Below are 453573 nucleotides of genomic sequence, written 5' to 3'. Positions count from 1 at the left end.
CCCCGTCATTCCTCACCCCTCGATATATCCATAAATTCAACCTGCCCCCGGCCACCGAACGCCGCTGAAAGAATAATGGGATCTGCCGAAAGCGGTTTCTTAACCTCGCACCCAATAAAGAAGCTCACATTTGGAAGCCGATCCGTTTCTGACTCTTCGATTCTGGAGCAATTTGCAAAACGGATTCGATCGACTTCTTCAGATTCAACAAGGTATTTTTTTAATATATCCCTCGTCTGTTCTTCCGGGCTCTTATGTGACTGGAGGGTTTCTCCATAAATATAGATAGCCAGAATAAAAAATACAAATGACACTACTATCCAGCGGCATAGGGTATTACCAGATGGAAACTTCATTCTATACTTGTAGATGCGACTGATTACGATAGCGTGCATTTTCACAGAGCTCTGATTTAATCCTCAAGTCAACTTGCTTAGAGCTCCCAACATTATGAATTTCAGCCATCCCCTGTTACTACCTCAAGCTGCTATTTTGGGTTGAAAAAGTCAATCTGGCGATTAGCAATTTCCTAGCCCGCTGTTGCTTAGCGGGTGATGGCGTAGCGTTGGCGCTCCGGAGCCGGCAACTCCGCAGGATTTGTCAAATCGGGATATGGTTCTCTTTAGCCGATCGATTTGCACGAGGTTTGACATGAACGGCGAAACGGCATGGGCACTTTATGAAAATCGTCTGAGACGGGTTTCTGCCTATATTCACGACCACCTCGACGAGGAGCTGGATATGGAGCGCCTTGCCGAGATCGCCTGCATGTCGAGCTATCACTGGCACAGGATCTACCGGGCGATTTACGGTGAGACGCTGGCGGCAACCGTCAAGCGGCTCAGGCTTTATCGCGCGGCGGGCGAGATCGTCCGCACGGAGCTTGCGGTCAGCGAAATTGCGAAGCGATCAGGCTATCCCAATCTCCAATCTTTCAACCGCATCTTCAAGTCGGTCTACGGCATGCCGCCGGCCCGTTACCGGAAAGAGGGAAGCCACACCGCCTTCCAACCCTCACCTAAGGGAAAGACCAAAGCCATGTTCGACATTACCATACGCGAGATCGCACCAACCGAACTGATCGGCGTCGCCCATACCGGCTCTTATATGGAGATCGGCAAGGCCTTCGAGACATTGTTCGGCACGCTTTACGCCCGCGGGCTTGCCAAGCCCGACATGCGGATGATCGGCGTCTATCTCGACGATCCCGACGTTGTGCCGCTTGAAAAGCTGCGCTCGATCGCCTGCGTCGCCGGCGCTGCCGAAGTGCCGGTCAATGCGCCTTTCGAGCGGCGTACGATCGACGGCGGCGATTATGCCGTGCTGCGCCACAAGGGTCCCTATGCCGACATGCCCAAGTCCTATCAGTGGCTCTTTGCCGAATGGCTGCCAAAATCCGGTCGACAGTTGAAGGACAGGGTGATGTTCGAGGAATATCTCAACAATCCGCGCGACGTGCCGCCGACCGAGCTTCTGACGGATATTCACATGCCGCTTGCCTGAAGGCTGGCATCCCGGCGCGGCCATCGGAGAGCCGCGCCGGTAACGATCAGGCGGCCTGCATCGTCTTGCCGGCCTCATCATCAAGGGCATTGGCACGCTTATAGGCCTCACGCTCACTGATGCGGCCGAAATAATCGACGAAGGCCTGTCGCTTCTCGATGGAGCCGAAGCCAAGGCCCCAGCCGATATGCGAGCCGACATAGACGTCGGCAGCGGTGAAGCGCTCGCCGGCAACATAGGTCGAACCGGAGACGGCCATTTCGAGCGTGTTCATCACGTCGCCGAAACCGCCGCAGCCGGCCATGCGCAGGCGCTCCGTCGGAATTTCGAAGCCGAGAGCCCTCATCGTCACCGCCGATTCGAGCGGACCGGCGGCAAAGAACATCCAGCGGTAATAGCGGGCGCGCTCCTCCGGCCTCGGCGCCAGCGCCTTTTCCGGGAAGGTCTCAGCGAGATAGGCGCAGATCGCCGCACATTCGGTAACGACGGTCTCGCCGTGGCGGATCGCCGGCACCTTGCCCATCGGATTGACCGAGAGATATTCGGGGGCTTTCATGGTCCCACCGAAGGTCAGCAGTTCGGTGCGATAAGGCTGGCCGATCTCCTCCAGCATCCAGCGCGCGATACGGCCGCGCGACATCGGGTTCGTATAGAATACCAATTCCTCAGTCATGAGATCCTCCTCCTGTTGCGTCGCTCGGAATCAATAGCGCTGCGAGGTCTTTGTGCAACCCCCGATCTTCAGAGAGCCTTGCGGTACTGGATGAAACCCGAGCGTTCGGCGATCTTGTCGTAGAGCCGCCGCGCCGTTGCGTTCGTTTCATGCGTCATCCAATAGAGCCTGCCTGCGCCGTTTTTGCGGGCAAGATCGGCGACCGCATCGATCAGCGCGGCGCCGGTGCCGAGCCCGCGTTGGCTATTTTCGACATAGAGATCTTGCAGGTAGCAGGTCCATTGCGGCAGCCAGCAGGAGCGGTGAAAGATGGCATGGGCGATGCCGACGAGGTGACCGTCTTCATCGAAGGCGCCGAGCGCGTGCATCGGTTCGTCAGGGTCGTGGAAGCGGGCCCAGGTGAGATCCGTGGTTTCGGGCGGGATGGCTACGTCATAGAAGCGCTGATAGGCCTCCCATAAGGGTTGCCAAGCGGCATGGTCAGATGGTTCGAGCGGGCGCAGGGTCGCCGTCATCAGCTGTTCTCCCAAATGAAAAACGGCGGAGAAAATCCCCGCCGTTTCAATATTATCGCGAAAGGGCTGACTTACGCCATGGCCTTCTGCAGGTTCTGGTCGATCTTGTCGAGGAAGGCGGTGGTCGACAGCCACGGCTGGTCGGGGCCGATCAGCAGCGCCAGATCCTTGGTCATGAAACCGGATTCGACGGTGTCGACGCAGACCTTTTCGAGCGTTGCGGCAAAGCGGGCAAGCTCGGCATTGTCGTCGAGCTTGGCGCGATGGGCGAGGCCGCGGGTCCAGGCGAAGATCGAGGCGATCGAGTTCGTCGAGGTTTCCTGGCCCTTCTGGTGCTGGCGATAGTGGCGGGTGACCGTGCCGTGAGCGGCTTCGGCTTCGACCGTCTTGCCGTCGGGCGTCAGCAGGACCGAGGTCATCAGGCCGAGCGAACCGAAGCCCTGGGCAACGGTGTCGGACTGGACGTCGCCGTCATAGTTCTTGCAGGCCCAGACGTAGCCGCCCGACCACTTGAGCGCCGAGGCGACCATGTCGTCGATCAGGCGGTGTTCGTAGGTGATGCCGGCGTCCTTGAACTGATCCTTGAATTCGGTTTCGTAGACTTCTTCGAAGATGTCCTTGAAGCGGCCGTCATAGGCCTTGAGGATGGTGTTCTTGGTCGACAGGTAGACCGGCCATTTGCGCATCAGGCCGTACATCATCGAGGCACGGGCGAATTCGCGGATCGATTCGTCGAGGTTGTACATGGCCATGGCGACGCCGGAGCCCGGCGCATTGAAGACTTCCTTCTCGATGACGGTGCCGTCCTCGCCGACGAATTTGATCGTCAGCTTGCCCTTGCCGGGAAACTTGAAATCGGTGGCGCGGTACTGGTCGCCGAAGGCGTGGCGGCCGACGACGATCGGCTTGGTCCAGCCGGGAACTAGACGCGGCACGTTTTTGCAGATGATCGGCTCGCGGAAGATAACCCCGCCGAGGATGTTGCGGATCGTGCCATTCGGGCTCTTCCACATTTCCTTGAGGTTGAATTCCTTGACGCGTGCTTCGTCCGGCGTGATCGTGGCGCACTTGATGCCGACGCCGTATTTCTTGATGGCGTTGGCGGCATCGACCGTCACCTGGTCGTTGGTGGCGTCGCGGTTTTCAACGGAGAGGTCGAAATAATCGATGTCGAGGTCGAGATACGGATGGATCAGCTTGTCCTTGATAAGCTGCCAGATGATGCGCGTCATTTCATCTCCGTCGAGATCGGCGACGGGATTGGCGACCTTGATCTTGTTCATGTATCTGCCTCGTTCGAGCTTGAAGGGGGACGGGGTCCCAGGTGGGTGACGTGATGAGGAGCGCTATAGCATTGTGAACCTGGAACGCAAAGCTGCAACGGGTTTCACAATGCGTTTTTGCCGGCATTGCCAAGCGCTCGAATCCGGCTAGAACAGGATGATTTTGGCCCGTCGGCCTAAACTCTGAATCCTGTTCTACATTAGAAGTCAGAGCATGATGTCGTCCGAAAACCGCTCACACTTTTCGGCATCATGCACTAGTGTCCGCCTTGATTTGCCCGTCCGGAACATTCGACCATGAAGACGCTCGCCATTGTTATCGCAAACCTTATCGCCCTTTCAGGTGCCGCCCATGCGGCCGATGCCACCGCTCCGGTGAAGGAGATCATGGATGCGACCGGGAGCAACTGGGCCGACAACAACAATGATTGGACCGACATCTTCGATGCGAGCCGGCTCGATCATCTCTACAGCAAGGACTTCGTCGCGCGATACAATGCGGCCGCGCAGTTTCCGGCCGTCGATGACGACGGCATATCGCCGTTCAACTACGACGTCATCGTCAACGGCCAAGATGCATGCCCGCTGGAGGATATGACCACAGCGGCGGCACCGCCGGTTGACGGCACGACCGAGGTGACGGTGCGCTTCAAGAAGTCTGCCTGCTCGGGCGCGCCCGATGCCAAGGACTATACGACCGTTCGTTTCGAGGTGGTCGAGGAGGCTGGCCAAGCGGTAATCGACGATATCGTCACCGAGAATATCGAAACGCAGGCCCGTGATTCCCTGAAGGCGACGATGGCGCTGATTGCCAAAGGCCAGTAGGCGCGCGACATTCGATTGATGTCGGGCGATTGATGTCGGGCGATCTATAATGGGAATTCGATCCCGGGCGATTGTTCCGATCGGTTCTCCGATGGTTTGATTTGCGCTCTATCGGCGGTATCTGTCGATCCTTCCGTGGCATGGGGGCTCTTGCATTTGTTTTCCGGGTTTCAGTTCCGCGACTGGGTGCTTGCCAACGATCCGGCGCTTTCGCGCCTGCGCATGGCATCGCGGGTGACGCTGACGATCGTCCTTTCGTTTTTGATCCTGCTTGCCATCAGGGCTCTCATCCTGCCGCTGCCGACCGCGGCTTTCGGCCTCGGGATCGTACTGTCGATCGAAGGCGGGATCGCCGTTCGCGACAAGGGCAATGCGCGCCAGCTGGTGACGAGGCTCTTCGGTTGTGTGGTAAGCCTAGCCGTTGTCGGTATTGCGGCCGGGCTCGAGGATCGCCGTTTTCTCTCCGATCTCGTCTTCCTGGTGGTGATCGCGCTTGCATCTGCGGGTCGCGTGTTCGGGCCGCGCGGTTTTGCGATCGGCATGTTCGCCTTCACCTCCTATTTCATGGGCGCCTATTTCCGGCCTTCGCTAGTCGATCTGCCGGCGGTGGCGATCGGTCCCGTCGTTGCGGTGCTGGTCGGCCATCTGGTGAGGGCGGTGCTGCTGCCCGACGACTGGCGGCGCGACCTGCTGCGCTCGCTCGAAAGCGTGCGCGGCCGGATCAACCAGATTCTCTTCAAACTCGCCGCCCTTGCCGGGAGTGCAGAGATTGGCGAAGCCGATCGGCAGGAACTGCGCCAGCTGGAAGACCGGCTGAAGGAGGTGGTGCTGATGGCGGAGACCTTCATCCCGCGCCCGCCGGCAGGCGTCTTCGACGGTGCCGCCGACCCCGCCGCCGAACTGGCGATCCGGCTCTTCGATGCGCATCTTGCCGCCGAGAGCGCGATCGTGCTGAGCTTCCAGAGCCCACCGCCATTCGCGCTCATTCACGCCGTGATCGAGGCCGACAAATCGGAACTTCTAAGATTTGAGGGAATGGCCGAAACGATCAGGGACCAGCCGCAAGGCGAAACGGTGAGGGCGCTTCTCTGGCTCGGCGAGGCGCGGCAGCAACTGACGCAGGCGATCGACGAGGGACAGGCCCGCGGTTTTTCCGGCATCGATACGGTCAGCGACACGGCGCAATCCCAGCCGATCGATTTTTCATTCGCCAACCCGCTGCTGCGCTTGGCGCTGCAGATTACGGTCGCCTCGGCAATCGCCATGAGCTTCGGCCTGCTCTTGTCGCGCGAACGCTGGTTCTGGGCGGTGCTTGCTTCCTTCCTCGTTTTCACCAACACCAATTCGCGCGGCGATACGGCGATGAGGGCATTGTCGCGCTCCCTCGGTACCGTGTTCGGGATCGCGATCGGCCTTGTGCTGGCAACGCTGCTTTCAGGCGAGTCTGATATCGCCATTCCGGTTGCTGTCGTCTGTATCTTCCTCGCCTTCTATTTCCTGCAGGTTTCCTACGCGACGATGACCTTCTTCATCTCGATCGTGCTCTGCCTGGTCTACGGCATGACCGGTGTGCTGACGCTCGATCTATTGAAGCTGCGCATCGGCGAGACCATGATCGGCGCGGCGGCCGGAACGGCGGTCGCCTTCCTCGTCTTCCCCACGCGCACACGCGGCGCACTCGATGCCGCACTCGCCCGCTGGTTCCAAGCGCTGCGTGAGCTGCTTGGCGCGATCGGCGAGGGTAAGAGCGGCTTCGAGCTGATCGCTCTGTCGCAGAAGATCGATGCCTGCTACCGGGATGTGACGGTGACAGCACGGCCGCTCGGCTCGTCCTGGTCGGTGGTGACCCGGCCGGGCCAGATCCGCCAGACACTGGCGATCTTCCTGTCCTGCACCTACTGGACGCGCATCCTGGCGAAGAGCTGCGACGCGCCGGCAGCTGACGACACTCTGAAGAGCGTAATCGCGGCGGAGCTGGCGATGATCGATACGGTAGCCCCGCGTGGTTCGAACTGTTTTCTGATCAAGCGCAAGATATCGCGAACGACAGGCCGGCATCTGCCGCTGTCGCGCGCGGGTGCCAGGCTGGGGCTTGAAATGATCGGTTCGGCGTTGGAAAGGCTCTATCCGCAGGCCGACGTCTTGCCGTTTGCGCCGGGCGAGGCTATTGCGCGCTCGAAACAGGGATAGGACCATGGCAGGCACGAACAGCGAGCGTCAACTTCTGGCCGAAGGGCCGGCCATCATTCTGGTCGAGCCGCAGATGGGTGAGAATATCGGCATGGTGGCGCGCGCCATGGCGAATTTCGGTCTTGCCGAACTGCGTCTCGTCAATCCGCGCGACGGCTGGCCGAACGAGAAGGCGCAAGCGACCGCTTCCAAGGCCGATCATGTGATCGCGGCGACCAAGGTCTACGACACGCTGGAGCAGGCGGTCGCCGACCTTAACTTCGTCTATGCGACGACGGCGCGTGAGCGCGACGGCTTCAAGCCGGTCCGCTCGCCGGTCACCGCGGCCGAAACACTGCGGGCGAGGTTCCGGGCGGGCGAGGGCACCGGCATCCTCTTTGGGCGCGAGCGCTGGGGGCTGACCAACGAGGAAGTGGCGCTTGCCGACGAGATCGTCACCTTTCCTGTCAACCCGGCCTTTGCCTCGTTGAATATCGCCCAGGCCGTGCTGCTGATGTCCTATGAATGGATGAAATCCGGTATGGGCGATATCGGTGCCGTGCCCTTCCAGGCGATGGGACAGACGCCCTCGACCAAGGAGCAGCTCTTTGGCCTGTTCGACCAGCTGGAAGAGGCGCTCGATGCCAGGGGATATTTCCATCCTGCCGGGAAAAAGCCGAAAATGATCGACAATCTGCGTGCAGTCCTATCTCGCCGGGCTTTCACGGAGCAGGAAATCAGCGTGTTGCGCGGCGTCATCTCCTCCCTCGACCGTTTTTCGCGCAAGAGCCCGCGCGGCGGCCGGTTCCCGATAGCGGCCAAGGAAACACCGCCTGATGACAGCACCGACGCATGAGCTGAAACCGATCCTCGTCTTCGATTCCGGCATCGGGGGGCTGACCGTCCTGCGGGAGGCACGCGTGCTGATGCCGGAACGCGGCTTCATCTATGTCGCCGACGATGCCGGCTTTCCCTATGGCGGCTGGGAGGAACAGGCGCTGAAGGAACGGGTTGTCGGGCTTTTCGGCAAGCTGTTGACGGATCACGATCCCGAGGTCTGCATCATTGCGTGTAATACGGCCTTCACGCTGGTCGGCGCCGATCTGCGCGCCGCCTATCCTCAGATGACCTTCATCGGCACCGTGCCGGCGATCAAGCCGGCGGCGGAGCGTACGCGCTCGGGCCTGGTCTCGGTGCTTGCGACGCCGGGCACGGTGAAGCGGGCCTATACGCGCGATCTCATCCAGTCCTTCGCGCAGCAATGCCACGTCCGCCTCGTCGGCTCAGAGAACCTGGCGCGGATGGCAGAAGCCTATATTCGCGGCGACGCCGTCTCCGACGAGGCCGTGCTTGCCGAAATCGACCAATGCTTCGTCGAGAAGGACGGTCACAAGACCGATATCGTCGTGCTTGCCTGCACGCATTATCCATTCATGGCCAATCTGTTCCGGCGGCTTGCGCCGTGGCCGGTCGACTGGCTCGATCCGGCCGAGGCGATCGCGCGCCGCGCCCGCACGCTGGTGCCGCTGATCGCCGATGCCGTACATCCCGACAATTTCGACTTCGCCGTCTTCACCTCCGGCCAGCAGGATTTTGCGACGCGGCGGCTAATGCAGGGTTTTGGGTTGAGGGCGTGAGGGGAATTGTCTTGTGGGTTGGCGAAATCTGGCCCTGAAAATAAGCGCATTCTTTGATAGACGGGGCGCAGCCGTTTCGGAAGAATGGTGTTTCGTTCATGTGAGTCTCTTCGTCGCGAGGATCAGCATTGCAGGTTGGCATCGATATGGGATTGGCGTCCGGCAGCCCGGCGACGCTCGATATCGAGGAGCTGCTGGCGACCCGTCTGTTGGTGCAGGGCAATTCCGGATCGGGCAAGTCGCATCTGTTGCGCCGCCTGCTCGAACAATCGGCGCAATGGGTGCAGCAGGTCATCATCGATCCTGAGGGTGATTTCGTCACGCTCAGCGACAGGTTCGGCCATGTCGTCGTCGATGGCGAGCGCACCGAGGCGGAATTGGCCGGCATTGCTAACCGCATCCGCCAGCATCGCGTTTCCTGCGTGTTGACGCTCGAAGGTCTCGACATCGAACAGCAGATGCGGGCGGCCGCAGCCTTTCTCAACGGCATGTTCGATGCCGATCGCGAATACTGGTATCCGGTTCTCGTCGTCGTCGACGAGGCGCAGATGTTTGCACCGTCGGTCGGCGGCGACGTCTCGGAAGATGCGCGCAAAATGTCGCTCGGGGCAATGACCAACCTGATGTGCCGCGGCCGCAAGCGCGGGCTTGCCGGCGTCATCGCGACACAGCGGCTCGCCAAGCTCGCCAAGAACGTCGCAGCCGAAGCCTCCAACTTCCTGATGGGCCGCACCTTTCTCGATATCGATATGGCGCGCGCCGCCGACCTGCTCGGCATGGACCGGCGCCAGGCCGAGATGTTCCGGGACCTGAAGCGCGGCAATTTCGTTGCGCTTGGACCGGCGCTTTCGCGCCGGCCGCTGCCGATCCAGATCGGCGCGGTGGAAACCTCGGCGCGCTCTTCCAGCCCGAAGCTGATGCCGCTGCCGGATGCGCCCCAGGATGTCGAGGATCTGATCTTCACGCCCGATCCGGAGGAGTTTCTCCGTCCGCCGGTGCGCCGCGCCCCGCCGGCGCCGCGGCCAACGACCGACATTCTCGCTGAACTCTCGCGCTCGACGCCGGCGGCATCCGCAGCGCCGGCCGAGGCGAGGGCGAGCCAAATAGAGGTCTCCGCCGAGGAGCGGGAGGAGCGCCTTGCCGGCGTGCTTGCCGAAATACTCGACGATCCCACCTCTGCTTTCCGCACCGATTCGGTGCTCTACCAGGATTTTCTCGTCCGGCTGCGGATGCGCCGCGTGCCGGGACCGCCGATCGCGCTGCCGGATTTCCGTCGGCGTGTGGCAATCTCGCGCTCCGGCGTCGATGCGGAAACGGCTGCGAGCGATGCCTGGGCAACGGCGCTGTCGCTGTCAACTAATGTCACCGACGACCTGCAGGGCGTTTTCCTGATGCTCGCCAGGGCGGCCGTCCGCGGCGAGCCGTGCCCGTCGGACGCGCGCATCGCCCGCGCCTACGGTACCCATTCCGCCCGCCGCGCCCGCCGCCTGCTCGGCTATTTCGAGGAGCAGGGCAGCATTGTCGTGCACACGGATTTTTCCGGCAGGCGTATTGTCGCGTTCCCGGATATGAACTGCCAGACGGCGCCGGGCGACGCCAACGCGCCCGATACAGGCGATCAGCCGCTGGCGGCGGAATAGTGGCGCTTTCGGGCTTTGCCGCTGTTGACAATTTCATGACGGCCCTCTAAAGACCGCCCCAAGCACCGGGCAGCAATGTCCGGTGTTTCATTTGACATGTCCCGTGGATCGTTCCTGTTCGCTAACCGGAACATCCTGTCAGATCTCGCAAGAGTTCAGAGGAGGGCGTGTTTCCTTCGCGCGGTTTGGCAACAAACCGACAGAAACCTTTGAAAGGAAATGCGATGAGCAAGCGCGAATCGTCCAAGTACAAAATCGACCGCCGTATGGGCGAAAACATCTGGGGCCGTCCTAAGTCCCCGGTGAACCGCCGCGAATACGGCCCGGGCCAGCACGGCCAGCGCCGCAAGGGCAAGCTTTCGGACTTCGGTGTGCAGCTGCGCGCCAAGCAGAAGCTCAAGGGCTACTACGGTGACCTGCGCGAGAAGCAGTTCCGCGCGATCTTCGCCGAAGCCGACCGCCGCAAGGGCGATACCTCGGAAAACCTGATCGGCCTGTTGGAATCGCGTCTCGACGCGATCGTCTATCGCGCCAAGTTCGTTCCGACGGTGTTTGCTGCCCGTCAGTTCGTCAACCATGGCCACGTCACCGTCAACGGTGTGCGCGTCAACATCGGTTCCTACCGCTGCAAGGCCGGCGACGTCATCGAAGTTCGCGAAAAGTCGAAGCAGATGGTGACGGTTCTGGAAGCCGTCAGCCTCGCCGAGCGCGACGTTCCTGATTATATCGAGGCCGATCACCACAAGATGGTCGCCACCTTCGGCCGTGTCCCGACGCTCAGCGACGTTCCGTTCCCGGTCATCATGGAACCGCAACTGGTCGTCGAATTTTATTCGCGTTAATCAAAACCAGGCGTTTTCGCATATGGAAAAGCCGCTCCTTCGGGCGGCTTTTTTGTTATCTGGAGAGAAGCGATGGCGGATTTGCAGGCGACCCTCGATAGTATCTATAGCGATATCCTGCCGCGCATCGGCGAGGGCAAGGTCGCCGACTATATTCCGGAGCTTGCCAAGGTCGATCCGAGGCAGTTCGGCATGGCGATCGTCACCGTCGACGGCAAGGTCTATCGCGTCGGCGACGCCGATACCGCCTTCTCGATCCAGAGCATATCGAAGGTCTTCATGCTGACGCTGGCGCTCGGCAAGGTCGGTGAGGGGCTCTGGAAGCGCGTCGGGCGCGAACCTTCCGGATCGGCTTTCAACTCGATCGTCCAGCTCGAGCACGAGGGCGGCATCCCGCGCAATCCCTTCATCAATGCCGGCGCGATCGCCGTCAGCGACGTCGTCATGGCCGGCCATGCGCCGCGCGAGGCAATCGGCGAGTTGCTGCGCTTCGTGCGTTATCTCGCCGATGACGAGTCGATCAGCATCGACGACAGGGTGGCCCGCTCGGAAACGCAGACGGGGTATCGCAATGTCGCGCTTGCCAACTTCATGCGCGCCTACCGCAATCTCGACCATCCCGTCGACCATGTGCTCGGCGTCTATTTCCATCAATGCGCCCTGTCGATGAGCTGCGAGCAGCTGGCCCGCGCCGGCCTGTTCCTGGCGGCGCGCGGCAGCAATCCGGTGACCGGCCACTCGGTGGTCTCGCCGAAGCGGGCACGGCGTATCAATGCGCTGATGCTGACCTGCGGCCATTACGATGGCTCTGGCGACTTTGCCTATCATGTCGGCCTGCCCGGAAAGAGCGGCGTCGGCGGCGGCATCTTCGCGGTGGCGCCGGGCATTGCCTCGATCGCGGTCTGGTCGCCGGGGCTGAACAAGGTCGGCAATTCGCAGCTCGGCGCCGTGGCGCTGGAAATGCTCGCGGCGCGCACCGGCTGGTCGGTTTTTGGCGATTGACGCTGTGTTACCGAACTCGTTTCTGCTAAGGCAGACAGATCTCGATAGGACGACGCAATGAATATCGCAGCCAATATTGCGGATGATCTGGAAAGCGGCGAAGCCGACGGCGGCGTCGGCCATGCGCTTTTTGCCGATGCGCCGCGCTCGGTCTCCTTCAACAAGCTGCGCAAGCGGCTGCTCAGGCAGGTGCGCCAGGCCTTCGACGATTTCGATATGCTGAATGGGCAGAGACGCTGGCTGGTCGGCCTTTCCGGCGGCAAGGACTCCTACGGTCTGCTGGCGCTACTGCTTGATCTCAAGTGGCGCGGCCTGCTGCCGGTCGAGCTCATTGCCTGCAATCTCGACCAGGGGCAGCCGAACTTTCCAAAACATGTATTGCCGGATTATCTGACCAAAATCGGCGTGCGGCATCGGATCGAGTATCGGGATACCTATTCGATCGTGAAGGAGAAGGTGCCGGAAGGGGCGACCTATTGCTCGCTCTGTTCGCGGCTGCGCCGCGGCAATCTTTATCGCGTCGCGCGCGAAGAGGGCTGCGACGCATTGGTGCTCGGCCACCATCGCGAGGACATTCTCGAAACCTTCTTCATGAACTTCTTCCACGGTGGACGGCTTGCCTCTATGCCGGCGAAGCTTCTGAACGATGAAGGCGATCTGATGGTGCTTCGGCCGCTCGCCTATGCCGCCGAGGACGACCTCGCGAAATTTGCCGCCGCCATGCAGTTTCCGATCATTCCCTGCGATCTCTGCGGTTCGCAGGACGGGCTGCAGCGCAATGCGATGAAGGATATGCTCGCCGATATCGAGCGGCGCATGCCGGGGCGTAAGGATACGATGCTGCGGGCGCTTTCACATGTGAACCCGTCGCACCTGCTCGATCCAAAACTCTTCGACTTTTCCGCCCTTACAGCGTCGCGCGTCTTTTCAGACGCGCAAGGGGACGCTGTAACACTTTGAATTGCTGCATAATTCCTTAAATCGGTTCCGATTTGAGGAATTATGAAGTGGTGTCACCGATCCTTCATGAACGGCCGGCTATGCAGACTGGCTATTGGATGAAGTACAGGATTTCGCATGACCATTTCAGATCAGGATATTCTCTTTCTCGGCGATTGTGTCAGGGAGGCTGCGCGTGCAGAAATCATGCCGCGTTTCCGCAATCTCGGTGCTGACGATGTTTCGGAAAAGACCTCGGCAACCGATCTGGTGACGCAGGCGGACCTGCTTGCCGAACACAGGATTACCGCGGCGCTGAAAGAGCGCTTTCCCGCAGCGCTCATCGTCGGTGAGGAAGCCTATGACGCTGACCGGTCCGTCGTGCCGGCACTTGCCGATGCCGAACTTGCCTTCGTTATCGACCCTGTCGACGGCACGTTCAATTTCGCCGCCGGGCTTCCGGTCTTCGGGACGATCCTTGCGGTGACTGTCAGGGGTGAAACCGTCGCCGGCATCATTCACGATCCCGTTCTCGGCGACACCGTGACGGCGATCAAGGGCGCGGGCGCCTTCCTGACGCGGCAGGATGGGCAGTCGACAAAGTTGAAAGTGGCTGAACCCGCTTCCTTGAACCAGATGGTCGGCGGCATTTCGTGGGGGCATATGGAGGATCCGGATCGCTCGCGCATCTCAGCCAACATGGCGAAGATCAAAATGACCTTCGCCTTCAATTGCTCGGCCCATGAATATTGGATGGTCGCCTCCGGCAAGCTGCATTTCATCGGCCATGCGAAGCTTATGCCTTGGGATCACCTGGCCGGCGTGCTCGCGCATCAGGAGGCCGGCGGCCATACGGCGAAATTCGACGGCACGCCCTATCGCCCCGGCGAGACCACGGGCGGCATCATTTCTGCACCCGATAAGGACAGCTGGCAGCTGATCCGGCGCGAGATCATCGGCAACTGATCTAAGGCCCCTCCTAAAAAGCCGGACCGAAAGGATTTGACATGACTGTGACTGTCGACGTGACCGTTCTTGCCGACCTGCTGCGCCGCGCGGCGAAGGCGGAGATCCTGCCGCGCTTCCGCCGGCTCCGCCAGGATGAGGTGCGCGCCAAGAGCGAGGCGACCGATCTCGTCACCGAGGCCGACGAGCAGGCCGAGCGGATGATCAAGACGGAAGCCGCACAGCTCTGGCCGGAGGCGCTGTTCGTCGGCGAGGAATCGGTCGCGGCCGACCCGGCGCTGCTCGGCAGGCTTGCCGATGCTGATCTGGCGATCGTCGTCGATCCGGTCGACGGCACGTTCAATTTCGCCTCCGGCATCCCGGCCTTCGGCGTCATGGCCGCCGTCATATCAGGCGGCGAGACCATTGCCGGCATCATCTACGATCCGATGGGCGACGACTGGGTGATGGCGGAAAAGGGCAGCGGCGCCTGGCTGCGCCGGCCGGATGGCGAGGCGCAGCGGCTGCGCGTGGCCGAGCCTGTCGCGCTGGCGCAGATGGTCGGCATGGCCTCGACCGGTTACCTGCCGCAGGAGAAGCGGGCCGATGTGCTCGGCAATCTCGCCAAAGTGCGCTTCCTCACCAATTACCGCTGTGCCGCTCACGAATACCGCACCTTTGCCGGCGGCCATGTGCATTACCTGATGTACAACAAGCTGATGCCCTGGGATCACCTGGCCGGCACGCTGATCTCGCAGGAGGCAGGTGCCCATGCGGCGCGTCTCGACGGCTCGCCCTACCTGCCGCATCATCTTGATGGTGGGCTGCTGATTGCCCCTGACAAGGCCTCGTGGGAGGTGCTGCGGCGTGAGGTGTTCACCGTCTGAAGGCATGAAATGTCCGCTGCGGCATTCGTTCTACTTGCCGAAAATTATCCATAGAGCTTCTCCATGAGGAAGTTCTCCAGGCTTTGGCCGCGTTTCGCGACGATCTGCTTTGTAACCACCCAGAAGCCTTTGCGCTCGAAGAACGGTCTGGCCGTTCGGCTGGCTTCCGTGTAGATTCGGCCAAAGCCGAGCCTCAGCGCTTCATCCTCGACCCTTCTCAACAGACGGCTTGCGATGCCGAGCCCCTGAAAGTCGGGGTGCACGAACATCATGTCCAGGCAGCCGTCGCCAGTCAGATCCGAAAATCCTGCCGGCTTTCCGTCAAATTCCGCGATCCAGGCAGGCCTGCTGATCCTTCGCTCCGCCCATTGGCTGCAGTCTTCCACCTTTGCCCAGGCCTCGATCTCAGCCGGTGAATAGTCCTTCGACGAGACTTCTCGAATGGCGCGCAGGAAAATGTCAATTGTAGCGTCCACGTCGCCTGGCGTGTAGGGCCTGATCAGAATTCGGTCGTTCACTGGGATGCCTTCGCGCACTGCCGCCAATCGTTTTCGGTGTCAGAAGTGGGCAGCACCTGGATCCAGCTGCGGGCTATCTCCAGGATGCGTGAAGAGTTTGCCGTTCTCCGCCCAGAGCGTGGCCGCGATCGTGACTGCGCCAAAGAGCGCGAAGCCGCCGAAGAGCGGTTGCACCGTGCCGTTGAACATCTGGCCGACCAGGCCGCCGAGGATGGCGCCTGCTGTCGTCGAGACGAAGCCAGTGATCGCGGTGGCGGTGCCGGCGAGATTGCCCATCGGCTCGAGGCTGATGGCGGTGAAATTGGTGGCGATCACGGCAAACATCATCAGCACGATAGTAAAGATGCCGTAGGCGATGGCGAAATCCGGCTTGCCGGCCAGCGAATAGAAGAAGCCTGCGGCCGAGAGCGCCGTGAAGATCAGCAGGGCGGCGTGCGAGATGCGGCGCATGCCGAATTTGCGGACGAAGAATCCGTTGGCGAAATTGGCCACAGCGATGCCGCCGGCGGTCGCGGCAAAAGCAATTGGCAGCCAGTCGCCAAGGCCATAAACCTCGCCGAACACCTGCTGCACCGAGATCACGTAAGCGCTGATGACGCCGGTAAACATGGTGAGACCGATCATGTAGCCGCAGGTGATGCGGTTGGTGAGCACGGTCTTGAAGCCGTCGACGACAGAGCCAACCGACAGCGGCAACCGCTCTTCCGGCGGCAGCGATTCTTTCAGCCGCAGAAAAGCCCAGACGAACAGGATCATGGCGATGATGCCGAGCAGGATGAAGATCCAGTGCCAATTGGCGTAGAGGATGATGAGTTGGCCGACGGATGGGGCAACGATCGGCACGATCATGAAGACGATCATCACATAGGACATGACACGGGCCATCTCGCGGCCGCCGAAGCAGTCGCGCACCATGGCCATGGTGGTGATGCGCACGGCCGCACCGCCGATACCCTGGACGAAACGCATGATGAGCAGCATTTCGAAGCTGCCTGTCGCTGCGGCGGCCAGCATTCCGAAGACGTAGCAAACCAGGCCGCCGAGCAGGATGTTTCGGCGGCCGAACGTATCCGAAAGGCTGCCGAAGAATATCTGCGAGACGCCGAAGCCCAGGAAGAACACGCCGATGATCAGCTGCGCGTCGTTGGGATTGGTGACGCCGAGGGAATGGCCGATATTGGGCAATGCCGGCAGCATGCTGTCGATCGCCATGGCGACGCTGGCGGTCATGAGGGCGATGGTGACCACGAATTCGCCAAAGCCCATCCCGATGCGGCGGGAGCCCTGGTTTTCCTGGTGCGGCTTATGCGGCAGCGTCATGTGGTGAAATCCCGGATGCGGAGGAGGCCGGCCGTTCAGACGGCCGGGTTCTGCTGTTGGAAGAGGCGGCCCTTCTCGGCGATCAGCACGAAGACGAGGCCGATGATCGACACGAAAAAGTAACCCGCGACCATCGGCAATGCGGTGCCGTCGAAGGCCTGACCGATGCCGGCACCGATCAGGGCGCCGCCGACCGTGCTCATGAAACCGAGCACGGAGGAGGCGGTGCCGGCGACGTGGCCGAGCGGCTCCATGGCGAGCGAATTGAAGTTCGAGCCGATCCAGCCGAACTGGAACATGGCAAGGCCGAAGAAGGAGATGAACAGAGCAAAGGGCATCGGCTCGGAACTCACCATCTGGACGATCAGCCAGATGGTGTTGATGGCGATGAAGCCGATGAGCGAGCCGTGCGACAGGCGGCGCATGCCGAGTTTGCCGACGAAGCGCGAATTGAAGAAGGACGACAGCGACATGAAGATCGCCACGCCGGCGAAGGCGAAGGGGAAATAGACGCCGAGATCGTAAATGCCGACATAGACTTGCTGGGCGGAATTGATGAAGCCGAACAGCGCGCCGAAGATGAAGGTGCTGGCGATGGTGTAGCAAAGCGCCGTGCGATTGGTCAGCACCAGCTTGAAGGCGCCGAAGATCGAGCGGGCGGTGAAGGGGCGGACATTGGTGGGGTGCAGGGTTTCCGGCAGACGGAGATAGGCCCAGACGGCGATACCAGTCGCCATGGCGGCGATGAAGAGGAAGATCAGATGCCAGTTGCCGAAGAACATGACGATCTGGCCGGTGCCGGGCGCAATCACCGGCACGATCATGAAGACCATCATGATCAGCGACATGACTTCGGCCATCTGCCGGCCGCCATAGATATCGCGGACAATGGAGACTGTGATGACGCGGGTTGCCGCCGAACCGACGCCCTGGACAAAGCGCAGGGCGAGCAAGCCGGCGAAGGTGGGGACGAAGACGATACTGATGGCGGAGAGAATGTAGATGACGAGACCGATCAAGAGCGGCGTACGGCGGCCGAAACGGTCAGACAGCGGCCCGTAGAACAGCTGGGCACAGCCGAAACCGAGCAGATAGGTGGAGACGACGAATTGGCGATGATTTTCGCTCTCGACGCCGAGGCTCGCGCCGATCTGCTGCAAGGCCGGCAGCATGATATCGATCGCCAGAGAGTTGACGGCCATCAGGAAGGCGGCGAGCGCGATAAATTCTCGCTTGCCCATGGGCAGGCGGCCCGCGGACACGGCTTGTGATGAATCTGTCACAATGAAATTCCCATAAACAGGCTAAGGCGCTGCTAGCCGCAGCGCCTCGGACTCAAGATTACAGATTTGGAAACCGGGCGGACGCCCGGTGACCGATCAGGCGGCGCCGCGCACGGTGATGCCGTTTTCCTGGAGATGCTGCTGCAACTCACCGGCCTGGAACATTTCCCGGACGATGTCACAGCCGCCGACGAACTCACCCTTTATGTAAAGCTGCGGGATCGTCGGCCAGTTGGAATATTCCTTGATACCTTGGCGGATCTCCGAATCGGCGAGCACGTTGACGCCTTTGTAGTCGACGCCGATGTAATCGAGCATCTGCACGACCTGCCCGGAGAAACCGCACTGCGGAAACTGCGGCGTGCCCTTCATGAAGAGGACGACGTCGTTGCTCTTGATTTCGTTGGCGATGAATTCGTTAATGCCGCTCATAGAACCAAATCCTTTCAACAGGCGGGTTAAAGGCCCGCCGTTTCAATCGTTGTCTTTAGATAGCATGCGGCAGCAGGAATTCCAGCCGCCCAAACCAAAAAAAGACCAATTATCGCAGGCCTCTCCGGGGCTGTTGCTGGCACGTTACGGTTGGTGGGTGAGATAAGCCTGAATCTGTTCGATTTCAGTATCGGTGAAATATTTGAAATCCCACTGCGAAACCTGGGTCATCACGCCGAGGTCACGGCCTCCGACACCCTTTCCGGTGCGCAGCAGGTTCTTGAAATCGGCAGCCGAATAGGATTGTGCCAGGGGCTTCAGCGCCGGGGCAAGAAAGGCTTCGGACTGTTTCGCCGTATCGAGATTGTGGCAGTGGCTGCAATCGGTCCTAAAGGCATATTCACCGATATCGGCCGGGCGCGTGGCGGCGGGGGCGATGACGGCAAGCACCAGATCTGCCTCGAAGGGGATCTTGTCGAGCGCCAGGCCCACTCGGCCGAGCGGCCCCCATTGTGTTCCTCCCGCCACGGCGTCGGGAAGTTGCTTCAGGGTGCGAAGCCAGGCGATAAGTGCTGCCATGTCGTCGTCAGTAATATTGGCGAAATTACCAGCCGGCATGATCAAGACGCCGGTGCCGTCCTTCTTGACGCCGTGGCGAATGAGACGCACGAGCTCGGCATCGCTGTACATGGGCACTAGGCGGGTCAGGTTCGGCGCGACGATGCGACCGACGCCGGGCTCGTCGATCAGCACGTTGCCGGCATCGTGATGGCAGCCGCCGCACATCAGCGTGCGGGCGCGGCGTTCGGCCTCTTCCGGGGACAGCGTCGTCTTGACGGCAAAATCGGAGGCCGCGATATCGTAGGTTCTGGAAAGGCGCATCTCCGACAGGGCGTAGACGCCGGCGACGGCGATGAGACAGATCGCGACAACGGCCGCGAGGACAATTTTCAAAATACGTTTCACTGGCTCAGGCCCCCCCAAAAAAATCTGCAAGATCGGTGCCCGCGAAGGCACCGGGCACTAAAGCACGTCGCATCAAACTTGATTCATGCGACGCGCTTTAGTCCTTTGTTTTTATGCATGTCGTTATCCCGGAACCGCTGCACACTTCCGGGCAACATGCATTAGCTGCTGCGCTGGCGGCTGCGGCCGGCGGCAGTGCGGCGCTTGCTCACCTGTTTGCGGGCGGGCTTGCGTGTCGTCGCCGTCTTGCGGGCGGTCGAGGCTGGCTTGCGCGCTGCAGCCGTCGTCGACGCGCCGCGCGTTTTACTCTTCTTGCGCTTCGTCGTGGCGCGGCCGGTGGTTTTCTTGAGGATTTCCTTCAGCACGCTATCGACGACGCCTGATATCAATTCTTTGACGAGATCGGCCACAAAACCCCTCCGTTCGTGGTGGAAACGACATGGGTGCTATTGAATTCCGGAAGAGTTCCGTTAGCAAGACGGCTTCGAGGCCGGAGCTGCTTTTTTGCCGATATCAGCGGCAAAGCAGCGAGGATCACAAGCAACATGCCGGCCATTCGCCCGGCCGGAAGGTGGAATGAAACTGATCGAAAAGCGGGTCGTCCTACACTTCGCCGGATTTGAGCCGCTTGACGGCGCCGCCCACAGGGCGCGTTACGAACGTTCTGCCAAGCAGAGTGCTGCCGTCTGGGGCTATTCAGTTGAGGTGGGGGCGCCCGCAGCGGGAAGCGATCCCCTCAGTTTCGAGGTCACGACGGGCAGCGGGGCAGCCGCTGACGCGGCGCCCGAGGCAGCCGCTGACGCGGCGCCTGAGGCAGCCGGCACGGCGCCCGAGGCAGCCGGCACGGCGCCCGAGGCAGGCACTGGTTCTCCTGGCTGGCAGACGAAGAGCTGGATCCACATGGTCGATCACGACGCGCTGGTAAGCCGGCTGCGCGGCGGCAATACGCTGAGCCAGATCATTACGGGTTTCCGCAGTTGCGCCCAGATCATATTGGAAGGCGGCATGCGGGGATATTTCCGCCATGCCTGGCGCTTCGGCCTATTCTTCCTCTTTCCGTTCATGCTGACGGCGCTGGCGATTGCGCTGACGGTGCAAATCGCTGTGCTGCCCTATGGTCTCGGCTTTTCGCCGTGGCACATGCTGTGGAGCGGGCCGCTCGCGCTCTGCTTCTTCATCTTCGCCTTCCTGCCGTTTTCCGAACGCTTCCATACGCTGCATCTGTTTGCCGATTGGAAAATGGCGGTGGCGCTCGGCCGCATGGACCGGACGGATTTCAACGACTGGCTGGAAGACCGGGCGGCTGCCGTGCGCAAGGCGCTGGCGCAAGAGGCGGACGAATATGTGATCTCCTCGCACAGCATGGGGTCGAACGTCGCCGCCCATGTCATCGGCATATTGCTGGAAAGGGAGCCGGAGATCTTCAAGGGCAAGCGCGTGGTGTTTGCGACCCTCGGCAGCGCCATCCTGCAATGCGCGCTGCTGTCATCGGCAACGCAGCTGCGTGCCCGCGTCGGGCTGATTGCCCGGTGCGAGGACATTTCCTGGCTCGACGTGCAGTGTCTGACGGACTCGATCAATTTCTACAAGGTGCCCGTCGTTTCCGTGTGTGGCCATGGGGATGCACCTGAGGCAAAAATGATCCTGATCCGCGTCAAGCAGATGCTGACGCGCAAACACTATCGCAAGATCCGCAAGGACCAGCTGCGCGTCCACCGGCAATATGTGCTCGGGCCGGACCTGAAGGCGCCCTTCGATTTCACGCTGATGACATCAGGGCCGATGCCGGCATCGGTCTTCGCCAGCCCCGATGAAAAGCGAATGCCCGGCTGAGCGCCCCAACCCCGTCGCAAATCCCTGTCGCGAAACTCCCACTTTTGCGAGCGGTTTCTTGCGACATTGACAGGAAAGTTCAGTGCCGGCCGTTTGTCGCGGAAGTTAGAAATCTTGCGACAAACAAGTGCGAACAAGCTTCATACCCCTTGCTCAAAGCGCGTGCCCAGTCAAAAAAAGGTAGCCGTATGGATATCTATCTTGACCGATCCATCAGCTCTCCGTAAAGATAGCCATATGGATACCTATGAAGTGAGCTTCCCGAAGATTTTCGGGGCTTTGTCCGACCCGACCCGGCTCGCAGTCGTCGAAAGGCTCTTGGATGGACCTGCCTCGGTGACCGATCTGTCGCGGCCGTTCGATATGGCAGGCCCCTCGTTCCTGAAGCACCTCCGCGTACTCGAAAACGCGGGCGTCATCGCGTCAAGCAAATCCGGGCGAGTGAGAACGGTTAGCCTCGTACCAGACTCGCTGATGCGGGTGGAACATTGGGTCCGTCAACACCGCGCCCGGCTTGAGGAACGTTTCGACAGACTTGGCAACTTCCTAAATCAGGAGCAGTAAAGTGACAAAAACAGAACAAGAGCACAGATCGATTACCATCGAACGCGTTTTTTCCAATTGCGTGGATCACGTCTGGGCGGCGTGGGCGATTCCCGAAAAGAAGAAAGTATGGTTCGGTGAAGGACTGGCGGAATGCGACTTTCGCGAGGGAGGAGCCGAGCGCAGCAGCTTTGTCACGGACATGGGAACCCACACCAACCAGACGCACTATTTCGAGATCAAGGAATCCAAGAGGATTGTGTTTGCCTATTCGATGGCCCTCAATGGTCGTATCCATACGGTGTCGCTGGCGACCGTGCTGTTCTCCGACCATGGCGGCGGGACGAAGCTGACTTACGTGGAACAGTTATGCGTCATCCCGCCGAGCGACGGCGCTGAAGGGCGAGAACACGGCTGGAGAGCGCTGCTGGATGGGCTGGAGAGCTATTTAGCCGGTGATATTCAAGACAGGCGTAGCAAAATTTCCAATTAAGGCGGCAGTTTTGCGACTGGATTTTGCGACGTCGCGAAAACAAGCATTCCGCGACGGGTGAGTGCGCAGAGTGCTTCATGAAGATTTTTCCAGCAAGATAAACCACGCGAAACGTTCACGCCGCACGGGATTCGGCATTAATATCTACTTGGATGCCACATTTAAGTTAGGGGTTAGACCCAAGCGCCAGGCGTCGTTTATCCACAGGACGAGCCTATTCCGGCGCGGAGGTCTGCAGCGCCAGCGCGTGCAACACGCCGCCCATATTGCCCTTCAGCGCCTCGTAGACCATCTGGTGCTGCTGCACGCGGCTCTTGCCGCGGAAGACTTCGGCGACGACTTCGGCGGCGTAATGATCGCCGTCGCCCGCCAGATCGCGGATCGTCACCTTGGCACCGGGAATCCCAGCCTTGATCATGTCTTCGATATCGCCGGGTTTCATGGCCATGATCGTTACTCCTTGCGCATCATTCCGCGGCGAGTTCGCCGCGGCCTTCCATGAAATCAGGGAACCACGATTCATGGGCATCGCGCAATTGCTGAATCGGCAGCGCGATCAGATCGCCGACGACGAGCGCCGTCCCGCCGACCGTGCCGAGGCGGCGGAAAGGAACGCCGGCGCCTTCTGCATTGGCGCAGACGAAATTTGCCACGTCGGCAGGCACCGTCAAGATGTAGCGAGCCTGGTCTTCGCCGAAGAGCAGCGCATGCGGCGCGCCTTTGCCTTCGTCGAGATCGATCATCAGGCCCTTGTTCGATGCCATGGCCATTTCGGCGAGCGCCACAGCAAGGCCGCCCGACGAAATATCGTGGCAGGCGGTCGCCTGGCCGTTGCGGATGACGGAGCGGACAAAATCGCCGTTGCGCCGCTCGGCAAACAGATCCACTTCGGGTGCCGGACCTTCGCGGCTGGCGAGCACATCGCGGAGGTAGACCGACTGGCCGAGGTGGCTGCCGTCGACGCCGATCATGATCACCTTGTCGCCGTCATTGGCGGAGCCGATGCGGGTCATCTGGCGCCAATCCGGCAGCAGGCCGACGCCCGCAATTGTCGGGGTCGGCAGGATGGCGACGCCGTTGGTCTCGTTGTAGAGCGAGACGTTACCTGAGACGATCGGGAAGTCGAGCGCGCGGCAGGCTTCGCCAATGCCCTTCACCGCTTCGACGAACTGGCCCATGATTTCGGGCTTTTCGGGGTTGCCAAAATTGAGATTGTCGGTGGCGGCGAGCGGCTCGGCACCCGTCGCGGTGATGTTGCGCCAGCACTCGGCGACTGCCTGCTTGCCGCCTTCGAAGGGATCGGCCTCGACATAACGCGGGGTGACGTCGGAGGAGAAGGCGAGCGCCTTGCTCGGGTGGCCGTCGACGCGCACGACACCGGCATCGCCGCCCGGAAGCTGCAGCGAATTGCCCTGGATCAGCGTGTCGTACTGCTCGTAGACCCAGCGGCGGCTCGACTGATTGGCGGAGCCGACAAGCTGGAGCAGCGCCTGGCCGTAATCCTCAGGGGCTGCGACGAGATTAGCGGGCAGGGGAGCCTGCTTGCCGGATTCGCGCCAGGGGCGGTCATATTCCGGCGCCTGGTCGCCGAGATCCTTGATCGGCAGATTGGCGACTTCCTCGCCCTGATGCATGACGCGGAAGCGCAGGTCGTCTGTCGTTTTACCGACGATGGCAAAGTCGAGGCCCCATTTGACAAAGATCGCCTTGGCTTCCGCTTCCTTCTCCGGCTGTAGCACCATGAGCATGCGCTCCTGGCTTTCCGACAGCATCATCTCGTAGGCGGTCATCATCTCTTCGCGCACCGGCACCTTGTCGAGCTCGAGCAGGATGCCGAGATCGCCCTTGGCGCCCATTTCGACGGCCGAGCAGGTGAGGCCGGCCGCACCCATGTCCTGGATGGCGATGACCGCGCCGGTCTGCATCAGCTCAAGGCAGGCTTCGAGCAGGCACTTTTCGGTGAAGGGGTCGCCGACCTGAACGGTCGGGCGCTTTTCCTCGATCGATTCGTCGAATTCGGCCGATGCCATCGTCGCGCCGCCGACGCCGTCGCGGCCGGTCTTGGCGCCGAGATAGACGACCGGAAGGCCGACGCCCTTGGCCTCGGACAGGAAAATGGCGTTGGATTTGGCGATGCCGGCGGCAAAGGCGTTGACGAGGATGTTACCGTTATAGCGGGCATCGAACTCGACTTCGCCGCCGACGGTCGGCACGCCGAAGGAATTGCCGTAGCCGCCGACGCCGGAGACGACGCCGGAGACCAGATGGCGGGTCTTCGGGTGATCCGGCTCGCCGAAGCGCAACGCGTTCATGGCGGCGATCGGGCGCGCACCCATGGTGAAGACGTCGCGCAGGATGCCGCCAACGCCGGTCGCGGCCCCCTGATAGGGTTCGATATAGGAGGGGTGGTTGTGGCTCTCCATCTTGAAGACGACGCAATCGCCATCATCGATATCGACCACGCCGGCATTTTCGCCCGGGCCCTGGATGACGCGCGGCCCCGTGGTCGGCAACGTGCGCAGCCACTTCTTCGAGGATTTGTAGGAGCAGTGCTCATTCCACATGGCCGAGAAGATACCGAGTTCGGTAAAAGTCGGTTCGCGGCCGATCAGATCGAGAATGCGCTGGTACTCGTCCGGTTTCAGGCCATGGCTTGCAATGAGTTCCGGCGTGATCGGCATGGTGTTTGGAATGGTCATGAGCGGAAAGTCCCTGGCGCGTTTTGCGCTGTCTTTAGCTTATGTAGCGGCGACGCGCGACAGAAAAAAGCTTGCCGTCAACAGAGGGCGGGCAGGCTTTTCCCACAAGGGGTCAAACCAGTCAGAACTTGTAGCCGACCTGCCGGCCGGCGCGTGTCACGCCGTCGTTCGGGCCGTCGCAGAGATTGGCATGCGAGGAGTGGGCGATCTGGGCCATCAGGTTCCAGTGAGGATTGAAACGGTAGCCGGCGCCGGCATATTCGCGGAACAGAACGCGACAGCCGAGTTCCGGGCCATCGCCATTGCCCTTGAGATCGCCGTATGGATAACGCCGCCGAAGCCGGCTTCTGCAAAGAGCTTCTCGTTGAAATTGACCGTCCAGGCGAAACCTGTGAAGAATTGGGGGACCTCGCCCGACGTGCCGATCGAGGTGCCGAGATGGACACGGGGGTGTAACAACTGCTGCTGCCAGCCGACGGCCGTGTCAGATCCGAAAGGATCGAAGAGAGCGGTAATCTCAGGAAAGACGCCGTCTTCCCTGGAATGGCCCGATTGCACCGAGGTCGAAACCCCAAAACGCAGTTCATCGAATATCTGCTCGCCGGCATTTGCCGAACCTGCCATCAAGGTTCGGGTTACCGCTGCTGCTGACGCGGCACTCAAAAAACCAACGCGATTCTTCCGAAGCCGACCCTCATATCCTGTCCTTTGATTCGCGTTAGGCGCGAATAACAAAGAGGTAACATGGAGGTTGAGTCAGTGAAGCGCTGTGAACAGGCTCTGGCGTTTTTCTAAATTATGACGTGTATCTGCAACACGTCATATTTCACCGTCATAGGCGGAACCGCCATTTTCCAGCAGCCGGCGCAGGATCATCAGGCCGGAGATCAGTTCCTGCCCCGTCTTCGGCGAGGAAAAACCGATGCGAACGCGATGATAGGATTTCTCCCCGCGGGCTGCCTTGAACTCGTCCTCGTCGTCGACGAGCACGCCGTCTCGGAAGGCGGCATTCTTGAAGGTGCCCGACATCCAGGGCTCCGGCAATTTCAGCCAGAGGAAGGGCGCGTGCAGGTGCGACGTGAAATCGAAGCCCTGCAATTGCTCCCGGGCAAGCCGGACGCGCCGGGAGAGTTCCTCGACGCTCTGCTTGCGGATCTCGTGGGCGATACCGCTTTCAACGAGGCGCGCGCAGGTCTCCGCCAGGATGAAGGGCAGACCACCGGTGATCATCTTGTGCGTCACCCGGATGCGCTGGGCAAAATGTGGCGGGCATGCGACCCAGCCGCCGCGCACACCAGCGGCCACCGATTTCGACAAGCCGTTGACGAGGAACGTTCGATCGGGGGCAAGCGAGGCGAGCAGTGGCGTCTCATCGTCGGCCATGCCGCCGTAGAGATCGTCTTCGATCAGCCAAACGCCGTGTTTCCTGGCGATTGCGGCGATTGCCGCGCGCCGCTCGTAGGGCATGATCGCCACGGTGGGATTGTGGACGGTCGGCATCAGGAAGGCGATCTTCGGATGCTGCTGCTGGCAGAGCCGCTCGAAATCGTCCGGGATCACGCCGAGTTCATCGGACTCGACAGTCAGCGTGCGGCGGCCGAGAAGGCGGGCGCTGCGGCTGACCTGGGTGTAAGTGAGATCCTCAAAGACGATCTTGTCGCCCGGCGCCGAGACGGCGGCGATGACGGCGATCGCCGCCGCATGAGCGCCGAGTGTCGGCACGATGTTTTCGGCCTCCGGCGTCCAGCCGCCGCGGGCAAGCCAGAGGCGGCCGGCTTCAAACCAGTTGCGCGGAAAAGTGCGGGAATAGGATGAAATCTCGGCGAGATGCTGCTCACCGATTTCGGCGAGGATGCCGGATATGATCTTTCCCTGGCCAAGGTCCGGGGCGGCAGTGGTATCAAAGCGGATCTTGTCTGCAGGCGCGTCCTGGACGCGGGTGCCGCCAAGCGAGACAGTCAGCGGGTCGGTCTGTTCCCCAGGCTGGGTTTCTGAACGGTTCAGCACATAAGTGCCGCGCCCGACCTCGCCTGCGACCAGGCCGCGCTCGTGCACCAATGCATAGGCGCGGCCGATCGTGCCGATGGTCACCCCGATATCGTAAGCGAGGTTGCGTTGCGGCGGCAATTTGCTGCCGGCGGGCAGGGCGCCGCTGGCGATGGCAGTTTCGATGCTGTCGGCAAGCCGGAGATAGACCGGACCGGAACCGCGGGAGAGATCGGGAAGCCAATTTGTCATGGTGACAATTACCTATATTGTCACATTGTCCCTGTCAAGATTAAGAGTCAATTCCAACGGACAACCGAGAGGATTTCTGGAATGTCTGCCTTGCTTGAGATCAAAATGCCGATTGTACCGATTGTCTCTTACGACGATAGGAGACAGATCGTCCTGCCCGACGCGCCTGCCGAGGCGACGACACGTTTGGGGCGGATCTGGGCGGCGATTCTTTTTTGGAATCAGAAGCGGGAAGGCCGCCGGGCACTGAGAAATCTGACGGCGAGCGAACTCAAGGATATCGGCGTGTCGCAGTCCGATGCCGCGCGCGAAGTCGGCAAGTCGTTCTTCTGGGATTGATCGAGCCTGGGCGCTGATCGCAGCGGTCAGCTGCAGGCCTTATTGCCACCGGACCAGCGATTGACGTCGGCGGCGATACGGCCGGCGACCGGCTCCGACATCATCGGACCGAAGGCCTGGAGGCGCGACGGGCTTCCCTCGGCCTGAACGACGAGCAGCGGCCGGCTTTCCGGGCTGCCCTTGTGGACGACCAGAATGCGCGGGCGGCCGGAGAAGGAATTAAGTTCCGGCGCAAGCTTGTACGCAGCAAAAGCCGGATCGCCCGACTTGAACCAGCAGGCATTGGCGGCGAGCGCAACGCGTTCCATCGTCGGCAGCGCGGCGCGGTTCGGACCCGTCGTCGGCGCCGGCGTCTGGCAGGCTGCGACCATGGCTGCGAGAGTGGCGAGCAGGGCAGCGTTAGCGACAGAATGGCGAGGGCGCATCGATCTTGCTCCGGATCCGGATAAAAGGATTTTGAATTCAAAGTGCCACAGCGATGTTCGCGTATCTGAAAAGAGGCGCGGCGCTGTAGATCAGGCGGCGATGACGTCGAGCGCCGAGGCGAAGAGGCCGCGGCCGTCCGAACCGCCATGGGCGGCTTCGATCAGGTTCTCGGGATGCGGCATCATGCCGAGAACGTTGCCCTTTTCGTTCATGACCGCGGCGATGTCGCTGATCGAGCCATTCGGATTGGTGCCCTCGGCATAACGGAAGACCACCTGACCATTGCCTTCGATCTGAGCCAGCGTTGCTTCGTCGGCGAAGTAATTACCGTCGTGATGAGCGACCGGGCAGCGGATGACCTGGCCTTGCGCGTAAGCACGGGTGAAATCCGTCTCGGCATTGACGACTTCGAGTTTGATCTCGCGGCAGACGAATTTCAGCGAGGCATTGCGCATCAGCGCGCCAGGCAGCAGGCCGGCCTCGACGAGGATCTGGAAGCCGTTGCAGACGCCGAGCACCTTCACGCCCTTTGCCGCCTTGTCGATGATTGCCTGCATGACCGGCATGCGGGCCGCGATAGCGCCGCAGCGCAGGTAATCGCCATAGGAGAAGCCGCCGGGGATAACGATCAGGTCGACATCGGGGATCTCAGTCTCCGTCTGCCAGATCGTCACCGGGGGCTTCCCGGAAATCTTGGTCAAGGCGGCGATCATATCGCGGTCGCGGTTGAGGCCCGGAAGTTGAACGACGGCTGATTTCATGGGGTCCCCGCGTCTGGCGAAAGATATTGAACTGGAACGCTTTCGGCGAGCCATACCCCATTGTCGGAGACAAAGAAAGAATGGCCTTCTGAAAACATGCGGGCCGCGTCCACACGCAGGATGACATACTCACCCTTGCGGCGCATTGCGACGATTTTCGCGGTTTCGACATCCGCCGACAGATGAACGTGGTGCCGCTGCATCTTCTTCAAGCCTTCGCGCTCGATCGCCTGCCAGTTCGTCAGAGACGTGCCATGATAAAGTGCTGCGGGCGGTTCCACCGGGTTCAAGGCGAGATCGACCTCGACGCTATGACCCTGATTGGCGCGAATTCTGTTATCGGCGAGGGTGAAGCGCTTCTTCGGATTGTTTTCGACGATCTCGACAATATCGGCGCGGGAAACATCGTATTTCGATGCCACCGCTTTTTCGAGCGCATCGAGCGACACCCAGCCTTCGGCATCGAGCGTCAAACCCGCGGCATCAGGCGCATGACGCAAAACATAGCTCATAAATTTCGAGACTTCCGTCTCCAGCTTTGTTTTCGTCATGACGCCAAATCCTCAAAGTCCGCCGGACCACGGGTCTGTGATCGTCAGTCGATCGCGATCGCGTAGTTCTCGATTACCGTGTTGGCGAGCAGTTTTTCGCACATGGCCTTGAGGTCGGCCTCTGCCTTGGCCTTGTCGGCGCTTTCCAGCTCCAGGTCGAAGACCTTGCCCTGTCTTACATGGCCGACGCCCGAGAAGCCGAGGGCACCAAGCGCGCCTTCGATTGCCTTCCCCTGCGGATCGAGAACGCCGTTTTTCAGCGTGACGGTGACACGAGCCTTGATCACTTTGTCTTCCCTGCCTTACTTGACCAGAACCGGGCCGGTGCCGCGCACAGGCTCGTTTTCATTGATGATGCCGAGACGGCGGGCAACTTCGGAATAGGCTTCGAGCAGCCCGCCGAGATCGCGGCGGAAACGATCCTTATCCATCTTCTCGTGGGTCTCGATATCCCAGAGCCGGCAGCTGTCCGGCGAGATTTCGTCGGCAAGGATGATGCGCATCATATCGCCTTCGAAGAGGCGGCCGCATTCGATCTTGAAGTCGACGAGCTGGATGCCGACGCCGAGGAAGAGGCCGGTCATGAAGTCGTTGACGCGGATGGCCAACGCCATGATGTCGTCGAGCTCGGCCGGATTGGCCCAGCCGAAGGCGGTGATGTGCTCTTCGGAGACCATCGGATCGTCAAGCGCGTCTGATTTGTAATAGAATTCGATGATCGAGCGCGGCAGTACCACGCCTTCATCGATCCCGAGGCGCTTGGCGAGCGAACCGGCGGCGACGTTGCGCACGACGATCTCCAGCGGGATCATCTCTACTTCCTTGATCAGCTGCTCGCGCATGTTGAGCCGGCGGATGAAATGAGTAGGGATGCCGATCTTGTTCAGATGGCTGAAGATATATTCGCAGATGCGGTTATTGAGGACGCCCTTGCCATCGATGACTTCGTGTTTCTTCTTGTTGAAGGCGGTGGCATCGTCCTTGAAGAACTGGATCAAAGTGCCCGGTTCCGGGCCCTCATACAAGATCTTTGCCTTGCCCTCGTAGATACGGCGGCGACGGTTCATCGTGGTCATTCTCTATTGTTGGCGCTCTTGGGATAGCGCGAGTGGATCGATCTCGTGGCGTCCCCTTAAAGGAAAAGAGTGTGTTTCACAATCCGCCTGTCCCTCCTTCGCCGGTTTCGGGATTTCTGGCCCCGGTTTCCGGATTTCGTGGTTCCGGCTTCCGGATTTTACGAAATACCGCCAAGAGAATCGAATGAATTCGCAAGACGAGTCTACCGCCTTTTCCCATACGGTGAAATGACGGCGAAATGGCGGGAGGTTTATGCAGGTCTTTATTTGGCGGCTCTGCTTGGCAGTGCGTGACGAAGCTGCGTCTGCAGGGCGCGCGCGGCGATTTGCCCGTGACGCCAGCTTCCGGCACGGATGAAGGAAGGGATCTGCATGGCCGGCATTGGCCGGGCAAGCGCATAACCCTGCAGCGTGTCGCAGTCGAGTTCTTCGAGAATGCGGATATGATCGGCCGTCTCGACACCCTCGGCGATGACGAGGATGTTCAGCGAGCGACCGATGTCGATGATCGAGCCGACGAGTTTGCGCTGCTCGGCCGATTGCGGCAGCATGCGGATCAGCTCGCGGTCGATCTTCAATGTCTTCGGGCTCAAGCGCAGCAGGCTGACGATCGAGGCATGGCCGGTGCCGAAATCATCGATCTGGATGTCGATGCCGAGCTTGCGCAGCTTTTTCAGGTTGGCGGCCACCGCCTCGTCGCAATCGTCGAGCGAGATCGATTCCAGCAATTCGAAGGCGAACGTGCCGGGCTGGATTTTCAGGGCGCGGAGTTTCTTACCGAGATCGGGATCGGCGAGCCGTCTGGCCGAAACGTTGACCGATATTTTCGGAACCGACAGCCCGTCCTTGATCCAGACGCGGCGATCGGCCATGGCGCGCTCCAGGATCAGGGCGTCGATGGTCGAGACGACGTCGAGGTCTTCAGCGATATCGAGGAAGCGGTCGGGCGTCAGCAGCCCATGCACCGGATGCTGCCAGCGGGCAAGTGTTTCGACGCCTGCGACATCCAGCGTGCGGGCATCGAACTGCAGCTGATAGAAGGGCACGAATTCATTGCGCTCGAGGCCGATCAGGATCTCGTCGGCGAGGTGCTTGGCGGAGATGATGTCGCGGCGGGCAGCAGCCGAGAAAAATTCGAAGCGATTGCGGCCCAGGCCCTTGGCACGATAGAGCGCGATATCGGCATCGAGCAGCATCTGCTTGGCGTCGAGTGTCGGTCCGCTGTCGATGGCGATGCCGATGCTGGCGCCGAAGCGGCAGTCGTGCCCCTCATATCGGACGGGTTTGCGCAATTCGCGGATGACACGTTCGGCAAGGCCGCCGATCTTCTTGGATGCGGGATCGACGATGCAGAGGATGACGAATTCGTCGCCGCCGATGCGGGCGACGAAATCGGCGGCACGGACGGAATTTCTGAGTACGGTTGCGGCATGCCGCAGCATGGCGTCGCCGGCCCGGTGGCCGAGCGTGTCGTTGATCTGCTTGAAGCGGTCGAGATCGATATGCAGGATCGCCAGCGCCAGGCCCTTGGCCCGGCATTCGGCGGAGCGTTCGTCCAGCATCTTGTCGAGATAACGGCGGTTCGGCAGGCTGGTGAGATAATCGTGCAGCGCCAGGTGCTCGATGCTCTCCTTGGCGGCTTCGAGTTCGCGGTTGCGGGCCTCGGCCAGATCCTTGGCGCGCTGCAACTCGTTTCGGAGCGCGACCTCCCCGGTGACGTCCCAATTGGCGCCGATCAGCTTGCGGTGGCCGTTGCCGTCGACGAAGAAGGCCGAGCGGGCGCGGATAACGCGTTCGGCGCCGTCGCCGCGAATGATGCGGTATTCCTGCTGGAAGTCACTTCCGCTTTCGACGCTGCGGTCGGACAAGCCCAGCACGCGCTCGCGGTCGTCGGGATGCAGGCTTTTCGCCCAGGCGTCGCTGGCGATTTGGCGTGGGGCGCCCTGCAGCCCGTATATGGCGATGAGACGCTCATCCCATTCGACGGTCTCATTCTCGATATCCGCCTCGAAGACGCCGATGCGGGAAATCTCCAGCGCCAGATCGAGCCGGCGCGACAAACGCGACAGCGTCTCCTCGGCCTCCTTGCGGGCGGTGATATCGGTATCGGTGCCGACGATCCGCGACGGTACGCCGCTCTCGTTCCATTCGACGCAGGCGCCGCGGCAGTCGATCCACATCCAGTGACCGTCCCTGTGGCGCTCGCGATATTCGAAGATCTGGTAATCCGGGTCGCCGGCGTTTTGCCGGTCGATGGCGTGGATGACGAAATCGCGGTCATCGGGATGGACGAGCTGCAGCCAGGTGTCGTAATCGCCAGCGGCTTCCTCGTCGGGCGCCATGCCGCGCATGGTCTTCCACGTCTGCGAGTAATATTTGCGATCAAGACGGTAGTTGTGATCCCATACGCCAAGGCCGGAGCCGACGAGCGCATGGTTCCACCGGCTCTCCCGCTCCGCTAGGTCGGAATCATCGTCTGCCCCGTTGCCGACGCCTGCCTCGGCCGCTAAGGCCTCGTTATGCGGATCATCGGCCTCTGGATGGGCTTTCTTCACAGGCATTCTCGCTTAATTCACCTCGGTGCAGTCTGCTGTCATTCCATTAAGAAAGACTTAGAAAGCACTTGCGCAACTAGCGGGGCAGCCTGTTTTTCTCAATCAGGCGGAGAGCTTGCTTAGGAACTGGGCGAAGACCATCGTGCCCTCGGGCCAGGGGCCGTGACCGGAATCGGCATTGATATGGCCTGCCTCGCCGGCATCGACGATGAAGGAGCCCCAGCTGCCGGCGATATCGTCGGCATGTTCGTAGCTGCCGAACGGATCGTTGCGGCTCGCCACCGTGATCGACGGGAAGGGCAGCGGATCACGCGGGTAGGGGCCGAAGGTCATCAGGTGCTTCGGGCGGATGTCGGGATTGGCGACATCGGGTGGGGCGACGAGGAAGGCGCCCGCCACCGGCTTGCGGAAATGCGGGATGGCGTGGATCGCCGAGGCCACGCCGAGCGAATGGGCAACGAGGATGACCGGACGGGTCGAGGCGTTCACTTCCTCGGCGATACGGGCGATCCAGTCCTCGCGGACGGGCTTTGTCCATTCGGCCTGTTCGACGCGCCGCGCCGTGCTGAGCTTTGCCTCCCAGCGGCTCTGCCAGTGGCTCGGCCCTGAGTTGGTGTAGCCGGGAATGATGAGGATATCTGCGTCTGAGGCTTTCATAGTGCCGCCGATGTGAGAAAGCTCGGCCAAGATGTCAAGAGGGGACGTGAAGGGAGAGAGCGACACGGGCGTTTTGGTTTGCTATATTGCTCCAGTGCCGGTTGCGGATTTCGTGTCGGCTTGCCCGCCGATTGCGTGTCCGCCGCCGACCAGGTCTCGGCTGAGGAGGAGAAAGCCATGGCGGCATTTCATGTCATGACGGGTGCAGGCGAAAGCTTAGCGCGGCCCGTTGTCAATCGCATCAGTATCGCCGACGTCTTCGACGCGCTGAAGCGCGGGTACGACGATTTCATGGAGAAACCGTCGCATTATGTGTTCCTGTGCCTGATGTACCCGATTGCCGGCGTCTTCCTGACGCTCTGGTCATCGGGCGCCAATCTTTTGCCGATGGTCTTTCCGCTGATGGCAGGTTTCGTGCTGATCGGCCCGATCGCAGCGATCGGCCTTTACGAGATCAGCCGCCGGCGCGAGGCCGGCCTCGACACGTCATGGACACATGCGCTCGACGTACGCCATTCGCCAGCGCTGCCGTCGATCGTCGCAGTCGGGCTGATGCTTTGTGCGCTTTTCGTCGTCTGGCTGGTGACGGCGCAGACGCTCTACAGCAACCTGCTCGGTGAAGTGTTTCCGCGCAGCATGGCGGATTTCTTCCGCCAGGTCTTCGGCACGGCCGAGGGCATGCAGCTGATCATCTGGGGCAATCTGATCGGCTTCGTCTTTGCGCTCGTCGTGCTGTCGATATCCGTGATTACCTTTCCGCTGTTGCTCGACCGCGATGTCGGAGCGGTGGCCGCCGTCCTCGCCTCGATCCGGGCGACGATTGCCAATCCGGTGCCGGTGCTGCTCTGGGGCCTGATCGTTGCGGCACTGCTCGTGATCGGCACGATCCCGGTCTTTGCCGGACTGGCGCTGGTTATTCCGATCCTTGGCCATGCGACCTGGCATCTTTATCGCAAGCTGATTGCGCGCGAAGGCGTGTAATCGAAGGTTTCCGGGGATCTCGAATTATCGTGATCCCCGGAATTCAAAGCTTCGCCCGTTCCCGGAACCTCGAGACCTCTCGCCGCGTTGTGTGTGACCGGCTTGTGGGAGGATTTCGGAGGTGACGATGCAGCATCTGTTCGCCCGCTTCGCAACCAAGATATCGGAATGGGCGGGCAAACCCGTCATCTTCATCCTGGCGCTCATCGCCGTCGTGATCTGGGCGGCACTCGGCCCCTTCTTCGATTATTCGGAAACCTGGCAGCTGGTCATCAACACCGGCACGACGATCATCACCTTCCTGATGGTTTTCGTGTTGCAGAACGCCCAGACGCGCGACACAAGGGCGATCCAGGCCAAACTCAACGAAATCATCCTGACCAGCCATGCGGAAAATCGCTTCATCGGCATCGAAAATCTCGACGAGGAGGAGCTGAAGCGTCTCGACGAGCTGGTCGCCAAGGCGGCCAAGGGCAGGGGCGAGACGGAGGCTTGCCGGATATCGGAGGCCGCCAATGTGGTGGTGCCGAAAAAGGAGGTGCTGCGTAAGCGACGAGCCTCAGCCAAGCCGGCGAAGCAGAAACAACGGCCGCTTGAGAAAAATTAATCACCACAATCGCACGTGTTTCAGACGCCCTAGGACGGCGCCTGCAAGGGCGCCGCCGTATCATTGCGGTTAGTCGCTCATGCGTTCCCAAACACACGGCGAAAGATCGTGTCCACATGTTTGGTATGGTAGCCGAGATCGAACTTCTCCCGGATATCTTCTTCTGAGAGAGCAGCGCGCACCTCACCATCGGCGAGCAGCTCCTCCAAAAAATCCTTGCCCTGTTCCCAGACCTTCATGGCGTTGCGCTGCACCAGGCGGTAGGCGTCCTCGCGGGAGGCGCCGGCTTGGGTCAGAGCCAGGAGGACGCGTTGGGAGTGGACGAGGCCGCGGAATTTGTTGAGGTTCTTCTCCATGTTCTCGGGGTAGACCAGCAGCTTTTCGATGACGCCGGCGAGACGCGAGAGGGCGAAGTCGAGAGTGACGGTCGCATCCGGGCCGATCATGCGTTCGACCGAGGAGTGGGATATATCGCGCTCGTGCCAGAGGGCGACGTTTTCCATGGCCGGCATGGCGTAGGAGCGGACCATGCGGGCGAGGCCGGTGAGGTTTTCGGTCAGCACCGGATTGCGCTTGTGCGGCATGGCCGAGGAGCCCTTCTGGCCGGGCGAGAAATATTCTTCCACTTCCAGCACTTCGGTGCGCTGCAGGTGGCGGATTTCGGTCGCCAGGCGCTCGATGGAGGAGGCAACGACGCCGAGGGTGGCGAAATACATGGCGTGGCGGTCGCGCGGGATGACCTGGGTCGAGACCGGCTCCGCCTTCAGGCCAAGCGCCTCGGCGACATGTTCCTCGACGCGCGGATCGATATTGGCGAAGGTGCCGACGGCGCCCGAGATGGCGCAGGTCGCGACTTCCTCGCGGGCGGCGACGAGGCGCTGGCGGCAGCGCTCGAATTCGGCATAGGCGAGCGCCAGCTTGACGCCGAAGGTGGTGGGCTCGGCGTGAATGCCGTGCGACCGGCCGATGGTGACGGTGTCCTTGTGTTCGAAGGCGCGGGTTTTGAGCGCCTCGAGCAGCCGGTCGATGTCGGCGATGAGGATATCGGTGGCGCGAACCAACTGGACGTTGAAGCAGGTGTCGAGCACGTCGGATGAGGTCATGCCCTGGTGGACGAAGCGTGCATCCGGGCCGACGATCTCGGCAAGATGGGTCAGGAAGGCGATAACGTCATGCTTGGTGACGGCCTCGATCTCGTCGATGCGGTCGACATCGAAGGTTGCCGCACCGCCTTTTTCCCAGATCGTTTTTGCCGCCGATTGGGGGATGACGCCGAGTTCGGCCAGCGCGTCGCAGGCATGCGCTTCGATCTCGAACCAGATGCGGAACTTGGTTTCGGGAGACCAGATGGCGACCATTTCGGGGCGGGAATAACGCGGGATCATGGGCGGCTGCCTTCACTTCAAGAGGTTTGCTTCATCGAGGTTAGCGCTCGTGTAGCAAAGACGGGCGGCAATCTCAACGCATGCGTTTGGCAAGATGATAGCTGCTGGCGACAAGGCAGACGAGGCCGAGCGGCAGGAAAAGGCGAAGACCGATCACCAGGAACTGGTAGACGGCGCTGACGCTGGTGAAGACGAACTGAAAAGCCCAGACGAAACTGCCGAAGGGCGCGTGCCAGCGCGAATAGAAGAGCCGGTATTCCATGGCGAAGAGGAAGGCGGTCATTGCGATCGTCACCGCGGTCAGCGTCGCGAAGAAGGCGGCAAAACGCGTTTCCGGCGGCCTGTCATAGGCGAAGAAGCGGGCGACCGGCAGGGCGAAGGGCCAGGCGAACAGACCGCCGGCGAAATAGAGCACGGCGACCTCGGCAAGCCGGCTCGTCTGCAGGCCGTTGCGGAGGTAAAGGCCGAGCATGGCGGAGGCGAGCATCTGCGTGCCCCAAAACAATGCGCCGGCTATCAGATCGGGGTAGGGCGGCCGTGCAGCTCTTAGACGATCCATCCTCGGGCGATCTGTCCTGGGGCGATCCGGGCTCGAGCCATCCATCCTTGGGCGATCTCCGGGCTCAGGGATGAACCGGAACGGCGATCCAGCGTCCGTTCCTGTCGGCGTCGAAGGCCAGGATAAGGGCGATGTGAACCTGGTTTCCGGCCTCCGGCTGATAGACCATCGCGCCGCCGATCCGGTATTCGACCGAACAGGCGCGATCGGCCGGAACCGCGGTCGCCTGCCGCGCCGCCTGGCGGTTCGGAGCGCCTTGCTTCTCGATCATCTGCAGGCTGAAGCCGAGGACCCGCTTGTCGACAGCCGCGCAACCCTTCGGCGTCGGCACCGGCATCTCACCGAGCGAAAGCGTATAGGGCGATTTCGGCGGGCCGTCGGTCGCAAGCGTCGTGTAGCGGATGGTCTTCGAGGGAGAACCGAGTTCGGTCGGCGGATTGAAGGCGGCGATCAGGCCGGGATTGGTGAGCAGATCGTATTTGTCCATCTGGCTGCGCGCCGCCGTCAGGTTCTGCCGCCGCGCCTTGGAAAGATTGGCGTCCTTGTCGGTCATCTCGGTGTGGAAGGGCGTGCCCTCGAGATACTGGCCGCTGTTGGTATCGACGAAATAGGTGTTGGAGTAGGGGACGCCGCCACTCTCCTCGATGCCGAATTCCTGAAATCCGAAGACCTTGCCGTCGGCGGAAAAGCCGATCGGCTGGATATTGGCGATGTCGCCGGCAAGGGACAGGCCGGGCAGGCCGGCCAATGCGGCGGCAAACAGGCCACCGATGATCAGACTCTTTGTCATGTTCGTGCCCCTTCGGCTGCCTGACGCAGATCGGCGACGGTCCGGCGATAGTTCTCGACCGTACCGCCCTTGAAAATTGCCGAGCCGGCGACCAGGACGTTGCCGCCGGCGCGGGCGATCGCCGGCGCCGTTTCCATCGTGACGCCGCCATCGACCTCGAGTTCGATCGGCCGATCACCGATCAGTGACTTCGCCGCCGCGATCTTGGCAGCCATTGCCGGAATGAACTTCTGCCCGCCAAAGCCGGGATTGACCGACATGATCAGGATGAGGTCGACATCGTCGAGCACGTTTTCGATGGCGCTGAGCGGGGTTGCCGGATTGATCGTCACCCCGACCTTCTTGCCGAGATTGCGGATGGTCTGCAGCGAGCGGTGCAGATGCGGCCCGGCTTCGGCATGGACGGTAATCCGGTCGCAGCCGGCCTTGGCGAAGGCTTCGAGATAGTCGTCGACCGGCGAGATCATCAGATGGCAGTCGAAGGTGGCTGAGGTATAAGAGCGTAGCGACTTGATGACATCGGCGCCGAAGGAGATGTTCGGCACGAAATGCCCGTCCATCACGTCGAGATGGATCCAGTCGGCGCCGGCGGCCGTGACGTTGCGCACCTCCTCGCCGAGCCTGGCGAAATCCGCCGCGAGGATCGAGGGGGCAATGCGAATGGGCAGCGTCATCAGATCTCACTCCGTATGGGCCGCCATTTGACCGTGGCGCCCGAATTCAAGGCTGGTGCGCCGCTGCTCATTGCGGCGGCGCGGCCGGTGGAAAAAAGCCGTTGCCCCGCCATTCGAGCAGGCGGTACGGGTTTTGCGAAAGTTCATGCGCGGCGGTGAAGACGATGGCGCCGACCGGCGTCTGGAATGTAGTGCCCATCAGTGCCTCCTGGAAAGGCTTGCCGGCCGCAGCGGCGGCTTCCGCGGCCTGGCCGGCAATCAGTGCCGCTGCCAGCGACGGCAGGACATAGCCTTCCGGCTCGATGCCTTTGGTACGCAGCGCGTCGGCTGCAGCCGTGCCTTCCGGCAGAGCGGCGTATTCGGGCAGGGCGACGGCGCGTACGCCGGCATTGAGCGGCAGCGGCTGGTCGGCGGCGCGCGTGGCATCGCCGCCGAGAATGGACAGCGGGATGTTTTCCGCCTTGGCGTCGCGGGCGATGATGGCGACATCGTTGCGATCGCCGCCGATGAAAACCCTGCTCGCACCGGCCCGTTTCAGGCGGCGCACGAGAGCGATCTGCTGCTCCTGTCCTGGCCGGTAGGTATCGGTAAAGACCGGCTTCAGGCCGTTCTGCTCCAGCGCATTGCGCACCGCTTCCGTCAGTTCGCGGCCATGGATGGTGCCGTCCTCGATCAGTGCGATCGGATCTGCGGCCCAGTCCTTCAGGATCACTTCGTTGATCTTTGCGGCTTCGGCGCCATCGGCGGGCGCCAGGCGAAACAGCGGCCAGCCGTTTTTCAGCGCATCCTCCATCAGGATGCGGGAGCGCGCCGAGACGGTCATCGCAGGAATGTTGGCGTCCTTCAGCTTCGGCAGCGCGCCTTCCAGCGTCTCGCTACAGAGAAAGCCGACCGCGACCTGCACCTTGGCTGCAACCAGCGCATCGGCAATCGCAGCGCCACTATTGTCCTCGCAGGTCTCGTTGATGGCGACGAGGGTATTGCCGGACTGCTGGATCTCGAAACCGGCGCCGGCGGCAATCTGGGCGCCGAGCAAAGCGAGCGGGCCGTTTTGAGGGGCGACGACGCCGATCGTCACGCCGGCCGCATGGCCTTGCGCCGCCGCTCCCAGCAGCGCCAGAAAGGCTGCTATGCCACGCAGGTTGATCATGAAAGGCGGAGATCCCTAAGCCATCGTCCATGCCCTTTTATCCGCAAGGCCGCGATCGTCAAAGAAAAACAAGCGTGAAGCAGTGCTTTTCACCGGTCCTATTGTAGAAAAGGTAACTGATGCTCGCCATATTGGCGCGATAACAAGTCGATCCATGCAGAAAAGCACGGGAGAAGCAGGTGTTGAACAGGCAGCATATCGACCCCGGTCTTTATCGAGACGCCATGAGCCGTTATGCCGGCCATGTGCAACTCGTGACGACGGCGATGGGCGAGTTGCGCCGCGGCGTCACCATCACCGCCGCCTGCTCGGTCTCGGACAATCCAGCCTCGGTGCTGATCTGCCTCAACAACACCAATCCGAAGAACGAGATCTTTTTCCGTAGCGGCGTCTTCGTGCTGAACACGCTCGGCGCTCATCATCAGGGCGTTGCCGACGCCTTTTCCGGACGGACGTCGCTTGCCGATAGCGAGCGTTTCGCCAGCGCTCGTTTTGAGACGCTGGTCACCGGCGCGCCTGTGCTCGCCGATGCGCTCGCAGCCTTCGATTGCCGGGTGACCGACATCAAGGAAATGCCGACGCACAATGTCATCTTCGGCGAGGTCGCGGCCGTGCGCTTCAGCGAAAAGCACGCGGCGCTCGTCTATATGAACCGGGATTATCACGCGCTGTGATTTTCAGGATCTCGAGGGATTAGAATGGACACTGCCGGCATCGAGGAAATGTTTCAGGGGCTCGGTCCCGTCACGGTCAAGCGCATGTTCGGCGGCAAGGGCATCTATCATCTCGGGCGCATCATCGCGCTCGAAGTGCGGGACGAGATGTTGCTGAAGGCCGACGAGACGAGCGCCCCTGAATTTGCCGCCGCCGGCGCCACGCAGTGGAGCTACGAGGGCAAGAAGGGCAAGCCGGTGAAGATGCCCTACTGGTCGATCCCCGACGAGGCTTACGACGATCCCGATCTGATGGCGAAATGGGTGCGGCTTGCCTATGAGGCGTCGCTGCGCGCCGATAGCTGACCGCGTTCGGCTGAGGGCAGCGCTGCGATCGCAGCCTTGGTGAAGGCCGACAACGGCGAGGGTAAATCAGTCAGGGGAAACCAGCCGAAATCCGAAAGCTTGTCCGGTTCCGTCAGTTGCGGCTCGCCTTCGACGTCGCAGGCGAGATAGAGAAGCGAAATCCAGTGCTGGCGGTCGGTATCGATGATCTGTTCGGTCATGCCGATTTTCTCGATCCGACCGATCTTGAGGCCGGTTTCTTCCTCGGCCTCGCGGCGCGCAGCCTGCTCGGCCGGCTCCATGTGGTCGACCTTGCCGCCGACGATATTCCAATAGCCGGCTTCCGGTGGACGCAGGCGTTTATACAGGAGTACCTTGGCGTCGCGCAGAATCACCAGGCCGACGCCGAAGCCCGGAAAATCGAGACCGGGCTTACCCATTGGACGTTCAGATCTTGGCGCTGCCGGCGATCAGCATGAAGGCCGGGATATCGTCGCCGAAGCCGACCGGGGTCGGGCCGTCGTCGTGGTCGCGATGGCGGCGGCGGTCGCGGCTGTCATCGTTTGCCGGATAAGGCCGGCTGTTGCGCGCATTGTTTTGCGGCTTCTGCTCTGCTTTGCGCTCGTTCTTCACGATGTCGGCCTTTACTGGTGCTGCTTGGATCACGTCTACGCCATTATCCTGGATGTCGTTATCAGATTTATGAACCGAGGCGCTGCGATTGCCGCGTCCGCGCCCACGATCCCTCTCACCCCGTTCACTCTTTGCGCCACGCTCGCGGCTGTTGCGCCGCGGGCGCTCGCTTTCGGCGCTTTCTTCTGCCGGCGGCAAGGAATTCACATCGCCGCTCAGCCACTCGACCTTTTGGCCGATCAGCTTTTCGATCGCATCGACGAATTTGGTGTCGCGCTTGGTGACGAGCGTGAAGGAGGCACCCGAGCGGCCGGCACGGCCGGTGCGGCCGATGCGGTGGACGTAATCCTCGGAGTGGATCGGCACGTCGAAATTGAAGACGTGGCTGACATCGGGAATGTCGAGGCCGCGGGCGGCGACGTCGGAGGCAACCAGCAGCTGGAGATTGCCGTCACGGAAGCTCTGCAGCGTCATCGTGCGGGAGCGCTGATCCATATCCCCATGCAGGGCACCGACGGAGAAGCCGTGGCGCTCCAGCGACCGGAAGAGATCGGCAACATCCTTCTTGCGGTTGCAGAAGACGATGGCGTTCTTGAGTTCGGTCTGGGCGCGGACGAGTTCGCGCAGAACCGCGCGCTTCTCGTAGTCCTTACCGTGCGAGGCGACGAAGCGCTGCGTCACGGTCTCTGCGGCCGACGCCGGCTTTGCCACTTCGATGCGCTCGGGATTTTGCAGGAAGCGGTCGGCAAGCTTCTGGATCTCCGACGGCATGGTTGCCGAGAAAAACAGCGTCTGGCGGGTGAATGGGATCATCTTGGCGATGCGCTCGATATCGGGGATGAAGCCCATGTCGAGCATGCGGTCGGCCTCGTCGATGACGAGGATCTCGACGCCGCTCATCAAAAGCTTGCCGCGCTCGAAATGGTCGAGCAGGCGGCCTGGCGTGCAAATCAGCACGTCGGCGCCGCGCTCGAGCTTGCGATCCTGGTCCTCGAAGGAAACGCCGCCGATCAGCAGGGCGACGTTGAGACGGTGGTTCTTGCCGTATTTTTCAAAATTCTCGGCGACCTGGGCGGCGAGTTCGCGCGTCGGCTCGAGAATCAGCGTACGGGGCATGCGGGCGCGGGCGCGCCCCTTTTCCAGAAGCGACAGCATCGGCAGAACGAAGGATGCCGTCTTGCCAGTGCCCGTCTGCGCGATGCCGCAAATATCGCGGCGCTCGAGCGCAAAGGGAATGGCTCCCGCCTGAATAGGCGTGGGGATCGTGTAGCCCGCGTCGGTAACAGCGGATAGCACTTTTTGGCTCAAGCCAAGGTCAGCGAATGTCGTCAAAGGGAAAACTGTTTCCGTTTCGGTTCGGCCGAGCTCTGAACGAGTCGGCGGGATTGCGTGCCGCAATGCAGCGCGACATAGCCCCGAATGGCCGGCAAGTCAAGAATTAGAGAGGCCGCACCCGGTACAGAGTGAAGCGATGGTTACCTCACGGCTGTTACTTGATATAGGTGGCGAGTTTAAGGCCGGCATTCATGAAATATACTGGATCGACCGCGTGGCCGTCCTGGCGCACCTCATAGTGCAGATGCGTTCCCGTCGAGCGGCCGGTGCTGCCGGCAAGGCCGATGACGTCATTGCGGTCGACCGTGTCGCCGACCTTGACCAGCACTTGCGACATATGGCCGTATCGCGTCGATATGCCGTTGCCGTGATCGACTTCGACCATGTTGCCGTAACCGCCGGTCCAGCCGGCGGCGATGACCTTGCCAGGCGCCGACGGGCGGATCTTCTCGCCCGGCGTGAAGCGGAAATCGATGCCGGAATGCAGCGCGAGCCGGCCGAGGAAAGGGTCGCGGCGATTGCCGAACGGGCTGGTCACGTCCTTGCCGAGCGCGGGATTGCGGAAGGGCAGGGATTCGGCGGTGCTGCGCACGGACTCCAGCCGGGTCAGCGCGCCGTCGAGCGCTGCCAGCGAATTGTTGAAGTCGTCGTTGCTTTCAGGCTCGACATAGGGGCCGCCGACGGCATCGTCGTCTTGCCTCGCCGCAGTCTCCTCCGGCACCGGAATCTTGAAGCGGGTCAGCACGGTGCCGATGACATTGGCGGCATTGCCGGCGTCGCTCGTCAGCTGCTCGACGCGGTTGCGCTGGTCCTGTTCGACACCCTTCAGCGACAGCGTCACGTTGGAGAAGATGCGGTCGGCACGGTCGCCGACCGTCTCGGCGGCCGGCACATAGGCAAGCGTGGAATTGTCGGGTGTCGCATCGGCGGGGGCGCCGCTCGCCAGCTGTTTCTCGATCGCCTGGATGCCGCCACCGGTCAGCGAAGCGCGCTTGTCCTTGATATCAGGGGCATAGGACTGAACGGGCGAAGAGGGGGCAGCGAGAGCGCCGTCCTTTTCCGTCAGGCCGGAGCTTTCCGCCCGGTCGAGCAGATTGTCGAGCTTGCCATGGCGCGAGGTCAGCGCCATCTGCTGCTCCATCAGCTTGTCGACCTTGTCCTCGACCACCTGCTGGTCGAGGAGCTGCCGGGAGGTGATGCGGTCGACTTGCGCGCGAAGGGCGGCGATGCGGTCTTCATAATCGTGCTGCATGCGGGCTTGCCGCGCCATGGTGGCGCCGATCAGATCGTCGCGCAGCACGAGATAGGAGGTGGCGAGGAGATAGCCGATCGAAAAGGCGCCGACGAGGCAGACAGCAAGGGCTGCCATCCACGGCCGGACCGTCATGTGGCGGACCTTATCGCCGCTTGCGAGGATCAGGATATGCTCCTGCGCCCGCCTGCCGAATACCCGGTGCTGATGTCCGCTGTCCACGCAGGCTCTCCCGATTGATGCGCTACGCCTCTTTCGGAAAATTAGACACTCTTATGGTTAACGAATGCTTTCTTTGTCGCCGCCCGCGCCAGAAATACCAGCTATTTCAGGCGTGGCTGATCGATGCGAGCGCGCGGTAGAAGGATGGCGTCAGGCCGGCCTCGGCGCGGGCAAGATCGTTGAAGGGCGGCTTCAACGGTCCGCGGAAATTGGCGCGCACCAGCTCCTGGAAGGCTTTTGCCGGGTCGCGCTTCTCCCGGGCGCATAGGAAGCGGAACCATTTGGCGCCGACGGCGACGTGGCCTTTCTCGTCGTTGTAGATGACGTCGAGGACCGCGGCACTTTCGAGATCGCCGGTCTGGCGCATCTTTGCCTGCAGCGACGGCGTGACGTCGAGGCCGCGGGCTTCGAGAATCAGCGGCACGACGGCGAGCCTTGCCGTCAGATCGTTGCGCGTCGAATGGGCGGCCTGCCAGAGCCCGTCATGGGCGGGCAGATCGCCATAATCGGCGCCGAGATCGTTGAGGCGGGCGCGCACCATGCGGAAATGCTTCGCCTCCTCGAAGGCAACCTGCATCCAGCCGTCGAAAAAGGAGTTCGGCACCTGCTCGGTTGCGAATCGCGCGACGATATCGAGCGCCAGATCGACGGCATTGAGCTCGATGTGGGCGATGGCATGCAGCAGGGCGATCCGGCCTTTCAACGTATGCAGCGAGCGCTTTTCCACCTGGGTCGGCGGCGTCAGCAGCGGTCTGTCAGGACGGCCGGGCCTGTCCGGCAAAGCGGCATCGAGCGGCGAGCGCAACGACACCCGGCGGGCAAACCAGCGGGTGGCGCTTTCCTGCGCCAGCGCCGTCTTGCGGTCGAGATCGGCGGAGCAGATGGCATCGATTGCGCCGCCGCGCAGCGACGTTATCGCAAGATCTCCGGTCACGCGGCCAGATTCCGCACCGCCTCGAGCACGGTTTCGGCATGGCCCTGCACCTTCACCTTCTGCCAGATGGTGGCGATCGTGCCGTCCTGGCGGATGAGGAAAGTGGTGCGCTCGACGCCCATGAAATTGCGGCCGTACATGCTCTTTTCCTTCCAGACGCCATAGGCCTGCAACGTGGTCTTTTCCTCGTCCGAGGCAAGCGCCACCGAAAGACGGTGTTTCCTGACGAATTTGTCATGGCAGGCGGCCGAATCGGGCGACATGCCGATGACGGCCACACCCGCTGCCTCGAACTCGCCTGCCAGCGCGGTGAAGGCCAGTGATTCGGCGGTGCAGCCTGTCGTATCGTCCTTGGGATAGAAGAACAGGACGAGTGGCCTGCCCTGGAATTCGGCCAGCGAGACGCGGCCGCCGCCGTCGCGGGGAAGGTTGAAATCAGGAGCCGTGGCGCCGATGCCTGGAACCGCCATTGGGAAAACCTTTCTTTTGCCGGGTTTGTGGATGACACTTTCTCTCCCCGAATTATATAGTGGACGGAAACCCGTCCAGCATGGCCGGGTTCAATTCTTCATTTAAAGGGAGAGCCCGAAGGCGCATGTCAGCCATCCGCGGCGAAAAGGTCACGTTTCGCAAGAAGGATATCGTTGCGCTGGACCGCTTGCCGTCCGCTCAGGCCGAGGATCCGATCATCGTCCATTGCCCGCCGCCGCGTTCGCCGATGCGCCGGACAGCGAAGCTGACCGCGGGATTTCTGGGCCTGATCCTCCTTGTTCTCGCGGCGATCGTCTTTACCGTCGAGAGCGGCATGTTCGACAAGCCGCTGTCGCAGCAGGCGCAGGCGGCGTTGAACGGCGTGGCCGGACCGCGTTACCACGCCGAGGTCGGCTCCACCGTCATCCGTTTCACCTCGGATTTCCGGCTGGCGCTGGAAGCGCGCAACGTCAACATGATCGACGAGCAGAGCGGCCAGCACCTGTCGACGACGGGTTCGGTGCGCCTGGGGCTCGATCCGCTGCAGCTTTTCCGCGGCCGCATCGCCGTCACCGACATCGAAGCGGAGGATATCGCGCTCGATACCGCGCTTTTGCCCTCCGGCAATCCTCTGACGCTCGACGATCTGCGCATCGACGCCATGCCGGCGGCGACGGAGAAGATCTTCTCGCAATTCGACATGTTCGACAGCGTCGTGACCCGGGGCTCAACCAATTCGGTACGGATCTCCGGCATAACTATCAAGCTTGCCGATACCGCCAACGGCCCACTGTCGCTGGTCGTCGACAACCTCGTCTTTGCCCATGCCGGCCCATCCTCGCTGCAATTGAGCGGCGAGGTGGCGCTGAACGGCGAGGTGGCGAAGCTCGATGTACTGGCCGAGAAGGAAGACGGCCACGTATCGAAGGTGGTGGCGACGCTCAGGCATGCCGACCTCACGCCCTTTTCGCTCAAACGCAACGATCAAGGCGTGATCCGGCAGGGGCTCAGCGCGTTTGCCGACCTGACGGTGTCGGCCACCAGGGGGCGCGATGGCGTGGAGCCGGCGCTTGCGGCGACGATCGACATCGATCCCGGCCTGATCTATGCGGATGGCGATCCGCAGGAGCTATCGGGCGGGCAGATCAACCTCGTCTATGATTTCGCCAAGCAGACGCTCGAGATCGCCCGGTCGAATGCCCGGTTCGGCGCGACCACGCTTCCGATCAACGGCGCGCTGATCGATCTCGACAAGCTCGACCCGCAGGCCGGCAAGGGCTTCGGCATCGATCTGCTGGTCAGCGGCGGCATGGCAGCCCCCAGCGGCTCCGGCGAGCAGCCGCTCTCTTTCGATATCCAGGCGACCGGGCGCTACCTTGTCGCCGGGCGGGAATTCCAGTTTCCCAATATGGCCGTCTCCAGCTCGCTCGGCGCGCTTTACGGGGCACTGCACGTCAAGCTCGGGGGCAAATCGCCGGAGATCAGCTTTGCCGGCCAGTCGGCACAACTGCAGACGACGGCGATCAAGCAAATGTGGCCATTCTGGATGGCGCCCAAGGTGCGCACCTGGGTACAGGGCAACCTCTTCGGCGGCACCGTCACCAACGCTGCCATCTCCGTTTTCATTCCCTTCGGCAGGCTGGACGAGGCAGCCGGCGGCAAGGGGTTGAAGCTCGACGCCAACCAGATCCGCATCGGCTTCGACATCACGGGAGCGCGGATGAACGTTGCCGGCGACATTCCGCCGATCCGTGACACCTCGGCCCATTTCGACCTGGCCGGCCCGGTTGCGACGATCGCGATCAAAAGCGGCACGTCGTTTTTCCCCTCCGGCCGATCCGTCGGTCTCGGGCAGGGAACCTTCATCATGCCCGCCACCTACGACAAGCCGCTGATGGCGGATATCGATCTTACGGTCTCCGGGGCAGCGGATGCCGTCGGCGAGCTTCTGACCTACAGACCGATCCGGGTGCTGCAGCGCGCCGGCTTTACGCCCGACGATTTCAAGGGGCGGATCGAGGCGAACGTGAAGGCGCATTTCGGCCTGCTCGCCTCGCAGAACCCGCCGCCGGCCGAATGGACGGCGGCCATGAAGCTCACCGATGTCGATCTTGGCAAGCCGTTTTCCGGCCGCACGATCAGCAATCTCAACGGTACGCTGAACGGCAATCCGAAACAGATCACGCTCGACGCCAAGGCCCAGATCGATGGCGTCCCCGCCGATATCGATCTTACCGAACCGGTCGAGGCATCCGACAGTGCGAAGCGGCAGCGGGTGATCACCGCGACGCTTTCCGAGGAGCAGCGCAACAAGCTGATCCCCGGCCTTTCCGGAATCGTCGGCGGCAGCGTGAAGATGGTGCTGACGCGGATCGACGACGACCGGCAGGACGTTCAGCTCGAGCTTACCCGGTCGCAACTCGACCTGCCGTGGATCGGCTGGTCGAAGGGCAGCGGCATTGCAGCTTCGGCCGAATTCGAAACCTCCGGCCCGGCCGACAATACCCAGATCAAGAACTTCCGGCTGAAGGGCGACGGTTTCGGCGCCAACGGATCGATGAACGTCGGCAAAAATGGGCTGATCTCAGCCGATTTCGACAGCGTCAAACTCTCCTCGCTGGACGATTTCGCCCTGTCGGTGAAGCGCAGCAAGGGCAATTTCGACGTCTCGGTCTCCGGCGACAGCGCCGATGCGCGGCCAGTTATCGCGCGGCTGAAATCGGGCTCGGGCGATGGCGATGGTGACGGGGATGCCGGCGACACCGGCGTATCGGTGCGCGCCAGGCTGAAAAACGTCATCGGCTTCAACGATGAGAAGATCGGCAATTTCCAGGCGCAGGTGTCACTTCGCGGCGACAAGCTGCAAGCGCTGAACTTTTCCGCCGTTACCGACAGCGGTGAAGCCGTGGTCAGCCAGATGAAGGACGGTGGCGTCATCAACATCACCAGCGGCGATGCCGGCGCGGTCTCGCGTTTTGCCGATCTCTACAAGCACATGCAGGGCGGCCTGCTCAATCTGGCAATCAGGCTTTCGGCACAGGGCGGCTGGGACGGTTCGCTCGACGTGCGCCGGTTCTCGATCGTCAACGAACAACGGCTGCGCTCGATCGTCTCGACGCCTGTCGGCAACGAGCAGCGCAGCCTCAACGAAGCCGTCAAGCGCGAGATCGATACCTCGTCGCAACGCTTTCAGCGCGGCTTTGCCCGCGTCGTCTCGCGCGATGGCATGGTCGGCATCGAGAATGGCGTGCTGCGCGGCGACCAGATCGGCGCGACCTTCCAGGGCGTGGTGCGCGACCGCAAGGGCAATATGGACATGACCGGCACCTTCATGCCGGCCTACGGCCTAAACCGGCTGTTTGCCGAACTGCCGCTGATCGGCGTCATCCTCGGCAACGGCAGCGACCGCGGCCTGATCGGCATCACCTTCAAGCTCACCGGCAAGTTCGACCAGCCAAACCTGCAGATCAACCCGCTGTCGATCATCGCACCGGGTGTCTTCCGGCAGATCTTCGAATTCCAGTAGGGCGCGGAACCTAAAGCGCGTCGCATCAAATTTGAATCATGCGGCGCGCTTTAGTTCTTTGTTTTTATGCATGTCGTTTTCCGGGAACCGCTGCACACTTCTGGTCGACATGCATTAAATTTCCTTGCGCCTGAGGAGATAGTCGAGGCCACCGACGCGGTACCAGCGATAGCCATAGGCGTCGAGCACGACGGTGTGGCAGCCTTTCTCGTCCGCTTCGCTGCTCGCGCCGTCGGCGATATCGATCAACTGTCGCCCGTCTTTGCCTCTGTCCGGATCGAAGGTGACTTCTGCCGGCTGCGCATGCAGATTGTGCAGGATCAACACGGAATTGCCGCGCCAGTCGTAACGAAGCGCTAGCACGCCGTCGTTTCCGGTGTCGACCACAGCGAAATCGCCCCAGCCGATCTCAGGAGCTTCCTTGCGCATCCGGATCATTCGTTCGGTCCAGTTCAGCAATGAATTGGCATCGCGCCGCTGCTCGGCGACGTTGACATGCTGGAAGCCGTAGGGGCCGTCCTTGATGACAGGCGAGACAGGCTTTCGACTTTTGGTGAAACCGCCTTCCGGTTCGGTCGACCACTGCATCGGCGTGCGGGCGCAATTGCGTTCTGGCAGAGCGAGATCGTCGCCCATGCCGATCTCGTCGCCGTAACGGATGACCGGCGTTCCGGGCAGCGAAAACAGCAGGCTGTAGGCCATCTCGATCCTGTGGCGGTCGCCGCCGAGCATCGGCGCCAGGCGACGGCGAATGCCCCTGTTATAGAGCTGCATGTCCTTTTCAGGCCCGAAGGCGGCAAAGACGGCGTCGCGCTGCTTTTCCGACAGCCGGCCGAGATCCAGTTCGTCGTGGTTGCGGAGAAACAGGCCCCATTGCGCGGTTGCCGGGCGCGGTTTCGTCGTCTCCATCGCCTTCTTTAGCGGTCGCGTATCGGCGCTGGCAAGAGCATAAAACAGCGCCTGATTGACCTGGAAATTGAACATCATCTGCATGCGGTCGCCATCGTCGCCGAAATATTCGAAATTGTCCTTCGGCAGGATGTTGGCTTCGGCGAGGATGATGGAATCGCCGAGCCGCCACTGCAGGAATTCGCGAAATTTTCTCAACATGTCGAACTGCTCGACCGGCTTGCTGACATCGGCGCCTTTCCTAGCGATGATGAAGGGGGCGGCATCCATCCGAAAGCCGGAGACGCCGAGCTGGATCCAGAAGCCCATGATCTTGAGGATTTCGGCCTGCACCTCGGGATTGGACGTGTTGAGATCGGGCTGATGATCGTAGAAACGGTGGAAATAATAGGCCTTGGCCTTCTCGTCATGGGTCCATGTGGTCTTCTGGACGCCGGGGAAGACCATGCCCTGATCGGCATTCGCCGGCTTTTTCTCAGACCAGACGTACCAATCGCGATAGCGTGACTGCGGATCGCTCCTGGCCTCCTGGAACCAGGGATGATCCTTGGATGTGTGATTGATCACCAGATCGATCAACACGCGGATACCGCGCTGCTTGGCGCCGTGGGTGAATTCGACGAAGTCGCCGAGCGTGCCGTAGCGTGGGTCGACATTGTAATAATCCGAGACGTCGTAACCGTCGTCGCGACCGGGTGAAGCCTGGAAGGGCATCAGCCAGATTGCCGTCACGCCGAGGCCGGAGAGATAGTCGAGGCGCCGCATCAGCCCCTGAAAATCGCCGACGCCGTCACCGTTTGCATCCATGAAGGTCTCGACCGACAGGCAGTAGATGACGGCGTTTTTATACCAGAGGTCGTTGATCATGCCGGCGCTCCAATCCAATCTGGTCGCAAATCCCGGCGGGCGGAAAAGGTTCCGATAAAGCGCTGATTGTCGTGCGGCTTGTTCGCTAATTCCGACTTATACTGACAAGTCCGACATTGATGCTTTGCCTATTTTAGGTAACTCTGATGTAATGTGAATCCCGGCCCGCAAAACGGTCGGCGCAATGTCGGAGGATGCCATGCAGTGCGCTCGGACAGTCTCGTTCCTATCGGTCGCGGTGGCCGCTGCTGCAGCCGGCCACCATGCGTCATACTCTGCAGAGAAGAGCGAGCGGCTGAAACCGCCGGAGCTCATCCGTTCCGCCCATGTACTGGCGGTTCCTCTCGATGCGACGGTGACACCGCCGATCTTCTCGATCAGCTGGTGGTCCCGCGTGACGCACGCGCCAGACGTCAATCCACCACCCTATGTCTTCCGGGAGGCCGAACGAACGGACGCGGCATCTCGGCCCGGAGTTGAGTGAGGGGTGCGCGCCAACGCATGAGTTGGGCAAAGAAAAAGCCGGCGCGAGCGCCGGCTTTGATTTGTTCGCAATTGAAGCCGCTTACGCCGCGCGGCGGATCAGGATGTGCTTCTTTTTGCCGAGCGAGAGCTTGATGACGCCGTCGGCGGTGATTTCGTTGCTGCCGATCAGCCGGCGCTCGTCGCTGACGGCCTCGTCGTTGATGCGCACCGCGCCGCCCTGGATGTGACGGCGAGCCTCGCCATTCGAGCCGGCAAGACCAGCGCGGACCATCAGCGACAGCAGGCCGATGCCGCCGTCGAGTTCGGTGCCAGGGATGTCGACCGAAGGCAGGTTTTCGGCGACGCGGCCTTCCTCGAAGGTCTTGCGCGCCGTTTCGGCGGCCTGATCGGCGAATTCTCGGCCGTGCAGGATCGCCGTTACCTCAGTCGCGAGGATCTTCTTGACCTCGTTGATCTCCGAACCGCCGAGCGCCGAGAGACGGGCGATTTCATCCATCGGCAGCGTCGTGTAGAGCTTCAGGAAGCGCGAGACGTCGGCGTCCTCGGTGTTGCGCCAGTACTGCCAGAAATCGTAGGCCGAGAGCATGTCGGCGTTCAGCCAGATAGCGCCCGTCGCCGACTTGCCCATCTTGGCGCCCGACGACGTCGTCAGCAGCGGCGATGTCAGTGCATAAAGCTGCGGTGTCCCCATGCGGTGACCGAGATCGATACCGTTGACGATATTACCCCACTGATCCGAACCGCCCATCTGCAGACGGCAGCCATAGCGCTTGGCGATCTCGACGAAGTCGTAGGCCTGGAGGATCATGTAGTTGAATTCCAGGAAGGACAGCGACTGTTCGCGGTCAAGGCGCGTCTTCACGCTGTCGAAGGACAGCATGCGATTGACGGAGAAGTGCTTGCCGACATCGCGCAGGAATTCGAGGTAGTTCAGCGAGCGCAGCCATTCGGCATTGTTGATCATCAGCGCGTCCTTCGGACCGTCGCCGTAATTCAGATAATTGGAGAAGGCGCGCTTGATCGAGGCGATGTTGCCTTCGATCGTATCCACGGTCATGAGCTGGCGCGCCTCTTCCTTGAAGGAGGGGTCGCCGACCATACCGGTGCCGCCGCCCATTAGCGAAATGGCCCGATGACCGGTCTTCTGCATCCAATGCAGCATCATGATCTGGATCAGCGAGCCGGCGTGCAGGCTGGGCGCCGTCGGATCGAAGCCAATATAAGCCGTCACGGTTTCCTTGGCGAACAGGTCGTCGAGGCCGCGTTCATCGGAGACCTGATGAATGAAGCCGCGCTCTTTCAGCGTGCGGAGGAAATCGGACTTGAACTCGGACATGGCTTTCGTCTCTTGGTGTCTGCGTTTGACCCATATGGCTTCACGCAAGTTCGTTGTTGTTGATCTATCGCGGCGCGTTTAGCACTGTTTTTATAAAAGTGCATCCGGGAATCGCATGGGAGGCAAGCCGCATGGATGTCATCAGAACCGCGATCGGCCTGATGAGCGGCACGTCGATGGATGGAATCGATGTGGCGCTGCTCAGGACCGACGGCCGCGGCTTCATCGAGCGTGGCCCGTTCATGGGGGTACCCTATGACGCCGATTTTCGCGAGCGGCTGAAACGGGCGCTGGAACTGGCGCGGCCGCTGACCGACAGGAACGAGCGGCCCACTGAGCTTGGCGACATCGAGCGCGAGTTGACCCAACGGCATGCAATTGCCGTTACGGCATTCCTGGCGCGTTTCGGGTTCGCTGCCGGTGATATCGATGTTCTCGGCTTCCATGGGCAGACGGTGCTTCATCGACCCGACGAGGGGCTGACGATCCAGATCGGCGACGGCCAGGAACTGGCGCGCCGAACCGGCATATCGTTGGTCTATGACATGCGGGCCAACGATATGGTTCACGGCGGCCAGGGCGCACCGCTGGTGCCTGCCTATCACGCAGCGCTCGCGGGAAAATTCCAGCAGGCCGGGCAGGCTGTCTGTTTCGTCAATATCGGCGGGATCTCCAATCTGACCTTCATCGGCACGGACGGGCGGATATCGGCCTTCGATAGCGGCCCGGGCAATACGCTGATCGACCAGTGGGTGGAGATGCAGACCGGCAAAACCTTTGATCCCGGCGGCGAGATCGGCGGACGCGGCAAGGTGGTGGCCGCTCTCGCGGAGCGATATCTGGAAAGCCCGTTTTTTCGCGGCAATATCCGGCGTTCGCTCGATCGCGGCGATTTCGCACCGCTTCGGGTTGGGGAGGCGAGCCTTGAGGACGGCGCCCGGACGCTGGCGCACGTCGCCGCCGCGTCGATTGTCAAATCCGCCGGTTTCCTGCCGGAGACCCCGTCGACCTATATCGTCTGCGGCGGCGGGCGGCTGAACGGCACCTTGATGGCGGAACTTTCGGCCATGGCCGAAGCGCTGGGGTCGAAGGTATTGACCGCCGAAGAGGCCGGCTTCGACGGCGACGCGATGGAGGCCGAGGCCTGGGCCTATCTCGCCGTGCGCTCGCTGGATGGGCTGCCATTGACATTTCCAGGCACGACGGGGGTCGCCGCTCCCGTCAGCGGCGGGGTGCTGGCAAGGCCATGAGCGTGAGGATCATCCTCACGACGCCGCGGCTCAGTGTCGTCATGCACGGCTTTCTAACTCACCGCTGACACGCGGCCGGCAAAGATCTAACTCTTTACGGCAATCGGCCGGACATTGGATTTGCGCCCCGCCTGATTGCCATCCTCGACGCCCCTGACCTGGGCGATGAACGAAAACTTCTTGCGAAGGCCGAGGATCGGTTTCTCGATGAAATGCCAGGACAGCACCGCGACGGCGAGAGCCGAGGGCAAGCCGACGAGATAGAGCGCCAGCGCACCGTATTTCGGGTAGAGAAAGACCGTGGGGAACGAGCTGATCCAGATCTGCAAGAACGGGTCATGGTAGAGGTAGACGCCGTAGGAATAGTCGCCTTTCCTGAAAAAGGCCGGAATGGGCACCTCCGACAGGCCGAGGAAGACTGTGATGTAAACCAGCGAGGTGATGACGATCGGCCGGTTGATCACTGACTCCACAGCCCGGCTGTCGAGGGTGAGAATGGCGACGATGCAAACCAGGCAGGCGGCGGCGAATAGCCATCGGGAATACGGAATGACCGCTTTAAACTGAAAGACGGCGATGCCCATCATGAACGCCGTAATCAGCTGGGAGCCCCGGCTCATGAACAGGAAGCGCGCGATCGGCTTGATCGAGCCCGGGAACAGATAGGGCATCTTCTGCACGATGAGGCCGATGACGATATAGGCGGCCGTCACGGCAAGCAGCTTGTAGCGGGTCTTCACGATGGCGGTGACCATCAGGAACGACATGATGATGTAGCAGAATATCTCCCAGGGAACCGTCCAGAGCGCGCCGTTGACACGTTGGCTCGGATTATCCTGGAAAACGCCAGGCAACTCGTAATGGATCCAGCCGACGATATTCAGGAAGTATTTGAAAAATCGCGGATCGGTAAAATATTCGGAGTGATAGACGATTGTTATGATCGGCCCGATGATCAGCGAACAAACGACGATATCGACGGCAAGTGCCGGGACGATGCGCAAGCCACGATTGATCAGGAAGTTCCGGAGGCTCAGTCGCTGGGCGCTGCCGGCGATCAGAAATCCGCTCAACGCGAAAAACATCGGAACAAGAGCGTATTCAGCAAACCAGAATACCGACCCCCTGATGAAGGCATCATTCCTTGTCAGCAAAAAGGAATGGGTCAATACGATAGAAAAGGCGAGCCCAATTCGAAGAAAATCGAACCCCGGACCGATACCCCTATACTTATCCAGGACTTCCCCGAACGACTTGGTCATTGCGGACCTCGCTTTAGTTAGGATCGCGAGGAACCTACCGCACTGCAATATAGATTGCAACACGGTAGGCGATCTGTTCCGGCACAAAGGGGCCGGTGGCGTCCCGGACCGGCTCCGCTTGGGGATGACCGGCTCTGGCTATGGCGTTAGCGGATCCGCTTGGCCGCCGGCTCCGGCACCAGTTCGCCGTTGAGGCGGCGGTCGAGATAGTCCTCGCATTCGCCCATCAGCGTTTCCACCTGGCCGTTGAAGAAATGGTTGGCGTTGGAAACGGTGCGATGGGTAATGAGAATGCCCTTCTGGGTTTTCAGCTTCTCGACAAGGCCGTTGACGTCCTTTTCCGGCGCCACCTTGTCGGCCTCGCCGTTGATGATCAGGCCGGAGGAGGGGCAGGGCGCCAGGAAGGAGAAGTCGTAGGTATTCGGCTGTGGGGAAATCGACATGAAGCCTTCGATCTCCGGCCGACGCATCAGCAGCTGCATGCCGATCCAGGAGCCGAAGGAATAACCGGCGACCCAACAGGTCTTCGAATCGGGATGAAGGCTTTGCACCCAGTCGAGCGCCGAGGCGGCATCCGAAAGTTCGCCGGCGCCGTGGTCGAATTCGCCCTGGCTGCGGCCGATGCCCCGGAAATTGAAGCGCAGCGTCGTGAACCCACGCTTCTGGAACATATAGAAGAGCTGGTAAACGATCTGATTGTTCATCGTGCCGCCGAATTGCGGATGCGGATGCAGAATCAGGGCGATGGGCGCACTTTTTTCCTTGGAGGGCTGATAGCGGCCTTCAAGACGGCCGGCTGGGCCGTTGAAAATGACTTCGGGCATTGGTACTCCGGGTTTTATTTCGCGTTCGCGCTGCGTTTGGACGACAACATGACTTGACTAGTGTTGTCAGGTTTTCTAAAACGCAGTTTAGAACAATTCGAAACTTGCATGGCGATCCACGCATCGTGGAATGTGTCATAAGGCAAGCCCGGCGGAAATTTCAAGAAAAATGAACCGCGGGTGCTGAAGCAAGGTCGTCAAGCGCAGGACTGAAGATCATGGCGCCGCCACGCCTTTATCTCGACTGGAATGCCACAGCGCCGCTGCACCCCGCAGCACGCGCGGCGATCATGCGCGCCATCGACATTTTCGGCAATCCAAATTCCGTTCACGGCGAAGGCCGTGCTGCCCGCGCTGCAATCGAAGGCGCGCGGCGCAAAGTGGCGGCACTGGTCGGCACCGACGCCGGCAATGTGGTCTTTACCAGCGGCGCCACCGAGGCCGCCAATCTGGTGCTGACCCCGGATTTCCGCATGGGCCGCACGCCGCTTCAGCTCGGCCGCCTCTACTTTTCGGCAATCGAGCATCCGGCTGTGCGCGAAGGCGGCCGCTTTGCCAGGGAGAAGATGACCGAGGTCCCGGTGACGGAGGCCGGCATCGTCGATCTCGATGCGCTGGGCCTGCTGCTTGCTGCACATGACAAGGCCGCCGGCCTGCCGATGGTCGCCATCATGCTCGTCAACAACGAGACCGGCATCGTCCAGCCGGTCGAGGCGGCGGCAAAGATCGTCCACGCCCATGGCGGGCTCTTTGTCGTCGACGCCGTTCAGGCGGCTGGCCGCATCGGGCTCGATATCGGCAAGATCGGTGCCGATTTCATGATCATTTCCTCGCACAAGATCGGCGGGCCGAAGGGCGCCGGCGCGCTAATTGCCCGCGGCGAGGCGCTGATGCCGCGGCCGCTGATCCAGGGCGGCGGACAGGAGCGGGGTCACCGCTCCGGCACACAGAACTCACTGGCGCTGATCGGCTTCGGTGCGGCGGCAGAAGCCGCGGCCGACGAACTCGAGGCGCGTAATGTGGAAATCGGCGCGCTGCGCGAGCGGCTGGAAGCCGGCATGCGTGAGGCGGCTGCCGATGTGATGATCCACGGCGAGGGTGGCGAGCGTGTCGTCAATACGATCTTCTTCACCCTGCCGGGGCTGAAGGCCGAGACCGGACAGATCGCCTTCGATCTCGAAGGTGTGGCGCTTTCGGCAGGCTCGGCCTGCTCATCCGGTCGGCTCGGCGAAAGCCATGTGCTGACGGCGATGGGCCGTGACGCCAAGCTCGGAGCGCTGCGCATCTCGCTCGGTTTTGCGACGACGGAAGAGGATATCGACCGGGCGATTGCGGCTTTTGCGAAGATCGCCTGCCGGCGAAGGTCGGCCGGCGAGGCGGCTTGACCGCGTCATAAACTTGCGGAAACGCAAATTTTCGCTTGCCAATCGGGCTGAAAAGTCCCTTTTGGCCACCTACATCAGGGCAAGAGAATTGCCCATGCGCTACAAGCTGCCGGACCTTGTATCCGGCGAGATTGGAGAACGAAATGGCTGCCGTCCAGGAAACGATCGACCAGGTCCGCCTGATCGATGTCGACCAGTACAAATACGGTTTCGAAACCGTCATCGAAATGGACAAGGCGCCGAAAGGCCTGTCCGAGGATATCATCCGCTTCATTTCGGCCAAGAAGCAGGAGCCGGAGTGGATGCTGGAATGGCGTCTCGAGGCCTATCGCCGCTGGCTGACGCTGGAAGAGCCGACCTGGGCGCGCGTCGATTATCCGAAGATCGATTTCAACGACATTTATTATTACGCGGCGCCGAAAAGCACGCCGGGTCCGAAGTCGCTGGACGAGGTCGATCCGGAGCTGCTGAAGGTTTATGAGAAGCTCGGCATCCCGCTGCGTGAGCAGGAGATCCTGGCTGGCGTCGAGAAGCCGAAGATCGCCGTCGACGCGGTTTTCGACAGCGTCTCGGTCGTCACCACCTTCAAGGCAGAGCTGAAGAAGGCCGGCGTGATCTTCATGTCGATCTCGGAAGCGATCCGCGAATATCCCGATCTCGTCCGGAAATATCTCGGCTCGGTCGTGCCGACGACGGACAATTATTACGCGACGCTGAATTCGGCGGTCTTCACCGACGGTTCGTTCGTCTTCGTACCGAAGGGCGTTCGCTGCCCGATGGAGCTTTCCACCTATTTCCGCATCAACGAGAAGGGCACCGGCCAGTTCGAGCGCACGCTGATCATCGCGGAAGAGGGCGCCTACGTCTCCTATCTCGAAGGCTGCACGGCGCCGCAGCGCGACGAAAACCAGCTGCATGCCGCGGTGGTCGAGCTCGTGGCGCTCGACGATGCCGAGATCAAATATTCGACGGTGCAGAACTGGTATCCCGGCGACAAGAACGGCAAAGGCGGCATCTACAACTTCGTCACCAAGCGTGGCGATTGCCGCGGCGACCGCTCGAAGATCTCCTGGACGCAGGTCGAAACCGGATCGGCGATCACCTGGAAATATCCGTCCTGCATCCTGCGCGGCGATGACAGTCGCGGCGAGTTCTATTCGATCGCCGTCTCCAATGGCCATCAGCAGATCGACAGCGGCACCAAGATGATCCATCTCGGCAAGAACACGTCGAGCCGCATCGTCTCCAAGGGCATCGCCGCAGGCGTCTCCAACAACACCTATCGCGGCCAGGTCTCGGCCCACCGCAAGGCTTCGAATGCGCGCAATTTCACCCAGTGCGATTCGCTGCTGATCGGCGACAAGTGCGGCGCCCATACGGTGCCTTACATCGAGGCGAAGAATTCGACGGCGCAGTTCGAGCATGAAGCGACGACCTCGAAGATCTCCGAGGACCAGCTGTTCTACTGCCTGCAGCGCGGCATCCCCACAGAAGCGGCGATCGCCCTGATCGTCAACGGCTTCGTCAAAGAAGTGCTGCAGGAACTGCCGATGGAGTTTGCCATCGAGGCGCAGAAGCTGATCAGCATTTCGCTGGAAGGCTCTGTAGGCTGACATGAACGAGACGGACAAGAAGCGCATTCTTGAACGTCTGGAAAATATGCGAGGGGAAATATTGGCGAAAATTCGCCCCCGCGAAAGCAGATACGAGACAGAAAAGCCGCCGGAGCAGCCTTACGTGTTTCTCCAGCAGCGTATGGAAAAACCAGGAAAGTTTTTCAGATTCTCGAATGGCTTTGGCTCGTAACGCTCACGGTTTTCCGTGTCATTCGTTTTTTGGCGCGATAGCGCCGAGCATAACACGTCGACGCCCTTAGAAATTACGCGAGGCTCTAATGAGCTACGCAGAGAAAACGCAGGAACCAAAGATGCTTGAAATCAGAAACCTTCATGCCCGCATCGCCGAAGACGGCACTGAGATCATTCGTGGCCTGAACCTGACGGTGAAGGCCGGCGAAGTTGCCGCGATCATGGGGCCGAACGGCTCCGGCAAGTCGACGCTCTCCTATGTGCTGTCCGGCCGCAGCGATTACGAAGTCACCGAGGGCGACATTCTCTATAACGGCGAGAGCATTCTCGAGCTCGATCCGGCAGAACGCGCCACCAAGGGCATCTTTCTTGCCTTCCAGTATCCGGTCGAAATCCCGGGTGTCGCCACCATGCAATTCCTGAAGGTGGCGTTGAACGAGCAGCGCAAGGCGCGCGGCGAAGACGAGCTGACGACGCCGGATTTCATGCGTCGCGTCAAGGATGCCGCCGGCAAACTGCAGATCAATACCGAGATGCTGAAGCGGCCGCTGAATGTCGGCTTCTCCGGCGGTGAGAAGAAGCGGGCCGAGATCCTGCAGATGGCGCTGCTGGAGCCGAAGCTCTGCGTGCTTGACGAAACCGATTCCGGCCTCGACATAGACGCGCTGAAGATCGTCGCCGACGGCGTCAACGCGCTGCGTTCGCCGGACCGCGCCGTCGTGGTCATCACCCATTACCAGCGCCTGCTCGACTACATCGTGCCGGATACCGTCCACGTGCTCTACAAAGGCCAGGTGATCAAGTCGGGCGACAAGACGCTGGCGCATGAGCTGGAAGCCAACGGCTATGCCGACATCATCGGCGCGGCGGCCTGAGTTCGGGTGGAAAGGACGACGTCCATGAATATGCAGACGACGAGCCGCCTGACCGTGGCCGAAACGGCGTTGATCGAGGCATTCAACCATCAGATCGGCGATCTGCCGGGCAACGGCGCGGTGACGGCGCTACGCGACCGGCTTCTCGACGACCTGAAGAAGGCCGGCCTGCCGACGCGCCGCATCGAGGCCTGGCACTATACCGATCTGAAAAACCTGCTGCGCGCCTTGCCGCCGCAGGTCGGTGATGCCGGCTCCGATGCGCTTGAGCCTCTGGTTGCCGGCTCGACGGTGCTGGCGGTGATCCAGGGCCACGCCAACCAGAAGGCTGCGGCCGACGGTCTTGGCGTTTCAGCCTATAGCGAACATCTGCTCGACGGTTCCGCCGCAGACGGGCTCGATGCGCTTGGCAGCGACGACGCGGTCGGCCGCATCAACGGCAGCTTCGTGCGCGACGGCTATGTCGTCGACGTGCCTGCCGATACCGAGCTTGAAGATCCGCTCGAAATCCAGTTTGTCCATGCCGGCGGGCAGGCACATACACGCCTTCCCGTTGCCTTCGGCGCCGGTGTCAAGGCAACCGTCATCGAACGTCACCTTGCAGTGACCAGCGATGCGGCACTCGTGTCCCATGTCAGTGACATCACTGTCGGCGAGGGCGCCGAGCTAACCTGGATCATCCTGCAGCAGCATGGGGCAGACGATACGCATCTCGGCCAGATCCGCATCGATCTCGGCACGGACGCCAGGCTTCGCCTGTTCGTCATCAATGCCGGTGGCAGGCTGGTGCGCCAGGAACTGCATATCAAGGTGACGGGCGAGGGCGCCGACCTGACGGTGCGCGGCATCAACCTGCTCGGCGGTGAGAGCCATACCGACGTGACGATGATGCTTGGCCACGACGTGCCGCACACCGGCTCGACCGAAGTGATCCGCAACGTCGTCTTCGACCGCGCCAAGGGGGTCTTCCAGGGCATGATCCGGGTGGCGCCCGATGCGCAGAAGACCGACGCCAAGATGGCCTGCAACACGCTGCTGATGTCCGACGATGCCGAATTCTCGGTCAAGCCAGAGCTCGAGATCTTTGCCGACGATGTCCAGTGCGGCCACGGGGCGACGGTGACCGATATCGACGCCAATCATCTCTATTACATGATGGCGCGCGGCATTCCGGAGAACAAGGCGCGGGCGATGCTGGTCAACGCCTTCGTCGCCGAGATCGTCGAGGAACTGGAAGACGAGGCTCTGGTCGAGGCGCTGGAAGGCGTGATTTCGGCCTGGCTCGAAAAGCACGCCTGATCGGATATAGCAATGGACAAGATCGTACCGGCCGCGCCATACGACGTCGAAGCCATCCGCCGGGATTTTCCGATCCTGGCGGAGAAGGTGCACGGCAAGCCGCTGGTCTATCTCGACAACGGCGCCTCGGCGCAGAAGCCGCAGGTGGTGATCGATGCCATCTCGCATGCCTATAGCCACGAATATGCCAATGTGCATCGCGGCCTGCACTATCTCTCCAATGCCGCCACGGATGCCTATGAGGCATCGCGCGACAAGGTGCGCCGCTTCCTCAATGCCCCTTCGGTCAACGACATCGTCTTCACCAAGAATTCGACGGAAGCAATCAACACCGTCGCCTATGGCTGGGGCATGCCTGAGATCGGCGAAGGCGACGAGATCGTCCTGACGATCATGGAGCATCATTCCAACATCGTGCCCTGGCACTTCATCCGTGAGCGGCAGGGCGCCAAGCTGGTCTGGGTTCCCGTCGATGACGAGGGCGCCTTCCATATCGAAGATTTCGAAAAGAGCCTGACGGAGCGCACCAAGCTCGTCGCCATCACCCATATGTCGAATGCGCTCGGCACCATCGTTCCCGTCAAGGAAGTCTGCCGCATCGCGCACGAGCGCGGTATTCCGGTGCTGATCGACGGCAGCCAGGGTGCGGTGCATCTGCCCGTGGATGTGCAGGATATCGATTGCGACTGGTACGTGATGACCGGCCACAAGCTCTACGGCCCATCCGGCATCGGCGTGCTCTACGGCAAGAAGGAGCGGCTTTCGCAGATGCGCCCGTTCCAGGGCGGCGGCGAGATGATTTTCGAAGTTGCCGAGGATGCTGTCACCTATAATGATCCGCCGCATCGCTTCGAGGCCGGCACGCCACCGATCGTGCAGGCGATCGGGCTCGGTTATGCGCTCGACTACATGGAGAAGGTCGGCCGCGAGGCGATCGCCCGCCATGAGGCCGATCTTGCGGCTTACGCCGTCGAGCGGCTGAAATCGGTCAATTCGCTGCGGGTGTTCGGAACGGCGCCCGACAAGGGCAGTATCTTTTCCTTCGAGCTTGCCGGCATCCATGCCCATGACGTCTCGATGGTGATCGACCGGCAGGGCGTTGCGGTGCGGGCCGGCACCCATTGCGCCATGCCGCTCTTGAAACGCTTCGGCGTCACCTCCACATGCCGTGCATCTTTCGGCATGTACAATACCCGCGCCGAGGTCGATGCCCTGGCCGATGCGCTTGAATATGCGCGCAAGTTCTTTGCTTGAGGAGTGTCCGTGATGAGCCTGGACGAAAGCGAACAGAAGATCGATGTGCGCGAAGGCATCGTGCATTCCAGCATTCCGGCCGATGAGCTGGCGCGGCTCAGCGACGACGTCATCAGCGCGCTGAAGACCGTCTACGATCCGGAAATTCCGGCCGACATCTTCGAACTCGGTCTGATCTACAAGATCGACATCGAGGACGACCGGATGGTGAAAATCATGATGACACTGACCGCCCCCGGCTGCCCGGTTGCCGGCGAGATGCCGGGCTGGGTCGAAAATGCCGTCGGCGCCGTCGAAGGTGTATCGGGTGTCGAAGTGGCGATGACCTTCGATCCGCCGTGGACGCCGGATCGTATGTCCGAAGAGGCGCAGGTCGCCGTCGGTTGGTATTAAGCAGGCCGGTATTGATCCGTTTACTTGCGACGACTACATTTGAATCACGAAGCGCCGGATCTTGACCCCGGTTGCGGAAGGAGATGAGGCCCATGGGCTTTGCAATTATGAGCATGACGGACGGGGCTGCGGCCCGCGTCAAAGCGATCGTCGAGAACTCGGGGCCGGAGGCCAAGGGTGTACGCGTCGGCATCAAGAAGGGCGGCTGCGCCGGGATGGAATATACCATCGACATGGTGACCGAACCCAATGCCAAGGACGACCTGATCGAGCGCGACGGTGCCAAAGTCTGGGTCGAGCCATCGGCGGCTCTTTACCTGCTCGGCACCGAAATGGGTTTCGAGGCGACGACGCTGCGCTCCGGCTTCACCTTCACCAATCCGAACCAGACATCGGCCTGCGGCTGCGGCGAATCCGTCGAGCTGAAACCCGCCGATCTCGCGGCCCTAGCCGCACAGCGCCAAAACGAGCCGGCGCACACCTGACACCTGTGCCCTTCAGGCTGGTCGGAAATTCTCCGCCAGCCAAGCCCTGATGAAATCCGGCTCGTCGTCGCCGAGATCATGGCCGGTCGGGATCAGTCTCGTCGTGGCGCCGGCACCGCTTTTTTCAATCTGATCCCTGATGAGCACAACGTCCTCAGGCGCGCGCCGCTCGTCGCGTTCGCCTGCCAGAATGAGGATGCGATGGTTTCTGAGGTCGGGAAAATCGGCGGCGGGTGCGGGTGATAGCGGCCGCAGCAGGACGGCCCCGGCTATGGTTTCCGGGCGATGCAGCAGGATCGAGGCGGCGATGATCGCGCCGTTCGAAAAGCCGACCAGCACAGGCGGCCGTTTCAGGAGCCCGGTTGTCGAGGCCTTCGCCAGAAAATCGGCGAGATGATGGGTCTCGTTGAAGAGGTCGGCGTCATCAAGCGTCCGGTCGGGGTTTCGGCGAAAGAAAGCAAAGCCTTCATCCCATTTAACCGCGCCCCTCAGCGACAGATAGGGCCGATCCGCCCCAACCTTGTCGGCAAGCGCGATCAGATTGCGTTCATGCATGCCGCTTCCATGCAGCAGCACCAGGGGTGCTGGATCGAGTGCGGTTCTTCCTGAGATCGAAATGAAATCCTGATATTCCGGCATGGCATCGATCCCCATCATTGGCGCGGATCGGCATAGGTCTGATTCAAGACGGGATTATAACAGCATCGCGACTTACGGGCCGTGCTCAGTCGCGCTTGATGCCCATCAGCATTTCCCACATGTCGGCGCCGGTCTCGAAGACCACGGCGTTTGCCTTGTAGCTCTGCTCGGTTTCGATCAGGTCGGTCAGTTCGGTGGCCGGATCGACATCCGACGTCGTCGGCCTGACGGCGGCCTGGACACCGCCTGAAACAACGGATGTGAGGCTGGTGTTCAGCCTGGTATAATCCGGTGTACTGCTGTTTGCGACGTTGTTGGCGATCGCGCTGATCCGGGTCGTCTGCGCCCGCATTCCCGAAAGAGCAGTGTTCGTAATGCCCGATATGTTCATCAGCGTTTCCCCAGAACTGGATAATCGTCTTTTACCTGCAAGGGTTTAGGGAATGCTGAAGGCATTGCGTTAGCGAAGACCTACAGGTCGGGCGCGTGCGGCCGTATCTGTTCCGGATTGGAACGGGATGATAGCCAGGGGTCGGTGGCGATAGAGCCGGCAGCACGTGCCAATCGACATCGGCAAGTCCCCCACCTATCCCGACGGATGGCATTCCCCTACATTGCCGGCTGATAGGCTCTGGCCTTCGCGTGATTTGTGGAGCAGGTGATGACCAAGAAGCGGCCGAAAGGCATCGAGACATACACGGCCCCGGCCGGCGGCTGGGGTGCACTCAAAGCCGTTGCCGAAACCCTTGCACGCCAGCAGGTCATCGCCCAGGGTGCTGCGACGCTGCTGAAAGCCAATCAGCCCGAGGGTTTCGATTGCCCCGGCTGCGCATGGCCCGATCCCAAACATACGAGCTCATTCGAATTCTGCGAAAACGGTGCCAAGGCGATCACCTGGGAATCGACGGCAAAGCGCGCCGGACCCGACTTTTTCGCGACGCACGGCGTTGCCGAACTCTGGCAATGGAACGACCACCAGCTGGAAGACCAGGGCCGCCTGACGCACCCGTTGATCTATGACCATGTCAGCGACCATTACCTGCCGATCGGCTGGGACGAGGCCCTTGCGCTGATCGGCGACGAACTGCGCAAACTGCCCGACCCTGACATGGCCGAATTCTATACGTCCGGACGCGCCTCAAACGAGGCGGCATTTCTGTTCCAGCTTTTTGTTAGGGCCTACGGCACCAACAATTTTCCCGACTGCTCGAACATGTGCCATGAGGCGACCAGCGTCGGCCTGCCCGACTCGATCGGGGTCGGCAAGGGCACGGTGACGCTCGAGGATTTCGATCATGCCGATGCCATCTTCAGCTTCGGTCACAATCCGGGCACCAACCATCCTCGGATGATGACCACCCTGCACGATGCCGCGAGGCGCGGCGTTCCGATCGTGGTCTTCAATCCCTTGAAAGAAAGGGCGCTTGAAAAATTCGCAGCACCGCAGAACCCGGTAGAAATGGCGATGATGTCGTCGACGCCGATCGCATCGGCCTATCACCAGGTCCGCACCGGCGGGGATCTTGCGGCCCTCAAGGGGATGATGAAGCGGATATTCGAACGCGACGACGCCGATATCACCGCAGGCGGCAAGGGCTTTCTCGATCGCGAGTTCATCAAGGCACACACGATCGGGCTGGAGGCTCTCAAGGCCGATGTCGCACAGACGGAGTGGGCGTCGATCCTCAGGAAATCGGGCCTGACGTTCGAAGCGCTGGATAGTGCTGTCGAGGTCTATCTCAATGCCCGCAACGTTATCCTCTGCTACGGCATGGGCATCACCCAGCACAGCCACGGCACCGCCAACGTCCAGCAGCTGGCCAATTTCCTGATGCTGCGGGGGAATATCGGCCGCCAGGGCGCCGGCATCTGCCCGCTTCGGGGACATTCGAACGTTCAGGGCGACCGCACGGTCGGTATCACCGAAATCCCCAATAGGGCGCTTCTCGACGGCATGGAAAAGGCCTTCGGTTTCCGCCCTCCGGAGGAGAAGGGCCACAACGCCGTCGAAGCCATCGAGGCGATCATCGAGGGCCGGTCGAAGGCGCTGGTCTGCCTCGGCGGCAATCTGGCCGTGGCGATATCCGATCCGGACGCGACGTTCATAGGCATGCGCAAACTCCACCTTGCCGTTCACATCGCGACGAAACTCAATCGCTCGCACCTGTTGATCGCCCGGACCTCGATCATTTTTCCCGTTCTCGGCCGCACCGACCAGGACATCCAGAAGACCGGACCGCAATCGGTGACCGTCGAGGATTCCATGTCGATGGTGCATGCCTCGCGCGGTTTCCTGAAACCGCCCGGCGACCAGCTTCGCTCCGAGCCTGCGATCATCGCCGGTATCGCCAAGGCAACGCTCGGCAGCAAATACGATATCGATTGGGACGGGATGGTCGGTGATTACAGCCGTATTCGGGAAAAGATCGCGGTAGTCTTTCCCGATTTTCATGACTTCAACACCAGGGTCAGGAAACCCGGCGGCTTCCGGCTGACGGTCGCCGCCGCTGACCGGCAATGGCACACTCCTTCAGGCAAGGCGCATTTCCTCACTGCGCCGGGACTGGAAGAAGATCCCCGGCTTGTCGACGCGGACACGTTGGTTCTGACGACGCTGCGCAGTCACGACCAGTACAATACGACGATCTACAGCCTCGACGACCGCTATCGCGGCGTCTTCGGCCGCCGTGACATCATCTTCATGAACAGCAAGGATCTCTCCGCTCGCGGCCTGGCCGATGGCGACAGGGTCGATATCGAATCGGTTGGGGAAACAGCCAGCAAGTCGGTCAAAGGCTTCACCGCGGTGGCCTACGACATTCCGGCCGGCTCCGTGGCTGGATATTATCCCGAGATGAACCGGGTCATCGCGCTTGCCGATTACGACCGAAAATCGGGAACCCCTGCCTATAAGGGTGTGCCTGTGAAGGTGCAGAAGTCGGCGTAAGCGGGGGAGGCGCTTGCCTGCCTCAAGCTAAAGCGCGTCGCATTTAACTTGATTCATTCGACGCGATTTAGCTCTTTGTTTTTATGCATGTCGTTATCCGGGAACCGCTGCACACTTCCCGGCGACATGCATTATCGTGACGCCACCCAGTCGTGCCAATCGCTTTCGTTGCCGTTGAACACGTTGAGGTCGATCTTGCCTTCGACGCCTTCGGAGAGGCCGGAGCCGGAGTATTGCCAGAAGAGCCACTTGCGGCCGGGGTAGACCTTGGAGGGGTGAGCGGCAACCGAGCGCAGCCAGAAGGGATAGTCGAGCATCTGGCCCTTCAGATTGTCGCGGTAGAAATCCGGCGCCGTGTAGATGATCGGGCGCTGACCGTAATAACGCTCCAGCTTGTCCATGAACACCTGCATCTTTTCCCGGACGCGGGCGGGGGATATGCGGCGCTTGCAGCTCGATTCGCCATTCCATTCGACGTCGATGACCGGCGGAAGCGCGTTTGCTTCCCTCGGCACGTTGCGGATGAACCAGTCGGCCTGTTCGCCTGCCGTCCGGCACCAGTAGAAGAAGTGATAGGCGCCGTGTTTCAGGCCGGCTTCCTTGGCCCGGCGCCAGTTTTTCTTGAACATCGGATCGAGGTGATCGCCGCCGTCCGTCGCCTTGATGTAGACGAAGTTCGCGCCTTGCCCGCGCAACGTCTCCCAATCGATCTCGCCCTGCCAGCGCGAGACGTCGACGCCATGCACGGCAAGCTTTCTCGGCGAGGTGGAGCCGAAGTTGATCGGCTTGGCATCGCGGAAGCGGTGGCCGTAGATCTGTCCGCGTGCCGGCGATCTCCTGCCGACATCGGGATCGATTCCCGGATTGGTGGGCATGAGCATCGCGACGGGCTTTTCCGTCGGCATCGGCATGCCGACCGGCCTGTCCTGGGGCACGAGCGCCTGTGGCTCCGGAACCGGTCCGGTCCAGCTCAACGCTTCCTGCGGCGCGTTTGCCTGTGTAGTGTCGCCGACGGTGGCAGCCGGTATCGGGCCGTTCGGTTTGGTGATCGCATTCGTCGTTTCCGGCGATGGCACGTTGCCCAGCACATCTTCGGCGCCGGAACTGGCGGCGCATCCCGACAGGATCAGGGCGGCAAGGAGGATTGCTGGCAAAGCCGATGAACGCATGAGAACCTGCACGCAAAACAAAAGGTCGACGGCAACATTCCTGCTGGAGGGAAACCGCCCATTTTCAATTGCTAACAGAGACTTGCTAAGAAAGGTTAAATTTGAACCCAATGCCTCGAAACGGGCATCGCCGGGTTCGGCGCCGTATCACGTATCGAAAGCTGATCTTGAAGGCAGCCCCTCCCAACCTGTGAGAGGGGCTGGCCGAATTGCTGCTACTCCGCCGCCTCGGCATAAGTTTCGACCGGCGGGCAGGTGCAGAGCAGGTTGCGGTCGCCATAGACATTGTCGACGCGGTTGACCGGCGACCAGTATTTGTCGACGCGGAAGGCGCCGGGCGGGAAGCAGGCCTGTTCGCGCGAATAGGGGCGCTCCCATTCGCCGACGAGGTCTTCCACCGTGTGCGGAGCGTTCTTCAGCGGGTTGTTGACCTTGTCCATGCGGCCTTCCTCAATCGCGCGAGCCTCCTCGCGGATCGCCAGCATCGCCTCGCAGAAGCGGTCGAGTTCGGCCTTGGTCTCGCTTTCCGTCGGCTCGATCATCAGCGTGCCTGATACCGGCCAGCTCATCGTCGGCGCATGGAAGCCGCAGTCGATCAGCCGCTTGGCGACGTCGTCGACGGTGACACCTGCGCTGTCGACCAGAGGGCGGGTGTCGATGATGCATTCGTGCGCGACGCGGCCGGCGGCCGATTTGTAAAGCACGTCATAGGCGCCCTTCAGGCGGGCGGCGATGTAGTTAGCGTTGAGGATCGCCACCTTGGTCGCCTGCGTCAGCCCTTCGCCGCCCATCATCAGGCAGTAGCTCCAGGAGATCGGCAGGATCGAGGCCGAGCCGAAGGCGGCGGCCGAAACCGCGCCGGAACGGCCGTCGGTTTCCGGGTGCCCTGGCAGGTACGGCGCCAGGTGCGCTTTGACGCCGATCGGACCCATACCGGGGCCGCCGCCGCCATGCGGGATGCAGAAGGTCTTGTGCAGGTTGAGGTGGGAAACGTCCGAGCCGATGTCGCCGGGACGGGACAGGCCGACCATGGCGTTCATGTTGGCGCCGTCGAGATAGACCTGGCCGCCATTGGTATGCACGAGATCGCAGATTTCCTTGACGGTCTCTTCGAAGACGCCGTGCGTCGAAGGGTAGGTGATCATGCAGCAGGAGAGGTTTGCCGCATGCTCCTCAGCCTTGGCGCGGAAGTCGTCGAGATCGATGTCGCCATTCTCGCGCACTTTGATGACCACCACCTTCATACCGACCATCTGGGCCGAGGCCGGGTTGGTGCCGTGCGCCGAGGTCGGGATCAGGCAGACGTCGCGATGGCCCTCGCCGTTGGCGATATGAAAGTTGCGGATCGTCAGCAGACCGGCATATTCACCTTGCGCGCCGGAATTCGGCTGCATGGAGAAGGCGTCGTAGCCGGTGATGGCGCAGAGCTTTTCGATCAGGTCGTCGATCATCTCGCGGTAGCCGAGCGCCTGATCGGTCGGCACGAAGGGATGGATGTCGGAAAATTCCGGCCAGGTGATCGGCAGCATTTCCGCCGTCGCATTGAGCTTCATCGTGCACGAACCAAGCGGGATCATCGAGCGGTCGAGGGCCAGATCCCGGTCGGAGAGCCGGCGGATGTAACGCGTCATCTCGCTTTCGGCGCGGTTCATGTGGAAGATCGGATGGGTGAGGTAATTGCTGGTTCTGAGCAGGCCTCTCGGCAGCCGGTAGGAAGGCTCGAAATCGGCGATGGTGAAATTGCCACCGAAGGCGCGCCAGACGGCTTCGAGCGTTGCCGGCCGCGTGCGCTCGTCGACGCTCATGCCGATCCCGGTTTCGCCGACCTTGCGCAGATTGACGCCTTCGGCAACGGCGGCGCGCAGGATGAGCCCCTGCATGTGGCCGACATCGACGGTGATGGTGTCGAAGAAGGTCTCCGGCTCGACCTTATAGCCGAGCTTTTCCAGACCCTTGGCCATCAGCACGGCCTTCTGGTGAACCTGCTGGGCGATCGCCTTGATACCCTCGGGACCATGGAAGACCGCATACATCGAGGCCATGACGGCGAGCAGCACCTGGGCGGTGCAGATGTTCGACGTCGCCTTCTCGCGGCGGATATGCTGCTCGCGGGTCTGCAGCGACAGGCGATAGGCGCGGTTGCCGCGGGCATCGACGGAAACGCCGACGAGACGGCCGGGCATGGAGCGCTTGATGGCATCCTTGACCGACATATAGGCCGCATGCGGGCCGCCGTAGCCGACCGGGACGCCGAAGCGCTGCGAGGAGCCGACGGCGATATCGGCACCCATTTCGCCAGGCGATTTCAAGAGCGTCAGCGCCAGGATGTCGGCGGCGACGATCGATATGGCGCCGGCCTGGTGCAGGCGGGCGATCACGCCGGTGAAATCATGGACGTGACCATGCGTGCCCGGATATTGGAAGATTGCGCCGAAGACATCGACCGGATCGAGATCGGTGAAGGGATTGCCGACAATCACCTGCCAGCCGAGCGGCTCGGCGCGGGTGCAGATCAGGGCGATGGTTTGCGGATGGCAATCGGCATCGACGAAGAAGGCCTTCGCCTTCGACTTGGCGACGCGTTCGGCAATCGCCATGCCTTCGGCGGCGGCGGTCGCCTCGTCGAGCAGCGAGGCATTGGCGACGTCGAGGCCGGTGAGGTCGCAGACCATCGTCTGGTAGTTGAGAAGCGCTTCCAGGCGGCCCTGGCTGATCTCCGGCTGGTAGGGCGTATAGGCCGTATACCAGGCGGGATTTTCCAGGATGTTGCGCTGGATGACCGGCGGCGTGATCGTGCCGTAGTATCCCTGGCCGATCAGCGACACCAGCACCTTGTTCTTGTTGGCGGTCTCGCGCAGCTTGTCGAGCGCCTCGCGCTCGGTCATCGGCGCGCCCCAGACGAGTGGCGCCTTCTGGCGGATCGAGGGCGGCAACGTCGCGTCGATCAAGCCGTCGAGGCTGTTATAGCCGATCACCTTCAGCATGTCGGTCATCTCGGCCGGCGAGGGGCCGATGTGACGGCGATTGGCAAAATCGTAGGGCTGATAGTCGGTGAACTGGAATTCGGTCGGCGTCGTCATTACGCGGTGAGCTCCTTATAGGCGGCCTCGTCGAGCAAGCCGTTGGCATCCGCGGCATTTGCAAGCTTCAGCTTGAAGAACCAGCCGGCGCCCTGAGGATCGGAATTGACCAGCGACGGATCGGCAACGATGGCCGGATTGACCTCGGTGATCTCGCCGTCGAGCGGACAATAGACGTCGGAGGCAGCCTTGACGGATTCAACTGTCGCGGCATTGCCGTTCTTGGAGAAGGTCGCGCCGACTTCCGGCAGTTCGACGAAAACCAGGTCGCCGAGCTGATCGACGGCATAATTGGTGATACCAACCGTCGCAACGCCGCCTTCGATCTGCAGCCATTCGTGTTCTTCGGTAAATTTCAGCATTGTTCGTCCTCTCTGGAAAAGCTTTAGCGTTTGTAGGTCGGTGTGACGAAGGGCAGGGCGCTGACGGTGATCGGCAGATATTTGCCGCGCACCTCGGCGTAGACGAGCGTGCCGGCCGCTGCATGGGAGACCGGAACATAGCCCATGGCGACGGGACCTTCGACGCTGGGGCCGAAGCCGCCCGAGGTGACTTCGCCGATCTCGACCTTGCCCTCGGCATCGGCATAGAGCTTGGCATGGCCGCGCACCGGCGCCTTGCCTTCCGGCTTCAGGCCGACGCGGCGGCGGGCAGCGCCGTTTTCGAGTTCGGAAAGGATTCGGCCGGAGCCCGGGAAGCCGCCGGCGCGTGCGCCGCCCGTGCGCCGCGCCTTCTGCATCGCCCATTCCAGCGCTGCTTCGACCGGCGAGGTGGTGGTGTCGATATCGTTGCCATAGAGGCAGAGACCGGCTTCAAGGCGCAGAGAGTCACGGGCGCCGAGGCCGATCGCCTGGACATCGGGATGCTCGAGCAGCCGCATGGTGACATCCTCGGCCTTATCAGCCGGGATCGAGATTTCGAAACCGTCCTCGCCGCTATAGCCGGAGCGCGAGACAAGACAGGAAACATCGTGCAGGCGGCAGTGGCGCACATCCATGAATTTCATCGCTGCGACGTCGGCCCAGAGTTCGGCGAGAACCTCGACCGCACGCGGTCCCTGCAGCGCGATCAAAGCGCGGTTCAGCAGCGTGATATCGCATCGGTCGCCGATATGGGCCTGCAGATGGGCCAGATCGGCCTCCTTGCAGGACGCGTTGACGACGACGAAAAGATGGTCGTCGAGATGGGCGATCATCAGGTCGTCGAGAATGCAGCCGCTGTTGTCGGTGAAAAAGCCATAACGCTGGCGGCCTTCGGCAAGACCGAGGATATCGACCGGAACCAGGCTTTCGAGCGCCAGCGCGGCATCCTCGTAGCTGCCGGATTTCGCCTTCACGATGACTTGGCCCATGTGGGAGACATCGAAGAGGCCGACCTCGGTGCGGGTATGAAGGTGCTCCTTCATGACGCCGGCGGGATATTGCACCGGCATGTCGTAACCCGCGAACGGCACCATGCGGGCGCCGCGCGAGAGATGCAGGGCATGCAGCGGGGTTTTCTTCAGGGCAGCAGTATCGTCCAAAAGACGCCTCCGGGGTTTGCGCCTTCTCGCGAAGGCACGGGCTCAAATCTGAAGGCGCGGCTGCGCACTTCTCTCCTGAGCCCCCTCTGTCCCTTTGCCTGAGATTGTTATCCCTTCGGCGAGCGTTTCGAGAACGCTTCTCTCCAGAGTTCCGTCTGCCCCTTGCTGGTCCTTTTGCCTGAGAGTTTCCGGGGCGGTTGCTCCTTCGGCACCGGTGGCGAAAGCACCGGATTCTCCCAACAAGGTTGGCGCAATTATCCGGCGGTTGTGGCTCTTGGCAAGCGGCAAATGTCGTCACCGAGCAAATTTTTGTCGTCTTATACCGATCCGGCCTTAAACTGCAGCAAATCTGCTTTTGCATTTCGGCTGTAAACCGGCTATCGCGACTTGCTGTTGAAGGGGATCTCATGCGGCCGACCGGACTGAAAGCGACGCTGTTTTTGCGCATGCTTTGCGCATTGAGCTTCGCGTTGCTCGGTCTTGCCCATCAGCCGCCGCAGGCTGTCGCCTCCGAAGGCTATCATGCGGCGGCCTATATGCTGCCCGACGGCAGCTTCGCTTCGCTCTGCGTCACGGTGAAGGACGCAGACGGCAAGACCGCCTCCTTCAAGCCGAATTGCGAAGCCTGCCGGCTGTCGGCCACCGTGATCCTACCGGCACCGGATGCCGGCTCCTGGCTCGAACGCAAGCTCGCCTCGCTCGTCAATTCGCCGATCGAAACCGCCGCCGTTACCGGTGCACGCGCCGTCAGCCGGGCAAATTCCCGCGCGCCTCCCATCCTCGGCTGATCTGCCTTCGCACTTAATGATGCAGCATGCCGGTCCGCCTGAGAGAAATTCGCGGCCGGCGAGGAGATATCCGATGAAGATTAGCAAGACATTTGGCAAGACATTCGCGCTTGCCGCCCTTCTTTCCGCGACCGCCATCGCCGGCGCAGAAGCGCATGTGACCTTCCTCGACAGGGAAGCGACTGAGGAGACCACCATTCTCGCGACGCTGCAGCTGCCGCACGGCTGCGACGGCAAGGCCACCACGGAAGTGCGGGTCAAGCTGCCGGAAGGCTTCGTCTTCGCCAAGCCGCAGCCGAAGGCCGGCTGGGAGCTCGAGGTGATCAAGGGCGACTACCAGAAGATCTACGACAATCACGGCGACAAGGTGAAGACAGGCGCGGTCGAGATCCGCTGGAAGAACGGCAATCTCTCCGACGATTTCTACGACACCTTCGTCATCCAGGGTAAGGTTTCGGGCGTCGATGCCGGCACCTCGCTCGCCTTTCCGGTGACGCAGATGTGCGGTGACACGGTCGAGGCCTGGGATCAGGTGGCAAAGGATGGCGGCGACGCGCATGGGATGAAAAGCCCGGCACCGCTTCTGAAGGTCGTCGCCGGCGAAGACCATGGCCATGACCATGACGACATGGCCGGCATGGACATGTCCGGTATGACCGGTATGGGTGCTGCGGCACCGGCTGGAGAAACGGTCAAGGCCGGCGATCTCGAAGTCTCTGGCGGGTTCGCCAAGGCGATGCTGCCCGGCCAGCCGGTCGGCGGCGGCTTTTTCACCGTGAAGAACAACGGCCAGACGGACGACCGGCTGCTATCCGTGACATCGCCTGCGGCAGGCGAGGTTCAGATCCACGAGATGGTGACCAAGGACAACGTCATGCGGATGCGCCAGCTGAAGGACGGCATCGCCATCGCCGCTGGCCAGACGGTCAAGCTCGAGCCCGGCAACCTGCATCTGATGTTCCAGAAGGTGAAGACGCCGTTCAAGCAGGGCGATAGCGTGCCGGTGACGCTGACCTTCGAAAAGGCCGGAAAGATCGACCTGGTGCTGCAGGTGCTGTCGGTGCAGGGCAAGTAAGCGCGATCCGATGAAACAGCAAAGCCTGCGACTGTGATCCAGTCGCAGGCTTTCCTTCAAAAGGCGGTTGCCTCAGACCTCTTCGTAGGATTGCAGAGCCTGCTTGAGGCCGGCCTGCGGCTGGCGGTTGCCCTTGGCCATCAGGTCGAGCGCCACTTCCGTCGACTGGATGATGCTGGAGGGCTCCTCGGCCTGATCGGGGCTGTCGGCCTTCAATTGCCGGTCGGCGATGCGGCGTGCATCGCGCGCGGCGGTGCTGGTCGCGACACGCTGGGGAATCCTCAGCGATTCGAAGGCAATGGCAGCGGTGTTGGCCGATACGGACAGGAGCTGGGTCATGCCGTCACGGTATCGGCATGATATTGGCGCCATCATAACAAAATCATCGGCATTTTACCGGATGGTAAGAATTCATTCCGTCACGATTGGAATCTCTGCGGAGTTGCGATAAATCCGGCGGATGATCCAGGCTCTTCTCGTCGCCGTCGGCGGCGCTATCGGTTCCCTCCTCAGATATTATATCGGCCAGTGGACGCTGAGGCTCATGGGCCCGGCCTTTCCCTGGGGCACGCTTGCGGTCAATGTCGTCGGCTGCTTCGTCATCGGCGTCTTCGCCGAGTTGATCGCGCGGAGGTTCAACGCCTCGGTGGAACTGCGGCTTTTGCTGATCACCGGCTTCCTCGGCGGCTTCACCACCTTCTCGGCCTTTTCGCTGGATGCGATCTCGCTGTTCGAGCGTGGCGAGGCGGCGGCGGGCGGTATCTACATCATGGCGAGCGTCGGGCTTTCGATGGCCGCCGTCATGGCAGGCCTTGCCGTCATGCGCGCTTTGGCCTGATTTCTTTTCCGGTTTCCGTTTTGCTTGAAAATGCTCTAAAGGCTGCGGCAAGAACGCCGGCTTGGCCCGCGCTGCAATTTCCGAAAGATTTTTTATGGCTGGCATAGAACATATCAAGGTTGAACCCGACGAAGCAGGCATGCGGCTCGATCGCTGGTTCAAGGTGCATTTTCCCGGGCTCGGTTTCGGTCCGCTGCAGAAGCTTTTGCGCTCCGGCCAGGTGCGTGTCGACGGCGGCCGTGTCAAATCGGATGCGCGCGTGCAGCCCGGGCAGACGGTGCGGGTGCCGCCGCTCGATGTCGATGCGAAGAAGTCCGGACCGATCGCCGGCAAGGATCTCAAGCATTCGTCCGATTTCGAACTCCTGTCGCGCATGGTGCTGCATGAGGACGATAAGGTGATCGTGCTCAACAAGCCGCCCGGTATTGCGGTGCAGGGCGGCTCCGGTGTAGCCCGGCATATCGACCAGATGCTCGAAGCCTGGACCAGCCCGAAGGGCGAGAAGCCGCGGCTCGTCCACCGCCTCGACCGCGATACGTCAGGGGTTCTCGTCATCGCCCGCACCCGCGGCGCCGCACAGAAGCTGACGGCCGCCTTCCGCGAGCGTGATACCAAGAAGACCTATTGGGCGCTGGTCAAGGGCGTTCCGCGCAAGCACGAAGACAAGATCTCGACCTGGCTCGTCAAGGAGCCGACCGCCGATGGCGACCGGATGCGCATCGCCAGACACGGCGAGGACGGGGCCGACCATGCGATTTCCTTCTACCGCGTGCTGGAGACGGCGGCGCAGAACCTCGCATGGCTGGAGATGGAGCCCTATACCGGCCGAACCCACCAATTGCGCGTTCATGCCCTGCATATCGGCCATCCGATCATCGGCGATCCGAAATATTTCGACGATGATCCGAATTGGGATTTTCCGGGCGGCGTGCAGAAGAAGCTGCATCTGCATGCGCGCCGCATCGACATCCCGCACCCCTCCGGCGGCCGCCTGCGCGTCAGCGCGCCACTGCCGTCGCATATGGTGCAGACATGGAACCTGCTCGGTCTCGACCTTGCCGGTGCTGAAAGGGACAGCGAATGAAACTCGCCCTTTTCGATTGCGACGGCACGCTGGTCGACAGCGCCGGCCTGATCCATGAAACCATGCGTCGGACCTTCGAGAAATTCGGCAAGCCGGAACCGCGATTTGAGGACACCAAGGCGATTATCGGCCTGTCGCTGGATATCGCGATTGCCCGCATGCAGGGCAGGCCGCATGTCGAGCAGGACGATATCGAGATGACGGCGCATTACAAATCGCTGTTTTCGGTGGTGCGCCAGGATCTCGACTACAGGGAGCCGCTGTTTCCCGGCATCCGCGAGATGATCGACGCGATCACCGGGCGCGAGGATCTGCTGATCGGCGCAGTGACAGGGAAATCCAGGCGCGGGCTGAACCTGGTGATGGAGACGCACGGCTTCGACCGATATTTCACCGTTGCGCGCACCGCCGACGATTGCCCTTCCAAGCCGCATCCGGCCATGGTGACGGAATGCTGTGACGAAACCGGCATGAATGCCGCTGATGCCATTGTCATCGGCGATGCCATTTTCGATATGCAGATGGCAAAGGCTGCCGGCGCCAAGGCGATCGGCGTTGCCTGGGGCTATGCCAGCGTGGATGAGCTGATCGCCAACGGCGCCGATGCGATCGCCTATCATCCAAACGAGATACTAAGCCATTTTTCCTGAGGTAAGCCTATGCGCGATCTGCTGAACGATCTTTCCGAAGGCCTGAGCCATCCCGATCCGATCCGCCGGGCGCAGATCCAGATGAAGAAGCCGCTGCCGAAGCGTTTCTATACCGACGTCTCGGTTGCCGAATACGAGGGCGGTTTTGCGATCACGCTCGACGGCAAGATGGTGCGCACGCCGGCACGGCTGGTTCTTGCGGTTCCGACCGAGGCGCTGGCGCAGCTTGTCGCCGCCGAATGGCAGGCGCAGGGCGAAGAGATCGATCCCATGACGATGCCCATGACGCGGCTCGTCAACACCGCGCTCGACGGCATTACCGGCAACACGCAGGCGATCCTTGAAGATATCCTGCGCTTTTCCTCGAGCGACCTTATCTGCTATCGCGCCGATGGGCCGGAACTGCTGGTCGAACGCCAGGCCGAGCGCTGGGACCCGATGGTCGACTGGGCGGCAAACGATCTCGGCGCCCGTTTCATCCTCGTCGAAGGCGTGATGCCGCGTGAGCAGCCGCGCGAGGCGACCGCCGCCTTCGCCGTCACGCTCGCCAGATATGACAACCCGATCGCGCTCGCAGCACTGCACACAGTCACCACGCTCACCGGTTCGGCGATCCTGGCTCTCGCCTTCGCCTGTGGCCGGGTGACGATGGAGGAAGCCTGGTCGCTTGCCCATCTCGACGAGGACTGGACGATCGAGCATTGGGGCAGCGACGAAGAAGCCGAGGAGCGGCGGGCCAAGCGCTTTGCCGACTTCAAGGCGGCGACGGATGTTTTTTTCGCCCTAAGCGCCTGAAACATATTGCCTTCCCCGCCATTATGACGAAATCTGCGACTCCAACGGGGTCGTGCGGGATTTTGCGATGAATTGGCTGAGGTCGTGTTTTTGCCGGGCCGCACTCGTCTGTGTCGCGCTTGCAGCCTGCGGCAGCCTCTCGGCGAAAAAGCCGGAGGCACCGGTCTATGATGTGCGCAGCGCCGTCGTTGTCTCCGGGCCGAACATGCCGGCCGAGCTGCTTGGCGGCATCAACGACCGCGTCAATGCCGCGATCAACGCCACGGTGCGTGACACCGTGCTGCCGCGGGTGGTGCTGACGATCCGCGTCGTGTCGATCGAGAAGGGCCTCGGCTTCCAGAAGGACCGCAACGTCGCCAAGATCAGCATCGACGCAGCTTCCGTCGAGGACGGCTCGGTCATCGCGGTCAGCGCCTTCGACGTGACCAGCATCGCCGCCGACCCCAAGCTTGCCGACGAGATCTTGGCCGAGGACGTCGCAGCCAGGATACGCTCGGTTTTCTCACTCAGCGGGCGAAGCCACTAGCACAAGCGGCGAGGGAGATCGCATGAAGGAAATTCTCGAAGAACTGGAACGGCGCCGCGGCGTCGCCCGCCTCGGCGGCGGTGAGACGCGCATCCTCGCCCAGCACAAGCGTGGCAAGTTGACGGCGCGCGAGCGTATCGACCTCTTCCTCGATGAAGGCTCCTTCGAGGAATTCGACATGTTCGTCGAACATCGCTCCACCGATTTCGGCATGGACAAGAGCCGTGTTGCCGGCGACGGGGTCGTCACCGGCTGGGGCACGGTCAATGGCCGCACGGTGTTCGTCTTCGCCAAGGACTTCACCGTCTTCGGCGGCTCGCTTTCGGAAGCGCATGCCGAGAAGATCATGAAGGTGCAGGACATGGCGCTGAAGAACCGCGCGCCGATCGTCGGCATCTATGATGCCGGCGGCGCCCGCATCCAGGAGGGCGTGGCCGCACTTGGCGGTTACGCCGAAGTGTTCCAGCGCAATGTGCTCGCTTCCGGCGTCATCCCGCAGATCTCCGTCATCATGGGTCCCTGTGCCGGTGGCGACGTCTATTCGCCGGCGATGACCGATTTCATCTTCATGGTGCGTGATACCTCCTACATGTTCGTCACCGGCCCCGATGTGGTGAAAACCGTCACCAACGAGACGGTGACGGCGGAACAACTCGGCGGCGCCGTGGTCCACACTGTGCGCTCTTCGATTGCCGATGGCGCCTATGAGAATGATGTCGAAACGCTGCTGCAGGTGCGCCGGCTGATCGATTTCCTGCCGCTTTCGAACACCGCGCCACTGCCTGAAATCGAATGTTACCAGTCGGTGACAGAGGTCGATATGTCGCTCGATACGCTGGTGCCGGCCAGCGCCAACAAGCCCTATGACATCAAGGAACTGATCCGGAAGGTGGCGGACGAGGGGGATTTCTTCGAGATCCAGGCGAAATTCGCCGGTAATATCGTCTGTGGCTTCGGCCGCGTCGAAGGCTCCACCGTCGGTTTTGTCGCCAACCAGCCGATGGTGCTGGCCGGCGTGCTCGACAGCGACGCGTCGCGCAAGGCGGCGCGCTTCGTTCGCTTCTGCGACTGCTTCAACATTCCGATCGTCACCTTCGTCGACGTGCCGGGTTTCCTGCCGGGGACGGCGCAGGAGTATGGCGGCCTCATCAAGCACGGCGCCAAGCTGCTATTCGCCTATGCGGAGGCGACGGTGCCGAAGCTGACGGTCATCACCCGCAAAGCCTTCGGCGGCGCCTATGACGTGATGGCGTCGAAGCATCTGCGCGGAGATCTCAACTACGCCTGGCCAACAGCGCAGATCGCGGTGATGGGTGCCAAGGGCGCGGTCGAGATCATCTTCCGGAAGGATATCGCCGATCCCGAGAAGATCGCCGCCCACACGAAAATGTACGAGGACCGGTTCCTTTCACCCTTCGTCGCCGCCGAGCGCGGCTATGTCGACGAGGTAATCATGCCGCATTCGACCCGGCGGCGGCTGGCGCGCGGCCTGAAGATGCTGCGCAACAAGGATCTCACCAATCCCTGGAAGAAACACGACAACATCCCGCTTTGAGATTTGGCCGATGAATATATTCGTCCGGTCAGGTGTTTAGCTGCTGTCGAAAATGTGAACGGTTGTCAGCGATCCGTGTGTTCAATCCTTGCCGACGACAGGCTAACGCTCGGCGGTATTCTTTTAATGGAGAGATTTTATGTCAACTTTCGAGCGTCTTTCTGCCTACCGCCCCTATGGGCTGGCCGCTCTCAGGATCATCACCGCACTGCTGTTCATCGAACATGGCACGATGAAGCTTTTCGGCTTCCCGGCCTCGCAGATGTCGGGCTCGCTGCCGCCGCTGATGCTTTTCGCCGCCTTTCTTGAGCTTGTCGGCGGCATCCTCATTCTCGTCGGCCTGCTGACGCGTCCCGTCGCCTTACTGCTCGCCGGCGAAATGGCGGTCGCCTATTTCATGGCGCATGCTCCGAACAGCTTCTTCCCAGCCGTCAATCAGGGCGACGCCGCGATCCTGTTCTGCTTCGTCTTCCTCTACATGTTCTTCTCCGGTCCCGGCGCATTTTCCGTCGATAACCGCAAGGCAGCCTGAGCCGACATAGATTGCGGGGCGTTACGATGCCCCGCAGCGTTTTGGTGATCAAGCGGTGAGCTTGAGACCGGCGATGCCGCCGACGATCAGCACGATGCAGGCAAGACGGGAGACACTTGCCTCATCGCCAAGCAGCCAGATGCCGAGGAGCACGGTGCCGACCGTGCCGATGCCGGTCCAGACCGCATAAGCGGTGCCGATCGGCAGGTGCTTCACCGCCAGGCCGAGCAGCACGATGCTGACCACCATGGATATGACGGTCAGCGCCGTCGGCAGCGGCCGTGTGAAACCATCGGTATATTTAAGGCCGATCGCCCAGCCACATTCGAAAAGACCGGCGAGAAAAAGCAGAAACCAGGCCATACGACTCTCCTTGTTCAAGAGCGAGGCCGTCCCCGCGACGGTTGCATCCTCAGGATGCCGCAGTCGTCTGCGATAACCCCTATATGCGTAAGGGAACGGCTCCGTTCAAGGTAGGAATCCGCATGGCCGCTATGCCACCCGTTTCATGCCGGTCGGGATCAGGGCTGCCCACCAGCCTCCGCGGAAAAACTCTTGGCGCGGCGGCAGAGGCGGTCGAAGGTTTCGAGGAAGCGCGAGCGGTCCTTCGGGCTGAAGGCGGCGTTGTAGCCCTTGCTTTCACCGGTTTCACGCAGATGCGCGCCGAGATCGCGCATGGCGCTCGCCATGCCGATATTGGTCTCGTCGAAGACGCGCCCGGTCGGGCCGCTGACGAAGGCGCCGGTGGCGACACAGCGCACGGCGAGCGGTACATCGGCGGTGACGACGACATCACCGGGGCCGGCGCGCTCGGCAATCCAGTTGTCGGCAGCGTCGAAGGCGTTGGAGACGATGACGTTGTGGATCATCGGATCGCGCGATGGGCGTAGGCCGGAATTGGCGACGAAGGTGACTTCGAGGCCGTGGCGTTCGGCGACCTTCAGCACTTCCGGCTTCACCGGGCAGGCATCGGCATCGACATAAATCATGACAATATCCTTGCCGGCTGGATGGCCAGCTGGCGGACCATATCGATATGGGGAATGCCGTCTTCCAGATATTCCTCCGATGCCACGATGAAGCCGAAGGATTCGTAGAAGCGGCGCAAATGGGCCTGCGCCGACAAGGCAATGTGGTGTGCCGGATAAAGCCGCTCGCAAGCGGAGATCGCTTCGCGCATCAATGCATCGCCGAGGCGCTTGCCGCGATGGGTGGGCGAGACGACGACGCGGCCGATTTTTGACGGATCATGCGGCTCGTGCGGTGTCAGAATCCGCGCCGAAGCCAGGAGTTCGCCGCTCTCCATCAGCCTTAGATGCAAGGCATCGATATCCTTGCCGTCGAGTTCCGGGTAGGCACAGTTCTGCTCGACGACGAAGACATCGACGCGCATTTTCAAGAGGTCGTAGAGCTCCCGCGCGAGGAGCTCATCGAAGGTCTTGATGTCGGCCATGCAGGTCGTCGAAGCCATCAGTAAACCACCACGCCGCGGATGCTCTTGCCGGAATGCATCAGCTCGAAGCCTTTGTTGATGTCGTCGAGCGGCATCGTGTGGGTGATCATCGGGTCGATCTGGATCTTGCCCTGCATGTACCAGTCGACAATCTTCGGCACGTCGGTGCGCCCGCGCGCGCCGCCGAAGGCGGTGCCCATCCAGTTGCGGCCGGTGACCAGCTGGAACGGGCGGGTAGAGATCTCCTGGCCGGCGCCGGCAACGCCGATGATGATCGATTTGCCCCAGCCGCGATGGCTGGCTTCGAGCGCCTGGCGCATCACCTTGGTGTTGCCGGTGCAGTCGAACGTATAGTCGGCGCCGCCGATCAGGTCGCCATTGCGCTTGGTCAGGTTGACCAGATAGGGCACGATGTCATCGCCGACCTCTTTCGGATTGACGAAATGCGTCATGCCGAACTTGTCGCCCCATTCCTTGCGGTCGCTGTTGATGTCGACGCCGATGATCATGTCGGCACCGGCAAGCCGCAGGCCCTGCAGCACGTTGAGGCCGATGCCGCCGAGACCGAAGACGATGGCGGTGGCGCCGATCTCGACCTTGGCGGTGTTGATCACCGCGCCGATGCCTGTCGTCACCCCGCAGCCGATGTAGCAGATCTTGTCGAAGGGGGCGTCGGGATTGACCTTGGCAAGGGCGATCTCCGGCAGCACGGTGAAATTGGCGAAGGTCGAGCAGCCCATATAGTGATGGATCTTGTCCTTGCCGATCGAAAAGCGCGAGGTGCCGTCAGGCATCACGCCCTGGCCCTGGGTCGAGCGGATCGCGGTGCAGAGATTGGTCTTGCGCGACAGGCAGGAATAACATTCGCGACATTCCGGCGTGTAGAGCGGGATGACGTGGTCGCCCTTCTTGACCGAGGTGACGCCGGGGCCGACGTCGACGACGATGCCGGCACCTTCATGGCCGAGGATGGCCGGGAACAGGCCTTCCGGATCGGCGCCCGACAGGGTGAAATCGTCGGTGTGGCAGATGCCGGTCGCCTTGACCTCGACCAGCACTTCGCCGGCCTTCGGGCCGTCCAGCTGCACGGTCATCACTTCCAGCGGTTTTCCGGCCTGAACGGCAACGGCGGCGCGAACGTCCATCTTCACAATCTCCCTGGTAATTTATTGGGGCGACCTTGGCACGGTCGGCGAGCCGCGCTCAAGCGAAAACCGGCCGCCGGCCTTTTCCTCTCAGGCGAATTCCATGATCACGGCATCGACGGCCAGGCTTTCGCCGGCGGCGGCATTGATCTTCGAAATGACGAGATCGCGGTCGGCGCGCAGCACGTTTTCCATCTTCATCGCCTCGACGATCGCAAGCGTCTCCCCGGCCTTGACCTCCTGGCCCTCGGCAACCGCGATGGCGACGACGAGGCCGGGCATCGGGCAGAGCAGGAGTTTGGAGGTATCGGGCGGCAGCTTCACCGGCATCAGCTTGTCGAGTTCGGCATGACGCGGCGAAAAGACTTTGGCCGTCACCGAAAGCCCCTGCCAGTCGATGCGCAACCCGTTGAGGAGCGGGCGGATCTGCGCGGTGATATCGCGGCCGCCGACCTTGCCGCTCCAGACGGGATCGCCCGGTCTCCAGTCGGTGACAACGCTGATGCTCTCGCCGTCAATCGCCCCCTCGACCGCCATGTCCATATCGAAAGGGATGGTGACGAGGCCATCGAGCAATCTTGCAGCGACGTAGTTGTCACCGATCTTGACCACCCAGTGCTCGCGCAGCGCGCCCGATGCGGCGCGCAGGCGATCGGCGAAATGCTCGCGCCGGTTCGTCTCGATCAGGCCGGCGGAAAGGGCTATGGCGGCAAGCGTGGCCTCTTCCTTGCGGTCCGGTTTCATCGGCGCGAAACCGTCGGGATATTCCTCGGCGATAAAGCCGGTAGACAGCCGGCCCTCGCGCCAGCGCGGATGTTTCATCAGCGCCGCCAGGAAGGGGACATTGTGCTCGATGCCATCGACGACGAAACCGTCGAGCGCCCGGCCCATGGCCTCGATCGCTTCGACCCGCGTCGGTGCCCAGGTGCAGAGCTTGGCGATCATCGGATCGTAATACATCGAGATCTCGGCTCCTTCGAAGACACCGGTATCGTTGCGGACGACGACATTGCCGGTCCGGCCTTCGGCCGGTGGGCGGTAGCGCGTCAGGCGGCCGATCGACGGCAGGAAGTTGCGGTAGGGGTCTTCGGCATAGAGCCGGCTTTCGATCGCCCAGCCGTCGAGCCTGATGTCTTCCTGGGTGAGGGGAAGTGGCTCCCCCGCTGCGACACGGATCATCTGTTCGACGAGATCGATGCCGGTGACGAGTTCGGTCACGGGATGTTCGACTTGCAGACGGGTGTTCATTTCGAGGAAATAGAAATTGCGGTCGCGGTCGACGATGAATTCGACGGTGCCGGCGCTCTGGTAATCGACCGCTCTCGCCAGCGCCACCGATTGTTCGCCCATCGCCTTGCGGGTTTTTTCGTCGAGGAAGGGCGAGGGCGCCTCTTCTGCCACTTTCTGGTTCCGCCGCTGGATCGAGCATTCGCGCTCGCCGAGATAGACGACGTTGCCATGCGCATCGGCCAGCACCTGGATCTCGATATGGCGCGGCTCGACGATGTATTTCTCGATGAAGACGCGGTTGTCGCCGAAGGAGCTCTTCGCCTCCGAGCGGGCGCGCTCGAAGCCGTCGCGCACCTCGCCATCATTCCAGGCAATGCGCATGCCCTTGCCGCCGCCGCCGGCCGATGCCTTGATCATGACGGGATAACCGATCCCGCCTGATATCACTTCCGCTTGGGCGGCATCCTCGATAACGCTGAGATGGCCGGGCACGGTGGACACGCCGGCGGCATTGGCGAATTTCTTCGATTCGATCTTGTCGCCCATCGCCATGATGGCCTTCGGCTTCGGGCCGATGAAGACGATGCCCTGCTTTTCCAGCTCAGCGCAGAAGGAGGCGCGCTCAGACAGGAAGCCGTAGCCCGGATGCACCGCCTCGGCGCCGGTTGCCTTGCAGGCGGCGACGATCTTTTCAGCAACCAGGTAGCTCTCAGAGGCTGCGGCCGGGCCGATATGAACGGCCTCGTCGGCCATCTCGACATGCAGAGCGTCCCGATCCGCATCCGAATAGACCGCAACGGTCAAAATACCCATGCGGCGCGCGGTCTTGATCACGCGGCAGGCGATTTCGCCGCGATTCGCGATCAGGATTTTCTTGAACATCGAGACTCCACCCAGAAATGCGTTCCGGAGTTTTACGCATAAAACACCGGAACGCACAATCAGGCTTGAGCAGCGTCAGGCGACAGCTGCCTGCGAGACGGGTTCCTCATCGACGATACGCAGCCAGCGGCTGCGCCGCGGTTCGGCATAGTCGCGCAACTGGACGGCGGCCATGATGCCGGCCCAGTGCGGATGATTGGCGCCGGGCAGCGTCGCTTGCTCGATCTGCTGGAGCACGCCGTATTCGACCGACGAGACGGGAATGACACCACCTTCGGCGACGCTTCTGAAGATGCGCATGGCAAAATCGACGTCCTGGCGGGTAATGCCCCGGCGATCGACGGCACGCGACAGCTTGTAGCCACCGATATTGTCGGTGATCGCCACACGGAGCTGGTCGAGGGCGAGCGCTCTCAATTCACCCGGGACAACGGTCGAAATCTCCATGACGTGGAGAATGAGCTCGAGTTCCAGCGCCGAGTTGACGACACCGGCGGTCGTGAACATGCGCATGATCCAGGCGACGTTGATTTCATCAAGCGAGCCTTGCGGATAGGTGTAATGGACGATGAAACCGGCGAACTGCTCGACGAAGAAAGCGTTCCAGGCAGCGCATTTCTCAGGGCAGGAATTGTTGAGCGCCAACATCGCCACGACATCGTCGGATGTCCGGATACCCTCCGGAAAAGCATGTTTGCGCAATAGCATTATATCTTCGGCCGTCAGCCGATGCTTGCCGGCCACCACACAGGCCGGAAAAGCGAGACGAAATTCGCTCATGTTTTAGCTCCAGGCTTCATCATGAAGCCGGAGACAGTTTTAGCGCCTGCGAATTGACGATCCCTCAAGAAGAGGAGTTAACCCGACATTCCCGGGGTGAGGAAGATTTTAACGATTGCGCCTGCAGCCGCTCGCGCCAGATGATGAAGAGACCTGATGCGACGATGATGAAGATGCCGATCCATTTGGAAAAGCTGGGGAAATCATTAAACAGCGCGTAGCCGAGAACGGTCGCCGAGATGATCTCGAAGTATTGGAACGGTGCAAGCAGCGACAGTGGTGCGAGGCGGAAAGCCCGGACGATGAGCATATGCGCATATCCCGAAATCGAGCCGAGGACGAGAAGCAGGACAAGACCGAGACCTGAGGCGGGCAGAGAGACGGCAAAATCGGCATTGCCGGAACTGCTTCCGACGAGAAGGGCCGCCGCCATGAAGACCGTTCCGCCGATGCCGGCCATCGTCTGCATGGTCAGCGGCGAATCGGCGTCACCGATGGCGCGGTTGAGGAACAGATAGAGCGAGAACAGAAAAGCGCAGGCGACCGGCAGCAGCGCCTTCAGGCCGAAAATCTCGTAACTCGGCTGAATGACGATCATCGCGCCGCCGAAACCGACGACGATTGCCATCCAGCGCCGCCAGCCGACCTTCTCCCCGAGGAACAGCGCCGACATGGCCGTCAGCATGAAGGGTTCGACGAAATAAATGGCGAAAACGTCGGCAAGCGGCATGTATTTGACGGCGACGAAGAAAAGCAGGCTCGCGCCACCGTGCAGCACGCCGCGCAGCAGGTTCATCCATGGCCGTTTTGCCGAAAGCGCCTTCAGCCCGAAAAGGGCAAAGAGAATCGGCAGGGTGCAGGCGATCTGGAAAAAGAATCGGTAGAAGGTCACCTGGCCCGGCGACATCGCCTCGAAGGTCGCCATGTATTTGGCGATCGCATCCATGATCGGCAGGATCAGCATGGCGCCGGACATGATCGCCATGCCCGGCAGGGAATTTTGATGGGCTGGATGCTCTGTCATGGTGGCCGGTTCTTGGCAGGGATGACGCCATCAACCATGAGAAGGCCGATCGATCAAGCAGAGCAACCGCAAATAGCTTCGAGGTGAAATCCAAATCGTCGCTTAGAAAGCGATTCCCAGAAGGGAAATGGTGCGGTCGAGAAGACTCGAACTTCCACGGGTTGCCCCACAGCGACCTCAACGCTGCGCGTCTACCAATTCCGCCACGACCGCATCGTGGTAGGTGCCGATTTGCGTCGGCGGGGCAGCATGTAGCAAAAGCATTTGGGGTGCACAAGGGCGATATGACAGTTTTTTTCAAAAGCGGTCACAGCATTTGAATTGCCCCCGAAACGGGTCCATATAGCTGTCCTGCCGCCCCCTTTTTTCAGGCATTTCGGGGACAGCGGCAAGGAATGGCCATGCTTCGCACCGATCTCGAATTCTCCATGCTCCCGAATCTCGGCACCCGCCCGGTGCGTTGGCGCATCGCCGATGGCCTCGTTCCCTATGCGGAGGCTGTGGAGACAATGGAGCGCGAGGTGGCGGCGATATCAGATGGCGGCGACGAACTCGTCTGGCTCGTCGAACATCCGCCGCTCTATACCGCCGGCACCAGCGCCAATGCCAGGGATCTCGTCCAGCCAGACCGTTTTCCGGTTTTTGCGACGGGGCGAGGCGGTGAATATACCTATCATGGGCCTGGCCAGCGCGTCGCCTATGTGATGCTCGACCTGAAGCGCAGACGCCAGGACGTGCGCGCCTTCGTCACCGCGCTTGAAGATGTCGTCATCCGCACGCTCGACATGATGAATGTGCGCGGCGAGCGACGTGAAGATCGCGTCGGCGTCTGGGTGCGCCGGCCGCAAAAGCCATTGCTTCCCGATGGGACAATGGCAGAGGACAAGATCGCCGCCCTCGGCATAAGGCTGCGGAAATGGGTGACTTTCCACGGACTGTCGCTCAACGTCGATCCCGATCTCGATCATTTCGGCGGCATCGTGCCCTGCGGGATTTCAGCCTATGGCGTCACCAGCCTCGTCGATCTTGGCTTGCTGGTGATGATGGCTGATGTCGATATCCGGCTGCGCACCGCCTTCGAGGCGGTTTTCGGCGAAACGACGAGCGAAAACTGACCTTTCTCGACGGCAATTTGGTGCCTTTCACCGCCGCTAGATTCTGCAGTGAGGATCGGCAAGGTAAGAACGTCCGCAACGAAAGCTTTAACTTATTATTAGCGCTGCCGCATGTATATGACACCATAATCTCGTGATGCGGAAGTCTTTGCAAATAATGAAAAAACAGGCAGTGGCAAGCTGGTCATTCTTCGACGTGTATTTCGTTCTCGACATTCTCGAGAAAGTCCTCATCGGCTATTTCTTCGCTGCGATCGTCATGCGAATGCTGCCGCAGATGCAGGACAACAGGGCGATTATTGACGGCCTGCTGCTGGTCTCCGAGGCGGCCGCCACCTTCCTTATCCTGACGCGCCGGCCGACGAGAAATGCGTCGCTGCGCCTGTTTGACTGGATGGTCACCGCCATCGGCACGCTCTTCCCGCTGCTCGCCTCACCCTCCGCGACAGAGCCGCTTGCGCCGCTCGCACTCTGCGGCACGGTGTTGGCACTCGGTTTCGTGCTGCAGATATCGGCAAAGCTGTCATTGCGGCGAAGCTTCGGCCTGCTGCCGGCCAATCGCGGTATTAAGATTGGCGGACCCTACAAGTTTGTCCGTCATCCGATGTATGCGGGTTATCTGATGGCACATATCGGATTCTTCATGGCTCATCCGAGCCTTTGGAATTTTGCCATCTATGCAACGGCGCTTGCCGCACAATGTTTCCGCCTCTTGGCGGAGGAGCGTCTGCTCCAGCAGGATCCTGCTTATACGGCCTTCATGGCCACGACCCGCTATCGGCTGGTTCCATTCGTGTTCTAAGACGACAGAGAGCGAAATGAAAAAGAGAAGGGCCGGATTCCGGCCCTTTCTTTTGTTTGGATCAATGCGTCGCGCGGCATGCGTCGGTGCGAGAGGCGCCGCTGTCGGCACCCTTGGTGTGGGAGCCGCTCGGGCCAATCATGCTGTGGCATGGGGGCAGGGCGTTGATGCTCGCCGTTGCGGTCTTGTCGACGGCAGGGGCCGCCATCGCGCTCGGGGCGAAGCCGTCGCTATCATTGGTATAATCGCTGGAATAGGCCGCGGCCTTGCGGTTGGTGTAGTGAACGGGGGCCGGCTTCGACATCGGGCTCTGTGAAAAACCGTCGCTATCGTTGGTATAGTCGTCGGAATATGTCGGCTGGGCGAAGGCAGCGCCTGCAAGGCTGACGGCGAACAGTGACGCGGCAAGGGCAAATTTGATGCGCATGGGTCTATCTCCTCAATCTGCTGTTGAATTTCACAACATAAACTAACCCTCGGCAGCTGCGAGTTCGCGCCCCAATTCAGGCAATTTTGTGATAAATTGACGGCGTGGCCGCGACCTTTTGTCCAAATGAAATCACAGTGTTGTCAATGAAATTGACGTTCTTGTTACACAAGCCGCCTAAGCAAAAGGTCTAAATTGCGATGCAATCTGAAATTGTTAACTTTTGGTAATGTTGGCCGACTGAAATTTTGACAGGGGCGGCCGGGAGGCATCGATGCCTCCCGCATGACTTCCGTATCTTGGTGCGCGATTAGTCCTCGTTCGGGATATGCGCGTCGACACCGGTCAGCTGCAATTTGTTGCGGACATGGTGGACACCGTCGACCGAAAGCGCACCGAGCTCGACCTTACGGGCGATGCCGATCGTTTCCACCGAACCTTCCAGGGTGACGACGTGTCCGTCGGCATGAACCTCAATGCTATTGATGTCGACCTCGGGAATATTTTCGAGATTGTCGTTCACCCGTGCTTCGAGGTCGTCGCTTTCATCGCGGTCGATGGTATCGGCGCGGAGCGAATCCTTCAAGCGGTTCTCGTTGCCGTCTGCATCCGTGCCGTCGATCCGGAAGCCTTTGTTGGGATCGCTGTCGAAATTTGCCGCGGTCTCGCCATAGGGGCGGTTGGCCGGGTCGGCGCCGGTGGCGTCGGCATAGGGCCAACCGTCGTCGAGATTGCGTTCCTCGAGGTCGCGATAATCTTCCTCCCGGGAAAGCTCAGGCTTCTCCCGGGAAAACTGGGTCTTGTCACCGATCCTTGCCATTGCAGTCGCTCCTTTTTCGCTGAGGGGGTTTCTCTGCGGGAAACGCCGGCAGTGGCGAATGGTTCGGTGCAGGTGGCGATTTGTCAGGCTTGATTGTCAGGCTTGATTGTCAGATTGGTGCCTTCTCCCATTTTTTCACGAGACGGTCGCGTTTCAGCCGCGAGAGGCGCTGCAGCCAGAAAATGCCGTCGAGCTGGTCGACCTCGTGCTGGATGCAGATGGCGTGGAAATCTTCGGCTGCTTCCTCGTGCACGATGCCCTCGGCATTCTGGTAACGGAAGCGGATCGCGCGCGGGCGTGTGACCTCTTCAGTGGCGCCGGGCATGGAGACGCTGCCTTCTGCATGGCGCATCGTCTCCTTCGAGAACCAGGTGATCTCCGGGTTGATGTAGAGCCGCACGCCGTCCGTCTTGTCGAGCTCCAGCACAGTAACACGGCTGAAGACGCCGATATGGGCGGCGGTGATGCCGACGCCGGGCGCCGCCCGCATCGTCGCCACCAAGTCGTCGACAAGCGCGGCGAGCGACGAATCGAAGGCTGTCACCGGCGCGCAGACGGTCTTCAGACCAGGATGCTGATAGCGCAGAATCGGACGGAGGGGCATGGGGCAGGCTTTCTTTACTTGGATGGGGCTTGGCCGGGGTTTGGACAGGTGGCGAAACTATCGCCGGCCGTGGGCATTGTCATCAAGAGGCAGGTTTGCGGCTTTACGGCAGGGATGCTTTGGGCTAGCAGAAGCCATGAATCCCACCGCGGAAGCCGCGCGCGGGACTGGCTTATCTGATTGTTGACAATGTGTTTTCGGCCGACATTTGCGAATGTGGCGCTGTAGTCGTTGAAATTCGAACCAGATGCGAGGGCGGCAGATGACGACGACCGATGGGGAAGACCGCATCCGCAGGCGTCCCGAGGACGAGGAAGCCGATATCTACGACGAGGACGGCAATGTCCGCAGCGATTTCCTGGCGCTGGTCGGCGCCGCGATCGCCGACCGCGACACGTTGTTCCTGCGCCAGAATGTTGCCCGCCTGCATGAATCTGAGATAGGCGACCTGCTGGAAGCGATCCAGCCGGATCAGCGCCTGGCGCTGGTGCGCCTGCTTGGCGACGATTTCGACATGACTGCGTTGACCGAGGTCGACGAGGCGATCCGCCGCGAGATCGTCGACCAGATGCCGAACGAGCAGATCGCCGCCGCGATCGGCGATCTCGATTCGGACGATGCCGTCTACATTCTCGAAGATCTCGACAAGGAAGACCGGGAAGAGATCCTCGCTCAGCTGCCGTTTACCGAGCGGGTCAGGCTGCGTCGGGCGCTCGACTATCCCGAAAGCTCGGCCGGGCGCCGCATGCAGACGGAATTCGTCGCTGTGCCGCCGTTCTGGACGGTCGGCCAGACGATCGACTACATGCGCGACGAAGAGGATCTTCCCTATTCCTTCTCGCAGATCTTCGTCATCGATCCGACCTTCAAGCTGCTCGGCGCCGTCGCTCTCGACCAGATCCTGCGTACCAAGCGGCAGACGAAGATCGAGCAGATCATGCGCGAGACCAACCATCCGGTTCCGGCCGAGACGGACCAGGAGGAGGCCGCCCAGCTGTTCGAACAGTATGACCTTCTGTCGGCCGCCGTCGTCGACGAGAACGGCCGGCTGGTCGGCGTGCTGACCATCGACGACGTCGTCGACGTCATCCACGAGGAGGCGGACGAGGACATCAAGCGCCTTGGCGGCGTCGGCGACGAAGAGCTGTCGGACAATGTGCTTTCGACGGCGCGTTCGCGTTTTCTGTGGCTCTTGATCAACCTCGGCACGGCAATGCTGTCGGCCAGCGTCATCGGCCTGTTCGACGCCTCGATCGAGAAGATGATCGCACTTGCGGTGCTGATGCCGATCGTCGCCTCGATGGGCGGCAATGCCGGCACGCAGACGATGACGGTGACGGTGCGCGCGCTCGCCACCCGCGATCTCGACATCTACAATGCCGGCCGCATCATCCGCAGGGAGGCCGGCGTCGGCATCCTCAACGGCATCGTCTTCGCGACGATCATGGGCATGATCGCCGGCACCTGGTTCCACGACTATCAGCTCGGCGGGGTGATCGCGGCGGCGATGATCATCAATCTGATGGCGGCGGCGCTTGCCGGTATTCTGCTGCCGTTGCTGCTCGATAAGGTGGGGGCCGACCCGGCGATCGCGTCGTCGGTCTTCGTGACGACGGTGACCGACTGTACCGGCTTCTTCGCCTTTCTCGGCATCGCCACTTGGTGGTTCGGCATCTGAACGGTCTGATGAAATTGACTATTACGTAAAAGTCAATATTATTGCCGGTTCATGACGGGGAACCCATGCTGGTGAACAAATATTATAGCATAACGGAGCTGACGCGCGAATTCGGGGTCTCGACGCGCACGCTTCGCTTCTACGAAGACGAGGGACTGATTCATCCGGAGCGGCGAGGGCGCACCCGTCTCTTTCGCCAGGCCGACCGACGGCTCATCGGCGAAATTCTGCGCGGCCGGCGCATCGGGTTCACCATCGCAGAGATCCGCGAGATCATCCAGGTCTACAAGGAGCCGCCGGGCGAGCTCGGTCAATTGAAGCTGCTGATGAAACGCGTCGACGAGAAGCGTGACGATCTGCGCCAGAAGCGCAAGGATATCGACGACACGCTGGTGGAACTCGACAATATCGAAGAGGCCTGCCTCGGTCGCCTCGCCGAGATCGGCGTCACCACCTGAGCGGAACGAGACTTATTCCGCTTCGGCGCTGCATTCGGCGGCGATGGTCTGCACCCGCTCGTCATTCTGTATATCGATCGCGCCCGCCTGCAGCGGCGTGAACAGGGCTTGAGCCTGCAATTTCTCCAGCGTGCATTGGCAAAAGCTGTGGCAGAGCGCTTCACCCTGCTGCATGACGCAAGAGGCGTTGCATTGCTTTAGGTAAGTCGCGACCGGATCCGGCGCCTGCGGCGGGACGACGAGGGAAAGCCCGTAGGCGATGGCGATCAACACCGGCTGGTGAATGAGGTAGAAAGCAAGGCTGTGGCGGCCAAGCCTTGCCGGCCACCATGAACCGGTGCCGATGGCGGCAAGCCGATGCAGCAGTCTGGTTCTGATGCCGATCGAGGCGAAACTCAATCCAGCAAGAAAGGGCGTTGCCCAGGGAAACAGCGGCACATAGTCGTTGGACCGTTCCGGCATCACCGCAAGGCCGATCCAGGCGAGATATCTGGGATCGAAGAAGGATGAGCGAAGCAGGCCGGGTGTGCCGAAATTATCGGTAAGCCAGGCAGCAATGAGCGCCACCGTCGCGACGAGCGTGACGGCGAGCGGCAATCTGATAAAGACGATGCCGATCAGCGTCAGCACCGCGATGCAGTGCAAGATGCCGAAATAGATCCACTCGTTCGGCATCGCGATGCGCGTGGCGGTCGAGATGACGGCGGCTCCCGCGGCAATCATGCCGAAACGCTTCCAGAAGGCGGGCCAGCGGACCTCGGGTTTGCTCGAGAGCACCAGGCTGATGCCGACGATGAAGATAAACGTCGTGGCGATCGCCCGGGCATAGATCTTCAGCCAGCCTGTCTCGGCCGTGCCCGGCGCGAGATAGCCCATGAACTCCATATCCCAGCTGAAATGATAGCTCGCCATGGCGATCAGCGCGAGACCGCGCGCCGTGTCCAATAGGCCGATGCGCGGCGGCTTTACCGCCGCATCGGCTTGCGTTGCCGGCAATGTCATTAAAGTCCCTCGGGCAAATCACGTCCGTCGCTCGACGGCATGTCGCGGCCAAACGCGGAAAGGTGGAAATTCGACGGCGGGCCGGCATCCATGATCGCCAACCGCGCCTGCGAAAAGAATTGCCGCCGTGTCAGAACGAAGATGACGATCGCCGTCGTCAGCATGAAGACATAAGGGTTGATGAACCAGCCGAGATAACCGATCGACAGGAAGATCGCCCTGAGGCCTTCGTTGAAATTGCTGCCGGCAATGACATTCATGCGGATGACGCGTTCGGCGGCCCGCTCGGCGGCGATGACGTCGCGTTCGGTATCGCGCAGCATCGGGATCGAGCCGAACAGAATGGTGCAGTAGTTGAACAACCGATAGGACCAGCCGAACTTGAAGAAGGCGTAGCCGAACAGCACTGCCAGCCCGCCGACCTTCATCTCGAAAACGGCATGGCCGCCATGCAAGACGAAGGGCAGGTCGGCGAAGACGGCGTCGACCTTCTCCGTCGCCCCGAGCAGCGCAAAGCAACTGCCCAATGCGAAGATCGAGGTCGAAGCGAAGAAGGCGGTGCCGTTCTGCAGGCCTGCCATGATCTGCGTGTCGATCATCTTCAGGTCGCGGCGCAGCGAGTTATAGATCCATTCCCGCCGCCGTTCGATCATCGCATGGGTGAGGCTGGTGCGTCCGAAGAAGGTGCGGCCATGCAGCAGCCAGGAATAGCCCATCCAGACACAGGCAAAGAAGGCCAGAGCGATATAGTCCGCCGTCGTCATCAGTGATTCAGTCTCCGCATGAAGTGCGGCCACCTTACATATGCATCGAAATGCTGCAATGACTGGTAAGGCGGGCCTCATCGTTTTAGTGTTCAGCCGCAATGTCGCACCGGCTCCATGCGATGTCGGTGTGCCGCACGGATTGAAAACCGGCATCGCTTAAGCTTGCATCCTCGTAATCAGAAGGCGCATCCATGTTTCTCTCGGTATTCGATGTCTTCAAGATCGGTGTCGGGCCGTCGAGCTCGCACACGATGGGTCCGATGTCGGCGGCCAACCGGTTTCTCGACCTGATCCTGTCTGACGAATGGCCGCGCCCATCCTCAGGCGCCCAGGTCGTCGCGATCAAGGTCAGCCTGCACGGCTCGCTTGCCCATACCGGCATCGGCCACGGCACCGGCAGGGCGGTCATTCTCGGCCTGATGGGCGAGGCGCCCGACAGTGTCGATCCCGACAAAATGGACGGCATCGTCGACACGGTGGAGCGCACCGGCCGCATCACGCCGGAGGGGCATCCCGCCTATCAGTTCCAGCCGAAGACAGACCTGATCTTCGACAAGAAACAGCCGCTGCCCGGTCATGCCAACGGCATGGTCTTTTCCGCCTATGACAGGGACGGCCGGCTACTCGTCAAGCGTATCTATTATTCGGTCGGCGGCGGCTTCGTCGTCACCGACACCGAGTTGGAGCAGATGCGGGCGAAAAAGAACGCGGCCGGCGGCACGCGCGTGCCCTATCCCTTCGCCACCGCAAAACAGATGCTCGAGATGGCGGAGCGCTCAGGGCTGTCGATCGCCCAGATGAAGCGGGCAAACGAGGAGAGCCAGCGCAGCCAGGAAGAGCTCGATCAGGGGCTCGACCGCATCTGGGAGGCGATGCGCTCCTGTATCGAGCGCGGCCTCAAGGTCGATGGCATCATGCCGGGCGGCCTCAACGTCAAGCGCCGTGCCCGCAGGATTCACGACAAGCTGGAGGAGGAGTGGCGCAGCAACCGCGTCAACCCGCTGCTCGCCAACGACTGGCTGAGCGTCTATGCGATGGCCGTCAACGAGGAGAATGCCGCCGGCGGGCGCGTCGTCACGGCGCCGACCAATGGTGCGGCCGGCGTCATCCCGGCGACGATCCGCTACTACGAGCACTTCCACGAGGACTGGGATCAGAACGGCATCCGCGATTACCTGCTGACGGCTGCGGCCATCGGCGGCATCATCAAGCACAATGCCTCGATCTCGGGCGCCGAGGTCGGCTGTCAGGGCGAAGTCGGCTCGGCAGCGGCAATGGCGGCCGCAGGCCTTGCCGCCGTCATGGGCGGCACGCCCGAGCAGATCGAGAACGCCGCCGAGATCGCCCTCGAACATCATCTTGGCATGACCTGCGATCCGGTTGCGGGCCTGGTGCAGGTTCCCTGCATCGAGCGCAACGCACTCGGGGCCGTCAAGGCGGTGACCGCAGCGTCACTCGCTGTCAAGGGCGACGGCCAGCACTTCGTGCCGCTCGATGCCTGTATCGAGACAATGCGCCAGACCGGCCACGACATGAGCGAGAAGTACAAGGAAACCTCGACCGGCGGCCTTGCCGTCAACGTGGTCGAGTGCTGAGTTTGTGGACGCGTGATGCTTCTTGCTTGACGCCCGCTGCCAAAAGGATTTCAACGGCGGCATGGCATTGCATCTCATCAAACTCTGCGTCGGCGCCGACTCGATAGACGATCTGCGCGAATGGGTGGCGGAACGCTCGCTGCGCGCCATCGCCGCCGGGCTCGAGCCGCATTCGGTGCACACGACGCGCATGGCGCCGAAACGCATGGACGAGCTGCTTGACGGCGGCTCGCTCTATTGGGTGATCAAAGGCCAGGTGCAGGCGCGGCAGAGGCTGCTCGACATCGAGACCTTCACTGACGGCGAGGGTATTTCGCGTTGCCGCCTGATGCTGGGCCCGGAGGTCATCGAGACGGCCGTGCAGCCGAAGCGTCCCTTCCAGGGCTGGCGTTATTACACTGAGGATGACGTGCCGCGCGACCTGATGAGCCTTGGGGCAGGCATTGTCGAAATGCCCGCGGACCTGCGCCGCGAGCTGACGGAACTTGGTCTGCTCTAACGTCTGTCGCCCAAAAACGCGTCCTGGTTCTGGGCTACACTACCAAGCTTCAACGCAGGCGCAGTTGCACCGGCACACTGCCGTCCTGCGAGGTCACATGCAGATGGATGCGGGCCTCGGGCTGGGAATAGCGCCAGGCGCGGGCACCATGGCTAAGCAGCAGATTGATGAGATCGCGGGTCTTTGGAGACTTCGCCTTCGGACGCTGCAGGCCCATTTCGGCCAGCCGCAACGCAGCCTCGTGCAACGGATGCAGCGATGAGCGCCCCTTGGCCGGCATGCGGCGGTCTGAAGGCATTCCCGGAACATTCTCATTGATTGCCATTGTTTTCCCCGTACGCAACACTGATCGAGTTCAAGAACGGTGGCCGGAAACGCAAACACCGATTCCGGCCATTACCGATGCCGCCGGCCATCTTGCCGGCAGCATCGAATAGCTCATTGGGCAGCCGCCCAGCACTTGATTCCGGCCTTCTTCAAGGCCTTGCAGGCATTGACCGCATCGCGCTGGTCATCGAAACCGCCGAAGCGGGCGCGGTAAAGCTGGTCACCGCCGGCGGCATAGGCGACGGCGAAAGGCTTTGCCGAGGCCAGCGCCTTGCCGCCCTTGCTCTTGGCGCTTTCCAGGAGATCCATGGCCATCTGCCGGCTCGGCGAGACGCCGACCTGCACGACCCAGCCGGCCGGGCCATTGTCGGTTGAAGCGGCACTGGTCGAGGTCGGCGTGGTCGAAGCGGTGGTGACGTTATCGACCGCCGTATCGTCCCGTTCCTGCGGCAAGGCAGCGGGTGCCGGTTTCGGCACGGCGAGCGATGCTTGCTGCTTGATGGTCGTGGTCTTGACCTTGGTCGGCGCCGGCATTGGCTGGGCTACCAGCGGGTTGTCGGATTTCGCCTGAGCCGTCTCGACATAAGCGACCTCGGTCTCGGCGACCTGATAACGGGCATCCGGCAGCGGGCCCTTGTGCGGCAGGCTGAGATCGGCGGCAGCGGCCGAAACCGGCGGCTGCGCTGCGGTGATCACCTTGGCCATTTGCGGCTGGGCCTTCTGCTGGACCTTCTGTGGCATGACCGGAGCAGGTGTCTCAATCATCGCCGGGGCAGGGGCCGCCTCTGCGATCAGGGCCGACGACCCGCCGCGGCTCGATGCCTTCGGCAGGTAGGTGGCGATCAGATTGCGCATCTGGGTATCGCGGGCAGGCGTCGAAGCGCCGCCGAGCACGACACCGACGATCGACTTGCCGTCGACCTGCACCGAACTGACCAGATTGAAGCCGGCAGCGCGGGTATAACCGGTTTTGATGCCGTCGACGCCACGCACGGAGCCGACAAGGCGGTTGTGGCTGCGGATCGTGCGGCTGCCGAACTTGAAGGCGCGGGTGGAGAAATAGCCGTAATATTGCGGGAAATGCTGCCGAAGGGCGATGCCGAGGCGGGCCTGGTCGCGCGCCGTCGTCATCTGCGCGGTATTCGGCAGGCCGTTGGCATTGCGATAGGTGGTGCGTGTCATGCCGAGCGCATGCGCCTTGGCGGTCATCAACTGGGCGAAACGATCCTCGCTGCCGCCGCCGAGCATTTCGCCGAGCGCCGTTGCGGCATCATTGGCCGACAGGGTGACGAGGCCGAGAATGCCTTGCTCGACGGTGATCGTGCCGCCGGCGCGAACACCGAGCTTGGTCGGCGCCTGGGCTGCCGCATGAGCGGAGAAGGGAACCGGCGTATCGAGACGGATACGACCCTGCTCCAGCGCCTCGAAGGTCATGTAGATGGTCATCATCTTGGTCAGGGAGGCGGGGTATTGCAGCCGATCGGCATTCTCGCTGTAGAGAACGTTACCGGTCTTGGCGTCGACGACGATGCCTGCATACTTCGAATTCGCCGCCTCAGCTTCGGCGCTTACCGAATCGACCAGGACGATCGTGACGGCCACCGAAAGGATCGCCAGCAGCTTGGCGAAAAAGCTGCCGGATCGGGACGATGGTACGGGGGAGACTGACCTTGACACTATTCCACTCTTCGCTTGCATTTCAGATATTTGGCACTTCAACTATCGGCAGGAACCGCACACCTCCCACCGTACAGCCCGTCTTCAAAATCTACCGATTGGGCGTTACCAATCCGTTTATGATGAATCGTTTATTTCGCTGTCCGGGGAGCATTTTAGGGACTTGTCGCAGAACGGTTCACAAGACGCGCGTCCACAAAGGTGCGGATAGCGGCATCAATATGGTCCCAGTCGTCGAGATGGCTGCTTGAGAAGCGGTAGAGAACGCTGAGATCCCTGCCAACCTTGATATCGCGCTGACAATCCCCGCTCGAAGCCTTGTCGGGGACGGAAGGCAACAGGCAGCGCACGACGTAATCCGGCCCGCCCTTGACGGGCGCCGTCAGCAGCACCTCGTCGCCGTAACCGGCGTCGGCGCGAAGACGGTGCAGCGTCAGGCCGTCGCGGAAGGGTGCGGCCGGTCCTTCGAGCAGATGCGAATAGATCGGCTCCAGCCGCCCGGACATGTCGCGCGACATTGTGCTCTGGGTAATCTGCAGGAAGATCAGGCCGGAGGATTGGGCGACATCGTCGAATCGAAGGTGGTTTTCCTTGCCGTAGCCCTGCATATCAGGCCAGGCGAGATAGAGATCGACACGCTCGGCCGCACCGTCATGCCTTTGACTCGGGAAGCGGATGGCATTCTCGGGGAATTTCACGGTATCGCGGCCGATGGCCAGCGTGATCTCGACCGTACTGTCGGTGTTGCCGGCAAGCGAGATATGCCGGCCGAACCAACGGCCGCCGATGCTGATGGCAACCGTCAGGACCGCCAGGACGGCAATCACCGCCATCGTGCGGAGCAGAAAGCCCATGGAAAAAAGCGGCTGCTCGTCGGGTGCGCTGCGCGCGGCATGGCTCATGGCGGTTCTTCGTGTTTCGGTCCGCCGCAGGAGGAACATGAGCCGCCGGTGCCGATGATGAGTCTGATCGGCATGATCGGACTGGCACGGTTAATAATTCGCTAAGATTTCAGGGGTGTGGGTCGCCTGGGGACGAATGCCTGTCCCAAAAAAGAGCGAGCCGTTCCCGGGACAGCGGGAACGGCTCTTGGGCGCCGGTCGGGACGGGATGCGGGGACTGACCGGGCGCAGACTATTCTTACTTGACGCTACCAACCGCGACAGTGCGGCCGTCCTGGAGCTTCGACCAGCGGGCCGGATCGTCGGCGGACTGGCGCTTCAGGTAGGTGTATTCGGTATCCGACCACAGCAGCACCTTGTTGCGCATGTTGTCGAGGATGAAGTCGCCGTGATCGGTGCGGACCGTCAGCACGGCATGGCCTTCGCCGTTCGGCTGCAGCACGACGGTGATCAGCGTGTCGGATGGCGAGAAGCCGTCTTCGATCAGCATCTTGCGCTTCAGCAGGGCATAATCCTCACAGTCGCCGACAGTTGTCGGATAGGCCCAGCGTTCTTCGACGCCGTAAATCTGTTCATCCGTCTCCGGCTGGATCGTCGAATTGACGGTGTAATTGACCTTGAGAATTTCTTTCCAGCGATCCTCGGTGAGGATGGTCGGCCCGGCATCGCCGCCGGCAAAGGCACATTCCGTCGGATTCGCCTTGCAGAATTCATAGTGCCCGATCGGCGGGCTGGCATTGCCCGCCAGGGCCATGCTGGCGGGCATCGCCTGTCCCGAACCCGCCATTGCCATCATGAGGGCACCGGCCAGAAGACCGCCTTTCAGGATGTTTGCAGTTGTCATTGCCGTCTCCCCGTAAGTTGAGGCGACAATGACACGGACGTTTTTATCTCACGGAAAATTGCGTAATAGAATTAAATGCTTAGTTGATTCAAATGCCAAGAAAACTTGACTAAAAACAATCTCGAATGCGCCTAAAATTCGACGCGCATTTGTCTCGAAATCGATTAAAATTATAATTCCTGCAACAAGGCTTTTCACCCGCGAAAAGCTTGCATTGCCGTCCTGGCGTTAAGGATTTTCGTTGAGCCGGGTAAAGGCAGATTGCGGTCCTGCGGCGCGCAGCCGGTCGGCAATGCCGGCGGAATCGGCCGATTCGACCCGCTCGAAAGCAGACTGTCGCTCGGATTTCAGATTCCGGCGGAAAAATTATTTTTGATGGAGATGGCGAAATCGATCGGTGGCGGCGACGATCGCGGCGCTCATCGCGGGATTTGCGGTGGAATGGGCAGCATGCGGAAGAATCTGCAGCTCGCTTTGCGGCCAGGCGCGGGCCAGTTCCCAGGCGGTCACCAGCGGGGCCTCGATATCGAACCGTCCCTGCAGCAGGATCGCTGGAATGCCTGTCAGCCGTTCAACGTTGTTCAAAAGCTGGCCGTCCTCCAGCCAGGCGCCATTGGTAAAATAGTGGGTGATGATGCGGGCACGCGTCAGCATATAGGCCGGATCGGCCCAGCGGCGCGGCAGGCCTTCAGGATCGGCGAGCAGGATGGAAGCCGCTTCCCAGTCATGCCAGTCGCGCGCCGCTTTCACGCGCGTCTCGGAGTTGGGATGGTTGAGCAGATGATGATAGGCGGCAACCATGTCCTGATCTTGCCCCTGGCTGCCTGAGCAAGCCGCCTGGCGAAAACGGTGCCATTCTTCCGGGAAAAGCGGCGCCATGCCGCGATAGAGCCAGTCGATTTCCGAGCGCCTTGTGGTGGTCACACCTGCGAGGACGACCGCCGAGACGCGCTGCGGATGGGTTTCGGCATAGGCGAGAGCCAGCGTCGCTCCCCAGGAATTGCCGAAAACGAGCTAGGTGTCGATGCCGAAGAAGACCCGCAGCCGTTCGATATCGGCAACACTATGCCAGGTGGTGTTGAGGGAGAGATCGGTTTCGGGATCGGCAGCGCTCGGCAGGCTGCGGCCGCAATTGCGCTGATCGAACAGAATGATTCGATAGGTGTCCGGATCGAAATGGCGCCGCGCCGTGGTCGAACAGCCGGAGCCAAGCCCGCCATGCAGCACCAGCGCCGGCCGGCCCGCGGGACTGCCGCAGGTCTCCCAATAGATCAGATTGCCGTCGCCCGTGTCGAGCAGGCCATAATCATTGGGTTCGATTTTCGGATAGAGAGCTGCCATCGTTCTGCCTGTCGCAGGTTGTTCCACTCATAACCTTTACTAGAAGATAGGTTGGAACCACTTGCGACAGGATGTTCTGCTTGCTTTCCAAAGCCAGATTGGTCTCCGCTTGCAGATCTGTTGCGGTGAAGCCCAGGCGTTTCAACACGACCTGACCGGGTGCGGCCCGGACCTGCCATCATCTTCAGCGGAGTCCGTCAGGACATTGCACCCACCACGAAGAGCGGCGGCAACGTCGCGGTCTGTTAGAGGAATTCGCGCAGCGTGTCGCGGGACTGGATCGACAGGAATTCGATCGCCACACCTTCGACGAAATGGCGGACGACGCGACCGCGCATGTTGCCGAGCCGCACAGCCGTTCCAATCGACGGGCGCATCTCGACGTCGACGGCAGCGCCCGACAGCGAAAGGTCCATGATGCGGCAGGTATAACGTGTGCCGTCTTCGAGCGTCAGCTCGGTATTCGTGTCGCGTGGCGTCAGGCGGTCATGGCGACGGTCTTCCGGCAGGCCGAGTTCGTGCTTGTTGGCAAGCCAGGTGAGCTGGGCGGCGAGCTTCTCGCGCTTCCGCTCGGTGGCATTGATCGACATGGTGAAGCCGCGGCCATCGAGCGTCTGGACATAACCTTCGACGCGGCCGAGATGGTCAATATAGGCGACGACACGTTCGTTGGTGCGTGGCCGACCGAGGCAGGTGACGTACATATCGCCAGGCGACATGTCGATCACTATGCATTCGAACTCCTCGTAATTCGCAAGCATCAGCCGGCCCTGCATATTGATGGGCACGCGCTGAAAAACGCCCTGTTCAGGGCGCGGCGCAGGTCTTTGCGTCTGAGCTGGCTGGAACGAGTGCATCAAATGGCTTCTTCATCAAAATCGCAGAGAGTGATCTTTACCCGCAATCCCTTAACAGAAGGTTGTTTGGCCTCATTCGGACATAGCGGAAAACGAGTATCCGCTATGTCCTGAAACGAAACGGTCAGTGCGCCTCCGCACTCAGCAGCTGCGACACCATGCGGCGCATGACCTGCCCGAAGCCGAGGCTTTTGCCGGCAACGATTTCGTTGATGGGGCGTTGTTCAGCTGGTGTGGCCGTGCCGAATTTTCCGGGCAGCAGTCGGCTGCGGTCGAGCGCCAGGAATTCCAGCGGCACGATCTCCAGCCAGCTCGCAGCCGCCGTGGGTGCGATCCCGCCGAGTAGCCGATCGCAGGCGCCGCCCGGCGAGCGCAGTGGCATCATGATGATCTCGAAGGAGGCCTGATGACCGACGGTGCTGTAGCCCGTCGCATTGAACAGGGCTGGCATGGTATGGTCCATCACACCCATTGCCGTGCGTTCGATGTCGGCGTGCTGGCCGTTTGCCCAGAGCGAGGCGAAACGTTCACCACGCAGATCCCGCCCAAACAGATCGCAGATGCGGGTGCCGGCGAGCCGGAAGCCGATGTCACCTCTCTCGCGCGTCTCGAGAATAAACAGGCTTTGGAGCAGATGGGGTACGGCGGAGGGTTCGACCTGCTGTTTCAGCGGCGCATCGGCAGCGCCGCGGATACGGTTCCAGTAGTCAAAAATCTCGATGGTCGTTTGCACACGCATTTTACACCAACCTGTCCCATTCCGGATCATTTTCGGGCAATCATTGCCCCGACAGGCTCTACCTTGCGGATTTCATGCCAAACCGCGGCGGTTAAGGTTAAGAAACGGTTTCGGTTGAGATGCTGTGCCCGTCGTGACACTGTCCGGTCATCGCTTCGACTTTCGAAGTTCAGCACAACCTGCCCGGGCCGAGGTCTTTCCTTGAACTCCCGGTATGCCGTCCGGCACTTCGGACGGCTTTTTTTTTGACAGGTGGTCCTGTATGGGTGTGGCCTCAACGAGGCGATATTGAAATGAATGAGCAGACGGCCGAGCCGCATAAGGCGCCCGAACCTCCCGAGGTCCAGCCGCTGGCAAAGCCGCCGCGCGTGCCGGTCTTCAACCTTCCGCCGGCGCTGTTCTTCAGCCTTTGTCTGCTTGTTGTCATCTATGCGGTGCAGGAGCTCGTGCTTTCAGACGATGCGCTGAGTTGGCTATTCTTCACCTTCGGCTTCGTTCCCGCCCGCTATGTGATTCCACTGTCGCAGCAAGGGCTGGAGCTGTTCTGGACGCCGGTCACCTATTCACTGCTGCACGGCAGCGTCCAGCATATCGTCTTCAACGCCTTCTGGCTGATGGCCTTCGGCGCGCCGGTCGTGCGCCGCATCGGAACGCTGCGTTTTGTGCTTTTCTGGCTTTTTTCGGCCGTCGCATCGGCGGCCTTGCATGCGGTCCTGAACTGGGGAGATGTGACGCTGCTGATCGGCGCGTCGGGCGTCATTTCCGGGTTGATGGGCGCCGCCTGCCGATTCGCCTTTCCGGCCGAACGTCGGCCGATGCTGCCTGCGCATCTCAATGCCCGGCTTTCCATCGTCGAGGCGCTGCAGAGCCGCACGGTCGTCATTTTCATGCTGCTCTGGCTGGTCGGCAACGCCCTGATCGCCGTCGGCATCCCGCTCGTCGGCGATAGTGATCAGGCGATTGCCTGGGACGCGCATATCGGCGGCTTCGTCTTCGGCTTCCTGTTGTTTTCGCTGTTCGACCGGGCGCCGCGCCCACCGGGGATGGAAGCTGCGGGAACAGAGAAGGATCTGTTGCAATCCTGAGCCGGGCGGTGCACCATCGACCTATTATCCGCGATGGGGGGAGAAACCGCCGCGGATGCCTGTGACAAGTGTTTCACGGACATAGGAGGTTCGAATGACCAGTTCAGTCAAAGCAATCCTCGACCTGAAAGGCAGGGACGTCGTCACCGCCGGGCCGAACACCACCGTCGCCGAGGCGGCCGCCATCCTCAGCAAGAAGAAGATCGGCGCTATCGTCGTCGTCGGCATGGAAAACCGGATTTCCGGCATGTTCACCGAGCGTGACCTCGTGCATGCGATCGCCAAACACGGCAAGGACGGGCTCGACCAGTCGCTTGCCCAGGTCATGACTGCGAAGGTCTACCGCTGCCATGAGGAGACGACCGTCAACGAGCTGATGGAGCTGATGACCAGCCGCCGCTTCCGGCATGTGCCGGTGGAAAGCAACGGCAAGCTTGCCGGCATCATCTCGATTGGTGACGTGGTAAAATCTCGCATCGCCGAAGTTGAGCGCGAGGCCGAGGAGATCAAGGCCTATATCGCCGGCTGAGGTCTTGCCGGCCTCAAGCGCTACGGGCTTTCGGACGATATCCATCAGGGGGAGGTGGCGTAAACTTCCTGCATGCGTTTGATTTCGGGGAGTCTTGCCCTGGCTTCCTCGTAGCCGCGTTCGATCGCCTCGCCGGCCCGGTGGAATTCCGAAAGGCCGATGTAGCTCAGACGCGGCTGCAGCGAAATATCCGGCGGGTCGCCGGCAAGGCGGGCGCGGGCGATCCTATCCTGGATGATGTTGAATGCCTGCACCATGACGCCGGTCATGCCGAGACGGGCATAGGGCGCCTCTTCCTGCTTCTGCACTTCCTGCGGCGAAAGGCTGGCGTTGTGCCGGACGACGGCCGAGCGGCCATAGAGATCGTAATTGAGATTGACTGCGACGACCAGCGGCTGCTCGTAGGCGCGGCAGACGGAGACGGGGACGGGGTTGACCAGCGCGCCGTCGACCAGCGTGCGGTGATTGCTGCGCACGGGCTCGAAAATGCCGGGCAGGGCATAGGAGGCGCGCAGCGCGGTAATCAGCAAACCATTGGCGATCCAGACCTCGTGACCAGTATTGACCTCGGCGGCGACGGCGACGAACGGCCGGTCGAGATCCTCGACGTTCAAGCCTTCCAGATGTTCCTGCATACGCTTGGTCAGCCGCATGCCACCGAACAGGCCGCTGCCGCCGATGGTGAGATCGAGGAGGCTTGCGATCCGGCGCATCGTCAGCGAGCGGGCGAAACTTTCGAGTTCATCGAGTTTGCCGGCGAGATAGCAGCCGCCGACCAGCGCGCCGATCGAGGTGCCGGCAATCATGCCGATCTCGATTTTTGCCTCGTCGAGGGCGCGCAGCACGCCGATATGGGCCCAGCCGCGGGCAGCACCACCGCCGAGCGCCAGCGCGATCTTGATTTTCTTGATGGGTGCTGGAGGCGGGATCACCTCGATCGTGGTGGATATGGCGGTACCGGAACCTTCGCCTTCAGAGCTTTGACGATGCAAATTCCAGCTCAGCATGGCGCTCTCCCTCCCAGCAGAACACTTTGGGTCCCGATAGTGTGCCCGATCAGTTTCCAAATGGTATATAGAAGCGGTTTCTGGCGCAATAAGGAGCAAATGCCGGCGCGTTCGGCTTATTTCCCGTAAACGTCCTGCGGATCGAAATGACGCTCGTCGTCGACGATATCCAGCATTGGCTTTCCGTCTTGAAGCGTAATCGTCCGATAGAAGCAGGAGCGGCGGCCGGTGTGACAGGTGGCGTCGTGGCCGGCGACCTCGACTTTCAGCCAGATGGCGTCCTGATCGCAATCGGTGCGAATTTCCTTCACCGTCTGGAGATTGCCCGAGGTTTCACCCTTCTTCCAGATCTTGCCCCGCGAACGGCTGAAATAATGAGCCGTGCCGGTCTGGATGGTCAGCGCCAGCGCCTGGGCGTTCATGTGCGCCACCATCAGCAACTCGCCGTCGCCAGCGTCGGTGACGATCGCGGTGATCAGGCCGCGGTCATCGAAACGCGGCGTGAAATCGCCGGCGTCTTCCAACGCCGACTTGTCCTCGGATGGTTGATTGAAGATCATTTGACTCATCGCGGCCCTCCTGAGGGAGCCGGTATCAGCGGCTCCGCACCATGGTCATGAAACGGGCCTGATCGGCCGGCTCGGTCTTGAACGTACCCGTAAACGTCGTCGTCAACGTGGTCGAGCCCTGCTTCTGAACGCCGCGCATCGCCATGCACATATGTTCGGCCTCGATCAATACCGCGACACCGCGCGGATTAAGCGTATCGTCGATGGCCCGGGCGATCTGCGCGGTCATCGTTTCCTGCGTCTGCAGGCGGCGGCCATAAATCTCGACCACGCGGGCGATCTTCGACAGGCCGAGCACACGCCCGTCCGGCATGTAGGCGACGTGGGCCTTGCCGATGATCGGCACCATGTGGTGTTCGCAATGCGAGAAGAACGGAATGTCCTTGACGAGGACCATGTCGTCGTACCCGGCGACCTCTTCGAAGGTGCGGCCGAGCACGTCTTCCGGCGCCATGTCGTAGCCGGAAAAAAGCTCGCGGTACGATTTGACGACACGGGCCGGCGTTTCGAGCAGGCCTTCGCGGGTCGGGTTGTCACCGGCCCAGCGCAGCAGCACACGAACGGCTTCCTCCGCCTCCTGCTGAGAGGGGCGATCGGAGTCGCGGTTGGTCTGCGGAAAGTTTTTTACGATGGCGTCCATGAACAATGGTCTCCTGGTCCGCACCGCGGACCCATCTGTCGGAATCGCCACTGGTCAATCCCATGCGGGAATTCATGCACCTTTGGCAGGCTCCGGGGCTTTCAAGGCGCATTCAACGCCCGTCCGGCACGGTTTCCCAATCAAACTTACACGAGGCCATTGCATTTTCATGGCCTTCGAACGACATACATATAGGAAGACGGCCATCGTATGTAAGTATCCTCAGATGACACGGTGTGTTTTTTGTTTCAATAACAATAACAGCCCTTATTGAGGCCGATCCGCAGTGATTTTGGAGCGGAAATCCGACATGGACGACATCTACAACAGCAAGATCCTCGAATTCGCCGGCAATATTCCGTTGACCGGCACGTTGGCGGAGGCCGATGCGAGCGCCCAGGCCTATTCGAAACTTTGCGGCTCGAAGGTGCGAATCTGGCTGAAGATGGACGGCGATACCGTGACCGGTTTTGCCCATGACGTGAAGGCCTGCGCGCTCGGCCAGGCCTCGTCCTCGATCATGGCCCGCCATGTCGTCGGCGCCACATCGGGCGAATTGCGCCAGGCACGCCAGGACATGCTTGCCATGTTGAAGGCGGATGGAGCGGGGCCCGAGGGACGGTTCGAAGACATGCGCTATCTGCTGCCGGTGCGGGACTACAAGGCCCGCCATGCCTCGACGATGCTGACCTTCGATGCGGTCGTCGATGCGATCGGGCAGATCGAGGCGAAACGGGCTGAGTTTGTCGAGGCGTAACGGAGATGTGCGAGTTCTGCGCCCTGCAGGCAAGCGATGAGGATGACGGCGGTGCCGCCGGACCTGAAAAACCGCGTGAAAAGGCCGCACACACATCCCGCAATTATACCGGTCCGTTCCGCAAGACTCCCGACCGCCTGCTCGGGATGGGTTTTATCCGCCTCTACCAGCTGACGCTTTCCAGCTTTGTCGGCAATTCCTGCCGCCATATCCCCACCTGCTCCGAATACGGCTATGAGTCGATCGCCCGCCACGGCCTGTGGGCTGGCGGCTGGATGACGTTGTTTCGGGTCGGCCGCTGCGGCCCGGGTGGCACCAGCGGCCTCGACCAGGTGTCTGAAGTGCTCGGCGATCAGTTCCGCTGGTGGACGCCGTGGCGGTATCTCTCCCTCGGACGCAAGAAAGGGTGGGCGCCATGAGTACCTTCATCGCCCTTCTGCACAGCATTGTCCTGACGCCCGATCGCCGCGTTATCATGCAGGATTTGCGCGCACTGGCCGAAGAGCTCGGTTATCGCGAACCGCGCACGCTGGTTTCCACTGGCAATCTGGTTTTCGAAGCCGACGATATGCGGCCGCACGAACTCGAGGTGACCTTGGAAGAGGGCTTTGAAGAAAAGTTCGGCAAACACGTCGATATCGTCGTGCGCAACGACTGCAGCTGGATGGCGCTTTGCAGCACCAATCCCTTCAAGGATGGCAACGCCGACCAGGTCATCGTCCGGGTGATGCGACTGCCGGTCGATCCGAAGAAGGTGGAGGCGCTGAAACCGCTGATGACGGAGGGACAGCGCATCGCCGTCGTCGGCGGCGATCTTTGGATCGATTTTGCCGGCAAACCCAGCCAATCCAAGCTGCTTTCGGCCCTGACGAACAAGCGGATAGGCGTCGGGACGATGCGTAACTGGAACACCGTGTGCGGCCTTGCCGAGATGATCATGTAGGCCGGCTTCTTCTTTACTCACGAGAGAAATCTGATTATCAGGCGGGAGCGCATCCAAAGACGGAGGCGCTGCCGTTGCAACCACCCGCATTCGTTGGCGGGACTGGACAAGGAGAATTTCGATGTCCCAAGCTATTTCCCTGACATTTCCCGATGGTTCCGTGCGCAGCTACGATGCTGGCGCAACCGGCCGGGATGTCGCCGAATCCATTTCCAAGTCGCTTGCCAAGAAGGCGGTCGCCATTGCGATCGACGGCACCGTGCGCGACCTTTCCGATCCCGTGACGACGGGCCGGATCGAGATCATCACCCGCAACGACGACCGCGCCCTGGAACTTATCCGCCACGACGCGGCGCACGTCATGGCCGAAGCGGTGCAGGAGCTCTGGCCCGGCACTCAGGTGACGATCGGCCCGGTCATCGAAAACGGATTCTACTACGACTTTGCCAAGAACGAGCCCTTCACGCTCGACGATCTGCCGAAGATCGAAAAGAAGATGAAGGAGATCATCGCCCGCAACGCCCCCTTCACCAAGCAGGTCTGGTCGCGCGAGAAGGCCAAACAGGTCTTCGCCGACAAGGGTGAGCAGTACAAGGTCGAACTCGTCGACGCCATCCCGGCAGGGCAGGATCTGAAGATCTATTACCAGGGCGACTGGTTCGATCTCTGCCGCGGCCCGCATATGGCCTCGACCGGCCAGATCGGCAGCGCCTTCAAGCTCTTGAAGGTCGCCGGCGCCTACTGGCGCGGCGACAGCAACAACCCGATGCTGAGCCGCATCTACGGCACGGCCTTCGCCGAGCAGTCGGAACTCGACAATTATCTGCATATGCTTGCCGAAGCCGAGAAGCGCGATCACCGCCGCCTCGGCCGCGAGATGGATCTCTTCCATTTCCAGGAAGAGGGCCCGGGCGTCGTCTTCTGGCACGGCAAGGGTTGGCGCGTCTTCCAGACGCTGGTCGCCTATATGCGCCGCCGGCTAGCCGGTGACTATCAGGAAGTCAACGCGCCGCAGGTGCTCGACAAGTCGCTGTGGGAGACCTCCGGTCACTGGGGCTGGTACCGCGACAACATGTTCAAGGTGACGGTTGCCGGTGACGACACCGACGACGACCGGGTTTTCGCGCTGAAGCCGATGAACTGCCCCGGCCATATCCAGATCTTCAAACATGGGCTGAAATCCTACCGCGAGCTGCCGATCCGGCTTGCCGAATTCGGCAATGTCCATCGCTACGAGCCGTCGGGGGCGCTGCACGGGCTGATGCGCGTGCGTGGCTTCACGCAGGACGATGCGCACATCTTCTGCACCGATGAGCAGATGGCTGCCGAATGCCTGAAGATCAACGATCTGATCCTCTCGGTCTACAAGGATTTCGGCTTCGACGAGGTCACCATCAAGCTCTCGACCCGGCCGGACAAGCGCGTCGGTTCCGACGATCTCTGGGACCGCGCCGAAAGCGTGATGATGAATGTGTTGGAGACGATCCAGCAGCAGTCGAACAACATCAAGACCGGCATATTGCCGGGCGAGGGCGCCTTCTACGGGCCGAAGTTCGAATATACGCTGAAGGATGCGATCGGCCGCGAATGGCAATGCGGCACGACGCAGGTCGACTTCAACCTGCCGGAACGCTTCGGTGCCTTCTACATCGACAGCAACTCCGAAAAGACGCAGCCTGTGATGATCCATCGCGCCATCTGCGGCTCGATGGAGCGCTTCCTCGGCATCCTGATCGAGAACTTCGCCGGCCACATGCCGCTTTGGGTATCGCCGCTCCAGGTGGTGGTCGCGACGATCACTTCGGAAGCCGACACCTACGGGCTTGAAGTGGCCGAGGCGCTGCGCGAGGCCGGTCTCAACGTCGAGACCGATTTCCGCAATGAGAAGATCAACTACAAGGTCCGCGAACACTCGGTCACCAAGGTGCCTGTCATCATCGTCTGCGGCCGGAAGGAAGCCGAGGAGCGCACGGTCAACATCCGCCGCCTCGGCAGCCAGGACCAGGTTTCGATGGAGCTCGATGTCGCCGTCGAGAGCCTTGCCTTGGAAGCGACGCCGCCCGACATCCGTCGCAAGGCCGAAGCAAAGAAAGCCAAGGCGGCCTAAAAAACGCGTCTATCCGACAGCGCCGGACTTCGGCGCTGTCGGAAGCTGATCAAGGGCTGCGATGTTGCCGCCACGATCATGCAGCCAATAACCACGCTGCAATGCGCTTCAAAGAATTCTCCATGCCAATGATGGAACGCGCGTCTGGAACGCCTTTGATCGGCACGGTCGGGCGCGGTCACGAGCCAGTCTTGCCAGTGGCGCCGCCTAAACGGGCCGGACCCAAACATCTCGGCTGAGCCGAAAACCGCTCGCGACACAATCAATCGAGGCTTGTGTCGTCGCCGCCTTGCGGTGCGAGCTGTTCGTAGGAAGGGAGTGGTGCCACGGGCGCCGGCTGGACACCTGGTGGCGGCGGCGTTCCCACAGGCACTTGCTGCACCGTGCGGGCCGCATCGTTCACCGGCGGCTGTGGCTGCTGGTCCTTCATCAGAACCTCGACATCGGTGTTCCTGCCGGCGACGATGGTGAAATCGCGCTGGTAGATCTTGTCCTTGTTGCGGGCGACGGCGGAATATCCGCCTTCGGCGAGCACCATGGTCGGGAAGGCGCTGACGCTTTCGCCGACGCTGTCGCCGGCCGCCGTCAGGATCGACCATGCCGTATCGGCGATCGCCTCACCGCCGGCATCCGAGACCAGCTTGAAGGTGACCTGCGCGGCGCGATGCTGGATCGTCGCCTCGGTCAGCTTGCCGGCTTCGACCTGGATGTCGGCGCGGATGACGGCGTTGACGCTGCCATATTCGGAGACGATGTGATAGGTGCCGGCATTCAGGCGGACGACGGTGTTCGGCGAGACATCGGCCATGACGAGGCCGCGCTCGCCGTCGTCGCGCACTTCCGAGGAATAGATCGAGAAGCTCAACTGATCGGGGCGGATGCGGGCATCGGTGCCGGAGACGGCATTGAGCAGCAGGCCGCCGGCATCGAGCACCATCACCTGCTTGTCGACCTCGCCGTCAGCGGGCACGGTCAGTTTCTTGGTAACGCCGGCGCGGCCGAAGGAAACGTTGACGAAATAATCGCCGGGAGCGAGCTGGAAGGCGGCGGGTCCGCCCTTGGCGCTGGCGATCAGCGGCAGCTTGCCGTCAGTACCGGCGATCGGGCTGAAGACGTACCAGGAGAGGCCTTCCTCGACCGGCGTGCCGTCCGCCGTCAGCTTGGCTTCCATCGCAACGTTGCGCAGCTTGACCCCTTCGGGCGCCGTGCCGGGCGCGATGAAGGCATCGAGCTTCGGCATCTTCGGCGTCGATTCAAGCTGCTTGAATTCCTTGAAGGCATCCTGAGCGCCGGCGCCGAGCGGCGTCAGTATCATCAGGGCAATGGCAAGGCCGATGCGTGCAAGAGGCGAAATGCCAAACATCTGTTTCGTGAACCGATTGACTTCTGAAATCGCAAAGGCCACTTCAAGACCAACGCGATGGCAAATTCAAGACCCACCCTTTGCAGCAGCATAAAAATGGAAGTTTCTCCCGCATGAAATCCGATATCAAGCTGATCGACTACCTCGCCGTGCGCCGCTCCATCCCCGCTTTCCAGATGTGCGAACCAGGTCCGGAGAAGGCCGAGATCGAAGAAATCCTGCGTCTTGCCTCGCGTGTTCCCGATCACGGCAAGATCGCGCCATGGCGTTTCATCGTCTATCGCGGGGACCAGCGTGTGCGTCTCGGCGAGGAGCTTCTAAAGCTGGCACTCGCAATGAAGCCCGAGCTTTCCGAAGAGATGATCCAGGTCGAGCGCGCCCGTTTCACCCGCGCGCCCGTAGTCGTCGCCGTCGTCAGCAAGGCTGGGCCGCATATCAAGATCCCGGAATGGGAACAACTGATGTCGGCCGGCGCGCTCTGCTTCAACCTCATCCTCGCCGCCAATGCCAGCGGTTACGTTGCCAACTGGCTGACCGAGTGGTTTGCCTATGACGAGCGCGCCTATCCGCTGCTCGGCGTCGGCCCGGATGAAAAGGTGGCGGGTTTCATCCATATCGGCTCGACGACATTTCCGGCGATCGAGCGGCCGCGGCCGGAACTTGCCGATACGGTGACCTGGGTCGGCGGAGAGGACTGATGTTTTACACCACCGACAGCAACCGGCATGGGCTGGCGCATGATCCCTTCAAGGCGATCGTGTCGCCGCGGCCGATCGGCTGGATCGGCAGCAAGGGCAGGGACGGCTCGATCAATCTCGCGCCCTATTCCTTCTTCAATGCGGTTTCCGACCGGCCGAAGCTGGTGATGTTTTCCTCCAGCGGGCGCAAGGACAGCCAGCGCAATGCGGCCGAGACCGGTGTCTTCACCTGCAATTTCGTCAGCCGAAATCTCACCGAGAAGATGAACCTTTCCTCGGCGGCGCTGCCCTACGGCGACAGCGAATTCGATTTCGCCTGCCTGACGCCGAAGCCGGCCGAACTCATCGACGCGCCGTATGTCGGCGAGGCTTTCGCAGTGCTCGAATGCAAGGTGACCGAGATCATCGAACCGAAGACGCTGTCGGGCGAACCGTCCGAAAACGTCTTCATCTTCGGTGAAGTGGTCGGCATCCGCATCGACGAGGCGATCGTCAGGGATGGCCGCCTCGACATGTCGCTCGCCCGCCCCGTCGCGCGTTTGGGTTATATGGACTACAGCGAAGCCAGCGAGGTCTTCGAAATGTTCCGGCCGCATCTGCCGAAGGTTTAGATCCAGACGCAAGGCCTACAAAGACTTAAGAAATATGGTGAACCAATCTTAAACCTTTTGTCGCTACGGTCGCAGCATTGAATGAAACGCGAGGGAATCGCGTTCAAGTGCTGGGGCGTCGTGTGATCATAGAGGCTTTCCTTCGTTGGATCGAAACGGCCAAGACCGGTGACCGGGCCCGGGCAGCAAACGCGCTCGGGCGAGCCTATCTTCAGTCCAAGATGACGGTGGAGGAGCGGGCGGCAGCCGAAATGGCGATGACCTTTCTGCTCGACGATCCGTCGCCGCGCGTGCGGTTGGCACTTGCCGAGGCGATCGCCTGGTCGCCCGATGCGCCACGCAGCCTGATTCTTTCGCTTGCCGAAGACCAGCCTGAGGTTGCCTGCCATGCGGTGACCTGTTCGCCGCTGTTGAGCGATGCCGATCTCGTCGATCTCGCCGCGCGCGGCAATGGCGCCACCCGCATGCTGATCGCGGTGAGGGCGCATGTGACGCGCCCGGTTTGCGCAGCGCTTGCGGAGGTCGGCGACGAGGAGGAGCTGCTCTGCCTGCTCGAGAACGACGGTGCGGCGATCTCCAGCCAATCGCTGAAACGCATCGCCGAACGGCTTGGCGACTGCTGCGACATTCGCAATCTGCTTCTCGACCGCAGCGATCTTCCCGCCGATGCCCGGCAGTTGCTTACCCAGCATGTCAGCAATGCGCTGGTCGGGCTACCGCTCGCACAGGCGGCGATCGGCCTGCAGCGGCTCCAACGCATCAGCCGCGAGGCGACGGAGGCTGCCATCGTGTCGATCGCCGGCGACATCGCGCCGCGCGAGATACCCGATCTCGTCGAGCATCTGCGCCTCAACGGCCGGCTGACGCCGTCCTTCCTGATGCACGCGCTCTGCGCCGGCAAGGTGGATTTCTTTGCGGGAGCGGTCGTCGAGCTGACGGGTTGCGGCGAGCGCCGGGTGCGCTCGATCCTGGCAACCGGGCGCATGCATGCCGTGCGCGCGCTCTACGAGTCCGCCGGCCTGTCCAGGGACATCAGCGTGATCTTCGTCGAAGCCACAATGCTGTGGCGTGACGCAGCAAGAAAAGCGCCGGGCAGCGTGCTCGGCAATGTCTGCGGCCGTCTTCTCGAAAAATTCCGCCATCACGACGCGCACGGCGCGGTCGGCGAGCTGCTCGACATGGTGGAAAAGCTGCATGTCATCGAACAGCGGCAATCTGCCCGCGTCTATGCGGCGCTTGCGGCCGCCTAAGCGCGTCGCATCAAATTTGATTCATGCGACGCGCTTTAGCCCTTTGTTTTTATGCATGTCGCTGTCCCAGAACCGCTGCACACTTCCGGGCGACATGCATTAATCGGCCAGCCGCGTGACGACCCAAGAATAGCTGGCGGAGACGAAATGCACCGGTTTGGCGAGCGTGTCCTTGACGCTTCTGCCGGAGGGCAGATGGTCGCGGACCTGTCCGGCAATGTCGTCGGCAAAACCACGCAGTCCCTGCGGGTGCTGTTCGGCCGCTTCGGGTGCGGCCGGCGTTACGGGCGCCGGTTTCGGCGGTTCGGCGGCAGCGACTGCTTTGGGCGCTTCGCAGACTGCGATCACCGAGGGATAGCTGACATTGGCATAGGTTTTCAACCGGCGTTCGGCTTCGGCATCGCAGGCGGCAACCGTCTCCCAGCGTTTGTCGACCGTCGCGACATAGCTGCACTGGCTGATGGAATCGTCGCAACCGAGAATGGTCATCGCGATCAGCACCGCTTGCATATTTTGCCTCCGTGGCTATTGAGCATGCCATCGTCTTAGAGGGCGCAATTCCAACCGAATGAAGGCAGGAGCATTAACTCTTGGTCATCTCCGGAAAAATCTTGCCCTGCGCCAACAGAAAGAGGCAGCATGTCCGTCACCATCGCCCTGGAGCCACCGCGTCAGGACGGCGTCATCCGCCTTCTCGATCTGTCCGATGCCTATGCGCAATCGCTCTATCCCCCAGAGAGCAACCATCTGGTCGACCTCTCCTTGCTGGAGAAGCCGTCGGTGAGATTCCTGGTCGCGCGCAACGGCGATGCGATCGTCGGCTGCTGCGCGCTGGTCGAGGCCGGCGACGGCACGGCCGAGATCAAGCGCATGTTCGTCGATCCAGAGGCGAGGGGGCTGCGGGTCGCCAGCGGCCTGATGAACGCGCTCGAAGCGATCGCTAGGGAAAAGCGGCTATCGGCGATCCGGCTCGAAACCGGCATCTACCAGCCCGAGGCGATCGCTCTCTACCGCAAATACGGATACCGGGACATCGAGCCTTTCGGCAGCTATCTGCCGGACCCGCTCAGCCTGTTCATGGAAAAGCGGCTGGGATGACGGTCTGCTAAGGCGGTTCAGCCTTCGGCAATACGGGGGATCGTCTTCGGCGATTCGGGGATTGCCGGCGGGGCCTGTTCGTCGATGAGAACCTGCGGTCCCGTCTCGCTCTTGTCGGCGTTGCGGGCCTCGTGGATCCATTCGCGCCAGATGGCGACGATCAACGCCATCAGCACCGGGCCGATGAAGAGGCCGAGGAAACCCATCGTCTTGACGCCGCCGACGAGGCCGAAAAAGGTCGGCAGGAAGGGCAGCTTGATCGGGCCGCCGACGAGCTTCGGCCGCAGCGTCTTGTCCACAATGAAGAGCTCGACGGTTCCCCAGACAAAGAGACCGATGCCGGCCACATGCGAGCCGCTTGCCAGCAGATAGATTGAGACCAGCGTGAAGGATAGCGGCGCACCGCCCGGGATCAGCGCCATCACGCCAGTCAGCACGCCGAGTGTCACCGGCGACGGTACGCCGGCTATCCAGTAGGCCAGGCCGAGCACGATGCCTTCGCCGATCGCAATCAGCGTCATACCCATGACGGTCGAGCTGATTGTCGCCGGCACGACACGGGAAATGCGCTCCCAGCGGTTAGGCAGGATGCGTTCGCCGAGCATGTCGATCTGCTTGGAAAATGAAAAACCGTCGCGATAGACAAAGAACAGCGCGATCAGCATGAAGAGCAGCGTCAGCAGGAGATGGAAGGCGCCACCGCCGGCCGCAAGCACGGCACGGTAGATATTGCCGATATTGGCTCCGCTGACCGCCTGGATAACCTCGCCCAGGGCGCCGGGGCTGCCGATATATTTGGTCCAGACTTCATCGAGAGAGGTGCCTGCCCACGGCAGCGCGACGATCCAGGCCGGTGTCGGGGCGCCGGCGCGGTTGGCGTGGATTGCCCAGGCAACCCAGGTGCGCACTTCACCCGTCGTATAGGTGACGGCAAGGCCGATCGGGATGACCAGGAAAGTGATGATCATGATGATGGCTATGGTCGCGGCGATCGTCGTATTGCCGCCGACGCGGGCAAGAAGCTTGCGGTAGAGCGGCCAGCTGGCGAAGCCGATGACCAGCGACGCCAGCACCGGTACGAGGAAGCCGTAGAAGAAGTAGACACCGGCCGCGACGATCAGAACAAGCAGCCAGCGCGCAGCCGAAATGGAGGGAATCAGCGGCGTGCGTGTCGGTGCCGACGACCCGAGCCATCGCGGTTCATGATTGCTTTTCTGACGGTCGAACACACCCACGCGCGCCTCTTCTTTTTCTTGTACTCTGGTTATGGGCCATCAACCCGGCGGTTTCAAGGTCCGCACCGTGAAAGCGTATACAAAGCGTCGCCAATCGGCCGCCAGACCGAGCGTCTTACTGCTGCGGACGCCTGACAACCTTGAAGGCGTAGAATTGCGTCTTCTGGCCGGTCGAGAAATTGTTGTCGGAACCGAGAATGAGAACGTCGGTGCCGTCTTTGGCCTTTCCCAGCGACATGGCCTCGATATTGTCGGGGACGAGCCCGATCGCTCTCAAATCTAGGACCTGGCTCTTGCGGGCCGGGACGACGCGCTGGTCGTTTTTGGCGAGCGAAGCGATGGCGGAAACATCCGTGGCGTCGGCCAGATCCATCATCATGATCTTGATGGTGTTGCCGTAGCCCTGGGCATAACTGCGCTCGACGGCGAGCAGGCGATGGTCGTCGAGCGCAAGCATTTCAGACATACCATTGTCATTGCCGCCATCGGCCTTGGTGGCGGCCTGCGGGATCGGTGAGACCGGGTAGACATACTCGGCCTTCGGCTCGCCGCTCGCGCCGTCGTAGCGGATGATACGCGACAGGCTGCCCGACGTCAGCGAGGGGTTGGGGCCATCCTGATAGAGCGCGGCTTCGACACCGACGAAGACATCGCCGGAGGGCGCGACGGCGAGATCCTCGAAGGCGAGATTGTCGCGGATGCCGGTCGACTTGTCGGCTGTGGGAGCAAAGCCCTGCGGCAGCTTGAATTCGCGCACGAATGAGCCGTCCAGTGCTGTCACGCGGACGAAGGGTGGCAGCAGCGCCTTGCCGTCGCCTTCGCTGCCCCAATAGATGCCGTCCTTGCCGAGACGGATCGACTCTGGGTCGACGGTCCTGGCGGCGAAGGGCTCGCCGTTCTTGTCCTTCAACGTCACTTGGCTGACGACCGATACACCCTTGAGACCGGACGCGCCGACATCGACGTCGAGTTCATAAAAGCGGGCCGGCGCCCGTTCGGAGCGGTCGTCGCTGATGGCGAGATAGTGGCCGGTGACGGCATCGAAATCGAGGCCGGAAATGCCGCCGAATTCGACGCCGTTTTCCATGTGACCTGTGGGGATCACGAATTCACCGAGATAGGAGAGCGAAATGCCGGCGGCGCAATCGCCGAAGGGACAGGCGGTCTCGAAGGTGGCGCCGATCTCAGTGGCGCGGATATCTGTGGCGCTGGCGATGACGGTGCTGGAAAGAAGAATGAAAGCGGCAGCCGCGAGAAAACGCTTGGTCATGGCAAAGATCCGGCAGGGGGTTGAAACGGTTCGAACCGGCGCAGCTGCTCCCCAGAGGGGAAGGCGCGCCGACCGCTTCATGCGCCGGTTGTTTGAAGGCCTTGTTACGGTTCTTCGTCAGTTCCGTGAAATCGCAGATGCTAAAATGCAGGCCGCGCCGAACCCACGTCTATCCCGCTCGCATATGTTTTAAATATCGAGGTTTTCGGCGAAGGCGGCGCGATCCTGGATGAATCGGAAGCGGGCTTCCGGCTTGGTGCCCATCAGATCGTCGACGGCGCTGCGGGTGCCCTCGAAATCCACCTCGTCGATCATGACCTTCAGCAAGGTGCGCTTGGACGGATCCATCGTGGTTTCCTTGAGCTGGGAGGCCATCATCTCGCCGAGACCTTTGAAGCGGCTGATCTCGACCTTGGCCTTACCCTTGAATTCCGTCTGCATCAGCTCGGCGCGATGGTTGTCGTCGCGGGCATAGGCGGATTTCGACCCCTGGGTGATCTTGTAGAGCGGCGGCACGGCGAGGAAGAGGTGGCCACCGCGCACCAGCTCCGGCATCTCCTGATAAAAGAAGGTGATGAGCAGCGAGGCGATATGGGCGCCGTCGACGTCGGCATCGGTCATGACGATGATGCGCTCGTAACGCAGGTCTTCGTCGCGGTATTTCGAGCGCGTGCCGCAGCCGAGCGCCTGGATGAGATCGGCGAGCTGCTGGTTGGCGCCGAGTTTTTCGCGGCCGGCGCTGGCAACGTTGAGGATCTTGCCGCGCAACGGCAGAATTGCCTGGTTGGCGCGGTTGCGCGCCTGCTTGGCCGAACCGCCTGCCGAGTCACCTTCGACGATGAAGAGTTCGGCACCCTCGGCAGTATTCTGCGAGCAGTCGGCGAGCTTGCCGGGCAGGCGCAGCTTGCGCACCGCGGTCTTGCGGTTGACTTCTTTTTCCTTGCGGCGGCGCAGGCGCTCCTCGGCGCGCTCGATCACCCAGTCGAGCAGCTTGGCCGACTCGTTCGGATTATCGGCAAGGTAATGGTCGAAGGGATCGCGAAGCGCGTTCTCGACGATGCGCTGAGCCTCGACGGTCGCGAGCTTGTCCTTGGTCTGGCCGACGAATTCCGGCTCGCGGATGAAGACCGACAGCATGCCGACGGCCGAGATCATCACGTCATCGGTGGTGATCTGGGCGGCGCGCTTGTTCTGCGTCAGCTCGGCATAGGCCTTGAGGCCCTTGGTCAGCGCGATGCGCAGGCCCGCCTCGTGCGTGCCACCATCGGGCGTCGGAATGGTATTGCAATAGGAATGAACCTGCGGATCTCCGCCGTACCAGGTGATCGCCCATTCCATCGAGCCGTGGCCGCTCACCTTCTCCGTCTTGCCGGCAAAGATCTCGCGGGTGACGGTGAATTCCTTGCCCATCGTCGCCTGGAGATAGTCCTTCAGGCCGCCGGGGAAGTGGAAGACGGCCTTGTCAGGGACCTCGGACCCTTCAGGCAAAACGCCCGCCTCGCAGCTCCAGCGGATCTCGACGCCGCCGAATAGGTAGGCCTTCGAGCGCGCCATGCGGAAGACGCGGGCGGCATCGAACTTCATATGATCGCCAAAGATCTGGGGGTCGGGATGGAAGCGCACGCGGGTACCGCGGCGATTGTGGACGTCGCCCAACTCTTCGAGGCCACCCTGCGGCAGGCCGCGGGAAAAGCGCTGGCGGTAGAGCTTGCGGTTGCGGGCCACCTCGACTTCGAGGTCGTCGGAAAGGGCGTTGACGACCGAGACGCCAACACCGTGTAGACCGCCCGAGGTCTCGTAGGCCTTGCCGTCGAATTTGCCGCCGGCATGCAGTTTGGTCATGATGACTTCGAGCGTCGACTTGCCCGGTACCTGCGGATGGTTCTCGACCGGGATGCCGCGGCCGTTGTCGGAGACGGTGAGATAACCTTCGAGGTCAAGATAGACCTCGATGAAATTGGCGTGTCCGGCGACCGCCTCGTCCATCGCGTTGTCGATGACTTCGGCAAAAAGGTGATGCAGCGCCTTTTCATCGGTGCCGCCGATATACATGCCCGGGCGCATGCGCACCGGCTCGAGGCCTTCGAGGACGCGGATCGACGAGGCGCCGTATTCGTCCGAATTCGACGCAGCGGGCGCCGGCCGGGCTGATGCTCCGGCAGTAGGGGGTGCGGCGGCGGGTGGGGCAGGGGCGGGCGCAGCCGTGACCGGCGGCCGCTCGGCCGGCGCGGCAGGCTTCTGCGCCTCCTCGCGTTTTTCAGAGAGGGGCATTCCGGAAAAGAGATCGTTGCTATCGTCCATGGATCCGTTCAGATCTTCATCCTGTCTTGGGCGGGCATCCGCCGCCGACCCAAAATCACCGCATTTCATGTCACGTTTGCGAATCAGGCAGATTTTGCCAGAAAGCACCTCTATACGCGACACCGCCGGTTTTGGCGGCTTTTCCCAAATGATTTGCGTTGCCGGGCGCGGAATGGCAAGCGGCGGCAGGCTTCAGGAGCCATCCGAATGCGAATGTCCACAAGTGATTGCACCATCATCACCGCAATTGCGGCGTTTTTCTTGTCCGCGGCCATCCTGTCTGCTGTCGGGCCGGCGCGGGCGGCCGATGCGCTGCCGCCTTTCAAGGACGATCTGTTTTCGAAGCAGGCCATGCTGCAGACAGGCGATGACGGTGCATTCGAGGTCATCGACTATAACGAGATGCGCGATATCAACGGCCGCGACCAGATCCCGCAAAAGCGAGTGCAGCAGAAATATGTGGCGCTCGGCATCCGCAAGGCTCAAGCCGACGAGACGCTGCCTCTCGACGGCATCAAGCTCGATGTCACCAGGGTGGGACCGGCCGAAAATGCCGCCTTCACGGTAATTTTCATCCATGGCCGCGACGGCGATCGCCGGCTGGGGGCCAACGATTACAGCTTCGGCGGCAATTTCAACCGGCTGAAGAACCTCGTCGCCGGCAATGGAGGCGTTTATTATTCGCCGACGGTCAGGAGTTTCGACAGCAATGGCGTTGCGGCAATCGCCGGCCTCATCCGTTATGCCAGCGCCCAATCGCCGGGCCGGCCGGTCATCCTTTCCTGCGCCTCAATGGGCAGCCAGGTCTGCTGGGGCATTGCGCGCGACGGCGACAGCGTCAAGCGGCTGAAGGGCATGCTTGTTATGAGCGGCGTCGCCGATCCCGATTTCACCAGGAGCGCCTTCTACAAGGCGAAGCTGCCGCTCTGGTTCGCGCACGGCAGCCGCGACCCGGTCTATGCCGCCAGCGACCAGCAGGCGCTGTTCGAAAGCCTGCACAAGGCAAAATATCCGACACGGTTCACGCTGTTTGATACCGGAAATCACGGCACGCCGATCCGGATGATCGACTGGCGCCGAGTCTTGAACTGGATTCTCGCCGGCTGAAGCGGGCTCCCTAGCATTTTTCGGCAGAAATATAGGCTGGATCGCCGAGATTCCCCTTACGTCAAGGGCATGATGCTTTTCTTTGCCGCGCGCTTTTGATATTGCCCAATGCATATGCAGAATTTGGGCATATGCAGAATTTGGAAGGCTGGCATGACACCTGACGTGCGCCCGCTCGTGGCGGGAAACTGGAAAATGAATGGCATGCGTGCCTCCCTGGATCAGATCAAGACGATCGCCGAGGGTGTTTCCTCGCCGCTGGCCGACAAGGTCGAAGCGCTGATCTGCCCGCCGACGACGCTGCTTTACGTGGCGACGGCGCTCTGCACCGACAGCCCGCTGGCGATCGGCGCCCAGGACTGCCATCAGAACCCGTCAGGCGCGCATACCGGCGACATCTCGGCCGAGATGATTGCCGATTGTTTCGGCACGTATGTCATCGTCGGCCACTCCGAGCGGCGCACCGACCACGCTGAAACGGATCATCTGGTCCGCGCCAAGGCGGAGGCTGCCTTCGCCGCCGGGCTGACGGCGATCATCTGCATTGGCGAGACGGCGGATGAACGCCGGACCGGCCAGGCGCTCGACGTCATCAAGCGTCAGCTTTCCGCCTCGGTTCCGGACGGCGCCATCGCCGAGAGCACGGTCATCGCCTACGAGCCGATCTGGGCGATTGGCACCGGTGTGACGCCGACATCAGGCGATGTCGAAAAGGCGCATGCCTTCATGCGCGCCGAGCTAGTGGCCCGCTTCGGCGATGAAGGCCGTAAGATGCGCCTTCTCTACGGCGGCTCGGTCAAGCCGGCCAATGCCGGCGAGCTGATGGGCATCGCCAATGTCGACGGTGCGCTGATCGGCGGGGCGAGCTTGAAAGCAGCCGACTTCCTCGCCATCTACCGGGCCTATGAGGCGCTGCTCGCCTGAGGCATTGTGAATTCCCAAGTTTATTCCGGGCCGAAGGGCTTGGAATAGATCAAAGCCTCATGTAAAGAGCCGCCAGAATTCTTACTTATGTCCGTCTCCAGGCGGGCAGGACTGGACCCATGCAGACCGTATTGATTGTCATTCATCTCATGATCGTGCTCGCGCTTGTCGGCGTCGTGCTCATCCAGCGCTCGGAAGGCGGCGGCCTCGGCATCGGCGGCGGTTCGGGTTTCATGTCGGCCCGCGGCACGGCCAATGCGCTGACGCGCACCACCGCGATCCTGGCGACGCTGTTCTTCCTGACCTCGCTCGGCCTCGGGATACTGACGCGTTACCAAGGCCGTCCGAGCGATATTCTGGACCGCATTCCGGCAACGGGCGGGCAGGGCAACGGCATTCTCGATTCGCTCGGCGGCGGTGCGAAGGCGCCGGCAGGTCTGCCGGCCGGCAACGGCGTTCCGAGCAGCGGGGCGGCAACGCCTGCCGCACCAGCGCCGGCAACTCAGGCTCCGGCAGCGCAGGCCCCGGCGGCTACCGCACCTTCCACGACGGCTCCGGCCGCAAACGCTCCGGCAACGACTGCTCCGGCCGCGCCGGCACCGGCTCAGCCCGCCGGCGTCCCGACGGGACAGTAAGCCGGTCTTCGACATAAACCGCCGGCAGGCCCTCGGGTCTGCCGGTTTTCTTTTGTTCAGATTCCTTCGCCACGCTCCGAAAATTCCGGAAAAGAGTTTTTGGGGCTGGTGGAATCGTTTTTGAAAAGGTATCCGGTGAATCCCATGGCGCGATACGTATTCATCACTGGCGGCGTGGTTTCCTCTCTCGGAAAAGGAATTGCGGCCGCGGCTCTCGGAGCGTTGCTGCAGGCCCGTGGATATCGGGTCCGGCTTCGCAAGCTCGATCCCTATCTGAACGTGGACCCGGGCACGATGAGCCCGACCCAGCACGGCGAGGTCTTCGTCACCGACGACGGCGCGGAAACCGATCTCGATCTCGGCCACTACGAACGCTTCACGGGGCGTTCGGCGACCAAGACCGACAACATCACCACCGGCCGCATCTACAAGAACATCATCGACAAGGAACGGCGCGGCGACTATCTCGGCGCGACGGTGCAGGTCATCCCGCACGTCACCAACGAGATCAAGGATTTCGTCATCGAGGGCAATGACGACTACGACTTCGTCATCTGCGAGATCGGCGGTACGGTCGGCGACATCGAGGCGATGCCCTTCATGGAGGCGATCCGCCAGCTCGGCAACGACCTGCCGCGCGGCACCGCCGTCTACGTCCACCTGACGCTGATGCCCTACATTCCGGCCGCCGGCGAACTCAAGACCAAGCCGACCCAGCATTCGGTCAAGGAACTGCAGGCGCTCGGCATTCATCCCGATATCCTGCTGGTGCGCGCCGACCGCGAAATTCCGGAAGCAGAGCGCCGTAAGCTCTCGCTGTTCTGCAACGTGCGCCCGTCCGCCGTCATCCAGGCGCTCGACGTAGCCAACATCTACGATGTGCCGATTGCCTACCACAAGGAAGGCCTGGACGACGAAGTGCTGGCTGCCTTCGGCATCGAGCCGGCGCCGAAGCCGCGTCTCGACCCGTGGGAAGAGGTCTGCAACCGCATCCGCACGCCGGAGGGCGAGGTGACGATCGCGATCGTCGGCAAATATACCGGCCTCAAGGATGCCTATAAATCGCTGATCGAGGCGCTGCATCACGGCGGCATCGCCAATCGCGTCAAGGTCAAGCTCGAATGGATCGAGTCCGAGGTCTTCGAAAAGGAAGATCCGGCGCCCTATCTCGAAAAAGTGCATGGCATCCTCGTGCCGGGCGGATTCGGCGAGCGCGGTTCGGAAGGCAAGATTCACGCAGCCCGCTTCGCCCGCGAACGCAAGGTGCCGTATTTCGGCATCTGCTTCGGCATGCAGATGGCCGTCATCGAGGCGGCGCGCAATCTCGCCGACGTGTCCGGCGCGTCCTCGACCGAATTCGGCCCGTCCAAGGAGCCGGTGGTCGGCCTGATGACCGAATGGGTCAAGGGCAACGAGTTGCAGAAGCGCACGGCAGCCGGCGATCTCGGCGGCACGATGCGTCTCGGCGCCTACAAGGCGGCGCTGAAAAAGGGCACGAAGATCGCGGATATCTACGGTTCTACCGATATTTCCGAGCGTCATCGCCACCGCTACGAGGTCAATGTCGACTACAAGGACCGGCTCGAGAGCTGCGGCCTCGTCTTCTCCGGCATGTCGCCTGATGGTGTGCTGCCGGAGACGATCGAATATGCCGATCACCCCTGGTTCATCGGCGTGCAGTATCACCCGGAACTGAAGAGCCGGCCGCTCGACCCGCATCCGCTGTTTGCCAGCTTCATCGAAGCGGCGACGGAACAGAGCCGCCTCGTCTAATCACAATGATGATCCAGATCGCGCGATTTCAAGCGCGATCTGGGCAAGTGCTTGTGGTGCTCTATTTTGCCGGCATGGCCACCCAACGCAGCACGACCGTTTCACGCTTCATCGCCGCGCCGCCTGAGCGCATCTACAGTGCCTTCCTGGATGCGGAGCGGTCGCCACCTGGCTTCCGCCCGGTTCGATGCGCGGGATCGTCCATGCTTTCGAAGGCAGGGAAGGCGGCGCATTCAGCATGTCGCTCGTCTATCCTGATGACGAGGCGTCGCAGCCGGGCAAGACCTCCGACAAGACCGAAAGGTTCGAAGGCCGTTTCGCAAGACTCGTGCCTGATGAGCGGATCGTCTGGGCCACGGTCTTCGATTCCGAAGATGAAGGCTTTTCCGGCGAGATGATGGTCAGCACGACATTGTCACCGGTGGATGGTGGCACCGATGTGACGATGGCCTGCGACAACATTCCCTCCGGCATCCGCCTTGAAGACAATGAGGAAGGGTGCCGTTTGACGCTAGACAACCTGGCTGCTTTCGTCGGCGGTTGACGGTTGGTGGCGGGGACACGCCCCGCCGCCAAAGTTTGCCGTCAAGCAGCTGCCGGCAGCGGGCCGATATAGATCGAGCGCGGGCGAATCAGCCGACCGTCGAGCGCCTGTTCGCGGGCATGCGCCAGCCATCCGACTGTGCGGCCGATCGCGAAGACGCCGGTGAAGGCTTGCCGCGGGAAGCCGAGCGTTTCCAGCAGCAGCGCCGTGTAGAACTCGACATTGACGTCGAGCGGCCGGTTGGGCTTGCGCAGCTTCAGGATCGCCAAGGCGGTAGCTTCCACGGCTTCCGCCAGCGCGCCGCGGGCGCTGTCGACCTGCCCGGTTGATATCAGCGGCTTCAGGGCGCCTTTCAGCGCATCGGCGCGCGGATCGCGGACGCGGTAGATGCGGTGGCCGAAGCCCATCAGCCGTTCGCCGCGATCAAGCGCTTCGCCTAGCCATGGCTCGGCATTCTCGGCCGTTCCGATCGCGTCCAGCATGTCCAGCACCGGACCGGGCGCGCCGCCATGCAGCGGCCCCTTCAGCGCGCTCAGCGCCGCCAGAACCGAAGAGGTGAGCCCGGCTTGGGTCGAGGCGATGACGCGCGATGCGAAGGTCGAGGCATTGAGGCCATGGTCCGATATCGTCACGAGGTAGGCGTCGAGCGCTGCAGTCTGCTCCCTGGTCGGCAATTTGCCGGTCAGCATGCGCAGGATATCGGCCGCCTGTGGCAGCGAGGCGTTGGGCGCGATCGGTTTTTCGCCGCGCTGCAGGCGCAGAACAGCCGGCAGGAAGACGGCCGGCGCTGCCAGAAGGCTGAGCGCGGTATCGAAATCCTCACCGTCTGGCAGCCGGGCGATCAGCGCCCGCATCGCATCGACTGGAGGCAGGGCGAGCAGGGCGGCATCGGCAGCCTTGATATGATCGAACACCCCAGTTCGGGCTTTCGCCAGCCAGCCGCGCAATTCTGTTTCACCGAAGCTTCGATCCATCAGCCCGTCGAGCAATAGCGCGGCGACACCTTCATAGGTGCTGTCGGCGACCAGTTGATCCAGCGATATGCCGCGGATGATCAGCCGCCCCGCTTCGCCATCGACATCCGAGAGCTGCGTTTCGGCGGCAATGACATCTTCCAAGCCGTTTTTCATATTGTTTTCTCCTTTACGGACTGGATGATCCGACCTAGTCTCATTGACGTCAATCTTGACGCAATTGATCAATATGAGGCTCCGATGTCGTGGCTGACCGCCGAGGAGGCGCTACGGGCGCTGAAGACCAAGCCGCAGACGCTCTACGCCAATGTCAGCCGCGGTCGCATCCGTGCCAAGGCCGATCCCACCGACCCACGCCGCAGCCTCTACCAGGCGACCGACGTGCAGCGGCTTGCCGAGCGTCATGCCGGCCGCCGCAAGACCGAAACCGTTGCCGCCGAGGCGATAAAGTGGGGCGATCCGGTTCTCTCGTCGGCAATCTCCACCATTATCAATGGGCGGCTTTCCTATCGCGGACTCGATGCGGCCGTTTTTGCCGAGGCAGCGACGCTGGAGCAGACGGCGGCACTGCTTTGGAACGGTGCGGAAGCGGTGTTCTCCGGCGCCGGCGCCGGGTACGCCGCTCCGTCGCTTCAGGCTGCTTTCCTGGCGCTGGCAGGGCGGGTGACATCGGATCTGCCGTCGCTCGGCCGATCGCAGGCGGTACTTCGCCGCGAGGCGCAGGGAGTCCTCTCCACCGTCGCCGATGCTCTGGCGCCGGGGCCATCGGATCGGCCGCTGCATCTGCGGCTTGCGGAAAGCTGGCAGCGGCCGGATGCTGCCGATTGCCTGCGTCGGGCGCTGGTGCTGCTTGCCGATCACGAACTCAACGCCTCGACTTTTGCGGCGCGGGTCACGGCATCGACGGGTGCCGCGCTTTCGGCCGCCGTGCTTTCCGGACTGGCGACGCTGACCGGGCCACTGCATGGCGCCGCCTGGCAGGGTGTCGACGCCTTGATCGAAGCCGCTGTCACCCTCGGGGCCGAGCAGGCGATCCGCCGCACGCTTGCTCAGGGCCATCGCCTGTCGGCCTTTGGCCATCCGCTCTATCCCGACGGCGATATCAGGGCTATTGCGCTGCTCTCGCATTTTCCCCTGCCGCTGGAATTTGCAGACCTTCGTGATGCGGGCGAAGCAATGGTCGGCGAGAAGGTCAATCTCGATTTCGCGCTTGCCGCGATGGCCGCCGCCTTCGATCTTCCAAAGGAGGCGCCGATCATCATGTTCTCGCTCGCTCGTTCCGCCGGTTGGCTTGCGCATGCGATGGAGCAGATCGACAGCGGCGAATTGATCCGGCCGCGGGCGCGTTATGCCGGACCAGCGCCGGATACCAACACCAGCCGCTAATGCTGGCGATTGTGGCGGTTTGCTTTTTTACCTAGGGAATTATCCGAATTCGGCTATCATGCCTGCCATGGAAGAAGACGGTTGGCGGACGCTTTGGAAAAAGCTGCCCGCACGGTCATGGGGGCCTTTCCATGAATACGAAACTTCGCAGCCTGCTTGCCGCCGCACTCGCTGTCGGCCTCATTCCACATGAGGCGGCCTTTGCGCAGTCTGCCGGCTGCACGATCTCGCGCGACGCCGGCGCCCGCCAGGTGTTCACTTGTCCCGGCGGAGTAAAGATCACGGCGGAGGCTGGCGCCTCCTTCCGCCTTGCCGACCGCAACCGTGACGGCAGCCCCGATTCAGCGTCGCTGCGGCGCAAGGCCATCCTCGTCGATGTCGACAGCAGCCAGCACGCGAGTGGTTTTGAGGTGGTGACGCCGCAGGCGATCGCCGCCGTGCGCGGCACGCAATGGGCCGTCGACGTCGCAGGCGGCAAGACCTCGGTGCTGGTCGTGCGAGGCAGCGTCGCGGTCCGCCGACCGGCTGGCGAGCAGGTGGTGCTGTCGCCGGGCGAGGGCGTCGATGTCAGTGCCGGAACGGAACCCCTCATCGTGCGTCGCTGGCCGGCGCCGCGCGCCGCCGCTCTCCTTGCCCGCCTCGGCCAGTAATCGATGAACCATCGCCTGCAGACGGTGATCGCGCTGTTTTTCGCCGGCCTTTGGGGAGCTGCGCTCGGCTATGCCAATCTCACTGCCGGAAGCGGCCTTCTCGACCGGATGGAGGCCTCGCTCACCGATATCCGCAGCGTTATCGTCGGGGCGAAGACACCGCCTCCCGGCGTCTCGATCGTCGCCATCGACGACCGCACCGCGGCGGCCCACGGTTATCCCCTTGATCGGGCCACACTTGCGCGCCTTGTCGGCGCAATCAACGCCTTGAAGCCGAAGGCCCTGGCGCTCGACATTCTGCTGGTCGATCCCGGGCCGGAGGAGGGCGATGCGGCGCTGGCTACCGCCCTTGCCCAGGGGCCGAGCGTGATTGCGGCCGCAGCCACCTTCACCAGAAGCAGCCAGCAGGTCACCGATGCCGCCAACGATCCGCTCGCCGCCATCCCCGAGGCAGGTCAGCTTCTGTTGCCGCTTCCCCGCTTTGCCGAGGCCGCCGCCGTCGGCATCGTCAATGTCGCAACCGACCAGACCGGCACGCCGCGGTACATTCCGCTGATCTCACGCGCCGCGGATCGATTGGATCCGGCCTTTCCGCTGCGCGCCGCTTCGGTGGCGCTCGGCGTCGACCCCAGCATCGAACCCGATGCCATCATGCTCGGAAAGCTGCGTATCCCCACCGATATCGGCCAGCGGCTGCCGGTGACCTTCTATGGCGGGCACGGCAGCATCGCCACCTTCAGCGCGGCCGATGGGCTGGATGGCACGCTTTCGGCCGATGCGGTTGCCGGCCGCATCGTCGTCATCGGCTCGACGGTCACCGGCGGCGGCGACGTCTTCCCGACGCCGTTCGATCCGGTTATGCCCGGCGTCGAGGTGATGTCGACGGCGATCACCCATCTCGTCAGCGGCGACGGCATGGTGCGCGACCACCGGCTAAGGCTGATCGATGCCGGCATCGCCGTCGGCCTGCCGCTCGTGCTCGTTTCGCTGATTGCCTGGCGACGGAGTGCTATGGGCTATCTCATCATCGTGTTGACGCTGATCGTCTGGGCGCTGCTCAATCTTTCGGCCTTTGCGCATGGTTATTGGCTGAGCGCGGCGCTGCCGATCGCCGCAGCGCTGCCGCCGGCGCTGATCTTCGGTGCAGCCGAACTCTGGCTCGACCGCGGCCGCGCCCGCCATTTTGCCGAGCAGAGCGCGTTGCTGCAGCGCATCGAGGCGCCCGGCCTCGGCGAGTGGTTGGCACGCGATCCAAATTTCCTCGCCGCACCGGTGCGCCAGAACGCTGCCGTCATCTTCATCGATCTCTCGGGTTTCACCGGCCTCAGCGAAAACCTCGGCCCGGTCAAGGTGAGCGAGGTTCTGAGCGGATTCTTCGAACTGGTCGATGAGGAGGCGCGCGCCCACGGCGGCGCCATCACCAGCTTCATGGGCGACGGGGCGATGATCCTGTTCGGCCTGCCGGAGCCTGCCGATGACGATGCCGCCCGGGCCGCTGCCTGCGCCGTCAGCCTGTGTGAGCGCACGCGGGCCTGGCTTGGATCGCACGGAGGCTTCGCGGAGAAGAGGATCGGCTTCAAGGTCGGCGCCCATTGCGGCCCGATCGTCGCCTCGCGCCTTGGCACCGGCGACCGGCAACAGATCACCGCGGCAGGCGACACCATCAACGTCGGCAGCCGCCTGATGGAGGTCGCCGCCCGCCATGGCGTCGAGCTGGCGCTGAGCGCCGAAATCGTCCGCGCGGCCGGCCCCGACAGCGCGTTGCTGCAGGCGGGCCGCATGGAGGGTCCGTTGGAAACGACGCTGCGCGGCCGGGCAAGGCATATCGACGCGTGGCTGTGGCGCAGCCGCACGCTTTGACAATCGCGGCGGGAGCGGCTAGGAACGGCGCAAATACCCGCCGGCTGGCTCCGGCCATGGCGCATTTCGCGCCTGACAGCTCCGAAAGATCGAACTCATGACAGAATTCAACGGCGTCGTTCCGGCGATCGCCAAGGCGTTGCAGAAGCGCGGTTACGCCGAACTCACCCCGGTGCAGAAGGCAATGCTCGATCCGGCGCTCGCCGCTTCCGACGCGCTGGTCTCGGCCCAGACCGGCTCCGGCAAGACCGTCGCCTTCGGCCTGGCGCTGGCACCGACCCTGCTTGAGGATAGTGAGCGTTTCGGCAATGCCGGCGCCCCGCTGGCGCTCGTCATCGCCCCGACACGTGAGCTTGCTCTGCAGGTAAAGCGTGAGCTCGACTGGCTGTTTGAGATGACCGGCGCGGTGATCGCCAGCTGTGTCGGCGGCATGGACATTCGCAGCGAGCGCCGGTCGCTCGAACGCGGCGCCCATATCGTCGTCGGCACGCCCGGCCGGCTCTGCGACCATATTCGTCGCAGGGCGCTCGACATGTCGGACCTAAAGGCCGCCGTGCTCGACGAGGCCGACGAGATGCTCGATCTCGGCTTCCGCGAAGACCTGGAATTCATTCTCGATGCGGCGCCGGACGAGCGCCGGACACTGATGTTTTCGGCAACGGTGCCGGCGGCGATCGCCAAGCTTGCCAAAAGCTATCAGCGCAACGCCGTGCGCATCAGCACCGCGGCCGAGGCAAAGCAGCATGTCGACATCGAATATCGCGCGCTCATGGTAGCCCCCAGCGACCGCGAGAATGCGATCATCAACGTGCTGCGTTATTACGAGGCGACCAACGCCATCGTCTTCTGCTCGACGCGCGCCGCCGTCAATCATCTGACCGCGCGCTTCAACAACCGCAATTTCGCCGTCGTGGCACTCTCCGGCGAGCTGACGCAGAACGAACGCACCCACGCGCTGCAGGCGATGCGCGACGGGCGCGCCCGCGTCTGCATCGCGACCGACGTCGCCGCTCGCGGCATCGACCTGCCGGGCCTCGATCTCGTCATCCATGCCGATCTGCCGACCAATCCGGATACGCTGCTGCACCGCAGCGGCCGCACCGGCCGTGCGGGACGCAAGGGCATCAGCGCTATGATCGTGCCGCTGAATGCACGGCGCAAGGCGGAGCGCTTGCTCGAGAATGCCGGAATTTCGGCTGCCTGGGCGCGGCCGCCGTCGGCCGAGGAGGTCAATGAGCGCGACGACGAGCGGCTGCTCGCCGATCCGATCTTCAGCGAAGCGCCGCAGGAAGAAGAACAGGGGCTGGTACAGCAGCTACTCGCCAGCCACGGAGCCGAGAAGCTAGCCGCCGCCTTCCTGCGCCTCTACCGCACCAATCATTCGGCGCCGGAAGACCTCCTCGAGGTTACCGTGCAGGACGATCGCAGCCGCAAGCGCCGCGACAATGCCGAGCCGTTCGAGCCGGCACAGAGGGGACCGCGCGAGGATTTCGGCGCCAGCGTCTGGTTCTCCGTTTCGGTCGGACGCAAGCAGAATGCCGAGCCGCGCTGGCTGATTCCGATGCTCTGCCGCAACGGCAATGTCACGAAGCGCGAGATCGGTGCGATCAAGATGCAGCCTGAGGAAACCTTTGTGGAGATCGCAGCAGCGAGTGCCGAAAGCTTCCTGGCAGCGATCGGACCGAACAAGGCGCTCGAACGCGGCATCCGTGTGACAAAGCTTTCCGGCACGCCGGATTTCAGCCGGGCGCCGTCGCCAAAGCCCTATGCCGGCAAGTCGTCGCGTGACGAGCGACCGGGCGACACATTCCGCGAGGAACGCCCGAACAACAAGTTCGGCAAGGCTCCGGGCGGCGGATATGCTGCAGCTGACAATAGCGGCCAGCAAAGACAGGACACCAAGCCCTGGAGCAAGAAACCGGGCAAGCCCGGCTTCGATGGCCCGAGATCCGATAAGCCTAAATTTGATGGGCCGAAATTCGACAAGCCAAAATACGACAAGCCGAAATTCGAAGGCGGGAAATCCGAAGGCGCCAAATCCGAACGCCCGAAATATGAAGGCAAGGGCGGCGCCGGGCCGAAGGGCAAGTTTTCGAAGAAGAAGCCCGGCTGATTGCGCCGCAGGCCCTTCGCCGGTTCAGGCGGAGGGCTTTATCTGACGGCTAGCCGCAAGCGGAATTTCTCGACGGCGGCATGCCGCATCTCGCCATGAAGAACTATTGAATCGTTAGTTTTATAGCGGGCCAGGAGCAGGACGACGATGAAACGCTCCGGCATTCCGCGTCCCGATCCGGCCGCCTTCATCCAGGCCAATCTGCCAATCTCCCCCGTTCCGGCCATTTCCGAAATCCTGCTCTATATGGCAGGCCCTGCGAGCGGGCTCTGGCGACTTGCCGGCCGGGGAGAAACCGATCCGCCGCCCTACTGGGCTTATCCCTGGGCCGGCGGCGCCGTGCTTGCCCGCCATCTGCTCGATCGCCCCGAGGTGGTCGCGGGGCGCCGCGTCCTCGACCTTGGCGCCGGCTCCGGGCTCGTCGCCATCGCGGCGGCGAAGGCCGGAGCTGCTACGGTCACGGCGGTCGATGTCGATGCCAATGCCATCGCCGCAATCGGTCTCAACGCGGCGATCAACGGCGTGAAGATCGTAGCCGTCGCCGCCGATATCATCGAGGCGCCGCCGCCGGAGGAGACTGATCTCGTCGTTGTCGGCGACCTGTTCTACGATCCCGCACTTGCCTTGCGGGTGATGGATTTCTTGCAGCGTTGCCAAGCGAGCGGCATCGAGGTGCTGATCGGCGATCCCGAGCGCGCTTATCTACCGCAGGGACACCTTAGGCGAATCGCGACCCATGCGGTCGCAGATTTCGGCGCGGGTACGGGGGGCAAGGTGGTGCCGGCAGGCGTCTTTTCACTTGCCGGAGATGGCTGAAAGGCTGCGACTATGCCAGAAGATCCGGCCGCAACAGCATGACCGGGCAGGGCGCTCCAGCCGGTAGCTCCGGTGCATGCGGCGGGCGGATGATCAGGCAATCGGCTTGCGCAAACACCTTCATCATCGACGAATCCTGTTTGTCGAAGGGTTCGGCGAGCCAGTTCCCGGCGGCGGATTTCGAGAGTTTCGCCCTGATATAGTCCTGGCGGTGGTCATTGACGCGCAGCGTGACGGCTGCCTCCACCATTGTCTCGCGCCGCACCGGCGGCAGGGAGGCGAGTTTGCGGATCAGCGGCTCCAGGAAGAGCAGCGAGCAGACGAGGCTCGATACCGGATTGCCGGGCAGGCCGAGCACATGGGTCTCGCCGAAGCTGCCGACCATCAGCGGTTTGCCGGGACGCATGGCGATGCGCCAGAAATCCAGCTGCATGCCGGCCTCGATCAGCGTCGCCTGCACCAGATCGTGGTCGCCGACCGAAGCGCCGCCGAGCGTGACGATGACATCGGCCTCGGCGTCTCGCGCCGCGTCGATCGCCGCGGTGATCCTGGCTTTGTCGTCCGGGACAATGCCGAGATCGAGCACCTCGGCGCCGGCTTTGCGGGCAAGGGCTGCAATACCGAATGTATTGGATGCGATGATCTGCGACGGGCCGGGCGCGCTTCCGGGCGGCAGCAATTCGTCGCCGGTCGCAAGGATGGCGATCAGCGGGCGTTTGAGAATCTCGACATCGGGCCGGTTCATGCCGGCAGCGACCGTCAGCCGCGAGAAATCAAGCACTGTGCCGGCCGACAGCACGGCTTCGCCTTCGGCAAAATCCTGGCCGCGGGGACGCACATGCTGGCCCTGCCGCACAGGAAAATTGGTTCGGATGCCGCCTTCAGTCTTCTCGGCATCCTCCTGCAGAAGGACGCTGTCGGCGCCTGCGGGAACTGGGGCGCCGGTGAAGATGCGGACGGTCTCGCCTTTGCCGACCTCGCCTTGGAAGGCATGGCCGGCGGCGGAGGTGCCGATCAGCTTCAGCAAGGCGCCCGGCTCCGGCGCGTCTTCGCGACGTAGGGCGTAACCATCCATAGCGGAGGAGTTGAAGGGCGGCTGGGTCAGGCCTGCCTTGAGATCGACGGCCAGGACGCGGCCTTCGGCATCGATAAGTGGCAGCGTTTCAGAGGCTTCGACGGGCTTGGCGCGGGACAGGAGACGGTTCTGCGCCTCGGCGACCGGGAGAAGGTTCATCTCGCCTCCGGATGACGGAAATTGCCCGACTTGCCGCCGGATTTTTCGAGCAGCCTGACGCCGCCGATCTCCATTGTCTTGTCGGCGGCCTTGGCCATATCGTAGATCGTAAGGCAGGCGACCGAGACGGCGGTCAACGCCTCCATCTCCACACCGGTCTTGCCGGTCAACTTGGCGGTTGCCGTGACGCGCAGACCAGGCAGGGCGGCGTCTTCCTCGATCGCGACGGTCACCTTCGTCAGCATCAGCGGATGGCAGAGCGGGATGAGATCGGCGGTACGTTTTGCCGCCATGATGCCGGCAAGGCGCGCCGTGCCGATCACATCGCCCTTCTTGGCATTGCCTTGTCGAATGAGCGCGAGTGTTTCCGGCGCCATCTTCACATAGCCCTCGGCCGTGGCGATACGCAGCGTCTCGGCCTTGTCGGAAACGTCGACCATATGCGCCTCGCCGGAGGCATCGATATGCGTTAGGTTAGCCTTTCCGCCGCTCATATCATTCGGCCGCGATGGCGGCTTCGCCAAAGAGCAGCGCGCGAGTGGCGGCCGTCACGTCATCCTTTCGCATCAGGCTTTCGCCGACAAGGAAGGTGCTGATATCGACGGCCTGCAGGCGCTTGCAATCGGCATTGGTGAAGATGCCGCTTTCGCCGATGAGGAGCCGGTCTGCCGGAACCATGGCGGCCAGCGTCTCGCTGACAGTCAGGCTGACCTCGAAAGTACGCAGATTGCGGTTGTTGATGCCGATGAGCGGCGAGGACAGTTTTAGCGCCCGCTCCATCTCCTCGGCGTCGTGGACCTCGACCAGCACGTCCATGCCGAGCGAGAAAGCTTCGTCCTGCAGACGCTCGGCCTCGTCATTAGAAAGCGAGGCCATGATCAGCAGGATGCAGTCAGCACCCCAGGCGCGCGCCTCATGCACCTGATAGGTCTCGAACATGAAATCCTTGCGCAAAGCGGGTAGACCGCAGGCGGCCCGTGCCGTCGTCAGGAATTCCGGCGCACCCTGAAAGCTCGGCGTATCGGTCAGCACGGAAAGGCAGGCCGCGCCACCGGCTTCGTAGGCCTTTGCCAGCGCCGGCGGATCGAAATCCGAGCGGATCAGCCCCTTCGACGGGCTCGCCTTCTTGATCTCGGCGATCAGACCGAAATTGCCGGCGTCACGCTTGGCAGCAAGGGCGCGATGGAAGCCACGCGGGGCGGACTGGCCGGCCTGCATCGCCTTCAGGTCGGCAAGCGACACCGCAGCCTTGGCGGCGGCGATCTCCTCACGCTTGTAAAGTTCGATCTTCTTCAGGATATCGGTCATCGGGGTAATCCTAGTCGATATCGTTGGAAACGGCGATGAGTTTGTCGAGAGCGAGCGCGGTGGCGCCGCTATCGAGCGACTGCGCCGCGAGCGTCATGCCGTCGCGAATCGTTTCGACCTTGCCGGCGATCACCAGCGAGGCGGCGGCATTGGCAAGCGATATATCGCGATAGGCGTTCTTCGCGCCGCTGAGCACCTCGCGAAGCGCTGCGGCGTTGGCGACACCATCGCCGCCCTTGATGTCGGCAAGCACGCTGGGGCTGACGCCGAAATCGGCGGGCGACAGCTCGAAGGTGCGGATCTTGCCGTTTTCGAGTGCGGCTACCTTGGTGATGCCGGTCGTGGTGATCTCATCGAGGCCGTCGCCATGAACCACCCAGACGCATTCGGAGCCGAGATCGCGCATGACTTCCGCAAGCGGCACCAGCCATTGCGGCGAGAAGACCCCCAGCAGCTGGCGGCGGACGCCGGCCGGACTGGAGAGCGGCCCGAGCAAGTTGAAGATGGTGCGGGTGCCGAGTTCGACCCGGGATGGGCCGACATGGCGCATGGCGGAATGATGAAGCTGCGCGAACATGAAGCCGACGCCGGCCTCAGTGATGCAGCGGGAAATGATCTCGGGGCCGACATCGAGCTTGACGCCGAGTGCCGCCAGATTGTCCGCCGCACCCGACTTCGAACTCAGCGCCCGGTTGCCGTGTTTTGCGACGGGGACACCGGCGCCGGCGACGATCAGCGCCGCCAGCGTCGAGATATTGTAGGTGCCGCTGGCATCGCCGCCGGTGCCGACGATGTCGATCGCATCGGCCGGAGCCTCGACGGTCAGCATCTTCGAGCGCATCGCGGTGACGGCGCCGACGATCTCGTCGACGGTTTCGCCACGCACGCGCAGCGCCATCAGGAAGCCGCCGATCTGCGAGGGCGTCGCCTGGCCCGACATCAGGATGTCGAAGGCGGCGCGAGCCTCGTCACGCGTCAGCGGCTCGCGGCTTGCGGCCTTGGCCAGGAACGGCTTCAGATCGGTCATAAAGGCCTCCTAACGAAGCGTCGCCTGTTCGGCGAGCGTCTGGTTGATCTGCGCGCCGTACTGCGTCTGCAGCAGGTTGACCATCTGATCGAGAATATCGTCGCCGGCGGCATTGGCCATGGCGGTGATCTGGGCATCGCGGTTGTTCAGCGCATCGCTGGTCGGCTCGCTGTTGACCTCTGTGACCTTCATCAGGATCTGCGTCGACGGATCGGCGCCGACAGCGCTCGCGACCGTATCGATGGGGCCGGAGAAAGCGGCGGTGACGCCGGCGCGGCCAAGCACCGGATCATCGGTTGAGCGGGTGACGCCGCTCTTGCTTTCGACGGCGATGCCGAGCGGCGTTGCGATATCGGCAAGCGCGGTGCCCTTGGCGGCTGCGGCCTTCAATTCGTCGGCCTTCTTGGCAAGTTCGGCTTTCTGCTGTTCCGCCGTCCAGTCCTCGACCGCCTTTTCGCGCACCTCGGCGACCGGGCGCTCGCGGGTCGGCGTGATTTCGCGGACGTTGAACCAGACATAGCCATCATTGCCGATCGGCAGCGGCGGCGCATCGACGGCGACCTCGGTCTTGAAGGCTTCGCCGAGCAGCTGCTGCTTGACGGGAATATCCTTGACCTCTTTGCCGTCCTTGTCTGCGCCGGTCATATCGACGGCGTCGACGGCCACGGCCTTCAGCTTCAACTGGCCGGCGATATCCTCGAGCGTGGCGCCGCCGGCGCGCAGATCCTCGATGCGGTCATGAACGTTGATCACTTCCTGAGAGGCATTGGAAAGCGCCAGCTGCTTGCGGATGTCCTCCTTCACCTCGTCGAAATTCTTGGTCGTTTCCGGCTTGATGTTGGTGATGCGCAGGATGACGGAACCGAAGGAGCCCTCGACCACAGGTGTCGTGCCGCCATCGCGCGAAACCGCGAAGGCCGCATCGGCAACAGCCTGGTCGGGAACCTTGTCCTTGGTGAACTCGCCGAGCAGTACGTCGCTTGCCGTCTTGCCCTGGTCGGAGACCAGTTGATCGAAGCTGGTGCCGCCCTTCAGGGCCGTTTCGGCGGCGGTGGCAAGATCCTTGCTGGTGAAGGTCAGCTGTTCGATGGTGCGGCTTTCCGGCGTGCGGTAGGTATCCTTGCTCTTGTCGAAGGCTTCGTGGATCTGGTCGTCGGCGACCGTCGCTGCGTCAGCGATATCGGCGGGCTGCAGCTTGAGATAGACGAGCTTGCGGTACTCAGGCGCCTGGTAGCGTTGCTTCACACCCTCGAACCACGCCGCCAGCACGTCGTCGGCAGGCGCCTTGATCGGCTCGATATTGGCGTTGGTGAGCAGCAAATAGTCGACGCTGCGGCTTTCACCGCCATAGAGCTTCAGGGCGTCGACCAGCGTCTTCGGAGCGGTAAAGCCGTTCGAGATGGCATCGACGACCTGGCTGCGGACGGCGACCTTGCTGCGCTCCTTGATGTAATCATCCTGGCGGATATTGGCATTGCGCAGGCGCGAGATGAAGAGTTCACGGTCGAACTTGCCGTTGACAGCCTTGAATGCAGGATCATCGGCGATCAACTGGGCGAGGCGATCTTCGGACAGCCCGAGGTTCATTTCTTCGGCAAGCTGATCGAGCGAGGCGCCGGCGACGAGCTGGGCCAGCACCTGCTGCTCGACGCCGAAGGCGCGGGCCTGTTCCGGCGTGAGGCGCGTGCCGAACTGCTGGCTGAGGCTTGCCACCTGGCGCTGGTAGGCGAGGTGGAATTCGTTGACGTCCACATGCTGATCGCCGACGGTCACGACCGTGGTGCTGTTGCTGCCGGTAATCAGCGACCGGGAGACGCCCCAGATGCCGAAGGACGCGACCAGCAGAAGCATCAGCAGCTTGGCGACCCAGGTCTGAGCGGCTCTTCTCAGGATATGGAACATAGAAACGCAAACCTCGCAGTATCATTAACCCGCGCGCGGGCGGACATTTGACGTTCCTTAGAACAAACGCGACAGGAAATGAAGGGTTTGTCGCGCGAAAAGCTGCGCCGGGCGGCGGCGGCGGCGTGGCGGCTCTGCGGCGAACAAAAGATCGGTTGCGGCGGAACCTTTCGGGCCGCCATTTCGTTGAACCCGCATCCCATGAAACAGGAGCAGACCATGGCTGAATTGAAAACCGCTTCCGCCGAATCCACCGCTGCGCGGGTCAAGGCCGATATCGCAGCAGACGATCTGTCGGCGCAGGTCGCGGCCCTTCGCAACGATCTCTCCCGGCTGACGGAAAGCGTGGTCGCGCTCGGCCAGGGGGCAAAGTCGGCGGTGACCGACGAGGCATCGCTGATGACGGAACAGCTGCGCGACAAGGTTCGTGAAGAACCGCTGATGGCGCTCGCGGTGACGGCAGGCATTGCCTATGTTTTCGGCCTGCTGAGCCGCCGCTAGAAAGAATTCAGGACAATGAAAAGCCGGGCGCAATGATAGCCCGGCTTTCGATGTTTGAAGGCTAGCGCGACCTTCAGCGGCGGATGACGCGCCCGATGAAAATCAGGATGCAGGCACCGATAAAGCCGGTGATCAGATAACCCAGCCAACCTGCAAGCGGCTGGATGTGCAACAGACCCAGGATCCAGTTGGCGACGATGGCGCCGACGATGCCGAGCAATATGTTCATGAGCAAGCCCATGCTGCTGCTCATGACCTTTTCCGCCAGCCATCCGGCGATGCCACCGATGATGATGGCTGCAATCCAACCCACGCCTGCGTTTTCCATGATTATCTCCCTCCTGGCAAAACGAGTCACAGAATGCACGAATCGAAGGGAAGTTCCACTCCCAGTTACGAGATTGCTCGCGCGTTCAGCAGCTTATGTGACTTACGGCTGCAGCATGGTAACAGGGGACTCCAACGCGTGGATAGCAATCTGAAACAAGAGGCCAGCAATGGCAAGTATTGCAAATCCCACCGGCATGATCAGGCTTTTGCTAAACATCGTTCCTCTCCCCTTTGCATAAAGCATAAGCGGAAGTGGACGGCGCGCAAGGATATTGTTAATGGATAGTTAAACGTGACATTTAACTAAAATTAAATACATTCGATAATGGTTTAAATGCTTGTATAAATTGAAACGTTTCTTGTCTAATATTTAGGGGTGCACTGACGGATAAGCTGCGTTTATTGTGCCAACCTTAATCTCCGTCGTGTCGTCGGTGCTATGAACGTCTGAAGTCCGTCGCATCAAAATAATTCATGCAACGCGTTTTAGCGCTTTGTTTTAATGCATGGGGTTCTGCCGGCACCGCTACACACCTCCGGGCGATTATGTCCGGTGAACGACGAGCATGAAGACGAGGAAGGACGCTGTCGCGACGGTCGCGGCGAAGGCAATCTGATAATCCATGTCGTTGATCCCGGTTGGATGGCTTCTGTAAACGCCGCTCGCGCCATAGAGTTCCATATGCGATCCGCACCGAAGGCCGGCGGATTGATTTTGGCAGGAAATGCATCATCTTTCCCTGATCGCCACTCCATCTGGGGAAACTCGATGTCAAAAGCTGTAATCGCCATCGCCTGCATCTGCCTGCTCACGCTTTCCGGCTGCGGCAATACCGCATACGGGCTGAAGAAGGATGGGCAGGAGGCGAGCCACGCCATGGACAATGCGACACATCGGGTGCTTTCGGCAGGTGCCAAGAAGTGAGACGCGCGCCAATATTCTCGCGGCAGGCGAAGAAGGGTCAACGGCGAAAAAAGCCCGCCTGGGGTGAGGCGGGCTTGCAATAACAGGGAGAATGGACGGATAGACGCCGTCTCGGCTAATGAAGCATTTCCTTAAGCGTATGGCTTTACGTCATTCGACGTAACCGCCACCGTGGCGACAGCGATGCGTTCAAGTCTAATCCAATCAGAAGTTGCCCCAGTTCTGGGCGCGGGCACGGGCGCGAATAATCCGGTATTCGCGACCGCCATAGAGCGAGCCGATTGTCAGCAGAAGCGTCAGAACGTCCCAGATGATATGCATTTTATCCTCTTAGGTTGGACGGCTCTGCCGTCGATCGCTTGATGTAGAATAGCAATTTTTCGAATGTGCTTATATGACAAGAAATCGGGATGAGCGGCGAAGCGGCGAGGGCGCCTCCGTAGAGGAAGAGCGGCGTCGCCGTCTTGGAGCAAGGAAGTGAAAAGATTACCGGACGGCGGCCGATGACGATTTTTTCCGTCCGCCACATCACGTCCTATCGGTACGTCAGGGCGGTCGATTTCGGCGAGCATCGCCTGATGTTCCGGCCGCGCGACAGTTTTGACCAGCGGCTGATCGAAGCGTCGTTGACGATATATCCTAAGGAAAGTCATGTGCGCTGGATCCACGATGTTTTCGGCAATTGCGTGGCGCTCATCGATTTTTCGAGGCCGGCGTCCGAGCTTCGTTTCGAAACCTGGATCACGCTCGATCACACACCCCAGGTCGCCCTTGATCTCAAGGTAGACGACCAGGCCCTGACCTATCCATTCTCCTACGACAAGGACGAAATTGCCGATCTGACGCCGGCGATGCAGCGCCATTATCCCGACCCCAACGACGATGTCGGACGCTGGGCGCGCCAGTTCGTGCGGCAGGGACGTCCGACAGAGACCGGGCATCTGCTGATGACGCTCTGTTATGCCATTCGGGAAAGCTTCGTCTATGCGCGCCGGATGGAGCACGGAACGCAGACGCCGCAGCAGACTTTGCAGCTTCGCTCCGGCACCTGCCGGGATTTCGCGCTGCTGATGATGGAGGCGGCACGCGTCCTCGGCCTCGCGGCGCGGTTTGTCACGGGTTATGTCTATGTTCCCGATCGCGACGGCTCCACCGTGCTCGGCGGCGGTTCCACCCATGCGTGGTGCCAGATTTATCTTCCGGGCGCCGGCTGGACGGAGTTCGATCCGACCAATGGGATCGTCGGCAACCGCGATCTCATTCGTGTCGCCGTTGCCCGCGATCCGCGCCAGGCAGTCCCGTTGAGCGGCAGCTATGATGGGGATGGGACGGATTTCGACAGCATGACGGTGCAGGTCAACGTCACCACGAAGTAATATCGGACATCCCGAGTTTTGCGGCGACAGCCGCGGCTGCGGGAACCGGGCAGCGCGATCCACGTTGCATAGTCACGCCACCTATGTGGGACACAAGGAAGCCACAATGAAGATACGCGCCGGGTTTCATTTGGGCTATGAATGTACGCAGCCGACACCGATGCTGCTCGTCCTCAATATTCATCCCTCCCGTCGCGCCGATCTTCTCAGCGAGCAGGTGCTGACATTCGACCAGCCGATCGAGGCCTGGGGCTATACCGATGTGTTCGGCAATGCCTGCAGCCGGATCGTCGCCCCGCCAGGCCTTACAACGATTTCCACGGAATTCGAGATCTATGACAGCGGGCAACCGGACATAGTTCCCGACGATGCCATCCAACATGCGATCAATGACCTGCCGGACGATGTGCTCGTCTTCCTGCTCGGCAGCCGCTATTGCGACACCGACAGGCTTGGCGATTTTGCCTGGGCAACATTCTCGTCGACGCCGCTCGGCTGGGCGCGCGTCCAGGCGATCTGCGATTTCGTTCATGACCACATCACCTTCGACTACCAGAAGGCCGATTTGCTGCGAACCGCGCATGGCGGCTTCACCGACAAGGCCGGCGTCTGCCGCGACTTTGCCCACCTCGCCATCGCGCTTTGCCGATGCATGAATATCCCAGCCCGATACTGCACCGGTTATCTCGGCGATATCGGTGTCCCGATCGATCCCAATCCAATGGATTTCAGCGCCTGGTTCGAGGTTTTTCTCGGCGGCCACTGGCATACGGTCGATGCCCGCCACAATAGGCCGCGCATCGGCAGGATACTGATGGGGACCGGCCGCGACGCCACCGACGTCGCGATGTCGACGGCCTTCGGCCCGGCAACGCTCTCCCGCTTCGAGGTGATCACCGAGGAAGTGCCGCAGGACGGGGCGGGCGAGGCCGATCCTATGCCTTCTTGAGGAATTCCGTTTTCAACACCAGACCCTTGACCTGCTTGGTGTTGCACTCGATCTCGCCGAGATTGGAGGTCAGGCGAATGCCCTTGACCAGCGTTCCGCGCTTCAGCGTCTCGGAGGTTCCCTTGACCTTGAGGTCCTTGATCAGCGTCACGGAATCGCCATCGTGAAGCTGGCTTCCGTTGCTGTCCTTTACGATGATGTCGTCGGCCATGATGTTTCCGCCTGATAATTCGCCTGATGATCTTGGGCGCGGGAAATCACGTCTACAAGGGATAGTCAACCATTGCGAACGGATCGATCACTCGCCGGTCAGTTCGACGTGGCCGCCGATCACCCCGCCGCGCAAGCGTCCCGAACGCAGCCGCGCAGCCAGCGATGGGCCGGATCGGCATCCATCCGGGGATGCCACAGCAGTGAAACGGTGATCTCAGGGGTCGGAACCGGCAGGGGAAAACTGCGCATCCCCTGGCGCAAAGCTCCGGTGTGCCGTTCCGGCACGCTGGCGATCAAATCCGACGCGCGGGCGAGAGCCAGCGCGGTGGAAAAACCGCCGACGATGGTGGCAATCTGCCGTTCCAGCCCGAGCGCATCAAGGGCTTCATCGATCGCGCCCTTGTCGAGCCCGCGCCGCGAGACATGGATGTGCCGGCCGGCCGCATATCGGGAGGGTGTGACATCGTCCCGGCAAAGCGCATGCCCCGTTCGAACGACCCCGATGAAGCGGTCGCGGAACAGGGCATGCGCCCGCACCTCCGGGCCCATCGTGTCGCCGACGACACCGGTTTCCAGGTCGACGCTTCCGTCGCGCAATGGGGCGCTGTCCTTGTCTGGCTTCTGCACGAAACGCAGCCGCACGCCGGGCGCATCACCACCGAGGCGGGCGATAAGATCGGGTCCGAAGCTCTCAGCGAAGCCCTCGCTGGCGCGCAGCGTGAACGTTCGGACCAGGCGTTGAAGGTCGAGCGCCTCGGCAGGGCGCAGGACCGTTTGCGCCTCCTCGACGATCCGGCCGACCCGTTCGCGCAGTTCGAGCGCCCGGGGCGTGGGGACGAGGCCGCGGCCGGCGCGCACCAGCAGCGGATCGCCCGTCGTTTCGCGCAATCGCGCCAGCGCCCGGCTCATCGCCGACGGGCTGAGCCGCAGCCTTTGGGCCGCACGCGCAACGCTGCCTTCGGCAAGCAGCACATCCAGGGTGACAAGCAGGTTGAGATCGGGTGTCGACATACATCCGATATAACACTGTTTGATGTGGCGCCAAACGCATCAATACAATGCAAATGCTGCGCGTTTCGCCATATCGGCCGGAGCGTTATGTTTCCTTCGCTCCGTTTCGGGAGCAGTAACGAGGAGTTCACGGTGAAGCCGATCATTGCAGAGCCAGGCGAGGCCGGTGTCGAACGCACATATTCCGTCCGTTGGGCACTCACCAGTCTTTCCCTCTCCATGTTGTTGCCATCGCTCGGCACCAGCATCGCCAATGTCGGCCTGCCGAGCCTGGCGCGGGCGTTCAACGCCTCCTTCCAGGACGTCCAGTGGATCGTGCTCGCCTATCTCCTTGCCATCACCACGCTGATCGTCAGCGTCGGGCGGCTCGGCGATATTACCGGCCGCCGCCGGCTGCTGCTCATCGGCATCCTGCTCTTCACGCTGGCCTCGGTCGTCTGCGGCCTTGCACCGACGCTGTGGCTGATGATTGCGGCGCGCGCGCTGCAGGGTCTGGGTGCGGCGATCATGATGGCGCTCACCATGGCCTTTGTTGGCGATACTGTGCCGAAGGCGAGGTCCGGTAGCGCCATGGGGCTGCTCGGAACCATGTCGGCGGTCGGCACGGCTCTTGGGCCGTCGCTCGGCGGGCTCATGATCGCCTCTTTCGGCTGGCCGGCAATCTTCCTCGTCAACGTACCGCTCGGCATTGCGACATTCGTTCTCGCTTTTCGCTATGTGCCGGACGAGATCGGCGGACAGAAGAAGAAGGATCGGGCCGGCTTCGATACATTGGGCACGCTACTGCTTGCCCTGACGCTTTCGGCCTATGCGCTGGCAATGACGGTCGGGCATGGCAGCTTTGGCCCGTTGAACCTGGCCCTGCTGCTTGCCGCCGGCTTCGGCGCCGCTCTCTTCGTCTTCGCCGAGGTCAGAACGGCATCGCCGCTGATCCAGTTGGCGCTATTCCGCAATCGCGTGCTCACCGCCAGTCTGGCGATGAACGCGCTCGTTTCGACGGTCATGATGGCGACGCTGGTGGTGGCGCCCTTCTATCTCTCCCGTGCGCTCGGGCTCAACGAAGCGCTGGTCGGAGCCGTCATGTCGATCGGTCCCGTCATCTCCATCCTCAGCGGTGTCCCGGCCGGTCGCCTGGTCGATCGTCTGGACGCGCCCTTCGTCATTGTCGCAGGGCTCGTCGCCATGGCTTTCGGTTGCATCGCTCTCGCCGTGCTGCCCGGAATCGCTGGCTACATCACCGCCATCGCTATGCTGACGCCTGGCTATCAGCTGTTCCAGGCAGCCAACAACACGGCTGTTATGGCGGATGTCCGCGCCGACCAGCGCGGCGTCATCTCCGGCGTGCTCCACCTGTCGCGCAATCTCGGGCTGATCACCGGCGCATCCGTCATGGGAGCCGTGTTCGCGTACGGATCGGCAGCATCCGAGATCGCCGCGGCGCGTCCCGAGGCCGTGCATTCAGGCATGCAGATCACCTTCGCTGTCGCAGCGGCATTGATCGCTACGGCGCTTGCCATCGCGGCGGCGACCTACCGGCGCCGAACCAATTCCGATTTAACTAAGCAATAAACGATCGAAACTTAGACCAAGGTCCGATCGATCCCGGACTTCGTACCCATGGCAACTCACGGTCACCGTAATAGATTTTGCGGCATTGGTGGAGTTGCGGGGTTTTGCGGTGACGAAGATTTTCGTTTTGGGAATGATACTGATGCCGGTTATCTTCTGGGGTTCTGTTGGCCTCTGGGTCTACTCGCTGTTTTCGTGAGTGGGGCGGCGTCTTCAGCTGCCGGTCACGCTATATCCAGGCCGTAAATCCCTTTAATCGGGTTGCACCGCGACCCTACAAAACATCTCGGACACGCCCTCCGGCATTGTAAGAGCTATTGCCGGCCGTCAGCTTGCAAGCTTTTCCAGCAATCTATGATTTCAGGCCGGATGGACCGTCATTCTGAGATCATGCGAGGGAGTAAAATCCTGCCGACTGGCGGTATGGCGGAAGAGGTGGGATTCGAACCCACGGTACGGTCTCCCGCACGCCGGTTTTCAAGACCGGTTCCTTAAACCACTCGGACACTCTTCCATCTGATTGAAAGGTTAAGAAATCACATTTCGTTGATTTCTTCCAACCGGCTGTTAGTGCCGGTTTGCGACCCAATCACTCGATGGCTGGGTTTTAGCAGCTTTGATCGCAGCGTCAACTTGCTCTGTAGCATATGCCGGCATTCCGCTATGGCGTGCCAGTCAGTCTGAGCGTGACCGAGCTCCAGTGTTTGTCAGCCTGCGCGGGCCGATCGCAGTTCCAGTGCAGGGGTGCTATTGGTCAACCCGATGCCGGTGAACAACTCCACCCGGTTGCGACCGTTATTTTTGGCACTGTAAAGCGCCTGATCCACACGCTTCTGGACGTCCTGTTCCGTGAGGCCCGCTTCCCACAGCGCCACACCTGCGCTGACGGTCAGTGAGACCTGTTTTCCGTCGAAGACGAGACTCAAGGCGTTGACCGCCTCACGTATCTGCTCCGCGAGTGCGAAAGCAGAGGCCTCGGTTTCGCCGCGAAGGAAGAGGCTGAACTCCTCGCCGCCCAGCCGACCAAAGACGCTGGACTGGGGTATGCTGTCAGCAATCGTCCGAGCAACATTTACGAGAACAACATCACCTTTGTCGTGTCCGAACCGATCGTTCACACTCTTGAAAAAGTCGATATCGATAAGGACGAATGCGTCTCCGGGTCCGAGGCCTTTAGGAAGCGAATTGAAGAAATGCTGCCGGTTGGGAACGCCGGTCAGCATATCGGTATTGGCAAGTCTGGTTAGCTTCTCTTCGGCTCGTTCCTGCACGAGCACGAGCACGAATAGAGCCACTGCGAAATGACAGATGATCAGCAAAAAGAATGCGTAGCGCGGGGGAAGAGGCGCATCGTTGGGAAAGATGAAACCGACCACGACCAACGCGGAGAGAGACGTCGCTACAAAAATAGCCGCGGAAAGACCGAGCCGCGCGGTCAGACGCTCGTCGAAGAAGTCGCGGGCGATCACGAACCCTGACAAGGCAAGCAGAATGGCGGCGTTGCCGTTGAACACGGATGCTCTGAGCCCGTTGTCCAAATACCACGGCGTGATCGCGGCACTCAGCGTCAGAACGACGGGAAGGAGCAACGGCCACCAGTCTCGAAGAGAGCTATGACGCCGGCTGAGGCCGAAAAGACCCACCGCCATCAGCCCGTAACCATTGGCGCCAAGCGAAAAACTCCAGAATGTTCTGGCATCATTGGACATGTGAAGGCGCTCATCCAGACCGGCGAGCGTTGAGGCGATCGCGAGCAAGGAGAAACCGACGGCAAGTACGCCGAGCCCTGGCGTCGCTCCAGAACGCCATCTCACGTAAAAGAAGCAGATTGCCCCCACGATGAAGGAAGACTTGTGTAGAAGAAGGACTGTCGCAAGATCCATTGCCGGAACCCGATATGAGATGAGAAGCGGGGTTGGAATAGCGGCTAAAATCTACTTTTCGATGAACGCTGCGCGACAATCCAACGGAAGAAAGCGCTGTTCTTTCAGATACTGCCGGCAAGCTTTGGACGCCGGTGGGAGTTTGCGTTTGGCGCATATCTCGTTGCCGCTGCAAGCTCTGTGTGAATTGCGCCGGAGACATCAGATCTAACGTCCGTCAGATCCGAGGCCCTTTGGACCGTTGAGTTGGTTCATATCCTCGCAAAGAGATCGAACTGCCGCCATCGTCACCGCGAGTGCCGACATCAGGATTGCGATGTCGTTGTCTTGATCTGGCTGAGAAAGCGCGCGAGACCGGGCATGCAACTGCTGGCTGACCGTCTCGAGCTGCATAATGATTTCATCGTTCATGGTGATCCTCCAAAGGCATAAACCTTCAAAGCCGGTGGCGGACATTTCGTTCCCGCGCAGTTGCGGAGGGTCAATACGAGACACTGCGTGTGCATAGCGTCATATCGCCGACAGCGTCTCAATATAAAGCTTTTCGAGCGCTTTGAAGCGGCCGAACGTTTACCATATTCACCGCATCGGCACGGGAATTTCAGGCCTCTTTGCGGCAGCGGAAGGGCGGGGCGGCAAGGCTCGCGTTAGTGATTTATAAACCATAATCATTAGAATTGTCGCTATCGCTGCGAAATCGTTCGTAAATTTGCCACGAACTTAGCAAGATTAAATCCTCGTTAGGCGGGTGGGGATAAGGCGTTATTGGCCCAGTATGGGGCGAAGTTCCTTAACCATAACGATCGTTGAGCGGCGTGGGGCATATGACATTGGGATACGGGGCGGCGTCTTTCGCAACGACAGCACGGTGGCTGGCGGTATCGGCGATGTGTGCGACGGTTGCGGCGTGCGGCACGACGCAGGCGGTGCCGAAGAAGAAATCCCATGGCAAAGAATATTTCTCCGAATCCGAATATGGCGTGAAGGCGAGCCCGAGGGTCGCCACCGGCAACAATATCCCCAAGGGCGGCGGCCGCTATATCGTCGGCAACCCTTACGAGGTGAAGGGCAAGTGGTATTATCCGAAGGAAGACTTCGCCTATAACAAGGTCGGCGTCGCTTCCTGGTATGGCTCGGCTTTTCATGGGCGCCTGACGGCGAACGGCGAAGTCTACGACCAGATGCATCTTTCCGCGGCGCATCCGACCTTCCCGTTGCCGAGCTATGCGCGCGTCACCAATCTCGAAAGTGGTTCCTCCGTCATCGTGCGCGTCAACGATCGCGGCCCCTATCATGAAGGCCGCATCATCGACCTTTCGAACAAGACGGCCGACATGCTGGATCTGCAGCACAGCGGCACCGGCAAGGTGCGCGTGCAATATGTCGGTCGCGCCCGCATGGACGGACACGACATGCCCTATCTAATGGCCTCCTACGCGCCGAAGGGCAGCCGTCTTCCCGGCGTCAATCCGGAAGGCCAGATCGCAACCGGCGTAATGGTCGCCTCCAACAGCCGCAAGATCACCCGCGACCAGTTGCAGAGTTCGGAAGATTACGAGACGCCGGCCAACGTGCCGGTACCGATGTCGGCGACCTCCTATGCCGGCTCGACGCCGAGCGCGCGCTATAATGCGGCACCCGCTCTTGCTCCGGGTGCGCATGTTCTGGTGGCGCCGCCAGCACCGTCCGTCAACAATGCCCCGCAGGCCTTCGACCAGATGGTCGTGCTGCCGGAGATTGGTCCCATGCCCTACGAACGGCCGCTTGGCTCTCTCGCGCTCGGTTACCAGAACGAGGACGTGAAGACGGTAACCGTCGATCTCGCCTTCGACGCGGTGATGGTGCGCAACGACGGGCTGACGCAGGAGTCGATCCTTGCTTCGGCCAAGCGCCAGCAGGCCAAATTCGCCGCGCGCTGAGCGCGGCAATTGCATCGGATTTCCTCTCGCTCTAACTTCCTCACGACACGCCGCTCGATCGATGGAAACTGTTGATGCTGAAGCCTGTGCTTTGCCTTTTAGAGCGGTTCAGCTTCCCATCGAAGCGCCGAACCGCTCTAACCTTTTCGCTACGCACTTTTGCTGGAATTGCTCTGGCATGCCTTATGCCGTTCATCACCGGGGCGCTTGCGGCCGATAGCGGTGCTGCCGGTTTCGTCACCAAGGCGACGCAGGCCTATATGATCGAGGCCGCCACCGGCACGGTGCTTCTCGCCAAAAACGAAGACCAGGGCTTTTCGCCGGCTTCGCTCGCCAAGCTGATGACGATGGATCTCGTCTTCGAGGCGGTGACAAAGGGCCAGATCACGTTCGATACCGAATATCCGGTTTCCGAGTATGCCTGGAGAACCGGTGGCGCTCCGTCGAGGACGGCAACGATGTTTGCCAGCCTTAAATCGCGCGTGCGCGTCGAGGATCTGATCAAGGGCATCGCCATCCAGGGCGCCAATGACAGCTGCATCATCCTCGCCGAAGGCATGGCTGGAAGCGAGCAGCAATTTGCCGTGTCGATGACGCGGCGTGCCCGTGAGCTCGGCATGGAGAAGGCCGAGTTCGGCAATTCCACCGGCCTTCCCGATGGAAAGAGCAAGGTGACGGCGCGCGAGATGGTGACGCTGGCCACGGCCCTGCAGCAATCCTATCCGAAGCTCTATCCCTATTTCGCGCAGCCGGATTTCGAGTGGAACAAGATTTTCCAGCGCAACCGCAATCCGCTGCTCGGGCTCGATCTCGGCGCCGACGGGCTGGCCACCGGCTTTACCGAGGGCGAGGGTTATTCGATCGTCGCGTCGGTTGAGCGCGACGGCAGGCGGCTGTTTCTGGCGCTTGCCGGCATCGCTTCCGACAAGGAGCGGACGGAGGAGGCCAAGCGGGTGCTCGAATGGGGCCTGACCGCCTTCGAGAGCCGGCAAATCTTCGCCGAGAAGGAAGTGATTGGTTCTGCCAGCGTCTATGGCGGCACGGCGCGCACCGTCGATCTCATCGCCAAGGCGCCAGTCAGCGTCTACATTCCGATCAGCAATCCCGACAGGCTGTCGGCACGCATCGTCTATCGTTGGCCGCTGACGGCGCCGGTGACGGCGAATACCCAGGCAGGCACGCTCAGGATTCTCACGGGCAGCCGGCTGCTCAGGGAAGTGCCGCTCTACACCGTGCAGGCGGTCGGTGAGGGTTCGCTCAGCAGCCGGGCGGTTGATGCCATGCTGGAACTCGGCGAATCGCTGTTTTTCTCCTGGCTCTGGGACAAGTCCGCGCCCGGCTGAACGCCTGGGCTTGAACACCCGGCATTCTGATACAATTTGCCGGGAAAGGTGAATATGTCGCCGCGGCGAAAGGTTTTCCTCCCTGATATCTTCGGATAGATAGAAGAGATGGAGCGCGCGCGGCGCCCGGAATGCGGGAAGTTGTCATTGTCATCCGGTACGGGATTATTCGTTACGTTTGAAGGCGGGGAAGGCGCTGGGAAATCCACGCAGATCCGCCGCCTCGCCGAGGCACTGAAGGGCGAAGGTCGCGACGTGCTGATGACGCGCGAACCCGGCGGATCGCCGGGTGCCGAGGCCGTACGCCACGTGCTGCTGTCAGGGGCTGCCGAAGCCTTCGGCACGCGGATGGAGGCGATCCTGTTTGCAGCGGCGCGAAACGACCATGTCGAAGAGGTGATCCGGCCCGCACTTGCCACCGGCAAGATCGTGCTCTGCGACCGCTTTATTGACTCCTCCCGCGTCTACCAGGGCATCACCGGCAATCTCGAGCCCGATTTCATCGAAACCCTGCAGCGCATCGCCATCAACGGCGTGATACCGGATTGCACAGTGATCCTCGATATCCCCGCCAAAATCGGGCTGGAGCGGGCGCAGAAGCGCGCCGCCGCCGACGCTCCCGACCGCTTCGAGAAAGAGCGCCTCGAAACGCACGAGAAACGGCGCGAAGCCTTTCTCGATATCGCCGCCCGCGAGCCGGAGCGCTGTCACGTGATCAACGCCATGCAGGGCGAAGAGGCGATCGCCGCCGAGATTCTGGCGATCGTCCGGCAGCTCATGTCGCCTGCGGACCGTGCCCGGACGCCGGAAGCCGCCCATCATGAGTGAAGCCCGTTATGAGTGAAGACCGGCCCGGACTGCTCGACGGCGCCATTTGGCCGGGGGAAAATACCAGGCTGTTCGGCCATGAGGAGGCGGAAGCCTTCCTTGCGCAATCCTATCGGTCCGGCAAGGGCCACCACGCCATCCTGATCGAGGGGCCGGAAGGCATCGGCAAGGCGACGCTCGCCTTCCGCTTCGCCAATCACGTGCTCTCGCATCCCGATCCCGAGAGGGCGCCGGAGACGATCGGCGATCCGGATCCAGCCTCTCCCGTCAGCCGGCAGATCGCCTCCGGCGCCTCGCATAATCTCTTGCATCTTGCCCGGCCGGTGGACGAAAAGACCGGCAAGGTGAAGTCGTCGATCACCGTCGACGAAGTGCGCCGCGCCGGCAAATTCTTCTCGCAGACATCAGGCACCGGCAACTGGCGGATCGTCATCATCGATCCGGCGGACGACATGAACCGCAATGCGGCCAACGCCATCCTGAAGATCCTGGAGGAACCGCCGAAGCGGGCGCTGTTTCTGGTGCTCTCGCATGCGCCTGGACGATTGCTGCCGACGATCCGCTCGCGCTGCCTGCCGCTGAAACTGGCGCCACTGGCCGACGATGCGCTCATGGCGGCGCTTGCCCATCTCGGCATGTCAGGCGAGGGTGGGGCGGTGCTTTCGGCCGCCAAGGGCAGCGTCGGCGAGGCGCTGAAACTGTTGAATTACGGCGGCGGCGAGATTATCGCCGCCTACGACGAGATGCTGGCGGCCGAAGGAGCGACGGCCCGCAAGGCCATGCATCGGCTGGCCGACGCGCTTTCGGGCAGGGAAAGTGACACGATCTTCGATTTCTTCGTCAGCCATGTCGGCGACGACATTATGAACCGGGCGCGCGTAGCGGCAGGCGAGGGACAGATCGCAGCTGCGGAACGGCTGGCGCGGCTCTATTCCGAGATCACCGAGCGGCTCACCATTTCGGATGCCTACAACCTCGACCGCAAACAGACGATCATCAGCATTCTCGCCGACATCAAGCAGCCGGGCCGCTAACCTTGGGATGCCGATGCTCCGGTCAGCCGGTCAACAGCTTCCAGGCGACGACGGCGAGTGTCAAGGCAAGGACGATGCGGATGGTGCGTTCGTGCAACTTCGGCGCCAGCAAGCTGCCGATGATGATGCCGGGGATAGAGCCGATGAGCAGGGCAAACAGCATCGGCCAGTCGATTTCGCCGATCAACCAATAGCCCGTGCCGCCGATCAGGGTCAGCGGAACCGCATGGACGATATCGGACCCGACGATCTCGCGCACGTCAAGCCTGGGATAAAGGACCAGCAGGATCGTCACACCCAGCGCGCCGGCACCGACGGAAGTCAGGGTGACGAGGACGCCGAGAAAGAACCCGAGAACGACGGTGAGGGCAAGGATTGTTCGCGGCTGCGGCGGCGTGCGATCGCCGAAGGCGCGCCGCGCCAGTTCAAGTATCTGGGCTCGGAAGATCAGCATGATCGCGGTCATGACAAGAAGCCAGCCAAGTGCCGAGGTGATCGTGTTGGTGACGCCGATACTTTTGCGGTCGACGCCTGCCAGCAGCCAGAGCATCAGCAAGGCGGCCGGCACGCTGCCGATCGCGAGGCTGCCGACGATCTTCCAGTTGACGCGCCCGTGCATGCCGTGAACGGCGGTGCCGGCGGTCTTGGTGATCGCCGCATAGAGAAGATCGGTGCCGACGGCGGTTGCGGGATGGACGCCGAAGAGCAGCACCAGCAACGGTGTCATCAGCGAACCGCCACCAACGCCGGTGATGCCGACGAGTGCGCCGACAAACAGGCCCGAAAGTGAATAGAGAGGTTCGAATGTCAATCAAGCGCCTCCGACGGCGCGCAGCCACGACAAACCGGATAGATGAAAACTGGCACTTCGTTCTGTCCCGCCCTCTTTTCCATGACGGGTAGATTGCGGCAGAAGCTGAGTCAAGTTCACCACGCCAACGTCCCGGAAATCATTGGCGGCGGTAAAACTTGATGTTTCGCTTGACGGTGACATGCGCTAAGAGCGGCTGACCATTTTTATAGACTTAGCCGGACATTGGCCGCCATGACAGACAAGACACCCTTCTACATCACCACCGCGATTTCCTACCCCAATGGCAAGCCGCATATCGGCCATGCCTATGAGCTGATCGCGACGGATGCGATGGCGCGCTACCAGCGCCTTGACGGTAAGGACGTGTTCTTCCTGACCGGCACCGACGAACACGGGCAGAAGATGCAGCAGACGGCGCGCGCAGAAGGGATCACCGCGCAGGCGCTCGCCGATCGCAATTCGGGCGAATTCCAGGCAATGGCCACGCTGCTCAATGCCTCAAACGATGACTTCATCCGCACCACGCAGGAGCGTCATCACGAGACATCGCGCAACATCTGGAACCTGATGGCCGACAATGGCGACATCTACAAGGACAGCTATGCCGGCTGGTATTCGGTGCGCGACGAGGCCTATTACCAGGAAAACGAGACGGAGCTGCGCGCCGACGGCGTGCGTTACGGGCCGCAGGGCACGCCGGTCGAGTGGGTGGAAGAGGCAAGTTATTTCTTCAAGCTCTCCGAATATCAGCAGAAGCTGCTTGCCCACTACGAGGCAAATCCCGACTTCATCGGCCCGGCCGAGCGCCGCAACGAGGTGATCTCCTTCGTCAAGTCTGGCCTCAAGGACCTCTCAGTTTCGCGCACGACCTTCGACTGGGGCATCAAGGTGCCGAACGATCCCGCCCATGTCATGTATGTCTGGGTCGACGCGCTGACCAACTACATCACCGCGACCGGCTATATCGAGGACAAGAACGGTCCGTTGGCAAAATACTGGCCGGCCGACGTGCACATTATCGGCAAGGACATCATCCGCTTCCACGCGGTCTACTGGCCGGCCTTCCTGATGTCGGCGAAATTGCCGCTGCCGAAGCGGGTCTTTGCCCATGGCTTCCTGCTCAACAAGGGTGAGAAGATGTCGAAGTCGCTCGGCAACGTCGTCGATCCCGTCAATCTGGTGAACCATTTCGGCCTCGACCCGGTGCGCTACTTCTTCCTGCGCGAAGTGTCCTTCGGCCAGGACGGCAGTTATAGCGAAGAGGCGATCGGCATCCGCATCAATTCGGACCTCGCCAACGGCATCGGCAATCTCGCCAGCCGCTCGCTGTCGATGATCGTCAAGAACTGCGACGGCAAGATCCCCGAATGCGGGCCGCTGACCGACGAGGACAAGGCAATGCTGGCGCAGGCCGACGCGCTGCATGCCTCGACACGCGACGACATGGGCAAGCAGCAGATCCACCGGGCGCTCGCCTCGATCATTTCGGTCGTTTCCGAAACCGACCGTTATTTCGCCGGGCAGGCGCCGTGGGCGCTGAAGAAGACCGATCCCGAGCGTATGGGCACGGTGCTCTATGTCACAGCCGAAGTCGTACGCCAGATCGCCATCCTGCTACAGCCATTCATGCCTGATTCATCAGGCAAGTTGCTCGATCTCGTCGCGGCATCGGAAGACAAGCGCGACTTCGCTGCTCTCGGGCAAGCCGGCCGTCTCGTTGCCGGAACGCCGCTCGAAGCGCCGACGCCGGTCTTCCCGCGCTACGTGGCTCCGGAGGCTTGAGGCCGTGCTGATCGATACGCATTGCCACCTTGATTTCGCCGACTTCGAGGCGGAGCGTGACGAAATCGTTGCGCGCGCCCACCAGGCCGGTGTTAAGCAGATGGTGACGATCTCGACGCGGGTGCGCAAGCTCGACGGGCTGCTGGCAATCACCGAAAAATATCCATCGGTGTTCTGCTCGGTCGGTACGCATCCGAACAATGCCGACGAAGAGCTGGATATCCAGACGGAAGAGCTGGTGCGGCTTGCCAATGCCCATGAGAAGGTGGTGGCGATCGGCGAGGCCGGTCTCGACTATTTCTACGACACGCAGAACCCCGAGGACCAGCAGACCGGCTTCCTGCGCCATATCGCGGCGGCGCGCGAGACGCAGCTGCCGCTCGTCATCCACAGCCGCAGCGCCGATAAGGACATGGCAGCGATCCTGACCGAGGAAACGGGGAAGGGGGCCTTCCCCTTCATCCTGCACTGCTTCTCGGCAGGCCCGGAACTGGCACGGACCGGCGTCGAACTCGGCGGCTATGTTTCCTTTTCCGGCATCCTGACCTTCCCGAAGTCGGAAGAGCTGCGCGAGATCGCCAAGACAATCCCGCAGGATCGGCTGCTGGTGGAAACCGACGCGCCGTATCTGGCGCCGAAGCGCTGGCGGGGCAAGCGCAACGAACCGTCCTATGTCGTCAACACCGCCGAGGTGCTCGCCGAGACGATCGGCCTTTCCTACGCAGAGGTCGCACGGATCACAACGGAGAACGCTTTGCGCCTGTTTACGAAGATGCCGAGGGTCTAGCGCGTGCTCTACCGGCGGCGCTTCACCATTCTCGGCTGTTCGTCGTCACCCGGCGTGCCACGTATTACCGGCGACTGGGGCGCCTGCAATCCCGACAATCCGAAGAACCGGCGCACGCGCGCCGCCTTCATGGTGCAGCAATTTGCGCCGGATGGCGGTGTCACCACCGTCGTCGTCGACACCGGACCGGATTTTCGCGAGCAGATGATCAGGGCGGGGGCCGACCATGTCGATGCCGTGCTCTACAGCCATCCACATGCAGACCATATTCATGGCATCGACGATCTGCGGGGCTATTTTCACAACACCCGCCGCCGGGTGCCGATCTTTGCAGACCAATATACGATGGACAGGCTGCGGGAGGCCTTCGGCTATTGCCTGGAAACGCCGCCGGGCAGCAATTATCCGCCGATCGTGCTGCCCATTGTCATCGAAAACCTCGACGAACCCGTCGAAATCCGCGGCCCCGGCGGCAAGATACCGTTTCATCCGCATATCCAGCAGCACGGCGATATTCATTCGCTCGGTTTCCGTATCGGCGATGTGGCTTATTGCAGCGATATCAGCGATTTTCCGCCGCAGACCGTCGACAAGCTTCACAATCTCGATGTGCTGATCATCGACGCACTGCAGTATACCTACCATCCGAGCCACCTGTCGCTGGAACAGTCGCTCGACTGGATCGGCCGGCTGAAGCCGAAACGGGCGATCCTCACGCATATGCACACGCCGCTCGACTACGACACGGTGATGGCTGAGACGCCAGACCACGTGGTGCCGGCCTATGACCAGATGAGTTTCGAAATCGAAGTGAGGATCGGGGCTTGAGCCCCGCCTCCAGAGCACGCTGCCGGGACTGAACACCTCGAACAGAATTCAGATTTCAGGCCGGTCCGGCCTAAAATCATTCTGCTCCAGGGCCCCTATACGTAGGGCATAACCTCGACGGCGCCGCGATAAATCATGTCGAGCGAAACGTAGAGAATGATAAGCAAGCCGACATAGGCGATCCAGCGGTGATTGTTGAGCAACCGGGCGATCAGGTTGGCAGCGATGCCCATCAACGCGATCGACAGGGCAAGACCGATGACCAGCACGCTCGGGTGTTCGCGCGCGGCACCGGCAACGGCGAGCACGTTGTCGAGCGACATCGAGACGTCGGCGATGACGATCTGGGTCGCCGCCTGAAAGAAGGTCTTTCTCGGCGCGCCTTCGGCACTCGCCGCATCGTGATTGTCGCCATGGCCGGCACGAATCTCGCGCCACATCTTCCAGCAGACCCACAGGAGCAGCAGGCCGCCGGCAAGCAGCAGGCCCACAACCGCCAGCAAATAGACCGCGACGCTGGCAAAGAGAATACGCAGGACGGTCGCTGCCAGAATGCCGACGATGATCGCCTTGCGGCGTTGCGTGGCCTCGAGGCCGGCAGCGGCAAGACCGATAACCACGGCGTTGTCGCCGGCGAGAACGAGGTCGATAGCAATGACCTGCAGCAAAGCCGTGAGACCGGCTGCCGTAAAGATGTCCATATGAATTATCCCCGATGCGTCAAGAGCCGTGCTAGCGTCTCGAAGGTTTGACGTCAACCGCTACAGCGCTTGGAATTGCGGCGGCGCCGGACAACGATCCTCGACGTCAAAACGTTCCTCATTTCGATATCGGGGAGCCGCCATTACATCCTCCGCATTCGCTTGGAACATTCCTGTCGTCCACCTGTTTTTCTGAACAGGAAACCAGCCGGCGGATCGACGGCGTGGGTCTATGCATCGAGAGGACAATCCCATGAGCAGCATCTACAACGATACCAATCCGGCCTTCTCAGGCCCGACAGGGGGCGGCAGCCTCACCGCATTTTTCGACAGCCGCTCGGAAGCCGAATCCGCCGTGTCTCGTCTTGAGGACGCGGGTGTGCCGGTTGCCAGAATCAGGTTGATGCCGGGATATGAGGCGGATGGAAAAACCGCCGGCACGATGGGCGACGACCGCAGCGGTTTCTTCGACGCGCTGGCGGACTTCTTCTTTCCCGATGAGGATCGTGCGGTATACGCAGAAGGGCTGCGGCGAGGCGGCTTCCTCGTCCAGGTCAATGATATCGATGACGCGCTCTATGAGACCGTCCACGACATTCTCGACGACGAGGGCAGCATCGATATGGATGACCGGGCGGACCTCTGGTCGTTGGAGGACCGGCAGCAAGGCGCATCCAATACCGGTTTTGCCGGCCAGTCCTCTGGCGGCAAAGCGTCGGAAGACCTTGCTGTGTCCGAAAGTGCCTTCGAAGCGTCGGCTTCTGACGATGCACACCCGGTCGCAATGAGCGACACCGCGCACGGAAGCGCCAAGGTGCGTGCCTACACATTGAGCGGCAGGGATGCCGCGCCGTCGGAAGATGCCAATAGCCAATCGCAAACCCAGTCGCAAGGCGGATCCAACCAGAGCCAGGGTTTCCGACGCGACCACTGATCAGTACCTGCCGTAACCCACGGCCCGGTGGCGATACCGGGCCCTATTTTCTCTCGCCTGTCATTGGAGGACATGTCCATGCAATCATCCATCAACCGGGACGGCCACCTTCCGCTCGACCCCGATGAACTGATCGCCGAAGGTGAGCCGCCGTTTGCGGATGCCGCCGCCGAGACCGCGCGTGAAAAAGCCGATCAGGACCTGAACGCCCTGCGGCAGGAGCTAAGGCTGCTCCGGGTCCGAATATCCGCGCTGCGCGAGGATGCCGAAGCGGCACTCAAAGCCAAGGCCACGTCGGTCGATGCAAACGCCCATGTTCAGCTCGGCGACTACCCTTGGGCAAAGCTAGCCGCGGCGATCGGCGCGACCTTCGTTGCCGCCAGGCTGGTTCGGCGCCTGCCGTTCGACGTGCTGCTTGCGGGCTCTGCCGGCCATGCCTGGGAGGCGAGGCGGCGGTGACCGGCTGAGGGACGAGCGGTCAGCGCGGCAAGAGCAGACCCATCGACACCATGGCTTGGAAGGAAGTCAATGAAGCGGTACAACGTCCGAAGGCATCGGCTTGGCAAGCTCTTTCAGAATCGCTTCAAGCGCATCGGCCGTCGTCTGCAGGCCGGATGACTGCGCGATTTTCAGCGCTTCCCTGCAGTGAGCATACAATTCGTCTTGCTGGACGTGATCAGTCGTCCGAAATACGATGCCCGCATACTGCGATGGGTTTCCGGCTTGATCCCGGAAGCAGCGGCCGAAAGCGGCCACGGCCACCATTTGCCCGCTTCCATCAAATACCCGATAGTCATGGCGGTAGGGATCTCCTGTCATCACAGAGTCTGAAATCGCCTTGGCCACGGATGGCTTGTCGTCCGGGTGAATCCTGTCGAGGTATTTTATGATCGGCAGCCCCGAGATGGTCTGCTCCGGATCAAGCCCAAAGAGGTTTGCCAGCGCCGAATCCGCATAAACCGTGTCGGTCGCCAAGTCCCACGTGAAGATGCCAGGCTCTTCGGCAAGGTCCATTCCGTATCCCCAGTCTGACCGCCAGCGCTGCCGGTTGACCACGTCACGCGGCTGGTGCCACTCAATCTTAGTCGCCTTTCGACCGGACGCAATATCGACTTTTTTGATCTTCCTCGTGCACGAGGCCCGAGACTGCCATAGAAGCTCGCGACGCGCCGCTGGTAGCGCCTTGGCGCTTGTGCGCACCGAAGGTACCCGGGGACGACGATAGACGCTTGGAGCCGCCGTTCCCTCGAAGTAGTGTCTGGAAAAACGCCATTCAGTTCGGGGGACACCATGGATTTTTTGAACGTCGCGGCGATCGTATTCTTCCTTCTCGTCTGGATGGCACTCGAGCCTTTGATGGCAATGGGATGGCCGCGGCGGAACGACAGTCTTTCCGTCGACATGGTGCGCATTCGCGCGGCCTGGATGCGCGAGGTGCTGACTCGAGACAACAACTTCATCGGCGACGCGGCGATCCTCGGGCACACGATCAATTCGGCATCCTTCTTCGGATCGGCCAACCTCATCGTCATCGTCGGGCTCAGCGGTGCGTTGTTCATGGAGCCGAATTACGGATCGGGCGGCGGGCTGATCGCGATGTTTGCGGCGCAGGATCCCGCCTGGTTCTTCCAGTGCAAGGTGCTCTTGATCATGGCGACGCTGTTGCGCGGCCTGTCCGATTTCATATGGGCGGTCCGGCAGATCAACTATTGCCTTGCGGCGATCGGGGCGAGCCCGTCGCGCGATGAAGACAGGGACATCGTCAGCTGGACGAACGCCCTGACCCTGGTCTTGAACCCGGCTCTTCGATCGTTCAGCGTCGGGGTCCGATCCTACTACTTCACCGTCGCTGCCGCATTCTGGTTCATTGGGCCAATACCCTTCCTTGTCGCGACCGTCCTCAGCGTCGGCGTTTTGATCTGGCGGCAATCCTGGTCGGATGCTGCAAAGGGGATCATGGCCATACGCAAACTGCTGGATTAGGATTGCCTGCGGTTCAGGGCAACGTCATAGTCTGCTGGCCGATGATGAGCAGAAGTGCTATCTTACGGGCGGTGGCCAATGGATCGTTTCGAAGCGATGCGCATATTGCTGGCCGTTGTCGACGCCGGAAGCATCTCGGCCGGCAGCAGGAGGCTGAACGCGCCTTTGCCCAGCGTCAGCCGCAAGGTAACCGACCTTGAACGCCATCTTGGCGCAAACCTCATTGTCCGCACCAGCCGCAATCTTCAGCTCACCGATGCCGGCCGCGACTATGTCGACGCCGCCCGAAAGATCATAGCGGATCTCGAGGAGGCGGAGCGAAGGGCGTCCGGCGAATACCAGACGCCCAGAGGCGTGCTCACGATCACGATGCCGATCGAATATGGGAACCGGTACGTGCTGCCCGTTGCGCTCGGTTTCATGGACAGATACCCGGAGGTGTCGCTGAACCTTCTATCGCTCGATCGCACGGTCGATCTCGTGTCCGAGCAGGTGGATATCGCCATTCGCCTCGGCGACCTCGCCGACAGCTTCCTCCATGCGGTCAAAATCGGCGAATTCCGTTTGCTGACCTGCGCGAGCCCTGCCTATCTCGCGCGACATGGCGAACCTCAGGGTCCGGGCGATCTCATCGATCGCGAGGGGATATTCTTCAACAAGCGGACATTCTTCTGGACATTCGACGTCGACGGCAGGCCGATGGAGGCGGCGCCCCGCAACCGGCTGGAAGTGAATACAGCGGCGAACTGCGTCGCAGCAGCCGTCGGCGGAGCGGGGATCGCGCGGCTCTTCGACTACCAGGTTCCGGACCAGCTGGCGTCTGGCGCGCTCGTGCCCATCCTGCGGGATTTCGATGGAGCACCACAGCCGATTCATATCGTTTACGCGCGCCAGAGGATTCTGGCGCTGAAGGTACGCGCTTTTGTCGACTGGGCTTCGCCAAGATTAGGCGCACGATCGAAGAAAGAAGGTAATCCAGCTTTATCTGAATGATGCGCGAATTTCTTCAACTGTATGTTCAGGATATTGAAGATGTGGAAAGTGGCCGATACCCGGCAGGATATCGATTTTCGCACCGATCTTGGCGGCCAACTCGATGCCCATTTCCTTTCTTATGTAGACGTCCTTTTCGCCCCAGATCTGCTTGACCGGCGTCTTCAGTCGCTCGAGGTTGGCCTCGAGGACGTTCTGGTCGCGCGTGAAACTCGCGTAGTAGTGGGCAAAGGCGTCCGCTGACGTCATCCCATCGAGGCTCCACGAACGGACCATGTCCCGCTGGACGTCGGTCGGCAAATCGAATTGCTCAGCGGGCGACAGGCCGCGCCTGTGCACGTTCTGAAGGATCTCGTCGCTTGTCTTGTTCATATACGCTCGGGTCGGCGAGGCCGTCGGCTCGGCCTTGAGGTTCTGCAGGCTCTCCCACATGTATTGCGGCCGGTCGAACGGCGCGAAGTCTCCGACGATGATCCGCCTGGCGATCGCCGGCTCATCGAGAGCAAGCAGCAGAACGGGGAGGGCGGCGATATCGGTCGCATAGATCACGAGGTTCGACCGGTCGATGCCGGCCCTCTCGATATAGGCCTTCAACACCGCCACGTAGGCCTGCGGCGCGTAGGAAAACCGTTGCAGGATCGGGCGCGACGACTGGCCGTAGCCCGGCCAATCAAAGGCATGAACGTCATAGTCGCGAGCAAGCGTGCTCGCGATATGCTTCCAGACCGTCAGCGTTTCCGGAAACCCATGCAGGAAAAGCGCGGTGCCTTTTGGCGCCGGGGCGCGAACAATCATTCTCCTCAGCGTGAGCATCTCGTCGATCTCGATGAAGTCGACGGCGCCGTGCCGGGTTTCCGCGGACGCTAAGACTTCTCCGAGGGGGATGGATGAAGCTGCGGCGACCGATGCGGCGCTATTTGCGGTTTTGTTCTCAGACATAGGAGGTCCTTTCCTGAACGACGGGTCAATGGTTCTGTCTGCGCAAATAAGTGGCCACGCCGTCGCCGCGCGGTAGCCGGGGAAAATGAGAGGAACCCTCTCGATGTCGCTGCGACGCCGCTGCGCAATGCTTTTTCGATCGAGAGGCTGCCTCTTAATTTCTCAAGGTGCTGGGTCTGCTTCGACCGACCCAAATCGCTACCAGCCGCCGATTTGAGAAAGCTCGTTAGCGTATCGAGGCGGGAGGCAGAGCGTCGGGCGACAGCATGAGGAAGAACTGATATGACTGACCGAATTGAACCCATCAAGGGAACAGCCCTTGTCGAACCTGTCCGTTGACCCTCGATGTCAGGAAAGGACACACGTCATGGCGCTGCTGACCTCTTTGAACCACAGGCCTATGTCGCGACGCTCGCTGCTGTGGGGAAGTGCCGCCGCCGGCATATCCGCGGTTCTCCTTCCGCTCGCATCAGAGGCTGCCGATGTCACCGCCGCAGCGGCGGAGATCCGACCGTTCAAGGCCGAGGTTTCCGAGGCAGCGCTCGCCGATCTCAGGCGGCGACTTGCCGAGACCCGATGGCCCGACGGCGAAACCGTCACGGATCGTTCGCAGGGCGTCCAGCCCGCGAGGCTGAAGGAGCTGGTGGCCTACTGGCAGTCGTCCTACGACTGGCGCAAGGCAGAGAGCAGGCTGAATGCCTTTCCGCAATTTCTCACCAATATCGAAGGACTGGACGTCCATTTCATCCATGCCCGTTCCCGCCATGAAAACGCGCTGCCGCTGATCATGACCCATGGCTGGCCGGGTTCGGTGTTCGAACTGCTTGATGTCATCGGACCACTCACGGATCCGACGGCGCACGGCGGCTCGGCGGAGGACGCCTTCCACCTGGTGATCCCTTCGATTCCGGGATTCGGCTTCTCCGGGAAACCTCCGGCGACGGGTTGGAACCCGCAGCGAATAGCGGCTGCCTGGGACGTGCTGATGAAGCGGCTCGACTATGACCGCTACGTCGCGCAAGGCGGCGACTGGGGTGCGATCATCAGCGACGCCCTGGGTCGCCAGGCGCCCGACGGGCTGCTCGCGATCCACGTCAACAGGGTCGAGCGCGCCACGACGTTCCCATCGGACGCAGCCCAAGCTCTCAAAAATGGAGGACCGGCTCCCGGTACCCTGTCTGCGGACGAGAAAGTGGTCTTCGACGAGGCGCGGGACTTCCTCAACAATGGCTTCGGCTACGCCGCAATCATGAGCACACGTCCGGAGACGGTCGGTTACGGCATTGCGGATTCTCCCGTTGGCCTCGCCGCCTGGCTTTACGACAAGATCGCCGATTGGGTGTTCACCCCAGGCGACCCCGAACAGGCGCTCGGCAAAGATGCCATCCTCGACAACATCACGCTGTACTGGCTGACGAACACGGGCCCCTCGAGTGGCCGCATCTATTGGGAAAATGCGATGGCGGGCGCGAAGCTCACGGAGGTCAAAATACCGGTCGCCGTCACCGTATTCCCCGGAGAGGTCTACAAGCCGCCCAAGCACTGGTTGTCGAAAGCCTATCCGAAGCTGGTCTACTACAACCGCGTCGCCAAGGGCGGCCACTTCGCTGCCTGGGAAGAACCGGAACTCTTCAGTCAGGAGATCAGGGCAGGGTTCAAGACGGTGCGGTCATGAGCCGCCGATGGGGCGAGGGAACGTTGATCGCCGGTGATCATGCGACGAGTTCACGGACGGCCAGTGGCTGATCCTCGCATCACCCCTCTGCAAGCCTGAAAACATGGGCTTAGGCCACCGTCGAAGGGATCTCCGGGTAACGGCGGCCATTTGCGCGCGGGGGCAAACGTTAGGCTTTCGTCCGTCAGACGGGTTCGTCGATTGACGTTGATTGTGCAACGCTTCACAACGTCCGAAGTTTCTACCAACCAAGCAGAAGCGACGCCAACGTCGCGGGGACCACGGCTACATGCGCATCAACGACAACCGTCATTTTTTCGGCAGAGTGTCCATAGTCCTGACGGTGGTATTTTCGACGCTTCTGCTCGCGAGCGTAACGGCCGCCACAGCGGCCGAACCGACCGGTTCCTCGGGACCGATCCGTGTTATCATCGAATTGCCGAATGATGATGCCGGACGCGCGCTGGTCAATCGGATCGTCCCCGGCACTCAGGAACCGGCGCAACCGGCAGCGGCACCGCAGGAGGCGGCACCGCCGTCGATTGCCACTGCATTACAGGATTTGCGCCAAAGGTTGCTCATACTCGTCGATGCAGTCCCGACCCTTCCGGGACAGATCCAAACGGCGATCCGGGTCTTCCAAACGGATGATCGTATCGATGCCGTCGGACTGATCCTGGCGGTTACCCTCTTCATAGCAGGCGGATTCGCTGCGCAGCGCGTTGCCTGGTGGTCCGGGCGAGGGCTGCTTCATTTTGTGCTGACCGCGCCTGCCGACACCGTGCGGCAGCGGATCAAGCTCCATGCGAGCCGGCTTTCAATGGGCCTTCTCGCGTTGGTCGGTTATCTGATCGGAAGCCTCGGCGCGTTTATCCTCTTTCCTTGGCCTGCCGTCTTTCGCGATATTGCGCTCATTCTGCTATCAGCGGCGCTGATGGTGCGCCTCGGCGTGCTTGTGGGCCGCATTGTCATCGCGCCCGGCGCACGGCTGCCGCACATGCGGCTTCTGACGCTTGCCACCTCGCTTGCGTGGTTCTGGTACTACTGGCTCCTCGCAATCGTCGCCGTGCTGGCGGCTGGCTGGGCGATCATCGAAGTATTCCAGACCATCGGGGCTTCACCCATCCTGGTCGACCTTTTTACCGCGGCGTGGCTCGGTGTCGTTTCAATCACGCTGGTCGCCATGATTTGGCTGCGGCATTTTCGTTCTGATGGGCCGCCGGTGAACCGCCTGGTCTGTGTCGGCTTCAGCGCGAGCATCATGCTGTCGTGGCTGTTATGGGTGTCCGGGCTCCGCGGAGCATTCTGGACAGTGATCGTCATGACGCTTCTGCCGCTTACTGTTTCCGTGGCTCGTGATATCATTGGTCGCATTATACGATCCGGCGGCGAGCACGCCGTCGAAGATCCGGCCATCGTCGGATGGTCGGTGGTCATCATGCAAACGCTGCGTAACGGCCTCATCGTGGTCGCCGCGCTGCTCATTGCCCGTTCGTGGGATGTCAATCTCAGTGACCTTGCCGCAGCCGAGACGGTGACCACACGTTTGATCCGCGCAGGGATCCGCATCGTTATCGTGCTGCTGGTGACCGATGTCATCTGGAAGCTCGCAAGCACGCTGATCGACAGTCAGATGGCGGTGGCGTCGCGAAGTGCGGAGGCTGGGCATCAGGACGGACCCGACGTGCGCCGGCGTCAGCGGTTGAATACCCTGCTTCCGATCCTTCGCAACGTGCTGTTTCTGGCGATCGGGGCTGTCGGTTTCCTGATGATCCTGGATGCGGTCGGCATTCAGATCGGACCGCTGCTGGCGGGCGCTGGCGTCGTCGGCATAGCCGTCGGTTTCGGTGCACAAACACTCGTCAAGGACATCATCTCCGGCGTCTTTTATCTGTTCGACGATGCCTTTCGCATCGGTGAGTACATTCAGGCAGCAAAATACAAAGGGACGGTCGAAGGTTTCTCGCTACGATCCATCCGCCTGCGACATCATCGCGGTCCAGTCACCATCGTTCCCTTCGGCGAACTCGGCGCGGTGCAAAATCTGAGCCGCGACTGGGTGATCGATATCATTACTCTTACCCTGAACTATGACAGCGACCTTGAGGAGGTCCGCAAGACCATCAAGCGCATCGGCGTCGAGCTTCTGGAGGATGCCGAACTCGGGCCCAACATCATCGAGCCCTTGAAAATGCAGGGGATCGAGCAGATGGCCGATTACGGTGTACAAATTCGGCTGAAGTTCATGGCGAAACCCGGCGAACAATTCGGCGTTCGCCGGAAGGCCCTCGCCATGCTCAGGAAGACATTCGCGGAAAAAGGCATCCAGTTTGCAACTCCGACGGTTCATGTTTCCAGCGGGACGGGAGATGCAATAGCCTCCGCCGCCGCCGCGGAACTACAACGGCCATCAAAAGTCATCCCAACACCTGAGGAGTAACCGCGTCGAGCCACGGGCGGCTTTCCATCGAATGCTTCGAAGCAATCGCTGACCCCGTTGTCGCCAAGCGCGCATCGTCAGAGACATGGGTCTCGAAGCAGTCTGTGGGCAATGCTTAGCCGCTTTACGAGGGAAGGTCCGGAGATGAAACCGAAGATGTGCTTCAAAAGGCAAATTCGCGAGGATTGGTTTGAAAGAGTTGGACGCTGAGATGGATGACGACGGTATGTGATTGTAATCAGATGACATCTTATTGTTCCATAATCCATCTTATGCGATATTCATATGTAGCCACAAAGTTAAAGTGTCCTGTTTTTGCAAAGTTGGAATGTCACACTCCCCGCGTCTGAATGACGCCAGGGAGATTGCAGATGGGTCTGATTGCGATGAGCGAGCGTGATCTGCAGCGGATCGAGATTTTGACGAAAGTAATCGCCGGCCGCATGACGATGGTGACGGCCGCGCATGTACTCGACTTGAGCGAGCGGCAGGTGCGCCGGCTGCTGAACCGTATCGGCACTGGCGGCGCGGCGTCGGTGCGGCACAAGGCGATCGGTCGACTGAGCGGTGTTTGAAATCGTCAGAGACAGGCTCATCCGAAAGGCAATTCTGCAAAGTTGAACCGAGTTATGGGGCGGAAGGTTTGCCGAGCGGCGTGCCCTTCCCGCGCCCAACGTTACCGCGTGGATCGGTGGTCCGCTAACCAACCGCCTCGGTTACGAGCTTTGTATTGAAATAGCTCTCCATCGCTTCGGTACCGCCTTCCGAACCGTAGCCGGAATCCTTTATGCCGCCGAAGGGTAGCTCTGGCAGCGCCAGTCCATGATGATTGATCGACAGCATGCCGCTTTCGATATCGCGCGCAAGGCCGGCACTGGTCTTTGCAGAGGTCGTGTAGGCATATGCCGCAAGCCCGTATGGCAAGCGATTGGCTTCGGCAACGGCAGAAGCGTAGTCTGAAAAGGCACTGACAATCGCAAGCGGACCAAACGGTTCTTCGCTCAGGACGCGCGCATCTTGTGGAGCGTCGGTCAGAACTGTCGGCTGGAAGAAATTGCCGAGATTGCCAATCCTTTTGCCGCCGGTTGCGATCTTCGCGCCGCGCATAACCGCGTCGGCTGTCAGCGCTTCCATGGCCTCGACCCTTCGCGCATTGGCAAGCGGCCCCATGGTGACACCATCGCTCAATCCATCGCCGACGTTGATTGCCTCGGCCGCCTTTACCAGGCCATCGAGAAATCTTTCATAGACGCTTTCCTGGATGAGGAACCGTGTCGGTGCCACGCAGACCTGACCGGCGTTTCGAAACTTCGCACCGGCCAACAGTCTGACCGCCAGATCGATATCGGCGTCATCGAAAACGAGAGCCGGCGCGTGGCCCCCGAGTTCCATCGTCACGCGCTTCATGTGGGCGCCGGCCAGCGAGGCCAGCTGCTTTCCGACCACGCTCGATCCCGTGAAGGAGATTTTCCGGATAACCGGGTGCGGAATAAGATAGTTCGAAATATCGGCGGGAACTCCAAAAACGAGATTGAGCACGCCCGCCGGCAGGCCCGCATCAGCAAAGGCGCGAACGAGTTCAGCGCAGCTTGCCGGCGTCTCCTCCGGCCCCTTCAAGATAATCGAGCAGCCGGCTGCAAGGGCCGCCGAAACTTTCCGTACGGCCTGATTCAATGGAAAATTCCACGGACTGAAGGCCGCCACCGGGCCGACAGGCTCCTTGACGACCATCTGCCTGATATGGGTCGCCCGCGGCGGGATCAAACGGCCGTAGGCACGACGCGCCTCTTCGGCAAACCAGTCGATGGTGTCTGCAGCTCCCGCGGTTTCCGCCTTGGATTCAGCTAGCGGTTTGCCCTGCTCCAACGTCATTACGCGCGCGATCGCCTGGGAGCGGTCCCGCAGGATCTTGGCGGCGTCGTGCATGAGTTTTGCCCGCTCGAACGCGCTGACTTGCCGCCAGTGTTCAAACCCGGCGGTGGCGGCCGAAAGCGCTTCGTCGAGATCACCCTTGCTGGCATTTGAAACGCGGCCGATGACCTCGCCCGAGGCGGGATTGACGATGGTCAGACTCTCGTCAGAGCCGTCCCTCCAGTGGCCATTGATATAAAGTTGGGTATCCGGATATGCCGCCATACTCGTTCTCCATTGCTGTCAGTAGCCGAGCGCGCAGCCATCTTTTCGATGATCGGAGGCGCCCAACAGCGTATTGTGTTGATCGTCAATCCAGATTGCCTGGGCGCCGCCGATCGCCCAATTCGGAGCGGTAACCTTGAAACCGCGCGCTTCAAGATCAGGACCGATCGAGGTACGGAGAAGTGCTTCGGCCTCGATCGTCGCCGTGCCAGGAAGCGGAAAGAGACGAGGTAAATCGATTGCCGTTTGAATGTCCAAATTGAAATCAAAAAGCTTGGTGAGGAAGTGGGCGTGGCCCATCGCCTGATAGTGTCCCCCCATGACGCCGAATGACAAAACAGTTTTGCCATGGCGTGTGACCAGGCCTGGGATGATCGTGTGCATGGGCCTCTTGCGCGGCCCTATCGCGTTCGGATGGCCCTGCTTCAAACTGAAACTCTGTCCACGATTGTGGAACAAGACGCCACAGTTCGGAGCCATCAAGCCGCTTCCGTAGGGATGGAAGATCGAGTTGATGAAGCTGGCTACATTTCGGTCCTTGTCGACGACCGAAATGTAAACGGTGTCTGAATGCTCGACGCCGTCGATGGCCGCCCCGGCGTCGGCGACCCTATTCATGTCGATCTCGGCGGCAAGACTGTCGGCAAGTTCCTCGGACAAGAGGAAATCGACCGGAACAACTGAGACCGCAGCGTCGGCGACCCAACGATCACGGGCGGCATAAGCCAGCCGAGTGGCCTCGACTTCGATGTGCAGATTGTCGACATCAAGCGGATCGCCTTTGCGTTCAAAGCGCTCCAGGATCTTCAGGATCATCAGTGCGACGATGCCCTGCCCGTTCGGCGGACATTCATGCACCGTCCATCCTCGATATGTTGCGCTGACAGGCTTGACATATTCGCCAGCCGCAGACGCAAAATCCTCGCGTGTATGAAGGCCGCCAAGCGAATTCAGCCGTGTCACCATGTCGTCCGCCACCGCGCCGCGATAGAAGCCGTCCCGGCCCGAAGCTGCAATCGTTTCCAGTGTCTGTGCCAGTTCCGACTGACGTTGAACCGATCCGACCTGCGGAGCCTGATCGTCGACCAGGAAAATGCGGCGTGTCGAAGGATCGCGCAGTAGCAAATCAGTTTGCTTCGAGAGGTCGGCGGCGACCCGCGGTGTGATTGCATAACCGTCGCGAGCCAGTGCAATTGCGGGTGCAAGGATTTCTGACAGCGACATTCTTCCATGATCGGCAACGAGACGCGTCCACGCGTCCACCGCACCAGGAACCGTCACTGCATGCGGCGACGATCGCTCGATCGAAGCGATCCCGTTTTCCCGAAACCAGTCGAAATGCGCCACCGCCGGTGTGCGTCCCGAGCCATTATAGGCAACGACATCATCATTTCCGTTTGATGACAGCAACGCAAAGCAATCGCCGCCTATGCCGGTGGAACCAGCCTCGACGACGCATTGCACGGCGCAGGCACCCACGGCAGCGTCTATCGCCTTGCCGCCGGCTTTGAGTATGTCGATGGCGGTCAAGGTCGCCATCGGGTGGGATGTTGCCGCCATTCCGCTGCGGCCGACAGCCATCGATCGTCCAGGCAATTCGAAGTTTCGCATATCGTCGGTTCCTTCACTCAATAGAGGCCGGTCGCCCTCGCCCAGGTGTACGTGTCATCTAACGCCCGAGTGGAGCGGTCGAACAAGTCGTTGATCTGTGCTTCAGTGATGATAAGCGGCGGGCAAAGTGAATAATTGTCGCCAAGGGCACGCGTGATGACGCCATGGACCTGGGCCTGTTTGCCTGCGTGAATGGCGATGCCGTCCGTTGGCTTGAACTGTTCTTTCGTTTCCTTGTTGCGAACCAGTTCGAGGGTCCCGATGAGGCCGCGACCGCGGGCGTTGCCGACGAGCGGATGGTCGCGAAGTTCGTTCAACCGCCGCTGGAACAGCGGGGCGATGTTCCGGACATGGCCAACGATGTCGCGTTCCTCGTAGATTTTCAAGGTTTCCAGGGCCACCGCAGTCGCAACGGGATGGCCGCTATAGGTGAAACCATGGCCGAATGTTCCGATTTTCTCGCTCTCGGCAACGACTGCGGAATGGATCTTTTCGTTGATCATCAGTGCGGATATCGGCTGATAGGCCGCCGAAAGCTGCTTTGCCATGACGATCATATCCGGCTGAAGCCCGAAGCTTTCGGACCCGAACATCGTGCCCAGCCTGCCAAAGCCACAGATGACTTCATCGGCGATCAGCAGTACGTCGTATTTTTTGAGGATCGCCTGGATCTTCTCGTAATAGGTTGGCGGCGGAACGATGCAGCCGCCGGAAGCCATCAATGGCTCGGCGAAGAATGCGCCGATGGTTTCCGGTCCCTCGGCAAGGATCATCTGTTCAAGCGCGGTGGCACAGCGCGTCGCGAATTCTTCCTCCGTTTCGCCCGGGCGGCCATAGCGATAAAACTCCGGGCAATCCGTATGCAGTACCCGATCGATCGGCAGATCGAAATCGCGGTGGTTGTTCGGGAGTCCGGTCAGGCTCGCCGAAGCGATGGTGACACCGTGGTAAGCCCGCATGCGTGAGATGATCTTCTTCTTTTCCGGCATGCCTATCGCATTGTGATAATACCAAACAAGCTTCATGGCCGTGTCGTTGGCCTCGGAACCCGAATTGGCAAAGAACACTTTCGACATCGGCACCGGTGAAAGCTGAATGAGCCGTTCGGCAAGCTCGACGGCGGTCTCATGCGTTTTGCCGCCGAAGCTGTGATAGAACGGCAATTCTTTCATTTGGCGGGTTGCCGCGTCGACCAGACGTTGTTCGCTAAAGCCCAGCGACGCACAAAACAGCCCCCCAAGACCTTCGATGTACTTATTGCCTTCGTTGTCGAAGATGTGGATCCCCTCACCCCTGGCGATCACCAGCGGGCCGTCCTTCAGATGTTGCGAGGCGTTGGTATAGGGATGAAGAACAAACGCGGCGTCGCGGGATTCAACGGAGTTGAGAAGGATGGTCACAATGGTTCTCCAGATGTAGGTGTGTTTCGACGGCGACGTTTGGCAAAGCTTCGCCCGGCTGCCGGTGCGACCTCTCGGTGCACCGGCCGCCAATCGCTGCCGGAATGGGAGCTTGACTGCTTAATCAATCAAGAGATGTCTTGATCCACTTCTGCGCAAGCTTGTTGATCGTGCCGTCCGCTTCCGCCGCGTCGATCGCAGCGTCGAACATCGACTTCAAGACTGTATCGTCCTTGCGGATACCCGCCGCGATCCCCTGTCCGAAGACTCCGCCTTTGAAGGTCGGGCCGGCGATCTTGTAGTCTTTGAAGTCGTCCTTTCCGAGGGTTGCAGTCAATGACGTTTTCTGGGCAACCACGGCGTCGATGCGACCGGCCTGGAGGTCCAGGTCATGTTGCTCGACGGTCTTGTATTCTCTTGGATCGACAACGCCCTTGAAATAGGCGTCGAGAAAAGCTGCGTTCGCCGTTGAAACCTGGGCGCCCACGGCCTTGCCTTTGAGGGCGTCTCGAAGCGGCTGCAATTCCTGCTCGACCTTCGCCTTGTCTGCGGCAAGGTCGACCGTCGTCCCCGTCCCCGGCAAATCTGCCAGAGGACCGGTTTTGTCGACCATGAATGCGGCGGCGGTCGGGGCGTAGGGCTTGCTGAACGAGATGACCGCCAGACGCTTTTCGGTTACGATCATCGAGGCCATGATGGCGTCGAACTTCTTGGCATTGAGCGACGGAATCAGCCCGTCCCAGTCCTGGGCCACGATGGTGCATTTGATCTTCATGCGGGCGCAAAGGTCATTGGCGAGATCGATCTCGAACCCCGCGAGCTTGCCGTCAGGACCGGTAAAATTCCAGGGCTCGTACGCGCCCTCGGTCGCAATTGTGATCTCGGTTGGTTTTGTCTGCGCGGTGGCAGCGCCGGCCGACATGACGCCGAGCAGAGCGGACGTCAACAAAAGCTTTGATAGTTGCATGTCTCTATTCCCCTTTTTGCGCCCTGCCCTATTCCCAAGCAAGGCGGTTGCAGACTTCGCGACATCCAGCCGATTGCTAGGACGCGCGAACCTTGATTGCCTCGGCCGCAAGGCAGAGGAGTTCGAATAGAACCTGAGCGGCAATTTGCGCCGTGTTCGACGTTGGGTCGTATTGCGGAGCGATCTCGACGACGTCGCCGCCGACGATGTCCAACCCTATAAGACCGCGCAAAATGCCAAGGGCCTGGGCGGAGGTCAGTCCACCGACCTCGGGCGTTCCCGTGCCAGGCGCAAATGCCGGATCCAGAGAGTCGACGTCGAAGCTGACGTAGGTTGGACCCGATCCGACGATCTCTCTCGCTTTTGCGATTACGGCCTTTATGCCGAGATCGCCAACGTCTTCGGCATGTATGACGGTCATGCCGGAAGCATAGGAAAATTCCCAGAGATACTCGGAATTCCCTCGAATTCCGATCTGGACAGTCCGCCTGGGATCAAGCACACCATCCAGTACCGCTTGGCGGAACGGTCCGCCATGATGGAACTTGCACCCCTCAAATGAACCACCAGTGTCACAATGGGCGTCAATGTGGATCATCCCCACAGGTCGATCCCTGCCAACGGCCTTGAGAATGGGAAGGCCGACCGAGTGGTCGCCGCCGACTGCAAGCGGCACAACGTCCGCCTCTACCAACCTGCGGACAAATCCTTCGATATCGTCATGAGAGGCAGCAAGATCAAAGCGGCTTTTGAATGGGACATCGCCGATATCGGCAATGCGTGCATGCGCCGTCGGGACGGCCCGCAAAACATGATCATAAGGCCCAACCCGATCGACATTGCGGACGGCTCTCGGCCCGAACCGCGCACCCGATCGGTTCGTCACCCCGAGATCCATCGGTATTCCGAAAAGCGCAATGTCCATACCCGCAAAATCGGGTGCGGCGTCTGGACGATACGGGGCCTTCAGCAATGTCGGAACGCCGCTATAGGGCGCCTGGCGACTATCCCCCTCGCCAAAGACCAATTCGGCGACCTTTCGAAACTCCGGATCGAACATCTCAGCGCCTGAAGCGTTGGAATAGCGCTTCCGCAGGTCGTCCAGATTGAGAATCTCCGGCATTGAGCCTCCATGTCCTGAACCAAATCTCAAGCCGCGTTCAAAAAGCCGATTAGAACCATTGCGTGTTGTAGTCAACATTGTATACATAATCGTATTCTTCTTGATCGAGCAAGAGGGAAAAAGTTATGATGGCGTTCGCCGGACCGGTGAATGGACCAGAGATGGAAGGGGAATTGCTTGGCATCGACCAAAACGGAACAGCGAGGATCATTGCGTGAAAGCACATATTCGCAATTGAAGGACCTGATCCTGAGCGGCCAGCTCCGCCCCTCGGAGCGCCTTTCAGAAATTTCACTGGCCAAGCGCTTCGGCGTCAGCCGAACGCCGTTGCGTGAAGCGCTGATGAAGCTTGAAGAGGAAGGGCTCATCGTCGGGCAGCGTAATTTTGGCTATACGGTGACCGATCTTGATGTCACCAAGTTCTGCAATTTGCTGGTCGTTCGTGAAGCGCTCGATGTTTGCGCCGCCCAGCTCGCCTGCGAGGTGGCGACCGAGGAAGACCTCGATCGGCTTCGGGGTGTCATTTCCCAGATGGTGGAACTCAAGGAGACGACCAACAAGACGCCGTCCGACGCGGCCCGCAACCTCGATCTTGGACTATACATCCATCGCGTCATCGTGGAATCGACTCGCAACGAGGCGCTCGTAAGGGCGACGGATCAAGTTTACCAGCAGCTTCGCCTGGCCCTTTGGCTCGAAGTCCTTTGGGTCGATCTGGAGCACACGGATCTCGACGAGCACCGGGCAATCGCAGACGCCATCTGTGCACGCGACAGGGAAGCCGCCGCAGACGCAGCCCGCGCCCATGTTCAAAGCTCGCTGAAAAACATGTCGAAGCTCCAGCGCATCTGGGCGCATCGGCGAGCGGCCGACTGACTGAAACCCGATCCTTCACCAAGAGGTCCACGCATGGCACCTATCGACAGTTACCTGGCTCTGGTTGGCTTCGGGCAAACGGGTTGGGGTTGGCTCCTTCTGACCGCAGCCGCCATGACAATCGGTGTATCCGTCTGCGGTTTTCTCGCTGGAACGGTAATCGGCACGATTATCACCTTCATGCAGCTATCCCGTCACATGGCCATCCGATGGCTCGCCGACGGTTACACGACCATTCTGCGCGGTGTGCCGGACCTTCTGGTCATCTATCTCTTCTATTTTGGCGGCAGTGCATTCCTCGGATCCGTGGGGGGTCTGTTCGGCTATCAAGGATTCATCGGAATGCCGGCATTTCTAACCGGAACCCTGGCGCTTGGCGTGGTTTCGGCCGCCTATCAGGCTGAGGTTTTTCGCGGAGCCTACAGATCGGTTGCACGCGGTGAAATCGAAGCCGCCAGCGCCGTCGGTATGCGGCCATGGCCTAAATTCAGGCGCATCGTTGCTCCACTCGTCCTTCGTTACGCCATTCCGGGTCTCGGAAATACGTGGCAACTCGTGCTGAAGGAATCCGCATTGGTCTCTGTCACAGGTCTGGTCGAACTCCTGCGCCAATCGCAAATCGCGGCCGGCTCTACCCGCCGGCCCTTCGAGTTCTACCTGATGGCGGTTGTCCTCTATCTCGTCATCACTTGGTTCTCTTCAATCCTGTTCCGACGCATGGAAGCTCGAACGACCCAGGGCATAAGGGGGGCGTTGTGATGGATACGGGCTTTCTGTGGGAAACGTTTCTCACGCTTCTGGGCGGTTTGCCGCTAACCCTTGAGCTTGCAATTACATCCATCCTCGCAGGAAGCGCCTTGGCGCTTGCGATTTCGCTGCTGGCCGTGACCGGCGGTGCGATGGGTCGAACCTTAACCGGCGCTTATGTCTTCATATTCAGGGGTTCGCCCCTGCTCGTCCAAATGTTCCTGATCTACTATGGACTTGGCCAATTCCGGCATGAGCTACAGGATCTTGGCGTCTGGGGGTTCTTTCGCGAACCCTACTGGTGTGCGGTGCTAGCGCTCACTCTGAACACCGCGGCCTACTGCAGCGAAATTTTCCGTGGCGGCCTGCAGGCCGTCTCCATCCAGGAGATCGAGGCGGCACGCGCTTGCGGCATGTCGGGCGTTCTTTTGTTCAGACGCATCATCCTGCCGATTGCCATCAGGCATGCGCTGCCAGCTTATGGCAACGAGATCATCCTGATGCTCAAAGCAACGGCACTCGCGTCTGTCATCACGATCATGGAAGTCACCGGCCTGGCTGGAAAATTGATCGCCGACAGCTTCCGCGCTTTCGAGATCTTCATCGTCGCAGGCGCGATCTACCTTGCGATCATTTTCGTCGTTACGCGCATGCTCATGGTGGTCGAATTTTGGCTTTCGCCTCACATGCGCATGCGGCTGCAATCTTAAACGGGAGTGTGCATGTCTGACAGGGGAACAGTTTTGGCAAGCGACAACAATGATAAAAGCGCTGCCGTTTCGGTCAAGGATCTTCGGAAATGCTTTGGCCCACTGGAAGTCTTGAAGGGGGTCTCCCTGGAAGCACATGAGGGAGATGTGATTTCCATTCTCGGTTCATCCGGCTCCGGAAAATCGACGATGCTCAGGTGCCTCAATATGCTCGAAGTCCCCGACAGCGGAGAAATTCGCATCGGCGGTGAGATGTATGCTCTGAAGAAAGCGGGGCATAGAACGGAGCCCGCTGACCGCAGGCAAGTCGATCGGATGCGCGAACACATCGGCATGGTGTTTCAGAGCTTCAACCTTTGGTCTCATATGACCATCCTGGAGAATGTGATCGAAGCGCCGGTGCACGTGCAGAAACGCAACCGCGCCGAATGCATCGCCGAGGCTGAAGCTCTGCTCGAACGGGTCGGCATCGTCGACAAGCGAAATTTCTATCCCGCGCACTTGTCTGGCGGGCAGCAGCAACGGGCTGCGATCGCTCGCGCACTCGCGCAGCGGCCCAGGGTCATGCTGTTTGACGAGCCGACCTCTGCGCTTGATCCCGAACTCGTCGGAGAAGTGCTCAAGGTGATGCGCTCTCTTGCTGAGGAAGGTCGGACCATGCTGGTTGTAACGCATGAGATGGGGTTCGCGCGAGACGTTTCCAGTAAAGTGGTATTTCTTCACAAGGGTGTCGTCGAAGAAGCGGGCGAACCTGACGAACTTTTTACCAATCCGAAATCCGAAAGATTTCGGCAGTTTCTTGCAGGGACGAGATGACGTCATCCGACATTCGGCGCGGATCTCAAGAGCGCCATGTATTCAACGGCAATCGGCGTTCCCCCGGCTGTTTAGTGCTTGCCGGCACGGGGCAGCAGGTTCATGCTGATCCTCTGTTTTAAGGGCCCGTGGTTGCGGCTGACCTAGCCGTCACATATCGGTTTTCGTGAGATGCCTGCGATGGAGTGCGCCGGCTGCGGTTTCGATGTTCAAAGCGGTTTTGCCTTCTGTCCGCGATGCGGCGCAAGGCAGCCTCTTTCCTGCGCCGCTTGCGGCAATCCCTGTCAGCCCGATTTTGCCTTTTGCCCCAAATGTGGCGCGTCGATCTCAGGCAAAGCCCAGCCTGCGCCGAAGCCAAGCATCGAGGTGGTGCCGTCCAAATCCGATGGCGACGCCGACCGGCGGCCGGTGACCGTGCTCTTTGCCGATCTCTGCGGTTTCACGACGCTGAGCGAGCAGATCGATCCTGAAATCATGCGGCTGCTGCAGAACGAATTGTTCGAAGAGATGACCCAGGCGGTCGAGGCCTATGGCGGCTTCGTCGACAAGTTCGTCGGCGATGCGCTGCTGGCGCTGTTCGGCGCGCCGGTCGCACATGAGGACGATCCGGTTCGGGCGCTCGGGGCCGCACTCGATATGATCGGTCGGGCGACTGCAGTCGGCGCGCGCTGGCGCTCACGCGCCGGCGTGCCGCTGCGTCTGCATATCGGCATCAATAGCGGACCTGTTGTCACCGGCGGCTTCGGCGCAGTCAGCACAAAATCCTATTCCGTAACCGGCGACACGGTGAACACCGCCCAGCGCCTGCAATCGATGGCCGGCGAAAACGATATCCTGGTCGGGCCATTGACCTATCGGCTCACCCGCCATGCCTTTGCCTTCGACAGTCTGGGCGCACAGACCCTGCGCGGCAAAAGCGGAAACGTCCTCGTCCATCGGCTGACCGGGCTGCTGGAAGCGCCGCATACGGCGCGCGGGCTCGAAAGTTTCGGCCTTCAGGCGCCGATGATCGGACGGGATACGGAGTTGTCGCGGTTGCTGACATGCCTCGATCTTGCCTGCGGCGGTGCGGCGCAGCTCGTCCGCTTGATCGGCGAGGCCGGTATCGGCAAGTCGCGGCTGGTCGACGAGTTCGTCGGGACCGCCGCCAATGCGGCCCGATTCCAGGGCCTTGCCATACGCAGAGCCACCTGCTCTCCCCTCGGCGAGCAATCCTATGGCACCCTCGCCGCGGTTGTGCGCAGCGCTTATGGCATCGGCGAGCGGGATGATCTCGACAGGACACGGCAACTGCTGACGACAGGTTTCCGCGCGCTCGATCTCACGCAGGAGGACGTCGAGGGACTTTTGCCGCTCTTTCTGCATGTCCTCGGTCTCGGCGATCCCGACGGGGCGTTACGGCACATCGAGCCGGAACAGTTGCGACGACAGATCTTCTATGCGGTGCGCACCGTCTTTGAGCGGCGGTTGGCGCAAGGTCCCTTGCTGCTTGTCATCGAGGATCTGCACTGGGCGGACGTTGCCTCGCTGGAAGTGCTCCGCTTCATGATGGATCGGCTGGAGCGCAGCCGGCTGATGCTGCTTGCGATCTACCGGCCGACATCGCAGACCGATCCGCTGAACTCCAATCGCGTCAACGTCACCGTGCAGCGTCTTGAACCGCTCTTTGCAGCCGAGGGGCAGAAGCTGCTTGCTGCCTTTTTCGGCGAGGGTCATGGCAAGTTGCCGGTGACGATGCGAAAGCGGATCCTTGACCGCGCCGGCGGCAATCCGCTTTTCATCGAAGAAATCCTTAGGGTGCTGATCGACATGGGCACGTTGCACAATGACGGTCAGCGCTGGCATTTCGCGGCCGACGATACGGATGTCGATATACCCGTCAATCTGCAAGCGCTGTTGCTTGCTCGCGTCGATCGTCTGCCGCAAGAGATAAGACGGTTGGCGCAGGAGGCGGCGGTGGTCGGCCCGAAGTTCGATACCGCCCTCCTCCGCACCGTGGCGACCGACCCCGGCGCGATCGATGCCGCGTTGGATTTTCTCTGCGATGCCAATATCATCGAAGAATTGCGCGGTCCCGATGCCGGCGGGTTGCCGGGCTATCGTTTCAGCCAGACGCTGATGCACGACGTCATCTACCATAATCTCCTGTTGCAACGGCGCATGGAGCTTCATCTTCGGATCGGCCGGGTTCTGGAACACCAATATGGCGCGGCGCCCGATCGGCCGGAGCATCTGGCGCAGCTCGGCCATCACTTCAGCCTGACGACCGAAAAGGCCAAGGGAGCCGGGTATCTGATGGCGGCGGGCGATCTGGCGCGCAAAACCTATGCCAATGACGATGCGATGCGCCTTTACCGTCAGGCGCTTGCGGCCTTTGCCAACGAGCCGGAGGTGACGCCGGAGCAATTGGCGCTGCTGGAGCGTCTTGCCGATCTTTGTGGTCCTGCGGGCCGGCGCGACGATGCCTTGAACCATTATCATAGCGCGCTGGCGATCCACCGCGCCAAAGACGACCGGATAGCTGCAGCGAGGATATTGCGAAAGATTGGCCGTCTACATCTTGATGCGGGGCGCCGCGACCAGGCGGAGACCCATTGCGCCGCGGCCGAAGCGATGATCGCGACGATCGATGCGCCGGTCGAGCACGCGCATCTGCTGCAGGAGCGCGGCCATCTGGCCTTCCGCATGGGCGATCAAGCTGCCGCCGCCGAGTGGGCGACGCAGGCGCTGCAATGCCTGCAGACGCTGCCGGTCGACGGAACGACCGAGGCCGGGCGGGAGGCGGCGCGCGCGATGGCGGAGGCGCTGAACACCAAGGGTGTGGCTCTGGCGCGCCTTGGACGCCGCCGCGATGCCGTGCAGGAAGTGGAGCGCAGCCTTGCGGTCGCCGAAAAGGCCGATTTGCAAAGTGCAGCGTGCCGCGCCTATTCCAATCTCGGCGTTCTCTACACTATCGTCGACCCGGCCAACGCCATCAGGATCTGCCGGCGCGGACTGGAGGTCGCCACCCGTATCGGCGATCTCGGCTTCCAGGCGCGGCTTCTCGCCAATCTCGCCGTTTCCTGCTGTACCTTTACTGATCGCTGCGCCGCCGAGGGTGTTCCGTCGGCGGAGAAGGCCGTCGAAATCGACCGGGCTCTCGATCAGCGCGATCATCTCTCCGTGCCGCTGATCGTCCTCGGGCAGATTCATCAGTGCCACGGGGAGCCGAAGCTAGCTCGTAAGTATTACGAGGAAGCCCTTGAGGTTGCGAAGGAAATTGACGAGCCGCAACTGCTCTTTCCGTGCTATGATGGCTTGGCGACACTGAGCCTCGAGCATGACGACATGGACGAGGCGGAGCGGTATTTCACGCTGGCACAGGATGTGTGCATTCGCCACAACCTCGATCCAGGCACACTTGTCGTCTTGCCGTTCCTCGACTGATCCTCCTCTTCGTACCACGACTGGAGATCGGTTAGTCGAACTGATTCAGACAGATAAAGGGAGGAATTAAACATGCAGGAGAACCACTCGGAAAGACCATTGCAGCCTGGAGATCGCGCGCCGAACGTGGTGCTGGATGCGATCACCCGCCAGGGCAAGATCGCCATCGACGATTTTCGCGGTCAAAAGCCGGTGCTTGTCGGGCTGTTCCGCGGACTGCATTGCCCCTTCTGCCGCCGGCAGATCGCCGCCATGGCCGAACTCACCGGTGCATTGCAGGAAAAAGGTATCGACAGCCTGACTGTGGTGAATACGCCGATCGACCGTGCCCGCCTCTATTTCCGCTACCACCCGCTTCCCAACCTGCTGGCGGCCTCCGACCCTGAGCGGATGTCGCACAGGGCGTTCGGCCTGCCAAATGTCCAGTTCACCGAAGCCGAGAATGACTGGCCGCACAAGCTCAGCATGAGCACGGTGACCTCGATGCGTATCGACATGCCGGGCGAGCTCCCCGAGCCCATGGACGTGATGGCGGCGGTGGACTATCTCGACAAGGCGGATGGTTACGAATTCACCGAGGATGACACGCAGATGATCGCTACCGGCTATGGCCAGCTTGTCGGCGAATTCCTGCTCGATCGGGATGGCGTCGTGCGCTGGTGTTTCACGGAAGTCGAGGAGGGTGGCCGCCATATGTTCGGCGGTCCCGCCCCTCGGGAAGTGATGTCGGCAGCCTCGAATATGGCTGTTTGAAGTGATCGGTCTTGCGTTCGGGGATTACTCCTCGGCGTTACATCGGGCGTGAGGCTAGCCAGTCGTGAAACGCTGCAACCTGGTATCGACGCAACGCCTTTGGCGAGGCGACGATGTAATACGCCCACTTCACCGACCAGCGGATATCCGGCAACAGATGGACCAGCCTGCCGCTGTCGAGTTCCTGCGCCACGAGCGCCTTGCGCACGAGGGCGACGCTCCTCGCCGCGACTGCGGCCTGGATCACCGCCGCTGCGCGCCGGCGGCGGGCATCCGCTTCCCGGAAGCCGCAATGGGTGTCTGGCCTGTGGAAGGACCACCTCATCCTGGCAGAGAGCGAGACAAGCCCCTCCGAACCTGGTTACCTTGCCGGCGCAGTTACCGCTGCGGGTCGAGCAGTCGCCGACATTCTGTCGAAGATGGATTCCAGATGAACATCATACATCAAGCCTCGGCCGACCCGGCAGCCGCGAAGCGCAACTCCTGGGTCCTTACCATTGCGCAGGCCTTCGGTGGCGCCAATGCCCCGATCATCGTCTCGCTCGGCGGTCTGGTCGGACAGCATTTGTCAGCGGATCCCGATCTCGTCACCCTTCCCGTCAGCCTTCTCAGCCTTGGGCTGGCACTCGGGACGCTCCCTGCCGCCTGGGTAATGCGTCGCTTCGGACGCAAGCCCGGCTATCTGCTGGGCTCGGCGATCGGCATGATCTCCGGTCTGATCGCTGCACTGGGGATCGTGCTCTCCAGCTTCCTGGTCTTCTGTCTTGGCACCTGTCTTGCAGGTTTCTACTCCTCCTATGTTCAGAGCTACCGGTTCGCCGCGACCGACAACGCCACCGGGTCGCAGAGCCATAAAGCGATCGCCCGGGTCATGGTCGGCGGCCTGGTCTCCGCGATCATCGGGCCGCAGCTCGTCATCTGGACGCGCGACGCCCTTCCGGGAACACCCTTTGCCGGGAGCTTCCTCAGCCAGGCCGCCCTTGCCGCCTTGGCGTTTCCGGTGCTGCTCTTTCTTCGCACATCGACGCCGCGGGCGGCTCATGCACCGGAAAGCGCCCCGGAACGGCCGCTTGTCCAGATTTTGACCTCGCCGCGCTATCTCCTCGCCATCGCAACCGGTGTCGTTTCGTATGGCTTGATGACCTTCGTGATGACCGCGTCACCGATCGCGATGGTCGGGCATGGTCACTCGATCGACCAGGCGGCACTGGGGATCCAATGGCACATTCTCGCCATGTATGCCCCGAGTTTCGTTACCGGCCGCCTGATGGTGCGCTTCGGCAAGGAACGGATCGCAGCCGTCGGTCTCCTCCTCATCGGCTGCTCGGCGGCCGTCGCGCTCTCCGGCTTCGACATCGCCCACTTCTGGCTCTCGCTGGTTCTGCTCGGGATCGGCTGGAACTTCGGCTTCATCGGCGCAACCGCCATGGTGGCCGACTGCCATACGCCGGCGGAACGCAGCAAGGTGCAGGGTGCAAACGACTTCCTTGTCTTTGGTACAGTCGCCTGCGCGTCCTTCTCGGCCGGATCGCTTCTCCACAGTTCCGGCTGGGAGACGATCAACTGGATCGTGCTTCCGGCCGCCGCCCTGGTGCTGGTTCCCCTGGTCTGGCGGGCGGCACGGCCCATCGCGATATAGGCCGGCGATCCTCAAGCCGTACGGCGACCGTGGCGCCTGAAGTCGATGTGCGGCGAGTCACGCCAGGGCGTTTTCCTTCTGCTGCTCTCGCAGTTAGCCTCACCTGCCCCCAAATTTCCGATTTATTATATAACCTGTTATATAACCTGTACTGCAAATGGAGAGGCGGCATGGTCGAGGATGTGGTCCGAACGCTCGGCTTTATGTGCATGGGCAGCCGGTTGCGGCGTATTGGAGAGAGGCTGCAGGCCGATACGCAGCAGGTCATCGACGAGGCCGGTCTCGGCATCCAGGCGGGTCAGTATCCCTTTCTTGCGGCAATCGACAGGGCCGGACCGCTGACGATCGGCGAGCTTGCCCAGGCAGTAGGAATTACCCAGCCCGGTGCAACGCGCACCATCGGCCAGCTTCTCGAACTCGGCTTTGTCGATATGCAGCCGGCCGCGGACGATCAGCGCCGCAAACTGGTCTCGCTGACCAGCAAGGGACAGGACCTCGTCGATCATTCGAAAAAGGTGATCTGGCCGCGCATCGCGGCCGCCGTTGCGGATCTTTGCGGCGATCTCGAAGGGCCTATTCTCCAACAGCTCGCAGCCATCGAGGACGGGCTTGCGGCGGTGCCGCTTGCGCGCCGCAAGCCGGGCAAGGAGGAAGAAGCATGACCCATATCCTCGACCGGCCGATCTGGACCGCGCTTAAGACGGCGCATGCCGGCCTTGCGGAGGGGAACGAAAACGCGCGGCGATACCCACCATCGATCGTCTCCTTCGCCGCCTCCGCTGACGATAGGCCCGAAAGCCTCGACGCCCTCGAGAATCTGCCTTCGCAGGAGGAGAGCATGATCCTCGTCGAAGCCGGGCCGATCGCCATTCCAGCGGGCCTTGCCATCGCCACGGAGGCACCGTCGGTCCAGATGATTGCCGAGCAGCCGCATGCGAAAATTTCGGATTCCCGCATCGAGATGCTGACGGAGGCCGACGCCGCCGACATGCTGGCTTTGGCGACACTGACCAAACCCGGGCCATTCACTCTGCGCGCCCAGTGCCTGGGGAGCTTCTGGGGCATCAGAAGCGACGGACGGCTGGTGGCGATGGCTGGGCAGCGGATGCGGCAGACCGGTTTCATCGAGCTCAGCGGGCTCTGCACCCATCCCGATTTCCAGGGGCGCGGTCTCGGCACCCTGCTCTTCCGCTTCGTTGCCGGCGAAATCGCATCCAACGGCGATACCGCCTATCTGCATGCCTATGCGGCAAACACATCCGCCATTTCCCTCTATCTCGCGCTCGGCTTTACGCTTCGCGCGGAGATGAATATGCGCGTGGTCAAACGCCGCTCATGAGCGAGTGCACGACGCACCTCTTTTCCGCACGGCTGCGCGGGACGATGTCTCGCGCCGGGCTCCGGTCCCATCCGAGACGAGATGCGCCGGCGGGGCTTCGAAGCGCCTATCGGACCGCAGCCGGCAGCACTTCGAATTTCCAGAATTTTTCCGGGCTGAAATAGGTCTTGGCAAATTCGCGGATATCGCCGGCGGTGACCTTGTCGTAGCCGCTGAGATTGTCGCGTATCCGATCTAAACGACGCGCATCCGTCTGAGCGCCGCGCAGATATTCGATCCAATATTCGTTGCTCTGCCGCTGATGCTTCAGTGTCTCGATAATGGGTTCCCGTGCACGCGCGAACTCGTCCGGAGAGACATCATGCGCCCGCAGGTCGTTGGCGATCTCGTCGACAAGAGCATAGAAGCGCGCAATCTTTGCCGGGGCCGTCTCGACATAGAAAAATGCGTAGCCATAGCCGGGGACTTCCCTTGACAGATTAGCGTCGCCCTCCACGGCGTAGCTTGCGCCTTCTGTAATACGAAACCGGTCGATCAGCCTGTTTTGGAAAATCTGGGTGGCAATATTGGCGGTGAAGGACCGCGGCAGATCGGAGAGCAAATCGCCGATCGGAGCCCCTACGGCGGCGGCGGCGTTGTCTGCCCTGCCGCTATGGGTCAGCAAAACGGGTTTCTCGTTTGCCGCCGGAAACCGCACGTCGCCCCGAGCATTGCTCGGCCCCGCCTCCGGGCGCGGCGGCAAAGCACCGAAGGTTTCAGCTGTCAGCCGGATTGCGTCGTCCACCGTAACGTCGCCGACGATGGTGATATCGATCGGGCCGCTGGAAACCATAGGCCGGAACACCGCCTCGAAATCGCCTGGCTTGGCGGCGGACAACTCAGCGCGATCGGGGAAGGTCCAGCGCGGATCGCCGGAATGCACGAGACCTGCGAAATCACGGCTGACGACGCCGCCGGGGGTCGCCTGATACTGATCGAGGCCGCTCAAATAGGCCTGCTGCACACGCTTGAACGCCTCGGGGCGGTACGCGGGATCAGAGGTATATGCCGTCATCAGTTGCAATTGCGTCACAAGATCTTCAGTCCGTGTACGACCGTCGAACTGGAAGGAGCTGTCGCCGACCGAGAAGTCGATGCCGACGATGTTGGCCGTCAGCGCTTTCTGTACATCCTGGTAATCCATGGCCCTCACGCCGGACAGCGCGACGGCCGGGGATGCCCAGATCGGGGCGGGACGGTCGTGCGGTAGATCCAGTCGGCCGCGGCCGATATCTTCGCGCACCAGCACTTCGTTGGCGCGCAGCTTGGTCGGCTTGACGGTAAGCCGTACGCCATTGGAAAAGCGCACCATGGTCAAGCCGAGATCATCGACGGCGCGGCGTTCGACCACAGCCCCGGGTTCGCCGAAATGGGTGTAGGGCCAGGCGACGTCAGCGACACTGGCTGGCGCCGAGACGGCAATAGCCTTTGAAGCGTCATAGGCTTGGCGTACCGCATCGGCGCCGGCCTGCGGTGATTGGGCTGTCTGCAGCACGACCTGCGGACCGTTGCCTGTGAAAGCAAGTTGCAGGGCCTGATTGACCTCGGCCGCCGTGACGCCGTTCGTCATCGTTTCAAACAGTGAGAGATCCTGGGCAGGCGACGTGAAGACCTGATTATCATCGACGCTGCTGGCCAGTGTGGAAGCAATGTCGGTGGTCGTGCGCGTCTCGGCTCCGGCCACGGCAGCCTGGAGGGCCGAGCGATATTCGAGGATTTCGCGATCGATCTCAGCCTGCGCAACGCCGAACTCTTCGATGCGACGCTGTTCCTGGTCAATGGCCGTGAGGGCTGCCTGCCATTTGTCCGGCTCGGAATTTGCCGAGATCAGCACGACATGCGCGGAATCGAGGAGATCCTGGGAGCCGACGCCCGCGCTGATGAAAGGGGCATCCGCCTTGCTGGCGATGGTGCTCACCCGACGTTTGAGCACCATCAGGCCGAGATCTTCGACAAGCTCGGTGCGGCGCTTGGCGAAGGTGTCCGCCGTGGCGTCGTAAGGACGCGTCCAGGCGATCTGTACGCTAGTCATGCCGCCGGGAACGACGAGGACGCCGGTGCTTTCGCCTTTCGTCTCCAGTGTGCCGAGATCCGGTTTAGCAGGCGTCGGACCCACGCCCTTCCAGTCGCCGAAGCGCTGCCGGATTTCGATTTCCATGGCGGCGGGGTCGATATCGCCCACCACCATCAGCGTTGCCCGATCCGGCCGGTAGTTGGCCCGGTAATAATCGCGAACGAGGTCCACCGGCGCATTGCTGATAATGTCGGCTTTGCCGATCGGCGCGCGCATGGTCGCGCGCTGGCCAGCGAGCAACGAATTCATGATTCCGAGCCCGGCGCGATACTGCGGCGTATCGCGCAGCCGTTCCTCCGACAGGATGACGCCGCGCTCGCGATCAAAGGCGCCGGCATCGAGGGTCAGCTCGCTTGCCGTCTCTCGCATCAGCATCAGGCCCGTCGAAACCGTGTCGGCATCGACCTCGGGAAGATCGAGCGCATAGACAGTCTCATCATAAGAGGTATGGGCGTTGGTGTCCGGTCCAAAGGCCAAGCCCTTGCGCTGCAGGATACGGATGATCTCCCCTTCGGCGACATGCGTCGAACCCTTGAAAGCCATGTGCTCCAGAACATGCGCAAGGCCCTGCTGGTTGTCGTTTTCCTCAAGCGAGCCGGCGCCAATGCGAAAGCGGATTGCGGCCTGTCCGGGCGGTGTGGCATTGCGCATGATCGCAAACCGCATACCGTTGGCGAGCGTGCCGAAATGGACGTCGGAATCGGCCTGGAGATCGCTTTGCGTCTGTGGCCAGGACGCGGACAGGGTGTCCGCATAGGCCGGCGAGGCGAAGTTTGCGACAAGGGAGACGGTCGCGAGAAACCGCCAGGCGGCGGCGCATTCCATTTTGTGAGACATTCTTGTCCAGGAGATAAGCATTAAGAGATGGGAAGCGTTGATCTGACTATTCCACAGGTTGCATTTCGCTTCAACTTCCATGTGTGTGATTGGATAAGAAGTGAAAACTCGAATTAGCCGCCTGTGTCAGACCAATGTCATCGAAGTCTCCTAAGGGATTGCGCCTTATCTGTCACCAGGAGGCGTTTTCGATGGCGACATTGGAGCAGGTCGCGTTCAGGGCGGGATGCTCGCCGACGAAACGGAACTTGCCGTAGCCGAGTTCGAAATCGGTAAAGCCGAGCATGATGACTGAAGCAACCGGCAAAAGCACGAAGAGAAAAAGCAGGATCATTGCCGGCAGCACCAGCATCCAGGCGATGCGGGCCTCGCTACGCCGATGCGCAACAGCAGAATCGTGCGGAGCGGCCATGGAAACAACGCTAGCCATGCGCCCTCTCCCGCGGGGCATCGCCCATCGCGAGCCCGGCATCGGCGTTGCCGAGCCCGGCATCACCTGTTGCAACGCTGCCGGCCAGCCGGCTGCCGTCCTCGGCAAAGATCAGCGTGCGGCCCGGCGACAATCGAAGCCCCACCGCATCGCCTGCCGTAAGGCCCGAGGCTTCGGATGGTTGAACCTTGGCAACGACAGTCTCGCCGACCGCATCAAGCCGGCAATGGAGTATGACCTCGGAGCCCAGGAACTCGACGCGTTCGACATGGGCGGCAAGGCCGTCATGCCGGTTCTTGGACAGAAAGACGAATTCGGGACGAATGGCGAGCGTGACCGGCACCTTCCTGTCTGGTGCATTTTCAAGTGTCAGGCGCAAGCCGCCGAAAGCAATGGTGCCGCCTTCGGCCGCAGCCGGAAGCAGATTGATGCGCGGCTGGCCGATGAAGCGGGCGACCTCGATATGGGCGGGATCGTCGTAGATGACCTCAGGGCTGGCGATCTGCAGCAATTTGCCGCCCATCATCACGGCGACGCGGTCTGCCATCGACAGCGCTTCTGCCTGGTCATGGGTGACATAGAGGGTCGGCACGCCGGCGCGCCGATGCAGGTCGACGATCTCGCCGCGGGCATGGACGCGCAGGTTGGCGTCGAGGTTGGACAGCGGCTCGTCCATCAGGAAGATGCTTGGCTGGCGCACCATGGCGCGAGCGAACGCCACGCGCTGACGCTGGCCGCCCGACATCTGGCCGGGCTTGCGATCGAGCAGATGGTCGATCTTCAGCGATGTCGCCATCTCCCTGACGTCGCGGGCGATCGCCGCGCGGGTAGCGCGCTGACCTGGAATCAGCGATCCCACGAAAGGCAGCCGCTCTACTCTCGACAACCGGCGCATTGCCAGCGGCACCGCAATGTTTTGCGAGGCCGTCAGGTGCGGATAGAGCGCGTAGGACTGAAAGACCATGGCGATGTTGCGGTCGGCGGCCGCCACACCGGACATGTCCCGTCCGCGGATCAGGATCTCACCGCGGTCGGCATGGTCCAGGCCGGCAAGAATGCGCAAGAGCGTGCTCTTGCCGCAGCCGGAGGGGCCGACCAGCGCGATGAATTCGCCGGCCTCGACGTCGAGGCTGACGCCATCGAGGATCTGGTTGTCGCCGAAAGCCTTGGTGATGCCGCGAATCGAGAGCGCGCTCATTCGACGGGTTCCCGCTCTCTGACCGCCTGCGGATAGACCTCGTGCACGACCTCGTCGAGTACATAAGCGGTCATGCCGGGAACGGCGACGATAGTGCTTTCGACATCGGCATCGAATTCGTGGACGACGGCGCCGATCAGACGCTCGCCCGGCATCTCCCGCTCCATCTTGTCGATGATGAAGGCGGCCGACGGACCCCAGGTCAGTTGGGTATTGTCGAAGCGGCCCTGCCAGGCCCAGTGAAGGTGGCCGCTGGCAAACAGGGCCACGTCATGGGCTGAGATCATATCGTAGAGCCGCCGGCGCTGAGCGGGGTGAACGCTCCAATATCCGGTATCGCCTTCGTCAGGCGCATCGACGAACAGCGGCTTGTGGGCGAAAAGCGCCACACGCCGCCCCGCGCTGTCGGAAAGCGCCTGGTCGAGCCATTCGAACTGGGCTTCCTCCTCGTCATCCTCATGACCGAGAAGCAGCGAATTCAATCCGATGAAACGCCAGCCGGCCGCATCCTCCAGCCAGCGGTCGGGACCGGCAAGGCTGCGCCAGCGCGACAGCCGCTCGGCATCGACCGCCTGGTCGGATCCCTTGAGGTGGCCGACATCGTGATTGCCGGGGACGATCAGCATTGGGATCGACACCTGGCGCATCAGATCCATCGAGAAGGTGATGTCCTCGTCCTTGTCGGCACCGTCGACCGTGAGATCGCCGGTATGAACGATCAAGTCGGCGCCGGTCGCTTCGATCCAGGTCAGAAGCGGCGCCCAGTTGCCGTTGAAATGCGGCTTATTGGGACTGAAATGGGTGTCGGTGATCTGAATGATTTTCATCGGCGCGTCTCCGAGACCTGGGAAGCGCGTGGTGCGTGCTTCCTTCTCGTGCCCTCTCTAGAAGGCTCGCATGTCAATCAGACACCGCCGGTTTTCAGCTGTTTCTCAGTTTTGACATCCATCTGTCATGCAAGAAGAAGGCTGCCCGCTGGAGCGGGCAGCCTTCGCCTGCATTTGGAACTGGAAACGCATGAGTTCAGTGCCGTCGCGCGTTGGCAGGAGTGGACGACACCGTGGCCGAGACAGGGTCGCTTGCCGGAAAGCTATCCTCAAGACCTTCATTGAGTTCTTCCTCCAGCACCTTACTGTCATGGGTCGAACGTGCGCTCGGCTGGCCGATCAGGCCCCTGCTGCCTTCGTCGAAATTTCCGTTGCTCAAGGCATCGTAACGGTTGATGCTGCCATCCGCTTCCCCGGCAGCAAAGCTGGTCAGCTGGACCATCATCACCTTGGCGTGGTCGACGGCTGTGGAGTCGTCGAGCTCGCCATGAGAGTTGTCGATCTTGACGGAGATCGATTCTCCTCCTTCGCCCAAGAATTCGACGGTGAAGACGTCACCGGCCTGTGTCACTCGTGTATCGATCAACTGCATGGAAACCTCCCGTGTTCATCGATATCAACGGCAATCACGGTCGGTGAGTTCCACGCCACTTCGAGACAAGGCAGCGACCGATCCTCGCACAGCATCCGCGCTGGAACAAAGAATGGCGGATGCGCGTTCATTGACGTCCAAAAGGTCCGCGTCCATGTCGAAGTCAACACTGTCGCCGCAAGAAAAACATTCGTTCTCCAACATTCCCGCAGACCAGAAGCTCGCCTTGATATCGCGATATTCGCAGGCGTTGCGCAAGCTCGCCAGATCGGCCGAAGCGGTCGGACGGGGTGATATGTTGCCGATGCTGTTTCAGGTGGCCGATGGGCTAGACAAAATGGCACCCGAGATTGCCGAGACCGAGGCGGGGCTCGAGGTGATGGCGCGCACGGCGCGGCTGATCCGGACGGGCGAGGACATGCTGCTGCCGAGGTCCTCGTCATCAGTCGCCCATTGAACGTCATCCAGCGAGAACGACCCGACTAAAGGCAGCACCGACCCCGGCCCTTATGGTTAATTTATTAATAATTCAGAGTTTATAAAGGGAACGAAGCGGCCTTTCCGAGTGTTGGTGGTGCGCCGTAGAGGAACCTCGATGATCCTGAAAATCCTTGCCCCCCAAATCGACACCGATTGCCATGACACCGGCACCTATGCCGATGGCATCTTTGCTGAAAACCGGATCGATCTGCCCGCTCGTCGCGACGGCCGCCGCCGGTCGCAGCATGAGCGCGACTACGGTGCCGGCAGAAACCTGGAAAACCTGCCGGTCGGGTTTGCCTGAGGGCAGCCCCCCATTACCTGCTGCCTTGGAAAAGCGTGACGCGCGACGCGTCACAGCCTGCGAAAGACCAGGACGCCCGACGCAGGCAGCACGGCGTCGAGCGCTCCGGCCGCGGCTCTGATCTTTCCACCGCCGTTGCCGACATTCCAGCCGCCATATGTCTGAGCATCGGTATTGAAGATTTCCTCCCAAAGGTCATCTCCCAGACGCTCGCTACGCAGCCGGTAGCCGTGCTCGAAGGTAGCATCGTTCAGCGACCCCACCACCAGGAAATCCTCGCCGTCGTTCCATCGATGAAACGCGATCACCCGATGCGCGTCATGCACGTAGGGAACGGCGATGTTGCGAGAACGAATGGCTGCCTCTCGGATGCTGAGGGTGATGAGATCGCGATAACAGCTGATCATCCCTGCCCCGTTGCCCGCAGCCTCGCCGAGGATATTCTCCCGGTTCTTCAGGAAATCATTGTAGCGGTAGGGCTTCTGGGCGCCGATTTCCTCGCCCATGAAAAACATCGGCGTGCCTGCCGATAGCAGCGTCATCGCTGCCGCGAACCTGGATCTCGCCTCCGCCCAAGCCCTGGTCTCGCCGACGATCGGTGCGAAATTGACCGCGATGACTGCGGTTCTTGCCGACCCCTCGCGATTGCCGCAATCGTCGTGCGACTGGTTGTAGACCACCTTGGATCGCGCGCTCGCCTGCAATGCGCCGGCAAGAGACGACATGGTCAGCGCCCGCTTATCGCCAAAACCGGCATTCTTCAAAAGCTGCGCCTGAGCGCCGCCGTGATATTCGACGAGGTTGTGATGAAAATCGCCGTACCAGGTCGCGTCGAAGCCGAGCCCGTCGCCGGTCAGGCTCGGCTCCGTCATCGCCGACCAGTCCGAATAATCCTCGGCCGTCAGGAAAACCTCGGGCTTGATCAGCCGCATCGTGCGGCTCCACTGCTTCAGGAATTTGGCGCCGAAGGCTGCCGCCCGATCGGCGCGCCGGCCATCGGCATGCAGCACCGGATATTGATGGATCGAACTGGTCTGATCGAGCCGGAAACCATCGATATGGCAGACGGAGACGAGAAATGCCGCGCTGGAGATGAAAAGCTGGCGCACGGCCTCCTCATCGAAGGCAGGCGCCCATCCCGTCGAGATGTTGTCGATATAGCCGCCCGTCGGATCGGCGTAATCGCCGGGGCGTCCCTCGTACCAATAGTAGATATTGCGGGTGGGGTCGTTGGAATCATAGGCCCATTGCGCCCGCTCGCCATCCGGATCGAAGTGGTTGTAACAAACGTCCAGAATGACGGCGATGCCCTGCTGGTGGCAGGCCTTAACGAATAACTTCAGCCGGTCGGTGCCGCCGGCCCCCTGATCGGCGGCAAAGAAATGCGACGTGCCGTAACCCCAGTTGGCCCGCGTCTCGAATTCGGCGATCGGCAGCAGTTCCACGGCGTTGACGCCCAGCGCGGAAAGATGCGCGACGAAGGCGATCGCATCATCCAGCGTTCCCGGCGCTGGCTTGCCGAAACCGAGCGCGCCGACATGCAATTCATAGATCACCAGATCCTCGAGCCGCTCAGGAAGTTTGCGGCCGGCCACGAATTCGTCAGCCCAGAACGTCTCGGCGGCAAGCTCCTGCCCGGACGGCAGCGTCACCCGCTTCGGGTCGCAGACGACCGAGCAGCTCTGCGGTCCGTCCAAACCAGCCGGCGATCCGTGATAGGCCGCGCCATCCGGATCGAAATCTCCCGCACCGATCTGCATCAGCGACCAGATGTCGGTCCGGTAGGCGAGCGATCCATCATCCTTGGTGACGCGATACATATACGGCGTGCCGACCATGCCGTCGAAATCGGTAAGGCGGCCATCGTCGCCGGTTTCAACCGACCAGATCCCCTCACCGGTCCTTCGCATGCCGATGGTCCCGAGCGCTCCGGTGCCGTCGTCGGCGACGTAGCCGATGGCGGGATCAGCGAGGACGAGCGAGACCTCCCGAGCGTTCGGCGCCCAGACCGAGAAGCGAATGCCGGCGACACCGTCACGCCTCTCAACCCGGTTCGCCCCCAGACGGCCGATCCATGTCAGGTGATAGGTCTGCGGCGCCATCTCCTGGTGGAGATCGAAGGAACGTTCGCGACCCGACGAGGCCTCGTCGTCCAATTCGGCGGTGATTGCCCATAGATCCGGTATGCCCGGCCGATCGAGCTCGATGCCCCATCGAAAATTCGTGCCGATCTCGGCATCGGGAAAGGAAATCCCGGCGACAAAGACATCATATCCATCCTCGTCACGCGAGCCCTGCACAGGAACCGATGTCCAATCATTCGCGGGGCGGCCATGCTCGTCCCAACTGCCGCGGAGACGGACATTGTCAAACGCCATCGACGGCAGGCCGCTGCGAAACCGGAATTGCACATTGACGGTCATCGGATCCTCCAGAGGTATCGGATTTCGCCGGACTCCGCTTATGCGGCTGTCTCACTTGAGCAGTGATCGGCAGGCTGAATGCAAAATGCAAGCACCGATTCGGCATTCAAGGCGATCCAGCACGAGCCACATTCAAGACAATATATCATGGTTAACGGGCAATACTGCACGGCCCCTCCTCGTGTATTAAATCGAATCGGCAGCAGAAATGGGGATATATTCCCATCGCCGATTCCCTCTAAAACTGGGAGAAAAACTTATGGCTCAAGCCGTTAGAATAAACGATATTATTCAATCCTTTGGAATTGATACGCATATCGACTACACCGACGGAAAATATTCCAATGTCGGAGAAGTTGTCAAAGCTTTAGACTATCTTGGCCTTGATGCGGTCCGCGATCACGCCCCCAACTCCGCTTCCGATCCTAACGGTCAAACCCATCTCGGCGATGCTGCCGAAGCCGGCGTGCAGTTCGTCTTCAGCGCCCAGCGGGAAGTGGACCCCACCACGCTCGCCCAGCGGCTGCATACTTTCGTGCAGGCCCATCCGGGGTTGGTCGTCGGCATCGAGGGGCCGAACGAAGTCAATAACTGGCCGGTCAGCTATCACGGTCTTAGCGGCCAGGCAGCCGCGGTCGCCTATCAAAAGGACCTGTCTGCCGCCGTCAACGCCGATCCCTTGCTGAAAAACATCCCGGTTCTCGGCTTTACCGGATATACGGTCGCATCCGCCTCCGACTACACGACGATCCATACCTATGCGAAGGATGGCGACCAGCCATTCTCGTGGCTTTCCCGCGAAGCCGGCGTTCAGCGCGCTGCCGATCCGGGCAAGCCGCTGGCAATCACCGAGACCGGTTACCACACCTCCCTCACCGCCGACACCAATGGCGGCTGGGAACGCGTCAGTGAAGCGACGCAGGCAAAGCTGGTGCTCAACACGCTGATGGACGGCGCAGCACTCGGATCGAAGCAGACATTCATCTACGAGCTGCTGGACGCCTATTCCGATCCGCAGGGCGCCAACCAGGAGAAGCATTTCGGGCTTTTTCATCTCGACTATTCAGCCAAGCCGGCGGCAACGGCGATCCACAATCTCACTGAAATACTGGCGGACGACGGCGCGGCAAAGGCGAGCTTCAGCGCAGGGGCCCTCAATTATTCGATCGACGGCATGCCGTCTTCGGCCCACAGCTTGCTCACCGAAAAATCGGACGGCAGCTACCAGATCATTATCTGGAACGAGCCCGACATCTGGAACCAGTCCACCGACACGGCCATTCAGGCCGCGACGACGGGCGTCAAGGTCAATCTCGGGGCCTCGTTCGGCTCCGTGAAGGTTTTCGACCCGGTGAGCGGGACGACGGCGATCAAAAGCCTCAGCAATGTGTCGTCGCTGACAGTGGATGTCGTCGACCATCCGGTTATCATCGACATCGGCGGCGGCAGCGCCAGCACGCCGCCAACGGCCGCCAGCCATATCTATGGCGGCAGGGGCAACGACATATTCACCGTGAGCAGCCCCACTCAAATCGTCGACGAAAGCCGAGGCGGCGGAACCGATACGGTCATGTCGTCGATCAGCTTCAGCCTCAAGGATACGACGCATACGATCGGCAACGTCGAGAACCTGACGCTGACCGGCACCGCCAATCTGAACGGCACCGGCAATGGCCTGGCAAACGCTCTCGTCGGCAATTCCGGCAACAATATCCTTGATGGCAGCACTGGCGCCGACCATATGTCGGGCCATGCCGGCAACGATACTTATGTGGTCGACAATGCGGGCGATTTTGTCGATGAGACAGGGGCATCCGGCAAGGACACCGTCAAGGCTTCGACCTCCTTTAGCCTGGCCGATGTGAAGCACGCGGCCGGTACGATCGAGAATCTCGCCTTGACCGGAACGGCCAATCTCAGCGCGACAGGCAACAACACCGCCAACGTTCTCACCGGCAACGACGGCAGCAACACGATCAATGGCGGCAAAGGCGCCGACCAGATTACCGGCGGGCTCGGTAACGACAAGCTGATCGGCAAAGCCGGCGCAGACACGCTGACCGGCGGCGGTGGAGGCGATAGCTTCGTCTTCGATGTGAAGCCCGATAATGTCAGCGTTGACAAGATTACGGATTTCTCCTCCGCGGCGGGCGACAAGCTGCTGCTCGACCATTCGATTTTCGCCGCGCTCAGCCTATCTCGATTTTCGGATGAGAATTTCGTGCAGGGAACGAGAGCGCTCGAGGCGGATGACAAGCTGATCTACGATCAGGCCAGCGGCAGACTCTTCTATGACGCGGATGGAAGTGCGGCGGGTGCGGCAGTCCATGTTGCGGATCTCGACAATTCTGCGGCGCTTCACTTCAAAGATTTCGGGCTTGTCTGATGCGGCCGGCCAGTCGTCTTCTGACGGCGTGCGAGCGCACATGCGCGTTTCCGGGCACCCCTTGCCGGCGTGATATTCCCGGCCACATTCCTCCGTTGACGCAACTCGCAGCACCGGAGAAGCCTTTGCCCTGGATCGCCTATATCGCCCATTTCATCGCCGCGGCATTTCTGACAAACGGCATCCCGCATTTCGTCAACGGCGTCAGCGGCCGGCGTTTCCGCATTCCGTTCGGACCGCGGGCGCAGTTCAGCTCGCCGACGACGAATGTCGTCTGGGGCTGGGCGAATTTTCTCATTGCCTTCCTGCTGTTTGCCAATATCGGGCCACTCTATATCGGCACGCCGGGCGATACGATCTTCCTCGCGGCCGGCATGCTTGTCACCGGCCTCCTGCTCGCCCGGATTTTCGACGGCGACAGCTGATGTAGTAACTTGCATGATGATAGTTACTACTGTAGTGACGTGATCCATGCAGCGGACGAGCTTCAGCCAATTCAAATGCCCGGCGGCGCGCGCGCTCGACAGCGTCGGCGACTGGTGGAGCATCCTCATCCTGCGCGACGCCTTTCAGGGGCTGTCGCGCTTCGACGATTTCCAGAAGAGCCTCGGTGTGGCGCCGAACATCCTGACGCGGCGGCTGAAACACCTAACGGATCAGGGACTGTTCGAACGGCGGCTCTACCATCAGCGCCCTGCCCGCTACGAATACCGGCTGACGGACAAGGGCCGCGATTTCTTTCCGGTGCTGATGTCCCTATTTTCCTGGGGAAGCCGGCACATCCCAGAGGAAGACCTTGCCTATCTGCTTGGCGATGCCGCCTCCGGCAAAGCGCGCGAGACGCTGCTGGTCGACACACGGACCGGCGAACAAGTGACACCCGAAAACACCAGCCTGCTTGCAGGCCCCGCAGCCGATGACGAGGTGCACAAGCGGATCGCCCGCATGCGCGCCTGGTATCTCGGCATCGACGCATAAAGAGGAAAATATCATGGATCGCATCGTTGTCACCGGCATGGGACTTGTGTCACCACTCGGCACCGGCGTCGAGCTCGCCTGGAAGCGGCTTCTTGACGGCGGTTCGGGGCTGAGGGTGCTTTCGGACGGTGTCGTCGGCGAACTCCCGGCCAAGGTCGGCGGCATCGTTCCCGGCAGCGCCGAGGATGCAGAGAGCGGTTTCGATCCCGACCGTTACATCACCCCCAAGGACCAGAAGAAGATGGACCGCTTCATCCAGTTCGCCATGGCGGCGACGGAGGAAGCGGTGAAGCAGGCCGGCTGGATGCCGACCGACGAAGCGAAACGCGAACGCACCGCAACGATCATCGCCTCGGGCGTCGGCGGCTTCCCGGCGATCGCCGAAGCGGTGCGGATCGGCGAGACGCGCGGCGTGCGGCGGCTGTCCCCCTTCACCGTGCCCTCCTTCCTCGTAAACCTCGCTGCCGGCCAAGTCAGCATCCGCTACCGCTTCAAGGGGCCGCTCGGCGCTCCGGTGACGGCATGTGCGGCCAGCGTCCAGGCGATCGGCGATGCTGCGCGGCTGATCCGCTCCGGCGAAGCGGATGTGGCAATCTGCGGCGGTGCCGAGGCCTGTATCGACAAGGTAAGCCTCGGCGGCTTTGCCGCCGCTCGCGCGCTTTCCACCGGTTTCAACGACACCCCGGAGCTGGCGTCGCGGCCCTTCGACACGGCGCGTGACGGTTTCGTCATGGGCGAAGGCGCCGGCATCCTGGTCATCGAAACACTCGAACACGCGCTTGCCCGCGGCGCCACACCGCTCGCCGAACTCGTCGGTTACGGCACGGCGGCGGACGCCTACCACATGACCTCAGGCCCCGAAGACGGCGACGGCGCGCGCCGGGCGATGGAGGCAGCGCTCAAGCAGGCGAAGATCCCGGCTTCGGAGGTCAAGCACCTCAACGCGCATGCGACCTCGACACCGGTCGGTGACCGGGGCGAGATCGCGGCGATCGCCACGGTCTTCGGCCGCAATGGCGACATTGCCGTCAGTGCGACAAAATCGGCCACCGGCCATCTGCTCGGGGCCGCCGGCGGGCTGGAAGCGATCTTCACCATCCTGGCGCTGCGCGACCAAATCGCGCCGCCGACCCGCAACCTTGATGAGGCCGACCCTGATGCCGACGGCATCGATATCGTCGGCAAGACGGCGCGGCCGCTGGCAATGGACTATGCCATCACCAACGGTTTCGGCTTCGGCGGCGTGAATGCCAGCGCCCTCTTCCGGTGCTGGTCATAAAGTCCACTTTTCTTGCGCCAGAAATGGCCTACACTTCTGCTCTATCGGGTCTTTCCCCCGATAGAGCCGGAGATCTCCCATGCGCGCCTTCTTCGCAGTTCTTATTCTGTGTGCCGCGTTCATCCTCCCCGCTGTCTCGGCCCTTGCCGAAGATCCGATCGACACGACGCGAACGATGATCGAGGAACAGATCACAGCTTTCCTAAAGGACGATGCCGAAGCCGCCTATTCCTTCGCCGCTCCCGGCATCAGGGCGATGTATCCCGACAAGAACCTGTTCTTCGCCATGGTGAAAAAGAGCTACGAGCCGGTCTATCATCCCGGCAACTACGCCTTCGGCCGCAGCCGCTCGATCGACAACGGCGCGCTGATCTACCACGAGGTGCTGATTTCAGGCCGCGACGGCAAGGACTGGACGGCGATCTACCAGATGACTCGACAGCCCGACGGCAGCTACAGGATCAACGGCGTGCAGATCATGCCGGATGCCGACAGCAAGGGCATCTAAAGCATGTCGCGCAAAAGCGGGCAGCGGTTTTGCGATAACGACATGCGAGAAAATAAAGAGCTGGAGCGCGACAGCCGCACCTGAAAGATCGCGACGCGGTTTAGCGGATTAAGCATCCCTGCAGATTAAAGTTGTGTCCGGCGCTGCTGGAACGTACGGGCTCATGTGGTTCTGTCCCAGGGGTTGAAAACTCAATGCTCATTTCATTCAAGTGGTTGGTCACCGCCGCGGCGATCGGCTTTGCCGTCATGCCGGGTGTTGCGCAGGCGGAATCCTTTTCAAAGCTTGCACGGCGGGATTACGCCATCGGAAAACTCACCAAGGGGAAGTCCGGCGGCTACGGCTGGGTCGTCTCGAACGGCAGCAAGCGGTTCTTCTGCCGGCTGGATGTCAGCCTGGCTTATGTCAACAAGAAAGAGATGGTGAGCATCCTTGCAAGCGGACGGCTCATCAAGCTGAACCGCGCCGCGTTTGAGGCATCGATCGGTGGCCCTGATCCGTCCATACCGCAATGGAGCGATCTTCAGGCCGGCCGCGTCAAGCCGGCAGATGTCGGGAGCTGCACACCAGCTCCCTGATTAAAGGGCGTCGCATAGAGCGAGAGATAGATCAAACGGGTTGAAGATCGCCTCTTGCCCATTCTTCCTGCGTCTCCGCCATGAAATCGGCGAAGCGGCCTTCGGCGATCGCCTTGCGGATACCCTGCATCAATTCCTGGTAATAGGCGAGATTGTGCCAGGAGAGGAGCATGCCGCCGAGCGCCTCGTTGGCGCGGACGAGATGGTGCAGGTAGGCGCGCGAATAGTCGCGCGAGGCCGGGCAATTCGACTGTTCGTCGAGCGGGCGCATATCCTCGGCATGACGGGCATTGCGGATATTGACCTTGCCGCGGCGGGTAAAGGCCAGGCCATGGCGGCCGGAACGGGTCGGCATGACACAATCGAACATGTCGATGCCGCGAGCGACAGATTTCAGCATATCGTCCGGCGTGCCGACGCCCATGAGGTAACGCGGCTTCTCCAGAGGAAGCACGGGCAGCGTCGTTTCCAGCATCTGCAGCATGACGTCCTGCGGCTCGCCGACGGCAAGGCCGCCGATGGCATAGCCCTTGAGATCGAGCTGGCTCAGCGCCTCAGCCGAACGGATGCGCAGCGCCGGAATATCGCCGCCCTGGACGATGCCGAACATTGCCTTTCCAGGCTGTTCGCCGAAGGCGACCTGGCAGCGCTCGGCCCAGCGCAGCGACATTTCCATGGCGCGCTCGATCTCCTTCGGCTCGGCCGGCAGCGCCACACATTCGTCGAGTTGCATCTGGATATCGGAGCCGAGCAACCCCTGGATTTCAATCGAGCGTTCCGGCGACATATGATGCAGGCTGCCGTCGACATGCGATTTGAAGGTGACGCCCTGCTCATCAAGCTTACGCAGGCCGGACAGCGACATGACCTGGAAGCCGCCGGAATCCGTCAGGATCGGGTGCTCCCAGCGGATCAGCTTGTGCAGGCCGCCGAGGCGGGCGACGCGCTCGGCGCTGGGGCGCAGCATCAGGTGATAGGTATTGCCGAGGATGATGTCGGCGCCGGTTTCGCTCACCTGGTCGAGATACATCGCCTTGACGGTGCCGACGGTTCCCACAGGCATGAAGGCGGGCGTCCGGATCGTGCCGCGCGGCATGGAAATCTCGCCGAGGCGCGCGCCGGCATCGGTCTTGTCAAGTGTGAATTGGAAGTTTTCTGTCATTTGTCTTTCCGGAAAAGAAGGCTCGCGTCGCCGTAAGAGTAGAAGCGGTAGCCCGTCGCAATGGCGTGGTTGTAGGCCGCATGCATGGTCTTAAAGCCGGCAAAGGCCGAGACCAGCATGAACAGCGTCGAGCGCGGCAGGTGAAAATTGGTCATCAGCATGTCGACCGATTTGAAACGGTAGCCGGGCGTGATGAAAATGCCAGTGGCGCCGCTCCAGGCGCGGATCTCGCCGCTCTCTTCCGCAGCACTCTCGATCAGCCGCAGCGAGGTGGTGCCGACGCAGACGATACGCCCGCCTTTTGCCTTGACGGCGTTCAGCCGGGCGGCGGTCTCAGCGCTGACGGTGCCGCTTTCCAGATGCATCCGGTGATCGTCGGTATCGTCGGCCTTGACAGGCAGAAAGGTGCCGGCGCCGACATGCAGCGTAACGAAATGGCGTTCAATGCCAGCTTTGTCGAGCGTCTCGAACAGGCCGGGCGTGAAATGCAGGCCGGCGGTGGGCGCAGCGACGGCGCCCTCCTCGCGGGCATAGATCGTCTGGTAATCCGCGCGGTCGCGCTCGTCCTCGGGCCGCTTGGCGGCGATATAGGGCGGCAACGGAATGTGACCGACGGCGGCAATCGCCTCGTCGAGCGCCGGGCCGGAAAGATCAAATGCGAGCGTCACCTCGCCGGCCTCGCCCTTTTCCTCGACGGTGGCGTCGAGCGAGCCGAGCAAGCAGCTTTCGCCGCTATGGCCGAAGGCGATGCGGTCGCCCTCCTTGATGCGCTTGCCGGGCTTGGCAAAGGCCTTCCAACGGCTCGGGCCGACGCGCATGTGCAGTGTTGCCGACACCTGCTGGCCGCCGGCGCCGTCCCGATGGCGGATGCCCTCGAGCTGGGCCGGAATGACCTTGGTGTCGTTGAAGACCAGCGCATCGCCCGCCCGCAGGAAGGACGGCAGATCGCCGACGCGATGATCAGAAAGCACGCGTTCAGCATCAGGCACGCTTTCCGCGTGGGGATTGACGACGAGCAGGCGCGCGCTGTCGCGCGGTTCGGCGGGCCGCAATGCGATGCGTTCATCGGGCAGATCGAAATCGAAAAGGTCTACGCGCATAACGGTACTTTCAAAGCGAAACCCGCCCCCACGCGGTTAGGCGCAAGAGCGGGTTTCAGCAGAAATCACAATCAGACGTCGGCGGCAACCCGCATCGAGACGATCGAATCCGGATCGGAAACCGGCTCGCCGCGCTTGATCTTGTCGACGTTGTCCATGCCTTCGATGACCTGGCCCCAGACGGAATACTGCTTGTTCAGCCAGGGTGCATCGGTGAAGCAGATGAAGAACTGCGAATTGGCCGAGTTCGGGTTCTGCGAACGGGCCATCGAGCAGGTGCCGCGCGTATGGGTCGTCGCGGAGAATTCAGCCTTCAGATCCGGCTTGGAGGAGCCGCCCATGCCGGCGCGGCCGGGATTGAAGGTTTCCGAACCCTTCTTGCCAAATTCGACGTCGCCCGTCTGGGCCATGAAATCCTGGATGACGCGGTGGAAGACGACGCCGTCATAGGCCTTCTCGCGGGCGAGTTCCTTGATGCGGGCGACATGCTCCGGGGCGACCTGCGGCAAAAGCTGGATGACGATCTTGCCCTTGGTGGTTTCCAGAATGACGGTGTTTTCGGGATCCTTGATCTCGGCCATTGTCTTCTCCTCTTGTTTCTCTGGTAACTTACTTCTTGCCCAGGGTAACCTTGACCATCCGGTCGGGGCTTTTGACTTCGCCGTTCTGGCCTTCGCCGCGCTTGATCTTGTCGACATTCTCCATGCCGGAAACGACCTTGCCGACGACGGTGTACTGGCCGTTGAGGAAGGAGCCTTCGGCGAACATGATGAAGAACTGCGAATTGGCGGAATTCGGATCCTGCGAACGAGCCATGCCGACGGTGCCGCGCACGAACGGGGTCTTGGAGAACTCGGCCGGAATATCAGGCATATCGGAGGAGCCGGTGCCGGCGAGGCTCGCATCGAAACCCTTTTCCATGTTGCCGTATTTGACGTCGCCGGTCTGGGCCATGAAGCCGTCGATGACGCGATGGAAGGCGACGTTGTCGTATTCGCCCTTCTTGGCCAGCGCCTCGATCTGAGCGACATGCTTCGGCGCAACCTCAGGCATCAGCTGGATGACGACAGGGCCGTTCTTCAGCTGGATGGTGAGATAATGATCAGCCGACTGGGCGAACGCATCCCCCGCGAAGGAGGCGAGATACAGCACGCCGGCAAATGCGAGATAAAACAGTTTCATATGGGCTCCGTTGCGGCGGGTTCCGCCTGGTCTTTGCGCTTGCTAGTCTTTGCGTTTGTTGGTTTTGGCGCTTGCTATTCTGGGCGCTTGGATGTGAGGGCTTGCAAGACGGCGGCCGGCACGAAAGCGCTGACATCGCCGCCCATGGCGGCGATCTGGCGGACCAATGTGGCGGTAATGGGCCGCGAGGCCGTGCCCGCCGGCAAAAAGATGGTCTGGATATCGGGCGCCATCGTCCTGTTCATGCCGGCCATCTGCATTTCGTAATCAAGATCGGTGCCGTCGCGAAGACCGCGGATCAGAAGCGTGGCGCCATGGCTGCGGGCGGCATCGACAACCAGATTGTCGAAGGCGACGACGTCGATGTCGCCGGTCTTGCCGGGCAGCGCTTGCGCCAGGGAACGGCGGATCAGTTCGGCTCTCTCCTCGAAGGAAAAGAGCGGCGCCTTGCCGGGATGGATGCCGATCGCGACGATCACCTTTTCGGCGACGTTCAGCGCCTGGACCAGAACATCCACATGCCCATTGGTGATCGGGTCGAAGGACCCCGGATAAAAAGCTGTCGTCATCTGGCCCGACCGTTGGTTTGACGCCTTTTGTCACGGATGCCGCCTTGCCGCAAGTGATTTGGCCAATCGTCCCGGACGGTTGAACGGCGGATGAATGGCCCGTTCAAGGCGGTTTCAGACGGGATCTGCTTAACTCAAATCATCAAGACAGCCGATGCCATTCCGGCATCCGGCGCCCCCTCGAAAGACCAAGTCCATGCTGATCGTGCTCGTTGCACTTGCCGTCGTTTCCTCCCTCGCCGCCGAGCTGGCCTATGGCTATTTCGCCGATCGCTACGAGGTGAGCTGGGTGCGGCCGGCGCTTGCCGAGCATGCGGCGATCGTGCGCGCTCAAGGCCGGCTGCGCGAAAAACGACGTTCGAATCTGAACGCCAGATGAACGAGACATTCAAGGAGGCTTCAGATCGGCGTTGGTAAACACCCGTCAACATCCGGCGGAACCATTTTAAAACGGATGCGTTCATTCAACCGACACATAGATGCGATTATCGCGGCAGGAAGGACTAAAGATGCCCGGCAAGATTACGATGATTAACGTGCTCTGGATGGTAATGGTCACGGGCATGCTGACTGCAACTGTCGCTCTCTATGATCAGAAGATTGATACGTCCAAGGTTTATGGTCCCTATGCTTCGGCCCGGACGGCCGTACTGGGCCAGTACTGAGGGGCGGGAACGCAACTCCCCAGGAAAGGAATGCCTATGTTCACGATCTTGACAGTGCTCACGGCCCTTATCAGCGTCATGTTCATCGTGTCAGTAACCTCGACGATATCAGCGCTCCGGCGCGAAGGCGAAGAGGTAAAGGCGCTGAACGAAAAACATAGAGCGTTCTGACTTTCCTTTTTTACTTCCCTCTTCCCCACCTTGAGCGGCACCCTTCCGTCGCCTAAGGCCATTCAAAGCCGGATGCACCCAGCGTCCGGCTTTTTCTTTGGGCGTGGCTTTAAACCATTCCCCGGACTGAAAAGAAAAGGGCGGCTTGAAGCCGCCCCGTTCATCTGATCATTCCTCGGCGGGCCCCGGATCGCCATCGGCAATCGGCGCTTCGCCCGCAGCATCTTCGTCGGTAATAGCGGCGCCGTCGGCGACCTCGACGGCCTCCTCCGTCTCGTCCTCCTCCGGCTCGCTGATGCGCTCGACCGAAACGACCTTCTCGTCCTTGGCCGTCGAGAAGATGGTGACGCCCTTGGTGGCGCGGCTGGCGATGCGGATGCCGCCGACCGGCACGCGGATCAGCTGGCCGCCATCGGAAACCAGCATGATCTGGTCGCCGTCCTCGATGGGGAATGCCGCGACCAGTTCGCCGATCTCGCCGGTTTTCGACGTATCGGTGGCGCGAATGCCCTTGCCGCCGCGGCCGGAGATGCGGAAATCGTAGGACGACGAACGCTTGCCGAAGCCCTTTTCGGAGACGGTGAGAACGTACTGCTCAAGCTGTTTCAGCTCTTCGTAACGCTCGTCGCTCAGTTGTCCCTCCTCGGTGACTTCCTCGCCGACCAGCGCGATCTCCTCGGCCTCACCCGTCGTCAGACGCCGGTCGTTGGCGGCGCGCTTCAGGTAGGCGGCGCGCTCCCACGGCTCGGCATTGACATGGCGGACGATGGTCATCGAGATGATGCGGTCGCCGCCGGCAAGGCTGATGCCGCGCACGCCGATCGAGTTCCGGCCGGCGAAAACGCGGACGTCGTCGACGGAGAAGCGGATGCACTGGCCGAGCGCCGTCGTCAGCAGCACGTCGTCATTCTCGGTGCAGGTCTCGACGGAGAGGATTTCGTCGCCCTCCTCCTCGAGCTTCATGGCAATCTTGCCATTGCGGTTGACCTGGACGAAGTCCGACAGCTTGTTGCGGCGAACCGTGCCGCGCGTCGTCGAGAACATCACGTCGAGATTGTCCCAGCTCTCCTCGTCCTCGGGCAAGGGCAGGATGGTAGTGATGCGCTCGCCGGGTGCAAGCGGCAGCATATTGATCAGCGCCTTGCCGCGCGAGGTCGGCGTGCCGATCGGCAGGCGCCAGACCTTCTCCTTATAGACGATGCCGCGCGAGGAGAAGAACAGAACCGGCGTATGCGTATTGACTACAAATAGCCGGCTAACGAAATCCTGGTCGCGGGTGGTCATGCCGGAGCGGCCCTTGCCGCCGCGGCGCTGGGCACGATAGGTGGTCAGCGGCACGCGCTTGATATAGCCCAGATGCGAGACGGTGACGACCATGTCTTCACGAGCAATCAGATCCTCGTCGTCCATTTCGAGGCCGCCATCGATGATCTCGGTGCGGCGCGGCGTGCCGAATTCATTGCGGACAGCGAGGAGTTCGTCCTTGACGATGGTCTGGATGCGGACGCGCGAGGAGAGAATATCGAGGTAATCCTTGATCTCCTCACCGATTTTGTTGAGTTCGTCGCCGATTTCGTCGCGGCCAAGGGCCGTCAGGCGGGCAAGGCGCAGTTCGAGGATGGCGCGGGCCTGCTCTTCGGAGAGATTGTAGGTCAGGTCCTCGTTGATGCGATGGCGCGGATCGTCGATCAGACGGATCAGGCTTTCGACATCTTCGGCCGGCCAGCGGCGGGTCATCAATTCTTCGCGGGCCGACTGCGGATCGGGCGCCTGGCGGATGACGCGAATGACTTCGTCGATATTGGCGACGGCAATCGCGAGACCGACCAACACATGGGCGCGGTCGCGCGCTTTGCGCAGCAGGAATTTTGTTCTCCGGCTAACAACTTCTTCGCGGAAGGAGACGAAGGCGCGCAGCATGTCGAGAAGGGTCAGCTGTTCCGGCTTGCCGCCGTTCAGCGCCACCATGTTGCAGCCGAAGGACGTCTGCAGCGGCGTATAGCGATAAAGCTGATTGAGGATGACCTCGGCATTGGCGTCGCGCTTCAATTCGACGACGACGCGATAACCCTGGCGGTCGGATTCGTCGCGCAGGTCGGAGATGCCTTCGATGCGCTTGTCGCGCACCAGCTCGGCCATCTTTTCGATCATCGTCGCCTTGTTCACCTGGTAGGGAATCTCGGTGATGATGATCTGCTCGCGGTCACCGCGCATTGGCTCGATGGCGGCGACGCCGCGCATGATGACCGAGCCGCGGCCAGTCTCATAGGCGGAGCGAATGCCGGCACGGCCGAGGATCTTCGCACCCGTCGGGAAATCGGGGCCGGGAATGATCTGGATCAGATCCTGCAGCTCGATTGCCGGATCGTCGATCAGCGCGATGCAGCCGTCGATGACTTCGGAGAGATTATGCGGCGGGATGTTGGTCGCCATGCCGACGGCGATGCCGCCTGCGCCATTGACGAGCAGGTTCGGGAATTTGGCCGGCACCACAACCGGCTCGGAGAGCGTACCGTCATAGTTGTCGCGGAAATCGACGGTTTCCTTGTCGAGATCGTCGAGCAGCGAATGGGCAGCCTTTTCGAGGCGGCATTCGGTGTACCGTTCGGCCGCCGGCGGGTCACCATCAACCGAGCCGAAATTGCCTTGGCCGTCGATCAGCGGCAGACGCAGCGACCAGGGCTGCGCCATACGGGCGAGCGCATCATAGATCGCGGAATTGCCGTGCGGATGGAATTTACCCATCACGTCACCGGTGACGCGGGCGCATTTGACGTATTTCTTGTTCCAGTCGATGCCAAGCTCGGACATGCCGTAGAGGATGCGCCGGTGCACGGGCTTCAGGCCGTCGCGCACGTCGGGCAGCGCGCGGCTAACGATGACGCTCATGGCGTAATCGAGATACGACCGCTGCATTTCCTCCATGATGGAGATGGGCTCGATGCCTGGCGGGAGCTTCCCGCCGCCGGGGGGTGTTTGCTCAGTCAAAACAGATCACGATCTCTTCTAGAATCACTTGAAGATTTATAGCGGAAAGCCCGTTGCAGCGCCAATTTCACCGGGCGTTTTGAACAGGCTTTTGCGGCTTAAAGAGGGTAAAACATGCAAGTTGCGCGGCCGAACCGGACAAATCCGCCGCGGGCCGCCGCGGGATATTTGCCAAATCGGAATCGCCGCTTCACAATCATAAAACCACGCATAAAAACCACCCGACTATATGGGGTTCCGGAGAGACGATGGCAAGCGCCGACCAATTGATCAACGCCTTCACGACGCTGCTGGTCACCATCGATCCGCCGGGGCTCGCACCGATCTTCCTGGGGCTGACGATGGGCATGAGCCGCGCCCAGCGCACGCAGGTGGCGCTGCGCGGCTCGGTTATCGCCTTCATCATCCTCGCCGTCTTCGCGCTGTTTGGGGCCGGCGTACTCGGCGTGCTCGGGATTTCGATCGGCGCCTTCCGCATCGCCGGCGGTCTGCTGCTGTTCTGGATCGCCTTCGAGATGGTCTTCGAAAGACGCCAGGAACGCAAGGAGAAGGCCACCGAAGCGGCCATCACCAAGGATCACATCGAGAATATCGCCGTCTTCCCGCTAGCCTTGCCGCTGATTGCCGGCCCGGGCGCCATCTCGGCGACGATCCTGCTTGCCGGCACGCTCGCCACCTCCATCGGGAAAGCCCAACTGATCGGCGTCATTGCCGCCAATCTGCTGCTGACCTTCCTAATGCTGCTGATCGCCGAACGGCTGGACCGTTTCCTCGGCGTCACCGGCCGGGCAATTCTGACGCGGCTTCTCGGCGTTATCCTCGCGGCCCTTGCCGCACAGTTCGTCGTCGACGGGGCGAAATCGGCGTTCAATCTGATCAGCGCAACGCCGCACTGAAAACGGCATCCGCCGCGAGATCAAAGAAAAAGAGCATGACGCCGTTAAAGACGTCATGCTCTCGGATAAATCATAAACCACGAACGGCCGATCAGAACGGGATGTCGTCGTCGAGATCCCGCGAGAAGTTGCCACCGCCGCCACCGCCGCGGCTTGGCGATGATGAGGGAGCCGGGGCGCCGTAGTCGTCGCCATAATCATTGCTGCTGCTGCCGCCACGGCCGCCACCGGAGCTTGCACCGCCGCCTTCACCGCGGCCGTCGAGCATGGTCAGCGTCGAACCGAAGCCCTGCAGCACCACTTCCGTCGAGTAGCGGTCCTGTCCCTGCTGGTCCTGCCACTTACGGGTCTGCAACTGGCCTTCGATATAGAGCTTGGCGCCCTTCTTCACATATTGCTCGACGACCTTGCACAGGCCCTCGTTGAAGACGACGACAGTGTGCCATTCGGTCTTTTCACGACGCTCGCCGGAATTGCGGTCGCGCCAGGTCTCCGAGGTCGCAATACGAAGATTGGCGATCGGCCGGCCATCCTGGGTGCGGCGGATTTCCGGGTCCGCACCGACATTTCCGATCAGAATTACCTTGTTTACGCTACCAGCCATGCTCTCACCCTACCTGCCGCCCTGCCCGGCGGCGTTTCAATCGATCGGCGCACCTTAAACCATCAACGACCGCCGATGCGCATGGGCGGCACTTAATCCACATATTTCTCCGTCAGAACACCGCATGCATCCATCAGGATTTTTGTTCTTTCTTTGTTCTAGTTTATCCGTATGATCCTGTCAACAGAATCGAAAACCTTCAGTGTTGCGGACATTCAGCCTCGACTCGCCGTTCGGCATCACTAAATAAGGGCTGTTATCCCAAAGGACCAAGCTGAGACGATGAGCGAACTGAAGACGATCTCCATCCGCGGCGCGCGCGAGCATAATCTCAAAGGCATCGATCTCGATCTGCCGCGCAATAAGCTGATCGTCATGACCGGGCTTTCGGGCTCCGGCAAATCCTCGCTTGCCTTCGACACGATCTATGCCGAGGGCCAGCGGCGCTATGTCGAGAGCCTCTCCGCCTATGCCCGGCAGTTTCTCGAGATGATGCAGAAGCCCGACGTCGACCAGATCGACGGACTGTCGCCGGCGATCTCGATCGAGCAGAAAACCACCTCGCGCAACCCGCGCTCGACGGTCGGCACCGTGACCGAGATCTACGACTATATGCGGTTGCTCTTTGCCCGCGTCGGCGTGCCCTATTCACCGGCGACCGGCCTGCCGATCGAAAGCCAGACCGTCAGCCAGATGGTCGACCGCGTGCTCGATTTCGGCGAAGGCACCCGTCTTTATATTCTCGCGCCGCTCGTGCGCGGGCGCAAGGGCGAATACAAGAAGGAACTGGCGGAGCTGATGAAGAAGGGCTTCCAGCGCGTCAAGGTCGACGGCCAGTTCTACGAGATTGCCGAGGCGCCGGTGCTCGACAAGAAATACAAGCACGACATCGACGTGGTGGTCGACCGCATCGTCGTGCGCTCGGATGTCTCGGCCCGCCTAGCCGACAGCCTGGAAACCTGCCTGAAGCTCGCCGACGGGCTGGCGGTCGCCGAATTCGCCGACAAGCCGCTGCCGCTGGAAGAGACCTCGGCCGGCGGTTCGGCCAACAAGTCGCTCAACGAGACGCATGAGCGCGTGCTGTTTTCGGAAAAATTCGCCTGCCCGGTTTCCGGCTTCACCATTCCGGAGATCGAGCCGCGACTGTTCTCCTTCAACAATCCCTTCGGCGCCTGCCCGACCTGCGACGGCCTCGGCGCCCAGCAGAAGATCGATCGCGACCTGATCGTGCCCGAGCCGGAACGGACGCTGCGCGACGGGGCGATCGCGCCCTGGGCCAAGTCGACCTCGCCCTATTACAATCAGACGCTGGAAGCGCTGGGCAAACATTACGGCTTCAAGCTCGGCACCCGCTGGAACGATCTTTCCGACGAGGCCAAGGACGTCATTCTCAACGGCACCGACGACAAGATCGAATTCCATTATGCCGACGGCGCCCGCTCCTATACGACGCAGAAGAATTTCGAGGGCATCATCACCAATCTCGAGCGGCGCTGGAAGGAGACCGATTCCGCCTGGGCGCGTGAGGACATCGAGCGCTTCATGTCGGCAGCACCCTGCCCTTCCTGCAACGGCTTCCGCCTGAAGCCGGAAGCGCTGGCGGTGAAGATCGCCACGCTGCATATCGGCGAAGTGACTGCCATGTCGATCCGCGTCGCCCGCGACTGGTTCGAGACGCTGCCGGCCAGCTTCAACGCCAAGCAGAACGAGATTGCCGTGCGCATCCTCAAGGAAATCCGCGACCGGCTGCGTTTCCTCAACGATGTCGGCCTGGAATATCTCAGCCTGTCGCGCAATTCCGGCACGCTGTCGGGCGGCGAAAGCCAGCGCATCCGGCTGGCCTCGCAGATCGGCTCGGGGCTGACCGGCGTGCTCTATGTGCTCGACGAGCCTTCGATCGGCCTGCATCAGCGCGACAATGCCCGGCTGCTCGACACGCTGAAGCACCTGCGCGACATCGGCAACACCGTCATCGTCGTCGAACATGACGAGGATGCGATCATGACGGCCGACGACGTGGTCGATATCGGCCCGGCCGCCGGCATTCATGGCGGCGAGGTCATCGCCCACGGCACGCCGCAGGATATCATGGACAATCCGAAGTCGCTGACCGGAAAATATCTCTCGGGCGAACTCGGCGTTCCCGTTCCCAACGAGCGCCGCAGACAGAAGAAGGGCCGCGAGATCAAGGTGGTCGGCGCCCGCGGCAACAATCTGAAGAACGTCACGGCGGCAATCCCGCTCGGGGTGTTCACGGCGGTGACCGGCGTTTCCGGCGGCGGCAAATCCACCTTCCTGATCGAGACGCTGTATAAATCGGCAGCGCGCCGCGTCATGGGCGCGCGCGAAAACCCGGCCGATCACGACCGCATTGACGGCTTCGAGCATATCGACAAGGTGATCGACATCGACCAGTCGCCGATCGGCCGCACGCCGCGCTCGAACCCGGCGACCTATACCGGCGCGTTCACGCCGATCCGCGATTGGTTCGCCGGCCTGCCGGAGGCAAAAGCGCGCGGCTACCAGCCGGGGCGTTTCTCCTTCAACGTCAAGGGCGGGCGTTGCGAGGCCTGCCAGGGCGACGGCGTCATCAAGATCGAGATGCACTTCCTGCCCGATGTCTACGTCACCTGCGACGTCTGCCACGGCAAGCGCTACAATCGCGAGACACTCGATGTCACCTTCAAGCAGAAGTCGATCGCCGACGTGCTCGACATGACGGTGGAGGAAGGCGTCGACTTCTTCGCGGCGGTGCCGGCCGTGCGCGACAAGCTGCAGTCGCTGAAGGATGTCGGCCTCGGTTACATCAAGGTCGGCCAGCAGGCCAATACGCTGTCGGGCGGCGAGGCACAGCGCGTCAAGCTGGCCAAGGAGCTGTCGAAACGCTCGACGGGGCGCACGCTCTACATTCTCGACGAACCGACGACCGGCCTGCATTTCCACGACGTCGCCAAGCTGCTTGAAATGCTGCACGAACTGGTCAACCAGGGCAATTCCGTGGTGGTGATCGAGCACAATCTCGAAGTCATCAAGACGGCCGACTGGGTGCTCGATTTCGGTCCCGAAGGCGGTGATGGCGGCGGCGAGATTGTGGCTTTCGGCACGCCCGAGGCGATCGTCAAGGAGAAGCGCTCCTATACCGGGCACTTCCTCAAGGAATTGCTGGAACGGCGGCCGGCGAAGAGGGCGGCTGCGGCGGAATGACGATGCGGCCGGCGTCGCCCGAAGATCTGGAAAGGATCACGACGCTGACAGCAGCCGCCTATCGGCCCTATACCGAACTGTTCGGCGCTCCGCCGATCCTGATAACGGAGGATTACGCGCCTCGCATCGAACGCGGCGAGGTCTGGCTCCGCGAGGTCGGCGGCGAAACCGCGGGGCTGATGGTTGTCGAGCGGCATTCCAATCACCTCATGCTGTTCAGCATCGCGGTCTCGCCGGCCTTTCAGGGGGCCGGACATGGTCTGGCGATGCTCAAGTGGCTGGAGGGCAAGGCGCGCGAGTGGGCAAAGCCGGAAATCCGGCTCTACACCAATGCGCTGATGGAGCGGAACATCGCCCTTTATCGCGCCGTCGGATTTCACGAAACGGGTCGCCGGCCGAACCCATATCGGCCAGGATGGACGCTCGTCGACATGGCGAAACAGATCGATGCGGCCTGAACGGCTGCAAACAGGGAGGACGACATGACCAAATCCGGCACTATCCGCACCGGCATCGGCGGCTGGACCTTCGAGCCCTGGCGCGGGCATTTCTTTCCCGATGACCTGAAACAGAAGGACGAGCTGAATTATGCCAGCCGCCAGCTGAAGGTTATCGAGGTTAACGGTACCTATTACAGCACGCAGAAGCCGGCGGTTTTCGCCAAATGGGCGGCCGACGTACCCGACGGTTTCATCTTCTCGCTAAAGGCGACGCGTTTCGTCACCAACCGGCGGGTGCTTGCCGAAGCCGGTGAATCGATGGAACGCTTCCTGTCCTCGGGCATCAGCGAACTCGGCGATCATCTCGGGCCGCTGCTCTGGCAGTTCGCACCGACGAAGAAGTTCGATCCGGAAGATTTCGAGGCCTTCCTGAAGCAGCTGCCGGCAAAGCAGGACGGGCTGGCGCTCCGCCACGTGGTCGAGGTGCGCCACGATTCCTTCAAAGTGCCGGAATTCGTGGCACTGCTGGCGAAATACGGCGTGGCGCCGGTCTGCGCCGAACATTTCGAATATCCGATGATCGCCGATGTCACGGCCGACTTCGTCTATGCCAGGCTGCAAAAGGGATCGGACGATATCCCGACCTGCTATCCTGATAAGGACCTGAAGGCCTGGGCAGGCCGACTGGAGACCTGGGCGGAGGGCAAGGTCCCGGACGACCTACCGCTGATCGATGGGGATCGCAAGGTGAAGGCCGAGCCACGCGACGTCTTCGCCTTCATGATCCACGAGGGCAAGGTCAATGCGCCGCATGGGGCGATCGCCCTGCAGCAGGCGCTGGCAAAATAGGCCGGGCTGAGATTTGCGCTGAAGACATAGGCATCGGCGGCTCGAAGCTAAAGCATCGGCGGCTCGAAGCTGAAGCATCGGCGGTTCGAAGCTGAAGCATCGGCGGTTCGAAGCTGAAGCATCGAGCGGGCTAAAGCGGCGAGACATGGGTCGCGAGCTCCTCCGCCGTCAGGCCCTTGCCGGCGCGTTGGCCGGCCTCTCCGTGCAGCCAGACGCCGGCGGCCGCGGCCTCGAAGGCCGGCAGGCCCTGGGCGAGCAATCCGCCGATGATGCCGGCGAGCACGTCGCCGGAACCGGCGGTGGCAAGCCAGACCGGCGCGTTGGTATTGATGAGCGCACGTCCGTCCGGCGCGGCAATGACGGTATCGGCGCCTTTGTAGACGATCGCGGCATTGGCGAGGCGGGCAGCGGCCACTGATTTATCAACCTTCCCGAGCCCATCGTCGCCGGCAATATCGGGAAAGAGCCGGGCGAACTCGCCCCCGTGCGGCGTCAGCACCAAGCGCGGCTCACCCCGGAAAAGATCAAACAGCTGCTGTGGGTCTTCCTTGAACGAGGAGATGCCGTCGGCGTCGAGCACGAGATGGCGCTCGGCAAGGGCCGAGACAAAGCCGCGCGCTCTGACGCCGATGCCGAAGCCGGGGCCTAGAACGAAGCTTTGCAACCGCTTGTCGGCGAGCCAATCGTCGAGGTCGGCCGCGTCGTCGATTGCGTGCAGCATGACGGCGGTGAGATGCGCAGCATTGGCGGCCATCGCCGCGCGCGGGGCTGCGATCGTCACCAGGCCAGCGCCGGCCTTCAGGCCGGAGATCGCCGACATGCGCGCGGCCCCCGTCTTGTCGGCCTCGCCTGAGAAGACGACCAGATGACCGCGCTTGTATTTGTGGGTTTCCAACTGCTCGGCCGGCAGCACACCCTTCCAGGCATCCGGCCTGTTCTCGGCGATGACGCCGCCCGCCGCAGCCCTGACGATGCGGGCGGGAATGCCGATATCGAAAACCTCCAACTCGCCGCAAAGCTCCCTGCCCGGCATCAGGAGATGGCCGGGTTTGCGCGTCATGAAGGTGAAGGTGTTGCAGGCCCGGAAGGCGGCCCCCAACACCCTGCCGGTGCGGCCATCCAGTCCGGAGGGCAGATCGATGGCAAGCACGGGAAGACCTGCCTCGGCGACGCACTCTATGACCGTGCGGACATCGGCCGGCACTTCACGGCCGAGCCCTGCACCGAACAGGCCATCGATGACGACGTCGCCGGTTTCGGGATTATAGAGGTGGAGCTGTTCCCCCTGGATCGCGCATCCGGCTCTCGCGCGAGCCGCATCGCCCTTTAGCCTGGCGGGGTCGCTGAGATGGAAGAGCGCCACCGTCGCCCCGCTCTCCCGCAGATGTCTTGCCGCGACGTAGGCGTCGCCGCCATTGTTACCGGGCCCGCAAAGCACGACGAAGCGCAAAGCTCCGGGATGAAGGCGCAAGGCAGCCGCCGCGACCGCCGCCCCTGCCCTTTCCATCAAAGCGAAGGAATCGATGCCGGATGCGGCAGCGGCAGCGTCGACCGCGGCCATCTCGGCAGGCGTGAGAAGAAGATCGGACAGTTCATGGCTCATCGGCCTATTCAATCAAAAAACGCCTAAAAAACAACCGCCTGAAACACCAAAGAAAAGAGCCTATTTTGTGCAATTGCCTATATTTTCACCCCACTAAGACATAGTTGCGCGACTCCTTAAACTCATGTCTTTTTCGATTTTCGATATGATTTTGATCGAAGGACCGAGTTTTTCCGCTGGTTTGCCGCCAAACCGTCATCAAAATCCCCACAAATGCGGCGGTTTCGGCAAAATCCTCGTATTTTTTTAAGAAGATGGATTTCAAACTGGCACGATATCTGCATCATATCCGGCGAGCGGGAAAATTCCTGCCATAACGGGAGAAGCGGAGAGACATTTTCTCATGAAAAAGATCGAAGCGATCATTAAGCCTTTCAAGCTGGACGAAGTGAAGGAAGCCCTTCAGGAAGTCGGCCTGCAAGGTATCACGGTCACAGAAGCCAAGGGTTTCGGCCGTCAGAAGGGTCACACGGAACTTTACCGCGGAGCCGAATACGTCGTCGATTTTCTGCCGAAGGTAAAAGTCGAGGTCGTGCTGGCCGACGAGAACGCGGAGGCGGTCATCGACGCGATCCGCAAGGCGGCGCAGACCGGCCGCATCGGCGACGGAAAAATCTTCGTCTCCAACGTCGAAGAGGTCATCCGCATTCGTACCGGCGAGACCGGCATCGACGCCATCTGACCCACTTTGCCTGGCGCGCAAAGTTCGATACGGTCAGCGCAGCCATGTATTGTCATCGCAAATCGGAGGAAGGTATTTAATGGCGACCGCAAGCGAAATTCTGAAGCAGATCAAGGAGAACGACGTGAAGTTCGTCGATCTGCGCTTCACCGACCCGAAGGGCAAGCTACAGCATGTGACGATGGACGTTGTCTGCGTCGACGAGGACATGTTCGCTGACGGCGTGATGTTCGATGGCTCCTCGATCGGCGGCTGGAAGGCCATCAACGAGTCCGACATGGTGCTGATGCCCGATACCGAGACGGTGCATATGGACCCGTTCTTCGCACAGTCGACCATGGTCATCGTCTGCGATATTCTCGATCCGGTTTCCGGCGAGGCCTATAACCGCGATCCGCGCGGCACTGCCAAGAAGGCCGAAGCCTATCTCAAGGCATCCGGCATCGGCGACACGATCTTCGTCGGCCCGGAAGCGGAATTCTTCGTCTTCGACGACGTCAAGTACAAGGCCGATCCTTACAACACCGGCTTCAAGCTCGATTCGACCGAACTGCCGTCGAACGACGACACCGACTACGAAACCGGCAACCTCGGCCATCGCCCGCGCGTCAAGGGCGGCTATTTCCCGGTTCCGCCGGTCGACAGCGCCCAGGACATGCGTTCGGAAATGCTGACGGTTCTCTCCGAGATGGGCGTCGTCGTCGAAAAGCATCACCATGAAGTCGCCGCCGCCCAGCACGAACTCGGCATCAAGTTCGATACGCTGGTGCGCAACGCCGACAAGATGCAGATCTACAAATACGTCGTGCATCAGGTGGCGAATGCCTATGGCAAGACGGCAACCTTCATGCCGAAGCCGATCTTCGGCGACAACGGCTCGGGCATGCACGTGCACCAGTCGATCTGGAAGGGCGGCAAGCCGACCTTTGCAGGCGATGAATATGCCGGTCTTTCCGAGAGCTGCCTCTACTACATCGGCGGCATCATCAAGCATGCCAAGGCGATCAACGCCTTCACCAATCCGTCAACGAACTCCTACAAGCGTCTCGTCCCGGGCTACGAAGCACCGGTTCTGCTGGCATACTCCGCTCGCAACCGCTCGGCGTCCTGCCGCATTCCGTTCGGCACCAACCCGAAAGCAAAGCGCGTCGAAGTCCGTTTCCCGGATCCGACCGCCAACCCCTATCTCGCCTTTGCCGCCATGCTGATGGCCGGCCTCGACGGCATCAAGAACAAGATCCATCCCGGCAAGGCTATGGACAAGGATCTCTACGACCTGCCGCCGAAGGAATTGAAGAAGATCCCGACCGTCTGCGGCTCGTTGCGCGAAGCACTCGAAAGCCTCGACAAGGACCGCAAGTTCCTGACGGCCGGCGGCGTGTTCGACGACGACCAGATCGATGCCTTCATCGAGCTGAAGATGGCTGAGGTGATGCGTTTCGAAATGACGCCGCATCCTGTCGAATACGACATGTACTATTCGGCCTGATTGGCCTGAACACGGAAAGTCCCGGTTCGCCGGGGCTTTCACCTCCCAGGGTCATGGACGCCATCACAGCGCCGCGCGTCTTTTCAGACGCACAAAGACGCTGTAACACTTTGAAATGCTGCATAATTTCATCCTTAAATCGATGCCGATCTAAGGAATTATGCAGGAGGAGGATATGACGTTCATGTGACGAGCTTGCGCAAAAATCTTGATTTGCGCGGCACCAATCACCAAATTTGGTGATGAAAGGAAGTCGTACCATGAAAGAAAGAGTAGCAAAGTTCAGTATCGGCGAAGTGGTCCGGCACAAGGTTTTCCCGTTTCGCGGCGTCATCTTCGACGTTGATCCGGAGTTCGCGAATACGGAGGAATGGTGGAATTCCATTCCGGCCGAGGTGCGCCCAAGCAGGGACCAGCCCTTCTATCACCTGCTCGCGGAAAATGAAGAAAGCGAATATGTCGCTTATGTCTCCGAGCAGAATCTGATGAACGATGAAAGCGGCACGCCGCTTCGCAACCCGCAGATCTACCAGATTTTCGATCAGGCCCCGTCAGGGCAGTTCAAACCCAAGATGAGCTTCGCCCACTAAACTCGGTCTGACCGCAGCATCATTCAAGGCCTCGTTCCCGACGAGGCCTTTTCCTTGCGCACAAAAAACCCGGCTTGAAGCCGGGTTTCTATTCAGTATGGCGGCAGGATTACTGCGCCTTGGCTGCCTTCTGGGCGTCTTCCAGCTTCTTGCGGGCTTCTTCGGCCTTCTTCTGCATGCCTTCCTGCAAACTGCGCTGACTTGCGGCGAGCTTGTTTTCGGAAACCGGTTCGCCGTCATAAGCGCCGGTGAAGCCTTCGAGCGAGATCTTGATCGGGTTCGGGGCTCGACGGAAGTTGATCGAGGTGAAGATCACGTCGCTGCCCTTCTTCAGGCTGGCGATCATCGCGTCGGTCAGCGGAACTTCGGCCGTGCACTTGTCCGGCAGGCAGACGGCGTAGTCGAGCTTCTGGCCCTTGCCGCCGTCGATCTGCATGATGACGCCCGGGGGGATCAGGCGTGCCGTGGGAACCGAGACCTGCAGGAGCTTGCGGTTGATCTTGCCGGAAACCGAGATCAGGCCGACGGCCGTGACGAGTTGGCCGCCATTGGCGAGAATCAGGTTCTGGACAACACAGATGTCGTTGTCTTCCTGCTTGCTGCAGGTCTTGTACCAGCCGAGCTTCGGCGCGCCGGCGGCCTGCGCCTGGCCATCGGCAGGAGCCGCGGCTTCCTGGGCGAAGGAGGAGACCGGAGCCGAAGCGGCGCCGAACATCACTGCCAGAACGGACAGCGCTGCCCGCATTTTCTTTTCAGACTTGAACATCATAACGAATTCCGTCTCCTGATATCCGTTCAGGACAGCGACTTGCCGCCCCAACCTCGGGTCGTTCGGCACTCACCTCTTAAAAAAATAAGGCAAATGCATGACCCCGAAACTTCGGGTTCACCTGTTACATCGCGGCGTTCAAGATATCCAGCATTTCTTTGGCAATTTGAGGAGCATTTCGTCGCGATGCCAAAGAAATCGGCGCTCCGTGTTGGAATCGCTCGACCCCATGATAATCTCCGCGGTGAATCATGCCCGTTTTCGTGGTCTCAAGGATTGCCGAATGCTCCGGATCGTCGTCCCCCTCGTCCTGTCGCTGCTGTGCGGCGCTGTCGCCGCCGAGCCGCTGCATGGCATCGCGATGCACGGCGAGCCGGCTTTGCCGGCGGATTACAAACACTTCCCTTACGTTAATCCTGATGTGAAAAAGGGCGGCAAGATCACCTACGGCGTCGTCGGCACCTTCGACAGCCTCAACCCGTTTATCCTGAAGAGCATGCGCACGACGGCGCGCGGAATGTGGGATCCGGAATATGGCAATCTCGTCTACGAATCGCTGATGCAGCGCTCCAGGGACGAGCCGTTCACGCTCTACGGCCTGCTGGCCGAGACGGTCGAATGGGACGACGACAGGAGCTTCATCCAGTTCAACCTCAATCCGAAGGCGAAATGGGCCGATGGCCAGCCGGTGACGCCTGAGGACGTGATGTTCACCTTCGAACTGATGCGCGACAAGGGCCGCGTGCCCTTCGCCAACCGCCTCAACGTCGTCGCCAAGATGGAGAAGGTCGGCGAACACAGCGTGCGCTTCACCTTCAACGACAAGGCCGACCGGGAGACGCCTTTGATCTTCGGCCTTTTCCCGGTTCTGCCGAAACATGCGATCGATCCGGAAACCTTCGACCGTTCGTCGCTGACGCCGCCGATCGGCTCCGGTCCCTACAAGGTGAAAACGGTGAAGCCCGGCGAGAGCATCACCTATGAGCGTGATCCGAATTACTGGGGCAAGGACATTCCCGCCAAGGTCGGCACCGACAATTACGACACGATCACCGTCCAGTATTTCCTGCAGGATACGACGCTATTCGAGGCCTTCAAGAAGGGCGATGTCGACGTCTATCCCGACGGCAATCCCGGCCATTGGACCAATGCCTATGATTTCCCCGCGGCCACCTCGGGCTCTGTCCTCAAGGACACGTTCACGCCGAAACTGCCGAGCGGCATGCTCGGCTTCGTGTTCAACACGCGCCGGTCGATCTTTGCCGATCTCAAGGTGCGGGAAGGCCTGTCGCTGGTGTTCGATTTCGAATGGGCGAACAAGAACCTTTATTCCGGCGCCTACAAGCGCACCCAGAGCTTCTGGCAGAATTCCGAGCTGTCGAGCTTCGGCGTACCCGTCAATGCCGCCGAGCTTGCCCTGCTCGGGCCGATCAAAAGCAAAATCGCGCCCGACATTCTCGACGGCACCTACAAGCTGCCGGTCACCGATGGCTCCGGCCGCGACCGCAATGTGCTGAAACAGGCTGTTGGATTGTTGAAAGAGGGCGGCTATGCGATCCAGGGCGGCAAGATGGTGGATGCCTCCGGCCGCCAGCTCGCCTTTGAAATCATGACGCAAAATGCCGACCAGGAGAAGCTCGCCGTCGCCTATCAGCGATCGCTGCAGACGATCGGCATTGCCGCTTCGATCCGCACCGTCGACGATTCGCAGTATCAGAGCCGGACGAACAGCTTCGACTACGACATGATCATGAAGTCCTACACTTCGTCGCTATCGCCTGGAAACGAACAGCTCGGCCGTTGGTCTTCCGCCGCCAAGACCCGCGAAGGCACCGACAGTTTCGCCGGTGTCGCCGATCCCGATATCGACACGCTGATCGACCATCTGCTCAGGGCGCGCTCCGCCGAGGATTTCACCGCGGCGGTGCGCTCCTATGACCGGCTGCTGCTTTCCGGCCATTACGTGCTGCCGCTCTACCATATAGACCAGCAATGGCTGGCACGCAGCAAGCGCATCGGCCATCCCGAGAGCGTGCCGCTCAATGGCTATCAGCTGCCGGTATGGTGGGATACGAGCGTGCAGTAAGAAGAGCCGAATCGGGCCGGCTGAATGTCTCCGTTCTGAGACGCAGAGAATAAGGAAAATCATCATGGAGCGTATCGCCATCGACGTCGTCTCGGATGTCGTCTGCCCCTGGTGCTATCTCGGCAAGGCGCGGCTGGAGCTTGCCATTGCCGAGGTGCAGGACCAAATCGGCGTCGACATCAACTGGCGGCCGTACCGGCTTAATCCCGAGTACCCCAAGGAGGGAGTCGACCAGAAGAAGGCGCTGGCGGAGAAACTTGGCGGCGAGGAACGCGTGGCGCAGGCCCACAAGATGCTCACCGATTTGGGCCGCGAGGTCGGCATCGCCTTCGATTTCGAGGCGATCAGGATCGGCCCGAATACGCTCGATGCACATCGGCTGATCCACTGGGCGATGATCGAAGGCCGCGAGAAGCAGGACAAAGTGGTTGCCGCCCTGTTCACGGCGAATTTCGAGGAAGGCCGCAATGTCGGCGACCATGCGGTGCTGCTCGATATCGCCGAGAAGGCCGGCCTCGACCGCCCGGCCACCGCCTCGCTGCTCGCCTCCGATGCCGATCGCGATCTGATCGTTGCCGAGATCACGGCGGCCCAGGAGATGGGCGTCAACGGCGTGCCGTTCTTCATCTTCGACCAGCAATATGCCGTCAGCGGCGCCCAGACGCCCGACGTGCTAGTAAACGCGTTGCGCGATATCGCCAAAGCGAAGGCCGAGGCGCGATCCGGGCTCAACTAGCAGACGGCAAAGGGCCGGCAACGATTTCAGCGTCAGCCCAGAACTGGAACGCAGCGCACCTCGGTCTTCACCGAATTGGCGATGAAGCAGTCGTCATGGGCGCGATGGTGCAGGCTTTCGAGCTCACTCAGGGAAGGCTGTTTGTCGCCCCTGAAGACGACATGCGGACGGAGCGTCACGACGGTCATGGCGAGGCGGCCTTCGGCGTTCTTCTCCATGATGCCCTCGGCGGCATCGGTGTAGCTGTCGACGCAGAACCGCTGTTTGGCGGCAATCGACAGGAACCAGAGCATGTGGCAGCTGGAGAGCGAGGCGACGAAAGCCTCTTCCGGATCGACGGCGTCTTCGACCGAATAGGGCAGCGGAACGACATGCGCCGAGGAGGACGCCCTGACCTCGATGCCGCCGTCGAAGCTCCAGCGGTGGGCACGGCTGTAGCGGTTGTCGGTGAATGTCTCGCCGTTCCGGTCCCAAGCGATCCTTGCGCCGTATGTCGCCATCCTCAAGTCCTTCCGTTTATTTCGCCATCTCGGCCAGTTGCGTCATGATAACGGCAGCGCCCTGCAGGCGCTTTTCCGGCGTCGGCAGGTCGCGGGTCAGGAAAACGCTGTGGTCGGGGCGGATTTTCGCCATCGCGCCCTGCTTGCCGATGTAGCCGACGAGGTTTGCCGGGTTGGGGAATTCCTTGTTGCGGAACTGCACGACGACGCCCTTCGGGCCGGCATCGAGCTTTTCGACATTGGCGGTGCGGCAGAGCGACTTGATGTAGACGATCTTCAGGAGATGCTGGACCTCGATCGGCATCGGCCCGAAACGGTCAATCATCTCGGCGCCGAAGCCGTCGATCTCCTTGAGTTCGGTGATTTCGCCGAGACGGCGGTAGAGCGCCATGCGCAGATGCAGGTCGGGCACGTAGCCCTCCGGGATCATCACCGTCGTGCCGACCGATATTTGCGGCGACCAGCCGGTGTCGTGGATCTCGTCGATACCCTTGACCTCGGCGACCGCCTCTTCCAGCATCTGCTGATAGAGCTCGAAGCCGACCTCCTTGATGTGGCCGGACTGCTCTTCGCCGAGCAGGTTGCCGGCGCCGCGGATATCGAGATCGTGGCTGGCCAGCTGGAAGCCCGCGCCGAGCGTATCCAGCGACTGCAGCACCTTGAGCCGGCGTTCGGCGGTGGCCGTCAGCACCTTATTCACAGGCAGGGTGAAGAGCGCGAAGGCGCGCACCTTCGAGCGGCCGACGCGGCCGCGCAGCTGATAGAGCTGGGCAAGGCCGAACATGTCGGCGCGGTGGACGATTAGCGTGTTGGCTGTGGGCACATCGAGGCCGGATTCGACGATGGTGGTCGACAGCAGCACATCGTAACGGCCCTCATAAAAGGCATTCATGATGTCTTCGAGTTCGCCGGCCGGCATCTGGCCATGGGCGACGGCGACCTTCAGCTCCGGCAAATCCGACTGCAGGAAGGCATGTATGTCCTCGAGGTCGGCAAGCCTAGGGCAGACATAGAAGCTCTGGCCGCCGCGATAATGCTCGCGCATCAGCGTCTCGCGGATGATCAGACTGTCGAAGGGCGAGATGAAGGTGCGCACCGCCATGCGGTCAACCGGCGGCGTGGTGATCAGCGACAGTTCGCGCACGCCGGTCATCGCAAGCTGCAGCGTGCGCGGGATCGGCGTCGCCGACAGCGTCAGCACATGCACGTCGCTCTTCAGCTCCTTCAGCCGTTCCTTGTGCTTGACGCCGAAATGCTGCTCCTCATCGATGACGAGCAGGCCGAGATTGGCGAATTTGATGCCGGCGCCAAGCAGCGCATGGGTGCCGACGACGATATCGGTCTTGCCTTCGGCCACTTCCTTCTTGGTCAGCGCCAGCTCCTTGGCCCCGACCAGGCGCGAGGCCTGCTGGATGCGCACCGGCAGGCCGCGGAACCGCTCGGAAAAGGTCTTGAAATGCTGGCGGGAGAGCAATGTCGTCGGCACGACGATGGCGACTTGGGCGCCGTTCATCGCCGCGACGAAGGCGGCACGCAGCGCCACTTCGGTCTTGCCGAAGCCGACGTCGCCGCAGACGAGACGGTCCATCGGCCGGCCGGCGCCGAGATCGGAGCGCACGGCCTCGATGGCGGCATCCTGGTCCTCGGTCTCGTCATAGGGGAAGCGGGCGGCGAATTCGTCGTAGAGACCTTCCGGCGTCGTCAGCATCGGCGCATGGCGCGTCAGGCGCTCGGCGGCGATGCGGATCAGCGCATCGGCCATGTCGAGCAGGCGCTTCTTCAGCTTGGCCTTGCGCATCTGCCAGGCGCCGCCGCCGAGCTTGTCGAGCTGGGCCTCGGTGCCCTCGCCGCCGTAGCGCGAGAGAAGATCGATGTTTTCGACCGGCAGGAAAAGCTTGGCCTCGTCGGCATATTGCAGTTCGAGGCAGGCATGCGGGGCGCCTGCGGCCTCGATGGTCCTCAGCCCGATGAAGCGGCCGATGCCATGTTCGGCGTGAACGACGATCGAGCCTTCGTCGAGGCCCGCGACCTCCGAGATGAAATCGGCGGCGCGCTTGCGGCGCTTGGAGCGGCGCACCATGCGGTCGCCGAGGATATCCTGCTCGCCGATGACGACGAGGTCGCCGGCCTCGAAGCCGGCTTCGAGACTGAGTACGGCGGCGGCCGCCTCGCCTCTCGCCAACGAGCCGAGATCCTTCAGCGCCTCGACCGGCTTGACCTTTTCCAGGCCGTGTTCGTTCAGCACCTGCAGCAGGCGCTCCAGCGAACCTTCGGTCCAGGCGGTGACGAGCACTTTCGCGCCGCCGGCGCGGCGGTCGGCGATATGTTTGACGACGACGTCGAAGATGTTGATGCGTTCTGCATCGCCGCCGCCTTCGGCATTCGCGCGAGCCCAGCGCTGGCCCTGGCGGGCGTCGATATTGACGACGCGGCGCGCCTCGCCCTCATGCTCGTTGAAGGGGCTGATGCGGATCGCCCCGAGCGCGTCGAGGGTCTTTGCGAAAAGCTTGCTGTCGAGATAGAGCTGGCCCGGCGTCACCGGCTTGTAGGGCGTGCCCTGCGCCATCTGGCCCTTGGCCGGCTGGCCGGAATTCAGCCGGGCGTCGTAATAATCGAAGACCAGCTTGGAGCGCTCCTCGGCTGCCTCACGCACCGTATGGTCGGTGACAACACGGAAGCCGCTGAGATAATCGAAGACGGTATCGAGCTTCTCGTAGAAGAGCGGCAGCCAATGCTCCATGCCCGGATAACGCCGACCCTCGGAGACGGCGAGATAGAGCGCGTCGTCGCGCGTGGTGGCTCCGAAAGCCGAGAGGTAATTCTTGCGGAAGCGGCTGATCGTATCCGGGGTCAGTGTCACCTCGCTCATCGGGTTGAGATCGAGGGAGCGCACCTGGCCCGTCGTGCGCTGGCTTCCCGGATCGAAGCAGCGGATCGATTCCAGCGTGTCGCCGAAGAAATCGAGGCGGACCGGCTCTTCCGAACCCGGCACGAAGACGTCGAGAATGCCGCCGCGCACGGCATATTCGCCGACCTCGCGCACGGTTGCGACACGCTCGAAGCCGTTGCGCTCCAGGCGGCCGGCAAGATCGTCCATGCGCAGCTGGTTGCCGGGACGGGCTGAAAAAGTCAGGCTTTCGATGACATCCTGCGGCGCCACCTTCTGCAGCATGGCATTGGCGGTGACGAGGACGATGGCGGCATGCGGCTTCTTGCGGTGGGCGATGAGGCCGCCGAGTGCTGCAAGCCGGCGGGCCGAGGTATCGGCACTCGGCGAAACGCGGTCATAAGGCAGGCAGTCCCAGGCCGGCAGGGTGAGAACAGGAATGTCGGGGGCGACAAAGCCCAGCATCTGCTCGAGATCGGCCATGCGGTGGCCGTCGGACATGACATAAGCGACCGGCTCTCCCGCTCGGGCGAGTTCGGCCAGCAGCAGCGGTTCCAGACCTGACGGCACATTGCCGATCGTCAGCGGCTCGGCAATGGCCGCAAGCTTCTTCGCATCGAAACCAGGGATCATTCCGGCGTCCTGAGGGGCTTGTCGAAATCGGGTGTGTAGGCGGCAAGGCGGGTAAACATCGGTGTCTGGAAACGCTCGGGCACCGGCCATGTTCCCATGATCCAGCGAACAAGGTCATTGTCCTCTTCCGCCATGATCGTCTCGAACTCGTCAAGCTCGGCTTCCGAAAGCGTCGCGATCTCGGCTTCGGCGAACTGGCCGAAGACCAGGTCCATCTCGCGGATGCCGCGGTGCCAGCAGCGGAAAAGGATCCGGCGGCGGCGCGGGTCGAGACCGGCACTGGTGAGCGTGACACCTGTCATGGCATTACCTTCCTGTTGATGCGCCTCTATAGACCCTGGAAAGCGGCTTGTCAGCCTTGCCAAGGCCGCATTGTTCATCGCATTTTGGCCGCATGCGCCCCGCCATTCTCGATCCTCTGTTTTCCCCAATTTCGGGCCTTCCGGGCGTCGGCCCGAAGATCGCCGACCTGCTGGTCAAGCTGCTCGGCCGCGAGACGCCGGAGGATTGCCGGGTCATCGATCTGATCTTCCACGCGCCGTTTTCGCTGATCGATCGGCGCAACCAGCCGGGCATCGCCCGCGCGCCGCAGGGCGCGATCGTGACGATCACGGCGCGTGTCGACCGGCACCAGGTGCCGCCGCGCGGCAAAAGCAATATTCCCTATCGCGTCTTCCTGCATGACGAGACCGGCGAGCTGACGCTGGTCTTCTTCCGCGGCCAGGCCGCCTGGCTGGAAAAACAACTGCCGATCGATGCGGAAGTGACGGTCAGCGGCAAGGTCGATTGGTTCAACGGCCGCGCCTCGATGGTGCATCCCGACTATATCGTCAGGGCCGATGAGGCGGAAAACCTGCCACTGGTCGAGCCGATCTATCCGCTGACGGCGGGGCTTTCGCCGAAGACGCTGCGCAAGATCATCGACGCCGCCCTGCCGCGTTTTCCCGAGTTGCCGGAATGGGTCGACCTCGCCTTGACGCAGAGAGAGGGCCTGCCGTCGATCCGCGACAGCTTCCATATGCTGCACGAGCCGCACGATCCTGCCGATATCGACCCGCAGGCTCCTGCCCGGCGGCGGCTTGCCTATGACGAATTCCTCGCCGGCCAGCTGTCGCTGAGCCTGGTGCGACAGAGGCTGCGCAAGGTGGCGGGCCAGCCGGTGCATGCGACGGGAGACATCAGCGGTGAGATTCTGAAGTCCCTGCCCTTCTCGCTCACATCAAGCCAGAACGAGGCGATCGCCGGTGTTTTGAAGGACATGGCCAGAGCCGAGCGCATGCTGCGGCTGCTGCAAGGCGATGTCGGCTCCGGCAAGACGCTGGTGGCGCTGATGGCAATGGCGGCGGTGATCGAAAGCGGCGGCCAGGCCGTGCTGATGGCGCCGACCGAAATCCTGGCGCGGCAGCACCATGCGACGATCTCGAAATTCGCCGCCTCCGCCGGACTTGGCATCGAGATCCTGACCGGCCGCACCAAGGGGCGGGAGCGGGAGGAAATCCTCGAGCGCATCGCCTCGGGCGCAGCACAGATCATCATTGGGACGCATGCGCTGTTCCAGGACAGCGTCGCCTACGCCAAGCTGATGCTGGCCGTGGTCGATGAGCAGCACCGTTTCGGCGTGCATCAGCGCCTGAGGCTGACCGCCAAGGGCATCTCGCCGCACATGCTGGTGATGACGGCGACGCCGATCCCGCGCACGCTGGTGCTTGCCGCCTTCGGTGATATGGACGTTTCCAAACTCACCGAGAAACCGGCCGGCCGCAAACCGATCCAGACGATCACCGTGCCAATGGAGCGGACCGGCGAAATCGTCGGGCGGCTGCAGGGCGCGATCGCCGAGGGCAAGAAGGCCTACTGGATCTGCCCGCTGGTCGAGGAATCCGAAGAGCTCGACCTGATGTCGGCCGAGGAGCGGCACGCGACACTGGTCGCCGCGCTCGGTTCCAATGTCGGCCCGGGTATCGGACTCATCCATGGCCGGATGAACGGCCCGGAGAAGGACGCGGCGATGCTGGCGTTCAAGAACGGCGAAACGCGGCTGCTCGTCGCCACCACCGTCGTCGAGGTCGGTGTCGATGTGCCGGATGCGACGATCATGGTGATCGAACATGCCGAACGCTTCGGCTTGGCGCAATTGCATCAGCTGCGCGGCCGCGTCGGGCGTGGTGACCAGGCCTCGACCTGCATCCTGCTCTACAAGGGACCGCTCGGCGAGACCGGCCATGCGAGGCTGTCGATCATGCGGGAGACGGAGGACGGTTTTCGCATCGCCGAAGAGGACCTGAAGCTGCGCGGCGAAGGCGAATTGCTCGGCACCCGCCAGTCCGGCACGCCGGGCTTCCGCATCGCCAGCCTCGAGGCGCATGCCGACCTCTTGGAAATCGCCCGCAAGGATGCGACCTATCTCATTGAGCGCGATCCGGAGCTGACCAGTGACAGAGGAACGGCGATCCGCACCCTGCTCTATCTCTTCCGCCGCGACGAGGCGATCCGGTTTCTGAGAGCGGGATAAAGCGCGCCGCGACGCGCTTTAAATCTTTGTTACATGCATGTCGTTATCCCAAAACCGCTGACACTTTTGGGCGACATGCTTCAATCCGCCTTTGAAACCGCCACCGGCTTCGGCCGCGGCAAATGTTTCTGCTTCGGCTCGGGCGGCTTGTGTCCGGGGGCAACGAGACCGCCGGAAATCAGGAATTTGGCGGCGTCTTCCGGGCTCATGTCGAGCAGGACGATCTTTTCGCGCGGCACGAAGACGAGGAAACCTGCCGTCGGCACCGGGGTCGGCGGCAGGAAGACGGCCACCATATCCTGGCCCATGGCGTTGAACTTCGACGCGATCTCGCCCTTGGCGTCGGTGGCGATGAAGACCAGCGCCCAGAGGCCGGGGCCTGGATATTCGATGAGGCCGACCTTCTTGAAGGAATTCGCCTGTTCCTTCAGCACCGTTTCGAAAATCTGTTTCACGCTTCTATAGATCGTGCGGACCAGCGGCATGCGCTGGACGATCGATTCGCCGAAACGGACGATGCTCTGGCCGATCAGGTTCTTGCCGAGAAAACCGACGACGGTGATCAACACGATGGCGGTCAACAGGCCGAAACCGGGAATGGCGAAATTGAGATAGCTTTCCGGATTCCAGCGCGCCGGAATATAGGGCCTGACCCAGCTGTCAGACCAGTGGATGAAGGTCCAGGTCAGCCAGATGGTAATGGCGATCGGCGCGCAGATGATCAGGCCTGCGAGAAAATTGTTCCTCAACCGGGTCGCCACCGGCATTCTGGGGGTGTTGTCGGTCATCTCTACTGATGAACTCCATCTCAGTCCTGGACAGGCCGGAACGCCGGCCCTTCCCCCTTGTCCGCAGACCAAAATTGCCAGAATTCGAGGCGTCGCACAATATGTTTCGGCGCGAAGATCGGGTTGTCGCGGGCTTATTCCACGGTTACGGATTTCGCCAGATTACGCGGCTGGTCGACATCGGTGCCCATGAAGACGGCGGTGTGATAGGCGAGCAGCTGGATCGGCAGCGAGAAGATCATCGGCGCGATGATTTCGTCGACCACAGGCAGGGTGATTGTCGCCATGGTCGGCAGTTTCGAGGCCGCCGCACCGGCTTCGTCGGTGATGAAGATGATGCGGCCGCCGCGGGCTGCGACCTCCTGCATGTTCGAGACGGTCTTTTCGAAGAAGCGGTCGTAGGGGGCGATGACGATGACGGGCATGTTCTCGTCAATCAGCGCGATCGGTCCGTGCTTCAATTCGCCGGCGGCATACCCCTCGGCGTGGATATAGGAGATTTCCTTGAGCTTCAGCGCACCTTCCATAGCAAGCGGGAAGCTGGTGCCGCGGCCGAGATAGAGCACGTCCTTGCACTTCGACAGCTCCCGCGCCAGGCTTTCCATCTGCGGCTGGATGAGGTTCAGCACGCGACTCATGATGCGCGGCATTTCGGCGAGATGGCGCACCAGCGTCTTCTCCTCATCGGCACTCACAGTGCCGCGCGCCTTGCCGGCGCCGATCGCCAGCGATGCCAGCACGGCAAGCTGGCAGGTGAAGGCCTTGGTCGAGGCGACGCCGATTTCGGGGCCGGCCATGATCGGGAAGACGGCATCGGATTCGCGGGCGATCGTCGATTCGCGGACATTGACGACGGCGCCGATCTTCAGGCCGTTGTCGCGGCAATAGCGCAGCGATGCCAGCGTATCGGCGGTTTCGCCGGACTGCGAGATGAAGAGAGCGGCCTGCGATGGCGACAGCGGCATTTCGCGGTAGCGGAATTCGGAGGCGACGTCGATCTCGACCGGCAGACGGGCATAACGCTCGAACCAGTATTTGCCGACGAGGCCGGCGAGATAGGCGGTGCCGCAGGCCGAGATCGCCAGGCCGGTCGCCGCCTTGAAGTCGATCGCGGCGGCGTTGGCGCCGATGGTGTTCTCGGCGAAATCAACGTAATGGCTGAGCGCGTGGGAGATCACCTCCGGCTGCTCGTAGATTTCCTTTTCCATGAAATGGCGATGGTTGCCCTTGTCGACGACATAGGCGGTCGCCTGCGAGATCTGCCGGGCGCGCTTGACCGGCTTGCCGGCAAAATCGATGACGGCGACACCGTCGCGGGTGAGGACGGCACAATCGCCGTCGACGAGATAGGTGATCTCGTTGGTGAAGGGCGACAGTGCGATCGCATCCGACCCGAGGAACATCTCGCCGCGGCCATAACCGACGGCAAGCGGCGGCCCCGAACGGGCGGCCATGATCGTGCCGGGATCGGCCTTGAGCATGACTGCAAGCGCATAGGCGCCGGTCAGCCGGTTCAGCATCTGCAACATTGCGGCGCGCGGCTCCAGGCCTTCGCGCAGGTATTTCGCCATCAGCTGAGCGACGACCTCGGTATCGGTCTGGGTTTCGAAGACCGAACCCTCCGCCGTCAACTCGTCGCGCAACTCGGAGAAGTTCTCGATGATGCCGTTGTGGACGACGGCGACACCTTCGACGAAATGCGGATGGGCATTGGTCTCGTTCGGAACGCCGTGGGTCGCCCAGCGCGTATGGGCGATACCGACCACACCGGGCAGCGGTTCGGCGTCCAGGCGCTTTTCCAGATTGAACAGCTTGCCTTCGGCGCGGCGGCGATCCATCACGCCCTCATGGATGGTGGCGACGCCGGCGGAATCATAACCGCGATATTCGAGACGCTTCAGCGCATCGACCAGGCGCCCGGCAACAGGCGCAGTTCCGACGATCCCGACAATGCCGCACATAAAACATCCCCATAAGGCTTCGATAACGAGGCCAGTCCTAACGATTTCCGCTTATTTCTCAATCACCTCGGCGGTCACTTTCAATTTCCGCCGGTTACGCAAAGCAGGCTCAAGCCTTCGCCTTCTTCGCCGCCTTGATGGCGAGCGCGCGCTCGCGCAGCAGCGTTGCGCGGCCGGGCTTGATCTCCTGGCGGGCACGGCCGAGTGCCAGCGCATCGGCCGGCACATTGACGGTGATGACGCTGCCGGAGGCGATATAGGCGCCGTCGCCGATCGTCACCGGCGCGACCAGCGAGGAGTTGGAGCCGATGAAGGCGTTTTCGCCGATCACCGTCTCGCTCTTGTTGACGCCGTCATAATTGCAGGTGATCGTGCCGGCGCCGATATTGCTGCCGGCGCCGATGACGGCATCGCCGATATAAGTCAGGTGATTGACCTTGGCGCCCTCGCCGATCCGACCATTCTTGACCTCGCAGAAATTGCCGACCTTGGCGCCGATGCCGAGATCGGCGCCCGGCCGCAGCCGCGCGAAGGGGCCGACGGTCGCGCCCTGGCTGACATGAGCGCCTTCGATATGCGAGAAGGCATGGATGACGGCGCCACTGTCGATCACCGCGCCGGGACCGAAGACCACATTCGGCTCGATCAGCGCATCCTGGCCGATGACGGTGTCGTAGGAGAGGAAGACCGTTTCCGGCGCGATCATGGTGACGCCTGAAAGCATCATTTGGTGGCGCCGGCGCTCCTGCCAGAAGCGCTCGATGACAGCGAGTTCGGCCCGGGTGTTGCAGCCGGTCATCTCGATTTCAGGGGCATCGACAGCGGTGACGCGTCCGCCGAGCGAACGGGCGATCTCGACGAGATCGGTCAGATAGAATTCGCCCTTGGCGTTGGCGTTGCCGATGCGCGAGAGAAGATCGAGCGCCTTGCGGCCGTTGATCGCCATCAGCCCGCTGTTGCACCAGGTGACGGTACGCTCGGCATCGGTCGCGTCCTTCTCCTCGCGGATGGCGATGAGTTCGCCGTCCTTGACGAGCAGACGGCCGTAGCCGGTCGGGCGGTCGGTGTGGAAGCCGATGACGACGATATCGCTGCCGTCGGCAAGGCCTTGGCGGGCGGCCTTGAGGGGGCCGTCGGTCTGCAGCGGCACGTCGCCATAGGTGACGAGGATATCGTCGTAACCCTTGGCAATCGCTTCGCGCGCCGCCAATACCGCGTGGCCGGTGCCAAGCCGTTCCTTCTGCAGGCAGGATTCGATGCCGACACCGCCAATGCTTGCGGCCTTTGCCACGTCCTCGGCATCGCGGCCGACGACGAGGGCGACGGACGAGATGCCGGCGGAGGCGACTGCCTCGACCACATGCGCAATCATCGGCCGGCCGGCGACCGGATGCAGCACCTTCGATTTCGAGGATTTCATCCGCGTGCTGTCACCGGCGGCAAGGATGACGGCAAGACAAGTGCGTTCCATGATGTGCTCCGCGAATCCGTGCCATGAGGCGGCTTTGATGCCTCATACTGCATAATTTCTGAAATCGGAATCGATTTTCGGAAAGCAGGCTTCGTGGATTGAAGGTCTTGCACGTCCCTTGCGCGCCCGAAAAAGACGCGCGGCGCTCTCAGATAAGCAAAGTCTCTACAGGTGTGAAATTTCGGCAGAAATCGGCACTATGACGGTCTCCGCACCGCGGGCAGCGAAGGCCTCGTGCACATGATGGCGGCCATCCAGGATGACGAGTTCCATGGCTCGGCGCGCAGCCAGGCCGTCGCCGGAAACGATCGCGTCGACGATGCGCATATGGGTGTCGGCGATATTGGCAAAACCGTTTTCGGATGGCGGCGTGCTCATGCGGAACATGCCGACGAGGGCCGCTTCGATGAGGCTGCCCAAGGTGCGCATGAAAGGATTGTGCGAGGCCTCGGCGAGTGCCAGGTGAAAGTTAAGGTCGGCAAGTGCCAGGCTGTCGGCAGTGTGGCCGCTCGCCGCCATCTCGAGCGCCAGTCCGCGCAGCGTCTCGATATCCTCTGCATTCGCCCGTTCGGCGACAAGACCGGCGGCGAAGGGTTCAAAGGCGAGACGAATATCGTAGAGCTGTAGCAGGAACTCTTCCGTCACACCATTGTCGAAGTGCCAGGCGATGATTTCGCTGTCGAACATGTTCCAGAGGTTCTTCTCGGTCACACGCGTGCCGACCCGCGCCTTGGCGACGACCATGCCCTTGGCGGCAAGCGTCTTCATCGTCTCACGCAAGACGGTACGGGACACCTTGAAGCGTTGCGCCAGTTCGGTGTCGCCAGGCAGGATCGAGCCGACAGGATAGGTGCCGGCGACGATACCCTTGCCGAGTTCGTCGACCACCTGCGCGTGGCTCGTCCGGGCTCTGCGCCCCGTCTTGCGGGTCTCGTCCAATTTGTTGCGCAAGCGATCCCTCTCCCCTCAGGCGTACCTCTTGTTCAGACTGGAAACGAACAGGATGGCTTTCTGCATCAGGATGAATGCAAAAAGCAAAAGGCCAATCAGGATCTTGGTCCACCAGCTCGACAGCGTGCCGTCGAAGGTGATGTAGGTCTGAATGAGCCCCTGGATCAGGATACCGATCAAGGTTCCCGCCACGAATCCCGCTCCTCCGGTCAGCAGCGTCCCCCCGATGACGACGGCCGCAATGGCATCGAGTTCGACGCCGACTGCTGCAAGAGAATATCCGGCAGAGGTGTACAGCGAAAAAACGATCCCGGAAAGGCCTGCCAGAAAGCCGGACAGCGCATAAATCTGGATTGTTGTGCGGCCGACCGGCACACCCATCAACCGCGCCGTCTGCGGGCCGCCGCCGAGTGCATAGACATTGGTGCCGAAACGGGTGCGCTGGGCGATGAAAATGCCGACGGCAAAGACCAGAAGCATGATGCCGCCGATCAGCGTCAGCCGGCCGCCTCCAGGCAGACGATAATAGAGGCTGGTCAGCGTCGAATAATATTCATGATCGATCGGAATGCTGTCGATCGAGAGCACGAAGGCCATGCCGCGCGCCAGGAACATGCCGGCGAGCGTGACGATGAAGGCCGGCATTTCGAGATAGTGGATGATTGCGCCCATGACCGCGCCGAAGGCGGTCGTGATGACGAGCACAAGCGCGAAGGCGAGCAGCGGATGGATCGAGGTCTTCTGCAGGATCACCGCAAGGAAGACGCCGGTGAAGGCGATGACCGACCCGATCGACAGATCGATGCCGCCCGAGATGATGACGAAGGTCATGCCGACGGCGGCGATGCCGAGAAAGGCGTTGTCGGTCAGGAGATTGCCGATGACGCGCGTCGACAGCATGTTCGGATATTGCAGCGTGCAACCGGCATAAGCGAGCACGAAAATGACGATGGTCGCAAGCAGCGGCAGGTATTTGGAGTTCATTTCGGCTGCTCCCTGCCGCTCTGCCGGCGGCTGGCGAAGATGGCGAGCGATTGCACCGCCGGCGACTGGATGACGAGGATGACGATAATGATGACGGCCTTGATGATCAGGTTGAATTCAGGCGGGAATCCGGAGGACAGAATGCCGGTATTCACCGCCTGGATGATCATCGCGCCGATCAGCGATCCGAGAATGCTGAAGCGGCCGCCGAGCAGCGAATTGCCGCCGACGACGACGGCGAGGATGGCGTCGAGTTCGAGCCAGAGGCCGGCATTGTTGGCGTCGGCGCCCTTGATGTCGGCGGCGACGATGATGCCTGCAATCGATGCGCAGAGCCCGCTCAGCATGTAGACCGCCATCAGCAGTACCGGCGTTTGGATGCCGGAGAGCGTGCTGGCGCGGCGATTGATGCCGACGGCCTCGATCAGCATGCCGAGCGCCGTGCGGCGGACGAGCAGGATGACGAGCAGGCCGACGAGCAGCCAGATGACAACAGGCATCGGCAGCAGGGCCATGGAACCGCTGCCGAAGAAGGTCAGGCCGTCATCGTTGAAGGTCAGGATAGCGCCTTCGGTGATGAGCTGGGCGATGCCACGGCCGGCGACCATCAGCACCAGCGTGGCGATGATCGGCTGGATATTGAGGACTGCCACGAGGAAACCGTTCCAGACGCCGCAGGCAATGCCGATCGCAAGCGTCAGGATGACGGTGTAGGCAACTGAATTTCCAGCGACAATCGACGAGGCGGCGACGGCGCCGCAGATGGCGACGACGGCTCCGACCGATAGATCAATGCCCTTGGTGGCAATCACCAGCGTCATGCCGATCGCCAACAGCGCCACCGGCGCGCCGCGGTTCAGGACGTCGATCAGGCTGCCATAGAGGCGGCCATTTTGAACCACAACATTAAAAAACTGCGGTGACGTTATGAAATTCAATAGAAGAATGACAACGAGCGCGATTAATTGCGGCGCCAGGCGATATGCCAGCGTCTTCAGCGAGGACTTCATGCATGCTCCGTCTTGTGCTCGGCGGCGGCGATGGCATCGACGATACCGGCGGCGGTGATGCGCTCGCCTGTCAGTTCGGCGATATGCTGCCTGTCGCGAAGTACGATGACACGTGAACTATAGGCGACAAGTTCTTCAAGTTCCGAGGAAATCACGATCAGCGACATGCCCTCGGCGCAGAGCTGTTCGATGAGCTTGATGATCTCGGCATGAGCGCCGACATCGATGCCGCGGGTCGGCTCGTCGAGGATCAGAAACTTGGGATTGGTCGCCAGCCAGCGGGCGAGGATCGCCTTCTGCTGATTGCCGCCGGAGAGCAGCCGAATCGGTTTTTCGCGATCGGTGGTGCGAATGTCGAGCGCCTTGATATAGCGATCGGCAAGCGCATTCTGCTCGGCGCGCGACAGCGGCCGCGTCCAGCCGCGGCGGGCCTGCAGCGCTAAGGCAATGTTCTCCCGGATCGACAGGTCGCCGACGATGCCGTCGGTCTTGCGGTCCTCGGGGCAGAAGCCAAAACCTTTTTCGATTGCGGCGCGCGGGCTCGAAAGCGCCACCGGCTGACCGTCGATCGTGGCGCTGCCGCTATCGGCATGTTCGATGCCGAAGAGCAGTTCGGCGGTTTCGGTGCGGCCGGAACCTAGCAACCCGGCAATGCCGACCACCTCACCGGCGCGCACGTCGAGATCGAAGGGCTTGACCTTGCCGCGTTTGCCGTAGCCTGCAAAACGATATCGGACTTCGCCGGCCGCAACGCTGCGTTCCCTGACCGTCTCCTCGACATGAGCCAGTTCGCGGCCGAGCATCATGGCAATCAGGCCCTGGCGCGGCAGATCGGCGGCGTCGCGGGTGCCGACGAGCTTGCCGTTGCGCAGCACGGTGATGCGGTCGCTGATCGCATAGACCTGCTCGAGAAAATGGGTGATGAAGACGATGCCCAGACCGCGCTTCTTCAGGTCCTCGATGATGCGGAAGAGCAGCGCCACTTCTTGGTTGTCGAGGCTTGCCGTCGGCTCGTCCAATATCAGCACCTTACCGGAAAGATCGACGGCGCGGGCGATGGCAACCACTTGCTGGACAGCGACGGAAAAACGGCCAAGCTCGGCGGTGACGTCGATATCGACGCCGTAGCCGGTCAGCAGGTCGCGCGCCTTGCGGTTCATCGCGCGCACGTCGGTCATGCCGAAACGCCTTGGCTGGCGTCCGAGAAACAGGTTTTCGGCGACGCTCAGATTGGTAAGGAGGTTGACCTCCTGGTAGACGGTGCCGATGCCAAGCTTCTGGGCGGCGAGTGTATTGGCCGGATTGATTTCATGGCCGTCGAGCGTCAGACTGCCCTCGTCACGATGATAGGCGCCGGTGATGCACTTGATCAGCGTCGATTTGCCGGCGCCATTCTCACCAAGCAGCGCGTGCACCTCGCCCTTGCGCAGCGTGAAATCGACCTTGTCCAACGCCACTGCGCCGGGAAAAAATTTCGATATTCCGGAAGCCGCGAGAACGTTCTCGAAATCGTCAGTCATAAGGGTCTGTTTTCCTGATATTGACCGCAAAGGCCGCGCCGCGGCCGGACATGAGGTCCCAAGGCGGCAAGGCAGTTCCGCACCGGTCCATGACGGGCCTGTGCGGTTCTACAGCGTCACGCGACTTTTCAGGCGCGTGACGCTGCAGTGCTTTGAATGCTGCATAATTCTACCCTCAAATCGATCCCGATTCAGGGATTATGCAGCGGTGTCAAATCAGATCAGTAGCCCTGACCCTTCTTCTGTTCGTAGACCTTCATCGGCTCGTCGGCAGGGGTGTAGAGCTTGGACTCGGTCTGGATCCACTTCGCCGGAGCCTTCTTGTCCTTCAGGTAGGCATCGAGGGCATCGAAGGCCGGGCCTGCCATGTTCGGCGTCAGCTCGACCGTGGCATTGCTTTCACCTTCGGACATCGCCTTGAAGATATCGGGAACGGCATCGATGGAGACGACGAGGATATCCTTGCCTGGCTTCAGGCCGGCTTCCTTGATCGCCTGGATGGCGCCGACGGCCATGTCGTCATTATGGGCGTAGAGTGCGCAGATGTCCTTGCCGCCATTCTCGGCCTTCAGGAAGCTTTCCATGACTTCCTTGCCCTTGGTGCGGGTGAAGTCACCGGTCTGGCTGCGAACGATCTTGAGATTGTCGTGACCGGCGAGAGCCTCTTCGAAGCCCTTCTTGCGGGCGATGGCCGGCGACGAACCGGTCGTGCCCTGCAGCTCGACGACGTTGCACTTCTTGTCGCCGACAGTCTTGACCAGGAAGTCGCCTGCGACCTTGCCTTCATGGACCAGGTCGGAGGTCACAGCCGTCAGGTAGAGATCGTCCGGAGCCTTGATGGTGCGGTCGAGAAGGATGACCGGAATCTTGGCTTCCTTGGCTTCCTTGAGAACGTCGTCCCAGCCGGTTTCAACGACCGGCGCAATGAGAATGGCATCGACGCCCTGAGCAATGAAGGAGCGCAAAGCCTTGATCTGGTTTTCCTGCTTCTGCTGTGCATCGGCAAACTTCAGATCGATGCCGCGCTTCTTGGCCTGCTCCTTGGTAACGGTCGTTTCAGCCGCACGCCAGCCCGATTCCGAGCCGATCTGCGAGAAGCCGACGGTCAGTCCGCCGGCCGAAGCCGAACCGAACATGCAGGCAGCAAGAATCGTGGCACTCAAAAGTGCAGTCTTCAATTTCATGATTTCCTCCCAAGCCGCATCTCGCGGCGCAGGGTCAAAAAATCATATAGTATTACTTTTGTAAATCGGAATCTTGGCATGCACTGCAGCAAAAAAAAGAGCACCCACAAGGGGCGCTCTTCGCAACTGCGAATTGAAGGCGACTTATTGCGCCGGCAGCTTGTCGTCGACGCCTTCGACATAGAAGTTCATGCCGAGCAGCGTGCCATCATCGGCCTTTTCGCCGGCCTTCAGCCAGGGTGTGCCGTCCTGCTTGTTGATCGGGCCGGTGAAGGGATGCAGTTCACCTGACTTGATCTTGGCTTCGGTTTCCTCTGCCATCTTCTTCACGTCGTCGGGCATGTTGGTGTAGGGCGCCATCTTCAAGATGCCGTCCTTGAGACCGTCCCAGCTCTGCTCGGACTTCCAGGTGCCGTCCAGAAGCGCATGGATGCGCTTGGAGTAGTAGGTGCCCCAGGTGTCGACAATCGCCGTCATCTGCGCCTTGGGACCGGCTGCGATCATATCGGACGCCTGACCGAAGGCGTGGATGCCGCGTTCTTCGGCAACCTGCATCGGCGCCGTCGTATCGGTGTGCTGGGTCAAGACGTCGACGCCCTGGTCGACCATCGCCTTGGCGGCGTCGGCTTCCTTGCCCGGGTCGAACCAGGTGTTGACCCAGATGACCTTCAGCTTGAAGCTCGGATCGACCGACTTGGCGCCTTGCTCAAACGAATTGATGCCCATCACCACTTCGGGAATCGGGAAGGAGGCGATGTAGGCGGCGCCGTGGTTCTTCGAGGTCTTCGCGGCAATCTGGCCTAGGATGTAGCGGCCTTCATAGAAACGCGAATTGTAGGTGGCGAGGTTGGGGCCGGACTTGTAGCCGGTGCCGTGCTCGAACTTGACCTTCGGGAACTTGGCGGCGACCTTGACGGTCGCATCCATGAAGCCGAAGGACGTCGTGAAGATCAGCTTGCAGCCGGAACGGGCAAGGCGCTCGATGGCGCGCTCGGCATCCGGGCCTTCCGGTACGTTTTCGAGGTAAGGCGTGTCGATCTTGTCGCCGAACTCGGTCTGGACCTGCTGGCGGCCGAGATCGTGGGCTTGCGAATAGCCGCCATCGGTGTGCGAACCGACATAGACGAAGCAGACCTTGGTCTTATCAGCAGCCTCTGCGGCGGACGAGATGCCGATCACGGCGGCGGCCGAGGCGGCGAGTGTGAATGCGAACTTCTTCATGGTGACCCCTGTTGGTTTGAAGTTATTGCGGAACCCGTCTTTGTGTTCTTGCCTTATCGCTCCGGCACGAAGGCTTTTCCGAGCGAGGCGGGCGTATTGATCAACGTCGTGCGCCGATTATGGGAAATGATGATGAGAACCACAATAGTCGCGGCATAGGGCAGCATCGAGAGGAACTGCGAGGGAATGCCGAGACCGAATGCCTGCGCGTGCAGCTGCAGGATGGTGACCGCGCCGAAGAGATAGCCGCCGGCAAAAACCCGCCACGGCCGCCAGGAGGCGAACACCACCAGCGCCAGCGTGATCCAGCCGCGGCCGGCCGACATGTTCTCCGCCCATTGCGGGGTGTAGACAAGCGACAGTTGGGCGCCGGCAAGACCGGCGCAGGCGCCGCCGAACATCACCGCCAGATATCGCGTGCGGATAACCTGAATGCCGAGCGCATGGGCCGAACCGTGACTGTCGCCGATCGCTCTCAGCTTCAGCCCGGCGCGGCTGCGGAACAGGAACCAGCTGACACCGACGACAAGCGCAATCGACAGGTAGAAGACCAGATCCTGCCTGAAGAGAACGTGGCCAATGACCGGAATATCCGACAGGCCCGGGATAACGATCTCTCCCAGCCGGATGCCGGGCACGCTGACATAGGCCTCGCCAAGCATGCCGGAGGCGCCGAGGCCGAGAAGGGTGAGCGCCAATCCCGTCGCCACCTGGTTTGCCACCAGGGTCAGCGTCAGGAAGGCGAAGAGAAGAGAGAAAAGCGCGCCTGCCGCAATGCCGCAGACGATGCCGACATAGGGCGAGCCCGACATTTGCGCGCCGGCAAAAGCGGCAACCGCGCCCATGATCATCATGCCTTCGACGCCGAGATTGAGCACGCCGGAACGCTCGGTGACGAGTTCGCCGAGGGCGGCGATGACGAGCGGCGTCGAGGCGGTGATGACCGTCAGCAGAATGGCTTCGAAGATGCTCATGCCGCCTCGCCCCTTAGCCGCGACCAGACAATGCGGATTTTGTAATAGATCAGCGTATCGCAGGACAGCACGAAGAACAGCAACAGCCCCTGGAAGACGCGGGTGACCTTGTCGGAGACCCCGAGCGACAGCTGTGCCGCCTCGCCGCCGAGATAGGTCAGCGCCAGCACCAGGCCGGAGGCGATGATGCCGAGCGGATTGAGGCGGCCGAGAAAGGCGACGATGATGGCGGTGAAGCCGTAGCCCGGCGAGATCGCCGGCTGCAGGTGGCCGATCGAGCCGGAGACCTCGGCTATCCCGGCAAGGCCGGCAAGAGCGCCCGAAAACAGAAAGCTGAACCAGATCATCTTCTTCGACGAGAAGCCGGCAAAGCGCCCTGCCCGCTCCGATTGGCCGAGCACGACGATCTCGAAGCCTTTCAGCGTATAACGCAGCATGAACCAGACGCCGATGGCCGCGACTATGGCGAAGATAAAGGCCCAATGCGCCCGGCCCGATTCTTCCCAGATCGCCGGCAGCACCGCCTCAGGGGCGAAATCGCGCGAGACCGGGAAGTTGAAGCCCTTCGGATCGCGCCAGGCGCCGCGAATGAGCCAATCGAGGAAGAGCTGGGCGATATAAACCAGCATCAGCGATGTCAGGATCTCATTGGTGTTGAAATGCGCTTTCAGCAGCGCCGGAATGGCGGCGAAAAGCGCACCGCCGAGCGCACCGAGGATGAGCATCAGCGGCAGCACCAGCGGCGAATGCCAATCGTAAAAGACGATCGGCAGATAGGAGCCGGTGATGGCGCCGATGGTGAACTGGCCTTCGGCGCCGATATTCCAGTTGTTCGAGCGATAGCAGACGGCCAGGCCGACGGCGATCAGGATGAGGGGTGCTGCCTTGATCGCCAGTTCGTGCAGCGACCAGACCTCGAGCAGCGGCTCGACGAAGAAGGCGTTCAGCGCCTCCACAGGGTCCTTGCCGAGCATTGCGAACATGATGGCGCCGAAGATCAGAGTCAGCACAAGGGCCAGCAGCGGCGAGACGAAAGCGTAGAGCTTCGAGATGTCGGGGCGTTTTTCGAGTTCAATGCGCATGGGCTGCCTCTTCAATGCGCATGGGGCGCCTCTTCAATGCGCATGGCGCGCCTCCGGGGCATTGCCGCTCTGGTGCAGGCCACCCATCAGCAGGCCGATCTTTTCGCGCGTCAGCTCGCCGGCCGCAGCCGGGCTGGAAAGGCGGCCTTCGCAGATGACGGCGATATCGGTCGCCACTTCGAAGATCTCGTCGAGATCCTGGCTGATGACGACAACCGCCGAACCGCTTCTGGCCAGATCGACCAATGCCTGGCGGATGCGGCTAGCAGCACCCGCATCGACGCCCCAGGTCGGCTGGTTGACGACGAGCACCGCCGGCTGGCGGTCGAGCTCGCGGCCGACGATGAACTTTTGCAGATTTCCGCCGGACAAGGAGCCGGCGGCCGGATCATCGCCGCTCTTGCGGACATCCATGGCCTCGGAAATCCGCCGCGCGGCAGATTTCACCGCTCCATGGCGGATGATGCCGAGCAGGCCGAGAAACGCCTTGCGGTCCGACTGGCTGCGGGCGAGCACCAGATTGTCCGACAGTTTCATGGCGGAAACGGCGGCATGGCCGTGACGCTCCTCCGGCACGAAGCCGGCGCCGAGCAGGCGGCGAGCGGTGATGCCCTGGGTGCCGACCGGCCTTTTACGGATGATGATTGCGTCGGGCGACGCGACCGGATATTCGCCGGACAGCGCATCGAAGAGCTCGCTCTGGCCGTTGCCGGCGACACCGGCAATGGCGAGGATTTCGCCAGCGCGGACCGTCATCGAGACGTCACGCAGCGGCATGGCGAAAGGCGTGCGGGCGGCGACGGAAAGGTTGGCAACGGCAAGCTGCACCTCGCCCTTGTCGCTGCACTCCGGATGGGTGACAGTCGCCACCTCGCTGCCGACCATCATGCGGGCGAGCGAGGCGGGCGTTTCCTGCTTCGGATCGCAGGCACCGGTGACGCGGCCATGGCGCAGCACGGTGGCGCGGTCGCAGATGCGCTGCACCTCTTCCAGGCGGTGGCTGATATAGAGAACCGAACGGCCCTCGGCGCGCAGCTTGAACAGCGTCTCGAACAGCCTGTCGGCCTCCTGCGGCGTCAGCACCGAGGTCGGCTCATCGAGAATGATCAGCTTCGGATTTTGCAGCAGCGCACGGACGATCTCGATGCGCTGGCGCTCGCCGACCGAGAGATCGGCAACATGGGCGTGCGGATCGAGCGGCAGGCCGTAAGCCTGCGACAGTGCCCTCGCCTCCTCGGCGATCCTGTCGATCGGGATGGCGTCATCGAGCGAGAGCGCGATGTTTTCGGCAACCGTCAGCGCCTCGAACAGCGAAAAATGCTGGAAGACCATGCCGATGCCGAGCTTGCGGGCTTCACCCGGCGAGGTGATCGAGACCTGCTTGCCCTGCCAGAGGATATGCCCGTCCGTCGGCTCCAGTACGCCGAACAGCATCTTCACCAGCGTGGATTTGCCGGCGCCATTTTCGCCGAGAAGCGCATGAATTTCGCCCGGCGCGATATCGAGATCGATTTCATTGCAGGCTGCAAAGCCACCGAAGAACTTCGTCAGCTTCTGGACGGATAATAACGCACCGGACTCCGGCACATTCAATGGCGACACGTTCCCCTCATTTCTTCTGCCAACCGGTCCGATCGGATCTCATGGAATCAGCAGCGTCGTTCCTGTTGTTTTTCTTGTTTCCAGATCCGCGTGAGCCTGCCCAACCTCACGTAACGGATAGGTTTGATTGATATTGATACGCACTTTGTTGCTTTGCACAACATCAAATAGCGCCTTTGCACTGTCGATCAATTCCTGGCGCGCGGCGATGTAGGTGAATAGCGTCGGCCGCGTCGCAAACAGCGACCCCTTCTGCGCCAGCATCGCCAGGGTGAAATTCTCGATCGGCCCGGAGGATTGGCCGAAGGAGGCAAAAAGGCCGCGCGGCTTCAGGCAATCGAGCGACTGTGGAAAAGTATCCCGGCCGATCGAATCGTAGACGACATCGACGCCTTTGCCGGCGGTGATCTCGCGGACGCGGACGGCGAAGTCCTCGCTCTTGTAGTTGATCACATGGTCGTAGCCATGGGCGAGCGCCAGCTGGACCTTGTCTTCGGAGCCCGCCGTGCCGATGACGGTAGCGCCGAGCGCCTTTGCCCATTGGCCGGCGATCAGCCCGACGCCGCCTGCTGCGGCATGAAACAACAGCACTGTCTCAGGGCCGACCTTGAAGGTGCGGTTCAGCAGATATTCGGCAGTCATGCCCTTCAACATCATCGCCGCCGCCGTTTCGAGCTCGATGCCGTCAGGCACATGCACCAGATGGCGCGTCTCGATATTGCGCTCAGCGCTATAGGCGCCGTCGGCGCTGGCATAGGCGACACGGTCACCGAGCTTGAAATCCGTAACGCCGGGGCCGACCGATGTCACGGTGCCGGCGCCCTCCTTGCCGGTGACGAAGGGTAGATGCGGCACCTTGTAGGAGCCGTTGCGGAAATAGACATCGATGAAATTGAGGCCGACCGCCGCTTGGCCGATCTGCACCTCACCGACTGAGGGCGGCGAGAGGTCGAGCTCGACATAGTCGAAAACCTCCGGCCCGCCCGTCCTCGAGAATGAAACCGCCTGCGTTTTGGTCATCTGGCTTGTCCTATGCTTCGCGTCCGAGAGCGGGGAAGAATTGCAGCACCGCACCGATGACGTAAAGATAGAGCCCGGTCACGATGAAGAGAATGAGCGCCCATTCGGGTGTGTCGAAGTGCATCAGCAGCGAAAAGATGCCCAGCGCCGACCACAGGAAGAAGACGCCGAGATTGAGCGGGCGCAGCCTTTTGACGCGGACCGGGTGCAGGAAATTGATCGGCAGGAAGGTCAGCACCACCGAAACGATGACGACGGCGAGCGCCGTCGTCGCGCTGGCATCGATGACGAACAGCGTGAAAACGATCATGTTCCAGACGACAGGGAAGCCGGAGAAGAAGTACTCCTCGGTCTTCATGCCCATATCGGCATAGTAAATGGCGCTTGAGATGACGATCATGCCGGCGGCGACGAAGGACCAGGGCTCGCCGATCATGCCGCTCTGATAGAGCGCGAAAGCCGGCAGCAGCACATAGGTGACGTAGTCGATGATATTGTCGAGCGTATCGCCAGACCAGTTCGGCAGCACTTCCTTGACGCGCACCTTGCGGGCGATCGGCCCGTCTATGCCGTCGACGAGAAGGGCAAGGCCCAGCCACCAGAACATGTCGATGAAGCGGTGCTCAGCGGCGGCAACGACGCCGAGAAAGGCAAGGAAGGAGCCGGAGGCCGTCAGGATATGGACGGAAAAGGCGCGCATCTCCGCGTAAGGAACACGCTTGTACTTGAAAATCTTCATATTCCCCCGACCGCCCTATCGCGCTCGCCCCGGCAAGCATCTTTTTTCGCCAACTATCACCGGACCCCTCTTGCTGAATCGGGTCCCGACGCCGTAGGTCTTTGTTGTCGCACCGTTTTTGCCGAAAACCGGCATCGATATCAGGCGCGCCGCCCTAATATGCATCCTTTGCCGGGCTTCGCCAGCGGGAAATACGACATTGCCCGCGAGCCATTGAATCCTGACAATGGCATGCATATTTCCCTTCAGGAGTGGTGCGTGGAATGGAATACCTTTAATTCGGGCGCGATTTGTAATATCTCGCTCGCATCCGACAGTTCATCCGACGAATACGGGATCCGCTACCGCAATGAACGCGCCTGCAAAGACCGAAGACTTCGCCTTGTCCATCCCCGCCGGCGTCTATGCCGAGACGGTGCTCGATGTCACCCACTATACCGACCGGCTCTTCCGCTTCACGATGACCCGGCCGCAGGGCTTCCGTTTCCGTTCCGGCGAATTCGCGATGATCGGCCTGATGGTCGAGGGCAAGCCGGTTTTCCGCGCCTATTCGATCGCCAGCCCAGCCTGGGCCGAAGAGCTTGAATTCTTCTCGATCAAGGTGCCGGACGGCCCGCTCACCTCGCATCTGCAGGCGATCAAGCCGGGCGACCAGGTACTGATGCGCAAGAAGCCCACCGGCACGCTGGTGCTCGATGCGCTGACCCCCGGCCGCCGTCTCTACATGTTCTCGACGGGAACGGGCATTGCGCCTTTCGCCAGCCTGATCCGCGATCCAGAGACTTATGAGAAGTTCGAGGAAGTCATCCTCACCCACACGACACGCGATGTCGCCGAGCTGAAATACGGCTTCGACCTGGTGCACGAGATCCAGAACGACGAGTTGCTGAAGGAAGTCGTCGGCGACAAGCTGCGGCATTATCCGACGGTCACGCGCGAGGATTTCGAATATCGCGGCCGCATCACCGACCTGATCTCCTCCGGCAAGCTGTTTACCGATCTCGGCGTGCCGCCGCTCGACCCGGTGATCGACCGCGGCATGATCTGCGGTTCCTCGGCGATGCTGAAGGATACCAAGGAACTGCTCGAAAAGGCCGGCCTCGATGAAGGCGCCAATAGCAAGCCCGCCGAATTCGTCATCGAACGCGCTTTCGTCGGCTGACGTTTTCCGACAATCAGATCTGACAGCGGCTCCGGAAACGGGGCCGTTTCTATGTCTGGGCGAGATAGTCGATCAGCACCGCCATCGCGGCGCGCGCCTCATCCTGATTGCCCTGATGGATGGCGCGGATGACGGCGACATGCAGCGCGATGGCGCGATCCATGCGCTCCGGGCTTGCCGTCGAATACCAGAGGCGACGTGAATGCGTCTGCACCGGGCCGAGCGCTGCCATGATGAAGCCGTTCGGGCAGGCCTCCTCAAGGATTTCGTCGAAAGCCTTGTCGGCGGCGAAGAAGCCGGCGAGATCGCCGGTGACGGCGCATTCCTCCATCGCACGCGCGCAGTCGATGAGGCGTTCACGCTGCTCGTCGGTTGCATGTTCGGCAACGAGGCTAGCTGCGATCGGCTCCAGCTCGCGGCGCACCTGCATGACATTGCCGTGGTCTTCCGGCGCGATCTCGGCCACCTGCAGCCCGACGCGCGGCTTCACCAGGATCAGCCCCTGCCAGGCAAGCTTCTGGATCGCCTCGCGCACCGGCGTACGCCCATGGCCCGCCATATCGATTAGCTGTTTTTCGGTAACCAGCGCCCCGGGCTTCAGCGCCAGCGTGACGATCAGATGCTCGAGCGCGAGATAAGCTAGATGGCTCTGTGACGTCTGCATGCTGGAGTCCAATGCCACTGATATATCTTATGTGCGTGCCGCATCCGGCGCGGTCATCTGATATATCATCATGCCGACAACATGTTAACCACCCGTCTCAAGGCTAAGTGCCCATGAAGGATGGCTTCGTGGAAGCCTGTCCCTTCAGCGTTCAGTGCCATCGAACTCGCTATGAGATATCGACGTCCCGCACCCGACGATTGTCATGCGCGAGACGAAATGCTTCGATGGAAGCCATGAGGCAGTTTCATGGAGTCTGGAATGTCTTCTGACGACGTTGATCTCAATCTTCTGCGCGTATTCGATGTCCTGATGCAAGAGCGGAGCGTGACGAGCGCTGCCGATCATCTGGGCCGGACCCAATCCGCGGTCAGTCACTCGCTCGCCAAGCTTCGCATCATTTTCAAGGACGAGCTTTTTACCCGCGACGGCGGATTGATGAGGCCAACGCCGCGCGCATTAGAGCTTATCGGGGGCATATCTGATGCCCTCGGAAAAATTCGCACGTCGATCGGACGATATAAAGTCTTCGACCCGGCAACGACCGAACGAAAGTTCCGCGTGGGGCTCACCGACTATCATGCGATGATTTTCCTCCCGGGTCTCATCCGGGAATTCTCCAGACAGGCGCCACACGCCACCCTGAATGTCATCCCTGCGAACCGCGCCGAAGCCGAAAGCGCAGATTATTTCCGCCAGGTCGACTGCACTTTGACGGGCGCAAGTCTGAAAGACGACCCCAACCTGACAAAAACCGAGCTTGGACAGGACAGGATGCTGTGTGCCGTTTGGAGTGGCAGCCAAATCGCCAAGGTTCCGTTGAGTTTGGAAGATTACCTTACAGCCTCTCACCTTCAAATTTCCGCCGATGGTCTTTCTGAGGGGTTGGCGGATGGGGCACTCAAAGAGCGTGGCCTTAGGCGAAAGGTCGTTGCAACCATTTCGAACTACTTGGTGATGCCCTGGGTGCTCAGAGGGACCGACTTGATCACGCATTGTGGCGACGGCATTTTTCAAATGCTTGATGAAGCAAGCGAGGTGACACTCCTGTCGCCGCCTATTCCCATTCCCTCAGTCAGCACGAACCTCGTCACTCATCGGCAGATGTCTGCCGATCAGGGAACACTCTGGCTGCGTCGATTGATAACCGAATTGTACCACGCCGCTCAAATCAGAAAAAACGAACTCATACTGGCAAACAATATCGTCGCGCGATGAGGAGCGTCGACAAGCATCCAAGCGTCATCATCCGGCTGTGTGCCCGGCGTTAGATATGGATGCGAGGAAATTACGGCCGCGGCACCGAATGAATTTCATTCATAAAGTTGATGACGACAATCAATTTGACGATTAGCCGCCAGCGAGCCACCCTCTTTTACAGAATTAAAAAAGGGGATCATTCAATGCGAAAATTACTGGCTACAGTTTTCGGCGCAGCAATCGCCGCCCATGCATGCCCCGTCTGGGCGGGGACATTGGACGACGTTAAGGCAAAAGGTGTGCTCACATGTGGGACAAATCCGGCAACGGCGGGTTTCAGCGTCCCTGACAACGATGGGAAATGGACAGGCTTCGTCGTCGACTACTGCCGTGCTGTGGCCGCTGGCGTCCTCGGCGATGCCACGAAGGTCAAGTTCATACCGCTCAACGCCAAGGATCGATTTACTGCGCTCCAGTCCGGTGAGATCGACATCCTGGCCCATAATGCGACCTGGACATCCTCGCGCGACACCTCCCTTGGTATCATCTTTGCCGGCACTTATTTCTACGACGGCCAAGGCTTTATGGTTCGCAAGTCCGAGAAAATACAGTCTGCTAAGAATCTGGATGGTGCTTCGATTTGCGTTTCGCAGGGGACTACTGCCGAGTTGAACCTTGCCGACTATTTCCGCACCAACGGCATGAGCTACAGTGCCGTCGGTTTTGCGGATGAAGAGGCTGTTATCAAGGCCTACGAAGAAGGGCGTTGCGACGTTTTTTCCGCAGACACATCGAGCTTGAACGCTGCGCGCATTCGTATGGCGAAGCCCGAAGAGAATGTTGTGCTCCCTGAAATCATTTCGAAGGAGCCGCTGGGTCCGGCAGTCCGCCAGGGTGACGACCAGTGGCTGAACGTCGCCAAGTGGACGCTCAATGTTATGCTGGCTGCCGAAGAATTCGGCGTCACCTCGAAGAATATCGACGAAATGAAGCATTCCGACGATCCGAACATTCGCCGCCTCCTGGGCGTCGAAGGAAGCTTCGGCAAGGACGTCGGGCTCGGAGAAACCTGGTCTCAGGACATCATCAAGCAGGTCGGCAACTATTCCGAGATTTTCGAGCGTTCGATCGGCAAGGAATCTCCCTTAAAGATAGAACGTGGCGTGAATGCGCTCTGGAACGCCGGTGGCCTTCAGTACGCACCCCCCATCCGTTGATCCACGAGGCCGCCACGAGGAGCGGCGGCCTCTTCATAGTTGGAGGAACGAATGGTTGCCATCTCTCAGCCTACGCAGGTGCGCAGGAACTTCTCGTTCTATGACAAAAAGCTTCGCGGGATCGCTTATCAAACCGCATTGGCTGTGAGCCTTGCAGTGATCATCGCCGGGGTTGCAACCCAAACTGTTTCCAACATGAAACAGCGCGGCATTCCTCTTACCTTTGATTTCTGGAAGCAGACGTCAGGCTTCCAGATCAATCAGACGCTGATCCCATACGACAGCTTATCGACGTACGGCCAGGCTTTTTGGGTGGGTGTTGCCAATACGCTCCTGGTCAGCGCAATCGGTATCATGCTTGCCACGGTCATCGGCTTCCTCGTCGGTATTTCTCGCCTTTCCGCCAACTGGATAGCAGCCAAGGTCGCGGCCTCATATGTCGAAGTCATCCGCAATGTCCCGCTGCTGCTTCAACTTCTGTTCTGGTACAATGCAGTCCTCAAGCCGCTGCCTGCTCCAAAGGCATCGATCTCCCTTCCAGGGGGAATCTACCTCAACAACCGCGGAATAATAATGCCGGCGGTTGAGCTTCAGGCAGGGGCCGGCTGGATCGGTGTGGCAGTTGTTGCCGCGGTGGCTGTGGCTGTCGCATTTGGAGCCTACACTCGGACGGTCCAGAAGCGAACGGGCAAGCAGCTTCCGATCTTACTCGTCACCCTAATCGCCCTTATCGGGCTGCCCCTGCTTGCTTCTCTGGTGGTGGGCAACCCCTGGACCTTCATCTATCCGGAATTGAAGGGTTTCAATTTCCGCGGCGGCCTGCAAATCTATCCCGAGTTCGCGGCTCTCCTGATCGGTCTTTCTGTCTACACCGCGTCATTCATCGCCGAGATCGTCCGTGGCGGCATTCAGGCCGTTTCCAGGGGGCAGACAGAAGCAGCCCACGCACTCGGTTTCTCGAACGGCAAAACGTTGCGCCTCGTTGTGGTCCCGCAAGCTTTGCGGATCATCATCCCGCCTCTGACCAGTCAATATCTGAATTTGATCAAGAACTCGTCGCTCGCTGTTTTCATCGGTTATCCCGACCTCGTTCAGGTCTTCGCAGGATCGGTGCTCAACCAAACGGGAGCGGCGGTCCAGGTGATGGCCATAACGCTCGCAGTCTATCTCGTCATCTCCTTGATCACATCGGCCGCCATGAACGGCTTCAATCAGCGTTTCGCGCTCGTGGAGAGATGAGATGAACGAAACTCTTCATGCACCGGCTCCATATCAGCATGAATATCTGCCTGCTGTCCCGCCTCCGGGCGACATCCAGCCCGGCCTCGTGACTTGGACACGAAAGAACCTGTTCTCAAGTCCCTTTTCCTGCCTGTTGACCGTGTGCTTCACCGGTCTGGCGGTGTGGCTCGTTTCGCAATTCCTGAGCTTTGCGTTGTTTAAGGCGGTGTGGAGCGGTGACAGCGAAGCCTGTCGCATCAATCCCGACGGTGCATGCTGGTCCTTTATCGGCGCTAAACTGAACTATCTTCGCTATGGAGCATATCCAGCAACCGAGCGCTGGCGCGTCGACTTAACGCAGGTGGTTGGTGCTTCCTTGATCGGTTGGCTCCTATGGCGGAATGCCCCGCGTCGGAACATGGCAGCACTGCTGTTTTTCGGAATCTATCCCATTGTGGCGTTTGCGCTGCTTCGTGGCGTGGCAACGATTGGCCTACCGGTCATAGACACCACCCTCTGGGGCGGGATGATGATCACCCTCTTGATGTCCGTCATAGGGATCGTGTTTTCGCTGCCATTTGGTATCGTTCTCGCGCTCGGCAGACGTTCCGAACTCCCTATCGTCAAAGCCGTTTGCGTCTTCTATATCGAGGTTGTCCGAGGCGTACCGTTTATCACCGTGCTCTTCATGGCGAACTTCATGATGCCCCTCTTCGTGCCTGAGGCGCTTACGCCGGACAGGCTTTTGCGCCCGATGATCGGCACTGCCCTCTTCTCCGCGGCTTACATGGCCGAGGTGGTGCGTGCCGGCCTGCAGGCTATCCCCAGTGGGCAATACGAAGGCGCTCAGGCTCTGGGCCTCGGCTACTTCACGATCATGTGGCTCATCATCCTGCCTCAAGCGCTCGCGATCGTGATTCCCGGCATCGTTTCGACATTCATAGGACTTTTCAAGGATACGACGCTCGTCGCGATTGTCGGCATAGCGGACTTCCTGCGAGCGATTGAAACGGCCCGCATCGATCCGACCTGGGCGGGGCCAACGATCTCGTCAACCGGCTACCTATTCGCCGCGGTTGTCTACTGGATCTTCTGCTTTGGGATGTCTCGGTATTCCATGTCCGTGGAACGTCATCTCGCGCGCGGTCACAAATCATAGGAAATCTCGATGCTGGACAATCCGAAATACGCGCCGGCTGGTGACGTCGAGACCGCAGTTGAGCTTCAGGCCTGAGGTGATCGTCCCGCCCGTTCAATCGCGCGGCTGGCGCACACATTACTACTAGGAATCTAAGCCGATGATACAGTCACGTGTGCCGGCGACCAGGAAACTGGCCGCTACGGAGTTGAGCTTTGATGTTGTTCATGATCGCAGCCAGTTCGGGTCAGCGAAATGGGCCAACCAATGGGATGAATTCTCTCCCCGCGTCGAGGGCGATGGACTGGTGTCGCTTTGGACGGCCGACATGGACTTTCGTGCGCCAGAGCCGGTGATTGCACGCCTGCGCGAGGCCGTTGACCATGGTATTTATGGCTATACGAAGCGCGATCCGCACCACTACGAAATCGTAAAATCGTGGTTCGAGCGCCGCCACGGCTGGAACGTTGATATCGAGACGCTGCTTCCTGCTCCGGCGATCATGCCCTCAGTCGCGGTGATTTTACGCACCTTTACGCAGCCCGGTGACGGCGTCATCGTTCAAGCTCCGGTCTATTCCCCATATTTCCAAGTCATCCGCGAGAACGGCAGGAACCTCCTCATCAACCGCCTGAGGCTTGTGGACGGCGCCTACGAGCTCGATCTGGAGGATTTTGAACGGCAAGCTGCAAGCGGTGCCCGCGCATTTTTATTGTGCAATCCGCACAACCCTGCTGGAAAGGCCTGGACACGTGAGGAGCTTCAGAGCCTCGACGCGATGTGTGAGCGCCATGGCATTCTGGTCATCTCCGACGACATTCACTGCGATATTCGACTAAACGACCGCCCCCACACGGTATACTCCTCTATCAGCGACGCCGCGGCAGCGAAATCCTTCATCTGCACTGCTCCGACCAAGACATTCAACTTGGCCGGTGTACCTGCGGCTACCCTCTCGGTTGCGGACCCGAAACGCCGCGAGGAGCTGTTCCAAGCCATGCAAGCATCGTTCATGCTGAACGCGAATTATTTCGGGCGGTTAGCACTTGAAATCGCATATAGCTCGGGCGATCAGTGGCTCGACGGCCTTACATCCTATGTCCAGGAGAATGTCGATCTCGTATCGAGCATCGCGGCCAGCGATCTTCCGGGCATCAGGCCCATGCGACCGGACGCATCATATCTGATCTGGCTGGACGCACGGGGGTTAGACGCAAAAGTGGGAGGCGTTCATCGATTCTTCGTCGAACGGGCTGGGGTCAACTTGTACGATGGACGCGTCTATGGGCCAGGTGGAGAAGGCTTCATCCGCCTCAACGTCGGTTGTCCGCGCTCAGTCCTCGCGGAAGCGTTGGGACGCATGGCACGCGCCCTTGCATCTCTCTAGCCATTGGTCGCCCGCCTTTTACTCATGCCGCAGCGCCTCGATCGGATTGAGCTGTGCCGCCCGTCTTGCCGGGAAATAGCCGAAGATCATGCCGATTGCGGCGGAGAAGAGGAAGGCGACGGCGACCATCATCGGGCTGAAAACGAAGGGGACTTTTAGGAGCGTCACCGCGCCGAAGCCGAGGCTCAGGCCAAGCACGATGCCGGTGATGCCGCCGAACAGTGACAGCGCCACCGCTTCGACCAGGAACTGGGTCAGCACCTGGTTTTCGAGCGCGCCGATCGCCAGGCGAATGCCGATTTCGCGGGTGCGCTCGGTGACGGAGACCAGCATGATGTTCATGATGCCGATGCCGCCGACGAGCAGGCTGATGGCGGCGACGGCGCCGAGCAGGCCGGTCAGCAACGTCGTCGTGCCGGTCATCGCCTCGGCGATCTGGGTCATGTCGTTGACGTTGAAATCGTCCTGCCGGCCGGGCACGATCTTGCGGCGCTCGCGCAGCAGATCTTCGACATCGGACTGCACCTTGGCTGTGGAGACGCCGTCGCGCGCCGAGATGATGATCTGCGGCACGTTGCTGTTGCCGCTGATGCGCCGCTGGAACACCTTGACCGGCATGATGACGACATCGTCCTGGTCGGTGCCCATGCCGGACTGGCCGCGCTTGGCGAGCACGCCGATAACCGGGCATGAAACCTTACCGACGCGGATCTGCTGACCGATCGGATCGGCGGCGCCGAAGAGCTGCGAACGCACCGTCTCGCCGATGATGCAGCGGGACTGGCCGCGTTCCTCGGCGGGGGTAAAATTGCGGCCGAGCGCCAGGCTCCAATCCTGCGCCACGAAATAGTCGTTGGTGGTGCCGGAGACGCTGGTCGAATGGTTCTGGCCGCCAAAAATCACGGTCGCAGTGGACTGGTTGAGCGGCGCCACGGCTCTAAGGCCGCCGATCTGATCGCGGATGGCGGCGACATCCTTGACGCTGAAGCGTTTGGCCTCGGAGCTTGCCCGGCCGGGGCCGAACTGGCCGGGGCGGACGAACAGCATGTTGGTGCCGAGCCGCGACAGTTCGGTCGAGACCTGCGCGGTCGTGCCATTGCCGATCGTCACCAGCGCGATAACGGCGGCGACGCCGATGACGACGCCGAGCACGGTCAGGAACGAGCGAAGCATGTTGCGGCTGATGGCGCGCAATGCCAGCTTCAGCGTCTCAAAGAACATGATCCGCCCTCCTGCGATGCTCGACCTCCGTCTCCAGCTTGCCGTCGACAAAACGCAGCAGCCGTTGGGCATAGGCGGCGATATCGGGTTCGTGCGTGACAATGACGATGGTGATGCCCTGCTCGCGGTTCAGCCGGGTCATCAGATCCATGATCTCGACACTGGTCCTGGTGTCGAGATTGCCTGTCGGCTCGTCGGCGAGCAGAAGCGCCGGTTCGGTGACGATGGCGCGGGCGATGGCGACACGCTGCTGCTGGCCGCCCGATAGTTCCTGGGTCTTGTGATGTTCGCGGCCGGACAGCCCGACCAGCGCCAGGGCTTCGCGGGCCCGTTCGCGCCGCTCGCGCACCGCCATCCCGCGATAGATCAGCGGCAGCTCGACATTTTCGACGGCCGAGGTGCGCGACAACAGGTTGAAGCCCTGGAAGACGAAGCCGAGCATATGGCGGCGCAGAAGCGTCAGCTGGCTTCGGTCGAAGCCGCTAGTCGGAATACCTTCGAAGATGTAATCGCCAGCACTCGGCACGTCGAGGCAGCCGAGGATGTTCATCGCCGTCGACTTGCCGGAGCCCGATGGACCCATGATCGCGACGAATTCGTGAGTGTCGATCGTAAGGTCGACATGGTCGAGCGCGCGGATCGCCGCCTCGCCCTCGCCGTAGATTTTCGAGACCTGCCTGAATTCGATGAGCGGCGGGCTTGCCATCCGTCTCTCCGCCTAGTTCGCACGCGTCGTGGCGTCGGTCACCAATGCGTCGTTTTCCTTGAGGTCACCGGAGGCGACCTGGGTGAACTGGCCGTCGGACGAGCCGACCTGGATGACGACAGGTGAGGGCCGGCCGTCGCGCAGCACCCAGACGCGCCGTTGCGCTCCCGTCAACGCCTGACCTGAATTGCCGCCGCGTTGACGTGGCGGGCCGAAGATCCCAAAAATGCCGCGGCCGCGCGGTCCCGCCTGGGGGGGAGCATAACGTAGCGCGGTGTTCGGCACCATCAGCGTGTCCTTGACAGCTTCGACGGTGATGTCGGCGGTCGCCGTCATGCCGGGACGCAGCAAGAGGTCGGCATTGTCGACGGAGAGGACCGCCTTATAGGTCACGACATTATTGACCACTTCGGAGGCGAAGCGGATCTGCTCGATCTCGGCCGGAAAGCTCCGGTCGGGATAGGCGTCCACCGAAAACTTCGCCTTCTGGCCGACAGCGATCTGGCCGACATCGGCCTCGTCGACATCGACCTGCAGCTCCATCTTCTTCAAATCGCCGGCGATGGTGAAAAGGATTGGCGCCGAAAGCGAGGCTGCGACCGTCGCACCCGGATTGACGGCGCGGGTGAGGATCACGCCGTCGATCGGCGAGATGATCTTCGCCTTGGCGAGATTGACCTCGGCAAGCTGCAGATCGGCCTCCGAGGCCAGGACCTCGGCTTCGTTGATCTGTTTGGCGGCGACGGCGGAATCATATTTGTAGCTGGCGTCGTCGAGGCTCTGCTGGGTGGAGACGTTGCTCTTGACCAGGCTCTTCAGCCGCTCGAGCGAGGTGCTTGCTGATTGCAGGTCGGCATTGGCCTTGGCGACATTCGCCTTGGCCGAATTGAGCTTGGCGCGTGAGCTCTTCACATCCGCCTCGAGCTTGTTGGTGTCGAGTTGCGCCAGCACGTCGCCCGATTTGATCGTGCTGTTGTAATCGACGTTGACGTCGCGGACCGTGCCGGAAAGTTCGCTCGATATATCGACCTGCTCGGTCGGCTGCACCGAGCCGGTGGCGGTGACGAGCACCGTCAGGTCGCCGCGTTTTGCCGGCTGGGTGGCATAGCTCACTTCGCTTTGCCCGCGCCCCACATAGAAGTATGCGGCGCCGGCTGCAGCAGCGACGAGAATCAGCAGAATAAGCAGACGTCCGCGCCAGCGGCTGCGCTTGCCCTGCCGTCCCGATGCGGCAAGGACCGCTGCGAGATCGGACGCGCCGTTTGTCTCTGCCCCGGTCTTCTTGCTGGCTCCGGTATCGTTCATGTCATCCTCGATCAGTCGGGAGCCGTCTCGGCCCCGCTGCGAAATAAGCACAGCGCAGATGAACCGGGCATTAGCATTGCCGCCGAAGTGGCACGGAATTGCGGACGGGGGAAATGAAATATTGGTAAGGAAAGTCAAGTTTTGGCGGGGAAGCGCACGTCAGTCAGCATCTTCGGCATATTGCCCCGCGCCCGGCAGCGGATGCAGCCAGGGCTCGCGCCGTTTAATCCAGACTTCGTAGTCCGGCGCAAGGTCGCTCGGCGGATCGTCGAGCGAGCCGAGGCGGATTTCTGTCGTCTCCTGCTGCAGGCAGAACAGCCTGCCGCCGCAGGCGGGGCAGAAGCTGCGACCGGCGAAGGTGGCGATCTCGCCGCTGTGGGAAAAAGCCCGGCGCGGCCAGACCGCGAAGAAGACGAAGGCGGAGCCGCTCGATTTGCGGCAATCGGCACAGTGGCAGAGGCCGACACGAAGCGGTTCGCCTTCCACGCGATAGGCAACCGCCCCGCAAAGACAGCTTCCGGTGCGGATCCTCATGGGGCGGCCGTCAGGCGTCGAGACTGGTGGGCAAGCCCGGCGGGCGCCGCTTGGCCGCCATCAGCAGATCGAGTTCGGTTGCGGAGGGGCCGAACTTCTCGTAGAGGCGCTTGGCCTCCTCGTCATCAAGCCGGTATTTCCTGGCAAATTCGCTGATGCTATAGGGGCGCCCACGCAACACTCTTCGCGCCGGGGTCGCCGTATTCGGTGCGTCGGACATGGGTTTCTCCTTTCTTTGCATGCCTTTTAAGCTAGTGCGACAAGGTCAATTGGAAAGAGGCGGCGGGCTGCAGCGGCTCTTCCGGCATGGGTGGATCGGGTGGATTGCGGAACCTTCCCGCCACCACCGGGCATTGTCAAAGCGAGGTTGCGGGCCGCGCTAAGCGGACGCGACGGTGCTGGAAAACATCGGGATTTTTCCGCTTTCTCCCGATGGCCAACGAAATGGCAGGCGAGCTCCCTACCCGCCCGGTCCGCTTCCTCATCGCTGTTTTCGAAACGAGATCACGAAATATTAAAATTGGGAACACATGCGCCTCAGCGAGGTTCTTCCCTCGGGGTCGACGTGGCCTCGTTCAAACCGAAGGAGAACCGTATGGCAAACCAAGGTGGAACCCGCGAACAGCACGTCAAAGCTGGGCAGCAGAGTCACAAGAACGACTCCAACGCCCGCAGCTCCTCTTCAGGTGGCAGCGACGCGCAGTCCAGCGGGACCCGCGGCGGCAGCCATGAACAGCCTGTAAAAGCTGGTCAACAGAGCCACAAGAACAGCCAGTAAAGCTGTCTTGATTTGAAAATTCCCGGCTCGCGCTTCGGCGCGGGCCTTTGTGTGTCGAGTGGCTCCAACGGTGGCTTGTCCGCCTCCGGCATGTCCCGTTCCTCGATGAATCTTCAGACGTACGGCGAGACGCGTGGATACGACAGACAATGACAATCACGCATGGGCGCCGTTACTCCATCCTGAAGCGGGTGTGGCAGGTCGTGCAGGTCTGCAGCATCAGGTGGAACATATGTTCCGCCGGCATCGCCGACAACTCCTGCTGATTGCGGACGTGGGTGCCGAAAGGGCCGCCGCCCATCGCCTCTCCGGGCTTCATGCGCATGCTGGCGGTCATTGGCCCGGGGTTCTTTTCCGCGGCGGCACCCAGCGCGGCGGCATAGTCTCGCAGGTCGTTTGCGATGCGGTCGAACCGGTCGCGCTCCTTGAGAATGTTTGGCCCGGCCTTCGATTTCGGTCCGGCCGGATTGTTGGCCTCGGACGCGAAATGTGCGGAGAGAACGCCTCCTGACCTGTCGCGGATGGTATCGGCCGCCCACTTGAACTCGCTGGCCTTGTAGGCCGACGGATCCTTGAACATGCCGGAAATCGTCATTGCCGCTGCGGCCATGGCTTTCATGTCCGCCTGCCGGATGGTGACGACATCCTCCGCGGCCGAAGACACGGCTGCCGTCAAAATAACTGCTGCCATGAAGGCGAACGGTCCTAACTTGTTCGCGTCAGCTGTTAATCTCATCGACGACGCCGCCTGGATTGGTGACCATGATGCTGCAGCGGATATCCGATGCCGTGACCGAATTTCAATATTCGTTGACCGCGCCGCGCGTCTCCTCAGGCGCGCGGCGCTGTAACATTGGAAATGGATGTTTATCCTTAATCGAATTCGATTTCAGGAGCTATGCAGCAGGCAGAAAGAGGGTGAATGCGCCGATCAGGCCGCCATCTTCTTACAGCTCTCGGCGCAACGGAGACAGGCGTCGACACAGCTCTGCATATCGCCGACCCGGGCGCATTCATGGGCACATTGGGCGCAGATTTCGGCGCATTCCCGGCAGACGTGCCTGTGATGTTCCGAGCCGATCAGCATGAAGTGCGCAGAGATCCGGCAGATCTCCGCGCAAGCCATCATCAGCTTGAAGTGCGGAGGCTTCGTATGCTCCCCGCCAAGTTCCAAGCAGTGTCCCATGGCCATCGACAGGCATTCGCTGTAGCAGGCGAGGCAGTTGTCGATGCAGGCTTTCATTTCAGTCGACATGTGATGCATGGCGCAATCTCCTACTTGACTTGCTTGTCCACCCACTTGGACATTTCTTCGATCTCCTGTCTCTGCGCCTCGATGATCCGCTGCGCCATCTGCTTGGCTTCTTCGTTGTCGCCGTACTTGAGTTCAACCTCCGACATGCTGATCGCGCCCATGTGATGGGCGATCATGCCGCAGACGAAAGAGACGTCGGCATCCTTCTTCATCATTCCCTGCATCATGTTCAGGTGCATGTCTTTCATGCCGTCGGACGATGCCTTCTGGTAATCGGTCATTTCGCCCATTGGCATGCCCCCGGACATCGACATGTCCATCTTCATGCCTTCGGACTTACATTTCTCCGGATAGGCCATCGTATTTTGACCCTGAGCTGTGGCAGAAAAGGCCAGTAAAGCCGCGACTGCCGCCGCGCAGAGGGTAAGCTTGGTGAACGTTTTCATGTTTCGATCTCCGAAATCTGGTTGATGTCGATTTGTCTCAGCCCGGCAGAGATCGGGGCGGCGGATCGATCGCGCGGGTCAGCAGCAGCGGCCGGTGCTCGGCCGACATTCTTTCATGGATCCCCGGTTCGATCAGAGGCGCTGCGATTGATGCGAGTTGCGGCAGGATTGGGCAGCAGTGCATCGTCGAACAGCATGCGGTCAGGTTCCCGCAAGGATTACCGGCATCGCGATGTTGCTCCGAAGCCGACGGCTGGTGCTGGTTTGGAACGGCGGGCGACGCCTCGACCATGCCGAACGGATTCACCGCCATCATCAGGACGACAACGAACACCTGGACTGAGCGGACTATGCTTCCAAGTCTCATTCGGCTGTTTCCCTTCCGGGGCCCAACTGTGCGGCGGCGGAAATGTTCCAATCGAGGGTTGATCTGTAGCACTCAGATTCTTTGGCAATGAGGCGGTGAGAAAGCATTAACTGACGCAGATTAATCTGCGCGTCTCGCTCGGAGAGGATCGATGAAGAGTGGTTACTCGCTGCCCCAGATAGGGCTCCATTGGCTCGTCGCCTTCATGGTGCCGGTCCAGTATCTGACCGGCGGCAGCATCGAGAGAATTCACCACGCCGTCCACATGGGTATCGCGCCATCACATTGGGACGTCGCCCAGCACCAGCTTCATAACTACGCGGGAATGGCGATTGGCCTGCTGATGGGCCTGCGGCTGGTTCTTCGTCTCCTTCAACCGCCCGAATCCAGCAAGCCCGGTTCATGGGCCGGCCGGGCCGCGACGGCTCTTCATTACGGCTTCTACGCCGCAATCATCGGACAGGCCTGCATGGGGTTCGTCGCGAGCTACCTCTGGTTCACCATCGCGCCGTATCATGTGATCGGTTCGAGAGTTATCCTGGCGATGCTCGCGCTGCACCTCGCCGCAGCTGCCTGGCACACTCTGGTCGCCCATGACGAGACCGTCGACCGGATGGTGTTCTCGCGTCGGAGGCGGCCAGCCGAGAACCCCGTGAATCACAGGACGGACTGCCGACCACGAACGAGTCCTGCACCATGATCACGCCGACACCGCGCTTGCTTCGTGTACTCGGGAACGGCTGACTGGAAGCTGACGAGCGGTTTGCCGCCGCCTCAGCACAGACGCCGGCCGTCCTCGCCGAAGAGGTGGAGCACAGCGGGATCAAGATGCAGCGGCAGGCTGTCGCCCGATTTCATGCGCTGCTGGCCGGCAAAGACGGCGATCAACTTCTTTCCACCTGCGTCGGCGTGGACGACGGTCTCCGAGCCCAGTTCCTCGACAAGGGTGATGCGGGTGTCCAGCTTGCGCGCACCAGTTCCATCGGCAAGGGTGATGTGCTGGGGCCGGATGCCGATGCTGACCCTTTCGCCGATTGGGCGCATCTCTTTAGCAATCACCGAGAGACGGTGGCCGCCGACGGTTTCCACCTCGGCGAAACCATTCTCATGGCCGATGATCGCACCTTCCAGGAAATTCATGTGCGGCGCGCCGATGAAACCGGCGACGAAGCGGTTGGCCGGCGTGTTGTATAGTTCCAACGGCGTTCCCACCTGCTCGATCCTGCCGCTTCGAAGCACGACGATGCGGTCGGCAAGCGTCATCGCCTCGACCTGATCGTGGGTGACGTAGATCATCGTCGCCTTCAGGCGGGCGTGGAGGGCGGCGAGTTCGGCGCGCATGCTGACCCGGAGTTCGGCGTCGAGATTGGACAATGGCTCGTCGAGCAGGAAGGCATCCGGCCGGCGGACGATGGCGCGGCCGATCGCCACGCGCTGGCGCTGGCCGCCGGAAAGCTGACCGGGACGGCGCTGCAGGAAGGGCTCGATTTCCAGCATGCGGGCGGCGTCAGCGATGCGCGCTTCGATCTCGGCCTTGGCCACCTTGGTATTCTCCAAACCGAAGGCCAGGTTTTCCCGCACGCTCATATGCGGATAGAGCGCATAGGACTGGAAGACCATGGCAAGGCCGCGGTCGGCGGCGCCGATCTCGGTCACATCCTTGCCGTCGATAGCGATGCTGCCGCCTGTGGGCTTGTCGAGGCCGGCGATCAGACGTAGCAGCGTCGATTTCCCGCAACCGGAAGGGCCGACGAAAGCGACGAACTCGCCATCGTCGACGGCAAGCGAGACATCACGGATGACCTCGACGGTGCCGAAATTCTTGACAATGTTCCTGAGCTCGAGCCCGCTCATGCACTCTCCTGTTTGACTATTTGAGTCCCGAGCCGGCAATGCCCGTGGTGATGAAGCGCTGCAGGAAGACGAAGATCAGCACGACCGGGATCATCGAGACGACCGTCATGGCGAGGATGTAGTGCCATTGCACGTTGAGCTCGCCGGCATAGACGTTGAGACCGACCTGCAGCGTATAGAGTTCCTTGCGCGACAGCACGATCAGCGGCCAGAGAAAATCGTTCCAGCGCCAGACGACCGAGAAGATCGCCAGCACCGCAAGCGCCGGCGCCGACAGCGGCAGGATGATGCGCCAGTAGATCTGCCATTCACTGGCCTTGTCCATGCGCGCGGCGTCGATCAGCTCGTCGGGGATGGTCAGCATATATTGCCGGAGCAGGAAGACACCCGTCGGGGTGGCGACCGTCGGCAGGATGACGCCCCAGAGGCTGTCGAAGAGGTTCAAGGTGCCGATGACGGAATAGAGCGGCACGACGATGACCGAAAGCGGCACCATCAGCGTCGCCAGGATCATCAGCATAACGGCAGTGCGGCCGGGGAACTGGTATTTCGACAGCGCGAAGGCGGCCATTGAATTGACCAGCAGCGTGATCGCCGTCGCGATGACGGTCACGAAGACGGAGTTGCGTAGGAACAGGAAGAAATCGAAGCGCTGGAACGGCTCGGTGTAATTGCCGGCGGCGAATTCGACCTGGCGCACCGGGGTGCGGTCCTTGATGTTCGCCTTGACGATTTCACCCGGCTGTTTCGGATCGACCATCTGGCCGATGATGCCGATGCGGCGGACTTCGGCGAGCACACGGCTGCTGCCATCGGGCATCGTCACGGTATAGAGCGGCAGCGGCTTGTCGTAACCCGGCACCACGGCCTGTTCGGTGACATAGGGCAGGAAGGATGGCGGGAACTCGGCAAGGGCGGCCGGCGTCTTGAAGGAGGAGAAGACCAGCCAGACGGCCGGGCCGAACATCAGGAAGACGCCCGAGATCAGCCAGATCCAGGTGACGACATCCGTCCAGTGCCAGCCGCGGCCGCGGCGGCGCAGCAGGAACGTGCCGACAGCGCTCATTGGCGTGTTCCCTTTTTCTCGTTACGGCTGCTGGCTCCGAGTTGGACCAGCGTCAGGATGACGAGCACGATGCCCATCAGGATCGAGGCGGCCGAAGCGAGCCCCGGATTGCGCAGTGAACTCGCAAAGCCGGTCTCGTAGATATATTGGGTGATGTACATGGTGCTGGTGCCCGGCCCGCCGCCGGTGAGCACGAAGACCTCGTCGAAGATCTGCACGGCGCGGATCAACGCCAGGACCAGGACGACGATGAGGTTCGGCATCAGCAGCGGCAAAGTGATGCGCCGGAAGATGCGGGTGGGGCTTGCCTTGTCCATCGCAGCCGCCTCGTAGAGATCCCGCGGGATCGCCTGCAGGCCGGCGAGCAGGATCAGCGCGTAAAAGCCCATATGCGCCCAGACCGAGACGAAGACGGCGAAGAAGAAGGCCCAGAAACGATCGCTGAGCCAGGAGAAGGGTTCGAAGCCGAAGGGGCTCAGCGCATAGTTCAGCAGGCCCTGGCGCTGCAAGATCCACTTCCAGATCAGGCCGACGACGACGGGCGACAGCAGCACCGGAAAGAAGAACACGGCCCGCCAGAAGCCCCGATTGGAAAGCTCGCGGTTGAGGATCAAAGCCGTTGCCAGCGCCGCGATCAGCATCGCCGTCACCTGGAAGACGACGAAGACGGCGGTGTTGCGCACAGCCGCCCAGAAGGTGTCGGCCGCGCAGGTCGAAGGGTCGAGATAAGAGCCGCAATCGAAGAGGATGCGATACTGGTCGGCGCCGACATAGGTCCTGTTCTGCAGGAAGATGCCGCTGCCGCTCGTCGTCGAATAGAGGAAGTTGATGACCAGCGGCAGGAGCACGAAGACGGTGAAGATCAGCATGTTGGGCGCCAGGAAGACACCCGCCATGCCGTTCAGCCCCGTCAGCTTCTGCCAGGCGCGCATGGGAACGTCGACCAGCCCCATGGCAAGCCGGACAGGCGCAACGAGCGCCTGCCGCAGACCGGCTTTCGCCGGCGGTTCAGAAGTAACCGTCTTCTCCGCCATCTGTTCTTCCGTCAGTTGCCGGCGACCTTGGCCTTGATGTCCTCGTCGATGCGGGCATAGGCGTCGTCGAGCTTCATTTCGCCGGCGATCACCTGGCTGATGCGGGCGACGATGGCGCTGTAATAGGCGTCCGACCACTTCCAGCCCGGCAGCTTCATGGCGGGTGCGGCCGTCTGGCCGGCGGATTCGACGAAGGCCTTCAGCGCCGCCTGCACATGCGGATTGTCGGTCTTGAAGTCCATCTGGCCGGCCGCCACCGCCTTATGCGCCGGAATGAACAGGCTCCGCTCGGCGAATTCCTTCTGCACGTCGGCGCCTGCCAGGTAATCCATCACCTTGGCGACGTCCTTCGGGTTCTTGGTATATTTGACGGCGACGAGACCGGCGCCGCCCTGCATGCCGGTGCAGGCGGCCGTACCGCAGGGGCTTCCCGCCATCACCCAATCGAAACTGTCGCCGATCTTCTGGGCGAAGCCCGAGATCTGCCAGCTGCCCGAATAATAATAGGCAAGGCCACCATTGATGAAGTCTTCGGCCGCGGCGCGATAGGTGGTGCCGGCAGCACTCACCCAGACATCCTTGTTGACGATGCCGTCCTCGTTCCACTTGACGAAGCGGCTGAGGAATTCCTTGGCGCCCTGATCGATCGGCGCCGGTTTGCCGTCGGCGGCGATATAGTTGGCGCCGTAGGAAATGTTCGGGCCAGAGACGCGGTGGCCGGAGCGGTCGATCGCCATGGCGAAGACCTTCTGGCTGTCCGCAACCTTCTTGGCGGCCGCCGCCCAGTCATCCCAGGTTGCCTTCGGGCCGGGGATTTCGACACCGGCCTGCTCGAACAGTGTCTTGTTGACGAAGCCGCCGGTCAGCGTCAGCTGCGTCATGAAGCCGGTGATGGCGTTCGAGCCGTCAGGGCGCATCCAGTCGGCCTGGGCGCCGAAATTGTCGTCCCAATATTTCGCGTCGGCAAGGAGGGGGCGAAGATCAAGCCAGTGCTGCGCCTGCGCCTTCAGATTGGTGACGCGGGCGATATCCGGCCCCTTGCCGGCTTCGAGCTGCACCGGCAGCTGTTCCTTGACGACGTCGTAGGAGACCTCGTCGAGGATGACGTTGATGTCGGGATTGGCCTTGGAGAAGCGCGCCAGCAGATCCTTGATAACAGCGCCTTCGCCGCCGTCGGAATACCACATGATGCGCACGTCGCCGGCATGGGCGGCAACGGAACTCATGAGAACAGCAGCCAAAGCCGCGCCGATCGATTTCATTCTGGTCATTTTCTCCTCCTCTTGACCGATGAATTCCCCTGCCCGGCCGGTCCTCCGCCTGCCGGACATCTCGTCTACGAGGCGGCGCGCCGAGGCTGCCTGCCGGGTATTTCCAAATGTACCGCGTCTCCCCGCACCGACCAGTCCGAAGGACGAAGAATACGGCCTTCGGCGCGCACAGTGCCGTCCTCCTCGAAGACGACCTGGCCATAATCCGGATCGACGACGATCAATGCGCCCTCGTCATCGCGGCGGGCCGAAAGCGTGGCGAAACGCGCCTGCATTCCGTCGAGGCCACCCTCGCGCTCAAGATCGGAGAGGCGGACGATCCAACGGCCGTTACGGCCGGCGAGGCGCAGTTCGATATCGGTGGTCGGGCCCTGCTTCACCGGCTCCAGCGCCCCATTGCCGATCAGCATTGCAAACCCGTTGCCGGAGCGGGCGAGCGCCAGGTTGCCTTCAACCATCGTGTCGTCGAAGGCTTCGAGGGGAAACCAGGCATGGGTGAAATCCGGCTGGCCCTCATGGATGGCGAAATCGAGGATCGCCAGATCGCGATACTGGTGCACACGCGGCAGCGTCCCGCAGCCGCCCCAGAAGCTTGGCCGGCCGTAGCCGAACTGAATGGTTTCGCCGGGATGGTTGATCCAGATCTGCGCTTCCGGCCGGTCGCCCAAGCGCAGCTGCAGCACCGTCTCCTGATAACCCCAGGCGCCGGGGCGATAATGGGCGATGGTGCCGAGCGCGGTGTCGCGCGTTTTATAGTGATAGAGCGCGGCGAAACTGTTCTCGCCCTGCGAGAATGTCCATTCCTGCGCGTCGTCGGACTGGTGCGCGGCGATTTCGGCAAGTGCTTCTGGAAAACGCAGGCCATGATCGCGGATGCAGACGGCAAGCTGCGGCAGCGCATGGACGCGCCGGCCGTACCAGCCGCGGCCCCAGAGCAGCCGGGCGATGGCGGACAGTTCCACCGAGCGGCCGGGACGCAGAGTATGTTCGTAGGAGCGGCCCTGGCTGCCGGTCAGCATGCCGTGATGGGCCGAGCGGGCGACGATCTCCATCAGGCGGACGATGCTGGCACTCGCCCGGGCGCGGATCGCCTCATCCGGCGCGCAGGCGGCGAGCGCCGTCAGGCCCTTGAGGTCGATCGGGAAATAGGGAACGGAATTCCACTCGGCCATTTCCCAGCGCTCGAAATGATCGAGCCAAGCGCGGACGCGCTCTTCGCCGACCTTCATCTGCTCGGCGCCGGTACGGCCGGAACGAACGAAGACGGCATCGGGGAAAAGCTTGCCGCCGAGATAGGCGGCGGTGTGGAAGAGGAGCGCGTGGTTTTCCGAAAAATACCACTGAACGTCGTTGCCCGGCTCGTCCATCCAATAGCGGTAATTGAGAACGGCGTGTTCGATCCTCTGCCTGAGAGCCTGCGACAGCAGATCGCTCCAGCGGGTATAGGCAAAGAGCAGCGGCACCAGCACGAAATCGGCGCAGTCGTGGCAATCCTCGATGACCGGCAGCATGGCCGAAATCATCGCTTCGGTCTCCTCACCGCCCTGCCCCAGAGCCAAACGCGCGAAAGCGCAGACAGTATCCGGCTCTGAATGAGCGGCGACTTCTTCAAGTGCCTCGGCGACGCGGTCCTCCAGCGCGGCGGGCGCTTGCCCCTGGCGTTGGGGATGACAGATCTCGACGCCGAGTGTGCGGCCGACGGAAAGTTCACCTGCCTTGAAGGTGATGCGGAAATGGCGGAAATCGGCGGGCATCCGCGCCGAGGTGCCAAGCGCCAGCTTGGTAGCGCCTTCCTCGAGCGCGAAGTCATAGTCGAAGCGCTCGCTCGACATGAAGTCGCCTTCGATCTCGACATGGCAGCTCAGCGCCACCGGCAGCGGCACGGGGAAAAGGATCGTCACGTCCTCGCCGAGATAGGCGGTGCGGTCGAAGCGCATGCCTTCGAGGATCGCCTCCAGGCCGTCCGCAGCATCGGCGGCGATCGGAACAGGAACAGCGGTTTCGACCTCAGGACCGTCGAGATAATCCAGCTGGAAATAGAAGCGGGCGTCGCGTTCGGCGAGATCGTCGAAAAAGATGCGGATCTCGTTGAGGCCGTCCGAAAGCTCGACCTCGAAAAGCTGCTGGGCTTCCAGATTGCGCTCGTAAGGCGCCATGAAGCCTTGCTCGTGGCCATTGACGAAAAGGATGGCGCCGCCGCAGGTCGACAGGCGAAGTGTGGCTCGCGCCGCTGAGCGGGCATCGAGGAAAGTGCGCGCCCAGCAGCCGATGCGGGTCGGGCGAAACCAGAAGCCGGAGAGATCGACACGCGGCGAGGCAAAGGGAAGCCACCAGCGAACGGGTTCGAATACGGCGGTCGGTTTCGGTCTTCGGCCGGAGAATGATTTTTTGAATTCGGTGCGGCAGGGATATTCGTGCGGGATGAAGTTCTTCGTCTTGGTGACGAAGAAAAACGGATCCATCCTGCCTTCCATCGGCCGGTCGGCGACGTCGTAGCGCTCTTGCGAGAGGTGGCCGAGCTGCCAATAGACAATCGGTCTCTGCTTGCCGGTGGCGCGGCGAAGATGGGATTTCTCAGCGGTCATGCTTCAGCTCGCTCGAGCCGTGAGACGTCGGAAACGCCGACGCATGGACTGGCGGTCAAGCCGCATCTTCAAAGCCTCCCTGCTCTGCCGCTTGTCGCGGACTCCTCTTGGGCAATTGTGCATAGGCATTCCGTTTGCGCAATCTGAAAGATTTTTGCATAAAGGAATGGGAGCGAGGAGAACGACATGGCGGCGGACGAGAAAAAAGGCAGACGCACGCGTCTCGACGATATCGCCGCCCGGTGCGGCGTCTCGATCAGCACGGTGTCGCGGGCGCTGGCCGGCGAAAAGGGCGTCAGGCCGGACATTCGCAAGCTGGTGCTGGAAACGGCAAGTGCCGTCAGCTACGCCGTGCCGGGAAGCGTCGCCGGCAAAAAGGTCATGCTCGTCGCCTCCGGCGCGGCGATGATCGATTATGTGCGCAACCAGTTCACGCTTTATGTGCTCGAAGGCCTGAATGCGCGGGCGGCGGCCCTCGGCATCGAACTGGCGATGCGACCGGTCGCCGACGAGGGGGATGAAGCGCGCGTCGTCGCCGAGATGCGGGATGATCCGAGTTTCGGCGGCATGCTGATCCTGACCGTCGACGAGGAGGATATGCTGGCGGCAGCCGCCGGTCTCGGCAAGCCCGTCGTGCTCGTCAATAGCGACGATCCCTATATGCGGCTTTCGAGCGTGACGCCCTGCAATCGCTCGGCCGCCTTCATCGCCGCCGAGCACCTGATCAAAACAGGGCATGAACGCATCCTATTCATGCTGCGGCCGGGACGGCGAACGATCGAGCGGCGTCTGGAAGGCTGGCGCGATGCCCTGCAGCATCATGGGCTGAAGGCCGATACCGATCTGGTGCTCGAGGTCGACGACTGGCTGCCGGAACTCGGCGCCGAGGCTCTCACCCGACTTGTCCGCGACAAGGGCCTCTCCTTCACCGCCGTCCTGACGGCGGGCGACAGCCTTGCCAACGGCGCAGTACGCGGATTGCAGGCGATGGGTTATGCCGTGCCGCAAGATGTCTCCGTCATGGGTATCGACGACCTGCCGCAGTCGGCCTTTCTTAATCCGCCACTGTCGACGGTGCATATCCCGATGCGCGAACTCGGCGCCACCGCCCTCGATCTGCTGCGCGACATGATGCTCGGCCTGGCCGCGCCGCGCCGCCGCGTCGAGCTTGCCTGCCACCTCGTCGAAAGGCGTAGCGTCGCAGCCGTCAGCCCAAATATCAGGCTTCGATGAAGCTCGCTTCGAACAGTTCGCGCGCATAGGCATCATGCGTGGTGCCGGCCTGCAGATCCTCCCTGCTCAGTTCGTCGACGAAACAACCGTTCTTCATGATCAACACCCGATCGCACATATGGGCGATGACCGCGAGGTCGTGGCTGACGAGCAAATAGGTCAGTCCCTTTTCCTCACGCTGATCGGCAAGCAGGTTGAGGATTTCGGCCTGGACCGAGACATCGAGCGCCGATGTCGGCTCATCGAGCAGCAGGATGGGCGGCGACAGGATCAGCGCTCGGGCGATCGCCACGCGCTGCCGCTGACCGCCGGAAAGCTCATGGGGAAATCGATTGGCGAAGCTCGCGGGCAGTCCCACCTGGATCAACGCCTTTTCGACCTTCGACCAGATATCGGAATGGCGCATGGCGCGCAGCGGCTCGGCGAGCGCGGTGCCGATGCGATGGCGCGGATGCAGGGATCCGTAAGGGTCCTGAAAGACCATCTGGGCAAACTTCAGTTCCTCGCGGGAGCGCTGCTTGCCGATCGGTCTGCCGCCAAGCTCGATCTGCCCGGCCCAGCCGGACTCCATTCCGGCAAGGCAACGCAGCACCGTCGATTTGCCGCATCCGGATTCGCCGACAATGCCGAGCGTCTCTCCCTGGGCGACTTGAAAACTGATGCCCCTGACGACATGGTTGCTGGATTTGCCGGAGGCAAAGACGACATCGAGGTCGCGGACATTGATCATTGCGCCGTCTCCAGATCGAGTTTCGCCCTGTCGAGAACCGCCAGCCGGCGAACCGGGTTCTTCGGGTCGGGCAACGCGGCTATCAACCCGCGCGTATAGGGATGGCGGGCCGCTTCGAGACTGGTCAGCGTCTCGACGATGCGGCCTGCATACATGACGATGATGCGCTCGCAAAAGGCCGCCACCATGCGAATGTCGTGGCTGATCAACAGCAGGCCGGAATTGTTCTCGCGGACCAGTTCATCGAGCAACAGCAGCACGTCCTTGCGAACGCTGACATCGAGCGCCGAGGTCGGTTCGTCGGCGATAACAAGCTTCGGCCGCGCCAGCAGCATCATGGCGATCATGACGCGCTGGCCCATGCCGCCCGATATCTGGTGGGGATAAAGCGCCATGACCCGATCCGGATCGCTGATGCGCACGCGCTCCAGCATGGCGCGGGCCGCGTCAAGCGCCTGGGTCTTGCCAAGACCAAGATGAAGGCGGGCGGCTTCGGCGACCTGCTTGCCGATCGAGAGCACCGGATTCAGCGAATAACGCGGATCCTGCATGATCAGCGCGATATCCTTGCCGCGAAGCGCACCCATTTGCCGCTCGCTTTTGGAAAGCAACGGATCGCCACCGAGGTCCAGGCGTTCGGCGGTGACGACCGCTGCCGGCGGCAGAAGGCGCATGATGGCGCGGCCCGTCGTCGATTTGCCAGAACCGGATTCTCCGACGATGCCGACACGTTCGCGCCCGACGTCGAAACTGACATTGGAAACGGCGGGCACGGCGCCACGGCCGAAGCGAACGCTCAGTCCTTTGACGGACAGAACGGGTTGCAGATCATGGTCATTCATTTCACGATCGGGCATGGCGGGGATCCAAAAGGTCGCGCAGAGCATCTCCGGCGATGTTGAAGGCGAGGCTGGTGAGGAGGATGGCGACACCCGGCATCACGGCGACCCACCAGTAATCCAGCATGAACTTGCGGCCGTTGGAGATCATCGCGCCCCATTCCGGCGCCGGCGGCTGCGCGCCGAGGCCGAGGAAGCCGAGCGACGCCGCCGTCAGGATAATGCCGGCCATGTTGAGTGTCAGGCGAACGATGACCGATGGAACGCACATCGGCGCGATGTAGAGGAGAAGGATGCGCAACGGCGAGGCGCCGTAGAGGCGGGCGGCGACCACATAGTCGGCGTTTCTGACGACCAGCGCCTCGGCGCGCGCAAGCCGGGCAATCGGCGGCCAGGCGGTCAGCGAGATCGCAATGATTGCCGTGGTCAGGCCGGCGCCGAGCGCTGCCGCAAAAGCCAGCGCCAGGATCAGCGACGGGAAGGACAGAACGATATCGGTCGCCCGCATCAGCAGCGCATCGGTGCGCCCACCGAAGAAGCCGGCGACGACCCCGATCAGCAGGCCGATCGGCCCGACGATCAGGGAGATCGAAAGCACGGTCTGAATGGTGATGCGCGTGCCGAAGATCAGGCGGCTTAGGATGTCGCGGCCGAATTCGTCGGTGCCGGCCCAATGCGCGAGGCTCGGGGCCTGCAAGGCATCGCCAAGCGACTGCACGACCGGATCATAAGGCGCCAGAAGCGGCGCAAAGATCGCAATCAGGCACAGTAGGCCGAGGATGATGAAACCGGCAAGGCCAAGCGGCTCGGCAGCCAATTTGCGGCCGGCGCGCGCAAACGACGCCGCGATGCGGGTCGACACGCTTGGCGGGCGGATATGAATGTCAGTGCGGATGACGTCACTCATCGGGCTGCCTCCCGCATGCGTGGATCGAAGACGGCGTAAGCGACGTCGGCGAGGAAGTTTAACAGCATGAAGATGAATCCCACGATGATGGTGCCAGCCACGATGGCGTTCATGTCGCCGATCATGAGGGCGTTCGTCATGTACTGGCCGATGCCCGGCCAGGAGAAGACGATTTCGGTCACGACAGCGCCTTCGAGCAGCCCGCCATAGGAAATGGCCAGGATGGTAATCAGCTGCACGGCAATGTTCGGCAGGACGTGGCGCCAGATCGTGCCGAAGGGGCTCACACCCTTTGCGCGGGCTGCGATGACATAATCCTGGCTCAACTGCTCCAGGGTGAAGCTGCGTGTCATGCGGGTGATATAGGCCATCGCCGCATAGGCGAGGATGATGGCAGGCAGAATGATGTGGCCGAGCGCATTCCAGAAGATTTCCGTCTCGCCCTGCAGCAGGCTGTCGATCAGCAGCAGGCCGGTCCTCGGCGTGACGAGGCCTTCATAAAACACATCGATCCTGCCCGGCCCGCCGACCCAGTTGAGGCCGGCATAGAAGATGACGAGCCCGACGATGCCGAACCAGAAGACCGGGATCGAATGCCCGACGAGCGCCACCACCCGGGCTATCTTGTCGATGAAGCTGTCGCGAAACAAAGCTGCGACCAGGCCGAGCGGCACGCCGACGAATGTCGAAATGATCACCGCCAGCGTCGCCAGTTCGAATGTTGCCGGAAACGCTTGGGCGAGGTCTGAGGAGACGGGATTGCCGGTGAGCACGGCAGTGCCGAAGTCACCATGCACCAGCCCGTTCAGATAGAGGAAAAACTGCTGGTAGATCGGCAGATCGAGCCCCAGGCGGGCCCGCATCGCCGCGTAGGCGGCGGGATCGGCGAGCTCGCCGACAATCGCGCCGACCGGATCGTTGGGCAAGACGCGGCCGATCACGAAGGTCACACAGAGGAGAATGAACAGGCTGACCAGCAAATGCGCCAGGCGTCGGCCAAATTCGGCTACGGAGAGTTCCTTCATGATCGGCTGTCCCGGGAGTCTTTACTGGGTTTCTACCTTGGTCACGTTCTCGAGACGCGTTAACTGCGACGGATGCCCGACATATCCCTGAACCTTGCTGGTCAGGACGATCGGCTCAAAGCGCTCGAAAAGCGGAAGCACGGCCGGCTTCTGCTCGATGAACATCTTCTGCATCTGAACGTAGAGTTCGCCGCGCTTCTTGGCGTCCGGCTCCATCGATGCCTTCGCCGTCAGGGCCGTCAGTTCGGGAATGTCCCAGGCCGAGCGCCAGACGAAATTGCCGGCATTGTTGGCCTCTTTCGAGTTGTCGGGGTTGGAGGAAAACTGCTCCATCGAACCGAGCACGTTCGGCATGTAGGCGCTGGTCTGCGGGATCAGCAGATCGAAATCCCTGGCGCGATGGGCGGCAATGATTTCCGAGCCGTTGCCCTGCTGGATGTCGATCTTGATGCCGACCTGGGCAAGCGATGCCTGGATGGCGGTGGCAAGATCGATGCGCGGCGTTTGCGCAATGGTCTTCAGCGTCAGCGAGAAGCCGTCCTTGAAACCTGCCTCGCTCAGCAACTGCTTGGACTTTTCGACGTCGAGATGCCAATCCGGGCTCGGGATCGCATATTCGAAGTTCTCCGGAACGGGAACGGTTCTTGCCCGTCCGTAAGGCCCCATGATCGTCTTCTCGATGCCCTTGTAGTCGATGCCGTAAGCAATGGCCTCGCGGACCTTGGGATTGGCGAGGTACTGGTTGCCGGCATTCATCGACAGCACGTAGAAGCCGCCAGTCGGAATACGCTGAATGGCGAAGCCCTGCTTGGCCTGGAAGGTCGCAAGATCGGAGGCCGTGAGCGCACTGGCAATATCGATATCGCCGCGCTCCAGCATCAGCCGCTCGACCTGGCTTTCCGGCACATGGCGGACGATGACGCGCTTCATCTTCGGAGCGCCGGCGACATAACCCTTGTTGGCGTCGAGAATGACAAGCTCGTTCGGAGACCAGCGGTTGAGGGTGAACGGGCCGGAGCCGGCCGAATGCGTCCGCATCCAGGCGTTGCCGTAGTCATTGTCGACGGCGTGGCTCTCGACCTCGACGCTGTCGACCACGCTGGTGGTGGTCGTCGTCAGCCGGTAGAGCAGAAGCTCCGCCGTCACCTGGTCGGAAAGATCGATGCGCACAGTCTGGTCGTCGACCGCCTTGACGAGCTTTTCGACATTGTTCTTGTCGTAACCGACGCGCTTGAGGTTGGCGGCAGCGGCCTGATCCATCTTCAAGAGCCGCGCCAGTGAATAGACGACGTCCTTCGAGGTGACCGGGTTGCCGGAGGCGAAATTGGCCTTGCGCAGCGTAAAGGTAATGCCTTTGTCGTCAACCTTCCAGCTTTCCGCCAACTGCGGAAGGATCTTGCCGTCCGCCGTGCTGGCGACCAGCCGGTCGTAAAGATTCGACATGATCTCGACGGCTTTGCCTTCGGTCGCCTGCTGCGGATCGAGGGACAGAACCTGGGCCAGCGATGTTCCGATCACCAGCTGGTCCTGCGGCGTGGCGGCCTGCAGCTGCGGTGCGGCGATCGTCAGGGCGCCGAAAACGGCGCCGACGAACAAGCCTTTAGAAAAATGCTTCATTGTCACTCCTCCCTGGATTACTATAGGAGACATATTATGTCACCCGTATGTCGTATTATGATCTAGCGAAGTCTGATACGGTTGACAAGGCCCGAGCGGGAGACTTGAGTGCAAAGGGATTGGGGAACGGAAAATGACGACACTCGGCCGTGGGCGAGAAAGACTGGCGCAACAGGTCATCGATCAGCTGCGGGCGCAGATCGAGACGGGGAAGCTGCGGGTCGGCGACCAACTGCCGACCGAGCCGCAGCTTGAAGCGACGTTCGGCGTCAGCCGCACCGTGGTGCGCGAGGCGATTGCCGATCTCAGGTCGGCGGGCTTCGTCAAGCCGATCCAGGGCAAAGGGGTGTTTGTCGCAGATCCGAAGGCAAATTCTGTCCTGTCATTGACGCCGGTGGAAATCAAAAGCATTCCGGAGACCCTGGAATTGCTGGAGTTTCGTATGGCGGCAGAGGGTGAAGCGGCGGCGATTGCCGCCTATCGCCGCACCGCCGAGCAGGAGGCGGCCATTCGTGATGCCAATCGCAGAATGGCAAACCTGATCGAAACAGGGCAGCAGACGGTGGAGGCGGATTACGCCTTCCACATGGCGATTGCCGCCGCCACGAACAACCGATTCTATGTCGATGTCCTGCGCCAATTCGGCCCCAAGGCCATCCCCCGCGGCCAGTTTCCGACGCTGCCCGAGGCCAATGACCGCGACTATCTTCAAAAGGTTTATGCCGAACATGTCGAAATCCTGTCGGCCATCGCCGATCAGGATCCGGATCGCGCCCGCCAGGCGATGCGCGCCCATATGATGGCCAGTCAACGTCGCTATCGGATGCTCTCCGAGCAGCAATAGGGCTCGACTCTCTCAGAAATTCATATTATGTCATATGACATTGTGTAATTTCGAAAGAGACTCAAATGTATCTGGGAACACAGGTCGCAGCGCGGGACGACGACGATTATCGTATCTTCGCGCAACTGGGTGTGAAGCATATCAACGCCGACCCGCCGGGAAAACCCAGCAGTTGGACGCTTTCCGATCTCGAGCGTCATCGCGACAAGGTCGAAAGCTTCGGCCTGATCCTCGACATGATCCAATTGCCGCTGCCTTCGCAGCCGATCGAGAAGGCGTCCTATCCCGATATATTGCTTGCCGGCCCCGATCGCGACAGGCAGATCGACGCCGTCTGCAAGCTGATCGAGAATACCGCGGCGGCCGGCATTCTGGCGGTGAAATATAACCTCAATCTGATCGGCATTCCCCGCACACCCGATGAACCGGGACGCGGCGGGTCGATGAATGCCAGCTTCCGCTGGGACAAGACGGATCAGCAGGCCGAACCCGGCCTTGCCGGCGTGCTGTCCGAAGACGAAAACTGGGAACGGATCGACTATTTCCTCGAGCGCGTCGTGCCTGTCGCTGCCAGCAATCGCGTCCGGCTCGCCTGCCATCCGCACGACCCCTATACCCCGCCCGGCTATCGCGGCGTCACGCGGGTGCTCGGCACCGTCGAAGGCCTGAAGAAATTCGTGCTGATGCGCGAAAGCCCTTATCACGGCCTCAATTTCTGTCAGGGCTCGATCGGCGAGATGCTCGAAAATCCCGGCAAGGAGATCGACGATGTCATTCGCTGGTTCGGCCAGCGCGGCAAGATCTTCAATGTTCACTTCCGCAACATTCGCGGCGGCAAGCTTTCCTTCATGGAGACCTTCCCCGACGAAGGCGACATGGACATGGTCCGCTCGGTCAGGATCTACAAGGAAGTCGGCTTCAAATACATGCTGATGCCCGACCACGTGCCGACCGTCAGCGGCACGGATCCTTCCGCCACCGCATTTGCTTACTGCTACGGCTATATCGCGGCCCTTCTGCAGGCGCTCGAAAGCGCCTGAACGGTCAACATTCAACACGTAAAGAACAGGACTTGATGATGAACCCGAATGAATTGAAGAAGGCCGTCGGTAGCGGTCTCCTGTCGTTTCCGGTGACGCATTTCGACGATCAGCTGAAATTCGACGAGGCGAAGTACCGCCGCCATGTCGAGTGGCTTGCGGGCTACGATGCGGCTGCACTATTTGCCGCCGGCGGCACGGGAGAGTTCTTCTCCCTCAATCCCGCCGAGATTCCGCAGGTTATCAGGGCCGCCAAGGCGTCGGCCGGCAAGACGCCGATCATCTCGGGAACCGGCTACGGCACGTCGCTCGCCATCGAGATCGCACAGGCGGCCGAGAAGGCAGGCGCGGACGGATTGCTGCTGCTGCCGCCCTATCTGATGTTTGCGGAACAGGCCGGCCTCGTCGCCCATGTCAAGGCGATCTGCCAATCGGTCGGCATCGGCGTCATCGTCTATAATCGCGACAACGCCGTGTTGACGGCCGAAAGCATCGCGCGGCTTGCCGAGGAATGCCCGAACCTGATCGGTTTCAAGGACGGCGTCGGCGATGTCGACAAGGTCATCGAGATCACGACCCTGCTTGGCGACCGTCTCGTCTATGTCGGCGGCATGCCGACCCATGAAGTCTATGCCCAGGCCTATTTCGCCGCCGGCGTGACGACCTATTCCTCGGCCGTCTTCAACTTCGTGCCCGCCCTCGCCCAGCGCTTTTACGGCGCCTTGCGCACCGGCGACCAGGCGACCGCCGACGAGATCCTGAAGGGCTTCTTCTTCCCGTTCGTCGCCTTGCGCAACCGCAAGAAGGGCTATGCCGTCTCGATCATCAAGGCCGGCCTTCGCGTCCTTGGGCAGAACCCGGGCCCGGTGCGCCCGCCATTGACGGATCTCACCCAGGAAGAGCTAGCGCTGCTCGACAAGATCGTCCAGGCCAACGGCGTCTCGCGGATCGCGGCGGAATAGTCTCTGGCTGTCTTTATCAGCAGTCACGACCGCCGGGCTTGCTCGGCGGTTTTGTCGTTGTCAGGCATCCGTTAAATCACGCCTACGGCATGTCGCGCAAAGTGCGCAGCAATTTTGCGATACCTACATGCGATCCACTTCAGAGCGCCACGCCGCTGTTGCGGTCGAAGACGTGCACCTGATCGCTGGCAATGCTTGCCTCGAACACCGCGCCGTAGCGGACGGGGTATTCGCCGTCGACGATGGCGGTCACCTGCTGTCCGGCAAGGTCGAAAACCACATGGGTCTGGGCGCCGGTGGGTTCGACCAGCATGGTGCGGCCGGCAAGCGGCGTGCCGGCTGATATGCCGGGAATGAGATGTTCGGGGCGCAGGCCGATGGTGACGGCCTGGCCGCGCCTGACCTTGCGGTCGGGCGCGATGCGGATTGCCGTGCCGTCGGTCAGGCGGGCGGCGGGTTCGCCATTTTCGCCGTCGACGGTGCCGTCCAGCATGTTCATCGCCGGCGATCCGATGAAGGCGGCGACGAAGAGATTGGCGGGCTTCCGGTAGAGTTCGAGCGGCGTGCCCTGCTGCTCCACCCTGCCCTGATTGAGCACGACGATGCGGTCGGCGAGCGTCATCGCTTCGATCTGGTCGTGGGTGACATAGATCGAGGTCGTCTTCACCTTCTGGTGCAGCGTCTTGATTTCCGAGCGCATCTGCACGCGGAGTTTCGCATCGAGGTTGGACAGCGGCTCGTCGAACAGGAACACGGCCGGATTGCGCACGACGGCGCGGCCCATGGCGACGCGCTGGCGCTGGCCGCCGGAAAGCTGGGCCGGCTTGCGGTCGAGCAGTTCGGCGAGATCGAGCATACGGGCGGCCTCGGCAACGCGGGCCTCGATCTGCGGCTTGGCAACGCCGGCGAGCTTCAGATTGAAGCCCATGTTTTCAGCCACGGTCATGTGCGGATAGAGCGCGTAGGACTGGAAGACCATGGCGATGTTGCGTTCGCGCGGGGTCATGGCGTTGACCACTTTGCCGCCGATGGAGATGTCGCCATCGGTGATTTCCTCAAGGCCGGCAATCATCCGCAGCAGCGTCGATTTTCCACAGCCGGAAGGCCCGACCAGGGCGACGAATTCCCCATCCTGAATATCCAGCGAGATGCCGTGGATGACATCGACGGCGCCATAGGTCTTGCGAATATCGTTCAATTCAACGGATGCCATAAATGCACCTCCAAGGGTTCGGCTCAGGACTTCACGGCGCCCGCGGTCAGGCCGGCGATGATGTGTCTCTGGGCGACGAAAAAGACGATGATTGTGGGAAGGATGGTCAGCGTGATGAAGGCCAGCACCAGCTGCCATTCGGTGCCGTATTCGCCGCGATAGACCATGATGCCGAGCGGCCAGGGATATTTCGATTCGGAGTTCAACATGATCAGCGGCAGGATGTAGCTGTTCCAGCTGCCGACGAAGGAGATGATGCTGACGGTGGCGACGATCGGCCGGGAAAGCGGCAGCGAGATATGCCAGAAGAATCTGAGATAGCCGCAGCCGTCGACGAAGGCCGCCTGAAACAATTCTTCCGGAAGGTTGCGGAAATAGTTTCGGAACAAAAGGATGCTCATGCCGAGGCCGAAGGCCACCTGCGGCAGCACCACGCCCCAATAGGTATCGAGCAGGCCGAGATCGCGGATGCGGATGAAGAGCGGCAGGATTGCGGTTGCCGCCGGAAACATCAGGCCGAGCAGGAAATAATTGAGCAGGAAGGAGGAGCCGAAGAAGCGGACATGGGCAAAGGCGAAGGCGGCCATCGACGAAACGATCAGCGTCAAGAGCACGGTGAGCGCGGCGATAACCAGCGAATTGCCGATCTGCAGCCAGTAGCGCTCGCCGAACAGAATGTCGGTATAGTTTGCCCATTGCCACTCTATCGGCAGGCCGAAGGGATTGGTGCGCAGGTCGCCCAACGTCTTGAAGCCGCCGAGCGCCGTCGTCAGCAGCGGCACGAGCACGATCGCGGCAATCAGGCTCAGCGACACGTAGAGATAGACGCGGGTCGAGGTGCGCATGCGGATGGAAGAACTCATATCAGTCATGGCGCATGAAGATCCTTTTGTAACCGAAGGCGAGCGTGACGCAGATGATGAACAGCACCACGCCGACGGCGCTGCCGAGGCCGACCTGCATGCGCATGACGCCGTAGGTGTAGAGGAAGGTGACCATCGTCTGCGTTGAGTTGGATGGCCCGCCGCCGGTCAGCGGCATGATCATGTCGAAGAGCTGCAGCGAGCCTACGACGGCAAAGAAGATCGAGAGGCGCAAGGTCGAGCCGAGCAGCGGCAGCGTGACATAGCGGAATTTCTGCCAGCCGGTGGCGCCGTCGATCTCGGCTGCCTCCAGCACGCTCTTGTCGACCGATTGCAGGCCGGCGATGAACAGCATCATGTGGAAACCGAAATATTTCCAGACGATGACGCCGAGCACGGCATAGATCGCCAGGTCCTTATCGGCGAGCACATAAGGGTTGGCGAAACCGAAGAAATTGGAAACAGCGGCAAACAGACCGTAATCGCCATCATAGACGAAGCGCCAGATCAGGCCGGCGGCAACGTCGGCCAGCACATAGGGCAGGAAGAAGATCAGGCGGTAGGCGACGACGCCGGGAATGCGGTGGGCCAGCATGGTGGCAAGCCAGATGGCCAGCGGCACCTGGATGCAGATCGAGATCACGATGATCAGGCCGTTATTGAGCAGCGCCTGGGTGAAAGCCGCATTTCGAAACAGAACCTGGAAATTGCGCAGGGCGATGAACTCGGTCGGCGTCCCGTAGCCGTTCCACTTGTAGAGGCTGTACCAGGCCGCCTCGCCCATCGGCATGATGACGAAGAGCGTGAATAGCAGGAGCGCCGGCGGCAGAAAGATCAACAGCACCGTCAGCCGGTCATGGGCGACCGAGCTCCTGGCGTTTGCGGCTTTCCGTGCCGGCCGTGCGGCTGATGTCATCGATGGGACTGAAATATTGGCCATGGGTCCTGCTTTCGCATGTCGTCGGCAGCAATGCCGGCGCTCCCGCTCTTTAGCTGGGAGCGCCGGGAAGGGTCTGCTGGCGCTGGTTATTGTTCCAGTTCGAAAGCGTCCTGGATCATCTGGGCGCCGTCCTTGGAATTCATCTGCCCGGAGACGATTTCCACCGAGACGTCGTTGACGACACGGCCGACGGCAGCACCGAGATCCTGATCGAAGAAGTTCTGATGCCAGGTCGAACCCGCAAGCTGTTTGGCCGATTCGGCCAGCAGCGGATTGACGACGCCATCATCGGCGCCAACGGCAACGGGCAGAAGCATGCCGGCCTTGGCCATCACCCGCTCATTCTCCGCGCTCGTCAGGAAAGCGAGGAAATCGATCGCTTCCTTGGAGGCCTTCTTGGTAACGGCCCAGCCGTTCAGACCGCCGAGCGTATCCGTCGGCTTGCCGGCGCCGCCATCGACCGTCGGGAAGACGAAACGGCCGATATTGTCAGGTGCGAGGCCCTTGCCGTCGCCGGCATTCTTGCGCTGATTGGCTTCGGTTGCTTCAAAGCCGAGGATGATCGCCGCCTTGCCGTCACCGAAGACGCCGAGCGTCTGCGGCCAGGTCGCGCCGAGATAGCCGGGCTGGAACGGTTCGAGTTTGCCGAGTTCGGCGAGATCGTCGCCGGCCTTGACGATGGCGGGATCAAGGAAACCTTCGCCCTCGCCGTTCTTGGCCGCGTCGAAAACCTTCTGGCCGCCTTCGCGCATGACGAGATAGCTCCAGTAGAAATGGATCGGCCATTTCTCACCGCCGCCGCCGGCGATCGGCACAATGCCGGCCGCCTTGATCTTCTTCACCGTGGCGAGAAAATCGGCCCAGCTTTTGATGTCCTCGGCTTTGACGCCGGCCTTGGCAAACAGCGCCTTGTTGTAGAAAAAGCTGACCAGACCGACCTTATAGGGGATGGCCCAGGTCTTGCCGTCAAAGGTCAGGCCGTTGACCGAGGCCGGGGTATAGGCGTTGCGCAGTTTGCCGCCATCAGCATCGAGGGCTGCCGTCACATCCTGCAGCGCGCCGGTCTCGGACTGCTGCTTCAAGACGCCGCCGCCCCAGCTGAAGAAGAAATCCGGCACGTCGTCGGATTGCAGCAGAGTGGGAAGCTTGGCCTTGAAGGCTTCGTTTTCGAGGAACTGCATCTGGATATCGACGTCGGGATGCTGGGCTTCGTATTTCTTGACGATGTCTTCCCAGGCCGCGACGTTTTTCGGGTCGAGCTCGAGATGCAGCCACTTGACCACCGTCGTCGCGGAGGCGGCGCCTGCCCCCAACAGCAACAGGCCGGCTGCCGCGGCCACGGATGCGATGCGCCTGCCGCCGAGAGCGGCGCTTTTGTGCATAAAATTCATGATTTTTCCTCCCAGGGGTCTATCCTCACAATTTTTCCCCTATGCGGATTAATTCACCGGAGCTTTCATCCAATGTCAACCCAATGCCGCTATTTTTATCAAATGCGCTTGACATGGCCACGAAATTGCCGGCTATTTATTTCGTAACCCGTTATAAATATTTGGGTTCCGCCCAACGAAACGCTTGCCTGGCTAGTTCCCATGAAGACCGCAGATCCCGAATTAATGCGCGCGATCAATCGCTTGAACGTGCTCGATACCGTCCGGCGCCATGGTCCAATCTCGCGGATCGAGATCAGCGAGCGCACCGAACTCTCCACCACCACGGTTTCCGCTATCACCGCCTCGCTTCTCGACGACGGGCTGATCCTGCCGCGTCACGAAGGCGATATCCGCAATGAGGCGGTGCGCGGCAGGCCGCGGGTGATGTTGGAACTCAATCCCGATGCGGCGCGTGTGGTCGGCGGCAAGATCGCCGCCAACCGGATGGTGTTCGTCGTCACCAATTTCCGCGGCGACGTGCTGTCGAAGCTGGCTTTGCCGATCCGCCTCGACCGGCAGCCGATCGGCGTGATTGCCGATCTGGTCGAGGATGGCGTCAGGCGCTGTGTCGTCGATGCCGGGCTGTCGCTTGAAGACGTCGACAGCGTCTGCCTCGGTTTTCCCGGCGTCATCGAGCACCGCACCGGCTATATCCGCAGCAGCCCGATCTTTCGCGACACCAATGTCGATTTCGCCGCCGAGATGTCGACGCGGCTTTCGACGCCAACCATCGTCGAAAGCGATGCGCACGCCATCACGCTCGGCCATCACTGGTTCGGGAAGGCGCGCGATCTCGAGGATATGGTGCTGATTTCGCTGGAGCAGACGCTGGGGCTCGGCGTCCTGCACGGCAACAGCCTGTTTCGCGGCGCCGGCGGCCTCAGCCACAATCTCGGCGACCTCGTGCTCGGCACAGGACCGAATGGCGTCGTGCGGCTGTTCAGCCAGGCCGGCGAAAGCGCAATCCTCGGCGAACAGCTGGCCGATGGGCGTTTTGCCGAAGCGATCCGACTCGGGCGCGGCATGAACCATGCCCAGGCGCTGATCAAGGCCGATGACGACCGGCTGATTGGTGCTGCCATCCGCGCCGGCGAAGCGGTGGGATTGACCGTTGCCAACATCGTCACGCTGTTTGCGCCGCCACGGGTCATTCTGGTGGGATCGAGCCTGGCGCTCGGCGAGCCGTTTTTGAACAGCCTGCGCGATGCCTATGCGCTCGCCATTCCGCCGTCGCTGCGCGGCGTCAGCGAACTCGTCTTCGACGATTCGACCGATGATTTCTGGGCCCAGGGTGCGGCTGCGGTGGCGCTCTACGAACTCTACGAATCGCCCTGGAGCACGACGGGGCCGGCGCTCTGACGAGCAGCACAATCATAATGAATGGAGGACTTCATGGATAAAGTCGGTATCGGCATCATCGGATGCGGCAATATTTCGGGCGCCTATCTCAAGGCGATGGCATCCTTTCCCATTCTCGATATCCGCGGCGTCGCCGATCTCAACCGGGAACTGGCAGAGGCAAAGGCTATCGAATTCAACGTTCCGGCAAAGACCGTCGAGGAACTTTTCGCCGACCCCAAGGTTGAGATCATCGTCAATCTGACGATCCCGAAAGCCCATGTCGCTGTTGCGCTGCAGGCCCTCGAAGCCGGCAAACATACCTATTCGGAAAAGCCCCTCGGGATTAATTTCGCAGAAGGGAAAAAATTGGCCGACGCCGCCAAAGCGCGGAATCTTCGCATCGGTGCGGCCCCCGATACTTTCCTCGGCGGCGGCCACCAGACGGCCCGCATCCTGATCGACCAGGGCGTCATCGGCCAGCCGGTCGGCGGCTCGGCAAGCTTCATGTGCCCGGGCCATGAGCGCTGGCATCCGAACCCCGCCTTCTATTACGAAGTCGGCGGCGGGCCGATGCTCGATATGGGGCCCTATTACATCACCGATCTCGTCAATCTGCTCGGGCCGGTGTCTGAGGTTGTCGGCTTTGCGTCGACGCCGCGTACAGAGCGTCTGGTGACCAGCGAGCCGCGCAACGGCGAACATATTCCCGTGCATGTGCCGACGCATGTCGCCGGCATGATGCGTTTTGAGAACGGCGCCGTCGTGCAGATCGCCATGAGCTTCGATGTCGCCGGCCACAAGCATGTGCCGCTCGAAATCTACGGAACCGAGGGCACGCTTATCGTCCCCGATCCCAACAAATTCGGCGGCCCGGTGGAATATCTGAAGAAGGGCGGCGAATTCGAGGACCAGCCACTCACAGCACCCTATGCCGACGGCAATTATCGCTCGCTCGGCGTTGCCGACATGGCGCATGCGATCCGCTCCAACCGGCCGCATCGGGCCAATGGCGATCTGGCGCTGCATGTGCTCGAAGTCATGGAAGCGTTCCACACCGCGTCTGCGACCGGGCGCACGGTGGCGATCACCACGGCGGTGGTGCGCCCCGCCCCCTTGTCCGATTCCATCGTCGACGGACGGCTGGCGAAATAAATTCAGGAGGAAAGACTATGCGTGAAGCACTGATCGTCTGGGGCGGCTGGAGCGGCCACGAGCCGCAGGAATGCGCCGAAGTCATCAAGACCATGCTCGAGGAGGACGGCTTCAAGGTCTATCTCGAACACGGCACCGAGGCGCTTGCCGACCCTTCGGTCCACGATCTCAGCCTCGTCGTGCCGATCATGACGATGTCGAAGATCGAGAAGGAGGAGGTCAAGAACCTCGCCGCCGCCATCGAGAGCGGCGTCGGCATCGCCGGTTATCACGGCGGCGCGGGCGATGCCTTCCGCGACTCGGTCGATTACCAGTTCATCATCGGCGGCCAATGGGTGGCGCACCCCGGCAACATCATCGACTATACCGTCAACATCACCCGGCCCGACGATCCGCTGATGGAGGGCATTGCCGATTTCCCCTACACGTCGGAGCAATATTACATGCATGTCGACCCCTCGAACGAGGTTCTGGCGACGACCAAATTCACCGGCAACCACGCCTACTGGATCGACGGCGTCGTCATGCCCGTCGTCTGGAAGCGGAAATACGGCAAGGGCCGGGTCTTCTATTCTTCACTCGGCCACCAGGCCAAGGAATTCGACGTGCCCGAGATGAAGACCATCTTCCGCCGCGGCGCCAACTGGGCGGCGCGGTAGGGCGAGGTTCGCGCGGACGGCGGCCCCTCATCCGGCTGCCGCCACCTTCTCCCCGTAAACGGGGCGAAGGGGACAAGCCGCGACCTCTCCGATCCCCGCTAGCTCTCGCACGGCACGTCCCCTCTCCCCGTTTTTTACGGCGGTCCGAAGGACGGGTCGAGACGAGTGGCTCGACCCCGGTTGGCTGGGTGAGGGGCAGGCCTCAGTCTCAGCGAATGATCAGCGCCGTGCCGTAGAGCCCGAGCGCAAAAACCGTATGCGCGAGCAAATTGAAGCACCGCACCTTGTTCGGCGTCGGATGTTTCGATGCGGCCCAGCCGATGCCGAGGCCGGGCTGCAGCAGGAACCACCCTGCTCCGACGGTGAGAATACCGAAGATCCAGGCGGGGAGAAATGTCGGTGCCGCCAGCCACGCCTGCCCCATGATGAGCGCAAAGATCAAGCCATAGAGAATGCCGACGGCGTAGTGGCTGATCCAGCCGAGCGCCAGTTCATGCGTATAGGGCTCGGCATCGGCGATGCTGTCGTGAAAGACCTTGCCGCGGCGAAGGTGCCAGAACCAGCGGCCGACCGGGGCCCAATTGGGCGCCGTCTGGCCGAAAACCTTGGTGAGCACGATCGCCCAGAGGTCCATGAGGATGGTTGCGCCAGCACCGATCGCCAGGCCGCGCCACAGAATATCGAACATTGGGAATCACCGGAGAGCGTTGAATTGCAGAGGCGCTAGAAAACCATTGCAGGCGCGCCGGCGCAATGGCTCCAGTGAGTTCCCAGCCGCATCCAGGGCTTATGCAATGGTTACCGCCTGCCCCCGCTGTCTGCCCTCTGCGCGGCCCTCGTTGCTGTATCATCCGCAAAAAGGCATCGGTGCGGGCGCAAATTGATGCTTTTCGCGTGCAGCGATATTTCCTACTCACTGTCGAAACGGCAATGAGAGGCGCGGCGATGGCAATGCCATTTTACTGGAACGAACTGAACAGCTCCGATTTCGCCGGACTTTCGGCCAATACGACCATTGCCATCCTGCCGATCGCCTCGACGGAACAGCACGGCCCGCACCTGCCGATCGCGACCGATGTGGCGATCGCCAACGGCATGCTGGCCGAACTGCGAAAGCAGAAGCCTGACGATCTCGATTTCCTGGTTCTGCCGACGCAAGAGATCGGCAAGGCGAACGAACATATCTACGGACCGGGAACGCTGTCGCTCGGCGCTGAGCTGCTCATTCCAGTCTGGACGGCGATCGGCGCCAAGGTTGCCGAAGCCGGCATCCGCAAGATGGTCATCGTCAATTCGCATGGCGGCAATGTCGACATCATGAGTATCGTCGCGCGCGAGCTGCGCGTCCGCTACCAGATGGCCGTCATCTCGACGCAATGGGGCCGCTTCGGCCATCCCGAAGGCATGATCAGCGAGCACGAGTTGAAATACGGCATCCATGGCGGCGAGGTCGAGACCTCGCTGATGCTCCATTTCCGCCCCGATCTGGTGCGGATGGACAAGGCGCAGAATTTTGCGTCCAAGGCCGAATGGATGCGCGAGCAATCGAAATACATCCAGCCGCTGCCGCCCCATTCGCTCGCCTGGATCGCCCACGACCTCAATCCGAACGGCGTCGTCGGCGACGCCTCGCTCGGAACCGTCAAAAAAGGCGAAGCGATCTGCCGCCATCAAGTCAGGGGCTTCATCGAGTTGCTTTACGACCTGACGCGCTATCCGCTTTCCAACCTTTATTCACAATAGCGCCGGCCAGGGCGACCTACTGGGTGATCGGCTTTTCCATCGCGATATGGCCCTTGGCCTGCAGTTCCTGCACGAGGCCGGCAAGTTCGGCCAGCAGATATTCAACGAACAGGCTGGTGGCGGAATCGAGCGGCGCACGGGCGCGGGCAAAAAGCTTCATCGGCTGCTGGCGCGCGTGCGGTTCAGCAATCGCCCGGAAGACGAGCTCGCCCTGCCGGCATTCGGTAATGACGTCGAGCGGGTTCAGCATCGTCAGCCCCGCCCCTGACTTGACCAGCTTCTTCAGCATCTCCGACGCATTGGTTTCAAGCACCGGCTCGACATGCACATCGAGACGCGCCAGCGCCAGGTTGATCACTTCACGCAGGCTGGTGCCCTGCTGGGCCAGCACCAGGCGTTCCTGGACGATATCGGCTAGGTTGATCGGACCCGAACCGATCAGGTGATGGCCGGGCGGCAGCACCACGCCGATCGGAATATCGAAACTGCCGAGCGTTCGAATGCCGGGTGTCGCCGGGATATTGAAGCCGAGGCCGATATCCACCTCGCCCGACAGCACCGGATTGACCGTTGTCGTGCCGGCATCATTGCGCAGTTGCATGAAGACGCGCGGATGTTCCGACTGGAACCGGGCGATGATCTCCGGCAGCGGCCCAGCGGCAAGGCCGACCGTGGTGACCAGGCGGATCTTGCCCGCCTGCTGCATCTTCAGGCTGCGGATGCGCCCCTCCAGCCGCTCGTAATTCTTCAGCACCTCGCGAATATGTTCGATGCAGAGTTCACCGGCCGCCGTCAGGCGCAGGCCGCGCGGCAGGCGCTCGAAGAGCGGAGCGCCCATTTCCTCCTCCAGCGCCAGAATCTGCCGGTTGATCGCCGATGACGCCACGTTCAGCCGCGCTGCGGCTTTGCGGATCGAGCCGGAGCGCGCGATCTCATTGATGTAGATAAGCTTTCTGGAGTGCAGCATCGCAACCTCGTTGCATAAAATTAAAGCAGACAGCACAAATTAGGCACAGGCTTCTGATGAGATGCCGAAAAGGCATCATTGCGCACGAAATTTGATGCTTTTCAAAGAGCAAAGCAATCGCTCCAATGAAGAAAATCGGGCGTCGCAATGGGCGTTCCGAACTCAGAAGGGGAACGCTGATCATGCCCAATGCACTGAAGAATACGGTCTTTTCCGCGCTCATCGGCCTTGGCGGCGCGCTCGCCGCTGCTGTCTCGGCGCATGCGGCCGATAAGGTAAGCTACGGCACGAACTGGCTGGCGCAGGCCGAGCACGGCGGCTTCTACCAGGCGGTCGCCGACGGCACCTATGCGAAACACGGCCTCGACGTCACCATCGTCCAGGGTGGCCCGAACGCGGCCAACAGCGCGCTGCTGATCTCCGGCAAGATCGATTTCTACATGGGTGGGCCGCAGGGCGAGATATCGGCTGTCGAACAGGGCATCCCGCTGGTCGACGTCGCAGCGATCTTCCAGAAGGATCCGCAGGTCCTGATCGCCCATCCGGACATGGGTATCGACAAATTCGCGGACCTCGCCAAGCTCAAGACCTTGTTTCTCGGCAAGGACGGTTACCTCACCTATTTCGAATGGATGAAGGCGAACTACAAGGGCTTCAAGGACGAGCAGTACAAGCCCTACAATTTCAGCCCCGCGCCATTCCTTGCCGACAAGGAATCCGCCCAGCAGGGTTACCTCACCTCCGAGCCCTACGAGATCCAGAAGCAGGCCGGCTTCGAACCGAAGGTCTTCCTGCTCGCCGATAACGGCTATTCGCCCTATTCGACGATGATCACCACCACGCAGACGATGGTCGACAGCAAACCGGATGTCGTCCAGCGTTTCGTCGATGCCTCGATCGAGGGCTGGTACAACTACCTCTACGGCGACAACAGCAAGGCGAACGAGCTGATCAAGAAGGACAATCCTGAAATGACGGATGGCCAGATCGCCTACTCCATCGCCAAAATGAAGGAATACGGCATCATCGAATCCGGTGACAGCCTGGACAAGGGCATCGGCTGCATCACCGACGCGCATTACAAGGCGTTCTTCGACGAGATGGTGGCGATCAAGGTGTTCAAGCCGGAGACCGACTACACCAAGGCCTTCACGACGAAATTCGTCTGCAAGAGCACCGGAATGGCGATGAAGAAGTAAGCCCTCCGACGTCGGCCGATGGTCCGACTGAGGTGGCGGACCCCATCCTCCCCTGGTGAATGAGACAGGCATGCCCTTAGCAGAAGCCCAGGCCCGATCCCCGCAAGAGACGCGCAAGCGGCCGCTGGTCGCGATGCAGTCGGTCTCGAAGGTCTTTTCCAGCGGCACCGTTGCCCTTTCCGACATGTCGCTCACTGTCGAAAGCGGCGAGTTCGTCAGCCTGCTCGGCCCTTCCGGCTGCGGTAAGTCGACGGCGCTGCGCATCATCGCCGGCCTTGGCGACGTGACGTCGGGAACGATCGGCTGGCCGAGTTCGCGCATCAATTCGAAGGGCCTGCCGGAGGGCGATATCGGCTTCGTCTTCCAGGAGCCGACGCTGATGCCGTGGAAGAACGTGTTCGACAATGTCCACCTGCCGCTGAGGTTGAGGCGGATTTCGAAGGCGTCAGCGCATGCAGAAATCATGCAGGTGCTGACCACCGTCGGCCTCCAGGATTTCGCCAAAGCCTATCCACGCGAACTTTCCGGCGGCATGAAGATGCGCGTCTCTATCGCCCGCGCGCTGGTGACGAAACCGAAGCTGCTTTTGATGGACGAGCCCTTCGCGGCGCTTGACGAAATCACTCGGCAGAGGCTGAACGACGACGTGCTGCGGCTCTGGAAGGCGACCGGCATCACCGTCATCTTCGTCACCCATTCGGTCTTCGAGTCCGCCTATCTCTCGAACCGCATCGTTGTGATGAAGGCAAGGCCCGGACGCGTGCATGCCGATGTTCCTCTGACCACCAGCCTGGAACGCGACGAGCATTACCGCACCTCGGAAGAATACCGGAAGGCGTGTGAGACGGTCTCCCTTTCGCTGATCGGGGCAATCAACGCGGCGGGAGAGCATTGATGCGTGACCAAACTGATACGCCGCCGCAGCTCCCTCACCTTGCTGCAAATGCCATTCCCCATGTCGCAGGCGCAAGGCGCCGCGATCTCGCCCTGCGCATCACCATCCCCTTCCTCATTATCGGCCTGCTGATCCTGATCTGGTACGCCTATGTGAAGCTCTCGGGCGTGCCGCCCTATATCCTGCCGGGTCCGGCCGCAGTGGCAAACGCTTTCGTGACGGACTGGGGTACGCTTGCCCCTGCCCTCTGGGTGACCACCAAGATCACCTTCCTGTCGCTGATGCTGGCCCTTGTCGGCGGCGTCGGCTTTGCGATCTTCCTGGTGCAGTCGCGCTGGATCGAGCTTGCCTTCTATCCGCTTGCCGTCATCCTGCAGGTGACGCCTGTCGTGGCGATCTCGCCGTTGATCCTGATCTATGCGCCGTCGACCCAGGTGGCGCTGCTGATCTGCGCCTTCCTCGTCGCCTTCTTCCCGATCCTTTCGAACATGGTCCAGGGGCTGAAGAGCGTCGACCACAATCTCATCAACCTCTTCGAGCTTTACGGCGCCTCGCGCTGGCAGACGCTGCTCTTTCTGAAACTGCCCGCCGCCCAACCCTATTTCATGACGGGCCTCAGGATCGGCGGCGGTCTGGCGCTGATCGCCGCCGTCGTCGCAGAATTCGCGGCAGGCTCGGCTGGCGCCGGCTCCGGCCTCGCCTTCCGGCTGCTCGAAGCACAATATCGGCTCAACATTCCGCGCCTCTTCGCCGCGCTGCTGATGCTCTCCCTGCTTGGCGTGGCGATCTTCGCCGTCACCTCCTTCATTTCCTGGCTCGCCCTGCACCGTTGGCATGAGAGCAGCCTGAAACGAGAAAACTGATGACCTATTCCTTCCTTTCGCCGCCCAATGCCGGCCGCTTCGTGCTGAGCAATGCGACGCTGCCTGCCGTCGCCGTCGAGGGATTTGACGCGCCGGCGATCGACGGGCTGGTCAAGGCGGATATCGTCATCGCCGATGGCGTCATCTCCGCGCTGCTGCCGGCGGGCGCAGCGCCGGTGGAATTACCACGATCCGATCTGAAGGACGGCATGGTCTGGCCCTGCTTCACCGACATGCACACCCATCTCGACAAGGGGCATATCTGGCCGCGCAACGCCAATCCCGACGGCACCTTCATCGGCGCCCTGGACGCGGTGCGGACGGACCGGGAGGCGCACTGGTCGGCGGCTGATGTCAGCAAGCGCATGGAATTCTCGCTGCGTTCGGCCTATGCGCACGGCACCAGCCTGATCCGCACGCATCTCGATTCGCTGGCGCCGCAGCACCGTATTTCCTTCGAGGTTTTTGCCGAGATGCGCGAGGCCTGGAAAGACAGGATTACGCTGCAGGCGGTGGCGCTCTTCCCGCTGGAAAATATGGTGGACGCGACCTATTTCGCCGACCTGGTCACCGTCGTCCGCGAAAAAGGCGGGCTGATCGGCGGCGTCACCCGGATGACCGCCGATCTCGACAGCCAACTCGATGTGCTTTTCAGGGCTGCCGCCGATAACGGCCTCGACGTCGATCTTCATGTCGACGAGAGCGACGATCCTGCCGCCGAGACGCTGAAGGCGATCGCACAAGCCGTGCTGCGCAATCGGTTCGACGGCAAGGTGACATCAGGCCATTGCTGCTCGCTCGCCAGGCAGGACGAGGAGACGGCAAAACGCACGGTCGAGCTCGTCGCAAAAGCCGGCCTTTCCATCGTCTCGCTGCCGATGTGCAACCTCTATCTGCAGGACCGCTACCCCGGCCGGACGCCTCGCTGGCGCGGCGTCACCCTGTTCAAGGAACTGGCGGCGGCCGGCGTTGCGACGGCAGTGGCCTCCGACAATACGCGTGATCCCTTCTATGCGTATGGTGATCTCGACCCGGTCGAGGTGTTGCGCGAGGCGGTGCGCATTCTGCATCTCGATCATCCGCTAGACACGGCCGCGCGCGTCGTCACCACCTCGCCTGCGGATATTCTCGGCCGGCCCGACAAGGGGCGCATCGCCGCTGGCGCCTTGGCCGATCTCGTGCTCTTCAGCGCCCGGCGCTGGAGCGAATTTCTTTCCCGTCCGCAGTCTGACCGCGTCGTGCTTCGCCGCGGCAAGGTGATCGACCGCAGCCTGCCGGACTACCGTGAACTCGACAGCGTCGTTGGAGCCTGACATGCCGGATTATCAGACGATCAAAAAGCAACTCGAAGGCATCGCCGTCGAGGACAATCCGGCGCTGGTGCGTCAGAAAAGCCGCGATTTCTACTGGTATTCGCCGATCCTGAAGGCGCAGCTCGACAATGTCACGGCCGATCTCGTCGTCACGCCGAAAAACGAAGAAGAGGTCATCCGGGCGCTGAAGGTCGCTTTCGCGCACGGCGTGCCGGTAACGCCGCGCGGTGCCGGCACCGGCAATTACGGCCAGGCCATGCCACTTTCCGGCGGCATTGTGCTCAACCTTGCCGCCATGGACAAAATCAAGGAAATCCATCCCGGCCGGGTTGTCTGCGAACCGGGCATCGTCATTGCCCAGCTCGACAAGCAGACCAAAGCGCATTCCGGCCAGGAGCTGCGCTTCCACCCGTCGACGGCGCAGACGGCGACGGTCGGCGGCTTTATCGCCGGCGGCTCCGGCGGCGTCGGGTCGATCACCTGGGGCGGTCTGCGCGATCTCGGCAATATCCTGCGTCTGCGCGTCGTCACCATGGAGGCCGAGCCGCGCGTGCTCGACCTGACTGGCTGGGACCTGCAGAAGGTCAGCCATGCCTACGGCACCAACGGGATCATCACCGAAATCGAAATGCCGCTCGCCCCTGCCTATGATTGGGTCGACGTGCTTGTCGGCTATGACGACTTCATGGCATCGGTGCGCTTCTCGGATGCGCTGGCCAAATGCAACGGCATCCTCGTCAAGGAAATCGCGCCGATCGCGGCACCGATCCCGCACGACTATTTCACCCGCCACAGGCCCTATATCAGCAAGGGCCAGTCAGTGGTGGTGCTGATGATCGCGCCGCATTCGATGGACGCTTTCCTCGCCTTTGCCGCCGCCAACAAGGGCGAGATCATCTTCCGCTCCGACACGGTCGAAAGCATGAAAGGTATTCCGCATGCCTATGAGCTTGCCTGGAACCACACGACGCTGCGTGCGCTGAAGGTCGATCCCGGCTTCACCTATCTGCAGGTTCAGTATCCAGGCCCGGATCACGTCGCCAAGGTTGCCAAGATGGTCGAGATCTTCGGCGACGAAGTGCCTGGACATCTCGAATTCATCAGGTTCGACGGGCAGATCCAATGCTCCGGCCTGCCGCTGGTGCGCTATACCACGGAGGAGCGCCTCGAGGAGATCATCAAGATCCACCAGGATCACGGCTGCCCGATCTTCAATCCGCATCGCTATACGCTAGAGGAAGGCGGCATGAAGCGCACCGACAAAGTACAGCTCGCCTTCAAGCAGGAAACGGACCCGAGAGGGCTATTGAACCCCGGCAAGATGATCGCCTGGGAGAATCCCGATTTCGATTTCAATGCCGGCAAGAATTATCTCTTCCCCGGGCTTGCGAGCGTCATGGAGGCCTAATGAGAGTTCTCGTGCTTCATTCGCATCCGGTCGAGGAAAGCTACGGCAAGGCGCTCTACAAACAGACGCTGGAAAGCCTGCGAGAGGCCGGTCACGAGGTGGATGCGTGCGATCTCTATGCCGAGAATTTCGATCCGGTGCTCTCCCGCCACGACCGGCTCGCCTATCACGATTATCCCGGCAATACCGCGCTGGTGAAATCCTATGTCGAGCGGCTGAAGCAGGCCGAAGCGCTGGTGCTGGTGACGCCGATCTGGAATTTCGGTTTTCCGGCGATCCTGAAGGGTTATTTTGACCGCGTCTGGCTTCCTGGCGTCTCCTTCGAGTTGGTCGACGGCAAGGTGGAATCGCGGCTGCGCCACATCAGGAAACTCGCGGCCGTGCTGACATACGGCGCGACGCCGTTTCGCGCCTTCGCCGCCGGCAACCCGCCGAAGAAGATCGTCAAGCGTGTGCTGAGGGCGCAGATCAATCCGCTGCGGCCGGTCACCTTTCTTGCCCATTACGACATGAACAACTGCACGCCGGAAACCCGGGCCAGGTTTTTGGAGAAGGTAAAGATGGCGATGGAGCGGTTTTAAGACCCGACCGGGTGGTTGGTCGTGGTAGCATCCTCATTGAAGCAAGGAATGCCCATGAAGAAGATTTTCAATCCGGCGTCTGTCCGTCGTCCATTCGGAAATTACAATCACGGGCTGCTGGTGCCGGCCGGGGCCTCGCTGCTCGTGACCTCGGGGCAGCTCGGGATCGGTCTCGACGAGAAAGTGCCGGAAGATATCGGCGCACAGGCAGAACTTTGCTTCGAGGCCATCAAAGCAATTCTCGCCGAGGCGGAAATGAGTTTTGCCGACGTCATCCGCATCTCAGGCTTCGTGACGAAGCGTGAGGATTTCCCTGCCTATATGGCCATGCGCGATCGCTATACACTCGATCCGAAGCCGGCCTCGACGCTGATCATCATGAGCGGCTTCACCCGCCCCGAATTCCTCGTGGAAGTCGAAGTCACGGCCGCCAAAGTGCTTTGACATTGCCTCTCGGGTCGTCCGCCGGTCAGCCGCCTTCTGTCTGCGGCTCCTCGGCGCCATTGCCGATATCGCCACTAATATCACGGGCGAACTTCCGCATCAGCCGCACCAGTTCATTGAAGTCGTGCTCGTCCCAGCGCTCGAAGATGGCGCGGCCCATGCGCTCGCGCGCGGCGTCGATGCGATCGGTCATCGCCTTGCCCTTCGGGCTAATGACCGCCTCGCGCACGCGCCGATCCGCAGTACTGCCGCGGCGCTCCACCAGATCAAGACTTTCAAGCTTGGCGACCTGGCGGCTGACGGTGGTGTAGTCACGCCCGGCGCGATCGGCAAGTTCGACCACCCCGATCGGACCAAGCCGTTCCACCGTGACCAGCAGCGGAAACAGGGCGCGATCGAGCGAAATACCGGCCTCGCGGACCATCTGCTCATCGCGCTGGGGCCGGTTCATGACGCTGACGATCTCGATCAATGCCCTATGCAACTCGCGCAACCTTTCGGACATATGTGTATTTTGCACGTTTTTTGTTGACGCCATATCCATTCTCCTATTATGTGCATAATACACATATGGAGATCGCAATGACACAGAATTCTTCAGTCGACGTGCTGATATCAGGCGCCGGCGCGGCCGGGCTGACGCTGGCGATCGAGCTGGCGCGGCGCGGCGTATCCTTCCGCCTGATCGAGAAATTGAACGACCCGTTCCGCGGCTCCCGCGGCAAGGGAATTCAGCCAAGAACGCAGGAGGTCTTCGAGGATCTCGGCATTCTCGACCAGATCGTCGCGCTCGGCGGCGCCTATCCCCTGCAGCGAGAATATCGCGACGACGGAATCTTCAGCGAATCCGAAGCCGTGCTGCGTGGGGAGCCGACGCCCGCCGAGCCCTACCATCTTCCGCTGATGGTGCCGCAGTTCCTGACCGAAGGCGTGATGCGCGAGCGCCTGCTCGAACTGGGGCACCAGCCGGAGTTCGGATGCGAACTCATCGGCTTCGAACAGCACGAGGCAAGCGTGACGGCGCGGCTCACGGGACCATTTGGCGAAGAGACTATTCAGGCGCGATGGCTCATCGGCGCGGATGGCGGGCGCAGCTTCGTACGCCACGCGCTTGATATCGGTTTTCCCGGCAAGACGCTCGGCGTGCGCGCCATCGTCGCCGATGTCATGCTGACGGGGTTGGAGCGCGACGCCTGGCATCGCTTCGGCGAAGGCGACATGCGGCGACAGATCGCACTTTGCCCGCTCGCGGGAACGGAACTGTTCCAGATCCAGGGACCCATTCCGCTCGAAGGCGAGATCGACCTTTCCGCTTCATGGTTGACCGCCTTGGTCGCGGAGCGCACCGGCCGCGACGATATTCACGTCCACTCGGTCTCCTGGGCTTCGGCCTTCACCATGAACGCCCGGCTTGCCGATCGCTACCGGCTCGGCCGCGTGTTCCTGGTCGGCGATGCTGCCCATACGCATCCGCCGACCGGCGGACAGGGCCTCAATACCAGCGTTCAGGACGCCTATAATCTCGGATGGAAGCTGGCTGCAGTCGTCGCCGGCGGCCCTGATGCACTGCTCGACAGCTATGAGGAAGAGCGTCGCCCGGTCGCCGCGGCGATGTTGGGTCTTGCCACAGATCTTCTCGACCAACTCAAGCGGGGCGAGATGCGGCGCGGCCGCGAGGTCCATCAGTTGGATATCGGCTATCCCGAATCCTCCATCGCGCTGGAAAAGCCGGAGCGCCGCGGCGGCCTGCTGGCGGGCGACCGCGCGCCGGATGCGCCGCTCACGGGTGCGGCCGGCCAGCCGAGACGGCTGTTCGAACTGTTCAGCGGCGCGCACTGGACGCTGCTCGGCTACGAGGTCGAGCAAGTCACTGTGCCGCCGCGCAGCGGATTGCACATCCACAGGATCGGCCGGCGCGGCGATATCCTTGATAAAGCCGGGCACTTCCGTGACGCCTACGCTCTGACCCCAGGTGACTGGGCGCTCGTGCGCCCGGACGGGTATGTCGGCGCCATCGTCGGATCGTCTGATGCCTTGGCGCTGGATGCCTATCTGGCAAATGTCGGCCTTGGAACATGATGCCTGAGCCGCTTGGAGCAGAATTCTATTTGAGGCGGACCCGGCCTGAAACCATCCCGTTCCAGGCTGCCGGTCGCCCCGCCGCCAGGCGGATCGCCGATCCCCAATGGCGCGCAGCGCAAATGTTTCAGAGGGCGTCGCGCTCGTATCGCGGCGTCCAACCGCGGGTCATTCCCCGGCTGATCGCTCTCTCCGCCAGCGCCAGTTGCTGGCGCAGATGTTTGCAGTCGTCGAGCAGCGAGCGGATCGCCGCCTTGGCATTGTCGTCATGCCAGGCAAGCACGGCTTCGACTTCCCACGCCGGATCTGGCCAAGCTGTATCGGGCCAAGCCGGATCGGGCCGCGCTGAATCGGGCCAAGCCGGCTCGGGTTGCAAGATCTTTGCCGGCTGCATCAGTTTAGCGCCAGTGGCAATTGAACCGGGCGTGGCAAGGGCGGCAGCGGCCGGCTGAGTTCGACCTTTCTCTGCCAGGCGGCGCGCCGCAGCTGATCCCGCTCGCGCGCCGCGCGGGACGCTTCGACAAGAGCTAGGGCGTTGGCGATCACCTGTTCCGTATGCGTCATGACCATCTCCGATGTTCCTGATTTGTTCTAAAATAGAACCTCGGCCGGAAAAGTCAAGTCGGGAGGGATTTGGGTGTTCAACGGGATCAGGCCGGAGCCTGGGGTAGAAACACGGCGGGCGTTCAGTCCGCAGCTTCGATGACGGCGATGCCGGCTTCCTGCGCAGCCCTGATGAAGGATGCCCGCACCTCATCCGGCGGGAGATCGCCGATGATCGCATCCAGGCAGGATTTCACGGCTTCGAAATATTCTTCGCCGTCGTCTACTGGCCAATCGTGCAGCAGCGTGCGCGCGGCATCCCACACAGAGTTAATAACGGCATAATGGCCGAGCCCTATTGAGGCCAAGCCGACCGGTCGAAAATGTGCCGTCTGTCTCACTTTGCTACAGCTTTTCCCAATTTCGGTGAGCGTACCAGTAACAATGCAATTTGCGTGCCGTTGGCGGGCCGCTCGCCTGCGGGGCAACTATGTCTCCTCGTCCCTCCAGCCAGGCGCTTTGAGAACATGCAACCTTTGAACCGTCCCGATCGGCGCAGAGAACCCGGCGATCAGTTATCAAACGACAGATTATGGTAAATATCAGGCTTTCCCTCCCGAACCTACTCATTAAAATCAATCTCTTCCCTAGTATTCTATAGAACTGACAGGATTTCATTGGCATTTCTGGAAGCAACAGGCCGAAATGATCGGATATTGATTGTCCCAAAGGTGGACGCAGCCGCATCCAGATCGTACAATGCCATCCCTTCTGGGAGGACGCGCGATGCCTATCTTCATGGACCGGCACTTTCTCGAGGGAACGTCGGCGGCCGACGTTGCCCGGGCGCACCGCATGGATCTCGACATTCAGGATCGCTACGACGTCAAATTTCTCACCTATTGGTTCGACCAGCAGCGCGGGACCGTCTTCTGTCTCGTCGATGCGCCTGACATGGAGACCGCCCAATGTGTGCATCGCGATGCGCACGGTTTCGTCGCCAACGAGATCGTCGAGGTCGCGTTGTCTGCGGTCGAGGCTTTTCTCGGCCGAATTCATGACCTCGAGCCGGCGGCTGGCCAATCCTCGGCGCAGGTGGATCCCGGCCACCGGGCAATCCTCTTCACCGATATCGTCGGATCGACCGAGATGACGGCGCGGCTCGGCGACCGCATAGGGACCGAAATGGTGAGAGCCCATGACGCGATCGTGCGCCGATGCCTTGGCCAAACGTCAGGCCGGGAAGTGAAACACACCGGCGACGGCATCATGGCCGCCTTTTCCGCCACATCAGCCGCCGTCGAATGCGCCATGACGATCCAGCAGGAATTCAAGCGTTACAACGGCGGAAACGCCGAGCCGATCCACATCCGCATCGGGCTTGATTGCGGCGAGCCGGTCGAGGACAGCAATGACCTCTTCGGATCGACGGTGCAGCTTGCGGCGCGCCTTTGTGCGGTTGCCGCCAGCGACCAGATTCTCGTCTCGGAGAATATTTTCCGGGAGTATGGTGCCGCCGATCTCTTCGGCCACGCCACGCGCCGTCGGCTCAAGGGGTTTTCGAAGCCTATGATGGTCTTCCGATGCGAATGGGCGAATGGCGGGCATGCTTGACGTGACGCTTTGTGGCGAGGGCGGGGCAGCCGACATCGAACGCAAGACGCGCCGCACATGATGTGACGGCGCGCCCCTGCCTACTCAGTATCATCAGGCATTGCCGATATTTCGATCGCCCATCAGCTGTTCGAATTTGGGGGCGCCCTCGACCTTGGCCAGCACACCCGACATCTTCAGAAACCGCCGGAAATTCTCGCGCGCAGCACTCAGCGGGAAACGGCCGCTGGCCGTGTCTCTGCACGCCTTCAACAGCGTGTCATATGCCAGACCTCGCTTGTCCTCCGGCCATTCACCGAGAATATCGAAGATTTCATCGAGACACGTGATCTCAGCGATGAAATGCTGACGATGAAGCAAAACCGGATCGAACCGAGTTTCATTCATAGTATTCCTCCCATTTATATTACTTTTTTATGGGATAATATTACTGAAAAACCATAATTTATTCAAGACAAAAACGGCTGTTTTTCGCTGAAACCATCGGCAACTACTTCCATAATGACAGAATAGCTCGATCAGATTATCTTGAGTGAATTGATCAGCGATCTAGCTTCAAGGCTCCACAAGCTAACGTGACGGCATGGTAGATTGTGACCAGGATCAACCTCGCAAGGAGACGTTCAATGAATCGATTTCTCACATTGGTGGCTGCCGGAATGCTGATCGGTGTGTCTGCGATCACGTCTTCCTGCACCTCGCCCAGCAAGCACGATCGCGAAGATTTTCAGTATCAACGGGATACATCGGTAAACCCGGCATGCGCGGGTGGCTTCAGGCCCGGTAACGCGCGCTCGTGCAGTTATTGATGGCGCTGGCGCCCGACATTCGTTCAGCGCTTCGCTGAGATTGCCGGGCCGCCGAAGTGCGAGATGCTGCTGAACCCCGCTTCCCAGGAGAGCAGCCGCGGTATCACCGCGTCGTGAGGCGCGCTGCAGCAACGGGAATGGTTAGGGAACCGCAAGCCCCGCCCGCAGTTAGGTCAACGGGTCACGGTTGGCTCAATTCAAACAGGAGAACGGTTCCCAATGAACAATTTGATCTGGCTTGTCGGCGCTGTCGTTATCGTGCTCGCGATTTTGAGTTTCTTCGGCTTTCGCTGAGTAAGACGTCACTGACGGAAGTTGTGGCGGCTCGACCGGTTTGTCCTCGCGGCGACAGACGGACGAATCTGGCCGCGGCTCCGATAATTATGATCGCGTGAGGGTTGGCTGGATGTTACGATGCGATATGACAAAAGAAACGAAATCAGGTCGGCCTGCTGAATCCGGTCGATTTGTCACACGTCCGATCGGTGAAAAGAAGGCGGCGAAATTTGCCGAGGTCGAAGGTTTGAAGCTGAGTGCCGGTTCCAAGGCGCTGTCGCAGAAACTGACGTCCGGCGACCTTAAGGGGGACGCTTACCGCCGAGAGATAGTCAAAGCTTTCAAGAAAGTCTGACGGGTGGTCCGCTACAATGCCGTCGAGGACCCGCTCTGTTATCCGGGCACTCACGTCCTGGTCAATAAAGCCGATATCGAAGATCAGGATCAGCTTGACCAATTCGAGCAGCTCATGTTCGACTCTCGTGCCACGGAATCCCTCCCGAACGGCAACTTGGATTTCGCGCATTATGGCGCGCTACACTACCATTTTTTCCAGGATGTATACGGCTGGGCCGGGAATATTCGTACCATCCGCACAGGCAAGGGTGACAACTGGTTCGGTTTTCCCGAATACATCGAGGCGGAGGCCAAACGACTGTTTGCTCAATTGGCAAGCCGCGGATATCTCGCAACGGCCGAAACAAAGGACGCCTTTGCCGAAGGTTCCGCATGGTTTTTGGGGGAAATCAACGCGATCCATCCATTCCGTGAGGGCAATGGACGTATCCAGCTGGTCTTCCTCACGATGCTGGCGCGCAATGCAGGATATGAGGTCGATGAAGGCGAACTACGCCCTGGGCCGTTTCTACAAGCGATGATCAAAAGCTTCCACCGCGAGCTGGCACCTCTTGTCAACGAAATCCGGCGAATGATTTAGGCTTACTGCCCGACAAAAGGACCGCAGCGGGCGTTGGCGACGTGTCGCGATGGGTGGGTTGAAGGCGGCGGTTCGTGAATTGCCCGCCTGAGTTCGGAACGCGGCTATTCGATCGCGACTAACTCCTCGCGACAAACAAGCAATCTCGCACGCCCTTCGAAAAACCATGGTGAAGCATCGGGGTCGCACCGGGATTCATGCCCGTTTTGTTGACGATCCACCGAATGATGTGTGGATCACCCCCCTCGACGTCCTTTACAGTCAAGCGTTTCGGCCTCCCGGAGCCGATCGTGAGGGAAATCGATGGATCGTCCTACTGCCGCAGATGACGCGACTCAATCCAGGAAGCGGGCTGCAAAATCCGATCAGCCGGATGGGTTTGCCCGGGAAGTTTCAGCCATCAAAGTTGGCGACTGCCTGCTGGGTTACAAGGCCGTGCAGCGCCGCGCGCGGGGCGGCCGCTGGAACCACTTCCGCGGGCGGATGCGCGAGATCGAGAAATTGATAAGGCATCGCCATGGCGACATCGTGCCCGAGGCGGATGACGCATTGATCTATGTCGAGGTGATCGCCAGCCTCGCCCTCGTGGAATTCAAGGAAGCGTTTGTCGACGTGGTTCTCGGCTGGGCGGCACGCTGGCTGCCTTGGGCTGGGAAAGCCGACATTGAGGACGTGATCTACGAGAGAACGAAGGTGCGGTTTTCCTCGCTGTCGGCCGACGCGCTCGGCCACGCTCTGCATTTGAGCTACTCGGAGCGCTGCGCCCTCGATATCCGCACGATCGGGGCCTTCGATGTGCCGAAAGGGAAAAGAGCAAAACTTCAAAAACAAAGGCGGCGGCAGCGGGACCGAAGCCGGAAAGAGCAGCAACGCCGTGCCGCAGGCGCGCTTCCCAGAGCCGATTATCTCGCCAATTCTTTCAGCCAAGCGCGCCCCTGGGAGGCTTTCGGCATCAGCCGCCGGACATGGGAGCGTCGCGGCAAACCGATGCCGGAGGCCGAGATGCTATCGGATTGCGTCTCGATCTCGCTTGCCGCCTAAAGCGCGTCGCGATCTTTCAGATTCGCTCCTCGCGCTTTAGGTCTTTGTTTTTACGCATGTCGTTGCGGCAAAAGCGCTTCGCGCTTTGCCTGGGAAAACCGCTGCACACTTTTGCGCGACATGCTTTAGCTTCTTGCGATTTTCAGCCTGGCGCTCCGAACCAGCTGTTCATCGCCTCGCGCAGACCATCCTGCGTCCCCTCACCGACCCACGCGACATAGCCATCGGGTCGGATCAAAATTGCAGTCGGTGCAGAGACCGCACCCAGCCCAGGCAGCTCCCACGCACCATCACAGCCGGCGTCAACCAGCTGGACGCGGTCTGACCACGGCGTGATGTCGAGACTGCCGGGCGTGCCGAGATTCACGAGCATCGGCCGCGCATTTTGGAGCAGCGTATAGGCGCGCAAGGGGCCATCGAGCGTGGTGAGGTCGAGGTCGGGCATGCGGCGGCCGAGCAGCGGATGCCCGTCGCCAAGGTCGTAGTGGATGGCCAGGCCGGACATTTCGGCGGCGATCCTTTTGCGCGGCTCCTGCATGGCGAGCAGCTCCAAGACCACGTCCCGCAGGGCTTCGGTTCGGTCATCGGTCCGTTGCAAGGCGACCTGTGCCATCGTCGTCCGCAACACGCGGGCGGCCACTGGATGGCGCTCGGCGTGGTAGGTGTCGAGCAAGCTTTCCGGCGATATGCACTTCACCACCTGGGCCAGCTTCCAGCCCAGATTCACGGCATCCTGCACACCGGTATTGAGGCCCTGCCCGCCCACCGGAGAATGCACATGCGCGGCATCGCCAGCCAGGAGAACGCGGCCCTTGCGGTAGGCCGACGCCTGCCGCGACATGTCGGTGAACCTGGAAATCCAGGTCAGACCATGGATTCCGTAATCCGTTCCGCATGCGGCGATCAGGCCTTCTTTGAGATCGCCGAGCGTCGGTTCGCTCGTGGCGCCGGCATTCTTTTCCGTCACCATGACATTGATCGGACCTTCGCTGGCAAAGACGACCTTGCCGTCGCGAATTTCATATTCCTCCCGGCCGAAGGCATGCATGCCGAGCGCGGTGCGATGGACGCCGAGTGGCGGCTCCTCCTCCATCTCGGCCTCGGCGAGAATGTTGCTGGTCGTCGCATCCCATCCTGGAAATTCAATGCCGGCCATCTTGCGAACCAGACTGCGGCCGCCATCGCAGCCGACGAGATAACCTGCCCTCAACGAAGCCCCATCGGAGCGTTCGATGGTGACGCCGGTGTCGTCCTGCTGAAAGGACGTCAGTTCGCGGCCGCGATAGATCGGCACCGGCAACTCGCCGACCCATCCGGCCAGAATGCGCTCAATATGCTTCTGCCGCAGCGCCAGACCATAATTATGCCGGGTCGGAAAATCGCTGATATCCAGCCGCGTGACCGCAAATCCGGTGACCTGGGCGATCTGGCCCTCCGCCAGGAACCGGTCGACGATGCCGCGCTGGTCGAGAACCTCGAGCGTGCGCGCGCTCAGACCGCCGGCGCGCGAACCGACGATCTCCTGGTTCGGCCGGCGTTCGATGATGGCGACATCGACGCCCGCCAAGGCCAATTCGCCCGCCAGCATCAGGCCGGTCGGCCCCCCTCCGGCAATAACGACTGCATGCTCCATCGTCCGCTAACTCCTCTGTTCCGACTTCCGAGGGCGATATAGCGGCTCAATTGCTCCCGGGAAGCCAAATTGATGGGCTGGCCTGCTGTCGATCTTGCTGTCGCAGGTTGTTCCCTATCAGGCTGGCTCGTGAGCCCGCTCACAAAGCCATGCGCAGAGCTGCCTGGGCGCGAGGCGGGAGTCGCCGGTGCGCATTAACGCGAAATGCCAGGCCGGCCCGGTCAGCACATATGGGAAGGGTGCGATCAGCACTCCCTTGTCCAAAAACGGTCGAAACATGGACGGCGACAACAGCGCCACGCCGACACCTGCCACCGCCGCACTGGCGTCCAATTCGTGCGTGGGATAATCGACCATCGCAAACCGCAGAGCCGGCGGCGTCTCGCTTTGAGCGCCCTGGAACCAGGCATGCCAATCCGGATGCGGCAAAAGCTCGAAATCCGTCAGCTCATCCGGCCCGTGCAGGGTTCTCGTTCCAAGCAGTGAGGGCGCCAGCATCGGAGTTGCCTCAACCGGAGCGAGCCGATATTCGTCAAGCCCTTCCCATCCGCCACGCCCCGTCCGTATGGCGACGTCAAATGCGCTGGGATCGCGAATATCGGCGGAGACGTCGACCTCGATCGGTGATGTTCCCACTGAGTGATAGCGGGACAGCCGCGGTGCGAGCCAGCGCGATGCAAATGTCGGAGGCGCCGTCAGCCGGAGCGGTGGCATGGCCGCCTGGAACGCATCAAGCGCGCCGGCGATGCCATCCAATGCCGCCCGAATTCGGCCGGCCAGAACAGCGGCAGCAGCCGTCGGGACAACGCGGCGCCCGGCACGCTGGAACAGCGGCTGACCAAGTTCGGTCTCCAACGACCGGATACGCAGGCTGACGGCCGCTGGGGTGAGGCATAAACGCTCGGCCGCGCGGGCAAAGCTGCCGGCAGAAACGCACGCTTCCAGAATTCGCAAGGACTCCAACGGCGGCCGCATGATCTCTTCGCTTTTAATGAGTTTTTCTTGTGATGCTCACAAGCAAAGCGCGTTTTGGGGACAGAGCGCTTGTAGCTAGGGTTGAAGTCAACAATAGGCGATCTGACATGACCCTGCAATCTCGGCCCTTATTCAAACTTTTCATGACACTTCATCCGGCCCTGGAGCTCGGCCAGACGCCGGCCGGAGGCCGCCGCATATTTTCCGTTTCCGGTGGATATTTTGAGGGCGAGCGCCTGAAAGGCGAAGTGTCGCCGCTGATCGGCTCCGATCTGCTGCTTGCGCGTGCAGACGGCACGTTTCAGCAGGATGCCAGGCTCCTGCTCGTCGCCGATGACGGCGATCTGATCTTGATGACCTATCGCGGCATCAGGCGCTCCACCCCGGCCGTTGACGAGCGTCTGGCGCTCGGCGAAACGGTCGACACCTCCGAATATTATCTGCGGACAACGCCCTATTTCGAGACGGCCGCGCCACGGCACGCGTGGCTCAACCAAATCGTCGCGGTTGCGCAGGGCGGACGGTGTCCGGGCGGCGTTGAGTATGACGTATTTGAAATTCTCTAAAGCGCGTCGCGATCTTTCAGATTCGCTCCTCGCGCTTTAGGTCTTTGTTTTTACGCATGTCGTTGCGGCAAAAGCGCTTCGCGCTTTGCCTGGGAAAACCGCTGCACACTTTTGCGCGACATGCTTTGGATGTGCCATCGGCGTTGGGCAACATAATGCCGCAACGGCTTCGCTCAGCAGAGGCTGATTCCGTGTCGCAGGTTGTTCTCCCTATAAATAAAGATCCCTACTGGTTGGAACGACTTGCGACAGGAATTTCTGCCTTGCTTTCCAAAGCGATGTTGCTTGCCGCTTGCGGCTTTCTTGCCAAGGAACCCGGGCGCTTCAACACGACCTGACCAGGTGGGAAGCCGATGTGGCAAGTGCTTTCCCGGGTCACCGTTTGTTCTCGAAGGGTGATCAATTAAACAGTTGGTGTGATGTGCTTTACTGCGGAGCCGTGGCTTTTTGCGGAATCGTCTCAGCCGCTGGTCGCTCAGACGGATCGGCGGGATGGCCATAGATTGTGTAGGCGGCGCCGGCCAGAACGCCCAGGACGAGAAGAGCGAGTAGGTACAACATCATTCCGCGGATCGCCGTTTTCGGTGTCTTGTCCATGGGATCTCCAGGATTGCTCAGCAGTCTTTCACGGAACGAACAGGTCCGAATCCGGTTTACCCAAAATCCCTGTTACTAGCGGAGGCCACCATGTGGGCAATCCTGATCGGTGCCGCTCTCATAATCGGCGGCTTTGTTTTTCTGTTTTCGTCGGCGCTTGGTCGAAGACCGAGCGATCCGCATCACATGCCGCAAGGCGGCAGCACGCTGGAACCACGGCGCCAAGGCCTCAGGTTCCTCGGGATATCCCAGAACTGGCCAGCTCTGGCCGTTATCGCCGTCGGCGCACTTCTCCTGGCTTTTGGGGGATATTCATGAACATCCGACCGACTTGATCGCTCCAAAGGAACCTCGCGGAGCTGGTTGCACCTCAGCTCCTTCGACGGCAAAAACCCGGCTTTCACCGGGCTTTTGTTGAGGTAATTACCAAGTCTGGCGGCCATACCAATCATCGACATCGTTTCTGATACGGTCCTTTTCGATGCCGTAGCGCTCCTGGATCTTGCCTTCCAGCTGATCCCGCTTGCCGGCGATCTGGTCGAGATCGTCGTCAGTGAGTTTGCCCCACTGCTCCTTGATTTTGCCCTTCGCCTGCTTCCAATTTCCTTCGACACGATTCCAATCCATGATCTATTTCTCCTATATGTTGGTGAGAAGAAAACGGACCGCAGTGGAAGTTGGTTCCTGTGACGAAGCTGATTTTTGAACCGTCGCGTGATTCTGCGTTTGGCTGTGATTGCCTTCCAGACCATACGTGCATGTGCGCGACAGCAGCGACGCCTTTGACTGCTGATCTCAGCTAGCGGCAGTCATATTGAAGATTAGAAATGGTGAGAGCGTCGGGGTTCGAACCCGAGACCTACTGATTAAAAGTCAGTTGCTCTACCAGCTGAGCTACGCTCTCCCGCTCCGCGGGTGTGAAGCACCCCGGCTGGAAGTGGGCGGAACATAGGCAGGCGACCCATTGCGGTCAACCGAAAAATTCGGCTTTTTCCGGCAGTCGGCACATTTCTTGCGCGAGCAATGCACATCTTGCGGGGCCAAGGGCCAAGGTAAATATCTTGCGGGGGCAAGGCACATATCCAGGCTGCAGCCTCAAAGGCGCGCGGCGGCGGATGCGAGCATCATCTCCAAAATCCTTGGCAAGGTTCTGCGACCCATGACAAAACCGCAAGATCGGTCGAGCGCGTCATGTCGGCATGCGCTTATCTCATGCTGCCACGGAGGACGGAACGATGAAGGCGGCGCTTCAAAACTACCATGACCGGATGCAGCGGGTGCTTGACTACATAGATCGGCATCTGGACGACGATCTGGACCTGGAAACGGTGAGCGGTGTTGCGGCGTTCTCGAAGTTTCATTTCCACCGGCAGTTCACGGCGACCTTCGGTCTATCCGTGTATCGTTATATCCAGCTTGCCCGGATGAAGCGCGCTTCGCACCGGCTGGCCTACAGGGATGCCCAAAGTGTCACCGATATAGCGATGGATGCCGGTTACGATGCACCTGATGCCTTCGCCCGCGCCTTTCGGCAACGGTTCGGGCAATCGCCTTCGTCGTTCCGGAAATCTCCCGACTGGGAGCCGTGGCTTGCGGCCTTCGGGCCCCTCGACAACGCAAGGAGCAAGCGCATGCAGAAGACTTTTACCACTGACGACGTGACGATTCGCAATGTGCCTCCGACACCGGTGGCGATTATCGAGCATCGGGGCGACCCGGCGACGCTCGGCGCCACCATCCAGCGGTTCATCGCCTGGCGCCAGGCCGCCGGCCTGCACCCCAAGACAAATCCGACCTTCAATGTCTGGCGGTCCGAGCGGCGCCCTGCCTCGCCTGCCGATTACAGCGTGGACCTCTGTGTCGGGACCGACCAACCGATCGAGCCGAACGGCGCGCAGGTCAAGGCCGGCGAAATCCCCGGCGGACGTTGCGCGGTGCTGCGCATCGTCGGCAACACCGACAATCTGGAGCCCGCCGCGCTCTATCTTTATCGCGACTGGCTTCCGGTGAGCGGCGAGGAAGCACGCGACTTCCCGATCTATTGCCAGCGGCTGAGCTTCTTTCCGGAGGTGGCGGAGCATGAGGCGGTCGCGGAACTGTTTTTGCCGCTGAAATAGCATTCTATGGCCGCGGCCTGTCGCTCCCGATCGCTGGGAAATCTACGGGCCATTATCCGCCCATTCTCCGTCTCTACCGGTTCGAGGCTAAGCAAAGCGCAAAAAGGTGATTGGCAATCCCGGCCTCGCAAAGCTAGGAACATCATGCAGATTGCAGCCGGAGAGAATGTGTGTCGATTGCCGATATTTCCCTGTGGAGCGCGCTGATTGCCGGGGCGCTTTCCTTTCTTTCGCCCTGCGTGCTTCCCCTCGTCCCACCCTATCTCTGCTATATGGCCGGCATTTCGGTCGAGCAGTTCCGTGGCGGCGGTGCGGTTGCCGTCGCGCCCGATGTCCGGCGCGGCGTGTTGTTCTCCGCCCTGCTGTTCACGCTCGGCTTTGCCACGGTCTTCGTGGCGCTCGGCGCCGGCGCCTCCGGCATCGGCATGGCGCTTCGCCAGCATCTCGACCTGTTATCGAAGCTCGGCGGGCTGATTATCATCGTCATGGGGCTGAATTTCCTCGGCCTCTTCCGCATCGGGGTCCTTGCCCGCGAGGCGCGTTTCCAAGGCGGCGGCAAGCCGGCGACGCTGACGGGGGCCTATGTCATGGGCCTTGCCTTCGCCTTCGGCTGGACGCCTTGCATCGGCCCTGTGCTCGGCGCGATCCTCGGTGTCGCCGCCTCGCGCGAGACGGTCGGCTCCGGCGCCGGGCTGCTTGCCGTCTATTCCCTCGGCCTGGCAATCCCCTTCTGGATCGCCGCCGGATTTTCCGGCGCCTTCATGCGCTTCCTGTCGCGCTTCCGCCGGCATCTCGGCACGGTGGAAAAGGTGATGGGTGTCTTCCTGGTGCTGACCGGCCTTGCCTTCCTGTTCGGATGGGTCAGCGACGTGGCCATCTGGTTTCAGCAGACCTTCCCGATTCTGATGCAGATCGGCTAGGCGTCCAGTTGCCGATTTTCTCGGCTATGGCAGCAGGCTTGCCGCATTCGTTGATCTAATCGACCGCGCGCTCATCAGCACGCCGCCGGCAGTAAAAAGCGAGGCCTGCACCTATGCCGTGGTATAGCTCGCCCTGTCCCTCGGCCCCACTCGCCCTTATTCCTCGACCCAATCGATCGCAAACACGCCTCCATGTAGCGTCGTCGGTGCCGTGTCTAAGGCGGCGGTCAGAAGGAGACGAACATGAACCTTGAGACAAAGATGAGCCTGGAAAACACCGCACACTCTGGCAGACCTCGGCCCGACGAGTTGGTTCCGTCGCGCTACGCGGTGCGGATCGGCGAGATTGAGGTGCTGGTGGTCAGCGATGGAGTGTTACCGCTGCCAACTGCGATGCTGGGACACAACGCCGATCCGGCCGCCCGAGCGGCCTGGCTGAAAGACATGTTCCTGCCGCCGGACGCTTTCGACTGGGCGCTGAACGTGGTCGTGGTGCGCAGCGGCGACCAGACCATCCTCCTCGACGCCGGGCTGGGGGTCGACCCGGACTTGCACTTGCCGCGGGCCGGGCAGCTGATCAAGCGACTGGAGGCCGCCGGCATCGATCTCGCGTCGGTGACCGACGTGGTGCTGACCCACATGCACATGGACCACATTGGCGGGCTACTCGTCGACGGGGTGAAGGACCAGCTGCGCCCCGACCTGCGGATCCACGTGGCGGCGGCCGAGGTCAAGTTCTGGGAGGCGCCCGATTTCTCCCGGGTCTCCATGCCGGCGGGGTTCCCGGACGCGCTTCGGGCGGCCGCAAAGCGGTTCGCGAAAGAGTACCGCAGCCATTTGCGGCTGTTCGATGAGGAGTACGAGGTGGCGCCGGGCGTGGTCGTTCATCGCACCGGCGGCCACACCCCCGGGCACAGCGTGGTCCGCCTGGCGTCCGGCAGCGAACGGCTGATGTTTGCCGGCGACGCCGTGTTCGCGGTCGGGTTTGAACACCCCGACTGGTACAACGGCTTCGAACACGACCCCGAGGAGGCGGCTCGCGTTCGGGTCCGTCTTTTGCGGGAACTGGCGGAGACCGGCGAGCAACTGGTGGCCACTCACCTGCCGTTCCCGTCCGTTGGCCGGGTGGCGGTCGACGGCGACGCCTTTCGTTGGGTGCCGGCCTTCTGGGACTACTGACCGGAATCGGGTTAGGCCCGCACTAAAGCGCGTCGCATCCGATTTGATTCGTGTGACGCGCGTTAGTCTGTTGTTTTTATGCATGTCGATATCCCCGGAACCGCTGCACCGTTCCGGAATAACGACATGCATTAATTAGACTGGATGTCGCGGTCGCGAAGAACGACGACAAAATCTCGGCTCAATCCCTCTGGATCTGTGGAAGTTCTTTATTGCAGCAATGTCCGTATTGCTTCGCCGATGGCGTCACGTTCGATCGGTTTGACCATATATCCTGCGGCTCCTGCCTTGAAGCAGCGCGCTTCCAACTTCGGCTCATCGCCGCCTGTTATGATGATAGAAGGGATGTCTCGTCCTTCGGACCGCATCCTTCCTACAATGTCGATTCCGTTGAGGCCGGGCATATACATGTCGATTAGAGCGCAAGCAAACTTCGTATTTGGAAGTTCAGCAAGGAACGCTTCGCCGGACCCGAACTCGATCGGAGAATAGGCAAGCGAAGCTATCATTCGCCGCAGCGCGCGACGAACAACCTCATCGTCATCCACAATCGCGACCTTGGGTCCCGGCGTATCCATGACACCATATTACAGAAAGAATGCGGGCAGTGAATTGGCCTTGTGTCCAATGTTTGCGTTAATGATGGAGGGTTGCTCCAAGGCGCACGAGATCGGCAACATTACGGACGCCCATTTTCTCCATCATACGGCCGCGATGAACCTTGACGGTTTTTTCGACGGTGCCAAGTTCAGCCGCGATCTGCTTGTTCAGCCGGCCAGCAACAACCCACGCAAACACCTCCCGCTCGCGCCGTGTCAGTGTGGCGAAGCGGTGCTCAGCAATCCTTCGTTCTTGTCCGATCTGTCGTGCGGCCGCATCCCTTTCGATCGCTTGCGAGACAGCCGATAGCAGGCAGTTTGGTTCGACGGGCTTGGTCAGAAAGTCGACGGCCCCCGCTTTCATCGCGCGAACACTCGCGGGAATGTTGCCATTGCCTGTCAAAAAGATAATCGGCCGCTCTACGTGGTCTATCACCAGACTGTCCTGGAGCCCGAAGCCATCCAATCCCGGCAAGCCAAGATCGACAATCGCGCAACCAGGTTTGTCGGGGTCATGTTTTGCGAGAAAGTCCTCTGCGCACAGGTGCGTTTCGACGTTATGGCCAGCTATAGTGAGAAGTCGTTTCAGTGCTCTCAGTATTCCGACGTCGTCGTCCACGATATGAATGGTCGCAGATGAATTGCTCATCATATCCCCCTATGCAGCCGGTAAAGTGAGTATCACACGAGCGCCTTGCCGAACGCTATCGTCAAAGCGCAGGGTTCCTCCGTGAGCCTGTACGATCGACTTGCAGATCGCCAAGCCGAGGCCGAGGCTCGCCTTCTTCGTGCTGACGAACGGCTTAAACAAATCCGCGACCCGTTCCGGGGCGATGCCGACGCCCAGATCGGTTACAGTAAGCTCAAGTGTTCCATTCTCGCGTTTTCTTGTCTCGATTGCAATTATGCGTTTAGCCGGCGGCAGATGCCGCATTGCATCTGCAGCATTCAGCACCAAATTGAGAATGACTTGCTGCAATTGCGGCAGATTTCCCTGGATACGGACATCCGGCAGATCGAGCGCCAGATCGACTTGGGTCTGCCGTGCCAGAAGCTCACTGCGTAAAAGGGCAAGCGTCGTGGTCGCCGCGTGATTGAGATCCATCGACGCGAGGCTGGTCTCGCCTCGGATCATCAGGCGGCGCAACTGAATAATCACGGTCGAGGCACGCCTGTTGTCGAGAACGATGTCGCCGAGGATCTCCCGCAGTTCGCCACTGTCCAAGGGATCACTATCGAGAAGTCTTCGCCCTGACTCTGCATTAGCAAGAATGGACGTCAAAGGTTGGTTCAGTTCGTGCGCAAGCGCGCCGGACAGTTCCCCGAGCTGGGCCGTTCGCGAGATGTAGGCTAGTTCAAGGCGTTCGAGGTTAAGCTCCGCCTGAAGCCGGACCTTGCGTCGGCGCTCGAAGAACAGCGCCACAATCGTAGCGGTTTGTAGAACAATGACAGCGAGAATGGCTAATATCTGGGGGCGGTATCGTTCCCAGACGGACGGCTGAAAGTTCACGATTTCAGCATTCCGCGGAATGCGCTCCGGGTCGATACCGAAATGACGGACCTGCAGCCAGTCCACCAGCGGGCCATCCCCGACGAAGCTCGTCTGCGATGCATTGAGATCGCCTTTAAGCACCCTTGCCGCAAGTGAGCCCATCTGCTCCCCGACCGCCTGGAAAGTCCCCACGTAGCCAGCCGTGGCCCCGGCGCCGAAATATGAACTGTAGACCGAATAGACCGGCACCCGAGCGACGGCAGCAATCTTCCCCGCAGCATCGCGTGGAATGAATTTTCTGCCGTCGGCGTCCTCAAAAATCGTCAGGACGAGAAAGATCGTCTGGTCCGCTGCATTGCGCGCAGCATCCATGAAACCTTCGATCGGCAAGTTCGAAAGATAAGTCACTGGAACACCCGAATAGGCGTCGCGCAGGGTAGCACGCGCAGAGACTTGCCAACTTTTGTCGAAGGCCGACGAGCCGGTGACGACGACGATCTGCTTTGTATCGGGCTGCAACGTGAGGGCAAGGCCGATCGTCTTGCCCACATCAAAGTGGCTGACGACGCCTTTCACATCGGCGGGTAAATTATTGTTGCGGATCGAATTGTCAGTCACGGCTCCAAACACGATCGGCGCGCCGCCTCCGATTGCGGTGCGATGATCAAGCGCGAATTTCAACGCTCCCGGTCCAATCGTCAGGATGACATCGAACGTCATTCCCTGGTATTTCGAAGTCAAATAATCCGTAAGGCGGGCGACGTTGGCGGGGGAAGGGAAACGTACGGTGTCGAGGTACTCGCTGTAGATTTCTATATCGGCCGGCATGGCCTTTGACATGCTTGCACGAAGGCCCTGCGCCACCTCAACAGCGGCTGTCAGAGTGCTTTCGTTTTCGTAGATAAGCAGGACTCGGCTGACGGGATGCGGGCCGACTTGCGCGACCGCCTGTTTCGCGACGAATGCAGTAAGCGAAACAGCAAGGAAAAGGGCGCAGGCCAGACCTATCGCCTGATATTTCACGCTCTTTGCACGATTCGAACCCACCGCTTGCGACCACCTGAAACTTGTCGCATCCGCGATGCAACGTGGAGTCAATATTCAAGCGTACTAAAATACGGAGGTTCCCACGGGCGGGCAACCTCTCGCGCGCCGGAATTGAGCGGTGGTGCAGTTTGCAATCTTGTCATCTGGACGATCCGACCTAGACGTCAGTTTTGCGATTGCGGTGCGGTCTTTGCTGACGTCTTGCGGCCGGATGTCTCTTCCTCCAGGAGGCTGTAGGCGATGTAGTATTTGAAGATGTTGCCGACATACTGCACCGTTTCCCGGCCAACGATCGCAGCAGCACCATTCTCGACGTTTCCGAACCATACATCCGAGCTGAGGCCGAGCTCGGCGGCCTTCTTGCGAAATTTCCTGAGGTTGCCCGGTCCGGCATTATAGGCCGCAAACGCCATGAGCTGGCGATCGCGCGGCGAGATGCCCGGATCGTCGATGTAGACGTCGATAAGGTGGCGCAGATATTTCGCGGCCGCTTCGACGTTCCGATCCTCGCTCTTGGCAATGCCTGTGATGCCGACCTCCTTTCCGGCGGCGGTTGCCGGAAGCAGTTGCATAACCCCGACAGCGCCGCGCGGGCTACGTCGCTTCTGGTCGAGCTGCGATTCCTGATAGCCCTGTGCCATCAGCATGAGGTAGTCGAACGAGTATTCCCCAGCATGGACCCGGAATATGTCGACGAGCGTCTTGAAGCGCGCGACATCCTCGGGGGAATAGGCCTGCTTGAGGATCTTGTCGCTCTTGAAATACTTGTTGCGCAGCATGTTGCCGAATGTTGTGCCGACCTCGTGCTCGCCAGCAAACTTGTCGAGCACTGCCTTCAGTTGCGGGCTGTCCTTGCGGATCGCCCAAGCGATATGACCGTCGGTCGAGATCGCGATATCCGAACGCACCTTGAGATCGGTGAACACCTTCGTCCAAATGTCGGCCTTGTATTGGTCGACGATCGTCCAGGGCAGTAGTCCCGCATTGACCATCTCCATGAGGTCCTCGTCCTCGAGGTTTTCGTCGATGACCTTCATTTGGACTTCGGGCCGGCCCTCCGCCTTCATGCGCTCGTTCAGAGCAAGAAGATGCTCGTCGTAGCTGCTGGTCTCCCGGACGGAGATCTCCTTGCCGGATAAGTCGTCGAGACTTGCGATTGCTGGGGCTGACGGTCCCGTAACTAAAACTTCGCTTGCGTGCTCGTAGATCGGTGCACTGAAATCGACCTGCTCCAGTCGCTTGGGCGTGATCGTCATGTTCGCCATGATGATATCGCCCAGCCCTTCGTTGAGAGCAGGGATCAGCCGGTCGCGCGGCGTCGGAATGAAGGCGATCCGCATGCGCTCGATCTCTTTCTTCTTTCCCTCGTTTAGTGCTGTCTCGAGCGCGGTACCAAACTCGACGGCCGTTCCGAACTGGCGGCCTTTGTCGAGGAAATAAATCGTCTTGCTGTAGGGAACGAGAATACGGATCAGCCGCAGCTTCGTCATCGCGTCGAGATCGCCGGTATGCGGCTTCGGGAGGATTGCAGCCATCGTCAATGCGGCGCTTTCGGCGGCGAAGACTAACGGATGAACGCCGAGAAGGATCGAGGCAACCAAGATAAGCACTCGGGAGATGTGGCGCATGGATCGAACCTTGGTTAGCGTTGATCAGGGCAGCAGCGCGGGGCCGACGCCCCCGATCAGTCCGGTAGACGTCGGCCGCTTTCCAGTCATCGTTGAGATCGATCGGAACGACAGGCTGGATGTTGACCATGGCTCTCTCGCCCTCGTCGGGGCCATAGCCGGAGTCGTAGTTATCAGCGACGCGATCGGATTGGATAGTTTTTTTGGCGAGGTACTCCAACGTCAGAATCTCACGGTCATCCCGATGATCGGTCCATGCTGGATGACGTCGTAGGAAAACCCATCGCTGCTGTAGTCCACGCCCTGCGCGCGATAGCCGGCCACGGCGGAAACGGTGTCATTGAACTTGTAGCCAAGGCCCGCGAGAACGTCCCAGTCGAGGTCCGCCCCACCCGCACCGATCATTCCCCAGCCGGTCGCGTAGATCTTGTCGGTGAAGGAGTAGCTACCCTTGATGCCGACGATGGCGTCGACCCAGTTTGCGGAATCGGTCTTCGACAGGCTGCCGATCAGCCCGCCGCTCAGGCCGACACGCGTTTCGACGTGCCAGAAGCGAGCACCCGCGAGAACGTCCAGCCGCGCATTCTGATCCTCGTAGACCGTGTAGGCACCACCCAGCATTGCGGTGAACGTCTCCGATTTCAGCCTGACTTCGTCTGCGACGACGCCGCGCGGCGAAGCCGAACTGGTCGTCACGCGGACGTAGCTGAGATCGGTGAAAATGCTGTACCGGTCATATCTGGCATCGCCCGCCGCCATGAACGCAAAGTCGAGGTCCGACAGGATGTCGCCGAAGTCCTGGTGGATATCGACGGTGGGAAGCCCGAAGACTTGCGTCTCGCCGTCCAGTCCCGCCGCCCAGAAGTAGGGCGAAAACGAAAACGTCCATTGGCCGGGATCTCGGGGAACGGGCTGCGGCGCCGTTACGGGCAGCAGATCCGCGGCATAAGCCCCCGGAGTGAAAACAGACGCTGCCAGCATCCCAAGGAAATGTTTGATCGAACGATGCATGGGCTTCCTTTCGCCTTCCGCTGCCTGTTGATCCGACATCTGTGCCGCCAATGAGTTTCATGCGACCTCGGCGCAGACGAACTCGCTGAACCGTCCGACCGGATAAGCTGCCGAAAAGGCCGATCGCACATTGCCGACAGATAGATCCGGTCCATCGACCACCAGGACGCCGGTCTGTTCTGAGTGCAGAAATGTAAGCTGCCCGTTGGTCAGGGCTGCAGCGCCCTCCTGGGAGACAATGACGATGCAGTCTCTCATCCCATCCACGTCAGGTTCGACACGGGGGGCCGGCGGATCGGCCCGAACGTCGAAACCGCTAGGCGTTGGAAGGAAGTAGCCCCACGTCCTGCTTTCGATCATCAGGACGAAGAAGTTTGGAAGAGCCGCCAGCTTTGAACTCGAAAGAACCTGTTCAAGCCGCTGCTGCAGGGTCGTCAAAAGCACGACCGCCGCGTGACGGGACTGACCCATGTCGACTTCGCCGATGGGAGGCTCCGGCAGGAGATCCTCGTCGATCGCCTGCCGGGTTGCTACAGCCACCGCAAGTGCAAGTGGATGCTCGACGGAGAACTCGATGGTCAGCGAGCATATGGTGCACATGCCTTAGCCCCCCGTCACGCTGTGACGATGTTGAACCAGAATTCGAAGTTGTCGAGCAGGCCGACGAATTCTGCCAGCTTCTTCGGATCGCCAGTTAGCTTGGCCTTGCCCTCCACAACCTGCTTTTCCATCGTCGAAGTACCGAGCATCACGTCGTTCAACGCCTCGCGGGTGGTGACGATCGACACATCGGCGTCCGAAAGCGTCTTGTCCTTGGAATAGTGGATGGCGGCGTTGGCAACGCCGACCGCATATTTCTGGTTCGTGTCGGTCAGTTCCATGTTGATGTTGATGGTCTTGCCGGCAGCGCGGTCGCCGTTCAGCCGCACTCCGAGGAAGTCGAAGAACATCTCGATCGGCATGGCCTTGATCGTATCCGGGCTTGCCGTGTTCGGCGTCGGCAGTTCTGTAACGCCTTGGCGAAGCTCGCGTGCCCCCGTCAGATAGAAGTTGCGCCACGGGCCGGATTCGGCCTGATAGCCGAGCTGCTCGTAGGTATCGGCGAGGAGCTGTTTTGCGGCGATGTTGTTGGCATCGGCAAAGACGACGTGATTGACCACTTCGGCAACCCAACGATAGTCGCCCTGGTCGAAGGATTCCTTCGCTTGCCGCAGCACATTGTCAGCACCGCCCATGAAGTTGACATAGCGGGCGCCGGCATCGGTCGGCGGCAATTGGTGAAGCGTGGCCGGAACGCCGTCGAAGAAGCCGAGGCGAAGGTTATATTGCGCCACAGCGTCATGATAGACCGTGCCGTAATAGCTTCTGCAGGCCCACGTGGTCGCCAGCTCCTGCGGCAGGCGAATGACTTCGCCGATCTCCTTCGGGGTCATGCCGCTGTTTGCCATGCGCATCACCTGGTCATGGATGAAGCGGAACAAGTCGCGCTGCTTTTCGATATGAGCCACAACCTTGTCATTGCTCCAGGTCGGCCAGTGATGCGAGGTGAAAAGCACTTCCGTCTCGCCGCCGAACATGTCTAGCGCCTGCTGCAGATATTTCGACCAGAGGAGCCCGTCGCGAACCTTTGCGCCGCGCAGCGTGTAGAGATTGTGCAGCGTATGGCAGGCGTCTTCCGCGGCGCAGAATGCCTTGTAGCGGGGAATGTAGAACATGAATTCCGACGGCGCCTCGGAATTCGGCGCCATCAGCACCTGCAGCTCAACGCCATCGATGTTGATCTTCTGCCCCGTTTCCGTCGCCCAATCGGTCGGCAATGCCAGTCCGATTTCGCCTGAAGAGGTGGATTTGCCAAGGCCGCCATCGACCTGGCCGGTCGCACCGCGCGGCAGTAGGTTGCCGTACATATAACTTGCGCGCCGGCTCATGGCGTTGCCGGCAATGATGTTTTCGCCGACGGCCGCTTCGGTGAAATCCTCCGGCGCCAGGATTTTGACCTTGCCGGCATCGATATCGGCCTGGTTCACCAGCCCACGCACACCACCATAATGGTCCACATGGCTATGCGTGTAGATGACCGCGACAATCGGCTTGTCGCCAAGCTTCGGGATGACCAGTTGTTTCCAGACGGCCGAGGCCGTTTCCGAACTGACGAGCGGGTCGATAACGATATAGCCGGTATCGGTGCGGATGATGCTCATCACCGAAAGGTCATAACCCCGCGCCTGATAGACGCCGTCAACGACTTCGAACAGGCCGTGAATCATGTTGAGCTTGGCCATGCGCCAGAGGCTCGGATTGACCGTATCGGGCGCATCGTCCTGATCGGATGTGCCGAGGAACGAATAGGTGCTGAGGTCCCAGACGGGAACGCCTTCGGCATTGTTGATGATCGCCGGGTCCGGCAGTGCCGCCAAAAGCCCGCGATGGGCGTCCTTGAAATCCTCCACATCATCGAATGGAAGGCCGTTGCGATAAAGCGCGTTATATTCGGTCGTCGCCTTGGTGGCCGGTTTTGCGGCGCTTCCGCTCGGCGAAACAGGTGGGGCATCCTGCGCGGATGCTGCTGACGAGCGCCCGACGAGACCCACCGTCAGGCCCGTCGTCGCCATCCCTTTTAGAAAATCAGCTCTGCTAATTCCGAAGTTATCCTGTTGTGCCATTTGCTCATCTCCGCCGGCGCGATGCCGATTGCTAAGGTCACACTTCGTAATCGCGGGATTGTTGCTTCTGTAGCTCTCCCGTCGGCGGCATCTTCGGTGTATGGGTTGATGAAGTATAGTTGGACCATGGGCCAACAAATGTGGATTGATCGGCGTGCTTTTTTGAGCCGACATGCGCCTAGAGCATTTCCGTTTTTCTTCGCTGAAGCGGATCCCGGCTGAGATCGGCTACATCGTGCCGGCGAAGCTGATCCTGCACCCGGTCGCGGTTTTCCTGGCACTGACAGCGGTCGGTGGGTTCGAGCCGGTGTGGATCCAGGCAGCCGTGCTGCTCGCCTCGCTGCCGACGGCGACCAACGTCTTCGTCATCGGCCAGCAATATAGTGTGTGGCAGGAGCGCGCCTCGGCGACGATCCTGATCACAACGGTGCTTTCGGTGGTCAGCGTTTCGCTCTGGCTGATCGTGATCCGCTCAGGCCTTCTTCCGCTTCAGCTTTTCCCGTAGAGCACCCGGAATATCGCGCAAGCCGCGGCCGGGCTCGATGCCTTCGCGCATGATGATATTGCGCAGCGGCGGAATCGCCGAGAGGATATGCAGGCCCGCAGCCCGCAGCATCTGCACCGGCAGGAAATCCGAAAGCAGCGAGCGGTTGAGAAGATCAACACTGGCCGTGCGCGTCATGATATCGGCGCGGCGCTTGCGGTCGAAGCTTTCGCCGGCATCGGCCGGCACCGGCAATTCCGCCCTGTCGCAGAGGATCTCGGTCAGCGCCATGATATCGCGCAGGCTGAGGTTCAGCCCCTGCGCCCCGATCGGCGGGAAGACATGGGCGGCCTCGCCGATCAGCGCGATGCGCCCCTTGCCGAAACGATGGGCGATCATGCCGGACAGCGGCCAGACCTGGACGCCCTCCTCCACATCGACCTTGCCGAGCATGGACTGCATGCGCGCCTCGACAAGGGCGCCGAGTTCGGCAAGCGGCAATTCCAGGCGCTTTGCTGCTTCAGCGGGGTCCTGTACCCAGACGAGGCTGGAGCGACCTTGGGGCAGCGGCACTTGGGTGAAGGGGCCATGTTTGGTATGGAATTCGGTCGAGATGTTCTGGTGCGGCAGCGAATGGGCGAAATTCAGCACCATCGCCGACTGCGGATAGGACCAGTTGCGCACGCCGATATCTGCCGTCTCGCGCAGCTTCGAGCCGCGGCCGTCGGCGCCGACGGCAAAATCGGCTGAAAGCATCTCGCCGCCCGCAAGCGTGATCGACACGGTCTCGGCGGAGATCGCGATCGATTCGGCCATATCGGTGAAGCGGGTGATATTGCCCTCGTCGGCGACGGCATTTTCGAGGACGTCGATCAGCGCCTTGTTGGGGAAATTATAGCCGAAGGCATCGAGGCCGACCTCAGCGGCGCGGAAGGTGGTCGTCGGCGCGCGCAGCAGCCGGTCAGTGCCGTCGACGATGCGCATGCTGGTGAGAGGCGTGGCTGCCGGGCGCAGCTTTTCCCAGAGCGCCAGCCGGTCGAAGAAGCGGATCGACTGATCCATCAGCGCTGTGGTGCGCCGGTCCTCTTTTGCCGCGACGGGCGCCACCAGCGCCACACTACGGCCACCGCGACCAAGCGCGATTGCGGCGATCATGCCGGCGAGACCGCCACCGATCACCGCCACTTCGAATGTCTTCATGCTACCGTTCCGCTCATCGTAAAAAGGCGGATCGGTCGCTTATGCGGCCGGCTTCGCCTGACGGCGCCAACTATAGCCCTTGCCGGCTTCGGCGTCACGCACCGCCGGCTGATAATGATGGGGAATGGCGGGAAGACGGTTTTCGGAAAGCCGCTTCAGCGCCGTGGCGTTGCTGACGGAAAAGCTGTCGATACCGACGCGCAGCATCAGCGGCACCTGGTCGATCAGCACGTCGCCGACGGCGCGCAGCTCGTTGGTGTAGCCGAGGCGCTGGCGCAGCAGCGAGGCATGGCTGAAGGCCCGCCCGTCGTTGAACGCCGGAAAGGCGACGGCAACGATTTCGAGGCGATAGAGATAGGGCTCCAGCCGGCGCACATCGTCGGCCGGCTTGATCAGCACCCCGAGGCCGACATCGTTGCTTACGTCGGCCTTGGCGATCAGCTCGTCGAGGCTGAGCAGCGGCTTCTGCTCGCCGGTCGCCTTCGCCTCGTCGGTCTCGATCACCCAGGGATCGTTTTCGACAAAACCGGTTTCTCTCCAGATCTTCGTCATCATCGCCTCCTTATGCCGCTTCGGCGGTTGAGCCGTAGAGCGCAGCCTTGAAAGGCTGCGGCCCGACGCGGCGATAGGTGGCAAGGAAGATCTCCGATGGATCGAGGCGCAGGCCGAGATAGGTGTCGACGATCGTCTCGATCGCGTCCGTCACCCGGTCGGGCTCAAAACCGCGGCCGATGATCTCGCCGATCGAGGTATGTTCGTCGCCGGAACCGCCGAGGGTGATCTGGTAGAGTTCGGCGCCCTTCTTCTCGACACCAAGCAGGCCGATATGGCCAACATGGTGGTGGCCGCAGGCATTGATGCAGCCGGAGATCTTGATCTTCAGCTCGCCGATCTCGGCCTGGCGTTCGGCATTGCCGAAACGGCGGGAGATTTCCTGCGCCAGCGGAATGGAGCGCGCATTGGCGAGCGCGCAATAGTCCAGCCCCGGACAGGCAATGATATCGGTGATCAGGCCGGCATTGGCTTCGGCCAGATTGATGGCGACGAGGCCGCGATAGACGGCTTCCAGATCGGCAAGTGCAACATGCGGCAGGATGAGGTTCTGCTCATGGCTGACACGGATTTCGTCGAAGGCATATTCTTCGGCGAGATCGGCGATCGCATCCATCTGCGCGTCGGTAGCATCCCCCGGAATGCCGCCGATCGGCTTCAGCGAGATCGTCACCATGCCGTAATCGGGGTTCTTGTGCGGCTGCACGTTCTGCTGCACCCAGCGGGCGAAATCCGGATCGGCCTTCTTCCAGCGGGCGAGGTTTTCCCAGCCTTCGGCGCGCTCGGACAAAGCCGGCAGTGCGAAATAGCTGGCGATCGCCTCGACGTCCTTTTCCGGCAGCTTCAGCTCGCTATCCTTCAGCGCGGCGAATTCCACTTCCACCTGGCGCGCCAGTTCCTCGGCGCCGGTTTCGTGCACGAGGATCTTGATGCGGGCCTTGTACTTGTTGTCGCGGCGGCCGTGCAGATTGTACACGCGAACGATTGCCGTGGTGTAGGAGAGTAGGTCCTCTTCGGGCAGGAAGTCGCGGATCAGCTTGGCGATCATCGGCGTGCGGCCCTGGCCACCGCCGACATAGACGGCAAAACCGATCTCGCCCTTGTCGTTCTTCTTCAGATGCAGGCCGATATCGTGGACCTGGATCGCGGCGCGGTCGCGGTCGGCGCCGGTGACGGCGATCTTGAACTTGCGCGGCAGGAAGGAGAATTCCGGATGGACCGACGACCACTGGCGCAGGATTTCGGCATAGGGACGCGGATCGGCGATCTCATCGGCGGCGGCACCGGCAAAGTGATCGGCCGTCACGTTTCTGATGCAGTTGCCCGAGGTCTGCAGGGCATGCATCTCGACGCTTGCGAGATCGGCGAGCGCATCGGGGATTTCCGACAGCTTCGGCCAGTTGAACTGCAGGTTCTGGCGCGTGGTGAAATGGCCATAGCCGCGGTCATAGGTGCGGGCAATATGGGCGAGCATGCGCAGCTGGCGGGCGCTCAGCGTGCCATAAGGAATGGCGATGCGCAGCATATAGGCGTGGAGCTGCAGGTAGACGCCGTTCATCAGGCGCAGCGGCTTGAACGCATCCTCGGCAAGTTCGCCGGAAAGGCGGCGCTGAACCTGGTCGCGAAACTGCTCGACGCGCTCGCTGACAAAGGCATGGTCAAATTCGTCGTAACGGTACATCGTCTTCCTCAGACTGCAATGAATTCGGGATCGGCCGGAGCGTAGCCCGGGGCATATTCCATGGTCGGACCCTGGGCGCGGATGCGCTCGCGAAGGCGAAGCGGCCAGAGACTGCCGTTGGTGTCCTGGACTTCGACGACGGCGACGTCAACGACTTCGTTATCGGCATAGGATTTCTTGCCGATGGCTTCCAGCGCTTCAACGGCTTCGTTATGGCGGGCGACTAGCGCCTCCTGCAGCGAGGTGGACCACGCGCCCTTCGCATCCAGCCAGACGGCAATGCCGTCCGTCAGCCGGTTGGCCGTCAGAACCTTGTCTACCATGTTTAGCTCCTTGCAAGTTCCTCGAGCCGGGCGTTCGCACGCACCAGCGGCTCGGACAGTTCGAAATTGGCGCCGGCGACCGCATCGCCGATAATGACCATGACCGGACCGGTCAGCTCGTCGCGGTGCTGCAGGTCGGGCAGATCGGCGAGCGTGCCATGCAGCAGGCGGCGCTCAGTGCGGCTGGCATTCTCGATGACGGCGACGGTGGTCTCGGCGGGAATGCCGGCCTGCATCAGCCGCTCGGCAACGGAGGCGGCAACCGTGCGGCCCATATAGACGGCGATCGTCGCGCCGGAGACGGCAAGGCTTGCCCAATCGGGCAGCACGTCGCCGGTCAAATCATGGCCGGTGGTGAAGACCAGCGAGGAGGCAACGCCGCGCAGCGTCAGCGGCAGCTCGAAATCGGCGGCGGCGGCGAAAGCCGAGGTGATGCCGGGCACCACCTCATAGGTGACGCCGGCAGCGCGCATTGCCGCCATCTCTTCGCCTGCCCGGCCATAGACCAGCGGATCGCCGGATTTCAGGCGGACGACACGCTTGCCCTGGCGACCGAGGTCGACCAGCAGGTCGTTGATCTCTTCCTGCGATTTCGAATGGCAGCCCTTGCGCTTGCCGACGGAAAGCCGCTCGGCGTCGCGGCGGCCCATATCGACGATCGCCTGCGGCACGAGCGCGTCATAGACGATGACGTCGGCTTCCATCATTACGCGCTGGGCGCGTAGCGTCAGAAGATCCTCGGCACCGGGACCGGCACCGACCAGCCAGACATGGCCGGCGACTTTGTCCATCGAGCCCAACAGCCGGTCGGCGGCGTGGCGGGCCTGCGGCAGGTTGCCGTTGGCGATCGCATCGGCCACGGCGCCGGAGAAAAAGCGGCGCCAGAAGACGCGGCGGGTGACGCCACGCGGAACGAGCTGGTCAACGGCCTTGCGGTAGCTCGTCGCCAGGCCGGCAAGCCGGCCGAGCGAGGGGGAGAGAAGCTGATCGATCTGCGCACGGATCATTTGCGCCAGAACCGGCCCCGCCCCTTCGGTGCCGATCGCAACGGCGACGGGGGCGCGATTGACCAGCGCCGGCGTGAAGAAATCGCAGTAATCGGGCTGATCGACGGCATTGGCCGGAATTCTGACAGTGCGGGCGGCATCGACAATCCGGCGGTCGTCAGCCTCATTGCCGGTGGCGGCGAAGACCAGCGCCGATCCCTCGACCTGCTCGGCGGAAAAGCCGGTGCGCACGGTCTCGATACGGTTGGCGATCAGGAAGGCGTGATAATCGGCTTGCGGCCGATCGGCATAGGCAACGATCCGCGCCCGTGTGTTCAAGAGCAGCCGCACCTTGGCGAACGCTTCGTCGCCATTGCCGAAGACAGCCGTCTTCTGGCCTTCCACGCGAAAGAAGGCTGGAAATACCGAAAGCTGCTCAGTCTTGGGAGACATCATCAATCCACTTCGAAGTTGCCAGACTATGCCCTTGATCGACAAGGGATTGAAGGAACAGAAATTCGAAAGCCCCAGCAAGCGGGTATTCTTTTGCTCGTCTCATTAGCGATTTGAGAAAAGTCACCCATGCTGACCAAAACAGCACAAGTGAGCGCATTTGCTGCAGCGCATTGTAAAGCCTGTGACAAAAGACGTCCACCGGCGTTTCGCGCATTTCACTTGCGCCGCCGAGGCGATAGACTGAGGGAAAACCGGAGAGATCAATGCCCGACAAAACCATCGCCGCCCGCCTGCTTTCCGTTGTCGAAGACGATATCCTGCCGCTGACCGAGCGCGGCGTTTCACTGGGGAATAAGGTGTTCGGCGCGGCGATCCTGCGCAAATCCGATCTTTCGCTCGTCGTCGCCGAGACCAACAACGAGCTCGACAATCCGCTCTGGCACGGCGAAGTGCATACGCTGAAGCGCTTCTACGAGCTTGGCGACAAGCCGGCGACCAAGGATTTGATCTTCCTGTCGACGCACGAACCCTGCACCATGTGCATGTCGGCGATCACCTGGGCGGGCTTCGACAATTTCTATTATTTTTTCAGCCACGAAGATTCCCGCGATGCCTTCGCCATTCCGCACGACCTGAAGATCCTGAAGGAGGTCTTCGGGCTTGAACCCGGCGGCTATCGCAGGCAGAACGCCTTCTGGAACAGCTTTGCCATCGCCGATCTCGTCGCGACCGAAGAGGCTCAGCTGAAGACCGCGCTGCAGTCCCAGACCGCCCGCATCAAGGCGCGCTACGACGCGCTTTCCACCACCTACCAGTCGTCGAAGAGCGCCAACGACATACCGCTCAACTGAGGCCGCTGAACCGAGGCACCATGGAACCTTCCACAGAGATTTTACGGCTGATCGAGATCATGGCGGCGCTGCGCCATCCCGAAACCGGCTGCCCCTGGGACATCGAGCAGAGCTTCGAGACGATCAAGCCCTATACGATCGAGGAGGCCTATGAGGTCTCCGATGCGATCGAGCGCGGCGATATGGACGATCTTTGCGACGAGTTGGGCGACCTGCTGCTGCAGGTGGTCTTCCATGCCCGCATGGCCGAGGAGGCCGGCGAATTCTCGTTCGGCGACGTGGTCAACGCCATCACCACCAAGATGATCCGCCGCCACCCACATGTCTTTGCCCGCTCGGCCGCCGATACGCCGGATGCGGTGAAGAAACAGTGGGACGAGATCAAGCAGGCGGAAAAACGCGAGCGCACAGAGCGCCGGTCCAGGCGGGGGATCACCGAGGATTTCAACGGCGGCTTTCTCGGCTCGGTGCAGCGCAGTTTTCCCGCTTTGACCGAAGCGTTGAAGCTGCAGGAACGCGCCGCGAAAGTCGGTTTCGACTGGTCGGCGCCGGAACCGATCCTCGACAAGATCGAAGAGGAGATCGGCGAATTGCGGGTAGCATTAAGCGAAGGCGATCGCGCGAAGGTCAGTGACGAACTCGGCGACCTGATCTTCGCGGTTGTCAATATCGGCCGGCATGTGAAGACCGATCCGGAACAGGCGCTGCGCGGGACGAACACGAAATTTCGGCGTAGGTTCAGCCATATAGAGAATGTTCTTGATAAAGGAGGCGAGACACTGGAAGCGGCCAGTCTCGAGCGAATGGAGGAGATCTGGCAAGCGGCCAAGGCGATTGAAAGAGCGCTCGTGGCTGGGTAGATCGGCCTAAGTTTGGCAAGAAGCCAACCCCACTCTCCGTCATGCTCGGCTCAAGGCGGTCAGGCTGAGTGAGCAGAGCGTTGCCACATCTCCCTTCTCCCCAGCGGGAAGAAGATGCCGGCAGGCCAGATGAGGGGGTGAGCGACGCCAGGAGCGAGTGCGCTGAGCGCAAGCGAAGGGCAGCATGAAGGGTGTACCGTGCGGCCCCCTCATCCGACCCTTCGGGCCACCTTCTCCCCGCTGGGGAGAAGGGAGTGACTCACCGCTCCCAATCTTCCTTCGAAGACTTCGCGCCATTGCCGATGCGGCGTTCGAGTTCGGTGGCTTCGGTTTCGGAGAGGCGCAGGTCGAGCGTGATCGAGCCGTCCTCATTGTCCTCGCGGGCATCGACGATCGCGTGGTCGTAGAGCCAGGGCAACAGCGCTAGCTTGTCGACCGGAAGGCGGATGGTCGCTTCGGTCATCACGCCGGAGAGCCTGCGGCTGATCTCATCCATCAGCGTGTCGACGCCCTCGCCGCTGACGGCCGAGACCGCGACGACGTTGCTGGCGCCGGCCGATTTCTGCACCATGGTGTCGTGCACCTCGGGCTCCAGGCGGTCGATCTTGTTCCAGACCTCGATCAGCCGCTTCTCGGCTTCGGCCTCGTCGATGCCGAGATCACCAAGGATGCGCATGACGTCGGAGCTCTGGGCCTGGTTGTCGGCATCGGACATGTCGCGGACATGCAGGATGAGATCGGCTTCCAGCACTTCTTCGAGCGTCGCCCGAAAGGCGGCGACCAGATGGGTCGGCAGGTCGGAGATGAAGCCAACGGTGTCGGACAGGATGACGGTGCGGCCGTGCGGCAGCTTCATGCGCCGAAGCGTGGGATCGAGCGTGGCAAAGAGCATGTCTTCGGCCAGCACGCCGGCGCCGGTGATGCGGTTGAACAGCGTCGACTTGCCGGCATTGGTATAGCCGACCAGCGCCACGATCGGGTGCGGCACCTTGCGGCGCTTGGCGCGGTGGAGCTGGCGAGTGCGTACGACCTGCTCCAGTTCGCGTTCGAGCTTGATGATGCGGTCCTGCAGCATCCGCCGGTCGGCTTCAATCTGGGTTTCGCCCGGGCCGCCCATGAAGCCGCCGCCGCCGCGCTGACGTTCAAGGTGGGTCCAGCTTCGAACCAGCCTGCCCTTCTGGTAATTCAGGTGGGCGAGATCGACCTGCAGCGTGCCTTCCTTGGTGGAGGCGCGGCGGCCGAAGATTTCGAGGATGAGGCCCGTCCGGTCGATGACCTTGGCGTTCCATTCCTTTTCGAGATTGCGCTGCTGCACCGGCGTCAGCGGATGATCGACGATGACGAGACCGGAATCCCGCTCATTGAGCAGCGCCTTGATCTCCTCGATCTTGCCGGTGCCGAGCAATGTGGCCGGTCGCGGATCATTGACCGGGACGACCGAGCCGCTGACGACATCGAGGTCGATCGCCTGGGCAAGCCCCGTCGCCTCTTCGAGCCGGCTTTCCGGCGTGCGGGTCGAGGCCGATTCGCTCTGGCCGCCGCGGCTACGCGATTTCAGAACCGGCACGACGACAGTCGCGCGCATGTCGTCCCTGTGCTTGGCGGCCTCAGGGATGATCGAATCGTTCTTGGTATCGCGTGTCGAAATGACGGCTGATCCTGTTAGGACGCTGCTTCTTCGCTCTCGAACATCTGCATGGGCTGGCCCGGCATGATCGTCGAGATCGCATGCTTATACACGAGCTGCGAATGGCCGTCACGGCGAAGAAGAACACAGAAATTGTCGAAAGACGTAACAACGCCCGTGAGTTTCACGCCGTTGATCAAAAAGATTGTCAGGGAAATCTTTTGTTTGCGAACAGTATTGAGAAATAAGTCCTGCAGATTCTGAGAACGTTCCGCCATCGCGCCGCTTCTTTCTTTATTGCCGACCTGATCCGGCCGGTAGAATATCAATCAACCTCACCCGCAAGACCGGCGCCTCATTCACCCGTCCAGCAAATCTTGGTATCAAATCGCAATCTTTTCCGCAACGTCGAAAAAGGCTTCGCGGACTTTCTGCGAGACGCTGCCCGGATGACCGTTGGCGATCGTCTGGCCATCGACGGAAACGACCGGAAAACAAATACTTGTGGCTGCGGTGAGGAAGACCTCGCGGGCTGCGAGCATCTCGGAAACCGAGAAGTTTCGCTCGGTGATCTGCAACCCGAGCTTGGCTGCGACGTCCATCAAGGTGGTGCGGGTAATGCCGCGCAGGATGCCGTGTTCGGCCGGCCGCGTCACCAGCATTCCCTCGGAATCGACGATCCAGACATTGGTCGCCGCCCCTTCCTTGACCATCCTGTCGCCGTCGACATAGATCGCTTCCTGGGCGCCGGCCTCCTTGGCCTGCTGGCGGGCCATCGCGTTCGGCAGCAGACCGACGGATTTGATGTCGACGCGGTCCCAGCGATTGTCGACAAGGGTGATCGCCCTGATGCCATTGGCATTCTTGGCGGCGATGATTTTGGGATCGGTGCTCTTGGCGGTGATAACAAGCGAGGGCGTCGTTCCCTCGGCCGGGAAGACATGATCACGGCGCGCCACTCCGCGCGTCACCTGCATGTAGAAAAGCCCGTTGCAGACATGGTTGCGGCGCAGCGTCTCGCGAATGACCTGCGTCAGTGCCGCCCGGCTCATCGGCCAGGCGATGCGCAGCTCACCGAGCGAACGGTCGAGACGGTTCAGATGGCGGGTGAGATCGACGATGTAGCCATGGCGCACCTCGCAGACCTCATAGACGCCGTCGGCGAACTGATAACCGCGATCCTCGATATGCACGCTGGCATCGGAATGCTTGACGTAACGGCCATTCACATAGGCAATTCTCGGCATGGGAAACCTGGTCTTCCGGGAAGCAATACAAGGGGCACGGCGCGGCGTCGGCCGCGCCGAATGCAAATCAGACGCCGAGCGACTTCAGCTTGCGGTGCAGCGCCGAACGCTCCATGCCGACGAATTCCGCGGTGCGCGAGATATTGCCGCCGAAGCGGTTGATCTGGGCGATCAGATAATCCTTCTCGAACATCTCGCGGGCTTCGCGCAGCGGCAGCGTCATGATGTGATAGTCGTTCTTGGCGGAGACCTTCGGCAGCATGTCGCCGAGATCGGTCGGCAGCATGTCGGCGGTGATCGGCGCATCCGGCCCGTCGGTGCGGGCAAGGATCATCAGGCGCTCGATATTGTTGCGCAGCTGGCGGATATTGCCCGGCCAATCATGCGCCTGCAGCACGGCCATGGCGTCGTCGCCGATGCGGCGCGGACGAATGCCGGCCTGCTCGGAAATCTGCCGCATCAGCTGGTCGACGAGGAAAGGAATGTCTTCGCGCCGCTCGGCCAGGGCCGGCACTCGCACCGGCACGACGGCGAGGCGATGATAAAGATCCTCGCGGAACCATCCCTCAGCGATACGGCTCTCGAGATTATAGGCGGTCGAGGAGATGATGCGGACATCGACCTTGACGCGCTTGGAACCGCCTACCCGCTCGAACTGCTGGTCGACCAGCACGCGCAGGATCTTGTTCTGCGTCTCGCGCGGCATCTCGCCGACTTCGTCGAGATAGAGGATGCCGCGATGGGCTTCCTCGAGCGCGCCGATCTTGCGGGCCTGACCGGGCGTGCCCTCGGTGCCGAACAGCGCCACTTCCATGCGGTCGGGCGTGATGTTGGCAGCATTGATCGCCACAAAGGGGCCGTTGGCGCGGGCCGACTTCTTGTGGATCATCCGCGCCACCAGCTCCTTGCCGGAGCCGGATGCGCCGAGGATCATGATGCGGCTGTTGGTCGGTGAGACCTTCTCGATGGTCTGACGCAGCTGCGAAACGGCAACCGAGGTGCCGATCAGCTCCAATGCGTCGCCGGTGCGGCGCTTCAGCTCGGAGACCTCGCGCTTCAGCTTGGAATTCTCAAGCGCCCGTTCGGCGATCAGAATCAGCCGGTCGGCCTTGAAAGGCTTCTCGATGAAATCGAAGGCGCCGCGCTTGATCGCCGAGACGGCGGTCTCGATGTTGCCATGGCCGGAGATCATTACCACCGGCAATTCCGGATGGCGGGTCTTGATCTCGTCGAGCAGCGACAGACCGTCGAGCTTGCTGCCCTGCATCCAGATATCGAGGAAGATCAGCCGCGGCACCCGGTCGGAAATCGCCGCCAGCGCGCTGTCGCTGTCATGGGCCGTGCGCGTTTCGTGTCCCTCGTCGGAGAGAATGCCGGAAACGATCTCGCGAATATCGTGCTCGTCGTCGACGACAAGAATATCAGAGGCCATAAACGCTTTCCTTGTCATTGGCTGCGGGAGAGGCGGGCGTCGGATCCCGACGTGGCAGATGCACGCGGATCATGGCCCCTCTTCCCCGGTCAAAATCGGCGGGCGCATCATGCAGCTCAAGCTGCCCGCCATGTTCCTCGATGATCTTCTTGACGATGGCGAGACCGAGTCCAGTGCCCTTCTCACGCATCGTCATATAGGGTTCCAGAATGCTGTGGCGGTTCTCCACCGGCAGGCCGCGGCCATTGTCGATGACATCGACGGTGAAGCGGTCGCGGCCGGTGTCGAGGGCGGCTCGGACGAGTATCTTGCGTTCGTCGCGTTCGTCGCTCGGAACGGCCTCGATCGCTTCGACGGCATTCTTGATCAGATTGCCGAAAGCCTGGCCGAGCATGCGGCTGTCGAACAGGCCCTCCAGCGGCTGCTCACCGAAATCCTGGGCAAAACTGACGTGATGATTGCCCATCTCGCGCAGGAAGATCGCGTCGCGCAAGATATCGCGCAGGTCGCTCGGCTCCTTGGTCGGCTTCGGCATGCGGGCGAAGGCAGAGAATTCGTCGACCATGCGGCCGATATCGCCGACCTGGCGGATGATCGTATCGGTGCACTGGTCGAAGACGGCCCGGTCGCCCGGGTCGATCTGCTTGCCGTAACGGCGCTGGATGCGCTCGGCGGAAAGCTGGATCGGCGTCAGCGGGTTCTTGATCTCATGGGCGATGCGTCTTGCGACGTCGCCCCAGGCGGTCGAGCGCTGGGCGATGACCAAGTCGGTGATGTCGTCGAGCGTGATCACATAGGATTCGCTCTGATCGCGCACTTCCTCGCGGGTGACCTGCACGCTCAGCGTCCTGACCGTGCCGCCGCGCACGAGCGCGATCTGCTTGCGGAAATCGCCGCGATGACGCGAAGCCGCCTCGGTCAGCACGTGATCGACCTCCGGCGCGATGTCGACCAGCTGCTTGCCGAGCATCTCATCGGCCGACAGCGACATCAGCGTTTCGACCGAACTGTTGACGATGGCGATGCGGCGATCCTGCTCGACGCCGATGACGGCGGCAGTGACGCCCGACAGCACCGCTTCGATAAAGCGGCGGCGATCGTCGACCTCGTCCTTGGCTTCGAGGATCTCGTCGCGCTGAGTGCGGATTTCCGAGATCATCTTGTTGAAGGTGCGCGACAGATTGGCGACGTCGCCGTCGACGGCATGCACCGGCACGACAATATCCATATTGCCCGATGCCACGCTGTCGGCAGCGGTGATCAACAGCCGGATCGGCCGGACGATGCGGTCGGCAACGGCGATCGCGGTCCAGATCGCCGCGAGCAGCACGATCAGCGCGAAGCCGATATAGAGCACGGCGAAGGCGATTTGCAGCGAGAAGCGGTTGGCTTCCATCGAGCGATATTCGGTGGCGTTCTCCTCCATCATGCGCATGGCGCCCATGACCTTGGGATCGACGGCGCGCACCGTATAGAGGAAGGTGCCCTGGATGGCATCGAGCTTGATGATGGCGCCGACAAGGTTGGTGACGCCGGGCGGAATCAGTGTCGGCTGGCCGGCCGCGGCCTTCTCAAGCGCGTCCTGCGGGATCGCCGGCAACGGCTTTTCTGTGGCGATGTCGGCCTGGACGATCACCGAACCGTCGCGCTCGACGAGGAAGGAGCCGAGCAGGCCGCGGCCCCTCGCCTGGCGCGTCATCAGGTCGGCAAAACCTGTCCGGTCGAGGCTGTAGAGCGCGCGGTTGCGCTCCAGGTCGTTGGCCATGGAAACCGTCTGCCCCTGCAGGTAGCTGGCGTTTTCCATCATGTAGGCCTGGCCGATATTGCGCGACGAACTGACGATCGACTGGGTGCGCAACGCAAACCAGCGGTCGAGACCGGCATTCAGGGTGATGCTGGCGAAGATGGCGACGAGGATTGCCGGCGTGATCGCGACGATCGAGAAGAGCACGACGATGCGGATATGCAGGCGAGCAGCCGCCCGCCCTCGGGTGCGGGCCTTGAGCAGCCTTGCCACCTCACGGGCGATCAGCGCCAGCAGCGTCAGGACAAAGAAGGAATTGACGATCACCGAGGTGATGACGACGTGCGAACTCGGGGCGATCGGGGTGAGGCCGAGCAGCACGAAAAGTGTCGCCGTGGCGCAGAGAAGCGCGCCGCCGGCAAGCACAAGGCCGGGCACGGCAAAAAGGGCGCGGCGATCGGTCACCGTGGTCACCGCCTCGCCCGCCGCCGCCGGCGATACCCCATCCTGCGTCATTCGGCCTCTCTTCAGGCGGCACCCGCCGCCCTCGCCAGCCGATCGAAACCAAAGAACGCCGGCTCAAGAAAGCCAGCGCTGCAACGACTCGATCGGGAGCGAAGTCCAAAACCCTTGCGTGACCTTTAAGCAACGCATTGTGGCGAAAATGCAACGCCGTCCGTCACATTGTCAAGCCGCGCAGGGCCTCGGCCCACATGCTCTTTAGAAACGACGTGGTTCTTCCGGTTTGTTTCCAACAATCGTGTCGATCCGGTCCAGCACGTCAGGCGTCATCTTGTGCCTGTGCGAAAGCGCCGCGAGATTGTCCTGCAACTGGCTGGCGCGCGAGGCGCCGAGAATGACGGTGGAGACGTTGCGATTGGCGAGGCACCACAACAAAGCGAGATGCGTGATCGACAGGCCGATCTCGTCCGCGAGCTTTGCAAGCTCACCAACTTGTTTGAGCTGAGCGCGGCCAGCATCGCTGGACCACTTTTCCTTCAGCCATTCGTATCCCGGCAGGTTCATGCGGCTGTCGGCTGGCACACCATTATTGTATTTGCCGGTCAGGACGCCCGAGGCGAGCGGCGACCAGATCGTGGTGCCGAGGCCGATGAGGTCATAGAGCGGCAGATAGTCGGACTCGACCTTCTGACGTTCGAAGATGTTGTATTGCGGCTGCTCCATTGTCGGCGGCGTGATGCGCAAGTCGCGAGCCACGGCGTAGGCTTCCGTCAATTGCTGCGCGGACCATTCCGACGTCCCCCAGTAGAGCACCTTGCCCTGGGCAACGAGATCGTGCATCGCCCGCACCGTTTCCTCGACCGGCGTATCGATATCCGGGCGATGGCAGAAATAGAGGTCGAGGTAGTCGACCTGAAGCCTCTTCAATGCGGCGTGACAGGCATCGGTCACATGCTTGCGCGACAGGCCGCGCTGCGTCGGCTTCTGGCCGCCCCAGAAGACCTTGCTCGAGACGACGAAGCTGTCGCGGCTCCAGCCAAGCGATTTGAGCGCCTCGCCCATGACGATTTCGGACTTGCCGCTTTCGTATCCTTCGGCATTGTCGAAGAAGTTCACCCCGTTGTCATAGGCAAGCTTCATGAGGTCGACGGCGTCGCCTCCATTGACCTGCTTGCCGAACGTCACCCATGAACCGAAGGAGAACTCGCTCACTTTCAGGCCTGACTTTCCCAAACGTCGATATTCCATCATGCAACTCCCGTAAATTATGAATATGTGCCGGCCTGTCACCGGGGACGGCGTCGCCCGATTGATCGACGACCGATTCGTGTAATCTATGGCATGCTCAACGAGATGCGAGGCTCAGCCCGCGAAGTTGACCAAAACACAATGTCGCAGTTCCCATCAGCCCCGACCGTAAAGAAAAAGGGCGCTCCACGACATTAGTCGGAGCGCCCGTGGCATGCGATCGACAACGTTTGCGGCGGAGGTCGACAGCAGCAATGGCAGATGATGAGATTCGGAACGGATAGGCAACATGCGATAGAAATCTGCGACATTATAGCCCGCTGATTGATCGTGTCGTCCACCGGATATCCACAGCTTATCCACAGGCATTGCGACGACGACCGCAGCAACTTCAATGACATTCGCCTGGCGTCAAATCACCCCTCACAAATGCTTATGTGACTGTTGAATGACACCGCAATTTTGTTTGTCTGCTTGGATACAAACCGCGACCTGGCTCGGATAGGCTCAGCTCTCCTCCCGACCGTGGCGGCGGACGCCGGGAGGGGTGGGCGGTGGGCAAACATGAGGGCCCGCCGCCTTCTTTTTATCGCGCCCCCGAACACACTCAGGCGGTGCGGGAACTCCTGTAGACCGAGACGCCAAGTTCCCTGATCTTCTTGCGCAAGGTGTTGCGGTTGAGACCGAGAAGATCGGCCGCCTCGATCTGGTTGCCGCACGTCGCCGCCAGTTTCCTGTCGATGATCCAGGCATCCGGGCGGCATCTTTGCACCATCGCTTGCGGTTGGCGCCGGTTTCGGCAGCACGGTCGGATCGCTGCTCGGCACCAGCATCGCGTTAGCGGCCATCCTCGCCATGGCAGGCTATTTCGCTGGCGTCGTGGAGACGCTGACGACCGCCTTCGTCATCATCCTTGAAATGATCGGCGACCACCAGGCCGTCATCCCGATCATGGCCGTTTCGATGATCGGCTACATAACGTCGCGCATTCTGACGCGCGAACCGGTCTATCACGGGCTTTCGCGCGTGTTCATCGCCGCGGGGGTCAGTCGAAAAAGAAGCAGAACGGAGTGACTTCCTAGACTTAATCTCGGCGGCTGGACAACGACGATGCGCCGTCATCTCCCCGATCGGGCATGGCATACAGATGGTTGGACAGCGCCGGCTTCGCGATTGGCACCTCGGCGGCCACCCGCTAAACACTCAGCCTCGGCGACCACACGGGTAGCTTTATTTCAACCTGCACACCTTCGTTCCTCTCGGGTCGCGGAGACACAATCGTCACATCGGCTCCAATGCGATCGGCGATGGCCGTGACGATAGCAAGCCCGACACCGCTTCCCCCGATCTCAACGTTCCCGCGCTCAAAGCGCCGCATCAGCCTGTCTACAGCGTCTGGGGGCAGTATCGGGCCGTCATTGGCAACACTCAGCAGGCCGCCAAGCTGAAGTGAAACCTCAACCTTTCCATCTTGCGCCCCGTGTTTCAGCGCGTTTTCAATCAGGTTGCGGCAGAGAATGCCGACTGCGTCCGGATCCAGCATCGAACGCACCGGCGCCGTCGGCAGTGCCAGCAAGACGCGCCCCTCTCCGGCCCGGGCAAAATCCTGAAGGACCATCTGCAGGACGGTTCTGAGATCGGACGGCTGGTCACTTTGTAGACGTCCGCCTTCAGCGCGAGCAAGCTGCATCAGCTTCTCAGATATGCGCATCAACCGCTTCAGCGTCGTTTCGATCTCCGTCGCCCGCTGGCTCGTCAGCTTTTCCTTGGTTTCGGAGCGAATGCGTTGCGCCTGCGCGATTGCGCCGGCCACCGGCGTACGAAGCTCGTGCGCGGCATTGGCCGCAAAGGCGCGCTCGGCGTGGAACGCTGCCGTCAGGCGGTCGAGAAGCTGGTTGACACCTGCCGAAATCGGGAGAAGTTCGGTCGGCAGGCCACTGTCGGTGACGGGCGACAAATCCTGCGCGCCGCGATTGGCCAGCTCGTGCCTAAGCGCGCGCACCGGCCGTAAGGAGCGGCGCACCGCGAGGTATATCGCGAGCAGGCTGAGAGGGATCACCACGATCAGCGGCAGCACGAGGCCCAACAGCATCTTGCGTGACAATTCCGTGCGATGGTCAAGCGGTTCGGCGACGGCAATCGTCAGGTTCCCGTCGAAGCTCGTATCGTAATAGAGCTGGTGCGTTGCGGTTCGAAGAAAGCCGCGTTTCGTGGACGGTGGGAAGCTCGAGGCATCCGCCCCCTTCGAACCGAGCAGAACCTGCCCGTTTTGGTCACGCACGATGAAGCTTACATCTTCGCCGTAGCGAGCCTCTCGGTCGATGCGTCCATCGCCGTCGTCGTCCTCACCATTGTCGTCGTAATCGGTCGCATCGCGGCCTTGATGGCCTTCTCGCAGGTCGTGCCGGGCAATCGGCAAAATGCGCTGCGCTGTTGCCTTCAGGCCATCATCGAACACCTCTTCCATCTGCCCGCCAAGGCGGTGCGCGGTCACCGCTGCCGCCACAAGCCATAGCAGAGTCACTGAAAGCCCGAGGGCGAGCGCCAGGCGCGTCTGGAGCGAAGCGCCGATCCTCATGGCCGTCCCAGACGATAGCCGAGCCCGCGCTCGGTCTCGATCACATGAGTACCGAGCTTCTTGCGCAACCGGCTGACATGGACCTCGATGGCGTTGCTGTCGATTTCCCTATCGAAGGAATAGAGCCGCTCTTCGAGCTGCGCCTTCGAAAGAAGCTGGCCCGGACGTTGCAGGAAGGCCTCAAACAGGACCCATTCTCGCGCCGTTAGAACCACGGCCTTGCCATTCAGCGTGATGCTTCTGGCGGCGAGATCGATGGCGAGCGGGCCAAGCGTGATGTTGGGATTGGGATTGCCGGCATAACGGCGCGCCACCGACCCGATCCGCGCCGAAAGCTCAGCAAGATCAAAGGGCTTCACCATGTAATCATCGGCGCCAGCGTTCAATCCGGCAATGCGGTCAGAGACCTGGTCGAGCGCTGTCAGGATCATGACCGGCGTCACGTCGCCGCGCCCACGCAACGCCTTCAGAAAGGGAATGCCAAGCCCATCGGGCAGCATCAGATCGAGCAGCACCAGATCGTAGGCAGCAGCAACGATCGCATCGCCCGCCTGGTCGAGGCGATTGACCCAATCGACGGAGTGACCGTCGGCAGCGATCTGGTCGCGAATGGCCGCGCCCAGCGCCGTATCGTCCTTGATCAGCAGAACCCGCATCGCAACCCTCCCTCTCTCTTTCGTCTCCTAGTCCACCGGCCAGCTTACGGGAAGCTGAAGCAATGTCGCGCGGTTTGTCAGATGCCGGTCAGCTTGGAACGCAATTGATCAGACCGAAATGAGAGGAAACAAGAATGAAAAACGGCACCTTGCCCATCTTGGCGCTCGCCGTCATCGCCGTGACATCCGCTCAGGCAAGAGACGACTGCGACGTTCCGATCAGCAATTGGAAGACGCATGCGGCGGTTCGCGCCATGGCCGGGCAACGGGGTTGGACGTTGAAGCGCATCAAGATCGATGACGGTTGTTACGAAATCCGGGGCACCGACAGGGACGGCCGTCGCTTCGAAGCGAAAATCGATCCGGTGACGCTTGAAGTCATCCAACTCGATAGACGCCGCGAAGATCGCTGAGCATCGCTCCCAATCCCCATAAAGATAGCCAACTGGAGGTCACATATGACGTACCGCAAATTTTTTCTGGCCGCTTGCGCCGGCATCGGCTTTCTCGCTCCCCTCGGCAGTCTGGCCAGGCCGTCCCCCACACAGAAGAGTGCCGCCGCCGGGGCCGTACCAGCCGGCTATCAAGAAAGCGAGGACGATGAACACAAGGAGGAGCATCACCTCCGTCACGACGACACCGGCCGTCACGCCGCCGATGACTGCGAAAACTGGGATGACGATGCCTGCGGTCTAGGCGGCACCGTGCAGCAGCAGAACACCACCCCGCCCAGCAACGGCCTATTCACGCCTGGTTCCAAGCCGCGGGTCCAGACGAACTGAACCGTCAAATCAGCCAAGGAGAATAGCGATGAGAATGAAATCCGTTATCGCCATGCTTGCAGTCACCACGGCTCTTACCGTTCCTGGCCTTGCCATGGCGCGTGAGGTGACCTTCACCACCAGCATGCGCAACTACGGCGGCGATGGTGCCTACCTTGCTTATTACGTCACCGATGCGCAGGGCAAATATGTCGGCAGCCTTTGGATGGCGGGCGGCAAGAGCAGGTATTACGAGCATCTCACCGGCTGGTCCCGCGCCACCGGTGGCGATACCGCCGAGATCAAAGGCATCACGGGTGCCAGTGTTGGTGCCGGCCGTTCACTCAAGGTCACGGTCGATCTTGCCGATACGCTGTTCGATGCCGGCTATCAGCTTCACATCGACTCCGCCGTGGAAGACATGCGCGACAGCCCAAACGAGATCGTGGTGCCGCTGGCATCGGCCGGCTTGGGGCAGATGGTGAAGGGCATGCGCTACGTCGCCGCCTTCACCTATGCGCGTTGAGCGGGAAGGACGCTCGCCATGAACCGCTCGCTTCACCGCTGGTTTGGGCTGATCGCCACGGTGCTTCTCACCGTCGTCGCGCTGAGCGGCGCTGCACTGTCGATCTTCCCCGCCGCTGAGGCGCTTACCACGCCTGCCGCGCAGCACATCAGCGTTGCCGAACTCACCGCGCGAGTCCAGGCGGCAGAACCTACGGTGGAACAGATCAGACGCGCGCCGTCCGGGCGGATCACCGCCTATTACTACGAAGGCGACCAACCCGCCTCCTCTGTCATCGACCCTGCCACTGGCACGCCGGCCGGCAGCGCCGACACCTCGGATCTGGAGCGCTGGTTGACCAATCTCCATCGCTCGCTTTTCCTCGACGATACTGGACGTTTCATAACTGCGGGCGGTGCAGCGGTTATGCTTGCCCTCGCAATTTCCGGGCTGTTCCTGATGGCACGGCGCGCCGGCGGCTGGCTTTTCGTCCTGAAATCCGTTCGCGGTACCGGCGACGGACGCTTACACGCCGTCGTCTCGCGCCTAGCTCTGCCGGGCCTCTTCCTCTCCTCGCTCACTGCGCTCTGGATGACGGCTGCTGTTTTCGGCCTGCTGCCGGAAAGCGCGGGTGCGCCGGCCTTCCCGGCCGACGTCAGCGGCAAGACCGGGGTAGCGCTCACGTCTGTCGCTCTGCTTCAAGAGACGCCGGTCAATAACCTGCTCTCGCTGACTTTCCCTGCTACGGGCGACGCAACGGACGTTTTCACACTCAAGACAGCAGCAGGAGAAGCTTACATCGATCAGGGCAACGGCGCGCTGCTGGCCTGGTCGGACGCCGGCTGGGTCGACAGGGTCACGCTCCTCATCACCATGCTGCACACGGGGTGCGGCTTGGCCTGGCTCGGGCTCGTCCTCGGGTTCTCTGCGCTTGCTGTACCTGTTCTCGGCTGGACAGGCCTGCTTGTCTGGCTCAAGGGGCGCCGCGCCCCAAGAGCAACCTCGGCAGACGCTGGCGAGGCCGATACGATCCTGCTCGTCGGCAGTGAGAGCGGCACGACCCAAGGCTTTGCCAATACGCTGCAGGTTGCTCTTTCCGCAGAGGGTCTTTGCGTCCACGTCGGCCCGATGTCCGATTTCGAACCGGCCCGTTGGCCGAAGGCGCGGCGTGTTATGCTGCTCGCCGCCACCTATGGTGACGGCGCAGCGCCCGCCTCCGCCATGGGCTTCATCGAACGTTTCGAGCGTACGCCCGCAAAGCCCAGCCTGCCGCTCGCCGTGCTCGGTTTCGGCGATCGCAGCTTCCCGGCCTTCTGCGGTTTCGCCTCCGAGATCGCGACGATCGCCAAGGACAAGGGCTGGGCCTCCCTCATACCCTTCGACACGGTAGACCGCCAATCGCCTCAGGATTTCGCCCGCTGGGGACGGCTCCTGGCTGAGACGCTTGGCCTCGATTTCGAGCTGACGCACCAACCAACCGCTCCAAAGACCTGGAGATTGCCGCTGATATCCCGCCGCGATTATGGCGCAGGCGTACAGGCGACCACCGCCATCCTGCGCTTTGCCCTGCCGAACATCTCGCTCCGGCAGCGTCTGACAGGCAAGGGTTTCCCGCGGTTCGAGGCCGGAGACCTGATCGGCATCGTGCCGCAAGGCTCGGATCTGCCGCGCTTCTACTCACTTGCTTCCGGTACCACGGATGGCTTTCTCGAAATCTGCGTCCGCAAGCAAGTGGGATGGCTTTGCTCGACCCAACTCACCGCATTGAAACCGGGGGATACTGTTGCGGCCTTCGTGCGCCCAAACCCCTCCTTCCGCCCGGCCCGGGGAGGCAAGCCGGTCATTCTCATCGGCGCCGGCGCCGGTATCGGTCCGCTTGCCGGCTTCGCGCGTCGAAACCGGGCACGCCGCCCCATGCACCTCTATTTCGGAACTCGCCATCCAGCCAGCGACGCGCTTTACGCCGAGGAGCTTTCCTACTGGAAAAAGGACGGCCGGCTGACCTCGGTATCGACCGCCTTTTCGCGAACTGCAAGCCCGGCCTATGTGCAGGATATTCTGCGTAAGGACGCCGAGCGCATCGGCAAGCTCATTGCCGCAGGCGGTCAGGTTCTCATCTGCGGGAGTCGGGACATGGCGGCGGCCGTTGCCGCCGTGCTTGCCGACATTCTCGCGGCACAGGGCGTCAACCTCGCGCTCCTGAAAGCCACTGGCCGCTATGCCGAGGACATCTACTGACATGACGCGCTACGCGATGAACGGTCCGACCATGGGCACGCGCTGGTCCGCCCTCTTTCACATGCCATCGCATTTCGATGTCGCCCCCGCCCGCAAGGCGATGGCCGACGCCGTGACCGAAGTCGACAAACAAATGTCCACCTGGAGGCCTGAAAGCGATCTGAATCGCTTGAACGCCGCGCGACCCGGTGGATGGATTGCCCTGCCCGACCGGCTGCTTACCGTGCTGGGAGCGGGTCTTGCCATCGGCCGCACCTCGGGCGGCGCCTTCGATATCGGCGTGGGCGATGCCACCACCGCGTGGGGTTTCGGCATGTTGGACGCAAGCGAGGACATGATCAGGACCGCCCGTCTTGCGAAACGCAGCCCGGCCCATGATGTTCTCGAGCTGGACAAGTCCGCCGGACGCGCCCGCAAGCACTCCGAGATGTGCTTCGATCTCAATGGCATCGCCAAGGGTTATGGCGCCGATCAACTGGCGAAGGCTGCGCGCGAGCACGGAATCGAAGCCGGCCTCTTCGCCATCGACGGCGAACTGAAAGCACTCGGCACTCAGCCCGACGGTCGTGGCTGGACCGTCGCCGTCGAAACGCCAAATCTGGAAGTGCGTGCCGTGCATTCCATGCTCGAGCTGGATGATGCCGCCGTTGCGACGTCAGGCGACTATCGACACTGGATTGATGTCGGCGGCCATCGTCTCTCGCACACCATGGAGCCGCGCCTCGGCTTCCCGCTTAGAGATCCGCCCGCCTCGGCGACCGTGATCGCCTGCGATTGCATGAGCGCCGACGCCTGGGCGACGGCGATGATGGTTCTTGGCCAAGCACACGGTCTTGCGCTCGCGGAAAGGCTCGGTCTGTCTGTTCTCTTCCTCAGGCATGACCAGCCGAAAGGGATCGGATGCGGCCTGTTTGCGCGCTGACCAGACCTCGCAGAAGCCAGCTCGAAAGCTCATCCGTTACCGGCCCCGAGACGAGCTCATCGCACTCGGAAGTCACCTTGTTTCTTGCGTCGTCCGGCTCGATCCTCGGTATCGCTTCGGCCGCGATGACTCCTCGGAGATTCTGGTGGCTCGCATCGCAAGCATGACGCGGCGCAAAGTCGATCGGTCCCTCATCGACGACTCGAACCATGCAAGTGGTTTGATCCAGCGCAATGTTTGAACCCTATGTGCGTCGTATCTTCAAAGGACGCTCCAACTCGTGGAGGACAACACTCAAAGAGGAGAGTCAGGATGTCCATGTTCAGACTGCCAACGATCACTCTGCTGGCCTTGCTCGGTGCCGTCGGTGCCATGGGCATCGCCTCCGCCCAGACGAAAAGTCCAGACCCGGCCCAGTCTGAGGCTAAACCCGAGGCGGACGGATCGGAAATGATGCCAGGCATGATGGGCCGCAACATGATGCCATCTGGCATGTCCCCAGGAATGCGCATGATGGGGCCAATGAGCGGTCATATGGTGAAGATCATGTTTGCCATCGCTGATAGTGATGGGGACGGCGCAATTTCTTTCGAAGAGTTGACCGCGATCCATAAACGCGTCTTCGACGCGGTTGACGCAAGCAATGACGGCAAGGTTACGCCTGAGGAAATGCAGGCGTTTATGCAGGACAGGTGATTGGAGGCCCGGCATTTGACGGCCGTTGCATGGGAGCCACCGCCCAAAGGAGACTTCTCATGACCTACACGTTCGATAGAACCCTGTTGGCGACCCGTTTCGAAGATGCGGTCGACAGGACGAAATCCGCTCTCATCGGCACTCGCGGATCGAAAGCTACCTTGATTCGGATCAATCCGACGGACGCCCTACACGCCTAGCTTTGCCGCTTCCCGTCAGGGGCGAAATTCCCAGTAAAACACGGTGTCGGTCGCGAACAAAAGGCCGGCTGGAGAGCGATCATGCAGAAGCAGTCCTCCTCGCAAACGAGGCAGCATATCGAAAAGTACAAGGCGATCCTTGACCAACGCCGGCGCGAGCTGGAAACCCGCCTGCAAGCGATCGAGCATGATTTCGAAGAGCCTCGGAATCCTGACGATAATGATCGTGCCACAGAGCGAAATAACGATGAAGTCCTGGAAGAACTCGGCGAGGCTGGACAAAAGGAGCTCCTCGCCGTCCAAGCGGCGTTGGACCGGATTGAAGCCGGAACTTTTGGCACATGTGTGAAATGCAGCATGCCGGTCGGCGAGAAGAGGCTTGGCGCAGTCCCCCACACACCTTTCTGTCAGTCTTGCGCTCAGTCGTTTGAAGCCTGAGTTGCAAGGTCACCATGTTCATGAAGCGCTATCTGATACCGGGCCAGCTCAGCCGGCGCGTGCGCCGATGAGCAATTCATGAGCGTCATCGCGACCGGGAGGATGCGTTCGACATCCCTCCGTAGTACCGCGCAAGCCCGAACACGCTCAGGCGGTGCGGGAACTTCTGTAGACCGAGACACCCAGCTCCCTGATCTTCTTGCGCAAGGTATTGCGGTTGAGACCGAGAAGATCGGCTGCTTTGATCTGGTTGCCGCGCGTTGCCGTGAGCGCGGCGAGGATCAGCGGATATTCCATTTCCGTCAGCACGCGGTCATAGAGGCCGGGCGGCGGCAGGTTTTCACCGAAGCCTGAGAAATAGGTGCGCATGTTCTCCTCGACGGCCTGGGCGATCGTCATCGAGCCGTTGCGGATCGGACCCTTGTCGATCGGGCTGTCGGGCACATCGGAGCGCAACTCGGCGTCGATGATCTCGCGGGTGATGACATCCTGCGGATAGAGCGCCACCAGACGGCGGATGAGATTTTCCAGTTCGCGGACATTGCCCGGCCAGGCATAGGCCTTCATCAGTTCCAGCGCTTCCTGATCGAAGCGCTTGGAGCCAAGACCTTCCTTTTCGGCCTGCTGGATGAAATGGCGCACGAGATCGGGAATGTCCTCGGCGCGATCGCGCAGCGGCGGCAGGCGCAGCGGCACGACATTGAGGCGGTAATAGAGGTCCTCGCGGAACAGGCCCTGATTAATCGCCTGCTTCAGGTCCTTATTGGTGGCGGCGACGATGCGCACGTCGGTGCGGATCGGCGTGCGGCCGCCGACGGTGGTGTATTCGCCCTGCTGCAGCACGCGCAGAAGCCGCGTCTGGGCGTCCATCGGCATGTCACCGATTTCGTCGAGGAAGAGCGTGCCACCTTCGGCCTGCTCGAAGCGGCCGGTCGAGCGGGTCTGCGCACCGGTGAAGGCGCCCTTCTCATGGCCGAACAGTTCCGATTCGATCAGGTCACGCGGGATCGCCGCCATGTTGATCGCCACGAACGGGCCGTTGCGGCGCTTGCCGTAGTCATGCAGGGCGCGGGCGACGAGCTCCTTGCCGGTGCCGGATTCGCCGGTGATCATCAGCGTCAGGTCCGTCTGCATCAGGCGGGCGAGAACGCGATAGATTTCCTGCATCGCCGCCGAACGGCCGACGAGCGGCATGCCGTCCTGCATATCGTCTTCGAGCTTGGCCGGCTTGCGCTTCGGCTCGGAGAGCGCACGGCCGATGATGCCGATCAGCTCGGTGAGATCGAAGGGCTTCGGCAGATAGTCGTAAGCGCCCTTTTCCGAGGCCTTGATGGCGGTCATGAAGGTGTTCTGCGCGCTCATGACAAGAACGGGCAGGTCGGGACGCGCCTTCTTGATGCGCGGCAGCAGGTCGAAGGCGTTTTCGTCCGGCATCACCACATCGGTGACGACCAGATCGCCCTCACCCGCCGAAATCCAGCGCCAGAGGGTAGCGGCGTTGGAGGTGATGCGGACGTCATAGCCGGCGCGGCTCAAAGCCTGGTTGAGCACGGTCCGGATGGCCGCATCATCATCTGCAACGAGGATCGTAGCTGTCATCGAGAAGGTCCTGTCGAGCTTGCTATAGAGGCGTCCTCGAGCGAAGCGTCCTTGGACGCCGGCATGAGAACGCGGAATGTCGTGCGGCTGTTCTGGCTGTCGCATTCGATGATGCCGCCATGATTGCCGATGATCTTGGCGACGAGCGCTAAGCCGAGGCCGCTGCCGTTCGGCTTGGTGGTGATGAAGGGATCGAAGAGATGCGGCAACAGATCGGCAGGAACGCCGGGGCCATTGTCGTGAACGCAGAATTCCAGCGGCAGCGAGATCTTTTCGCGCGTGCCGGCAACCGAGAGACGGATGCCGGGCCGATAGGCCGTCGTCAACATGATCTCGCCTTCCGGCCGATCACCGACCGCTTCGGCGGCGTTCTTGACGAGATTGAGGAAGACTTGGACGAGCTGGTCGCGATTGGCATAGACCGCCGGCAGCGACGGGTCGTAGCTCTCGGTGACGCGGATGTTGCGGGCAAAACCGGCCTTGGCAACGGCCTTCACATGATCGAGCACGGAATGGATGTTGACCGGCATGCGGTCGACGGGGCGTTCGTCGGAAAAGACTTCCATGCGATCGACCAGCGAGACGATGCGGTCGGTCTCGTCGCAGATCAGCCGGGTCAGCGCCCGGTCTTCGTCGACCGCAGACTGTTCGAGCAGCTGGGCAGCACCACGAATGCCGGAGAGCGGATTCTTGATTTCATGCGCCAGCATCGAGGCGAGACCGGTCACCGATCGAGCAGCGGCGCGATGCGTCAGCTGCCGGTCGATCTTGTCGGCCATTGAGCGTTCCTGAAAGACGATGACGACGGCGCCGGGTTCGCTGAGCACCGGGGCGACATAGAGATCGACGAGCTTGTCCTGGCCGAGGCGCGGCGAACTCAGGTCGACGCGATATTCGTTGACCGGGGCCTTGCGCTCGCGCACCTGGTCAATCAGGGCAAGCAGCGGGCTGCCGAAGGGAATGAAGGTCGAGATGCGGTAACGCGCCAGATGCGGGGCGCTGGCACCGAAGAAGGCCTCCGCCTCCCAATTGGCGAAAACGACGAAACCGGATTCGTCGACCATGACGACGGGGTTCTGGATGGCGTTGAGCACGGCCATGGCGACGGTCCCGCCGGCGTGATCGGGCGGAGAAGTCATATCCTTCGTCATGCCGCCTCCCGGCTGTCGACAACAGTTGATGCCAGCGCCTCGTAAAGGCGCGCGGCCACCTCGCGCGGATCTCGTGAGGTCATGATCGCTGCCTTTTCGCCACCGGTGAGATCAGCGGCGAAACGCTGGAGATACCAGCCGAGATGCTTGCGGGCATGGCGGATCCCCACCGCCTCGCCGTAGAAATCGAGCATCATCGCGTAATGTTCGACGGCGACATCGGCGATCTCCTGCCGGTGCGGCTCGGCGCCACCGGCGATAACGCCGGCATGCCACGGCCTGCCTTGACAGCCCCTGCCGATCATGACGGCATCGGCACCGGAGCGGCGCAATATTTCCTGCGCGTCCTCTGCAGTTTCGACATCGCCATTGGCGATCAGCGGAATGGAGATCGCCTCGCGGACGGCGCGGATCGCATCCCAATCAGCACGGCCTTCATAAAATTGCATGCGGGTGCGCCCATGAATGGTCACCAGCCGGATGCCGGCCGCCTCGGCGCGGCGCGCGATGTCGGGCGCGTTGATGGAATTTTCATCCCAGCCGAGGCGCATCTTCAGCGTCAGCGGAATGTCGACGGCCCTAACCGTCGCCTCGATGAGGCCGAGCGCATGATCGGGATCGCGCATCAGCGCCGAGCCGGAATAACCGCCGATCACCTTCTTCGCCGGGCAGCCCATGTTGATGTCGATGATATCGGCGCCGTGATCGGCAGCGATCTTCGCCGCCTCAGCCATCCAGTGCGCTTCGCGGCCAGCGAGCTGCACCATATGCGGCCGGAAGCCCGTGGCCCGCAGCCGCGACCAGGATTCGGCGGTGTCGTTGACCAGTTCGCGGCTTGCCACCATTTCGGTGACGACGAGGCCGGCACCGAAGCGCCAGGCGAGCTCGCGGAAGGGCATGTCCGTGACGCCGGACATCGGCGCCAGCACGACGCGGTTCCGCACGGAGACGGGTCCTACTCGGAAAGGCGCTGCGAGGTCCTTGGAAATCAAATGATTATCTTTCGGGCATGCTGTGGAACTGCATGATTTTTAGCCATTGTTCCCCGGCTTGCCAAGGGGGCTGGGATCGAAATCGATATTTTTCGGGCAGATGCTGGAAAAGGCCAAAGCAAGACGTTAGAGCACTCGGGTCAATTCCGCATATTTTAGGGGATTTATGCTGCAAATGCCTTCTAAGCAACCGATATCGGCTGGAATTGTCATCGTTGCCGCCGGCCGCGGCGAGCGTGCAGGCTCCTCAAAGGAAGGCCCCAAGCAATATCGCATGATCGGCGGCAAGCCGGTTATCGTGCATACGCTTGAAAACTTCATGACATGGGAAGCGGCGACCGAGATCGTCGTCGTCATTCATCCCGATGACGAGGCGCTGTTTGCCAGAGCCTTTCGCCACATCATCTCGGCAACACCGATCGAAATGGTGCATGGCGGCGCGACCCGCCAGCAATCCGTGCTGGCCGGTCTCAGATATCTCAAGGACAAGCAAATCAGCCATGTGCTGATCCACGATGCCGTGCGGCCGTTCTTCGACCACGTGCTTCTCGACCGCATTACCGAGAGCCTCGGCGACGGCGCGCAGGCGGTGCTGCCGGCGATCCCGGTCACCGACACGCTGAAACGCGCCGACAGCGCCGGCACCGTGCTGACGACCGTTTCGCGCGAGCACCTCTACGCGGCGCAGACGCCACAGTCCTTCGCTTTCGAAACGATCCTTGACGCGCATGAAAAGGCGGCGGCGAGCGGGCGAAGCGATTTCACCGACGATGCCTCTATCGCCGAATGGCTGGGCATTCCGGTGACGATCGTCGAGGGCACGCCCGATAACGTCAAGCTGACGGTGAAGAAGGATATCGCCATGGCCGACGACAAGCTGTCGACGTCACCGCTTCCCGATGTGCGCACAGGCAATGGGTACGACGTGCACCAGCTTGAAGCAGGCGATGGCGTGACGCTCTGCGGTGTGTTCATTCCGCATGACCAGAAGCTTAAAGGACATTCCGATGCCGACGTCGCGCTGCATGCGCTGACGGACGCGCTGCTTGCCACCTGCGGCGCCGGCGATATCGGCGATCATTTCCCGCCATCCGACCCGCAATGGAAGGGCGCGGCGTCGCGGATCTTCATCGAGCATGCCGCCCGGATCGTGCGCGATCACGGCGGCACGATCATGAATGCCGACGTCTCGCTGATCGCCGAGGCGCCGAAGGTCGGCCCGCATCGCCAAGCCATGCGGGCGAAACTGTCGGATTATCTCGGTATCGATATCGAGCGCTGCTCGGTCAAGGCGACCACCAACGAGACGATCGGCTTCGTCGGCCGGCGCGAAGGCATCGCGGCGATCGCCACGGCGACCGTCGTCTATCGCGGGAGGAAATGATGAGCCTTTTTCCTCAGGATATTCTGTCGGCGGCGGAGACGATCATCCGTGACTTCACCACCGCCGGGCTGGTGATCTCGACCGCCGAATCCTGCACTGGCGGATTGATCGCCGGCGCGCTGACCGAGATATCGGGCTCCTCGGCCGTCGTCGACCGCGGCTTTGTGACCTATACCAATACCGCGAAGATCGAATTGCTCGGCGTGCAAGCGGAAACGCTGCTGCGCTTCGGGGCGGTGTCGGAGGAAACGGCGCGGCAGATGGTGCATGGCGCCCTCTTCCGCTCGCGCGCCGCAATCGCCATTGCCGTCACCGGCATTGCCGGCCCTGGCGGCGGATCGCCCGAAAAACCCGTCGGCCTCGTGCATCTCGCCGCCAAGTCACGCGCCGGCGCGCTCATCCATCGAAAGATGCTCTATGGCGATATCGGCCGCAGCGAGGTTCGGCTGGCAACCGTCCGGACGGCGCTGGAAATGGTGCACTCGCTCCTCGCCGGCTGACGACACCTTCGACGGTCGCCGCGTCAGGCCGTCGTGTAGATCCGGTTTGCCCTGGTCTCGAAGGCTTCGGTGAACATGCGGAAGGCGCGGTCGAACATCGAGCCCATCAACGCCCCGAGGATGCGGCTCTTGAACTCGTAGTCGATGAAGAAATCGACGGTGCAGCCGCCGGTCAGCGTCTCGGCGAAATGCCAGCGATTGTCGAGATATCTGAACGGACCATCGATATATTTGACCTCGATAACGTGCTCGGCCCGGTTCAGCAGCACCTGGGTCGTGAAGGTCTCGCGGATCGCCTTGTACCCGACCGTCATATCGGCGACGAGCAGGATCTTGCCGTCGCGCTCCTTGCGGCTCCTGATGGCCAGGGCTTCGCAGAGCGGCAGAAATTCCGGATAGCGCTCGACATCGGCAACGAGGTCAAACATCTGTTCGGGTGTGTGCGGGACGGGACGGTGCGTTTCGAATTGCGGCATAGGCGGCAATTAAGCGGGCCGGCCGAGAAGATCAAGAAGCTCGCGCATCTGACGACGGGATTTTAGCTGAAGAATTGGCATGCCAGCGGTGCGACTTTCTCGTCGCAAGCGCGGTTCCGGGATGCCTAGTTTCGTTCTCAGCGCCCATACCACATGCGCCAGAGCAACCCGTCGCTGCGGATGAACTGATGGAATAGTGCCGCCCAACATGGGTGAAGAGCAGCGCGAGCAGTAGATTGGCCCCAAGCCCATGTGGCAGGCGCGGTGAATAGAGGTGGAAGTCCGGCAATTCCGTGCCAGCTCCGAATATGGCTTGCACCGCGCCGCTCAGCGCGATCATGCCGAAACCGCTCGCGATCATGCCGAGGATGACGACATAGAGGACAAGATGAACAACGCGCGCCAACCGCTCTTGCCACGAGGGTGCCCCCTTCGCTCGCAGCGGTTTCTTATCGAAAAGCGACCACCAGGCGATGCGACACACGGTCAGCAAAAGAACCATGATCGCTGCTGGATATGCACGCGGAGAAGCGCCGCCTTTGCGAGCGGCTCGACGGCATTTCCGGCTCGGAAACCGGAGACAAGGGCAACGAGCAAGACTATCGCGGTCAGCCAATGCATGGTGACGGCGATTGTGCCGTAACGATCAGTCGTGCTTTTCCGCACCGATTTCTCCTTCGAGACTGTGCCGCAGCGTCATCATAACGCGATGCGCGGTTTGGATTTCGGCAAGTGAAAGTCCTCCGGCCATGGCGTTGACGCGCGGATTGTAGGCAGCGATCGCGGCATCGTAAGCTTGCTGTCCTTTCCCGGTCAGCACGACGAGTTGCGCCCGCCGGTGATGCGGGTTGGGTTCGAATTCGACCAGCCCTTCTCCGTACAGATCATTGACGATGCGCTGCACGTTCTGGCGGTTGGCACCGAGGTCCCGGGCGAGCCATGCCACCGGCTGCGGCCGATCGGCATGCACGATCGCCCCCAATATCTGCCAGCGTGCGCTGGTCAGCCCGTAGGGCGCAACTAGTCGGTCTCCCCAGATCAAGGTCAAGTTGTTCACCCGAAACATCGAAAGGATCAGATCCGTCAAGGCCTCGCCTATCGGGGTTCGCGTCGCTTCATCCATCTGTCACCATATGTCGTTATTGACATCATCATGCCAAGTTAATATGTATGCATCACACCAGATTGACATCATTATACCAATATGAAGGAGTCTTAAATGACGCATATGCAACCACTTGACGAGAATTTTCCGATCCAGCGCCAGCTCGATGTCGATGCAGCCCCGGTCGTGCTGATCAATCTCGTCACGCTCGACCCCGCTGATGAGTCGCGCTTCCTCGAAGTCTGGAGCCGTGACGCTGATTTTATGAAGCGATAGCCCGGCTTCATCTCGACGCAGCTCCATCGCTCGGCCAGAGCATGGCTTATCTGAACTATGCGGTGTGGGAATCGAATGAAGCATTCCGCGCTGCGTTCAATCATCCCGACTTCCGCGCCCAGGTCGTCGCGTATCCGGCATCCGCGGTTGCAAGGCCGCACCTGTTTCAGAAGATCGCCGTAGCCGGCATCTGCACAGCTTGAGCATCATTAGAAGGAAGCTACCACATGTCACTGCTGTTCAAAATCATGGCAATCGCCGGTCCTGCGGGGTTCGGGGGCGTCATGCTCGCCATCGGCATCATCCTTGGCGGACACTGGAAGAGCCTGCCTCCCGCCGATTTCCTTGACTCGTTCGGCAGGTATGGCGGCTTTATCCAACGCGCCATTCCACTCGTCGTGATCCCAACGCTGATCGGGGTGGCCGGCATGCTCTGGATCGACTGGAGCAATGCGGCAACGCGCAACCTCTGGCTTGCCGAGGCGGGCTGTATCGCCGCTATTCTCGTGCTGACGATGGCCTATTTTGTGCCTAGCAACGACGCTTTCGGCGCGAAGGCGGTGGCCGCCGACCAGGTTTCGGCGAAGCTCGACACCTGGCTGTTCGTTCACAACTTCCGCATCGCCCTCGCCTTTGCTGCCTCTTCGCTCGGAGTGTGGGCCATCAGCCGGTGAAAGGAAACGCTCATGCGGTCACGTTCCTAAGCACTAGTAGCGGCGAGCCGGCTAGCCGCTTCGCGTGATCTTATGACAACAGTGGAATTTGCAAGCCCATAGTCCCGAAGGGCGGCCTCGATCAAGGGGACCGCATCCCGCTCGAAATTCCAGATATAGGTGAGAGCATCCAGCGAGAGGCGTTCAGGGCATCCGGCGGGCAGTTCGGGACGGTTGCGCCCAAAATAACGAAACGCTCTTGAGACGATACCGTAGAGGCATGCATATCTTGGCGGGCGAAGCCAAATGACCGCATCGGCGCGTGGCAGGCGGAGATGGAAGGAGCTGAGGCCGGTCCCATCCATGATCCAGCGTTCCGCCGCCGCGGCAGTGGCGATCAGGCGGTCGATCTCGTCGCGCGGCCTCTTTTTCCAGCCGGGCAGCCAATAGAAGTCGCGGTCCATGGAGATGTATTCAAGGTCGAGGGCTCGCGAAAGCCGCTTTGCGAGCGTGCTCTTGCCGCTGCCGGGGCAGCCGATCACCAGGATACGGTCGGCGCTTCTGACGATTTCCGCCGGACGATCCGGATCAACGACATGGATTGGCATGGATTTCGATTTCTGTTCCACCGGGTGATTGCCCTGACGATCCTTAATCTTGCCGATATAGTATAGTTATGGCACGCTCCAATAAGATTGCTTGCCAGACCGGACTGCTGAACCTATATGTGGGGCACCCAATTATGGGTGGTGGCGCACATGAGCTTTTTGACAGAACATTTCATCACAAATGCAAAAGATATACTTTTTGCCGGGAACACACCTCTAGACTATAAATTTCTACAGTCCGAATTTTTGTTCGACCACCGATTGAAGAGCAGACAATTCCTCTGTGATTTGCTTCCTAAGGGTGGTGTCGGCGCTGAGCTTGGCGTGTTCACCGGATTGTTCTCGACCATTCTGCTCGACCGGGCCAGACCGAAGTCCGCCTATTTCGTCGACCCTTGGTGGTTGATTTTCGGAAATCGCTATCCGGACTGGGGCATTTATACCGCCAATGGCCGGTTATCGACTAGGCGTGCCCACGATGTGGCTTCGCGACGTATCAAAAAGAATGCGCATGGCGCAAGCGTATCGGTGCATGTGGCCTATTCAGTACCCTTCCTTGAGCAGCTTCCCGACGACCATCTTGACTGGGTCTATCTGGATTCTTCGCATTCCTATGCTGGCACGGCCGAGGAGCTCAAAGTGCTGAGGCGTAAGGTAAAACCGGGCGGTATTGTCGCCGGTGACGATTGGCACGACACTCTCGGGCATACCCACAGCGGCGTAGCTGTCGCCGTTCGCGAGGCAGTCGGGGTTGGCGCGTTCCAGATGATCGGCAGCTACCCCGCGCTGCAATGGGCGATACGCCGACCCTGAGGCCGGCTCTTACTCGGCGGCGATCAGCAGCTTCTTTTCGCGCGCCGCTCTCAGCCGGGCGAAATCGTCGCCGGCATGGTGGGAGGAGCGGGTCAGCGGGCTGGAGGCGACCATCAGGAAGCCCTTGCTGTAGGCGACGGTCTCATAAGACTTGAACTCGTCTGGAGTGACGAAGCTTTCGACCCTGTGATGTTTGCGGGTCGGCTGCAGGTACTGGCCGATCGTCAGGAAATCGACGTCGGCGGTGCGCAGATCGTCCATCAGCTGCAGCACTTCGTTGCGCTCCTCGCCGAGGCCGACCATGATGCCCGATTTGGTGAACATGGTGGGATCGAGTTCCTTCACCCGCTGCAGCAGGCGGACCGAATGGAAATAGCGCGCGCCGGGGCGAACCGTCAGATAGTTGCCGGGCACCGTTTCCATATTGTGGTTGAAAACGTCAGGCTTGGCGGCGACGACGCGTTCCAGCGCACCAGGCTTCTTCAGGAAATCCGGCGTCAGGATCTCGATCGTCGTCACCGGCGAGGCCGCGCGGATCGCCCAGATCACCTTTTCGAAGTGTTCGGCGCCGCCGTCCTCCAGGTCGTCACGGTCGACCGAGGTGATGACGACGTGGGATAGGCCCATCTCCTTGACCGCCTTGGCGACATTCTCCGGCTCGGCCATATCGAGCGCGTTCGGCTTGCCGGTGGCGACGTTGCAGAAGGCGCAGGCGCGAGTACAGATCTCGCCCATGATCATGAAAGTGGCGTGCTTCTTGTCCCAGCACTCGCCGATATTCGGGCAGCCGGCCTCTTCGCAGACGGTGACGAGCTTGTGCTCCTTCACGATCGCGCGCGTCTCGGCATACCCCTTGGAGGTCGGCGCCTTGACGCGGATCCAGTCCGGCTTGCGCATGACTTCCGTATCGGGCCGATGCGCCTTTTCGGGATGGCGCACGCGCTTGGCGTCAGGATTGATCGTGTCGAGAATGGTCACCATTGCAGTATCAGCTTTCTACCGCTCCTTGCGGCAAATCATCCGGATCTAGCGCCGCACGAGCCGCGCCAGGAATATCAGCAGGCAGGCGCCGAGGAAACCCGTCACGAAGTAACCGAGCCGCCCACCGACCACTTCGACATCAAACTGCGCGAGCACGGCGCTGGCGACGACCGAACCGACGATGCCGAGCACGATGTTCAGGAAAATCCCGTATCGCGCTTCCATCAGCTTGCCGGCGAGCCAGCCCGCAAGTCCGCCGATGATGATTGCCGAAATCCAGCCGACACTTTCCATTCTGCCCTGCCCTTCAGTTGCGCCTCAAGCGACCGCTCTGGCGATCAGCACCACGATGATGGCGCCGACGGTGGCGTGGATGATCTGCACCACCAGCGCGTTTTCAATGCCCAGCGAAATGCCGAGCGCGCTGAACAGGTAACCGCCGACGAAGGCGCCGATGATGCCGCTCAGCAGGCATCTTATCAAGCCGCCGCCACCGACGACCAGACTTGCGAGGAAGCCTGCAACGAGGCCGATCAGCAAAAACACCAGCAACGCCTGCGTCTCCATAGACATGATAATTGCCTTTCGTTTTTTCCACCCCGGAGGAATAAGCCACGACGGGGATGGTTTTGGCCACCCGGCGGGACGGCTTTGCCGCCCTGAGATAAAGGGCGGCCCTGGAAATTATCAAGCGTTCAGCACACGGCCATAGGCATCGAGCACCGCTTCCTTCATCGTTTCGGAAACGGTGGGATGCGGGAAGATGGTGTGCATCAGTTCTTCCTCGGTCGTTTCGAGGTTCATCGCGACGACGAAGCCCTGGATGAGCTCGGTGACTTCAGCGCCGACCATGTGGGCGCCGAGCAGCTCACCGGTCTTGTTGTCGAAGATCACCTTCACCATGCCCTGGTCTTCGCCGAGCGCGATCGCCTTGCCGTTCGCCGCGAAGGAGAAGCGGCCGACGCGGATGTCGCCGCCCTGTTCCTTGGCCTTGGCTTCGGTGATGCCGACGGAGGCGACCTGCGGATTGCAATAGGTGCAGCCCGGGACCTTGCCCTTATCAGTGGGATGAACGTTCGGCAGGCCGGCGATCTTTTCGACGCAGACCACGCCCTCATGCTCGGCCTTGTGCGCCAGCATCGGCGGGCCGGCGACATCGCCGATCGCATAGATGCCGGCGACACTGGTCTTGCCATAACCGTCGATGACGACGCAGCCGCGGTCGGTCTTGACGCCGAGCGCCTCGAGGCCGAGGTTTTCGATGTTGCCCTGAACGCCGACGGCCGAAATCAGCCGGTCGGCAGTGATCTGCTGGACCTTGCCGTCTGCGGTCTCGACATGCGCGGTGATGCTGCCCGCACCTTTCTCGACCTTGGTGACCTTGGCGCTGGTGAAGATCTTGAGGCCGCGCTTTTCAAGCTGTTTGCGGGCGATGGCGGTAATCTCGGCATCCTCGACCGGCATGATGGTCGGCATGACTTCGACAACGGTCACGTCGACGCCCATCGAGCGATAGAAGCTTGCGAATTCGATACCGATCGCGCCCGAACCCATGACGATCAGCGACTTCGGCAGTGCATCCGGCTTCAGCGCCTCGAAATAGGTCCAGATCAGTTTACCATCAGGCTCGATGCCGGGCAGCGCGCGCGGGCGGGCGCCGGTGGCGATGATGATATGCTTGGCGGTATAGGTGCCCTCGCCCTTGACGTTCTTCGGCAGCGGGTGCTGCGGCTCGACGGCGGGCTTCGACGACTTGCCAACGACGATCTCGCCAGGCTTGGTGATCTTGCCCTCGCCCCAGATGATGTCGATCTTGTTCTTTTTCATCAGGAAGCCGACGCCGGCATTGAGACGGGCGGAGACGGCGCGCGAGCGGCCGACGACGGCCTTGGCATCCGGCTTGACCGTGCCTTCGAGAACGAGACCGTAATCCTTGAAGTGATTGGCATGGTCGAGCACCTCGGCCGAGCGCAGCAGCGCCTTTGTGGGTATGCAGCCCCAGTTCAGGCAGATGCCGCCCATATGCTCGCGCTCGACAATCGCGGTCTTGAGGCCGAGCTGGCTGGCGCGAATGGCGGCGACATAGCCGCCGGGGCCGGAGCCGATGATGATGACGTCGTAGGATTCAGCCATGTGTTTCCTGCCTTTGTTACGCTGCGCTGCGGGTCATGAGCACCCACGCGTGTCTTTTGCTGTTTTCGAAGAGCGGCACGGCATCGGCGCGCGCAGCCTCCAGGAATCCGTTTCTTCCATAAAGCGACAGAGCCGCTTCGTTATCACTTGCGGTAATGAGACTGACGGGGCGGCGATCGGCCCTGTCGATCTGATCCTCCAGCAGCCTGCGTCCGATGCCGATGCCGCGCAGATGGCGATAGACGCCGAGACTGCCGACGAACCAGATTCCGACTACCGTTTTCTGCAAGGCGAGCATCGGCTTGGTCGCTGGAATCGTCGCCTCGATATCGCCTATGCCTTCCTGCAGCGCATGGCCGATCGCCACACCCGCGACCTCGCCATAGGCCTCGGCGATGACGGCATCCTGCCAGCCGCCGATAACTTCCTCTTCGCTCATCTTCAGCCGGCCCCGCTCTAAGGGCGTGTCGCTGATGCCGTTCGCCACATCGGCGAACCAGAGCCGGGAAGCAAAACCGTGCGAGGCAATATCCGCCAAGATCGCCAGCTCCGAGGCATCCCGCCGTGAGGCCTGCCGCAGGGCGATGAAGGCGGTCATGGTCAGATCCCCAGCATCATCCGTACGATCGATTCCAGCCCACGCCCGAGCGCACGCGTATTTTCCGCATCGAGGTGAATGCCGTCGATCGGTGTGGTCCTGGCGACGGAATTGCCGTCGAAAAAGCCGCAGCCGAGTTCGTCGGCAAGATCACGATAAAGGGTTGCAAGCTTTGCCGATTCGTCGATGCCGCCGGGAAAGGATGCGGCGAAAGGCACATTGCCGGTCGCGCAGATCGCCGGCGGCGCCACGATCAGGATCTCCGGCCCGTCGAATTCGAAGGGCCAGGCATGATTGCGGATCAGCCGTACGAGCCGGCTGATGCCCTGGCAGGCGGCAAAAGCCGAGCCGGCCACGACCGGCTTCATGTCGTTGGTGCCGAGCAGAAGGATGACGAGGTCGAGCGGCGCGTGCGTCTGCAGGATCGTCGGCAGAATGCGCGCACCGTTGCGGTCGCAGTCGGCCAGGTGATCGTCGAAAGCGGTCGTGCGACCATTCAGGCCTTCGGCAATGACACGCGCCTCACTGCCGAGCGCTGCCTGAAGCACGCTCGTCCAGCGATTCTTGTAGTCATGACGGCCGATCGTCTCGGCGTCATAACCCCAGGTCAGCGAGTCGCCATAACAAAGAACGGCCTTGGTCATTTCCGCCTCCGCCCAGTTGTCAGACCAGCATGCCCATCGGGTTTTCGATATAGCCCTTGAAGGCCTGGAGCAGCTCGGCGCCGAGCGCGCCATCGACGCAGCGATGGTCGGTCGACAGCGTGACCGACATCACGGTGGCGATAGCCATTTCGCCCTTCTTGACGACGACCCGCTGTTCGCCGGCGCCGACCGCAAGGATGGTCGCATGCGGCGGGTTGACGACGGCGGCGAAGTTCTTCACGCCCATCATCCCCATGTTCGAGACCGAGCTGGTGCCGCCCTGATATTCCTCGGGCTTCAGCTTGCGGTCCTTGGCCCGCTTGCCGAGATCGCGCATCTCGTTGGAGATCGCCGACAGCGTCTTCTGCTCGGCCTTGCGGATGATCGGGGTGATCAGGCCGCCGGGGATCGAGACGGCGACGCCGACATCGGCGTACTTGTGCTTGACCATGTTGTTGTCGGTCCAGGAGACGTTGGCATCCGGAACGTCGCGCAGCGACAGCGCCATGGCCTTGATGACCATGTCGTTGACCGAGAGCTTGTAGGCGGGAGCGCCATCCTTGCGCGGGGCTGCATCGTTCAGCTGGGCGCGCAACGCCATCAGAGCATCGAGCTCGCAATCGACGCTGACGTAGAAATGCGGGATCGTCTGCTTGGATTCGACCAGGCGTCTGGCGATCGTCTTGCGCATGCCGTCATGCGGCACGAGCTCGTAGGAACCCGGTTCGAACAGCTTGAGCACGGCCTCCTCGGAAGCGCCCTTCGGCGCTGCAGCGGCCGGAGCCGGAGCCGCAGCAGCTTGCGGAGCGGTAGCTGCGGGTGTGGCGGCCTTGGCGCCACCACCGGCAACGGCGGCTTCGACGTCGTTCTTGACGACGCGGCCATGCGGGCCGGAGCCCGCGACAGCCGAAAGGTCGATACCGGCCTCCTTGGCGAGCCTGCGGGCAAGCGGCGAAGAGAAGGTGCGACTGCCGTCTGGTGAAACCGATGCAGGTGCAGCGGCAGGTGCCGGTGCTGCAGCCGGAGCGGACTGGGCCGGTGCAGCCTCCGCTTTTGCGGCCGGTGCGGCTTCGGCCTTCTGCGCCGGAGCGGGCGAGCCCGCGCCGCTTGCGGCAGCGGCGACATCCTCGCCATCGGCGGCGAGAACGGCGATCAGCGCATTGACCTTGACGCCTTCGGTGCCGGCGGCAACGACGAGCTTGGCGACCGTGCCTTCATCGACGGCTTCGACTTCCATCGTCGCCTTGTCGGTCTCGATCTCGGCGATCACATCGCCAGACTTGACCGTGTCGCCTTCCTTGACCAGCCATTTGGAAAGATTGCCTTCTTCCATGGTCGGAGAGAGGGCGGGCATCGTGATATTGATCGGCATCGAGATACCCTCCCCTTATTTGTAACAAACAGCCTTCACCGCATCGACGACTTCGCCGACGTTCGGAAGCGCCAGCTTTTCGAGATTGGCGGCGTAGGGCATCGGCACATCCTTGCCGGCAATCGTCAGAATCGGCGCATCGAGATAATCGAAGGCCTGCTGCATGACGCGGGTGGCGATTTCGGTGCCGACGGATGATTGCGGATAGCCTTCCTCGACGGTGACCAGGCGACCGGTCTTCTTCACCGATTCGATCACGGTCGGCAGATCCATCGGGCGGATGGTGCGAAGGTCGATCAGTTCGACGTCGATGCCGATCTTTTCGAGTTCGGCGACAGCCTTCGTCGCATAGGTCATGCCGATGCCGAAGGAGACCACGGTTACGTCCTTGCCCGGACGATGGATGCGAGCCTTGCCGATCGGCAGGACGAAATTGTCGAGCTTCGGCACATCGAAGTGCTGGCCGTAGAGAATTTCGTTCTCGAGGAAGATGACCGGATTCGGATCGCGGATCGCAGCCTTGAGCAGGCCCTTGGCGTCGGATGCCGTGTAGGGCATGACGACCTTCAGGCCGGGGATTGCGCTGTACCAGGCAGCATAGTCCTGGCTGTGCTGGGCGCCGACACGGGCGGCGGCGCCATTCGGGCCGCGAAACACGATCGGCGCGCCCATCTGGCCGCCGGACATATAGAGCGTCTTGGCGGCGGAGTTGATGATATGGTCGATCGCCTGCATGGCGAAGTTGAAGGTCATGAATTCGACGATCGGGCGAAGGCCGGCCATTGCGGCGCCGACACCGACGCCGGCAAAACCGTGCTCGGTGATAGGCGTATCGATGACACGGCGAGGGCCGAATTCCTGCAGCAGGCCCTGTGTGACCTTGTAGGCGCCCTGATATTCGGCGACTTCCTCGCCCATGACGAAGACGTCTTCGCTGGCGCGCATTTCCTCGGCCATGGCGTCGCGGAGCGCTTCGCGCACGGTGGTCGACACCATTTCGGTGCCGGCCGGAATTTCCGGGTCATTCGGCACGACGGCCTTCGGCTCGGCCGGAAGCGGCGCTGCAGCAGAACCGGTGTTGGTCGGCTTTTCTTCCTGGGCAACCGCTGGGGCGGCAGCGGCGGCCGGTTTGGCGGCGGAGATATCCGCGGCGGATTCGCCGTCCTGCAACAGCACGGCGATCTTGGTGTTGACCTTGACGCCTTCGGTGCCGGCGTCGACGAGCAGCTTGCCGATGACGCCTTCGTCGATGGCTTCGACTTCCATCGTCGCCTTGTCGGTTTCGATTTCGGCAATCACGTCGCCGGAGGTGACCTTGTCACCTTCCTGTTTCAGCCATTTGGACAGCGTGCCTTCTTCCATCGTCGGAGAGAGGGCGGGCATGAGGATATCGATAGGCATGGGTTCCCTCCCCGATTAGAGCAGAATGTCGGTGTAGAGCTCGGATGCATCCGGCTCCGGATCGGCCTGGGCGAAGTCGGCGCTGTCGGCGACGATGTCGCGGACATCCTTGTCGATCGCCTTCAGATCGTCTTCGGAAGCCCAGCCCTTTTCGACGAGGCGTGCTTTCACCTGTTCGATCGGGTCATGTTCGGAGCGCATCTTCTGCACTTCGTCCTTGGAGCGATACTTCGCCGGGTCGGACATGGAGTGACCGCGATAACGATAGGTCAGCATTTCGAGAATGATCGGACCCTTGCCGGAGCGGCAATGTTCGAGCGCCTCGTCGGCAGCCGCCTTGACGGCGCGAACGTCCATGCCGTCGACCTGAATGCCGGGGATGCCGAAGCCGGAACCGCGCAGCGAGTAGTTCGACTGGGCGGTGGCGCGCGCCGTCGACGTGCCCATGGCGTAGCGGTTGTTCTCGACGATATAGACGATCGGCAGCTTCCAGAGGGCCGCCATGTTGAAGCTCTCGTAGACCTGGCCCTGGTTGGCGGCGCCGTCGCCGAAATAGGCGATCGAGACATTGCCGTTGCCGCGGTAATGGTTGGCAAAGGCAAGACCGGTTCCGAGTGAAACCTGGGCACCGACGATGCCGTGACCGCCGTAGAAATGCTTTTCTTTCGAGAACATGTGCATCGAGCCGCCCTTCCCGTGGGAATAGCCGCTGCGGCGCCCGGTCAGTTCCGCCATGACGCCGCGCGCTTCCATGCCGGTTGCCAGCATGTGGCCGTGGTCGCGATAGGCGGTGATGACCTGGTCGCCTTCCTTCTGCGCCATCTGCATGCCGACGACGACAGCTTCCTGACCGATGTAAAGGTGGCAAAAGCCGCCGATGAAGCCCATGCCGTAAAGTTGGCCGGCCTTCTCCTCGAAGCGGCGGATCATCAGCATCTCGCGATAGGCCTTGAGCTCTTCATCGCGATCGAAGTCGGCTACCGGGCCTCCATTCGATGCTTTGGCTGCCGGTTTTGCTGCAGTTTTGCGGCTGGAAACGGTCGCGGTCTTTCGCGGCGCCATTCAACCCTCCCTATGGGTTTGTCGGTTCTTGGTGGCGCGTACCATAGGGAAGAAAGATGACCACAGCAATGCCATAATTGCATGGCTCATATTCAGCACTAAACAGTTGATTACATTTCGGAAATACCAATTAACCTGATTTCAGTTAATTGGAATAATGGTTGAATATGACGATCTCGTCCGCGCGCGACATGTTGAGCTGATAGCGCGCTTTTTCGTCCAGCATATCCTTGTCGAGCGAGCCGTCACTCAGCAGCGCGACCTGATTTTCCAGATGTTCGCGCTTCGCCTTCAAGATCGCAAGCTCTTTTTCACGCGCGACACGCTGATGCTCGAACGTCTCTGTTGCGCGCAGGCCGTAATCGCCATGAATGCAATGATAACCGAAATAGGAAAGGAAGGCGACCGTCATGGCCGGAATGACGAAGCGGCCGAACTTTCTCTTCTTATGATGCTTTGTCCACATACACGCATGCTCTTGAACGCATTACCAATTCGTTCAGCATAACGCGCAGAGATTAACCGTTCATTGACCGTAAAGACGGGCAACAAAAAACCCGCGCCGGAGAGGCGCGGGCTCAAGCCGTTTGAAAATCAGATTCGATCAGGCGCGGATGATCGAGCGGCCGGCATACTGAGCCTGCGGGCCCAGGCCCTCCTCGATGCGGATCAGCTGGTTGTACTTGGCGAGGCGGTCGGAACGCGACAGTGAGCCGGTCTTGATCTGGCCGCAGTTGGTGGCGACCGCGAGGTCGGCGATGGTCGAATCTTCGGTTTCGCCGGAGCGGTGGGACATGACGGCGGTATAGGCTGCCTTGTGCGCCGTGTTGACGGCGTCGAGCGTTTCCGTCAGCGAGCCGATCTGGTTGACCTTGACGAGGATCGAATTGGCGACGCCCATGCGAATGCCGTCGCGAAGACGAGCGGAGTTGGTGACGAAGAGATCGTCGCCGACGAGCTGGGTCTTCTTGCCGGCCAAGTCGGTCAGCGTCTTCCAGCCGTCCCAGTCGTCTTCGGCCATGCCGTCCTCGATCGAGATGATCGGGTACTTAGCAGCGAGTTCGGCCAGATATTCGGCCATGGCGCCCGATTCGAGCGTGCGGCCCTCGCCTTCAAGAACGTACTTGCCGTCCTTGAAGAATTCCGTCGAGGCGCAGTCAAGGCCGAGGCACATGTCGTCGCCCGGTGTATAGCCGGCTTTCTCGATCGACTTCATGATGAAGTCGAGAGCCTCGGGCGCGCTCTTCAGGCCGGGTGCAAAACCGCCTTCGTCGCCGACATTGGTGTTGTGGCCCTGCGCGGCCAGTTCCTTGCGGAGCGTATGGAAGACTTCCGAACCCATGCGTACGGCTTCAGCGATCGTATCGGCGCCGACCGGCAGGATCATGAATTCCTGGAAATCGATAGGATTGTCGGCATGGGCGCCGCCGTTGATTATGTTCATCATCGGAACCGGAAGCAGGCACGCGGACGCGCCGCCGACATAACGGTAGAGCGGCAGGCCGGAGGCCTGGGCGGCAGCCTTGGCGACGGCCAGCGATACGCCGAGAATGGCGTTGGCGCCGAGGCGCGACTTGTTCGGCGTGCCGTCGAGCTCGATCATGATGTTGTCGATCTGGATCTGGTTTTCGGCATCGATGCCGCCGATCGCGTCGAAGATCTCGGTGTTGGCGGCATCGACCGCCTTTTGCACACCCTTGCCGAGGTAGCGCTTGCCGCCGTCGCGCAGCTCGACCGCCTCATGCGCGCCGGTCGACGCGCCCGAGGGAACGGCCGCGCGGCCCATGCTGCCGTCTTCGAGATAGACATCAACTTCGACGGTGGGGTTGCCACGGCTATCGAGAATCTCGCGGGCGATGATATCGGTGATTGCAGTCATGGGTTCTTCCTGCTCGGTGGGTGATCAATCGTTCGAAGCCTGTCATAATCGAAGGCGTGCAAATTACAATGGCGCATTGCGACACCCTCGACCTGCATGTCTGAACGTCGCTATAGCACGAACATGTCAGGCTTTTGACTGTCAGCCCTTGGCGACAGCATCGAAGGCGAGCAGCTTTTCCAAAAGCCGCGGCATGTCTTTGAGATAGACCATGTTCGGGCCGTCGGACGGTGCGTTGTCGGGGTCCTGATGGGTTTCGACGAACACGCCGGCGATACCGGTCGCCACCGCTGCGCGCGCCAGCGTTTCCACAAATTCCCGCTGACCACCGGAGGAATCGCCCTGCCCGCCCGGCTGCGCCACGGAATGCGTTGCATCGAAAACAACCGGCGCGCCCATCGACGCCATGATCGGCAGCGAGCGCATGTCGGAGACCAAAGTGTTATAACCGAAGGAGGCGCCGCGTTCGCACAGCAGCACGTTCGGATTGCCGCTGGCATTGAGCTTCTTCAGGACGTTTTTCATATCCCAGGGAGCGAGGAACTGGCCCTTCTTGACATTGACGGCGCGGCCGGTCTCGGCGGCGGCGATCAGAAGGTCGGTCTGGCGGCAGAGGAAAGCCGGGATCTGCAGGACATCGACCACTTTTGCCACCGCGGCGCATTGCTCGGCGGTGTGGACGTCGGTCAGGACGGGAAAACCGAACTCCTTCTTCAGGTCGGCGAAGATCTGCATGCCCTTTTCAAGCCCGATGCCGCGTTCGGCAGAGAGCGAGGTGCGGTTTGCCTTGTCGAAGGAGCTCTTGTAGACGAGACCGATGCCGAGTTTGGCGCAAAGCTCCTTCAGTGTGCCGGCAACCATGAAGGCGTGGTCGCGGCTCTCCATCTGGCAAGGGCCGGCAATCAGCGACAGGCGGCCGGTATTGGAAAATGTGACCTGGCCTGCGCCCTCGCCGATCCTGACTTCGGAATTCGTATCAGTGCTCATCGTGTTTCCTCGAAGGCGAAGAGCGTGCCCTGCCCGGGCGCGGGCTTCACCAGAATGCGATTGTTCTTGCGCGTGTAGGTCACTCCGTTAGCAGCCAAATGCGCTTCTGTCACGGCAAGATCGGTGACGGCAAAGAGGATAGCCCGGCCGCGCAGGCCGCGGTCGGCGGATGCGACGGCGATCTCGAAATAGGCCTCCAGCCCTTCCGGCGTCATCAGGCTGATTTTCGCATTCGGCGCCGCGATATTAACGCCGAAACCGGTTTTCTCGACGGCCGATTGCGCCGTTGCAAGGCTGACGAAGGCGGCGAATGCAGAGGGGTCCGGCGCGCAAAGCGCGATCTCGGCAATGCCGGTGACGCCATTGGCATGCGTCTCTAGCGCACCGCGATCGGCCGGCAGAGGATTGATGCGCTCAACACAGAAGAGGAAGAAATCCGGCGCGCGCAACTCAGCGGCAAAGGCCAGCTTGAAGCCGGCCATGGTCTCGGAACCGTCCGGCATTTTCATCGGCCGGCTGAACTGCAGCATGTCGCCGGCGCTCGATCCGCTGCCGACGAAGCTCCGATGAGCGCGGCCGGCATCCCCGGTGCCGAACGCCACCGCCGAAAGCCCCTCCTCGCCACAGCGGAAGCGGAAGGCCCGATTGCGGGCGGTGAAGACATTGCCTTGCCGCGCCGATGCCTCGCTCTCCTCGCGGCTGGCGATACCGAGCGGCTCCAGATAGGTCTTGTCGGCAAAGAAGACGCAGGCATTCTCCGTTCCGAAGGGATGGCGGGCATCGGCGGCAACGGTGAAGCCAAGCTTGCCGAGCCTTTCGCGCGCCAGGTCGATATTGACAACGGGCAGCACGACATGATCCAGCGGGTGCGGTTTGGCCGAGTGCTCGTTCATGATATCCCTCCCTGAAACGCCAAGAGGGTGCGACAGCGCCACCTTCAATGCAAGACATGTGCGCCAATCCGGCGAATGAAAATAAAAAACTCAACGAGTTGGCGGCAAGTTTTACGGAAATTTAGCTACTTGCGGAACACATATGGAACATATAGTGTTCTGTTCTGGATTTGTTTCAATCAAGGGGTCACACGTCGATGCTCACGCGCAAACAACAGGAGCTCCTGCTTTTCATTCATGAGCGCATGAAGGAATCCGGCATTCCGCCCTCTTTCGACGAAATGAAGGATGCCCTGGATCTGGCCTCGAAATCCGGCATTCATCGTTTGATCACAGCGCTTGAAGAGCGTGGCTTCATTCGCCGCCTACCGAACCGCGCCCGGGCGCTCGAGGTCATCAAGCTTCCGGAGGCCTACAGCCCGAGCATCCAGCCCCGGCGCGGCTTTTCGCCAAGCGTCATCGAGGGCAGCCTCGGCAAGCCGCAGCCGGTCGCCGCCCCCGCTCCTGCAAAACCGGTCGCCGATAACGGCAACTCCGTCTCCGTGCCGGTCATGGGCCGGATCGCTGCCGGCGTTCCGATCTCGGCGATCCAGAATAACACCCACGACATCGTCGTTCCCGCAGACATGCTCGGCTCCGGCGAACATTATGCGCTGGAGGTCAAGGGCGATTCGATGATCGACGCCGGCATCTTCGACGGCGACACGGTAATCATCCGCAACGGCAGCACCGCAAGTCCCGGCGACATTGTCGTTGCCCTGGTCGATGACGAAGAAGCGACGCTCAAACGTTTCCGCCGCAAGGGCGCCTCGATCGCGCTGGAGGCTGCCAATCCGGCTTATGAGACCCGGATTTTCGGGCCGGACCGCGTCAAGGTGCAGGGCAAGCTCGTCGGCCTCATTCGCCGCTATCACTGACATTGGAGAGGCCGGATTCGGCAAAACTGTTGCTGCGCCAGTCATAGGCGCGATGGCGCTTCCATGGGCGCGACAGGGTTTCGAATGCGGTCACGACCTCCAGGCCGGCATCGGCGAAGCGCAGCTCGACGGAGCCAGTCCTGCGCAGCGTCTCACCGGTAAAGAGCGTCGCTCCTGATCGGCAGCTGTTGAACCGCAGGCGGACCGACGTCACGACGATATCCGCCGCGTCGCAAGCCGGACCGAGATAGGCAGCGTTGTCGATGACGGCAACCACATGACCATTGCCGAGCCTTGATGTGCACCAGGCCTTTTTGACGCAGGAAAAGCGGTTTGCTTCACCACCGGCGACAGCCGCCCGCATCGCCGCCCTCGCTTCATTCTGCTGATCGCGGGAAAGCCTGACGCGGCGGTCGTCTCCCTCCGGCGGGACAGCGGGACCATCCAGCATTTTCGGCGGGAAATGCGTCGGCAGGACAAGTGCTCTCTGCCACTGATCGAAGATGAAATCCGGCGGGTTTTCGCGGTTGGAAGCGATTGCCGCAGCCGCGACCACTGCGACGAGACTGCCATCCTCCGAAATCACCAGATCCGGCGCCCGGGGAAGCGGCAGAAGCAGCACGCCGAGCGTAGAGACGGCGATAATCGATGTGCCGATATGGCGCAGCCGGGTGCGCAGCAGCGTCAGCAGCAGAAAGCCGGCCACGGCGACAGCGAAATACCAAGCCGGCAAGCGGCCGATGCCGATATCACCGCCCCAACCGGACACCGTTTTGGCGACCGCAATCACCAGGTCGAGGCCGAGGCCGACCACCTTCCAGAGCGGAACGTCCAGACCGAACGGCATGAGCAACATCGCCAGCAGCCCGGCCGGCATGACGATGAAGGAGATGATCGGCATCGTCGCGAGATTTGCCGGCAGCCCGTAAGCGGTCAGGCGATGAAAATGTTCGATCGAAAACAGCGCCGTGGAAAAACCGCCGATCAGCGAGGTCAGGAAGACGCCGCCGAAGAAGCCGGCGACGGCAACGACCGGTCGGAAGACCGGCAGTTTCAGCAAGGCGTTTTCGCGGACGCGCCGGTCCTTCCACAGTTGATAACCCGATACGAGTGCCAATGTCGCGGCAAAGGACATCTGGAAGCTCGGGCCCAAGACTTCGGACGGCGAAATGGCGATGATGACGAGCGCCGAGAGAACGACATTGCGCAGGCTGATCGACGGCCGGTCGAAGAAGACGGCGACCAGCATGATCGCCATCATGATGAAGGCACGTTCGGCCGAGACCCCGAAGCCGGAAATCAGGTAGTAGGCGGTGACGGCGCTGAGCGCGCCGGCGGCGGCGATCTTCTTTGTCGGATAGGCCTGAGCGACGCCCGGAAAAAGGCTGAGCAGCATCCGGAAGCCGACGAAGAAGATGCCGGCCGACAGCGCCATGTTGAGGCCGGAGATCGCGACAATATGAGCAAGGCCGGACTGGCGCAGCGCCTCCGTCGTCGCATTCGAGATGGCGCGTCGCTCGTCGGTCACCAAAGCAGCGGCAAAAGCGCCGGTGTCGCCGGGCAGGATCGATCGTATGCGGTCGCCAATGCTACTGCGCAGGCGGTAAAGCCATTCCAGCAGAGCTGCCGATGTCGATCTGGCAGCCTGCGGACCCGCCTCCAGATCCTTCTCTGGCGCACCGTAGAAGAAGCCGTTGGCGCCGATGCCATCGAAATAGGCACCGAAGGAGAAGTCGTTGAGCTCGGGAAGTGCGGGGCCTGCCGGCGGCGTCAGTCGTGCCCTGCCGGTGATGAGGTCGCCGATGTCGAAAGGCATGTCGGCGCCGCGGACGATCGCGGTTATGCGTCCCGGCGGCCGCTTCAACTCCGGCGCCTCCGTGCCGGTGACGGCAAGAATGTAGCGCCAGCGCCCACGGCCGTCGCCTTCTCGCCGCTCGACTCGGCCGGTCACTGTCGTCGTCACCGAGGAATCGAGGATCACCGTCGAAGCCCGCCAGCTCTCGAATTGTGCGCAGAGCATGCCGCCGGCCACGAGTGCAGGCGCCAGCAGCGTCGCCCGCAATGCCGCCCGGCTGCGGCCGACGATGAGAACCGCGATCGTCAGCACCAACAGAGAGAGCAGCGATGCAACAAGCGGAAATTCGGATGCCGCAACAAACCAGAAGGCCGCCCCGGCGCCGAGAAACACCGGCGAAAAAAGCAGCAAGCGGCCATGATCCGCCTCCTCGCCCAGCATGCGCATGCCGGCGCCAATCGATTGCCGGGCTGCGGCGAGCAGCCGGTGGCGCAAAGATGTCGTCGACTGCGTCCTGGTCGGCCGTATCACCACGATAGGCGGCGAAAAACCGGAGGGACCGGCTGAGCCGGCGCCTGCTTCCGGCCGCAATTCGACTGTCGTCACTTCCTGCATGTGCCGCCCAAGGTCACCCGCGAAGACGGCCAGAATGCATTCTCTAATCAAATCCGGCAAGGATAATCGATTGAAATATGAGGGAAAATCGCCAGCGCCAAAAGACTAAGCGAATCATTGGCTTCCGATATGCACGGGGCTCATCGCTGCAGTGCCTAAAAGGTGATACCGCAATGCACAAAATGCCGGCACGGTAACTTGGCATTAGCTTCACGATCATATAGCTATCGGTAAGGACGCTTAACCCCTATGGCGCTTTTATGGCGCCACCGCCATTTCGGAGGATCAGCATGACGGATCAAAGCGCTACAATAAAAATCGGTGACAAATCTGTCGACCTAGCCGTCAAAAGCGGCACGATCGGCCCGAGCGTCATCGATATCGGTGCCCTTTACAAGAACACGGCTTCCTTCACGTACGATCCGGGTTTCACCTCGACCGCATCCTGTGAATCGAAAATCACCTACATCGACGGCGACGAAGGTGTGCTGCTGCATCGCGGCTATCCGATCGAGCAACTGGCCGAGCATGGCGACTTCCTCGAGGTCTGCTATCTGCTTCTCTACGGCGAACTGCCGACCACCGTACAGAAGAAAGATTTCGATTATCGCGTCACGCACCACACCATGGTGCACGAGCAGATGAGCCGGTTCTTCACCGGCTTCCGCCGTGACGCCCATCCGATGGCCGTCATGTGCGGCTGCGTCGGCGCACTGTCGGCTTTCTATCATGACTCAACCGACATCACCGATCCGCACCAGCGCATGGTCGCCAGCCTGCGCATGATCGCCAAGATGCCGACGCTTGCGGCCATGGCTTACAAATACCATATCGGCCAGCCCTTCGTTTATCCGAAGAACGATCTCGACTACGCCTCGAACTTCCTGCGCATGTGTTTTGCCGTGCCTTGCGAAGAATATGTGGTCAATCCGGTGCTTGCCCGCGCCATGGATCGGATCTTCATCCTGCATGCCGATCACGAGCAGAACGCCTCGACTTCGACCGTGCGTCTCGCCGGTTCGTCGGGCGCCAATCCGTTCGCCTGCATCGCAGCCGGCATCGCCTGCCTCTGGGGGCCTGCGCATGGCGGCGCCAACGAAGCAGCGCTCAACATGCTGCATGAGATCGGCTCAGTCGACCACATTCCAGAATATATCGCCCGCGCCAAGGACAAGAACGATCCGTTCCGCCTGATGGGCTTCGGTCACCGCGTCTACAAGAACTATGATCCGCGCGCCAAGATCATGCAGAAGACGACGCATGAGGTGCTCGGCGAACTCGGCATCAAGGACGATCCGTTGCTCGAAGTGGCGATGGAGCTTGAGCGCATCGCGCTCACCGACGAATATTTCATCGAAAAGAAGCTCTATCCGAACATCGACTTCTATTCCGGCATCACGCTGAAGGCGCTGGGCTTCCCCACGACGATGTTCACCGTGCTCTTCGCGCTTGCCCGCACCGTCGGCTGGATCGCGCAGTGGAACGAGATGATCGAGGATCCGGAGCAGCGCATCGGCCGTCCGCGCCAGCTCTATGTCGGCGAACCGAAGCGTGACTACATTCCGGTTTCGAAGCGCTAATCGCTTCCCCAACCAACGAAAAACCCGGTCACCTCAGAAGCGACCGGGTTTTTTCTTTTTCAGCACGTCGAGAAGGATTTCGGCGGCATGTTCGCCGGGCGGTTTTTCGGTCTGCATGCGCTGCCAGATAAGATCATAGCCTTCCTTCATCGCCTTGAGCTGGTAGGTATCGGCTGACAGTCTTTCTATCCAGCGTGCGAAACTTGCGCCGCGAACGATATCGTTCAGGTATTCCGGCACGACCGCGTAATCGGCAATCAGGTTTGGCAGCGCGCCTGTCCAGGTCTTGATGCCCGATGTCAGCAGACGCATGATCCAGTCGACCTTGTAGGCGGAGACGACGGGAACATCGGCAAGCGCCAGTTCAAGAATGACAGTTCCGGATGCCGCCATGGCTGCATCGGCTTCAGCGAAGGCCTGCCATTTTGCTTCCGCGCCGACCACGATCTCCGGCTTTACTTCCCATGCTGCCGTCAATTGGCGAACCAGCGCTTGCCTGTGCGTCACCGTCGGCAGAATAAAGCGCATCGGCCCATTGCGGGCGGCAAGTTCGCTTGCGGCGACTTCGAAATGCGGCAGGAGCTTCTGAATTTCGGAGGAGCGTGAGCCGGGCAGAAGAAGGATCGGGCCGTTGCCGGGCTGCCTGCCGGCGCGCAGGCGCCGGGTTTCCAACAGCGCAGGGTCGGCGGTCAGGCGATGACCGACATAGGTGGTTGCCGGGCCGTTGAGGCGCTGCATCGTTGCCGGCTCGAAGGGCAGGACGGCGAGCACATGATCGACATAGGCAAGCATGCGCGTGGCGCGATATTCCTTCCAGGCCCAGACGCTCGGACAGACATAATTGACGACAGGCAGGTCCGGCAGCGCGGTGCGGACCCGCTTGGCGACGCGATGGGTGAAATCCGGGCTGTCGATAATGAGGAGAATGTCAGGCTTTGCAGCGATGATGGCGGCGGTCGTCTGGCGGATCAGGGTATAGAGCTTTGGCAGCCGGCTCAGCACCTGGGTGATGCCCATGATCGACAGCTCGGAGAAATCGAACAGGGATCTCAGGCCCTCGGCCTGCAACCCCTCGCCGCCGACGCCGACAAGCTCCACCGGGCCGGCATGAATCCGCTTCAGGGCAGCGATGAGATCAGCACCGAGCAGATCACCCGAGACCTCACCGGCAATGACGGCGATCTTCAGCGGCGCCCCGTTCATTCGAGCCCCCATGCCGGCAGCCCACGATCGATGCCGCAGACAAAGAGTCCGGCCTCATCGGCAGCCTTGATGACGGCGGCACGGTCGAGCACCAGTGAGCGGCCGGCCTCCACCGCGATTCCGGCAAGACCGGCTTTCGCCGCGTTCAGCACAGTGGAAACGCCCATCGCCGGCAGGTCGGCGCGGATATCCTGCTGTGGCTTGCAGAGCTTGACGAGCGCGCCGCGCCGCCGCGGCGAAATCCGCCCGGCGGCTCTGAGACTTGCGACACGGTCCAGCATCTCATCGGTGCCCTCTAGACCTTCCAGCGCAACGACACGCCCGCCGATGCTGATGGCGCCCTGCCCGACATCGAGCCGGCCGAGCATGTCTGCGGCTTCGGCTGCGCGGCTGATATCGCGCCTGTCTTGCTCGCCGGGCACGACGGCACCAAGCGGGCCGACAGAGGCAAGGAGGTCGGGGGCAATTTCATGGGCGCCGACGACGCGGCGGCCGTTTCCTTCAATCAGCCGGATGACCATCTGCAGAACCGTGTCGTCGCCGCCGGACAGCAGGGTCCGGATGGCGGCTGGCACTTTCATCAGGATGCGCAGCGTCGGGCGCACCTCGCGCCATTCCGGCCGGCGGGCGACGCTGCCCGACATCACGACCCGGCCGACGCCATAACGGTTGAGCAAGCCATCAAGAGCTTTGAAATCGCCGATGCCGATAACGGCATGGTCATAACCTTCCCAGCGCCGGTCGCTTTCGTCTTTTAGCGCAACGATGACGGGATTTTCACCTGCCGCACGCGCAGCTGCGGCGACATAGGAAGGCAGAAGACCGCCGCCGGCGATGATCGCCAGCCGGCCCGCAGCGGTTTCGCCTGATAAAGCCACGGACTAGCCCTTCTGCCCCCGGGTCGGCGAGGAGAGAGCGCGGTCACTGTCGGCGGCGATGAAATCGAGGATGTGGACCGCCTGCTCGCAATCCGCATAATCGTCGCGAATGGCGGCGGCGTTTTCGCGGACCGAACCCGTTCCTTCGAAGATCGACTTATAAGCGCGACGCACCCTGTGGATGACGGCACGGTCGACGCCGGCGCGCGTCATGCCGACGACATTGAGGCCGCTCAGCAACCCGGGATTACCGTTCAGCATGCCGTAGGGAATGACGTCGTAGCTCACCGCCGAAAGCCCGCCGACGAAGGCGTGGCGGCCGACGCGCGTGAACTGGTGAACGGCCGAGCCCCCACCCAGGATGACGCGATCCTCGATGACGACATGGCCGGCGAGCATGACATTGTTCGACATGATCACGTGATTGCCGACCCTGCAGTCATGCGCGACATGGGAATTAGCAAGGAAGAGGTTGTTATCGCCGACGATCGTCTGGCCGCCAAAATCGGCCGTGCCGGTGTTCATCGTCACGCCTTCGCGGATCGTGCAGTTGACGCCGACCGAAAGCGTCGTCTCCTCGCCGCCGTGATGCACGCTCTGCGGATCGCCGCCGATGACGGCCATAGGAAAGATGCGCGTGCCGTTGCCGATCACGGTGCGGCCGGTGACGACCGCATGCGACAAGAGCTCGACATTTTCATGCAGGACGACGTGCGGCCCAACATGGCAGAACGGACCGATCTTGACGCCCTCACCGATAACAGCCCCGTCTTCGACGACAGCCATCGGATGAATATGGGCGCTTTCGGCGATAGTGCTCATGCCTGTTCCTTACGAACGATCATCGCGCCGATATCGGCTTCGGCGACAAGCGCGCCGTCAACCTTGGCGTCGCAATGGAATTTCCAGATATTGCCGCGTTGCTTGTGCTTCCTGACATGGAATTCGACGCGATCGCCGGGAACGACAGGCTTGCGAAAGCGCGCATTCTCGATGGTCATGAAGTAGACGAGGTTACCCGGCTGGCCTTCCTTCTTTGCACAGATCGCGCCCGCAGTCTGCGCCATGCCCTCGATCAGGAGAACGCCCGGCATGATCGGAGCCTCCGGAAAATGGCCGGTGAAATGCGGTTCGTTCACCGTGACATTCTTGATGCCGATCGCGCTGTTGTCGCCGTCGATCTCGATGATCTTGTCGACCATGAGGAAGGGGTAACGATGCGGCAGCAGCTTCATAATCTCGATGATGTCCGCCGAAGAAAGCGTTGTCGTGGCTTCTTCAGTCATTTTCCTTGCCTCCAGGGTTCCGGCCGCGCAACTTGGACTTCGACACTTGTTGTGCGGCCTCTCTCAGATAGTCTTTTAGCGGACGAGCCGGTATACCGCCATATTGCCCGCCGGCGGCAAGGTCGGTCATGATACCGCTTTTGGCAGCGATCTGCACGCCGTCACCGATCGTGACATGCCCCTTGATGCCGACCTGGCCGCCGATCTGAACGCCGTTGCCGATCTTCGCGCTGCCGGCGATGCCGACCTGCGCGACGATGGCGCAGTGGCGACCGATTTGAACGTTGTGGCCGATCTGCACCTGGTTGTCGATCTTGGTGCCTTCACCGATGACCGTATCGTCCATGGCGCCGCGGTCGATCGTGGTGTTGGCGCCGATCTCGACATTGTCCTGGATGATCACTCGGCCGATCTGGACGATCTTGATCATGCCGCGCGGTCCAGGGGCGTAACCGAAACCATCCTGGCCGATGCGGGCGCCGTTATGGATGATGACGCCATTGCCGACCAATGCGCAGAGCACGCTCGCGCCGGCCGCAATCGAACAATCGCGGCCGATTTTGACATTCGGACCAATGATACTGTGTGCGCCGATACGCGTCCCCTCGCCGATCTCGGCATGCGCACCGATGACGGCCATCGGCTCGACGATCACGCCCTTTTCAAGCTTGGCACTCGGGCCGATCACCGCGCTTGGCGCGATCTCGCTTTCAACTGAGGAAAAGACCACCGGACGCAACGCAGCGGGATAAAACAGGCCGCCCGCCATCGCGAAGGCGGCATGCGGATTGGACGACAGGATAACCGGGATATGCGGAGGTACGAGATCGACGAGCGCCTTGTCGCAGATCACCGCCGAGGCTTCGCATGTCGCCAGTTCGTCGCGGTTGCGGCGCGACAGGATATAACAGACATCACCCGCCCGCGCCCTGTGGATCGGGGCAACGGACCTGACAATAACATCGGCGTGGTCGGAATTGGCAAGTTCCGCCCCAAGAAACTCTGCCAGCTCAGCGAGCTTCAGACCTTCATGGGGCAGAAAAAAAACGTTTTGCTCCATCGGCAATGCTCCAGAACGGAATTGAGTCTTACAGTTCCGGACTGCCGATATCAGAATTGGTTGTTGATGCCAAACTTGAAGTTCTGCGTTTTGTCGAAGTCTTCCTTGAGAACCGGGATCGCGTAATCCAGGCGCAATGAACCGAAGGGAGACTGCCAGACCACACCGACACCGACGGAAGCGCGCAGAGAGGCGTCTTCGCCGTCGATGCCGTCGCCCCTCAGGTCAACGTCGTTGCCGAACAACGTACCGGCGTCGGCAAAAACCGCGCCGCGCAGGTTGAAGTCACGCGGGAAGCCCGGCATCGGGAAGGTCGCTTCGGCCGATGCCGTGAAATAAGTCGTACCGCCCAGCGGATCGTCGTTGGTGCCGGAAACGCGCGGGCCGATACCCTTGTTTTCAAAGCCACGAATATCGCCGTTGGTCAGGGTGAACTGATCGAAGACGTTCAGGTGCTCCCCGAAGCCGACGACATAACCCGCCGAAGCAGAAACCGAGCCGATGATATCGGCATCGTCAGCGAGCAGACGGTAATAACGGGCCTTGCCGTAGATCTTGTAGAATTGCGAGTCGCCGCCGAGGCCGGCAAGTTCCTGCGTCGCCGTCGCATAGATGCCTTCGCGTGGCAGGACCGTATCGTCAAGCGTGTTGTAGGTCAGCGTCTGGGAGACGGAAGAACGTGTCCACGGGCTGTCCTCAACGAGATGCTGATACGGAGCGGACAGGTCGGCAAGATCGTTGTTATTCGCGTCATACTTCATCTGCTTGTAATTATAGCGGAACGTCGTCGCCAGGTCCTCGGTGATCGGCGCGGTGACGCGCAGGACGACGCTGGTTTCCTGGTAGTCGTAGTTGTCGTTGCTCGACGTTTCGCTGTGGTTGACGTCGAAACCGGCCGCCAGACGATAACCGAGGAAATAGGGTTCGGTGAAGCTAAGGCCGTAGGCGCGCGACCCTTCCTGACCGCCGCCGGCCGAGATGCGGATGTACTGACCGCGGCCAAGGAAGTTCTTTTCCTCGATGGATGCTTCCAGCAGCAGACCATCGCCGCCTGCGGCATAACCCGCGCCGACACCAAAGGAACCGGTGGACTGATCCTGCACGTCGACGACCACCACAACGCGATCCGGCGAGCTGCCCGGCTGGGTGGAGATATTGACGGAGGAGAAGTAACCAAGCGCTTCGAGGCGGCGCTTGGCCTTGGTGATCATCTGCTGGTTGAAGGCGTCGCCTTCGCTCATGTCGAATTCGCGGCGGATCACGTAATCGCGCGTGCGGCTGTTGCCACGGATCTCGATGCGCTCGACATAGGCGCGCTCGCCCTGGTCGACCAGATATTCGACACCGATCGTGTTGTTGTTGAGGTCGCGGTTGCCGCGTGGCGTGACGCGCGCAAAGGGATAACCGGCAGACGCGACCTGATCGGAGATCGCTTCGATCGACTTCTGCACTTCCTTGGCGTTGTAGACTTGACCTTCGTGGGTGCGCACGAGCGGCTGCAATTGCTCGGAACCGACGCCTTCGACGGTCGACTGGACGGTCACCGGTCCGAAGTCGTAACGCTGGCCTTCCTCGATATTGAAGGTGAGCGTGTATTTGTTGGTCGCGTCGTCAAAGGTCGCATCGGAAGAGACGATGCGCATGTCGGCGTAGCCGCGATTGTAATAGAACTGGCGCAGCGCTTCCTCGTCGGCATGAAGCTTATCTTCGTTATAGACATCCTTGCGGGTCAGGAACGACAGGAAGTTCGAACGCTTGGTAGCAATGACGGCAGCCAGACGGCCGGCGCTGTAGGCATTGTTACCGACGAAGTTGATCGAATCGATCTTGGTGCGGTCGCCCTCGTTGATGACGAAGGCAAGGTTGACGCGGCCTTCGCCGAGCGGCACCACCTGCGTGGTCACCTCGACCTCGCTGCGGCCGGTGGCGGCGTAGGCATCCTTGATCGACTGGATGTCGGACTGGATCTGGGTGTCGCTGTAGGGGCCGGCGGCATGGGTCTGGACAATGGTGGCGAGCTTGTCGTCCTTGATCTTGCGATTGCCGTTGAAGACGACCTGATTGACGAGCTGGGCCTCCTGGACGTTGACGACCAGCGTGCTTCCGGAGACCGAAATCTTGACGTCGGAGAAGTAGCCCGTCCCGTAGAGCTGCTTGACCGATTCATCGATATCGGTGTTCGAAAAACTCTTTCCGGGAGCGATGGTGAGGTTCGACCGGACGGCTTCCGCGCCAACGCGGCTTGCGCCGCGCACATCGATGCGCTGGATGACCGCGGCCTCAGCGGCCGTAGCAGAAACGAACGTCAAAGCACCTGCGCCCGAAGCAACAACACTAGCAGACAGCGCAACCGCCGATACTGCGTTCAAAAACTTTGAACCAGCCTTCATTTCACCTATTACCTTTTTTTCCCTCGTCCCCGGCCTCGAGAGAACCCGATTCCGGTCACGTGTGTCGTTTTACCCGCTTTTGACATACAAGCAAGGGAGGTCGTTAATTTCTGTTTACTTCATTTCGAAGCGTGACCCATTCGCCACTACAGCCTTGAAACATCGTAAATAAATAGTAATTCCTCTGCCTTGCGCGTTTACCCTTAGCTCAGGCCAATGTCGTTCCAGGTCGTGAAAACCATCAATGTTAATATCATCGCCAAGCCAATGCGAAATGCGATTTCCTGAGCCTTGGCGCCCAGCGGTTTTCCTCTCACCGCTTCCACCGCATAGAACATCAGGTGGCCGCCATCAAGTACCGGAACCGGCATCAGGTTAAGCAATCCTATCGAAACCGAAAGCATGGCGGCGAGCTGCAACACTGCCCCTATACCAAGCTTTGCCATCTGGCCCGAAGCTTGCGCCACGCGGATCGGCCCGCCCAGTTGATCGGCCCGCATCGTTCCGCGAAAAATATTGCCGATATATTTGAAGGTGCCGGTGACGATGTCCCGGGTCTCGATCACACTCTCACGCAGCGCCTGGAGCGGCGTATAGGTCTGCAGGCGGAAATTGCCGACCTCCTTGTTGGTGACGATGCCGATCTGGCCGAGCTCGATCTTGTTGCCGAACTGGTCGGTCGTGTCGACGCGTTGCGGCACCATCGGCAAGTCGAGCTTCTGACCGCCGCGCTCGATGGTGACGACGATCGTCTGGCTCGGGCGGATAGCGACATAGCGGCGCACGTCGTCGAAAGTCTCGACCTTGCCGCCGTCGATGGCGACCAAGAGATCGCCGGGAAGGATGCCGGCGGCAGCCGCCACGCCATCCGGTTTGACCTCGGCAACGACGGGATCGGCGACCGAGCGGCCGTAGACCGAGAAAAGAACGGTGAAGATGGCGATCGCCAGCAAGAAATTGGCGATCGGGCCGGCGGCAACCGTCGCTGCACGTTTCCACAACTTTGCTCCGGCAAAGGAGCGCGCCCTATCCTCCTCGGACATGGCGGCGATCTTGTCGGTGTCGGGCTTGCTCGAGGCGTCCTCGTCGCCGAAAAAACGGACGTAACCGCCAAGCGGGATCACCGAGATCTTCCAGCGCGTTCCATGACGGTCGGTGAAGCCGAATATTTCCGGACCGAAACCGACTGAGAAGGCAAGGATGCGGATACCGCTCCAGCGCCCGACGAGGTAATGGCCCATCTCGTGCACGAAGACAAGCAACGAAAGCACGAGGATGAAGGTGACGATATTCCCCATTAGGAATGCGTATATATCGGCCATCACTTCTATCAGTTCCTTCCGTCAGGCTGCGGCGTTATCAAAGGCCGAACAATGCCGCGCCGAGCGACGTCATCGCAGTCCCCTTTATCAGGGAAAATAATCCAGCAAGCAAGAACGCCGAAAAACAGGCAAAAATCAGTCCGTCTACCCGATCCATGACGCCGCCATGACCCGGAATGAGACGGCTTGAATCCTTGACGCCGAATTTTCGCTTGATGAAAGATTCGAACAGATCTCCCGACTGGCTGCAAACCGAAAGAACGAGTGCTGCGACCGCGGCGATGATTTCAGCGCCCGGAAGAAGAAAATGGACGAGAACCACACCGGCTGCGACCGCCGAAACGGCGCCGCCGATTGCGCCCGACCATGTTTTTCCCGGCGAGATCGAAGGGGCAAGCTTCGGTCCGCCAAGCGCCCTGCCGACGAAATAAGCAAGGATGTCGGTTGCCCAGACGACGGCAAAGACGAAGAGCATCGCGTAAAAGCCAGGCCGGTCGTCGCTTCTGATCGCAGCGAGCGCCAGGCCGGTGGCACCGGCATAAAACAGGCCTACCGGCAGCCAGCGGCTGGTGCCATGCAGGATGATCAGCGCTATGCCGACAGCAGTGACGCCGGCCAGCATGCCGGCGGCGAATTCGAAATTGCCGATAAGCACGAGGAAGGCGATCGCCGCCTGGCCGATCCAGCCGACTGTATTGGCGACCCAATCACGCGCGATGCCGGTGATTGTCGACCATTCATAATAGATCAGTAGGCCGATCACCGCCGCCAAAATGCGGAAGGCAAACCCGCCATACCAGGTGGCTGCAAGAACGATGGCCGCAAGAATCAGTCCTGAAACGATGCGGAGCTTCAATTCCTGCTGCATCAGGTGCCAACCGCGGCTGCCTGCGACGACAGACCGCCGAAGCGCCGGTCGCGAGAGGCGAACTTCTCGAGCGCCGAGCGGAAGATCTCAGGGCTGAAATCCGGCCAGTATTCCGGAACGAAGATGAATTCTGAGTAGGCGGCCTGCCAAAGCAGGAAGTTGGAAAGCCGCTCCTCGCCGCTGGTGCGGATGATGAGATCCGGATCGGGGATGCCCGCCGTATCGAGACGGGCGTTGATCAGCGCGGGGGTGATATCCTGCGCCCTCAGGCGGCCGGCCTCGACATCCCTCGCCAGGCTCACCACAGCCCGGGAGATCTCGTCGCGCGAACCGTAATTGAAGGCAATGACCAGTGTCAGCGCCGTATTGTCCTTAGTGGTTTCCTCCGCCTCCAGCAGCAGGCCGAGAATGTCGCTACGCAGGCTGTGGCGGTCGCCGATCACCTTGATGCGGACGTTCTGGCGATGGAGTTCGGCGAGGTCGCGCCGGATGAAGGCCTTCAACAGACCGAGCAGATCGGAGACTTCGGCCTCCGGCCGGCGCCAGTTCTCCGAGGAGAAGGCAAAGAGGGTCAGATATTTTATGCCGGCCGCGCCGGCGGCGCGTACTGTCTCGCGCACCGCCTCGACGCCCTTGCGGTGGCCCATTGTCCGCGGCAGGCCGCGCTGCTTGGCCCAACGTCCATTGCCGTCCATGATGATGGCAACATGCTCTGGCACAGTCACAAATACAGATTCCGACATTTCCCGTCCGGTCTTTCCAGGCAAAGGCACAGATCCACTAGACCTGCATGATTTCCTTTTCCTTCTCGCCAAGCAAGCGGTCGATTTCGGAAATCGTCTCGTCCGTCATCTTCTGTACACGTTCCGACTGCGCCCTGCCCTCGTCCTGGCCGATTACGCTATCCTTTTCGGCCTTCTTAAGGCCGTCCATGCCATCGCGGCGAACATGTCGAATCGCGACCTTGCTCTTTTCGGCATAGTCGTGAGCCACCTTGACGAGCGACTTGCGGCGCTCCTCGTTCAGCTCAGGCAACGGAATACGCAGGCTCTGGCCGTCGACGATCGGGTTGAGGCCGAGATTGGATTCGCGGATGCCGCGCTCGACGGCGCTGACCATCGACTTGTCCCAGACGGAAACCGACAGCATGCGCGACTCGGGCACAGTGATGTTGGCGACCTGGTTCAGCGGCATACGCGAACCATAGGCCTCGATCGTCACCGGATCGAGGATGTTGGCCGAAGCACGGCCGGTGCGCAGCGATGCGATATCGCTCTTGAATGCCGAAACCGCGCCGTCCATGCGGCGCTTCAGTTCCTTGATGTCGATACCTTCACTCATGTCGATGCTCCCGTATAAAGCGCGTCGCTATCTTTCAGATTCGCTTGCCGCAACGTGATTCAGATTTCAGACCAACCGGGCCTAAATCACCATGTTCCAGCGAGGGGCTGCGCCTGATCAAGCGGCGCAGCTTATATCAGTTGTCGGAGACGATGGTCTTGAGGCCACCCCCCGTCAAGATTTCAGCAAAACCGCCTTTCTCATGGATCGAGAAGACGATGATCGGAATGGAATTCTCTCTGGCGAGCGCGACGGCGGCAACGTCCATCACCGCAAGCCCCCTGTCCAGCACTTCCTGGTGCGTCAGGCGGTCGAGGCGAGTCGCATCGGGATATTTCTTCGGGTCGGCGGTATAGATCCCATCCACCTGCGTGCCCTTGAAGATCGCTTCCGCGCCCATTTCAGCAGCCCGCAGTGCTGCGGCCGAATCGGTGGTGAAGAAGGGGTTTCCGGTGCCGCCGGCAAAGATCACCACGCGTCCCATCGACAGATGATAGAGGGTTGCGCGCTGCGAAAAGCTCTCGCAGATCTCGGGCATGGAGATGGCCGAGAGCACCACCGTATCGATGTTCAGCTTGCGCAGCGAGGTCGCCAGCGCCAGCGCGTTGATGATGGTGCCGAGCATCCCCATGTGGTCGCCGGTGACCCGGTCGCCGCCCTTGGACGCTACCGCGACACCGCGGAAGATATTGCCGCCACCGACGACGACGCCGACTTCCACGCCCATATGCCTTGCCTCGGCGATGTCGGATGCAACGCGGTCTGCCACCGCAACATCGATCCCGAAGCCCTGGCTACCCATGAGCGCTTCGCCGGAAGCCTTGAGTAGAACGCGTTTATAGACAGGCTCTATAGACATCTTGGCTCCTCGTAAATTGCCGTGAATGCCCGATACACGAAGGGCACCGCGTTGTCACGCGATGCCCTGGTGTTTTCCCAATTATGGCTGGAAGATCAACCCTTGACGGCAGCCGCGACTTCGGCTGCGAAATCGGTCTCTTCCTTCTCGACGCCTTCGCCGAGCAGAAGGCGGGCCATGCCGGCGACTTCGATCGGCGCGCCGACGGCCTTTTCGGCTTCCTTGACGGCGGCTGCGACCGTGAGATCGGGATTGATGACGAAAGCCTGCGAGAGAAGGGCGACTTCCTCGAAGAACTTGCGCATGCGGCCGTCGACCATCTTCTCGATGATGTTGTCAGGCTTGCCGGAAGCGCGCGACTGCTCGATGAAGACGTTGCGCTCGCGCTCGGCGACGGCGGCATCGACTTCCTCAGGGCGGATCGCCAGCGGCGCAGTCGCGGCAATGTGCATGGCGACCTGACGGCCGATTGCGTTCAGAGCTTCCTTGTCGCCGGTCGACTTCAGGGCAACGAGAACGCCGAGCTTGCCGAGGCCGTCGGAAACAGCATTGTGGATATAGGTGGCGACGACGCCGTCCTCGACGGAGAGCGCGACCGAGCGGCGCAGGTTCATGTTCTCGCCGATCGTTGCGATCGCATCCTTGATAGTGTCCGAAACGGACTTGCCGGATGCCGGGTAGGTCGCAGCCGCAACGGCGTCGACGGTGCCGTCGGTGGAGACGGCGACCTTGGCAATGCCGCGGACGAGATCCTGGAAGGCATCGTTACGGGCGACGAAGTCGGTTTCGGAGTTGACTTCGACGACGACTGCCTTGGTGCCCTGGCTGGAAACGGCGATGAGGCCTTCAGCGGCAGTGCGGCCCGACTTTTTGTCAGCCTTGGCGATGCCCTTGGCGCGCAGCCAGTCGATCGCCGCTTCCATGTCGCCGCCGGTCTCAGCAAGGGCCTTCTTGCAGTCCATCATGCCTGCGCCGGTCTTTTCGCGCAGTTCCTTCACCATTGCAGCCGTAATCTCGCTCATTAGCTTCCTCTTGTCGGTTCATACGGTGGGCCGCAAAGCGCGGCGCGGCACCGGATTGAGGCACGAAATGTACCTGTATGTATGACAGCGTGATGAAGACGCGTCATACCGAAACTTATCTGGCAAAGAGCCTGATGCCCTCGCCCTGAAACAGGCAAGGCCGCCGAACTTCGATGAGTCGCGAGCGGCCTTTCCAGTCATGCAAGCTTTGGCGGACCTTCCGATCCGCCCGCTTTCATCAGCCTTCGGCTGCTTCCTCGAGAGCCGGCTCGACCGGAACTTCTGAGGACGCGCCGAGATCACGGCCGGAAGAGCCCTGCTGACGGGCAATGCCGTCGATGGCAGCGCGGGAGATCAGCTCGCAATAGAGAGCGATAGCGCGCGATGCGTCGTCGTTACCCGGAATCGGATAGTCGATCAGGTCCGGGTCGCAGTTCGAATCGATGATGGCAACGACCGGGATGCCGAGGCGCTTGGCTTCGTCGATCGCGATCTTTTCCTTGTTGGTGTCGATGATGAACATCAGGTCGGGCGTGCCGCCCATATCGCGGATGCCGCCGAGGGCCTTGTCGAGCTTTTCACGCTCGCGCTCGAGGTTCAGACGTTCCTTCTTGGTGAAGCCCTGGGCTTCGCCGTTCAGGATCTCATCGAGCTTGCGCAGGCGCTGAATCGAATTGGAGATCGTCTTCCAGTTCGTCATCATGCCGCCGAGCCAACGCGAGTTGACGTAGTACTGGGCCGAACGCTTGGCGCTGTCGGCGATGATCTCAGACGCCTGGCGCTTGGTGCCGACGAAGAGAACGCGACCGCCGCGGGCAACGGTGTCGCTGACGACCTGCAGGGCGCGCGACAGCATCGGAACGGTCTGAGCCAGGTCGATGATGTGGATGTTATTACGATCGCCGAAGATATACGGCTTCATCTTCGGGTTCCAGCGGTGCGTCTGGTGGCCGAAGTGGACGCCTGCTTCGAGAAGCTGGCGCATAGAAAAATCGGGCAATGCCATGCCTTTGTTATCCTTTTCCGGTTGAACCTCCGCAAGGCGAACAGCATCCTCTTCGAAGATGCCACCGGGCGGAACGATCCGGATTTCTCCCGGACAATCCCATGCCTTACGTGTGGAATGCGGTGCCCATACATTCGTTTTGTCGCAAAAGCAAGGCTTACGCCGAAAAATCCCGGTTTGTGCGCCCGGTCCCGGGACCTCTGCTCCTGCGAAAGCCGCCGGTCAGCTTGCCAGCGTCGGCAGTAACGACAGCATGACGCCGGCGTCGGGCATCGGCAGGATGGCATCGATCTCGGCCGGCAGCAGGCTGCCGATTGCGCTGTCGGCGTTACCGGTGGCGGTCCCAAGGGGGCCGCGGAAGCCGTGTCCCGTCCAGGCAAGTTCCTGCAGCTTCGGGCTCACCAGCGCTTCGATCAGCCGGTTGGCGTTCTCATCGACGACAATCAGCGGATGCGCCGAATAGACGGTCGGACGCGGATAGAGCACCACCGGCTTTGCGCCCGCGCTTGCCTTGATGCGCTCCCAGCGCGCGGGATCGGCAAGAATCCATTCTACCAGCTGGTTCTCATAACCGACGATCATCGGCTCGCCGCCGAGGCCGCCTGCGAGATACTGATCGAAAAGTTTGCCTGACGACGGTGACTTGAAGCCCATGTTGCGGAAGATCGCCTGCACCTTGCCGCCGAAAGCGGCAAGATCGCCAGATGTCGCGACATTGCCGCTGAAAAGGCTGAGCACGAGGCCTGCGAACATGAAGCCGGAATTGGAGCGGTTGGGATCGGTCGAGACGATGCGGGCGCGGCCGTAAAGAGAATTGACGCCGAGTTTCGACCAGTCGACGCCGGCGAGGATTGCGTCGAGCAGCGCCTTGAGATCGAGCTGATGATGGCCTTCGTTCGTCACCGTGACCAATCCCGCTTTGATCAACCCATCGACCACGGGCTGCCAGGAATAGACGACGATCGGTGTGTTCAGCACAACGCGGTCGTTGCGGATACCGATGCCGTTCTGCCTGGCGATATCGACCATGATCGAAGAGGACGGCCAGAGGAATTGCGGATGCTGCGACAGCAACGCCTGTTCACGAACCATCTCGACCGAGCCGGCGACGCGGCTGTCCACCGTCAAGCCGTATCCGCCGAGCGCCCTGATGACGTCGGGGTCGGAGAGGAATGCCTCCTTCTCGCCGCCGACGAAGCCGAACAGCGTCGTGCGGGTGCCGAGCAGGCCCTGCAGTTCGGGCCGGTCCTTGACGGCGAAATAACCGCCGGTGCCGACGATGCCGGCTCCGAGCAATCCCACTCCAAAAGCGCGGCGAGAAAGAGCCATCAACGTCCGATATCCTCTTTGAGCGAAGCCTGAATGAGGCGCAGATCGGTGTCGAGTGTATGCAGCGCCTCATCGATCAGGCTGTCGGCATAATGGACGAAGGCCTCTTCGAGCTTGACCAACACGGCACGGACCTCCTCCAGCTGCTTGGGGTCGGGAACACGTTTAGCCTCGATGACTGCAGAACCTTCCGCCACCTCGGCAGCGCGCGGCAGATAATAGGAGAGGAATCGCCGCACGGCATTGGCGCTTTCGGGCTTGGCCTCGACCTTGCGAAAGACATCGGCGGCGATTTCGGCAAGATGCCGGACGGCGGTTGCCGTCTTTCGATCGCCTATCGCGTCGGCGGCGGTCTCCAGCCTCTGGGCAAAGGGAATCGCGGCCTCCAGCAGGTCGCGGGCAAAGGCGACGCGGCCGCTGCCGATGCTCTTGATATCGAGGCCTTCGAACAGCCGGCGCGGCGCCAGAAGAATGACGAGGCCGGCAAACAGCAGAAGGGCGATGATGGCGGCGATCCAGAATGGCATGCCGGCGATGAAACTGAGCAGTGGCACGGTGATTGACGCCGCCAATCCCGCCACGATCCAGTTGCCATCATTGCCGAGCCAGTTGCGCATGCCGGTCCTAATTATAGCCGCGTGCGGTGCGGAAGGCGGTGGCGAGGTCCGAACCACCGTCGAACACGCGCGCCGACGTCTGCCTGGCAAGGCTGTCGAGCTGGGTTTTATCGGCGTCGCCGAAGGTGATGCCGAAGATCGGCACGTGCGGCTCCATCGCGATCCATTCGCTCATGAAGGCCCGGCTTTGATCGTCGGACCTGCCGTCGGTCATGATGACGATCGCCGGCAGATACGTCGAGAGCTTGTCGGTTCTGGCGATCTGCTGCAGGGCCCGTTCGGCGCAGGCATACATGTTCGTGCCGCCATCCGCCTTCTGCCGGGAAATCTCGTTCAGCAGCCCTTGCTGCTCCAGCGGGTTTCCGCTTGCCATGAAGGTGTTGCGCACGCTGCCGTCGAAGGGAATGACGATGATCTGGTCGGCGGGCGACCATTGCACCAGCACCTTGCTCGCTTCGTCGGGCGTCAGCAGGAAACGCATCGCCTTCTGCAACTGGTCCTCGCCGTCGCCCTGCATCGAGCCGGAAAAATCGAGGCAGAGCGCGGTCAGGGACGGCTTGCGCAGTGCTGCCTGATAAAGGGTGAGCGCCTGGCGGATGACACCAGGCTCCGGCATGCGGATCGCGGTCACCAGCCGGGTCGGATCGAAATTCCAGCCTGGTTCCGGCTTTGCGGCAACGCCGGTCAGCGGAATGCGCCGGCCAGTATCGGCGATGCGCTGCTGTACGGGAGCAGAGCCGAGATAGGCGAGCAGATCGTTGAAGAAGGTCTGGACTTCCGGCCCGCGGCCATGATCGACGAAACCGATCGGCGAATCCGCCATGGCAACGCCGTCGGCCGGATAGATCGCGTAAAGCGGTTCCTGCGACAAGGCGGCAAGCTTGTCGTTGGTTTCCTTCAGCACCGCTTCGTAGTTCCACATAGCGTCGTAGACCGTGCCCTTGCCGGCGGATGCGACGTAGAGATCGGCAAGCCAGCCGGACGAGCCGGACGAGCGCACGACACCTGAAAGCAGCGAGCGGACGCTCTCCTGGACTGCTCTGTCGTCGAGATCGCCGGGTTCGATCACCGGCTTGTTGCCGAGTGCGCTCGACAGCATGGCAAGATAGGCGCTGGCGCCGGAGTTGGATTGCGTCGCCGATGTCATCAGGAATTTCAGCGATCCGTTTTCGACGGCGGCGAGAATGTCCTTCATGAACACATCCCTGCCGATCCAGCCGAGCTGCTCGGCCTTCGACCTGCGCACGCCCAATACCACCGGCGTCTGGGCGATCGAGGTGAGGCTCTTGACGCGGCGCCTGGTGTCGAACATGTCGACCCAGACACTGGAGGCCGGCCACACCGCATCTTGCTCGACGCCCTGGTCGCTCTGCAGCGCCAGGCCGATATCGAGCGTGCCTTCATATTTGAAGGTGCAGGTCGCATTCTTCTGCTTGCAGAATTCCTCGACGATCGGCTGCAGAACGGTATTCTCCGATCCCGAGACGATCGAGAAATTCGGTCCCTGAGCGATGGGATTGCAGCCGGCAAGAGCCAGAGCGGCAAGAAGCGCCAGGCCTGAAAGCAGTGCTCGCATCGTCGTCCTGTCGATCACGCCTTGGTCATCGCCGTCTTGAGTTCGATCGTCATCTGCTCCATCTGCTGCTCGGCCTGCGCCCGTTTCCGGCGCCCCTCCTCCTGAACCTGCAGCACGCCCGATATCGTGTCGATCAAATCCCTGTTCGCCTTGGCGAGCGTATCGATATCGACGATACCGCGTTGCGATTGCTGCTCTATGGCGATTGCCTGGTCCTTCATCATCTCGGATGCCTGGCGGATCATGTCGTTGGTGGCGTCGGTCACCGCCTTCTGCAGCTCAAGCGCCGATTTCTGCCGCGTCAGCCCGAGCAGGATCACCATCTTCTGTTTCCAGGCCGGCACCGTCAGCGCCGAGGTCGCCTGCAGGTTCTCGATCAGCGTCTCGTCGCCCGCCTGGACGATGCGGATCTGCGGCAGTTGCTGAATGCCGAGCTGACGCGCCTGCTGGAGGTAGAAAACCCGCTTCTCCAGCCGGTCGAGCGCCTGCAAGCTGTCCTGATAGGTTTGCGCTTCCAGCATGCCACCGCCGGGGCCAGTCGCGGCCGCCTCGGCTTCAGCCTTCAGCCTCGGCAGCTCGACGCTGCGAAAGCGCTCTGCAAAAGCTTTGCCGGCCTGGACATAAGCCTCGAGCCGCATGATCGACTGCCTGGTTTCTTCGTGCAGGTCGTCGAGCAGCGCGATGTCGCGCCGCAGCGTATCCTTGTGACGGTCGAGTTCGAGGCCGATCCGGTCGATCTGACCGGCCACGTCCTCGAATTCCGCCTTGAACCGCTCGAGCCGGGCCTGTGCGGAGAGGAATATGCGGCTGAGGAACCCCTTATCCTTCAACGATGCCGGGTCGAGCCCCTTGGACTTGAGGATGATGTCACTTAGCAGGCGACCGATCTCACCGAGATCCTTGTTGCGGACCTCGCGCAGGATCCGGTCGGCATAATCGCTGACCGTCTGCTGGGCGCGTTCGCCATAGACGGAGATGCCGGCGCGATCGGTCATATTGATGCTGTCGGAAATGCGGGCAATTTCCGCCGGATCGGCGGCAGCAACCGGCAGGGCGGCGTTGTGAATAGTCGCTAGATCTGTATCGGCCATCGGTCGGGCTTTCCAGGCTTGCGGCAGGTAATCGTCTGGAGGCCCATTTTCGCAATGAACAGGCCTCATCACGAGAAATTGGCCGCTAGGATCGCACCGACCGGAAGAGCAGGACGACAGATGGCGACTCAATCATCGCTGGTCGCCGCACCATAATGAACTTTATGATACAGTTTTATGACAGTCGAAAAACCTGCAGGCTTACTTGCACGCCTCGGCCTTGCGGTCGAGCAGCTCCAGCTTGGCGAGCTTGCCGGTCAGGACGAAATCGCCGTAATCCATCGTCAGGTCGCGGGTGATGCCGTTCTCATAGAGCTTGAAGGACATGCGGTAGACCGGCAAAGCATCGGATTTCGCATTCTCGTTGAAATAGGCAATCGTCACCGGCCAGAAGGCGGTCTTGGAGAAGGCGCCGGCATTGCCGGCGTCGGCCTCCTCGGCAACAGGGGTCTCCTGCTTGCCGACGATCGTCGTCGTCACCAGCGACTTGTCGCCGTCATCCGAGCCGTCGAAAACGCGGGCCTCGAAGAAGCGCTTGCCGTCCTTGGCGTTCTGGATCACGTCGAGCATATGTTCGGTGGGAAAGCGGCTTTCAGCAAGCTGGAGCTCGCGGCTCGACGGCTGCTTGAGATCGACCTTGACGCCATCCGGCTGATCCTGAGCCGCACCGTTGACCTCCTTGTCGAGCTGTTCGTCGGTGAAGGATTTGGTGTCGAAGGTAAACTGGCCGTCCTTGAGGTTTTCAAAGGTCTTGGTCTGCTGGTCGCTGACGCGGACGCTGTCGCCGGTGTCGATCTGCGTCACGAAGCGGAAATTGGTGGTGAAGCCCTGGCAATAGCTGCCGTCGAACTCATAAACCATGCGACCGTACATGCCGGCGATGCCAGAGCGGTCCGAGGCGTCCTTCAATTCCAGATCGTAGACGGCGCGATGTGCGACGAGGCCGGTCGCGATCGCAGCGCTTACCGCGGGCGCAGCCGCCCATGCATTGGCGGAAACACTGGCGAGAAGCAGAGCGACAAGACTCGATCGGAACATTCATTAACTCCTGTTGGACTCGGTCGCGATGTTATAAGAACGCTTTCGGCCAAATCGAGGCTCGAACCTGTCATATTAAAGATTCTAGTCTTGATGCATAATTTTTGAAGAATTGACAACAAAAGCGGAGCCGAAAATGTCCGATGAAATTGCAAAGCGCCTGACTGAGATGGGGATAACCCTGCCCGAAGCCGCAGCACCTGCTGCAAATTACGTTCCCTATGTCATCAGCGGCAATCTTCTCTACATCTCCGGTCAGCTGCCTCTCGAAGGCGGCAAGATCGCCGTTTCGGGCCATCTCGGCAAGACCGTTGACGTTGCCGCGGGGCAGCGCGGCGCCGAACTCTGCGCCATCAACATCCTTGCGCAGGCGAAGGCGGCACTTGACGGTGATCTCGGCCGTATCCTGCGGGTCATCAAGCTGAACGGCTTCGTCGCTTCGGCGCCCGATTTCGTCGAGCAGCATCTCGTCATCAACGGTGCTTCTAACCTGATTGCCGGCGTGCTCGGCGAGGCCGGCAAACATGCGCGTGCCGCCGTCGGCATGGCCGCCCTGCCGCTCAATGCCGCTGTCGAGATCGATGCTATCATGGAAATCGCAGAATGACCAATGCTGCCTGGATCAGGGACCTGCCGGTCGCTCATCGCGGCTATCACGATCTCAACAAACTCGTTTGGGAAAATACGCTTTCGGCCTTCTCGCGCGCCGTCGAAGCGGGCTTTGCGATCGAATGCGACCTGCATTACGCCTCCGACGGCGTGCCGGTCGTCTTTCACGACGAGGACCTGCAGCGGCTTTGCAATCTCACCGGCGACATCCGCGAGCGCACCTCCAGGGAACTCGGGCTGATCGCCGTCGGCGGCACGGCCGACAAGGTGCCGACGCTGCGCCAGCTCCTCGATCTCGTCCAAAGCAAAGTGCCGCTAGTGCTGGAGCTCAAGGGCCGCGAGGCGGACGATGAGGGTTTCGCCGAAGCCGTCCTCGAAGTGCTTCAGGATTATGAGGGCAAGGTGGCGCTGATGAGCTTCGACCACTGGCTGCTGCGCGATCTGAAGACGCTTGACGCAGTCTACCCGCTTGGGCTGACGGCCAATGGCAACACGCCGGAGGAATTCGAGGCGCATGCGAAGGCGATGGAGATCGGTCTCGATTTCATCTCCTACTATTATGACGATCTGCCGAATGCGTTCATCACCGGTGAACGCGAAAAGGGTATGCCTGTCATCACCTGGACGGTGCGTGACCAAGAGGCGCGCCGGCGTACATTCGCAAACGCTGATCAGATGACCTTCGAAGGCTTCGACCCGCGTGTGGCAGTTTGACGCTCGCTTTTTGGCCACGATCATGCGCAGATTGAGACAGAGCCGAGACTATTTTCCCACAGGCTTCGTATCTGCCCCATGACCGATGAACTATCCATTCGCGTAGAACGCTCCTTCACCGCGATTTCCCCGGAAAGCTGGTCCAGGCTTTCCGGGGCGTCGAAGACTTGCCCGACGCTTGCCTATAACCCCTTCGTCTCCCACGCCTTTTTGTCCTCACTGGAAGAGTCCGGTTCGGCCAGCGCCGAGACCGGTTGGCTCGGTCATCACCTGCTGCTCGAGACTGATGGCGGCGAACTGATCGGCGCCCTGCCCGGCTACCTGAAGAACCACAGCCAGGGGGAATATGTCTTCGATCATGGCTGGGCCGATGCCTTCGAGCGGGCCGGCGGACGGTATTATCCCAAACTTCAGTGCTCCATTCCGTTCACCCCTGCGACAGGCCCGCGTCTGCTTGTCGCCGAGGGACTGCAGCGACTGCCTGTCCAGAGCGCGATCGCCGAAAGCCTGAAGGAGGTCGTGCGCCGGCTCGGCGTCTCCTCGGCCCATATCACCTTCGTGCCGGATGAGGAGATCGGCGTCTTCGAGATGGACGGCTATCTGCACCGCACCGACCAGCAGTTCCATTTCATCAATGAGGGCTACGCCAATCACGAGGAGTTTCTCGAAACGCTGGCTTCGCGCAAACGCAAGGCGTTGCGCAAGGAGCGCCGCGCCGCCCTCGAAAACGGCATCAGCATCGACTGGCTGACCGGCCGCGATCTGACGGAACGCATCTGGGACCAGTTCTTCAAATTCTATATGGATACCGGTGGCCGCAAATGGGGCCGGCCCTACCTCACCCGCAAATTCTATTCGCTGATCGGCGAGCGCATGGCCGACGACATCCTGCTGGTCATGGCCAAACGCAACGGGCGCTATATCGCCGGCGCGATCAACTTCATCGGCGGCGATACGCTCTATGGCCGTCACTGGGGCTGCATCGAGGAGCATCCCTTCCTGCATTTCGAAGTCTGCTATCATCAGGCGATCGACTTCGCGCTTTCGAAAGGGCTGAAACGGGTCGAAGCCGGAGCCCAGGGCGAACACAAGCTCGCCCGCGGTTACCTGCCGGTGACGACACATTCCGCTCATTATGTCGCTCATGCCGGGCTTCGCCGGGCGATCGGCGACTATCTCGCCCGCGAGCGCGCCGATGTCGAACAGATGAGCGAGCTGCTGAGTGAGCACAGCCCATTCCGCAAGGGCGAGCGGCAGCAGGAGGATTGACGCTGCCTCGCCGGCCGCGTTACCCGATCACGGCATGTCGCCCGGAAGTGTGCAGCGGTTACGGGATAACGACATGCAAAACAAAAAGCTTGAGGACATGAGGAGATTTCGCAATGACCAGCGTCTATGACGACAAAAATATCTTCGCCAAGATCCTGCGCGGCGAAATCCCCTCGCACCGTATCTATGAGGACCAGCATACGGTCGCTTTTATGGATGTGATGCCGCAGGCGCCGGGCCATGTGCTCGTCGTGCCGAAGGCAGCGTCGCGCAATATTCTCGATGCCGATCCAGCCACCCTCTCCCATGCGATTACCGTCGTTCAGAAGATCGCCAAAGCGGTCAAGGAGGTCTTCGACGCCGACGGCGTGTTCATCGCCCAGTTCAATGAACCGGCGGCCGGGCAAACGGTGTTTCATCTGCATTTCCACATCATCCCGCGCCACGAGGGCGCAGCACTCAAGCCGCATTCCGGTAAGATGGAGGATGGCGCCGTGCTTGCCGCCAATGCCGAAAAGATCAGGGCGGCACTGGCCTGACATCGACCCTTGCCGACGCGAGGCAGAGGAAAGAGCATAAACCGAAAAAGGCCGCGGATGACGCGGCCTTTTCCAATTCAATGACGAAAGCTCACTTCTTGCGTGGAACCTTCGGAACCGCGCTGCCCTTCTTGGGCGCATCGCGGACCTCAGGCTCGGCCTGTGGGACCGCCTTGGCGCGGGTCTTGGGGGCGGCCTTCGTCTTCAGTTCGCCATCACCGTGGTCGTCGGCTTCGGGATGGGTGACTTCAGCCTCCGGCTTCGGCTTGATCGGCGCCGTCTCCGGTATGGCTTCCAGCACGATGCCCGGCTTGCCGTCTTCCTTCGGGCCGACGGTGACGTTGACGACGCCACCCTTCTTCAGCTTGCCGAAGAGGATCTCGTTGGCCAGCGGCTTCTTGATGGTGTCCTGGATGACGCGGGCAAGCGGGCGGGCGCCCATCTTCTCGTCGTAACCCTTTTCCGAAAGCCAGGCGATCGCATCCTCATGCAGGTCGAAGGTGACGTTCCTTTCGGAAAGCTGGGCCTCCAGCTGCATGATGAACTTCTGTACGACCTTGTGGATCACAGCCGTCGGCAGCGCCGCGAAAGGAATGATCGCGTCGAGACGGTTGCGGAACTCCGGCGTGAACAGGCGGGTCAGCGCCTCCTCGTCCTCGCCGGTGCGCTTGGACGAGCCAAATCCGATCGCCGCCTTGGCCATTTCCGAGGCGCCCGCATTCGTCGTCATGATCAGGATGACGTTACGGAAGTCGATCTTCTTGCCGTTATGGTCGGTCAGCGTGCCGTGGTCCATGACCTGCAGCAGGATATTGTAGATGTCGGGATGCGCCTTCTCGATTTCGTCGAGCAACACCACACAATGCGGGTGCTGGTCGACGCCGTCGGTCAGAAGGCCGCCCTGGTCGAAGCCGACATAGCCGGGAGGCGCTCCGAGCAGACGCGACACCGTGTGCCGCTCCATATATTCCGACATGTCGAAGCGCAGAAGCTCGACACCGAGCGACGATGCCAGCTGCTTTGCCACCTCGGTCTTGCCGACGCCGGTCGGACCGGAGAAGACATAAGCACCTATCGGCTTGTTCGGCTCACGCAGGCCGGCACGGGCGAGCTTGATCGAGGTCGAAAGGGCTTCGATCGCGATATCCTGACCATAGACGACCGAACGCAGTTCCTTCTCGAGATTGGCGAGCACCGCTTCGTCGTCTTTGGAGACGGTCTTCGGCGGAATGCGCGCCATCGTGGCGACCGTCGCCTCGATCTCCTTTTCGGTGATCAGCTTGCGGCGCTTTGACGGCGGCAGCAGCATCTGGGCCGCACCGGTTTCGTCGATGACGTCGATTGCCTTATCCGGCAACTTGCGGTCGGAGATATAGCGGGCCGAAAGTTCGACGGCCGACTTGATGGCATCGTTCGAATAGCGCAGGTGGTGATACTCTTCGAAATAGGGCTTGAGGCCCTTCATGATCTCGATCGCATCTTCGATCGACGGCTCGCTGACGTCGATTTTCTGGAATCTGCGAACCAGCGCCCGGTCCTTCTCGAAGAACTGGCGATATTCCTTGTAGGTGGTCGAGCCGATGCAACGGATCGCGCCCGACGACAGAGCCGGCTTCAGAAGGTTCGATGCATCCATCGCGCCCCCCGAGGTGGCGCCGGCGCCGATCACCGTGTGAATCTCATCGATGAAGAGCACGGCACCCGGATATTCTTCCAGTTCCTTGACGACCTGCTTCAGGCGCTCCTCGAAATCGCCGCGGTAGCGCGTGCCGGCGAGCAGCGTGCCCATGTCGAGCGAGAAAATCGTCGCGTCGGCCAGCGCTTCCGGAACCTTGCCTTCGACGATGCGCTTGGCAAGCCCTTCGGCGATCGCCGTCTTGCCGACGCCGGGATCACCGACGTAGAGCGGATTATTCTTCGAACGGCGGCACAGGATCTGGATGGTGCGGCTCACCTCGGCGTGACGGCCGATCAGCGGGTCGATCTTGCCGCCCTTGGCTTTCTCGTTGAGATTGACGCAATAGGCCTTGAGCGCATCCTGCTGCTTCTTGGGGCCGCCCTCTTCCTCGCCGCCGCGGGCCGTCGGCTTGCTGCTTTCGGCTTCGTCCTCGGCGCCGCGCGGGGGGCGAGCGTCCGAAGCACCCGGGCGCTTTCCGATACCGTGCGAGATATAGTTGACGGCATCGTAGCGGGTCATCTCCTGCTCCTGCAGGAAATAGGCGGCATGGCTTTCGCGCTCGGCGAAGATCGCAACGAGCACATTGGCGCCGGTCACTTCTTCGCGGCCGGACGATTGCACGTGGATGACGGCACGCTGGATGACACGCTGGAAGCCGGAGGTCGGCTTCGAATCCTCGTCATAACCGGTGATCAGATTGGAAAGTTCATTATCGACATATTCGACGAGCGTTTTGCGCAGCGCGTCGAGATCGACATTGCAGGCTCCCATGACCGCGGCCGCATCGGCATCGTCGATCAGGGCGAGCAGCAGATGCTCAAGCGTCGCATATTCGTGGTGCCGCTCATTGGCAAAGGTCAGTGCCTGATGGAGCGCCTTCTCTAAGCTAGGCGAAAATGTTGGCACGTTCAGATCCTCACTTCTTTTCCATGACGCATTGCAGCGGATGCTGGTGCTGCCGGGCGAAGTCCATCACCTGGCTGACCTTCGTTTCCGCTACCTCGTATGTGAATATTCCGCATTCGCCGACGCCGTGGTTGTGGACATGGAGCATAATGCGGGTGGCACTTTCACGATCCTTTTGAAAAAAACGCTCCAGAATGTGGATGACGAATTCCATGGGAGTGTAGTCATCATTCAAAAGCAGCACGCGGTAGAGATTGGGCTTCTTGGTCTTCGGCTTGGTGCGTGTGATGACCGAGGTTCGATTTCCGTTCTCCCCGTTCCTTTCGCCGTCATTCTGCATCCGGATCGGCTTTGCGATCATTGTCATTCATTCCTCAAGCAATCCGGCCTCAAGCAATCCGGCGGAGCATGGGAGGGTGCTTTTCCCGCCGAATATCTGAAACACTAACTTAGTTCATAATAGGCCGATTTTAAGCCCCCTGTCAGTCACTGCAATCAAGAAATGGCCGGCATGCACGGGAAAGACCAAAAAAGTCCCCGGCCGATCCCATGGAGGCGTTGCGGCGAAAGTGGAAACAAAAAGACCGGCTACAGATGCGTAGCCGGTCCTCATTTTTCAATATGTAGCGCAGGTTGCGCCTGCAGAATCAGTTCAGGCGGCAGCAGGCGTCGAAATCGGCGCCGGCTTGGTGGTCTTGGCGACGGCAGCGGCTACAGGCGCTTCATAGGGCTTGTAAGCGGATTTGGCCAGATCGGCATACATCTCGCTGAGCTTCGTTGTCTCGGAGACGAAGCCTTCGAAATATGCCTTGACGTAGTTGCTCTGCAGTTCGAAAGCGGCTTCGAAGCTCTTGACGCCAGCCAGGGTTTCGAAATGCGTCACCGCGTCCTGAAAGGATTTCTTCGAATAGTCCGTGGCCTCGGCGGCAATCGCCTGGAAGCCCCTGGTGGTGTCGGAATAGGTTTTCAGCGCCGTATCGACGGCTTCCTTGCTCTTCCTGTTTGCATCGTCAAAGTTGAACATGACCGTCCTCCATTAGGCTGTGGGATGGCGGCAGGGTAGCTGCAACGCACAAATAGTCAAGTAGTCTTGTGCGCTGCAGCACTCCCATGAGTTGTGTGGCAATAATAAAACAAAGGATGCGCGCCGGGGCACGTACGTCTTTAACTGATTTTGCTAATATATATCAGATCACTGCAACCGGAAGCTTTAAAATTAATTTTGGCTCGGCAGCCAAAAAACAAAAAGGACCGAACGGATCGCGCCGTTCGGTCCTTTGAACGCATTCGAACACGATCAGAGATCGACGTCGAGGATCGCCATCGAAAAGTTGTAGGAGCGATCGCCGTCCTCGTCATCGATATAGACGAGGCCTAGAAATTCTTCGCCGAGATAGACCTCCGCAGAATCATCCTTGCGCGGACGCGCCTTGACGGCGACCTGCGGGTTGAGCGTGCGTTTGAAATAGGCGTCGAGCTTCTTGATTTCTTCAGGCTTCACTCTGTCATCTCCGTAAACGGTCTTGATTGGCCGCTTCTTGCACAGGAAAAGCAGCGGTGTAAAGGCAAGGTTGCCACATGGCAATTTCTGTCCCCGCACGGTTTCCGCCGATTTTACCCGATCCTTTTCTCCGGCGGCCGCTCAGATATCGGCGCCTATCACCTGGTCCATGTTGCGCGACGGCTCGGAACAACCGGCTTCGCCGACGACCTTGGCCGGCACGCCGGCGACTGTCTTTTTGGGCGGAACTGCCTTCAATACGACGGAGCCGGCGGCAACGCGTGAGCAGAAGCCGATCTCGATATTGCCGAGGATCTTTGCGCCAGCACCGATCATGACGCCGCTGCCGATCTTCGGATGGCGGTCGGCGCCCTCTTTGCCGGTGCCGCCGAGCGTGACGCCATGCAAGATCGAGACGTTGTCGCCGATAACCGCCGTCTCGCCGACGACGAGGCCGGTGGCGTGATCGAGGAAAATGCCCTTGCCGATACGAGCGGCCGGATTGATGTCGGTCTGGAAGACGCTGGAGGAGCGGCTCTGCAGATAGAGCGCGAAATCACGACGGCCGCGGTTCAGCAGCCAATGCGCGAGACGGTGTGTCTGCAGCGCATGGAAGCCCTTGAAATAGAGCACTGCTTCCATGAAGCGGAGGCACGCGGGATCGCGGTCGTAGATGGCCTGGATATCGACACGCAGAATGGTGCTCCACTCCGGCCAGTCGAGGAGCATTTCCTCGAAGGTCTGGCGAAGCAGGGTCGCCTGTATGTCGGGATGATCGAGACGTTCGCAGATGCGATGGATGGCGCATTCCTCGAGCGAACGATGGTTGATCACCGTCGCGTAGAGGAAGGCGGCAAGAACCGGGTCTCGTTCGGCGGCGAGCCGGGCTTCCTCGCGCAGGTTATCCCAGATGGGGTCCATCACCTTCAACGGTTGGCCTGTCTCAAAAGCTCGAATGTCAGTCTTTGCGACCATCGCCGCTCTCCTCGTTGCCAGCCGGAATGCCGTTTTCGGAATGCCAATATATAGGGGAAAACGCCAATAACATAAATGGGTGCCGTCGCCATGGTTTTTTAGCATGGTTTTTCGGCATCACGATGATGTCAGCGCCGATGTCACCGGCAATATCACCCTCTGGCAACCCTCGCGTAGAAGGCCAACACCGCCTGCTTGAAAACCCTGTCGCCGACGGCGAGCATATGATCGCGGCCCGGAATATCGAGCGCTTCGGCATTCGGCATCAGCGCCGCCAATTCCTGCGGCGAGCCGGCGATATCATCCCTGGTGCCGACGCCGATCAGCGTCGGCACGTCGAGCCCGGCGATATCCGAGCGGGCAACGAGATCGCGCGAGCCGCGGATGCAGTCGGCGAGAGCGACGCGGTCACTTTTCGTCTGGTCGGCGAAGGCGCGGAACATGCGGCCGCGGACATGCGTCACGTCTTCCAGCGAGGGAGCCAGCAGCGCGTCGGCGATGGGGTCCCAGTCGCCGACGCCGTCGGTCATGCCGATGCCGAGGCCGCCGAGCACCAGTGAACGGACGCGATGCGGATTGGCAAGGGCGGCAAAGACGGAAATGCGCGCGCCCATCGAATAGCCCATGACATTGGCTTGCGGCATGCCGAGATGGTCCAGCAGCGCGATCGCATCGCCGGCCATCACCCAGGGGCGATAGGCTTCGGAATCGTGCGGTTTGTCGCTTGCGCCGTGGCCGCGATTGTCGATGGCGATCACCCGATAGCCGGCATCGCCAAGCGTCTTCAGCCAGCCCGGATGCACCCAGTTGACGTTTGCCGTCGAAGCAAAACCGTGGATCAACAGAACAGGCTCGCCGGCCGGATCGCCCTCATCAAAGAAGGCGAGCTGCAATCCGTCATGGGTGAAGCTTGAAAATACAGGCGTATTCAGGTTCATCAGGTCTTCCTTTTTGGCGCGACCATAGTCGAGCGATCTTTCATCGTGAAGCCAAAAACTGTGGCCAAAAACTGTGCCTGGCGCGGCGCTTTGGCTCTACACATTTGCGGCGAAGGCTTATAAGGTCCGCGCACATTTCAAAGCATTCGGAGAGCGATATGGCCGGTCACAACATTCCCCACTTCCAGAACGACGGCGGTCACCGGGTTATCGAAGTCGGCGTCAAGGAATTCATGTGCACCGGCGCTTCGGCCCCGTTCGACCATCCGCATATCTTCATCGACATGGGTGACGATAACGAGAAGGTCTGTTCCTACTGCTCGACTCTCTATCGCTTCAATTCCGCGCTCAAGTCCAGCCAGACCAATCCGGCCGGCTGCGTTTTCCACGTGAAGGCGGCCTAACCGCCGAGACGGATCGGACGGATAATGCCGGTCGAACATGCTGCCATCATCGGCGCCGGGATATCAGGGCTGACCGCTGCGCTTTCGCTTTCGCGCCGGGGCATCAGCTCTGACATCTTCGAGCAGGCAGGCGAACTTGCCGACATCGGCGCCGGATTGCAGGTTTCGCCGAACGCCTCCCGCATCCTTGCCGAACTCGGTGTCCTTGAAGGGCTGTCGAAGGCCTGGCTCGAGCCTGAGGCAATCCGGCTAATATCCGGCAGTTCGCTGCGCCAGCTCGCAGCGGTGCCAGCAGGCAAATTCGTGCGGCAACGCTGGGGCGCTCCCTATGGTGTCCTGCATCGCAGCACATTGCAGAAAGCGCTTCTCGCTGCGGTCGAGACCGATCCGCTCTGCCGGCTTCACCTCGGAGTCCGGATGGACGCGACGCTGCCGCCTTTCGAGCGCGACGCCGATGTCATCATCGGCGCCGACGGCGTCTGGTCGAAGCTCCGGCAATCCGTTCAGGGCAGCCCCTCACCGCACTTTTCCGGCAATATCGCCTACCGCTTTACCATTGCCGAGGATGCGGCGCCCGGTTTCCTCGACCGGACAAGCGTTTCGGCGTTTCTCGGCGGTTCGGCGCATCTCGTCTGTTACCCCTTAAGGGAGACCGGCAGCTTCAACATGGTGGCGATCACCGCCGGCAATAGCGCACCGCAGGCCTGGCAAAGCGAACCGACGGCCGAGCAGCGTGCCCAGATCAGGAGCCGCTTTTCCGGCTGGAACGCCGCGATCGTCTCGCTGCTCGAACAACACCGGACGCTGACCTTCTGGCCGCTGTTCGAGACCAGCGCTGGTGCGTGGCAGGATGGCCGCAAGACTGTGCTGATCGGCGACGCCGCGCATGCGATGATGCCGTTTGCCGCACAGGGAGCGGCCATGGCGATCGAAGACGCCTACGAACTTGCCGCATTTCTTTCCAACCGTCCGGTGGCGGAGGCCCTATTGCTCTTCGAAAGACATCGAGCGCCACGCATTGCCAAGCTTCGCCAGCGCGGCGCCTTCAATCGGTTTGCCTATCATGCGAAAGGGCCGATCCGGATCGGCCGCGATCTCGTGCTCGGCCTCAAGCCGCCGCAAAGCCTGGCGGCGGATCTCGACTGGATCTACGGCTATCGCGCTCTGGGCCTACCATAAAACGCCGCAAGCCCGGCCAGCGCCCGGTATCGCTCAGACCGCGCTTGCCGCCGCAAAGCCCCGTTCGATATCAGCCTTGAGGTCAACCACATCCTCGATGCCGATCTGCAGGCGGATGACCGCACCGTCGGTCGGAGCCTTGGCGACCTTGCGGTCGTTGAGATAGGCGTGCAAAGCGAGGCTCTCATAGCCGCCCCAGGAATAGCCGAGACCGAAAATCCTCAGCGCATCGAGGAAGGCATGCGCTTTTGCTCTAGCTTTCTCGGGACCATCCGCGGCAAGCACGAAGGAAAAGATGCCGCTGGCGCCCTTGAAATCGCGCTTCCAGAGATGGTGAGAGGGAAAGCTCGGCAGGGCCGGATGCAGCACGCGGGCGACGCCCTCCCTGCCCTCCAGCCATTCTGCAATATCAAGCGCGCTTTCATAGTGCCGCTCGAGGCGCAGGCCCATGGTACGCAATCCGCGCAGAATCTGGTAGGCGTCATCCGGTGCGCCGCAGATGCCGAGCACACCGTTTGCTTCCTTCAGCCGCTCCCAGTGTTCGGCATTGGCCGACACCGTTCCGAGCAGGATATCGGAATGGCCGGACGGATATTTCGTCGATGCGTGGACTGAGATGTCGACGCCATGATCGAGCGGTCGGAAATAGAGCGGCGTCGCCCAGGTATTGTCCATCATGACGACGGCGCCGTGGCGGTGCGCAACCACCGAGATTGCCGGAATATCCTGCATCTCAAAGGTGTTGGAGCCGGGAGCTTCGGTGTGAACGAGCTTGGTGTTCGGCCGGAACAGGCCCTCGATGCCGGCGCCGATCGCCGGATCGTAATATTCCACCTCGACGCCAAGACGCTTCAACATCGTGTCGCAGAAATGGCGCGTCGGTCCGTAGACCGAATCGACGACGAGCGCATGGTCGCCGGCAGCGACGAAACCCAGGAACGGAATGGTGACGGCCGCAAGACCCGAGGGAACGAGGATCGTGCCGGCCGAGCCTTCGAGTGCGTCGATCGCTTCGCAGAGTGCGTCCGTCGTCGGGGTGCCGCGCGTTCCGTAGGTATATTTCTGCGCGCGCGTCTCCATTGTCCGCGCATTCGGGAACAAGACTGTCGAGGCGTGCACGACCGGCGGATTGACGAAGCCGTGATAGTCGAAGGGGTCGTTGCCGATATGGGTCAGGCGGGTGTTGATGCCGGCATTCTGCAGCAAGCTGTCTTTGTCTTTCATCTCGTAAATAGCCTTTGGCGAGGGGTACGAAACCAGACTTTTGGACGCCCCGCCGTGTCCGGTCAACCCCTTGACGACCGGTTGCGGGCGCCCTCGGGGATGATGGATTTTCCGAATTTCGCGTTATTTTTCCGCAACCGGACGCCTATTTCATAGTCAACCGCCCTCGAATGCGGCGCAATCTGCCAAAATTCCGAATTTTGCCGCAATTATTGATGGCGACACTTGACCATGGTGACATTTGCGACTGTGATAGGGCACTCGCGCCGGGAGGGTGTCGAGACAATGGGGGCGGCAGGTTTTTCCGCCGGAACTCCCCCACAAGAAAATATAAGACAACGGAAAAGGTTGGGAAAAATGAAGAACAAGCTTCTGTCCGCCGCTCTTGGCGCAGCAGTTTTCGCTCTTGGCGCCTCGGCTGCCTCGGCCACGACACTCACCGATGTAAAGGCTAAAGGTTTCGTTCAGTGCGGTGTCAATACCGGCCTTACCGGCTTTGCCGCACCTGACGCTTCCGGCAATTGGGCTGGCTTCGACGTCGACTTCTGCAAGGCCGTAGCTTCGGCCGTCTTCGGCGACCCCACCAAGGTCAAGTACACGCCGACAAATGCGAAGGAGCGCTTCACGGCTCTGCAGTCCGGCGAAATCGACGTTCTCTCGCGCAATACGACCTGGACGATCAATCGCGACACAGCGCTCGGCTTCAATTTCCGTCCTGTCACCTATTATGACGGTCAGGGCTTCATGGTGCGCAAGAGCCTGAACGTGAAGTCGGCGCTGGAACTTTCCGGCGCTGCAATCTGCGTGCAGTCGGGCACGACCACGGAACTGAACCTCGCCGATTACTTCAAGACGAACAATCTGCAGTACAATCCGGTCGTCTTCGAAAATCTTCCTGAGGTCAACGCGGCTTACGATTCCGGTCGTTGCGACGTTTACACGACCGACCAATCCGGTCTCTATTCATTGCGTCTGACGCTGAAGAATCCCGACGAACATGTCATTCTTCCTGAGATCATCTCGAAGGAGCCGCTTGGCCCGGCCGTCCGTCAGGGCGACGATCAGTGGTTCGATATCGTTTCCTGGACGGCTTATGCGCTGATCAATGCCGAAGAGTTCGGCATCACCCAGGCAAATGTCGACGAGATGAAGAATTCGCCGAACCCTGACATCAAGCGCTTTCTCGGCAGCGAGGCCGATACCAAGATCGGCACCGATCTCGGCCTGACCAATGAGTGGGCCTACAACGTCATCAAGGGCGTCGGCAACTATGGCGAAATCTTCGAGCGCAACATCGGCCAGGGTAGCCCGCTCAAGATCGCACGCGGTTTGAATGCTCTCTGGAACAAGGGCGGCATCCAGTACGCGCCGCCGGTTCGTTAATCGAACTCTGGCATAAAATCCGGGATGGCGGCCAAGCCGCCCTCCCATCTTCCAAAAAGCAAAAAGAAAGCCCGAAAACGGGCACAAGGGGATTGGCGCGGCATGACGCATGGGGCTGTGGATACGACACCTTTGCATGGCACCGGCTGGACTTTCCGGTCGGCAATGTACGACCCGAAATACCGGAGCATATTTTTCCAGGTTCTGACAATCGTTGTCCTCGTGGCGTTTGTGTGGTGGGTGGCCCACAACACGGCCGTAAACCTTGCCCGCAGCAATACAGCATCGGGCTTCGGCTTTCTTCGCGGTCGCGCCGGTTTCGAAATCGGCCAGTCGCTGATCAGCTTTTCGAGCGACTCGACCTATGCGCGCGCACTTGTCGTCGGCATTCTGAATACCTTGCTGGTGGCGGTGACCGGCATATTCACGGCGACCATCATTGGCTTCCTGATCGGGATCGGCCGGCTGTCGCACAACTGGCTGATTGCCAAGCTCTGCACGGTCTATGTCGAAATCTTCCGCAACATTCCGCCGCTGCTCGTCATCTTTTTCTGGTATCTTGGCGTACTCTCCGTCTTGCCACAGCCGCGCGAGTCGGTGGGTCTGCCATTCAGCATGTTCCTCAACAACAGAGGACTAGCCTTCCCGAAGCCGATCTTCGAGACAGGCATGATTGCGGTCGGGATCGCCCTGGTGATCGGGATTGTTGTCGCCATCGTCATGGCGCGCTGGGCTCATAAGCGCCAGGCGGCAACCGGCCAGCCGTTCCACACGGTATGGGTGTCGATCGCGCTGATCGTCGGCTTGACATTGCTGGTCTTCGTTGTCTCAGGTTTTCCGCTAAGCTTCGACTTTCCCGTCGCTGGAAAGTTCAACCTGACGGGCGGCTCCGTCGTCGGCCCCGAATTCATGTCGCTGTTTCTCGCTCTGTCCTTTTATACCGCCTCGTTCATTGCCGAGATCGTCCGCGGCGGCATTCGCGGCGTTCCAAAGGGGCAATCCGAGGCAGCCGGCGCGCTGGGGCTGCATCCATCGAGCGTGACGAGACTTGTCGTGGTACCGCAGGCACTGCGTATCATCATCCCGCCGCTGACCAGCCAGTATTTGAACCTGACCAAGAACTCCTCACTCGCCATCGCGATCGGCTTTTCGGATCTTGTTGCCGTCGGCGGCACGATCCTCAACCAGAGCGGTCAAGCGATCGAGATCGTTTGCATCTGGGCTATCGTCTATCTCAGCTTGAGCATTCTCACGTCGCTGTTCATGAATTGGTTCAATGCCAAGATGGCACTGGTGGAGAGATAAAATGTCGATCACCGATAAACCCTTCGTCAGAACGTCAATCCTGGCCGCCGAACCGCCTCCGCGCGGAGAAAGGGGCGCCGGCGCCTGGATACGCCGTAATCTCCTTGCTACCCCGAAGGACGTGGTCCTGACGATCCTGGCTCTTGCGCTGATCGCATGGGCCGTACCGCATCTCGTCAACTGGCTGTTCATCCAGGCCGTATGGTCCGGGCCGGACCGCACATTCTGCGCGACGACGGTCCAGGGCGGCATCCAACCTGACGGCTGGAGTGGCGCATGCTGGGCCTTCGTCAGCGCCAAGTACGACCAGTTTATCTTCGGCCGCTATCCGCTCAGTGAGCGTTGGAGACCGGCGATCGTCGGGATCCTCTTCATTCTGCTTCTTGTTCCGATGCTTATCCCTTCGGCACCGCGCAAGGGCCTGAACGCAATTCTTCTGTTCGCCGCCCTGCCGATCATCGCCTTCTGGCTTCTTCACGGGGGGTACGGCCTCGAAGTGGTGGAGACTCCGCTCTGGGGCGGGTTGATGGTCACGCTCGTCCTGTCCTTTGTCGGTATTGCCGTTTCCTTACCCTGCGGCATTCTGCTTGCGCTGGGACGCCGCTCGAAGATGCCCGTCATCCGCATGCTCTGCGTTACTTTCATCGAGGTCATTCGAGGCGTTCCGCTGATCACCGTTCTGTTCATGGCAAGCGTGATGTTGCCGCTTTTCCTTCCAACCGGCTGGAACGTGGACAAACTCCTGCGGGCGGTGATCGGCGTTTCAATTTTCACGTCTGCCTATATGGCGGAAGTGATCCGCGGCGGCCTTCAGGCGATCCCCAAGGGACAGTTCGAAGGCGCAGATTCGCTTGGCCTCGGCTATTGGCAAAAGACCCGGCTGATCATCATGCCGCAGGCCATCAAGCTGGTGATCCCGAGCATCGTGAACACCTTCATCGGAACGTTCAAAGACACTTCGCTGGTCACCATTATCGGCATGTTCGATCTGCTCGGTATCGTCAAGCAGAACTTCTCCGATGCCAACTGGGCGAGCGCCGTCACGCCGATCACGGGTCTGATCTTCGCGGGCTTCGTCTTCTGGCTGTTCTGCTTCGGCATGTCGCGCTATTCAGGCTTCATGGAACGCCATCTCGATACCGGCCACAAACGATAAGAATGAGGGAAAATAGTCATGGCTGAAGCTCCAGCGAAAAAGCTCACCGTTTCCGCAACGGAAGTGGCGGTCGATATCGTCAATATGAACAAGTGGTACGGCGATTTCCACGTGCTGCGCGACATCAACCTCAAGGTCATGCGCGGCGAGCGCATCGTCATCGCCGGCCCGTCGGGTTCCGGCAAGTCGACGATGATCCGCTGCATCAACCGCCTGGAAGAGCATCAGAAGGGCCGCATTATCGTCGACGGCACAGAACTCACCAACGACCTGAAAAAGATCGACGAGGTCAGGCGCGAAGTCGGCATGGTGTTCCAGCACTTCAACCTCTTCCCGCACCTGACGATCCTCGAAAACTGCACTTTGGCGCCGATCTGGGTGCGCAAAATGCCGAAGAAGCAGGCGGAAGAGGTCGCCATGCACTTTCTGAAGCGCGTCAAGATCCCCGAGCAGGCCAACAAGTATCCGGGACAGCTTTCCGGCGGCCAGCAACAGCGCGTGGCAATCGCCAGGTCGCTGTGCATGAACCCGAAGATCATGCTGTTCGACGAGCCGACCTCGGCGCTCGATCCTGAAATGATCAAGGAAGTGCTCGACACCATGGTGGGTCTTGCCGAGGAAGGCATGACCATGCTCTGCGTGACCCATGAAATGGGCTTTGCCCGCCAGGTCGCCAACCGCGTCATCTTCATGGACCAGGGCCAGATCGTCGAGCAGAATTCGCCGGCCGAGTTCTTCGACAATCCGCAGCACGAACGCACCAAACTGTTCCTCAGCCAGATCCTGCATTAAGCTTAGGCGCTGAGACTTTTCAAAGACCCGCCTCGCCTTTCGGTTTGGCGGGTCTTTCACGTTCAGCGCGAGGCTGATGCCTGCAGCAGGCTACAGAGGCCGGCAAGACCGGAATCAGAGCCGCCTGAAGCAACGCCGCCCGGGGAGGAAATATCAGCGCAACGGACCAGCATCTTGCGCTGTTCATTGACCGGTCTTGCCAGGAAGGCCTCCAGAGTGCGGGCCTGCGATGCACTGAGGGTCTCCCCAGCTGCGGACCTGTTGCTGCCGCCTGCCCTGCCGACGGCAAGATCGGCATCAACGCCGCGGCCGCGCCTGACCGAGGCGGTGGTCTCGGTATCAAGCCCATCGGAACCGCCGATGCGTGCATTGAGATCGGCATTGACGCCGCGCCCGCCGCCGAGCCTGGCATTGGCGGTCGCATCGAGACCATTACGGCCGCCGACATTGGCGGTCGCATCGGCATTGACGCCCCTCGAACCGCCGACGGAAGCATTGGCATCGGCACTGACGCCGCTGCCGCCGCCAAGCGATGCCCCGACGTCGGCGCTGACGGCATTGCCTGCATTCACCGATACGCCGACGTCGATAGCGTGTGCATCGCTTGCCGGCATGGCAAGCAGGGCGCAGGTGGATGCAAGCACCGCCAGGGATAGTCTATTGTGGTTATGGGTCATGTTTTCCTCCGTTTCCATTCGCCGAGCGATCTGCCCGGCAACCGAAAATCGAGGAACGCGCGTACCTTCGATCGTCTGGACGCCTGCAACCTGCAGGACATCCATGGCAAGGCAACGTGAAGGGATGACGAATGTTTCACGACAGGGCGCGGCAAGTCGGCTCGGCGGCGTGCAATGATCTTTCACGGTTATTGAAATACGAATTACCAACCCCGACTGTGCCGAAAGCGAACATGTCTTGCCGTGACTAGAGCGACGGCCGAGTATTTCCTTCCCGGCTGCGTAAGGAACCTTCAGAGCCGGCAAGCAAAGCTCGGCTCTCGATGCGATTGGCGGCGATTGATTCATCCGCAGCCTTTTGCAGATCGGCTGCACTTTAAAGCATGTCGCGCAAAAGTGTGCAGCGGTTTTGCGGCAACGATATACGTAAAAACAAAGAGCTAGAGCGCAAGCAGCGAATCCGAAAGATCGCGACGCGCTTTAGAACTGGACTCTCCACCATTGATTGAGGCGACGAAAAATAACTCGCTTCCGTCTGGATATATCAGGCAGGAAGTCCATGTTTCAGCATGTTCTCATCTAATGGAACTGGAGGTTCAAGAATGGGCATTTTCGACAAGATCAAACATGCAATCTTCGGAGAAGCGAAAGCAGCCGAACCCGTTGCATCAAGCGCGCCAAAGACGCAGCCCGCGCAGGCTCCTGTCTCGCCGTCGGCAGCGCCCAGTCCGGCACCTGCCGCCTCTCCCGCTCAGAGCAAGCCGGCTTCAACCACAGCCCCCGCCACAGCCACAGTCGATATCGTCCCTATCCTCGATGCGGCCGTGAAAAAGAGCGGCCAGAAACTCGATTGGCGCCACTCGATCGTGGATTTGATGAAAGCCGTCGGGATGGATGCAAGCCTGGCCGAGCGCAAGGAACTTGCCACCGAACTTGGCTATACCGGCGACAGCGGTGATTCCGCAAAAATGAATATGTGGCTGCACAAGGCGCTGATGAAGCGGCTTTCGGAAAATGGCGGCAAAGTACCGGCCGATCTCCTGGATTGATCCCTCGATTGATCAGTGACCGATAGCTGCCGCCACGTTGCGGCGGCGGCTATCCGACCGCCGGCGCTTGGCGATGGATGCTCACCTGTTCTTGGAGCGTCGGCAAGCCGGGGCCAACCGCCGATGAGTCCCCTTGCCCGAAGGCATTGGAACCAATAACGTTCTTCTCGATTACTTCGATTATCGATCAGGGGAGAATGAAATCCAATGAGATTGATGGCGGTCGTTGGCGTTGCGCTTAGCTTGAGTTTTATTTCTGCCGCGGAATCTCCTTCAAACTATCAATCCTACAGCGGCATTCGCGTCGATACCGACCCGGTCCTGCTGGCTCGCTACGACAAGGTGCTTCGGTGGTGCGTGCCGGAGGCAGGCTCATGGCGGCGCGGCTCGCCGGATCCACAAAGCCTGCCTTACAACGCAGCGCTCAGAAACTGCCTCTACAGGCACGGCTTCGTCGATAGAGGCGTCTACGCTTACCCCATTCCCCATGTTTACTTCGAGCATTTCTTGGATCGCTGAGAAGATCCGAGCAGCGCAGATCCGCGATAGAAATTCAAAGGTATAAACCCCACCGTATTGCGGGGGTCTTATCGACTACGCCTGCCCACAAATCCCATGCGTTTCCAGATCGAGCCGCTGCCGCGAGGGGCAACTCATAGGTTTGCTGCGACCGTCGATATGCTTCTTTACAACGCGGCGAGCAAACCAGGGACCCTGCGGGGCGGCCCTTATATAAAATGAATATGCTGCATGGATCTTGCACACCGGATTGATCCAAGCCGGGTCGGCCGACGGAGCAAGCTCGATTATATAGAGAGGGACTTCCCCGCCACCGGTCTAAGCGCCACCGTTCCGAGGTCTCGCACCCGGATCCCTCTCGTGCCAGCCGCTTCGGCAATGGGTTGAGTGGCGAGCAATTGACCGGGTGATGCAAGCGCTGCGATTCGTGCTGCAATGTTGACGGTCGCTCCAAAGAGATCGGCTGCTCTGCGGATGACTAGGCCGTGGTTTAGCCCCGCTCGAGTGAGTAGTAGGCGGTTCTTTGCGGCATGCCTGCAGCGGCGTCCGAGTACCTGGGGATCGCTGTATCGGGCTCAGAAAACGACGGCATTGTCTTATCGCCGATCCGTTTGATGGGGGGCTGATTGTGAAGTTCGAGATGCAGCCGATTCGACGGTCACGCCCACAATTACCATCTCGATCAGTACCAATTAGCAGGGTGACACTGCAAAAAATTGCTAAATTCAGAAAAAATGTCGATTCCGCCTTTGGCGAGAGGAATCCAGTCACGCCATCAGGTTTTCTTAAAGTTTTCAATGGACGCATGTCGCTGTAGTTGCAGAAAGAATAATTCTCGGAAAGCGAGACATTTATATTGCCCCAATTTGGGCGACTCGAAATTCTGCAAATATTTCAAAACGTAACATCGGAGTGATTAAGATAATGTGGCAGCAATAAGGCTATTCTTCTCAAGCACTTACTGTCGCATTGCTGTTGCACCCTCAAAATTGTCACACTATAACCTGCCGCCGTAACGCTGGATTAACCCAAAATATTAACGGGCAGGGGTTGAGGAACAAGACCATGACAACATACTACGTAGCGACGACTGGCAGCAACAGCGGTAACGGCAGTACCTCCTCTCCTTTCCGTACGATCAGCGACGCGATGGCGTCGAACCTTAAGCCTGGCGACGAGGTCGTGGTGAAGCCCGGGACCTACAACGAGAGCATTAACATCGACAAGGACGGCTCGGCGGCAGGCAACATCACGCTTCGCTCGGAAGTGCCCGGCGCAGCACTAATCCGGCCACCAGCGGGCTCCTACACCGGGATCAGTGTCAACGGCAATTACGTGGTCATCAACGGCTTCGACATCAAGGGCGGCACCGGCGACGGCATCGAAGCGAACAACGTCCACCACATCCAAATCCTCAACAATACTGTCCATGACAGCGGGGAGTCGGGCATTCAGTTCAACCAATCGGACTTCATCCGCGTCGAAGGGAACGAGACCTACAATAACGCGTCGTCGGGCTGGTACTCGGGCATCTCGATCTACGAGAACCGGAACATTACGGGCGATACCTCGACGGACGGCTACCGGACGATCGTGCGGAACAATATCTCGCACGACAACGTCACGAAGGCGGGTGCGCACACCGATGGCAACGGCATCATCATCGACGATTTCCAGAGCACGCAGTCGAGCGGTCATCCGAACTACACATTCAAGACCCTGGTCGACAACAACCTCGTCTACAATAACGGCGGCAAAGGCGTCCAGGTTACCTGGAGCGACTCCGTCACGGTGCAGAACAACACCGCATACCACAACAATCAGGACTCGGCGAACACCGGCACCTGGCGCGGCGAGCTCAGCAACTCGGCGTCGAACAACAACACCTGGGTCAACAACATCGCCGTTGCGGACCCATCGGTGAACAAGAACAACACTGCGATCGATAACACGTCTACCGGCGGCGCCAACAGCAACGTCGTCTGGGCCAACAACATCACCTACAACGGCACGGCCGGCCAGGCATCGGTCAAGACCGACGGCGGCAACGCGATGCCGAGCACGGCGAGCGGCAACAAGCTCGGCGTCGACCCGAAATTCGCGGGGGCAGCAAGCGACAACTTCCACCTCGGCTCCGGCTCGTCGGCGATCGACGCCGGAACCAGCAAGTACGGCGTCGGCTCGGTCGATCTGGACGGCCACGCTCGCATCGTTGGAACTGTCGATATCGGTGCCTACGAATCGGGCTCCAGCTCGGCACCGGGAACGCCAACCACGCCGACGCAGCCGGGAACGCCGACTACGCCGACGCAACCGGGAACGCCGACTACGCCGACGCAACCGGGAACGCCGACGCAACCGACAACTCCGACCACGCCGACGAAGGAATTCATCGGCACCAACGGCAACGACACCCTGCCGCACACCGGTCAGTCCAACGCTGGCAACGAAACCTTCAAGGGTCTCGGCGGCAATGACATGTTGAAGGGTGGGGCCGGCGCGGACGTGCTCGACGGCGGTAGCGGCAACGACACGGCCAGCTATGCGGGCTCCGGCGCGGTCAACGTCAACTTGGCGACTAAGGCGGTATCGGGCGGCCAGGCCGCCGGTGACAAGATCGTCAGCATCGAAAACTTGACTGGCTCCAGCGACAACGACGTACTGACCGGCGGCAATAACGGCGGCAACGTTCTCAATGGCGGGGCTGGCGCGGACAAGCTGGACGGCGGCGCCGGCGCGGACGTCATCATTGGTGGTGCCGGAAAGGACATCATGACCGGTGGCACCGGCGCGGATACGTTTATCTTGAAGGCACCGACGGAAACCGGGTCCGGCACGAACAGCGACATCATCACCGACTTCCAGCACGGCGTCGATAAGATCAACCTCTCGGCGATAGATGCGAATGGCTCTGCGGCGGGCAATGGAACCTTCCATTTCCAGGCGCAGGAGAATGCCACTTTCGACCACAAGGCTGGCGCGCTCGCTTGGCACTATGAAGACCATGCTGGATCCGCGAGCGATGTTACCGTTATCCAGGCCGACCTGAACGGCGACGGCGTTCAAGACTTCGAGGTTCATCTGAAGGGCCTCGTCCACCTGGGGGCAGGCGATCTAATCCTGTAGTTTATATCCGTTGCGGCGGTCGTCCGATCGCCGCAACAATCGTGCTAACAATGGCGCGCGGATGAGACCGTCGGGAGGGCGTAGCCCGAGCGACGGTCTCATCCGCGCGCTGCGATTTTTCGACGGGTGTCAGCCGGCCTTTCGGGCCTGGCTTTGCGTGAGGCGATAGCTGTCGCCGTCCATCTCGAGGATGTTGACGTGGCGGGTGATGCGGTCCAGCAGAGCGCTGGTCAGGTGCTCGGATCCAAACGCCATCGGCCCACTCCGAAGCTGATCAAAATTCTTCAGGGTGCTAAACAGATTGCGCCGGCTTGCGGCGTCAGGCTTGCAAGCCGGCGACTGCCGAGGAAAAGGCAATAGAGCGAATAACAGCATCCGCTACGTCGGCCGGACGCTCCATGGATGCCACCAGCGCGTTCCCTTCCTTGAGATATATGGGAAAGCGCTCCCTAAACTTACGATCTTCTGTCGCATGTTGAAAGCCAAACCCTCGTTTCAGTTGGCGTTCAACAACAACCGCCGTCGCGACCTCAATGTCCAAAGACGGCAGCAAGACGATGCCATAGCCGGTGGAAACCAATCTTCGGGCTTCGCCGTAATCATAGGTGCCTGCTTGTGCGGCCAGGAATCCCGACGGCGTGACAAAGATATGCGGCGCCGGATTTGTCATCGCCGGAAGCTTCGCGAGCGCCAGGTTTTCCGCGCGGTAACGCTCATAGCCGTGGGAAGCAATGAACGTCCCGATTGTCTCCAGACGCTCGCAGAATTCCAGATCGAGGTCGATAAGCCCGCAGCCGAGCTTCTCTGCGAGTTGCCGGCCAAGGGTGGATTTTCCGACGCCGCCAGGTCCTAGAAGGAAAATGGCCTCACATGGCCGCCACGGCCTGCGAACCTCGATGTGAATTTGCGCCATCGGCCTCAGCCTCCAATTGCCGCCATTCCAGCCAGCAGTAATAGCCTTTCAGCACGACTCACCTCCCCGTCTTCAACGTCTCGACGAGAGTAGCGCCAAAAAAATCACTCCAAGGAATTTTCAGGCTGACAGGTCGCCGAGAACCTTCAAAATATGATCGTGGATTACGGTGGCGGTTTTTTCCGGTGATGCGGAAGTGACGTCGAGGGTCAATGTGTTTAGATGGAGCGGCTCGAAAACCCGAGCCCTCCGACTGCGGTGCCTTGAGGCTGCCACGTCGGTGGACTTCAACTTGTCGCGTCGCTCTGGTTTCGAAACGCGGCGAGCCAATTCCTCTTCATCACAAAGCAATCGCACCGGCACCAGAACCGCCTCACACGCTTCAGCGGCATTGGCGATCTGTCGAAAGGTACGAAGGCTTCTCTCGTCACCCGCAAGGCCGGCATGGGTGAAAATGAAATTGGCGGACGGCGTATAAGCGGTGATTGCGTCAAGGACGGCTTGCCGAACTCGACCTGTGAACTCCCATACTCCGTTTGGAAGCGCCGCCGTTCCATCCTCATCCAGCAGGCGCAGTATCGGATTATTGATCCAGTGGTTGTCGACAATCTTTGCCGAAACGATTGCGCTCAACTCTTTTGCAATGGTCAGCTTCCCAACTCCCGGGAAGCCTATCAGCACTATGCGAATACCCATGTTTCGCGACACCGTCGTTTTCAGAAGCCATTCAGTCTATTGGCGAACGGCATTCCGACTGAATGTGAATTCGGTATGGACAGTCAAATGGTGGCGACCCCTGCAGGAATCGAACCTGCGACAACCTGCTTAGAAGGTCCCTGGCAGGCGGGCGGATCGTTTCCGATGGTTTCACTACGTTTCCAAGTCGCTGATTTTGTTGACTTATTCAGAATTGCGGAGCATTGATTCCGCTTTCGGCGCAGACGGTTGCGCGATTTTCAAGCGGGCGTTGACCAGTCCGTCGCCCAGTTTGAAGAGGAGGAGTCCTTGTCCAAGCGAGCAATGACGACGGAAAAAATCGATGCGCTGCCGCGGCGGAAGGGTGAGCGTTATGAAGTGGCCGACCCCGGATGCGACCGCCTGTGGCTTCGGGTCGGCGCACGCGACATCGTCTTCGTCCTGGCGGTGCGCGTGGAGGGGAAGCGCGACCCCACCCGGCTCAAGCTCGGCGTCTATGCCGAGACGACGCCCGGTGGCGACGGGTCAGCGTCGGCGGATGCGAAGCCGGGGCCGCTAACACGGCTGACGTTGGAGCAGGCCAGGGAGAAGGCCCGTCGCTGGAACGCCTGGATCAAGGCGGGCCTCGATCCGCGCGCGGAGGAGGCGCGGCTGGAAGTCGAGGCCGCGAAGCGCTCCGGGGCCACCTTCCGCCGGGCGCTCGAGGACTATCTCGCCCACATGCCAGGACGCAAGCACAACAAGTCAGTGGTGGAACAGGAGAAGCACCTGCGGCGGGAGCTGCTCGACCGTCCCGAACGCAACCCGTTCCTCGACAAGCCCTTGGTCCAGATTGACGATCTGGCCGTCGCCGCGATCGTCGCGGCGGTCAGGAACCGTCCCGCCCCGACGTCGGCGTTCAACCTTTTCAGACTGATCAGGACCTTCTTCGCCTGGGCGTATGCTTCCGAGAACCGACTCCGCTACTATCTTGGGCCTAACAACCCGATGGCGGGCCGCAAGGGAAGCGAGTACGGGCTGGGGCCCACGAAGCGGCGACGGTTCCTTGACGACGACGAGCGCGCGGCCTATCTGCGGGCGGCGGCGGCGACGCCATATCCATACGGGCCTTTCTACGAAGCTATGCTGAAGATGGGCCAGCGAGAGGGCGAAACGGCGGGCATTCGCCGATCGGAGATCGACATGGCGGACCGGCTGTGGACGATCCCCAAGGAGCGCTTCAAGTCGAACCGGGCTCACGCCGTGCCGCTGTCCGACCAGATGATGGCGCTGATCGAGGCGGTGTTAAACCGTCTGCCGGCCGACATGGCGACTGCCTGTTCAGCCTCGACAACGGCCAGACGCCGATCTCGGATTTTGGCGCCCCCGTGCAGGCGTTCAAACAGGCTGTGCTTGAGGAGCTGCGCAAGGTCAAGCCCGGCGCCAAGATGGAGCCGTGGCAGCTCGAGGATACCCGCCGCACGGTGCGGACCAATCTTGCGCGGTTAAAGGTGCGCATCGAGGTAGCCGAGGCCGTTATCGGCCACGCGAAGAAGGGCCTGGACGAGACCTACAATCTCTACGAGTACCTTCCTGAACGTGAGGAGGCGCTCGCGCTCTGGGCGGCGGCCGCCGATCCCGTCGCTCCGAAGCCCCGCGCCAGTCGCTCCCGCGCGGCAAACTCACGCAGCCGTAGCGGAGGGCAGCCCCGATGATGACCCGCGAGCAACTGCATCGCATGGTATGGTCGGCGCCGTCGACGAAACTCGCGCGCGGACTGTCGGTGTCGGACAGTTACCTGAACCGGGTCTGTCGGATCCTCGCGGTGCCCCGGCCCGCCCGCGGCTACTGGGCGAAGCGAGCCGCGGGCCAGCGCCCGCCCATCGTCCCGCTTCCACCAGCGCCGCCCGGCACGCCGCCCGGCTGGTCCAAGGGAATGCCGGTCGCGCTGTTCCGGTCGCGTGCGTCGGTCGCCGACGTCACAATCCTCATCGATCGCGCCGCACGGATCTTCGGCTCGTCCAAAACCGACGGCGGCGGAGCCTACCTGCGGCCGCGCTGGCGGAAGGGGCTCCTCGACCTGACGACGACGCGGCCCTGCCTGCCCAAGTGTCTGAGCTTCGCCGCAGAACTGTTCGCCGCTCTCGCGGCGCGCGGCCATCGCGCCGGGATCGCACCGCCGTGCGAGGTCTTCGTCCGCACGAATGTGGATCGACGGCAGATCGCGGAAGGACCGGAGTATGGGGTCGGTGAAAAACTCTGGTCACCGTTCTGCCCCACCGTCGCTTATGTCGGGCGCTTCCCGGTGGGTCTGGCGATCGTCGAGATCTGCGAATACCGGCCGATGCACTACGTTGGATGCGGCCGCTTCGTGTCGGAGTCCGAGTATGTGCGGCTTTCTCCGGCGGAGCGCGGCGGCCACACCTTGCGGCGCATGATGCATGTGGCGGCGGGCCGCTTGAAGCTGATCGCGTATTCGCCGGTCTTCGGCGACGACTGGCGGCTGGAATGGACGGAGACGCCGGGCTCGGCGCTCGAGCGTCGCCTGGACACCATCATCGACGAGATCGAGGCCACGGCGTCACGAATTCTCGAGCCGGACGCCGGGGCGTCGCCAGACTGACCTCGCGGGCGTCAGACCGGCTTCGGCACGTCATGTTCGACGCGCGGTCGAGCGTGCGCCGTGGCGAGCAAGATGCCGTGCCGGTTCCGCTCACGACAGGCGACCGATCATGCATCGCTGCCAATCGATCACCAGGCAAATGCCCTTCGAGGACGGGCTCAAACAGGAGGAAACACCATGACCACCGAACGTTGCAACGGACTGGGCTTGTCGGACCCGGCCAGGAGGTCGGCGGCGCCCGGCCCGAGGAGCTTCGCCGAGCATGAAGTCGCCTGTTTCTGGGCGGCGTGCGGGGAGACGCCCGATCCTTTCGGGACACTTTTCAAGATTCTGCTGTTGACTGGCGTTCGCCCCATCTGCGCCACCGGTGCGCGGTGCACCGACGTCGACTTCTCGGAGCGGATCTGGAACCTCCCCGGCTGGCCCTATCCCTTGGCCATGCCGCTTGTCGCACAGACCGAGCGCCTGCTACGGAACGTATGCCGTGATCGCGCGCGACAGGACGAGCGGTTGTTTCGGCCTGGCCGAGGCGGTGCGATCTCGGCCGCCGCGCTGGCCAGGGCCCGCTCTTCGCTCGCCAAGACGATGGACGACATCTGCCGGCGAAACTTCGCGGGACGCACCATAGCGCCCTGGGAAATCCGCGCCCTGCGTTTCACGGTAAGATCCTGGTTGACCTACGACAGGGGCCGCGACTTCGCCGAACTGGTGCTGGGACAAACGAACGATAGATCTCGAAGGCTGTCGGAGTTCTGGTGCAAAATCCCCGTCCGTCGCGACGGTCTCCAAGCATGGGAGACGGCCGTCATGGCCATGGTCGGAGGAGACGTGACGTGATGGGCCTCGACATCGTCTTCATCCGCATCTTGAGGCGCTGCCTTCGCGCACAGGCTCCCGACTCTACGAAAGGGATCGGAAAGGCGGTCCATCCCGAAGCCCTTCGATCGGGGAACGGTATCTTGTCCGCCTGTAGAAGAGCGCGCGATCGATGACGGCCGATGCCGGCGATGCGATATCGATCCAATCGACGAGCGTCATCAGACCATGCTTCGGGAGCGGTCTGCTGTAACAGATGCCAACGCTTATCTGGAATGCGCGCAACGCGACGCTGTCATTGAGGTCGCCGTCGGCGTCGTGCGAATCCAGGATGACGAACCGAGCACCGCTCCGCTCCAGTTCGACGATCGTAGCGTTTGCGCGCTCTGTTAACACGACGGTCGCCCCTAGCACGACGAAGAGCGCGAGGAGCTGGGCGGCCGTCTCTGGCTTGTGTTGTATGATGACTCGGCATCCGGCAAGCGGCTGCGACAATTTCGGACCACCCTGTGTAGCGTGGTGGGACAAGCATGAATCCTAGCTTCAGGTTTCAGTCGCGTTAACATCGTGTCCGGGAAGAAATCGTCCGCCTGCGCTGCTAGGTCAGGCCATCGATTGGAACTGCCTTGGTTGGAAGCCACGTATGAAGCGCGCTTCTACGGCACTTCCCAGCAGCGCGCAGTTTGTGACGACGAGGCGTAGCCCCGGCGATCGATTGCTTTGGTGAAGTAATCCTTCTCGCTCCGCTCCGCTAGATCCGGCCGCCCATTCGGATCCTTCTCCTTGGATTGTTGACAACAGCCCCTCGAATGAACATTGTGCTCACCACATGAGCAAGGCGCTCATGAGTCTCAATTGGAGCGGGAATACAATGGCAATTCTACGATACGGCGAACCTGACAAGAATTCTTCCTTGCGGTCCATATCGGCCCGCGCTCGCGCGTTGCGATCGCTGTCGGTCGACCTGCGAACGATCGTCATGTCCAGGGCGCTGCCGATCCTCGACGAAACGGAAGTGCCGATCGTGGAGGATTGGTTTGTCGACAAGCTGATGCTGCCGACGCTCGTCGGCCACATCCACTATCCTGGGCACTCCGATCCAAAGGCCTCGGGCGAATGGCGCTTCACGGCCCCGATCGAGCTGTTGTCGCTTGCGGGCGGGTGCGCGCTCGCCACCTCTCGATGGTATCGCCTCGGATCGGCGCTCCCTATCGCAAACGACACCCTGGCTGCCTGGAGCTTTCCCGATGAGCCGTGATCGACGTCTAAGCCGCCTTTCGCGTCGCGGGCATGTAGTCGAATCCCTGAGCAAGGGCCCGGCAATGTTTCTGGCCTATTCATGTATCCGCCGAACACTGCGATCCCAGTTTCACCTGATGAAGGGCTGCCCGTCGACGGTGATCTTGCTGGCCCCCGACCTGAAGACTCTTGGCGTGCATAGAAGGGCCGCGGAGCTGCTGCTCGACGGACGCGCTCTGAGAGGCCGGACCTCCGTCGAAGGACGCGCCGTCGTGCATGCCATCGAGTCCCATAAGAACAGAGACGAAGGCCGGCTCACCGAGGAACTTGCAAACTGCAACGTCGTCCTGATTCTTGCTCGTCACCTTGACGTGGTGCCGGCAGAGCTGGCCGCAACGGCCGACGCCACGCTCACTCTCGAACGGCCGGATGCACGAGTCATTCATGCGGCACGAGCGCTTCTGCGGCGCAAACCGATCAACGAGCAGGCAGCCGCCGCCTTGGCGGATTGCGACTTCCATGTCCTGGCACGTGCTCTCACGAAATATCAGTTGGGAATCCACGAGGCCGCTGCGCTGAGGAAGCGATCTGTGGGAATTTCCGTTGGGGGCCCTTCACTAGATGACATCCCCGGCTACGCGTCCTTGAAACCTTGGGCGCGTTCATTGGCCGAGGACCTGGCAAAAGAACGCTCCGGCGAGATCGGGTGGCAGGACGTCGATCGCGGTCTTCTGATCTATGGCCCTCCTGGAACAGGAAAGACCTTCTTCGCCACGGCGCTTTCGCGGTCCTGCGGCCTTCCGCTGGTCATGGCGTCGGTGTCAAAATGGCAGTCGGCCGGCCATCTCGGCGATCTCCTTGCCGCGATGAAAGCGACCTTCGAAAAAGCCCGCTCTAAGCAGCCCTCGATCTTGTTCCTGGACGAGCTGGACTCGATCGGTGACCGGACCAGGTTCAGGGGGGAACACCGAGTCTACTCGACACAAGTCGTCAACTACCTGCTGGAATGTATCGACGGCGTCGAGGGACGAGACAAGATCGTCGTGGTCGCTGCGACCAATTTCCCGGAGGCGATAGACCCGGCGCTCCTTCGAAGCGGACGCATCGAACGTCACGTGCGACTCGATCTGCCGGATACGGACGAGCGCGCCGACATCCTCCGCTTTCATCTAGGATTTGCCTGCATCTCGGACGAGCTGCGATCATTGGCCGCCGATCTGGACGGATGGACGCCCGCCGATCTGGAACGATTGGCGCGAGACGCGAAGCGTCATGCCCGAGCCAAGGAGCGACCGACCAAATTAGCCGACGTCGCGGATGCGCTTCCTGCGCTGCGAACGCTATCGGACGAGACCGTCGCAAGGGTATCGATACACGAAGCGGGCCACGCCGTCGTCACGCTGCTGCTCTGGTCGGACATGAAGGTCGCTCTATCTGTGCGGAGGAACTACAGGCCTACAGCGTCGACCGAGCGGCTTGGCCACGCACGATTTTCCCACCCCGAGCCCGAAGTGCATACTCGCGAATCCTTGGAAAATTTGATCTGCGGGGCCCTCGCGGGCGCGGCGGCCGAAGAGCTGGTACTGGGGGCGCACTCCAACGGTGCCGCGGGGAGACAGGGCAGCGATATCGAATACGCAACCCGTTTGGCGACCCTGATCGTGGCGTCCTACGGAATGGGCGAAAGTCTGCTGTTCGCGCTCGAGGAAACGAAGATCGAGGCGAACACGGCGTGCCGCCTGCCCAGTGCCATGCAATCCGAAATCAGCGGTATTATGCGAAAGCAGTTCGACAGGGCGAAAGCTCTTCTCTCCCAGCAAGTCACGGTCCTGAAATCGCTCACGGATAATTTGCTTGAGAAAGAGAGCCTCGCCGCCGACGAGGTCGCAACGCTCTTCCGGCGGGGTGCGTCGACCATTCTCAAGCGGTGAGACAGGCGGTCTCACCGATCTGTGCGTACCATGGCGACTGCCGGCCCGTGGCCGGCGTTGCCGTCGATGAAGACCACCCCTTGCCCCTCGAGGGCGTCCCTCACCTTTTCGATCGCGTCGACCAGGACGTTGGATTCGCCCTTCTCTAATCGAACAATGATCTGACGGCTGACGCCCGCCAAGGCCGCCAGCTCGTCCTGGCTAAGTCCTGCCAGGGCGCGGGCTGCCCTGAGCGCGCTCATGATTTCCGACGTCGAATCCATACCCGGAGCAGGCGACAAATAGCGCGGATTGTCAACAATTAGGATAAAGGATTCGCGCCGTTGCGCGGAGCTCTCACGTGGGTCGTCGGCGCTTCAATTTCTCCCTCGGTCGTCCCTCGTTCACCCGTTTGCGGGACAGAGGATGTCCGTGCTCCGGGCGTTGTTCAGACGGAGGTTCGCCCGCGCTCTCGTTCCCTGATCGCGGTGCCTTCGTCGGGTGCTGCAGGCCTTTCTCCAAAGGAGGCTCGTTCAAAGCGGATCTCCCACGTCTGTGTGCGCCGACACTCTACAAGCTGCCCTTGTTATTAGCCAGCGATCACGATGGAGGCGCTCGGCCCCGAGCATCCATAAAGGCGTGACAAGATAGTCGCGCGAGCCCCGCCCAGCGCCAAGTCACGGCTCGTTGACCACGAGGCTGTCACGCCTCTGGCAGCAATAGCAGGACCCGCTCCGCTCCCCCATCTGCGAGTACGCCTCGGCATTCGTCCGGCGGAATGGTGGGTGCGGATCAGATCGGAAATGCAAGCCGCTCCGGCACCCATGGCCGACAGGTTCGGGCAGAAGAGAGGAGCCCTGCGGGGCGCGTCTTTCGAATGCCGATATGCCTGGCAGAACCGCATGTTTCCGGATTGCCGCCGAGCAGCAGGTTCTAGTCATGGCAGACCCACTCCGTTCGCTCTGGTGGCTTGAGTAGCATCTTTGGACGCCAGCAGAACTATCGGTCCGCTTGATCCGCTTCGAGCACTCGGATTCCAAAGATCCGGCCGAGATTTCGACGCGAATGTTTAAGGCCGGTTTGAGGCGGCATCGCAAAGGTGCCATTTCATCTGATAGCCGTAATCGTCCTTGTGACCATAACACCAGCCGAACGTGTCGAGCAGGGCACCAATTTCTTTCCGCCTCGCGCACGCCGTCTGCGTCTCAGGACTGTCGGGACTGGTGCTGCCGCGGCATTCGCCGTTCTCCACATGCCACTGGCTAATGATCCGCTCCGGGGCCTGGGCGCCTCTGTCCGTCGCGAGCACCTTGCTGTTTTCGGATTCGATCTGGCTCGTTGCCGGATTCCAGACAAGCGCAAACTCAGCCATCCCGGACGAGGTCTTGCCTCTTTCACGGCTTCTTGCGAACCACTCGATGACGCCGGATACGTCACATTTCTCCTCACATACTGCCGCCTCGGATCCGGGCTTGACGCTGTAGATTCGCTCCGGCCATCGCTGCGCGAACGTCGCCTTGTCCTTCATGACGGCGTCGCGGTCGACGACCCTGCCGTAGAATGTCACCTGGTCCTCATAGGCCTTGCGCATAAAGGCAAGCGCCGTCGAGTTATCGCGAGACCAGGCCTCGTGGTATCGCCGAATAAAATCGAGGGCATTGTCCCTAGATGTGCGAGGCGCAGTCACCGTGGCCCCGGACTTAGCACTCGGGCTGGAGACTGGCTTATCGACCGGTTCAGATGATGGGGCTGTCTGTACCGTTACGGTATCGTTGGACGTGATGATATCCCAGTCGCGCATCTCGGCTGTCGTCAGATACCGCATGTCCGAGCTCTCTATAGAGAGGCTGAGCCTGAGCAGGTTCGGGCTCACTCCCATATCGGAGAGGTAGCCGATGATCTCGCCGGTCATTATCTGCACCGTGGCGACGGCGGTCTTGTTGTCGAGTGCTGCGTCGTCCGAGAACGAAGCCTGATGGACGCCGATCGAACCAGCTTCGGCCGAGCGCTTCACGCCGCCGATAAATGCGAGGGCGCATGCCGAGGCGCACTGCGTCGATCGGATCTGAACGGTGTTTGCCGACAACGCACGGATCGCTCGTCCGATCTTGATTGCAGCCACGACGCTTCCGCCATTGGAGTCAAAGCTTATGACGGTCGGCTGATACTCGGAGTACACGGCGGCGAGTTTCATCGGATCGTCAGAGGGTTCGAACTCGCCCTTGATGACCAGTAGCCGCCTGCCATCGTCGAGAGATAGCCGCTCATACGTGATCGCAGCGGCCGCATTCTGGGCATCGACGCCCACTAGCGCCAAGGCGATCACGAGAATGGAGAGAAGTTTTGCAATAAGGCTCATCGGGCGTGGCTGGGAGCGGTCAATCACAACAGACTCTCCTGACGTAGGTGTTGCCGATCGTGACCATCGAGTCCTTCGCGATCAGCCCATGGCTCTTCAGGGCATTGGAAACATCTTTCGCCTCTTGCTCGGTATAGAGGTCGTGCAATGTGACGGCGAACCACCCATTGGCAGCCAGGTGCACGCTCAATGGCACAGGCGACCCCTTCACGAACTCCTGGGCGTCTGGCAACGAATTGAAGCTTTTTACCTGAACATAACGTTGCTCGCCGGAGTCCTCATCGAACTGGCTGACGTGAACCCACGAGTAGTGCATGAAGCCGACCAGCCCGGCGACGGAAACCTTGTACCAATCGCGGCGGATATCGAGAATGTCGACGGATGCGCCGTTTCCAGCATCGCCGATCGCCTTTGCGTCGGCGTCCGCGGAAAGCTTGACCGGAGCCCTGCCCTTGGGATGTCGGACAGTGCCATCTCTTGCGAGAGGAATCACTAACGACGGATCGGACTTCGCCTGGACGCCGCGTGGCACCGGGGCATCTCGCGCGACGTCGCGAGGTTCTACCTTTGTCGACAGATCAGGTGACGGCGAGCCGGTCGTGACCCGATATTTCGCCATCTCGCTTCCTGACAGGTACCGAATGTCGTTGCTGTCGTAGGAAAGCGAGAGCTGGAGAAGCGCTGGATCGACGCCCATCTCCGACATATAGCCAATGACCTCCGCAGTCGTCTCCTGTACGGCGGAGACGGCGTCGTTGATCTTCATGCCCTGCGTGTCGTTGAAGGATGACTTGTGGACGCCGATCGAGCCCGGCTGTGCGAGACGGCTGACGCCTCCGAGGAACGCGAGCGAACAGGCCGAGGCGCACTCTGCTTGTCGCACTTGAATTGTCGAGAGCCCGAGCGTGCGAATGAGGCGGCCCAGTTCGATAGCCTTGGCTACATTGCCGCCGGGACTATCAAAGCCGATGACGGACGGGTGTTCGCGCGCGACAATCTCGCTGAAGCGTGCGAGATCGTCGGTGTACTCGAACGCGCCGCTAACGGTGACGAAAGCCCACCCGGCGTCTGTGTGACGAGCGGCATATTCCAGCCCGGCATTTGCTTGACCTATCGCGGCCCCAAGAAACATCGCTACAGCAGCGACCGGAAACTTTAACGACATCTGACGCACCCCAACTCAGGAGATCAAATGCACAGTCCACTTCAGGTCGCAAGTCTCGCGTCATCGGAGGACGAAATGACAACGCCGCAAGTCGAGCGCAGGACCACAGCGTCGTGTCTGACGAGTTCTATCGCGTCGGCAAAAAGACGGCGACGCCCTCCTCATGAACCCGACCTAGTGGCAGCAACGTTCTCAAGAGATGCGGATTCGGCGTGTCACCTGGCCATTGCTTTCCCAGTATGTGTGCTTTTTGGCGATCAAGGGGTCGTCCATGGCCGGTTGGATCTGCCCGGTGCTACTGATCGCGCGTGAGGTCACAGTGTGTTCTCCAGGAGAGGGATTTGCCCAATCCAAGGACCAAATTTTCCAAGCGTGATCGGCTTCCTCACTGTGGTCAATGATCGCTGGTTTCCATGGCGTTTGATCGATTTGCACTTCGACCCGGTCGATTGGCGCCCCCCAGGCCGCGCCGATAATGCGGTAACCTGAGTCTGTCCGCGTGACTTTGGCAGGTGCGGACTTTATCAGGGCTCGGCCGACGGAAGTCTCAGCCCAAACTGTCTCCCCGTCGTGCTCTTCCTCCCGGATGGTGACATAGTCGCGGGCCATCAGCAGGCTCATAAAACGGGAGTCGCGAACCTCGATTTCCTTCAGCCACTTGACGTTGGCGATGCCGTACCAGCCCGGAGCGATCAGCCGCAGCGGAAAACCATTGGGCGTCGGCAGGGTCGCGCCGTTCATTTCGTAGCAGAGTAGATTGTCGGGGCTCATTGCATCTGCGAGCGACATGCTCCGAGCGAAGTTCTGTTGCATCTTGATGTCGCGTATTTCGATGTCGCCTCTGTCGGTACCGAAGAAGACAACCTCGATGCCATTATCAAGGACGCCGGCTTCCTGGAGGATTGGCGCAAGCGGCGTGCCTGCCCAGCGGGCATTGCCGATGCCGCCCGTGAAAAATGGGAACCCGTGGTTACCCGAGCATTCCACTGTAAAAACGACCTCCTGTCGCGGTCGCGCCTTGATGTCGGCAAGCGTCAGTTTTAACGGCTTCTTGACCAGGCCGCCGATATCGAGGGACCACGATTTCTCGTCAATCGCCGGTCGATTGAAATGCGCGATGCTGAAGAACTTGTCATTTGGAGTTATGAAGCTATCCAAGTCTTCCCAGACGAGCTGCGTCTGGATCACGGCAGGATTGGGATTTTCCGTCGGCTGATCGAGCCACGGAATAACCTTCGCGCCCGCCTGCGTCGGAAAAGCGTTGCCCCCCGAAGCGTACAGACCCGCGATTGCGGCGAGCACCGCACTTCCTTGAACGATAAATTCCCTGCGTTGAAGATCAGGCATGTTCTTCCCCCCCGAATGCCATCCGGAACGGGCTGCAATGCGCCTTGGGCCCTTAGTCTGAAGGACGGATATGCGCACGATGTTTACCCACCCGGAGATGCCCCGGACGAGGTCAAGCGTCAGCTTCGCATATCAATTATGCAGCACCGGACGACTTCTACTTTGCCTCGTATATGCGCGATTGCGAAAATAGTCCAGAGTTATGGATAGAATCCTGAGGGAAACTCGGAATAACCGACCAGATGCTGCCACGGCACGTTGCCGTGCTTATCTGGCTCCCAGTGGACCAACCGGCATCCGATACCGCTAACACGACATACGTTGGTAAATCTGGCCTGATCTACCCGCCCTTGATGCTGCGTCCTCTGGCCGGAAGGACCGACAATTTCGATTTGGGAAAGGATTTCCCGCCCTCGACATGCAATAGGAGGCGTCCACCTGTGCGAACGGGATGAGCCATCAAAAAATCGATTGACGACATGATGCACCTTTTTTTGGACTGATCGAACCAACAATTGGATCATCTGGTTCGCCGAGCGGCGCTCCGGTATCACTGCTGGGTTTGGAACCAACCCGGTCGTTCGCCCGTGGGCGATGAAAGAAGACGTCGGGCGCGAGGAGCCGTGTCGCGAGGTGCGCAAGCCGTCGATGCCGCGAAGGTAGGCCTCGAAGAGCGCGGCCCGGCGTGGTGGACGGACGGAGAGCCGGATCTCAATCGGCATATGGCTCGGACGACAACGTACGCAGAGTGGTATCGGGAACACACGGGCGGCCGAAGCTATTTGCTGCTCGTGTCCGCCATGTCAGTGTGCCGATGGACGAGCTTCCATTCGCCGTTTTCACGTCGGAAGACCTCCGTGACGCGTAGGGACATCGGGACCTCTCGAACTCTAGCCGCGCGTTTCGCCGCTCGTGCAAGTTTTTTCTAGGTCGGCAGGTGTGATAAGTCTTAGCTTGTCCTCGCGCAGGTTCCTTGCAGAGAGAGCCTGATTGAAATGTTAGGCGAGGATTCCGTCTTATCGATGCACTTAAATACTTCTCAATGGATATCGGAGATTGTGCAGAGGCAATCACCGAATGGTCACCATGAGATCTCCCCGCTTTGATATTCGTGCCAAGAAGCTGCGCACGATCTTTTCCCCAAAGAACATCGAGAGGATTTGGAAGGAGAAAGTTAAAGTCTCCATGCGCGATCAATTCATTTGCGACGGGATCGAGAACTTCGACTTTCACGTGTCGCGCAAGGTAGAGAGCCAGAAACTCTCGCACCTGATCTTGTCCGGTGACTACGTGCCGCAGAAGGCACAGCGAATTCTCGTCGAAAAGAGCAAAGGTCTTTGCAGGCAGCTCGTCATTCCGAGTGTACGGGATGCAATTGTCCTGCAGTGCCTATCTGATGCTCTCTACTCTGAGATAAATGGCAAGGCACCGACGAACAAGGCGTTCTTTGAACCCAAGGATCACAAATTCTCGTCGCCTCCGAGCGGCTACGGCACGTTCGCCGCTTGGCTAAATTTTCAGAAAGAGCTTTTCAAGTTTTCAAAGACGCGCAAGTTCATCGTCGTGACGGACATCGCCAACTACTACGACAGCATTTCGTACGTCCATCTCCGGAACGCGATTGCTTCTATCAGTGGCGTTGAGGAATGTGTGATCGACATGCTGATCTACGTCCTCGGCGATCTGCTTTGGCAACCGGACTACACTCCTCGCATTGAGGTCGGTTTGCCGCAAATCAATCTCGATGCACCCCGCTTGCTGGCCCACTGCTTCCTCTACGAGCTAGATTCCTTCCTCGCCAGCGATCCCGGACGGGACTTCGTGCGCTACATGGATGACATCGATATTGGCGTCGACACGATCGTCGACGCTAAGCGGGCTTTGAAGACAGTCGATCTTGTCCTCCAGACGAAGCAGGTTCGTTTGAACAGCGGTAAGACGGTCATTCTAACCCAGCACGAGGCTATTCGACATTTCCGGATTTTCGAGAACGCGCGCCTGGATACGGTGCAGGCAAGCGTCGACCACCGGCTAAAACACGGTCTTCCCATGGACAGGCAACGCGCCCATGTTGAAGCCAGAGTAAGGCAAGGGGTACGCAAAAAATTATTCGATGCTGGAAACGGCGAAAAGATCCTGAAGCGATGGCTGGGACTTGCGGCAAAAACCGGCGCTGTCGTCAAGCCGGAAGTCCTCGAAGACCTCATTAAACGGCGACCGGCCGTCCGGGAGAATGTCTATTCGTTGATCAGAAGCCGTCCTCTTACTCCGTCCGTCGCAGGCGTGCTAGCAAGGGCAGGTCAGTCGGGCCTTCTTGTTGACGACGCCGCGATGGTAGAAATGGCTAACTATCTCGTTGAGACCTTGGTCAAGACAAGGCGGTGTCATCAGTTGCTTGAAACAGTCATCGCAAGCAACGACCCTCAGAACTATTTTGGACTTTATTCAAGGCTTTGGCTGCAGTCGAAATATGGAACGACGGCCCAGCTTTTCGCGACTCTTCAAGACACCCGCAGAATTTGGGCCCCGCATGAGCGGCTGGGACGTCTGGCAGCATCGTTCTTTCCCTTGTTTCTCGGTTCATCCGAAGAAGGTCCCCTTAAGAACCTTCTTGCGGATACCCTGAACGCCGGGGTGCGCGAGGCCTATAAATTCCATATGAATCTTGCCAAGGACCTCCCGACCTTCAAGGGAATGTTCGACGCGTTAAAGGCTCCTAATCCGTCCCGCGGAACCGGCATAACGCACGCGAAATTCCTTTGCCTCGTATCCGCACTAAGCAATCCCGCCGCACCAGCCGCTCAGGTTACCACCTTGAGAACCAATCATTTCCGTGCCTTCGAGGACACTTACTACAACGCGACAGCCAAGCGTCTCTCGATCTAACTCAGTCGAAGAAGCGTGGGCAGTCCCGTACCTGCCGTAGTCGCCGTTGCGCCGGGTCTTCATCCGTGTCTCGATTCAAAATCTCAACATCAGGTCGTAAGTCATTGAAAATGATTCGTTTTGATGTGGAACGAATCACCTGCTCCAGACTTGAGTCGCGAATCACTGATTCGGAGTACCAGTCATGGCATCAGGACATCGTGCGCAGTGGAAGGGGTTTCTCAAAGTCGGAGAGGTGAGCTGCGGAGTGGCCCTCTACACCGCCGCTTCTACCTCCGAACGCATCACCTTCAATACGGTGAACAAGGCACCGGGTAAACCGCATCTTTGTCGACGGCGAAACCGAAGAGCCTGTTCCAAAGGAGGATCAGACGAAAGGGTTCGAGGTCGGTGACGGACGCTACATCGTCATCGATCCGGAGGAGATTGCAGCCACGGTCCCCCAGAGCAACAAGACACTCGAGATCGAAGCATTCGTCCCCTGCTCCGAGATTGACGACGTCTATTTCGACAAGCCGTACTATCTGACGCCTAGCGACCGTGTCGGCTCCGACGCCTTCACGCTCTTGCGCGACGGTATGAAGAAGGGGAAGGTCGCCGCCATAGCAAGGGCGGTGCTGTTCCGGAGGATGCGAAGCGTCCTCATTCGACCCCACGGCAACGGCATGGTCGCGACGACCCTCCAGTACGACTACGAAGTTCGATCTTCGAAGAGTGCTTTCGAAGGGATACCCAAGCTGAAGATCGAGGGCGAAATGCTCGATCTCGCCAAGCACATCATCTCGACCAAGATCGGCACGTTCGATCCTGCAACTTTCGACGACCGTTACGAACAGGCGGTCGCCGAGCTGGTGAAGGCCAAACTCGAAGGAAAGGCGCTGCCAAAGCCAAAGAAGCTGCAGGTCTCCAAACCAAACGACCTGCTGGCCGCACTTCGAGAAAGTGCCGGCCTCGCCGGCAAGGCTACGGACCAACCGAAGCGCACGGCCGCCAATGCCAACAAAGGCATCCAGCGGCAACGTGCGTCGCGCGGGGCGGCCAAGTCCGCCGCTTCAGCCGCCCCGCAGCGTAGGGCCGGATAGGACAAGATCGATGGCACCCCGCCCCTACTGGAAAGGATACCTCAAGCTGTCGCTGGTCACCTGCCCTGTGGCAATGTCGCCGGCGACGTCTGAGTCCGAAAAGGTCCGGTTCCACACTCTCAATCGAGCAACCGGCAACCGTGTTGTTTCGCAATATGTCGACTCGGTCACCGGAAAGCCTGTCAAGGACGAGAACGAAGCCAAAGGATATGCACGCGGCGAGAACGACTATGTGATCTTGACGGACGACGATCTAGACGCGGTGGCGCTCGACACGGTGCGTACGATCGACATCGAGAAGTTTGTGCCCGCCGAATCCATCGGCTGGACCTACCTCGAAAAAGCACACTACCTCGCGCCCGACGATCCGGTTGGCCAGGAGGCTTTCAGTGTCATCCGAGATGCCATGAAGGCCTCAGGGGTCGTCGGCGTCTCCAAGCTCGTCATCGGTCGCCGAGAACGGGCGGTCATCCTGGAGCCTCGCGACCAGGGCATTATCCTCTGGACGCTAAGATTCGGTGACGAGGTCCGTCCGGCGGAACCCTACTTCGAGGAGATCGACAGCGGTTCGGAGAGGGACGCCCTGCCACTCGTTGAGAAGCTTATCAAGCAGCGAACCAAGCATTGGTCGCCGACGATGGTCACCGACCCGATCCGGCAAGCGCTGCTCGCACTGATCGCCGAAAAGAAGAAGACGCTCAAGCCGAAGAAGAGCACGGGCAGGAAGGAGCCAGCCGCTCCTGCGTCGAATGTCGTGAACATCATGGACGCGCTGCGCAAGTCCGTCGAGCAAGACATGAAATCGCGCAAGGCCGGATGAGGAGGATCCCATGGAAGACATCGCCGAGAGACCAATCAGAGAAGTTGCCATTGGATTTCCCGACGCCGAGCACTTCAGCACCGCAACGACGGTGACCGGTCTAATGGGAATACTGACGTCGGACCGCTGGCCGAAGCGTGCCAACGATACGGCATGGCAGCACGCACTGGCCACCTGCATGAGAAGCCTGCAACTCGAAACCGACACATCGAAGGCAAGGGCGGCAGTCGTCGAAGCGGCAAGGCATGCAGGCCTCAAGGTTCTGCCGGACGACGCGTGGAAGCCCATCAGACGCACGGCATCGATGATCGGCTACCCACCGGTCCAGAGGCGACCGCCACACGCGCGTTAGCGCGACTGCGTCCGCCGCCAAGGTGCCCGTGACCGTCACCGTCATCGACGTTCATGGAAACTCGGTACTCCAGCACAGGATGAATGGCGCACTAGCCTTCTCGATGTTGATCTCCCACCGCAAGGCGTACACCGCCGCTCTCACGCAGCAACGGACATCCGACCTGTTCGAACTCGTACAGCCTGGAAAGGAGCTATTCCATCTGATGTCGCAGGACAGCTTCTGCGCCATGGGTGGAGGCGCGCCCCTTGTTCATGACGGCGTGGTCGTCGGCGGTCTCGGAATAAGTGGCGGGACCGTCGCCCAAGACATTGGGATACTGGAGGCGGCGCTTCAGCCACGAAGGCACGAGCTTCAGAAATCGCTCTAAGGCAGGCCTCTTCACCGCTCCAACGCCAAAAGCGTTCATGTGATTTTAGATGCTGGGCCGGCCTGTGACCTACCGTCCAACTCCGTGCGCAGACGACTATCCCGAATGCCCTGCGTTTCTCAAAAAAGAAAGTGTCTTCTTTCCAGCACCTGTCTACCTCGATCGTACCCGGATCCGGAAAGAGGCCGCGGACAGGCATACGCGGCCCCTTTTTCGCTTCTCGGTGGCCGCCTAGGCGACGGCCGCGCCGACTTGCACGGTGGTGAGAAGCTTGACAAGCGCCTGCGCTCCCGCGGTGGAGGATGCCGGGTTCTGGCCGGTGATCAACCTGCCGTCGGTGATAGCGAAGCTCGCCCAGTTCGCCTTCTTCTCATAGAGACCGCCGAGCCGTTTGAGCTCGTCCTCAACGAGGAAAGGAACAACCGTCGTCAGTTGCACTTCCTCCTCCTCGCCATTGGTAAAGCCTGTCACCCGCTTCCCTTTGACGATCGGCGCGCCTTTATAGGTTACGCGGTGAAGCACGGCCGGCGCGTGGCAGACTGCCGCCACCGGCTTGCCGGAGTTGTAGAAGGACTCGATCAGCTTGATGGACTCCGGATTGTCGACGAGGTCCCACATGGGTCCATGCCCGCCCGGATAGAAGACGGCGTCGAAATCTTCGGAACGGACTTCGCTCAGCTTCCTGGTGCTCGCAAATACCTTCTGCGCAGCCTCGTCGGCCTTGAAACGCGTCATTGCGGGCGTCTGATTTTCCGGCAGATCGCTCTTCGGATCGATCGGAGGTTGACCACCTTTGGGGGAGGCGAGCGTCAAGTCTGCGCCTGCGTCACGGAAGACGTAGTACGGTGCTGCGCCTTCCTCCAGCCAGAAGCCAGTCTTGCGGCCCGTGCTTCCGAGGGTGTCATGCGAGGTGAATACCATGAGGATCTTCATGCGTAGGCTCCTTCCACTTGTCTGGGTTCGCAGCCGGTCGGCTGCACGACTGGAAGCATGTCTTGGATCGGCTGGCTTTGCATGTGCACGTTAGTATCGCCGATACTTTAGTGTTGGTGACCAAGACCAGGACGTCTGTGCCTATCGGAGTTCGCCTGTCAGGAACTGAGCGTTACCCATGCCGAACGACCAGTCTTCATCCGAGTTGATATGCAACGAGACCATCACGTCGGATGGCGGCACATCGCAGCGAGCCTGGAGCGCGCGCGTGAGGTTTGAATAAAAAGCCACCTTCGCATCGCGAGATCTCGGACGGGTGGTGATTTCGAGCAGGATAAATTTCTCGGTCCGAGCGATGTCGAGCCCGGTGTCGAGCGCGCGAAAATGCGACCCCTCGTGCTCTTGAAGGATCTGGTACCGATCTCTCAGCGGAACTCCGAAAGACGCCACGACGACGTCGTGGATGGTGTCAAGCAGGACGTCGACCTCCTGTGGAGGACGACCTTTCAGGACATGGATTTTGACGAGGGGCATTGGCGTCTCCAAGATAACCGAACACAGCTCGCCGAGAACTATCCTCCTTGAAACAATCAAAGCTATTGCACGATGGTATCCCGACGCCTGACCGTCCGGGAAGCGATAGCAGAAGCTGATTGGGATCGGTCGGCGTCGAAAAGCACAGACCGCCGGTGATCACCGGCGGTCTGCATATCCTTCATAGGCGACACTCTGGGGTTAGGCGATGCCTTCGGCCTTCTTCTTCCGGTATTGAACGGTTGGAAGGCCGCCCCAGCCCCAGTTGTCCAGGTCGACTTCCTCTATCACCACGTAAGTCGATTCCAGCGGCTTGTTTAGAACGTCGAGCATGACCTGGCTGACGCCGGCGATGATTGCTGCCTTCTCCTCGGGAGTGACCGAAGTGCGATCAGGGGTCGTGCCTTCACGGGTTACTTGTACGGTGACTATTGGCATTTCCTATTCTCCTTGTTCGATAACCTCATTGATCGGCTAGGCGGCAATTGCAGCGAGGTGCTTCTCAAGTTCGTCGACATGAGCGTACCCAGCGCCGACCTTGCGAAGAGTTTCCCCCTTCTTCAAAAACAACGTCGGGAAGCTCGAAACACCCATTGCCCGCACCGTTGCGAAATCCGTCGCGGCCTCTTCGATCGTGCTCCGTTTATTCCACTCTGCCAGGAATTCCTCCGAGGCGACGGGATGACCGAGTTCGGCGAGTGCGCGAGATCCGGTCTCAGCCAGTACGGCGCCGTCCGTGGTGTCGAGCGCGTCGACGTAGAAGGCATGCTGGAATGCCCGGAAGACGCTCAGAAGATCGGCTTCCGGCCTGAGGATGCGGGCGGTCACCACTGCGCGGCACACGGGTTCCGTGTCATAGACAAAGCCTTTTCTGGCGAGAAGGCCTTCCCGGTTGAACGGCACGCCGCTGGCTTCCTCGACCTTGCCCCAGTGGTGCAGTCTGAACTGCTTGCCCGCGTCGTCGAGAACGTCGGTCGCGCCCGCGCGCAGTCCACCGAGAATGATCTTCAAGGATAGGTCCGGACGTCGCTCAAGCAGCAGTCCCATTTGCTTGCCGAATCCATAGCACCAAGAGCACATCGGATCGGCGGCTAGTACAAGTTCCATTGTCTTTCCTTTCACTCGCTTGTCGGGCGCGCGGCATATCCACGCCACGTGCCCGCTTCCTGGTCGAGGCCTACTAGCGGCCGGCGTTCTGGCCACCGTCGACGTGTAGGATCTCTCCAGTGACGAAGCTTGCGCTCTCGAGGTAGATCACGGCCTCGACGATGTCGCTTATCTCGCCCATGTGGCCGACCGGATGGAGAGCGGAGAGGAACTCGTGAGTCTCGGGAGCGTGCATCGGGGTCTTGATGATGCCAGGAGACACGGCGTTCACCCGGACGCCCGTCTTGGCGAACTCGATGGCCAGTTCCTTCGTGACGGCGTTCAGACCGCCCTTGGTGAGCGAAGCGAGAGCCGTGGGGACGCTCGACACCGGCTGGTTTACGAGGCTCGTGGTGATGCTGACGATGTGGCCGGAGCCCTGCTTGAGCATCTCCCTCGCCGCCCGCTGCGTGATGTGGAAGAAGCCCGAAACGTTCACGCCGAAGTTCAGGTCGTAGTCTTCCTGAGTGAAGTCGACGAAAGGCTTTGCAGTGAACACGCCCGCATTGTTGACCAACGTGTCAATCCGGCCGAAGCGTTGAATCGCCTCGCGGACGACGCGCTCTGCGGTCTCGGAATTTGAGATGTCGCCCGCCACGGCATGTACGCCGTCATCAGAACCCTGTTTGATCGAACGCGATGTGGCGACCACGCGATAGTTCCGCTCGCGATAGGCGCGGACCAGACCTTCGCCGATGCCCTGCGATGCACCGGTGATGATGGCGACCTTCTGCTGATTGCTCATGATATTACATCCTTTCAATTGCAGCGGTCCTTGTGTGGGCCGCCCTACGCCCTCGGCGTCGGTGCTACTGATTTAGATGCCCTCGCTCATCGGGAGAATTGCTAGGAAGCGGCAGTCACTGAACCGTTTTTCGGCATAATCGTTAGCGCGCTCGTCGGCGGTCGTGGACCAGTTCGCTATCCCCACACCGCCTTAGTTAGCTCCTTCGTAAATGCGGTATCTCCCTTGCGCCCCGGCAGGCGGGTCGTGATCTCCTGAACAGTCCACTCGTTTCCATCCGGGTCATGAAAAATGAAATACGATGCGTAGCTTTTCCGCTCCGGATTCAGTCCAGCCGTGATGCCCACGCCGTTGGAATGATGAAAAATCCCGCCAACGTCATGGAATGGTTCGCTCGTTTCGACGCCTCGGGATGCGAGATCGGCACTTGCTACCGGTAGATCCGAAACAACCAGGTGCAATCCCCGCGATGAACCAGCCGGGGCCGTGGTTATGTTCTGCCCGAACATCACGGAGCATCCAGATCCAGGCGGAGTGAACTGCACGATACGGTAGTCGTCGCCTTGAAAATCAATATCGAAACGCCATCCGAGTGCTGCGTAAAAACGTTTGCTTCGCTCGACGTCGGAGACGGCGATCACCGCAAGCTCGAGCGTCATCGCAACACCCGAGATGGTCTGCGGGGCTTCCTTGCTGGATGGTCTCAGTTCGCTATCCATTTCAGTGCTCCTTTGAAATGATCGCCGACGGATCCTTAAGGTGGCGACGTGGCCCAAGCTTATAAACTCGCACCACGCCCGCCATTGCACTTAGGTATCGCCGGCCTGGGCGCGAGCAGGACGCCGTGGGTGGGATGTACGACACCATCGTACCGTAGCACCGTCGAGCGGACGAAATCATCATAAGCCTCCGTCGCGTTAGGCGCCCAAGGCTGCGGCGAAACCCATCGGTCATTCCAGAACAGGCGAGTCAAATGGCAAATACGACAACAGTAGCCGAACCTTCCGAGCCCCCGCTCAGCACCGCAGGAGAACTGCACGAACGAGGCGGGCACCTCGACCTTGCGATAGAGGCCCTTCGTACCAAGGTCAGAAACAGAGAAGCCACGGGCTGGTTTGCTTACAAGCACGAAAAAGCACACGGGCCAGAGCGGCCCGCTTCCTAAGGCTGTTCGAGCATACACGAACGTGGCCGTGGCCAGCGAACGCCCAATACCAAAGTGCACTTATGGGGACTGCGCGGACCGGTTAGCTTTACTCATCGCCCACCCCTCCTGGGCGATAAGCTCTCAAGAGCACTGCGCTCCAGCACTCCTCCCCTCTGCCGGAGCGCGCGGATCCGCCAAGGTCCGCCAAGGCCGTCTCCACCCGCCCGGAGACGGCCTTTTTTTGAAGTCACACTTCCTTAGCAGGCGTCGCGCACGTTCACGGGGATCTGGCGATCAATATCTATCCGACCATGCCACCAGCGAAGAAGGAACTATCATGAAGAGCAAACGTCCGGACGGAATCAAACGTTACGACCACCCGGCCGGCGGCTGGGACGCGCTTAAGGCCGTTGCGAAGACGCTTGCCCATCAACAGATTGTCGCGCAAGGCAGCAAAACTCTTCTCAAGGCCAACCAGCCGGAGGGATTCGACTGCCCAGGTTGTGCATGGCCCGACCCCAAGCACACGTCGTCGTTCGAATTCTGCGAAAACGGCGCCAAGGCGATTACGTGGGAGTCCACCGCGAAGCGGACCGACGCCGAGTTCTTCAAGCAGCATAGCGTGTCCGAGCTCTGGACGTGGACTGATCATGAGCTCGAAGACGCCGGCCGCCTGACTCTGCCGTTGCTGTACGACCAGGCACCGACCACTTCGAACCGATCGCGTGGGACGCGGCATTCGCGCTGATCGCAGTCGAGTTGAACAAGCTCGACGATCCGGACCAAGCCGAGTTCTACACCTCCGGCCGTGCCTCGAACGAAGCAGCGTTCCTTTATCAGCTATTCGTCCGCGCCTATGGCACCAACAATTTCCCCGATTGTTCAAACATGTGTCACGAGGCCACCAGCGTGGGGCTTCCGAAATCCATCGGCGTTGGCAAGGGAACCGTCACGCTCGAAGACTTCGATCATGCGGACGCGATCTTCAGCTTTGGGCACAATCCGGGCACGAACCATCCGCGCATGATGTCGACATTGCATGAGGCGGCGCGCCGAGGCGTTCCAATCATCGTCTTCAACCCCCTGAAGGAGCGCGCGCTTGAGCGGTTCGCCGCACCTCAAGATCCGGTCGAGATGGTCACCATGTCCTCAACGCCGATCGCTTCGGCCTACCATCAACTCCGTGTCGGCGGGGATCTGGCCGTTTTGAAAGGGATAATGAAGGCGGTGCTCGAACGAGGCGTATCAAGTCTCGCCGCGGGCGGCGCCGGCATACTTGATCGGCCCTTCATCGATCAACACACCTCAGGATTCGACATCCTATGTGCGGATATCGATGCTACCACTTGGCAAGAGATAGTCGCTGTCAGTGGCCTAACCCGGCAGGCCATCGAGAGCGCAGCCGACGTTTACGCGAATGCGAGGAACGTAATTGTCTGTTATGGCATGGGCATCACACAGCACGCCAAGGGCACGTACAACGTCCAGCAAATCGCGAACCTCCTGATGCTGCGAGGAAACATTGGTCGAGAGGGTGCGGGAATCGCGCCCATCCAAGGCCACTCCAATGTGCAAGGAGATCGGACGGTGGGAATAACGGAAATCCCCAACAAAGCGCTTCTCGATGGCATGGAACGCGCCTTTGGTTTTCGCCCGCCCAGCGACAAAGGTCACAACGCCATCGAGGCCGTGGAGGCCGCCATCGATGGCCGAGCGAAGGCGCTGATCTGTCTTGGCGGGAACCTCGCGGTCGCGATGTCCGATTCCGGGGCCATATTTTCGGGCATGCGGAGCCTTAATCTGGCCGTCCATATCGCAACGAAGCTCAACCGATCCCATCTGCTGACGGCGAAAACCACTCTCGTTCTGCCATGTCTCGGACGGACGGACCGCGATATCCAGGCATCCAGCCGCCAAGCGGTCACTGTCGAGGATTCGATGTCCATGGTTCACGCTTCGCGAGGGTTTCTTCACCCACCTGGCGAACTTGTCCGATCCGAGCCGGCGATCATCGGAGGGATCGCAAGAGCTACGGTTGGTGACCGATATGGCATAGACTGGGAGGGTATGGTAGCGGACTACGACCGCATCCGCGACAAGATCGAGGAGGTGTTTCCCGACTTCCACGAATTCAATACTCGTGTGCGCAAACCGGGCGGCTTTAGACTTGACGTCGCTGCTTCATTTCGCCGGTGGAACACGCCTGAGCGAAAGGCGAAGTTCCTCCCGTCTCCCGGTCTCTCCGAGGATACGCCCGCCGAGAGCGAAGGCGCCTTGATGCTGACGACTATTCGAAGTCACGATCAATATAACACCACTATCTACGGATTGGACGATCGTTATCGCGGCGTATTCGGTCGGCGCGACGTGGTTTTTATGAATGCGGAAGATCTCGCGGGTCGAGGCCTTAAGGACGGCGATCGCATGGAGGTACGAGGGCTCATTGGCGAGGTCGATGACAAGCATCTCGTTAGCGGTTTCACGGCGGTAGCCTACGACATTCCGAAGGGTTCCATCGCGGGCTACTATCCAGAGATGAACGTCGTCATCTCGCTCCGACACTTCGATCGCCAGTCCGGTACGCCGTCCTACAAGGGAGTGCCAGTCAGGGTGAAACTCGCAGATTGACAAACACCGAGACGGCTAGAGGCGTAAGTTTGTCATGCAGGCCTGCCTCAAGACCCGCGAACCACGCTGATCGCGAGTAGGTGCCTGAGCCTCTCTTGCTCGGTCACTCCGTTCTGGTACCACCAAAGAAGGCCCCTCGCCGCATCCTCGGCTTCGGCGCTTTGTCTATCGTACTGTCGGTTCTCGCAATGCTCCTTGAGCAGACCACGCATCATGGACACGTGCTCCGAGCTTAGCACTGCCCCGCACATGCTGTAATGCAGCTTCATCATATCGGCGCCCTTGATGCTGTAGGTTATACAGGAATCGACGGATTGCAGCCGGCCCACACAGGTGAGCACGTAGAGAGCGATTTTTCCCCGCCTAAACGGGATTCACCGGACTGGGCAGGTACCCAGACGCGGATCGGAGCCGCTGGCCGCTGTATCGACACCAGGGCGCCAACCAGAGCTGCCATTGCAAATAATATTGCGACGCCTGGGAAGATACTGCCCGACGGCTTGCGGTTCCTGTGAGACATAGTGTTCTCCTGACACCCGCCGACAAACGGCCTGGCTAGGAGCCCAGTATGGCAACCAGCAGAGAGGGAAGCTGTTGCACATAGGTATTGCCAATACTTTCGTATTCCCAGGCTTCGTCAACGAGCGGGCAACAACGTGGCCGTGCAGTTTCGAAGCCGCGTCGAAGCATCAGTCAAAGATCTACGAAGCTCATTGCTTCGCGCCGAGCAACCTCTTCGCCTGCAAAAGTCGAGGGGTAGACAGTCCTTCGCGGAACCGCTCGTAGACGGGACGAAGGATTTCTTGTGCCGCTCGAAGATCACCGCGGCTGGCCAGATATTCCGCGTAGCTCATGCCCGCTGTAAGTTCCCAATACAAACCGCCTTGAGCGGATGCTCTTAGGCCAGCCTCCCGAAAGAGGTCTACGGCTAAGCTCTCATTCGCACCTTGTGCTGCGATGATCTCGCCTTTCTTTCGTAGAAGTTCGGGCATTATCCAGCGGTAGCTTTTTTCCACTGAAAATTTCTGTGCTCTGTCGATCTCCAAGAGCGCCTCGTCCAGACGTCCGGCCGCCTGCAACGCGGCTGCGAGTTCACACATGAAAAACGGATAGAACAGTAGATACGAGGATTCTTGCATGTCTCGAATGCCGGCTTGAAGAGCGTCGATCCCCTCCGCGGGCGAGCCTGAACGCGACGCCAGGCTGCCTCGGACGCATATGCCAACTGCGTAGAACGGTTTCAGACCATGCTGCAGTGCATGTGCAGTGAGTTCTTCGCCCCAGTGTCGTGCTCGCGCTTCGTTGTCCAGACTGAGTGACACGAAGGCGGACGCCCAGGCCAACGCGACGCAAAATACGAATGGTTGCTTGGTTGCACGGGCTTCATCGACTGAGTCTTCGGCTGCTTGAGAAGCCACCTCCAATCGACCCAACGAGATCAAGTTGACGGTGTCATGAGCCATTGAGGACGTCCGAATGTCCGCCCCGAGCCTGAGCATATCCGTACGACGATTGTTGGGCGGCGAATTCCTCGCCGCCCAATCAAGTCGGTCATGAGCTTCCACGTGGTGAGCCTGATAGGTCTGCGGGATGCCCGACAGCCAAGCTGCCGTGGCGCGTGACCTTGCATCGCCTCCGCCAGCGCCTCTCCCGTATTCCTGCGCGTAAACAAGCGCATCATCCAACTCCACCGATCGAGCGCTAAAAAGCCAGAGGGCGCAAGTAACGCGTTGCCGGTAGTCCTGGTCATCCAACGTTTCAGCGAGTGTTAGGGCGCGTGCGAGCACCGCTCTACCTTGCTCGCTCATACCCTGCGTATAAATCATCGCGAAGCCCAGGGCGCACTGTAGGACCAGTTCCGTACGTCCCCCCTCCTCTCCTTCGAGGCAGGAGAGCGCCTTTTTAGCCCATTCGCCTGACTCGGACACGAGCGAGGTCGCGGTCCAGAAATCGGAGGCAATTGCGGCGAGGCCTGCTCCGAGCTTTCCATCGCCCTCTGGAGAAAGCGCCCAAGTCAAAGCGGCTCGGAGATTATCGATCTCTCGGCGATACGGCCCCAGACCATCGATTGCCAACTGCAGCGAGTCTTCACTCGAAAATGGCTGAAATAACGAACGGAAGAAGGCCGTGGTCCGCCTCATCGTCATTCGATAGTCGGTGCCCCCTCCAAGCTTTTCCCGCGAATAGACCCTCACCGTCTCCAGAAGACGCCACCGCGGGGCTGCCTCCGTTCCGTCGAAGGTCACCAACGATTTCGTGACGAGGTTCGAGAGCCCTAGTGCGGTCTCTTCCTCGTCCTCCCCGCTGGCGGCCATCGCTGCCTCCAAGGTAAACCCTCCGGGATATACGGAGAGACTATGCAGAAGGCGACGCTCTCCTTCGGGCAATAGTTCATAGCTCCAATCGAGCGCGGCCCGAAGCGTGCGGTGTCGAGGCAAGGCAGTACGGCGTCCGCCGGTCAGAAGAACGAAACGGTCATCCAATCGGCCGGCGATCTGTTGAAGCCCCAACGTGGCAGCACGGGCGGCGGCGAACTCTATGGCCAGGGGAATTCCATCCAGATGCCGGCAAATACCCGCGATAATCGAGACCCTGTCCCCGCTCGTCGTAAAGTCGGACTGCAACGCCCTCGTTCGGGCGACAAACAACTGAACCGCACTGTGCGTTAACGCATCACCAACCTTTTCGTTCGCGGGCACATCAAGCGGGGGAACACGATATGTAAACTCCCCCTCGATCCTGAGAAGTTCCCGACTCGTTGCGAGAACCGAAACGTTCGGGCAGGCGCGCAGCATCGCCTCGACCATCTCGGCAGCGGCATCGACAACATGTTCGCAGTTGTCGATTAGAAGCAACATTTTCCGGTTACCAATTGCCCGCGCAACGAGCTCGGCAGAGACGTCGTCGCCTTGAAGGCGCAGATCGAGAGCCTGTGCAAGTGTAGTGGGAACAAGATTTGGATCCGAGAGGGAAACCAGCTCCACAAAGAATGCATCCCCATCGATCGTCGGCTGCAGGCGGCGGGCGACTTCGGACGCGAGTACGGTTTTCCCGATCCCACCGGGTCCCGTCAGGGTTACAATTCGATAGGCCGACATGAGCGTCACGATATGAGAAATTGCAGCCTGACGGCCGATGAGCTCGGACGCCGCCGAGGGGATGTTAGTAACAAAATCCTCTCGTTCGCTCGACCGCACGAGCGTGGCGAGCGTCGGATCGGCAAACCGCTTTTCGGGTTCCGTCCACTCGCCGAGTAGTCGATATCCGCGACCGGACACGGTACGCAGCAAGTCTCGGTCCTTTCCAAGCGCACGCCTTATTGCAGAGATATGAACCTGGAGGGTGTTGTCCTCGACGACCATTCCAGGCCAGACGCGCTTCATCAGCTCGTCTTTCGTGACGATCCTACCCGAAGAAACTGCAAGTGTTTCGAGGATTTCGAACGCGCGACTGCCGAGCGGTACCGGAGCGCCCATCGCACGCAGCTCTCGCTTTTCGAGATCAAGCTCCCATCCGGAGTGCTCGAAGAGGCCTATCTCAATCTGTCCCAAAGCGACCCGAATCTATCTGGTTCAACCGCATCGATAAAATCACAGAGGGGCAGATTGCGCCAAGGGCACTTCAACAACTGGTAAGGGAATACTTCAGCTTTTTTCAGGATCTCTCACACCACTTAAGTCGCGAACGCATGCGTGCTGGTTTAAAAATCGCGGAGCACCTTCATTACGAGGCAGCGTGAAGCATTCATAACAATCTCCCAGCCGCAGCACGTCGCGTGCACGATCGATGAGGACGAATGGCATGTTCCCCACAAAAAAACCGACTGATCTCTCGACAATGGCGACAACACTCTGCAGCGATGCTTTGGTCGCCGTATTGGATAACGGCACCGAACTCGATCCCAATTTGCATCTACATATTTCGGGCATGGGCCGGCAACTACAACGGTTCACCTCAGCGCACGACTTGCTCAGCGGTGCCCAATCTGGATGCTTCAACTGCATCCTTGTTGACGCAAGCATGGCCGATCTGCCGGTTTCAGAACTAGCGCGATTGATTTGTTCTTACGCCGTGCACTGCCCAATCATCGTCGTCACCCCTAGCGGCAGTCCGGCCACGTCTGTTGCCACAACCAGATTCCGGGTGACCTTCCTCCCCAAGCAGGATGATCCCGCCGTAATTGCGGAGGAGGTAAACGCATCTATTCGTGCGTTCAACGAGGCGAACCGTTTGGAAGCCTATTTTCTCACGCTGACACCGCGAGAACGGCAAGTCATGAAGTTCGTGGTGGAAGGCTTGCTGAACAAGCAGGTGGCCTTCAAGTTGAACATTAGCGAGATCACCGTCAAAGCTCATCGTGGCCGGCTCATGAGAAAGATGAACGCCAGAACACTTCCTGACCTTTTGTATATGGCCGCAAGGCTCGGCCCTGCGTCAGGCTCCGTCGCGAACGAACTTTCGGCGTTCTGAGGCGCCGCAGCGCCTCCATGTTTAAGCACGAGCCGTAGCTGACCCGACACCATTGGACAGTAGCGCATTTCTGCCATCTGTCTGAAATGGACTCGCAAGGGCCTGTCGTGCGGCAGGCATTCTACAAGCGATCTTTGGAGACACAGCCATGAGCAACTCAAACAACGCGACCTGGACACGCCGCTCCTTTGGCGGAGTGGCACTCGGGCTGACGGCCGCAGGAATCCTCGCAGGGCGCGTCGAAGGTGCCGAGCAAAGCAAAAGGCCGGTACGGCACAAGGGTATGGGCCTGGTTGCCGACAAGCGTATCGACGCCGGAGACCTGAATGTCGGATACGCCGAGCTCGGTCCTGAAGACGGCTCGCCCGTTATGCTGTTCCACGGCTGGCCCTACGACATCAACGCCTTCGCCGAGGTGGCGCCTTTGCTCGCGGAGCGTGGTCATCGTGTGATCGTGCCGCATCTGCGCGGATACGGCAGCACCAGGTTCCTGTCCGATGACACTATGCGGAACGGCCAACAGTCGGCGCTTGCTGTCGACGCCATCAAGCTGATGGACGCCTTGAAGATTGAAAAGGCGACGGTCGCCGGGTTCGACTGGGGTGCGCGGACCGCCGACATCGTCGCAGCGCTCTGGCCAGAACGATGCAGGGGTCTAGTATCCGTCAGCGGCTATCTCATAGGGAACCAAGCTGCTGGAAAGGCGCCTCTGCCCCCAGCCGCGGAGGTTCAGTGGTGGTATCAGTTCTACTTCGCCACGGACCGCGGTCGCGACGGCTATGAAAAATATACGAACGACTTCGCCAAGCTGATCTGGCGTCTCGCCTCGCCGCAGTGGAAGTTCGACGACACGACCTTCGATCGGAGTGCAGAAGCATTTACCAATCCCGATCACGTCTCGATCGTCGTTCATAACTACCGCTGGCGGCTGGGCCTGACGGAAGGTGAAAAACGGTTCGACGAATTCGAGACCAGGCTTGCGGCCGGTCCCGAGATCCATGTGCCGACGATCACGATGGAGGGCGACGCCAACGGAGCGCCTCATCCGGATCCCAACGCCTACGCCACAAAGTTCAAGGCGAAATACGAACACCGTCTCGCCGCGGGCGGGATCGGCCACAATTTGCCGCAGGAGGCGCCCGAGGCGTTCGCCAAGGCGGTAAGAGATGTCGATTCCTGGGCGTGAGCAACCGGGGTCCCGACGCGCTCAATTATCGAAAAAATCGATGATCTCCATCCGAAAAATCACACTGGCTCGGCATCGCCTAGTCGTGAGATGGGAAGCGCTTCCGCCGGGCAGGCGTCAGAACGCCGTGGCTCCGGGTGCGAGCTCCTTGAAAGGATTCAACTTTGGAAATCGGTATCGATAGTTTTGCGATGCTCCTGCCCGACCCTGACACGGGTCGCCTGCAGTCGGCCGTCGATCGCATGGAGAGCGTACTTTGCGAGGTGGAGCTGGCGGACCAGGTCGGTCTGGACGTCTTCGGAATGGGCGAACACCACAGGGAAAACGCGCTTGATTCCGCGCCCGCCGTGATACTTGCCGCAGCGGCGGCGCGCACCAAGTCGATAAGGCTGACGAGCGCCGTCGCCGTCCTTAGCGCCTCCGATCCCGTCCGGCTTTTCCAGGAGTTCGCAACGCTGGACCTGATATCCCGCGGACGAGCGGAGATCGTGGTCGGTCGTGGCTCTTCCGTGGAGGCATATCCCCTGTTCGGCTTCGACCTGAGGGACTACGATGCGCTGTTTGCGGAAAAGCTGGACCTACTGCTCAAGATCAGGGAACAGCCCAACATTAAGTGGCAGGGCCGGTTTCGTCCTGCGATGAATGGCGAGGGTGTCTTCCCTCGTCCGCATCAGCCCAAATTGCCAATCTGGCTTGGCGTTGGCGGCACGCCCGAATCCTTCGTCCGCGCAGGCTCTCTCGGCCTCCCGCTGATGGTGGCCATCATCGGAGGGAGCTTCGAGCGCTTTCTGCCCCTTGTCGAGCTCTATCGTCGAGCATGGCTCGTCGCCGGGCATCCCGCTGAAAACCAGCGGATAGGCGTCCACGCTCTTGGCTTTGTCGGAGAGACCGACGAGGCCGCAAAGAAAGCGTTTTTCCCCGGCTGGTTCCAAATGTTCACGGACGCCGGAAGAGAGCGCGGCTGGCCGCCGCCGACGCAGGCTCAGTTCGAGCATATGTGCGGGCCGGTTGGCGCATTCCTCGTCGGCAGCCCGCAGACGGTGGCTGCCAAGATATCCCATGTTAACAGAACGTTGGGAGGAATTGCTCGAATCACTTTTCAGATGAGCACCGCCGCGCTCGACGCGGAAGCGATGCGTCGTTCGATTGAGCTGCTGGGAACCGACGTCGCGCCTTTGGTGCGGGAACAGCTTCGCGACTAGCGGGTGCGCGTCGCGCGGAGCGCCGACGTTTGCCGGCGCCCCATCTCTTCAGCCGAAGATCAGTTTCTGATAGGCAGCCAGCATCTGCGGATCCTCGACGGACCCATGATGGTGAAGCTGTCGCCAACCGCCGTCCTTGCGTACAAACCACCGGGTCGTCCGGAAGGCGACATCAAGCGTCTCTGTCGCCGTCTGACATACTCCGCGTTCGCGGCCGACGAACAGATGCCACTCGTCGCCGCCCTGACTCGTGAAGTCGTGGAAGGTCACCTGGACCTTCGTTTTTCCCTTGAAGAGCTTTGAATACCCGTCGGCGATCTGGTCCCAACCGCGGCGGATGCCGCCGATCGGATTGTCCATGCTGGGATCCGAGCCGCCGAGCCAGACCTGTTCCAGCCCTTTGAGATCGCCAGCGTTGAAGGCTCGATAGAATCGTATCAAAGCATCCAAGGCGCTTCCATCGTCCTGCGCCGTCTCGCCGCCGTTAACTGTGAGATGCCGGTCCATTGATTTTCTCCGTACTTCCTCAAAGGTGGCTGACGCACTTGGAAAGCATGTAACTCTCCTCGTACTGGCCAACTTGGTTTACCCGTCTCTACGTCAGGGCAGCATGCGCAATCGATACCAACCCTTCTATGGTACGATGGTGTCGAGCATAAATTTGGAGATACGCGACGATCGCATCGGAGAAGATAGAAGCGCGTGATTTTCAAGTGGGACGGACCGAGCGCCCTACGGTCCTCGCATTCCGCTCGCTTGGAAACAGCAGGATCATCGCAACATAGATCGCGGCGCCGACTACGAGCGCAATGCTGGCGACGGCAAGCGCGAGATCGAACCCGGCGTCTACGTTCACCACATGCCTCATGATCACTCCTACGGCAGGCGGCCCCATGATCTGTCCGATCGCGAACACCGCCGTCAGTAGTCCCATGTAACGCGCGTGGTGGCTCGATCTGATCCGCCTGACTTCGTTCATGGCGAAGAAGCTGATCGCAGTGAACGGCAGGCCTACGAGAACGCTGCTGAGTGCAAGACCGAAAGCGTCCTGCCAGATAACCGACAGCCCCACCCCGACCGCCTGCACGAGGTATGCGGCAATCAGATGGAGCCGCACGTCCGCGCTATGCTCCACGCGCGCCGCCAGCAGCGATCCGACGACTGCCGCGACCCCGAAAAACGGCCAGAAGACGGTGAGCAAGGGTGAACCAGGAATGCTGTTCTTCGCGATCACCGGAAGATAGGTCGCCGTGACGATGTAGCCGAAGCCGGCCAGCCCGTATGCGATCGCAAATAGAGGCATTTCCGATTTCGGCACCTTGCCGGAGGCGCGCGTCGGCGCCCCCACCGAATAGGCGTCGGATGGCTTCGCGCTCTCGCCGAAGGTCTTCCAGATGATCCCGCTGATCGTGACGGAGATCGCGGCGAATATCAGCCAGGCGGTGTGGCCGGACAGCCCGAGAATGGTCATCCCGCTGGCGGCCAGCCCGGACACGGCGATGCCTGCGCCGGGTCCCGTGAATATGGCGCTTCCGATCGAGCTGCCGGTTCCCGAAAGCTGGGCGAGACACCAACCGGAGGTGAAGACGAATCCGATCGCCGAAGCGACGCCCGCCAAGAACCGAAGAGCGACCCAGGCCTCGGCATAGGGCGCAGACATCAGAGCCGTAAGCAGAACCGTGGCCACTAGTGTCAGGCGTATGACGAAGGTATGGTCCCACCTCTTGGGTACTGCCATCGCCGCCAATGCACCGACCAGGTAGCCGACGTAGTTGGCAGTCGCGAGTCCTCCGGCTCGCGAAAGATCAAGGACGCCGTCGTGTAGCATCATCGGCAGAATTGGAGTGAATGCGAACCGCCCGACGCCCATGGCGATGGCGAGGGACGCCGATCCAGCGAGCACGACCACATATGGGCTGGGGCTGTGTTTAGACATGACGCTGTCCTTTGTTCGATTGGAGTATGTCGCCACGAATTCGCGCGACGGCTGCTCCCCTTCAGGTAGATTGGTCGAGGTCTGCGTGAACCGTCAGTCTGCGGCAGGCTGTCTGCCGGGATCCGCAAGGATCTGCGGGATGCCGTCAGGTAGGACTGCGGCGTGCGATAACGTCCAACGCGGATTGGTAGAGCTCTCGCGTCAATTCCTCGGCACCAACTTTCAAAGCAAGACGGGAGGCCTGCCCCGACCAGAGGTTCGTAAAATCATTCCTCGACTCCGCCTCGGCTTTTGCTCTGATGGGAACGAGAGCTCCTCCGGCAGTTGGAAATGCAGGCACGGCATCTGAGATTGGACCTAGATCGCGCATCAGACGGTTTACGATGCCTCTCGCTGGACGGCCGGTAAAAACGTTCGTTATCGCGGTGCTGTCGTCTCGGGCCGAAGCCAGCGCCTCTGCCTGAACTGCGGGAATCCTCGCCTCAGGGCAGAACAGGTAGGCTGTCCCGACCTGGACGGCGGAAGCTCCGAGCATCAGGGCGGCGGCGACACCTCTCCCGTCGGCGATCCCGCCGGCGGCGATGACCGGCACCCGCACCGCGTCGACCACCTGGGGCAGGAGCGCCATGATTCCAACCTGTGTCGTCATGTCCTGGCTCAAAAAATTCCCGCGATGTCCGCCGGCCTCGAAACCCATGGCGATGACTGCGTCGACGCCGTTTTTTTCGAGCCAGACGGCCTCAGCCACGGTCGTGGCGGACGATATGATCTTCGCGCCTGTCGCCTTCACACGCTGCACCAGTGATTTTTCGGGCAGCCCGAAATGAAAGCTCACGACCTCCGGTTTCAACTCCTCGACCACCTCGCAAAACGAAGAGTCGAATGGTGCACGGCCCGCCGTGGCGATCGGCGCGGCGGGGTCAAGTCCTGCGTCTACGAAGTAGGGCGCCAGCAGGGCTCTCCATCGCATCTGCGCTGCCAGATCTTCGGCGGGGGAAACATGTGAGAAGAAGTTCACGTTCACAGGCGCGTGGGTAGCGCCGCGGATCTCATGGAGGGCCTGACGCAGCCCCTCGACGTTTAACTGAGCGCTTGGGAGAGACCCCAGACCGCCGGCCTTGGCCGCGGCGACGACCATTTCGACCGTCGTGGCTCCGGCCATCGGCGCCTGGATGATGGGAAGCTCGATTCCAAACAGGTCGAGAATTCGGCGATCCGGCCAGCGGGTCATGTGGACTCCTTGTCATGCGTGACGTTGCAACGCTGATACCTCCGGCCACGACCCGCGTCTATTGGACCTTGGTGTCCTGAAGAGCGACCCAATCCGAAGGTATTGGGAACACCTTGGTACAATATCGGGTCCCGATTTTCGGCGCGATTGTCGTGGCAGAGCGGACGACGGCGCGACCGCCGGGAAGCTCCCGGCCGATGGCTGGATCAACGCATCACACGAGGAACAAAGCGACCGACCGCCACCTGGCGGACGAAGGGTACCCGCGTCGCCACAACGGAGGCAGGCATGAAGGTGCATAAGACTGTTATCATCACAGGCGCGTCGCAAGGGATCGGAGCCGGACTCGTCAAGACGTTCCTGGACAAGGGCTGGAACGTCGTCGGAACCTCTCGGAACATCAGCGAGAGCACGCTTTTCGACCGTGCGGGGCGATTGGAACTGATCAGCGGCGACGTCGCGGATCCGAAAACCGCCGAGCGGGCGGCGGCGGCGGCGATTGAGCAGTTCGGCTCGATCGACGCACTCGTGAACAATGCCGGAGTGTTCTTCACCAAACCGTTCCTCGAATACACCATCGACGATTTCCGGCGGCTGTGCGCGACGAACGTCGAGGGATTCCTCCATTTCACGCAGCGCGCGATCGGACAAATGCTGCGCCAGAAGTCCGGCGGGAGCGTCGTGACGATCACGTCGTCGCTGACGGACCATCCGATTGCCGGCGTGACCGCGTCGCTTCCAATGGTTACCAAGGGCGGCCTCAACTCCGTCACCAAGAGCCTGGCGCTGGAGTTCGCCAAGGACAACATCCGCGTCAACGCCTTGTCTCCGGGGGTGGTCGACACTCCTCTCCATGCGAAAAACCCGCGGTCCTTCCTCGAATCCTTGTCGCCGATGGGGACTATCACGGCGGTTCAGGAGATCGTCGACGGCGTCGTCTATCTGACGGAATCCTCAAACATCACCGGGGAGGTGCTGCACGTCGACAACGGCGCACATCTGGGCAAATGGTAGTCGCGAGCGCTGAGGCGCGCATCAAGGAACTGGCGATATGCCTCCCGAAGGCGCCCACGCCATTCGGCGCGTATGTCGAAGCGTTCCAAAGCGGCTCGCTGCTTTTCCTAAGCGGCATGCTACCGGTCGCCGGACATTTGCCACTCTATACGGGCCTCGTCGGCCGCGAGCTGTCCGTCGCCGAAGGCTACGACGCGGCGCGGGCGGCCTGCCTTAGTGGTCTAGCCGCCGCGCAGTCGCAGCTAGGAACGCTGGACAGAATTCGATCGGTCGCCAAGCTGGGCGTCTATATCGCCTGCCCTGCCGATTTCCATGAACACCCCAAAGTCGCCGATGGAGCGTCGGAGCTATTGCTCGACGTGTTCGGTCCCGCCCGGCTCCCTCCCCGCATCGTCCTCGGCGTTTCCAGCATACCGCTTGGAATGCCGGTCGAGATCGAACTGGTCTTCGAGATCGGGCCAGCGTTTGCATCCCAAACCCAAGAACGGAGCCAGCCATGAAGGTCAGACAACCTACCAGGACAAACGCAATCGCGATGTCGTCGAAAGCCCTTACCGCCGCGGCGCTACTGCTGCTTCCGGCGCTCGCCCTATCCGGTCAGACGAAGGTCGCCGAACAGGTGGACCGCGGTGCGGTCGTCAAGGCCCACGCAGGTCAGGAACATTCGCAGATCAAGGTGGACAAGCGGACGCCCGCCTACTGGCGTGTCACCTTCGACAATCCGCCCTTCAACATCTTCGGACCGGAGACGATCCCTCAGATGGAGAAAGTGGTGGCCGCAATCGAGAGCGATCCCAATCTTAGAGTCGTCGTTTTCGACAGCGACGTACCGGGGTTCTTCCTCACCCACTACAACTTTACGCCGCCCCTCGCCGAATCCACCAGCCTTCCCTCTGGGCCTACGGGCTTGCACCCCCTGCCCGACATGCTGGTTCGCATCAGCAAATCGCCGGTCGTTTCAATCGCGCTGATCCGCGGCCGCGCGACCGGCGTCGGAAGCGAGCTTGCTCTCGCCAGCGACATGCGCTTCGCCAGCCGTCAGAAGGCAATTCTCTCACAGTGGGAGGTTGGCGCTGCCCTCGTCCCCGGCGGCGGCCCCATGGCAAGACTACCGCGACTGATGGGGCGCGGTCGAGCGCTCGAAGTTCTTCTCGGATCCGACGACATCAACGGCGATCTCGCTGAGGAGTACGGCTACGTCAACCGCTCCTTCGACGACGACAAACTCGATCCGTTCGTAGACGCCCTCGCGACGCGAATCTCCGGCTTCGACCGACAGGCCATTGCGGACACCAAGCGGCTGGTCGATTTCGCGAGCCTTCCGAGCGATCCCGAGATCGCCGCCGGCTGGGACGCCTTCATCACGTCGGTCCAGCGTCCGGCGGCGCAGAAGAACATCGGACGGCTGATGGAAATGGGCCTGCAGAAGGATCCGGACATCGAGGCCAAGCTCGGACACTACACGCAAACTCTGGCCGACCAGTAGGCCGAAACGGTGCCCGCGTGGCGAGCGGCAGGTCGCGCGCGGGCATCGGACATCCTTCAACGCACTCAACGACAATGGAGATATCCCATGCACAGTCTCGAACACCAGATCGTCGATTCAAGCTTTTCGGCCATCATCAATGCGCCGATCGAGAAGATCGACATCCCGACGTGGTGCTTCAATCTTCCTGAAAAAGAATATCAAGGCTGCTCGCCGGCCCACATCGCGGCAGGCTTCACCACCGCGGCCGACGGCACGCGGATGTCGATCAACGTCGAGACGATCGGCGGCAGCCTGATGGTCCAGCATTACCATGAGACACTCGGCGAAAAGGATCATCTCATCCTCGACTCCGATTCCGACGTCTTTACGCCCAACGGCCGGGTCACCATCCACGTCACCTGGGAACTGAGTGTGAAGAAGCTCGATGCGAACCGCTGCGAATTCACCAACCGCGTCCAATCCTTTGCAACGGACGAGATGATCGCCTTCCTCGATCGCCAGGGCATCCCGTTCGAACTCTTCCGAACGCAGCGACAGCCGATGTCCATCGCCCACAACAAAGGCGAGACGCCGCTGTTCGCTGCGAGCATTGAACGCGCAGCCCTGAAGAACTCCGCGACGAAGGCGGCCTGATCCGGCGAAGGAGAACATCATGACTGACCTATCCTTCGATCGAAGCAACACCGGACTGCTGGTGGTCGATCCCTACAACGACTTCATTTCTGAGGGTGGCAAGATCTGGCCGCGGATCAAGGAGGTCGCGGAGGCGAACAACTGCGTTCCACACATGCTTGAAGTGCTGACCGCCGCCCGCGAAGCTAAGCTCCGGGTGTTCTTCGCGATGCATCATCGCTACCGGGCCGGAGACTACGAGAACTGGAAGTACGTGGCGCCGATCCAGCGTGCGGCCTGGCACCGCAAGAGCTTCGAGTTCGGCACGTGGGGCGGTGAGTTCCGTGCCGAATTCGTGCCCGTGGCCGGCGAGGTCGTCGCATCGGAACACTGGTGCTCAAGCGGCTTCGCCAACACCGATCTCGATCTCGAGCTGAAACGGCACGGCATACAGCGTGTTATCGTGATCGGGTTGGTGGCCCACACCTGCATCGAGGCGACCGTCCGCTATGCGGTCGAGCTCGGCTACGACGTCACGGTCGTCAAGGACGCGGTCGCCGACTACTCGCCGGAAATGATGCACGCAGCCCTGGAGGTCAATCTTCCGAGCTACGCCAGTGCCATCGTCGACACAAAGGAAACCGTGGCGGCGATCGCTCTCACCCAGACGGCGTAAGGTCGACGCCGTTGCCAACAGCCATCCGGCGCGCGTCCTACCACACGCCGGATTTCTGACATCGAAAAGTAATACTATTTGCGCTTCGGGGGTTGGCACGTGCTTCGCCGAACCTTATTTGAATTCGACAGCCAGCCGCGGACGCCTCGCATCACTCCCCCATTTTGTTGGAAGGCGGCCCGCTCATCATTTCGAAAGGATCCACGATGACACTCTCAGGCGACCTTCTTATCGGCGGCGCAAACGTGCGCGGTGCCGCCTCAGCGTTCTTCGCGACCAATCCTGCGAACGGCAACACCATGGAGCCGAACTTCGCAGGCGCGACGAAGGAGCAGGTCGAGCAGGCCGCAGCGTTGGCCTGGGACGCCTTCCCGGCCTACAAGGAGACGTCGCTCGAAGATCGGGCCCGCTTCCTGGAAGCGATAGCGGAAGGAATTCTGGCCCTTGGCGACGAACTCGTCCTGCGAGCGATCGACGAGACGGGACTGCCGCGTGGCCGCATCGAAGGAGAGCGTGCCCGGACGGTCGGACAGCTTAGGCTTTTCGCGAAGGAGGTCCGAGACGGTGCTTTCCAGGACTTGCGTTTCGATCCCGCCGACGCCGACCGCAAGCCGGTGGCGAAGCCCGACCTTCGGCTCCGCAACATCGCTCTCGGACCGGTCGCAGTGTTCGGGGCGTCGAACTTCCCCCTAGCCTTTTCTGTCGCTGGCGGCGACACCGCCTCTGCCCTCGCAGCAGGATGTCCGGTGATCGTCAAGGCGCATTCCGCCCATCCCGGAACCTCCGCACTCGTTGGCAAGGCCGTCGTTGACGCCGTCGCGGCATGTGGGCTTCCGTCGGGGACTTTCGCGCTTTTGTTCGACGCAGGATTCGAGGTCGGCCAGACCCTTGTCGCCGACCATCGTATTCGCGCCGTCGGCTTCACCGGCTCGCGCCGTGGCGGGACAGCGCTGATGAAGATCGCATCGGAGCGGAAGCAGCCCATACCCGTCTACGCCGAAATGAGCAGCATCAACCCCGTCATCCTCTATCCGAACGCACTATTCAGCCGGGGCGCGGAAATCGGAAGATCGTTCGCGGCTTCGCTCATCCTCGGCGCCGGTCAATTCTGCACGAATCCTGGGCTGATCATCGCCATCGAGGGTGCGGGCCTCGACGCCTTCGTCGATAGCGCGGCGGCGGCCTTGGCGGAAGCGCCGGCTCAGACCATGCTGACAGGCGGCATCTGCGAGGCGTATCGAAAGGGCGTTGCAAGGCTTGCGTCGTCACCATCCGTATCGCAGGTCTCTGTCGGGAAGGACGGAACGGCTCATCAGGCCTCGGCCGCGCTTTTCCAGACGACGGCGGCTTCCTTTCTCGCCAATCCGGAGCTTCAGGAAGAAGTTTTCGGCGCGGCGGGACTGATCGTTCGCTGCAGTGACCACGACGATCTGCGCAGGGTCGTCGAATCCTTGGAAGGTCAGTTGACCATCGCGCTACACGTGGATGCCGAAGACGTCGTCGCCGCCTCCAAGATGATCCCGCAGTTGGAACTTCTCGCCGGACGGCTCCTCGTCAACGGCTTCGGGACGGGCGTCGAGGTCTCCCCGGCGATGGTCCATGGCGGACCTTATCCGGCGACGTCGGACGGAAGATCGACGTCGGTAGGCACATTGGCGATCTACCGTTTCCTGCGCCCGGTGTCCTACCAGGACTTCCCGGCAGACCTGCTTCCAGCTCCACTCAAGAATAGCAATTCCGCCGCTCGCGTGTAGACGATAAACTGGAGCGGGGGCGCTGACGCCCCCGCTCCTTGTCTCGCAGAGGTTACACCTCTGAAGCCTTCGCAGCCATCGTGGCCTTCGCCCACCAGACCAGCTCGTCCAGCGCAGTCTTCGCCGACGGCAGCAGGTTGGCTTCGATCTCTTCGATCGGCTTGTTGCCGCCCATCGAGAAGACGGTGAAGAAGTCGCTGCCGCCGATATGAACGGCCGCATGCGTGGAAACCATCTGCAGCTCGACGCCGATTCCGCGCAGATGCTCGAGTGCGCGCGACCCGCCCGCCGTGCCATAGGCGATCGCGGTGAACGGCTTGCGTGCCCATTCCACGTATGACTGGTCGAGGGCGTTCTTCAGCACGCCGGTGATCGAGCGATTGTATTCCGCGACGACGAAGATGTACCCGTCGTAGCGGGCCACGGTCTGCTGCCAACGAACGGCTTCCGCACTCTGGCTTGGTGCGTAGGCGTTCGACGCGACCTCGTCGAAGAACGGCAGCGGATGGTCGCGCAGATCGACGATTTCGACGTCGATGTCGTCGCGAGCCTGAGCCTGCTTCAGTATCCACTGTGCGGGCTTGTCGGCGAAACGGGTCGGCCGGGTGGAGCCGATGATGATGGCGATCTTAGGTTTCGTGGGCATGGCATTCCTCGTTTTATGTCGGGTTGATGATAATGACCCTCCGGGGAGAGGATCAGTCGCTGCTCAGGGCGTCTGCATAGGCATAGAGCCCAGGAGAACCTCCCGTCATGACGAACAGGACGTTCGATCCTGGCGCGATGACTTCGTTTTCGATATCGGACAGCAGGCCGGCAAAGGCCTTCCCTCCGTACACGGGATCCAGAAGCAGGCCTTCAGTGCGGCCGACGAGATTGACTGCTTTGACCATCTCGGACGTCGGCATGCCGTAGCCGCTACCGAGCTGAGCGCCGTCTATCGCCAGCTCCTCCCCTCGAATTCGGTATTGCTCCCCGAGAAGGTCGAAGACAGCGTTGACTTTTTCCACCGTCGCGGCGACGCACGCCTCCGCTGGCGAGAGAACGGTATACGCTCTGATCCTCGACGGATCTTTTCCGGCTAAAACAGCTCCTGCGGCGAGACCGGCGTGCATGCCGCCGCTGCCATTCGGGACAATCATCTGGTCGAACGCGACGCCGATTTCGGTCGATTGCACTTCGACTTCGAGTGCGCAGTCAATGTAGCCTAAAGCTCCGACCGGCGTTGAACCACCAAGCGTGCCCACGAAAGCCTTGCTTCCAGCCGCGGCGATTTCCGACGCGCGGCTCCTGGCGAATGCGCCCGCATCATCGCCCGTGCCGAGGAGGTGGACACGGGCGCCAAAGAGCCGATCCAACAAGACGTTGCCGTTCGTCTGGTAGATCTCGGTCCCGCGGGGCACCATTTGAGCCAGAACGACCTCGCATGCCATTCCGGTTCTGGCGCAGGCGGCCGCGGCCAGACGAGCGAAGTTCGACTGCACGCCGCCAGTTACGACGAGAGTGTCGCAGCCTTCCGACAGGGCCTGGCCGATCAGGAATTCGAGCTTGCGTAGCTTGTTGCCCCCGCCCCCCAGTTCCATCAGATCGTCTCGCTTCGCCCAGATCGAGACGCCTCGTCGACGCTCGCCGAGGACTTGCTCCAGACGATCCAGCCGCTGGATCGGCGTCGGTCCGTTCACCAGGCGCACGCGCGGAAAACCGTTCAAAAGATTCCAGTCGGACATCTCTGCTTCTCTTCTTATGTGTTGTCCCACCGGTTTCAAGACGCCAGTGCCGGCGTCCGGTAGCGCGGGGCGGGAACGTTGCGAGAAAGGTTCGGCATCAGCTTCTGGCGAGCCGCCTCATATGCGTTCCAGTCGGCGATGTCGGGAACCGACGGAAGGGTGATCAGCTCGCCCATGTCGAGACCGGCGAGCGCCGCATCGACGGCGTCTTCCGCCTTCATGACGATCTGGTCCGGAAGACGGTCAAGCGAGCCGCCTGACGCTTCCCAGAACGGCGTCTCCACTGCGCCGGGAAGTACGGCCTGGATTCGGATGTTTTTTTCTGCGAGTTCCTTCTGCAGAGAGAACGTCAGAGCGATGACGAACGCCTTCGTTGCGCCGTAGACCCCGTTGAGGATCTCGGGAGCGATGCCTAATGCGGAAGCCATGTTGACGATCGTGCCGTGCTCGCGTGCGACGAAGGACGGCGCGACGGCATAGACGAGACGAGTAAGAGCCGTCACGTTGATCGCAATCATTTTTTCCATCGCCTCGACGTCGGACATGAGCAACGGTTCGACTGCGCCCACCCCGGCGTTGTTGACGAGCATGGTGATCGACGGGTCGCTCCGAAGGATTCCTTCGACCTTCGAGAGGTCGTCGCGCTGGCCGAGATCCGCCCGGACGGTCTTTATCTTCCGACCGGTCGAACTTGCGATGTCCTTGCTGATCCTGGCGAGCGCATCCTGGCTGCGCGCCACCAGTATCAGGTCGTAGCCGCGGCGGGCGAGCCTGTCGGCGTAGAGCGCGCCGATACCCGACGATCCACCGGTGATCAGTGCAGTGCCTCTTGGAAAGTTTGTCATTGTCATTTCTCCTTTATTGCGGTGCTTTGGATAAAGCGTCAGCGCAGCGTTCTGAACGCCGCCCGAAGCTCCGATGCGAAAAGGTCTGGCTGCTCCCAGGCGGCGAAGTGGCCGCCCTTGTCGACTTTGTTGTAGTAGATGAGGTTGTGGTACGCCTTCTCGGCCCAGCTCCTCGGAGCCTGGTAGATCTCGCCGGGGAACACCGTGATCGCAGCCGGAATCTTGATGTCGACGGCGTTGAAGTTGTTGGCGTTGTTCTCCCAGTAGAGCCGCGCACCTGACGTCGCGGTCCCTGTGAACCAGTAGAGGGAGATGTCGTCGAGCATCTCGTCCTTAGTCAGCGACTGCTCCGGGTCGCCGCCGCTGTAGGTCCAGTCGGCGAACTTGTCGTAGTACCAGGCGGCGAGACCGACCGGTGAATCGGTCAACGCATAGCCCAGCGTCTGCGGCCGCGTGACCATCATCAAAGCGTAGGCCGCGCCCTTCGTGTACAGCGCGTTCATCTGCTCGTAGGCGGCCTTCTCGTCTTCGGAAAGCCCGGCCGGCGCGGGTTCGCCATCGGCGAGCGCCTTCGCAATGTCGGGCGGAACGGTCGCCGGCATGTTCGTGTGAATGCCGAGCAGTCCGTCCGGTGCCTGCGCCGCCATCTTGTCGGATACGACAGCGCCCCAGTCCCCGCCCTGCGACACATAACGGTCGTAGCCGAGCCGCTTCATCAGCACGTGCCACGCCCACCCGATGCGGTCCGGGCCCCATCCGGTTTCGCTTGGGACTTCCGAGAAGCCGTAGCCGGGCATCGACGGTATGACGACGTGGAAGGCGTCCTCCGCGGCGCCGCCGTGAGCGGCCGGATCGGTGAGCGGCCCGATCGTCTTGACGAGTTCGAGCACCGATCCGGGCCAGCCGTGCGTCATGATCAGCGGCAGGGCGTCCGCGTGCTTGGACTTGACGTGAATGAAGTGAATGTCGAGGCCATCGATCCTAGTCATGAACTGCGTATGCGCGTTTAGCTTCTTCTCGCCGCGCCGCCAGTCGTATTCCTTGCCCCAGTACTCCACGAGCGGCTTTAGCTTTTGAAGCTGCGCGCCTTGCGAACGGTCGGAAACCGTCTCCTTGCCAGGCCAACGTGTCGCACAGACACGGCGGCGCAGCTCATCGACCTCCTCCTGCGGGATTGCGCACTTGAAGGGGCGGATAGCATCGCCCTCCGTCGCCGCCCTGACGGGCTTGGGGAGAATGCTGAGTGCGGCGGTCGCGGCTGTGACTGCAAGCAGTTCGCGCCGCGTCGTCGATAGTGCGGTTCTCGCTTCTACTCCTGCTGACATGACGTCCTCCGTTGAAACTGAATGGTTGGAATGCGTCTAAGGGATCGTCCGGCAGGGCTGCCGAGGATATTGTTCGAAGGTATTGGCGATACCAATGGATCGGTTACCGACGTGCTCGACGCATCGACACCTTGGGACAATGGACATCGGGGACAGCGACGGCGCATCGTGCCGATCGCGGTGAAAGTGACCGCGATTAACAGGGAGATCGAGATGGCTATCCAAGAACCCACCCCA

General features: G+C 61.2%; 437 protein-coding genes, 3 tRNA genes, 16 pseudogenes and 2 riboswitches (1 of these 458 cut by a window edge). Of the genes and pseudogenes, 201 read left to right on the top strand and 255 right to left on the bottom strand.

What is annotated here, in order from left to right:
* Positions 1–5 precede the first annotated feature (5 nt).
* Positions 6–356: a hypothetical protein gene (locus J3O30_RS12475; RefSeq protein WP_207580650.1), complete on the bottom strand. Its 351-nt coding sequence runs from the start codon at positions 354–356 to the stop codon at positions 6–8.
* A gap of 295 nt (positions 357–651) precedes the next feature.
* Here J3O30_RS12475 and J3O30_RS12470 point away from each other — a divergent pair, with 295 nt between their 5' ends.
* Positions 652–1503: an AraC family transcriptional regulator gene (locus tag J3O30_RS12470; RefSeq protein ID WP_207580649.1), complete on the top strand. Its 852-nt coding sequence runs from the start codon at positions 652–654 to the stop codon at positions 1501–1503.
* Positions 1504–1549: 46 nt separating this feature from the next.
* On the opposite strand, the gene J3O30_RS12465 is transcribed toward J3O30_RS12470, so the two are convergent.
* The 3 genes from J3O30_RS12465 to J3O30_RS12455 form a co-directional block, all read right to left on the bottom strand.
* The gene (locus J3O30_RS12465; protein WP_207580648.1) at positions 1550–2176 is read right to left on the bottom strand and encodes a glutathione S-transferase family protein; all 627 of its coding nucleotides are present in this window, start codon (positions 2174–2176) and stop codon (positions 1550–1552) included.
* 68 nt (positions 2177–2244) lie between these two features.
* Entirely contained in the window at positions 2245–2691 is a 447-nt protein-coding gene (locus tag J3O30_RS12460; RefSeq protein ID WP_207580647.1) for a GNAT family N-acetyltransferase, read from the bottom strand.
* A gap of 71 nt (positions 2692–2762) precedes the next feature.
* The gene (locus J3O30_RS12455; RefSeq protein WP_207580646.1) at positions 2763–3974 is read right to left on the bottom strand and encodes an NADP-dependent isocitrate dehydrogenase; all 1212 of its coding nucleotides are present in this window, start codon (positions 3972–3974) and stop codon (positions 2763–2765) included.
* Positions 3975–4271: 297 nt separating this feature from the next.
* Between J3O30_RS12455 and J3O30_RS12450 the strand changes: the two genes are divergently transcribed.
* From J3O30_RS12450 to J3O30_RS12405, 10 genes are all read left to right on the top strand, one after another.
* Positions 4272–4799, top strand: coding sequence for a hypothetical protein (locus J3O30_RS12450; protein WP_207580645.1), 528 nt, complete (start codon positions 4272–4274; stop codon positions 4797–4799).
* Positions 4800–4949: 150 nt separating this feature from the next.
* Positions 4950–6989: an FUSC family protein gene (locus J3O30_RS12445; RefSeq protein WP_207580644.1), complete on the top strand. Its 2040-nt coding sequence runs from the start codon at positions 4950–4952 to the stop codon at positions 6987–6989.
* Between the two features lie 4 nt (positions 6990–6993).
* The gene (locus tag J3O30_RS12440) at positions 6994–7824 is read left to right on the top strand and encodes an RNA methyltransferase (RefSeq protein WP_207580643.1); all 831 of its coding nucleotides are present in this window, start codon (positions 6994–6996) and stop codon (positions 7822–7824) included.
* On the top strand, positions 7805–8605 hold the full coding sequence (gene murI, locus J3O30_RS12435) for a glutamate racemase (RefSeq protein WP_207580642.1): 801 nt from the start codon (positions 7805–7807) through the stop codon (positions 8603–8605). The genes J3O30_RS12440 and murI overlap by 20 nt, the downstream gene beginning before the upstream one ends.
* Positions 8606–8733: 128 nt before the next feature.
* On the top strand, positions 8734–10245 hold the full coding sequence (locus J3O30_RS12430; protein WP_207580641.1) for an ATP-binding protein: 1512 nt from the start codon (positions 8734–8736) through the stop codon (positions 10243–10245).
* Between the two features lie 224 nt (positions 10246–10469).
* Positions 10470–11087 carry a 30S ribosomal protein S4 gene (rpsD, locus tag J3O30_RS12425; RefSeq protein ID WP_007629312.1) on the top strand — a complete coding sequence of 206 codons (618 nt, stop codon included), beginning with the start codon at positions 10470–10472 and terminating at the stop codon, positions 11085–11087.
* A gap of 72 nt (positions 11088–11159) precedes the next feature.
* On the top strand, positions 11160–12089 hold the full coding sequence (locus tag J3O30_RS12420; protein WP_207580640.1) for a glutaminase: 930 nt from the start codon (positions 11160–11162) through the stop codon (positions 12087–12089).
* Positions 12090–12146: 57 nt separating this feature from the next.
* Positions 12147–13049 (top strand): tRNA 2-thiocytidine(32) synthetase TtcA, encoded by a 903-nt coding sequence (gene ttcA / locus J3O30_RS12415; RefSeq protein ID WP_207580639.1) that lies wholly within the window; start codon positions 12147–12149, stop codon positions 13047–13049.
* 117 nt (positions 13050–13166) lie between these two features.
* Positions 13167–13994: an inositol monophosphatase family protein gene (locus tag J3O30_RS12410; protein WP_207580638.1), complete on the top strand. Its 828-nt coding sequence runs from the start codon at positions 13167–13169 to the stop codon at positions 13992–13994.
* Positions 13995–14035: 41 nt separating this feature from the next.
* Positions 14036–14860, top strand: a complete 825-nt coding sequence (locus J3O30_RS12405) for an inositol monophosphatase family protein (protein ID WP_207580637.1) — start codon at positions 14036–14038, stop codon at positions 14858–14860.
* 44 nt (positions 14861–14904) lie between these two features.
* Here the strand turns inward: J3O30_RS12405 and J3O30_RS12400 are convergent, their stop codons facing one another.
* The 6 genes from J3O30_RS12400 to J3O30_RS12375 form a co-directional block, all read right to left on the bottom strand.
* A complete protein-coding gene (locus J3O30_RS12400) occupies positions 14905–15378 on the bottom strand; it encodes a GNAT family N-acetyltransferase (RefSeq protein WP_207580636.1) in 474 nt (157 codons plus the stop codon).
* 39 nt (positions 15379–15417) lie between these two features.
* Positions 15418–16698, bottom strand: a complete 1281-nt coding sequence (locus J3O30_RS12395; protein WP_207580635.1) for a multidrug effflux MFS transporter — start codon at positions 16696–16698, stop codon at positions 15418–15420.
* A 35-nt stretch (positions 16699–16733) separates the two neighbouring features.
* Positions 16734–17939: a multidrug effflux MFS transporter gene (locus tag J3O30_RS12390; RefSeq protein ID WP_207584316.1), complete on the bottom strand. Its 1206-nt coding sequence runs from the start codon at positions 17937–17939 to the stop codon at positions 16734–16736.
* Positions 17940–18077: 138 nt separating this feature from the next.
* On the bottom strand, positions 18078–18413 hold the full coding sequence (gene grxD / locus J3O30_RS12385; protein ID WP_207580634.1) for a Grx4 family monothiol glutaredoxin: 336 nt from the start codon (positions 18411–18413) through the stop codon (positions 18078–18080).
* 144 nt (positions 18414–18557) lie between these two features.
* Complete coding sequence (locus J3O30_RS12380) at positions 18558–19379, bottom strand: c-type cytochrome (protein ID WP_207580633.1); 822 nt, start codon at positions 19377–19379, stop codon at positions 18558–18560.
* A gap of 161 nt (positions 19380–19540) precedes the next feature.
* Positions 19541–19789 (bottom strand): hypothetical protein, encoded by a 249-nt coding sequence (locus tag J3O30_RS12375; RefSeq protein WP_207580632.1) that lies wholly within the window; start codon positions 19787–19789, stop codon positions 19541–19543.
* A gap of 166 nt (positions 19790–19955) precedes the next feature.
* Here J3O30_RS12375 and J3O30_RS12370 point away from each other — a divergent pair, with 166 nt between their 5' ends.
* From J3O30_RS12370 to J3O30_RS12360, 3 genes are all read left to right on the top strand, one after another.
* Positions 19956–21212 carry a hypothetical protein gene (locus J3O30_RS12370; protein WP_207580631.1) on the top strand — a complete coding sequence of 419 codons (1257 nt, stop codon included), beginning with the start codon at positions 19956–19958 and terminating at the stop codon, positions 21210–21212.
* 237 nt (positions 21213–21449) lie between these two features.
* Positions 21450–21776: a metalloregulator ArsR/SmtB family transcription factor gene (locus J3O30_RS12365; protein WP_246762665.1), complete on the top strand. Its 327-nt coding sequence runs from the start codon at positions 21450–21452 to the stop codon at positions 21774–21776.
* A 1-nt stretch (position 21777) separates the two neighbouring features.
* Positions 21778–22248, top strand: a complete 471-nt coding sequence (locus tag J3O30_RS12360; RefSeq protein ID WP_207580630.1) for an SRPBCC domain-containing protein — start codon at positions 21778–21780, stop codon at positions 22246–22248.
* A 214-nt stretch (positions 22249–22462) separates the two neighbouring features.
* On the opposite strand, the gene J3O30_RS12355 is transcribed toward J3O30_RS12360, so the two are convergent.
* The 4 genes and pseudogenes from J3O30_RS12355 to J3O30_RS12340 all read right to left on the bottom strand — a co-directional run bounded on the left by J3O30_RS12355 (position 22463) and on the right by J3O30_RS12340 (position 27185).
* On the bottom strand, positions 22463–22696 hold the full coding sequence (locus J3O30_RS12355) for a BolA family transcriptional regulator (protein ID WP_003586236.1): 234 nt from the start codon (positions 22694–22696) through the stop codon (positions 22463–22465).
* A gap of 19 nt (positions 22697–22715) precedes the next feature.
* The gene (gene purL / locus J3O30_RS12350) at positions 22716–24947 is read right to left on the bottom strand and encodes a phosphoribosylformylglycinamidine synthase subunit PurL (RefSeq protein ID WP_207580629.1); all 2232 of its coding nucleotides are present in this window, start codon (positions 24945–24947) and stop codon (positions 22716–22718) included.
* 121 nt (positions 24948–25068) lie between these two features.
* Positions 25069–25645: pseudogene (locus J3O30_RS12345) on the bottom strand (acyloxyacyl hydrolase).
* A gap of 121 nt (positions 25646–25766) precedes the next feature.
* On the bottom strand, positions 25767–27185 hold the full coding sequence (locus J3O30_RS12340) for a PLP-dependent aminotransferase family protein (protein WP_207580628.1): 1419 nt from the start codon (positions 27183–27185) through the stop codon (positions 25767–25769).
* 81 nt (positions 27186–27266) lie between these two features.
* Between J3O30_RS12340 and J3O30_RS12335 the strand changes: the two genes are divergently transcribed.
* A complete protein-coding gene (locus tag J3O30_RS12335; RefSeq protein WP_207580627.1) occupies positions 27267–27524 on the top strand; it encodes a DUF1127 domain-containing protein in 258 nt (85 codons plus the stop codon).
* A 26-nt stretch (positions 27525–27550) separates the two neighbouring features.
* Here the strand turns inward: J3O30_RS12335 and J3O30_RS12330 are convergent, their stop codons facing one another.
* From J3O30_RS12330 to J3O30_RS12300, 7 genes are all read right to left on the bottom strand, one after another.
* On the bottom strand, positions 27551–27949 hold the full coding sequence (locus tag J3O30_RS12330; RefSeq protein ID WP_207580626.1) for a hypothetical protein: 399 nt from the start codon (positions 27947–27949) through the stop codon (positions 27551–27553).
* A 90-nt stretch (positions 27950–28039) separates the two neighbouring features.
* Entirely contained in the window at positions 28040–28711 is a 672-nt protein-coding gene (gene purQ / locus J3O30_RS12325; RefSeq protein ID WP_207580625.1) for a phosphoribosylformylglycinamidine synthase subunit PurQ, read from the bottom strand.
* Positions 28708–29262 (bottom strand): RNA 2'-phosphotransferase, encoded by a 555-nt coding sequence (locus tag J3O30_RS12320; RefSeq protein WP_207580624.1) that lies wholly within the window; start codon positions 29260–29262, stop codon positions 28708–28710. Before J3O30_RS12320 ends, purQ begins: the two co-directional genes overlap by 4 nt.
* Before the next feature lie 44 nt (positions 29263–29306).
* Entirely contained in the window at positions 29307–29549 is a 243-nt protein-coding gene (gene purS, locus J3O30_RS12315) for a phosphoribosylformylglycinamidine synthase subunit PurS (RefSeq protein ID WP_207580623.1), read from the bottom strand.
* Between the two features lie 15 nt (positions 29550–29564).
* On the bottom strand, positions 29565–30329 hold the full coding sequence (gene purC, locus J3O30_RS12310; protein WP_003540062.1) for a phosphoribosylaminoimidazolesuccinocarboxamide synthase: 765 nt from the start codon (positions 30327–30329) through the stop codon (positions 29565–29567).
* Positions 30330–30601: 272 nt separating this feature from the next.
* Positions 30602–32899 carry an EAL domain-containing protein gene (locus J3O30_RS12305; protein ID WP_207580622.1) on the bottom strand — a complete coding sequence of 766 codons (2298 nt, stop codon included), beginning with the start codon at positions 32897–32899 and terminating at the stop codon, positions 30602–30604.
* 96 nt (positions 32900–32995) lie between these two features.
* Entirely contained in the window at positions 32996–33550 is a 555-nt protein-coding gene (locus J3O30_RS12300; protein WP_207580621.1) for an alpha/beta hydrolase, read from the bottom strand.
* A gap of 177 nt (positions 33551–33727) precedes the next feature.
* Here J3O30_RS12300 and J3O30_RS12295 point away from each other — a divergent pair, with 177 nt between their 5' ends.
* On the top strand, positions 33728–34531 hold the full coding sequence (locus tag J3O30_RS12295) for a DUF2189 domain-containing protein (RefSeq protein ID WP_207580620.1): 804 nt from the start codon (positions 33728–33730) through the stop codon (positions 34529–34531).
* Between the two features lie 127 nt (positions 34532–34658).
* On the top strand, positions 34659–35138 hold the full coding sequence (locus tag J3O30_RS12290) for a low affinity iron permease family protein (protein ID WP_207580619.1): 480 nt from the start codon (positions 34659–34661) through the stop codon (positions 35136–35138).
* Between the two features lie 77 nt (positions 35139–35215).
* Here J3O30_RS12290 and purB read toward each other — a convergent pair whose 3' ends face one another.
* The 5 genes from purB to J3O30_RS12265 all read right to left on the bottom strand — a co-directional run bounded on the left by purB (position 35216) and on the right by J3O30_RS12265 (position 39696).
* Positions 35216–36523, bottom strand: coding sequence for an adenylosuccinate lyase (gene purB / locus J3O30_RS12285; RefSeq protein ID WP_207580618.1), 1308 nt, complete (start codon positions 36521–36523; stop codon positions 35216–35218).
* Positions 36524–36596: 73 nt separating this feature from the next.
* Positions 36597–37082 (bottom strand): hypothetical protein, encoded by a 486-nt coding sequence (locus J3O30_RS12280; protein WP_207580617.1) that lies wholly within the window; start codon positions 37080–37082, stop codon positions 36597–36599.
* 64 nt (positions 37083–37146) lie between these two features.
* Positions 37147–37872, bottom strand: coding sequence for a DUF2259 domain-containing protein (locus J3O30_RS12275; RefSeq protein WP_207580616.1), 726 nt, complete (start codon positions 37870–37872; stop codon positions 37147–37149).
* Positions 37869–38546, bottom strand: a complete 678-nt coding sequence (gene rpe, locus J3O30_RS12270) for a ribulose-phosphate 3-epimerase (RefSeq protein ID WP_207580615.1) — start codon at positions 38544–38546, stop codon at positions 37869–37871. The genes J3O30_RS12275 and rpe overlap by 4 nt, the downstream gene beginning before the upstream one ends.
* Positions 38547–38613: 67 nt before the next feature.
* Positions 38614–39696, bottom strand: a complete 1083-nt coding sequence (locus J3O30_RS12265; RefSeq protein WP_207580614.1) for an ABC transporter substrate-binding protein — start codon at positions 39694–39696, stop codon at positions 38614–38616.
* A 179-nt stretch (positions 39697–39875) separates the two neighbouring features.
* Here J3O30_RS12265 and J3O30_RS12260 point away from each other — a divergent pair, with 179 nt between their 5' ends.
* Together J3O30_RS12260 and J3O30_RS12255 are read left to right on the top strand one after the other, a co-directional pair.
* Complete coding sequence (locus J3O30_RS12260; protein WP_207580613.1) at positions 39876–40370, top strand: flavin reductase; 495 nt, start codon at positions 39876–39878, stop codon at positions 40368–40370.
* A gap of 24 nt (positions 40371–40394) precedes the next feature.
* Positions 40395–40715, top strand: coding sequence for a TfoX/Sxy family protein (locus J3O30_RS12255; RefSeq protein ID WP_164014291.1), 321 nt, complete (start codon positions 40395–40397; stop codon positions 40713–40715).
* On the opposite strand, the gene J3O30_RS12250 is transcribed toward J3O30_RS12255, so the two are convergent.
* The 5 genes from J3O30_RS12250 to J3O30_RS12230 form a co-directional block, all read right to left on the bottom strand.
* Positions 40685–41134 (bottom strand): NUDIX domain-containing protein, encoded by a 450-nt coding sequence (locus tag J3O30_RS12250; RefSeq protein ID WP_207580612.1) that lies wholly within the window; start codon positions 41132–41134, stop codon positions 40685–40687. The two genes, J3O30_RS12255 and J3O30_RS12250, sit on opposite strands and share 31 nt — an antisense overlap.
* A gap of 7 nt (positions 41135–41141) precedes the next feature.
* Positions 41142–42659, bottom strand: coding sequence for a DEAD/DEAH box helicase (locus J3O30_RS12245; RefSeq protein ID WP_207580611.1), 1518 nt, complete (start codon positions 42657–42659; stop codon positions 41142–41144).
* A gap of 157 nt (positions 42660–42816) precedes the next feature.
* Positions 42817–44136: a peptidoglycan DD-metalloendopeptidase family protein gene (locus J3O30_RS12240; RefSeq protein WP_207580610.1), complete on the bottom strand. Its 1320-nt coding sequence runs from the start codon at positions 44134–44136 to the stop codon at positions 42817–42819.
* A 106-nt stretch (positions 44137–44242) separates the two neighbouring features.
* The gene (locus J3O30_RS12235) at positions 44243–45070 is read right to left on the bottom strand and encodes a ferritin-like domain-containing protein (RefSeq protein ID WP_207580609.1); all 828 of its coding nucleotides are present in this window, start codon (positions 45068–45070) and stop codon (positions 44243–44245) included.
* The gene (locus tag J3O30_RS12230) at positions 45067–45540 is read right to left on the bottom strand and encodes a peroxiredoxin (protein ID WP_207580608.1); all 474 of its coding nucleotides are present in this window, start codon (positions 45538–45540) and stop codon (positions 45067–45069) included. Before J3O30_RS12230 ends, J3O30_RS12235 begins: the two co-directional genes overlap by 4 nt.
* Before the next feature lie 125 nt (positions 45541–45665).
* Here J3O30_RS12230 and J3O30_RS12225 point away from each other — a divergent pair, with 125 nt between their 5' ends.
* Positions 45666–49067: an AsmA-like C-terminal domain-containing protein gene (locus tag J3O30_RS12225; protein ID WP_207580607.1), complete on the top strand. Its 3402-nt coding sequence runs from the start codon at positions 45666–45668 to the stop codon at positions 49065–49067.
* 114 nt (positions 49068–49181) lie between these two features.
* Here the strand turns inward: J3O30_RS12225 and J3O30_RS12220 are convergent, their stop codons facing one another.
* Entirely contained in the window at positions 49182–50843 is a 1662-nt protein-coding gene (locus J3O30_RS12220; protein ID WP_207580606.1) for an alpha-amylase family protein, read from the bottom strand.
* Positions 50844–51042: 199 nt separating this feature from the next.
* Here J3O30_RS12220 and J3O30_RS12215 point away from each other — a divergent pair, with 199 nt between their 5' ends.
* A complete protein-coding gene (locus tag J3O30_RS12215; protein WP_207580605.1) occupies positions 51043–51327 on the top strand; it encodes a hypothetical protein in 285 nt (94 codons plus the stop codon).
* An 81-nt stretch (positions 51328–51408) separates the two neighbouring features.
* Here J3O30_RS12215 and tyrS read toward each other — a convergent pair whose 3' ends face one another.
* A complete protein-coding gene (gene tyrS / locus J3O30_RS12210) occupies positions 51409–52665 on the bottom strand; it encodes a tyrosine--tRNA ligase (RefSeq protein WP_207580604.1) in 1257 nt (418 codons plus the stop codon).
* Positions 52666–52796: 131 nt separating this feature from the next.
* Between tyrS and J3O30_RS12205 the strand changes: the two genes are divergently transcribed.
* On the top strand, positions 52797–53915 hold the full coding sequence (locus J3O30_RS12205; RefSeq protein WP_207580603.1) for an anhydro-N-acetylmuramic acid kinase: 1119 nt from the start codon (positions 52797–52799) through the stop codon (positions 53913–53915).
* 86 nt (positions 53916–54001) lie between these two features.
* On the opposite strand, the gene J3O30_RS12200 is transcribed toward J3O30_RS12205, so the two are convergent.
* Both J3O30_RS12200 and J3O30_RS12195 read right to left on the bottom strand, forming a co-directional pair.
* Entirely contained in the window at positions 54002–55177 is a 1176-nt protein-coding gene (locus J3O30_RS12200; protein WP_207580602.1) for an acyltransferase, read from the bottom strand.
* Between the two features lie 146 nt (positions 55178–55323).
* Complete coding sequence (locus J3O30_RS12195) at positions 55324–56001, bottom strand: alpha/beta hydrolase (protein ID WP_007629230.1); 678 nt, start codon at positions 55999–56001, stop codon at positions 55324–55326.
* A gap of 218 nt (positions 56002–56219) precedes the next feature.
* Here J3O30_RS12195 and J3O30_RS12190 point away from each other — a divergent pair, with 218 nt between their 5' ends.
* The 8 genes and pseudogenes from J3O30_RS12190 to sufA all read left to right on the top strand — a co-directional run bounded on the left by J3O30_RS12190 (position 56220) and on the right by sufA (position 63500).
* Entirely contained in the window at positions 56220–57386 is a 1167-nt protein-coding gene (locus J3O30_RS12190; protein ID WP_207580601.1) for a cysteine desulfurase family protein, read from the top strand.
* A 143-nt stretch (positions 57387–57529) separates the two neighbouring features.
* Positions 57530–58999, top strand: coding sequence for a Fe-S cluster assembly protein SufB (gene sufB, locus J3O30_RS12185; protein WP_207580600.1), 1470 nt, complete (start codon positions 57530–57532; stop codon positions 58997–58999).
* 1 nt (position 59000) lies between these two features.
* Positions 59001–59233 (top strand): annotated as a pseudogene (locus J3O30_RS12180) (hypothetical protein).
* An 80-nt stretch (positions 59234–59313) separates the two neighbouring features.
* Complete coding sequence (sufC, locus tag J3O30_RS12175) at positions 59314–60069, top strand: Fe-S cluster assembly ATPase SufC (protein WP_207580599.1); 756 nt, start codon at positions 59314–59316, stop codon at positions 60067–60069.
* Positions 60070–60093: 24 nt separating this feature from the next.
* Entirely contained in the window at positions 60094–61368 is a 1275-nt protein-coding gene (gene sufD / locus J3O30_RS12170; RefSeq protein ID WP_207580598.1) for a Fe-S cluster assembly protein SufD, read from the top strand.
* A gap of 12 nt (positions 61369–61380) precedes the next feature.
* Complete coding sequence (locus tag J3O30_RS12165; protein WP_207580597.1) at positions 61381–62622, top strand: cysteine desulfurase; 1242 nt, start codon at positions 61381–61383, stop codon at positions 62620–62622.
* A 12-nt stretch (positions 62623–62634) separates the two neighbouring features.
* A complete protein-coding gene (locus tag J3O30_RS12160) occupies positions 62635–63015 on the top strand; it encodes an SUF system Fe-S cluster assembly protein (protein ID WP_003559708.1) in 381 nt (126 codons plus the stop codon).
* A gap of 92 nt (positions 63016–63107) precedes the next feature.
* Entirely contained in the window at positions 63108–63500 is a 393-nt protein-coding gene (gene sufA, locus J3O30_RS12155) for a Fe-S cluster assembly scaffold SufA (protein ID WP_207580596.1), read from the top strand.
* Positions 63501–63512: 12 nt separating this feature from the next.
* Here sufA and J3O30_RS12150 read toward each other — a convergent pair whose 3' ends face one another.
* Together J3O30_RS12150 and J3O30_RS12145 are read right to left on the bottom strand one after the other, a co-directional pair.
* Positions 63513–64139: an alpha/beta fold hydrolase gene (locus J3O30_RS12150; protein WP_207580595.1), complete on the bottom strand. Its 627-nt coding sequence runs from the start codon at positions 64137–64139 to the stop codon at positions 63513–63515.
* An 85-nt stretch (positions 64140–64224) separates the two neighbouring features.
* On the bottom strand, positions 64225–64530 hold the full coding sequence (locus J3O30_RS12145) for a flagellar basal body rod C-terminal domain-containing protein (RefSeq protein ID WP_207580594.1): 306 nt from the start codon (positions 64528–64530) through the stop codon (positions 64225–64227).
* 270 nt (positions 64531–64800) lie between these two features.
* On the opposite strand from J3O30_RS12145, the gene J3O30_RS12140 reads away from it, so the two are divergent.
* Positions 64801–67086 (top strand): FdhF/YdeP family oxidoreductase, encoded by a 2286-nt coding sequence (locus tag J3O30_RS12140; RefSeq protein WP_207580593.1) that lies wholly within the window; start codon positions 64801–64803, stop codon positions 67084–67086.
* A 131-nt stretch (positions 67087–67217) separates the two neighbouring features.
* Here J3O30_RS12140 and J3O30_RS12135 read toward each other — a convergent pair whose 3' ends face one another.
* The 4 genes from J3O30_RS12135 to gcvT form a co-directional block, all read right to left on the bottom strand.
* Positions 67218–68255, bottom strand: a complete 1038-nt coding sequence (locus J3O30_RS12135) for a GH25 family lysozyme (protein ID WP_207580592.1) — start codon at positions 68253–68255, stop codon at positions 67218–67220.
* 215 nt (positions 68256–68470) lie between these two features.
* Positions 68471–71335 (bottom strand): aminomethyl-transferring glycine dehydrogenase, encoded by a 2865-nt coding sequence (gene gcvP / locus J3O30_RS12130; RefSeq protein ID WP_207580591.1) that lies wholly within the window; start codon positions 71333–71335, stop codon positions 68471–68473.
* Positions 71335–71697, bottom strand: a complete 363-nt coding sequence (gene gcvH / locus J3O30_RS12125) for a glycine cleavage system protein GcvH (RefSeq protein ID WP_207580590.1) — start codon at positions 71695–71697, stop codon at positions 71335–71337. The genes gcvP and gcvH overlap by 1 nt, the downstream gene beginning before the upstream one ends.
* Positions 71698–71720: 23 nt before the next feature.
* Positions 71721–72857, bottom strand: coding sequence for a glycine cleavage system aminomethyltransferase GcvT (gene gcvT / locus J3O30_RS12120; protein WP_207580589.1), 1137 nt, complete (start codon positions 72855–72857; stop codon positions 71721–71723).
* 76 nt (positions 72858–72933) lie between these two features.
* Positions 72934–73014, bottom strand: a riboswitch (glycine riboswitch).
* Positions 73015–73017: 3 nt separating this feature from the next.
* Positions 73018–73106, bottom strand: a riboswitch (glycine riboswitch).
* Positions 73107–73264: 158 nt separating this feature from the next.
* Between gcvT and J3O30_RS12115 the strand changes: the two genes are divergently transcribed.
* Entirely contained in the window at positions 73265–73645 is a 381-nt protein-coding gene (locus J3O30_RS12115; RefSeq protein ID WP_207580588.1) for a hypothetical protein, read from the top strand.
* A 73-nt stretch (positions 73646–73718) separates the two neighbouring features.
* On the top strand, positions 73719–74720 hold the full coding sequence (locus tag J3O30_RS12110; protein WP_207580587.1) for a copper chaperone PCu(A)C: 1002 nt from the start codon (positions 73719–73721) through the stop codon (positions 74718–74720).
* A 72-nt stretch (positions 74721–74792) separates the two neighbouring features.
* Here J3O30_RS12110 and J3O30_RS12105 read toward each other — a convergent pair whose 3' ends face one another.
* Positions 74793–75059, bottom strand: a complete 267-nt coding sequence (locus J3O30_RS12105) for a hypothetical protein (protein WP_207580586.1) — start codon at positions 75057–75059, stop codon at positions 74793–74795.
* 121 nt (positions 75060–75180) lie between these two features.
* Here J3O30_RS12105 and crcB point away from each other — a divergent pair, with 121 nt between their 5' ends.
* The 7 genes from crcB to J3O30_RS12070 all read left to right on the top strand — a co-directional run bounded on the left by crcB (position 75181) and on the right by J3O30_RS12070 (position 80700).
* Complete coding sequence (crcB, locus tag J3O30_RS12100; RefSeq protein WP_207580585.1) at positions 75181–75558, top strand: fluoride efflux transporter CrcB; 378 nt, start codon at positions 75181–75183, stop codon at positions 75556–75558.
* A gap of 94 nt (positions 75559–75652) precedes the next feature.
* On the top strand, positions 75653–76642 hold the full coding sequence (locus tag J3O30_RS12095; protein WP_207580584.1) for an RluA family pseudouridine synthase: 990 nt from the start codon (positions 75653–75655) through the stop codon (positions 76640–76642).
* The gene (locus J3O30_RS12090) at positions 76639–77292 is read left to right on the top strand and encodes an HAD-IA family hydrolase (protein ID WP_207580583.1); all 654 of its coding nucleotides are present in this window, start codon (positions 76639–76641) and stop codon (positions 77290–77292) included. The genes J3O30_RS12095 and J3O30_RS12090 overlap by 4 nt, the downstream gene beginning before the upstream one ends.
* Positions 77293–77301: 9 nt before the next feature.
* A complete protein-coding gene (locus J3O30_RS12085) occupies positions 77302–78087 on the top strand; it encodes an ATP12 family chaperone protein (protein ID WP_207580582.1) in 786 nt (261 codons plus the stop codon).
* Between the two features lie 67 nt (positions 78088–78154).
* Positions 78155–78613, top strand: coding sequence for a hypothetical protein (locus J3O30_RS12080; protein ID WP_207580581.1), 459 nt, complete (start codon positions 78155–78157; stop codon positions 78611–78613).
* 22 nt (positions 78614–78635) lie between these two features.
* The gene (locus J3O30_RS12075; protein ID WP_207580580.1) at positions 78636–80168 is read left to right on the top strand and encodes an acyl-CoA carboxylase subunit beta; all 1533 of its coding nucleotides are present in this window, start codon (positions 78636–78638) and stop codon (positions 80166–80168) included.
* A 139-nt stretch (positions 80169–80307) separates the two neighbouring features.
* Positions 80308–80700, top strand: a complete 393-nt coding sequence (locus tag J3O30_RS12070; protein WP_207580579.1) for a DoxX family protein — start codon at positions 80308–80310, stop codon at positions 80698–80700.
* A 48-nt stretch (positions 80701–80748) separates the two neighbouring features.
* Here the strand turns inward: J3O30_RS12070 and sugE are convergent, their stop codons facing one another.
* The 8 genes from sugE to J3O30_RS12030 form a co-directional block, all read right to left on the bottom strand.
* Positions 80749–81063, bottom strand: a complete 315-nt coding sequence (gene sugE, locus J3O30_RS12065) for a quaternary ammonium compound efflux SMR transporter SugE (protein WP_007629198.1) — start codon at positions 81061–81063, stop codon at positions 80749–80751.
* A 158-nt stretch (positions 81064–81221) separates the two neighbouring features.
* Positions 81222–81689, bottom strand: coding sequence for a YaiI/YqxD family protein (locus J3O30_RS12060; protein ID WP_207580578.1), 468 nt, complete (start codon positions 81687–81689; stop codon positions 81222–81224).
* Entirely contained in the window at positions 81686–82171 is a 486-nt protein-coding gene (locus tag J3O30_RS12055; RefSeq protein WP_207580577.1) for a GNAT family N-acetyltransferase, read from the bottom strand. Before J3O30_RS12055 ends, J3O30_RS12060 begins: the two co-directional genes overlap by 4 nt.
* Positions 82171–83298: an S-(hydroxymethyl)glutathione dehydrogenase/class III alcohol dehydrogenase gene (locus tag J3O30_RS12050; protein ID WP_207580576.1), complete on the bottom strand. Its 1128-nt coding sequence runs from the start codon at positions 83296–83298 to the stop codon at positions 82171–82173. The genes J3O30_RS12055 and J3O30_RS12050 overlap by 1 nt, the downstream gene beginning before the upstream one ends.
* 90 nt (positions 83299–83388) lie before the next feature.
* Positions 83389–85410 carry an acetyl/propionyl/methylcrotonyl-CoA carboxylase subunit alpha gene (locus J3O30_RS12045; RefSeq protein ID WP_207580575.1) on the bottom strand — a complete coding sequence of 674 codons (2022 nt, stop codon included), beginning with the start codon at positions 85408–85410 and terminating at the stop codon, positions 83389–83391.
* 75 nt (positions 85411–85485) lie between these two features.
* Positions 85486–86190, bottom strand: a complete 705-nt coding sequence (locus tag J3O30_RS12040; RefSeq protein ID WP_207580574.1) for a hypothetical protein — start codon at positions 86188–86190, stop codon at positions 85486–85488.
* Positions 86191–86254: 64 nt separating this feature from the next.
* Complete coding sequence (locus J3O30_RS12035; protein WP_207580573.1) at positions 86255–87214, bottom strand: DMT family transporter; 960 nt, start codon at positions 87212–87214, stop codon at positions 86255–86257.
* Positions 87215–87342: 128 nt separating this feature from the next.
* A tRNA-Leu gene (locus tag J3O30_RS12030) sits at positions 87343–87427 on the bottom strand.
* Positions 87428–87609: 182 nt separating this feature from the next.
* On the opposite strand from J3O30_RS12030, the gene lipB reads away from it, so the two are divergent.
* Complete coding sequence (lipB, locus tag J3O30_RS12025; RefSeq protein ID WP_207580572.1) at positions 87610–88329, top strand: lipoyl(octanoyl) transferase LipB; 720 nt, start codon at positions 87610–87612, stop codon at positions 88327–88329.
* 157 nt (positions 88330–88486) lie between these two features.
* On the top strand, positions 88487–89131 hold the full coding sequence (locus J3O30_RS12020) for a methyltransferase (RefSeq protein ID WP_207580571.1): 645 nt from the start codon (positions 88487–88489) through the stop codon (positions 89129–89131).
* Positions 89132–89192: 61 nt separating this feature from the next.
* Here J3O30_RS12020 and J3O30_RS12015 read toward each other — a convergent pair whose 3' ends face one another.
* The 3 genes from J3O30_RS12015 to J3O30_RS12005 form a co-directional block, all read right to left on the bottom strand.
* Positions 89193–89558 carry a hypothetical protein gene (locus J3O30_RS12015; RefSeq protein ID WP_207580570.1) on the bottom strand — a complete coding sequence of 122 codons (366 nt, stop codon included), beginning with the start codon at positions 89556–89558 and terminating at the stop codon, positions 89193–89195.
* Between the two features lie 310 nt (positions 89559–89868).
* Entirely contained in the window at positions 89869–90378 is a 510-nt protein-coding gene (locus J3O30_RS12010; RefSeq protein WP_207580569.1) for a BON domain-containing protein, read from the bottom strand.
* Between the two features lie 109 nt (positions 90379–90487).
* The gene (locus tag J3O30_RS12005; RefSeq protein WP_207580568.1) at positions 90488–90982 is read right to left on the bottom strand and encodes a peptide deformylase; all 495 of its coding nucleotides are present in this window, start codon (positions 90980–90982) and stop codon (positions 90488–90490) included.
* A 262-nt stretch (positions 90983–91244) separates the two neighbouring features.
* Between J3O30_RS12005 and mgtE the strand changes: the two genes are divergently transcribed.
* Together mgtE and J3O30_RS11995 are read left to right on the top strand one after the other, a co-directional pair.
* On the top strand, positions 91245–92660 hold the full coding sequence (mgtE, locus tag J3O30_RS12000) for a magnesium transporter (protein ID WP_207580567.1): 1416 nt from the start codon (positions 91245–91247) through the stop codon (positions 92658–92660).
* 65 nt (positions 92661–92725) lie between these two features.
* Positions 92726–93118: a MerR family DNA-binding transcriptional regulator gene (locus J3O30_RS11995; protein WP_037073057.1), complete on the top strand. Its 393-nt coding sequence runs from the start codon at positions 92726–92728 to the stop codon at positions 93116–93118.
* A gap of 12 nt (positions 93119–93130) precedes the next feature.
* On the opposite strand, the gene J3O30_RS11990 is transcribed toward J3O30_RS11995, so the two are convergent.
* Complete coding sequence (locus J3O30_RS11990) at positions 93131–94120, bottom strand: DUF1624 domain-containing protein (RefSeq protein ID WP_207580566.1); 990 nt, start codon at positions 94118–94120, stop codon at positions 93131–93133.
* Positions 94120–94884 (bottom strand): DUF599 domain-containing protein, encoded by a 765-nt coding sequence (locus J3O30_RS11985; protein WP_207580565.1) that lies wholly within the window; start codon positions 94882–94884, stop codon positions 94120–94122. Before J3O30_RS11985 ends, J3O30_RS11990 begins: the two co-directional genes overlap by 1 nt.
* Positions 94885–95078: 194 nt before the next feature.
* Between J3O30_RS11985 and J3O30_RS11980 the strand changes: the two genes are divergently transcribed.
* Together J3O30_RS11980 and J3O30_RS11975 are read left to right on the top strand one after the other, a co-directional pair.
* Positions 95079–96482, top strand: coding sequence for an L-serine ammonia-lyase (locus tag J3O30_RS11980; RefSeq protein WP_207580564.1), 1404 nt, complete (start codon positions 95079–95081; stop codon positions 96480–96482).
* Positions 96483–96543: 61 nt separating this feature from the next.
* On the top strand, positions 96544–96981 hold the full coding sequence (locus J3O30_RS11975) for a DUF1489 family protein (protein WP_207580563.1): 438 nt from the start codon (positions 96544–96546) through the stop codon (positions 96979–96981).
* A 49-nt stretch (positions 96982–97030) separates the two neighbouring features.
* Here J3O30_RS11975 and J3O30_RS11970 read toward each other — a convergent pair whose 3' ends face one another.
* The 7 genes and pseudogenes from J3O30_RS11970 to J3O30_RS11940 form a co-directional block, all read right to left on the bottom strand.
* Complete coding sequence (locus tag J3O30_RS11970; protein ID WP_164014607.1) at positions 97031–97306, bottom strand: hypothetical protein; 276 nt, start codon at positions 97304–97306, stop codon at positions 97031–97033.
* A gap of 113 nt (positions 97307–97419) precedes the next feature.
* The gene (locus J3O30_RS11965; protein WP_207580562.1) at positions 97420–99006 is read right to left on the bottom strand and encodes a serine hydrolase; all 1587 of its coding nucleotides are present in this window, start codon (positions 99004–99006) and stop codon (positions 97420–97422) included.
* A gap of 134 nt (positions 99007–99140) precedes the next feature.
* Positions 99141–99926 carry a hypothetical protein gene (locus J3O30_RS11960; RefSeq protein WP_207580561.1) on the bottom strand — a complete coding sequence of 262 codons (786 nt, stop codon included), beginning with the start codon at positions 99924–99926 and terminating at the stop codon, positions 99141–99143.
* A 199-nt stretch (positions 99927–100125) separates the two neighbouring features.
* Complete coding sequence (locus J3O30_RS11955; protein WP_207580560.1) at positions 100126–100731, bottom strand: transglutaminase-like cysteine peptidase; 606 nt, start codon at positions 100729–100731, stop codon at positions 100126–100128.
* 366 nt (positions 100732–101097) lie between these two features.
* Positions 101098–102072, bottom strand: a pseudogene (gene pip, locus J3O30_RS11950) (prolyl aminopeptidase).
* 245 nt (positions 102073–102317) lie between these two features.
* Positions 102318–102929: a PilZ domain-containing protein gene (locus tag J3O30_RS11945; protein WP_207580559.1), complete on the bottom strand. Its 612-nt coding sequence runs from the start codon at positions 102927–102929 to the stop codon at positions 102318–102320.
* A gap of 124 nt (positions 102930–103053) precedes the next feature.
* Positions 103054–103698 (bottom strand): PAS domain-containing protein, encoded by a 645-nt coding sequence (locus J3O30_RS11940; protein WP_207580558.1) that lies wholly within the window; start codon positions 103696–103698, stop codon positions 103054–103056.
* Between the two features lie 263 nt (positions 103699–103961).
* On the opposite strand from J3O30_RS11940, the gene J3O30_RS11935 reads away from it, so the two are divergent.
* Together J3O30_RS11935 and J3O30_RS11930 are read left to right on the top strand one after the other, a co-directional pair.
* A complete protein-coding gene (locus J3O30_RS11935; protein WP_207580557.1) occupies positions 103962–104753 on the top strand; it encodes a rhomboid family intramembrane serine protease in 792 nt (263 codons plus the stop codon).
* 94 nt (positions 104754–104847) lie between these two features.
* On the top strand, positions 104848–105282 hold the full coding sequence (locus J3O30_RS11930) for a CBS domain-containing protein (protein ID WP_164014594.1): 435 nt from the start codon (positions 104848–104850) through the stop codon (positions 105280–105282).
* Positions 105283–105326: 44 nt separating this feature from the next.
* Here J3O30_RS11930 and J3O30_RS11925 read toward each other — a convergent pair whose 3' ends face one another.
* The 3 genes from J3O30_RS11925 to folE form a co-directional block, all read right to left on the bottom strand.
* Positions 105327–106289, bottom strand: a complete 963-nt coding sequence (locus J3O30_RS11925; protein WP_207580556.1) for a patatin-like phospholipase family protein — start codon at positions 106287–106289, stop codon at positions 105327–105329.
* A 116-nt stretch (positions 106290–106405) separates the two neighbouring features.
* Positions 106406–106858, bottom strand: coding sequence for a phosphoribosyl-AMP cyclohydrolase (gene hisI, locus J3O30_RS11920; protein ID WP_207580555.1), 453 nt, complete (start codon positions 106856–106858; stop codon positions 106406–106408).
* Positions 106859–106883: 25 nt separating this feature from the next.
* The gene (gene folE, locus J3O30_RS11915; RefSeq protein WP_164014590.1) at positions 106884–107498 is read right to left on the bottom strand and encodes a GTP cyclohydrolase I FolE; all 615 of its coding nucleotides are present in this window, start codon (positions 107496–107498) and stop codon (positions 106884–106886) included.
* Positions 107499–107808: 310 nt separating this feature from the next.
* On the opposite strand from folE, the gene J3O30_RS11910 reads away from it, so the two are divergent.
* From J3O30_RS11910 to thrS, 4 genes are all read left to right on the top strand, one after another.
* The gene (locus tag J3O30_RS11910) at positions 107809–108255 is read left to right on the top strand and encodes an iron-sulfur cluster assembly scaffold protein (protein ID WP_207580554.1); all 447 of its coding nucleotides are present in this window, start codon (positions 107809–107811) and stop codon (positions 108253–108255) included.
* A 5-nt stretch (positions 108256–108260) separates the two neighbouring features.
* On the top strand, positions 108261–108674 hold the full coding sequence (gene yidD / locus J3O30_RS11905) for a membrane protein insertion efficiency factor YidD (protein ID WP_207580553.1): 414 nt from the start codon (positions 108261–108263) through the stop codon (positions 108672–108674).
* Positions 108671–109198 carry a DUF1697 domain-containing protein gene (locus J3O30_RS11900; RefSeq protein ID WP_207580552.1) on the top strand — a complete coding sequence of 176 codons (528 nt, stop codon included), beginning with the start codon at positions 108671–108673 and terminating at the stop codon, positions 109196–109198. The genes yidD and J3O30_RS11900 overlap by 4 nt, the downstream gene beginning before the upstream one ends.
* Before the next feature lie 121 nt (positions 109199–109319).
* Positions 109320–111305 (top strand): threonine--tRNA ligase, encoded by a 1986-nt coding sequence (gene thrS / locus J3O30_RS11895; protein WP_207580551.1) that lies wholly within the window; start codon positions 109320–109322, stop codon positions 111303–111305.
* Positions 111306–111567: 262 nt separating this feature from the next.
* Here thrS and J3O30_RS11890 read toward each other — a convergent pair whose 3' ends face one another.
* Entirely contained in the window at positions 111568–112668 is a 1101-nt protein-coding gene (locus tag J3O30_RS11890) for a hypothetical protein (protein WP_207580550.1), read from the bottom strand.
* A 113-nt stretch (positions 112669–112781) separates the two neighbouring features.
* Between J3O30_RS11890 and J3O30_RS11885 the strand changes: the two genes are divergently transcribed.
* The 3 genes from J3O30_RS11885 (at position 112782) to J3O30_RS11875 (ending at position 115227) form a co-directional block, all read left to right on the top strand.
* A complete protein-coding gene (locus tag J3O30_RS11885; protein WP_207580549.1) occupies positions 112782–113366 on the top strand; it encodes a nitroreductase in 585 nt (194 codons plus the stop codon).
* On the top strand, positions 113366–113977 hold the full coding sequence (locus J3O30_RS11880; protein ID WP_207580548.1) for a flavin reductase family protein: 612 nt from the start codon (positions 113366–113368) through the stop codon (positions 113975–113977). The genes J3O30_RS11885 and J3O30_RS11880 overlap by 1 nt, the downstream gene beginning before the upstream one ends.
* 107 nt (positions 113978–114084) lie before the next feature.
* Complete coding sequence (locus tag J3O30_RS11875) at positions 114085–115227, top strand: DUF2336 domain-containing protein (RefSeq protein WP_207580547.1); 1143 nt, start codon at positions 114085–114087, stop codon at positions 115225–115227.
* A 99-nt stretch (positions 115228–115326) separates the two neighbouring features.
* Here the strand turns inward: J3O30_RS11875 and J3O30_RS11870 are convergent, their stop codons facing one another.
* On the bottom strand, positions 115327–115737 hold the full coding sequence (locus J3O30_RS11870; RefSeq protein ID WP_207580546.1) for a hypothetical protein: 411 nt from the start codon (positions 115735–115737) through the stop codon (positions 115327–115329).
* A gap of 129 nt (positions 115738–115866) precedes the next feature.
* Between J3O30_RS11870 and J3O30_RS11865 the strand changes: the two genes are divergently transcribed.
* On the top strand, positions 115867–116325 hold the full coding sequence (locus J3O30_RS11865; RefSeq protein ID WP_207580545.1) for a GNAT family N-acetyltransferase: 459 nt from the start codon (positions 115867–115869) through the stop codon (positions 116323–116325).
* Positions 116326–116342: 17 nt separating this feature from the next.
* Here the strand turns inward: J3O30_RS11865 and J3O30_RS11860 are convergent, their stop codons facing one another.
* The 3 genes from J3O30_RS11860 to parE all read right to left on the bottom strand — a co-directional run bounded on the left by J3O30_RS11860 (position 116343) and on the right by parE (position 121131).
* Positions 116343–117560 carry an AI-2E family transporter gene (locus J3O30_RS11860; RefSeq protein WP_207580544.1) on the bottom strand — a complete coding sequence of 406 codons (1218 nt, stop codon included), beginning with the start codon at positions 117558–117560 and terminating at the stop codon, positions 116343–116345.
* Positions 117561–117675: 115 nt separating this feature from the next.
* Positions 117676–118830, bottom strand: coding sequence for an esterase-like activity of phytase family protein (locus J3O30_RS11855; protein ID WP_207580543.1), 1155 nt, complete (start codon positions 118828–118830; stop codon positions 117676–117678).
* Between the two features lie 189 nt (positions 118831–119019).
* Entirely contained in the window at positions 119020–121131 is a 2112-nt protein-coding gene (gene parE / locus J3O30_RS11850) for a DNA topoisomerase IV subunit B (RefSeq protein ID WP_207580542.1), read from the bottom strand.
* A 207-nt stretch (positions 121132–121338) separates the two neighbouring features.
* Between parE and J3O30_RS11845 the strand changes: the two genes are divergently transcribed.
* The 5 genes and pseudogenes from J3O30_RS11845 to J3O30_RS11825 all read left to right on the top strand — a co-directional run bounded on the left by J3O30_RS11845 (position 121339) and on the right by J3O30_RS11825 (position 126114).
* A complete protein-coding gene (locus J3O30_RS11845; protein WP_207580541.1) occupies positions 121339–122238 on the top strand; it encodes an alpha/beta hydrolase in 900 nt (299 codons plus the stop codon).
* A 153-nt stretch (positions 122239–122391) separates the two neighbouring features.
* The gene (tpiA, locus tag J3O30_RS11840) at positions 122392–123162 is read left to right on the top strand and encodes a triose-phosphate isomerase (RefSeq protein WP_207580540.1); all 771 of its coding nucleotides are present in this window, start codon (positions 122392–122394) and stop codon (positions 123160–123162) included.
* A gap of 119 nt (positions 123163–123281) precedes the next feature.
* Positions 123282–123797 carry a preprotein translocase subunit SecG gene (secG, locus tag J3O30_RS11835; RefSeq protein WP_207580539.1) on the top strand — a complete coding sequence of 172 codons (516 nt, stop codon included), beginning with the start codon at positions 123282–123284 and terminating at the stop codon, positions 123795–123797.
* 144 nt (positions 123798–123941) lie between these two features.
* Positions 123942–125570, top strand: coding sequence for a CTP synthase (locus J3O30_RS11830; RefSeq protein ID WP_007629126.1), 1629 nt, complete (start codon positions 123942–123944; stop codon positions 125568–125570).
* A gap of 74 nt (positions 125571–125644) precedes the next feature.
* Positions 125645–126114, top strand: a pseudogene (locus J3O30_RS11825) (SRPBCC family protein).
* Between the two features lie 41 nt (positions 126115–126155).
* Here J3O30_RS11825 and J3O30_RS11820 read toward each other — a convergent pair.
* Positions 126156–127244 carry a citrate synthase/methylcitrate synthase gene (locus tag J3O30_RS11820; protein ID WP_207580538.1) on the bottom strand — a complete coding sequence of 363 codons (1089 nt, stop codon included), beginning with the start codon at positions 127242–127244 and terminating at the stop codon, positions 126156–126158.
* A gap of 84 nt (positions 127245–127328) precedes the next feature.
* Here J3O30_RS11820 and J3O30_RS11815 point away from each other — a divergent pair, with 84 nt between their 5' ends.
* From J3O30_RS11815 to J3O30_RS11795, 5 genes are all read left to right on the top strand, one after another.
* Positions 127329–128474: a citrate synthase gene (locus J3O30_RS11815; RefSeq protein WP_207580537.1), complete on the top strand. Its 1146-nt coding sequence runs from the start codon at positions 127329–127331 to the stop codon at positions 128472–128474.
* A 131-nt stretch (positions 128475–128605) separates the two neighbouring features.
* Positions 128606–129124 carry a FecR domain-containing protein gene (locus J3O30_RS11810; RefSeq protein WP_207580536.1) on the top strand — a complete coding sequence of 173 codons (519 nt, stop codon included), beginning with the start codon at positions 128606–128608 and terminating at the stop codon, positions 129122–129124.
* Positions 129125–129127: 3 nt separating this feature from the next.
* Positions 129128–130984, top strand: a complete 1857-nt coding sequence (locus tag J3O30_RS11805; RefSeq protein ID WP_207580535.1) for an adenylate/guanylate cyclase domain-containing protein — start codon at positions 129128–129130, stop codon at positions 130982–130984.
* A gap of 97 nt (positions 130985–131081) precedes the next feature.
* The gene (locus tag J3O30_RS11800; RefSeq protein WP_207580534.1) at positions 131082–133097 is read left to right on the top strand and encodes a DEAD/DEAH box helicase; all 2016 of its coding nucleotides are present in this window, start codon (positions 131082–131084) and stop codon (positions 133095–133097) included.
* A 147-nt stretch (positions 133098–133244) separates the two neighbouring features.
* Positions 133245–133913: a methyltransferase gene (locus tag J3O30_RS11795; RefSeq protein ID WP_207580533.1), complete on the top strand. Its 669-nt coding sequence runs from the start codon at positions 133245–133247 to the stop codon at positions 133911–133913.
* 10 nt (positions 133914–133923) lie between these two features.
* On the opposite strand, the gene glp is transcribed toward J3O30_RS11795, so the two are convergent.
* Genes glp through J3O30_RS11770 form a run of 5 tightly spaced genes read right to left on the bottom strand, consistent with a single transcriptional unit; the run spans position 133924 to position 139384 of the window.
* Entirely contained in the window at positions 133924–135147 is a 1224-nt protein-coding gene (glp, locus tag J3O30_RS11790; RefSeq protein WP_207580532.1) for a gephyrin-like molybdotransferase Glp, read from the bottom strand.
* The gene (gene moaC / locus J3O30_RS11785) at positions 135144–135641 is read right to left on the bottom strand and encodes a cyclic pyranopterin monophosphate synthase MoaC (RefSeq protein WP_207580531.1); all 498 of its coding nucleotides are present in this window, start codon (positions 135639–135641) and stop codon (positions 135144–135146) included. Before moaC ends, glp begins: the two co-directional genes overlap by 4 nt.
* Before the next feature lies 1 nt (position 135642).
* Positions 135643–136455: an indole-3-glycerol phosphate synthase TrpC gene (gene trpC / locus J3O30_RS11780; protein ID WP_207580530.1), complete on the bottom strand. Its 813-nt coding sequence runs from the start codon at positions 136453–136455 to the stop codon at positions 135643–135645.
* A gap of 10 nt (positions 136456–136465) precedes the next feature.
* Positions 136466–137482 carry an anthranilate phosphoribosyltransferase gene (gene trpD, locus J3O30_RS11775; protein WP_207580529.1) on the bottom strand — a complete coding sequence of 339 codons (1017 nt, stop codon included), beginning with the start codon at positions 137480–137482 and terminating at the stop codon, positions 136466–136468.
* A 9-nt stretch (positions 137483–137491) separates the two neighbouring features.
* Positions 137492–139384 (bottom strand): peptidylprolyl isomerase, encoded by a 1893-nt coding sequence (locus tag J3O30_RS11770; protein ID WP_207580528.1) that lies wholly within the window; start codon positions 139382–139384, stop codon positions 137492–137494.
* Positions 139385–139603: 219 nt separating this feature from the next.
* Here J3O30_RS11770 and J3O30_RS11765 point away from each other — a divergent pair, with 219 nt between their 5' ends.
* Positions 139604–139885: a hypothetical protein gene (locus J3O30_RS11765; protein WP_026188395.1), complete on the top strand. Its 282-nt coding sequence runs from the start codon at positions 139604–139606 to the stop codon at positions 139883–139885.
* 73 nt (positions 139886–139958) lie between these two features.
* Here the strand turns inward: J3O30_RS11765 and J3O30_RS11760 are convergent, their stop codons facing one another.
* Together J3O30_RS11760 and J3O30_RS11755 are read right to left on the bottom strand one after the other, a co-directional pair.
* A complete protein-coding gene (locus J3O30_RS11760; RefSeq protein ID WP_207580527.1) occupies positions 139959–140213 on the bottom strand; it encodes a GlsB/YeaQ/YmgE family stress response membrane protein in 255 nt (84 codons plus the stop codon).
* A 546-nt stretch (positions 140214–140759) separates the two neighbouring features.
* Complete coding sequence (locus J3O30_RS11755; RefSeq protein WP_207580526.1) at positions 140760–140897, bottom strand: hypothetical protein; 138 nt, start codon at positions 140895–140897, stop codon at positions 140760–140762.
* A gap of 87 nt (positions 140898–140984) precedes the next feature.
* On the opposite strand from J3O30_RS11755, the gene J3O30_RS11750 reads away from it, so the two are divergent.
* From J3O30_RS11750 to J3O30_RS11740, 3 genes are all read left to right on the top strand, one after another.
* Entirely contained in the window at positions 140985–141140 is a 156-nt protein-coding gene (locus J3O30_RS11750) for an entericidin (RefSeq protein ID WP_207580525.1), read from the top strand.
* 503 nt (positions 141141–141643) lie between these two features.
* A complete protein-coding gene (locus J3O30_RS11745; protein ID WP_207580524.1) occupies positions 141644–142516 on the top strand; it encodes a transglutaminase family protein in 873 nt (290 codons plus the stop codon).
* A 106-nt stretch (positions 142517–142622) separates the two neighbouring features.
* Positions 142623–143465 carry a transglutaminase family protein gene (locus J3O30_RS11740; protein WP_207580523.1) on the top strand — a complete coding sequence of 281 codons (843 nt, stop codon included), beginning with the start codon at positions 142623–142625 and terminating at the stop codon, positions 143463–143465.
* On the opposite strand, the gene J3O30_RS11735 is transcribed toward J3O30_RS11740, so the two are convergent.
* Positions 143452–143676: an alkylphosphonate utilization protein gene (locus J3O30_RS11735; RefSeq protein WP_207580522.1), complete on the bottom strand. Its 225-nt coding sequence runs from the start codon at positions 143674–143676 to the stop codon at positions 143452–143454. The genes J3O30_RS11740 and J3O30_RS11735 overlap by 14 nt on opposite strands.
* Positions 143677–143795: 119 nt before the next feature.
* Positions 143796–144689, bottom strand: a complete 894-nt coding sequence (locus J3O30_RS11730; RefSeq protein WP_207580521.1) for a LysR family transcriptional regulator — start codon at positions 144687–144689, stop codon at positions 143796–143798.
* Between the two features lie 132 nt (positions 144690–144821).
* Here J3O30_RS11730 and J3O30_RS11725 point away from each other — a divergent pair, with 132 nt between their 5' ends.
* The gene (locus J3O30_RS11725; protein ID WP_207580520.1) at positions 144822–146258 is read left to right on the top strand and encodes an MFS transporter; all 1437 of its coding nucleotides are present in this window, start codon (positions 144822–144824) and stop codon (positions 146256–146258) included.
* 424 nt (positions 146259–146682) lie between these two features.
* Here the strand turns inward: J3O30_RS11725 and J3O30_RS11720 are convergent.
* From J3O30_RS11720 to J3O30_RS11710, 3 genes are all read right to left on the bottom strand, one after another.
* A tRNA-Ser gene (locus J3O30_RS11720) sits at positions 146683–146772 on the bottom strand.
* A gap of 193 nt (positions 146773–146965) precedes the next feature.
* Positions 146966–148141, bottom strand: coding sequence for a GGDEF domain-containing protein (locus J3O30_RS11715; protein ID WP_207580519.1), 1176 nt, complete (start codon positions 148139–148141; stop codon positions 146966–146968).
* Positions 148142–148348: 207 nt separating this feature from the next.
* Complete coding sequence (locus tag J3O30_RS11710) at positions 148349–148552, bottom strand: hypothetical protein (RefSeq protein WP_207580518.1); 204 nt, start codon at positions 148550–148552, stop codon at positions 148349–148351.
* Between the two features lie 413 nt (positions 148553–148965).
* Here J3O30_RS11710 and J3O30_RS11705 point away from each other — a divergent pair, with 413 nt between their 5' ends.
* From J3O30_RS11705 to J3O30_RS11690, 4 genes are all read left to right on the top strand, one after another.
* Entirely contained in the window at positions 148966–150060 is a 1095-nt protein-coding gene (locus tag J3O30_RS11705) for a septal ring lytic transglycosylase RlpA family protein (protein ID WP_207580517.1), read from the top strand.
* 185 nt (positions 150061–150245) lie between these two features.
* Entirely contained in the window at positions 150246–151403 is a 1158-nt protein-coding gene (locus tag J3O30_RS11700) for a D-alanyl-D-alanine carboxypeptidase family protein (protein WP_207580516.1), read from the top strand.
* 147 nt (positions 151404–151550) lie between these two features.
* Entirely contained in the window at positions 151551–152231 is a 681-nt protein-coding gene (gene tmk / locus J3O30_RS11695; protein WP_207580515.1) for a dTMP kinase, read from the top strand.
* Positions 152232–152239: 8 nt separating this feature from the next.
* Entirely contained in the window at positions 152240–153265 is a 1026-nt protein-coding gene (locus tag J3O30_RS11690) for a DNA polymerase III subunit delta' (RefSeq protein ID WP_207580514.1), read from the top strand.
* A gap of 22 nt (positions 153266–153287) precedes the next feature.
* Here J3O30_RS11690 and J3O30_RS11685 read toward each other — a convergent pair whose 3' ends face one another.
* Positions 153288–154076: a sulfite exporter TauE/SafE family protein gene (locus J3O30_RS11685; RefSeq protein WP_207580513.1), complete on the bottom strand. Its 789-nt coding sequence runs from the start codon at positions 154074–154076 to the stop codon at positions 153288–153290.
* A 234-nt stretch (positions 154077–154310) separates the two neighbouring features.
* Here J3O30_RS11685 and metG point away from each other — a divergent pair, with 234 nt between their 5' ends.
* Genes metG through J3O30_RS11670 form a run of 3 tightly spaced genes read left to right on the top strand, consistent with a single transcriptional unit; the run spans position 154311 to position 157476 of the window.
* Positions 154311–155861, top strand: coding sequence for a methionine--tRNA ligase (gene metG / locus J3O30_RS11680; protein WP_207580512.1), 1551 nt, complete (start codon positions 154311–154313; stop codon positions 155859–155861).
* 4 nt (positions 155862–155865) lie between these two features.
* Positions 155866–156648, top strand: coding sequence for a TatD family hydrolase (locus tag J3O30_RS11675; protein WP_207580511.1), 783 nt, complete (start codon positions 155866–155868; stop codon positions 156646–156648).
* Between the two features lie 3 nt (positions 156649–156651).
* The gene (locus J3O30_RS11670) at positions 156652–157476 is read left to right on the top strand and encodes an MBL fold metallo-hydrolase (RefSeq protein ID WP_207580510.1); all 825 of its coding nucleotides are present in this window, start codon (positions 156652–156654) and stop codon (positions 157474–157476) included.
* 95 nt (positions 157477–157571) lie between these two features.
* Here J3O30_RS11670 and J3O30_RS11665 read toward each other — a convergent pair whose 3' ends face one another.
* Complete coding sequence (locus J3O30_RS11665; protein WP_207580509.1) at positions 157572–158177, bottom strand: TerC family protein; 606 nt, start codon at positions 158175–158177, stop codon at positions 157572–157574.
* Between the two features lie 253 nt (positions 158178–158430).
* Here J3O30_RS11665 and J3O30_RS11660 point away from each other — a divergent pair, with 253 nt between their 5' ends.
* Positions 158431–159111, top strand: a complete 681-nt coding sequence (locus tag J3O30_RS11660) for a hypothetical protein (RefSeq protein WP_207580508.1) — start codon at positions 158431–158433, stop codon at positions 159109–159111.
* A gap of 78 nt (positions 159112–159189) precedes the next feature.
* Positions 159190–159570 (top strand): hypothetical protein, encoded by a 381-nt coding sequence (locus J3O30_RS11655; protein ID WP_207580507.1) that lies wholly within the window; start codon positions 159190–159192, stop codon positions 159568–159570.
* Between the two features lie 66 nt (positions 159571–159636).
* Here J3O30_RS11655 and J3O30_RS11650 read toward each other — a convergent pair whose 3' ends face one another.
* Positions 159637–160125, bottom strand: coding sequence for a PAS domain-containing protein (locus tag J3O30_RS11650; RefSeq protein ID WP_207580506.1), 489 nt, complete (start codon positions 160123–160125; stop codon positions 159637–159639).
* A gap of 276 nt (positions 160126–160401) precedes the next feature.
* On the opposite strand from J3O30_RS11650, the gene J3O30_RS11645 reads away from it, so the two are divergent.
* Together J3O30_RS11645 and J3O30_RS11640 are read left to right on the top strand one after the other, a co-directional pair.
* Positions 160402–161094: a DUF599 family protein gene (locus tag J3O30_RS11645; RefSeq protein WP_207580505.1), complete on the top strand. Its 693-nt coding sequence runs from the start codon at positions 160402–160404 to the stop codon at positions 161092–161094.
* A gap of 78 nt (positions 161095–161172) precedes the next feature.
* Positions 161173–162087, top strand: coding sequence for a LysR family transcriptional regulator (locus J3O30_RS11640; RefSeq protein WP_207580504.1), 915 nt, complete (start codon positions 161173–161175; stop codon positions 162085–162087).
* Here J3O30_RS11640 and J3O30_RS11635 read toward each other — a convergent pair.
* Positions 162076–163026: an alpha/beta hydrolase gene (locus tag J3O30_RS11635; RefSeq protein WP_207580503.1), complete on the bottom strand. Its 951-nt coding sequence runs from the start codon at positions 163024–163026 to the stop codon at positions 162076–162078. The two genes, J3O30_RS11640 and J3O30_RS11635, sit on opposite strands and share 12 nt — an antisense overlap.
* A gap of 367 nt (positions 163027–163393) precedes the next feature.
* Here J3O30_RS11635 and J3O30_RS11630 point away from each other — a divergent pair, with 367 nt between their 5' ends.
* From J3O30_RS11630 to J3O30_RS11620, 3 genes and pseudogenes are all read left to right on the top strand, one after another.
* Positions 163394–164701, top strand: coding sequence for an epoxide hydrolase family protein (locus J3O30_RS11630; protein ID WP_207580502.1), 1308 nt, complete (start codon positions 163394–163396; stop codon positions 164699–164701).
* A 289-nt stretch (positions 164702–164990) separates the two neighbouring features.
* The gene (locus tag J3O30_RS11625) at positions 164991–167141 is read left to right on the top strand and encodes a mechanosensitive ion channel family protein (protein WP_207580501.1); all 2151 of its coding nucleotides are present in this window, start codon (positions 164991–164993) and stop codon (positions 167139–167141) included.
* Positions 167142–167512: 371 nt separating this feature from the next.
* Positions 167513–167701, top strand: a pseudogene (locus tag J3O30_RS11620) (helix-turn-helix domain-containing protein); the annotation flags it as partial.
* A 139-nt stretch (positions 167702–167840) separates the two neighbouring features.
* Here the strand turns inward: J3O30_RS11620 and J3O30_RS11615 are convergent.
* From J3O30_RS11615 to speB, 5 genes are all read right to left on the bottom strand, one after another.
* Positions 167841–169277 (bottom strand): NAD-dependent succinate-semialdehyde dehydrogenase, encoded by a 1437-nt coding sequence (locus J3O30_RS11615; RefSeq protein WP_207580500.1) that lies wholly within the window; start codon positions 169275–169277, stop codon positions 167841–167843.
* 18 nt (positions 169278–169295) lie between these two features.
* Complete coding sequence (ggt, locus tag J3O30_RS11610; protein ID WP_207580499.1) at positions 169296–170888, bottom strand: gamma-glutamyltransferase; 1593 nt, start codon at positions 170886–170888, stop codon at positions 169296–169298.
* A 17-nt stretch (positions 170889–170905) separates the two neighbouring features.
* Positions 170906–172288: an aspartate aminotransferase family protein gene (locus J3O30_RS11605; RefSeq protein ID WP_207580498.1), complete on the bottom strand. Its 1383-nt coding sequence runs from the start codon at positions 172286–172288 to the stop codon at positions 170906–170908.
* Between the two features lie 124 nt (positions 172289–172412).
* A complete protein-coding gene (locus tag J3O30_RS11600; RefSeq protein ID WP_207584314.1) occupies positions 172413–173255 on the bottom strand; it encodes a transporter substrate-binding domain-containing protein in 843 nt (280 codons plus the stop codon).
* A gap of 76 nt (positions 173256–173331) precedes the next feature.
* The gene (speB, locus tag J3O30_RS11595) at positions 173332–174378 is read right to left on the bottom strand and encodes an agmatinase (RefSeq protein ID WP_207580497.1); all 1047 of its coding nucleotides are present in this window, start codon (positions 174376–174378) and stop codon (positions 173332–173334) included.
* 150 nt (positions 174379–174528) lie between these two features.
* On the opposite strand from speB, the gene J3O30_RS11590 reads away from it, so the two are divergent.
* The 6 genes from J3O30_RS11590 (at position 174529) to J3O30_RS11565 (ending at position 181706) form a co-directional block, all read left to right on the top strand.
* Positions 174529–175254: a GntR family transcriptional regulator gene (locus J3O30_RS11590; protein ID WP_207580496.1), complete on the top strand. Its 726-nt coding sequence runs from the start codon at positions 174529–174531 to the stop codon at positions 175252–175254.
* 33 nt (positions 175255–175287) lie between these two features.
* Entirely contained in the window at positions 175288–176013 is a 726-nt protein-coding gene (locus tag J3O30_RS11585) for an ABC transporter permease subunit (RefSeq protein ID WP_207580495.1), read from the top strand.
* Positions 176013–176711, top strand: a complete 699-nt coding sequence (locus J3O30_RS11580; RefSeq protein ID WP_207580494.1) for an ABC transporter permease subunit — start codon at positions 176013–176015, stop codon at positions 176709–176711. Before J3O30_RS11585 ends, J3O30_RS11580 begins: the two co-directional genes overlap by 1 nt.
* A gap of 12 nt (positions 176712–176723) precedes the next feature.
* Positions 176724–177527, top strand: coding sequence for an ATP-binding cassette domain-containing protein (locus tag J3O30_RS11575; RefSeq protein WP_207580493.1), 804 nt, complete (start codon positions 176724–176726; stop codon positions 177525–177527).
* A 180-nt stretch (positions 177528–177707) separates the two neighbouring features.
* Entirely contained in the window at positions 177708–180953 is a 3246-nt protein-coding gene (locus J3O30_RS11570; RefSeq protein ID WP_207584313.1) for an adenylate/guanylate cyclase domain-containing protein, read from the top strand.
* Between the two features lie 72 nt (positions 180954–181025).
* Positions 181026–181706: a peroxiredoxin-like family protein gene (locus J3O30_RS11565; RefSeq protein ID WP_207580492.1), complete on the top strand. Its 681-nt coding sequence runs from the start codon at positions 181026–181028 to the stop codon at positions 181704–181706.
* Between the two features lie 37 nt (positions 181707–181743).
* Here the strand turns inward: J3O30_RS11565 and J3O30_RS11560 are convergent, their stop codons facing one another.
* The gene (locus J3O30_RS11560; protein WP_246762663.1) at positions 181744–182031 is read right to left on the bottom strand and encodes a hypothetical protein; all 288 of its coding nucleotides are present in this window, start codon (positions 182029–182031) and stop codon (positions 181744–181746) included.
* 105 nt (positions 182032–182136) lie between these two features.
* On the opposite strand from J3O30_RS11560, the gene J3O30_RS11555 reads away from it, so the two are divergent.
* The 3 genes from J3O30_RS11555 (at position 182137) to J3O30_RS11545 (ending at position 184684) form a co-directional block, all read left to right on the top strand.
* On the top strand, positions 182137–183345 hold the full coding sequence (locus J3O30_RS11555; protein ID WP_207580491.1) for an MFS transporter: 1209 nt from the start codon (positions 182137–182139) through the stop codon (positions 183343–183345).
* Positions 183346–183515: 170 nt separating this feature from the next.
* Positions 183516–184007 carry a MarR family transcriptional regulator gene (locus J3O30_RS11550; protein WP_207580490.1) on the top strand — a complete coding sequence of 164 codons (492 nt, stop codon included), beginning with the start codon at positions 183516–183518 and terminating at the stop codon, positions 184005–184007.
* The gene (locus J3O30_RS11545) at positions 184004–184684 is read left to right on the top strand and encodes a GNAT family N-acetyltransferase (RefSeq protein WP_207580489.1); all 681 of its coding nucleotides are present in this window, start codon (positions 184004–184006) and stop codon (positions 184682–184684) included. Before J3O30_RS11550 ends, J3O30_RS11545 begins: the two co-directional genes overlap by 4 nt.
* Before the next feature lie 106 nt (positions 184685–184790).
* Here J3O30_RS11545 and J3O30_RS11540 read toward each other — a convergent pair whose 3' ends face one another.
* The 5 genes and pseudogenes from J3O30_RS11540 to J3O30_RS11520 form a co-directional block, all read right to left on the bottom strand.
* Positions 184791–187634 carry a M16 family metallopeptidase gene (locus J3O30_RS11540; RefSeq protein WP_207580488.1) on the bottom strand — a complete coding sequence of 948 codons (2844 nt, stop codon included), beginning with the start codon at positions 187632–187634 and terminating at the stop codon, positions 184791–184793.
* 232 nt (positions 187635–187866) lie between these two features.
* Positions 187867–188064 (bottom strand): annotated as a pseudogene (locus J3O30_RS11535) (sugar ABC transporter permease); the annotation flags it as partial.
* Positions 188057–189262, bottom strand: coding sequence for an ABC transporter ATP-binding protein (locus J3O30_RS11530; protein ID WP_207580487.1), 1206 nt, complete (start codon positions 189260–189262; stop codon positions 188057–188059). The gene J3O30_RS11530 and the pseudogene J3O30_RS11535, both read right to left, overlap by 8 nt.
* Positions 189259–190089, bottom strand: a complete 831-nt coding sequence (locus J3O30_RS11525; protein WP_207580486.1) for a metallophosphoesterase — start codon at positions 190087–190089, stop codon at positions 189259–189261. The genes J3O30_RS11530 and J3O30_RS11525 overlap by 4 nt, the downstream gene beginning before the upstream one ends.
* 196 nt (positions 190090–190285) lie before the next feature.
* Positions 190286–190681, bottom strand: a complete 396-nt coding sequence (locus J3O30_RS11520; RefSeq protein ID WP_207580485.1) for a hypothetical protein — start codon at positions 190679–190681, stop codon at positions 190286–190288.
* A gap of 154 nt (positions 190682–190835) precedes the next feature.
* Between J3O30_RS11520 and J3O30_RS11515 the strand changes: the two genes are divergently transcribed.
* Together J3O30_RS11515 and J3O30_RS11510 are read left to right on the top strand one after the other, a co-directional pair.
* Positions 190836–191138, top strand: coding sequence for a hypothetical protein (locus tag J3O30_RS11515; protein WP_207584312.1), 303 nt, complete (start codon positions 190836–190838; stop codon positions 191136–191138).
* A gap of 138 nt (positions 191139–191276) precedes the next feature.
* Positions 191277–191465, top strand: coding sequence for a hypothetical protein (locus J3O30_RS11510; RefSeq protein ID WP_207580484.1), 189 nt, complete (start codon positions 191277–191279; stop codon positions 191463–191465).
* 50 nt (positions 191466–191515) lie between these two features.
* Here J3O30_RS11510 and J3O30_RS11505 read toward each other — a convergent pair whose 3' ends face one another.
* Positions 191516–193888 (bottom strand): alpha-amylase family glycosyl hydrolase, encoded by a 2373-nt coding sequence (locus J3O30_RS11505; RefSeq protein WP_207580483.1) that lies wholly within the window; start codon positions 193886–193888, stop codon positions 191516–191518.
* A 259-nt stretch (positions 193889–194147) separates the two neighbouring features.
* Here J3O30_RS11505 and J3O30_RS11500 point away from each other — a divergent pair, with 259 nt between their 5' ends.
* The 6 genes from J3O30_RS11500 to J3O30_RS11475 all read left to right on the top strand — a co-directional run bounded on the left by J3O30_RS11500 (position 194148) and on the right by J3O30_RS11475 (position 199617).
* Positions 194148–196274 (top strand): calcium-binding protein, encoded by a 2127-nt coding sequence (locus tag J3O30_RS11500; protein ID WP_207580482.1) that lies wholly within the window; start codon positions 194148–194150, stop codon positions 196272–196274.
* Positions 196275–196399: 125 nt separating this feature from the next.
* Positions 196400–196699: a hypothetical protein gene (locus J3O30_RS11495; protein ID WP_207580481.1), complete on the top strand. Its 300-nt coding sequence runs from the start codon at positions 196400–196402 to the stop codon at positions 196697–196699.
* Positions 196700–196745: 46 nt separating this feature from the next.
* The gene (locus J3O30_RS11490) at positions 196746–197252 is read left to right on the top strand and encodes a helix-turn-helix domain-containing protein (protein ID WP_207580480.1); all 507 of its coding nucleotides are present in this window, start codon (positions 196746–196748) and stop codon (positions 197250–197252) included.
* 13 nt (positions 197253–197265) lie between these two features.
* Positions 197266–198531 carry a beta-ketoacyl-ACP synthase II gene (gene fabF / locus J3O30_RS11485; protein WP_207580479.1) on the top strand — a complete coding sequence of 422 codons (1266 nt, stop codon included), beginning with the start codon at positions 197266–197268 and terminating at the stop codon, positions 198529–198531.
* A 79-nt stretch (positions 198532–198610) separates the two neighbouring features.
* Positions 198611–199039 carry a DUF4864 domain-containing protein gene (locus J3O30_RS11480; RefSeq protein WP_207580478.1) on the top strand — a complete coding sequence of 143 codons (429 nt, stop codon included), beginning with the start codon at positions 198611–198613 and terminating at the stop codon, positions 199037–199039.
* A gap of 194 nt (positions 199040–199233) precedes the next feature.
* The gene (locus J3O30_RS11475) at positions 199234–199617 is read left to right on the top strand and encodes a hypothetical protein (protein WP_207580477.1); all 384 of its coding nucleotides are present in this window, start codon (positions 199234–199236) and stop codon (positions 199615–199617) included.
* A gap of 31 nt (positions 199618–199648) precedes the next feature.
* Here J3O30_RS11475 and tgt read toward each other — a convergent pair whose 3' ends face one another.
* The 5 genes from tgt to coaD form a co-directional block, all read right to left on the bottom strand.
* Entirely contained in the window at positions 199649–200779 is a 1131-nt protein-coding gene (gene tgt / locus J3O30_RS11470; protein WP_207580476.1) for a tRNA guanosine(34) transglycosylase Tgt, read from the bottom strand.
* Entirely contained in the window at positions 200776–201879 is a 1104-nt protein-coding gene (gene queA / locus J3O30_RS11465; RefSeq protein WP_207580475.1) for a tRNA preQ1(34) S-adenosylmethionine ribosyltransferase-isomerase QueA, read from the bottom strand. Before queA ends, tgt begins: the two co-directional genes overlap by 4 nt.
* A 71-nt stretch (positions 201880–201950) precedes the next feature.
* Positions 201951–202460 carry a peptidylprolyl isomerase gene (locus J3O30_RS11460; RefSeq protein WP_007628975.1) on the bottom strand — a complete coding sequence of 170 codons (510 nt, stop codon included), beginning with the start codon at positions 202458–202460 and terminating at the stop codon, positions 201951–201953.
* Positions 202461–202488: 28 nt separating this feature from the next.
* Positions 202489–203061 (bottom strand): peptidylprolyl isomerase, encoded by a 573-nt coding sequence (locus J3O30_RS11455; RefSeq protein WP_207580474.1) that lies wholly within the window; start codon positions 203059–203061, stop codon positions 202489–202491.
* 74 nt (positions 203062–203135) lie between these two features.
* Positions 203136–203630, bottom strand: coding sequence for a pantetheine-phosphate adenylyltransferase (gene coaD / locus J3O30_RS11450; RefSeq protein WP_207584232.1), 495 nt, complete (start codon positions 203628–203630; stop codon positions 203136–203138).
* A gap of 90 nt (positions 203631–203720) precedes the next feature.
* Here coaD and J3O30_RS11445 point away from each other — a divergent pair.
* Together J3O30_RS11445 and J3O30_RS11440 are read left to right on the top strand one after the other, a co-directional pair.
* Positions 203721–204009 (top strand): annotated as a pseudogene (locus tag J3O30_RS11445) (hypothetical protein).
* A gap of 130 nt (positions 204010–204139) precedes the next feature.
* Positions 204140–204295, top strand: coding sequence for a hypothetical protein (locus J3O30_RS11440; protein WP_003586478.1), 156 nt, complete (start codon positions 204140–204142; stop codon positions 204293–204295).
* A gap of 339 nt (positions 204296–204634) precedes the next feature.
* On the opposite strand, the gene gyrA is transcribed toward J3O30_RS11440, so the two are convergent.
* Positions 204635–207454 (bottom strand): DNA gyrase subunit A, encoded by a 2820-nt coding sequence (gene gyrA, locus J3O30_RS11435; RefSeq protein ID WP_207584231.1) that lies wholly within the window; start codon positions 207452–207454, stop codon positions 204635–204637.
* A gap of 248 nt (positions 207455–207702) precedes the next feature.
* Between gyrA and J3O30_RS11430 the strand changes: the two genes are divergently transcribed.
* Positions 207703–208350: a MarC family protein gene (locus J3O30_RS11430; protein WP_207584230.1), complete on the top strand. Its 648-nt coding sequence runs from the start codon at positions 207703–207705 to the stop codon at positions 208348–208350.
* 91 nt (positions 208351–208441) lie between these two features.
* Here J3O30_RS11430 and J3O30_RS11425 read toward each other — a convergent pair whose 3' ends face one another.
* Positions 208442–208954: a single-stranded DNA-binding protein gene (locus J3O30_RS11425; RefSeq protein WP_207584229.1), complete on the bottom strand. Its 513-nt coding sequence runs from the start codon at positions 208952–208954 to the stop codon at positions 208442–208444.
* Between the two features lie 282 nt (positions 208955–209236).
* Here J3O30_RS11425 and uvrA point away from each other — a divergent pair, with 282 nt between their 5' ends.
* The 3 genes from uvrA to J3O30_RS11410 are packed head-to-tail and all read left to right on the top strand — an operon-like array spanning position 209237 to position 213447.
* On the top strand, positions 209237–212158 hold the full coding sequence (gene uvrA / locus J3O30_RS11420) for an excinuclease ABC subunit UvrA (RefSeq protein WP_207584228.1): 2922 nt from the start codon (positions 209237–209239) through the stop codon (positions 212156–212158).
* Positions 212155–212616 carry a GNAT family N-acetyltransferase gene (locus J3O30_RS11415; RefSeq protein ID WP_207584227.1) on the top strand — a complete coding sequence of 154 codons (462 nt, stop codon included), beginning with the start codon at positions 212155–212157 and terminating at the stop codon, positions 212614–212616. The genes uvrA and J3O30_RS11415 overlap by 4 nt, the downstream gene beginning before the upstream one ends.
* 24 nt (positions 212617–212640) lie before the next feature.
* On the top strand, positions 212641–213447 hold the full coding sequence (locus tag J3O30_RS11410) for a DUF72 domain-containing protein (RefSeq protein WP_207584226.1): 807 nt from the start codon (positions 212641–212643) through the stop codon (positions 213445–213447).
* Between the two features lie 130 nt (positions 213448–213577).
* Here the strand turns inward: J3O30_RS11410 and J3O30_RS11405 are convergent, their stop codons facing one another.
* Positions 213578–215050, bottom strand: coding sequence for an NAD(P)H-hydrate dehydratase (locus J3O30_RS11405; RefSeq protein ID WP_207584225.1), 1473 nt, complete (start codon positions 215048–215050; stop codon positions 213578–213580).
* Between the two features lie 343 nt (positions 215051–215393).
* Here J3O30_RS11405 and J3O30_RS11400 point away from each other — a divergent pair, with 343 nt between their 5' ends.
* The 3 genes from J3O30_RS11400 to hspQ all read left to right on the top strand — a co-directional run bounded on the left by J3O30_RS11400 (position 215394) and on the right by hspQ (position 217811).
* On the top strand, positions 215394–215732 hold the full coding sequence (locus J3O30_RS11400; RefSeq protein ID WP_003539626.1) for a P-II family nitrogen regulator: 339 nt from the start codon (positions 215394–215396) through the stop codon (positions 215730–215732).
* Positions 215733–215811: 79 nt separating this feature from the next.
* Entirely contained in the window at positions 215812–217221 is a 1410-nt protein-coding gene (gene glnA / locus J3O30_RS11395) for a type I glutamate--ammonia ligase (RefSeq protein ID WP_003559365.1), read from the top strand.
* Positions 217222–217481: 260 nt separating this feature from the next.
* Complete coding sequence (gene hspQ / locus J3O30_RS11390) at positions 217482–217811, top strand: heat shock protein HspQ (protein ID WP_207584224.1); 330 nt, start codon at positions 217482–217484, stop codon at positions 217809–217811.
* 109 nt (positions 217812–217920) lie between these two features.
* Here the strand turns inward: hspQ and J3O30_RS11385 are convergent, their stop codons facing one another.
* Positions 217921–218580 carry an invasion associated locus B family protein gene (locus J3O30_RS11385; protein ID WP_207584223.1) on the bottom strand — a complete coding sequence of 220 codons (660 nt, stop codon included), beginning with the start codon at positions 218578–218580 and terminating at the stop codon, positions 217921–217923.
* Between the two features lie 283 nt (positions 218581–218863).
* Here J3O30_RS11385 and J3O30_RS11380 point away from each other — a divergent pair, with 283 nt between their 5' ends.
* Complete coding sequence (locus J3O30_RS11380) at positions 218864–220666, top strand: extracellular solute-binding protein (protein ID WP_207584222.1); 1803 nt, start codon at positions 218864–218866, stop codon at positions 220664–220666.
* Between the two features lie 64 nt (positions 220667–220730).
* A complete protein-coding gene (locus J3O30_RS11375) occupies positions 220731–221402 on the top strand; it encodes a DsbA family oxidoreductase (RefSeq protein WP_207584221.1) in 672 nt (223 codons plus the stop codon).
* Between the two features lie 32 nt (positions 221403–221434).
* Here J3O30_RS11375 and J3O30_RS11370 read toward each other — a convergent pair whose 3' ends face one another.
* The 3 genes from J3O30_RS11370 to J3O30_RS11360 are packed head-to-tail and all read right to left on the bottom strand — an operon-like array spanning position 221435 to position 225724.
* Positions 221435–221902: an OsmC family protein gene (locus J3O30_RS11370; RefSeq protein ID WP_207584220.1), complete on the bottom strand. Its 468-nt coding sequence runs from the start codon at positions 221900–221902 to the stop codon at positions 221435–221437.
* A 16-nt stretch (positions 221903–221918) separates the two neighbouring features.
* Positions 221919–225422, bottom strand: a complete 3504-nt coding sequence (gene mfd / locus J3O30_RS11365) for a transcription-repair coupling factor (RefSeq protein WP_207584219.1) — start codon at positions 225420–225422, stop codon at positions 221919–221921.
* On the bottom strand, positions 225419–225724 hold the full coding sequence (locus J3O30_RS11360) for a succinate dehydrogenase assembly factor 2 (protein ID WP_207584218.1): 306 nt from the start codon (positions 225722–225724) through the stop codon (positions 225419–225421). Before J3O30_RS11360 ends, mfd begins: the two co-directional genes overlap by 4 nt.
* 92 nt (positions 225725–225816) lie before the next feature.
* Here J3O30_RS11360 and recG point away from each other — a divergent pair, with 92 nt between their 5' ends.
* Positions 225817–227934 carry an ATP-dependent DNA helicase RecG gene (gene recG, locus J3O30_RS11355; protein ID WP_207584217.1) on the top strand — a complete coding sequence of 706 codons (2118 nt, stop codon included), beginning with the start codon at positions 225817–225819 and terminating at the stop codon, positions 227932–227934.
* An 80-nt stretch (positions 227935–228014) separates the two neighbouring features.
* Here the strand turns inward: recG and J3O30_RS11350 are convergent, their stop codons facing one another.
* The 14 genes from J3O30_RS11350 to pcsA form a co-directional block, all read right to left on the bottom strand.
* A complete protein-coding gene (locus tag J3O30_RS11350) occupies positions 228015–228722 on the bottom strand; it encodes a DUF502 domain-containing protein (RefSeq protein ID WP_207584216.1) in 708 nt (235 codons plus the stop codon).
* Between the two features lie 134 nt (positions 228723–228856).
* On the bottom strand, positions 228857–230683 hold the full coding sequence (glmS, locus tag J3O30_RS11345) for a glutamine--fructose-6-phosphate transaminase (isomerizing) (protein WP_207584215.1): 1827 nt from the start codon (positions 230681–230683) through the stop codon (positions 228857–228859).
* Between the two features lie 109 nt (positions 230684–230792).
* Complete coding sequence (gene glmU / locus J3O30_RS11340; RefSeq protein WP_207584214.1) at positions 230793–232154, bottom strand: bifunctional UDP-N-acetylglucosamine diphosphorylase/glucosamine-1-phosphate N-acetyltransferase GlmU; 1362 nt, start codon at positions 232152–232154, stop codon at positions 230793–230795.
* 165 nt (positions 232155–232319) lie between these two features.
* A complete protein-coding gene (locus tag J3O30_RS11335) occupies positions 232320–233105 on the bottom strand; it encodes a FadR/GntR family transcriptional regulator (protein WP_207584213.1) in 786 nt (261 codons plus the stop codon).
* A 15-nt stretch (positions 233106–233120) separates the two neighbouring features.
* Positions 233121–234089 (bottom strand): galactofuranose ABC transporter, permease protein YjfF, encoded by a 969-nt coding sequence (yjfF, locus tag J3O30_RS11330; protein WP_207584212.1) that lies wholly within the window; start codon positions 234087–234089, stop codon positions 233121–233123.
* Entirely contained in the window at positions 234086–235099 is a 1014-nt protein-coding gene (locus tag J3O30_RS11325; protein ID WP_207584211.1) for an ABC transporter permease, read from the bottom strand. The genes yjfF and J3O30_RS11325 overlap by 4 nt, the downstream gene beginning before the upstream one ends.
* On the bottom strand, positions 235096–236619 hold the full coding sequence (gene ytfR / locus J3O30_RS11320) for a galactofuranose ABC transporter, ATP-binding protein YtfR (protein WP_207584210.1): 1524 nt from the start codon (positions 236617–236619) through the stop codon (positions 235096–235098). Before ytfR ends, J3O30_RS11325 begins: the two co-directional genes overlap by 4 nt.
* Before the next feature lie 221 nt (positions 236620–236840).
* Positions 236841–237803 carry a galactofuranose ABC transporter, galactofuranose-binding protein YtfQ gene (gene ytfQ, locus J3O30_RS11315; RefSeq protein WP_207584209.1) on the bottom strand — a complete coding sequence of 321 codons (963 nt, stop codon included), beginning with the start codon at positions 237801–237803 and terminating at the stop codon, positions 236841–236843.
* Between the two features lie 144 nt (positions 237804–237947).
* On the bottom strand, positions 237948–239024 hold the full coding sequence (locus J3O30_RS11310) for a BMP family ABC transporter substrate-binding protein (protein WP_207584208.1): 1077 nt from the start codon (positions 239022–239024) through the stop codon (positions 237948–237950).
* A 53-nt stretch (positions 239025–239077) separates the two neighbouring features.
* Complete coding sequence (locus J3O30_RS11305) at positions 239078–239998, bottom strand: ABC transporter permease (protein WP_207584207.1); 921 nt, start codon at positions 239996–239998, stop codon at positions 239078–239080.
* Positions 239995–241080 (bottom strand): ABC transporter permease, encoded by a 1086-nt coding sequence (locus J3O30_RS11300; protein WP_207584206.1) that lies wholly within the window; start codon positions 241078–241080, stop codon positions 239995–239997. The genes J3O30_RS11305 and J3O30_RS11300 overlap by 4 nt, the downstream gene beginning before the upstream one ends.
* 33 nt (positions 241081–241113) lie before the next feature.
* On the bottom strand, positions 241114–242682 hold the full coding sequence (locus J3O30_RS11295) for an ABC transporter ATP-binding protein (RefSeq protein WP_207584205.1): 1569 nt from the start codon (positions 242680–242682) through the stop codon (positions 241114–241116).
* 39 nt (positions 242683–242721) lie between these two features.
* Positions 242722–243702, bottom strand: a complete 981-nt coding sequence (locus J3O30_RS11290; protein ID WP_207584204.1) for a quinone oxidoreductase — start codon at positions 243700–243702, stop codon at positions 242722–242724.
* 10 nt (positions 243703–243712) lie between these two features.
* Positions 243713–244441: a phosphatidylcholine synthase gene (pcsA, locus tag J3O30_RS11285; RefSeq protein ID WP_207584203.1), complete on the bottom strand. Its 729-nt coding sequence runs from the start codon at positions 244439–244441 to the stop codon at positions 243713–243715.
* 349 nt (positions 244442–244790) lie between these two features.
* Here pcsA and J3O30_RS11280 point away from each other — a divergent pair, with 349 nt between their 5' ends.
* Positions 244791–245603 (top strand): ferredoxin--NADP reductase, encoded by an 813-nt coding sequence (locus J3O30_RS11280; RefSeq protein ID WP_003539571.1) that lies wholly within the window; start codon positions 244791–244793, stop codon positions 245601–245603.
* Positions 245604–245652: 49 nt separating this feature from the next.
* Here J3O30_RS11280 and J3O30_RS11275 read toward each other — a convergent pair whose 3' ends face one another.
* Positions 245653–246267, bottom strand: a complete 615-nt coding sequence (locus J3O30_RS11275) for a GntR family transcriptional regulator (protein WP_207584202.1) — start codon at positions 246265–246267, stop codon at positions 245653–245655.
* A gap of 261 nt (positions 246268–246528) precedes the next feature.
* On the opposite strand from J3O30_RS11275, the gene J3O30_RS11270 reads away from it, so the two are divergent.
* The 5 genes from J3O30_RS11270 to J3O30_RS11250 all read left to right on the top strand — a co-directional run bounded on the left by J3O30_RS11270 (position 246529) and on the right by J3O30_RS11250 (position 252430).
* Positions 246529–247485, top strand: coding sequence for a LysR family transcriptional regulator (locus tag J3O30_RS11270; RefSeq protein ID WP_207584201.1), 957 nt, complete (start codon positions 246529–246531; stop codon positions 247483–247485).
* Between the two features lie 185 nt (positions 247486–247670).
* Complete coding sequence (locus tag J3O30_RS11265; RefSeq protein WP_207584200.1) at positions 247671–248684, top strand: amino acid ABC transporter substrate-binding protein; 1014 nt, start codon at positions 247671–247673, stop codon at positions 248682–248684.
* A gap of 51 nt (positions 248685–248735) precedes the next feature.
* Positions 248736–249923: an amino acid ABC transporter permease gene (locus J3O30_RS11260; protein WP_207584199.1), complete on the top strand. Its 1188-nt coding sequence runs from the start codon at positions 248736–248738 to the stop codon at positions 249921–249923.
* Between the two features lies 1 nt (position 249924).
* On the top strand, positions 249925–251064 hold the full coding sequence (locus tag J3O30_RS11255) for an amino acid ABC transporter permease (protein WP_207584198.1): 1140 nt from the start codon (positions 249925–249927) through the stop codon (positions 251062–251064).
* 139 nt (positions 251065–251203) lie between these two features.
* The gene (locus J3O30_RS11250) at positions 251204–252430 is read left to right on the top strand and encodes a MalY/PatB family protein (protein WP_207584197.1); all 1227 of its coding nucleotides are present in this window, start codon (positions 251204–251206) and stop codon (positions 252428–252430) included.
* 18 nt (positions 252431–252448) lie between these two features.
* On the opposite strand, the gene J3O30_RS11245 is transcribed toward J3O30_RS11250, so the two are convergent.
* The 5 genes from J3O30_RS11245 to J3O30_RS11225 form a co-directional block, all read right to left on the bottom strand.
* Complete coding sequence (locus J3O30_RS11245) at positions 252449–253651, bottom strand: ABC transporter permease (protein ID WP_207584196.1); 1203 nt, start codon at positions 253649–253651, stop codon at positions 252449–252451.
* Complete coding sequence (locus J3O30_RS11240) at positions 253641–254357, bottom strand: ABC transporter ATP-binding protein (RefSeq protein WP_207584195.1); 717 nt, start codon at positions 254355–254357, stop codon at positions 253641–253643. Before J3O30_RS11240 ends, J3O30_RS11245 begins: the two co-directional genes overlap by 11 nt.
* Positions 254358–254369: 12 nt before the next feature.
* Positions 254370–255662 (bottom strand): efflux RND transporter periplasmic adaptor subunit, encoded by a 1293-nt coding sequence (locus J3O30_RS11235; protein ID WP_207584194.1) that lies wholly within the window; start codon positions 255660–255662, stop codon positions 254370–254372.
* 159 nt (positions 255663–255821) lie between these two features.
* Positions 255822–256196 carry a GFA family protein gene (locus tag J3O30_RS11230; protein ID WP_207584193.1) on the bottom strand — a complete coding sequence of 125 codons (375 nt, stop codon included), beginning with the start codon at positions 256194–256196 and terminating at the stop codon, positions 255822–255824.
* A 10-nt stretch (positions 256197–256206) separates the two neighbouring features.
* Entirely contained in the window at positions 256207–256416 is a 210-nt protein-coding gene (locus tag J3O30_RS11225) for a hypothetical protein (RefSeq protein ID WP_164015325.1), read from the bottom strand.
* 375 nt (positions 256417–256791) lie between these two features.
* Here J3O30_RS11225 and J3O30_RS11220 point away from each other — a divergent pair, with 375 nt between their 5' ends.
* Positions 256792–256974 carry a hypothetical protein gene (locus J3O30_RS11220; RefSeq protein WP_207584192.1) on the top strand — a complete coding sequence of 61 codons (183 nt, stop codon included), beginning with the start codon at positions 256792–256794 and terminating at the stop codon, positions 256972–256974.
* A gap of 172 nt (positions 256975–257146) precedes the next feature.
* On the opposite strand, the gene J3O30_RS11215 is transcribed toward J3O30_RS11220, so the two are convergent.
* The 4 genes from J3O30_RS11215 to J3O30_RS11200 form a co-directional block, all read right to left on the bottom strand.
* A complete protein-coding gene (locus tag J3O30_RS11215; RefSeq protein WP_207584191.1) occupies positions 257147–257710 on the bottom strand; it encodes a cytochrome c in 564 nt (187 codons plus the stop codon).
* Positions 257711–257905: 195 nt separating this feature from the next.
* The gene (locus J3O30_RS11210) at positions 257906–258238 is read right to left on the bottom strand and encodes a four-helix bundle copper-binding protein (RefSeq protein ID WP_207584190.1); all 333 of its coding nucleotides are present in this window, start codon (positions 258236–258238) and stop codon (positions 257906–257908) included.
* Positions 258239–258249: 11 nt separating this feature from the next.
* Positions 258250–258675: a DUF305 domain-containing protein gene (locus J3O30_RS11205; RefSeq protein WP_207584189.1), complete on the bottom strand. Its 426-nt coding sequence runs from the start codon at positions 258673–258675 to the stop codon at positions 258250–258252.
* Between the two features lie 37 nt (positions 258676–258712).
* Positions 258713–258991, bottom strand: coding sequence for a hypothetical protein (locus tag J3O30_RS11200; protein WP_246762751.1), 279 nt, complete (start codon positions 258989–258991; stop codon positions 258713–258715).
* Between the two features lie 202 nt (positions 258992–259193).
* On the opposite strand from J3O30_RS11200, the gene J3O30_RS11195 reads away from it, so the two are divergent.
* Complete coding sequence (locus tag J3O30_RS11195) at positions 259194–259742, top strand: cytochrome b/b6 domain-containing protein (protein WP_207584187.1); 549 nt, start codon at positions 259194–259196, stop codon at positions 259740–259742.
* Positions 259743–259816: 74 nt separating this feature from the next.
* Here J3O30_RS11195 and ugpC (J3O30_RS11190) read toward each other — a convergent pair whose 3' ends face one another.
* From ugpC (J3O30_RS11190) to J3O30_RS11170, 5 genes are all read right to left on the bottom strand, one after another.
* The gene (ugpC, locus tag J3O30_RS11190) at positions 259817–260896 is read right to left on the bottom strand and encodes a sn-glycerol-3-phosphate ABC transporter ATP-binding protein UgpC (RefSeq protein ID WP_207584186.1); all 1080 of its coding nucleotides are present in this window, start codon (positions 260894–260896) and stop codon (positions 259817–259819) included.
* A gap of 16 nt (positions 260897–260912) precedes the next feature.
* Positions 260913–261962, bottom strand: a complete 1050-nt coding sequence (locus tag J3O30_RS11185; protein WP_207584185.1) for a carbohydrate ABC transporter permease — start codon at positions 261960–261962, stop codon at positions 260913–260915.
* Positions 261959–262996 (bottom strand): sugar ABC transporter permease, encoded by a 1038-nt coding sequence (locus tag J3O30_RS11180; RefSeq protein ID WP_207584184.1) that lies wholly within the window; start codon positions 262994–262996, stop codon positions 261959–261961. Before J3O30_RS11180 ends, J3O30_RS11185 begins: the two co-directional genes overlap by 4 nt.
* Positions 262997–263007: 11 nt before the next feature.
* Positions 263008–264267, bottom strand: coding sequence for an ABC transporter substrate-binding protein (locus tag J3O30_RS11175; RefSeq protein WP_207584183.1), 1260 nt, complete (start codon positions 264265–264267; stop codon positions 263008–263010).
* Between the two features lie 65 nt (positions 264268–264332).
* A complete protein-coding gene (locus J3O30_RS11170; RefSeq protein ID WP_207584182.1) occupies positions 264333–266852 on the bottom strand; it encodes a hypothetical protein in 2520 nt (839 codons plus the stop codon).
* 186 nt (positions 266853–267038) lie between these two features.
* Here J3O30_RS11170 and J3O30_RS11165 point away from each other — a divergent pair, with 186 nt between their 5' ends.
* The gene (locus J3O30_RS11165) at positions 267039–268085 is read left to right on the top strand and encodes a LacI family DNA-binding transcriptional regulator (RefSeq protein WP_207584181.1); all 1047 of its coding nucleotides are present in this window, start codon (positions 267039–267041) and stop codon (positions 268083–268085) included.
* On the opposite strand, the gene J3O30_RS11160 is transcribed toward J3O30_RS11165, so the two are convergent.
* Genes J3O30_RS11160 through J3O30_RS11140 form a run of 5 tightly spaced genes read right to left on the bottom strand, consistent with a single transcriptional unit; the run spans position 268072 to position 273203 of the window.
* Positions 268072–268815, bottom strand: coding sequence for an ABC transporter ATP-binding protein (locus tag J3O30_RS11160; protein WP_207584180.1), 744 nt, complete (start codon positions 268813–268815; stop codon positions 268072–268074). The genes J3O30_RS11165 and J3O30_RS11160 overlap by 14 nt on opposite strands.
* Positions 268812–269657 carry an ABC transporter ATP-binding protein gene (locus J3O30_RS11155; protein WP_207584311.1) on the bottom strand — a complete coding sequence of 282 codons (846 nt, stop codon included), beginning with the start codon at positions 269655–269657 and terminating at the stop codon, positions 268812–268814. The genes J3O30_RS11160 and J3O30_RS11155 overlap by 4 nt, the downstream gene beginning before the upstream one ends.
* A 1-nt stretch (position 269658) precedes the next feature.
* Entirely contained in the window at positions 269659–270561 is a 903-nt protein-coding gene (locus J3O30_RS11150) for an ABC transporter permease (RefSeq protein ID WP_207584179.1), read from the bottom strand.
* Positions 270558–271586 (bottom strand): ABC transporter permease, encoded by a 1029-nt coding sequence (locus J3O30_RS11145; protein ID WP_207584178.1) that lies wholly within the window; start codon positions 271584–271586, stop codon positions 270558–270560. Before J3O30_RS11145 ends, J3O30_RS11150 begins: the two co-directional genes overlap by 4 nt.
* A 21-nt stretch (positions 271587–271607) precedes the next feature.
* Positions 271608–273203, bottom strand: coding sequence for an ABC transporter substrate-binding protein (locus J3O30_RS11140; protein WP_207584177.1), 1596 nt, complete (start codon positions 273201–273203; stop codon positions 271608–271610).
* A gap of 133 nt (positions 273204–273336) precedes the next feature.
* Here J3O30_RS11140 and J3O30_RS11135 point away from each other — a divergent pair, with 133 nt between their 5' ends.
* The 3 genes from J3O30_RS11135 to kdgD all read left to right on the top strand — a co-directional run bounded on the left by J3O30_RS11135 (position 273337) and on the right by kdgD (position 276049).
* Positions 273337–274047 (top strand): FadR/GntR family transcriptional regulator, encoded by a 711-nt coding sequence (locus J3O30_RS11135; RefSeq protein ID WP_207584176.1) that lies wholly within the window; start codon positions 273337–273339, stop codon positions 274045–274047.
* 65 nt (positions 274048–274112) lie between these two features.
* Positions 274113–275087: a mannonate dehydratase gene (locus tag J3O30_RS11130; protein ID WP_207584175.1), complete on the top strand. Its 975-nt coding sequence runs from the start codon at positions 274113–274115 to the stop codon at positions 275085–275087.
* 35 nt (positions 275088–275122) lie between these two features.
* Entirely contained in the window at positions 275123–276049 is a 927-nt protein-coding gene (kdgD, locus tag J3O30_RS11125) for a 5-dehydro-4-deoxyglucarate dehydratase (RefSeq protein ID WP_207584174.1), read from the top strand.
* A gap of 139 nt (positions 276050–276188) precedes the next feature.
* Here the strand turns inward: kdgD and ugpC (J3O30_RS11120) are convergent, their stop codons facing one another.
* The 4 genes from ugpC (J3O30_RS11120) to J3O30_RS11105 form a co-directional block, all read right to left on the bottom strand.
* On the bottom strand, positions 276189–277262 hold the full coding sequence (gene ugpC, locus J3O30_RS11120; RefSeq protein WP_207584173.1) for a sn-glycerol-3-phosphate ABC transporter ATP-binding protein UgpC: 1074 nt from the start codon (positions 277260–277262) through the stop codon (positions 276189–276191).
* Between the two features lie 23 nt (positions 277263–277285).
* Complete coding sequence (locus J3O30_RS11115) at positions 277286–278134, bottom strand: carbohydrate ABC transporter permease (RefSeq protein ID WP_207584172.1); 849 nt, start codon at positions 278132–278134, stop codon at positions 277286–277288.
* Complete coding sequence (locus J3O30_RS11110; RefSeq protein WP_207584171.1) at positions 278127–279065, bottom strand: sugar ABC transporter permease; 939 nt, start codon at positions 279063–279065, stop codon at positions 278127–278129. The genes J3O30_RS11115 and J3O30_RS11110 overlap by 8 nt, the downstream gene beginning before the upstream one ends.
* An 86-nt stretch (positions 279066–279151) precedes the next feature.
* Positions 279152–280456, bottom strand: coding sequence for an extracellular solute-binding protein (locus J3O30_RS11105; RefSeq protein ID WP_207584170.1), 1305 nt, complete (start codon positions 280454–280456; stop codon positions 279152–279154).
* Positions 280457–280657: 201 nt separating this feature from the next.
* On the opposite strand from J3O30_RS11105, the gene J3O30_RS11100 reads away from it, so the two are divergent.
* The 3 genes from J3O30_RS11100 to J3O30_RS11090 are packed head-to-tail and all read left to right on the top strand — an operon-like array spanning position 280658 to position 283650.
* Entirely contained in the window at positions 280658–281857 is a 1200-nt protein-coding gene (locus tag J3O30_RS11100; protein ID WP_207584169.1) for an ROK family transcriptional regulator, read from the top strand.
* A gap of 33 nt (positions 281858–281890) precedes the next feature.
* Positions 281891–282991, top strand: a complete 1101-nt coding sequence (locus J3O30_RS11095) for a Gfo/Idh/MocA family oxidoreductase (protein ID WP_207584168.1) — start codon at positions 281891–281893, stop codon at positions 282989–282991.
* Between the two features lie 17 nt (positions 282992–283008).
* Positions 283009–283650 carry a ThuA domain-containing protein gene (locus J3O30_RS11090; protein WP_207584167.1) on the top strand — a complete coding sequence of 214 codons (642 nt, stop codon included), beginning with the start codon at positions 283009–283011 and terminating at the stop codon, positions 283648–283650.
* A gap of 208 nt (positions 283651–283858) precedes the next feature.
* Here J3O30_RS11090 and J3O30_RS11085 read toward each other — a convergent pair whose 3' ends face one another.
* Entirely contained in the window at positions 283859–284338 is a 480-nt protein-coding gene (locus tag J3O30_RS11085) for a DUF2938 domain-containing protein (RefSeq protein ID WP_207584166.1), read from the bottom strand.
* 257 nt (positions 284339–284595) lie between these two features.
* Here J3O30_RS11085 and J3O30_RS11080 point away from each other — a divergent pair, with 257 nt between their 5' ends.
* Entirely contained in the window at positions 284596–285393 is a 798-nt protein-coding gene (locus J3O30_RS11080; RefSeq protein WP_207584165.1) for a creatininase family protein, read from the top strand.
* A 16-nt stretch (positions 285394–285409) separates the two neighbouring features.
* On the opposite strand, the gene J3O30_RS11075 is transcribed toward J3O30_RS11080, so the two are convergent.
* The gene (locus tag J3O30_RS11075) at positions 285410–286360 is read right to left on the bottom strand and encodes a LysR family transcriptional regulator (protein WP_207584164.1); all 951 of its coding nucleotides are present in this window, start codon (positions 286358–286360) and stop codon (positions 285410–285412) included.
* 182 nt (positions 286361–286542) lie between these two features.
* Between J3O30_RS11075 and J3O30_RS11070 the strand changes: the two genes are divergently transcribed.
* From J3O30_RS11070 to J3O30_RS11040, 7 genes are all read left to right on the top strand, one after another.
* The gene (locus J3O30_RS11070) at positions 286543–287559 is read left to right on the top strand and encodes an ABC transporter substrate-binding protein (RefSeq protein ID WP_207584163.1); all 1017 of its coding nucleotides are present in this window, start codon (positions 286543–286545) and stop codon (positions 287557–287559) included.
* Between the two features lie 70 nt (positions 287560–287629).
* Positions 287630–288454, top strand: coding sequence for an ABC transporter ATP-binding protein (locus tag J3O30_RS11065; RefSeq protein ID WP_207584162.1), 825 nt, complete (start codon positions 287630–287632; stop codon positions 288452–288454).
* Positions 288454–289317 (top strand): ABC transporter permease, encoded by an 864-nt coding sequence (locus J3O30_RS11060; protein WP_246762750.1) that lies wholly within the window; start codon positions 288454–288456, stop codon positions 289315–289317. The genes J3O30_RS11065 and J3O30_RS11060 overlap by 1 nt, the downstream gene beginning before the upstream one ends.
* Positions 289317–290630, top strand: coding sequence for a cytosine deaminase (locus J3O30_RS11055; protein ID WP_207584161.1), 1314 nt, complete (start codon positions 289317–289319; stop codon positions 290628–290630). Before J3O30_RS11060 ends, J3O30_RS11055 begins: the two co-directional genes overlap by 1 nt.
* 1 nt (position 290631) lies before the next feature.
* Complete coding sequence (locus J3O30_RS11050) at positions 290632–292038, top strand: FAD-binding oxidoreductase (RefSeq protein ID WP_207584160.1); 1407 nt, start codon at positions 290632–290634, stop codon at positions 292036–292038.
* On the top strand, positions 292038–292619 hold the full coding sequence (locus J3O30_RS11045; RefSeq protein ID WP_207584159.1) for an NAD(P)H-dependent oxidoreductase: 582 nt from the start codon (positions 292038–292040) through the stop codon (positions 292617–292619). Before J3O30_RS11050 ends, J3O30_RS11045 begins: the two co-directional genes overlap by 1 nt.
* Before the next feature lie 54 nt (positions 292620–292673).
* On the top strand, positions 292674–293063 hold the full coding sequence (locus J3O30_RS11040; protein WP_207584158.1) for a RidA family protein: 390 nt from the start codon (positions 292674–292676) through the stop codon (positions 293061–293063).
* Positions 293064–293088: 25 nt separating this feature from the next.
* Here the strand turns inward: J3O30_RS11040 and J3O30_RS11035 are convergent, their stop codons facing one another.
* Positions 293089–293601 (bottom strand): MarR family winged helix-turn-helix transcriptional regulator, encoded by a 513-nt coding sequence (locus J3O30_RS11035; protein WP_207584157.1) that lies wholly within the window; start codon positions 293599–293601, stop codon positions 293089–293091.
* Positions 293602–293645: 44 nt separating this feature from the next.
* Between J3O30_RS11035 and J3O30_RS11030 the strand changes: the two genes are divergently transcribed.
* Positions 293646–295142, top strand: coding sequence for an FAD-dependent oxidoreductase (locus J3O30_RS11030; protein WP_207584156.1), 1497 nt, complete (start codon positions 293646–293648; stop codon positions 295140–295142).
* A gap of 127 nt (positions 295143–295269) precedes the next feature.
* On the opposite strand, the gene J3O30_RS11025 is transcribed toward J3O30_RS11030, so the two are convergent.
* The 3 genes from J3O30_RS11025 to J3O30_RS11015 form a co-directional block, all read right to left on the bottom strand.
* Positions 295270–295536, bottom strand: coding sequence for a hypothetical protein (locus tag J3O30_RS11025; RefSeq protein WP_207584155.1), 267 nt, complete (start codon positions 295534–295536; stop codon positions 295270–295272).
* A complete protein-coding gene (locus tag J3O30_RS11020; protein WP_010069037.1) occupies positions 295536–295706 on the bottom strand; it encodes a hypothetical protein in 171 nt (56 codons plus the stop codon). Before J3O30_RS11020 ends, J3O30_RS11025 begins: the two co-directional genes overlap by 1 nt.
* Before the next feature lie 122 nt (positions 295707–295828).
* Positions 295829–296086 carry a DUF982 domain-containing protein gene (locus tag J3O30_RS11015; RefSeq protein WP_207584309.1) on the bottom strand — a complete coding sequence of 86 codons (258 nt, stop codon included), beginning with the start codon at positions 296084–296086 and terminating at the stop codon, positions 295829–295831.
* 385 nt (positions 296087–296471) lie between these two features.
* Here J3O30_RS11015 and J3O30_RS11010 point away from each other — a divergent pair, with 385 nt between their 5' ends.
* Positions 296472–297299 carry a nickel-binding protein gene (locus J3O30_RS11010; RefSeq protein ID WP_207584154.1) on the top strand — a complete coding sequence of 276 codons (828 nt, stop codon included), beginning with the start codon at positions 296472–296474 and terminating at the stop codon, positions 297297–297299.
* A gap of 93 nt (positions 297300–297392) precedes the next feature.
* On the opposite strand, the gene J3O30_RS11005 is transcribed toward J3O30_RS11010, so the two are convergent.
* Positions 297393–297686 (bottom strand): DUF982 domain-containing protein, encoded by a 294-nt coding sequence (locus tag J3O30_RS11005; protein WP_207584153.1) that lies wholly within the window; start codon positions 297684–297686, stop codon positions 297393–297395.
* A 239-nt stretch (positions 297687–297925) separates the two neighbouring features.
* On the opposite strand from J3O30_RS11005, the gene J3O30_RS33730 reads away from it, so the two are divergent.
* The 4 genes from J3O30_RS33730 (at position 297926) to J3O30_RS10990 (ending at position 300362) form a co-directional block, all read left to right on the top strand.
* Positions 297926–298108: a hypothetical protein gene (locus J3O30_RS33730; RefSeq protein ID WP_311043789.1), complete on the top strand. Its 183-nt coding sequence runs from the start codon at positions 297926–297928 to the stop codon at positions 298106–298108.
* 421 nt (positions 298109–298529) lie between these two features.
* A complete protein-coding gene (locus J3O30_RS11000; RefSeq protein ID WP_207584152.1) occupies positions 298530–298739 on the top strand; it encodes a hypothetical protein in 210 nt (69 codons plus the stop codon).
* Between the two features lie 3 nt (positions 298740–298742).
* A complete protein-coding gene (locus J3O30_RS10995; protein ID WP_207584151.1) occupies positions 298743–299321 on the top strand; it encodes a Fic family protein in 579 nt (192 codons plus the stop codon).
* Between the two features lie 303 nt (positions 299322–299624).
* Positions 299625–300362, top strand: coding sequence for a hypothetical protein (locus tag J3O30_RS10990; RefSeq protein ID WP_207584150.1), 738 nt, complete (start codon positions 299625–299627; stop codon positions 300360–300362).
* 142 nt (positions 300363–300504) lie between these two features.
* Here J3O30_RS10990 and J3O30_RS10985 read toward each other — a convergent pair whose 3' ends face one another.
* The gene (locus J3O30_RS10985; RefSeq protein ID WP_207584149.1) at positions 300505–301995 is read right to left on the bottom strand and encodes an FAD-dependent monooxygenase; all 1491 of its coding nucleotides are present in this window, start codon (positions 301993–301995) and stop codon (positions 300505–300507) included.
* A 117-nt stretch (positions 301996–302112) separates the two neighbouring features.
* A complete protein-coding gene (locus J3O30_RS10980; RefSeq protein ID WP_207584148.1) occupies positions 302113–302970 on the bottom strand; it encodes a LysR family transcriptional regulator in 858 nt (285 codons plus the stop codon).
* Between the two features lie 107 nt (positions 302971–303077).
* Here J3O30_RS10980 and J3O30_RS10975 point away from each other — a divergent pair, with 107 nt between their 5' ends.
* On the top strand, positions 303078–303536 hold the full coding sequence (locus J3O30_RS10975; RefSeq protein WP_207584147.1) for a DUF3237 domain-containing protein: 459 nt from the start codon (positions 303078–303080) through the stop codon (positions 303534–303536).
* A gap of 426 nt (positions 303537–303962) precedes the next feature.
* On the opposite strand, the gene J3O30_RS10970 is transcribed toward J3O30_RS10975, so the two are convergent.
* A complete protein-coding gene (locus tag J3O30_RS10970; RefSeq protein WP_207584146.1) occupies positions 303963–304133 on the bottom strand; it encodes a hypothetical protein in 171 nt (56 codons plus the stop codon).
* 90 nt (positions 304134–304223) lie between these two features.
* Here J3O30_RS10970 and J3O30_RS10965 point away from each other — a divergent pair, with 90 nt between their 5' ends.
* Entirely contained in the window at positions 304224–304451 is a 228-nt protein-coding gene (locus tag J3O30_RS10965) for a hypothetical protein (RefSeq protein ID WP_207584145.1), read from the top strand.
* A 105-nt stretch (positions 304452–304556) separates the two neighbouring features.
* Here J3O30_RS10965 and J3O30_RS10960 read toward each other — a convergent pair whose 3' ends face one another.
* Together J3O30_RS10960 and J3O30_RS10955 are read right to left on the bottom strand one after the other, a co-directional pair.
* Positions 304557–304760, bottom strand: a complete 204-nt coding sequence (locus tag J3O30_RS10960; protein ID WP_207584144.1) for a CsbD family protein — start codon at positions 304758–304760, stop codon at positions 304557–304559.
* Between the two features lie 201 nt (positions 304761–304961).
* Positions 304962–305037, bottom strand: a tRNA-Lys gene (locus J3O30_RS10955).
* 331 nt (positions 305038–305368) lie between these two features.
* Here J3O30_RS10955 and J3O30_RS10950 point away from each other — a divergent pair.
* The 3 genes from J3O30_RS10950 (at position 305369) to J3O30_RS10940 (ending at position 308349) form a co-directional block, all read left to right on the top strand.
* Complete coding sequence (locus J3O30_RS10950; RefSeq protein WP_207584143.1) at positions 305369–306250, top strand: AraC family transcriptional regulator; 882 nt, start codon at positions 305369–305371, stop codon at positions 306248–306250.
* 170 nt (positions 306251–306420) lie between these two features.
* Positions 306421–307170: a cytochrome c biogenesis CcdA family protein gene (locus tag J3O30_RS10945; RefSeq protein WP_207584142.1), complete on the top strand. Its 750-nt coding sequence runs from the start codon at positions 306421–306423 to the stop codon at positions 307168–307170.
* A 243-nt stretch (positions 307171–307413) separates the two neighbouring features.
* A complete protein-coding gene (locus J3O30_RS10940) occupies positions 307414–308349 on the top strand; it encodes an MBL fold metallo-hydrolase (RefSeq protein ID WP_207584141.1) in 936 nt (311 codons plus the stop codon).
* Between the two features lie 209 nt (positions 308350–308558).
* Here the strand turns inward: J3O30_RS10940 and J3O30_RS10935 are convergent, their stop codons facing one another.
* The 8 genes and pseudogenes from J3O30_RS10935 to J3O30_RS10905 all read right to left on the bottom strand — a co-directional run bounded on the left by J3O30_RS10935 (position 308559) and on the right by J3O30_RS10905 (position 316789).
* Positions 308559–308927 (bottom strand): response regulator, encoded by a 369-nt coding sequence (locus J3O30_RS10935; RefSeq protein ID WP_207584140.1) that lies wholly within the window; start codon positions 308925–308927, stop codon positions 308559–308561.
* 58 nt (positions 308928–308985) lie between these two features.
* Positions 308986–309597, bottom strand: coding sequence for a response regulator (locus tag J3O30_RS10930; RefSeq protein ID WP_207584139.1), 612 nt, complete (start codon positions 309595–309597; stop codon positions 308986–308988).
* A 9-nt stretch (positions 309598–309606) separates the two neighbouring features.
* Positions 309607–311487, bottom strand: coding sequence for an ABC transporter substrate binding protein (locus J3O30_RS10925; protein WP_246762748.1), 1881 nt, complete (start codon positions 311485–311487; stop codon positions 309607–309609).
* A gap of 164 nt (positions 311488–311651) precedes the next feature.
* On the bottom strand, positions 311652–313115 hold the full coding sequence (locus J3O30_RS10920; protein ID WP_207584138.1) for a lytic transglycosylase F: 1464 nt from the start codon (positions 313113–313115) through the stop codon (positions 311652–311654).
* 82 nt (positions 313116–313197) lie between these two features.
* A pseudogene (locus tag J3O30_RS33170) lies at positions 313198–313319 on the bottom strand (transporter); the annotation flags it as partial.
* 18 nt (positions 313320–313337) lie between these two features.
* The gene (locus J3O30_RS10915; RefSeq protein ID WP_246762759.1) at positions 313338–314096 is read right to left on the bottom strand and encodes a hypothetical protein; all 759 of its coding nucleotides are present in this window, start codon (positions 314094–314096) and stop codon (positions 313338–313340) included.
* Positions 314097–314183: 87 nt separating this feature from the next.
* Positions 314184–314726: a hypothetical protein gene (locus J3O30_RS10910; protein ID WP_207584136.1), complete on the bottom strand. Its 543-nt coding sequence runs from the start codon at positions 314724–314726 to the stop codon at positions 314184–314186.
* A 14-nt stretch (positions 314727–314740) separates the two neighbouring features.
* Complete coding sequence (locus tag J3O30_RS10905) at positions 314741–316789, bottom strand: alkyl sulfatase dimerization domain-containing protein (RefSeq protein ID WP_246762747.1); 2049 nt, start codon at positions 316787–316789, stop codon at positions 314741–314743.
* Positions 316790–316991: 202 nt separating this feature from the next.
* Between J3O30_RS10905 and J3O30_RS10900 the strand changes: the two are divergent.
* Positions 316992–317294: pseudogene (locus J3O30_RS10900) on the top strand (AEC family transporter); the annotation flags it as partial.
* Here J3O30_RS10900 and J3O30_RS10895 read toward each other — a convergent pair.
* The 6 genes from J3O30_RS10895 to J3O30_RS10870 are packed head-to-tail and all read right to left on the bottom strand — an operon-like array spanning position 317262 to position 322751.
* A complete protein-coding gene (locus tag J3O30_RS10895; RefSeq protein WP_207584135.1) occupies positions 317262–318473 on the bottom strand; it encodes a UbiH/UbiF family hydroxylase in 1212 nt (403 codons plus the stop codon). The pseudogene J3O30_RS10900 and the gene J3O30_RS10895 sit on opposite strands and share 33 nt — an antisense overlap.
* A gap of 39 nt (positions 318474–318512) precedes the next feature.
* A complete protein-coding gene (locus tag J3O30_RS10890) occupies positions 318513–319025 on the bottom strand; it encodes a DUF934 domain-containing protein (protein ID WP_207584134.1) in 513 nt (170 codons plus the stop codon).
* Between the two features lie 10 nt (positions 319026–319035).
* Positions 319036–320706, bottom strand: coding sequence for a nitrite/sulfite reductase (locus J3O30_RS10885; protein WP_207584133.1), 1671 nt, complete (start codon positions 320704–320706; stop codon positions 319036–319038).
* 8 nt (positions 320707–320714) lie between these two features.
* Positions 320715–321029, bottom strand: coding sequence for a DUF2849 domain-containing protein (locus J3O30_RS10880; protein ID WP_207584132.1), 315 nt, complete (start codon positions 321027–321029; stop codon positions 320715–320717).
* Between the two features lie 2 nt (positions 321030–321031).
* The gene (gene cysG / locus J3O30_RS10875) at positions 321032–322468 is read right to left on the bottom strand and encodes a siroheme synthase CysG (protein ID WP_207584131.1); all 1437 of its coding nucleotides are present in this window, start codon (positions 322466–322468) and stop codon (positions 321032–321034) included.
* Positions 322452–322751 carry a hypothetical protein gene (locus tag J3O30_RS10870; RefSeq protein ID WP_207584130.1) on the bottom strand — a complete coding sequence of 100 codons (300 nt, stop codon included), beginning with the start codon at positions 322749–322751 and terminating at the stop codon, positions 322452–322454. The genes cysG and J3O30_RS10870 overlap by 17 nt, the downstream gene beginning before the upstream one ends.
* Here J3O30_RS10870 and J3O30_RS10865 point away from each other — a divergent pair.
* Positions 322735–323322 carry a nucleoside deaminase gene (locus J3O30_RS10865; protein WP_207584129.1) on the top strand — a complete coding sequence of 196 codons (588 nt, stop codon included), beginning with the start codon at positions 322735–322737 and terminating at the stop codon, positions 323320–323322. The genes J3O30_RS10870 and J3O30_RS10865 overlap by 17 nt on opposite strands.
* A gap of 20 nt (positions 323323–323342) precedes the next feature.
* Positions 323343–324182 (top strand): nucleoside triphosphate pyrophosphohydrolase, encoded by an 840-nt coding sequence (gene mazG / locus J3O30_RS10860; RefSeq protein WP_207584128.1) that lies wholly within the window; start codon positions 323343–323345, stop codon positions 324180–324182.
* Positions 324183–324441: 259 nt separating this feature from the next.
* Here mazG and hflX read toward each other — a convergent pair whose 3' ends face one another.
* From hflX to J3O30_RS33165, 7 genes are all read right to left on the bottom strand, one after another.
* Positions 324442–325767 carry a GTPase HflX gene (gene hflX / locus J3O30_RS10855; protein ID WP_207584127.1) on the bottom strand — a complete coding sequence of 442 codons (1326 nt, stop codon included), beginning with the start codon at positions 325765–325767 and terminating at the stop codon, positions 324442–324444.
* Between the two features lie 77 nt (positions 325768–325844).
* Positions 325845–326087, bottom strand: a complete 243-nt coding sequence (hfq, locus tag J3O30_RS10850; protein ID WP_003539403.1) for an RNA chaperone Hfq — start codon at positions 326085–326087, stop codon at positions 325845–325847.
* A 105-nt stretch (positions 326088–326192) separates the two neighbouring features.
* Complete coding sequence (locus J3O30_RS10845; RefSeq protein ID WP_207584126.1) at positions 326193–327056, bottom strand: D-amino-acid transaminase; 864 nt, start codon at positions 327054–327056, stop codon at positions 326193–326195.
* A gap of 67 nt (positions 327057–327123) precedes the next feature.
* Positions 327124–328488: a sigma-54 dependent transcriptional regulator gene (locus J3O30_RS10840; RefSeq protein WP_207584125.1), complete on the bottom strand. Its 1365-nt coding sequence runs from the start codon at positions 328486–328488 to the stop codon at positions 327124–327126.
* Complete coding sequence (locus J3O30_RS10835) at positions 328478–330748, bottom strand: PAS domain-containing sensor histidine kinase (protein ID WP_207584124.1); 2271 nt, start codon at positions 330746–330748, stop codon at positions 328478–328480. Before J3O30_RS10835 ends, J3O30_RS10840 begins: the two co-directional genes overlap by 11 nt.
* A gap of 204 nt (positions 330749–330952) precedes the next feature.
* On the bottom strand, positions 330953–331942 hold the full coding sequence (locus tag J3O30_RS10830) for an aldo/keto reductase (RefSeq protein WP_207584123.1): 990 nt from the start codon (positions 331940–331942) through the stop codon (positions 330953–330955).
* Between the two features lie 607 nt (positions 331943–332549).
* Positions 332550–332648: a helix-turn-helix domain-containing protein gene (locus tag J3O30_RS33165; protein WP_246762758.1), complete on the bottom strand. Its 99-nt coding sequence runs from the start codon at positions 332646–332648 to the stop codon at positions 332550–332552.
* A gap of 16 nt (positions 332649–332664) precedes the next feature.
* Between J3O30_RS33165 and J3O30_RS10820 the strand changes: the two are divergent.
* Positions 332665–333016 (top strand): annotated as a pseudogene (locus J3O30_RS10820) (chloride channel protein); the annotation flags it as partial.
* Positions 333017–333137: 121 nt separating this feature from the next.
* Here J3O30_RS10820 and J3O30_RS10815 read toward each other — a convergent pair.
* On the bottom strand, positions 333138–334520 hold the full coding sequence (locus J3O30_RS10815; RefSeq protein ID WP_207584121.1) for an ATP-binding protein: 1383 nt from the start codon (positions 334518–334520) through the stop codon (positions 333138–333140).
* Positions 334517–335176 (bottom strand): response regulator transcription factor, encoded by a 660-nt coding sequence (locus J3O30_RS10810; protein ID WP_207584120.1) that lies wholly within the window; start codon positions 335174–335176, stop codon positions 334517–334519. The genes J3O30_RS10815 and J3O30_RS10810 overlap by 4 nt, the downstream gene beginning before the upstream one ends.
* 134 nt (positions 335177–335310) lie before the next feature.
* Between J3O30_RS10810 and J3O30_RS10805 the strand changes: the two genes are divergently transcribed.
* The 8 genes from J3O30_RS10805 (at position 335311) to J3O30_RS10770 (ending at position 340936) form a co-directional block, all read left to right on the top strand.
* Positions 335311–335589, top strand: a complete 279-nt coding sequence (locus J3O30_RS10805; protein WP_207584119.1) for a PepSY domain-containing protein — start codon at positions 335311–335313, stop codon at positions 335587–335589.
* A 45-nt stretch (positions 335590–335634) separates the two neighbouring features.
* Entirely contained in the window at positions 335635–335958 is a 324-nt protein-coding gene (locus J3O30_RS10800) for a hypothetical protein (protein WP_207584118.1), read from the top strand.
* Between the two features lie 34 nt (positions 335959–335992).
* Positions 335993–336463 carry a DUF2271 domain-containing protein gene (locus J3O30_RS10795; protein WP_207584305.1) on the top strand — a complete coding sequence of 157 codons (471 nt, stop codon included), beginning with the start codon at positions 335993–335995 and terminating at the stop codon, positions 336461–336463.
* An 18-nt stretch (positions 336464–336481) separates the two neighbouring features.
* Entirely contained in the window at positions 336482–338680 is a 2199-nt protein-coding gene (locus J3O30_RS10790) for a PepSY domain-containing protein (protein ID WP_207584117.1), read from the top strand.
* Positions 338661–339602 carry an FAD:protein FMN transferase gene (locus J3O30_RS10785; RefSeq protein WP_207584116.1) on the top strand — a complete coding sequence of 314 codons (942 nt, stop codon included), beginning with the start codon at positions 338661–338663 and terminating at the stop codon, positions 339600–339602. The genes J3O30_RS10790 and J3O30_RS10785 overlap by 20 nt, the downstream gene beginning before the upstream one ends.
* A gap of 237 nt (positions 339603–339839) precedes the next feature.
* Complete coding sequence (locus J3O30_RS10780) at positions 339840–340298, top strand: EF-hand domain-containing protein (protein ID WP_207584115.1); 459 nt, start codon at positions 339840–339842, stop codon at positions 340296–340298.
* A gap of 59 nt (positions 340299–340357) precedes the next feature.
* Positions 340358–340498, top strand: a complete 141-nt coding sequence (locus J3O30_RS10775; RefSeq protein WP_207584410.1) for a hypothetical protein — start codon at positions 340358–340360, stop codon at positions 340496–340498.
* A gap of 81 nt (positions 340499–340579) precedes the next feature.
* On the top strand, positions 340580–340936 hold the full coding sequence (locus tag J3O30_RS10770) for a TraR/DksA C4-type zinc finger protein (RefSeq protein ID WP_207584114.1): 357 nt from the start codon (positions 340580–340582) through the stop codon (positions 340934–340936).
* A gap of 147 nt (positions 340937–341083) precedes the next feature.
* Here the strand turns inward: J3O30_RS10770 and ntrC are convergent, their stop codons facing one another.
* From ntrC to dusB, 3 genes are read right to left on the bottom strand one after another with little or no spacing between them, the layout of a single operon-like run.
* Positions 341084–342535, bottom strand: coding sequence for a nitrogen regulation protein NR(I) (gene ntrC, locus J3O30_RS10765; protein ID WP_207584113.1), 1452 nt, complete (start codon positions 342533–342535; stop codon positions 341084–341086).
* Positions 342532–343686, bottom strand: coding sequence for a nitrogen regulation protein NR(II) (locus J3O30_RS10760; RefSeq protein ID WP_207584112.1), 1155 nt, complete (start codon positions 343684–343686; stop codon positions 342532–342534). The genes ntrC and J3O30_RS10760 overlap by 4 nt, the downstream gene beginning before the upstream one ends.
* Entirely contained in the window at positions 343683–344603 is a 921-nt protein-coding gene (dusB, locus tag J3O30_RS10755; protein WP_246762757.1) for a tRNA dihydrouridine synthase DusB, read from the bottom strand. Before dusB ends, J3O30_RS10760 begins: the two co-directional genes overlap by 4 nt.
* Positions 344604–344844: 241 nt before the next feature.
* Here dusB and J3O30_RS10750 point away from each other — a divergent pair, with 241 nt between their 5' ends.
* Together J3O30_RS10750 and J3O30_RS10745 are read left to right on the top strand one after the other, a co-directional pair.
* Positions 344845–346062 (top strand): bifunctional 2-C-methyl-D-erythritol 4-phosphate cytidylyltransferase/2-C-methyl-D-erythritol 2,4-cyclodiphosphate synthase, encoded by a 1218-nt coding sequence (locus tag J3O30_RS10750; protein ID WP_207584110.1) that lies wholly within the window; start codon positions 344845–344847, stop codon positions 346060–346062.
* Entirely contained in the window at positions 346059–346562 is a 504-nt protein-coding gene (locus J3O30_RS10745) for a CinA family protein (RefSeq protein WP_207584109.1), read from the top strand. The genes J3O30_RS10750 and J3O30_RS10745 overlap by 4 nt, the downstream gene beginning before the upstream one ends.
* 23 nt (positions 346563–346585) lie before the next feature.
* Here J3O30_RS10745 and J3O30_RS10740 read toward each other — a convergent pair whose 3' ends face one another.
* The 4 genes and pseudogenes from J3O30_RS10740 to J3O30_RS10730 form a co-directional block, all read right to left on the bottom strand.
* Positions 346586–347038: a type II toxin-antitoxin system RatA family toxin gene (locus J3O30_RS10740; RefSeq protein ID WP_207584108.1), complete on the bottom strand. Its 453-nt coding sequence runs from the start codon at positions 347036–347038 to the stop codon at positions 346586–346588.
* A gap of 9 nt (positions 347039–347047) precedes the next feature.
* Positions 347048–347119 (bottom strand): annotated as a pseudogene (locus J3O30_RS33160) (AAA family ATPase); the annotation flags it as partial.
* Positions 347120–347300: 181 nt separating this feature from the next.
* A pseudogene (locus J3O30_RS33725) lies at positions 347301–347540 on the bottom strand (cytochrome B); the annotation flags it as partial.
* Between the two features lie 144 nt (positions 347541–347684).
* On the bottom strand, positions 347685–348161 hold the full coding sequence (locus J3O30_RS10730) for a MarR family winged helix-turn-helix transcriptional regulator (protein ID WP_207584107.1): 477 nt from the start codon (positions 348159–348161) through the stop codon (positions 347685–347687).
* 96 nt (positions 348162–348257) lie between these two features.
* On the opposite strand from J3O30_RS10730, the pseudogene J3O30_RS10725 reads away from it, so the two are divergent.
* Both J3O30_RS10725 and J3O30_RS10720 read left to right on the top strand, forming a co-directional pair.
* Positions 348258–348622: pseudogene (locus J3O30_RS10725) on the top strand (antibiotic biosynthesis monooxygenase family protein).
* A gap of 24 nt (positions 348623–348646) precedes the next feature.
* Positions 348647–349093, top strand: a complete 447-nt coding sequence (locus J3O30_RS10720; protein ID WP_207584106.1) for a DUF1772 domain-containing protein — start codon at positions 348647–348649, stop codon at positions 349091–349093.
* A gap of 26 nt (positions 349094–349119) precedes the next feature.
* Here the strand turns inward: J3O30_RS10720 and J3O30_RS10715 are convergent, their stop codons facing one another.
* Positions 349120–349680: an AAA family ATPase gene (locus J3O30_RS10715; RefSeq protein ID WP_207584105.1), complete on the bottom strand. Its 561-nt coding sequence runs from the start codon at positions 349678–349680 to the stop codon at positions 349120–349122.
* A 150-nt stretch (positions 349681–349830) separates the two neighbouring features.
* Here J3O30_RS10715 and J3O30_RS10710 point away from each other — a divergent pair, with 150 nt between their 5' ends.
* Positions 349831–350493 (top strand): class I SAM-dependent methyltransferase, encoded by a 663-nt coding sequence (locus J3O30_RS10710; protein WP_246762746.1) that lies wholly within the window; start codon positions 349831–349833, stop codon positions 350491–350493.
* 9 nt (positions 350494–350502) lie between these two features.
* On the opposite strand, the gene lipA is transcribed toward J3O30_RS10710, so the two are convergent.
* The 13 genes from lipA to J3O30_RS10645 form a co-directional block, all read right to left on the bottom strand.
* Positions 350503–351474 carry a lipoyl synthase gene (gene lipA / locus J3O30_RS10705; protein WP_207584104.1) on the bottom strand — a complete coding sequence of 324 codons (972 nt, stop codon included), beginning with the start codon at positions 351472–351474 and terminating at the stop codon, positions 350503–350505.
* 45 nt (positions 351475–351519) lie between these two features.
* On the bottom strand, positions 351520–351768 hold the full coding sequence (locus J3O30_RS10700) for a GlsB/YeaQ/YmgE family stress response membrane protein (RefSeq protein ID WP_207584103.1): 249 nt from the start codon (positions 351766–351768) through the stop codon (positions 351520–351522).
* Between the two features lie 24 nt (positions 351769–351792).
* The gene (locus J3O30_RS10695) at positions 351793–352047 is read right to left on the bottom strand and encodes a GlsB/YeaQ/YmgE family stress response membrane protein (RefSeq protein ID WP_003539329.1); all 255 of its coding nucleotides are present in this window, start codon (positions 352045–352047) and stop codon (positions 351793–351795) included.
* A gap of 114 nt (positions 352048–352161) precedes the next feature.
* The gene (gene lpdA, locus J3O30_RS10690) at positions 352162–353607 is read right to left on the bottom strand and encodes a dihydrolipoyl dehydrogenase (protein ID WP_207584102.1); all 1446 of its coding nucleotides are present in this window, start codon (positions 353605–353607) and stop codon (positions 352162–352164) included.
* Between the two features lie 16 nt (positions 353608–353623).
* Positions 353624–354205 (bottom strand): GNAT family N-acetyltransferase, encoded by a 582-nt coding sequence (locus J3O30_RS10685; RefSeq protein ID WP_207584101.1) that lies wholly within the window; start codon positions 354203–354205, stop codon positions 353624–353626.
* Between the two features lie 2 nt (positions 354206–354207).
* Entirely contained in the window at positions 354208–354849 is a 642-nt protein-coding gene (locus J3O30_RS10680; RefSeq protein WP_207584100.1) for an SGNH/GDSL hydrolase family protein, read from the bottom strand.
* Between the two features lie 19 nt (positions 354850–354868).
* Positions 354869–356221 carry a pyruvate dehydrogenase complex dihydrolipoamide acetyltransferase gene (locus J3O30_RS10675; RefSeq protein WP_207584099.1) on the bottom strand — a complete coding sequence of 451 codons (1353 nt, stop codon included), beginning with the start codon at positions 356219–356221 and terminating at the stop codon, positions 354869–354871.
* A gap of 15 nt (positions 356222–356236) precedes the next feature.
* On the bottom strand, positions 356237–357622 hold the full coding sequence (locus tag J3O30_RS10670) for a pyruvate dehydrogenase complex E1 component subunit beta (protein ID WP_207584098.1): 1386 nt from the start codon (positions 357620–357622) through the stop codon (positions 356237–356239).
* Between the two features lie 15 nt (positions 357623–357637).
* Entirely contained in the window at positions 357638–358684 is a 1047-nt protein-coding gene (gene pdhA / locus J3O30_RS10665) for a pyruvate dehydrogenase (acetyl-transferring) E1 component subunit alpha (protein WP_207584097.1), read from the bottom strand.
* A 145-nt stretch (positions 358685–358829) separates the two neighbouring features.
* The gene (locus J3O30_RS10660; RefSeq protein WP_049735204.1) at positions 358830–359150 is read right to left on the bottom strand and encodes a septum formation initiator family protein; all 321 of its coding nucleotides are present in this window, start codon (positions 359148–359150) and stop codon (positions 358830–358832) included.
* Between the two features lie 138 nt (positions 359151–359288).
* Positions 359289–360563 (bottom strand): phosphopyruvate hydratase, encoded by a 1275-nt coding sequence (gene eno / locus J3O30_RS10655; protein ID WP_207584096.1) that lies wholly within the window; start codon positions 360561–360563, stop codon positions 359289–359291.
* Positions 360564–360704: 141 nt separating this feature from the next.
* The gene (gene kdsA / locus J3O30_RS10650; RefSeq protein ID WP_207584095.1) at positions 360705–361550 is read right to left on the bottom strand and encodes a 3-deoxy-8-phosphooctulonate synthase; all 846 of its coding nucleotides are present in this window, start codon (positions 361548–361550) and stop codon (positions 360705–360707) included.
* Entirely contained in the window at positions 361547–362443 is an 897-nt protein-coding gene (locus J3O30_RS10645; RefSeq protein ID WP_207584094.1) for a VOC family protein, read from the bottom strand. The genes kdsA and J3O30_RS10645 overlap by 4 nt, the downstream gene beginning before the upstream one ends.
* Positions 362444–362640: 197 nt before the next feature.
* Between J3O30_RS10645 and lexA the strand changes: the two genes are divergently transcribed.
* The gene (lexA, locus tag J3O30_RS10640) at positions 362641–363360 is read left to right on the top strand and encodes a transcriptional repressor LexA (protein WP_007628683.1); all 720 of its coding nucleotides are present in this window, start codon (positions 362641–362643) and stop codon (positions 363358–363360) included.
* On the opposite strand, the gene J3O30_RS10635 is transcribed toward lexA, so the two are convergent.
* Positions 363341–365770 carry a ComEC/Rec2 family competence protein gene (locus J3O30_RS10635; RefSeq protein WP_207584093.1) on the bottom strand — a complete coding sequence of 810 codons (2430 nt, stop codon included), beginning with the start codon at positions 365768–365770 and terminating at the stop codon, positions 363341–363343. The two genes, lexA and J3O30_RS10635, sit on opposite strands and share 20 nt — an antisense overlap.
* Positions 365771–366060: 290 nt before the next feature.
* On the opposite strand from J3O30_RS10635, the gene gltA reads away from it, so the two are divergent.
* Positions 366061–367350, top strand: coding sequence for a citrate synthase (gene gltA, locus J3O30_RS10630; protein ID WP_007628680.1), 1290 nt, complete (start codon positions 366061–366063; stop codon positions 367348–367350).
* 33 nt (positions 367351–367383) lie between these two features.
* On the opposite strand, the gene lpxB is transcribed toward gltA, so the two are convergent.
* The 18 genes from lpxB to J3O30_RS10540 all read right to left on the bottom strand — a co-directional run bounded on the left by lpxB (position 367384) and on the right by J3O30_RS10540 (position 386236).
* On the bottom strand, positions 367384–368553 hold the full coding sequence (lpxB, locus tag J3O30_RS10625; RefSeq protein ID WP_207584092.1) for a lipid-A-disaccharide synthase: 1170 nt from the start codon (positions 368551–368553) through the stop codon (positions 367384–367386).
* Positions 368550–369431, bottom strand: coding sequence for an LpxI family protein (locus J3O30_RS10620; protein ID WP_207584091.1), 882 nt, complete (start codon positions 369429–369431; stop codon positions 368550–368552). Before J3O30_RS10620 ends, lpxB begins: the two co-directional genes overlap by 4 nt.
* Positions 369432–369434: 3 nt before the next feature.
* The gene (lpxA, locus tag J3O30_RS10615) at positions 369435–370253 is read right to left on the bottom strand and encodes an acyl-ACP--UDP-N-acetylglucosamine O-acyltransferase (RefSeq protein WP_207584090.1); all 819 of its coding nucleotides are present in this window, start codon (positions 370251–370253) and stop codon (positions 369435–369437) included.
* Positions 370250–370717 carry a 3-hydroxyacyl-ACP dehydratase FabZ gene (gene fabZ, locus J3O30_RS10610; RefSeq protein ID WP_207584089.1) on the bottom strand — a complete coding sequence of 156 codons (468 nt, stop codon included), beginning with the start codon at positions 370715–370717 and terminating at the stop codon, positions 370250–370252. Before fabZ ends, lpxA begins: the two co-directional genes overlap by 4 nt.
* A complete protein-coding gene (gene lpxD, locus J3O30_RS10605) occupies positions 370710–371777 on the bottom strand; it encodes a UDP-3-O-(3-hydroxymyristoyl)glucosamine N-acyltransferase (protein ID WP_207584088.1) in 1068 nt (355 codons plus the stop codon). The genes fabZ and lpxD overlap by 8 nt, the downstream gene beginning before the upstream one ends.
* Before the next feature lie 50 nt (positions 371778–371827).
* Positions 371828–374167 (bottom strand): outer membrane protein assembly factor BamA, encoded by a 2340-nt coding sequence (gene bamA / locus J3O30_RS10600; protein WP_207584087.1) that lies wholly within the window; start codon positions 374165–374167, stop codon positions 371828–371830.
* Positions 374168–374370: 203 nt separating this feature from the next.
* Positions 374371–375498: an RIP metalloprotease RseP gene (gene rseP / locus J3O30_RS10595; RefSeq protein ID WP_207584303.1), complete on the bottom strand. Its 1128-nt coding sequence runs from the start codon at positions 375496–375498 to the stop codon at positions 374371–374373.
* 28 nt (positions 375499–375526) lie between these two features.
* Entirely contained in the window at positions 375527–376357 is an 831-nt protein-coding gene (locus tag J3O30_RS10590) for a phosphatidate cytidylyltransferase (protein ID WP_207584086.1), read from the bottom strand.
* Positions 376357–377100, bottom strand: a complete 744-nt coding sequence (locus J3O30_RS10585; protein WP_207584085.1) for an isoprenyl transferase — start codon at positions 377098–377100, stop codon at positions 376357–376359. The genes J3O30_RS10590 and J3O30_RS10585 overlap by 1 nt, the downstream gene beginning before the upstream one ends.
* Before the next feature lie 37 nt (positions 377101–377137).
* Positions 377138–377698, bottom strand: a complete 561-nt coding sequence (gene frr / locus J3O30_RS10580) for a ribosome recycling factor (protein WP_164009453.1) — start codon at positions 377696–377698, stop codon at positions 377138–377140.
* 136 nt (positions 377699–377834) lie between these two features.
* Positions 377835–378557 carry a UMP kinase gene (pyrH, locus tag J3O30_RS10575; RefSeq protein WP_007628663.1) on the bottom strand — a complete coding sequence of 241 codons (723 nt, stop codon included), beginning with the start codon at positions 378555–378557 and terminating at the stop codon, positions 377835–377837.
* A 95-nt stretch (positions 378558–378652) separates the two neighbouring features.
* A complete protein-coding gene (gene tsf, locus J3O30_RS10570) occupies positions 378653–379579 on the bottom strand; it encodes a translation elongation factor Ts (protein WP_207584084.1) in 927 nt (308 codons plus the stop codon).
* Between the two features lie 238 nt (positions 379580–379817).
* Complete coding sequence (gene rpsB, locus J3O30_RS10565) at positions 379818–380585, bottom strand: 30S ribosomal protein S2 (RefSeq protein WP_003539287.1); 768 nt, start codon at positions 380583–380585, stop codon at positions 379818–379820.
* A gap of 222 nt (positions 380586–380807) precedes the next feature.
* A complete protein-coding gene (locus J3O30_RS10560; RefSeq protein ID WP_207584083.1) occupies positions 380808–381914 on the bottom strand; it encodes a substrate-binding domain-containing protein in 1107 nt (368 codons plus the stop codon).
* Positions 381914–382531 (bottom strand): 5-bromo-4-chloroindolyl phosphate hydrolysis family protein, encoded by a 618-nt coding sequence (locus J3O30_RS10555; protein ID WP_207584082.1) that lies wholly within the window; start codon positions 382529–382531, stop codon positions 381914–381916. The genes J3O30_RS10560 and J3O30_RS10555 overlap by 1 nt, the downstream gene beginning before the upstream one ends.
* Before the next feature lie 7 nt (positions 382532–382538).
* Positions 382539–384107, bottom strand: a complete 1569-nt coding sequence (locus tag J3O30_RS10550) for a substrate-binding domain-containing protein (RefSeq protein ID WP_207584302.1) — start codon at positions 384105–384107, stop codon at positions 382539–382541.
* A 14-nt stretch (positions 384108–384121) separates the two neighbouring features.
* Positions 384122–385198 (bottom strand): toxic anion resistance protein, encoded by a 1077-nt coding sequence (locus J3O30_RS10545; protein ID WP_207584081.1) that lies wholly within the window; start codon positions 385196–385198, stop codon positions 384122–384124.
* 201 nt (positions 385199–385399) lie between these two features.
* Positions 385400–386236, bottom strand: a complete 837-nt coding sequence (locus J3O30_RS10540) for a cell envelope integrity EipB family protein (protein ID WP_207584080.1) — start codon at positions 386234–386236, stop codon at positions 385400–385402.
* A gap of 136 nt (positions 386237–386372) precedes the next feature.
* On the opposite strand from J3O30_RS10540, the gene J3O30_RS10535 reads away from it, so the two are divergent.
* From J3O30_RS10535 to J3O30_RS10520, 4 genes are all read left to right on the top strand, one after another.
* Positions 386373–386843 carry a RidA family protein gene (locus J3O30_RS10535; protein WP_207584079.1) on the top strand — a complete coding sequence of 157 codons (471 nt, stop codon included), beginning with the start codon at positions 386373–386375 and terminating at the stop codon, positions 386841–386843.
* Complete coding sequence (locus J3O30_RS10530; RefSeq protein ID WP_207584078.1) at positions 386840–387559, top strand: glycerophosphodiester phosphodiesterase; 720 nt, start codon at positions 386840–386842, stop codon at positions 387557–387559. The genes J3O30_RS10535 and J3O30_RS10530 overlap by 4 nt, the downstream gene beginning before the upstream one ends.
* A gap of 78 nt (positions 387560–387637) precedes the next feature.
* Positions 387638–388828, top strand: a complete 1191-nt coding sequence (locus J3O30_RS10525) for a GNAT family N-acetyltransferase (RefSeq protein WP_207584077.1) — start codon at positions 387638–387640, stop codon at positions 388826–388828.
* Between the two features lie 113 nt (positions 388829–388941).
* Entirely contained in the window at positions 388942–389367 is a 426-nt protein-coding gene (locus tag J3O30_RS10520; RefSeq protein WP_207584076.1) for an HIT family protein, read from the top strand.
* A gap of 91 nt (positions 389368–389458) precedes the next feature.
* Here the strand turns inward: J3O30_RS10520 and clpA are convergent, their stop codons facing one another.
* The 6 genes from clpA to J3O30_RS10490 form a co-directional block, all read right to left on the bottom strand.
* Positions 389459–391951: an ATP-dependent Clp protease ATP-binding subunit ClpA gene (gene clpA / locus J3O30_RS10515; protein ID WP_207584075.1), complete on the bottom strand. Its 2493-nt coding sequence runs from the start codon at positions 391949–391951 to the stop codon at positions 389459–389461.
* 10 nt (positions 391952–391961) lie between these two features.
* Complete coding sequence (gene clpS / locus J3O30_RS10510; RefSeq protein WP_007628652.1) at positions 391962–392312, bottom strand: ATP-dependent Clp protease adapter ClpS; 351 nt, start codon at positions 392310–392312, stop codon at positions 391962–391964.
* A gap of 291 nt (positions 392313–392603) precedes the next feature.
* Positions 392604–392975, bottom strand: a complete 372-nt coding sequence (locus J3O30_RS10505) for a phasin family protein (RefSeq protein ID WP_207584074.1) — start codon at positions 392973–392975, stop codon at positions 392604–392606.
* Positions 392976–393248: 273 nt separating this feature from the next.
* Positions 393249–393452: a DUF3126 family protein gene (locus J3O30_RS10500; RefSeq protein ID WP_207584073.1), complete on the bottom strand. Its 204-nt coding sequence runs from the start codon at positions 393450–393452 to the stop codon at positions 393249–393251.
* A gap of 141 nt (positions 393453–393593) precedes the next feature.
* Positions 393594–394427: a serine O-acetyltransferase gene (cysE, locus tag J3O30_RS10495; RefSeq protein ID WP_207584072.1), complete on the bottom strand. Its 834-nt coding sequence runs from the start codon at positions 394425–394427 to the stop codon at positions 393594–393596.
* 152 nt (positions 394428–394579) lie between these two features.
* Positions 394580–395365, bottom strand: coding sequence for an alpha/beta fold hydrolase (locus J3O30_RS10490; protein ID WP_207584071.1), 786 nt, complete (start codon positions 395363–395365; stop codon positions 394580–394582).
* Between the two features lie 158 nt (positions 395366–395523).
* On the opposite strand from J3O30_RS10490, the gene J3O30_RS10485 reads away from it, so the two are divergent.
* A complete protein-coding gene (locus tag J3O30_RS10485) occupies positions 395524–395769 on the top strand; it encodes a zinc-finger domain-containing protein (RefSeq protein ID WP_207584070.1) in 246 nt (81 codons plus the stop codon).
* 24 nt (positions 395770–395793) lie between these two features.
* Positions 395794–396948 carry an FAD-dependent monooxygenase gene (locus tag J3O30_RS10480; RefSeq protein ID WP_207584069.1) on the top strand — a complete coding sequence of 385 codons (1155 nt, stop codon included), beginning with the start codon at positions 395794–395796 and terminating at the stop codon, positions 396946–396948.
* 33 nt (positions 396949–396981) lie between these two features.
* On the opposite strand, the gene J3O30_RS10475 is transcribed toward J3O30_RS10480, so the two are convergent.
* A complete protein-coding gene (locus J3O30_RS10475; RefSeq protein ID WP_207584068.1) occupies positions 396982–398172 on the bottom strand; it encodes a cystathionine beta-lyase in 1191 nt (396 codons plus the stop codon).
* A 357-nt stretch (positions 398173–398529) separates the two neighbouring features.
* Here J3O30_RS10475 and J3O30_RS10470 point away from each other — a divergent pair, with 357 nt between their 5' ends.
* From J3O30_RS10470 to J3O30_RS10455, 4 genes are all read left to right on the top strand, one after another.
* Complete coding sequence (locus J3O30_RS10470) at positions 398530–399555, top strand: amino acid ABC transporter substrate-binding protein (protein WP_207584067.1); 1026 nt, start codon at positions 398530–398532, stop codon at positions 399553–399555.
* Positions 399556–399657: 102 nt separating this feature from the next.
* Entirely contained in the window at positions 399658–400860 is a 1203-nt protein-coding gene (locus tag J3O30_RS10465; protein WP_207584066.1) for an amino acid ABC transporter permease, read from the top strand.
* Position 400861: 1 nt separating this feature from the next.
* The gene (locus J3O30_RS10460) at positions 400862–402016 is read left to right on the top strand and encodes an amino acid ABC transporter permease (protein ID WP_207584065.1); all 1155 of its coding nucleotides are present in this window, start codon (positions 400862–400864) and stop codon (positions 402014–402016) included.
* A gap of 18 nt (positions 402017–402034) precedes the next feature.
* Positions 402035–402808 carry an amino acid ABC transporter ATP-binding protein gene (locus tag J3O30_RS10455; RefSeq protein WP_003579010.1) on the top strand — a complete coding sequence of 258 codons (774 nt, stop codon included), beginning with the start codon at positions 402035–402037 and terminating at the stop codon, positions 402806–402808.
* Positions 402809–402870: 62 nt separating this feature from the next.
* Here the strand turns inward: J3O30_RS10455 and J3O30_RS10450 are convergent, their stop codons facing one another.
* Entirely contained in the window at positions 402871–403485 is a 615-nt protein-coding gene (locus tag J3O30_RS10450; RefSeq protein WP_207584064.1) for a hypothetical protein, read from the bottom strand.
* Between the two features lie 602 nt (positions 403486–404087).
* On the opposite strand from J3O30_RS10450, the gene J3O30_RS10445 reads away from it, so the two are divergent.
* Positions 404088–404534: a DUF3597 domain-containing protein gene (locus tag J3O30_RS10445; RefSeq protein ID WP_207584063.1), complete on the top strand. Its 447-nt coding sequence runs from the start codon at positions 404088–404090 to the stop codon at positions 404532–404534.
* Positions 404535–404741: 207 nt separating this feature from the next.
* On the top strand, positions 404742–405053 hold the full coding sequence (locus J3O30_RS10440; protein WP_207584062.1) for a hypothetical protein: 312 nt from the start codon (positions 404742–404744) through the stop codon (positions 405051–405053).
* 287 nt (positions 405054–405340) lie between these two features.
* Here J3O30_RS10440 and J3O30_RS33155 read toward each other — a convergent pair whose 3' ends face one another.
* Positions 405341–405529 (bottom strand): adenylate/guanylate cyclase domain-containing protein, encoded by a 189-nt coding sequence (locus J3O30_RS33155; RefSeq protein ID WP_246762756.1) that lies wholly within the window; start codon positions 405527–405529, stop codon positions 405341–405343.
* 589 nt (positions 405530–406118) lie between these two features.
* Between J3O30_RS33155 and J3O30_RS10430 the strand changes: the two genes are divergently transcribed.
* The gene (locus J3O30_RS10430) at positions 406119–408179 is read left to right on the top strand and encodes a choice-of-anchor Q domain-containing protein (protein ID WP_207584061.1); all 2061 of its coding nucleotides are present in this window, start codon (positions 406119–406121) and stop codon (positions 408177–408179) included.
* Positions 408180–408308: 129 nt separating this feature from the next.
* Here J3O30_RS10430 and J3O30_RS10425 read toward each other — a convergent pair.
* The 3 genes and pseudogenes from J3O30_RS10425 to J3O30_RS10415 all read right to left on the bottom strand — a co-directional run.
* A pseudogene (locus J3O30_RS10425) lies at positions 408309–408425 on the bottom strand (ATP-binding protein); the annotation flags it as partial.
* 73 nt (positions 408426–408498) lie between these two features.
* Positions 408499–409092 (bottom strand): shikimate kinase, encoded by a 594-nt coding sequence (locus tag J3O30_RS10420; protein ID WP_207584060.1) that lies wholly within the window; start codon positions 409090–409092, stop codon positions 408499–408501.
* A gap of 120 nt (positions 409093–409212) precedes the next feature.
* Positions 409213–409788: an AAA family ATPase gene (locus J3O30_RS10415; RefSeq protein ID WP_207584059.1), complete on the bottom strand. Its 576-nt coding sequence runs from the start codon at positions 409786–409788 to the stop codon at positions 409213–409215.
* Positions 409789–410037: 249 nt separating this feature from the next.
* Here J3O30_RS10415 and J3O30_RS10410 point away from each other — a divergent pair, with 249 nt between their 5' ends.
* From J3O30_RS10410 to J3O30_RS10400, 3 genes are all read left to right on the top strand, one after another.
* Positions 410038–411276, top strand: coding sequence for an integrase family protein (locus J3O30_RS10410; protein WP_207584058.1), 1239 nt, complete (start codon positions 410038–410040; stop codon positions 411274–411276).
* Positions 411277–411478: 202 nt separating this feature from the next.
* Positions 411479–412390: a hypothetical protein gene (locus J3O30_RS10405; RefSeq protein ID WP_207584057.1), complete on the top strand. Its 912-nt coding sequence runs from the start codon at positions 411479–411481 to the stop codon at positions 412388–412390.
* Positions 412391–412567: 177 nt separating this feature from the next.
* Complete coding sequence (locus J3O30_RS10400) at positions 412568–413227, top strand: hypothetical protein (RefSeq protein ID WP_207584056.1); 660 nt, start codon at positions 412568–412570, stop codon at positions 413225–413227.
* 63 nt (positions 413228–413290) lie between these two features.
* Here the strand turns inward: J3O30_RS10400 and J3O30_RS10395 are convergent, their stop codons facing one another.
* On the bottom strand, positions 413291–413701 hold the full coding sequence (locus tag J3O30_RS10395) for a hypothetical protein (RefSeq protein WP_207584055.1): 411 nt from the start codon (positions 413699–413701) through the stop codon (positions 413291–413293).
* Positions 413702–414119: 418 nt separating this feature from the next.
* Here J3O30_RS10395 and J3O30_RS10390 point away from each other — a divergent pair, with 418 nt between their 5' ends.
* Positions 414120–414464 (top strand): hypothetical protein, encoded by a 345-nt coding sequence (locus J3O30_RS10390; protein ID WP_207584054.1) that lies wholly within the window; start codon positions 414120–414122, stop codon positions 414462–414464.
* 64 nt (positions 414465–414528) lie between these two features.
* Positions 414529–416376, top strand: a complete 1848-nt coding sequence (locus J3O30_RS10385) for an AAA family ATPase (RefSeq protein WP_207584053.1) — start codon at positions 414529–414531, stop codon at positions 416374–416376.
* Positions 416377–416387: 11 nt separating this feature from the next.
* On the opposite strand, the gene J3O30_RS10380 is transcribed toward J3O30_RS10385, so the two are convergent.
* The 4 genes from J3O30_RS10380 to J3O30_RS10365 form a co-directional block, all read right to left on the bottom strand.
* Entirely contained in the window at positions 416388–416639 is a 252-nt protein-coding gene (locus J3O30_RS10380) for a helix-turn-helix transcriptional regulator (RefSeq protein WP_207584052.1), read from the bottom strand.
* Between the two features lie 785 nt (positions 416640–417424).
* Entirely contained in the window at positions 417425–418663 is a 1239-nt protein-coding gene (locus tag J3O30_RS10375) for a hypothetical protein (RefSeq protein ID WP_246762745.1), read from the bottom strand.
* Positions 418664–418733: 70 nt separating this feature from the next.
* On the bottom strand, positions 418734–419879 hold the full coding sequence (locus tag J3O30_RS10370) for a hypothetical protein (RefSeq protein WP_207584051.1): 1146 nt from the start codon (positions 419877–419879) through the stop codon (positions 418734–418736).
* Positions 419880–420071: 192 nt separating this feature from the next.
* Positions 420072–421226: a sulfite oxidase gene (locus J3O30_RS10365; protein WP_207584050.1), complete on the bottom strand. Its 1155-nt coding sequence runs from the start codon at positions 421224–421226 to the stop codon at positions 420072–420074.
* Between the two features lie 1077 nt (positions 421227–422303).
* Here J3O30_RS10365 and J3O30_RS10355 point away from each other — a divergent pair.
* From J3O30_RS10355 to J3O30_RS10335, 5 genes and pseudogenes are all read left to right on the top strand, one after another.
* Complete coding sequence (locus J3O30_RS10355; RefSeq protein ID WP_207584048.1) at positions 422304–424112, top strand: RNA-directed DNA polymerase; 1809 nt, start codon at positions 422304–422306, stop codon at positions 424110–424112.
* A 184-nt stretch (positions 424113–424296) separates the two neighbouring features.
* A pseudogene (locus J3O30_RS10350) lies at positions 424297–425194 on the top strand (Ku protein).
* A 10-nt stretch (positions 425195–425204) separates the two neighbouring features.
* Positions 425205–426014: a Ku protein gene (locus J3O30_RS10345; protein ID WP_207584047.1), complete on the top strand. Its 810-nt coding sequence runs from the start codon at positions 425205–425207 to the stop codon at positions 426012–426014.
* 10 nt (positions 426015–426024) lie between these two features.
* Complete coding sequence (locus tag J3O30_RS10340) at positions 426025–426366, top strand: DUF982 domain-containing protein (protein ID WP_207584046.1); 342 nt, start codon at positions 426025–426027, stop codon at positions 426364–426366.
* A gap of 28 nt (positions 426367–426394) precedes the next feature.
* The gene (locus tag J3O30_RS10335; RefSeq protein ID WP_246762744.1) at positions 426395–426736 is read left to right on the top strand and encodes a heme-binding protein; all 342 of its coding nucleotides are present in this window, start codon (positions 426395–426397) and stop codon (positions 426734–426736) included.
* Positions 426737–426967: 231 nt separating this feature from the next.
* On the opposite strand, the gene J3O30_RS10330 is transcribed toward J3O30_RS10335, so the two are convergent.
* The 6 genes from J3O30_RS10330 to J3O30_RS10305 form a co-directional block, all read right to left on the bottom strand.
* On the bottom strand, positions 426968–427669 hold the full coding sequence (locus J3O30_RS10330) for a type 1 glutamine amidotransferase domain-containing protein (RefSeq protein ID WP_207584044.1): 702 nt from the start codon (positions 427667–427669) through the stop codon (positions 426968–426970).
* Between the two features lie 141 nt (positions 427670–427810).
* Positions 427811–428203, bottom strand: a complete 393-nt coding sequence (locus tag J3O30_RS10325) for a tautomerase family protein (protein ID WP_207584043.1) — start codon at positions 428201–428203, stop codon at positions 427811–427813.
* 201 nt (positions 428204–428404) lie between these two features.
* Positions 428405–428641, bottom strand: coding sequence for a 4-oxalocrotonate tautomerase family protein (locus J3O30_RS10320; RefSeq protein ID WP_077988744.1), 237 nt, complete (start codon positions 428639–428641; stop codon positions 428405–428407).
* A 36-nt stretch (positions 428642–428677) separates the two neighbouring features.
* The gene (locus J3O30_RS10315; protein WP_207584042.1) at positions 428678–429310 is read right to left on the bottom strand and encodes a DsbA family protein; all 633 of its coding nucleotides are present in this window, start codon (positions 429308–429310) and stop codon (positions 428678–428680) included.
* A 73-nt stretch (positions 429311–429383) separates the two neighbouring features.
* Positions 429384–430094 carry an SDR family oxidoreductase gene (locus tag J3O30_RS10310; RefSeq protein ID WP_130721256.1) on the bottom strand — a complete coding sequence of 237 codons (711 nt, stop codon included), beginning with the start codon at positions 430092–430094 and terminating at the stop codon, positions 429384–429386.
* Between the two features lie 176 nt (positions 430095–430270).
* Positions 430271–430813 carry a VOC family protein gene (locus J3O30_RS10305; protein WP_207584041.1) on the bottom strand — a complete coding sequence of 181 codons (543 nt, stop codon included), beginning with the start codon at positions 430811–430813 and terminating at the stop codon, positions 430271–430273.
* Positions 430814–431578: 765 nt separating this feature from the next.
* On the opposite strand from J3O30_RS10305, the pseudogene J3O30_RS10300 reads away from it, so the two are divergent.
* Positions 431579–433869: pseudogene (locus tag J3O30_RS10300) on the top strand (FdhF/YdeP family oxidoreductase).
* Positions 433870–434579: 710 nt separating this feature from the next.
* On the opposite strand, the gene J3O30_RS10295 reads toward J3O30_RS10300, so the two are convergent.
* Positions 434580–437420, bottom strand: coding sequence for a winged helix-turn-helix domain-containing protein (locus J3O30_RS10295; protein ID WP_207584040.1), 2841 nt, complete (start codon positions 437418–437420; stop codon positions 434580–434582).
* A gap of 250 nt (positions 437421–437670) precedes the next feature.
* Here J3O30_RS10295 and J3O30_RS10290 point away from each other — a divergent pair, with 250 nt between their 5' ends.
* The 3 genes from J3O30_RS10290 (at position 437671) to J3O30_RS10280 (ending at position 440727) form a co-directional block, all read left to right on the top strand.
* Positions 437671–438339, top strand: coding sequence for a LuxR C-terminal-related transcriptional regulator (locus J3O30_RS10290; RefSeq protein ID WP_207584039.1), 669 nt, complete (start codon positions 437671–437673; stop codon positions 438337–438339).
* Positions 438340–438487: 148 nt separating this feature from the next.
* Positions 438488–439525 (top strand): alpha/beta hydrolase, encoded by a 1038-nt coding sequence (locus tag J3O30_RS10285; protein ID WP_207584038.1) that lies wholly within the window; start codon positions 438488–438490, stop codon positions 439523–439525.
* Between the two features lie 164 nt (positions 439526–439689).
* Positions 439690–440727 carry an LLM class flavin-dependent oxidoreductase gene (locus J3O30_RS10280; RefSeq protein WP_207584037.1) on the top strand — a complete coding sequence of 346 codons (1038 nt, stop codon included), beginning with the start codon at positions 439690–439692 and terminating at the stop codon, positions 440725–440727.
* 48 nt (positions 440728–440775) lie between these two features.
* Here J3O30_RS10280 and J3O30_RS10275 read toward each other — a convergent pair whose 3' ends face one another.
* The 3 genes from J3O30_RS10275 to J3O30_RS10265 form a co-directional block, all read right to left on the bottom strand.
* Entirely contained in the window at positions 440776–441234 is a 459-nt protein-coding gene (locus tag J3O30_RS10275; RefSeq protein WP_207584036.1) for a nuclear transport factor 2 family protein, read from the bottom strand.
* A 202-nt stretch (positions 441235–441436) separates the two neighbouring features.
* Complete coding sequence (locus tag J3O30_RS10270) at positions 441437–442663, bottom strand: YbfB/YjiJ family MFS transporter (RefSeq protein ID WP_207584035.1); 1227 nt, start codon at positions 442661–442663, stop codon at positions 441437–441439.
* Between the two features lie 145 nt (positions 442664–442808).
* Positions 442809–443894, bottom strand: coding sequence for a nitronate monooxygenase family protein (locus tag J3O30_RS10265; RefSeq protein WP_207584034.1), 1086 nt, complete (start codon positions 443892–443894; stop codon positions 442809–442811).
* A gap of 288 nt (positions 443895–444182) precedes the next feature.
* Here J3O30_RS10265 and J3O30_RS10260 point away from each other — a divergent pair, with 288 nt between their 5' ends.
* The 6 genes from J3O30_RS10260 (at position 444183) to J3O30_RS10235 (ending at position 449439) form a co-directional block, all read left to right on the top strand.
* On the top strand, positions 444183–444908 hold the full coding sequence (locus J3O30_RS10260) for an SDR family oxidoreductase (protein WP_207584033.1): 726 nt from the start codon (positions 444183–444185) through the stop codon (positions 444906–444908).
* A complete protein-coding gene (locus J3O30_RS10255) occupies positions 444902–445408 on the top strand; it encodes a RidA family protein (protein ID WP_207584032.1) in 507 nt (168 codons plus the stop codon). The genes J3O30_RS10260 and J3O30_RS10255 overlap by 7 nt, the downstream gene beginning before the upstream one ends.
* Complete coding sequence (locus tag J3O30_RS10250) at positions 445405–446394, top strand: enoyl-CoA hydratase/isomerase family protein (RefSeq protein WP_207584031.1); 990 nt, start codon at positions 445405–445407, stop codon at positions 446392–446394. Before J3O30_RS10255 ends, J3O30_RS10250 begins: the two co-directional genes overlap by 4 nt.
* Before the next feature lie 87 nt (positions 446395–446481).
* Positions 446482–447030, top strand: coding sequence for a hypothetical protein (locus J3O30_RS10245; protein ID WP_207584030.1), 549 nt, complete (start codon positions 446482–446484; stop codon positions 447028–447030).
* A 19-nt stretch (positions 447031–447049) separates the two neighbouring features.
* Positions 447050–447685, top strand: coding sequence for an isochorismatase family cysteine hydrolase (locus tag J3O30_RS10240; protein WP_207584029.1), 636 nt, complete (start codon positions 447050–447052; stop codon positions 447683–447685).
* Positions 447686–447891: 206 nt separating this feature from the next.
* Positions 447892–449439: an aldehyde dehydrogenase (NADP(+)) gene (locus J3O30_RS10235; RefSeq protein WP_207584028.1), complete on the top strand. Its 1548-nt coding sequence runs from the start codon at positions 447892–447894 to the stop codon at positions 449437–449439.
* A 52-nt stretch (positions 449440–449491) separates the two neighbouring features.
* Here J3O30_RS10235 and J3O30_RS10230 read toward each other — a convergent pair whose 3' ends face one another.
* From J3O30_RS10230 to J3O30_RS10215, 4 genes are read right to left on the bottom strand one after another with little or no spacing between them, the layout of a single operon-like run.
* Entirely contained in the window at positions 449492–450085 is a 594-nt protein-coding gene (locus J3O30_RS10230) for an NADPH-dependent FMN reductase (protein WP_077988599.1), read from the bottom strand.
* A gap of 52 nt (positions 450086–450137) precedes the next feature.
* Positions 450138–451166 carry a D-cysteine desulfhydrase family protein gene (locus J3O30_RS10225; RefSeq protein ID WP_207584027.1) on the bottom strand — a complete coding sequence of 343 codons (1029 nt, stop codon included), beginning with the start codon at positions 451164–451166 and terminating at the stop codon, positions 450138–450140.
* A gap of 35 nt (positions 451167–451201) precedes the next feature.
* A complete protein-coding gene (locus J3O30_RS10220; protein WP_207584026.1) occupies positions 451202–452011 on the bottom strand; it encodes an SDR family oxidoreductase in 810 nt (269 codons plus the stop codon).
* 38 nt (positions 452012–452049) lie between these two features.
* On the bottom strand, positions 452050–453336 hold the full coding sequence (locus tag J3O30_RS10215; protein WP_207584025.1) for an epoxide hydrolase: 1287 nt from the start codon (positions 453334–453336) through the stop codon (positions 452050–452052).
* A 213-nt stretch (positions 453337–453549) separates the two neighbouring features.
* Between J3O30_RS10215 and J3O30_RS10210 the strand changes: the two genes are divergently transcribed.
* On the top strand, positions 453550–453573 hold the 5' portion of the coding sequence (locus tag J3O30_RS10210) for a VOC family protein (RefSeq protein WP_207584024.1). Its footprint extends 645 nt past the window's final position; the window shows 24 of its 669 coding nt (coding positions 1–24); its start codon is at positions 453550–453552; the stop codon falls past the right edge of the window.

Origin of the sequence: Rhizobium sp. NZLR1 (assembly GCF_017357385.1) — a bacterium.
Taxonomy (GTDB): domain Bacteria; phylum Pseudomonadota; class Alphaproteobacteria; order Rhizobiales; family Rhizobiaceae; genus Rhizobium.
The sequence above is the reverse complement of the archived record's forward strand: the minus strand, read 5'-3'. Positions and strand labels throughout refer to the sequence as shown.

Bases quoted from the DNA above. Each gene is read 5' to 3' on its own strand.
- J3O30_RS12165 (WP_207580597.1), top strand. From the start codon at position 61,381: ATGGACAAGATCGTACCGGCCGCGCCATACGACGTCGAAGCCATCCGC.
- J3O30_RS10440 (WP_207584062.1), top strand. From the start codon at position 404,742: ATGAGATTGATGGCGGTCGTTGGCGTTGCGCTTAGCTTGAGTTTTATT.
- J3O30_RS11910 (WP_207580554.1), top strand. From the start codon at position 107,809: ATGGACGACATCTACAACAGCAAGATCCTCGAATTCGCCGGCAATATT.
- J3O30_RS11520 (WP_207580485.1), bottom strand. From the start codon at position 190,681: ATGCAGTTGATCGATACACGAGTGACACAGGCCGGTGACGTCTTCACC.
- mfd (WP_207584219.1), bottom strand. From the start codon at position 225,422: ATGATCCCTGGTTTCGATGCGAAGAAGCTTGCGGCCATTGCCGAGCCG.
- J3O30_RS10960 (WP_207584144.1), bottom strand. From the start codon at position 304,760: ATGGATTGGAATCGTGTCGAAGGAAATTGGAAGCAGGCGAAGGGCAAA.
- tyrS (WP_207580604.1), bottom strand. From the start codon at position 52,665: ATGTCCGAGTTCAAGTCCGATTTCCTCCGCACGCTGAAAGAGCGCGGC.
- J3O30_RS10830 (WP_207584123.1), bottom strand. From the start codon at position 331,942: ATGGAATATCGACGTTTGGGAAAGTCAGGCCTGAAAGTGAGCGAGTTC.
- pyrH (WP_007628663.1), bottom strand. From the start codon at position 378,557: ATGTCTATAGAGCCTGTCTATAAACGCGTTCTACTCAAGGCTTCCGGC.
- J3O30_RS11900 (WP_207580552.1), top strand. From the start codon at position 108,671: ATGAGTACCTTCATCGCCCTTCTGCACAGCATTGTCCTGACGCCCGAT.
- J3O30_RS11060 (WP_246762750.1), top strand. From the start codon at position 288,454: ATGCGTGACCAAACTGATACGCCGCCGCAGCTCCCTCACCTTGCTGCA.
- J3O30_RS11245 (WP_207584196.1), bottom strand. From the start codon at position 253,651: ATGTTCTTTGAGACGCTGAAGCTGGCATTGCGCGCCATCAGCCGCAAC.
- J3O30_RS11110 (WP_207584171.1), bottom strand. From the start codon at position 279,065: ATGGCCAATATTTCAGTCCCATCGATGACATCAGCCGCACGGCCGGCA.
- J3O30_RS12355 (WP_003586236.1), bottom strand. From the start codon at position 22,696: ATGGCCATGAAACCCGGCGATATCGAAGACATGATCAAGGCTGGGATT.
- J3O30_RS12460 (WP_207580647.1), bottom strand. From the start codon at position 2,691: ATGACGGCGACCCTGCGCCCGCTCGAACCATCTGACCATGCCGCTTGG.
- J3O30_RS11080 (WP_207584165.1), top strand. From the start codon at position 284,596: ATGGCAATGCCATTTTACTGGAACGAACTGAACAGCTCCGATTTCGCC.
- J3O30_RS10530 (WP_207584078.1), top strand. From the start codon at position 386,840: ATGACCAATGCTGCCTGGATCAGGGACCTGCCGGTCGCTCATCGCGGC.
- dusB (WP_246762757.1), bottom strand. From the start codon at position 344,603: ATGTCCGGCGTCACGGACATGCCCTTCCGCGAGCTCGCCTGGCGCTTC.
- J3O30_RS10890 (WP_207584134.1), bottom strand. From the start codon at position 319,025: ATGACGAAGATCTGGAGAGAAACCGGTTTTGTCGAAAACGATCCCTGG.
- J3O30_RS11560 (WP_246762663.1), bottom strand. From the start codon at position 182,031: ATGAGGTGGTCCTTCCACAGGCCAGACACCCATTGCGGCTTCCGGGAA.
- J3O30_RS12290 (WP_207580619.1), top strand. From the start codon at position 34,659: ATGCAGCATCTGTTCGCCCGCTTCGCAACCAAGATATCGGAATGGGCG.
- hflX (WP_207584127.1), bottom strand. From the start codon at position 325,767: ATGCGCGCGACTGTCGTCGTGCCGGTTCTGAAATCGCGTAGCCGCGGC.
- J3O30_RS10505 (WP_207584074.1), bottom strand. From the start codon at position 392,975: ATGTTCAACTTTGACGATGCAAACAGGAAGAGCAAGGAAGCCGTCGAT.
- J3O30_RS10985 (WP_207584149.1), bottom strand. From the start codon at position 301,995: ATGGAGCATGCAGTCGTTATTGCCGGAGGGGGGCCGACCGGCCTGATG.
- J3O30_RS12390 (WP_207584316.1), bottom strand. From the start codon at position 17,939: ATGGGCAAGCGAGAATTTATCGCGCTCGCCGCCTTCCTGATGGCCGTC.
- J3O30_RS11040 (WP_207584158.1), top strand. From the start codon at position 292,674: ATGAAGAAGATTTTCAATCCGGCGTCTGTCCGTCGTCCATTCGGAAAT.
- J3O30_RS10380 (WP_207584052.1), bottom strand. From the start codon at position 416,639: ATGGATTCGACGTCGGAAATCATGAGCGCGCTCAGGGCAGCCCGCGCC.
- J3O30_RS10385 (WP_207584053.1), top strand. From the start codon at position 414,529: ATGTTTCTGGCCTATTCATGTATCCGCCGAACACTGCGATCCCAGTTT.
- J3O30_RS10365 (WP_207584050.1), bottom strand. From the start codon at position 421,226: ATGCCTGATCTTCAACGCAGGGAATTTATCGTTCAAGGAAGTGCGGTG.
- J3O30_RS10310 (WP_130721256.1), bottom strand. From the start codon at position 430,094: ATGAGCAATCAGCAGAAGGTCGCCATCATCACCGGTGCATCGCAGGGC.
- hfq (WP_003539403.1), bottom strand. From the start codon at position 326,087: ATGGCGGAACGTTCTCAGAATCTGCAGGACTTATTTCTCAATACTGTT.
- cysG (WP_207584131.1), bottom strand. From the start codon at position 322,468: ATGTCTCCCAAGACTGAGCAGCTTTCGGTATTTCCAGCCTTCTTTCGC.
- J3O30_RS12295 (WP_207580620.1), top strand. From the start codon at position 33,728: ATGGCGGCATTTCATGTCATGACGGGTGCAGGCGAAAGCTTAGCGCGG.
- kdsA (WP_207584095.1), bottom strand. From the start codon at position 361,550: ATGAGCACTGATACGAATTCCGAAGTCAGGATCGGCGAGGGCGCAGGC.
- J3O30_RS11515 (WP_207584312.1), top strand. From the start codon at position 190,836: ATGTCGAAGTCAACACTGTCGCCGCAAGAAAAACATTCGTTCTCCAAC.
- J3O30_RS11005 (WP_207584153.1), bottom strand. From the start codon at position 297,686: ATGAATGAAACTCGGTTCGATCCGGTTTTGCTTCATCGTCAGCATTTC.
- J3O30_RS10845 (WP_207584126.1), bottom strand. From the start codon at position 327,056: ATGCCGAGAATTGCCTATGTGAATGGCCGTTACGTCAAGCATTCCGAT.
- J3O30_RS10465 (WP_207584066.1), top strand. From the start codon at position 399,658: ATGACGCATGGGGCTGTGGATACGACACCTTTGCATGGCACCGGCTGG.
- J3O30_RS10560 (WP_207584083.1), bottom strand. From the start codon at position 381,914: ATGGCTCTTTCTCGCCGCGCTTTTGGAGTGGGATTGCTCGGAGCCGGC.
- kdgD (WP_207584174.1), top strand. From the start codon at position 275,123: ATGATGAACCCGAATGAATTGAAGAAGGCCGTCGGTAGCGGTCTCCTG.
- J3O30_RS12195 (WP_007629230.1), bottom strand. From the start codon at position 56,001: ATGCCCGAAGTCATTTTCAACGGCCCAGCCGGCCGTCTTGAAGGCCGC.
- J3O30_RS11325 (WP_207584211.1), bottom strand. From the start codon at position 235,099: ATGAAGTCCTCGCTGAAGACGCTGGCATATCGCCTGGCGCCGCAATTA.
- J3O30_RS11550 (WP_207580490.1), top strand. From the start codon at position 183,516: ATGGTCGAGGATGTGGTCCGAACGCTCGGCTTTATGTGCATGGGCAGC.
- lpxD (WP_207584088.1), bottom strand. From the start codon at position 371,777: ATGGAGCAAAACGTTTTTTTTCTGCCCCATGAAGGTCTGAAGCTCGCT.
- sugE (WP_007629198.1), bottom strand. From the start codon at position 81,063: ATGGCCTGGTTTCTGCTTTTTCTCGCCGGTCTTTTCGAATGTGGCTGG.
- secG (WP_207580539.1), top strand. From the start codon at position 123,282: ATGCAGACCGTATTGATTGTCATTCATCTCATGATCGTGCTCGCGCTT.
- J3O30_RS11980 (WP_207580564.1), top strand. From the start codon at position 95,079: ATGTTTCTCTCGGTATTCGATGTCTTCAAGATCGGTGTCGGGCCGTCG.
- frr (WP_164009453.1), bottom strand. From the start codon at position 377,698: ATGAGTGAAGGTATCGACATCAAGGAACTGAAGCGCCGCATGGACGGC.
- J3O30_RS11270 (WP_207584201.1), top strand. From the start codon at position 246,529: ATGTCTTCTGACGACGTTGATCTCAATCTTCTGCGCGTATTCGATGTC.
- J3O30_RS10545 (WP_207584081.1), bottom strand. From the start codon at position 385,198: ATGGCCGATACAGATCTAGCGACTATTCACAACGCCGCCCTGCCGGTT.
- J3O30_RS11565 (WP_207580492.1), top strand. From the start codon at position 181,026: ATGCAGGAGAACCACTCGGAAAGACCATTGCAGCCTGGAGATCGCGCG.
- lipB (WP_207580572.1), top strand. From the start codon at position 87,610: ATGGCCATGCTTCGCACCGATCTCGAATTCTCCATGCTCCCGAATCTC.
- J3O30_RS10800 (WP_207584118.1), top strand. From the start codon at position 335,635: ATGACGTACCGCAAATTTTTTCTGGCCGCTTGCGCCGGCATCGGCTTT.
- J3O30_RS10685 (WP_207584101.1), bottom strand. From the start codon at position 354,205: ATGACCGCCTTCATCGCCCTGCGGCAGGCCTCACGGCGGGATGCCTCG.
- J3O30_RS12340 (WP_207580628.1), bottom strand. From the start codon at position 27,185: ATGACAAATTGGCTTCCCGATCTCTCCCGCGGTTCCGGTCCGGTCTAT.
- J3O30_RS11630 (WP_207580502.1), top strand. From the start codon at position 163,394: ATGGCGCTGCTGACCTCTTTGAACCACAGGCCTATGTCGCGACGCTCG.
- J3O30_RS12370 (WP_207580631.1), top strand. From the start codon at position 19,956: ATGAAACTGATCGAAAAGCGGGTCGTCCTACACTTCGCCGGATTTGAG.
- glnA (WP_003559365.1), top strand. From the start codon at position 215,812: ATGGCGACCGCAAGCGAAATTCTGAAGCAGATCAAGGAGAACGACGTG.
- J3O30_RS12320 (WP_207580624.1), bottom strand. From the start codon at position 29,262: ATGACGAAAACAAAGCTGGAGACGGAAGTCTCGAAATTTATGAGCTAT.
- ytfQ (WP_207584209.1), bottom strand. From the start codon at position 237,803: ATGAAATTGAAGACTGCACTTTTGAGTGCCACGATTCTTGCTGCCTGC.
- J3O30_RS10405 (WP_207584057.1), top strand. From the start codon at position 411,479: ATGATGACCCGCGAGCAACTGCATCGCATGGTATGGTCGGCGCCGTCG.
- J3O30_RS10920 (WP_207584138.1), bottom strand. From the start codon at position 313,115: ATGCGCCACATCTCCCGAGTGCTTATCTTGGTTGCCTCGATCCTTCTC.
- yidD (WP_207580553.1), top strand. From the start codon at position 108,261: ATGTGCGAGTTCTGCGCCCTGCAGGCAAGCGATGAGGATGACGGCGGT.
- J3O30_RS11865 (WP_207580545.1), top strand. From the start codon at position 115,867: ATGTCCGTCACCATCGCCCTGGAGCCACCGCGTCAGGACGGCGTCATC.
- J3O30_RS11165 (WP_207584181.1), top strand. From the start codon at position 267,039: ATGGCGGCGGACGAGAAAAAAGGCAGACGCACGCGTCTCGACGATATC.
- J3O30_RS11170 (WP_207584182.1), bottom strand. From the start codon at position 266,852: ATGACCGCTGAGAAATCCCATCTTCGCCGCGCCACCGGCAAGCAGAGA.
- J3O30_RS10550 (WP_207584302.1), bottom strand. From the start codon at position 384,107: ATGCGAGCACTGCTTTCAGGCCTGGCGCTTCTTGCCGCTCTGGCTCTT.
- J3O30_RS10240 (WP_207584029.1), top strand. From the start codon at position 447,050: ATGACTGACCTATCCTTCGATCGAAGCAACACCGGACTGCTGGTGGTC.
- J3O30_RS12365 (WP_246762665.1), top strand. From the start codon at position 21,450: ATGGATACCTATGAAGTGAGCTTCCCGAAGATTTTCGGGGCTTTGTCC.
- J3O30_RS10230 (WP_077988599.1), bottom strand. From the start codon at position 450,085: ATGCCCACGAAACCTAAGATCGCCATCATCATCGGCTCCACCCGGCCG.
- J3O30_RS11575 (WP_207580493.1), top strand. From the start codon at position 176,724: ATGTCTGACAGGGGAACAGTTTTGGCAAGCGACAACAATGATAAAAGC.
- J3O30_RS11660 (WP_207580508.1), top strand. From the start codon at position 158,431: ATGAGCAGCATCTACAACGATACCAATCCGGCCTTCTCAGGCCCGACA.
- J3O30_RS12405 (WP_207580637.1), top strand. From the start codon at position 14,036: ATGACTGTGACTGTCGACGTGACCGTTCTTGCCGACCTGCTGCGCCGC.
- J3O30_RS10355 (WP_207584048.1), top strand. From the start codon at position 422,304: ATGGTCACCATGAGATCTCCCCGCTTTGATATTCGTGCCAAGAAGCTG.
- sufC (WP_207580599.1), top strand. From the start codon at position 59,314: ATGCTTGAAATCAGAAACCTTCATGCCCGCATCGCCGAAGACGGCACT.
- J3O30_RS11650 (WP_207580506.1), bottom strand. From the start codon at position 160,125: ATGGACCTTGCCGAAGAGCCTGGCATCTTCACGTGGGACTTGGCGACC.
- J3O30_RS11075 (WP_207584164.1), bottom strand. From the start codon at position 286,360: ATGCTGCACTCCAGAAAGCTTATCTACATCAATGAGATCGCGCGCTCC.
- lpxA (WP_207584090.1), bottom strand. From the start codon at position 370,253: ATGAGCACTATCGCCGAAAGCGCCCATATTCATCCGATGGCTGTCGTC.
- J3O30_RS12090 (WP_207580583.1), top strand. From the start codon at position 76,639: ATGAAACTCGCCCTTTTCGATTGCGACGGCACGCTGGTCGACAGCGCC.
- J3O30_RS11415 (WP_207584227.1), top strand. From the start codon at position 212,155: ATGACGATGCGGCCGGCGTCGCCCGAAGATCTGGAAAGGATCACGACG.
- J3O30_RS10590 (WP_207584086.1), bottom strand. From the start codon at position 376,357: ATGCAGCAGGAATTGAAGCTCCGCATCGTTTCAGGACTGATTCTTGCG.
- J3O30_RS10315 (WP_207584042.1), bottom strand. From the start codon at position 429,310: ATGGAACTTGTACTAGCCGCCGATCCGATGTGCTCTTGGTGCTATGGA.
- J3O30_RS11700 (WP_207580516.1), top strand. From the start codon at position 150,246: ATGCCGTTCATCACCGGGGCGCTTGCGGCCGATAGCGGTGCTGCCGGT.
- J3O30_RS33730 (WP_311043789.1), top strand. From the start codon at position 297,926: ATGAATCGATTTCTCACATTGGTGGCTGCCGGAATGCTGATCGGTGTG.
- ggt (WP_207580499.1), bottom strand. From the start codon at position 170,888: ATGCGAAACTTCGAATTGCCTGGACGATCGATGGCTGTCGGCCGCAGC.
- J3O30_RS11985 (WP_207580565.1), bottom strand. From the start codon at position 94,884: ATGACGACGGCGGACTATATCGCTCTGGCCTTCTTTGCCTGTGTCTGG.
- J3O30_RS11405 (WP_207584225.1), bottom strand. From the start codon at position 215,050: ATGAGCCATGAACTGTCCGATCTTCTTCTCACGCCTGCCGAGATGGCC.
- J3O30_RS10260 (WP_207584033.1), top strand. From the start codon at position 444,183: ATGAAGGTGCATAAGACTGTTATCATCACAGGCGCGTCGCAAGGGATC.
- J3O30_RS11645 (WP_207580505.1), top strand. From the start codon at position 160,402: ATGGATTTTTTGAACGTCGCGGCGATCGTATTCTTCCTTCTCGTCTGG.
- J3O30_RS11625 (WP_207580501.1), top strand. From the start codon at position 164,991: ATGCGCATCAACGACAACCGTCATTTTTTCGGCAGAGTGTCCATAGTC.
- J3O30_RS11180 (WP_207584184.1), bottom strand. From the start codon at position 262,996: ATGGCGGAGAAGACGGTTACTTCTGAACCGCCGGCGAAAGCCGGTCTG.
- J3O30_RS11290 (WP_207584204.1), bottom strand. From the start codon at position 243,702: ATGACCAAAACGCAGGCGGTTTCATTCTCGAGGACGGGCGGGCCGGAG.
- J3O30_RS11590 (WP_207580496.1), top strand. From the start codon at position 174,529: ATGGACCAGAGATGGAAGGGGAATTGCTTGGCATCGACCAAAACGGAA.
- J3O30_RS10430 (WP_207584061.1), top strand. From the start codon at position 406,119: ATGACAACATACTACGTAGCGACGACTGGCAGCAACAGCGGTAACGGC.
- J3O30_RS10810 (WP_207584120.1), bottom strand. From the start codon at position 335,176: ATGCGGGTTCTGCTGATCAAGGACGATACGGCGCTGGGCGCGGCCATT.
- J3O30_RS11490 (WP_207580480.1), top strand. From the start codon at position 196,746: ATGCAGCGGACGAGCTTCAGCCAATTCAAATGCCCGGCGGCGCGCGCG.
- J3O30_RS10235 (WP_207584028.1), top strand. From the start codon at position 447,892: ATGACACTCTCAGGCGACCTTCTTATCGGCGGCGCAAACGTGCGCGGT.
- J3O30_RS11735 (WP_207580522.1), bottom strand. From the start codon at position 143,676: ATGGCCGACGACATCATCGTAAAGGACAGCAACGGAAGCCAGCTTCAC.
- J3O30_RS11570 (WP_207584313.1), top strand. From the start codon at position 177,708: ATGGAGTGCGCCGGCTGCGGTTTCGATGTTCAAAGCGGTTTTGCCTTC.
- folE (WP_164014590.1), bottom strand. From the start codon at position 107,498: ATGGACGCCATCGTAAAAAACTTTCCGCAGACCAACCGCGACTCCGAT.
- J3O30_RS10965 (WP_207584145.1), top strand. From the start codon at position 304,224: ATGTGGGCAATCCTGATCGGTGCCGCTCTCATAATCGGCGGCTTTGTT.
- cysE (WP_207584072.1), bottom strand. From the start codon at position 394,427: ATGGTCGCAAAGACTGACATTCGAGCTTTTGAGACAGGCCAACCGTTG.
- purB (WP_207580618.1), bottom strand. From the start codon at position 36,523: ATGATCCCGCGTTATTCCCGCCCCGAAATGGTCGCCATCTGGTCTCCC.
- J3O30_RS10520 (WP_207584076.1), top strand. From the start codon at position 388,942: ATGACCAGCGTCTATGACGACAAAAATATCTTCGCCAAGATCCTGCGC.
- J3O30_RS10835 (WP_207584124.1), bottom strand. From the start codon at position 330,748: ATGACGCAGGATGGGGTATCGCCGGCGGCGGCGGGCGAGGCGGTGACC.
- uvrA (WP_207584228.1), top strand. From the start codon at position 209,237: ATGAGCGAACTGAAGACGATCTCCATCCGCGGCGCGCGCGAGCATAAT.
- J3O30_RS10940 (WP_207584141.1), top strand. From the start codon at position 307,414: ATGAACCTTGAGACAAAGATGAGCCTGGAAAACACCGCACACTCTGGC.
- J3O30_RS11370 (WP_207584220.1), bottom strand. From the start codon at position 221,902: ATGGCGACATACGGCGCAAGGATCGCTTGGGACCGGAACGGCGAGACA.
- purL (WP_207580629.1), bottom strand. From the start codon at position 24,947: ATGACCATTCCAAACACCATGCCGATCACGCCGGAACTCATTGCAAGC.
- J3O30_RS11400 (WP_003539626.1), top strand. From the start codon at position 215,394: ATGAAAAAGATCGAAGCGATCATTAAGCCTTTCAAGCTGGACGAAGTG.
- J3O30_RS11085 (WP_207584166.1), bottom strand. From the start codon at position 284,338: ATGTTCGATATTCTGTGGCGCGGCCTGGCGATCGGTGCTGGCGCAACC.
- J3O30_RS11800 (WP_207580534.1), top strand. From the start codon at position 131,082: ATGACAGAATTCAACGGCGTCGTTCCGGCGATCGCCAAGGCGTTGCAG.
- J3O30_RS10445 (WP_207584063.1), top strand. From the start codon at position 404,088: ATGGGCATTTTCGACAAGATCAAACATGCAATCTTCGGAGAAGCGAAA.
- J3O30_RS11225 (WP_164015325.1), bottom strand. From the start codon at position 256,416: ATGTCCGACGCACCGAATACGGCGACCCCGGCGCGAAGAGTGTTGCGT.
- J3O30_RS12475 (WP_207580650.1), bottom strand. From the start codon at position 356: ATGAAGTTTCCATCTGGTAATACCCTATGCCGCTGGATAGTAGTGTCA.
- J3O30_RS10880 (WP_207584132.1), bottom strand. From the start codon at position 321,029: ATGGTAGACAAGGTTCTGACGGCCAACCGGCTGACGGACGGCATTGCC.
- J3O30_RS10285 (WP_207584038.1), top strand. From the start codon at position 438,488: ATGAGCAACTCAAACAACGCGACCTGGACACGCCGCTCCTTTGGCGGA.
- parE (WP_207580542.1), bottom strand. From the start codon at position 121,131: ATGGACGATAGCAACGATCTCTTTTCCGGAATGCCCCTCTCTGAAAAA.
- J3O30_RS10400 (WP_207584056.1), top strand. From the start codon at position 412,568: ATGACCACCGAACGTTGCAACGGACTGGGCTTGTCGGACCCGGCCAGG.
- J3O30_RS12335 (WP_207580627.1), top strand. From the start codon at position 27,267: ATGTCTGCCTTGCTTGAGATCAAAATGCCGATTGTACCGATTGTCTCT.
- J3O30_RS11845 (WP_207580541.1), top strand. From the start codon at position 121,339: ATGCGAATGTCCACAAGTGATTGCACCATCATCACCGCAATTGCGGCG.
- J3O30_RS10660 (WP_049735204.1), bottom strand. From the start codon at position 359,150: ATGTGGACAAAGCATCATAAGAAGAGAAAGTTCGGCCGCTTCGTCATT.
- pdhA (WP_207584097.1), bottom strand. From the start codon at position 358,684: ATGGCGCCGCGAAAGACCGCGACCGTTTCCAGCCGCAAAACTGCAGCA.
- J3O30_RS11140 (WP_207584177.1), bottom strand. From the start codon at position 273,203: ATGAAGCATTTTTCTAAAGGCTTGTTCGTCGGCGCCGTTTTCGGCGCC.
- J3O30_RS10805 (WP_207584119.1), top strand. From the start codon at position 335,311: ATGAAAAACGGCACCTTGCCCATCTTGGCGCTCGCCGTCATCGCCGTG.
- J3O30_RS12440 (WP_207580643.1), top strand. From the start codon at position 6,994: ATGGCAGGCACGAACAGCGAGCGTCAACTTCTGGCCGAAGGGCCGGCC.
- J3O30_RS11705 (WP_207580517.1), top strand. From the start codon at position 148,966: ATGACATTGGGATACGGGGCGGCGTCTTTCGCAACGACAGCACGGTGG.
- J3O30_RS10415 (WP_207584059.1), bottom strand. From the start codon at position 409,788: ATGGGTATTCGCATAGTGCTGATAGGCTTCCCGGGAGTTGGGAAGCTG.
- J3O30_RS11530 (WP_207580487.1), bottom strand. From the start codon at position 189,262: ATGAGCGCGCTCTCGATTCGCGGCATCACCAAGGCTTTCGGCGACAAC.
- eno (WP_207584096.1), bottom strand. From the start codon at position 360,563: ATGACTGCAATCACCGATATCATCGCCCGCGAGATTCTCGATAGCCGT.
- J3O30_RS10675 (WP_207584099.1), bottom strand. From the start codon at position 356,221: ATGCCGATCAATATCACGATGCCCGCCCTCTCTCCGACCATGGAAGAA.
- J3O30_RS11760 (WP_207580527.1), bottom strand. From the start codon at position 140,213: ATGGAAAACGCAGGCGTGGGTTGGATTGCAGCCATCATCATCGGTGGC.
- rpsD (WP_007629312.1), top strand. From the start codon at position 10,470: ATGAGCAAGCGCGAATCGTCCAAGTACAAAATCGACCGCCGTATGGGC.
- metG (WP_207580512.1), top strand. From the start codon at position 154,311: ATGACAGACAAGACACCCTTCTACATCACCACCGCGATTTCCTACCCC.
- J3O30_RS12450 (WP_207580645.1), top strand. From the start codon at position 4,272: ATGAAGACGCTCGCCATTGTTATCGCAAACCTTATCGCCCTTTCAGGT.
- J3O30_RS11960 (WP_207580561.1), bottom strand. From the start codon at position 99,926: ATGTTCCTCCTGCGGCGGACCGAAACACGAAGAACCGCCATGAGCCAT.
- J3O30_RS11460 (WP_007628975.1), bottom strand. From the start codon at position 202,460: ATGGCCGAGATCAAGGATCCCGAAAACACCGTCATTCTGGAAACCACC.
- trpD (WP_207580529.1), bottom strand. From the start codon at position 137,482: ATGACCGATCTGAAGCCGTTCCTGGCCAAGGCCGCAAGCCGCGAGCCG.
- J3O30_RS11200 (WP_246762751.1), bottom strand. From the start codon at position 258,991: ATGATGGCGGTGAATCCGTTCGGCATGGTCGAGGCGTCGCCCGCCGTT.
- purQ (WP_207580625.1), bottom strand. From the start codon at position 28,711: ATGAAATCAGCCGTCGTTCAACTTCCGGGCCTCAACCGCGACCGCGAT.
- J3O30_RS10340 (WP_207584046.1), top strand. From the start codon at position 426,025: ATGGAAGACATCGCCGAGAGACCAATCAGAGAAGTTGCCATTGGATTT.
- J3O30_RS11715 (WP_207580519.1), bottom strand. From the start codon at position 148,141: ATGGATCTTGCGACAGTCCTTCTTCTACACAAGTCTTCCTTCATCGTG.
- ugpC (WP_207584186.1), bottom strand. From the start codon at position 260,896: ATGAGCGGGCTCGAGCTCAGGAACATTGTCAAGAATTTCGGCACCGTC.
- rpsB (WP_003539287.1), bottom strand. From the start codon at position 380,585: ATGGCATTGCCCGATTTTTCTATGCGCCAGCTTCTCGAAGCAGGCGTC.
- J3O30_RS11690 (WP_207580514.1), top strand. From the start codon at position 152,240: ATGAGTGAAGACCGGCCCGGACTGCTCGACGGCGCCATTTGGCCGGGG.
- J3O30_RS11945 (WP_207580559.1), bottom strand. From the start codon at position 102,929: ATGCACTCGTTCCAGCCAGCTCAGACGCAAAGACCTGCGCCGCGCCCT.
- J3O30_RS11025 (WP_207584155.1), bottom strand. From the start codon at position 295,536: ATGCAGCCGGCAAAGATCTTGCAACCCGAGCCGGCTTGGCCCGATTCA.
- J3O30_RS11805 (WP_207580535.1), top strand. From the start codon at position 129,128: ATGAACCATCGCCTGCAGACGGTGATCGCGCTGTTTTTCGCCGGCCTT.
- fabZ (WP_207584089.1), bottom strand. From the start codon at position 370,717: ATGACTGAAGAAGCCACGACAACGCTTTCTTCGGCGGACATCATCGAG.
- J3O30_RS11095 (WP_207584168.1), top strand. From the start codon at position 281,891: ATGGATAAAGTCGGTATCGGCATCATCGGATGCGGCAATATTTCGGGC.
- J3O30_RS10455 (WP_003579010.1), top strand. From the start codon at position 402,035: ATGGCTGAAGCTCCAGCGAAAAAGCTCACCGTTTCCGCAACGGAAGTG.
- J3O30_RS11540 (WP_207580488.1), bottom strand. From the start codon at position 187,634: ATGTCTCACAAAATGGAATGCGCCGCCGCCTGGCGGTTTCTCGCGACC.
- J3O30_RS10975 (WP_207584147.1), top strand. From the start codon at position 303,078: ATGACCCTGCAATCTCGGCCCTTATTCAAACTTTTCATGACACTTCAT.
- J3O30_RS11975 (WP_207580563.1), top strand. From the start codon at position 96,544: ATGGCATTGCATCTCATCAAACTCTGCGTCGGCGCCGACTCGATAGAC.
- J3O30_RS12190 (WP_207580601.1), top strand. From the start codon at position 56,220: ATGGCGCCGCCACGCCTTTATCTCGACTGGAATGCCACAGCGCCGCTG.
- J3O30_RS11160 (WP_207584180.1), bottom strand. From the start codon at position 268,815: ATGATCAATGTCCGCGACCTCGATGTCGTCTTTGCCTCCGGCAAATCC.
- J3O30_RS11010 (WP_207584154.1), top strand. From the start codon at position 296,472: ATGCCTATCTTCATGGACCGGCACTTTCTCGAGGGAACGTCGGCGGCC.
- J3O30_RS12150 (WP_207580595.1), bottom strand. From the start codon at position 64,139: ATGCCGGAATATCAGGATTTCATTTCGATCTCAGGAAGAACCGCACTC.
- J3O30_RS11230 (WP_207584193.1), bottom strand. From the start codon at position 256,196: ATGAGGATCCGCACCGGAAGCTGTCTTTGCGGGGCGGTTGCCTATCGC.
- J3O30_RS12040 (WP_207580574.1), bottom strand. From the start codon at position 86,190: ATGAGCGAATTTCGTCTCGCTTTTCCGGCCTGTGTGGTGGCCGGCAAG.
- J3O30_RS11615 (WP_207580500.1), bottom strand. From the start codon at position 169,277: ATGGCGGCATATCCGGATACCCAACTTTATATCAATGGCCACTGGAGG.
- J3O30_RS11050 (WP_207584160.1), top strand. From the start codon at position 290,632: ATGCCGGATTATCAGACGATCAAAAAGCAACTCGAAGGCATCGCCGTC.
- J3O30_RS11455 (WP_207580474.1), bottom strand. From the start codon at position 203,061: ATGAAACTGTTTTATCTCGCATTTGCCGGCGTGCTGTATCTCGCCTCC.
- J3O30_RS11880 (WP_207580548.1), top strand. From the start codon at position 113,366: ATGTTTTACACCACCGACAGCAACCGGCATGGGCTGGCGCATGATCCC.
- J3O30_RS11480 (WP_207580478.1), top strand. From the start codon at position 198,611: ATGCGCGCCTTCTTCGCAGTTCTTATTCTGTGTGCCGCGTTCATCCTC.
- moaC (WP_207580531.1), bottom strand. From the start codon at position 135,641: ATGAGCGGCGGAAAGGCTAACCTAACGCATATCGATGCCTCCGGCGAG.
- glmS (WP_207584215.1), bottom strand. From the start codon at position 230,683: ATGTGCGGCATTGTCGGGATCGTCGGAACTGCGCCTGTTGCCGGGCGC.
- lipA (WP_207584104.1), bottom strand. From the start codon at position 351,474: ATGGTGACCATTCTCGACACGATCAATCCTGACGCCAAGCGCGTGCGC.
- J3O30_RS11585 (WP_207580495.1), top strand. From the start codon at position 175,288: ATGGCACCTATCGACAGTTACCTGGCTCTGGTTGGCTTCGGGCAAACG.
- J3O30_RS11425 (WP_207584229.1), bottom strand. From the start codon at position 208,954: ATGGCTGGTAGCGTAAACAAGGTAATTCTGATCGGAAATGTCGGTGCG.
- J3O30_RS11745 (WP_207580524.1), top strand. From the start codon at position 141,644: ATGACGATTTTTTCCGTCCGCCACATCACGTCCTATCGGTACGTCAGG.
- J3O30_RS10815 (WP_207584121.1), bottom strand. From the start codon at position 334,520: ATGAGGATCGGCGCTTCGCTCCAGACGCGCCTGGCGCTCGCCCTCGGG.
- J3O30_RS10840 (WP_207584125.1), bottom strand. From the start codon at position 328,488: ATGGCCTCTGATATTCTTGTCGTCGACGACGAGCACGATATTCGCGAG.
- J3O30_RS10740 (WP_207584108.1), bottom strand. From the start codon at position 347,038: ATGCCGCAATTCGAAACGCACCGTCCCGTCCCGCACACACCCGAACAG.
- J3O30_RS10480 (WP_207584069.1), top strand. From the start codon at position 395,794: ATGCCGGTCGAACATGCTGCCATCATCGGCGCCGGGATATCAGGGCTG.
- J3O30_RS10270 (WP_207584035.1), bottom strand. From the start codon at position 442,663: ATGTCTAAACACAGCCCCAGCCCATATGTGGTCGTGCTCGCTGGATCG.
- J3O30_RS11955 (WP_207580560.1), bottom strand. From the start codon at position 100,731: ATGACAACTGCAAACATCCTGAAAGGCGGTCTTCTGGCCGGTGCCCTC.
- J3O30_RS11525 (WP_207580486.1), bottom strand. From the start codon at position 190,089: ATGAAAATCATTCAGATCACCGACACCCATTTCAGTCCCAATAAGCCG.
- J3O30_RS12015 (WP_207580570.1), bottom strand. From the start codon at position 89,558: ATGCGCATCAAATTTGCCCTTGCCGCGTCACTGTTCGCCGTCAGCCTT.
- glmU (WP_207584214.1), bottom strand. From the start codon at position 232,154: ATGGAACGCACTTGTCTTGCCGTCATCCTTGCCGCCGGTGACAGCACG.
- J3O30_RS10320 (WP_077988744.1), bottom strand. From the start codon at position 428,641: ATGCCAATAGTCACCGTACAAGTAACCCGTGAAGGCACGACCCCTGAT.
- J3O30_RS10775 (WP_207584410.1), top strand. From the start codon at position 340,358: ATGACCTACACGTTCGATAGAACCCTGTTGGCGACCCGTTTCGAAGAT.
- J3O30_RS11990 (WP_207580566.1), bottom strand. From the start codon at position 94,120: ATGACATTGCCGGCAACGCAAGCCGATGCGGCGGTAAAGCCGCCGCGC.
- J3O30_RS11065 (WP_207584162.1), top strand. From the start codon at position 287,630: ATGCCCTTAGCAGAAGCCCAGGCCCGATCCCCGCAAGAGACGCGCAAG.
- J3O30_RS11580 (WP_207580494.1), top strand. From the start codon at position 176,013: ATGGATACGGGCTTTCTGTGGGAAACGTTTCTCACGCTTCTGGGCGGT.
- J3O30_RS10290 (WP_207584039.1), top strand. From the start codon at position 437,671: ATGTTCCCCACAAAAAAACCGACTGATCTCTCGACAATGGCGACAACA.
- J3O30_RS12055 (WP_207580577.1), bottom strand. From the start codon at position 82,171: ATGGCTTCGACGACCTGCATGGCCGACATCAAGACCTTCGATGAGCTC.
- J3O30_RS11300 (WP_207584206.1), bottom strand. From the start codon at position 241,080: ATGCGCATTGAACTCGAAAAACGCCCCGACATCTCGAAGCTCTACGCT.
- J3O30_RS11100 (WP_207584169.1), top strand. From the start codon at position 280,658: ATGAAGACCGCAGATCCCGAATTAATGCGCGCGATCAATCGCTTGAAC.
- ttcA (WP_207580639.1), top strand. From the start codon at position 12,147: ATGAATATCGCAGCCAATATTGCGGATGATCTGGAAAGCGGCGAAGCC.
- J3O30_RS10540 (WP_207584080.1), bottom strand. From the start codon at position 386,236: ATGTTCCGATCGAGTCTTGTCGCTCTGCTTCTCGCCAGTGTTTCCGCC.
- purC (WP_003540062.1), bottom strand. From the start codon at position 30,329: ATGAACCGTCGCCGCCGTATCTACGAGGGCAAGGCAAAGATCTTGTAT.
- J3O30_RS10635 (WP_207584093.1), bottom strand. From the start codon at position 365,770: ATGCAGGAAGTGACGACAGTCGAATTGCGGCCGGAAGCAGGCGCCGGC.
- J3O30_RS10695 (WP_003539329.1), bottom strand. From the start codon at position 352,047: ATGTCTATGGAGACGCAGGCGTTGCTGGTGTTTTTGCTGATCGGCCTC.
- J3O30_RS10475 (WP_207584068.1), bottom strand. From the start codon at position 398,172: ATGAAAGACAAAGACAGCTTGCTGCAGAATGCCGGCATCAACACCCGC.
- J3O30_RS10905 (WP_246762747.1), bottom strand. From the start codon at position 316,789: ATGGCACAACAGGATAACTTCGGAATTAGCAGAGCTGATTTTCTAAAA.
- J3O30_RS11740 (WP_207580523.1), top strand. From the start codon at position 142,623: ATGAAGATACGCGCCGGGTTTCATTTGGGCTATGAATGTACGCAGCCG.
- J3O30_RS10450 (WP_207584064.1), bottom strand. From the start codon at position 403,485: ATGACCCATAACCACAATAGACTATCCCTGGCGGTGCTTGCATCCACC.
- J3O30_RS11070 (WP_207584163.1), top strand. From the start codon at position 286,543: ATGCCCAATGCACTGAAGAATACGGTCTTTTCCGCGCTCATCGGCCTT.
- J3O30_RS11430 (WP_207584230.1), top strand. From the start codon at position 207,703: ATGGCAAGCGCCGACCAATTGATCAACGCCTTCACGACGCTGCTGGTC.
- J3O30_RS10930 (WP_207584139.1), bottom strand. From the start codon at position 309,597: ATGAGCAATTCATCTGCGACCATTCATATCGTGGACGACGACGTCGGA.
- mazG (WP_207584128.1), top strand. From the start codon at position 323,343: ATGGAACCTTCCACAGAGATTTTACGGCTGATCGAGATCATGGCGGCG.
- J3O30_RS11155 (WP_207584311.1), bottom strand. From the start codon at position 269,657: ATGAATGACCATGATCTGCAACCCGTTCTGTCCGTCAAAGGACTGAGC.
- J3O30_RS10220 (WP_207584026.1), bottom strand. From the start codon at position 452,011: ATGACAAACTTTCCAAGAGGCACTGCACTGATCACCGGTGGATCGTCG.
- J3O30_RS11265 (WP_207584200.1), top strand. From the start codon at position 247,671: ATGCGAAAATTACTGGCTACAGTTTTCGGCGCAGCAATCGCCGCCCAT.
- J3O30_RS10895 (WP_207584135.1), bottom strand. From the start codon at position 318,473: ATGAAGACATTCGAAGTGGCGGTGATCGGTGGCGGTCTCGCCGGCATG.
- J3O30_RS11765 (WP_026188395.1), top strand. From the start codon at position 139,604: ATGGCTGAATTGAAAACCGCTTCCGCCGAATCCACCGCTGCGCGGGTC.
- J3O30_RS10750 (WP_207584110.1), top strand. From the start codon at position 344,845: ATGCTGCAAATGCCTTCTAAGCAACCGATATCGGCTGGAATTGTCATC.
- J3O30_RS11385 (WP_207584223.1), bottom strand. From the start codon at position 218,580: ATGATGTTCAAGTCTGAAAAGAAAATGCGGGCAGCGCTGTCCGTTCTG.
- J3O30_RS11555 (WP_207580491.1), top strand. From the start codon at position 182,137: ATGAACATCATACATCAAGCCTCGGCCGACCCGGCAGCCGCGAAGCGC.
- hspQ (WP_207584224.1), top strand. From the start codon at position 217,482: ATGAAAGAAAGAGTAGCAAAGTTCAGTATCGGCGAAGTGGTCCGGCAC.
- J3O30_RS10265 (WP_207584034.1), bottom strand. From the start codon at position 443,894: ATGACCCGCTGGCCGGATCGCCGAATTCTCGACCTGTTTGGAATCGAG.
- J3O30_RS10710 (WP_246762746.1), top strand. From the start codon at position 349,831: ATGAGCTTTTTGACAGAACATTTCATCACAAATGCAAAAGATATACTT.
- J3O30_RS11210 (WP_207584190.1), bottom strand. From the start codon at position 258,238: ATGCATCACATGTCGACTGAAATGAAAGCCTGCATCGACAACTGCCTC.
- sufD (WP_207580598.1), top strand. From the start codon at position 60,094: ATGAATATGCAGACGACGAGCCGCCTGACCGTGGCCGAAACGGCGTTG.
- recG (WP_207584217.1), top strand. From the start codon at position 225,817: ATGCGCCCCGCCATTCTCGATCCTCTGTTTTCCCCAATTTCGGGCCTT.
- J3O30_RS11795 (WP_207580533.1), top strand. From the start codon at position 133,245: ATGAAACGCTCCGGCATTCCGCGTCCCGATCCGGCCGCCTTCATCCAG.
- clpS (WP_007628652.1), bottom strand. From the start codon at position 392,312: ATGATCGCAAAGCCGATCCGGATGCAGAATGACGGCGAAAGGAACGGG.
- J3O30_RS10885 (WP_207584133.1), bottom strand. From the start codon at position 320,706: ATGTACCGTTACGACGAATTTGACCATGCCTTTGTCAGCGAGCGCGTC.
- J3O30_RS10790 (WP_207584117.1), top strand. From the start codon at position 336,482: ATGAACCGCTCGCTTCACCGCTGGTTTGGGCTGATCGCCACGGTGCTT.
- J3O30_RS12060 (WP_207580578.1), bottom strand. From the start codon at position 81,689: ATGATTTATGTCGATGCCGATGCCTGCCCGGTGAAGCCGGAAGTGCTG.
- J3O30_RS10990 (WP_207584150.1), top strand. From the start codon at position 299,625: ATGGATCGTCCTACTGCCGCAGATGACGCGACTCAATCCAGGAAGCGG.
- J3O30_RS11380 (WP_207584222.1), top strand. From the start codon at position 218,864: ATGCTCCGGATCGTCGTCCCCCTCGTCCTGTCGCTGCTGTGCGGCGCT.
- sufB (WP_207580600.1), top strand. From the start codon at position 57,530: ATGGCTGCCGTCCAGGAAACGATCGACCAGGTCCGCCTGATCGATGTC.
- J3O30_RS10275 (WP_207584036.1), bottom strand. From the start codon at position 441,234: ATGGACCGGCATCTCACAGTTAACGGCGGCGAGACGGCGCAGGACGAT.
- J3O30_RS12110 (WP_207580587.1), top strand. From the start codon at position 73,719: ATGAAGATTAGCAAGACATTTGGCAAGACATTCGCGCTTGCCGCCCTT.
- J3O30_RS12275 (WP_207580616.1), bottom strand. From the start codon at position 37,872: ATGACAAAGAGTCTGATCATCGGTGGCCTGTTTGCCGCCGCATTGGCC.
- J3O30_RS10525 (WP_207584077.1), top strand. From the start codon at position 387,638: ATGACCGATGAACTATCCATTCGCGTAGAACGCTCCTTCACCGCGATT.
- J3O30_RS12255 (WP_164014291.1), top strand. From the start codon at position 40,395: ATGGACACTGCCGGCATCGAGGAAATGTTTCAGGGGCTCGGTCCCGTC.
- J3O30_RS12105 (WP_207580586.1), bottom strand. From the start codon at position 75,059: ATGACCCAGCTCCTGTCCGTATCGGCCAACACCGCTGCCATTGCCTTC.
- J3O30_RS11135 (WP_207584176.1), top strand. From the start codon at position 273,337: ATGACGACACTCGGCCGTGGGCGAGAAAGACTGGCGCAACAGGTCATC.
- J3O30_RS11020 (WP_010069037.1), bottom strand. From the start codon at position 295,706: ATGACGCATACGGAACAGGTGATCGCCAACGCCCTAGCTCTTGTCGAA.
- J3O30_RS10345 (WP_207584047.1), top strand. From the start codon at position 425,205: ATGGCACCCCGCCCCTACTGGAAAGGATACCTCAAGCTGTCGCTGGTC.
- J3O30_RS12085 (WP_207580582.1), top strand. From the start codon at position 77,302: ATGCGCGATCTGCTGAACGATCTTTCCGAAGGCCTGAGCCATCCCGAT.
- J3O30_RS12300 (WP_207580621.1), bottom strand. From the start codon at position 33,550: ATGAAAGCCTCAGACGCAGATATCCTCATCATTCCCGGCTACACCAAC.
- J3O30_RS11375 (WP_207584221.1), top strand. From the start codon at position 220,731: ATGGAGCGTATCGCCATCGACGTCGTCTCGGATGTCGTCTGCCCCTGG.
- J3O30_RS10980 (WP_207584148.1), bottom strand. From the start codon at position 302,970: ATGCGGCCGCCGTTGGAGTCCTTGCGAATTCTGGAAGCGTGCGTTTCT.
- J3O30_RS10785 (WP_207584116.1), top strand. From the start codon at position 338,661: ATGCCGAGGACATCTACTGACATGACGCGCTACGCGATGAACGGTCCG.
- J3O30_RS11855 (WP_207580543.1), bottom strand. From the start codon at position 118,830: ATGACCAAGCGTTTTCTCGCGGCTGCCGCTTTCATTCTTCTTTCCAGC.
- J3O30_RS10715 (WP_207584105.1), bottom strand. From the start codon at position 349,680: ATGCCAATCCATGTCGTTGATCCGGATCGTCCGGCGGAAATCGTCAGA.
- J3O30_RS10745 (WP_207584109.1), top strand. From the start codon at position 346,059: ATGATGAGCCTTTTTCCTCAGGATATTCTGTCGGCGGCGGAGACGATC.
- J3O30_RS12470 (WP_207580649.1), top strand. From the start codon at position 652: ATGAACGGCGAAACGGCATGGGCACTTTATGAAAATCGTCTGAGACGG.
- J3O30_RS12135 (WP_207580592.1), bottom strand. From the start codon at position 68,255: ATGCGTTCATCGGCTTTGCCAGCAATCCTCCTTGCCGCCCTGATCCTG.
- J3O30_RS11810 (WP_207580536.1), top strand. From the start codon at position 128,606: ATGAATACGAAACTTCGCAGCCTGCTTGCCGCCGCACTCGCTGTCGGC.
- gcvP (WP_207580591.1), bottom strand. From the start codon at position 71,335: ATGACGACGCCGACCGAATTCCAGTTCACCGACTATCAGCCCTACGAT.
- J3O30_RS11105 (WP_207584170.1), bottom strand. From the start codon at position 280,456: ATGAATTTTATGCACAAAAGCGCCGCTCTCGGCGGCAGGCGCATCGCA.
- J3O30_RS11940 (WP_207580558.1), bottom strand. From the start codon at position 103,698: ATGATCCGGAATGGGACAGGTTGGTGTAAAATGCGTGTGCAAACGACC.
- J3O30_RS10795 (WP_207584305.1), top strand. From the start codon at position 335,993: ATGAAATCCGTTATCGCCATGCTTGCAGTCACCACGGCTCTTACCGTT.
- J3O30_RS12145 (WP_207580594.1), bottom strand. From the start codon at position 64,530: ATGAACATATCGGGCATTACGAACACTGCTCTTTCGGGAATGCGGGCG.
- J3O30_RS12075 (WP_207580580.1), top strand. From the start codon at position 78,636: ATGAAGGAAATTCTCGAAGAACTGGAACGGCGCCGCGGCGTCGCCCGC.
- J3O30_RS10250 (WP_207584031.1), top strand. From the start codon at position 445,405: ATGAAGGTCAGACAACCTACCAGGACAAACGCAATCGCGATGTCGTCG.
- J3O30_RS12160 (WP_003559708.1), top strand. From the start codon at position 62,635: ATGAGCCTGGACGAAAGCGAACAGAAGATCGATGTGCGCGAAGGCATC.
- J3O30_RS10490 (WP_207584071.1), bottom strand. From the start codon at position 395,365: ATGAACCTGAATACGCCTGTATTTTCAAGCTTCACCCATGACGGATTG.
- queA (WP_207580475.1), bottom strand. From the start codon at position 201,879: ATGCGCGTAGACCTTTTCGATTTCGATCTGCCCGATGAACGCATCGCA.
- J3O30_RS11510 (WP_207580484.1), top strand. From the start codon at position 191,277: ATGATCCTGAAAATCCTTGCCCCCCAAATCGACACCGATTGCCATGAC.
- J3O30_RS11185 (WP_207584185.1), bottom strand. From the start codon at position 261,962: ATGAGCGCTGTCGGCACGTTCCTGCTGCGCCGCCGCGGCCGCGGCTGG.
- J3O30_RS11055 (WP_207584161.1), top strand. From the start codon at position 289,317: ATGACCTATTCCTTCCTTTCGCCGCCCAATGCCGGCCGCTTCGTGCTG.
- J3O30_RS10910 (WP_207584136.1), bottom strand. From the start codon at position 314,726: ATGTGCACCATATGCTCGCTGACCATCGAGTTCTCCGTCGAGCATCCA.
- J3O30_RS12465 (WP_207580648.1), bottom strand. From the start codon at position 2,176: ATGACTGAGGAATTGGTATTCTATACGAACCCGATGTCGCGCGGCCGT.
- J3O30_RS10245 (WP_207584030.1), top strand. From the start codon at position 446,482: ATGCACAGTCTCGAACACCAGATCGTCGATTCAAGCTTTTCGGCCATC.
- J3O30_RS12005 (WP_207580568.1), bottom strand. From the start codon at position 90,982: ATGCCCCTCCGTCCGATTCTGCGCTATCAGCATCCTGGTCTGAAGACC.
- tgt (WP_207580476.1), bottom strand. From the start codon at position 200,779: ATGACAGAAAACTTCCAATTCACACTTGACAAGACCGATGCCGGCGCG.
- J3O30_RS10680 (WP_207584100.1), bottom strand. From the start codon at position 354,849: ATGACCAAGGCCGTTCTTTGTTATGGCGACTCGCTGACCTGGGGTTAT.
- J3O30_RS11255 (WP_207584198.1), top strand. From the start codon at position 249,925: ATGAACGAAACTCTTCATGCACCGGCTCCATATCAGCATGAATATCTG.
- J3O30_RS11885 (WP_207580549.1), top strand. From the start codon at position 112,782: ATGAAATCCGATATCAAGCTGATCGACTACCTCGCCGTGCGCCGCTCC.
- J3O30_RS11665 (WP_207580509.1), bottom strand. From the start codon at position 158,177: ATGGACATCTTTACGGCAGCCGGTCTCACGGCTTTGCTGCAGGTCATT.
- J3O30_RS11505 (WP_207580483.1), bottom strand. From the start codon at position 193,888: ATGACCGTCAATGTGCAATTCCGGTTTCGCAGCGGCCTGCCGTCGATG.
- J3O30_RS11175 (WP_207584183.1), bottom strand. From the start codon at position 264,267: ATGACCAGAATGAAATCGATCGGCGCGGCTTTGGCTGCTGTTCTCATG.
- J3O30_RS10935 (WP_207584140.1), bottom strand. From the start codon at position 308,927: ATGGATACGCCGGGACCCAAGGTCGCGATTGTGGATGACGATGAGGTT.
- J3O30_RS11305 (WP_207584207.1), bottom strand. From the start codon at position 239,998: ATGAGCATCTTCGAAGCCATTCTGCTGACGGTCATCACCGCCTCGACG.
- J3O30_RS12455 (WP_207580646.1), bottom strand. From the start codon at position 3,974: ATGAACAAGATCAAGGTCGCCAATCCCGTCGCCGATCTCGACGGAGAT.
- J3O30_RS11440 (WP_003586478.1), top strand. From the start codon at position 204,140: ATGCCCGGCAAGATTACGATGATTAACGTGCTCTGGATGGTAATGGTC.
- coaD (WP_207584232.1), bottom strand. From the start codon at position 203,630: ATGACGACAGCTTTTTATCCGGGGTCCTTCGACCCGATCACCAATGGG.
- J3O30_RS10555 (WP_207584082.1), bottom strand. From the start codon at position 382,531: ATGCGCAACTGGCTCGGCAATGATGGCAACTGGATCGTGGCGGGATTG.
- J3O30_RS11475 (WP_207580477.1), top strand. From the start codon at position 199,234: ATGCTCATTTCATTCAAGTGGTTGGTCACCGCCGCGGCGATCGGCTTT.
- J3O30_RS11310 (WP_207584208.1), bottom strand. From the start codon at position 239,024: ATGAAGAAGTTCGCATTCACACTCGCCGCCTCGGCCGCCGCCGTGATC.
- J3O30_RS11710 (WP_207580518.1), bottom strand. From the start codon at position 148,552: ATGAACGATGAAATCATTATGCAGCTCGAGACGGTCAGCCAGCAGTTG.
- J3O30_RS12045 (WP_207580575.1), bottom strand. From the start codon at position 85,410: ATGTTCAAGAAAATCCTGATCGCGAATCGCGGCGAAATCGCCTGCCGC.
- J3O30_RS12265 (WP_207580614.1), bottom strand. From the start codon at position 39,696: ATGATCAACCTGCGTGGCATAGCAGCCTTTCTGGCGCTGCTGGGAGCG.
- lpxB (WP_207584092.1), bottom strand. From the start codon at position 368,553: ATGAACGGGGCGCCGCTGAAGATCGCCGTCATTGCCGGTGAGGTCTCG.
- thrS (WP_207580551.1), top strand. From the start codon at position 109,320: ATGTCCCAAGCTATTTCCCTGACATTTCCCGATGGTTCCGTGCGCAGC.
- J3O30_RS10535 (WP_207584079.1), top strand. From the start codon at position 386,373: ATGTCCGATGAAATTGCAAAGCGCCTGACTGAGATGGGGATAACCCTG.
- J3O30_RS11500 (WP_207580482.1), top strand. From the start codon at position 194,148: ATGGCTCAAGCCGTTAGAATAAACGATATTATTCAATCCTTTGGAATT.
- J3O30_RS11410 (WP_207584226.1), top strand. From the start codon at position 212,641: ATGACCAAATCCGGCACTATCCGCACCGGCATCGGCGGCTGGACCTTC.
- J3O30_RS11030 (WP_207584156.1), top strand. From the start codon at position 293,646: ATGACACAGAATTCTTCAGTCGACGTGCTGATATCAGGCGCCGGCGCG.
- J3O30_RS12020 (WP_207580571.1), top strand. From the start codon at position 88,487: ATGAAAAAACAGGCAGTGGCAAGCTGGTCATTCTTCGACGTGTATTTC.
- J3O30_RS11830 (WP_007629126.1), top strand. From the start codon at position 123,942: ATGGCGCGATACGTATTCATCACTGGCGGCGTGGTTTCCTCTCTCGGA.
- J3O30_RS11195 (WP_207584187.1), top strand. From the start codon at position 259,194: ATGAAGAGTGGTTACTCGCTGCCCCAGATAGGGCTCCATTGGCTCGTC.
- J3O30_RS11240 (WP_207584195.1), bottom strand. From the start codon at position 254,357: ATGGCAAGCCCGCCGCTCATCGAATTCAGGCAGGTCTCGAAAATCTAC.
- J3O30_RS11655 (WP_207580507.1), top strand. From the start codon at position 159,190: ATGCAATCATCCATCAACCGGGACGGCCACCTTCCGCTCGACCCCGAT.
- J3O30_RS11275 (WP_207584202.1), bottom strand. From the start codon at position 246,267: ATGCAGACGTCACAGAGCCATCTAGCTTATCTCGCGCTCGAGCATCTG.
- ytfR (WP_207584210.1), bottom strand. From the start codon at position 236,619: ATGACTGACGATTTCGAGAACGTTCTCGCGGCTTCCGGAATATCGAAA.
- mgtE (WP_207580567.1), top strand. From the start codon at position 91,245: ATGACGACGACCGATGGGGAAGACCGCATCCGCAGGCGTCCCGAGGAC.
- J3O30_RS12140 (WP_207580593.1), top strand. From the start codon at position 64,801: ATGACCAAGAAGCGGCCGAAAGGCATCGAGACATACACGGCCCCGGCC.
- J3O30_RS11045 (WP_207584159.1), top strand. From the start codon at position 292,038: ATGAGAGTTCTCGTGCTTCATTCGCATCCGGTCGAGGAAAGCTACGGC.
- J3O30_RS11635 (WP_207580503.1), bottom strand. From the start codon at position 163,026: ATGTCTGAGAACAAAACCGCAAATAGCGCCGCATCGGTCGCCGCAGCT.
- J3O30_RS10730 (WP_207584107.1), bottom strand. From the start codon at position 348,161: ATGGATGAAGCGACGCGAACCCCGATAGGCGAGGCCTTGACGGATCTG.
- J3O30_RS11770 (WP_207580528.1), bottom strand. From the start codon at position 139,384: ATGTTCCATATCCTGAGAAGAGCCGCTCAGACCTGGGTCGCCAAGCTG.
- rpe (WP_207580615.1), bottom strand. From the start codon at position 38,546: ATGACGCTGCCCATTCGCATTGCCCCCTCGATCCTCGCGGCGGATTTC.
- J3O30_RS11930 (WP_164014594.1), top strand. From the start codon at position 104,848: ATGACCAGTTCAGTCAAAGCAATCCTCGACCTGAAAGGCAGGGACGTC.
- J3O30_RS10485 (WP_207584070.1), top strand. From the start codon at position 395,524: ATGGCCGGTCACAACATTCCCCACTTCCAGAACGACGGCGGTCACCGG.
- J3O30_RS10870 (WP_207584130.1), bottom strand. From the start codon at position 322,751: ATGGTTTTGTCGGGCATTGATCTCTCCGGTTTTCCCTCAGTCTATCGC.
- J3O30_RS12330 (WP_207580626.1), bottom strand. From the start codon at position 27,949: ATGCGCCCTCGCCATTCTGTCGCTAACGCTGCCCTGCTCGCCACTCTC.
- glp (WP_207580532.1), bottom strand. From the start codon at position 135,147: ATGAACCTTCTCCCGGTCGCCGAGGCGCAGAACCGTCTCCTGTCCCGC.
- J3O30_RS12200 (WP_207580602.1), bottom strand. From the start codon at position 55,177: ATGACCAAGTCGTTCGGGGAAGTCCTGGATAAGTATAGGGGTATCGGT.
- J3O30_RS12250 (WP_207580612.1), bottom strand. From the start codon at position 41,134: ATGGGTAAGCCCGGTCTCGATTTTCCGGGCTTCGGCGTCGGCCTGGTG.
- sufA (WP_207580596.1), top strand. From the start codon at position 63,108: ATGGGCTTTGCAATTATGAGCATGACGGACGGGGCTGCGGCCCGCGTC.
- J3O30_RS11130 (WP_207584175.1), top strand. From the start codon at position 274,113: ATGTATCTGGGAACACAGGTCGCAGCGCGGGACGACGACGATTATCGT.
- J3O30_RS11250 (WP_207584197.1), top strand. From the start codon at position 251,204: ATGATACAGTCACGTGTGCCGGCGACCAGGAAACTGGCCGCTACGGAG.
- gltA (WP_007628680.1), top strand. From the start codon at position 366,061: ATGACGGATCAAAGCGCTACAATAAAAATCGGTGACAAATCTGTCGAC.
- J3O30_RS11280 (WP_003539571.1), top strand. From the start codon at position 244,791: ATGAACGCGCCTGCAAAGACCGAAGACTTCGCCTTGTCCATCCCCGCC.
- J3O30_RS10255 (WP_207584032.1), top strand. From the start codon at position 444,902: ATGGTAGTCGCGAGCGCTGAGGCGCGCATCAAGGAACTGGCGATATGC.
- J3O30_RS11890 (WP_207580550.1), bottom strand. From the start codon at position 112,668: ATGTTTGGCATTTCGCCTCTTGCACGCATCGGCCTTGCCATTGCCCTG.
- J3O30_RS10330 (WP_207584044.1), bottom strand. From the start codon at position 427,669: ATGAAGATCCTCATGGTATTCACCTCGCATGACACCCTCGGAAGCACG.
- J3O30_RS12115 (WP_207580588.1), top strand. From the start codon at position 73,265: ATGCGGCCGACCGGACTGAAAGCGACGCTGTTTTTGCGCATGCTTTGC.
- J3O30_RS12410 (WP_207580638.1), top strand. From the start codon at position 13,167: ATGACCATTTCAGATCAGGATATTCTCTTTCTCGGCGATTGTGTCAGG.
- J3O30_RS11115 (WP_207584172.1), bottom strand. From the start codon at position 278,134: ATGACTGATATGAGTTCTTCCATCCGCATGCGCACCTCGACCCGCGTC.
- J3O30_RS10305 (WP_207584041.1), bottom strand. From the start codon at position 430,813: ATGGATAGCGAACTGAGACCATCCAGCAAGGAAGCCCCGCAGACCATC.
- J3O30_RS11145 (WP_207584178.1), bottom strand. From the start codon at position 271,586: ATGAAGGAACTCTCCGTAGCCGAATTTGGCCGACGCCTGGCGCATTTG.
- pcsA (WP_207584203.1), bottom strand. From the start codon at position 244,441: ATGAAGATTTTCAAGTACAAGCGTGTTCCTTACGCGGAGATGCGCGCC.
- J3O30_RS11970 (WP_164014607.1), bottom strand. From the start codon at position 97,306: ATGGCAATCAATGAGAATGTTCCGGGAATGCCTTCAGACCGCCGCATG.
- J3O30_RS11215 (WP_207584191.1), bottom strand. From the start codon at position 257,710: ATGAGATTAACAGCTGACGCGAACAAGTTAGGACCGTTCGCCTTCATG.
- bamA (WP_207584087.1), bottom strand. From the start codon at position 374,167: ATGAAGGCTGGTTCAAAGTTTTTGAACGCAGTATCGGCGGTTGCGCTG.
- J3O30_RS12305 (WP_207580622.1), bottom strand. From the start codon at position 32,899: ATGCCTGTGAAGAAAGCCCATCCAGAGGCCGATGATCCGCATAACGAG.
- J3O30_RS10720 (WP_207584106.1), top strand. From the start codon at position 348,647: ATGTCACTGCTGTTCAAAATCATGGCAATCGCCGGTCCTGCGGGGTTC.
- yjfF (WP_207584212.1), bottom strand. From the start codon at position 234,089: ATGAACTCCAAATACCTGCCGCTGCTTGCGACCATCGTCATTTTCGTG.
- J3O30_RS10950 (WP_207584143.1), top strand. From the start codon at position 305,369: ATGAAGGCGGCGCTTCAAAACTACCATGACCGGATGCAGCGGGTGCTT.
- J3O30_RS12035 (WP_207580573.1), bottom strand. From the start codon at position 87,214: ATGACAGAGCATCCAGCCCATCAAAATTCCCTGCCGGGCATGGCGATC.
- J3O30_RS10645 (WP_207584094.1), bottom strand. From the start codon at position 362,443: ATGAACGAGCACTCGGCCAAACCGCACCCGCTGGATCATGTCGTGCTG.
- J3O30_RS10420 (WP_207584060.1), bottom strand. From the start codon at position 409,092: ATGGCGCAAATTCACATCGAGGTTCGCAGGCCGTGGCGGCCATGTGAG.
- J3O30_RS11090 (WP_207584167.1), top strand. From the start codon at position 283,009: ATGCGTGAAGCACTGATCGTCTGGGGCGGCTGGAGCGGCCACGAGCCG.
- J3O30_RS11150 (WP_207584179.1), bottom strand. From the start codon at position 270,561: ATGAGTGACGTCATCCGCACTGACATTCATATCCGCCCGCCAAGCGTG.
- J3O30_RS11545 (WP_207580489.1), top strand. From the start codon at position 184,004: ATGACCCATATCCTCGACCGGCCGATCTGGACCGCGCTTAAGACGGCG.
- J3O30_RS11035 (WP_207584157.1), bottom strand. From the start codon at position 293,601: ATGGCGTCAACAAAAAACGTGCAAAATACACATATGTCCGAAAGGTTG.
- J3O30_RS11755 (WP_207580526.1), bottom strand. From the start codon at position 140,897: ATGGAACTCTATGGCGCGAGCGGCGTTTACAGAAGCCATCCAACCGGG.
- trpC (WP_207580530.1), bottom strand. From the start codon at position 136,455: ATGACCGATATCCTGAAGAAGATCGAACTTTACAAGCGTGAGGAGATC.
- J3O30_RS11750 (WP_207580525.1), top strand. From the start codon at position 140,985: ATGTCAAAAGCTGTAATCGCCATCGCCTGCATCTGCCTGCTCACGCTT.
- J3O30_RS12050 (WP_207580576.1), bottom strand. From the start codon at position 83,298: ATGGACGTTCGCGCCGCCGTTGCCGTTCAGGCCGGAAAACCGCTGGAA.
- J3O30_RS11730 (WP_207580521.1), bottom strand. From the start codon at position 144,689: ATGTCGACACCCGATCTCAACCTGCTTGTCACCCTGGATGTGCTGCTT.
- gcvH (WP_207580590.1), bottom strand. From the start codon at position 71,697: ATGCTGAAATTTACCGAAGAACACGAATGGCTGCAGATCGAAGGCGGC.
- J3O30_RS10970 (WP_207584146.1), bottom strand. From the start codon at position 304,133: ATGGACAAGACACCGAAAACGGCGATCCGCGGAATGATGTTGTACCTA.
- murI (WP_207580642.1), top strand. From the start codon at position 7,805: ATGACAGCACCGACGCATGAGCTGAAACCGATCCTCGTCTTCGATTCC.
- J3O30_RS12215 (WP_207580605.1), top strand. From the start codon at position 51,043: ATGCAGTGCGCTCGGACAGTCTCGTTCCTATCGGTCGCGGTGGCCGCT.
- J3O30_RS10470 (WP_207584067.1), top strand. From the start codon at position 398,530: ATGAAGAACAAGCTTCTGTCCGCCGCTCTTGGCGCAGCAGTTTTCGCT.
- ugpC (WP_207584173.1), bottom strand. From the start codon at position 277,262: ATGGCATCCGTTGAATTGAACGATATTCGCAAGACCTATGGCGCCGTC.
- fabF (WP_207580479.1), top strand. From the start codon at position 197,266: ATGGATCGCATCGTTGTCACCGGCATGGGACTTGTGTCACCACTCGGC.
- J3O30_RS11350 (WP_207584216.1), bottom strand. From the start codon at position 228,722: ATGACCGACAACACCCCCAGAATGCCGGTGGCGACCCGGTTGAGGAAC.
- J3O30_RS11935 (WP_207580557.1), top strand. From the start codon at position 103,962: ATGAATGAGCAGACGGCCGAGCCGCATAAGGCGCCCGAACCTCCCGAG.
- J3O30_RS10225 (WP_207584027.1), bottom strand. From the start codon at position 451,166: ATGTCCGACTGGAATCTTTTGAACGGTTTTCCGCGCGTGCGCCTGGTG.
- J3O30_RS11360 (WP_207584218.1), bottom strand. From the start codon at position 225,724: ATGACAGGTGTCACGCTCACCAGTGCCGGTCTCGACCCGCGCCGCCGC.
- J3O30_RS11925 (WP_207580556.1), bottom strand. From the start codon at position 106,289: ATGCTGAGCTGGAATTTGCATCGTCAAAGCTCTGAAGGCGAAGGTTCC.
- J3O30_RS11600 (WP_207584314.1), bottom strand. From the start codon at position 173,255: ATGCAACTATCAAAGCTTTTGTTGACGTCCGCTCTGCTCGGCGTCATG.
- J3O30_RS10325 (WP_207584043.1), bottom strand. From the start codon at position 428,203: ATGCCCCTCGTCAAAATCCATGTCCTGAAAGGTCGTCCTCCACAGGAG.
- J3O30_RS12205 (WP_207580603.1), top strand. From the start codon at position 52,797: ATGGATGTCATCAGAACCGCGATCGGCCTGATGAGCGGCACGTCGATG.
- J3O30_RS11220 (WP_207584192.1), top strand. From the start codon at position 256,792: ATGGCAAACCAAGGTGGAACCCGCGAACAGCACGTCAAAGCTGGGCAG.
- J3O30_RS12070 (WP_207580579.1), top strand. From the start codon at position 80,308: ATGTCAACTTTCGAGCGTCTTTCTGCCTACCGCCCCTATGGGCTGGCC.
- J3O30_RS11995 (WP_037073057.1), top strand. From the start codon at position 92,726: ATGCTGGTGAACAAATATTATAGCATAACGGAGCTGACGCGCGAATTC.
- speB (WP_207580497.1), bottom strand. From the start codon at position 174,378: ATGCCGGAGATTCTCAATCTGGACGACCTGCGGAAGCGCTATTCCAAC.
- lexA (WP_007628683.1), top strand. From the start codon at position 362,641: ATGCTCACGCGCAAACAACAGGAGCTCCTGCTTTTCATTCATGAGCGC.
- J3O30_RS10460 (WP_207584065.1), top strand. From the start codon at position 400,862: ATGTCGATCACCGATAAACCCTTCGTCAGAACGTCAATCCTGGCCGCC.
- J3O30_RS12095 (WP_207580584.1), top strand. From the start codon at position 75,653: ATGGCTGGCATAGAACATATCAAGGTTGAACCCGACGAAGCAGGCATG.
- crcB (WP_207580585.1), top strand. From the start codon at position 75,181: ATGATCCAGGCTCTTCTCGTCGCCGTCGGCGGCGCTATCGGTTCCCTC.
- tsf (WP_207584084.1), bottom strand. From the start codon at position 379,579: ATGAGCGAGATTACGGCTGCAATGGTGAAGGAACTGCGCGAAAAGACC.
- J3O30_RS11820 (WP_207580538.1), bottom strand. From the start codon at position 127,244: ATGAAAAACGGCTTGGAAGATGTCATTGCCGCCGAAACGCAGCTCTCG.
- J3O30_RS12080 (WP_207580581.1), top strand. From the start codon at position 78,155: ATGAATTGGCTGAGGTCGTGTTTTTGCCGGGCCGCACTCGTCTGTGTC.
- J3O30_RS10915 (WP_246762759.1), bottom strand. From the start codon at position 314,096: ATGCTGGCAGCGTCTGTTTTCACTCCGGGGGCTTATGCCGCGGATCTG.
- J3O30_RS10770 (WP_207584114.1), top strand. From the start codon at position 340,580: ATGCAGAAGCAGTCCTCCTCGCAAACGAGGCAGCATATCGAAAAGTAC.
- hisI (WP_207580555.1), bottom strand. From the start codon at position 106,858: ATGAGTCAAATGATCTTCAATCAACCATCCGAGGACAAGTCGGCGTTG.
- grxD (WP_207580634.1), bottom strand. From the start codon at position 18,413: ATGAGCGGCATTAACGAATTCATCGCCAACGAAATCAAGAGCAACGAC.
- J3O30_RS12420 (WP_207580640.1), top strand. From the start codon at position 11,160: ATGGCGGATTTGCAGGCGACCCTCGATAGTATCTATAGCGATATCCTG.
- J3O30_RS10670 (WP_207584098.1), bottom strand. From the start codon at position 357,622: ATGCCTATCGATATCCTCATGCCCGCCCTCTCTCCGACGATGGAAGAA.
- J3O30_RS10370 (WP_207584051.1), bottom strand. From the start codon at position 419,879: ATGTCGTTAAAGTTTCCGGTCGCTGCTGTAGCGATGTTTCTTGGGGCC.
- J3O30_RS11640 (WP_207580504.1), top strand. From the start codon at position 161,173: ATGGATCGTTTCGAAGCGATGCGCATATTGCTGGCCGTTGTCGACGCC.
- J3O30_RS10215 (WP_207584025.1), bottom strand. From the start codon at position 453,336: ATGTCAGCAGGAGTAGAAGCGAGAACCGCACTATCGACGACGCGGCGC.
- J3O30_RS12280 (WP_207580617.1), bottom strand. From the start codon at position 37,082: ATGGATCGTCTAAGAGCTGCACGGCCGCCCTACCCCGATCTGATAGCC.
- J3O30_RS11870 (WP_207580546.1), bottom strand. From the start codon at position 115,737: ATGCAAGCGGTGCTGATCGCGATGACCATTCTCGGTTGCGACGATTCC.
- J3O30_RS11965 (WP_207580562.1), bottom strand. From the start codon at position 99,006: ATGCAAGCGAAGAGTGGAATAGTGTCAAGGTCAGTCTCCCCCGTACCA.
- J3O30_RS12220 (WP_207580606.1), bottom strand. From the start codon at position 50,843: ATGATCAACGACCTCTGGTATAAAAACGCCGTCATCTACTGCCTGTCG.
- J3O30_RS10585 (WP_207584085.1), bottom strand. From the start codon at position 377,100: ATGTCGGAATCTGTATTTGTGACTGTGCCAGAGCATGTTGCCATCATC.
- J3O30_RS11260 (WP_207584199.1), top strand. From the start codon at position 248,736: ATGGTTGCCATCTCTCAGCCTACGCAGGTGCGCAGGAACTTCTCGTTC.
- J3O30_RS10700 (WP_207584103.1), bottom strand. From the start codon at position 351,768: ATGGAAAGTGTCGGCTGGATTTCGGCAATCATCATCGGCGGACTTGCG.
- J3O30_RS11000 (WP_207584152.1), top strand. From the start codon at position 298,530: ATGACAAAAGAAACGAAATCAGGTCGGCCTGCTGAATCCGGTCGATTT.
- J3O30_RS12395 (WP_207580635.1), bottom strand. From the start codon at position 16,698: ATGACGCTGCCGCATAAGCCGCACCAGGAAAACCAGGGCTCCCGCCGC.
- tpiA (WP_207580540.1), top strand. From the start codon at position 122,392: ATGACACCTGACGTGCGCCCGCTCGTGGCGGGAAACTGGAAAATGAAT.
- J3O30_RS12010 (WP_207580569.1), bottom strand. From the start codon at position 90,378: ATGGCAAGGATCGGTGACAAGACCCAGTTTTCCCGGGAGAAGCCTGAG.
- ntrC (WP_207584113.1), bottom strand. From the start codon at position 342,535: ATGACAGCTACGATCCTCGTTGCAGATGATGATGCGGCCATCCGGACC.
- lpdA (WP_207584102.1), bottom strand. From the start codon at position 353,607: ATGGCTGAATCCTACGACGTCATCATCATCGGCTCCGGCCCCGGCGGC.
- J3O30_RS12230 (WP_207580608.1), bottom strand. From the start codon at position 45,540: ATGGCGGTTCCAGGCATCGGCGCCACGGCTCCTGATTTCAACCTTCCC.
- J3O30_RS12225 (WP_207580607.1), top strand. From the start codon at position 45,666: ATGTCAGCCATCCGCGGCGAAAAGGTCACGTTTCGCAAGAAGGATATC.
- J3O30_RS11205 (WP_207584189.1), bottom strand. From the start codon at position 258,675: ATGAAAACGTTCACCAAGCTTACCCTCTGCGCGGCGGCAGTCGCGGCT.
- J3O30_RS10760 (WP_207584112.1), bottom strand. From the start codon at position 343,686: ATGACGAAGGATATGACTTCTCCGCCCGATCACGCCGGCGGGACCGTC.
- J3O30_RS11235 (WP_207584194.1), bottom strand. From the start codon at position 255,662: ATGAACGATACCGGAGCCAGCAAGAAGACCGGGGCAGAGACAAACGGC.
- J3O30_RS11815 (WP_207580537.1), top strand. From the start codon at position 127,329: ATGTCGTGGCTGACCGCCGAGGAGGCGCTACGGGCGCTGAAGACCAAG.
- J3O30_RS10865 (WP_207584129.1), top strand. From the start codon at position 322,735: ATGCCCGACAAAACCATCGCCGCCCGCCTGCTTTCCGTTGTCGAAGAC.